Origin of the sequence: Albimonas donghaensis, from assembly GCF_900106695.1 — a bacterium.
Classification (GTDB): Bacteria; Pseudomonadota; Alphaproteobacteria; order Rhodobacterales; family Rhodobacteraceae; genus Albimonas; species Albimonas donghaensis.
Map to the genome: position 1 here is coordinate 1,021,432 of NZ_FNMZ01000001.1, position 433,410 is coordinate 1,454,841.

General features: G+C 72.2%; 356 protein-coding genes, 4 tRNA genes, 1 other RNA gene, 2 pseudogenes and 1 other annotated feature (1 of these 364 only partly in view). Of the genes and pseudogenes, 210 read left to right on the plus strand and 153 right to left on the minus strand.

Going from position 1 to position 433,410, the window contains the following annotated elements; all coding sequences use genetic code 11:
* Positions 1-487, plus strand: the final stretch of a protein-coding gene (locus BLV24_RS04270; protein ID WP_092679863.1) for a peptide chain release factor 3. The gene continues 1,121 nt to the left of window position 1, outside the view; only the last 487 of its 1,608 coding nucleotides appear in the window; the start codon falls outside the window, past its left edge; it ends in the stop codon at positions 485-487.
* A gap of 63 nt (positions 488-550) precedes the next feature.
* Here the strand turns inward: BLV24_RS04270 and BLV24_RS04275 are convergent, their stop codons facing one another.
* Positions 551-1,141 carry a hypothetical protein gene (locus BLV24_RS04275; RefSeq protein WP_092679864.1) on the minus strand — a complete coding sequence of 197 codons (591 nt, stop codon included), beginning with the start codon at positions 1,139-1,141 and terminating at the stop codon, positions 551-553.
* 252 nt (positions 1,142-1,393) lie between these two features.
* Here BLV24_RS04275 and BLV24_RS04280 point away from each other — a divergent pair, with 252 nt between their 5' ends.
* Entirely contained in the window at positions 1,394-1,567 is a 174-nt protein-coding gene (locus BLV24_RS04280; RefSeq protein ID WP_092679865.1) for an entericidin A/B family lipoprotein, read from the plus strand.
* Between the two features lie 90 nt (positions 1,568-1,657).
* Here BLV24_RS04280 and BLV24_RS04285 read toward each other — a convergent pair whose 3' ends face one another.
* Both BLV24_RS04285 and BLV24_RS04290 read right to left on the minus strand, forming a co-directional pair.
* A complete protein-coding gene (locus BLV24_RS04285) occupies positions 1,658-2,260 on the minus strand; it encodes a VPLPA-CTERM sorting domain-containing protein (protein ID WP_143040208.1) in 603 nt (200 codons plus the stop codon).
* 351 nt (positions 2,261-2,611) lie between these two features.
* Positions 2,612-3,973, minus strand: a complete 1,362-nt coding sequence (locus BLV24_RS04290) for an esterase-like activity of phytase family protein (RefSeq protein ID WP_092680265.1) — start codon at positions 3,971-3,973, stop codon at positions 2,612-2,614.
* Positions 3,974-4,412: 439 nt separating this feature from the next.
* Here BLV24_RS04290 and BLV24_RS04295 point away from each other — a divergent pair, with 439 nt between their 5' ends.
* Positions 4,413-6,314: a DEAD/DEAH box helicase gene (locus BLV24_RS04295; protein WP_092679867.1), complete on the plus strand. Its 1,902-nt coding sequence runs from the start codon at positions 4,413-4,415 to the stop codon at positions 6,312-6,314.
* 235 nt (positions 6,315-6,549) lie between these two features.
* On the opposite strand, the gene BLV24_RS22765 is transcribed toward BLV24_RS04295, so the two are convergent.
* On the minus strand, positions 6,550-7,437 hold the full coding sequence (locus BLV24_RS22765) for an EamA family transporter (protein ID WP_281242883.1): 888 nt from the start codon (positions 7,435-7,437) through the stop codon (positions 6,550-6,552).
* Between the two features lie 31 nt (positions 7,438-7,468).
* Positions 7,469-8,641: a 4-hydroxybenzoate 3-monooxygenase gene (pobA, locus tag BLV24_RS04305; RefSeq protein ID WP_092679869.1), complete on the minus strand. Its 1,173-nt coding sequence runs from the start codon at positions 8,639-8,641 to the stop codon at positions 7,469-7,471.
* Positions 8,642-8,991: 350 nt separating this feature from the next.
* Between pobA and BLV24_RS04310 the strand changes: the two genes are divergently transcribed.
* From BLV24_RS04310 to BLV24_RS04335, 6 genes are all read left to right on the plus strand, one after another.
* Entirely contained in the window at positions 8,992-10,101 is a 1,110-nt protein-coding gene (locus BLV24_RS04310; RefSeq protein ID WP_092679870.1) for a Gfo/Idh/MocA family protein, read from the plus strand.
* A 179-nt stretch (positions 10,102-10,280) separates the two neighbouring features.
* Positions 10,281-11,735 (plus strand): amidase, encoded by a 1,455-nt coding sequence (locus BLV24_RS04315; protein ID WP_092679871.1) that lies wholly within the window; start codon positions 10,281-10,283, stop codon positions 11,733-11,735.
* A 94-nt stretch (positions 11,736-11,829) separates the two neighbouring features.
* The gene (locus BLV24_RS04320) at positions 11,830-12,642 is read left to right on the plus strand and encodes an N-acyl homoserine lactonase family protein (RefSeq protein ID WP_092679872.1); all 813 of its coding nucleotides are present in this window, start codon (positions 11,830-11,832) and stop codon (positions 12,640-12,642) included.
* A 99-nt stretch (positions 12,643-12,741) separates the two neighbouring features.
* Positions 12,742-14,118 (plus strand): M20 family metallopeptidase, encoded by a 1,377-nt coding sequence (locus tag BLV24_RS04325; RefSeq protein ID WP_092679873.1) that lies wholly within the window; start codon positions 12,742-12,744, stop codon positions 14,116-14,118.
* A 98-nt stretch (positions 14,119-14,216) separates the two neighbouring features.
* A complete protein-coding gene (locus tag BLV24_RS04330; protein ID WP_092679874.1) occupies positions 14,217-16,574 on the plus strand; it encodes a hypothetical protein in 2,358 nt (785 codons plus the stop codon).
* A 49-nt stretch (positions 16,575-16,623) separates the two neighbouring features.
* On the plus strand, positions 16,624-17,508 hold the full coding sequence (locus BLV24_RS04335; RefSeq protein ID WP_092679875.1) for a class I SAM-dependent DNA methyltransferase: 885 nt from the start codon (positions 16,624-16,626) through the stop codon (positions 17,506-17,508).
* A 36-nt stretch (positions 17,509-17,544) separates the two neighbouring features.
* Here BLV24_RS04335 and BLV24_RS04340 read toward each other — a convergent pair whose 3' ends face one another.
* Positions 17,545-18,267: an alpha/beta fold hydrolase gene (locus BLV24_RS04340; protein ID WP_092679876.1), complete on the minus strand. Its 723-nt coding sequence runs from the start codon at positions 18,265-18,267 to the stop codon at positions 17,545-17,547.
* A gap of 446 nt (positions 18,268-18,713) precedes the next feature.
* Here BLV24_RS04340 and BLV24_RS04345 point away from each other — a divergent pair, with 446 nt between their 5' ends.
* From BLV24_RS04345 to BLV24_RS04360, 4 genes are all read left to right on the plus strand, one after another.
* Positions 18,714-19,703 carry a DMT family transporter gene (locus BLV24_RS04345; protein WP_092679877.1) on the plus strand — a complete coding sequence of 330 codons (990 nt, stop codon included), beginning with the start codon at positions 18,714-18,716 and terminating at the stop codon, positions 19,701-19,703.
* 109 nt (positions 19,704-19,812) lie between these two features.
* On the plus strand, positions 19,813-20,205 hold the full coding sequence (locus tag BLV24_RS04350) for a RidA family protein (RefSeq protein ID WP_092679878.1): 393 nt from the start codon (positions 19,813-19,815) through the stop codon (positions 20,203-20,205).
* Positions 20,206-20,321: 116 nt separating this feature from the next.
* The gene (locus BLV24_RS04355) at positions 20,322-21,338 is read left to right on the plus strand and encodes a hypothetical protein (protein WP_092679879.1); all 1,017 of its coding nucleotides are present in this window, start codon (positions 20,322-20,324) and stop codon (positions 21,336-21,338) included.
* Between the two features lies 1 nt (position 21,339).
* The gene (locus BLV24_RS04360) at positions 21,340-22,053 is read left to right on the plus strand and encodes a VIT1/CCC1 transporter family protein (RefSeq protein WP_092679880.1); all 714 of its coding nucleotides are present in this window, start codon (positions 21,340-21,342) and stop codon (positions 22,051-22,053) included.
* 115 nt (positions 22,054-22,168) lie between these two features.
* Here the strand turns inward: BLV24_RS04360 and lpdA are convergent, their stop codons facing one another.
* The 4 genes from lpdA to BLV24_RS04380 all read right to left on the minus strand — a co-directional run bounded on the left by lpdA (position 22,169) and on the right by BLV24_RS04380 (position 26,473).
* A complete protein-coding gene (gene lpdA / locus BLV24_RS04365; RefSeq protein ID WP_092679881.1) occupies positions 22,169-23,563 on the minus strand; it encodes a dihydrolipoyl dehydrogenase in 1,395 nt (464 codons plus the stop codon).
* Positions 23,564-23,698: 135 nt separating this feature from the next.
* Positions 23,699-24,295: a DUF924 family protein gene (locus tag BLV24_RS04370; RefSeq protein WP_092679882.1), complete on the minus strand. Its 597-nt coding sequence runs from the start codon at positions 24,293-24,295 to the stop codon at positions 23,699-23,701.
* Positions 24,296-24,365: 70 nt separating this feature from the next.
* Positions 24,366-25,784 carry an MFS transporter gene (locus BLV24_RS04375; protein WP_092679883.1) on the minus strand — a complete coding sequence of 473 codons (1,419 nt, stop codon included), beginning with the start codon at positions 25,782-25,784 and terminating at the stop codon, positions 24,366-24,368.
* Positions 25,785-26,017: 233 nt separating this feature from the next.
* Positions 26,018-26,473 carry a type II toxin-antitoxin system RatA family toxin gene (locus tag BLV24_RS04380; RefSeq protein WP_092679884.1) on the minus strand — a complete coding sequence of 152 codons (456 nt, stop codon included), beginning with the start codon at positions 26,471-26,473 and terminating at the stop codon, positions 26,018-26,020.
* Between the two features lie 153 nt (positions 26,474-26,626).
* Between BLV24_RS04380 and hpt the strand changes: the two genes are divergently transcribed.
* Positions 26,627-27,226, plus strand: a complete 600-nt coding sequence (gene hpt, locus BLV24_RS04385; RefSeq protein WP_092679885.1) for a hypoxanthine phosphoribosyltransferase — start codon at positions 26,627-26,629, stop codon at positions 27,224-27,226.
* 132 nt (positions 27,227-27,358) lie between these two features.
* Here hpt and BLV24_RS04390 read toward each other — a convergent pair whose 3' ends face one another.
* Entirely contained in the window at positions 27,359-28,732 is a 1,374-nt protein-coding gene (locus tag BLV24_RS04390; protein WP_092679886.1) for a tetratricopeptide repeat protein, read from the minus strand.
* Between the two features lie 65 nt (positions 28,733-28,797).
* On the opposite strand from BLV24_RS04390, the gene recO reads away from it, so the two are divergent.
* The 4 genes from recO (at position 28,798) to BLV24_RS04410 (ending at position 33,007) form a co-directional block, all read left to right on the plus strand.
* Positions 28,798-29,514, plus strand: a complete 717-nt coding sequence (gene recO, locus BLV24_RS04395) for a DNA repair protein RecO (RefSeq protein ID WP_092679887.1) — start codon at positions 28,798-28,800, stop codon at positions 29,512-29,514.
* 150 nt (positions 29,515-29,664) lie between these two features.
* Entirely contained in the window at positions 29,665-31,704 is a 2,040-nt protein-coding gene (locus BLV24_RS04400; RefSeq protein WP_092679888.1) for an ASKHA domain-containing protein, read from the plus strand.
* A 110-nt stretch (positions 31,705-31,814) separates the two neighbouring features.
* Positions 31,815-32,171, plus strand: a complete 357-nt coding sequence (locus tag BLV24_RS04405) for a hypothetical protein (protein ID WP_092679889.1) — start codon at positions 31,815-31,817, stop codon at positions 32,169-32,171.
* Positions 32,165-33,007: a hypothetical protein gene (locus BLV24_RS04410; protein WP_143040210.1), complete on the plus strand. Its 843-nt coding sequence runs from the start codon at positions 32,165-32,167 to the stop codon at positions 33,005-33,007. The genes BLV24_RS04405 and BLV24_RS04410 overlap by 7 nt, the downstream gene beginning before the upstream one ends.
* A 27-nt stretch (positions 33,008-33,034) precedes the next feature.
* Here the strand turns inward: BLV24_RS04410 and BLV24_RS04415 are convergent, their stop codons facing one another.
* The gene (locus BLV24_RS04415) at positions 33,035-34,816 is read right to left on the minus strand and encodes an SLC13 family permease (RefSeq protein ID WP_092679891.1); all 1,782 of its coding nucleotides are present in this window, start codon (positions 34,814-34,816) and stop codon (positions 33,035-33,037) included.
* A 210-nt stretch (positions 34,817-35,026) separates the two neighbouring features.
* Positions 35,027-35,227 carry a hypothetical protein gene (locus BLV24_RS04420; RefSeq protein WP_092679892.1) on the minus strand — a complete coding sequence of 67 codons (201 nt, stop codon included), beginning with the start codon at positions 35,225-35,227 and terminating at the stop codon, positions 35,027-35,029.
* 239 nt (positions 35,228-35,466) lie between these two features.
* On the opposite strand from BLV24_RS04420, the gene BLV24_RS04425 reads away from it, so the two are divergent.
* A complete protein-coding gene (locus BLV24_RS04425) occupies positions 35,467-36,411 on the plus strand; it encodes a DUF2971 domain-containing protein (RefSeq protein WP_092679893.1) in 945 nt (314 codons plus the stop codon).
* Here BLV24_RS04425 and dnaE read toward each other — a convergent pair.
* The gene (dnaE, locus tag BLV24_RS04430) at positions 36,408-39,875 is read right to left on the minus strand and encodes a DNA polymerase III subunit alpha (RefSeq protein WP_092679894.1); all 3,468 of its coding nucleotides are present in this window, start codon (positions 39,873-39,875) and stop codon (positions 36,408-36,410) included. The genes BLV24_RS04425 and dnaE overlap by 4 nt on opposite strands.
* Before the next feature lie 157 nt (positions 39,876-40,032).
* Between dnaE and BLV24_RS04435 the strand changes: the two genes are divergently transcribed.
* Complete coding sequence (locus BLV24_RS04435; protein ID WP_092679895.1) at positions 40,033-40,356, plus strand: NIPSNAP family protein; 324 nt, start codon at positions 40,033-40,035, stop codon at positions 40,354-40,356.
* Between the two features lie 139 nt (positions 40,357-40,495).
* Here the strand turns inward: BLV24_RS04435 and BLV24_RS04440 are convergent, their stop codons facing one another.
* Positions 40,496-40,864 carry a hypothetical protein gene (locus BLV24_RS04440; protein WP_092679896.1) on the minus strand — a complete coding sequence of 123 codons (369 nt, stop codon included), beginning with the start codon at positions 40,862-40,864 and terminating at the stop codon, positions 40,496-40,498.
* A 360-nt stretch (positions 40,865-41,224) separates the two neighbouring features.
* Here BLV24_RS04440 and BLV24_RS04445 point away from each other — a divergent pair, with 360 nt between their 5' ends.
* From BLV24_RS04445 to trmFO, 8 genes are all read left to right on the plus strand, one after another.
* Complete coding sequence (locus tag BLV24_RS04445; RefSeq protein WP_092679897.1) at positions 41,225-42,805, plus strand: DEAD/DEAH box helicase; 1,581 nt, start codon at positions 41,225-41,227, stop codon at positions 42,803-42,805.
* A 714-nt stretch (positions 42,806-43,519) separates the two neighbouring features.
* The gene (locus tag BLV24_RS04450) at positions 43,520-44,305 is read left to right on the plus strand and encodes a sterol desaturase family protein (protein WP_092679898.1); all 786 of its coding nucleotides are present in this window, start codon (positions 43,520-43,522) and stop codon (positions 44,303-44,305) included.
* Positions 44,302-45,264: an agmatinase gene (speB, locus tag BLV24_RS04455; RefSeq protein ID WP_176954614.1), complete on the plus strand. Its 963-nt coding sequence runs from the start codon at positions 44,302-44,304 to the stop codon at positions 45,262-45,264. The genes BLV24_RS04450 and speB overlap by 4 nt, the downstream gene beginning before the upstream one ends.
* A 343-nt stretch (positions 45,265-45,607) precedes the next feature.
* Positions 45,608-46,501, plus strand: coding sequence for an adenylate/guanylate cyclase domain-containing protein (locus tag BLV24_RS22770; RefSeq protein WP_092679899.1), 894 nt, complete (start codon positions 45,608-45,610; stop codon positions 46,499-46,501).
* Between the two features lie 423 nt (positions 46,502-46,924).
* The gene (locus BLV24_RS04465; protein WP_092679900.1) at positions 46,925-48,367 is read left to right on the plus strand and encodes a helix-turn-helix domain-containing protein; all 1,443 of its coding nucleotides are present in this window, start codon (positions 46,925-46,927) and stop codon (positions 48,365-48,367) included.
* Positions 48,368-49,093: 726 nt separating this feature from the next.
* Entirely contained in the window at positions 49,094-51,856 is a 2,763-nt protein-coding gene (gene gyrA, locus BLV24_RS04470) for a DNA gyrase subunit A (protein WP_245710413.1), read from the plus strand.
* A 182-nt stretch (positions 51,857-52,038) separates the two neighbouring features.
* Entirely contained in the window at positions 52,039-53,409 is a 1,371-nt protein-coding gene (locus tag BLV24_RS04475) for a hypothetical protein (RefSeq protein ID WP_092679901.1), read from the plus strand.
* 94 nt (positions 53,410-53,503) lie between these two features.
* Complete coding sequence (gene trmFO, locus BLV24_RS04480) at positions 53,504-54,874, plus strand: methylenetetrahydrofolate--tRNA-(uracil(54)-C(5))-methyltransferase (FADH(2)-oxidizing) TrmFO (RefSeq protein WP_092679902.1); 1,371 nt, start codon at positions 53,504-53,506, stop codon at positions 54,872-54,874.
* 3 nt (positions 54,875-54,877) lie between these two features.
* Here the strand turns inward: trmFO and BLV24_RS04485 are convergent, their stop codons facing one another.
* The 5 genes from BLV24_RS04485 to BLV24_RS04505 all read right to left on the minus strand — a co-directional run bounded on the left by BLV24_RS04485 (position 54,878) and on the right by BLV24_RS04505 (position 63,638).
* Positions 54,878-55,693: a phytoene/squalene synthase family protein gene (locus BLV24_RS04485; RefSeq protein WP_092679903.1), complete on the minus strand. Its 816-nt coding sequence runs from the start codon at positions 55,691-55,693 to the stop codon at positions 54,878-54,880.
* Between the two features lie 85 nt (positions 55,694-55,778).
* Complete coding sequence (gene cimA / locus BLV24_RS04490) at positions 55,779-57,452, minus strand: citramalate synthase (RefSeq protein ID WP_092679904.1); 1,674 nt, start codon at positions 57,450-57,452, stop codon at positions 55,779-55,781.
* On the minus strand, positions 57,449-58,915 hold the full coding sequence (cysS, locus tag BLV24_RS04495) for a cysteine--tRNA ligase (RefSeq protein ID WP_092679905.1): 1,467 nt from the start codon (positions 58,913-58,915) through the stop codon (positions 57,449-57,451). The genes cimA and cysS overlap by 4 nt, the downstream gene beginning before the upstream one ends.
* 392 nt (positions 58,916-59,307) lie before the next feature.
* Positions 59,308-61,422 carry a putative bifunctional diguanylate cyclase/phosphodiesterase gene (locus BLV24_RS04500; protein ID WP_092679906.1) on the minus strand — a complete coding sequence of 705 codons (2,115 nt, stop codon included), beginning with the start codon at positions 61,420-61,422 and terminating at the stop codon, positions 59,308-59,310.
* The gene (locus tag BLV24_RS04505) at positions 61,419-63,638 is read right to left on the minus strand and encodes a putative bifunctional diguanylate cyclase/phosphodiesterase (RefSeq protein ID WP_092679907.1); all 2,220 of its coding nucleotides are present in this window, start codon (positions 63,636-63,638) and stop codon (positions 61,419-61,421) included. The genes BLV24_RS04500 and BLV24_RS04505 overlap by 4 nt, the downstream gene beginning before the upstream one ends.
* Positions 63,639-63,972: 334 nt before the next feature.
* Here BLV24_RS04505 and BLV24_RS04510 point away from each other — a divergent pair, with 334 nt between their 5' ends.
* Entirely contained in the window at positions 63,973-65,073 is a 1,101-nt protein-coding gene (locus tag BLV24_RS04510) for an NADH:flavin oxidoreductase (protein WP_092679908.1), read from the plus strand.
* A gap of 326 nt (positions 65,074-65,399) precedes the next feature.
* On the plus strand, positions 65,400-66,140 hold the full coding sequence (locus BLV24_RS04515) for a VPLPA-CTERM sorting domain-containing protein (RefSeq protein WP_092679909.1): 741 nt from the start codon (positions 65,400-65,402) through the stop codon (positions 66,138-66,140).
* A 52-nt stretch (positions 66,141-66,192) separates the two neighbouring features.
* On the opposite strand, the gene BLV24_RS04520 is transcribed toward BLV24_RS04515, so the two are convergent.
* From BLV24_RS04520 to BLV24_RS04535, 4 genes are all read right to left on the minus strand, one after another.
* Positions 66,193-69,264 (minus strand): efflux RND transporter permease subunit, encoded by a 3,072-nt coding sequence (locus BLV24_RS04520; RefSeq protein WP_092679910.1) that lies wholly within the window; start codon positions 69,262-69,264, stop codon positions 66,193-66,195.
* 13 nt (positions 69,265-69,277) lie between these two features.
* A complete protein-coding gene (locus BLV24_RS04525) occupies positions 69,278-70,321 on the minus strand; it encodes an efflux RND transporter periplasmic adaptor subunit (RefSeq protein ID WP_245710379.1) in 1,044 nt (347 codons plus the stop codon).
* 320 nt (positions 70,322-70,641) lie between these two features.
* Positions 70,642-71,211: an NADPH-dependent FMN reductase gene (locus BLV24_RS04530; RefSeq protein ID WP_092679912.1), complete on the minus strand. Its 570-nt coding sequence runs from the start codon at positions 71,209-71,211 to the stop codon at positions 70,642-70,644.
* Between the two features lie 50 nt (positions 71,212-71,261).
* Positions 71,262-71,618: a DoxX family protein gene (locus BLV24_RS04535; RefSeq protein WP_092679913.1), complete on the minus strand. Its 357-nt coding sequence runs from the start codon at positions 71,616-71,618 to the stop codon at positions 71,262-71,264.
* Positions 71,619-71,750: 132 nt separating this feature from the next.
* Between BLV24_RS04535 and BLV24_RS04540 the strand changes: the two genes are divergently transcribed.
* Complete coding sequence (locus tag BLV24_RS04540) at positions 71,751-72,599, plus strand: LysR family transcriptional regulator (protein WP_092679914.1); 849 nt, start codon at positions 71,751-71,753, stop codon at positions 72,597-72,599.
* A gap of 107 nt (positions 72,600-72,706) precedes the next feature.
* Here BLV24_RS04540 and BLV24_RS04545 read toward each other — a convergent pair whose 3' ends face one another.
* On the minus strand, positions 72,707-74,446 hold the full coding sequence (locus BLV24_RS04545; protein WP_092679915.1) for a mechanosensitive ion channel family protein: 1,740 nt from the start codon (positions 74,444-74,446) through the stop codon (positions 72,707-72,709).
* A gap of 495 nt (positions 74,447-74,941) precedes the next feature.
* On the opposite strand from BLV24_RS04545, the gene BLV24_RS04550 reads away from it, so the two are divergent.
* Positions 74,942-76,258: a metal-dependent hydrolase family protein gene (locus BLV24_RS04550; protein ID WP_092680268.1), complete on the plus strand. Its 1,317-nt coding sequence runs from the start codon at positions 74,942-74,944 to the stop codon at positions 76,256-76,258.
* A gap of 114 nt (positions 76,259-76,372) precedes the next feature.
* Here BLV24_RS04550 and BLV24_RS04555 read toward each other — a convergent pair.
* A tRNA-Arg gene (locus BLV24_RS04555) sits at positions 76,373-76,449 on the minus strand.
* Between the two features lie 272 nt (positions 76,450-76,721).
* Between BLV24_RS04555 and purM the strand changes: the two genes are divergently transcribed.
* The 4 genes from purM (at position 76,722) to BLV24_RS04575 (ending at position 79,381) form a co-directional block, all read left to right on the plus strand.
* On the plus strand, positions 76,722-77,789 hold the full coding sequence (gene purM, locus BLV24_RS04560; RefSeq protein WP_176954615.1) for a phosphoribosylformylglycinamidine cyclo-ligase: 1,068 nt from the start codon (positions 76,722-76,724) through the stop codon (positions 77,787-77,789).
* The gene (gene purN / locus BLV24_RS04565; RefSeq protein ID WP_092679917.1) at positions 77,786-78,388 is read left to right on the plus strand and encodes a phosphoribosylglycinamide formyltransferase; all 603 of its coding nucleotides are present in this window, start codon (positions 77,786-77,788) and stop codon (positions 78,386-78,388) included. Before purM ends, purN begins: the two co-directional genes overlap by 4 nt.
* 12 nt (positions 78,389-78,400) lie before the next feature.
* A complete protein-coding gene (locus BLV24_RS04570) occupies positions 78,401-78,787 on the plus strand; it encodes a TfoX/Sxy family DNA transformation protein (RefSeq protein WP_092679918.1) in 387 nt (128 codons plus the stop codon).
* Between the two features lie 213 nt (positions 78,788-79,000).
* A complete protein-coding gene (locus BLV24_RS04575; RefSeq protein WP_092679919.1) occupies positions 79,001-79,381 on the plus strand; it encodes a rhodanese-like domain-containing protein in 381 nt (126 codons plus the stop codon).
* A gap of 129 nt (positions 79,382-79,510) precedes the next feature.
* Here BLV24_RS04575 and ndk read toward each other — a convergent pair whose 3' ends face one another.
* Positions 79,511-79,933 (minus strand): nucleoside-diphosphate kinase, encoded by a 423-nt coding sequence (ndk, locus tag BLV24_RS04580; RefSeq protein WP_092679920.1) that lies wholly within the window; start codon positions 79,931-79,933, stop codon positions 79,511-79,513.
* 109 nt (positions 79,934-80,042) lie between these two features.
* Between ndk and BLV24_RS04585 the strand changes: the two genes are divergently transcribed.
* The gene (locus BLV24_RS04585) at positions 80,043-80,537 is read left to right on the plus strand and encodes a DinB family protein (RefSeq protein ID WP_092679921.1); all 495 of its coding nucleotides are present in this window, start codon (positions 80,043-80,045) and stop codon (positions 80,535-80,537) included.
* Complete coding sequence (locus BLV24_RS04590; RefSeq protein ID WP_092679922.1) at positions 80,534-81,046, plus strand: MaoC family dehydratase; 513 nt, start codon at positions 80,534-80,536, stop codon at positions 81,044-81,046. The genes BLV24_RS04585 and BLV24_RS04590 overlap by 4 nt, the downstream gene beginning before the upstream one ends.
* Positions 81,047-81,216: 170 nt before the next feature.
* Here BLV24_RS04590 and BLV24_RS04595 read toward each other — a convergent pair whose 3' ends face one another.
* Positions 81,217-81,633 (minus strand): hypothetical protein, encoded by a 417-nt coding sequence (locus tag BLV24_RS04595; RefSeq protein WP_092679923.1) that lies wholly within the window; start codon positions 81,631-81,633, stop codon positions 81,217-81,219.
* A gap of 329 nt (positions 81,634-81,962) precedes the next feature.
* Here BLV24_RS04595 and BLV24_RS04600 point away from each other — a divergent pair, with 329 nt between their 5' ends.
* Together BLV24_RS04600 and BLV24_RS04605 are read left to right on the plus strand one after the other, a co-directional pair.
* Positions 81,963-83,843, plus strand: coding sequence for an ABC-F family ATP-binding cassette domain-containing protein (locus BLV24_RS04600; protein ID WP_092679924.1), 1,881 nt, complete (start codon positions 81,963-81,965; stop codon positions 83,841-83,843).
* Positions 83,844-83,974: 131 nt separating this feature from the next.
* Positions 83,975-84,229 (plus strand): Rho termination factor N-terminal domain-containing protein, encoded by a 255-nt coding sequence (locus tag BLV24_RS04605; RefSeq protein WP_092679925.1) that lies wholly within the window; start codon positions 83,975-83,977, stop codon positions 84,227-84,229.
* Between the two features lie 125 nt (positions 84,230-84,354).
* Here the strand turns inward: BLV24_RS04605 and BLV24_RS04610 are convergent, their stop codons facing one another.
* A complete protein-coding gene (locus tag BLV24_RS04610; RefSeq protein ID WP_176954616.1) occupies positions 84,355-84,711 on the minus strand; it encodes a cupin domain-containing protein in 357 nt (118 codons plus the stop codon).
* 116 nt (positions 84,712-84,827) lie between these two features.
* Between BLV24_RS04610 and BLV24_RS04615 the strand changes: the two genes are divergently transcribed.
* Positions 84,828-85,421, plus strand: a complete 594-nt coding sequence (locus BLV24_RS04615) for a retropepsin-like aspartic protease family protein (protein WP_092679927.1) — start codon at positions 84,828-84,830, stop codon at positions 85,419-85,421.
* Positions 85,422-85,482: 61 nt separating this feature from the next.
* Here the strand turns inward: BLV24_RS04615 and BLV24_RS04620 are convergent, their stop codons facing one another.
* Together BLV24_RS04620 and BLV24_RS04625 are read right to left on the minus strand one after the other, a co-directional pair.
* A complete protein-coding gene (locus BLV24_RS04620) occupies positions 85,483-85,944 on the minus strand; it encodes a DNA polymerase III subunit chi (RefSeq protein WP_092679928.1) in 462 nt (153 codons plus the stop codon).
* 229 nt (positions 85,945-86,173) lie between these two features.
* Positions 86,174-87,664 carry a leucyl aminopeptidase gene (locus tag BLV24_RS04625; protein WP_092679929.1) on the minus strand — a complete coding sequence of 497 codons (1,491 nt, stop codon included), beginning with the start codon at positions 87,662-87,664 and terminating at the stop codon, positions 86,174-86,176.
* A 606-nt stretch (positions 87,665-88,270) separates the two neighbouring features.
* Between BLV24_RS04625 and lptF the strand changes: the two genes are divergently transcribed.
* The 6 genes from lptF (at position 88,271) to rsmA (ending at position 96,030) form a co-directional block, all read left to right on the plus strand.
* The gene (lptF, locus tag BLV24_RS04630) at positions 88,271-89,428 is read left to right on the plus strand and encodes an LPS export ABC transporter permease LptF (protein ID WP_092679930.1); all 1,158 of its coding nucleotides are present in this window, start codon (positions 88,271-88,273) and stop codon (positions 89,426-89,428) included.
* Positions 89,425-90,669 (plus strand): LptF/LptG family permease, encoded by a 1,245-nt coding sequence (locus tag BLV24_RS04635; protein WP_092679931.1) that lies wholly within the window; start codon positions 89,425-89,427, stop codon positions 90,667-90,669. The genes lptF and BLV24_RS04635 overlap by 4 nt, the downstream gene beginning before the upstream one ends.
* Before the next feature lie 215 nt (positions 90,670-90,884).
* Positions 90,885-93,077, plus strand: coding sequence for an LPS-assembly protein LptD (locus BLV24_RS04640; RefSeq protein WP_143040213.1), 2,193 nt, complete (start codon positions 90,885-90,887; stop codon positions 93,075-93,077).
* Positions 93,078-93,108: 31 nt separating this feature from the next.
* On the plus strand, positions 93,109-94,155 hold the full coding sequence (locus BLV24_RS04645; RefSeq protein WP_092679933.1) for a peptidylprolyl isomerase: 1,047 nt from the start codon (positions 93,109-93,111) through the stop codon (positions 94,153-94,155).
* Positions 94,139-95,197 carry a 4-hydroxythreonine-4-phosphate dehydrogenase PdxA gene (gene pdxA, locus BLV24_RS04650; RefSeq protein ID WP_092679934.1) on the plus strand — a complete coding sequence of 353 codons (1,059 nt, stop codon included), beginning with the start codon at positions 94,139-94,141 and terminating at the stop codon, positions 95,195-95,197. Before BLV24_RS04645 ends, pdxA begins: the two co-directional genes overlap by 17 nt.
* Positions 95,194-96,030, plus strand: coding sequence for a 16S rRNA (adenine(1518)-N(6)/adenine(1519)-N(6))-dimethyltransferase RsmA (gene rsmA, locus BLV24_RS04655; RefSeq protein WP_092679935.1), 837 nt, complete (start codon positions 95,194-95,196; stop codon positions 96,028-96,030). The genes pdxA and rsmA overlap by 4 nt, the downstream gene beginning before the upstream one ends.
* A gap of 805 nt (positions 96,031-96,835) precedes the next feature.
* Here the strand turns inward: rsmA and BLV24_RS04660 are convergent.
* The 4 genes from BLV24_RS04660 to BLV24_RS04675 form a co-directional block, all read right to left on the minus strand.
* Positions 96,836-97,375, minus strand: a complete 540-nt coding sequence (locus BLV24_RS04660) for a MarR family winged helix-turn-helix transcriptional regulator (protein ID WP_092679936.1) — start codon at positions 97,373-97,375, stop codon at positions 96,836-96,838.
* Between the two features lie 134 nt (positions 97,376-97,509).
* Entirely contained in the window at positions 97,510-97,827 is a 318-nt protein-coding gene (locus BLV24_RS04665) for an FAD assembly factor SdhE (protein WP_245710381.1), read from the minus strand.
* A complete protein-coding gene (locus BLV24_RS04670) occupies positions 97,824-98,747 on the minus strand; it encodes an ROK family protein (RefSeq protein ID WP_092679937.1) in 924 nt (307 codons plus the stop codon). The genes BLV24_RS04665 and BLV24_RS04670 overlap by 4 nt, the downstream gene beginning before the upstream one ends.
* Positions 98,748-99,171: 424 nt before the next feature.
* Positions 99,172-99,546, minus strand: coding sequence for a helix-turn-helix domain-containing protein (locus tag BLV24_RS04675; RefSeq protein WP_092679938.1), 375 nt, complete (start codon positions 99,544-99,546; stop codon positions 99,172-99,174).
* A gap of 342 nt (positions 99,547-99,888) precedes the next feature.
* Between BLV24_RS04675 and BLV24_RS04680 the strand changes: the two genes are divergently transcribed.
* A complete protein-coding gene (locus tag BLV24_RS04680) occupies positions 99,889-100,812 on the plus strand; it encodes a DMT family transporter (RefSeq protein ID WP_092679939.1) in 924 nt (307 codons plus the stop codon).
* A 163-nt stretch (positions 100,813-100,975) separates the two neighbouring features.
* A complete protein-coding gene (locus BLV24_RS04685) occupies positions 100,976-102,178 on the plus strand; it encodes a pyridoxal phosphate-dependent aminotransferase (RefSeq protein WP_092679940.1) in 1,203 nt (400 codons plus the stop codon).
* Positions 102,179-102,476: 298 nt separating this feature from the next.
* Here BLV24_RS04685 and BLV24_RS04690 read toward each other — a convergent pair whose 3' ends face one another.
* From BLV24_RS04690 to BLV24_RS04705, 4 genes are all read right to left on the minus strand, one after another.
* Positions 102,477-104,192 carry a dipeptide ABC transporter ATP-binding protein gene (locus tag BLV24_RS04690; protein WP_092679941.1) on the minus strand — a complete coding sequence of 572 codons (1,716 nt, stop codon included), beginning with the start codon at positions 104,190-104,192 and terminating at the stop codon, positions 102,477-102,479.
* Positions 104,193-104,196: 4 nt separating this feature from the next.
* On the minus strand, positions 104,197-105,198 hold the full coding sequence (locus BLV24_RS04695) for an ABC transporter permease (RefSeq protein WP_092679942.1): 1,002 nt from the start codon (positions 105,196-105,198) through the stop codon (positions 104,197-104,199).
* Between the two features lie 67 nt (positions 105,199-105,265).
* Positions 105,266-106,237: an ABC transporter permease gene (locus BLV24_RS04700; protein WP_092679943.1), complete on the minus strand. Its 972-nt coding sequence runs from the start codon at positions 106,235-106,237 to the stop codon at positions 105,266-105,268.
* A 319-nt stretch (positions 106,238-106,556) separates the two neighbouring features.
* Entirely contained in the window at positions 106,557-108,122 is a 1,566-nt protein-coding gene (locus BLV24_RS04705) for an ABC transporter substrate-binding protein (protein ID WP_092679944.1), read from the minus strand.
* Positions 108,123-108,585: 463 nt separating this feature from the next.
* Here BLV24_RS04705 and BLV24_RS04710 point away from each other — a divergent pair, with 463 nt between their 5' ends.
* The gene (locus BLV24_RS04710) at positions 108,586-108,813 is read left to right on the plus strand and encodes a hypothetical protein (protein WP_092679945.1); all 228 of its coding nucleotides are present in this window, start codon (positions 108,586-108,588) and stop codon (positions 108,811-108,813) included.
* Between the two features lie 5 nt (positions 108,814-108,818).
* On the opposite strand, the gene BLV24_RS04715 is transcribed toward BLV24_RS04710, so the two are convergent.
* Positions 108,819-109,589 (minus strand): glycosyltransferase family 2 protein, encoded by a 771-nt coding sequence (locus tag BLV24_RS04715; RefSeq protein WP_176954617.1) that lies wholly within the window; start codon positions 109,587-109,589, stop codon positions 108,819-108,821.
* Positions 109,590-109,796: 207 nt separating this feature from the next.
* Between BLV24_RS04715 and BLV24_RS04720 the strand changes: the two genes are divergently transcribed.
* From BLV24_RS04720 to BLV24_RS04730, 3 genes are all read left to right on the plus strand, one after another.
* Positions 109,797-110,435, plus strand: coding sequence for a lectin-like protein (locus BLV24_RS04720; RefSeq protein ID WP_092679947.1), 639 nt, complete (start codon positions 109,797-109,799; stop codon positions 110,433-110,435).
* 337 nt (positions 110,436-110,772) lie between these two features.
* The gene (locus BLV24_RS04725) at positions 110,773-112,476 is read left to right on the plus strand and encodes a bifunctional sulfate adenylyltransferase/adenylylsulfate kinase (RefSeq protein ID WP_092679948.1); all 1,704 of its coding nucleotides are present in this window, start codon (positions 110,773-110,775) and stop codon (positions 112,474-112,476) included.
* A 262-nt stretch (positions 112,477-112,738) separates the two neighbouring features.
* Complete coding sequence (locus BLV24_RS04730; RefSeq protein ID WP_176954618.1) at positions 112,739-113,782, plus strand: GGDEF domain-containing protein; 1,044 nt, start codon at positions 112,739-112,741, stop codon at positions 113,780-113,782.
* Positions 113,783-114,280: 498 nt separating this feature from the next.
* Here BLV24_RS04730 and BLV24_RS04735 read toward each other — a convergent pair whose 3' ends face one another.
* The 4 genes from BLV24_RS04735 to mdoH (BLV24_RS04750) all read right to left on the minus strand — a co-directional run bounded on the left by BLV24_RS04735 (position 114,281) and on the right by mdoH (BLV24_RS04750) (position 119,298).
* A complete protein-coding gene (locus BLV24_RS04735) occupies positions 114,281-115,135 on the minus strand; it encodes a D-amino-acid transaminase (protein ID WP_092680270.1) in 855 nt (284 codons plus the stop codon).
* A gap of 14 nt (positions 115,136-115,149) precedes the next feature.
* Positions 115,150-116,127, minus strand: a complete 978-nt coding sequence (gene dgcA / locus BLV24_RS04740; protein WP_092679950.1) for an N-acetyl-D-Glu racemase DgcA — start codon at positions 116,125-116,127, stop codon at positions 115,150-115,152.
* Positions 116,128-116,132: 5 nt separating this feature from the next.
* Positions 116,133-117,131 (minus strand): N-acetyltransferase DgcN, encoded by a 999-nt coding sequence (dgcN, locus tag BLV24_RS04745; RefSeq protein WP_092679951.1) that lies wholly within the window; start codon positions 117,129-117,131, stop codon positions 116,133-116,135.
* A gap of 268 nt (positions 117,132-117,399) precedes the next feature.
* Positions 117,400-119,298 carry a glucans biosynthesis glucosyltransferase MdoH gene (gene mdoH, locus BLV24_RS04750; RefSeq protein ID WP_092679952.1) on the minus strand — a complete coding sequence of 633 codons (1,899 nt, stop codon included), beginning with the start codon at positions 119,296-119,298 and terminating at the stop codon, positions 117,400-117,402.
* Between the two features lie 217 nt (positions 119,299-119,515).
* On the opposite strand from mdoH (BLV24_RS04750), the gene BLV24_RS04755 reads away from it, so the two are divergent.
* The 4 genes from BLV24_RS04755 (at position 119,516) to BLV24_RS04770 (ending at position 123,044) form a co-directional block, all read left to right on the plus strand.
* Positions 119,516-120,544: a zinc-dependent alcohol dehydrogenase gene (locus tag BLV24_RS04755; RefSeq protein WP_092679953.1), complete on the plus strand. Its 1,029-nt coding sequence runs from the start codon at positions 119,516-119,518 to the stop codon at positions 120,542-120,544.
* A gap of 252 nt (positions 120,545-120,796) precedes the next feature.
* Positions 120,797-121,189: a 6-pyruvoyl trahydropterin synthase family protein gene (locus BLV24_RS04760; RefSeq protein ID WP_092679954.1), complete on the plus strand. Its 393-nt coding sequence runs from the start codon at positions 120,797-120,799 to the stop codon at positions 121,187-121,189.
* A complete protein-coding gene (locus tag BLV24_RS04765; protein WP_218133330.1) occupies positions 121,186-122,265 on the plus strand; it encodes a glycosyltransferase family 4 protein in 1,080 nt (359 codons plus the stop codon). Before BLV24_RS04760 ends, BLV24_RS04765 begins: the two co-directional genes overlap by 4 nt.
* Positions 122,262-123,044, plus strand: coding sequence for a class I SAM-dependent methyltransferase (locus BLV24_RS04770; protein ID WP_092679955.1), 783 nt, complete (start codon positions 122,262-122,264; stop codon positions 123,042-123,044). The genes BLV24_RS04765 and BLV24_RS04770 overlap by 4 nt, the downstream gene beginning before the upstream one ends.
* 55 nt (positions 123,045-123,099) lie before the next feature.
* Here BLV24_RS04770 and BLV24_RS04775 read toward each other — a convergent pair whose 3' ends face one another.
* From BLV24_RS04775 to BLV24_RS04790, 4 genes are all read right to left on the minus strand, one after another.
* The gene (locus BLV24_RS04775; RefSeq protein WP_092679956.1) at positions 123,100-123,660 is read right to left on the minus strand and encodes a cytochrome b; all 561 of its coding nucleotides are present in this window, start codon (positions 123,658-123,660) and stop codon (positions 123,100-123,102) included.
* Positions 123,661-123,850: 190 nt separating this feature from the next.
* A complete protein-coding gene (locus BLV24_RS04780; protein ID WP_218133331.1) occupies positions 123,851-124,549 on the minus strand; it encodes a RibD family protein in 699 nt (232 codons plus the stop codon).
* A gap of 298 nt (positions 124,550-124,847) precedes the next feature.
* A complete protein-coding gene (locus tag BLV24_RS21460) occupies positions 124,848-126,359 on the minus strand; it encodes an OpgC family protein (protein WP_245710382.1) in 1,512 nt (503 codons plus the stop codon).
* A gap of 206 nt (positions 126,360-126,565) precedes the next feature.
* Positions 126,566-127,942 (minus strand): tetratricopeptide repeat protein, encoded by a 1,377-nt coding sequence (locus tag BLV24_RS04790; protein WP_092679957.1) that lies wholly within the window; start codon positions 127,940-127,942, stop codon positions 126,566-126,568.
* A gap of 1,129 nt (positions 127,943-129,071) precedes the next feature.
* Here BLV24_RS04790 and BLV24_RS04795 point away from each other — a divergent pair.
* Together BLV24_RS04795 and BLV24_RS04800 are read left to right on the plus strand one after the other, a co-directional pair.
* Positions 129,072-130,328, plus strand: coding sequence for a YeeE/YedE family protein (locus tag BLV24_RS04795; protein ID WP_092679958.1), 1,257 nt, complete (start codon positions 129,072-129,074; stop codon positions 130,326-130,328).
* Between the two features lie 28 nt (positions 130,329-130,356).
* Positions 130,357-130,851, plus strand: coding sequence for a DUF302 domain-containing protein (locus tag BLV24_RS04800; protein ID WP_218133332.1), 495 nt, complete (start codon positions 130,357-130,359; stop codon positions 130,849-130,851).
* 58 nt (positions 130,852-130,909) lie between these two features.
* Here BLV24_RS04800 and BLV24_RS04805 read toward each other — a convergent pair whose 3' ends face one another.
* Positions 130,910-131,893, minus strand: coding sequence for a siroheme synthase domain-containing protein (locus BLV24_RS04805; protein ID WP_176954619.1), 984 nt, complete (start codon positions 131,891-131,893; stop codon positions 130,910-130,912).
* 210 nt (positions 131,894-132,103) lie between these two features.
* On the opposite strand from BLV24_RS04805, the gene BLV24_RS04810 reads away from it, so the two are divergent.
* Positions 132,104-132,613: a GNAT family N-acetyltransferase gene (locus BLV24_RS04810; RefSeq protein ID WP_092679959.1), complete on the plus strand. Its 510-nt coding sequence runs from the start codon at positions 132,104-132,106 to the stop codon at positions 132,611-132,613.
* Here the strand turns inward: BLV24_RS04810 and BLV24_RS04815 are convergent.
* The 9 genes from BLV24_RS04815 to phnG form a co-directional block, all read right to left on the minus strand.
* Positions 132,591-133,040: a VOC family protein gene (locus tag BLV24_RS04815; protein WP_092679960.1), complete on the minus strand. Its 450-nt coding sequence runs from the start codon at positions 133,038-133,040 to the stop codon at positions 132,591-132,593. The two genes, BLV24_RS04810 and BLV24_RS04815, sit on opposite strands and share 23 nt — an antisense overlap.
* Before the next feature lie 146 nt (positions 133,041-133,186).
* Positions 133,187-134,362: an alpha-D-ribose 1-methylphosphonate 5-triphosphate diphosphatase gene (locus BLV24_RS04820; RefSeq protein ID WP_092679961.1), complete on the minus strand. Its 1,176-nt coding sequence runs from the start codon at positions 134,360-134,362 to the stop codon at positions 133,187-133,189.
* A complete protein-coding gene (gene phnN, locus BLV24_RS04825) occupies positions 134,359-134,919 on the minus strand; it encodes a phosphonate metabolism protein/1,5-bisphosphokinase (PRPP-forming) PhnN (protein ID WP_092679962.1) in 561 nt (186 codons plus the stop codon). Before phnN ends, BLV24_RS04820 begins: the two co-directional genes overlap by 4 nt.
* Positions 134,919-135,605 carry a phosphonate C-P lyase system protein PhnL gene (gene phnL, locus BLV24_RS04830; protein ID WP_092679963.1) on the minus strand — a complete coding sequence of 229 codons (687 nt, stop codon included), beginning with the start codon at positions 135,603-135,605 and terminating at the stop codon, positions 134,919-134,921. Before phnL ends, phnN begins: the two co-directional genes overlap by 1 nt.
* Before the next feature lie 23 nt (positions 135,606-135,628).
* A complete protein-coding gene (phnK, locus tag BLV24_RS04835; RefSeq protein ID WP_092679964.1) occupies positions 135,629-136,402 on the minus strand; it encodes a phosphonate C-P lyase system protein PhnK in 774 nt (257 codons plus the stop codon).
* Positions 136,399-137,283, minus strand: coding sequence for an alpha-D-ribose 1-methylphosphonate 5-phosphate C-P-lyase PhnJ (locus tag BLV24_RS04840; RefSeq protein ID WP_092679965.1), 885 nt, complete (start codon positions 137,281-137,283; stop codon positions 136,399-136,401). The genes phnK and BLV24_RS04840 overlap by 4 nt, the downstream gene beginning before the upstream one ends.
* Positions 137,280-138,386, minus strand: coding sequence for a carbon-phosphorus lyase complex subunit (locus BLV24_RS04845; RefSeq protein ID WP_092679966.1), 1,107 nt, complete (start codon positions 138,384-138,386; stop codon positions 137,280-137,282). Before BLV24_RS04845 ends, BLV24_RS04840 begins: the two co-directional genes overlap by 4 nt.
* A gap of 3 nt (positions 138,387-138,389) precedes the next feature.
* Complete coding sequence (phnH, locus tag BLV24_RS04850) at positions 138,390-139,022, minus strand: phosphonate C-P lyase system protein PhnH (protein WP_092679967.1); 633 nt, start codon at positions 139,020-139,022, stop codon at positions 138,390-138,392.
* Positions 139,019-139,489 (minus strand): phosphonate C-P lyase system protein PhnG, encoded by a 471-nt coding sequence (gene phnG, locus BLV24_RS04855; protein ID WP_092679968.1) that lies wholly within the window; start codon positions 139,487-139,489, stop codon positions 139,019-139,021. Before phnG ends, phnH begins: the two co-directional genes overlap by 4 nt.
* A gap of 99 nt (positions 139,490-139,588) precedes the next feature.
* On the opposite strand from phnG, the gene phnF reads away from it, so the two are divergent.
* The 6 genes from phnF to BLV24_RS04885 all read left to right on the plus strand — a co-directional run bounded on the left by phnF (position 139,589) and on the right by BLV24_RS04885 (position 145,121).
* On the plus strand, positions 139,589-140,449 hold the full coding sequence (gene phnF / locus BLV24_RS04860; protein WP_092679969.1) for a phosphonate metabolism transcriptional regulator PhnF: 861 nt from the start codon (positions 139,589-139,591) through the stop codon (positions 140,447-140,449).
* Between the two features lie 369 nt (positions 140,450-140,818).
* The gene (locus tag BLV24_RS04865) at positions 140,819-141,475 is read left to right on the plus strand and encodes a glutathione S-transferase family protein (protein WP_176954620.1); all 657 of its coding nucleotides are present in this window, start codon (positions 140,819-140,821) and stop codon (positions 141,473-141,475) included.
* Between the two features lie 77 nt (positions 141,476-141,552).
* Positions 141,553-141,929, plus strand: a transfer-messenger RNA (tmRNA) gene (gene ssrA, locus BLV24_RS04870).
* A 340-nt stretch (positions 141,930-142,269) separates the two neighbouring features.
* On the plus strand, positions 142,270-142,794 hold the full coding sequence (locus tag BLV24_RS04875; RefSeq protein WP_092679971.1) for an SspB family protein: 525 nt from the start codon (positions 142,270-142,272) through the stop codon (positions 142,792-142,794).
* Positions 142,795-143,155: 361 nt separating this feature from the next.
* The gene (gene fumC / locus BLV24_RS04880; protein WP_092679972.1) at positions 143,156-144,547 is read left to right on the plus strand and encodes a class II fumarate hydratase; all 1,392 of its coding nucleotides are present in this window, start codon (positions 143,156-143,158) and stop codon (positions 144,545-144,547) included.
* 118 nt (positions 144,548-144,665) lie between these two features.
* Positions 144,666-145,121 (plus strand): GNAT family N-acetyltransferase, encoded by a 456-nt coding sequence (locus BLV24_RS04885; RefSeq protein WP_092680275.1) that lies wholly within the window; start codon positions 144,666-144,668, stop codon positions 145,119-145,121.
* Between the two features lie 37 nt (positions 145,122-145,158).
* Here BLV24_RS04885 and BLV24_RS22775 read toward each other — a convergent pair whose 3' ends face one another.
* A complete protein-coding gene (locus BLV24_RS22775) occupies positions 145,159-145,290 on the minus strand; it encodes a hypothetical protein (RefSeq protein WP_281242879.1) in 132 nt (43 codons plus the stop codon).
* Between the two features lie 170 nt (positions 145,291-145,460).
* Between BLV24_RS22775 and BLV24_RS04890 the strand changes: the two genes are divergently transcribed.
* Together BLV24_RS04890 and BLV24_RS04895 are read left to right on the plus strand one after the other, a co-directional pair.
* On the plus strand, positions 145,461-145,715 hold the full coding sequence (locus BLV24_RS04890; RefSeq protein ID WP_092679973.1) for a DUF4169 family protein: 255 nt from the start codon (positions 145,461-145,463) through the stop codon (positions 145,713-145,715).
* Between the two features lie 49 nt (positions 145,716-145,764).
* Positions 145,765-146,028: a ribbon-helix-helix domain-containing protein gene (locus BLV24_RS04895; RefSeq protein WP_092679974.1), complete on the plus strand. Its 264-nt coding sequence runs from the start codon at positions 145,765-145,767 to the stop codon at positions 146,026-146,028.
* 248 nt (positions 146,029-146,276) lie between these two features.
* Here the strand turns inward: BLV24_RS04895 and BLV24_RS04900 are convergent, their stop codons facing one another.
* Positions 146,277-147,026: a gamma-glutamylcyclotransferase gene (locus BLV24_RS04900; protein WP_092679975.1), complete on the minus strand. Its 750-nt coding sequence runs from the start codon at positions 147,024-147,026 to the stop codon at positions 146,277-146,279.
* Between the two features lie 15 nt (positions 147,027-147,041).
* Complete coding sequence (locus BLV24_RS04905; RefSeq protein ID WP_092679976.1) at positions 147,042-147,845, minus strand: hypothetical protein; 804 nt, start codon at positions 147,843-147,845, stop codon at positions 147,042-147,044.
* Positions 147,846-148,473: 628 nt separating this feature from the next.
* Here BLV24_RS04905 and BLV24_RS04910 point away from each other — a divergent pair.
* From BLV24_RS04910 to BLV24_RS04920, 3 genes are all read left to right on the plus strand, one after another.
* On the plus strand, positions 148,474-149,634 hold the full coding sequence (locus BLV24_RS04910; RefSeq protein WP_092679977.1) for a M20 aminoacylase family protein: 1,161 nt from the start codon (positions 148,474-148,476) through the stop codon (positions 149,632-149,634).
* Between the two features lie 86 nt (positions 149,635-149,720).
* Positions 149,721-150,881 (plus strand): acetylornithine deacetylase, encoded by a 1,161-nt coding sequence (argE, locus tag BLV24_RS04915; protein WP_092679978.1) that lies wholly within the window; start codon positions 149,721-149,723, stop codon positions 150,879-150,881.
* A 154-nt stretch (positions 150,882-151,035) separates the two neighbouring features.
* A complete protein-coding gene (locus BLV24_RS04920) occupies positions 151,036-152,277 on the plus strand; it encodes a hypothetical protein (protein WP_092679979.1) in 1,242 nt (413 codons plus the stop codon).
* 30 nt (positions 152,278-152,307) lie between these two features.
* On the opposite strand, the gene BLV24_RS04925 is transcribed toward BLV24_RS04920, so the two are convergent.
* Both BLV24_RS04925 and BLV24_RS04930 read right to left on the minus strand, forming a co-directional pair.
* Positions 152,308-153,243, minus strand: a complete 936-nt coding sequence (locus BLV24_RS04925; protein ID WP_092679980.1) for a DUF2927 domain-containing protein — start codon at positions 153,241-153,243, stop codon at positions 152,308-152,310.
* Between the two features lie 296 nt (positions 153,244-153,539).
* A pseudogene (locus BLV24_RS04930) lies at positions 153,540-154,553 on the minus strand (GlxA family transcriptional regulator); the annotation flags it as partial.
* A gap of 358 nt (positions 154,554-154,911) precedes the next feature.
* Here BLV24_RS04930 and BLV24_RS04935 point away from each other — a divergent pair.
* The 4 genes from BLV24_RS04935 (at position 154,912) to msrP (ending at position 159,339) form a co-directional block, all read left to right on the plus strand.
* Positions 154,912-155,529 (plus strand): PEP-CTERM sorting domain-containing protein, encoded by a 618-nt coding sequence (locus BLV24_RS04935; RefSeq protein ID WP_143040216.1) that lies wholly within the window; start codon positions 154,912-154,914, stop codon positions 155,527-155,529.
* A gap of 393 nt (positions 155,530-155,922) precedes the next feature.
* On the plus strand, positions 155,923-157,311 hold the full coding sequence (locus BLV24_RS04940; RefSeq protein ID WP_092679983.1) for a class II 3-deoxy-7-phosphoheptulonate synthase: 1,389 nt from the start codon (positions 155,923-155,925) through the stop codon (positions 157,309-157,311).
* 113 nt (positions 157,312-157,424) lie between these two features.
* Entirely contained in the window at positions 157,425-158,276 is an 852-nt protein-coding gene (gene serB, locus BLV24_RS04945) for a phosphoserine phosphatase SerB (RefSeq protein ID WP_092679984.1), read from the plus strand.
* A 97-nt stretch (positions 158,277-158,373) separates the two neighbouring features.
* Positions 158,374-159,339 (plus strand): protein-methionine-sulfoxide reductase catalytic subunit MsrP, encoded by a 966-nt coding sequence (gene msrP, locus BLV24_RS04950; protein WP_092679985.1) that lies wholly within the window; start codon positions 158,374-158,376, stop codon positions 159,337-159,339.
* Between the two features lie 512 nt (positions 159,340-159,851).
* Here the strand turns inward: msrP and BLV24_RS04955 are convergent.
* Positions 159,852-160,739: a LysR family transcriptional regulator gene (locus BLV24_RS04955; RefSeq protein WP_092679986.1), complete on the minus strand. Its 888-nt coding sequence runs from the start codon at positions 160,737-160,739 to the stop codon at positions 159,852-159,854.
* Between the two features lie 170 nt (positions 160,740-160,909).
* On the opposite strand from BLV24_RS04955, the gene BLV24_RS04960 reads away from it, so the two are divergent.
* The gene (locus tag BLV24_RS04960; RefSeq protein ID WP_092679987.1) at positions 160,910-161,932 is read left to right on the plus strand and encodes a hypothetical protein; all 1,023 of its coding nucleotides are present in this window, start codon (positions 160,910-160,912) and stop codon (positions 161,930-161,932) included.
* A gap of 104 nt (positions 161,933-162,036) precedes the next feature.
* Here the strand turns inward: BLV24_RS04960 and BLV24_RS04965 are convergent, their stop codons facing one another.
* The 9 genes from BLV24_RS04965 to BLV24_RS05005 all read right to left on the minus strand — a co-directional run bounded on the left by BLV24_RS04965 (position 162,037) and on the right by BLV24_RS05005 (position 170,271).
* On the minus strand, positions 162,037-162,483 hold the full coding sequence (locus tag BLV24_RS04965; RefSeq protein WP_092679988.1) for a winged helix-turn-helix transcriptional regulator: 447 nt from the start codon (positions 162,481-162,483) through the stop codon (positions 162,037-162,039).
* Positions 162,484-162,591: 108 nt separating this feature from the next.
* On the minus strand, positions 162,592-163,497 hold the full coding sequence (locus tag BLV24_RS04970) for an alpha/beta fold hydrolase (protein WP_176954621.1): 906 nt from the start codon (positions 163,495-163,497) through the stop codon (positions 162,592-162,594).
* 221 nt (positions 163,498-163,718) lie between these two features.
* The gene (locus BLV24_RS04975) at positions 163,719-164,663 is read right to left on the minus strand and encodes an AEC family transporter (RefSeq protein WP_092680276.1); all 945 of its coding nucleotides are present in this window, start codon (positions 164,661-164,663) and stop codon (positions 163,719-163,721) included.
* A gap of 129 nt (positions 164,664-164,792) precedes the next feature.
* Positions 164,793-165,584, minus strand: a complete 792-nt coding sequence (locus BLV24_RS04980) for an MBL fold metallo-hydrolase (RefSeq protein WP_092680277.1) — start codon at positions 165,582-165,584, stop codon at positions 164,793-164,795.
* 8 nt (positions 165,585-165,592) lie between these two features.
* Entirely contained in the window at positions 165,593-166,399 is an 807-nt protein-coding gene (locus BLV24_RS04985; RefSeq protein ID WP_092679990.1) for a TatD family hydrolase, read from the minus strand.
* A 63-nt stretch (positions 166,400-166,462) separates the two neighbouring features.
* Positions 166,463-167,656, minus strand: a complete 1,194-nt coding sequence (locus tag BLV24_RS04990; RefSeq protein WP_092679991.1) for a DNA polymerase III subunit delta' — start codon at positions 167,654-167,656, stop codon at positions 166,463-166,465.
* The gene (tmk, locus tag BLV24_RS04995) at positions 167,656-168,375 is read right to left on the minus strand and encodes a dTMP kinase (protein WP_092679992.1); all 720 of its coding nucleotides are present in this window, start codon (positions 168,373-168,375) and stop codon (positions 167,656-167,658) included. The genes BLV24_RS04990 and tmk overlap by 1 nt, the downstream gene beginning before the upstream one ends.
* A complete protein-coding gene (locus BLV24_RS05000; RefSeq protein ID WP_092679993.1) occupies positions 168,365-169,552 on the minus strand; it encodes a D-alanyl-D-alanine carboxypeptidase family protein in 1,188 nt (395 codons plus the stop codon). Before BLV24_RS05000 ends, tmk begins: the two co-directional genes overlap by 11 nt.
* Positions 169,549-170,271, minus strand: coding sequence for a hypothetical protein (locus BLV24_RS05005; protein WP_143040218.1), 723 nt, complete (start codon positions 170,269-170,271; stop codon positions 169,549-169,551). Before BLV24_RS05005 ends, BLV24_RS05000 begins: the two co-directional genes overlap by 4 nt.
* Positions 170,272-170,726: 455 nt before the next feature.
* On the opposite strand from BLV24_RS05005, the gene BLV24_RS05010 reads away from it, so the two are divergent.
* The 4 genes and pseudogenes from BLV24_RS05010 (at position 170,727) to BLV24_RS05025 (ending at position 174,025) form a co-directional block, all read left to right on the plus strand.
* Positions 170,727-170,814: transfer RNA gene (locus BLV24_RS05010), tRNA-Ser, on the plus strand.
* Between the two features lie 440 nt (positions 170,815-171,254).
* Positions 171,255-171,626 (plus strand): annotated as a pseudogene (locus tag BLV24_RS22380) (DUF4145 domain-containing protein); the annotation flags it as partial.
* A gap of 496 nt (positions 171,627-172,122) precedes the next feature.
* Positions 172,123-172,650, plus strand: a complete 528-nt coding sequence (locus BLV24_RS22385; RefSeq protein ID WP_245710383.1) for a DEAD/DEAH box helicase family protein — start codon at positions 172,123-172,125, stop codon at positions 172,648-172,650.
* A gap of 50 nt (positions 172,651-172,700) precedes the next feature.
* Positions 172,701-174,025, plus strand: a protein-coding gene (locus BLV24_RS05025) for an IS3 family transposase (protein WP_425426075.1) whose coding sequence is annotated in 2 segments (ribosomal slippage) — positions 172,701-173,037 and positions 173,037-174,025 — 1,326 coding nt in all. Because the reading frame shifts where the segments join, the coding sequence is not laid out codon by codon here.
* Positions 173,024-173,152 (plus strand) — a sequence feature (AL1L pseudoknot). Its footprint overlaps the gene before it by 129 nt.
* Positions 174,026-174,311: 286 nt before the next feature.
* Here BLV24_RS05025 and BLV24_RS05030 read toward each other — a convergent pair.
* Positions 174,312-176,252: a TRAP transporter permease gene (locus BLV24_RS05030; protein ID WP_092679997.1), complete on the minus strand. Its 1,941-nt coding sequence runs from the start codon at positions 176,250-176,252 to the stop codon at positions 174,312-174,314.
* Between the two features lie 403 nt (positions 176,253-176,655).
* Positions 176,656-177,849, minus strand: coding sequence for a TAXI family TRAP transporter solute-binding subunit (locus tag BLV24_RS05035; RefSeq protein ID WP_092679998.1), 1,194 nt, complete (start codon positions 177,847-177,849; stop codon positions 176,656-176,658).
* A gap of 400 nt (positions 177,850-178,249) precedes the next feature.
* On the opposite strand from BLV24_RS05035, the gene BLV24_RS05040 reads away from it, so the two are divergent.
* Positions 178,250-179,260: a dimethylarginine dimethylaminohydrolase family protein gene (locus BLV24_RS05040; protein ID WP_092679999.1), complete on the plus strand. Its 1,011-nt coding sequence runs from the start codon at positions 178,250-178,252 to the stop codon at positions 179,258-179,260.
* A 315-nt stretch (positions 179,261-179,575) separates the two neighbouring features.
* Here the strand turns inward: BLV24_RS05040 and BLV24_RS05045 are convergent, their stop codons facing one another.
* From BLV24_RS05045 to BLV24_RS05065, 5 genes are all read right to left on the minus strand, one after another.
* Complete coding sequence (locus BLV24_RS05045) at positions 179,576-180,607, minus strand: oligopeptide/dipeptide ABC transporter ATP-binding protein (protein ID WP_092680000.1); 1,032 nt, start codon at positions 180,605-180,607, stop codon at positions 179,576-179,578.
* Positions 180,604-181,605: an ABC transporter ATP-binding protein gene (locus BLV24_RS05050; RefSeq protein WP_092680001.1), complete on the minus strand. Its 1,002-nt coding sequence runs from the start codon at positions 181,603-181,605 to the stop codon at positions 180,604-180,606. Before BLV24_RS05050 ends, BLV24_RS05045 begins: the two co-directional genes overlap by 4 nt.
* A gap of 2 nt (positions 181,606-181,607) precedes the next feature.
* Positions 181,608-182,465: an ABC transporter permease gene (locus BLV24_RS05055; protein WP_218133356.1), complete on the minus strand. Its 858-nt coding sequence runs from the start codon at positions 182,463-182,465 to the stop codon at positions 181,608-181,610.
* A gap of 41 nt (positions 182,466-182,506) precedes the next feature.
* Entirely contained in the window at positions 182,507-183,478 is a 972-nt protein-coding gene (locus tag BLV24_RS05060) for an ABC transporter permease (protein WP_092680003.1), read from the minus strand.
* 103 nt (positions 183,479-183,581) lie between these two features.
* Complete coding sequence (locus BLV24_RS05065; protein WP_143040220.1) at positions 183,582-185,294, minus strand: ABC transporter substrate-binding protein; 1,713 nt, start codon at positions 185,292-185,294, stop codon at positions 183,582-183,584.
* Between the two features lie 124 nt (positions 185,295-185,418).
* Between BLV24_RS05065 and BLV24_RS05070 the strand changes: the two genes are divergently transcribed.
* Genes BLV24_RS05070 through BLV24_RS05085 form a run of 4 tightly spaced genes read left to right on the plus strand, consistent with a single transcriptional unit; the run spans position 185,419 to position 191,185 of the window.
* Positions 185,419-186,060: a type II toxin-antitoxin system RelB family anti-toxin gene (locus BLV24_RS05070; RefSeq protein WP_176954623.1), complete on the plus strand. Its 642-nt coding sequence runs from the start codon at positions 185,419-185,421 to the stop codon at positions 186,058-186,060.
* Positions 186,061-186,092: 32 nt separating this feature from the next.
* Entirely contained in the window at positions 186,093-187,748 is a 1,656-nt protein-coding gene (locus BLV24_RS05075) for an amidohydrolase (protein ID WP_092680006.1), read from the plus strand.
* A 3-nt stretch (positions 187,749-187,751) separates the two neighbouring features.
* Positions 187,752-188,714, plus strand: coding sequence for a CobW family GTP-binding protein (locus BLV24_RS05080; RefSeq protein ID WP_092680007.1), 963 nt, complete (start codon positions 187,752-187,754; stop codon positions 188,712-188,714).
* Positions 188,711-191,185, plus strand: a complete 2,475-nt coding sequence (locus BLV24_RS05085) for a GcvT family protein (RefSeq protein ID WP_092680008.1) — start codon at positions 188,711-188,713, stop codon at positions 191,183-191,185. Before BLV24_RS05080 ends, BLV24_RS05085 begins: the two co-directional genes overlap by 4 nt.
* A 172-nt stretch (positions 191,186-191,357) precedes the next feature.
* Here BLV24_RS05085 and BLV24_RS05090 read toward each other — a convergent pair whose 3' ends face one another.
* Together BLV24_RS05090 and BLV24_RS05095 are read right to left on the minus strand one after the other, a co-directional pair.
* A complete protein-coding gene (locus BLV24_RS05090) occupies positions 191,358-192,608 on the minus strand; it encodes an aminopeptidase (protein WP_092680009.1) in 1,251 nt (416 codons plus the stop codon).
* Between the two features lie 67 nt (positions 192,609-192,675).
* Positions 192,676-194,172 carry a TLP1 C-terminal extension domain-containing protein gene (locus BLV24_RS05095; RefSeq protein WP_092680010.1) on the minus strand — a complete coding sequence of 499 codons (1,497 nt, stop codon included), beginning with the start codon at positions 194,170-194,172 and terminating at the stop codon, positions 192,676-192,678.
* A gap of 212 nt (positions 194,173-194,384) precedes the next feature.
* Between BLV24_RS05095 and BLV24_RS22205 the strand changes: the two genes are divergently transcribed.
* Genes BLV24_RS22205 through hpxZ form a run of 3 tightly spaced genes read left to right on the plus strand, consistent with a single transcriptional unit; the run spans position 194,385 to position 195,982 of the window.
* Positions 194,385-195,125: an amidase family protein gene (locus BLV24_RS22205; RefSeq protein WP_218133333.1), complete on the plus strand. Its 741-nt coding sequence runs from the start codon at positions 194,385-194,387 to the stop codon at positions 195,123-195,125.
* A gap of 45 nt (positions 195,126-195,170) precedes the next feature.
* Positions 195,171-195,560 carry an amidase family protein gene (locus BLV24_RS22210; RefSeq protein ID WP_218133334.1) on the plus strand — a complete coding sequence of 130 codons (390 nt, stop codon included), beginning with the start codon at positions 195,171-195,173 and terminating at the stop codon, positions 195,558-195,560.
* Positions 195,557-195,982, plus strand: coding sequence for an oxalurate catabolism protein HpxZ (hpxZ, locus tag BLV24_RS05105; RefSeq protein WP_092680011.1), 426 nt, complete (start codon positions 195,557-195,559; stop codon positions 195,980-195,982). Before BLV24_RS22210 ends, hpxZ begins: the two co-directional genes overlap by 4 nt.
* A gap of 113 nt (positions 195,983-196,095) precedes the next feature.
* Here hpxZ and BLV24_RS05110 read toward each other — a convergent pair whose 3' ends face one another.
* From BLV24_RS05110 to denD, 5 genes are read right to left on the minus strand one after another with little or no spacing between them, the layout of a single operon-like run.
* Positions 196,096-196,860 (minus strand): hydroxypyruvate isomerase family protein, encoded by a 765-nt coding sequence (locus tag BLV24_RS05110; protein ID WP_092680012.1) that lies wholly within the window; start codon positions 196,858-196,860, stop codon positions 196,096-196,098.
* On the minus strand, positions 196,857-197,531 hold the full coding sequence (gene otnC / locus BLV24_RS05115) for a 3-oxo-tetronate 4-phosphate decarboxylase (RefSeq protein WP_092680013.1): 675 nt from the start codon (positions 197,529-197,531) through the stop codon (positions 196,857-196,859). Before otnC ends, BLV24_RS05110 begins: the two co-directional genes overlap by 4 nt.
* The gene (gene otnK / locus BLV24_RS05120; protein WP_092680014.1) at positions 197,528-198,784 is read right to left on the minus strand and encodes a 3-oxo-tetronate kinase; all 1,257 of its coding nucleotides are present in this window, start codon (positions 198,782-198,784) and stop codon (positions 197,528-197,530) included. Before otnK ends, otnC begins: the two co-directional genes overlap by 4 nt.
* The gene (ltnD, locus tag BLV24_RS05125) at positions 198,784-199,689 is read right to left on the minus strand and encodes an L-threonate dehydrogenase (RefSeq protein WP_092680015.1); all 906 of its coding nucleotides are present in this window, start codon (positions 199,687-199,689) and stop codon (positions 198,784-198,786) included. The genes otnK and ltnD overlap by 1 nt, the downstream gene beginning before the upstream one ends.
* Positions 199,686-200,678, minus strand: coding sequence for a D-erythronate dehydrogenase (gene denD, locus BLV24_RS05130; protein WP_092680016.1), 993 nt, complete (start codon positions 200,676-200,678; stop codon positions 199,686-199,688). The genes ltnD and denD overlap by 4 nt, the downstream gene beginning before the upstream one ends.
* Positions 200,679-200,789: 111 nt before the next feature.
* On the opposite strand from denD, the gene BLV24_RS05135 reads away from it, so the two are divergent.
* A complete protein-coding gene (locus BLV24_RS05135; RefSeq protein WP_092680017.1) occupies positions 200,790-201,719 on the plus strand; it encodes a glutaminase in 930 nt (309 codons plus the stop codon).
* A 337-nt stretch (positions 201,720-202,056) separates the two neighbouring features.
* Here the strand turns inward: BLV24_RS05135 and katG are convergent, their stop codons facing one another.
* Positions 202,057-204,225 (minus strand): catalase/peroxidase HPI, encoded by a 2,169-nt coding sequence (gene katG / locus BLV24_RS05140; RefSeq protein ID WP_092680018.1) that lies wholly within the window; start codon positions 204,223-204,225, stop codon positions 202,057-202,059.
* A 197-nt stretch (positions 204,226-204,422) separates the two neighbouring features.
* On the opposite strand from katG, the gene BLV24_RS05145 reads away from it, so the two are divergent.
* The 5 genes from BLV24_RS05145 (at position 204,423) to BLV24_RS05165 (ending at position 209,825) form a co-directional block, all read left to right on the plus strand.
* Complete coding sequence (locus BLV24_RS05145) at positions 204,423-205,328, plus strand: LysR substrate-binding domain-containing protein (protein ID WP_092680019.1); 906 nt, start codon at positions 204,423-204,425, stop codon at positions 205,326-205,328.
* A 179-nt stretch (positions 205,329-205,507) separates the two neighbouring features.
* Positions 205,508-206,386 (plus strand): SdiA-regulated domain-containing protein, encoded by an 879-nt coding sequence (locus BLV24_RS05150; protein ID WP_176954625.1) that lies wholly within the window; start codon positions 205,508-205,510, stop codon positions 206,384-206,386.
* A gap of 91 nt (positions 206,387-206,477) precedes the next feature.
* Entirely contained in the window at positions 206,478-208,097 is a 1,620-nt protein-coding gene (locus BLV24_RS05155; RefSeq protein ID WP_092680021.1) for an MFS transporter, read from the plus strand.
* Positions 208,098-208,173: 76 nt separating this feature from the next.
* On the plus strand, positions 208,174-208,443 hold the full coding sequence (locus BLV24_RS05160; RefSeq protein WP_092680022.1) for a DksA/TraR family C4-type zinc finger protein: 270 nt from the start codon (positions 208,174-208,176) through the stop codon (positions 208,441-208,443).
* 80 nt (positions 208,444-208,523) lie between these two features.
* On the plus strand, positions 208,524-209,825 hold the full coding sequence (locus BLV24_RS05165; RefSeq protein ID WP_092680023.1) for an Hsp70 family protein: 1,302 nt from the start codon (positions 208,524-208,526) through the stop codon (positions 209,823-209,825).
* A gap of 12 nt (positions 209,826-209,837) precedes the next feature.
* Here BLV24_RS05165 and BLV24_RS21895 read toward each other — a convergent pair whose 3' ends face one another.
* Positions 209,838-210,959 carry a hypothetical protein gene (locus tag BLV24_RS21895; RefSeq protein WP_176954626.1) on the minus strand — a complete coding sequence of 374 codons (1,122 nt, stop codon included), beginning with the start codon at positions 210,957-210,959 and terminating at the stop codon, positions 209,838-209,840.
* Between the two features lie 210 nt (positions 210,960-211,169).
* Here BLV24_RS21895 and BLV24_RS05175 point away from each other — a divergent pair, with 210 nt between their 5' ends.
* On the plus strand, positions 211,170-212,027 hold the full coding sequence (locus tag BLV24_RS05175; protein WP_245710384.1) for a sugar phosphate isomerase/epimerase family protein: 858 nt from the start codon (positions 211,170-211,172) through the stop codon (positions 212,025-212,027).
* Between the two features lie 221 nt (positions 212,028-212,248).
* Here BLV24_RS05175 and BLV24_RS05180 read toward each other — a convergent pair whose 3' ends face one another.
* A complete protein-coding gene (locus BLV24_RS05180) occupies positions 212,249-213,670 on the minus strand; it encodes an alkaline phosphatase family protein (protein WP_092680024.1) in 1,422 nt (473 codons plus the stop codon).
* 258 nt (positions 213,671-213,928) lie between these two features.
* Between BLV24_RS05180 and BLV24_RS05185 the strand changes: the two genes are divergently transcribed.
* The 9 genes from BLV24_RS05185 (at position 213,929) to BLV24_RS05225 (ending at position 224,531) form a co-directional block, all read left to right on the plus strand.
* Complete coding sequence (locus BLV24_RS05185) at positions 213,929-215,587, plus strand: ABC transporter substrate-binding protein (RefSeq protein WP_092680025.1); 1,659 nt, start codon at positions 213,929-213,931, stop codon at positions 215,585-215,587.
* 93 nt (positions 215,588-215,680) lie between these two features.
* Positions 215,681-216,763, plus strand: a complete 1,083-nt coding sequence (locus BLV24_RS05190) for an ABC transporter ATP-binding protein (RefSeq protein WP_092680026.1) — start codon at positions 215,681-215,683, stop codon at positions 216,761-216,763.
* A gap of 325 nt (positions 216,764-217,088) precedes the next feature.
* Entirely contained in the window at positions 217,089-218,162 is a 1,074-nt protein-coding gene (locus BLV24_RS05195; protein WP_092680027.1) for an ABC transporter ATP-binding protein, read from the plus strand.
* Positions 218,163-218,175: 13 nt separating this feature from the next.
* On the plus strand, positions 218,176-219,108 hold the full coding sequence (locus BLV24_RS05200) for an ABC transporter permease (protein ID WP_092680028.1): 933 nt from the start codon (positions 218,176-218,178) through the stop codon (positions 219,106-219,108).
* A 13-nt stretch (positions 219,109-219,121) separates the two neighbouring features.
* Positions 219,122-220,033 (plus strand): ABC transporter permease, encoded by a 912-nt coding sequence (locus BLV24_RS05205; RefSeq protein WP_092680029.1) that lies wholly within the window; start codon positions 219,122-219,124, stop codon positions 220,031-220,033.
* Between the two features lie 223 nt (positions 220,034-220,256).
* Entirely contained in the window at positions 220,257-221,396 is a 1,140-nt protein-coding gene (gene rodA, locus BLV24_RS05210; RefSeq protein ID WP_092680030.1) for a rod shape-determining protein RodA, read from the plus strand.
* Positions 221,397-221,514: 118 nt separating this feature from the next.
* Positions 221,515-222,465, plus strand: coding sequence for a 2-hydroxyacid dehydrogenase (locus BLV24_RS05215; protein ID WP_092680031.1), 951 nt, complete (start codon positions 221,515-221,517; stop codon positions 222,463-222,465).
* A gap of 312 nt (positions 222,466-222,777) precedes the next feature.
* Positions 222,778-223,644: a DUF502 domain-containing protein gene (locus BLV24_RS05220; protein ID WP_092680032.1), complete on the plus strand. Its 867-nt coding sequence runs from the start codon at positions 222,778-222,780 to the stop codon at positions 223,642-223,644.
* A gap of 239 nt (positions 223,645-223,883) precedes the next feature.
* Positions 223,884-224,531 carry a LysE/ArgO family amino acid transporter gene (locus BLV24_RS05225; RefSeq protein ID WP_092680033.1) on the plus strand — a complete coding sequence of 216 codons (648 nt, stop codon included), beginning with the start codon at positions 223,884-223,886 and terminating at the stop codon, positions 224,529-224,531.
* Between the two features lie 37 nt (positions 224,532-224,568).
* Here the strand turns inward: BLV24_RS05225 and BLV24_RS05230 are convergent, their stop codons facing one another.
* Positions 224,569-226,359, minus strand: a complete 1,791-nt coding sequence (locus BLV24_RS05230; protein ID WP_245710385.1) for an extracellular solute-binding protein — start codon at positions 226,357-226,359, stop codon at positions 224,569-224,571.
* 489 nt (positions 226,360-226,848) lie between these two features.
* Between BLV24_RS05230 and BLV24_RS05235 the strand changes: the two genes are divergently transcribed.
* The 5 genes from BLV24_RS05235 (at position 226,849) to BLV24_RS05255 (ending at position 230,993) form a co-directional block, all read left to right on the plus strand.
* On the plus strand, positions 226,849-227,634 hold the full coding sequence (locus BLV24_RS05235) for a 3-hydroxybutyrate dehydrogenase (protein WP_092680035.1): 786 nt from the start codon (positions 226,849-226,851) through the stop codon (positions 227,632-227,634).
* 210 nt (positions 227,635-227,844) lie between these two features.
* Positions 227,845-228,906 (plus strand): patatin-like phospholipase family protein, encoded by a 1,062-nt coding sequence (locus tag BLV24_RS05240; RefSeq protein WP_092680036.1) that lies wholly within the window; start codon positions 227,845-227,847, stop codon positions 228,904-228,906.
* 9 nt (positions 228,907-228,915) lie between these two features.
* Positions 228,916-229,659, plus strand: coding sequence for a type 1 glutamine amidotransferase (locus BLV24_RS05245; RefSeq protein ID WP_092680037.1), 744 nt, complete (start codon positions 228,916-228,918; stop codon positions 229,657-229,659).
* A 36-nt stretch (positions 229,660-229,695) separates the two neighbouring features.
* Positions 229,696-230,406 carry a DsbA family oxidoreductase gene (locus tag BLV24_RS05250; protein WP_092680038.1) on the plus strand — a complete coding sequence of 237 codons (711 nt, stop codon included), beginning with the start codon at positions 229,696-229,698 and terminating at the stop codon, positions 230,404-230,406.
* Between the two features lie 53 nt (positions 230,407-230,459).
* The gene (locus tag BLV24_RS05255) at positions 230,460-230,993 is read left to right on the plus strand and encodes a hypothetical protein (protein ID WP_092680039.1); all 534 of its coding nucleotides are present in this window, start codon (positions 230,460-230,462) and stop codon (positions 230,991-230,993) included.
* A 132-nt stretch (positions 230,994-231,125) separates the two neighbouring features.
* Here BLV24_RS05255 and mfd read toward each other — a convergent pair whose 3' ends face one another.
* From mfd to BLV24_RS05285, 6 genes are all read right to left on the minus strand, one after another.
* Positions 231,126-234,593, minus strand: coding sequence for a transcription-repair coupling factor (gene mfd, locus BLV24_RS05260; RefSeq protein ID WP_092680279.1), 3,468 nt, complete (start codon positions 234,591-234,593; stop codon positions 231,126-231,128).
* Between the two features lie 968 nt (positions 234,594-235,561).
* Entirely contained in the window at positions 235,562-236,680 is a 1,119-nt protein-coding gene (gene dprA, locus BLV24_RS05265) for a DNA-processing protein DprA (RefSeq protein WP_092680280.1), read from the minus strand.
* A gap of 335 nt (positions 236,681-237,015) precedes the next feature.
* On the minus strand, positions 237,016-237,675 hold the full coding sequence (gene plsY / locus BLV24_RS05270) for a glycerol-3-phosphate 1-O-acyltransferase PlsY (protein WP_092680040.1): 660 nt from the start codon (positions 237,673-237,675) through the stop codon (positions 237,016-237,018).
* Positions 237,672-238,985: a dihydroorotase gene (gene pyrC / locus BLV24_RS05275; RefSeq protein WP_092680041.1), complete on the minus strand. Its 1,314-nt coding sequence runs from the start codon at positions 238,983-238,985 to the stop codon at positions 237,672-237,674. Before pyrC ends, plsY begins: the two co-directional genes overlap by 4 nt.
* The gene (locus tag BLV24_RS05280) at positions 238,982-239,998 is read right to left on the minus strand and encodes a DUF4268 domain-containing protein (protein WP_092680042.1); all 1,017 of its coding nucleotides are present in this window, start codon (positions 239,996-239,998) and stop codon (positions 238,982-238,984) included. The genes pyrC and BLV24_RS05280 overlap by 4 nt, the downstream gene beginning before the upstream one ends.
* The gene (locus BLV24_RS05285; RefSeq protein WP_092680043.1) at positions 239,995-240,942 is read right to left on the minus strand and encodes an aspartate carbamoyltransferase catalytic subunit; all 948 of its coding nucleotides are present in this window, start codon (positions 240,940-240,942) and stop codon (positions 239,995-239,997) included. Before BLV24_RS05285 ends, BLV24_RS05280 begins: the two co-directional genes overlap by 4 nt.
* Positions 240,943-241,462: 520 nt before the next feature.
* Here BLV24_RS05285 and BLV24_RS05290 point away from each other — a divergent pair.
* Positions 241,463-242,077 carry a glutathione S-transferase family protein gene (locus BLV24_RS05290; RefSeq protein WP_092680044.1) on the plus strand — a complete coding sequence of 205 codons (615 nt, stop codon included), beginning with the start codon at positions 241,463-241,465 and terminating at the stop codon, positions 242,075-242,077.
* Positions 242,078-242,178: 101 nt separating this feature from the next.
* Here the strand turns inward: BLV24_RS05290 and wrbA are convergent, their stop codons facing one another.
* From wrbA to BLV24_RS05310, 4 genes are all read right to left on the minus strand, one after another.
* Positions 242,179-242,775: an NAD(P)H:quinone oxidoreductase gene (gene wrbA, locus BLV24_RS05295; protein ID WP_092680045.1), complete on the minus strand. Its 597-nt coding sequence runs from the start codon at positions 242,773-242,775 to the stop codon at positions 242,179-242,181.
* Positions 242,776-243,166: 391 nt separating this feature from the next.
* Positions 243,167-246,013, minus strand: coding sequence for a valine--tRNA ligase (locus BLV24_RS05300; RefSeq protein WP_092680046.1), 2,847 nt, complete (start codon positions 246,011-246,013; stop codon positions 243,167-243,169).
* 299 nt (positions 246,014-246,312) lie between these two features.
* On the minus strand, positions 246,313-246,978 hold the full coding sequence (locus tag BLV24_RS05305) for a hypothetical protein (protein ID WP_092680047.1): 666 nt from the start codon (positions 246,976-246,978) through the stop codon (positions 246,313-246,315).
* Positions 246,979-247,285: 307 nt separating this feature from the next.
* Positions 247,286-247,726: an Lrp/AsnC family transcriptional regulator gene (locus BLV24_RS05310; protein WP_092680048.1), complete on the minus strand. Its 441-nt coding sequence runs from the start codon at positions 247,724-247,726 to the stop codon at positions 247,286-247,288.
* A gap of 177 nt (positions 247,727-247,903) precedes the next feature.
* Here BLV24_RS05310 and BLV24_RS05315 point away from each other — a divergent pair, with 177 nt between their 5' ends.
* The gene (locus BLV24_RS05315; RefSeq protein ID WP_092680049.1) at positions 247,904-249,076 is read left to right on the plus strand and encodes a type III PLP-dependent enzyme; all 1,173 of its coding nucleotides are present in this window, start codon (positions 247,904-247,906) and stop codon (positions 249,074-249,076) included.
* Between the two features lie 232 nt (positions 249,077-249,308).
* On the opposite strand, the gene BLV24_RS05320 is transcribed toward BLV24_RS05315, so the two are convergent.
* The 3 genes from BLV24_RS05320 to BLV24_RS05330 form a co-directional block, all read right to left on the minus strand.
* Positions 249,309-250,385 (minus strand): hypothetical protein, encoded by a 1,077-nt coding sequence (locus BLV24_RS05320; RefSeq protein ID WP_092680050.1) that lies wholly within the window; start codon positions 250,383-250,385, stop codon positions 249,309-249,311.
* A 115-nt stretch (positions 250,386-250,500) separates the two neighbouring features.
* Positions 250,501-251,898: a TolC family outer membrane protein gene (locus BLV24_RS05325; protein WP_176954627.1), complete on the minus strand. Its 1,398-nt coding sequence runs from the start codon at positions 251,896-251,898 to the stop codon at positions 250,501-250,503.
* 137 nt (positions 251,899-252,035) lie between these two features.
* Complete coding sequence (locus tag BLV24_RS05330; protein WP_092680052.1) at positions 252,036-252,689, minus strand: protein-L-isoaspartate O-methyltransferase family protein; 654 nt, start codon at positions 252,687-252,689, stop codon at positions 252,036-252,038.
* A 286-nt stretch (positions 252,690-252,975) separates the two neighbouring features.
* On the opposite strand from BLV24_RS05330, the gene BLV24_RS05335 reads away from it, so the two are divergent.
* The 6 genes from BLV24_RS05335 to BLV24_RS05355 all read left to right on the plus strand — a co-directional run bounded on the left by BLV24_RS05335 (position 252,976) and on the right by BLV24_RS05355 (position 259,165).
* Positions 252,976-253,049: transfer RNA gene (locus tag BLV24_RS05335), tRNA-Cys, on the plus strand.
* Between the two features lie 418 nt (positions 253,050-253,467).
* Entirely contained in the window at positions 253,468-253,641 is a 174-nt protein-coding gene (locus BLV24_RS21900; RefSeq protein WP_176954628.1) for a hypothetical protein, read from the plus strand.
* 479 nt (positions 253,642-254,120) lie between these two features.
* Complete coding sequence (locus BLV24_RS05340) at positions 254,121-255,515, plus strand: uracil-xanthine permease family protein (protein ID WP_092680053.1); 1,395 nt, start codon at positions 254,121-254,123, stop codon at positions 255,513-255,515.
* Between the two features lie 135 nt (positions 255,516-255,650).
* On the plus strand, positions 255,651-256,643 hold the full coding sequence (locus BLV24_RS05345) for an NAD-dependent epimerase/dehydratase family protein (protein ID WP_092680054.1): 993 nt from the start codon (positions 255,651-255,653) through the stop codon (positions 256,641-256,643).
* 272 nt (positions 256,644-256,915) lie between these two features.
* Positions 256,916-258,520 carry an AMP-binding protein gene (locus BLV24_RS05350; protein ID WP_092680055.1) on the plus strand — a complete coding sequence of 535 codons (1,605 nt, stop codon included), beginning with the start codon at positions 256,916-256,918 and terminating at the stop codon, positions 258,518-258,520.
* Between the two features lie 378 nt (positions 258,521-258,898).
* On the plus strand, positions 258,899-259,165 hold the full coding sequence (locus tag BLV24_RS05355; RefSeq protein WP_092680281.1) for a hypothetical protein: 267 nt from the start codon (positions 258,899-258,901) through the stop codon (positions 259,163-259,165).
* 51 nt (positions 259,166-259,216) lie between these two features.
* Here BLV24_RS05355 and BLV24_RS05360 read toward each other — a convergent pair whose 3' ends face one another.
* Both BLV24_RS05360 and BLV24_RS05365 read right to left on the minus strand, forming a co-directional pair.
* Positions 259,217-260,362, minus strand: a complete 1,146-nt coding sequence (locus BLV24_RS05360; protein WP_092680056.1) for a hypothetical protein — start codon at positions 260,360-260,362, stop codon at positions 259,217-259,219.
* A 160-nt stretch (positions 260,363-260,522) separates the two neighbouring features.
* Positions 260,523-261,662 (minus strand): hypothetical protein, encoded by a 1,140-nt coding sequence (locus tag BLV24_RS05365; protein ID WP_092680057.1) that lies wholly within the window; start codon positions 261,660-261,662, stop codon positions 260,523-260,525.
* Positions 261,663-262,177: 515 nt separating this feature from the next.
* Here BLV24_RS05365 and BLV24_RS05370 point away from each other — a divergent pair.
* Complete coding sequence (locus BLV24_RS05370; RefSeq protein WP_143040222.1) at positions 262,178-264,052, plus strand: glycosyltransferase; 1,875 nt, start codon at positions 262,178-262,180, stop codon at positions 264,050-264,052.
* Positions 264,053-264,177: 125 nt separating this feature from the next.
* Here BLV24_RS05370 and BLV24_RS05375 read toward each other — a convergent pair whose 3' ends face one another.
* On the minus strand, positions 264,178-265,353 hold the full coding sequence (locus BLV24_RS05375; RefSeq protein ID WP_092680059.1) for a hypothetical protein: 1,176 nt from the start codon (positions 265,351-265,353) through the stop codon (positions 264,178-264,180).
* A 364-nt stretch (positions 265,354-265,717) separates the two neighbouring features.
* Here BLV24_RS05375 and BLV24_RS05380 point away from each other — a divergent pair, with 364 nt between their 5' ends.
* Genes BLV24_RS05380 through BLV24_RS05390 form a run of 3 tightly spaced genes read left to right on the plus strand, consistent with a single transcriptional unit; the run spans position 265,718 to position 269,594 of the window.
* Complete coding sequence (locus BLV24_RS05380; protein ID WP_092680060.1) at positions 265,718-266,827, plus strand: UDP-galactopyranose/dTDP-fucopyranose mutase family protein; 1,110 nt, start codon at positions 265,718-265,720, stop codon at positions 266,825-266,827.
* Between the two features lie 20 nt (positions 266,828-266,847).
* Positions 266,848-268,746 (plus strand): glycosyltransferase, encoded by a 1,899-nt coding sequence (locus BLV24_RS05385; RefSeq protein ID WP_092680061.1) that lies wholly within the window; start codon positions 266,848-266,850, stop codon positions 268,744-268,746.
* Positions 268,743-269,594, plus strand: a complete 852-nt coding sequence (locus BLV24_RS05390) for a DUF707 domain-containing protein (protein ID WP_176954629.1) — start codon at positions 268,743-268,745, stop codon at positions 269,592-269,594. The genes BLV24_RS05385 and BLV24_RS05390 overlap by 4 nt, the downstream gene beginning before the upstream one ends.
* A gap of 6 nt (positions 269,595-269,600) precedes the next feature.
* Here BLV24_RS05390 and BLV24_RS05395 read toward each other — a convergent pair whose 3' ends face one another.
* Positions 269,601-270,464, minus strand: a complete 864-nt coding sequence (locus tag BLV24_RS05395; protein WP_092680063.1) for a crotonase/enoyl-CoA hydratase family protein — start codon at positions 270,462-270,464, stop codon at positions 269,601-269,603.
* 181 nt (positions 270,465-270,645) lie between these two features.
* Here BLV24_RS05395 and BLV24_RS05400 point away from each other — a divergent pair, with 181 nt between their 5' ends.
* The 9 genes from BLV24_RS05400 (at position 270,646) to BLV24_RS05440 (ending at position 279,319) form a co-directional block, all read left to right on the plus strand.
* Positions 270,646-271,023 (plus strand): HNH endonuclease, encoded by a 378-nt coding sequence (locus BLV24_RS05400; protein WP_245710387.1) that lies wholly within the window; start codon positions 270,646-270,648, stop codon positions 271,021-271,023.
* Between the two features lie 183 nt (positions 271,024-271,206).
* The gene (locus tag BLV24_RS05405; RefSeq protein ID WP_143040223.1) at positions 271,207-271,449 is read left to right on the plus strand and encodes a (2Fe-2S)-binding protein; all 243 of its coding nucleotides are present in this window, start codon (positions 271,207-271,209) and stop codon (positions 271,447-271,449) included.
* Positions 271,446-271,931, plus strand: coding sequence for a bacterioferritin (gene bfr / locus BLV24_RS05410; protein WP_092680064.1), 486 nt, complete (start codon positions 271,446-271,448; stop codon positions 271,929-271,931). The genes BLV24_RS05405 and bfr overlap by 4 nt, the downstream gene beginning before the upstream one ends.
* Before the next feature lie 217 nt (positions 271,932-272,148).
* A complete protein-coding gene (locus BLV24_RS05415; protein ID WP_092680065.1) occupies positions 272,149-273,948 on the plus strand; it encodes a leucine-rich repeat domain-containing protein in 1,800 nt (599 codons plus the stop codon).
* 93 nt (positions 273,949-274,041) lie between these two features.
* Positions 274,042-274,821 (plus strand): 3'(2'),5'-bisphosphate nucleotidase CysQ, encoded by a 780-nt coding sequence (cysQ, locus tag BLV24_RS05420; protein WP_092680066.1) that lies wholly within the window; start codon positions 274,042-274,044, stop codon positions 274,819-274,821.
* A gap of 4 nt (positions 274,822-274,825) precedes the next feature.
* On the plus strand, positions 274,826-275,632 hold the full coding sequence (locus BLV24_RS05425) for a 3-deoxy-manno-octulosonate cytidylyltransferase (RefSeq protein WP_092680067.1): 807 nt from the start codon (positions 274,826-274,828) through the stop codon (positions 275,630-275,632).
* A gap of 270 nt (positions 275,633-275,902) precedes the next feature.
* Positions 275,903-276,796: a UTP--glucose-1-phosphate uridylyltransferase GalU gene (gene galU / locus BLV24_RS05430; protein ID WP_092680068.1), complete on the plus strand. Its 894-nt coding sequence runs from the start codon at positions 275,903-275,905 to the stop codon at positions 276,794-276,796.
* Between the two features lie 31 nt (positions 276,797-276,827).
* Positions 276,828-277,811 carry a UDP-glucose 4-epimerase GalE gene (gene galE, locus BLV24_RS05435; RefSeq protein ID WP_092680069.1) on the plus strand — a complete coding sequence of 328 codons (984 nt, stop codon included), beginning with the start codon at positions 276,828-276,830 and terminating at the stop codon, positions 277,809-277,811.
* Between the two features lie 287 nt (positions 277,812-278,098).
* Positions 278,099-279,319 (plus strand): glycosyltransferase, encoded by a 1,221-nt coding sequence (locus tag BLV24_RS05440; RefSeq protein ID WP_143040224.1) that lies wholly within the window; start codon positions 278,099-278,101, stop codon positions 279,317-279,319.
* Between the two features lie 345 nt (positions 279,320-279,664).
* Here the strand turns inward: BLV24_RS05440 and BLV24_RS05445 are convergent, their stop codons facing one another.
* From BLV24_RS05445 to pcaD, 5 genes are all read right to left on the minus strand, one after another.
* A complete protein-coding gene (locus BLV24_RS05445) occupies positions 279,665-281,011 on the minus strand; it encodes a lyase family protein (protein ID WP_092680071.1) in 1,347 nt (448 codons plus the stop codon).
* Positions 281,012-281,343: 332 nt separating this feature from the next.
* Positions 281,344-281,985 (minus strand): protocatechuate 3,4-dioxygenase subunit alpha, encoded by a 642-nt coding sequence (gene pcaG, locus BLV24_RS05450; protein WP_218133335.1) that lies wholly within the window; start codon positions 281,983-281,985, stop codon positions 281,344-281,346.
* 1 nt (position 281,986) lies between these two features.
* Positions 281,987-282,721 (minus strand): protocatechuate 3,4-dioxygenase subunit beta, encoded by a 735-nt coding sequence (pcaH, locus tag BLV24_RS05455; RefSeq protein WP_218133359.1) that lies wholly within the window; start codon positions 282,719-282,721, stop codon positions 281,987-281,989.
* Between the two features lie 312 nt (positions 282,722-283,033).
* On the minus strand, positions 283,034-283,498 hold the full coding sequence (pcaC, locus tag BLV24_RS05460; protein WP_092680284.1) for a 4-carboxymuconolactone decarboxylase: 465 nt from the start codon (positions 283,496-283,498) through the stop codon (positions 283,034-283,036).
* Positions 283,498-284,286 carry a 3-oxoadipate enol-lactonase gene (gene pcaD / locus BLV24_RS05465; RefSeq protein WP_092680073.1) on the minus strand — a complete coding sequence of 263 codons (789 nt, stop codon included), beginning with the start codon at positions 284,284-284,286 and terminating at the stop codon, positions 283,498-283,500. The genes pcaC and pcaD overlap by 1 nt, the downstream gene beginning before the upstream one ends.
* A gap of 211 nt (positions 284,287-284,497) precedes the next feature.
* Here pcaD and BLV24_RS05470 point away from each other — a divergent pair, with 211 nt between their 5' ends.
* The 3 genes from BLV24_RS05470 to BLV24_RS05480 all read left to right on the plus strand — a co-directional run bounded on the left by BLV24_RS05470 (position 284,498) and on the right by BLV24_RS05480 (position 287,945).
* On the plus strand, positions 284,498-285,292 hold the full coding sequence (locus tag BLV24_RS05470) for an IclR family transcriptional regulator (RefSeq protein ID WP_176954630.1): 795 nt from the start codon (positions 284,498-284,500) through the stop codon (positions 285,290-285,292).
* A 472-nt stretch (positions 285,293-285,764) separates the two neighbouring features.
* Positions 285,765-285,839, plus strand: a tRNA-Asn gene (locus BLV24_RS05475).
* A gap of 519 nt (positions 285,840-286,358) precedes the next feature.
* Positions 286,359-287,945 carry a class I adenylate-forming enzyme family protein gene (locus tag BLV24_RS05480; protein WP_218133336.1) on the plus strand — a complete coding sequence of 529 codons (1,587 nt, stop codon included), beginning with the start codon at positions 286,359-286,361 and terminating at the stop codon, positions 287,943-287,945.
* A 335-nt stretch (positions 287,946-288,280) separates the two neighbouring features.
* Here the strand turns inward: BLV24_RS05480 and choV are convergent, their stop codons facing one another.
* From choV to choX, 3 genes are all read right to left on the minus strand, one after another.
* Positions 288,281-289,318 (minus strand): choline ABC transporter ATP-binding protein, encoded by a 1,038-nt coding sequence (gene choV, locus BLV24_RS05485; RefSeq protein ID WP_092680075.1) that lies wholly within the window; start codon positions 289,316-289,318, stop codon positions 288,281-288,283.
* Positions 289,315-290,154, minus strand: a complete 840-nt coding sequence (gene choW, locus BLV24_RS05490) for a choline ABC transporter permease subunit (RefSeq protein WP_092680076.1) — start codon at positions 290,152-290,154, stop codon at positions 289,315-289,317. Before choW ends, choV begins: the two co-directional genes overlap by 4 nt.
* A gap of 204 nt (positions 290,155-290,358) precedes the next feature.
* Positions 290,359-291,306, minus strand: coding sequence for a choline ABC transporter substrate-binding protein (choX, locus tag BLV24_RS05495; protein ID WP_092680077.1), 948 nt, complete (start codon positions 291,304-291,306; stop codon positions 290,359-290,361).
* Positions 291,307-291,419: 113 nt separating this feature from the next.
* Between choX and betI the strand changes: the two genes are divergently transcribed.
* Genes betI through betA form a run of 5 tightly spaced genes read left to right on the plus strand, consistent with a single transcriptional unit; the run spans position 291,420 to position 297,346 of the window.
* On the plus strand, positions 291,420-292,010 hold the full coding sequence (betI, locus tag BLV24_RS05500; RefSeq protein ID WP_092680078.1) for a choline-binding transcriptional repressor BetI: 591 nt from the start codon (positions 291,420-291,422) through the stop codon (positions 292,008-292,010).
* Positions 292,007-293,527 (plus strand): choline-sulfatase, encoded by a 1,521-nt coding sequence (gene betC, locus BLV24_RS05505; RefSeq protein WP_092680079.1) that lies wholly within the window; start codon positions 292,007-292,009, stop codon positions 293,525-293,527. Before betI ends, betC begins: the two co-directional genes overlap by 4 nt.
* Entirely contained in the window at positions 293,527-294,990 is a 1,464-nt protein-coding gene (gene betB, locus BLV24_RS05510) for a betaine-aldehyde dehydrogenase (protein ID WP_092680080.1), read from the plus strand. Before betC ends, betB begins: the two co-directional genes overlap by 1 nt.
* A gap of 11 nt (positions 294,991-295,001) precedes the next feature.
* Positions 295,002-295,634 (plus strand): glutathione S-transferase family protein, encoded by a 633-nt coding sequence (locus BLV24_RS05515; RefSeq protein WP_092680081.1) that lies wholly within the window; start codon positions 295,002-295,004, stop codon positions 295,632-295,634.
* A gap of 41 nt (positions 295,635-295,675) precedes the next feature.
* Entirely contained in the window at positions 295,676-297,346 is a 1,671-nt protein-coding gene (gene betA / locus BLV24_RS05520) for a choline dehydrogenase (protein WP_092680286.1), read from the plus strand.
* Between the two features lie 264 nt (positions 297,347-297,610).
* Here betA and BLV24_RS05525 read toward each other — a convergent pair whose 3' ends face one another.
* The 10 genes from BLV24_RS05525 to BLV24_RS05570 all read right to left on the minus strand — a co-directional run bounded on the left by BLV24_RS05525 (position 297,611) and on the right by BLV24_RS05570 (position 308,527).
* Positions 297,611-298,642, minus strand: a complete 1,032-nt coding sequence (locus BLV24_RS05525) for a hypothetical protein (RefSeq protein ID WP_143040226.1) — start codon at positions 298,640-298,642, stop codon at positions 297,611-297,613.
* A gap of 115 nt (positions 298,643-298,757) precedes the next feature.
* Complete coding sequence (locus BLV24_RS05530; RefSeq protein ID WP_092680083.1) at positions 298,758-299,705, minus strand: hypothetical protein; 948 nt, start codon at positions 299,703-299,705, stop codon at positions 298,758-298,760.
* Positions 299,706-299,762: 57 nt separating this feature from the next.
* Positions 299,763-301,076, minus strand: a complete 1,314-nt coding sequence (locus BLV24_RS05535; RefSeq protein WP_092680084.1) for a TRAP transporter large permease — start codon at positions 301,074-301,076, stop codon at positions 299,763-299,765.
* A 34-nt stretch (positions 301,077-301,110) separates the two neighbouring features.
* On the minus strand, positions 301,111-301,662 hold the full coding sequence (locus BLV24_RS05540) for a TRAP transporter small permease (protein ID WP_176954631.1): 552 nt from the start codon (positions 301,660-301,662) through the stop codon (positions 301,111-301,113).
* Positions 301,663-302,114: 452 nt separating this feature from the next.
* Positions 302,115-303,221, minus strand: a complete 1,107-nt coding sequence (locus BLV24_RS05545) for a C4-dicarboxylate TRAP transporter substrate-binding protein (protein WP_092680086.1) — start codon at positions 303,219-303,221, stop codon at positions 302,115-302,117.
* A 338-nt stretch (positions 303,222-303,559) separates the two neighbouring features.
* Complete coding sequence (locus BLV24_RS05550; protein WP_092680087.1) at positions 303,560-304,696, minus strand: C4-dicarboxylate TRAP transporter substrate-binding protein; 1,137 nt, start codon at positions 304,694-304,696, stop codon at positions 303,560-303,562.
* 438 nt (positions 304,697-305,134) lie between these two features.
* Positions 305,135-306,277, minus strand: a complete 1,143-nt coding sequence (locus tag BLV24_RS05555; protein ID WP_092680088.1) for a thiolase C-terminal domain-containing protein — start codon at positions 306,275-306,277, stop codon at positions 305,135-305,137.
* The gene (locus BLV24_RS05560; protein WP_092680089.1) at positions 306,274-306,690 is read right to left on the minus strand and encodes a Zn-ribbon domain-containing OB-fold protein; all 417 of its coding nucleotides are present in this window, start codon (positions 306,688-306,690) and stop codon (positions 306,274-306,276) included. The genes BLV24_RS05555 and BLV24_RS05560 overlap by 4 nt, the downstream gene beginning before the upstream one ends.
* Before the next feature lie 24 nt (positions 306,691-306,714).
* Complete coding sequence (locus BLV24_RS05565; RefSeq protein WP_092680090.1) at positions 306,715-307,581, minus strand: MaoC/PaaZ C-terminal domain-containing protein; 867 nt, start codon at positions 307,579-307,581, stop codon at positions 306,715-306,717.
* A gap of 25 nt (positions 307,582-307,606) precedes the next feature.
* A complete protein-coding gene (locus BLV24_RS05570) occupies positions 307,607-308,527 on the minus strand; it encodes an SDR family NAD(P)-dependent oxidoreductase (protein WP_092680091.1) in 921 nt (306 codons plus the stop codon).
* Between the two features lie 360 nt (positions 308,528-308,887).
* Here BLV24_RS05570 and BLV24_RS05575 point away from each other — a divergent pair, with 360 nt between their 5' ends.
* The 8 genes from BLV24_RS05575 (at position 308,888) to pqqE (ending at position 316,328) form a co-directional block, all read left to right on the plus strand.
* On the plus strand, positions 308,888-310,027 hold the full coding sequence (locus BLV24_RS05575) for an acyl-CoA dehydrogenase family protein (RefSeq protein WP_092680092.1): 1,140 nt from the start codon (positions 308,888-308,890) through the stop codon (positions 310,025-310,027).
* 55 nt (positions 310,028-310,082) lie between these two features.
* Positions 310,083-310,883: a GntR family transcriptional regulator gene (locus BLV24_RS05580; RefSeq protein ID WP_092680093.1), complete on the plus strand. Its 801-nt coding sequence runs from the start codon at positions 310,083-310,085 to the stop codon at positions 310,881-310,883.
* Between the two features lie 65 nt (positions 310,884-310,948).
* Positions 310,949-312,538, plus strand: coding sequence for an acyl-CoA synthetase (locus tag BLV24_RS05585; protein WP_092680094.1), 1,590 nt, complete (start codon positions 310,949-310,951; stop codon positions 312,536-312,538).
* Positions 312,539-312,994: 456 nt separating this feature from the next.
* Positions 312,995-313,093: a pyrroloquinoline quinone precursor peptide PqqA gene (gene pqqA, locus BLV24_RS05590; RefSeq protein WP_092680095.1), complete on the plus strand. Its 99-nt coding sequence runs from the start codon at positions 312,995-312,997 to the stop codon at positions 313,091-313,093.
* A 46-nt stretch (positions 313,094-313,139) separates the two neighbouring features.
* Positions 313,140-314,030, plus strand: coding sequence for a pyrroloquinoline quinone biosynthesis protein PqqB (gene pqqB / locus BLV24_RS05595; protein WP_092680096.1), 891 nt, complete (start codon positions 313,140-313,142; stop codon positions 314,028-314,030).
* Positions 314,027-314,833, plus strand: a complete 807-nt coding sequence (gene pqqC, locus BLV24_RS05600; protein ID WP_092680097.1) for a pyrroloquinoline-quinone synthase PqqC — start codon at positions 314,027-314,029, stop codon at positions 314,831-314,833. Before pqqB ends, pqqC begins: the two co-directional genes overlap by 4 nt.
* Positions 314,830-315,186, plus strand: a complete 357-nt coding sequence (gene pqqD / locus BLV24_RS05605; protein WP_092680098.1) for a pyrroloquinoline quinone biosynthesis peptide chaperone PqqD — start codon at positions 314,830-314,832, stop codon at positions 315,184-315,186. The genes pqqC and pqqD overlap by 4 nt, the downstream gene beginning before the upstream one ends.
* Positions 315,183-316,328, plus strand: a complete 1,146-nt coding sequence (gene pqqE / locus BLV24_RS05610; RefSeq protein ID WP_092680099.1) for a pyrroloquinoline quinone biosynthesis protein PqqE — start codon at positions 315,183-315,185, stop codon at positions 316,326-316,328. Before pqqD ends, pqqE begins: the two co-directional genes overlap by 4 nt.
* Before the next feature lie 246 nt (positions 316,329-316,574).
* Here pqqE and BLV24_RS05615 read toward each other — a convergent pair whose 3' ends face one another.
* The 10 genes from BLV24_RS05615 to BLV24_RS05660 all read right to left on the minus strand — a co-directional run bounded on the left by BLV24_RS05615 (position 316,575) and on the right by BLV24_RS05660 (position 327,916).
* A complete protein-coding gene (locus BLV24_RS05615) occupies positions 316,575-318,857 on the minus strand; it encodes a PAS-domain containing protein (RefSeq protein ID WP_092680100.1) in 2,283 nt (760 codons plus the stop codon).
* Between the two features lie 34 nt (positions 318,858-318,891).
* Positions 318,892-320,091, minus strand: coding sequence for an FIST N-terminal domain-containing protein (locus tag BLV24_RS05620; protein WP_245710389.1), 1,200 nt, complete (start codon positions 320,089-320,091; stop codon positions 318,892-318,894).
* Positions 320,092-320,143: 52 nt separating this feature from the next.
* The gene (locus tag BLV24_RS05625) at positions 320,144-320,833 is read right to left on the minus strand and encodes a response regulator (RefSeq protein ID WP_092680287.1); all 690 of its coding nucleotides are present in this window, start codon (positions 320,831-320,833) and stop codon (positions 320,144-320,146) included.
* A 325-nt stretch (positions 320,834-321,158) separates the two neighbouring features.
* The gene (locus tag BLV24_RS05630; protein ID WP_092680102.1) at positions 321,159-322,931 is read right to left on the minus strand and encodes a PQQ-dependent methanol/ethanol family dehydrogenase; all 1,773 of its coding nucleotides are present in this window, start codon (positions 322,929-322,931) and stop codon (positions 321,159-321,161) included.
* Between the two features lie 243 nt (positions 322,932-323,174).
* Positions 323,175-323,717, minus strand: a complete 543-nt coding sequence (locus BLV24_RS05635) for a tetratricopeptide repeat protein (protein ID WP_092680103.1) — start codon at positions 323,715-323,717, stop codon at positions 323,175-323,177.
* A gap of 15 nt (positions 323,718-323,732) precedes the next feature.
* Positions 323,733-324,566, minus strand: a complete 834-nt coding sequence (locus BLV24_RS05640; protein ID WP_092680104.1) for a lanthanide ABC transporter permease protein PedC — start codon at positions 324,564-324,566, stop codon at positions 323,733-323,735.
* On the minus strand, positions 324,563-325,303 hold the full coding sequence (locus tag BLV24_RS05645; protein ID WP_092680105.1) for a lanthanide ABC transporter ATP-binding protein PedB/LutE: 741 nt from the start codon (positions 325,301-325,303) through the stop codon (positions 324,563-324,565). Before BLV24_RS05645 ends, BLV24_RS05640 begins: the two co-directional genes overlap by 4 nt.
* Positions 325,300-325,755 (minus strand): hypothetical protein, encoded by a 456-nt coding sequence (locus BLV24_RS05650; RefSeq protein WP_092680106.1) that lies wholly within the window; start codon positions 325,753-325,755, stop codon positions 325,300-325,302. The genes BLV24_RS05645 and BLV24_RS05650 overlap by 4 nt, the downstream gene beginning before the upstream one ends.
* A gap of 2 nt (positions 325,756-325,757) precedes the next feature.
* On the minus strand, positions 325,758-326,729 hold the full coding sequence (locus tag BLV24_RS05655; RefSeq protein ID WP_092680107.1) for a YVTN family beta-propeller repeat protein: 972 nt from the start codon (positions 326,727-326,729) through the stop codon (positions 325,758-325,760).
* A complete protein-coding gene (locus BLV24_RS05660) occupies positions 326,726-327,916 on the minus strand; it encodes a lanthanide ABC transporter ABC transporter substrate-binding protein PedA1 (protein WP_092680108.1) in 1,191 nt (396 codons plus the stop codon). Before BLV24_RS05660 ends, BLV24_RS05655 begins: the two co-directional genes overlap by 4 nt.
* 168 nt (positions 327,917-328,084) lie before the next feature.
* Between BLV24_RS05660 and pedF the strand changes: the two genes are divergently transcribed.
* The 6 genes from pedF (at position 328,085) to BLV24_RS05690 (ending at position 334,349) form a co-directional block, all read left to right on the plus strand.
* On the plus strand, positions 328,085-328,825 hold the full coding sequence (pedF, locus tag BLV24_RS05665) for a cytochrome c-550 PedF (RefSeq protein WP_092680109.1): 741 nt from the start codon (positions 328,085-328,087) through the stop codon (positions 328,823-328,825).
* Between the two features lie 139 nt (positions 328,826-328,964).
* Positions 328,965-329,834 carry a substrate-binding periplasmic protein gene (locus BLV24_RS05670; RefSeq protein WP_092680288.1) on the plus strand — a complete coding sequence of 290 codons (870 nt, stop codon included), beginning with the start codon at positions 328,965-328,967 and terminating at the stop codon, positions 329,832-329,834.
* 88 nt (positions 329,835-329,922) lie between these two features.
* Positions 329,923-330,510, plus strand: a complete 588-nt coding sequence (locus BLV24_RS05675; protein ID WP_092680110.1) for an SRPBCC family protein — start codon at positions 329,923-329,925, stop codon at positions 330,508-330,510.
* A gap of 97 nt (positions 330,511-330,607) precedes the next feature.
* Complete coding sequence (locus BLV24_RS05680; protein ID WP_092680111.1) at positions 330,608-331,099, plus strand: (2Fe-2S)-binding protein; 492 nt, start codon at positions 330,608-330,610, stop codon at positions 331,097-331,099.
* Positions 331,100-331,115: 16 nt separating this feature from the next.
* Positions 331,116-333,494, plus strand: a complete 2,379-nt coding sequence (locus BLV24_RS05685; RefSeq protein ID WP_092680112.1) for a xanthine dehydrogenase family protein molybdopterin-binding subunit — start codon at positions 331,116-331,118, stop codon at positions 333,492-333,494.
* A gap of 57 nt (positions 333,495-333,551) precedes the next feature.
* Entirely contained in the window at positions 333,552-334,349 is a 798-nt protein-coding gene (locus BLV24_RS05690) for an FAD binding domain-containing protein (RefSeq protein ID WP_092680113.1), read from the plus strand.
* Between the two features lie 155 nt (positions 334,350-334,504).
* On the opposite strand, the gene BLV24_RS05695 is transcribed toward BLV24_RS05690, so the two are convergent.
* The 4 genes from BLV24_RS05695 to BLV24_RS05710 all read right to left on the minus strand — a co-directional run bounded on the left by BLV24_RS05695 (position 334,505) and on the right by BLV24_RS05710 (position 339,006).
* Complete coding sequence (locus BLV24_RS05695) at positions 334,505-335,473, minus strand: FAD:protein FMN transferase (RefSeq protein ID WP_092680114.1); 969 nt, start codon at positions 335,471-335,473, stop codon at positions 334,505-334,507.
* A complete protein-coding gene (locus tag BLV24_RS05700) occupies positions 335,470-337,659 on the minus strand; it encodes a 4Fe-4S binding protein (RefSeq protein WP_092680115.1) in 2,190 nt (729 codons plus the stop codon). Before BLV24_RS05700 ends, BLV24_RS05695 begins: the two co-directional genes overlap by 4 nt.
* A 308-nt stretch (positions 337,660-337,967) precedes the next feature.
* Positions 337,968-338,531 carry a CAP domain-containing protein gene (locus BLV24_RS05705; RefSeq protein WP_176954632.1) on the minus strand — a complete coding sequence of 188 codons (564 nt, stop codon included), beginning with the start codon at positions 338,529-338,531 and terminating at the stop codon, positions 337,968-337,970.
* A complete protein-coding gene (locus tag BLV24_RS05710) occupies positions 338,506-339,006 on the minus strand; it encodes a MarR family winged helix-turn-helix transcriptional regulator (RefSeq protein WP_092680117.1) in 501 nt (166 codons plus the stop codon). Before BLV24_RS05710 ends, BLV24_RS05705 begins: the two co-directional genes overlap by 26 nt.
* Before the next feature lie 323 nt (positions 339,007-339,329).
* On the opposite strand from BLV24_RS05710, the gene ectA reads away from it, so the two are divergent.
* The 5 genes from ectA (at position 339,330) to BLV24_RS05735 (ending at position 345,167) form a co-directional block, all read left to right on the plus strand.
* On the plus strand, positions 339,330-339,854 hold the full coding sequence (gene ectA / locus BLV24_RS05715; protein WP_092680118.1) for a diaminobutyrate acetyltransferase: 525 nt from the start codon (positions 339,330-339,332) through the stop codon (positions 339,852-339,854).
* Between the two features lie 196 nt (positions 339,855-340,050).
* Positions 340,051-341,367, plus strand: a complete 1,317-nt coding sequence (ectB, locus tag BLV24_RS05720) for a diaminobutyrate--2-oxoglutarate transaminase (protein WP_092680119.1) — start codon at positions 340,051-340,053, stop codon at positions 341,365-341,367.
* Between the two features lie 71 nt (positions 341,368-341,438).
* Positions 341,439-341,837: an ectoine synthase gene (locus tag BLV24_RS05725; RefSeq protein WP_092680120.1), complete on the plus strand. Its 399-nt coding sequence runs from the start codon at positions 341,439-341,441 to the stop codon at positions 341,835-341,837.
* A gap of 82 nt (positions 341,838-341,919) precedes the next feature.
* Positions 341,920-343,455, plus strand: a complete 1,536-nt coding sequence (locus tag BLV24_RS05730) for an aspartate kinase (protein WP_092680121.1) — start codon at positions 341,920-341,922, stop codon at positions 343,453-343,455.
* 284 nt (positions 343,456-343,739) lie between these two features.
* On the plus strand, positions 343,740-345,167 hold the full coding sequence (locus BLV24_RS05735; RefSeq protein WP_092680122.1) for an alanine/glycine:cation symporter family protein: 1,428 nt from the start codon (positions 343,740-343,742) through the stop codon (positions 345,165-345,167).
* 264 nt (positions 345,168-345,431) lie between these two features.
* Here BLV24_RS05735 and BLV24_RS05740 read toward each other — a convergent pair whose 3' ends face one another.
* From BLV24_RS05740 to BLV24_RS21475, 9 genes are all read right to left on the minus strand, one after another.
* Positions 345,432-346,256, minus strand: a complete 825-nt coding sequence (locus BLV24_RS05740; protein ID WP_092680123.1) for a metallophosphoesterase family protein — start codon at positions 346,254-346,256, stop codon at positions 345,432-345,434.
* A 9-nt stretch (positions 346,257-346,265) separates the two neighbouring features.
* A complete protein-coding gene (locus tag BLV24_RS05745; protein WP_092680124.1) occupies positions 346,266-347,288 on the minus strand; it encodes a diacylglycerol/lipid kinase family protein in 1,023 nt (340 codons plus the stop codon).
* Between the two features lie 637 nt (positions 347,289-347,925).
* A complete protein-coding gene (locus BLV24_RS05750) occupies positions 347,926-349,098 on the minus strand; it encodes an ABC transporter substrate-binding protein (RefSeq protein ID WP_218133337.1) in 1,173 nt (390 codons plus the stop codon).
* A 224-nt stretch (positions 349,099-349,322) separates the two neighbouring features.
* Positions 349,323-350,504 (minus strand): ABC transporter substrate-binding protein, encoded by a 1,182-nt coding sequence (locus tag BLV24_RS05755; RefSeq protein WP_092680126.1) that lies wholly within the window; start codon positions 350,502-350,504, stop codon positions 349,323-349,325.
* Between the two features lie 254 nt (positions 350,505-350,758).
* The gene (locus BLV24_RS05760; RefSeq protein ID WP_218133338.1) at positions 350,759-351,769 is read right to left on the minus strand and encodes a branched-chain amino acid ABC transporter permease; all 1,011 of its coding nucleotides are present in this window, start codon (positions 351,767-351,769) and stop codon (positions 350,759-350,761) included.
* Between the two features lie 22 nt (positions 351,770-351,791).
* A complete protein-coding gene (locus BLV24_RS05765) occupies positions 351,792-352,670 on the minus strand; it encodes a branched-chain amino acid ABC transporter permease (RefSeq protein ID WP_092680128.1) in 879 nt (292 codons plus the stop codon).
* Between the two features lie 10 nt (positions 352,671-352,680).
* On the minus strand, positions 352,681-353,394 hold the full coding sequence (locus BLV24_RS05770; RefSeq protein ID WP_092680129.1) for an ABC transporter ATP-binding protein: 714 nt from the start codon (positions 353,392-353,394) through the stop codon (positions 352,681-352,683).
* Entirely contained in the window at positions 353,391-354,197 is an 807-nt protein-coding gene (locus BLV24_RS05775; protein ID WP_245710390.1) for an ABC transporter ATP-binding protein, read from the minus strand. The genes BLV24_RS05770 and BLV24_RS05775 overlap by 4 nt, the downstream gene beginning before the upstream one ends.
* Complete coding sequence (locus BLV24_RS21475) at positions 354,194-354,379, minus strand: hypothetical protein (RefSeq protein WP_143040227.1); 186 nt, start codon at positions 354,377-354,379, stop codon at positions 354,194-354,196. The genes BLV24_RS05775 and BLV24_RS21475 overlap by 4 nt, the downstream gene beginning before the upstream one ends.
* Positions 354,380-355,199: 820 nt before the next feature.
* Between BLV24_RS21475 and BLV24_RS05780 the strand changes: the two genes are divergently transcribed.
* From BLV24_RS05780 to mdoH (BLV24_RS05795), 4 genes are all read left to right on the plus strand, one after another.
* A complete protein-coding gene (locus tag BLV24_RS05780) occupies positions 355,200-356,591 on the plus strand; it encodes an L-serine ammonia-lyase (protein ID WP_092680130.1) in 1,392 nt (463 codons plus the stop codon).
* Between the two features lie 327 nt (positions 356,592-356,918).
* A complete protein-coding gene (locus tag BLV24_RS05785) occupies positions 356,919-357,638 on the plus strand; it encodes a TylF/MycF/NovP-related O-methyltransferase (protein WP_092680131.1) in 720 nt (239 codons plus the stop codon).
* 752 nt (positions 357,639-358,390) lie between these two features.
* Complete coding sequence (locus BLV24_RS05790) at positions 358,391-360,136, plus strand: OpgD/OpgG family glucan biosynthesis protein (protein ID WP_245710391.1); 1,746 nt, start codon at positions 358,391-358,393, stop codon at positions 360,134-360,136.
* Positions 360,133-362,409 carry a glucans biosynthesis glucosyltransferase MdoH gene (mdoH, locus tag BLV24_RS05795; protein ID WP_092680132.1) on the plus strand — a complete coding sequence of 759 codons (2,277 nt, stop codon included), beginning with the start codon at positions 360,133-360,135 and terminating at the stop codon, positions 362,407-362,409. Before BLV24_RS05790 ends, mdoH (BLV24_RS05795) begins: the two co-directional genes overlap by 4 nt.
* Before the next feature lie 7 nt (positions 362,410-362,416).
* Here the strand turns inward: mdoH (BLV24_RS05795) and BLV24_RS05800 are convergent, their stop codons facing one another.
* Positions 362,417-363,526 (minus strand): TAXI family TRAP transporter solute-binding subunit, encoded by a 1,110-nt coding sequence (locus tag BLV24_RS05800; RefSeq protein WP_092680133.1) that lies wholly within the window; start codon positions 363,524-363,526, stop codon positions 362,417-362,419.
* Positions 363,527-363,942: 416 nt separating this feature from the next.
* Here BLV24_RS05800 and BLV24_RS05805 point away from each other — a divergent pair, with 416 nt between their 5' ends.
* Positions 363,943-366,450 (plus strand): cation:proton antiporter, encoded by a 2,508-nt coding sequence (locus BLV24_RS05805; RefSeq protein ID WP_176954635.1) that lies wholly within the window; start codon positions 363,943-363,945, stop codon positions 366,448-366,450.
* Positions 366,451-366,528: 78 nt separating this feature from the next.
* Here BLV24_RS05805 and BLV24_RS05810 read toward each other — a convergent pair whose 3' ends face one another.
* Complete coding sequence (locus BLV24_RS05810) at positions 366,529-367,239, minus strand: GntR family transcriptional regulator (protein ID WP_092680135.1); 711 nt, start codon at positions 367,237-367,239, stop codon at positions 366,529-366,531.
* Between the two features lie 347 nt (positions 367,240-367,586).
* Here BLV24_RS05810 and BLV24_RS05815 point away from each other — a divergent pair, with 347 nt between their 5' ends.
* The 21 genes from BLV24_RS05815 (at position 367,587) to BLV24_RS05915 (ending at position 389,151) form a co-directional block, all read left to right on the plus strand.
* The gene (locus BLV24_RS05815) at positions 367,587-368,357 is read left to right on the plus strand and encodes a class II aldolase/adducin family protein (protein WP_092680136.1); all 771 of its coding nucleotides are present in this window, start codon (positions 367,587-367,589) and stop codon (positions 368,355-368,357) included.
* Between the two features lies 1 nt (position 368,358).
* A complete protein-coding gene (locus BLV24_RS05820) occupies positions 368,359-369,339 on the plus strand; it encodes an NAD(P)-dependent oxidoreductase (protein WP_092680137.1) in 981 nt (326 codons plus the stop codon).
* A gap of 113 nt (positions 369,340-369,452) precedes the next feature.
* A complete protein-coding gene (locus BLV24_RS05825) occupies positions 369,453-371,111 on the plus strand; it encodes an amidohydrolase (protein ID WP_092680138.1) in 1,659 nt (552 codons plus the stop codon).
* On the plus strand, positions 371,108-372,046 hold the full coding sequence (locus BLV24_RS05830) for an ABC transporter permease (RefSeq protein WP_092680139.1): 939 nt from the start codon (positions 371,108-371,110) through the stop codon (positions 372,044-372,046). The genes BLV24_RS05825 and BLV24_RS05830 overlap by 4 nt, the downstream gene beginning before the upstream one ends.
* Positions 372,043-372,981: an ABC transporter permease gene (locus BLV24_RS05835; RefSeq protein ID WP_218133339.1), complete on the plus strand. Its 939-nt coding sequence runs from the start codon at positions 372,043-372,045 to the stop codon at positions 372,979-372,981. Before BLV24_RS05830 ends, BLV24_RS05835 begins: the two co-directional genes overlap by 4 nt.
* A gap of 101 nt (positions 372,982-373,082) precedes the next feature.
* Positions 373,083-374,669, plus strand: coding sequence for an ABC transporter substrate-binding protein (locus BLV24_RS05840; RefSeq protein ID WP_092680140.1), 1,587 nt, complete (start codon positions 373,083-373,085; stop codon positions 374,667-374,669).
* Positions 374,670-374,811: 142 nt separating this feature from the next.
* A complete protein-coding gene (locus tag BLV24_RS05845) occupies positions 374,812-376,269 on the plus strand; it encodes an amidohydrolase family protein (protein WP_092680141.1) in 1,458 nt (485 codons plus the stop codon).
* Positions 376,266-377,285 (plus strand): ABC transporter ATP-binding protein, encoded by a 1,020-nt coding sequence (locus BLV24_RS05850; protein WP_092680142.1) that lies wholly within the window; start codon positions 376,266-376,268, stop codon positions 377,283-377,285. Before BLV24_RS05845 ends, BLV24_RS05850 begins: the two co-directional genes overlap by 4 nt.
* Positions 377,282-378,379: an ABC transporter ATP-binding protein gene (locus BLV24_RS05855; RefSeq protein WP_092680143.1), complete on the plus strand. Its 1,098-nt coding sequence runs from the start codon at positions 377,282-377,284 to the stop codon at positions 378,377-378,379. The genes BLV24_RS05850 and BLV24_RS05855 overlap by 4 nt, the downstream gene beginning before the upstream one ends.
* A gap of 293 nt (positions 378,380-378,672) precedes the next feature.
* A complete protein-coding gene (locus BLV24_RS05860; RefSeq protein WP_092680144.1) occupies positions 378,673-379,497 on the plus strand; it encodes a transporter substrate-binding domain-containing protein in 825 nt (274 codons plus the stop codon).
* A gap of 119 nt (positions 379,498-379,616) precedes the next feature.
* A complete protein-coding gene (locus BLV24_RS05865) occupies positions 379,617-380,354 on the plus strand; it encodes an amino acid ABC transporter ATP-binding protein (protein ID WP_092680145.1) in 738 nt (245 codons plus the stop codon).
* A complete protein-coding gene (locus BLV24_RS05870; RefSeq protein WP_092680146.1) occupies positions 380,354-381,025 on the plus strand; it encodes an amino acid ABC transporter permease in 672 nt (223 codons plus the stop codon). Before BLV24_RS05865 ends, BLV24_RS05870 begins: the two co-directional genes overlap by 1 nt.
* Before the next feature lie 4 nt (positions 381,026-381,029).
* Positions 381,030-381,695, plus strand: coding sequence for an amino acid ABC transporter permease (locus BLV24_RS05875; protein WP_092680147.1), 666 nt, complete (start codon positions 381,030-381,032; stop codon positions 381,693-381,695).
* A gap of 45 nt (positions 381,696-381,740) precedes the next feature.
* A complete protein-coding gene (locus BLV24_RS05880) occupies positions 381,741-382,670 on the plus strand; it encodes an N-carbamoyl-D-amino-acid hydrolase (RefSeq protein WP_092680148.1) in 930 nt (309 codons plus the stop codon).
* 18 nt (positions 382,671-382,688) lie between these two features.
* Positions 382,689-383,303, plus strand: coding sequence for a flavin reductase family protein (locus BLV24_RS05885; protein WP_092680149.1), 615 nt, complete (start codon positions 382,689-382,691; stop codon positions 383,301-383,303).
* A gap of 77 nt (positions 383,304-383,380) precedes the next feature.
* Positions 383,381-384,340: a dihydrodipicolinate synthase family protein gene (locus tag BLV24_RS05890; protein WP_092680150.1), complete on the plus strand. Its 960-nt coding sequence runs from the start codon at positions 383,381-383,383 to the stop codon at positions 384,338-384,340.
* Positions 384,337-385,797, plus strand: a complete 1,461-nt coding sequence (hydA, locus tag BLV24_RS05895; RefSeq protein ID WP_092680151.1) for a dihydropyrimidinase — start codon at positions 384,337-384,339, stop codon at positions 385,795-385,797. Before BLV24_RS05890 ends, hydA begins: the two co-directional genes overlap by 4 nt.
* On the plus strand, positions 385,794-386,471 hold the full coding sequence (locus BLV24_RS05900) for an aspartate/glutamate racemase family protein (RefSeq protein WP_092680152.1): 678 nt from the start codon (positions 385,794-385,796) through the stop codon (positions 386,469-386,471). Before hydA ends, BLV24_RS05900 begins: the two co-directional genes overlap by 4 nt.
* A gap of 31 nt (positions 386,472-386,502) precedes the next feature.
* Positions 386,503-387,420, plus strand: a complete 918-nt coding sequence (locus BLV24_RS05905) for a LysR family transcriptional regulator (protein ID WP_092680153.1) — start codon at positions 386,503-386,505, stop codon at positions 387,418-387,420.
* A 99-nt stretch (positions 387,421-387,519) separates the two neighbouring features.
* A complete protein-coding gene (locus tag BLV24_RS05910) occupies positions 387,520-388,176 on the plus strand; it encodes a sulfotransferase family 2 domain-containing protein (protein ID WP_092680154.1) in 657 nt (218 codons plus the stop codon).
* 186 nt (positions 388,177-388,362) lie between these two features.
* Positions 388,363-389,151 (plus strand): sulfite exporter TauE/SafE family protein, encoded by a 789-nt coding sequence (locus tag BLV24_RS05915; RefSeq protein WP_092680155.1) that lies wholly within the window; start codon positions 388,363-388,365, stop codon positions 389,149-389,151.
* Between the two features lie 43 nt (positions 389,152-389,194).
* Here BLV24_RS05915 and pdxR read toward each other — a convergent pair whose 3' ends face one another.
* Positions 389,195-390,682 (minus strand): MocR-like pyridoxine biosynthesis transcription factor PdxR, encoded by a 1,488-nt coding sequence (gene pdxR / locus BLV24_RS05920; RefSeq protein ID WP_092680156.1) that lies wholly within the window; start codon positions 390,680-390,682, stop codon positions 389,195-389,197.
* Positions 390,683-390,963: 281 nt separating this feature from the next.
* Between pdxR and BLV24_RS05925 the strand changes: the two genes are divergently transcribed.
* The 27 genes from BLV24_RS05925 (at position 390,964) to BLV24_RS06050 (ending at position 432,138) form a co-directional block, all read left to right on the plus strand.
* Complete coding sequence (locus tag BLV24_RS05925; protein ID WP_092680157.1) at positions 390,964-392,103, plus strand: extracellular solute-binding protein; 1,140 nt, start codon at positions 390,964-390,966, stop codon at positions 392,101-392,103.
* 98 nt (positions 392,104-392,201) lie between these two features.
* Complete coding sequence (locus tag BLV24_RS05930) at positions 392,202-393,341, plus strand: ABC transporter ATP-binding protein (protein WP_092680158.1); 1,140 nt, start codon at positions 392,202-392,204, stop codon at positions 393,339-393,341.
* Between the two features lie 11 nt (positions 393,342-393,352).
* On the plus strand, positions 393,353-394,285 hold the full coding sequence (locus BLV24_RS05935; protein WP_092680159.1) for an ABC transporter permease: 933 nt from the start codon (positions 393,353-393,355) through the stop codon (positions 394,283-394,285).
* An 11-nt stretch (positions 394,286-394,296) separates the two neighbouring features.
* A complete protein-coding gene (locus tag BLV24_RS05940; RefSeq protein ID WP_092680160.1) occupies positions 394,297-395,547 on the plus strand; it encodes an ABC transporter permease in 1,251 nt (416 codons plus the stop codon).
* A gap of 309 nt (positions 395,548-395,856) precedes the next feature.
* Positions 395,857-397,116 carry a sigma 54-interacting transcriptional regulator gene (locus tag BLV24_RS05945; protein WP_092680161.1) on the plus strand — a complete coding sequence of 420 codons (1,260 nt, stop codon included), beginning with the start codon at positions 395,857-395,859 and terminating at the stop codon, positions 397,114-397,116.
* Between the two features lie 353 nt (positions 397,117-397,469).
* Entirely contained in the window at positions 397,470-397,742 is a 273-nt protein-coding gene (locus BLV24_RS21905) for a hypothetical protein (RefSeq protein ID WP_176954636.1), read from the plus strand.
* The gene (locus tag BLV24_RS05950; protein ID WP_176954637.1) at positions 397,735-398,352 is read left to right on the plus strand and encodes a Pvc16 family protein; all 618 of its coding nucleotides are present in this window, start codon (positions 397,735-397,737) and stop codon (positions 398,350-398,352) included. Before BLV24_RS21905 ends, BLV24_RS05950 begins: the two co-directional genes overlap by 8 nt.
* Before the next feature lie 3 nt (positions 398,353-398,355).
* Complete coding sequence (locus BLV24_RS05955; RefSeq protein ID WP_092680163.1) at positions 398,356-399,249, plus strand: hypothetical protein; 894 nt, start codon at positions 398,356-398,358, stop codon at positions 399,247-399,249.
* A gap of 174 nt (positions 399,250-399,423) precedes the next feature.
* Complete coding sequence (locus BLV24_RS05960) at positions 399,424-401,304, plus strand: phage tail sheath family protein (protein ID WP_092680164.1); 1,881 nt, start codon at positions 399,424-399,426, stop codon at positions 401,302-401,304.
* A gap of 36 nt (positions 401,305-401,340) precedes the next feature.
* Positions 401,341-401,796, plus strand: a complete 456-nt coding sequence (locus BLV24_RS05965; protein ID WP_092680165.1) for a phage tail protein — start codon at positions 401,341-401,343, stop codon at positions 401,794-401,796.
* 10 nt (positions 401,797-401,806) lie between these two features.
* Entirely contained in the window at positions 401,807-404,641 is a 2,835-nt protein-coding gene (locus BLV24_RS05970) for a hypothetical protein (protein ID WP_092680166.1), read from the plus strand.
* Between the two features lie 3 nt (positions 404,642-404,644).
* Positions 404,645-405,094 (plus strand): phage tail protein, encoded by a 450-nt coding sequence (locus BLV24_RS05975; RefSeq protein WP_092680167.1) that lies wholly within the window; start codon positions 404,645-404,647, stop codon positions 405,092-405,094.
* Positions 405,094-405,792: a CIS tube protein gene (locus BLV24_RS05980; protein ID WP_092680168.1), complete on the plus strand. Its 699-nt coding sequence runs from the start codon at positions 405,094-405,096 to the stop codon at positions 405,790-405,792. Before BLV24_RS05975 ends, BLV24_RS05980 begins: the two co-directional genes overlap by 1 nt.
* Before the next feature lie 11 nt (positions 405,793-405,803).
* Positions 405,804-405,983, plus strand: coding sequence for a hypothetical protein (locus BLV24_RS05985; protein ID WP_092680169.1), 180 nt, complete (start codon positions 405,804-405,806; stop codon positions 405,981-405,983).
* Positions 405,984-406,040: 57 nt separating this feature from the next.
* Complete coding sequence (locus BLV24_RS05990) at positions 406,041-407,123, plus strand: phage late control D family protein (protein WP_092680170.1); 1,083 nt, start codon at positions 406,041-406,043, stop codon at positions 407,121-407,123.
* Entirely contained in the window at positions 407,123-407,851 is a 729-nt protein-coding gene (locus BLV24_RS05995; protein WP_218133340.1) for a phage baseplate assembly protein V, read from the plus strand. The genes BLV24_RS05990 and BLV24_RS05995 overlap by 1 nt, the downstream gene beginning before the upstream one ends.
* The gene (locus BLV24_RS06000; RefSeq protein WP_143040229.1) at positions 407,845-409,875 is read left to right on the plus strand and encodes a hypothetical protein; all 2,031 of its coding nucleotides are present in this window, start codon (positions 407,845-407,847) and stop codon (positions 409,873-409,875) included. Before BLV24_RS05995 ends, BLV24_RS06000 begins: the two co-directional genes overlap by 7 nt.
* Positions 409,872-410,264: a GPW/gp25 family protein gene (locus BLV24_RS06005; protein WP_092680172.1), complete on the plus strand. Its 393-nt coding sequence runs from the start codon at positions 409,872-409,874 to the stop codon at positions 410,262-410,264. Before BLV24_RS06000 ends, BLV24_RS06005 begins: the two co-directional genes overlap by 4 nt.
* A 14-nt stretch (positions 410,265-410,278) precedes the next feature.
* Positions 410,279-412,525 carry a putative baseplate assembly protein gene (locus BLV24_RS06010; RefSeq protein ID WP_092680173.1) on the plus strand — a complete coding sequence of 749 codons (2,247 nt, stop codon included), beginning with the start codon at positions 410,279-410,281 and terminating at the stop codon, positions 412,523-412,525.
* Between the two features lie 374 nt (positions 412,526-412,899).
* A complete protein-coding gene (locus tag BLV24_RS06015; RefSeq protein WP_092680174.1) occupies positions 412,900-415,848 on the plus strand; it encodes a phage tail protein in 2,949 nt (982 codons plus the stop codon).
* Positions 415,845-418,139 carry a hypothetical protein gene (locus BLV24_RS06020; RefSeq protein ID WP_092680175.1) on the plus strand — a complete coding sequence of 765 codons (2,295 nt, stop codon included), beginning with the start codon at positions 415,845-415,847 and terminating at the stop codon, positions 418,137-418,139. Before BLV24_RS06015 ends, BLV24_RS06020 begins: the two co-directional genes overlap by 4 nt.
* A gap of 25 nt (positions 418,140-418,164) precedes the next feature.
* On the plus strand, positions 418,165-419,802 hold the full coding sequence (locus tag BLV24_RS06025) for a carboxypeptidase-like regulatory domain-containing protein (RefSeq protein ID WP_092680176.1): 1,638 nt from the start codon (positions 418,165-418,167) through the stop codon (positions 419,800-419,802).
* 826 nt (positions 419,803-420,628) lie between these two features.
* Positions 420,629-422,326: a hypothetical protein gene (locus BLV24_RS06030; protein WP_092680177.1), complete on the plus strand. Its 1,698-nt coding sequence runs from the start codon at positions 420,629-420,631 to the stop codon at positions 422,324-422,326.
* A gap of 15 nt (positions 422,327-422,341) precedes the next feature.
* A complete protein-coding gene (locus BLV24_RS06035) occupies positions 422,342-424,600 on the plus strand; it encodes an AAA family ATPase (RefSeq protein ID WP_092680178.1) in 2,259 nt (752 codons plus the stop codon).
* The gene (locus tag BLV24_RS06040; protein WP_092680179.1) at positions 424,597-428,424 is read left to right on the plus strand and encodes an eCIS core domain-containing protein; all 3,828 of its coding nucleotides are present in this window, start codon (positions 424,597-424,599) and stop codon (positions 428,422-428,424) included. The genes BLV24_RS06035 and BLV24_RS06040 overlap by 4 nt, the downstream gene beginning before the upstream one ends.
* Before the next feature lie 38 nt (positions 428,425-428,462).
* Positions 428,463-429,476 carry a tetratricopeptide repeat protein gene (locus tag BLV24_RS06045; RefSeq protein ID WP_176954638.1) on the plus strand — a complete coding sequence of 338 codons (1,014 nt, stop codon included), beginning with the start codon at positions 428,463-428,465 and terminating at the stop codon, positions 429,474-429,476.
* A gap of 73 nt (positions 429,477-429,549) precedes the next feature.
* Positions 429,550-432,138 (plus strand): glycosyltransferase family protein, encoded by a 2,589-nt coding sequence (locus BLV24_RS06050; RefSeq protein WP_092680181.1) that lies wholly within the window; start codon positions 429,550-429,552, stop codon positions 432,136-432,138.
* A 28-nt stretch (positions 432,139-432,166) separates the two neighbouring features.
* Here BLV24_RS06050 and BLV24_RS06055 read toward each other — a convergent pair whose 3' ends face one another.
* Positions 432,167-433,267: a zinc transporter ZntB gene (locus BLV24_RS06055; RefSeq protein WP_176954639.1), complete on the minus strand. Its 1,101-nt coding sequence runs from the start codon at positions 433,265-433,267 to the stop codon at positions 432,167-432,169.
* Between the last annotated feature and the right edge of the window lie 143 nt (positions 433,268-433,410).

Here is a 433,410-nt window from a genome sequence, read left to right on the forward strand (position 1 = left end):
CCACGGCCAGCTTCGCATCGGCGACGCGCTGACCGAGGGCGAGGACCTGCGCTTCACCGGCATTCCCGCCTTCGCGCCGGAGCTGCTCCAGACCTGCCGCGCCGGCGATCCGATGAAGGCCAAGCATCTCGACAAGGCCCTGACCCAGTTCGCGGAAGAGGGGGCGGCCAAGATCTTCAAGCCCTCGATCGGGTCGGGTCACATCGTGGGCGTGGTCGGCCAGCTTCAGTTCGAGGTCCTGGCCAGCCGGATCGAGCAGGAATACGGCCTGCCCGTGCGCTTCGAGCCGACCCAGTTCACCGGCGCCCGCTGGATCTCCGGTCCCCGCGACAAGGTCGAGGCCTTCATGAAGGCCAACAAGGGCCACATGGCCGAGGATTCCGACGGCGATCCGGTCTACATGACCCGGCTGCAATGGGATCTCGACCGGGTTGAGCGCGATCATCCGGAGGTGACGCTGAGCGCCACCAAGGAGATGCTGGTCTGAAACGCGAAAAGGGGCGGCCCGCGCAGGCCGCCCCTTTCCGATATTCCGCGCGGTCCGGGCCGGTCAGGCGGCGGGTCGCCGACGGGCGTGCAGGCCGCCCAGCAGGGCCAGCGCGCCGGCCAGCAGCACGCCCGCCGCGGGAACCGGAACCGTCGAGACGGCCAGGCCCAGATCCTCTTCGGTCAAGGTGGAGCCGTTCATTTTCCAGTTTTCGTAGTAGCCGTCCGCGTCGGTCGTGAACGCGTTGGAGGCGCCGACCGCCGCCCAGACGCCCGCCGTGAGCTGCACGATCAGCGATCCCGTCTGCGAATAGTCGAGCGTGACCGCCTCGCCCATCGAGACGACGAGGTCGTCCTCGGCGGCGTCGAGCGACCAGCTCACCGGCGCGACGCCGTCGATCAGCATGTCCGATCCATCCTCGAAGCCGCCGCTTTCCACGCCGGTGGCGAGCGTGGCGACGTCCACCAGGGTGAAGCGGGTGATGATATGGCTGCTCGGGATATAGGGCGCGTTGAGCACCGCCACGGTGTCGCTCACGCGGTCGATTTCGAGCGTGAAGGAGGCGAGGGCATTGGCCTGCCCGCTGGTCAGGGCGACCATGAGGGCGCCGAACGCGACGGAGGTGAGGCCCGATCGGGCGAGTTTGCGGTACATGGTCATGGTCCCCATATTAATGCACGCGGGGTTGAAAATACGGCGCTAAGCCTGCAGCCGACGAGGCTGCGGGACGACCGGCGCAGCCGACCGTCGTCGCACTATTAACCCAAGATTAACGACAGGGGAACTGCTGAACGCCGCCGGCCCGACCGGCGTCCGGTTTTTCGCGGCCGACGACGAATTCCCCTCGCCTGCGCCGCGGGGCGGGATAAACTGCTCGGGCGATTTCGCGTTCAACGGAGACCCGTTATGACCCCGACCCGTCCGATCCTTTCCCCCGCCCGCATCGCCGCGGCCGTGCTGTCGCTCGGCCTGCTCTCGCTCGCCGCCTGCAACACCGTCGAAGGCATCGGCGAGGACATCTCCTCGGGCGGCAAGGCCGTGTCCGAGACCGCGGACAAGACCCAGAAGAAGCTGCCCTGACGCCTCGCGTCGCCAGCTCCGAAACGTCAGCGCCGCCCGGATCCCGGGCGGCGCTTTTTCGTTTGGCGTCGTGTCTTTGCCCGGCGATCTTCAGCCGGCTTCGAGCGGCGGAGCGTCCGCCGGCTGCGGGAGGAGGCAGGCTCGGATCGCCCGCCTGCGGCCGGCGAAACCCAACACCCCAAGCCCGCCGATCAACAGCAAACCCGCCGCCGGCAGCGGCACGGTCGCGCCTTCGACCACCGACCAGCCGCCGATCTCGACATCGGCGCCTCCCTCCACCAGGCCGCTGGCGCCGACTGCGGCGAAAACGCCGCTTTCCAGCGTGACCAGGACCGAGCCCTCGACCGGGTCGCCGATGTCGAAGCCGTCGTCCGAATAGAAGTCGAAATAATAGTCGTTGTATCCGCTGTCGGGCGCGCCCGAACTGGCGTAGTTGATCGACGCGCCGCCCAGCGTGAAGTCATTGGCCGGAAAATCCCAGCTATAGGTGTTTTCATACCCGTCCCCGCCCAGGATGACGTCGATCAGCCGGAGCGCGCCGCCGGCATAGTCGGTCGTGCCGGTCCCGACGACCAGCGCCGTGGTGTCCGACTGCCGGTGGATGGTCAGGTCGACGGGCGTTGCGGTCAGGGCGACGGCCTGGGTGACCGGAAGGGCCGCGACGGCGACGACGGCGCCCAGAAGAAATTTCATTCTCGTCTCGCTTTCCCAAAAATGACGGAACGACGCCCGCGGATGCACATATACTGAGCGTTGCACCATTTTTGCCTAAATTCCAGAAAATAGCTCACGCCACGTTCACTCTTTAACCATCACACCCGGCCAGCAAGGCGCCGGCCGCCATAGCCGGCGCTGCCGGCCGTTGTGCGGGAAGGGGCTCGGGGCGGAGGGGCGTCAAGGTGGGATGAGAGGGCCGCGCGCCCCTCTCCGCTTCATTCGGCCGGCCGCCCCCCGGGCGACCCGGGAGACGAGCGACGCGACGACGACGAAGGCCTCGCCCGGGATTTCCGGACGGGGCCCTGCGCCTCGACGCCCCCGCCGCGATCACTCGGCGGCGAGCATCTCCGCCACGTTCAGCAGCACGAACTCGTTGTTCATGGCCTGATCGAGCTGGCGGCCCGAGCTGAACGGCAGGTTGTTGTCCACCGCCACGAGGATATGGGTCTCGTCCACCCGCATCACGTCCTCGATGGTGAAGAAGGGCAGCGTGTAGAGGCCGGTGAGGTCGCGGGCCGCCGCCGTCTCCAGCCGGGCCCGGCCGTCCGGGTCCTGGATGTTCATCAGGTCGATATGGCCGATCCGGCGCACGGTCCCGTCCGCGTCCCGGTCGGCGGTGTCGATCAGCACCACCCGCTTGATCATCGCAGGATGCGGGAAGCAGTCGGGCGCGGCCTCGCCCTCGCATTTCAGCGACGGGTCGCCCTCGCCGTTGTCGCGCTCGATCACCAGCGCGCGGGTCTCGTCGATGAAGTTGAAATCGCCGATCGCCGTCGCGCCCTCGGCCAGCGGAAAGCGGAAGTCGTCGCCGGTCCAGTCGCCCGCCGCGGGGTCGAAGGCCAGCACCCGCAGGAACCGCCCCTCGGCCTCGCCGCCTTCCAGCAGCAGCGGCTTCTCCAGCATCGCCCAGAGCAGGCCGGTTCCCGGCTGAAGCGCCATGCCCTCGTAGCCGCCGGAACGGGCCGAGCGGTAGTCGACGCCCGCCGCGGCCGGGATCCGCATCGCCGGATGGTCGGGGGAGCGGATCTCCGCGTCCTCGACGCGGGTGGCGTGGACGCCGGTGAGCACGCCGTCCAGCGTCGCGGAGATCAGGTAGGGCCCGAACTCCTCGCCGATCCACACGGTGTCGCCGATCACCTGGATCGATTCCGGGTCGAAGTCGGCGCCGGTCAGATAGCGCGCCTCGGTCCCCTCATAAGCGATGCGGAAGGGGGCGACGCGGTTGGGATCGCGCAGCCAGACCTGCTCGACCACCTCCACTTCGCCGCTGTCGAAGTCCGGGTTCATGCGGGTGAAGCTCAGCAGCGCGTCGGGCGAGTTCAGCTTGGAGCCGAAGCCGTTGTCGATGAGCACGAAGATCGAGCCGTCCTCGGCCCGGTCCATGGCGAAGCCCGACAGGCCCTGAAGGGGCTGGCCGATGAAGGGCAGGCGCAGGCCGGTCTCGCGCCCGCCATGCAGGCCGCCGGTGTCGCCGGCCACGGACATCGGGGCGTCGTTGCGCGCGGCCCCGGTGAACTTGCCGGAGATCCAGGCGTCGCGCGGCGCATCGGCCGGCGGCGCGACCAGCGTCAGGGCCGGCAGATAGGCGTGGCCGGCGAGCGTGGCGGAGAACACGGTCTCCTCCTGCGCCAGCGCGGGGGCGGCGAGGAGGGCTGCGAAAGACGACGCGAGCGCGGCGTGGACGAACATGGGGCGGGCGGACATGGGGCGGGCGAACATGGGGCGGGCGAACATGGGACGGACCCTTTCTTCGGGGCGACGGCGCGCCCCCGGCGAAGGAGTGCCGGGGCGGCCGGTCGCGTGAGGATGCGATGCGATGCGGGAAAGGGCTAGCGGCGCATCGCGACGGCGGCGCCACGGGTCCGCGACGGCCGCGCGACATCGGCGCGATGGAATGACGTCGCCGCGACGACGGTCGGCGGCCGCGGGACGCCGGGTCACGCGGAGACCGGGACCGGAACCTCCCCGTCGAGCACCCGCTTTCCCGCGCTCCGGCGCCCTTTTCATTGACTTTCGGCGCATCAAGCGTATTTTCCGCGCCCAAGCGCCATACGGGCGCGCTGACGGGACCGCGCGGAGAACAGCGGTCCGCCTCACCCGACCGCTGACGACCCCGCGAAAGGACCCGATGAACTTCGCTGATCTCGAACTCGACCCCAAAGTGCTCCAGGCCGTTGAGGAAGCTGGCTATACCCAGCCGACTCCGATCCAGGAGCAGGCGATCCCCCATGCGCTGATGGGCAAGGACGTGCTGGGCATCGCCCAGACCGGCACCGGCAAGACCGCCTCCTTCACCCTGCCGATGATCTCCATCCTCGCGCAGGGCCGGGCCAAGGCCCGCATGCCGCGTTCGCTGATCCTGTGCCCGACGCGGGAGCTCGCCGCCCAGGTGGCCGAGAACTTCGAGACCTACGGCAAGTATCATAAGCTCACCATGGCGCTGCTGATCGGCGGCGTGTCCTTCCGCGACCAGGACAAGCTGATCGACCGCGGCGTCGACGTGCTGATCGCCACGCCGGGCCGCCTGCTCGACCATTTCGAGCGCGGCAAGCTGATGCTGACCGGCGTCCAGGTGATGGTGGTCGATGAGGCCGACCGGATGCTCGACATGGGCTTCATCCCGGATCTCGAGCGGATCTTCGGCCTGCTGCCCTTCACCCGCCAGACCCTGTTCTTCTCGGCCACCATGCCGCCGGAGATCACGCGCCTGACCGACACCTTCCTGCACGCCCCGGTGCGCGTGGAAGTCGCCCGCCAGGCGACCGCGGCGGAGACGATCACCCAGGGCGTCGTGCGCCACAAGGCCGCCCGCAAGGACGTCGCCGACAGCGAAAAGCGGGAGATCCTGCGCCGCCTGATCGTGGCCGAGGGCGACACGCTGACCAACGCCATCGTCTTCTGCAACCGCAAGCGCGACGTGGACGTGGTCTTCAAGTCGCTGAAAAAGCACGGCATGAACGTCGGCGCCCTGCATGGCGACCTCGATCAGTCGATCCGCACCAAGACGCTGGACGGCTTCCGCTCGAACGAGATCACCGTGCTGGTGGCCTCGGACGTGGCGGCGCGCGGGCTCGACATCCCCTCGGTCTCCCACGTCTACAACTACGACGTGCCGATCCATTCCGAGGATTACGTGCACCGCATCGGCCGCACCGGCCGCGCCGGCCGCTCGGGCAAGGCGATCACCATCTGCTTCAGCCATGAGGAGAAGCATCTCGACAAGATCGAGGAGCTGCTCGGCAAGCCGGTGCCGGTGATGGACGATCCCATGTCGGGCGAAGAAGCGCCGGTTGAGGCCGAGACCGCGCCCGCGCGCAAGCCCCGGTCCCGCGCCGCCAAGCCGGCGGTGGATGAGGATGAGGTCGCCGCCCGTCCCCGCCGCCGCGCGCGGACCGAGCGCGCCTCGCGCCGCAAGAGCGCGGATGCGGAGACGCCGGAGGTTGCCGCCGACGCGTCCGAGACCGTCGAGCCGCAGGCGGAGGCCAAGGCCGACGCGCCGGCCGCCGACCAGGTGACCGAGGCGACCGCCGCCGAGACCCCCGCGCCGGAAGCCGAGGCCCCCGCGCCCAAGCCCCGCCGCAGCCGTCGCAGCCGCGCCGCCGCCAAGGAGCCCGAGGCGACCGCGGACGCGAAAGCGCCCGCCGCCGAGGCCGAGCCGGCGAAGGACGAGGCGCCGAAAGCGGACGCCGAGCCCGCCGCGGCCGCGGAGGATCCCCGCGACCGGGGCGCCTCCGAGGACCCGCGCGAAAGCCGTCGGGGCCGCAATTCCGGCGCGGGCTCGGAGGACCGCGGATCGCGCCGCGGCCGCAACAATGACCCGGATCGCAACGGCGACCGCAGCAACGACCGCAGCAATGATCGCGGCGGTCGCCGCGGCGGCGGTCCGGTGGTGGGCATGGGCGACCATGTGCCGGCCTTCATGCTGCGCGAAGTCGACGTGAACCGAATCATGCGCGGCGCCCGCGCCTCCTCCGCTTCCGACGAGGTCGAGAGCGATGGCGAGGATGCGGCGCAAAGCGAAGCCGCCTGATCCGGCCTCCGGCGCAGGCCGGGCCGGGTCGACAGGACGCGCAGGATGCGGGACGATCAAGGGGGCGGGCGCGCAGGCGTCCGCCCCTTTCGCATGGCGCCCTGCGCGTAGGGCGGGTGCCAACCCGCCGCCGCGCCCCCGCCGCCTGTGCGTAGGGCGGGTGCCAACCCGCCGCGGCGCCCCCACCGCCTGCGCGTAGGGCGGGTGCGAACCCGCCGCGGCGGCTCCGCCCGGCTCAGCCGGCCAGCAGCATCGCCACGCCGGCGGCCATCGCCGCGACCCCCAGTCCGGTCCGGGCATCCAGGCTGCGGTCGCGATGCACCGCGCGGTTCAGGGCCAGCGTCATCACCGGGTAGCAGGCGACCAGCGGCGCCACGACCGCAACCGGCCCCCGCGCCAGCGCCGCGTAGAGCAACAGCACCGCCGCGCCGTTGCTGATCCCGGTCGCGGCGAACCATAGCCACGCCCGCCCCGGCATCACGGACGCCCGCGCCCCGCGCAGCCGGGGCAGGCCGCGCACCACCGCCAGCACGATGGCGGCGGAGACCAGGTAGCCGATCAGCGCCGCCGCGAATGGATCCGGCCAGGCCAGCAAACCATAGCTCGCCACCGGCTGCGCCAGCCCGCGCAACGCCGCGCCCGCCAGCGGCAGCAACAGCGCCGCGGAGGCCGCCCGCTCGACCGACGCCGCCGCCCCCCGCCCGCGCAGGAACAGAAGGCTCGCGCCCCCGCAGATCGCGGCCACGCCGATCCCCTGCCCGAGGCTCGGCGTCTGACCCAGCCATGCCGCCGCCGCCGCCACCGCGAAAAGCGGCGCGAGATTGCCCAGCGCGCCCGTCAGGTTCGGACCCAGCCGCCGGTTGGAGGCGAAGGTCAGCCAGGTCACCGCCACCGGATAGAACAGCCCCGCCGCCGCGAACACCGCCGCCCCCCGCGGATCGTAGCCCGAGAGGTCCACCGTCGCCGGAGACAGCGCCAGGAACAGCGCCGCCGTCACCGGGATCGACACGCCTGCGCCCGCCATCGGCCCCACGGCCCCGGCGCTCTCGCGCAATCCGAACACCGCCAGCACCAGCGCCAGCGCGAAGCAGAAGGCGGAGCCCAGCGACAGCGCGACCAGCATCAGGTCCAACCGGTTCGCCCTCCGCGCCGGGTCAGAGCGAGACGCCGGTATAGGCCTCGGCCAGCGCCTGCCGCGCAGCGCGGGAGCGCGCCAGATGCGCCAGCTCCGCCCGCTGCATGCGCAGCCCGAAGGCCCCGCTTTCGGGGAACAGGTGCATCAGCGTGGTCATCCACCAGCTGAACCGCTCCGCCTGCCAGACCCGATCCAGCGCGCGGGCGGAATAGGCCTCGACCCCCGCCAGATCGCCCGAGAGACAGGCCGGGATCAGCGCCTCCGCCAGCAGCCGCACGTCGCCGAGCGCCAGGTTCAGCCCCTTCGCCCCCGTCGGCGGCACGATATGGGCCGCGTCCCCGCACAGGAACAGCCGCCCCCGGCGCATCGGCTCGCCGACATAGGACCGCAGCGGCGCCACGGATTTCTCCAGCGCCGGGCCGGTCCGCAGCGCCTCGGCGGTCTCCGTCGGCAGGCGGCGGCGCAGCTCGTCCCAGAAGGCGTCGTCGGACCAGGCCTCGGCCCGCGTTCCCTCCGGCACCTGGATGTAATAGCGCGACAGGCGCGGATTGCGCATCGAGGCCAGCGCGAAGCCGCGGTCATGGCGGGCGTAGAGCACCTCGGCGCTCGCCGGCGGACGCTCGGTCAGCACGCCGAGCCAGCCGAAAGGGTAGACCCGCTCGAACGCCTTCAGCGGGCCCGCCGCCATCGTCCGCCGCCCGGCCCCGTGAAACCCGTCGCAGCCCGCGACCCAGTCGGCGGCGACCTCATGGCGGGCGCCGGCCTGGTCCTGCCAGATCACCCGGGCGCGCGCGTCCTCCAGTCCCTCGACCGCCACCACCTCGGCCCCGTGGATCACTCGCGGGCCGTCGCGGTCGAGCGCCTCGCAGAGGTCGCGCGTCACCTCGGTCTGGCCGTAGACCATCACCGAGCGCCCCACCAGGTCACGGAAATCGATGCGCGTCGCGGTCCCGTCGGAGGCGAGCACGGTCCCGTCATGGACCTGCCCCTCCGCGTCCATGCGCGCGCCGACGCCGGCCGCGCGCAGCAGATCGGCGGAGCCCCATTCCAGCACGCCGGCCCGGATGCGGGACAGCACATGGGCGCGGTCGCGCCGCTCCAGCACCACCGCCTCGACGCCGGCCAGTCCCAGCAGACGCGCCAGCGCCAGCCCCGACGGACCGCCTCCCAGGATCGCCACCTGAACCCGCATGGTTTCCTCCCCGGATCGGGGTCTGCGCCCCGTGATCGGCTTCCTGCATACAAGGTCGCGCCGGTTCCTCCAACGTCAAGCGGCATTCACCCTGCCGCACCCCTGCCATTCATGTTGAAGTCGGGACGCGAAGCGCTGATTATGTCAGGGATTCCGGTCAGCTCCCTTCGTCCGCCGGCCGCGGTTTCACCCTGTCACCCGGCGCTCGCGCCGGTTCCATCCACGCCATGTCCGGGTCCGCCCATGCGCCGAAGCTCTCTCCTCACGGCACGCCAGCTTGACCGGGCCAGCGGCCGTCCCCGTTCCGGGCCGTCGGATGGGGGGCGAGCGCAGGCGCCGCGGCCGCGCGCATGAGCGCGCCGCTCCCCGTCGCGGTGATCGGCGGCGGCCGCGAGGGGCTGCGCCAGGCCGCGCTGATCGAGGCCGATCCCCGCCTGAAAGTGGCCGCGGTGATCTCGCCCTCCGAGGAAGGGCGCGAGCGGGCCGAGTCGCTCGGCCTGCCCACGGCGGCGGAGCTGGAGGATGTAGCCGAGCACGTCGCCGCCGCGGTCGTCGCCCTGCCCGCCGCCAGCCGGGTCCGCGCCTCGGAGACCTGCGCCGCCCGCGGCCTGCCGCTGTTGCTGGCGGGAGGGCTGGGGGCGAGCCTGAGGGATTCCCGGCGGATCATCGCCGCCTTCGCGCAGGCCGGCGCGCCGCTGCTGGTCGGTCATGCGCGGCGCCATCACCCCGCCGCCGCCGCGGCGCATGAGGCCGCGAAGGGCGGGCTGCTGGGCCGGCTGATCGCCGCTGACGCGGTCTGGCACCTGCGCAAGCCGACGCGCTCGCAGGCCTATCCGTTGCGCGTCCAGTCGGGCGAAGGCCCGGTGCTCGACCGGCTGATCCATGACGTGGACCTGCTGCGCTGGCTGCTGGGCGATGCGGCGGAAGTCACCGCCATGGCGTCGGGCGGCGGCGTCTCCGCCGGCCCCTGCGCCGCCGCGACGCTGATCCGCTTCGAGAAAGGCGCGCTCGCCACCGCCATCCTGAGCGAATCCGGTCTCTCGCCCTGGGGCTGGGAGGCCGCGACCGGCGAGGATGACGGCATCGCGCGGAGCGGCGAGGATTGCCTGCGCCTGGTCGGGACGGAGGGAGCGATGTCGCTGCCCTCCCTGACCTATTGGCGCCATGGCGGGGTCGGAGAGCACGACCGCAGCGCGGCCCTGACCCGCCTGTCGCTGCCCTGCCCGCCATCCGACCCGCTGGCCGCGCAGATGGCCCATTTCGCCCGTGTGGCCTCGGGCGCGGCCGCGCCGCTGGTGACCGGCGAGGACGCCCTGCGCTCGCTGGCGCTGGCGCTGTCGATCGAGGAAGCCGCCCGGCGCGGCGCGGCCATGATTCCCGATCCCGAGCGTCCGGACATCTGGGAGCCGACCGCGGCGGCGATCTTCCGCGACCTCGCCGGCCAGCGCCAGCCGGTTTGAACGAGAGACCCCATCGACCTGAGGACCGTCGCCCTGAGGGCCGACGCCCCGGCGCCCGACGCCCTGACACCCGCCCGGACCGGCGCGGGGCGCGAAACGTGGAGTCCCCTCTGGCATTCGCCGTCCCGCCGCGCGAAGGTGCGCCCGCCTGATCACCGCAGCCGGGAGATTTCAACACCATGTCCATCGCCGACGCCTTCGACGCGCATGACGCCACCGGGCTCGCCGCCCTCGTCGCGGGGGGCGAGGTCTCGCCGACCGAACTGCTGGACGAGGCGCTTTCGCGGGTCGATGCGCGCAACCCCGCGCTGAACGCCATCGCCTCGCTGAACGAGGGCGCGGCCCGGCGGATGATCTCGGAGGGCCTGCCCGACGGCCCCTTCAAGGGCGTGCCCTTCCTGCTCAAGGACATTGGGGCGGAGGCGGTCGACTTCCCCGTGTCCTCGGGCTCCGCCCTGCTCAAGGGCGCGCCCTGCCCGGGCGACAGCCGCTTTTACGAAAAGCTCAGGGCCGCGGGCCTGGTCACCTTCGGGCGCACCACTTCGCCGGAATTCGGCGTGGGCCCGGCGACGGAGGCCGCGGTCTATGGCGGGCCGACCCGCAACCCGTGGAACACCGACCACACTTCGGGCGGCTCCTCGGGCGGCGCCGCGGCGGTGGTGGCGGGGGGCATCCTGCCGGTGGCGCACGCCTCGGACGGGGCGGGCTCGATCCGCATTCCGGCCGCGTCTTGCGGGCTCTACGGGATCAAGCCGACCCGCGGCCGGGTGTCGATGGCGCCCTTCGCGGGCGAGGGCTGGGGGGGCATGTCCACCGCCGGCTTCGTCACCCGCACGGTCCGCGACCAGGCCGCGCTGATGGACCTGGTGATGGGACCGGAGCTGGGCGACCCCTACGCCGCGCCCCCCCTGCCGATGAGCTTCGCCGAGGCCGCCAGGACCGATCCGGGCAAGCTGCGCATCGGCGTCCTGACCACCACCTTCACCGGCGACCCGATCCACCCCGAATGCGTCAAGGCGGTGGAGGACGCCGCCGCCCTGCTCAAGGACCTGGGCCACGAGGTGTTCGAGGCCCCGCTGCCCGACGCCGACACCCCGACCGCCATGCGCGCGCTGATGGACATCATCTCCTGCGGCACCGCGCTGAAGCTGCGCTCGGTCGCCGCCGCCCGCGGACGGGAGATCGAGCAGGGCGAGGTCGAGCGCATCGCCTTCGCCTCCCGCCGTCATGCCGAGACCATCGACGGCGCGGCCTATCTGGGCGCGATCAACATCGTGCACGCCTATGGGCGGGCGCTGGCGCGCTGGATGTCGGGGATGGACGTGCTGGTCACCACCACGCTGTCGCAGCCGCCGGCGGAAGTCGGGCGGTTCTCCCACGATCGGGACGATTTCCTGGAGTTCCGGCTGGGGCCGAACGGGGTGCTGGAATATTCGCCCTATTGCGCGGCCTTCAACAGCTCCGGCCAGCCCGCGGTCTCCGTGCCCCTGCACTGGACGCCGGACGGTCTGCCGGTGGGCGTGCATCTCGCGGCGCCTTACGGGGAGGACTGCCGGCTGGTCTCGCTCTCCGCCCAGCTGGAGACCGCGAAGCCCTGGGCCGACAAGCGCGCGCCGCTGGCCAACTTCGCCTGAGGCGGCCTTCCCGCGAAATCCGCCGGGCGCCCCTTCCCCAGGGGCGCCCGGCGGGGCACTCTCCCTCCCAACAAGAACGGGAGGAGACACGTCCATGTCCGACGACATCTGGGAGGCCTACGCGCTGAAATACGGCGAGGTCGCCGCGCGGACCCGCAACATGAACTTCCTGGGCGGCGACGACCACGCCGCCGCCATGCCGCTGGACTTCTACATCTGGGTGCTGCGGCAGGGCGACCGGACGATCCTGGTGGACACCGGCTTCGACCGGGCGGAGGCCGCCGCCCGCGGCCGCGAGGTGGCGCGGGAGCCGGCCGAAGCCATCGCCGCCCTCGGCCTGACCCCCGACGCCATCGACGAGATCATCGTCACCCACCTGCATTACGACCATGCCGGCGGCCTGCGCCATTTCCCCAACGCGCGCTTCCACCTGCAGGAGGCCGAGATGGCCTACGCCACCGGCCCCTGCATGTGCCACGCCGCGCTCAACCACCCCTTCACCGCCGAGCATGTCTGCGACATGGTCCGCCACGTCTTTTCTGGCCGGGTGGCGTTCCATGACGGCGACGCCGAGATCGCGCCCGGCGTCACGGTGCATGCGGTGGGCGGGCATTCCAAGGGGCTGATGTCGGTGCGGGTGAAAACGCGGGAGGGCTACGTCTGCCTCGCCTCCGACGCCTCGCACTATTACGAGAACTACCTGACCGGCCGCCCCTTCCCCATCGTCGCCGACATGCGCGAGACGCTGGAGGGCTACCGCACCATCCAGGCGCTGGCCTCGCGGCCCGAGCTGGTGATCCCCGGCCATGATCCGCTGGTGCGCCGCTTCTTCCCCGAAGTGGCGGGGGGCTTCGTGTTCCGGCTCGACGCGGCGCCGCGGGATTTCGACCCGCTGGGCGCGGCCTGATGCGGCGCCGCTTGCGCCTCGCCTCCCCCGGTCGGGGCGGCTAGGCTTCGCCCGACCTCATCCAGACCCGCCCGCCCCCTATCTCCGCAGGATGCTTCCATGACCCGAGACCAGGCCGTCGCCGCCGCCGCCACCCTAGTCGATGACGGGCGGTTCGAAACCGCGCTGGGCGAGCTCGTCGCCTGCCGCACCGATGGCGAGCCGGCGGGGATCGCGGATTATCTCGACCGGCTGATCATCCCCTGGCTGACCCGGCTGGGCTTCACGCATGAGATCATGGCCAACCCCGAGCCCGGCGGCCCCCCGATCCTGCAGGCGGAGCGCATCGAGGACCCGGCCCTGCCCACCATCCTCACCTATGGCCATGGCGACACCGTGCCCACGATGGAGGGCCGCTGGCGCGAGGATCGCGACCCGCTCGCGCTCACCCCGGACGGCGATCTGCTCTATGGCCGCGGCACGGCGGACAACAAGGGCCAGCACCTGATCAACCTCATGGCGCTGGAGACGGTGCTGGAGGCCCGCGGCCGTCTCGGCTTCAACATCCGCATGGCGCTGGAGATGGGGGAGGAGGCGGGCTCGCCCGGCCTGGCGAAACTGTTCGAGGCCAATCCCGACCGCTTCGCCGCCGACGTGCTGATCGCCTCGGACGGGCCGCGGGTGCGGGCGGACCGGCCGACGATCTTCCTCGGCTCGCGCGGGGCGCTGAACTTCTCGCTGGAATGCAGGCTGCGCGAGGGGGCGCAGCATTCGGGCAACTGGGGCGGGCTGCTGCGCGATCCGGGCATCCGGCTGGCCCATGCGCTGGCCGCGATCACCGACGCCCGCGGGACCATCCATGTGCCGGAATGGCGGCCGACCTCGCTGACCAACTCGGTGCGCGAGGCCATCGCCTCCTGCCCGGTGGGCGAGGAAGGGCCGGAGATCGACCCCGACTGGGGCGAGCCCGCGCTGACCCCCGGCGAACGGGTCTGGGGCTGGAACTCCTTCGCGATCCGCGCGCTGGGGGCGGGGGATGCGGAGCGTCCGGTCAACGCCATCCAGCCGTCGGCCATCGCCCATTGCCAGCTGCGCTTCGTGGTGGGGACCGACGAGGACGACATTCTTCCCGCCCTGCGCCGGCATCTCGACCGCGAGGGGTTCTCCGACGTCGAGATCCTGTTCGACGGCGACGTGGATTTCCACGCGACCCGGCTCGACCCCGACGCGCCCTGGGCGGTGTGGACGGCGCAGAGCATGGAGCGCACCGCCGGCGCCCCTCCGGCGCGGCTGCCCAATCTCGGCGGCTCCCTGCCCAACGAGGTCTTCGCCGACATCCTCGGCCTGCCCACCGTCTGGATCCCGCATTCGCATCCCGGCTGCTCCCAGCACGCGCCGAACGAGCATACCCTGCGTCCGCTCTGCCGCGAGGCGCTGCAGCTCATGGCCGGGGTCTGGTGGGATCTGGGCGAAGGCGGGACCCCTGCCCGCGGCTGACCCGCGCGCTTGCGCCTCCCTTGTTTCGCGACGGCGGCGGGCACAATATCAGCGCGCCGCGGAGAACGGTTTCTCCGCGCCAGGACGGGAGGCGCCGCGTGTCGCCCAATGACCCCTTCGGCCGCGCCCCGGGCGAGCGCCGATCCCTGACGCGCCCGCTGGCGCTGGCGGCGATCGCGCTGGGATTCGCCGGGCTGATCGGGGCCGGCTGGCTGGAATTCGGCGACGCGACGCGACGCCCCGGGCCGGTCGTCGCGCCGGATCCGGGCGCGGCCCCGGATGCGCGGTCCCCCGTCGCCGACCCCGTCGCCGACCCCGCCCGCGCCCCCGCCCGCGCCGCGCGCGTGGAAGACCTGTCCCCGTTCGAGCGGGCCTTCTACCATCGCGGCGCGGCCGGCGTCGCGCGGCTCTACAGGGACGGGGACCGGGTGGGGGCGGAGCTGGAGGTCCTGCGCCTGGTCCGGCGTTTTCCGGGCGTGACGTCGCTGCGCATCGCCGCTGTCCGGCTGGCGGCGGAGCGCGGGGACGCCGCCGCCGCCGCCACCCAGTTCCTCGCCGCGGCGCAGGCCGGGCTGCGCGAGATCGAGCCCTATGCGACCGCGCCGCTCTATGCCGGGATGCGCAACGAAGCGGCCTACGCCTTGGCGCTGAAGCTGCTGGAGAGCAGGAGGGCCGAAGAGACCGCTGCGGCGCCTGAAGATGACGCCGCGTCCGACCCCCCGGAGGTTTCGCCCCCGCCGGCCCATGCGCCCGTCCCCGCGCCCCTGGTCGACGGCGCCGCGGTGATCGCCGCCGGCAACTCGGAATGGTCGGAGATCGACGGCGCGGTGCGGGCCTATATCTCCATGCCCCCCGCCCCGCAGGGACCGCCCCCGGTGATCGGCGGCGCCTCTCCCGCCGCCGCCCTGCTCAACCGCCTGATCGCCGCGGGCCGCGCCGCGGGCAATCACGGCGACTTCTACGAGAACCGCGACGACGACCACTCCCCCTTCGATCTCGCGCGCTTCCCGCTGATCACCCCGGTCGAGCACGCGCCCGAAGCCCGGGTCGCCGGCTTCGCCCGCAGCGCGCCGCTGGGGCTGGCGCTGACCGTGGCGGGAAAGACCGCGCCGCCGCTGTTCGGCAACTCCTCCACCGCGATCACCAAGGGCGAGGGCTGGCGCTCCATCGCCCGGCAGATGGTCAGCTCGCCCGAGACGGCGCAGGAGCTGTGGCGCGAATACGCCTCGAACCAGATCTACATCTATCCCGAGCATCGCGACCACGATCCGCTCTACGGGGACCTGTTCCCGGCCAACACGCCCTATCAGATCGTCACCCAGGGCAGTTCCTGGTCCGACCGCGCGGCGATGGAGAGCGTGGCGACGATCCTCGCCGCCTTCCGCCCCGAGACCAAGGCCGCGCTGGTGCGCGAGCGGCTGATCGCGCCCACGGTGCAGATGATCTGGCGGCGCTGCCAGGCGGGGATCGTGACCGATGCGGACTATCTCTCGCCCCGGGCGCATCCCAGCGTCTTCCCCCCCGAAACCGTCGAGCCCGAGCGCATGGTCCGCATGGCCAACGCGCTCCTGCCCGAAGAGATCCCGCCCGCGCCCCGCCTCCAGCTTCTGGATCAGCGCCGGCCGGCGAAGGGGGTCAGCCTTTTCGGCGACGGTCTGAGCGAGACCCTGTTCGAAACCCCGTCCGCCATCGCCCTGCTGTTCCGCGGGGTGGATGAGCGGATGCGTTTCACCGTCACCGCCGCGGGCTCCGTCGATCCCAACGGCCGGCCGCTGGAATTCCGCTGGGCGCTGATGCGCGGCGATCCCGAGCGGGTGACGATCCGCCCGCTGGGCGATGACGGCCAGGCGGCGGAGATCACCGTGGACTGGCAGCAGGACGTCCCGGTCCCCGGCGATCCGGCCCTGAACTCGCAGCGGGTGGAGGTGGCGGTCTTCGTGGACAACGGGGCCTGGATCTCGGCCCCCGCCTTCGTTTCGGTGGCCTTTCCACCGCGGCAGCACCGGATCTACGGGCCCGAGGGGCGGCTCGACATGGTGGATTACGATGCGCTGTCGCGGCAGGACGTCTACGCGGACCCGTTGCTCTGGCCGCTGCGGGAATGGCGCGACGTGGCGCTGCATGACCGGCAGGGGCGTCCGCTGGGCTGGACCCGCAGCGCCGACGAGTCCTTCGCCCGCTTCACCCGTCACGGCGCGCAGGTGACCGAGACCGACGACCTCGGCCGCCCGGTCCGCGCCGTGTCGATGGCCTATCCGGTGCTCAACGAAGGCCCCTACCAGCGCCGCGTGGCGCAGCTGCCCGCGGGGCGCGAACTGCTTTACGACTATGCCGGGCCCGACGACCTGCAGGGCGTGGCGCGGCTTGCGCCGCCCCGCGCACCGGACGCCGCGGCCCCGTCGTCCGACGGCGCCCCGCCCGCGCCTGCCGCCACCGACGCCTTTTCCGCCGACTGACGCGCGATTTCCGCGCCGCCCGTCAGCCTCTCATCCAGGACCCCCGATCATGACCGACGACCAGCCCTCCCCCGACCCGGAGGCCGAGACCGAAACCGACCCGCTCACGCTGGCCTATGACCGCGCGCTGACGCGGGAGAAGGCGGGCGACGCGCTCGGCGCCGCCGAGGCCTGGCGCGAGGTGCTGGCGCTCGATCCCGCCGACCATGGCGGCGCGGCGGTGCGGCTGGCGGCGCTGGGCGCGGCGGCGGACCCGGACCGGGCCTCGCCGGCCTATGTGGCGACGCTGTTCGACCAGCACGCCGCGTCCTTCGAGGACATCCTCGTGGGCAAGCTCGGCTACCGCGCGCCCGAGCGGCTGGCGCAGCTGATCGAGGCGACCGGCGGGCGCAAGGACGCGGATGGCGACGACACGCTCGCCCTGCTCGACCTGGGCTGCGGCACCGGGCTGATGGCGGCGGCGCTGGGACCGCTCGCGGGCCATGCCACCGGCGTCGACCTGTCCGAGGAGATGCTGGGCGAGGCCGATGAGCGCGAGCTCTACGACGAACTCTATGTGGGCGACGCGGTGGCCTTCCTGCACGCCCCGGCGGAGGACGAGGACGGCGACGTCGCCGGTCCCTGGGACCTGATCTGCGCCGCCGACGTGCTGCCCTATCTGGGCGCGCTGGAGGATCTGTTCTCCGGCGTCTTCGCGCAGCTGCATCCGGGCGGGCGCTTCGCGTTCTCGACCGAGACGCTCTCCCCCGCCGCCTTCGACGGCCGGCCCTGGCGCATCGGCCCCCACCAGCGTTTCCACCATTCGGAAGCCTATATCCGCGACGGGCTCGCCGCCGCGGGGTTCGAGATCCTGGTGGTCGAGGACTGGGTGATCCGCACCAATCTCGGCGATCCCGAGCCCGGTCACCTGGTGGTCGCCCGCCGCCCGGCCTGAGCCCGGCGGCGGGCGGGCGGGCGGGCGGGCGCGGATTCAGTCCAGTTTGGCGAGGAAGGCGTTGACCGCTTCGGCCACCGCTTCGGGCGCCTCGTTGGGCAGGAGATGGCCGCCCTTGATGCAGGCGTATTCGCCCTGCGGCATGGCGGCGGCCATCTTCTCCATGGTCCGGGCGGGCGCGGTGGCGTCGTCGTCGCCCGCGAGGCAGAGCGCCGGCTGGCTCACCCGCTCCAGGTCCGCGCGGCGATTGAAGGTGGTCAGGCAGCGGACCACGTCGCGATAGACCTTCTCCGGCAGCGCCCCCATCGAGTCGACGAAGCGCGCCACCCGCGCCTCCGACACCCCGCGGGCCTCCAGATCTTTCGCCGAGCCGCGGGCGAGTTCGGGCATGGTCATCCCCTCGTCCAGCGGCTTCAGGCGGGCGGCGAGGAACTGCGTCTTGAAGCTGTCGTCGCGGCCGCCGAAGGCCGGCGAGGTGGCGATGGCGACGAAGGCGCGGACCTTGCCGGGATGGGTCAGCGCGGTTTCCAGCGCCAGCATGCCGCCGAAGGAATGGCCGACGATCACCGCCTCGCCGTCCGCCAGGGCGTCGATCTTGCCCGCCAGCCAGTCGGCGAGCCCCGCGAAGCTGGCCTCGCCGCCCCAGGGCTCGTCGCCCCAGCCCGGCAGGTTCAGCGCGACCGAGCCGGGGACCAGCGGGGTCACGTCATGGAAACTCTCGGCGCCGGCGCCGATGCCGTGGATGAAGATGACGGTCATGCCTTGGGGCTCCTCTCCCGTTGCGGCCGGTCTGGGCGCCGGCGGTCGGGCGACACAGGACGCGGCGCGGGGCGTGAGGTCAAGGCGGCGCGGGGGCCGGGGGACGCGCGGTCGCGGTCCTTCTCCGGTCCCTCTGCGCTCCGCCCGCTCCGGCTGCCCCCGGTTCCCGTGGGGGGCCGGGGCGAGCCGATGCTCCCCCCCGCCCCTGCGGGCAACCCGCGCCCCGGTCGCCTCGCCGCGCGGGCGCCCCCCTGACCACCGGCGCGAGGCGCGTCGCGCGGCGTCCTCGGCGGATCGCCGGCGGCAAGGGTGGTTGCCCCCGCGCAACCACCCGGACCCGAGCGACGCCGCCATCCCGCCGCCGTGGTGGACAGCTCCCCTCCCCGCCGCTAGTTCGATCCCCGGCGCGCCCCGACGCGCAAACCACACGCCGGACCTCCATTCCCATGACCCGTCCCGATCCCTCGGCCGTCCCCTCGGCCGCGCCCGTGGCGCCCATGCCGATCGTCGTCGCGACCGACGCCGCCTCCGCATCCTCTCCTCCCGTCTCCGCCGCCGAAACCCGCCGCGGCTTCATCCTCGTGGCGCTCGGCGTCATGGTCTTCGTGCCCGATGCGCTGGTGATGCGGCTGGTGGACATCGACGCCTTCGCCATGGCGGTCTGCCGGGGCGTGTTCGGCGGCCTGGTGATGACGCTGGGCTGCGTCATCGCCTATGGCCGCGCCCTGCCCGCCGCGATCCGCGCGCTCGGCCCCTGGGGGATCGCGCTGGCCGGGCTCGAGGCCGCCTCGACCGTGCTGTTCTGCCTGTCCATCGCCTGGACCTCGGTCGCCAACGCCATGCTGGCCTTCGCCGCCACCCCGATGCTCGCCGCCCTCATCGCCCGCGTGGCGCTGGGCGAGCGGATCCCCGCCCAGACCGCCGCCGCCATCGCCGCCACGGTCGCGGGCCTCGGCCTCGTCGCCTTCGGGACCTGGACCGAGGGGGGCCTGGGCTTCGCGGGGCTTGCCGCCGGCCTGCTCTCGGCGCTGACCATCGCGCTGTTCTTCGTGCTGCTGCGCGTGCTCAAGGCCAATTCCGCGGCCCCGGTGATCGGACCGGGCTGGCTGCTGGGGGCGGTGATCGCCCTGCCCTTCGCCACGTTCGAGCCGATGACCGCCGGCCAGTGGATCGGCGCCTTCGCCACCGGCGGCGTGATCCTGCCGCTGGCCATCACCCTGGTCGCCTGGGGCTCGCGCTCCCTGCCCGCGGCGGAGACCTCGATGATGACCCTGCTCGAGGTCGTGGCCGGCCCGATCCTGGTCTGGGCGGTGATCGGCGAATTCCCGGGCGCCTGGACGCTGGCCGGCGGCGCGGTGGTGCTGGCCGCGCTGACGCTGCATTCCCTGTGGCGGCTGCGCGGGGGCGCGGGGCGCGCCGCCGCCGCCGCGGCCTGACCCCGCGGGGGCCGGGGCTGGCGCAGCCCCGGCCGGCGAGGCAGGATCGGCCCCGCCAAGCGCCCGACAAGCCCCCCGCCAAGCCCCCGCCCAACCGGAGCCCCGACCCGTGAAATCCCACACCCCGCCCGAGATCCGCCCCCCCTTCGCGCACTATTCCCACGGCATCGAGGTCGGGCCCGGCGCCCGCTGGCTGTTCTCCTCCGGCCAGCTCGGGCTCGCCCCCGACGACAGCCTGCCCGAGGGGGCCGAGGCCCAGGCCGAGCGCGCCTTCGCCAATCTCGACGCGGTGCTCGCCTCCGCCGGCATGACCCGCGCCGACGTGGTCCGGCTGAACAGCTTCGTCACCGCGCGCGAGCACATGGCGGGCTACATGGCGGCGCGCGACCGCTGGGTGGCGGGGCTGGACCCCGCGCCGGCCTCGACCCTGGTCATCGTCGCCGGCTTCACCCGCCCCGAATTCGTGGTGGAGATCGAGATGACCGCGGCGCGCGAGCCCTGAAGGCCACGGTCCCGCGACCTCGCGCCCCATCCGCGCCGCAATGCCTCCGCCTCCGGGGCCGGATCGGTTAACGTCCCCAAGCGCCCCCCTTCGCACGCCGAGCCCGGAACCTGGCCATGCCGAGACCCAGCCCCGTCGCCCCCGCCGCCGACCGCCCCGCGTTTCCCCGACCCCGCCGGCAGGCGGTCCGCGCCGTCGCGGCCGCGCTTTCGCTGGCCCTCGCCGCCGCGCCCGCGCAGGGCGCGGATGTCGGCGGCGGCCTGTTGCGGCTGGTCAACGCCAACGTCTCCGACAAGGCCACGGGCGCGCTCGCCATGCTCGGCATGACCCTGGTGCCGAGCGAGACCGCCTCCACCCTCTACCTCAACACCGGCTCGGGCGAGGGGATGGACTACCAGGCCTCGCAGCTTGGCGGCGCCTTCACGGTGTCGGAGAGCTTCCCGCTCTATCTCGAGGGATTCGCAGGATATTCGCGTTACGATCCGGTCTTCGTCTTCACCGACGGGGTCGACCAGTCGCGGCTGCCCACCAAGTGGACCAGCATCGGCGCCACCGGCGGCGTCGGGTGGGATTTCAAGCTCACCGACACGCTGGTCCTGCGCCCGATCTTCAACGTCGCGCTCGGCCATGTGGAAAGCGACGCCCGTCTGCTCGGCCGCATCGTGTCGAACCGGCTGGATGTGGATCTCGATTTCCTCAAGGACGGGTCGATGACCGCCGGCGGGCTCGGCGCCTCGGTGATGCTCGACTACGCCTATTACCGGCCCGAGCATGAGATCGACATCGAGCTGCGCTACACCCACATGCATCTGGAGCCGATCCTGGGCTCCGACGCCATCAACGCCTCCTCCGACGCGATGACGCTGGGGCTGTGGTCGCGGCTGCGGGTGCCGACCGGGATCACGATGTTCGGAGGGCCGCTGCGGTCGGTGTTCGAGTTCTCCGGCTCGCTCCTGCCCGGCGACCAGGGCGAGGTGCTGCACACCGGGTGGCTGGCGCAGATCGGCACGGGGCTGGAATTCGACACGTCCAAGACCTGGGTGCCGCTGGTCACCCGCACAAGGATCATGCTGCGCTACACTCAGGGCGAGGAGCTGACCGGGTTCTCCGTCGGCCTCGCCGCCAGCTTCTGAGATGGGCGAGGCCGCGCCGGGCAAGGGCGCCGCCGGCCGGCTGGGCGACGTGCTGCGCGAGCTGGTCTATGGCGGCAATGACGGCGTGGTCACCACCTTCGCCATCGTCGCCGGGTTCGAAGGCGCGGGCGCGGAGGGGGCGGCGGAGGTCGGGGGCGCCGCCGTGCTGCTCTTCGGGCTGGCCAACCTCTTCGCCGACGCCACCGCGATGGGGCTGGGGGCGTTTCTCGCCGCCCGCTCGGCCGACGACGTGTCGCGGGCCCGCCATGCGGTCCGCGAGCGGGCGCGGGCGGCGGACCCGGAGGGCGCGAGGGCAGACGTCGCCGCGGCGCTGCGGGCGCGCGGACTGGAGGCGGAGGACGCGCAGGCCATGGCCGGCATCCTCGCCCGCGCGCCGGAGCTGGACGCGGATTTCGCGGATGGAAGACTGGGGCCCGCGCCGGCGGAGGCGGAGCGTCCGGTGCGCGGCGCGCTGGCGACCTTCGCGAGCTTCGTGACCTGCGGCGCGGCGCCGCTCGCCCCCTACCTGCTGGGCGTGTCGGGCGACGCGGCGTTCGGCCTGTCGCTGACGGCCTCGCTGGGGGCGCTGGCGGGACTGGGATTGCTGCGCTGGCGGGTCAGCGACCTTCCCGCGGCGCGCGCATTGGGGGAAACGCTGGCCGTGGGCATCGCCTGCGGGGCCGTCGCCTACGCCGTCGGGCTGGCGTTCCGGTGACCTGTCATTCCGGTTGAGGTTCCGATCGCAACCGCTGGACGCGAAATGGTTTTACCCCAAGCCGGGGCCTTCTCGCCCACTATGTGAAGAGCGCGCGAGAAGAGGTTGATCCGGCTCAGAAATGCAGCGCCCGGCCATAGGCGGACAGAACGCTCTCATGCATCATCTCGGAGAGCGTGGGATGCGGGAACACCGTTTCCATCAGCTCGGCCTCGGTGGTCTCCAGCGTCTTGCCGACTACATAGCCCTGGATCAGCTCGGTCACTTCGGCGCCGACCATATGCGCGCCCAGCAGCTCTCCCGTGCCGGCGTCGAAGATGGTCTTGATCAGCCCCTCCGGCTCGCCCAGCGCGATGGCCTTGCCGTTGCCGATGAAGGGGAAACGACCGACCTTCACCTCATGCCCCGCCGCCTTGGCCTTGGCCTCGGTCAGCCCGACGGAGGCGATCTGCGGGTGGCAATAGGTGCAGCCGGCGATGGAGGTGGCGGGCGTCGCATGGGCGTTCCGCCCCGCGATCAGCTCGGCCACCATCACGCCTTCATGGCTGGCCTTGTGCGCGAGCCACGGCGCGCCGGCGATGTCGCCGATGGCCCATAGCCCCGCCACGCCGGTGCGGCACTGCTTGTCCACGACCACATGCGACCGGTCGACCTTCACCCCGGCCTCTTCCAGCCCGAGCCCCTCGACATTGCCGACGATGCCGACGGCGGAGATCACGGTATCGACCTCCAGCGTCTCGGTCTTTCCGTCCTTCTCGATATGGGCGACGACCTTGCCCCTGGACTTCTCCAGCTTGGCGACCTTGGTGCCTTCGCGGATCTTCATTCCCTGTTTCTCGAAGGATTTCCGGGCGAAGGCGGCGATTTCCTCATCCTCGACGGGAAGGATGCGCTCCATCACCTCGACGACCGTGGTTTCGGCCCCGAGCGTGTTGAAAAAGCTCGCGAATTCGATCCCGATGGCGCCTGACCCGATGACCAGCAGTTTCCTGGGCATCCGGGGCGGGTTCAGCGCGTCCTTGTAGTTCCAGACCTGGTCGCCGTCGCGCTCCAGCCCCGGCAGTTCGCGGGCCCGGGCGCCGGTGGCGAGGATGATGTCCTTGGCGGTCAGCACCCGCTCGCCCTTGTCGGTCTTGACCGAGACCTTGCCCTTGCCGGCGAGCTTGGCCTCCCCGGACACGACCTCGATCTTGTTCTTTTTCATCAGGTGGCCGATGCCGGAGACCAGCTGCGCCGAGACCTTGCGCGACCGCTTGACCACCGCGTCGAGGTCGAAGTCGACCCCCTCCGCCTTCAGCCCGAACTCCTTGGCCCGGTGCATCAGGTGGAAGACCTCGGCCGAGCGCAGCAGCGCCTTGGTCGGGATGCAGCCCCAGTTGAGGCAGATGCCGCCGAGGTGCTCCCGCTCCACCACCGCGGTCTTCAGGCCGAGCTGCGCGGCCCGGATCGCGGCGACGTAGCCGCCGGGGCCTGCGCCGATCACGACGACGTCGAATGAGTCCGCGGCCATGGGCTTTTCTCCCGTCCGGTTGTCCTGTTGTCTTCGGCATTTACCTCACGGCGAGGGCGCGCGTGAAGCGAAAGCGTCGCAAGCATGTTGCGAAGTGATGCGGGATCGGGACCCATTGGGTCCGCGCCGCGCCCGTCAGGCGGCCCTCCCCGCCCGTTCCGCCTGCAGGCGGCGGACCTCGACCATGTAGCCGCCCTCCTCCATCCACGCGATTTCCTCCTCGGTGGAGACGCGGCCGAGGGCGTCGTTGCGATAGGGGAAGCGGCCGAAGCGGGCGATGACGGCGCGATGCGCCTCCGCGTGCAGGCCGCGATCCGGGGTCGGCGGGCCCATGCGGCTATGGGCGAGATGCACGCAGAGATCCTGGTCGGCCATCGCCTCGGAATGGGCGAAGGGGAGGTAGAGGAAATTGCGCGCCTCCAGGGGCGTGGCGAGGTCGTGGCCGGCGGCGATCGCCATGCGCGCGATGCGCCGGGCGCGGGCGTCGGTGGCGAAGCTGAGGCCCGAGCCGCGGAACATGTTGCGCGGAAACTGGTCGATGAGGATCAGCAGGCCCAGGGCGCCGGCGGGCGTGCCGCGCCAATGATCGAAGGCCCCGCCGCGCGCCGCCTTCCAGGTCGGCAGGTAGCGCCGGCGGATCCGCTCATCCAGAGCCTCGCCGCCGCCATACCAGCCGGCGGGCCCGACCTGGTTCAGCCAGAAATCGACGATCTCGCGGGCGGATGCGGTCATGGGGCGGTCCTCTGCGCTTAGGGTCCCGCCAACACGGCGCAAGCGGGGGCGGAGGTCAAGCCCGCGCGGGTCAGGCCCCGCCGCCTCCGCCCGCCCCGGAAAGCCGCTTCTCATGCGCGTCGGAGGAGGGCGGGGGCGCGGTCTCGGGCTCGGGTTCGGAGGCGTCTTCGCCGTCCTGTTCCGATCCCTTCCCGGCCTCCGCCTCCGCCTCCGCCTCCGCTTCGGCCTCCGCCTCGCGCTCGGCCTCGATCTGGGCGGTCTTCTCCTCGGCGTATTCGATCGCGTAATCCGCGGCGACCGGCGTGACGCCCGGCGCGACCGGAGCGTGGACGGCGGTATCCTCCACCGCCACGGCGGGGCGGCGGGTCATGCGCCAGGCGGCGTAGCCGGCCATGCCGCCGAACATCGCGGCGAGGAATCCGAAAAAGGCCCAGGCGCCGAAATAGGACATCAGCGCGCCGACCATCACCGGCCCGCCCACCGCGCCGACCCCGTTCAGGAACAGCATCCCGCCGGAGGCCGCGGCCCGCTGGTCGGGCGCGAGATAGTCGTTGGTATGCGAGATCAGCAGCGAATAGAGCGGGTTGGCGATGCCGCCCACCAGCGCCGACATGGCCAGAACCACCGTGACATAGGCCTCCGCCGCGATGCCGATGAGCCCTGCCAGCGTGCCGATCACCGTCATGATCAGGATCAGGAGACGACGATCCATGCGGTCCGACAGCCATCCGATCGGGTATTGGGTGATCAGCCCGCCCACATAGATCAGCGCCACGAAGACCGAGATCTCCGCCACGGTGAAGCCGCGCTCGGTGCCGTAGACCGAGGCCATGCCGAACACCGCCGAGAACACCGCGCCGAGGAACACCGTGCCCACGAAGCCCAGCGGCGAGGCGCGGAACAGCGCGCCCAGGCTCATCAGCTTGGCGGTCTGGTGCACCGGCGCCGGAGAGACCGAGAGCAGGATCGGCGCGAAGCTCAGCGACACCGCGACCGAGATCAGCACGAACAGCTCATAGCCGCCCGGATCGGCGACGTTGAGCAGCGCCTGCGCCGCCACCACGCCGAGCATCTGCACGATCATGTAGAGCGACAGCGCCTTGCCGCGGGTTTCGTTGGTGGCGCTGTCGTTCAGCCAGCTTTCGGCCACCACGTAGACGGCGGCGAAGCAGGCCCCGACCGCGATGCGCATCAGCCCCCAGGCCCAGACATTGGGGAGGGCGGCGTAAAGGATGAACACCGCCGAGATCACCGAGGCCATGGCCGCGAAGACCCGCACATGGCCGACCCGGCGGATCATTTCGGGCGCGGCGCGGGAGCTGACCAGGAAGCCGAGGAAATAGCCGGACATGACCACCGACATCTCGGTCGCGGTGAACCCCTCCAGCGCGCCGCGGATGCCGAGCAGCGAGGCCTGCATGCCGTTGCCGAGCATCAGCAGGAGCATGCCGAACAGCAGCGCCCAGGTGTTGGAAAGCAGAGCGAACATGGGGGGCCTCATCGCGGGACCGGCGGACCGGGCGCGCGGGAATGGGGAGGGCGTGGGGGATTCGTCCCTCGGATCGGGGCGGACCCTGCCCTTGCGCGCCGCGCGGGTCTTGAGCTTTAGCGACGCCGGGAGTCGGTTTCGTTAATCCCGGCTGCGACAGACTCGACCGAAACCGGCGCGAATGTCCGCGAAGCCTGGAGAGTCCACGCGACCGGCGCGCGGAAGCGTCCGGCTCAGCCCGACCCGTAGAGCGCGTCGGCCCGCGTCTCGAAGGCCCGCACGATGCGCTGCATGGCCTCGTTGAACACCACCCCGATCAGCTTTTGCAGCACGATCGAGCGGAACTCGAAATCCACGAAGAAATCGACGTCGCAGCCGCCATCCTCGCGCGGGTCGAACTTCCAGTGGTTGTTGAGATAGCGGAACGGCCCGTCGAGATAGGCGACGTCGATCCGCCGCTCCTGCGGGAACAGGGTGACGCGGGAGCCGAACTTCTCACGGAAGACCTTGAACGAGATGACCAGATCGGCGTCCAGCACCTCGGACCCGTCGGGCTGCGGGGTGCGGGCGCGGATGCGCGCGGCCGAGCACCAGGGCAGGAACTCGGGATAGGAGGGCACGTCGGCGATCAGGGCGTACATCTGATCGGCGCTGTAGGGCATCGTGCGTTTTTCGGCATGGGTCGGCATGGCTTCAATCCCTACGCGTCCGCCTTGAAACCGCGAAGGGGCGCGGAGGGGGGCCAATCGTCGCGCCCGGGCGAGCGGATCGGGGGCGGGACAAGCAGGCCGCCGCGCCCTATCCTGCGGGCCGACCGCAGGAGCCCAGGGGAGGCACGCGCCATGTGCGCCGCAAACGCGACGACCAGGGGCGCCCGGCCCCGCACCGAAGGCCCGCTGACCGGCCCGGATGGCAAGGCCTACGTGATCGACCAGCTGATCTCGGCCAAGTCCATCGCCGCGAGGGTGGAGGCCTTGGCCCACGAGATCTCGGATCACTTCGAGGGGACCGAGAAGCTGGTGGTGGTGGGGCTGCTGCGCGGCTCCTTCGTGTTCATCGCCGACATCGCCCGCGAAATCGCGCTGCCCATGGAGATCGATTTCATGGAGGCGTCGTCCTACGGCTCGTCGATGGAATCCTCGCGCGAGGTGCGGATCCTCAAGGACCTGCGCGGCGAGATCGAGGGGCGCGACGTGCTGGTGGTGGAGGACATCGTGGACACCGGCTTCACCCTGCATCATGTCCTGCACATGCTGCGCGCCCGCAAGCCGCGGCGGCTGGAGGTCTGCGCCCTGCTCGACAAGCCGAGCCGGCGGGAGGCGGAGGTGGATGTCCGCTTCACCGGCTTCACCATCCCGGACGAGTTCGTGGTGGGTTACGGCATCGACTATGCCCAGCGGAACCGGAACCTGTCCTATATCGGCAAGGTGCGCTTCGTCTGAGACGGACGTCTCACGGGCGGGGGGGGGAGCGCGTGTGGTGGGGGGGGCGCGGCGGGTTTGCACCCGCCCTACGGCGCGGCGCCCCCGCTCGCAGGGCGGGCGCCGATACGCCTCCCTCCCCGGCCGCGCCGCCTAATCCAGTTCGGCGAGCGCGGCCCGCACCCGCGCTTCGGCCGCGCCGGCCTCTCCCGGCAGGCCCAGATCCGCATAGACCCCGGCCAGCGCGCGGTTGGAGGGGACGGACATGGGTTCGAACCCCCGTCGCCGTTCCAGCGCCTGCTGGGCCGCGACCAGCCGGCCGCAGCGGATCAGCGCGTCGAGCCAGAGCTGTTCGAACAGGTCCCGCTGGGCGTGGCTGCCCCCGGCCTCCCACAGCCGCGGCAACGCCTCTCCCAGACGATCCGCCGCCCGGCTCCAGTCGCCCGCGGCATGGGCGGCGATCCCTTCGGCGGCCGGCAGGACCACCTCGGCCCAGACCGCGCGATCCTCGGCCGGGGCCTCGGCGCGGGCGCGGAACCCGTCCATCATCTCCGCCGCCGCCCGCCCCCGGCCCGAGCGCGCCAGCCCGTAGAGATATTGCAGGCTGAGAAACCCGTTGACGAAATCGCCGGTGCGGGGCGCGAGATGCGCGCCCACGTCTTCCCAGCGATCGCCCACGTCGACGCCCGCGATCTCCAGCCGCGCCAGCAGGCTCACGGCGCCGATCTGGTCCTGGGAATAGCCTTTCTCCAACCCCCAGCAACGCTCGTCATAGGCCCGCAGCGCGGCCCCGAAATCCCCCTGGCTGATGGCGAACAGCGCGTAATGCCACCAGTTGTGGCTCAGCATGAAGGAGTTCAGGTCCGTCCAGCTGTCGGCCATGTCCTCCAGGAAGGCCCGCCCCTCGGCGATGCGGCCCTGGGTGAGGTGGATATGGGCGAGCGCGTGATGGGCCCAGGGCTCCCGCCGCTGGATCGCGACGGCGCGCAGGGCGGCGTCCTCGGCCTCGGCCAGCATGTGGCACTGCTCGAACCCGAAGGCGAGCATCCCGTGGCTATGGGCGAGATCCGGCCGCCCCCCGACCACCATGTGCCCCACCGCCAGCATCCCCGGCGCGTCGCCGCGGTTGAACTGGTGGTATTGGGTGATCTTGGCGAGCGCGAGATCCGCGGGATGGGCCGCCACCCCCTCCCGCCCCAGCGCGATGGCGCGGGGCATGTCGCCGTCCGCCCAGGCGGCGAGGGCGGCGAGCGTGATCCGCTCGCGTTCCGTCGTGCCGGCGACGTTCGCGGCGGCGCGGTCCAGCCAGGGACGGGCGAGGGACGGGGCGTCCGGCGTCTCCAGGAACAGGTGCAGCGCGCCGGCATAGGCGTTGGCCAGCATGTTGGACGGGTTCGCCTGCGCCGCGGCCAGCACGTTGGCGGCCCGCTCCTCGTAGCCCACGAAGCCGCCCACGAAATCCGAGATCGCCCCGGCCGTGGCGTCGTCTTCGGCGGTGATCGGGTTTCCGGCCCAGTCTGCGCGCATGCGATCCTCCCGGTTGACCGAGGCGAGGCTAGCGCGCCCGGCCTCCGCCGGCTAGAGATCGAGGCATGGAATGGCGCGACGAAGGGCTGCTCCTGTCCGTGCGGCGGCATGGAGAGGGGGCGGCGATCCTCGACATCTTCACGGCCGGTCACGGGCGCCATTCCGGGGTGGCGCCAGGCGGAGGCTCGCGCCGCATGGCGCCGGTGATGCAACCCGGCGCGCAGCTTTCGGTGGAATGGAAGGCGCGGCTCGAAAGCCATATGGGCGCCTGGCGGCCCGAGCCGATCCGCTCGCGTTCCGCGGCGATCATGTCGGACCGGCGCGCGCTGGCGGCGATCGGGTCCATCGGCGCCCTGCTCGCCTTCCTGCCCGAACGCGAGCCGCATCCCGCGCTCTACGCCCGCACGGTCACGCTGGCCGACGCGCTGGGGACGGACCCGGACTGGCCGGCGCTCTACGCCTTGTGGGAACTGGCGCTGCTGGATGAGCTGGGCTTCGGGCTCGACCTTTCGGAATGCGCGGCCACGGGGGGGCGGGAGGATCTGGTCTGGATCTCGCCGCGCTCCGGCCGGGCGGTGAGCGGGGAGGCCGGCGCGCCCTATGCCGACAGGCTGATCCCCCTGCCCGGCCTGTTCCTCGGCCGGGCCGAGACCGCGCCGGAGGACATCGCCGCGGCCCTGCGCGCCACCGGCCATTTCCTGCGCCACCACGCGGCCCCCGCCTTCGGGCGCGACGGCCCGCCCGAAGCGCGGGAGCGGTTGGCGGCGCTGTTCGGGACCTGAGGCGCGGCGGGTTCGCACCCGCCCTACGGGTGAGACGACCGTCTCAAACCGCCCATCCGTCGCGATTCCCACGGGAGTCGTCGCGGCGAAGGCATGCGGACGCCCCCCGCCCGCGCTAGATGGGCGAGGCAGAACCCGCAAGGAGCCGGCATGACCGACGCATCCCAGGACCCGCTCGTGATCTTCACCCCCTCGGGCCGCCGCGGCCGCTTCGCGTCGGGCACCCCGGTGCTGACCGCGGCGCGGGCGCTGGGGGTGGATCTCGACTCGGTCTGCGGCGGCCGGGGCATCTGCTCGCGCTGCCAGATCCAGCCGGCCTTCGGCGCCTTCGACAAGCATGGCGTGGTCTCCGAGCCCGGCGCGCTGACCGCATGGAACGGGGTCGAGCAGCGCTACAAGGACAGGCGCGGGCTGGCGGAGGGCCGCAGGCTCGGCTGTCAGGCCTGCATCACGGGCGACGTGGTTATCGACGTGCCGCCCGAATCCCAGGTCCACCGCCAGATCGTGCGCAAGCGCGCCGAGGCCCGTTCCATCACCCTCGACCCGGCCCTTCGCCTGCATTTCGTCGAGGTCGACGAGCCCGACATGCACCACCCCTCGGGCGATCTCGAACGCCTGCGCGCCGCGCTGGCCGCGCAATGGGGGGTGGAGGGCGCCGAGGCCCCGCTGCCCGTGCTTCAGCGCCTGCAGAAGGTCCTGCGCGAGGGCGAATGGAAAGTCACCGTCGCCGTCCATACCGCGCATGAGGGCGCGGTCCCGCGCATCCTCGACCTCTGGCCCGGGTTGCGGGAGCGTCCGGTCTGGGGGGCGGCGGTCGATCTCGGCTCCACCACCATCGCCTGCCATCTGGCCGATCTTCAGACCGGGGAGCTGGGCGCGTCGTCGGGCGTGATGAACCCGCAGATCCGCTTCGGCGAGGACCTGATGTCCCGCGTCTCCTATGCCATGATGAACCCCGGCGGGGCGGCGGAGATGACCCGCGCGGCGCGCGCGGCGCTGCGCGGCCTGATGGCCGAGGTGGCGCAGCAGGCCGGGGCCGCGCCCGAGGACATCCTGGAGGCGGTGATCGTCTGCAATCCGGTGATGCATCATCTCGTGTTGGGGATCGACCCGGTGGAGCTTGGCTGGGCCCCCTTCGCGCTGGCCACTTCCGACGCGGTGTCGCTGGGGGCGGCGGAGCTGGACCTCGGCATCCACCCGCAGGGCCGCGTGCAGTTCCTGCCCTGCATCGCCGGCCATGTGGGGGCGGACGCCGCCGCGGTGGCGCTGTCGGAAAGCCCGCAGACCTCGGACGACCTCGTGCTGGTCGTCGACGTGGGCACGAACGCCGAAATCCTGCTGGGCGACCGCACCCAGGTGCTCGCCTGCTCCTCCCCGACCGGCCCCGCCTTCGAGGGCGCGCAGATCTCGTCCGGCCAGCGCGCCGCGTCCGGGGCGATCGAGCGGGTGCGCATCGACCCGGTGACCCGCGAGCCCCGCTTCCGCGTCATCGGCCAGGACATGTGGTCGGACGAGCCCGGCTTCGACGGGACCGCGGTCACCGGGATCTGCGGCTCGGGCATCATCGAGGTGATCGCCGAGATGCGGCTGGCCGGCATCGTGGACGTGGACGGGGCCGTGGGCTCTCCCGACGCCGTGGGCTCGTCCCGCTGCGTGCCGGACGGGCGGACCTTCGCCTATGTGCTCCATGACGCGACCGCGACCGGGGGGCCGCGGGTGACGGTGACCCAGGGCGACGTGCGCGCGATCCAGCTCGCCAAGGCGGCGCTGACCGCGGGGGCGCAGCTTCTGATGGACCGGCGCGGGGTGGAGAAAGTGGACCGCGTGGTGCTGGCCGGGGCCTTCGGGGCCCATATCAGCCCGCTGCACGCGCTGGTGCTGGGCATGATCCCGGATTGTCCGGTGGCGAAGGTGACCTCCGCCGGCAACGCGGCGGGCACCGGTGCCCGCATCGCCCTGCTGGATCGCGGCGCGCGGGCGGAGATCGCGCAGGTGGTGCGCCGCATCGAGAAGATCGAGACCGCGGTGGAGCCGAAGTTCCAGGCGCATTTCGTGGACGCCATGGCCCTGCCCAACAAGTCGATGCCCTATCCCGAGCTGCGCAAGGCGGCGACGCTGCCGGACCTGAAGTTCGAGACCGCGTCCGGCGGCGGCGGCGGCGAGGGCCGCAGGCGTCGCCGCCGGGGCTGATCCGGGGCTGATCCGGGGCTGATCCGGGGCTGATCCGGGCCCGGACGTTGCGGAAACCGCGTCCGGGGCCTAGTCTTGCGGGCCTTGCGCCCTGTTTCGGGGAGACGATGATGCGCCCCTCCGCCGCCATGACCCTCGGGCTGCTTCTCGCGACCGCCGCCTGCGTCGGCGTCCCCGGCGACCTTGCGCCGGCCGGGCCCGGGCGCGCGCCCTCGCAGACCCAGGGCGCGCAGGATGTCCGGTCCGTGCCGGAAGAGCCGATGATCGTGCCGGCCGATGCGATGCCCTTGCGCCCGCGGGCGTCGTCGCTGGATCACCTCACGGGCTCTTTGATGCTGCCCGACCCCGAGCCCGACCCCGAAACGGGGATAGGCGAGCCGACCGAGTTCGCCGGGAGCGAGATCTGCGACCGGCCCGACTGGTGCCGCCATGTGGACGCCGGCGCGTTCGAGGAATGCGCGTGCTGAGCCGCCTCTGCGCGTTGCGCGCCGCGCTTGCGGCGGGACTGATGGCGCTCGGGTCGGCGGTCCCCCTGCCCGCCCTTGCTCAGACGCCGGAGACCGGCGCCGCGGCCCCCGCCGCCCGGAATGAGACCCCGAACAACGCCCCCGCCGAGGGAGATACGGCCCCCGACCCGGCCCCCGGCTCGCTGTTTCCGGCGGGCGGCGCCGACGCCCTGCCCGCGCCGCCCGCGCCCGACGCGTCCGAGCCCCCCGCGCCGCCTCCCGACCCCGACGCGGCGATGCGGGAGGACCGGAACCTCCGGATCATCCAGGCCCTGACCTCGCGGCTCGACGAGATGACGGATGAGGAGATCCCCCGGCTTCGCGCCGAGATCGCCGCCCGCGACCGCCTGATCGCCGACCTCCGGGGCGCGGACGACCTGACCGAGGCCAGGATCCGCATGGATCGCGCCTATCTCGACAGCTGGACCGCCTATTACGACCACCTGGAGGCGTTGCGGGGGCACACCCGCGCGGTCTTCGCCTGGCAGCAGTTCGCCTCGGACGCGACCCTGTGGCTGGTGGTTCTGGTGGTGCTCGCGGGGGTGGGCCTGTCGGTCTACGAGATCACCAACTCCGTGCGCCGGGCCGAAAGGGCCGCCGCCAGGGGCGGGGCCGAGGGCGCTGCGCCGTCGAGCCTCACGCTCAGCCCCGGACAGGTGCAGATCACGTCCGCCATCACCGGGGTGGTGGTGCTGGCGCTGAGCCTGGGCTTCCTGTTCCTGTTCCTCGACCGGGTCTACGACATCGACGAGGTGCACCTGAAATCCGGCGCGCCGGGGGCCGAGGCGCCCGAGTGACCTCGCGCCGCCCCGCTCAGCCTCCGATCACCCCCAGATCCACCACACCGTCGGCCCGGCCACCGCCAGCACCAGCAGCTCCAGCGGCAGGCCCATGCGCCAGTAATCGGCGAAGCGGTAGCCCCCCGGCCCCATGATGATGGTGTTGTTCTTGTGCCCGATGGGCGTGAGGAAGGCGCAGGACGCCGCCACCGCCACCCCCATCAGGAACGGGTCCGGCGGCGCGCCGATGGCCTGCGCCACGCCCAGCCCGATGGGCGCCGCGATCAGCGTCGTGGCGACGTTGTTGAGGAAATCCGACAGGGTCATGGTCACCGCCATCAGCACCATCAGCACCGCCCAGGCCGGCCAGCCCGCGGTGAGCCCGACAATGGCGGTGGCGATCAGCTCGGTCCCGCCCGCCTGCTCCAGCGCCCCGGCCACCGGCACCAGGCAGGCGAGCAGCACGATGGCCTTCCACTCGACCGACTCGTAGACCTCGCGGCCCGAGACCAGCCCCCCCAGCGCGTAGGCCCCCACGCAGCCCAGCAGCGCCACCGGCAGGCTGACCAGCCCGGCCACCGCCGCCCCCACCGCGGCCAGGAAGGCCAGCGCCGCGAAGGCCGCCTTCTCCCGGCGCAGCACCGGCGTTTCGCGCCCCGCCAGCGGCAGCGCGCCCAGCCAGGACATGACGTCGTTCATCCGCTCCGGCGGGCCGACCAGCAGCAGCACGTCGCCGGGCCGGATCGTCAGGCCGCGCACCCGTTCCCGGAACCGCCGGCCCTGGCGGGAGACGCCGAGCAGCGCCACGCCCTGCCGGCTCAGCAGCCGCAGCCCCGAAGCGGTGCGGCCCGAGACCCACGCCCCCTCCGGCACGATGGCCTCCGCCAGGGTCAGGCGGCCGGGGAGCGCGGGCTTGCCGTCGTCGCCTTCCTCGCCCTCGGCCGGATGGTCGAGCCCGGCGGCGCCCATGAAGCTCTCGATCGCGGCGGGCTCGCCCTCCAGGATCAGCACGTCCTCGGCCCGGATCTCCTCATGCCGCGAAAAGCCCGGAAGCCGCCGGTCGCCCCGGATCAGGCCGAGCAGGTTGACGTCATGCTCCTCCAGCAAGTCCCCGAGATCCGTCGGCGTCCTGCCAACGGCCTTGCCCTTCTCGGCGGCGCGGGCCTCGACGGTGTAGAGGCCGGACTGGGGGGCGGAGGGACGCAGGCCCTGGCCGTCGCGGACCGGGATCAGGCGCCAGCCGACGAGGGCGGTGAAGAGGATGCCGATGACCGCGACCACCAGGCCCACATAGGCGAAATCGAACATCCCGTAGGGCTCGCCCAGGGTCTCGGCGCGATACTGGGCGATGACGATGTTGGGGGGCGTGCCGATCAGGGTGATCATGCCGCCGAGGATGGTCGCGAAGCTGAGCGGCATCAGGGTCAGGGCCGGGGAACGCTTGGCCTTTTCGGAGGTCTGAAGGTCCACGGTCATCAGCAGCGCCAGCGCCGCGACGTTGTTGATCACCGCCGACAGCGCCGCGCCGACGCCGGAGATCAGCGCGATATGCAGGGCCAGGGGCCTGTCGGGATTGGAGATTTTCGAGGCCAGCACCTCCACCGCCCCGGAATTGGTCAACCCGCGGGAGACGACGAAGACCAGCGCGATGACCACCACGGCGGCATGGCCGAAGCCCTCGAATGCGGTGTCCTCGGGCACCAGACCGGCGGCGACTCCGACGAAAAGCGTTCCGGCGGCGACGAGGTCGTAGCGCAGTCTGCCCCAAACCAGCAGGCCCAGAAACGCGCCCATCAGGGCGAACAGGGCCGCCTGTTCCTCGGTCATCGGGATCCCCTCTCGCCCCTCCGCAAAGGGGGACGGTAGCGCGGGGGATGTGGCGAAGGAAAGGCGTGCCGGGGGCCGGATTCAGGGGGGTGATCCGCGTGCACGGGGCGTGCACCGGGCGTATGCCAAGCGAAACGCTCGGGTATTCGGCGGGTTTCCGCCGAAATCAGGCGCCCGAACGCTGGCCGTCCCGACCGCCGGCCCCCGCGCTCAGGCCGAGAGGCGCAGTTCGGTGGGGCGGCCGGGATGGTGGCGCGGATGGGGGTGCGGCTCGGCCGCGGGGACGGGGCCGGCGAGGCGGATGCGGTCGAGACGCGCGGGCTCGTAACGCTCCAGCAGGCGCGGCCCGGGGTCGGAGGCGCAGCCGGCGAGCAGCGAGGCGAGGACGAGGGCGGCGAGGATACGCGGCATGACGAGGGCTCCCGGTTGAGGACGGGAGGACTATCGCCGGGCCGGGTTAGAGCGCGGTTTTGGAACGTGGTTGCAAGGGGATGAGGGGAATTGGTGAGGGTGGGGTTAAGGGTGGGGGGCGGGTGGCGGGTTCGCACCCGCCCTACGAGCTGATACGACATCGGTTAGCGCAAGCAGCCTTCTTGAAGGAGGCGCTTCGATACTGATAATATGAACGCGATCGAATAACTGGAGGCAATATGGACCCGCTCTCAATAAAAACTTTTCTTGCTCCCATTTATGAAGCAGCGCGCCCGGTCTACAACGAAGCCAGCAGATTGGTTCACTACACCTCTGCTGAGAATGGGCTAAAAATTCTTTCTAGCAGAAGTATTTGGATGCGAAATACGACATGCATGAATGACTACATGGAGATCGAACACGGACGACGCGCGCTCTCCGAGGCATGGAGATCTGAAGCAGGCCAGGAAGTTAAAGATTTAATCAACACAATGCATAATGATTCAGCATCTAAAATTGAGCGTTTGTTTGACTTATGGGCTCCTATTTTTTCCTCGGATACTTATATTTCATGCCTTTCCATCCATGATGAATCCGAGAATGAGTTTGGCCGACTGTCTATGTGGCGCGCATATGGCGCCTCAAGTGGCGTGGCTCTTGTATTGAACCCCGAGCCGTTCAGAGTGCAAAGCTCCGGTGGAGGTATTTACAGCACCCCGGTCATCTATGCGACTCAAAGTGAGCTCAACCATGAATTTCATAAATTTTCACAGCGGCTGAGTAAATATCACGATTATGTATCATCTCTCACTGAAGATGAATTAGTCCAGCGTGTCTTCAATCTATTTCGAATGCTCGTCATATCACTTAAGCATCCGGGATTTTGCGAAGAGCGAGAGTGGCGGGTTTACTGCCAGCCCAGGTTCGAAAAAGCCCCCCCTATGCAGAAAGAAATCGAAACCATTGGAGGGGTGCCACAGCATGTTGGAAAGCTTAAGCTGGTTAGTAGCCCGGCAAATGGGCTCCATGGTATCGAATTAACAAGCTTGCTAGAGCGCATCATTATAGGACCAACTGAGCATGCCCATATGATACAGCTGGCTTACGTAGAGGCTCTTGAGCAGCTAGGCTTCAGTGATCCCGCCTCGAAGGTCGTGCTCTCAAATATTCCACTTAGGAATTAAAACTCCTCCACCGCCATAACCCCCTCCACCGCCTTGATCGCCCCCGCGATCTGGGGCGTCAGCGGGAAATTCCCCGGCAGGCGCATCTCCACCTCGCAGGGCAGGTCCGGGGCCATCAACACCAGGTTCACCGGGCCGCCCCTCGGTTTCGCGCCCCCCGCATAGGCCAGGCGCGCCTTCACCGCCCCCACCGCCTCCGGGTCATTCAGAAACACCCGCAGGCCCATGGAGGTCGAGCCGCCCGACACCGCCCGGTCGATGGGCTGGGCGGCGCGTAACAACAGCTTCAGCTCGCCCTCGGTCGAGGCCTCGGCCTCCACCGTCACCACCACCAGCGAACCGGGGGTCAGGATCTCGCGGTATTGCTCCAGCGGCTCGGAGAAGCAGGTGGCCTCGTAAAGCCCGGTGGGGTCGGAGAAGCTGACGAAGGCGAAGCGGGAGCCCCGCGCGCTCTTGCGCTCCTGCCGCGCCACCACCACGCCGGCGAGCTTCGCGACCCCGCCGCCGCTGCGCCCGGACCGCGCCGCAAGCTCGGCGTAGGAGACCACGCGCGCCCGCTCCAGCGCGCCCTTGTAGTCGTCGAGCGGATGGCCGGTGAGGTAGAAGCCGACCGCGTCATGCTCCTGCTGGAGCCGCTCGGCGGGCAGCCAGTCCTCGGTGCGCGAGAGGCGGGGTTCGGGCAGCGCCTCGCCCCCCGCCTCGCCGAACAGCGAGACCTGGGAGGAGGCGCGTTCCTCATGCACCGCGTGGGACCAGGCGACGAGGGCGTCGAGGCTCTCGAACACCCGTTTGCGATTGGGGTCGAGGTCGTCGAAGGCGCCGGCGCGGGCGAGCATTTCGAGCGGGCGCTTGCCGATCTTCTTCAGCTCGACGCGGGAGGCCACGTCGAAGACCGAGCGGAAGGGGCCGTTTTCGGCGCGCTCGGTCTCGATCAGGCGCATGGCCTCGGGGCCGACATTCTTCAGGGCGCCCAGCGCGTAGACCACGGCGCCGTCCTTGACGGTGAACAGCGAGGACGAGCGGTTGACGCAGGGGGGCACGGTCTCGATGCCCAGGCGGCGGACCTCACGCTGGTAGATGCCGAGCTTGTCGGTGAGGTGGAGGTCGCAGTTCATCACGGCGGCCATGAACTCGACCGGGTGGTTGGCCTTGAGCCAGGCGGTCTGGTAGCTGACCAGCGCGTAGGCGGCGGCGTGGGATTTGTTGAAGCCGTAATTGGCGAACTTTTCGAGCAGGGCGAAGACCTCTTCGGCCTTCTTCTTGGGGACGCCGTTCTCCTTGGCGCCGTCGACGAATTTCGGGCGCTCGGCGTCCATCGCCTCCTTGATCTTCTTGCCCATCGCGCGGCGCAGCATGTCGGCGCCGCCGAGCGAATACCCGGCCATCTTCCGGGCGATCTCCATCACCTGCTCCTGGTAGACGATGATGCCCTGGGTCTCGTCCAGGATCGGGTCCACGAGGGGGTGGAGAAGGTCGCGGTCCTCGCGCCCGTTCTTGACGTTGCAGTATTTCGGGATGTTCTCCATCGGGCCGGGGCGGTAGAGCGCCACCAGCGCGATGATGTCCTCGATGCAGGTGGGGCGGAGGCGGCGCAGGGCGTCGCGCATGCCGGACGATTCCACCTGGAACACCGCGACGGTGTCGGCGGAGGCGTAGAGGTCGTAGCTGGCCTTGTCGTCGATGGGGATGCGGGCGATGTCGACGTCGATGCCGCGGAGCTTCAGCAGGTCGACGACGCCCTGGATCACCGTCAGCGTCTTGAGCCCGAGGAAGTCGAATTTCACCAGCCCCGCCTGCTCGACCCACTTCATGTTGAACTGGGTGGCGGGCATGTCGGAGCGCGGATCGCGGTAGAGCGGCACCAGCTGGTGCAGGGGCCGGTCGCCGATGACCACGCCGGCGGCGTGGGTGGAGGCGTTGCGCAGCAGGCCCTCGACCTTGGCGGCGTAGTCCAGCATCTCGGCCACGACGGGGTGTTCGTGGGCCTCGGCGGCGAGGCGGGGCTCGTCCTTGAGGGCCTGGGTGATGGAGACGGGTTTCACCCCCTCCACCGGGATCATCTTGGACAGGCGGTCGGTCTGGCCGAAGGGCATCTGCAACACGCGGCCGACGTCGCGGACGGCGGCCTTGGACAGCAGCGCGCCGAAGGTGATGATCTGGGCGACCTTGTCGCGGCCATACTTGTCCTGGACGTAGCGGATCACCTCCTCGCGCCGGTCCATGCAGAAGTCGATGTCGAAGTCGGGCATCGATACGCGCTCGGGGTTCAGGAAGCGCTCGAACAGCAGGGAATATCGCAAGGGGTCGAGGTCGGTGATGGTCAGCGCCCAGGCCACCAGGCTGCCCGCGCCCGAGCCGCGGCCCGGGCCGACGGGAATGTCGTGGTCCTTGGCCCATTTGATGAAGTCGGCGACGATCAGGAAGTAGCCGGGAAAGCCCATGCCCTCGATCACGCCGAGCTCGTAGTCCAGGCGCGCGTCGTATTCCTCCCGCGTCGCGGCCAGGTCGTCGGTTTCGGCGAGGATGCGCAGGCGCTCTGCCAGACCCTCGCGGGACTGGCGGCGCAGCTCCTCCACCTCGTCATCGGCGAAGCGCGGCAGGATGGGGGCGCGGGTGCGGGCGCGGAAGGCGCAGCGGCGCGCGATCTCCACGGTGTGGTCGATGGCCTCGGGCAGATCGGCGAAGCGGGCCGCCATCTCCTCGGGCGATTTGAAATAGTGCTGGTCGGTCAGCCGGCGGCGGTCGTCCATCGACACATAGGCGCCCTCGGCGATGCAGATCAGCGCGTCATGGGCGTTGAACATCTCGGGCCGGTCGAAGAACACCTCGTTGGTCGCGACCAGCGGCAGGTCGCGGGCGTAGGCCATGTGGACGAAGGCGGGCTCGGTCGCCTCCTGATTGGCGGTGCGCGGCTCGTCGTCGGAGGGGCCGTGGCGGTGGATCTCGACATAGAGCCGGTCGGGGAAGGCGGCGGCGAGCGTGTCGAGCAGGGTCTCCGCCCGCTCCCGCTTGCCGTCGCGGATCAGCCGGCCGAGGGGGCCGTCATCGCCGCCGGTCAGGCAGATCAGCCCCTCGGAATGGGCGACGAGATCCTCGGGCGTGATCTGGGGGGCCTCGGCCTCCGCCTCCAGGAAGGTGCGGGAGACGAGCTCCATCAGGTTCAGCCAGCCGGCCTCGTTCTGCACCAGCAGCGCCACGGGGGCGGGATCGGGGGCGCGGGCGTCGGGCCGCGGCGGCGGCGCGTAGCGGAGCGCCATCTGGGCGCCGAGGATCGGCTGCACGCCGGCCTTGGCGGCGGTCTCGGAAAATTCGAGCGCGGCGAAGAGGTTGCCGCTGTCGGTGACGGCGACGGCGGGCATGGAATGCTTGTCGCACAGGCCCGGCAGCTTCTTGGGCTGGATCGCGCCCTCCAGCAGCGAATAGGCGGAGTGGAGGCGGAGGTGGATGAATCGCGGCTGGGTCATGGGGCGAGGATAGGGGCGGCCGCGGGCGGGGGGTAGAGGGGATGCGCGGCGACCAAGGGTAAGGCGGGGGGGCGCCCGACTGCGCGAGGATGCTGGAAACCGGCCCGCGCGCTGATAAGGTCGCCTGACGACAAACCATAAAGGGGAGGGACGTCGAATGGCGCTCTACGAAAAACGCACCTACTCGGTGAAGGTCGGCGAGATGCCGACGGTGCTCAAGCTCTACAAGGAAGAGGGCTGGCCGGCGCTGGAGGCGGGCGGGTTCTCGCACCGGGTGGCGGGGTATTTCGTCTCCGACACCGGGCCGCTGCACCAGCTGGTGCATCTGTGGAAGTTCGAGGATGACGCGGACCGGCGCAACCACTGGGCGACGCTGTTCCAGGACGCCCCCTTCATGGCCTTCGCGGTGAAGCTGCGGCCGCTGCTGACGGCGCAGGAGGTGCAGTTGCTCAACCCCGCGCCCTGGGGCCATCACCCCTGAGAAGAGGGGGGGCGAGCGCCCTGCCCCGCCCCCGGCGCGCGTGGCGCGCGGAGGCACGGCGCGCCGGCGGTCGGCGCGCATGAAAACGCCCGTCGCGGAGGCTCCGCGGCGGGCGTCGTCATTCGGGGTCGAGGGCGGCTCAGCGGATCGCGAGGGCCGCGTGCTGCTCGGCCCAGCGGACGTAGTCGTCGGGGCTGGAGCCGTCGTCGCCGGCATTCGCGGCCTGGAACAGGGCTTCGAGCAGGGCCGCGGCCTCGGCGGCGTCCTGCGGGGCGGGTTCGGAGGCCGGCTCGGGGGCCGGCTCGGGGGCGGCGAGGCTCTCCGGCGCGATCTCCGGCCCGTTGTCCGCGCGCGCGCCCGCATCCCCGGCGGAGGACGGCCCCGCATTGGCGAACAGGCCGGTGCTCTGCGCGGCGGCGGAGGGGAGCACCGGCAGGGTCACGGCCATGGCGGGGGCGAAGGCGACGGTGAGGGCGGCGCGACGGGCGCGGGAGATCGAGCGAGTCATATTGTCCTTCCTTCCGGCCCGTCCCGTTCGCGTCGCATCGCGGCCGGGGGAGCCTTGTTTGCTTGACTGGTGCTCATATGGCGCCCTGACGTAGGGGCCGGGAAGCGGCGCCACGAAAAGACCCCGAAAGCCTTTGACATGCCACGCTTCCCCTGCCATATGCGGCGCAGCGTCGGCGACATGCATCGCCTGGGGCAAGGGGCGGCGTGAAGCGCGAGCGGAGAGACATCCGCTCATGGGCCCTCCCCCGAGGACGCGACCAATCCAACGATCCGATTCACGCGGGCCGTCCTTAACGGGCCCGTAGACCGTCGCGCCTTCCGTGGCGCGGTCCGGTGCGCGCCGTATGAAAGCGACACTGTGAAAGACTTCAATTCGTTCGACCTCGCCGCTCCGCTGCTCAAGGCGCTGGAAGAGGCCGGCTACACGACCCCCACCCCGATCCAGCAGCAGGCGATCAAGCCGGCGGCCGAGGGGCGGGACATCCTGGGCATCGCCCAGACCGGCACCGGCAAGACCGCGGCCTTCGCCCTGCCCCTGCTCGACCGCATCGCCCGCAACCGCATCGCGCGCCCCGGCCATTCCACCCGCGTGCTGGTGCTGGCCCCGACGCGCGAGCTGGCCAACCAGATCGCCGAGAGCTTCCGCACCTATGGCGCGGGCATCCACATCAAGGTCGAGACCGTGTTCGGCGGCGTGCCGATCAACCGCCAGATCCGCGCGATGAAGGCCGGCGCCGACGTGCTGGTCGCCACCCCGGGCCGGCTGATGGACCTGATCGACCAGGGCGCGATGACGCTGTCCAAGGTCGAGGCGCTGGTGCTGGACGAGGCCGACCAGATGCTCGACCTCGGCTTCATCCACGCGCTGCGCAAGATCGTGCCGATGCTGCCCAAGACCCGGCAGACGCTGTTCTTCTCGGCCACCATGCCCAAGTCGATCGCCGATCTGGCCGCGGTCTACCTGACCAACCCGGTCAAGGTCTCGGTCGCGCCGCAGTCGACCACCGCCGAGCGGGTCGACCAGCGCGCGCATTTCCTGCGCCAGCATGACAAGCAGGCCCTGCTGAACGTGGTGCTGAAGGAAGAGGACTACGACCGCGTCCTGATCTTCACCCGGACCAAGCACGGGGCCGACCGGGTGGTGAAGAACCTCGGCCGCGCCGGGATCGAGGCCAAGGCGATCCACGGCAACAAGCGCCAGAATGAGCGCGAGCGGGTGCTGGAGGCGTTCCGCAACGGCTCGATGCGGGTGCTGGTGGCGACCGACATCGCGGCGCGCGGCGTCGACGTGCCGGGCGTGAGCCATGTGATCAACTACGAGATCCCCAACGTGCCCGAGCAGTACGTGCACCGCATCGGCCGCACGGCGCGGGCGGGTGCGGACGGGCTGGCGATCAGCTTCGTGGCCGACGATGAGCGGCCCTATCTGCGCGACATCGAGCGGGTGACCCGTCAGAAGGTCCCCCAGAGCTCGCTGCCCGAGGCGTTCATGCCCGAGATGACGCGTCTCGCGGCCCAGCGGCCCGAGCCGCAGGACGAGGATCGCGGCCCGCGCGAGGGTCGCGGCGGTCATCCGGGCGGCGGGCGTCCCGGCGGGCGCGGCGGGCGTCCCCAGGGCGAGGGCCAGGGGCAGGGCCAGGGTCGGGGCGGCCAGGGCCAGGGCCAGGGTCGGGGCGGCCGCGCAGGCGGCGGCGCCGGCGCCGCGGGCAAGCCCCGTGGCGAAGGCGGTGGCGCCGAGGCCGGCGGCCGCGGTCCCCGTGGTGACGGTCAGAGCCGCGGTCCGCGCGGAGACGCTCCCGGCCGCGGTCCGCGCGGTGACGCCCCCGGCCGCGGTCCGCGCGGCGCGGCGGGCAAACCCGCGGGCCGTGGCGGAGATGCCGCTCCCCGGCGCCCCCGCAATGGCGGCGGCGGCGGCGCGGGCGCTCGTACCGGCCTGTGACCCGCGCGGCCGGGTTCCGGCCGAGGCGCGCTGACGCAACGATCTGAGACCAGGGGCCGGGCCGCCGTGAGGCGCCCGGCCCTTTGCGCGCCAAGGTTTTGGCGCCCGGTATCGGGGCGCGTGGGTCGGGGCGCGCTTCAGGCCCCCCGGCGCGACGGCGGCCAGGCGGGCCGCGCCCCGACGCTCGCGCTCCTGTCACGGTCGGTCCGGCGCGGCCGTCGGATGCCGCGCAGGTGGAACCGACGCCCGTGTCAGAGGTCCCCGAAAACCATCCGCGACGGCGTTGAAGCTTTGGCGCGCCGCGCGAAGGACTGGCGCGCCTCGCCGCCCTCGACCCGCTCTCCCCGCCGCGCGGGCGCATGGGCGCGACCCGCGCGACGGTCGACGCGCGGCTCCCGTCGCGCGCCGCTTGCGCGGACCTCTCCAGCCGGGCGCGCCCTTGCGGGGGCCTCCGCCTGCTCCCCTTTCCTCCCCCGCCTGCCCCACCGTCTGACCCACCGTCTGACCCGCCGCCTGACCCGCCGCCTGCCCCAACACCTGCGACCAAAAAACGTTCTCGGGCGACGCGACGTCCGCATCCCGCGGTCGTCAGGCCGCGTTGACCGCGCGCGAAGCCGGGTCTAGCCATGAAAGGCCTCCCGACCTTCGCCGGCTCCCCGGCATGTCGGGGCGAGGCGATCCGGATCCAGGGAAACAGGCCCAGGGAACCAAGTCATGACCGACGCGATCTTCGCCGAACCGGGCCCTCTCGCCTTCATCGCGGATGTCGCGATCCTGCTGGCGCTGATCTACCCGGCCAACCTGATCGCCTATTTCGGCATGGGCTTCGCCCTGCTGCGGATCAACGACACGCATCCCGACCGCCGCATCCAGAAGCGCCGCGACGGGCTGAGGCGCGCCATCCCCGAGATGAAGGAGAGCTGCGTCTCGATCCTCGTGACCTCGACGCTGCTGGCGCTGGCGCTGACCCTGCAGGGCCACGGCCTGACCCTGTGGACGCCGTGGAGCGGGATCCTCGGCGTGCTCGCCGGAACCGCGCTGATGGTGGTCGGCTACGACACCTATTACTATTTCGCGCATCGGGCGCTGCACACCAAGGCGCTCTACCGCTTTCACCAGTGGCACCACCGATCCGTGGCGCCGACGGCCTGGAGCTCCGACAGCCAGTCGGTGGGCGAGACCGTCCTGATCCAGTCCTTCCAGGTGATCGCGGCCGTGCTGCTGCCGATCCCGGCCTGGGCGCTGATCCTGCACCGGGTCTACGACCACGTGAACGGGCAGCTCGGCCATGTCGGCTACGAGTATTTCGCCGACCGCACCACCCGCTTCCCCTCGCCCTTGGTGTGCACCACCTATCACGACCTGCATCACGAGAAGTTCCGCTGGAATTTCGGCAACTACTTCTCGTTCTGGGACCGGGTGATGGGGACGCTGGAACCCGATTACGACGCCCGCGTGGCGGCGATGGACCCCAAGAACGACGCGAGGCCGGCCGAATGAACGAGACCCCGAAGGGCGCTCCCGACGAGACCCTGGACTTCTCCGACCCGATGCAGCGTCCGCGCTTCGCGGGCATCGCCACCTTCTTCCGCCTGCCGTGGCGCGAGGATTTCGAGGCCGACGCACCGGATATCGGGGTGATCGGCGTGCCCTATGACGGCGGCGTCACCAACCGCCCCGGCGCGCGGCACGGCCCCCGCGAGGTGCGCAACCAGTCGACCCTGATGCGCCGCATCAACCAGGCGACGGGGGCGAGCCCGTTCGAGGTGGCGACGGCCGCCGATCTCGGCGACGTCATCATTCAAAAACCCTACGAGCTGGTCGGCGCCCATGCCGAGATCGAGGCCTTCTACAACCGCGTGGTCGGCGCCGGCATCCGGCCGCTGAGCTGCGGGGGCGATCATTCGGTGGCGCTGCCGATCCTGCGGGCGGTGGCGAAGGACCGGCCCGTGGGGCTGATCCAGATCGACGCCCATGCGGATACGGGCGACAACTACATGGGCAGCCGGTTCCACCATGGCGCCCCCTTCAAGGTGGCGGCGGACGAAGGGCTGATCGACCCGAAACGCTGCGCCCAGATCGGCATTCGCGGCTCGCTCTACGACCGGGACATGTGGAAGTTCAGCCACGAGAGCGGGATGAAGGTCGCCTATATCGAGGAGGTCGAGGACAAGGGCTGGAAGCAGGTGATGGCCGAGGCGCTGGCCTTCGTCGGTCCCGGTCCGGTCTATGTCTCGGTCGACATCGACAGCCTCGACCCGGCCTTCGCGCCGGGGACGGGGACGCCGGAAGCGGGCGGCCTGACCATGCGCGAGCTGCAGGGGATGATCCGGATGCTCGCGGGATTGGAGATCGTGGGCGCGGACCTGGTCGAGGTCTCGCCCCCCTTCGATCAGGGCGGGCTGACCGCGCAGAACGGCGCGACGGCGATGTTCGAGCTGCTCTGCGTCATGGCCTGACGGGACCGCCGGGCGTGGGGCCCCCGTGAGGGAGCCGCGCGTCCGCCGGCCCGAGGGTTGGGCCCAGGCGCCCGCGCGGCGCTGACACCGGCGCGCGGGCGGAACCGGGTCCGGCGGCGCCCGCCCGCGCCCGTGCCACCCGCGGGGCCTGTCCCGGCCGCGCCGGCGCCCGCCCGCCACCGGCGCGACGGTCGGGGCGCGGCCCGGCTGCCGCTGCGGCGCCTCGCCCGACCCGATTTCGCCCCGCAAAGGTTGCGCGCCCGCCTCGGCTCGGCCACATCTTGGGCGCAGGCTCGGCCCTCCTCGCCGGACCGCGACCCGATCCGCGAGGCCGCGCCATCCCGTGAAACGCAAGCTCACCACGATCTTCTACGCCGACGCGGTGCGCTTCGGCGCCTCGATGGAGGCCGACGAGGCCGGGGCGCTCGGCCGCCTCACCCGCGCGCGCGACGTCATGCTGGGCCTCTTCGCCGCCCATGACGGGCGGCTGGTCAACACCTGGGGCGACGCGGTGATCGCCGAATTCCCCTCGGTGGTCGAGGCGGTGCGCTGCGCGGTGGCCTTCCAGGACGCGATGGACGCGCCGGGGGATCCCGGGGCCGACCCCGGGACGGACCCCGCCGCCATGCGCTTTCGCATCGGGATCAACCTGGGCGACGTCATCGACCAGGGCGGCGATCTCTATGGCGACGGGGTCAACGTCGCCGAGCGGTTGCAGGGGCTGGCGGAACCGGGCGGGATCATGGTTTCGGCCGCGGTGCGCGAGCTGACCCGCAAGCAGCTGGTCGTGGAATTCGACTTCGCCGGCGCGCAGACGGTCAAGAGCCTCGCCGAGCCGGTGGAGGGCTGGAGCGTGCGCCGCGCGGTCGAGAACCGCGCGCCTCGACCTGCCCCCCCTCCCGCGCCCCCGCCCGAGCCGCGAACCCGGCCCGACGCCGGACCGGAGGGCCCGCCCGTCGGGGTCGAGTTCGGCCCGCTGACCCGATGGCACGCCTGGTATCACGCCCAGCCCCGCGCCGTGCGCCGGGCGGCGGGGTTCATCCTGTGGTTCTTCGCGCTCAACGTCCTGTTCGGGGGCGTGCTGTCGAATCCGTGGTTCCTGTTCCCCTCGATCCCCTTCGTGGTGATCATCCTGCGCAAGCGCGCCGACATCCCCTTTCCCTGGCGCGCGCCCAAACCGGCGGCGGAGCTTCCCGCCGGCCGCGTCCTGCCCGGCGAGGGGCCCGAGCGCGGCTGACGGCGGGGATTGGGGCCGGGCTTTCGGCCAGGCTTTCAGGGGCCGCCCCGGCGCGGGCGGCCGCGGGCGCGACCGGCCTCCGACGGGGGCTCCGACGGGGGCTCTGACGGGGGCTTTGACGGGCGCTCCGATGGGGGCCCGATCGCGGCGAAGAATTCTCCAAGAATGCGACGCGGATCGCCCCCGGCGCGGGGCGGTCGGGGCTGGACTGCGCCCGCGAGGCCACAGCGGGGCGCGGCGAACACAGCATTCGAAACAAATGATCCGAACGCGAAATACCGGTCCGAAGACGCTTTTCGCGCGCGAATCGCAATTTTCACCCTATAGTCCGGAGAGGGGAGCGAAGGGTGTTGCAGTCACCCCGCGCCCTCACTAGAGAAGCGCGCGAAGCGCCCCCTTTCTGCGGGCAAGGCAGAGCAGGCGATGGACAACGAGCACCCGACCGCGCTCCGTGGTTTCGACTCCTATGAGATGAAACTCGGCGACGAATTGCGCGGACACAGAGCGACGCTCGGCAAGTCGCTTCTCGATGTGCAGCGTGAGCTGCGCATCAAGGCGTCCTATATCGACGCGATCGAGAATTGCGACGCTTCGGTGGTGCCCAACAAGGGCTTCGTGCCGGGCTATGTGCGCGCCTACGCCCGCTATCTCGGGCTCGACCCCGAACATGTCTACACGCGCTTCCGCCAGGAAAGCGGCTTCGTCGGGCAGAACACCGCCGGGGCCGCGCAGCAGCGCGCCGCGGGCGGCCTGCCCTTCGGCGGGGCGCGCGGCCGGATGTCGGGGCTCGCCGGGCTCGCCTTCGGCGGGGCCGGCGCCGCGACCCGCGGCGGCGCGCGGCCGGGCCGGGATCCGTCGCTTTCGCGCTCGCATTTCGCCTCTCCCGTCGGGCGCGCCCGGCCGGTGGGCCTGGGCGTGTCGCTGTCCGACATCGCCTCGGTGGCGGTGCTGGCGGGGCTGGTCTGCGGGCTGGGCTACGGCGCCTGGGCGCTGGTCGAGGATATTCAGCGGGTCGACTTCGCCCCTTCCAATGAGCGCCCCGAACTGGCCGAGGCGCCGGCGACGGTGGCCCTGCCCGGGCTCTCCGTGCAGGCCGCGACCCGCGCCTGGCCGGGGGCCGAAGACGCGCCGGAGGAGACCGACGACGCCTCGCGCCGCGAGGCCGCGCTGGCCGAACTCTACGCCCCGCGGGAGATCGCGCCCCCCGCTGTGGCGGTGCGCGACGGCCCCATCGCGGCCATCGATCCCACGCGCAGCGGGCTTTACGCCCGCGATCCGCGCATCGGGACCGAGGCGGCGAACACCCGCCTGGCCCTGGCCGACGCGGTCAACGGACCGGTGGCGGGCGAGGCGCATCCGGCCGGCGGCCTCGCCGCGCCGCGGCTCGACGGGCTGTCGGTTCCCGCGCCCGCTCCGGGCGTGGCGGGCGGCGCGCCGGGTCTTGACGGCGGCCTGAACGGCGGGCTCGCGGGCACGCAGCTCGCCGCGCTGGGCGATGCGGGCCTGCCCGGGCTCGCCGCGCCCGGGGCCGCGACCCCGCAGCCGCAGACGGGGAGCAAGGGCCTGTGGCTGGTGGTCACCGACCCGGCCTGGGTGCAGGTGAAGGCCCGCGACGGCTCGATCCTGGTGCAGCGGATCATGGAGGCGGGGGAGCGCTGGCTGGCCCCGGCCGATGTGCAGTCTCCGCGGCTGCGCGCCGGCAATGCGGGCGGCGTGTGGGTCGAGGTCGACGGCGTGCTGCACGGGCCGCTGGGCCGACCGGGCGCCGTGGTCAAGAACGTGCCGCTGGAGGCCGATCGCATCGCCGCCGCCTGGCCGGTGGAGACGCCCGCGGCCAACGCCGCGCCGCTCGCCGCCGCCGACTGATCCCGCCCCACCGGCGCGTTTCGGAAGACGTCGGGCGTGCCGAGGCCGCGCGTCGACCCTTGCGCGGATTTCGCCGTCGCGCCCGCGCGGCGCTGCGGACGGGGCGCCCTCCGCCCGGTTTCGCCGCCCCCCGCGTCACGCCTGCGAAAAGCGTGGCGCGGTTCCGGCGGTGGGGTTGCGCTCCCCCGCCGAGCGACATGGGGGCGGACGCGTCGGCTGCAAGTTCCGTCAGTCCCGCGGGCATGGGCCGATATTTCGGAAGCCCCGTCGCGCGCACGTCCGGCGCGCGCGCAACGCCATCGCCAAGTCCAGGCGGGTCGCGAAAGCGCGCGGGCGGCGATCGCAACTTCCGCCGCCCCGCCGACCAACCGCGAGCAGGGCGCCGAACGCGCCCCATCTTCCCCCTGTCCCCGGCCAATTCAGCGCCCCACGCCGCCGCCCGCGGCCTCGCAACCCGCGCCCCCGCAGCCGCGCCGCGCGGGCGCCCCGCCGGCAACCGGCGCGACCGTCGACGCGCGGCCCGGTTTCCGCCCCTGAGACGCCGCTCCCGATTGCTCTCGCCGCCCCCGGCGGCTACAACACCGCCAGGCAGAAAACACCCGAGCAGGCGCATCCTTGACCGATCCCATCGACCCCCCCGAGACCGGCCCCGAAGACGGCTCCGAAAACGGCGGCGGACCCCGCCGTCCCGTCTATGACGGACCGGTGATCGCGGTCGAGGAGGAGATGAAACGCTCCTATCTCGACTACGCCATGTCGGTGATCGTCTCCCGCGCCCTGCCCGACCTGCGCGACGGGCTCAAGCCCGTGCACCGGCGCATCCTCTACGCGATGCACGAGACCGGGAACACGCACGACAAGTCCTACCGCAAGTCCGCCCGTCCGGTCGGCGACGTGATGGGTCAGTACCACCCGCATGGCGACTCGGCGATCTACGACGCGTTGGTGCGCATGGCGCAGGACTTCTCCATGCGCCTGCCGCTGCTGGACGGCCAGGGCAACTTCGGCTCCATGGACGGGGACAGCCCCGCGGCCATGCGCTACACCGAAGTCCGCATGGCCAAGGTCGCGCAGGCCCTGCTCGAGGATATCGAGAAGGACACCGTCGATTTCGTCCCGAACTACGACGGCAAGGACCGCGAGCCCTCGGTCCTGCCCGCGCGCTACCCCAACCTGCTGGTCAACGGCGGCGGCGGCATCGCGGTCGGCATGGCGACCAACATCCCGCCCCACAACCTGGGCGAGGTCATCGACGCGACGCTGGCGCTGATCGAGAACCCGGATCTCGAGATCTCGGACCTGATCGAATACATCCCCGGCCCCGATTTCCCCACCGGCGCCCTGATCCTGGGCCGCGGCGGCGCCCGCAAGGCCTATCATACCGGCCGCGGCTCGGTGCTGATGCGCGCCAAGACCCGGATCGAGGAGCCGCGCAAGGACCGCTACGCCATCGTGGTGGACGAGATCCCCTACCAGGTGAACAAGTCCACGATGATCGAGCGCATCGCGGAACTGGCGCGCGACAAGCGGATCGAGGGCATCGCCTCGGTGGCCGACGAATCCGACCGCCAGGGCGTGCGCGTGGTGATCGAGCTGAAGCGCGACGCGACGCCGGACGTGGTGCTCAACCAGCTCTATCGCTACACGCCGCTTCAGACCTCCTTCGGCTGCAATATGCTGGCGCTGAACGGCGGCCGGCCCGAGCAGCTGGACCTCAAGACCTTCCTCACCGCCTTCATCGCCTTCCGTGAGGAAGTGGTGGCGCGGCGCGCGGCGTTCGAGCTGCGCAAGGCGCGCGACCGGGCGCATGTGTTGTGCGGCCTCGCCGTCGCGGTGTCGAACGTGGACGAGGTGGTGCGCCTGATCCGCTCCTCGCCCGACCCGGCCACCGCCCGCGCGCGGTTGATGGAACGGCACTGGCCCGCCCATGACATCGCCGCCTATATCCGGCTGATCGACGATCCGCTGCACAAGGTGGCGGATGACGGCACCTATCGCCTGTCGGAGCTTCAGGCCCGCGCCATCCTCGACCTGCGCCTGCAGCGCCTCACCGCGCTCGGCGTGTCCGAGGTGACGGAGGAGCTGGAGGAGCTGGCCGCGAAGATCACCGACCTGCTGGACCTGCTGGCCTCGCGCCCGCGGATCATGGGCGTGATCTCGGACGAGCTGATCGCCGTGAAGGCCGAGTTCGCCACCCCCCGCCGCACCCAGTTCGTCGACTATGACGGCGAAATGGACGACGAGGACCTGATCGAGCGCGAAGACATGGTGGTGACCATCACCGCCCAGGGCTACATCAAGCGCACTCCGCTGGAGGACTTCCGCGCCCAGGCGCGCGGCGGCAAGGGCCTTTCGGGGATGAACACCAAGGACGAGGACGTGGTGACCACGCTCTTCGTCGCCAATACGCACACGCCGCTGCTGATCTTCACCACCGACGGCATGGTCTACAAGCTCAAGACCTGGCAGCTGCCCTCGGGCGGGCGCAATGCGCGCGGCAAGGCCATCGTCAACGTGCTGCCGATCACGCCGGGCACGGGGATCGCCGCGGTGATGCCGGTCGACAAGCCCGAGGACGAGTGGGAGAGCCTGCAGATCGTCTTCGCGACCTCGGCCGGCGACGTGCGGCGCAACGCGCTGTCGGACTTCACCAACGTCAAGCGCAACGGCAAGATCGCCATGCGCCTGCCTGCGCCGGAAGAGGGCGCCGAGGGCGTCAGCCTGGTGCGCGCCCATATCTGCGACGAGACCTACGACGTGTTCCTGCTGACCGCGCTGGGCAAGGCGATCCGCTTCCCGGTGCCGGAGGTTCGGGTGTTCAAGGGCCGCGAATCCACCGGCGTGCGGGGGATCAAGCTGGCCGCGGGCGACCGCGTGGTGTCGATGGCGGTGCTGCGCCATTTCGAGGCGACGCCGGAGGAACGCGCCGGCTTCATCAAGTGGAAGCGCGCCACCGCCCAGACCGACGGCGCCGAGCCGGAGGAGGAAAGCGACGAGGACGCGGTGGAGGCCTCGGTGAACCCCGAGCGGATCACCGAGATGTCGGCGGCCGAGGAGATCATCCTCACCATCACCGCGCGGGGCCAGGGCAAGCTGTCCTCCTCGATGGATTATCCGACCCGCGGGCGCGGCGGCCAGGGCGTGTTCGCCATGGACCGCGCCATGCGCGGCGGTCCGATCGTGGCGGCCTTCCCGGTCAACATGGACGACCAGATCATGCTCGCGACCGACCGAGGCCAGTCGATCCGCTGCCCGGTGGCGGGGATCTCGCTGCGCTCGCGCTCGGCGGGCGGGGTGAAGGTGCTGAACGCGGCGGCCGATGAGACGGTCGTCTCGGTGGCCTGGATCGCCGATGACGGCTCGACCCCGCCGGAGACCGACGGCCCCGCGCCCGATGCAGGGCCGGATGCGGGCCCCGATGCGGGCCCCGACGCCTCCCCCGACGCCTCGGCGCCCGCGCCGGAAGCCGGCCCCGACGGCGAGGCCTGAGACCGCGCGACGCCGCCCCGGCCCTGAACGGCCGGGGCGGCGTCTCGTTCGAAATCCGCGGACCGGGGGGCGTCTCCGCCCGGCTCGCGCCGACTGTCGTCACAGCGTCATCGGTTTCGGATACCCGCAGTAGCGTCGCCTTGCGCGATCGTCCCGGGACCGACCGAAAGCCTGACGCATCCATGACTTCCAAATTCATTCTCCTCGCCGCCGTCGCCACCAGCGTCGTCGCCCTTTCCGCCCAGACCGCCGCCGCGCAATGCGTGACGAGCGGCAGCGACGTCACCTGCTCGGGGCTCCAGACCGGCCCGGTCCTGGTCCCCGATGACGACGCCACCGTCACGGTGAACGCCGGCGCCAGCGTCGACGGCGACGGCGAGCACACGTTCGAGATCAGCGGCGACGGGGTCGAGATGACCAATTCCGGCGCGATCAAAAGCTCCGACGGCAAGGAAACGGTGAAATTCACCGGCGAGAACCTGACCCTGCGCAATACCGCCACGGGCGAGATCACCTCCGACGACCGGGGCATCGAATCCGACGGCTCGGGCGCCGGCTTCTCGCTGTTCAACGATGGCGAGATCCTCGCCCCCAACGACGACGCGATGCGCGTGGACGAGGACGACGTGACCGTCGTCAACAACGGCCGGATCGAAGCCGGCGGGCGGGCGCTGCGGGCGCGCGGCGACGACTTCACCATCGTCAACAGCGGCGAGCTGATCTCCAACGGGGACGAGGGGATCGAGGGGCGCGACGGTTTCGACATGACCAACCAGGTCGGCGGCCGGGTCGAGGCCTTCGACGACGGCGTGCAGTTCGGCATCGGCACGCTGCGCAACCACGGCGAGATCATCGGCGGCGATGACGGCATCGACGTGGATGGCGGCCTGATCGAGAATACCGGCGTGATCCGCACAAGCTCCACGGCCTTCGACGCGGCGGGGATCGATATCGACGAGGTCGACGAAGCCGGCGGCACGCCCCCGACGCTGGTGATCGACAACGGCGACGGCGGCCTGATCGAGGGGCAGATCGGCATCTTCGCCGATCCCGCCGCGGTCCACGCGATCGAGATCCGCAATGCCGGCCGCATCGCCGGGCTGGGCGGCGAGGCCATCCACCTCGCGCCCGGGCAGATGGACTCGCTGCTCGAACTGTCGGGCGCGTCGGAGATCGAGGGCGCGGTGATCTTCGGCGGCGGCGACGACACGCTGCTGATCGGCGACCTGACCACGAGCGGCCACCTGTCCAACGGCTTCGAGATCGACGGCGGCGAGGGCGGCGACCTGGTGAGCTTCGCGGAGGGCTATGAGCTTTCGGATCTCTACGACATCTCGCTGGCCGGCGACCTGCTGACCTTCTCCTTCGAGACCCTGTCGGGCGAGGATGCGACCGCGGCGCTGCGCAGCTTCGCGTGGCTGGATATCGGCGGCGCGCGCTACGCGGTGCGCGGGGCCGGCGTTTCCGCGGTGCCGGCGCCGCTGGCGGGCGTGTTGCTGATCTCGGGTCTGGCCGGGCTGGCCGGGGTCGCGCGGCGGCGCCGCGCGGCCTGAGACGACCGTCTCGCCCGTCGCCAAGGCGGCGGGCGAGGCGCTTCGGGCGAACAGGACGCTTTCCACAAACGTCCATCGGCGCTAACAGGGCGCCATGACCCAGATCGAACCCATCCATATCATCGGCGGCGGCATGGCCGGTTCCGAGGCCGCGTGGCAGGCGGCCTCCATGGGCGTGCCCGTCATCCTGCACGAGATGCGTCCGGTGCGCGGCACCGACGCCCACAAGACCGACGGGCTGGCCGAGATGGTCTGCTCCAACTCCTTCCGCTCCGACGACCATGAGACCAACGCGGTCGGGCTGCTGCATTGGGAAATGCGCCAGGCCGGCGGGCTGATCATGGAGATGGGCGACCGGCATTCCCTGCCCGCCGGCGGCGCGCTGGCGGTGGACCGGGACCTGTTCTCGGCCGATGTCACCGCCCGGCTGGAGGCGCATCCGCTGATCGAGATCGACCGGGGCGAGGTGGCGGGGATTCCGCCGGCGGACTGGTCCTCGGTCATCGTGGCGACCGGGCCGCTGACCTCTCCGGCGCTGGCCGAGTCGGTGCGGGGGCTGACCGGCGAGGACGGGCTGGCCTTCTTCGACGCCATCGCGCCGATCGTCTATTTCGACTCCGTGGACCTGTCCAAGGCCTGGTTCCAGTCGCGCTATGACAAGGGCGAGACGGAGGAGGAGCGGACCGCCTACCTGAACTGCCCGATGGACCGGGAGCAATACGAAGGCTTCATCGACGCGCTGCTGGCCGCCGAAAAGACCGAGTTCAAGGAATGGGAAGGCACCCCCTATTTCGAGGCCTGCCTGCCGATCGAGGTGATGGCCGAGCGCGGGCGCGAGACGCTGCGCTGGGGGCCGCTGAAGCCGGTGGGGTTGACCAACCCGCATGATCCGACGGTGAAAGCTCATGCCGTGGTTCAGCTTCGCAGGGATAACGCGCTGGGAACGCTGTATAATATCGTCGGCTTCCAAACCAAGATGAAGTATGGCGCGCAAGCCGAGGTTTTCAAACGGATTCCGGGGCTGGAGGGGGCGCGGTTTGCGCGGCTCGGCGGCATCCACCGGAACACTTTCCTGAACTCTCCCAAGGTGTTGGACGGCGAAATGCGCCTGAAGGCTGAGCCGCGGCTCCGCTTCGCCGGCCAGGTCACCGGGGTCGAGGGCTATGTGGAAAGCGCCGCCATGGGGCTGCTCGCCGGACGGCTGGCGGCGGCGGAACGGCTGGGCGCGCCTCTGGCGAGCCCGCCCGCGACGACCGCCATCGGGGCGCTGCTGAACCACATCACCGGCGGCGCGGAGGCGGCGACCTTCCAGCCGATGAACGTGAATTTCGGGCTGTTCCCGCCGCTCGATCTCGGGATCAAGGGCGGACGCAAGCGCAAGCGCGACCGGGCGCGGGCCTATTCCGAGCGCGCCAAGCAGGACTGGCTGGGCTGGCTGGGCAAGGACGCCGAGGCCGCGGCCTGATCCCTACCAGCGGCCCGTGAGCACGCGGGCCGCCAGCCCGGCCCGGCGGCGGAACTCCGAGGGTTCCGCCTGCGCGAACACCTCGAAGCCCGGACGGGCGGCGGGGCGCAGGGTCTCCTCGGCCCGGAACCCCGCGAAAAGCGCCGGGCGCGCGGCGGGATCGACCTTCCGCCGACGGGCGGCGCTCAGCCGGGCCAACGCGTCTTCGGCTATGTCCTTCAACGCCTTGCGCAGGGTTTCCGGCGTGCGGCCTTCGGCGAGATCATTGCGAACCAATTCGTCCTCGGTCGGGATCGGGTCGCCGCCGCGGGCGTAGAGCGCCGGCAACGCCCGGATCAACGCCGCGGCGCCGGCGGCATGGCCGGCCTCCCGCGCGGCGAGATCGGTCTCCTGATCCGCCACGCCCAGCGACAGAACCCCCAAGCGCATCAGCCCCGCCGCGGTCCCGTCCAGATAGGCGTCGAACAGCGGCCGATCCCCGAAAGCCGGCCCGTGCGGGTCGTAGGAGCGGGCGTCGAACAGCGCCTCGAACAATTCCCGCGGCAGGTCGGCGGCCTCGATGGTTTCGGCCAGCGGCAGCACCACTTCGTGGCGGCGGGGCGCGCGGCCCGAAAAGATCTCGTCCAGCGCATCGCGCCACCATTGCAGGCGGATCTCGGCCAGCGCGATCTCCGACACCACCGAGGGGATGCGCGCGATCTCCAGGTTGAAGGCGTAGAGCGCGTGGAGCCGCCCGGCCAGCGGACCGGCGAGGCGGGCGGTCGCCCAGCGGTCACGGTCGTGATCGTGGACGAGGGCGGCGCAGGCGTCGTAGGTCATCGGGCCTCGGAAAAAGGGGAAGCGGGGCTCGGCGAATGGAGAACGGCGCGGGCCCCTCCCCCCGGCGCGCGGAGGGAGGGCCGCGTCACTCGGCGGGGACCGCGGCCGCGGGCGCGGGCGCCCTGCCCGGCAGCACGGCGGCGTCGGCCCCGTCGCGGATCAGCTTCCAGGTGATCGCGTCGAGCAGCGCCTGGAAGCTCGCGTCCACGATATTGGGCGAAACGCCCACCGTGGACCAGCGCCGGCCCTCGGCATCGGTGGAGTCGATGAGCACGCGGGTCACCGCCTCGGTCCCGCCCGAGGTGATGCGGACCTTGAAATCGACCAGCTTCAGATCCTCGATATAGGACTGGTAACGGCCGAGATCCTTGGCCAGCGCCTTGGACAGCGCGTTGACCGGGCCGTGATCGGCGTCCGACGCCGCGTCGCGGGATTCGGACACGGAAAGCAGGCGCTCCCCGTCCACCACGCAGACCACCACCGCCTCGGAGACGGTGATCGCGTCGCCGCGCGCGTTGATCCGCTTCTCGACGGTCACGCGGTAGCGCTCCACGTCGAAGAAGCGCGGCAGCAGGCCGAGTTCGCGCCGCGCCAGCAGTTCGAACGAGGCCTGGGCGCCGTCATAGGCGTAGCCCTGATCCTCGCGCCGCTTCACCTCGTCGAGGATATTGGCGAGCCGCGCGTCCCCCTTCTCCACCGCGATGCCCATGTCGATGAGGCGCGAGCGCAGGTTGGACTGGCCGGCCTGGTTGGACATCGGCACCACGCGCTCGTTGCCCACGGTCTCGGGGGGGACATGCTCGTAGGTCTTGGGGTCCTTGAGGATCGCGGAGGCGTGCAGCCCCGCCTTGTGGGTGAAGGCGGCGGCGCCGACATAGGGCGCGTGGCGGTTGGGCGCGCGGTTGAGGATCTCGTCCAGCATCTTGGAGGCGCGGGCGAGCTTGGGCAGGTCCGCGGCCTTCACGTTGGTGGAGAAGCGGTCCTTGTAGGGCGCCTTGAGCAGCAGCGTGGGGATCAGCGAGGTGAGGTTGGCGTTGCCGCAACGCTCCCCCAACCCGTTGAGCGTGCCCTGGATCTGGCGCGCGCCGGCGTCGATGGCGGCGAGGCTGCCGGCCACCGCCATGCCGGTGTCGTCATGGCAGTGGATGCCGACCTTCGATCCGGGGATGCGGGCGCAGACGGCGGCGACGATCTCCCCGATCTCGGCCGGCAGGGTCCCGCCATTGGTGTCGCAGAGCACGACCCAGGAGGCCCCGCCTTCCAGCGCCGCGTCGAGACAGGACAGGGCGTAGTCCGGGTTCGCCTTGTAGCCGTCGAAGAAATGCTCGGCGTCGAACAGCGCCTCCCGGCCCAGCGCGGTGAGATGGGCGAAGCTGTCGCGGATGGCGTCGCGGTTCTCGGCCAGCTCGACCCCCAGCGCGGTTTTCACATGGTAGTCGTGGGTCTTGCCGACGAGGCACACGGTGGGAGTGCCGGCGTTGATCACCGCCGCCAGCACGTCGTCATTCTCCGCCGAGCGGCCGACGCGCTTGGTCATGCCGAAGGCGGTGAAGGCGGCGCGGGCGAGCCGCGGCGGCGCGGCGAAGAAGTCGCTGTCGGTCGGGTTCGCGCCCGGCCAGCCGCCCTCCACATAGTCGAGCCCCAGCGCGTCGAGCGCGCGGGCGATGCGGTGCTTGTCCTCGGCCGAGAAATCCACGCCGGCGGTCTGCTGGCCGTCGCGCAGGGTGGTGTCGAAAAGGGTCAGCGTCTCGCGGGTCATGTCAGGTCCTCCAGGCGGGTCCTGTCGAAGCCGGCCCCGCGCTCGGCGGTGGTCCCGGCCTTGGTGGTCTGCACGATCAGACCAGCGGCGTCGAGGGCGGCGCGGATGCGGTCGGCCTCGGCGTAGTTCCTGTCGGCCCGCGCGGCGTCGAGGCGGGCGCAGGCGGCGTCGATGCGGGCGTCGTCGCCGTCGCCATCCGCCGCGGTCTCCAGCGCGAAGCCCAGCCAGCGGGCGGTTTCGACGGCGGGGCGCAGGGTCTCGATATCGGTCTCGGCGGGGTTGATCGCCTCGGAGGCCAGCGCGTGCAGGGCCGCGAGCGCGCCATGGGTATCGAGGTCGTCGCGCAGCCGCTCCAGCACCGAGGCGTGGGGGACCAGCGGGTCGGGCGCGACCATGCCGGCGCGACGATAGCGGTCGGCGAGCCGGTTGAGGCGGTTGAGCGCGGCGCGGGCCTGCTCGACCCGGTCCTCCGTCCAGTCCAGTTCGTCCCGGTAATGGGCGTTGAGCAGGATGTAGCGGATCACATCGCCCGACATCTCGGCCCGCTTGTCATGGACGGTGAAGAAATTGCCGAGCGATTTCGACATCTTGCGGCCGTCGACGCGGATCATGCCATTGTGCATCCAGACCTCGGCGAAGCCGTGGTCGGGGTCGGCGCAGCAGGACTGGGCGCGCTCGTTCTCGTGATGCGGGAACAGCAGGTCGGAGCCGCCGCCATGGATGTCGAAATCGGTCCCCAGCAGGGCCTTGGCCATGGCGGAGCACTCGATATGCCAGCCGGGGCGGCCGCGGCCCCAGGGGGAGGGCCAGCCGGGCTGGGTCTCGGTCGAGGGCTTCCAGAGCACGAAGTCCATCGGGTGTTTCTTGTAGGGGGCGACCTCGACCCGGGCGCCGGCGATCATGTCCTCGGTGTCCCGGCCCGAAAGCGCGCCGTAGCCGGGGAAGGAGCCGACGTCGAACAGCACGTGGCCCTCCGCCTCATAGGCGTGGCCGCGGGCGACGAGGGTCTCGATCATCGCGACCATCTCGGGGACATAGGCGGTGGCGCGGGGTTCGTCGTCGGGGATGGCGACGCCCAGCGCGGCCATGTCCTCGTGATACCAGGCGATGGTCTCTTCGGTGACGCGGGCGATGGCGTCGAGGGGGGCGAGGTCGGGGAAACGCTCGGCCGCGCGGTCGTTGATCTTGTCCTCGACGTCGGTGAAGTTGCGCACGAAGCGGACCTGGCCGGGATAGGTCAGGGCGAGCAGGCGGCGCAGGACGTCGAAGACCACCGCCGGGCGGGCGTTGCCGATATGGGCGCGGTCATAGACCGTGGGGCCGCAGAGATAGACGCCGACGCGGCGGTCGGCGGCCGGGATCGCGGGCTCGGCGCGCCAGTCGCGGGGGATGAAGGCGGCGAGCTCCCCGGTGGCGGAGTTCCGCAGGCGGATCGGGTGGCTGTCTTGGATCGGAGCGGTCATCGGGCTCGGCCTTCGTGGAAAGAGTCGCGTTCGGGCGCCGCGGGCGGGCCGGTCGACTTTTCCTGGGAACTGGAAAGGCTGAGCGCCGCCGCGGACTGGTGTCAGCGGGTAATGCAGATCCGGATGATGCGGAACATGGCGGTCATGCGCGGGCTTATGCCGATTTCGAGGCGGCATGGCAAGGGCCGGTTGCTGGCGCGGCGGACTCCGGCGGGCGGGGCGGCGGATCGGGCCGCGGGGCTGCGGGCGGCGCGCAAGGCCGCGCGTCGACCCGCGCGAGAGCGGCGACGCGGGCGCCCGCGCGGCGTGGAGGCGTCACCGAGGATCCGGACGTCCCCCTCGATCCGCGGCGCGCGGCTTTCCCCGGCGCGGGGCGAGCGGCGGGGGGCGCATCATCCCGTGGCCCCGGAATCGGACCGGGACGCGCCCGCGGCGGCGGCGGCGGCGGCGAGGCGCGCTTCCTCCCGCGTGATCAGCTTGGCGGCTTCGGCGGCCTGCATGGGGCGGCCGAAGAGATAGCCCTGCGCCTCTCTGCAGCCGAAGCGGCGCAGGGCGGCGAGATGGGTTTCCTCCGACACCCCTTCGGCCAGGACCGGGATGCCCAGCGCCCTGGCCTGAAGCAGCGTCGCCTCCACCATCGCGAGGGCCTGCGGGTCCGAGAGCATCCCGTCCACGAAGGCGCGGTCGATCTTGAGCCGGTCGAAGGGGAAGCTGCGCAGCGCGTGCATCGAGGCCAGGCCGGCGCCGTAATCGTCCATCGCCACCCGCACGCCGAGGCGCTTGAGGCCCTGCATCACCTCCAGCAGACGCTCGTGATCGGCGACGAGGCTCGCTTCGGTGACTTCCAGCTCCAGCAATTCGGGGGCGAGGCCGGAGGCGAGCAGCGCGTCCTGCACCGTCTCCACATAGTCGGGCTGGGCGAGCTGGAGGGGCGAGACGTTGACGGAGACCCGGTAGCCTCCCCGGGCGCCGCCCCGGCAGTTCTCGGGCCAGCCGGCGGCGATCCGGCAGGCCTCCTGCAACACCCAGGCGCCGAGGTCGCGGATCAGGCCGGTCGCCTCGGCCACCGGGATGAATTCATCGGGCGCGACCAGGCCGCGGGAGGGATGGCGCCAGCGGACCAGCGCCTCGAACCCGGTGACGCCGCCGGAGCCGAGATCGGCCTGGGGCTGGAAATGCAGTTCGAACCGATCCTCGCGCAGGGCGTCGCGCAGCTCCATCGCCAGGGCTGAGCGGGCGCGGCTGGCCTCGTCCATGCGGCCTTCGTAGAAGCGGACCGGGTCCTGGGGGTCGTCCTTGGCGCGGTAGAGCGCGAGATCGGCGCGGTTGAACAGGGCCTCGGACTCCTGCGCGTCATCAGGCAGAAAGGCGATGCCGGCGGCGCAGTCGACGGCCAGCGCCAGCCCTTCCCATTCCACCGGCCTGGCGATGGCGGCGCGCAGGCGGGCGGCGAAGGCCAGCGCATCCTCGCGCCGGGCGATGGCGGTCTTGAAGGCCACGAATTCGTCGCCGCCGGTGCGGGCCAGGAATTCGCCGGGGCCGAGCGTGTCCCGCAAGGCCGCGGCGATGCCCCTGAGCAGCGCGTCGCCGGCGGCATGGCCATGCACGTCGTTGACCGGCTTGAAGCGGTTGAGGTCGATGCAGACCAGGGCCAGCCGCGCCCCGAGCGCGCCGCTGGCGGCGATCGCCTCTTCCAGCGACTCGCGCAGGTGGGCGCGGTTGGGCAGGCCGGTGAGCGTGTCGTGCAGCGCCAGATGTCGGTAGCGGGCGCGGGCGTCGCGGGTGGCGGACTGGTCGATGGCGAAGATCGCGGCGCCCAGCACCAGCATCATCGCGGCGACCGCGATCACCACCATCGACAGCGCGCCGGCCTCCGTCATGCCCGGAGGCGGCTGCCCCGCCTCCCCCGGAATCACGTCCACGGCGAGAAGGGACAGGGGCACCTGCACGATCATCGACACCCCGAAGACCACCACCGCCTCAAGCCCCGCCCGGTTGCGGTTTCCATAGACCATGCGCGAGGTGGCGATGCCCGACACCGCCATGGTCCAGACATAGGTGACGACCACGAGGTCGGGATGCCAGTGGACCTCCCCCGCCGCATGGGTGGCGATCGCTCCGGCGAAATGCACGCTGGCCGAGACGAACCCGATCAGCGCCCCGATCAGGTAGCCCGCCCATTTGCCGAGCGGCAGCACCGAGAACCAGACGGCGCCGGTGCAGGCGAGGCTGCCGGCCAGCAGCGCCAGCAGCACGATGGCCGGATCGTAGACCTGGGGGATCTCGGGCGCCACGGCGAGGCGGGCGAGCATATGCAGCTCCCACACCGTCGCCCCGGTGGCGACGCCGGTGAGCAGAAGCCACCAGCGGCGCCGGTCCACCGGCTCCGACCAGATGCGCATGTAGAAGCGGACGGCGAGCGCCGCGCACAATACGCCGACCACCACCGCCAGAGCGGCCAGGCCCATGTCGAACGTCGCCGCGGCCCCGTGAGTAGGAAAGATCATGCCGAGTTCCGGGCTGCTCCGCCCCGCCCCGAACCGGACGGCGCGGATGTGAGTTCCGCTGAATCAGGCGCCGCCGCCGGCCGGGCCGCGGCGTCCGGACCGGGATCGGTCCCGGGCGCCGCGATCGACCCGCGTTCTGCGACGGGCGCGGCGATGGGCCCGGAGACGGGTCCGGGGCGGTCCGCGTCGATCGCCGCGCGGCCCGCGAGCTCGGCGGCGGGGACCGGGCGGCCGAAGAGAAAGCCCTGCCCTTCCCTGCACCCCTCCGCCTCCAGGATCCGGCGGCCGGCCTCGGTGGTCACCCCCTCGGCCAGCACCGGGATGCCGAGCGCCCGGCCCAGCATCAGGGTGGAGCGCACGATAGCGGTGGATTGCGGGTCGGAGCCGAGCGTCTCGATGAATTCCCGGTCGATCTTGATCTTGTCGAAGGGGAAGTTCCGCAGCGCGGCGAGCGAGGCGTAGCCGGCCCCGTAGTCGTCCATCGCCACCCGCACGCCGAGCGTCTTCAGCGCCGCCATCACCGCGCGCAGCTGGGCGTGATCCTCGATCATGCTGGCCTCGGTCAGCTCGATCTCCAGCCGCTCGGGCGCGAGGCCGGAAGCGATCAGGGCGTCGCCCACCTGCTCCACGAAATCGGACTGGGAGAGCTGGCGGGGCGAGACGTTGACCGCGATGCGCAGCGACGGGTCCCATCCCGCGGCTTCCCGGCAGGCGGCGTGAAGCACCCAGGTCCCGATATCCCGAATCAGGCCGGTGCGCTCGGCCACCCCGATGAAGGCGTCGGGGCCGAGCAGGCCGCGGGTCGGATGACGCCAGCGGATCAGCGCCTCATACCCCGTCACGGCCCCGTCGGAGAGCAGGGTCTGGGGCTGGTAATGCAGCTCGAACGCATCGGAATCCAGCGCCGCGCGCAGCTCCATCGCCAGGGCCGAACGGTCGCGCTGCGCCTCGTCCATGCGGCGGTCGTAGAGGCGGATGGCGTCTCCCGCCTCCTCCTTCGCCCGGTAAAGCGCGAGGTCCATGCGGCTGAGCAGGGTCTCGGCCTCCTGCCCGTCGCGGGGGAAGAGCGCGACCCCGAAGCTCGCCCCCACCGACAACGCCGAGCCCTGGAATTCCACGGGGGCGGAGGTGGCGCGGGCGAGGCGGCGGGCGAAGTCCAGGGCCTCCTCCTCCGTCGCGCCGGGCTTGAGGGCGATGAACTCGTCGCCCCCGGTGCGCGCGAAAAGCTCCCCCGGTTCCAGCAACGGCTCCGCCGCCCGGGCGATGCCGCAGAGCAGCGCGTCCCCCGCGGCATGACCATGCACGTCGTTGACCGGCTTGAACCGGTCGAGGTCCACGCCGATCACCGCCAGTCCCGGCGAGGCCCCGTCGCGCGCGCCGGTCAGCGCGTCCTCCAGCGCGGTCATGAGAAAGGCGCGGTTGGGCAGCCCGGTCAGCGGATCGTGCAGGGCGAGATGCTGATAGCGGTTCTCGGCCTCCTGCTTCAGGGAGTCGCCGATCATCGCGAATGCGAAGGTCGCCGCGGTCACGATCGCGCACACCGCCATCACCAGGAACCCCAGCGGCGCCGGCTGCATCAGCCCCTTCGGCAGTTCCACGTCGGGGTCGGGCGCCAGCGAGACCGACGCGATGGCGATGGCGATCGCGCCCGGAATCGCGAGTCCGAGAATAGACCGCCCCAGCCGGGGATGACGCCAACGCATGGGCCCGGCATTGAACAGCGCGGCGAGGCCGAACAGCATCGGCGCCAGGACCAGGTTCGCGCCCACCAGCAACGGGTCGAGGATCACCTGCCCCTGCACGTCCAGCGACAACAGGACGGCGATGTTCACGCCGACCGCGGTCAGGCCCAGCGTCCCGCCCCTGACCAGCGCGCGCCAGGCCTCGGGGCGTCCCGACGGATCCAGCCGGAAGGCCACGGACATGATCGCCGCCGACACGCCCAGCGAGAAGATCACCGAGGACGGGTCGTAGCCGAAGGCCATGGGCGATCCGTCGGCGGGGTCGGTCCAGCGGAAACCGAGCACCACCAGCGTCTGCACCGCCCAGACGGTGACGCCGGCCAGCAGGCCCAGCATGGACATCCACAGCAGGCGCCGGGGGCCCTGCTCTTCGTTGACGCGGCTGATGAAGCGGCTGTTGATCAGGGCGATGGAAACGCCGACGAGCGCCGCCAAAAGGGCGATCCTGGGATCATATTGTTCCAGCCAGTTCATTTCGCTCGATTCCGCGCGCTAGGTCTTGGGCCTCCTGCGCTACTCGCTTCGGGTGAACAAACCGCAAAATTCCGGCGCGCGGCGCGCATGTCCCGGCCCGGCCGCGGCGCCCGCCCCACCCGCGGCGTGACAGAACGCAAGACAGGGCGCGCCGCGGGCCGGCATTTGACAGAGCGGCGCGGGCGTGACTGTCTCCGCGGCAAGCGGCGGGGCCCATCGCCCCGCGGACCTTCGCCCCTCGGCGCGCCGCCGGCCCCGAGAACGGCCCCGACCGGAACGGCCCCGACGACCACGACCCCGACCCCGACGACGCTCCCATCGCGTGAGGAACACCATGACGCCCTACGACCTGCTCGCCCAGCCGCTGACCCTGACCCGAGGCCCCGCCTGGAAAAACCGCTTCATGCTGGCCCCGCTGACCAACCGACAGAGCCACGCGGACGGCCGGCTGTCGGACGAGGAATACCGCTGGCTGACCATGCGCGCCGAAGGCGGGTTCGGCCTGACCATGACCTGCGCGGCGCATGTGCTGGAACAGGGCCAGGGCTTCGGCGGGCAGCTGGGGATCTTCTCGGACGATCACCTGGAAGGGCTGACCCGGCTTGCCGACGGGCTGCGGGCGGCGGGCTCGGTCAGCTCGGTGCAGCTGCATCACGCGGGCATCCGCTCCCCCAGGGAGCTGGTGGGCGACATCGTCGGCCCCTCCGACGACGCCGAGACCGGGGCGAGGGCCTTGTCCACCGCCGAGGTCGAGGCCGCCCGCGACGCCTTCATCGCCGGGGCGGTGCGGGCCGAGAAGGCCGGCTTCGACGGGGTCGAGGTGCATGGCGCGCATGGCTACCTGCTCTGCGCCTTCATGTCCCCCGAGCTGAACCGGCGCGAGGACCGCTACGGCGGCTCGCTGGAGAACCGCGCCCGGCTGACCTTCGAGATCGTCGACGGCATCCGCGCCGCCTGCGGGCCCGATTTCCAGCTGGGTCTGCGCCTGTCGATGGAGCGTTTCGGCCTGCGCTTCGACGAGCAGCTGGAGATCACCGCCGAGGTGCTGCGCCAGGGCGTGGTGGATTACCTCGACATGTCGCTCTGGGACGTGAAGAAGGAGCCCTCGGACCCCGATCACAAGGGCCGCACCATGATGGAGCGGCTGGCGGAGCTGCCCCGCGGCCAGGTGCGTCTGGGCGCGGCGGGCAAGATCATGTCCGCCCGCGACGCCGCCGACCTGCTGGCGGCGGGCTGCGATTACGCGGTGATCGGACGGGCCGCGATCCTGCGCCACGACTATCCCAACCGGGTGATGGCGGACGGGGCCTATGTCTCGCCCGCCACGCCGGTGAGCGAGGCGCATCTGGCGGCCGAGGGCCTGTCCCCGACCTTCGTGACCTACATGCGCAACTGGAAGGGGTTCGTGGAGGAGCCGGTCGAGGCGGCCTCCTGAGCCGACCGCCCCGGCGGCCCGACCGCCCTGCCCCGCCGCCGGCCTGTTTCGGGCCGGCGGCGACGGCGCGCGCCGCCGGCGCGTGAGCCCGACGGGACTTCGGCGCGGCCGGGATCGCCGGCCCCGAGCCAAAGCCCGAGCCCGAGCCAAAGCCCGTGCCGGAGCCAAAGCCGGAGCACGATCCCGACCCGCCTGATCCGGACGGCGCCCTGCGGGACCGGCGCCCCGCGCAGACCTCGCCGCATGTGGAATTGTTCACCGATCCGGGACAGCGGCTTCGCTACGCTGCGTCATCTCGCGATCGCGTCCTTTCCAGGAGGTCCCCCATGCCCCGCGCCCAAGTCCTCGCCGCGCCCCTGCTGCTCGCGCCCGTCCTGCTCATGCCCGCGGCCGCGCCCGCGCTGGACGTCACGTCCTATGACAACGGCCAGGTCCAGAACGACGGCGTCTCCTCCGCGACGAACACCAACATCATGACCGGCCGGAACGGGAGCGTGGAGCGGCGGAGCTACTTCCTGTTCGACCTGGGCGGGATCTCCGGAACGGTGACCGGCGCGTCGCTGTCCTTCGCCGCCGGCTCGGCCGCCGCCCCCGACACCGGGCTCTACTGGTCGTTCGACAGCTCCGAGATCCTGACGGCGTTTCAGGTGGACACCGCCCCCGACACGCTGGAGACGGCGCCGGGAAGCGTCGCGATCTTCAACGATCTCGGGTCGGGCGACGTCTTTGGCTCCGGCGCGACGAGCAGCGGCTACAACACCGACATGAACGCCTTCTCCTTCGCGCTGAACGGCACGGCGCTGGCGGATATCGAGGCGGCGCTGGGCGGCGAATTCGCTCTCGGCGGCGCCCTGTCGGACCTGTCGGGACAGGCCTTCGAGTCGATTTTCGCCAGCTCGTCCGGCGCAGGCCTGGCGACCCTGTCGCTGACCGTGGAGGCGAGCGACGTGCCCCTGCCCGCCGCCGCGCCCCTGCTGGCGGCCGGGCTGGGCGCGCTGGGCCTGACGGCGCGCCGGCGGCGGCGTCGCGCGGGCGCGGCGGCGCAGGAAGGGCCGCGGACAACGTGACCCCTCCCGCCCGGTCCCGCATGTTCCGGGCGGGCCCGGCGGAGGCCTGCCGTCAGTTCGCGAGCCCCCTGTCGCCCGCCGCGCTTTCGTCCGTCGCCGCGGCCTCCCGGGCGCGCCGCTCCGCGCCCGAGAACAGCACGTAGTAGAAAACCGGCGCCGCGATCAGCGTCAGGACGGTCGCGAAGGCGAGCCCCCCCATGATCGTCACCGCCATCGACTTGAAGAACGCGTCGGTGAGCAAGGGAATCATCCCCATGATCGTGGTCGCCGCGGCCAGCACGACGGGGCGCAGGCGCGACGTCGACGCCTCGATGATGGCGGCGAACAACGCCCGTCCCTCGCGGCGGACGATGTCGATCTCCTCGACCAGCACGATCCCGTTCTTGATCAGCATGCCGGACAGGCTGAGCAGGCCCAGAAGCGCCGTGAAGCTGAACGGGTATCCCGTCGCCAGCAGCCCGATCACGACGCCGTTCACCGACATCGGCACCAGCAGCCAGATGATCAGGGGCTGGCGCATCGCCATGAACAGCAGGACCGTGATGGCGAACATGATGAGAAAGCTCATCGGAAGCTGCCCGGCCAGCGAGGTCTGCGCGTCCAGCGAGCTTTCATACTCGCCGCCCCATTCCATCGCATAGCCCACCGGCAGCGGCATCGCCTCGATCGTCTCGACGATCTGGTTGCGCGCATCCGTGGCCGTCACATCGGCGGGAATGTTGCCGACGACGGTTATGGTCGGCAGGCGGTCGCGCCGGTGGATGCGCGTGTCCTGAACCTCGTAGGCGAAGCCGTCGACCACCTGGTCGAGCGGGACCAGCGCGCCCGCGCTTTCGGAAAAGATCACCTGATCCGAAATCGTGTAGCCCTCGTCGGGGCTGGTCCGCACCACGATCGGGATCTGGCGGTCGCCTTCGCGGAACACGCCGCCCGACACGCCGTCGGTCGCGAACAGCATCGCCGACGCCACGTCGTCCCGTTCGATGCCGGCGGTCTGCGCGCGGTCCGTCGCATAGAGCGGCTTGATGACCAGCTCCTGCTCCAGCCAGTCGGTGCGCACATGCTGGATCACCTCGGACGCCGCATTGATCCGGTCCATCGCCTCCTCGGCCAGGGCCCGCAGAACCGCGGGATCGCCGCCCGAAAAGCGCACCTCGATGGGATCGCCGCCGCCCGGCCCGAAGACCAGCCTGCGCGTGCGCAGCGTGCCGGCGGGCAAGGCGGTCGCCGCGAACGCCTCCAGTTCGGCGGCGAGCGCCGGAATGCTCTCCAGGTCAGTGGTGCGCACCAGCATGTGGCCGTAGCTGGAGTTCGCCTTTTCGGCCGAGTAGGTCAGGATGAAACGGCCCGCGCCCTGGCCCACGAAGGTGGCGACCGACTCGACCTCGTCGCGCTCCAGCAGCCAGGCCTCGACCACGGCGAGATCCGCGGAGGTGGTCCGGATCTCGGTCCCCTGCGGCAACTGGTAGTGGACCGGGAAGATCGGCGTGCTCGAATCCGGGAAGAACTGCTGCTTGATCGAGCCGAAGAGCATGAAGCAGGTCGCGGTGACGGCGCAGAGCCCGGGTATGACGACCCAGCGCCACCGCAGCGCGCCGCGCAGCGCCCCCGCATAGAGCCGGAAGAGCGGCCCGCCATAGGGGTCCGCATCGCCCACGCCGCCGCGTTTGAAGAAGTAATGCCCAAGCAGCGGCGTGACGGTCAGCGCCAGCGCCCAGGACAGCATCAGGGAGATCCCGATCACCGCGAAGAGCGAGAACAGGAACTCGCCGGTCGCGTCCGGGCTGAGCCCGATGCCGGCGAACGCCATGAGGCCGATGACGGTTGCGCCCAGAAGCGGGATCTGGGTCTTGCCCGCCGCCTCGTCCGCCGCCTCCCGCGAGGTCTTGCCCCGCTGCATGGCGATCTGCATGCCCTCGGCGACCACAAGCGCGTTGTCCACGAGCATGCCCATCGCGATGATCAGCGCGCCGAGCGAGATGCGCTCCAGCGAGAACGCGCCGAGATACATGAACAGCACCGTGCCGAGAACGGTCAGAACCAGCGTGCTGCCGACCACGATCGCCGCCCGCCACCCCATCGCCACCGCCAGCACGGCGATCACGATCGCGACCGACATCGCGACATTCACCACGAAGCCGTTCGAGGCCTCCTCGACCACCACATGCTGCTGGTAGATCGGGTTGAGCGTCACGCCCACCGGGATTTCGGGATCGATCTCGGCCAGCTTGGCGTCGACGCGCGCGCCGACGTCCACGATGTTCTCGGTCGACAGGCCGGCGACGCCCAGCGTGAAGGCCGCGACGCCGTTGTAGCGCACCAGCAGCGAGGGGTCCTCGGCCAGTCCACGATGGACTTCGGCGATGTCCCGCACGTTGATGACCTGGCCCTGGACCCCGACGGTCAGGCCCTCGATCTGGCTGATGCTGTCGGAACCGTCCGGACGTTGCAGCCGCGTGGGCCCGATCGAGCCCGCGTCCTGCACGGAATTGGCGCCGGCGATCGCCTCGATGATGATGCCCGGAGAGATGTTCTGGTTGGCCGCCAGCAGCAGGTCCGGTTCGACATAGATCACTTCGTCCGGAAGACCCGACACCTGCACGTCCGCCACGCCGTCGACCGCCAGGATCTCGCGGCGCAGGAAGGTGGCGAGGTCGTGGATCCCGGCGTTGGACAGCCCCTCCGCCGTCACCGCGAAATAGATGCCGAAGACATCGCCGAAGCCGTCGTCCACCACCGGCGTCCCGACGCCTTCCGGCAACGCGCGGGCGGCGTCGCGCACCTTGGCGCGGAGGTCGGTCCAGATCTCGGGCAGCGCGTCGCCGTCATAGGTCGACTTGATCTCGACCTCGATCAGCGAGGCGCCGGGCGCGTTGATGGAGGTGACGGTGTCCAGTTCGCCCATCTTCTGGATCGCCGATTCCAGGGGTTCGGAAACCTCCTCGGCGACCTCGGCGGCCGAGGCGCCGGGATACTGCGTCACGATCACGGCCTGCTTGATCGTGAAGCTCGGATCCTCAAGACGTCCGATGGAGGTGAACCCCCAGATCCCGCCCAGCAGGCAGGTCAGGATGATCATCCAGGTCAGGATCTGCTTGTCGATGGAAAGACGGGCGATGTTCATATCCGGCGGCCCCCTATCGACCGAAGGCCACGAAACGTCTCGCGTCCTGTCCGTCTTCCAATGCGGCGGCGCCCATCCCCACGATCTCGTCGCCCGCCTCGAGCCCGTCGAGCACCCGCATCCGGCCCGACGCCAGCGGTTCGACATCGACAATCACGCGCCGCAACCTGCCGATGTCCTTGCTCCCGGCCTCGGGCTCGAACAGGAACGCCGACAGCGCGCCGTCCGCGCCGGGCGTCAGCGCGGTCGCCGGCACCACCAGGTCGGACCGGTCGTCATGCAGCACCGCCAGGACCTTGACCGAGGAGCCGGGAAGAATGCGGAGCCCGTCGGGGGGCGCCATGCCGAATGTCAGCTTGAAGGTCTGGCCAATGTTCGAGCTTTCGGCGTTGAACTCCCGCAGTTCGAGCGGGAACACCCGGTTGCTCGCGGGGAACTGGGCGCTGACGGCCACATCGGGGTCGGCGCCCGCGCGCTGGAACAGGACCTCGGGCACGTCGATCTCGATCCGCAGCTCCGACATGTCATGCAGGCGCACGACCGGGGTTCCCGCGCTGATCGTCGTGAAGTTGTCCGTCATCCGTTCGGCGACCAGCGCATCGAAGGGGGCGAGCAGCGTCGCGTCGCGCAGGTCCTTCTGCGCGTTGCGCACCGCGACGTCGGCCAGCGACGCCTCCGTCACCGCGTCTTCCAGCGCGACTTCGCTCACCGACCCGCCCTGGAGCCGCCGGTAGCGCTCGACCATCCGATCGGACTGCGCCTTCTGAAGCTCCGCCTGCTCGAGCGCCAGCTCGAAGGTTTCGAGGTCGAGCTGCGCGACCATCCCGCCCTTCGGCGTCACCGACCCTTCGAGAGCGGGAAACGCGACGATCTGGCCCCCCACCTGAAAGGCGAGATCAACCGTCCGGCGCGCCGCCACCTTGCCGAAGAACGTGCGTTCGTTCCCGTCGTTCTCGGACATGACGGTCACAAGCTTGACCGGCTTGATCGCGTCCTGCGCCGCCGCATGCGACGCGACGGCGAGAGCGGAGACAAGCAGCATTGCGCAACGGTACATGCGATCAGTTCCTTCCGGGCAAGCGTGACTGCGCCATCCGCGTCCGCACCGGGCCGCCCGGCGTCGTGGCGAGCGCCCGCGCGGCGCGGGCGGCTCTTCGACGACCCGCAGCGGCAGGCGGGCGCAGGACAGGCAAGTAGCCGATCGTGGCCGGCATGTCTTCCGCGACGCCGGCATAAGTCGTCGCATCATCCCGAAGGCCGCCGTGATCGGGGGGCCGGCGCAGTCGGCCGTCCTCCGGGCGCGTCCGGCGGTCTGGCCGGCTCAACGCCAGGCGGTCGCGGCCTGCCGGACGCGCCTCGGGCGGCGCGTCTCCGGGCTCATGCGGCCTCTCCCTTTCGCGCCGGCGCCGTGACCAGGCCCAGAAGCGCGGCGTCCAGCGCCGCGATGTCCTCGGCCCCGGTGAGCGTTCCGGCCCCGGCGTCCCAGGCTTCGCCCCAGGCGCCGATCCCGTGGACGCCGCGCAGGTCGGCCCCGAAGAACGGCGCCAGCTGCGCCTGATGGCCCAGCACGCCCGCGCCGGCCCGCGGCCCCGGAGTGGCGGCGAGGAAGACCACCGGCTTGTCCTGCCAGACCTTCATGTCGATCCGGCTCATCCAGTCGAAGAGGTTCTTCCAGGCGGACGTGACCGTGCCGTTATGCTCCGCGAAGGAGACCAGCACCGCGTCCGCTTCGCCGATCCGGTCGAAGAAACGCCGCGCCGCCTGCGGAATGCCGGACGCGCCCTCGCGATCGATGGAATAGAGCGGCATCTCGAAGGCGTCCGGGGCGACGAAGGCGACCTCCGCCTCCGGCGACAGCGTGGAGCGGATGCGCGCCGCGGCGAATTCGACCAGGGCGCGGTTGATGGAGTCGCGGCTGTTGGTGGCGGCGAAAGCCAGGATCTTCATGGTCTCGGTCCTTTCCGACCTTGAACCGGGGCAAGCCTGCGGCGCGCCGGTCAGGCGCGGCCGAGATAGGCGGGAATCTGGGCGCGATGGACGTGGAGGACGCCGGCGCAGAGCAAGCCGAGGACGATGGCGGGGACGGCCGACGGCCCCAGAACCAGCCAGTGCGCCAGCGCCGCGCCGACCATCGTGGCGCCGAGCAGGCCAGCGCCCAGGACCTGACGGCCCGGCAGCCAGAGCAGGACCACGCCGGCGAGCTCGACGAGCCCGGTCAGATACCGGAACCCCTGCCCCAACCCGATCGTGTCGAAGGTCGCGACCATCATGTCGACGCCGGCGAGCTTGGCGCCTCCGGCTCCGACGAAGGCGAGCGACAGCAGAATGCGGAGACCTGTGGAGATGTGCTTCATGACGCTTGCGCCCTGTGTTCATGCGTGGCCGTTCGGTCCCGCAGATGCCACCGGCGGGCGATGCGCACCAGACGCCGAAACGCGCATCATATGCGCGTTGATGCGACATTACCGGCCTGCTAGTCAGGTCGCATGCAATACTGGACGGAACTTCGCACCGCGCTCATGCTCGCCCGCCATGGCTCCGTCAGCGCGGCGGCGGAGGCGCTGGGCGTGCACAGGGCCACGGTCAACCGGCACGTCGATACGTTGGAGGGGGCGTTCCAGACCCGCCTGTTTCAGCGCCACGCCCGCGGCTACGCGCTGACCGAGAGCGGGCAGGAGATGCTGGAGGTCGCCGGTCGCGCCGACGAGATGTTCGCCGATCTCGCCGGCCGCAACCGGGGGCGTTCGGGCCGGCTGTCGGGCAAGCTCGTCGTGACCGCCCTGGCCGGCGCCGCGCCGCTGATCGCGCCGGCGTTGCGGGACTTCCACTTCGAGCACCCGGAGATCGCGCTGGAATTCACGGCCACCGCGGATCTGGCGCGGCTTGAGCATGGCGAGGCCCATGTCGCCTTCCGCGCCGGGCCGAAACCGGAGACGCCGGACTATGTGGTCAGGCTGTTCCGCCATGTCCGCTTCGGTCTCTACGCCAGCCGCGACTATGTCCGCAGGCGGGGGCGGCCGGAGATCGGCGCGTTGGACGGCCACAGCTTCGTCGGCTTCAAGGAAGAAACCTCACGGCTCCCCTTCGCGGGGTGGATGCGGGACCATCTCGGCGCGGGCGCGAGGCTGATCCGGGTGACGGACCCGGAGGTGCTCGGCACGACCGTCAGGGCGGGCCTCGGCATCGGGTTCCTGGCTGAGCACGACGCGGCCCGGGACCCGGACCTGGTCGAGATCCTGCCCCCGTCGGAAGCCTGGTCGGCGCCGATCTGGGTCGTCACCCATGTCGATCTTCATCGCACCGAGAAAGTGCAGCGGTTCCTCGAAAAGCTCTGAACCCCGCCCCGGCCCGGCCTCGCCGCCGGGGTCGGCGTCGGGGCCGGCGTCGGGGCCGAAGCCTCCTGACGGGTCCGCGACAGGCCCCTTGGGACGGCGCGGCCGGATCAGCGGGCGCCCATCGCGTCGCCCAGCTCCCGCTTGCCGCGGGCGGCGAGGGCGGATTGCTCGGCACGCTCGCGGGCTTCGGCGTCGAGCCCGCTGTCCCGGCCCAGATAGACCGTCTGGCTGGGAAAGGCGAAGCCCGACCCCGCTTCCTCGATCGTTTCCTGAAGCTCAAGCAGCAGCGTCTCCTGGATCTCGAGGAACTCGGCGAAGTCGCGGGTCAGGACCTGCGCCCGGACCTCGATGTCGATCGCCGACGCGCCGAAGCCGACCAGCCGGACGCGGGGCATGCCGCCGCCCTCTTCGACCATCGGATGCGAGGCCAGGCGCCGGCGCATCGCTTCGAGGATCCACTCGATCTGCAGGCGCGAGGTCTCGTATCGCAGGCCCAGGACCTGGAGAAACAGGCACTTGTTGCGCACCGAGTAGTTGACGATGTGCATCTTCGCGAGATCGCCGTTGGGCACCGTGGTCAGCGTGCCGTCCAGGCCGCGCAGCCGCGAGGAACGGGGGCCGATCGCCTCCACCGTGCCCGTCGCGGCGCCGTACTGGATGAAGTCGCCGATCCGGAACGGACGGTCGACGAAGATCGAGACGCCGCCGAACAGGTTCTCGACCGTCGATTGCGCGGCCAGCGCCAGCGCCACGCCGCCCACGCCGACGCCGGCCAGGACCCCCAGCGCCGGGATCCCGATGCGGTCGGCGCCGAACAGCAGCACCGCCCCCGCCGCCATCAACCCCCCGACCCGCGCCAGCAGGCGCAGCAGGTGCGCGTCGTAGCTCTGGTCCGGGATCGCGGGCAGAGCCACGATCAGCTCCACGAAGAGATGGCAGGCCAGCAGCATCAGCCAGGCGAAGGCGAGGTGGAGCGCAAGGGTCGTCGCGACCACCTCGCCCTGGGCGAAGGCGCCGGTCAGGTTGCTCTGGTGCACGGCGAAGACATGCGCCTGCCAGGCGAGCAAGGCGAGCAGCGCAGGCGTGGTCATGCGCAGCGCGAGCCCCGCGGACGACTGCCGCCGCAGCCCGGTCCGCCCCATCAGCAGGCCCCAGCCCACCACCAGCGCGCCGGAACCCGCCCAGATCAGCACGGTCAGAACCACCTTCCAGGCCTGCGTCCCGAGGACCGGCGCCGCCAGAAACTCGGGCATCGCCGCGCTCAGCCCGGCGGGAATCGCGGGGCCGGTCCAGGCCATCAGCTCCCGGCTCCAGTCCGCGTGCAGGGTCTGCTGGACGAGCGGCGCGCTGCGGATGCGCGCGTGAAACGCCTCCAGCTGCGAGACGGTGCGCGGGGTGAACAGCCAGTCGCCGGACCGGGGGCCGGAGGCGACGGGGGCCATGACGATCTCGGTCCCGGGGATGGCCCAGCGGGCGGGAAGGTCGGCCGCGTCGTCGCCGCGGATCGACGCCGGATCGAGCGGGGGCAGACGCATCAGGATGTCGAACAGGTGGGTGATCGCGTCCACCGCCGCCTCGCCCCGCTGGGCCTGCGGCGTCTGGCTCAGGTCGAAGACCCGCGCCGAACGCGCCACGGCGGCGGAGATGGCGCGCGCATTCTCGCCGGTCCGCTCCCGCGTATAGGCGAGGAAGGCGGCCTCGATCTCCCGCGATGCTTCGAGGACCGAGCCGTAGGTCGCGCGGGGGCTGGAAAGCTCGAGCGGCGTAAGCGGGTTGGCCGCGCGATCCTGCGCGGCGACGGCCGAGGCGCAGACAAGGAAAGCCAGCGACAGGAACGCTCGGAGCATGGGAGGAGGCCTTTCGTATTTCGGTTCCGGCGCGCGCGGGCGGCCTGGCCAGCCGCCACGCGCCCTCGCGCGGCAGGCGGCGGACCCGGTCCCGGTCGGACGGGGACGCGGCTTGAGACGCGGCTTGAGACGCGGCCTGGGGCGCGGCCTGGGGCGCGGCCTGGGGCGCGGCTGTTTCAACAGGATCCCGCAGGCGCGCGATCGACGCTGCGCGCAGCCTAAACAGGCTTCCCTGGCGGCGCCATACGAATTCCGCTTCCGGAGCCGTCCGCATAATAACGAGCGTCTTCCGCGGGATACCCGCCAAGATTAGGATGGCGCGGCGGCGCCCTTCATGATTTTCTCCGCGCAACGATTACGCTCCGGAACCATATCGGGCCCGGCGGCGAACCCGGCGCCGGCTGCGGCGCCCGGACGAATGACGAGAAGCGCAGGAGATCCTCGATGTCGAAATCCGGACCCGGAACCGATGGCCTGAGACGGCGCGCGCGGCGGATGATTCGGGCGGCTACGCTGGCCGCTTCGCTGGCGGCGGGACCGGCGCTGGCCGAGGACGTGATCTTCACCAACGTGCGGATCTTCGACGGGATGTCCGATTCGCTCAGCGCGCCCTCGAATGTGAGGGTCTCGGGCAATCTGATCGCCGAGGTCTCGCAGGACGGGATCGAGGCGCCCGAGGGCGCGCAGGTGATCGACGGCGAGGGCGGCACATTGATGCCCGGCCTGATCGACGCCCACACCCACCTGATCATGGGATCGATCCCGATGGGCGTGCTGATGACGGGCGAGCAGAACTACATCCAGATGCGCGCCGCCCATGCGGCGGAAGCCTTCCTGATGCGCGGCTTCACCACGGCCCGCGATCTCGCCGGCCCGGTCTTCGGGCTCAAGCGGGCGATCGACGAAGGCTATGCGGTCGGCCCCCGTATCTACCCCTCGGGGGCCATGGTCTCGCAGACCTCCGGGCATGGCGACTACCGCATGATCTCCGAACTGCCCCGCGAGGGCGGCGCCGCGCATTATACCGAGCGCTACGGCTTCGCGGCGCTGGCCGACGGCGATAGCGAGGTTCTGCGCCGGGTGCGCGAGAACCTGATGCGCGGCGCGTCCCAGATCAAGCTGGCGGCCGGCGGCGGGGTGTCCTCGAACTACGACCCGCTGGACGTCTCCCAGTTCACCGAAGCGGAGATGCGCGCCGCGGTCGAGGCCGCCGCCGCCTGGAACACCTATGTGACCGTGCACGCCTACACGCCCGCCGCGATCCAGCAGGCGATCCGGGCCGGCGTGCGATGCATCGACCACGGCCAGCTCGCCGACGAGGAGACGGTGAAGATGATGGCCGAGGCTGGCGTGTGGTGGTCCATGCAGCCCTTCCTGGACGATGAGCACGCCATTCCCTTCCCCGAGGGCTCGCCCCACCGCGCCAAGCAGATCGAGATGTCGAACGGAACCGACACGGCCTATGCGCTGGCGAAGAAATACGGGGTGAATCTCGCCTGGGGGACCGACACGCTGTTCGACCCCGCGCTCGCCACCCGGCAGGGGGAGCAGCTGACCAAGATGGTGCGCTGGTTCACGCCGGCCGAGGTGCTGAAGATGGCGACCCATGACAACGCCCGGCTGCTGGCGCTGTCGGGCCCGCGCAATCCCTATCCCGGCAAGCTGGGCGTGGTCGAGGAAGGCGCGCTCGCCGACCTGCTGCTGGTGCGCGGCGACGTGCTGGCCGAGATCGAGCTGCTGGAGGACCCCGAGGCGAACCTGCTCGTGATCATGAAGGACGGCCGAATCCACAAGGACCTGGCCTCCGAGTGATGCGGGCCCCATGCGTCTGGGCGGACTGGGCGGACTGGGCGGACCGGGAGGCGCGGGAGCGGCGCGGCGACGGAGGCCGAATGCCGACCCGCGCCGCCCGGCTCGCTGAATTCATGGCGACCCCTCCAGGAATCGAACCCGGAACCTGCGGATTAGAAGTCCGCCGCTCTATCCAGTTGAGCTAAGGGGCCGCGATGCGCGCATGCGCGATGCGGGTTTAGCCGTCGGGCGGGCGCGCGGTCAACGGGCTGGACGGTGGGAAGCCGGACGGCGGGGGGATCGGAAGACGGCGGGGGGCCGGAACGCAGCGGGGATGCGACGCGGGCGGTCGCGGGCGCGGATGGCTTCCCCTGCCCCCGCGCCCGCGATAAAGGGGGCGCGGGATATCCCTCCGCCGACCCTGCCCCAGCCGACCCTGCCCGCGCCAGCCCCCCGCCCGCGCCCGCCGAACCGAGGAACCGCCATGACCCGCCGCAACGGCCTGACCTATCGCGACGCCGGCGTGGATATCGACGCCGGCAACGACCTGGTGAAGCGCATCGGCCCGGCCGCCGCCCGCACCCGCCGCCCCGGCGTCGCCGACGCGCTGGGCGGGTTCGGAGGGCTCTTCGACCTCAAGGCCGCGGGCTATTCGGACCCGGTGCTGGTCGCCGCCACCGACGGGGTCGGCACCAAGCTGCGCATCGCCATCGACACCGGACTGCTGGACGGCGTGGGCGTCGACCTGGTGGCCATGTGCGTCAACGACCTGATCTGCCAGGGGGCGGAGCCGCTTCTGTTCCTCGACTATTTCGCCACCGGCAAGCTCTCGGTCGACGAGGGCGCGCGGGTGGTCGAAGGCGTGGCCGAGGGCTGCGTGCGCGCCGGATGCGCCCTGATCGGCGGCGAGACGGCGGAGATGCCGGGCATGTATGCGGCCGGCGATTTCGACCTCGCCGGCTTCGCGGTCGGCGCGGCGGAGCGGGGCCAGACCCTGCCCGTCGCCTGCCAGGCGGGGGACGTGGTGCTGGGGCTCGCCTCCGACGGGGTGCATTCCAACGGCTTCTCGCTGGTCCGCCGGGTGGCGGAGGCGGCGGGGGTCGACTGGGCCTCGCCCTGCCCGTTCGGCGAGGGCACGCTGGGCGAGGCGCTGCTGACGCCGACCCGCATCTACGTGAAGCCGGCGCTGGCCGCGATCCGCGGCGGCGGCGTGCGGGCGCTGGCCCATATCACCGGCGGCGGACTGACCGAGAACCTGCCCCGCGTGCTGCCCGAGGGGCTGGGCGCCGAGATCGACCTGACCGCCTGGACCCTGCCCCCGGTCTTCGCCTGGCTGCGCGACGCCGGCGGGCTGGAGGAGGCGGAGCTGCTGCGGGTGTTCAACTGCGGCATCGGCCTGTGCGTGGTCGTCTCCGCCGGGGCCGCCGAGCGCATCGCCGCGGAGCTGACCGAGGCCGGCGAGACCGTCTATCGCCTGGGCGAGATCGTCCCCGTTGATGAGAGCGCCGATGCGGGCGCCGAGCCCGTGAGCTACCGGGGCCATCTGGCGTGACGGCCAAGCGTCGCGTCGCGATCCTTATTTCCGGGGGCGGGTCGAACATGCTCGCCCTGCTCGACGAGATGGAGAAGCCCGGCGCGCCGGCCGAGCCGGTGCTGGTGATGTCCAACGACCCCGAGGCCGGGGGGCTCGCGAAGGCCGCCGCGCGGGGCGTGGCGACGGCGGCGATCCCGCACAGGCCGTTCAGGGGCGACCGGGCCGCGCATGAAGCCGCGCTGATGGAAAAGCTGCGCGAGGCGGGGGCGGATCTGGTCTGCCTCGCCGGTTACATGCGCATCCTCACGCCGGGTTTCACCGGGGCGTGGGAGGGACGGATGCTCAACATTCATCCGTCGCTGCTGCCCAAATACAAGGGCCTGCACACCCATGCCCGCGCGCTGGAGGCCGGCGACGCCGAGCATGGCTGCACCGTCCACGAAGTCACCGCGGCGCTGGATGACGGGCCGATCCTGGGCCAGGCGCGGGTGAAGGTGGAGCCGGGCGACACGCCCGAGAGCCTCGCGGCGCGGGTGCTGACGCAGGAGCACCGGCTTTATCCCGCCGTGCTCACCCGCTTCGCCGCCGGCGAGCGCGCGCCGATCGCGCTGGACTGAGCGGAGGCCGGGATGGGCGAGCCGATCACCTCGATCCGCAATCTCGGCCCCAAGACGGCGGAGGCGTTCAAGCGCGCCGGCGTCGAGGACGCGGAGACCCTGCGCGCCCTGGGGCCGGACGAGGGCTACAAGCGCCTGCTGCTGGCCGGCGGCGCCCCGCATTTCGCGATGTTCTGGGCGCTGGTTCTGGGGCTGCAGGGGCGGCCGTGGAACGACATCTCCTCGACCGAGAAGAAGGCGCTCCGGAAACGGTTCAACACGGTGAAGCGCAGCCTGCGGGAGGCCGAGAAGCGCCGCAAGGCGAAGGCGCCGACCGACGGGCTCAGCGACGAGGAGGCGCGGCTGAAGCTGGAGGCGGCGCTGGACCGGCTGGGCGTTCGGGCGGTTGCGGGAGACTGAAACGCTCCGGCCGCCCCCGACCGGAGGAGCCGCGCGTCGACGGGCGCGCCCGTGGCCCGGTCGCGCCCGCGCGGCGTTGCGGGCCGGGGCGCTTGCGGGAAGGTCTCCCCCTCTCCGCCGCCGGCGCCCTTGCGATGACGGAGGAAGCGCATAGGTTCGGCTCCGACCCGGCCGACGCGACCCCTCGCGCCGCCGCGGATCGGGAGGCGCCGCATGACCAAGACGCTCAAGGACCTGATGGCGGAGGCCGAGACCGCCGCCCCCCGGATCACCGCCGCCGAGGCCCGCGCGATGATCGAGACCGAAGGCGCGCTGGTGGTGGACGTGCGCGACCCGGCCGAGGTCGCCGCCTCCGGCAAGGTCCCCGGCGCGGTCAACGTCCCCCGCGCCATGCTGGAATTCCGCGCCGATCCCGACAGCCCCGCCCATGCGGAGGGCTTCGAGCGGTCGCGCCCGGTGATCGTCTACTGCGCGTCGGGCGGACGCTCGGCGCTGGCGGGGCGGACGCTGGGGGAGCTGGGCTTCGAGACGGTCCGCAACCTCGGCGGGTTCAAGGACTGGGTGGAGGCCGGCGGCGAGGTCGATAAGGACTGAGACCGGGCCAGCCCCTGCGGCGCCCCGTGCCTGGCCGTGCCGTGCCTGGCCGGGCCGGGACATGAAAAACCCCCGCGCGAAGCCTCGCGCGGGGGTTCTTCGGTTCTCAGACCTGCGCGGTGGGCGCGATCAGCCGACCAGCTCGAGGCCGGAGAAGAAGAAGGCGATCTCGATCGCCGCGTTCTCGGCCGAGTCGGAGCCGTGGACCGAGTTCTCGCCGATCGACAGGGCGAAGGCCTTGCGGACGGTGCCCTCGGCGGCTTCGGCGGGGTTGGTGGCGCCCATCACTTCGCGGTTCTTGGCGACGGCGTTCTCACCCTCGAGCACCTGGACCACCACCGGGGCGGAGGCCATGAACTCGCACAGCTCGCCGTAGAAGGGCCGCTCGGCGTGCACTTCGTAGAACTTGCCGGCCTGGGCGGGCGTCAGGTGGATGCGCTTGGAAGCGACGATGCGCAGACCGGCGTCCTCGAACATCTTGGCGATGGCGCCGGTGAGGTTGCGGGCGGTGGCATCCGGCTTGATGATGGACAGCGTGCGTTCGACGGCCATGGTCCGGTCCTCTCGTGATCGGGAACATTCGTTGCGGTCGTCCGGACGGCGCGGGAAGCGCCCGCCGGACGGGTAAGGCGCGCGCCCGATAGCACGGGAGGGGAGAGGCATGAAAGCGCATTTCTTGATGTTCGCTCACTACAACGCATGGGCCAATCGTCGCCTCTACGCCGCGGCGGGGGCGCTGGCGGACGCGGATCGGCGCCGGGACGCGGGCGCGTTCTTCGGCTCGCTCCACGCCACGCTGAACCATCTGCTGGTCACCGACGTGATCTGGCTGGCCCGGCTGCGGAGCATCCAGGGCCCGCCCTGGGGGCTCGATCACATCGCCCATGACGATTTCGCCGACCTGACCGCGGCGCGCGAGGCGCTGGACGACGACCTGATCGCGCATGTGCGCGACGAGGCCGACCCCGCCGGGACCATCGCCTATCGGCGGGTGAGCGCGCCCGACCCCGTCGTGCAGCCGGTCGCGGAGGCGCTGGCGCATCTGTTCAATCACCAGACCCACCACCGCGGGCAGTGCCACGCGATTCTGACCCGGATCGCCGGCGAGGCGCCGGAACTGGACCTGCTCTTCCACCAGCGCGAGGCCGCTTCATGACCGACGCCCCTTCCCCCGCCCCCCTGCGCGCGCCCGTCTGGTTCGAGGACCTGGTCCCCGGCGCCGAGATCCGGACCGAGGGGGCCACGATCACCGAGGCCTCGATCCTCGACTTCGCCGCGCGCTGGGATCCGCAGCCGTTTCACCTGGACGTGGAGGCGGCGAAGGGCTCGATCTTCGGCGGGCTGATCGCCTCGGGCTTCCAGACCATGATGACCGCCTTCCGCCTGCTGCATGCGGAGAAGGTGATGAACCCGGCCTCGCAGGGCTCTCCGGGCATGGAGTCGGTGCGTTGGCTGGCGCCGGTGCGGCCGGGCGACACCATCCGCATGGTGGCCACGGTGCTGGAGGCGCGGGTCTCGGCCTCGCGTCCGCAGCTGGGGATCGTGCGCTGGCATTACAGCGTGCTCAACCAGCGCGACGAAGCGGTGATGGACTGGGTGTCGTCAGGGATGTTCCTGCGCGCGCCCGCGCATCGGCCCGAAGCGACGCCCGGCGCCGGGACCTGAGCGGGCGGCCTGACGGCGGCCCTCGCCCCTCTTGAAGAGGCCCCCCGAATACGTCCCCCGGAAACGCGACGCGGACGACGGGCCTGGGGATGAGCCCGTCGTCCAGCTCGACGCGCCTGGGGTGCACGCGTCGGAACGCTACGCTGGCTGCGCGGAATTTTGCACAACTTTTACGTGCGCGTCACTCTCGGCGCCCGATGGCTGGAACGCGGCCTGAACAAGGCGATATTGTGACCCGACGGCTCCGGCGTTTCCCCGCCGGAGACCTGCCCCCCGGCCCCGTCCCCGCGCCGCTCGCCCTCGACGAGCGCCCCGGCGCGGGCGCGCTGGATCTCCCCCACCAGTTCCCCGCAGTCGCAGCTCAGTTCGACGAGCGCGACCCGAGCGGCGCGCACGGTCTGGTCGTTGGATGAAAGTTGCGCGACGTCCGCGAGAAAGGCCGCGATCTGTCCCGCGACAAGTCCGGCCGAGTTGATCGCGTCCTCGGGCGGCAATTGATAGAGTTCGTCGAGCGTCTTGAAGACCGCGTCTTCCCGCGCCTCCTGGTCGACATCGTGTGCGGTCGTCCTGCGACGCTTGTTCGGCATGGCCGGGTCTCCCTTGGGCCTAGAAGCAGTTCCCTCGCCTGCACCTATGCGACCGAAAGTAGCAACTTGCTGACCGATGGCAAGTTGGCGTGGACGTAAGGCGGCGAAAAAGTTTCCGATCGGTGCGGATTATCCCCGCCGGCCGGCGCAAGGCGTCGCGACGCGCTCCGAACGATTTCACTTCAGAACCGCACGCAGGCGCCGATTTCCGCTCCGGATCGCCGGACAACGCCACGATTTCCGCGGCGCGACGCCGCCCCGCGCAGGTTTCCGGCCCCTGCGCGACGCTGCCGCTTCCCTCTTGCGCTGCGCTGCGGTATCGCCCCCGCATGATCACGCTGCGCGACATAGATTTCTCCATCGCCGGACGGCCGCTGCTTGTCGGCGCCTCCGCGGTGATTCCCACCGGCCGCAAGGTCGGGGTCGTCGGCCGTAACGGGACCGGCAAGACCACCCTCTTCCGCATGATCCGCGGAGAGCTGCACCCCGATGGCGGCTCGATCGAGGTGCAGCCCGGCCTGCGCCTCGGCGGCGTGGCGCAGGAGGCGCCCGGGACCGAGGACAGCCTGCTCGACACGGTGCTGATGGCGGACGAGGAGCGCGCCGCGCTGCTGGCCGAATCCGAGACCACCACCGACCCCGCCCGCATCGCCGAGGCGCAGGAGCGGCTGGCCGCCATCGACAGCCACACGGCCGAAGCCCGCGCCTCCGCCATCCTGCGCGGCCTGGGCTTCGACGCCGAGGCGCAGGCCCGGCCCTGCTCGGAATATTCGGGCGGCTGGCGGATGCGGGTGGCGCTGGCGGCGGTGCTGTTCTCGCGCCCCGACATCCTGCTGCTCGACGAGCCGACCAACTATCTCGACCTCGAAGGCTCGATCTGGCTGGAGAACTTCCTGGCCACCTGCCCGGCCACGGTGCTGGTCATCTCCCATGACCGCGGCCTGCTGAACCGGGCGGTGAACCATATCCTGCATCTCGACCGGAAAAAGCTGACGCTCTACGGCGGCGGCTACGACCAGTTCGAGGAAGTCCGCCGCCTGAAGATGGAGCAGACCCAGGCCGCCGCCGAAAAGCGCGACAAGGCCCGGGCGCATATGCAGAGCTTCGTGGACCGCTTCCGCGCCAAGGCCTCCAAGGCCAAGCAGGCGCAGAGCCGGATCAAGATGCTGGAAAAGATGCGGCCCATCGACTTCCAGGCCGATTCCGACGTGGCCCCCTTCTCCTTCCCCAGCCCGGCCGAACTGCCGCCGCCGCTGATGCAGGCGGAGCATGTGAGCCTCGGCTATGACGGGCGCGCGGTGCTGAAGAACCTCAGCTTCCGCATCGACCAGGACGACCGCATCGCGCTGCTGGGCGCCAACGGTCAGGGCAAGTCCACGCTGGCCAAGCTGATCTCCGGCCGCCTGCCGCCGATGGAGGGGGGCTGGCGCGTCTCTCCGCGGATGAAATGCGGGTTCTTCGCGCAGCATCAGCTCGACGAGCTGGTGGAGGGCGAGACCCCGATCCAGCACATCCAGCGCCACCGCCCCGACACGCCCCCCGCCAAGATCCGGGCGCTGCTGGCCGCGGGCGGGATCAACGCCGACATCGCCATGAACCCGGTGGAGAAGCTGTCGGGCGGCCAGAAGGCGCGGCTGCTGATGCTGCTCGCCGCCCGCGACGCACCGCATACGCTGGTGCTCGACGAGCCGACCAACCACCTCGACATCGAGAGCCGCGAGGCGCTGGCCCTCGCGCTCGCCGAATACGAGGGCGCGGTGATCCTGATCTCCCACGACCCTCACCTGGTGGAGGCGGTGGCGGACCGGCTGTGGCTGGTCAAGGACGGCGGCGTGAAGCCCTTCGAGGGCGACATGGACGACTACCGCAAGCTGCTGCTCGCCGAGCGCGGCGGCGGCGGGCGGCTGGCCAGCCAGGGCGAGAAGGGGCGCGCGAAGAACGGCAAGCGCACCCAGACCGAGACCCGCAAGATCCTCGCGCCCCTGCGCGCCGAAGTGCAGAAATGCGAGGAGCGGATGGCCAAGCTGGAGGGGATGCGCGACCAGGTGGACGCGATCCTGATGGACCCGGACTTCTACCAGAAAAGCTCCAAGACCAAGACCGAGGCGCTGCAGAAGAAGCGGGCCGAGATCGAGGCGGCGATGGAGCGGGCGGAGACCCTGTGGCTCGCCGCCCAGGAGAAGCTGGAAGCCGAGAGCGCCGCCGTCTGACGGCCCCGCCGGCCGGCGGCCCCGACCGGGCCGGCCGGTCGGGCGCGCCCGCCGGAGCAGCGCTCCCCCCCTTGTCGGCGGCGCGTCATGCGCCAGTTTTCCGGACGGACGCCCCCGAACGGAGACCCGCCATGAGCCGCCCCCGCATCAAGGACGAAGACACCTACGAAGCCCTGCGCCGCGACGGCGCGAGCAAGTCCAAGGCCGCGCGCATCGCCAACGCCAGCGCCGACCCCGACCGCAACCCCTCCGCCAGGGGGGGAGCGGCGCCGCCCTATGAGGACTGGACGGTCAAGGATCTCCGCGCCCGCGCCGCCGAGATCGGGATCGACGGGCGCAGCAGGATGCGCAAGGCCGAGCTGATCGAGGCGCTGCGCGACCGCTGACCCCGCGCGGCGGGGCCGGGACGTCCAGCCTCCGGCGGATCAGCCTCCGGCGGCGGACCATGCGGGGCGCGCCTCAGCCCCCCACGCCGCTCCGCCCGGCGCTCGCTCCGCCTCCCGCGTTCCGGTCAGCCTTTCGGCGCGTCCAGCCCGGTGCTCTCGGCCGGCGGGGCGAAGACGTCGACGGCCACCGTGTCCTCCAGCGCCTCGCCGCCATGGACCATGCCGCCGGGGATGTGCAGGACCTCGCCGGGGACCATAACGTAGTCCTTGGCCGCCTCGCCCTCCCCCAGCCGCAGGCGCAGCCTGCCCGACAGGACCAGGGTGAACTGCTCGTTGGGGTGGCTGTGCGCCGGGATCGCGGCCCCGGCGGCGACCACCGCGTGCTGGATCATCGCCTGTTCGCCCGACACCCGGCGCAGGGCGACGCCCGCCACCGGCGTCATCGGCGCCATGTCCTCGAACACGGTTTTCAGATCGGTCATGCGGGCCTCCCTCCGCGCTGCGACAGGCGCGGAGGATGGACCCCGCGGGCGGCCGCGGCAATGCCGACGCGACGCGGCCCTTGCCGGGACGGCGCTTCCGGACGACATGTGGAGGCATGTTCGACAGTCTCTCCTCCGACTCCGTCCCGCGCCTGGTCTACCTGGCGCTGCTCGGCGTGGCGGTGCTCGCCGGGGTCGGGGCGGCCTATCGGGGGCGGCGCTCCTCGGGGCTGCGCGACGCGCTGGTCTGGGGGCTGATCTTCCTCGGCTTCGTCGCCGCCTACGGGCTGCGCGACGACATATCCGGCGCGCTGTCGCCCCGCACCGCGGTGGTGAGCGAGGCGGGAGAGCTGATTCTGCGACGGGGCGCGGACGGGCATTTCCATGCGGCCGCCCAGGTCAACGGGGTCGAGATCAGCTTTCTGGTGGATACCGGCGCCTCGGGCGTGGTGCTGAACGCGGCCGACGCGCGGCGGGCCGGGTTCGCGCCGGAGGCGCTGTCCTTCACCGGGCGCGCGCGCACCGCCAATGGCGACGTGCGGCTGGCCCCGGTGCGGCTGGATCAGGTGTCGCTGGGGCCGGTGGAGGCGCGCGGGGTCCGGGCCTCGGTGTCGGAGGGGGAGCTGTTCTCCTCTCTGCTCGGCATGAGCTTTCTCAACCGCTTCGCACGGGTGACGGTGGAGGGCGACCGGATGATCCTCACGCCCTGACCCCCTGACCCTCTGGTCCTGACCCTGACCCTGCCCCTCCCGCGGGCCGGCGGGCGCGGGCTCAGCCGCTCGTCGCCTTCTTCACCCAGCGCCCGCCGTCCTGCGCCCAGTATTGCGCCGTGATCCCGCCGGCGACTGTCTGTTTCCACAGGCCCCGGGCCTGATCAAGGCGCTGCGGATCGGCGCCGTCGAAGATCACCATCACCCGCTCGAACCCCTTCATCTCCTCCGGCGCGGCGGAGGCGCCGGCGATCAGCATCAGCACGGCGGCGCCGTTCGGGGCCTCCGGCCCGGCGGTGATGTAGACGGGCTGGCCGGCCGGGTCGCCGTCGCCGGCGGTCCCGTGGGGCAGGAACGACTCCTCGCGATAGGTCCACAGCATCCGGTCCACCGCCGCCACCGCCGCGCCCGAGCCGCAGCGCGCCAGCACCCGCCAGCCCCGGCCGAGACATTTCTCGATCAGGTCCGGGGCGGTCTGCTCCAGCGAGCCGTCGGTGAGGTGGTAGAACCAGGCCTCGGCCATGTCGCGCGGGCTCCAGTTGGGGGGCGGGGGGCGGTCGTGCAGCCGTCAGGGGAACGTCGGGCCGGCGCCCAGATTGCGCCGCGACGGCGGGAAGGTCGAGCCCCGGCGCCGCATCGGCCGCCGGGCGCCCGGATCGGAGCCCGCGCCCGTCGCGCCGCAGGCGGGACGACGGGCGCGGGGGGCTCGACGCCCCCCGCGCCCGTCCGCCCCTCGCAGGGGGCCGGCCGCTTCAGCCCGCCTCGCGCCCGCGGACCAGGGCGTCGACGGCGCGCACGCCCCAGCCCGTGGCCCCGCGCGGGCTGAGATCCAGCGCCTCGGAGCGCAGCGCCACCCCGGCGATGTCCACATGGATCCACGGCGTCTCGTCCTTCACGAAACGCTTGAGGAACTGCGCCGCGGTGATCGAGCCGCCGGCCCGCCCCCCGCCCACATTCTTCATGTCGGCCAGCCGCGACTTGATCTGCTTGTCGTAACCCGGCCCCATCGGCATCCGCCACGCGGCCTCGCCGGCGGCCTCGGCGGCGGCGGCGAACTCGGCGCAGAATTCGTCGGAATTGGAGAAATACCCCGCCGTCTCATGCCCCAGCGCCACGATGATGGCGCCGGTCAGCGTGGCGAAATCCATCATCGCGGAGGGCTTGAACCGATCCTGCGCGTACCACAGCACGTCGGCCAGCAGCAGCCGGCCCTCGGCATCGGTGTTGATGACCTCGATCGTGTCGCCCTTCATCGACTTCACGATGTCGCCCGGACGCTGGGCGCGGCCGTCGGGCATGTTCTCCACCAGGCCGACCAGGCCGACCACGTTGGCCCTGGCCCCGCGCAGGGCCAGCCCGCGCATGACGCCGGCCACCAGACCCGCGCCGCCCATGTCCATGGTCATCTCCTCCATGCCCCCCGCGGGCTTGAGCGAGATGCCGCCGGTGTCGAACACGACCCCCTTGCCGACCAGCGCCAGCGGCGGCTCGTCCCCGCCGCCCTTCCACTGCATGACCACGACCTTGGTGGGCGACTCGGACCCCATGCCCACGCCCAGCAGCGCCCCCATGCCGAGCGCCTTGAGGTCGTCCTCCTCGAGGATCTCGACCTCCAGCCCCAGCTCGCCCATGGCGGCGAGGCGGGCGGCGAATTCCTCGGTGCCCAGCACGTTGGCGGGCTCGTTCACCAGGTCGCGGGCGAAGAACACGCCCTCGGCCACCGCCATGTTGGCGCGCGAGGCGCGGGAGACCTTCTCGGGCGCGTCCACGGCGAAAGTCACCGGGGCGGGGGCGACCCGGTCGTCCTCGCCGGTCTTGTAGACGTCGAAGCCGTAGGCGCGCAGGGCGAGGCCGAAGGCGATCTCGGCCACGGTTTCGGGCGCGAGGTCCGCGGCGAGCACGGTGGAGGGCTTGCGTCCGGTCTTGCCGGCCAGCGCGGCGGCGAGCGCGCCGCCCGCCTTGCGGGCGTCGGCCGGGTCGTCGCCTTCGCCCAGCGAGACGAGCAGCAGCAGGTCGGCCTCCAGCCCGGCGGGGGCGGGAATGCGCATCACGGCGCCGGCCTCGCCCTTCCATTCCGTGCCCGAGACGGCGCGGCGCAGGCCGCCGGACATGGCGGCGTCCACGGCCTCGGCGCCGGGGCCGAAGCCCTCGGCCCCGGCGCAGACCGCCACGATGATGCCGGCGGCGGAGGCGAGGTCCACCTCGTCCTTGGCCACGAATTCGATGTCGATCGGCGCGGTCATCGCGGGTCCTCCCAGGAAGCGTTTTTTCGAACGGCGGGGCGCGCTTGGGCCCGCGCATGGGGTCATGCGGCGGGGCGGCGCGCGCGGCCGAGGGCTGCGGGGCGGCTGCGGGGGCGACCAGCCTCCCTGCCGTCCGGCCCCGTCGGGCTCGGCCCATCGACCATGCTCCGCGGCGGCGAGGCAAGGGATGCATCGTCGCGTCGCAGGCCGTGACGGGGGCCACGTCTGGGGCCGCGCCGGGGCGGTTCCGCGGCGACCGTCGCGCGGGGCGGCTGGCGCAGGAGGCGCCGCGACGACCCGGGCGCCAGGCGTCCCCCGCCCACCCGCGGCGCAGGGAGACCGAGCGCCGGGGGGCGACGTCGAAGCCCGCGCGACGCGGCCGCGCGCCGCGGGCGGATCGGCGCCGCCTGGCGCCCGGGTGGTCGCGGCGCTCCCTCCCCCTTCCGGGTCCGCCCGCCCCGCCCCTCCCCGCCCCTCTCCGCACCCCTCGCGTCCCGTCCCTTCCCGCCCCGCGGCGCCCTGCCGCCGGCGCATCACGAAGTTTCCAGCGGCCGGGGCGCCGCATCGCCTTGCCATCGCCCCCCTCCCCCCGCCATTTAAGTCGCCATGAGCAAAACCGTCTCGCGATACGTGATCGGCCAGATCCTCGGGCCCTTCGGCCTGTTCTCCCTCGTGCTGCTGGGGCTGGTCTGGCTCACGCAATCCCTGCAGGTGATCGAGACGGTGGTGGCCTCGGGCCAGTCCGCCATCCTCTTCGCCCAGTTCGCCGTGCTGCTGCTGCCGGTGGTGATGTCGCTGATCCTGCCGGTCGCGGCCTTCGCGGCGGCGCTCTACGCGCTCAACCGCATGTTCGTGGATTCGGAGATCGTGGTGCTGATGTCCGCGGGCATGAGCCGGGTGGCGCTGGCGCGGCCCGTCGCGGCCTTCGGGGGCGGGGTGATGATCGCCATGGCGGTGGTCACGCTCTATCTCATGCCCAGCGCCAGCCGCGAGCTGCGCGGCCAGATGGCCGAGATGGGCGCCGATATCGCCGGGGCCCTGCTGCGCGAGGGCGAGTTCATCACCCCGGCCGAGGGCGTCACCGTCTATGTCCGCCGCACCGCCCGCGACGGCCAGATGGCCGGGCTTTTCGTGCAGGACGACCGCGATCCCGACGCCCGCCTGACCTACACCGCCGAGCGCGCCGCCCTGGTGCGCACCAATGACGGCCCGCGCCTGGTGATGTTCGACGGCGCCGCCCAGCGGCTGAACCCCGACGACCGCACCCTGTCGGCGCTGAGCTTCGACAAGCTGGTCTACGACCTCTCCACCCTGGTGGAGCCGGGGGCGTCGCGCCGGCTCAAGCCCTCGGAATACCACGCCTGGGACCTGGTCTCCCCCAGCGAGGACATGCTGGACGGCCGCCCGCGGGACGAGTTCGTGGCCGAGGGGCATGAGCAGATCTCCGCCCCGCTCTATTCTGTGGCGCTGCCGCTGATCGGGCTCGCCTGCCTGCTGGGGCCGGGCTTCCGGCGGCGCGGCTACGGCAAGCGGGTGGCCGCGGCGGTGGCGCTGGCGGCGCTGTGCCGGATCGCCGGCGTGGCGGCGAAATCGGCGACCTCGGACGTGGCCGAGCTGTGGCCGACCATGTATCTCGCCCCCGCGCTGGGGGCCGGGCTGGCGCTGCTGGTGCTGTGGCGGGGCCTGCCCGGAGGCCAGGGCAGACGCGCCCCGCCGCCCGCCTCTCCCAACTCCCCCGCCCCGGATGCGGGAGCCTCGGCATGATCGGCACGCTGTCCCTCTATATCGCGCGGCGCTTCTTCGGCGCGGCGCTGGCGGCGTTCGTGTCGATCCTGCTGCTGGTCACCCTGATCGACCTGGTGGAGCAGCTGCGCCGCTCCGCGGGCACCGACACCGGCTTCGCGCAGGTGCTGGAGCTCGCGATCCTGCACGCCCCCGCATTGATGCTGGAGATCCTGCCCTTCCTGGTGCTGATCGCCGCCATGGCCTGTTTCTCCCGGCTCGCGCGGGCCTCCGAGCTGGTGGTGACGCGGGCGGCGGGGATCTCGGTGTGGCGTCTGATCACGCCGGCGGTGGTCACGGCGGCGCTGCTGGGGGTGGTCGCCTTCGGGTTGCTCAACCCCCTGTCCTCGGGCCTGCTGCAACGGTTCGAGCGGCAGGAGGCGCGCTGGATCAAGGACCGCACCAGCCTGCTGTCGATCTCCGAGAACGGCCTGTGGCTGCGCCAGGCCGAGGGCGGCGGCGCCCAGGCCGTGGTCCACGCCCTGCGGGCCAATGGCGACGGCACCCAGCTATGGGACGCGACCTTCTTCCGCTTCGGCCCCGGCGACCTGCTGGAGGGCCGGATCGAGGCGACCCGCGCGGTGCTGGAGCCCGGCACCTGGACCCTCTACGACGTGCGCCGCTGGCGGCTCTCCGGGGCCGAGGGCGGGGACGCCCCCCCGAACGGAGCCGCGAACGGAGCCGCGAACGGGGAGGCGGACGGGGTGGCGGACGGCTGGGCTGCGGCGGCCCCCGCGGAGGACGACGCCTCCGAGGGCCTTCCCCCGACGCAGAGCGGCACCGCCCGCGCCATGCAGTGGGAGGATCTCGATTCCCTCACCCTGCCCACCGGCCTGACCCGCGCCCAGATCCTCGAAAGCTTCGCCAGCCCCAAGACCATCTCGTTCTGGGAGCTTCCCGGCTTCATCCGCAGCCTGGAGGCCGCCGGCGTCAGCTCCACCCGCCATCGCATGCATTGGCAGGCGCAGCTCGCCCAGCCGCTGCTGTTCGCGGCCATGGTGCTGATCGGCGCCGCCTTCTCCATGCGCCATGCGCGATTCGGCGGCCTCGGGCTGATGGCGCTGGGGGCGGTGGGGGCCGGGCTGGTCTATTTCTTCCTCGCCAACGTCACCCAGGCCTTCGGGTCTTCGGGCGCGATCCCGGCCCCACTGGCGGCCTGGATTCCGCCCGTGGCGATGACGCTCTGCGCGCTCGGCTTGCTCCTGCATCTAGAGGACGGCTAAGGAGGGAGCCCGAGGCCGGCGATCCGGCGACCGACCAGGAACCGCCCTTGCCCGCGACCCCTCCGACGCCGCCCCGCCCCCGCGCCGCCCAGACGCTCCGGGCCGATGGTTTCGCGCCCCTCCGGGCCGATGGCACCGCGCCCCTCCGGGCCGATGGTTTCGCGCCCCTCCGCGGCCCGTTCGCGCGCGCGCTGTCGGGGGCGGGCGCGCTCGCCGTGGCGGCGGCGCTCCTCCCCCACGGACCGGCCCTCGCCCAGACCGCGGCGGAAGCGGGCCCGAGCGGACTTTCCGCAGCGCTCGGCGCGCAGGAGGTCGAGGGACCGGTCAGCCTGATCGCCGACAAGGTCACCTATGACACCCAGGCCGACAGCCTGACCGCCGAGGGCGATGTCGAGGTCTATTACGGCGACCGCACCCTGACCGCCTCCCGCGTCGTCTACTATCCCGGCCTCGACCGCATCGAGGCGACCGGCCCGATCATGCTGCGCGGGGGCGGCGAGGGCGCGACCGTGATCGCCGATTTCGCCGATCTCGATTCGCGCCTGCGCGACGGCCTGATCCGCGGCGCCCGCGCGCTTCTGCGCGACGACGCCCGCTTCGCCGCCGCCGAGGCGCGGCGCATCGACGGGCGCTACAACGTGCTCAGCCAGGCGGTGTTCTCGCCCTGCGTGGTCTGCCCGGAGGATCCGACGCCCCTCTGGCGCATCCGGGCCGAACGCATCGTCCATGACGAGCGGACCCGCACCGTGCATTACGAGAACGCCACCTTCGACGTGCTCGGAACCCCGATCGCCTGGTCGCCCTATTTCCGGCACCCCGACCCGACCCTGAAGCGCGCCAGCGGACTTTTGCCCCCGATCTACAAGCAGGACAGCAATTTCGGCCAGGGCCTGAAGATCCCCTATTACTGGGTGCTTTCCGACCAGGCCGACGTGACCCTGACCCCCTACATGACCACCGATGACGGGCTGATCATGGAGGGCGAGTATCGCGGCGAGTTCGAGCGCGGCTCGATCAGCCTCGCCGGCTCGATCACCTACCAGGATTACGACGGCGAAGACCGGCTGCGCGGCCATGTCTTCGGGGCCGGGCTCTACCGCTTCGGCGACGGGCTGGAGGCGGGGTTCAGCATCGAGCAGGCCTCGGATGACGGCTACCTGCGCCGCTACGACTTCTCCGACGACGACCGGCTGGAGAGCGAGCTGTTCCTGCGCGGCTCGGACCAGAGCGGCTGGGGCGAGGTCTCGCTGGTCCGCTTCCAGTCCCTGCGCGACGACGAGCCCTTCGGCCAGATCCCCCAGGCCATCCCCACGGTGGAGGGGCGCAAGGTCTGGGACGCGCCGATGGGCGGCCAGTTCGGGCTGGATTTCGGGGGCTACCTGCTCAAGCGCACCCAGGGCCAGGACACCGCGCATGGCTTCATCGGGGTGGATTACGAGAAATCCTGGATCACGACCCCGGGCATCCAGGTCACCGCCTATGGCGACCTGCGCGCCGACGGCTGGCGGTTGCAGGACCAGACCGGGACCGATCCCAGCGAACGCAGCCGCTTCGGACCCACCCTGGCGCTGGAGGCGCGCTACCCGCTGCTGCGCCGCGACGGCGAGGGCGACTGGCTGAGCGGCCTGCTCGGCGAAGGCCCCGTCACCCACCTGGTCGAGCCCATCGCCCAGGCGGTCTTCGCCACCTACCAGGACGACAGCCCGGCCTTCCCCAACGAGGACAGCCAGCTGGTGGAGTTCGACGAGACCTCGCTGTTCTCCCTGCGCCGTCACACCGGCTGGGACGGGTTCGAGGAAGGCTCGCGGCTCAATCTCGGCCTGCGCTACGCGCGGCTGGGCGATGACGGCACGCGCTTCTCCATCGCCGGCGGCCGGGTGCTGCGCCCCAGGGAGATCGGGTCCTTCCCGGCGGGCATCGGGCTCAACAAGCGGGAATCGGACTTCGTGGGGGCCTGGTCGCTGGACCTGCCCGGGACCGTGAAGCTCGCCCACCGGATCCGCGTCGGCGACGACCTTGAGATCAACCGCAACGAGGTTTACGGCTCCACCGCGCTCGCGGGGCTGGAGCTCGCGGGATCCTACGCCTGGCTCGCAAGCGATGCGGTGACGCCGATCGACCGCCATGAAGTCGCCGCGGAGGCGCGTTACGGCCTGACCCGCAACTGGTACGTGGGGGGAGAGCTGCAGCGCGACCTGGAATCGGAACGCTGGGTGCGCACCGAGGCGCTTGTGGGATATGCCAACGAATGCGTGGATTTCGCCGTGTATGTGGGCCGGCGTTTCACCTCGACCGAGGATGTTCCGGCCTCGACCTATTTCGGACTGCGCGTGAACCTGTGGGCGCTGGGGGCCGGCGACGGTCCCGCGGCCCCCGCGGCGGGCGCCTGCGCGCCGAAGCTGCAGTGAGCCGCCGGACGAGACGAGAGGAAAGAGACCGATGACTCCGATCCAGATCCGCCCCGCCGGCCGCCGCCTGCCGATGGCGCGCCGCGGCTTGCGGCGCTCCTCGGGGATGGGCGCGGAGACGGCCCGCCGGGTCGCGCGCGGCCTGGGCTCGGGCGCGCTGGGGCTGGCGCTGGCGCTCGCCGCCGCCGCCCCGGCCCTGCACCCGGCCCGCGCCGCCGCCCAGAGCCAGGCCAACGCCTTCGAAGCCGCCGCCTTCGTCGACGGCAAGGCGATCACCAATTTCGACGTGCAGCAGCGCGCACGCCTGCTGCGCATGAGCGGCGTGCGCGACGAGATCGACCTGGAGATCGGGCTCGAGTCGATGATCGACGAGCGTCTGAAACGCGCCGCCGCCTCCGCCGCGGGCATCGAGATCGACCCCCAGGAGGTCCAGGACGGTCTCGGCCGCTTCGCCCAGGCCCAGGGCGCCGCGACCCCCGCCGCGCTGGAGGCCAAGCTGCGCCGCGCCGGCGTATCGCTGGTCGTGGCCCGCGAGTTCATCGAGACCGAGCTTCTATGGTCCGCCCTGATCCGGCGCGACTATCAGCCGACGGTGGATCTCGGCCCCGGCGAGGTGGAGGACCAGATCAAGGCGCTGGGGCTCGACAAGACCGTCGAATTCTCGTTGGGCGAGATCGCCATGGCGCTGGGGGCGAACCCCGAGCAGGTGCAGGAACGCGCCCGCCAGATCGTCGCCGAGGTGCGCGGAGGCGGCGATTTCCAGGCCGCCGCCAAACGCTGGGGCCAGACCCAGAGCGCGCCGCGCGGCGGCATGGTGGGCTGGGCGCCGGCCGCGCAGCTGCCTCCGCAGCTCTCCCAGATGCTGGAGCGGATGCAGCCCGGCGAGGTCACCGACCCGATCCCCGTCCCCCGCGGCGTGGTGATCCTGAAGCTGGTGGACCGGCGCGAGACCCCGCGCGAAATGACCGACGAGGACCGCGAACGGGTGCGCGTCCAGCTTCTCGAACAGCGCCTGTCGCGCCTGGCGGAGGGTCGCCTGCAGGAGCTGCGGGCGCGGGCCTATGTCGAACGTCGCTGAGCCGGGCGCGCCCGCGGCGCCCGTCGCCCTGACCTGCGGCGACCCGGCCGGGATCGGCGCCGAGATCGCCGCCGGCGCCTGGGCCGCCCTGCGCGACGATCCCGCCTGCGCCTTCTTCCTGGTGGGCGATGCGGACTGGGCGGCCTCGGGCGGCGCGCCCGTCGCCCGCATCGGCGCGCCGGGCGAGGCCCGCGCCGCCTTCGCCGCCGCCCTGCCCGTCCTGCACCGCCCGCTGGCCGCCCCCGCCCCCGCGGGACGGCCCGAGCCTGCGAACGCCCCCATGGTCGTCGCCTCGATCGAGGAAGCCGTGGCCCTGGCCCGCGCAGGCGAGGCCGGCGCGGTCTGCACGCTGCCGATCAACAAGAAGGCGCTCTATGACGGGGCCGGCTTCGCGCATCCCGGCCATACCGAGTTCCTCGCGGCGCTGGCCGGCGTCGCGCGCCCGGTGATGATGCTGGCCGGCCCGCAGCTGCGCGTGGTCCCGGTGACCATCCACATCGCGCTCGCCGACGTGCCCCGCGCCCTGACCGGCGCGCTGATCGAGGACACCGTGCGCGTCGCCGCCGCCGATCTCGCGCGGGATTTCGGCCTGGCCCGGCCGCGGATCGCGCTGGCCGGTCTCAACCCCCATGCGGGCGAGGGCGGCGCCATGGGGCGCGAGGAGATCGAGATCATCGCCCCCGCCGTCGCCCGCCTGCGCGCCGAGGGGCTGGACGTGGCGGGGCCGCTCCCCGCCGACACCCTGTTCCACGCCGCCGCCCGGACGCGCTACGACCTGGCGGTGTGCATGTATCACGACCAGGCGCTGATCCCGATCAAGGCGCTGGATTTCGACCGCGGGGTGAACGTGACGCTGGGCCTGCCCTTCATCCGCACCTCCCCCGATCACGGCACCGCCTATGACATCGCGGGCAAGGGGCTGGCCGAGCCGACCAGCCTGATCGAGGCCCTGCGCCTCGCCGCCTCCATGGCCGCCATGCGCGCCGGGGCGGGTGTTGGCGCGGGTGTCGGGGCGGGCGTCGGGGCGGGCGCGGGGACATGAGCGGCTCTCCCGACGGGTTGCCGCCGCTGCGCGAGGTGATCGCGGAACATGGGCTGGCGGCGAAGAAGGCGCTGGGCCAGAATTTCCTGCTCGACCTCAACCTGACGCGCCGCATCGCCCGGGCGGCCGGCCCGCTGGAGGGCGTCGAGGTGCTGGAGGTCGGCCCCGGCCCCGGCGGGTTGACGCGGGCGCTGCTGATCGAGGGCGCGGCGCGCGTGCTGGCGGTGGAACGCGACCCGCGCTGCCTGCCCGCCCTGGCCCAGATCACCGCGGCCCATGACGGCCGGCTGGAGGTGATCGAGGGCGACGCGCTGGAGGCCGGGGCCGAGGCGCGGATGCGCGGCCCGTGGCGGATCGTGTCGAACCTGCCCTATTACGTGGGCACCGAGCTGCTGGTCCGCTGGCTGGAGGCCGAGGCCTGGCCGCCGGGCTGGGACTCGCTGACGCTGATGTTCCAGCGCGAGGTGGCGGACCGGATCGTGGCCGGGCCGGGCTCCAAGACCTGGGGGCGGCTGTCGGTGCTGGCGCAGTGGCGCTGCGACGCGCGGATCGCCTTCGAGGTGCCGGCGTCGGCCTTCACGCCGCCGCCCAAGGTGACCTCCGCCGTGGTGCTGCTGCGGCCGCTGGCCGAGCCGCGCTTTCCGGCGCCGGCGGCGGCCTTGCGGCGGGTGACCGCGGCGGCTTTCGGGCAGCGCCGCAAGATGCTGCGCCAGAGCCTGAAGCAGGCGACGCCCGACGCGCTGGGTCTCTGCGCGCGCGCGGGGGTGGCGGAGACGCTGCGGGCCGACGACGTGGATCTGGCCGGCTTCTGCGCGCTGGCCCGCGCGCTCTGATCCGGTTTTGCGGAGGGCTCCCCTCTCCGCCGCGCGCGGAGCGGATGCTTCGGGCGTCCCGCAGGCGCCGCCCCGGCGGTCTCGCCAGGCCGCGCCCGGCCGCCTGCGGCGCGCATCGCGGACGGCGCCGGGCGGCCAGGTTTCCTGGGACCGAGGCGGAGACAAGGGACCGGGAGGCCGGGGATAGGGCGGCGGGGAACAGGGGGCGGACCGGAGCCTGATCCGCAGAGCCGCGGGACGGGAGACGGGAGACGGGAGACGGGAGACGGGAGACGGCCGGGACGATCCGATCACGGGGGGCCGGTCAATGGCGCCGTCTCTCACCCTTTCCCGTCGATCGCATTCCCCGGCCCCGCGTCGGGATGGGGGGATGCGACGCGGACGGCGGGAGACGGCCTGGGGTCAGCTATCCGTCGCCGGACATCGGGGCGTCGGGGCCGGGCGGCTGCGTCGCCGGCGCAGGCGTCCGTTCCCTTGGCCCATCACCGCGGCCCAACACCACGGTCTAGCACCACGGCCCGCACCCTTCGTCAGTATCCGTGGCCCGAACCCTTCGTGCCTATCGTTGGCCCCCACCCTTCGTCAGCACACACGGCCAGAACCCTTCGTCCCCATCCGCGGCCGGTCGCCCTGGCCCCACCCTTGGCGCCCCTCCCCTTGCAGGGCGAAGCGCGCCGTCCCGCGCGACGCGGGCATCGGGCGACCGTCGCAGCCTGGCCGCCGGGCCGAGGCGCCGCGCGGGCGCGACGCGGGGGGCCTGGATCCGGTCGACGCGCGGCTCCGCCCTCCGCCACCGCGCCGCCCCTCAGTAGATGTAGCGGATATGCTCCATCCAGAACCGCTCCATCCGCTGGAGCGTGGCGTTGGTCATGGGCAGCTGCTCGGGACCCGCCTGGGTGTCCTCCATCAGCGTCGCGGCGTGGCGGGTGAACAGCTCCGCCACCGTGTCATGGATGAACCTGCCCCGATCCGTCAGCCGGATGCGCACCGAGCGGCGGTCCACCTCGGACCGCTCATGGTGCAGATACCCCGCCTCCACCAGCTTCTTGAGGTTGTAGGAGACGTTGGAGCCCTGGTAGTAGCCGCGGCTTTTCAGCTCACCGGCCGTGACCTCCGCGTCCCCGATGTTGAACAGCAGCAACGCCTGCACCGCGTTGATGTCGAGCAGGCCCAGCCGCTCGAACTCATCCTTCACCACGTCGAGCAGCAGGCGATGCAGCCGCTCCACCAGCGACAGGAGCTCCAGGTAGGTTTCGCCGAAATCCGGAGCCGGCTGAGGTCGGAGGCGCGCCGCGCTCCCGCTGGTTCCGCCGTCGCTCCGCGCTGTCTGGGCGCCCTTGGCCATGCTCGCTTCTCCGCAATCCCGTTTCGCTTGAGCGAAAATTCGGCGGAAATGCCGAATATGACGTTAACGCGGCGGCCATCTTGATGCGGGGTGCGAAAACACCCGCCCCCGCCCCCCTCTCTCAGGCCCGGGTCTCAGGCCCGGGGCGCGATGTCGTGAAACGCCCGCAGGCGATCGATCATCGGCCCATGCGCGGCCGGCGTCGGAACCGCGCCGGAGACCCAGAGGTAGAGGTCCTGGTCGTTCTCCTCCATCAGCGCCTCCAGCGCGTCGAGATCGCAGGTCTCGCGCCGGTCGGCCAGCGCGTCGCACCAGGGACCGAGGATCATGTCCATCTCCTTGGTGCCGCGCCGCCAGCCGCGGATGCGCAACCGGCGCAGGCGGGCTTCCTCGGGACTGTGATCGGGGGTCGACGCGGGGCGCGCCAGGGGGTCGGCCATGCGGTCGGTCATGCGGTTTCCTCCTCGTCCCATAGCCAGGCGGCGCCGCGCACGCCGGAGCTGTCGCCGTGCAGGGCGCGGCGGATCTCGGTCTCCATCACGTCGGAGAACACATGCGGGCGCATGGCGCGGGAGATGCGTTCGGGGGCGACGGAGAGGTTGGAGAGCCCCCCGCCCAGCACCACCACGTCGGGGTCGACGACGTTGACGATCACCGACAGCGCCCGTCCCCAGCGGTCGTAGAGACGGTCCATGGCCGCCTCGGCGTCCGGGTCGCCGTCGGCGGCCATTTCGGCGATGTCGCGGGCCGCGGGGCCCTGCCCCTCGCCGGCGCCGACCGCGCGGGCGAAGTCGCCCTCCAGCCCGGTGCCCGAGATCCACACCTCCAGGCAACCGCGCCGGCCGCAGAAGCAATGGGGTCCGGGCCGCTCGGCGTCGGTGGGCAGGGGGAGCGCGTTGTGCCCCCATTCGCCGCCGATGCCGTTGCGGCCCTCGACGATGCGGCCGTCCACGATCAGGCCGCCGCCCACGCCGGTGCCGTTGATGGTGCCGAAGACCACGCCCGCGCCCGCGCCCGCGCCGTCGGCGGCCTCCGACAGCGCGAAGCAGTTGGCGTCGTTGGCCATGCGCACCGGGCGGGACAGCGCCTCGGCCAGGTCGGTGTCGAAGGGCTTGCCGATCAGCCAGACCGCGTTGCCGTTGCGCACGGTCCGGGTGGCGGGCGAGAGCGATCCGGGGATGCCGACGCCGAGCGCGGGGGCGCGCGCGCCGGCCTCCGCCTCCAGCGCCAGGACCAGGTCGCGGATGGCGCGGACCGAGCCGTCATAGTCGCCGCGGGGCGTCTCGACGCGCTGGCGGGCGCGGATGGTTCCGTCGGGGGCGAGGGCCACGCCCTCGATCTTGGTGCCGCCGAAATCGACGCCGATGCGCATGAGCCGGACCTCCCTGCCAGAGCCGATCCGGGGTAGCCGAGGGGGCGGAGGCTGGCAAGGCCGCGGGGCCGGCGGAGGCGTTCTGGCGGAGGCGTCCCGGCGGAGGCGTTCTGGCGGGGGCGTCCCGGCGGAGGCGTCCCGGCGGAGGCGTCCGGTGATCCGACGGAGAGCGCCTGCGGCGCTCGCGCCCTTGATCTCGGCCCGCGGGGCGCGGCCCTCGGGTCTGGCGACGGGATCGGGGTCCGTCCTATTGATGACGTCGCCCGCCGCCCACGCCCCCCCCGCCCACGCTCGTCGCAGCGCATGCCCGTCGCCGCCCGCGCGCCTGGCCGCCCGCGCCACGCCCGACACGCGCCGCGGGCGGAACCGGTCCGCAGGCGCGCGCCCCGACGCGGCGCCTCCGCGCCCCCTGCACGCCGCCGGATCAGGTCTCTCCGGCCTCGCGCAGCTTCTTCTCCAGCCGGCTGATCCGGTCCAACAGCCGCTGCTGCGCCACCCGGATCTCGCGCAGCTCGGCCAGCGTGGACAGGCGCGCCGCGTCCCCGGAAGTCTCCGGCTGCACGCCGCCCTCGCCCACCCCGGTCAGCAGCCAGATGATCGAGACATTGAGCAGCCCCGCGATCATCTGAAGCTTGTTGGCCCGCGGCTCGGAGCGGTCGCTCTCCCAGTTCTGCAGGGTGGCGAGACGGACCCCCGCGCGGGAGGCGAGCTGGGACTGGGTGAAGCCGAGCGCCTCCCGCGCAGCGGCCAGCCGGTCGCCGAAGGTGGCGGCGTCGTCGCCGTAATAATCGTCGGTCATGCGATCCTTTCCCCCGCGGGTCGCGGGGCGTGCTTGCCGAGGGCGTTCCGGGCGGAGGAGATTCGCCCCCGCGCGCCCCAAGATGCACCGGGCAGGTCGTCGCAGCGCCGCCAGCCCCGGCGCCCCGCGTGCCGGAGGCGACAAGCGCCCCCCGCAGCCCCGGCGCCGTCGCCGCGCAGGATTCGGGCCGACCCGCCCTCCGGCACGTGGCAGAAGGCCCCGCAAGCCGCCCCCGAAGCCGCCCCCTTGGCTCCCGCGCCGTCCGACGCCCGCCCCTCGCCGCCCCTTCCCCCGCTCTTCCCCCCCGCCCCTTTTCCTCGCCCCTTCCAGGAGACCCCCGACATGCGCATGAGCGACCGCGCCTGGCTCTATCTCGCCCTGCTGGCCCTGATCTGGGGCGGCGGCTTCGTCGCGGTGAAATCGGCCCTGGCCGAGATGGGGCCCTTCGCCTCCGTGTTCTGGCGCACCGGGCTGGGGGCCGCATCGCTGTGGATCGCGGTGGCGGCGCTGCGCCCGGCGATCCCGCGCGATCCCGGCTTCTGGGCCGCCTGCGCGGTGATGGGCCTGCTCAACAACGTCATTCCCTTCACCCTCATGGCCTGGGGCCAGCAAAGCATCGAGAGCGGCCTGACCGCCATCCTCAACGCCGCCACCGCCGTGTTCGGCGCCGCGGTCGCCGCCGCGATCCTGCCCGACGAACGCATGACCCCGCGCCGCGCCGTCGGCATCGGGCTCGGCGTGGCCGGGGTCGCCGCGATCACCGGGCCGGAGGCGCTGGGCGGGCTGGACCCGCGCAGCCTCGGCCAGCTCGCGGTGCTGGCGGGAACGCTCAGCTACGCCTTCGCCTCGGTCTGGGGACGGCTGCGCCTGTCGGGCGCCTCGCCGCTGGTCAACGCCGCCGGCATGACCACGATGGCCTTCGCGACCATGATCCCGCTGACCCTGTGGTTCGAGGGCCCGCCCCCGATCGCGCTTTCGCCCGGGGCCTGGGGCGCGGCGCTCTATTTCGGCGTGCTGGGGACCGGCGTCGCCTACCTGCTCTACTACGCCCTGATGCGCGAGGCGGGGGCGGCCAACACCATGCTGGTGACGCTCGCGATCCCGCCGGTGGCGATCCTCGCGGGCTGGGCGGCGCTGGGCGAGAGGTTGTCGCCGGGCGCCTATCTGGGCCTGGGCCTGATCGGGCTGGGATTGGCGGTGATGGACGGTCGCGCGCTCCGCGGCCTCCGGCGTCCGGCCCCGCGACGGGGGCGGCCGGACGCCTGATCCGGGCCGCGCGCCCCTTCGCGCCCGGCCGCGCCGCGTTTTCCGCGCGCCAAAGCGACCCGAATCGCGCCGTCCCGCTTGCCGCGCGGCGCAGGCGGGCTTAACAACGGCCCGCCCCGCGCGGCGCGCGCCGGGGCGATCCGACATATCCGGGAGCATCCCAATGGCCTTCCTCGCCGACAGTCTCGCCCGCGTGAAACCCTCCGCGACCATCGCCGTGACCAACAAGGCGCGCGAGCTGAAAGCGGCCGGCAAGGACGTCATCGGCCTCGGCGCCGGCGAGCCCGACTTCGACACGCCCGACCACATCAAGGCCGCCGCCAAGGCCGCCATCGACGCGGGCGAGACCAAGTACACCGCCGTCGACGGCATGCCCGAGCTGAAGGCCGCGATCTGCGAGAAGTTCGCCCGCGAGAACGGCCTGACCTACACGCCGAGCCAGATCACGGTGTCCACCGGCGGCAAGCAGGTGCTCTACAACGCCCTGATGGCCACGATGAACCCGGGCGACGAGGTGCTGATCCCCGCGCCCTACTGGGTGTCCTATCCCGACATGGTGCTGCTGGCGGGCGGCGAGCCGGTGGCAATCGACACCTCGATCGACACCGACTTCAAGATCACGCCCGAACTGCTGGACGCGGCGATCACGCCGAAGACCAAGTGGCTGATCTTCAACTCGCCTTCCAACCCCTCGGGCGCCGGCTACACGCGCGAGGAGCTCAAGGGCCTGACCGACGTGCTGATGAAGCACCCGCATGTCTGGGTGATGACCGACGACATGTATGAGCACATCGTCTACCCGCCGTTCGAGTTCGCCACCCCCGCCCAGGTCGAGCCTGGCCTCTACGACCGCACCCTGACCTGCAACGGCGTGTCCAAGGCCTATGCGATGACCGGCTGGCGCATCGGTTATGCCGGCGGGCCCGAGGCGCTGATCAAGGCGATGGGCAAGATCCAGTCGCAGTCCACGTCGAACCCGTGCTCGATCTCCCAGCACGCCGCGCTCGCCGCGCTGACCGGGCCGCAGGACTACATCGCCGAAAGCCGGGTGGCCTTCCAGCGCCGCCGGGACCTGGTGGTGTCGATGCTCAACCAGGCGACCGGGCTCAAGTGCCCGACGCCGGAGGGGGCGTTCTACGTCTATCCCGACCTGTCGGCGCTGATCGGCAAGACCGCGCCCTCGGGCAAGGTGATCGAGACCGACGAGGACTTCGCCAACGAACTGCTCGAGGTCGAGGGCGTGGCGGTGGTGTTCGGCGCGGCCTTCGGGGCCTCGCCCTGCTTCCGGGTCAGCTACGCGACGTCGGACAAGACGCTGGAAGAGGCGTGCTCGCGCATCCAGCGCTTCTGCGGCTCGCTGAAGTAACAGGCGGACCCGCTCCCGCCTCCCTCGCGAGGTGGGGGCGGGCGCAAATGGCCGGAGACAGGACGGGGCGCCCTTCCGGGGCGCCCCGTCGTCGTTCCGGGCGCCGCGTCGAGCGCGCGCCGGCGTCGACCTTCCGCCCGCGGCGCGCGGCGACCGGGGCGCGGGACGGCGGGCGTCTCCCAGGCCAGGGGTCGGCGCCCGTGGCGGGCGGGGAGACGGCGCAGCCCGCGCCGGCCTCTCAACGCGCCGCGGGCGCCACGTCGGCCGCGCGCGGGACCGGGACGCGGCGCCCGGCCCGTCAGGCCGGCGTCGGCTCCAGCAGGTCCATCGACGGCATCAGGTCGATCAGGTGGCGGGTGTAGTCATGCCCGGGCGCCTCGAACAGCCGCTCGGCCGGGGCGATCTCGCAGATCGCGCCATGGCGCATGACCGCAACCCGGTCGCACATCTGCCGGATCACCGGCAGGTCGTGGCTGATGAACAGCATGGTCAGCCCCAGCTCCTCCTGCAGATCGCGCAGCAGGTTGAGGATCGTCGCCTGCACCGACACGTCCAGCGCAGAGGTCGGCTCGTCGCAGATCAGGATGCGCGGCCGGCTCGCCAGCGCCCGCGCGATGGAGATGCGCTGCCGCTGACCGCCCGAGAACTCGTGCGGATAGCGCCGCGCCGCCGCCGCGCCCAGCCCCACATGGTCCAGCAGATCGCCGACGATGCGGCGGACCTCGGCCTCGCTCTCGGCCAGGCGGAAGAAGCGGATCGGCTCGGCCACGATGTCCAGCACCCGCATCCGCGCATTCAGCGAGGAATAGGGGTCCTGGAAGATCATCTGCAACGACCGCCGCGCGGCCCTGGCCTTCGGATCGCGGGGCGCGGTGCTGACGTCCTGTCCCATCAGCCGCACCACGCCGGCGTCCGGCTTGTAGAGCCCCGCGATGATCCGCGCGACGGTGGACTTGCCGGAGCCGCTCTCGCCCACGATCCCGAACGTCTCGCCCGGCGCGACGTCGAAGCTGACGTCGTTCACCGCCTTCAGCATCTTCCGGTTCTTCGGCAGCAGCGCCCGGCGCAGGGTGAAGCTCAGGTCCAGCCCCGCCACCGACAGCGCCGGCCCCTCCCCCTTCGCCTCGCGCACGGCGGCGCCGAGCCAGTGGGTCTTCACGTCGATCCGCCGGAAGGCCGAGGCCCCGCCCTCGATATAGTCCACCGAGGCGAAACGCGGCAGCCGGCGGTCCGCCCGCGGCACCGCGGCGATCAGCGAACGGGTGTATTCGTGCCGCGGCGCGCCGAGGATCTGGGCCACGTCGCCCGTCTCCACCACCTCGCCTCGATACATCACGCAGACCCGGTCGGCGATGTTGGCGATCACCCCGATGTCATGGGTGACGATGATGACGCCGACGTTCCGCTCCCGGCACAGGGCCTTGATCAGGTCGAGGATCTGCGCCTGGATCGACACGTCGAGCGCCGTCGTCGGCTCGTCCGCGATGATCAGGTCGGGCTCGCCCGCCAGCGCCAGCGCGATCACCACCCGCTGCCGCATCCCGCCCGAGAACTGGTGCGGATAGGCGCCCAGCCGGGTCTTCGCTTCGGTGATGCCCACGTCGACCAGAAGCTGCTCGGCGCGGGCCTTCGCCTTCGCCTCGTTCAGCCCGAGACATTTGCGGATGGTCTCCACCAGCTGCTCGCCGATGGTCTTGAGCGGGTCCAGCGAGGTCTGCGGGTCCTGGAAGATCATCCCGATGCGGTCGCCGCGGATGCGCCGCATCTCGGCCTCGCTCCGCCCGCGCAGGGATTCGCCCTGGAAGTCGATGCGCCCGCCCGCGACCCGGCCCGGCGGTTCCAGCAGGTCGATGATGGCGGCGCCGATGGTGGACTTGCCGGCGCCGCTCTCGCCCACCAACCCCAGCACCTCGCCGCGCGCCACGCGCAGCCCCACGCCGCGGGCCGCCTTCACCGTGCCGCGGCGGGTGGGGAATTCGACGTCCAGGCCCTCGATTTCAAGCAGGTCAGTCATGGGATCACCGCAGCTTGGGGTTCAGGGCGTCGCGCATCCAGTCGCCCAGCAGGTTGACCGCGAAGACCAGCGTGACCAGCGCGATGGCGGGGAACAGCGTGATCCACCACAGGCCGGAGAACAGGAACTCGTTGCCCACCCGGATCAGGGTGCCGAGCGACGGCGTGGTCGGCGGGATCCCCTGCCCGAGGAAGCTCAGCGTCGCCTCGGCGATGATCGCCAGCGCCAGGCCGATGGTGGCCAGCACCATCACCGGGCGCAGCACGTTGGGCAGCACATGGCGCAGCATGATCAGCCAGGCCGGCAGGCCGATGACGCGGGCGGCCATGACGTATTCCTTCTGGGCCTCGACCAGCGTGGCCCCGCGCGCGACCCGGGCGAATTGCGGCCAGTCGGTCAGCCCGATGGCGAGGATCACCACATAGATCGCGAAGTCGTCGCGCAGCTCCTGCGGGATCACCGCGCGCCCGATGCCGTTGATCAGGATCGCCAGCAGGATGCCCGGAATGGTCAGCTGCACATCCGCGATGCGCATGACGAACGCATCCACCGCGCCGCCGAAATAGCCCGAGATCACCCCCAGCGCCACGCCCAGCGTCATCCCCAGCGCCACCGCCGTCAGCCCCACCAGGATCGACAGCCGCCCCCCGTAGAGGATGGTGGAGAGCATGTCGCGCCCCTGATTGTCGGTGCCCAGCAGATACTGCGCCTGCCCGCCCTCGGCCCAGGCCGGCGGCAGCTTGCCGTCCCAGAGCGAGATCTGCGCCGGATCGAACGGATCGAAGGGCGCGATCAGCGGCGCCGCGAAACAGGCCAGGATCGCCAGCACGGTGATGGTCGCGGCGATGATGGCGGTGGGCGAGCGCGTGAAGGAATACGCGACGTCGTTCTCCATCAGCCGGGCGAAGAACCCCATGCGGCCCTGATGCTCGGGATGGGCGCCGAGCTCGCGCTCGGGCGGAGAGGCGGACGGATCGGGGGCGGACGGACCGGGGGCGGAGGTCATGCGCGGGCTCCTCGGGTCGGCATGGCGGGCGCGGAGGCGGCGGCGGCGGCGGCGGAAGGCGCGGCCATCACGCGGACCCGATGCGGATGCGGGGGTCGATGGCGACGTAGAGGATGTCGACCACCAGGTTGATGATCACGAACATCAGCGCCACGAAGACCAGATAGGCGGACATGATCGGCACATCGACGAAATCCACCGATTGAATGAACATCAGCCCGGTGCCGGGCCACTGGAACACGGTCTCGGTGATGACCGAGAAGGCGATCAGGTTGCCGATGTTGAGCCCGATGATGGTGATCACCGGCACCAGCGTGTTCTTCAGCGCATGGCCGAAATTCACCGCCCGCTCCGACAGGCCGCGGGCCCGGGCGAACTTGATGAAATCGGTGCGCATGACCTCCATCATCTCGGCCCGCACCAGGCGCAGGATCATGGTGGCCTGGAACAGCGACAGCGTGATCGCGGGCAGCAGGATGGAGGCCCAGCCCTCCCGCGTCAGCAGCGAGGTCTTCCACCACCCCAGGTCCACCGTCCCCGACCGCCCCGAGGACGGCAGGATCCGCAGATGCACCGCGAAAAGATAGATCAGCCCGATGCCGATGATGAAGGTCGGCAGCGACACCCCCACCAGAGAGGTCGACAGCAGCACCCGCGACAGCCACGAGTTCCGCCGGATCCCCGTGTAGACCCCCGCGGCGATCCCGAACCCCATGGCGAGGATGGCGGAGACGAAGACCAGCTCCAGCGTCGCCGGCAGCCGCTCCATGATCAGGTCCTCGACCGGGCGGCGGATGCGGTAGGACACGCCGAACTCGCCCTGGACCATGTTGCCGACGAAGCGCGAATACTGGACGAGGATCGGATCTTCGAGCCCCAGCTCCACGCGGATCTGCTGGCGTTGCTCGCGGGTGGCGTCCTGGCCGACCATGTTGTTGACCGGATCGCCGACGAAATTGAACAGCGAGAAGCTGACCGCCGACACCGCCAGCATGACCAGCAGCGATTGCATCAGGCGTCGCAGAATGAAGGCGACCATGGGGGCTCCCCGGTTTCGGGTCGGAACGGCGCGGAACGGAACGGGCGGGTCGGCGCGATGCGCGACGGCGCGGCCGGGACGCCGCCCCGCAGCCGCCTCTCCCCCGCGCCTTTCCCTCGGGAAGGACGCCGCGGCGAGGCGGAGCGGAGCGCGTCAGGGCCAGGGTCAAGATCAAAGTCTGGGCCAGGGTCTGGGCCGGGGGCCTCGCGACATGACGCGCGCGGCGCCCCCCGCCCCGACGACGGCGCCGCCGGGCGCCGTCCGCTGGGCCTGCGCATCCCGGGCCCGCGCCGCAAGGGCGCGGGCCCGGAGACGGACCTTACTCTGCCATGACCACGAAGCGCGGACGCAGGGCGTCGTCGGCCCCGATCGGCGCGTCGACCTTGTCGGACATGCCCCAGGCGATCACCTGATGGTGGATCGGGATATAGGGCATCTCGGACTTCACGATCTCCCAGGCCTCCATGATCTGGGCGGTGCGCTTGGCGATGTCGGTCTCGGTCTCGATCGCGGTGGTGATCTCGTTCACCCGGGCGTTGGAATAGCCGGTGGCGTTCCACGAGCCGTCGCCGGCGACCAGGTAGGAGAACACGTAGTGGCTGTCGAGCGTCGGCACGCCCCAGCCCAGCAAGTAGAAGTCGGTCTCACGCTTCTGGATCTTGGGGAAGTGCTGGGCCTTGGGAATGGCGTCGAGCTTCACGTCCACGCCGATCTTGGCCAGCATGCCGACCACCGCCTGACAGATCTTCTCGTCGTTGTTGTAGCGGTTGTTGGGGCAGTCCAGCTGCACCGAGAAACCGTCCGGATAGCCGGCCTCCTCCATCAGCGCCTTGGCCTTGACCGCGTCGAAGGCGTAGGGCGCGTCGTTCTCGGGCGTGTTGCCGAGCACGCCGGGCGAGGTGATCATGCCGGTGGGGAAGCTCAGCCCCTCCATCACCACGCGCTGGATGGCGGCCTTGTCGATGGCGATGTTCATCGCCTCGCGCACCCTCACGTCGGCGAAGGGGTTCTTGCCCTTCACGTCGGAGGAGGCCAGCTCCTCGGCCCCGAGATTCATGCCCAGGAAGATGGAGCGGATCTGCGACACGGTCTCGACCTTCAGGCCCGACGCGGCCTTGATCCGCTCCAGGTCCTGAAGCGGCGGGTCGAGCACGAAGTCCACTTCGCCCGACAGCAGCGCGGCCACGCGGGTCGCGGCGTTGGAGATCGGGCGGTATTCGATCTTCTGGATGTTGCCCGGGAATTCGCCCCAGCCCCACCAGTCGGCGTTGCGGGTCATCTCGGTCAGCTCGTCCGGCGCGCGGGAGGCGAGCACGAAGGGCCCGGTGCCGTTGGCGTTGCGGACGGCGTAGGTCTCCTCCTTGGCGGCGAAGTCCTGCGGGACCATCACGTCATGCTCTTCGGCCCAGCCGCTGTCCATGATGTAGACCGAGGTCAGCTGGTTGGGCAGGATCGGGTTCGGCCCGTCGGTTTTCAGGATGACGGTCATCGGGTCGACGATCTCGACCGAGGTCACGCCCTTCACCTGCTCCTTCCAGTCCGAGGACGGCGCCAGCGCGCGCTCGAAGGAGAACTTCACGTCCTCGGCGGTGAAATCCTGGCCGCCATGGAACTTCACGCCCTCTCGCAGGGTGAACTTCCAGCCGCCCTCGACGGGCTCCCAGGCGGTGGCGAGCTCGGGCTGAAGCTCCAGCTTGGCGTCGCGGGTGACGAGGCTTTCATAGATCTGGCCCGTCATCGCGATGGTCGGGCCTTCGTTCTGCGAATGCGGATCCATGGTCAGGGCGTCGCCCTGGCTGGTCCATCGGAAGGTCTGGGCCGAAGCCGGGGCCGCGACGAGCGCGAGTACGGCGAGCGATACCCCCCAGCGAGCGAACTTGGTCATGGAACCTCTCCTGTCGGTCATTTTCTGGCCGGTCGTATTTGGGGCCGCGCGTTCATGGGCGCGGACCGACAGACGGTAGACGCAAGAGTCGCACCCGGACAAGACGTGGAATCCGGCGCCGCAGCGGCAGGGCGGTTCTCACGCGAACGTGAGCCACGGCGGGGCGATTTTATTCAGCACTAACATAGTCATGCGGCCTTACAAGCAAATCGCCCCGTCGCCCGCCCCGCCTGCCCCCGCCCGCCCCGCGCAGGCCCCCGGCCGGCCGCAGGCGATGGCGGGGGCGACCACAGGCCGTGGCGCGGGTGGTGACGCGGACCATGACGCGGGCGGTGACGCAGGCGGGGCGGGCCCGCTTGGCAAGCGGACGCGGATCGGCGAAACAGCCGCCCTGCCCTTTCGTCCCGCCGCCTCCGCCCCCGCGCACCCGCCCCCGCGCCTTCCGACCCGGAGACACCGCCCCGTGACCGCCCTCCTGACCGGCTTCGCCATCGGCTGCTTCTTCGCGGTCACTCACCGGACCTCGGAGCTGATCGGGCTGTCGCGACTCAACCAGGGGCTGGTGACGTCCGCCGGGCTGGCGGCGCTGGTGGCGGCCTGCCTCTGGCTCGACGGCTGGATCCTCGCGGCGATCGCGGGCTTCGTGGTCGGGCTCTCGGCGATCCTCGCGGTCTCCTCGGCCCGGCGCTAGGCCGCTCAGGCGCCCCGCCGCTTCCGCGCCTTCGCGGCCTCGATCATCTTGGCGATGCGCAGCCAGCGCGCGAAGGCGATGACGGTGGCGAAGATCAGCCCGTCCCATCCCCCCAGCACATGCCCCCGCGCGAAATAGCCCTTCAGGAACACGAAGGGGAACTCCACCAGCAACCGCGCGCGCAGCTTCCACATCGGCCGCGGTTTCGCCGCCTCCGCCTGGAAGGAGGAATAGGCGTTCTCCTTGGCCACCAGCCCGGCCCAGTCGAGAAACGGGACATGGTGGATCGGCGCGCGCAGCCGCTTGACCGGGCCGGTCGTCTCCACCCGGTCGAACAGCGGATGGTCGCGATAGCGCCCCGCGTCGCGATGGTAGAGCCGCACCACGTCGTAGTCGTTGGCCAGCGGCCGCGGCCGGTCCCGCCCCGGATAAAGGTTGAGGATCTTCGCGCGATAGGCCGCCGGCGCCGGGTCGGAGGCGAGCAGCGCCCGGATCTCCTCCGCCAGCGCCGGGGTCACGATCTCGTCGGCATCGACGTTCAGCCGCCAGGCGTGCCGGCACAGGTCCTCGGCGTGGCGCTTCTGGGCGCCGTAGCCGGTCCAGTCCCGGTGATGCGTCTCCGCCCCCGCCGCACGGGCGATCGCGAGCGTGTCGTCGGTCGAGCCCGAATCCACCACCACCACCTGGTCCGCCAGCCCCTTGAGCGCGGCGAGCGTGCGCGGCAGGCGGGCGGCTTCGTTCCGCGTGATCAGGAAGACGGAGAGGGGGGCGGACACGGCGGCGCTCCGGTCGGGGACGGGAGGGCGAGGATAGGGGCGGAGCCGGGGCGAGGAAAGCCGGCGGGATTCCGGGACGGAGGATTCCGGGGCCGCCCGCCGCGACAGCTCCGTTAGCGGCGGAAACAGAGGCCGCAAGAGAAACCTATAGGCGCCCCAAGGGAAACATGCATGGTTGCGCGTATAACAAGATGAATGAGGAAACGCATGATGCTAACCCTTTTCGGAAACGGAACGCGACTGCTGCGCGGCGTCGCGCTCGCCGGCTGCGCGCTGGGCGCGGCCTCGACCGCCGCCAGCGCCCTGCCCGTGCAATGGGGCGTGGGGAGCGGCGGCAACGGCCACTGGTATGAGCTGGTCTCCGCCTCCCACACCTGGTCGAGCGCGCGGACCGCGGCCCTGTCCAGCAGCCATCTGGGGATGACGGGCTACCTGGCCACCGTGACCAGCGCGGCGGAATACGACTTCCTCACCACGTCGGTGAATCCCGGCCAGACCACCGCCTTTCTCGGCGGCTCGGATGAGGGGGTCGAAGGCGCCTGGCTGTGGATGGACGGTCCCGAAGCCGGCCAGCAGTTCTGGAGCGGCGGTTCCGGGGGAACCGAGCTGATCTACGCCAACTGGAACTCCGGCGAGCCCAATGATCTGACCGGCGAGGACTACCTCACCGGCTGGGCTTCGGGCGCGCTGTGGAACGACGTCCGCGCCTCGCATTCCACCGCCGCATATGTGGTGGAATACGGGCCGGCGTCGACCTCCGCCGTGCCGCTGCCGGGGGCGGCGCCGTTGCTGGTCGCCGCGCTGGGCGGGCTGGCGGTCCTGCGCCGGAAACGGCGCGCTGGCTGAGCGGAACCGGCGGGGGGGCGGCGTCCCCCCGCCCTCGGCCTCTCCCCGTCCCGCCCCCCCGTCCCGCCCCCCCCGTCCGGACCCCGCCCCGGCCCGCCCTCCGACCCGACATTCCGTCCGCTCGCCGCCCCGTCGCAGGCCCCTCGCCGGTCCCGAAACCCGTCGCCCGACGCTCCCGCCCCTGCGCCCGGCCTTTTGTCGCGGCGCAGCGAAACCGGCGCCGGAAGGTTGCCTTTCCCTTGGGACCGGGCCAGAAGGCCCTCGATGCCGGCCGCGCGCGCCCCTGTCCGGGGTCATCGCGCCGCACCCTGCCATGCGTGCCAAGCGAGATCCCGAGATGACCGCACCCAACACGACGCCGATCCCCGAGCTCTTCGTCTCCTACGACAGCGCCGCCAAGCTCAAGCTCGAGGCCGCCGAGCTCCCCTCGTGGGACCTCACCGCGCGCCAGGTCTGCGACCTCGAACTGCTGATGAACGGCGGGTTCAACCCGCTCAAGGGCTTCCTGTCCGAGGCCGACTATGACGGCGTGGTGGAGAACATGCGCACCGCCGACGGCGCGCTGTGGCCGATCCCGATCACGCTGGACGTGTCCGAGAAGTTCGCCGAGGGCATCGCCCCCGGCCAGGACATCGCCCTGCGCGACGCCGAGGGCGTGATCCTCGCGATCCTGTCGATCACCGACAAGTGGGTCCCCAACAAGTCGCGCGAGGCCGAGAAGGTCTTCGGCGCCGACGATCTCGCCCACCCGGCGGTCAACTACCTGCACAACGTGGCCGGCCCCGTCTATCTAGGCGGCCCGATCACCGGCATCCAGCAGCCGATCCACTACGACTACCGCTCGCGCCGCGACACGCCCAACGAGATGCGGGCCTTCTTCCGCAAGATGGGCTGGCGCAAGATCGTCGCCTTCCAGACCCGGAACCCCCTGCACCGCGCGCATCAGGAACTGACGTTCCGCGCCGCGAAGGAGGCCCAGGCCAACCTGCTGATCCACCCGGTGGTCGGCATGACCAAGCCCGGCGACGTGGACCACTTCACCCGCGTGCGCTGCTACGAGGCGGTGCTGGACAAGTACCCGTCCTCGACCACTGCGCTGTCGCTGCTGCCGCTGGCCATGCGCATGGCCGGCCCGCGCGAGGCGGTGTGGCACGGCCTGATCCGCCGCAACCACGGCGTCACCCACTTCATCGTCGGCCGCGACCATGCCGGCCCGGGCAAGAACTCCGCCGGCGAGGATTTCTACGGCCCCTATGACGCGCAGGAGCTGTTCCGCGCCCATGAGGACGAGATCGGCGTGACCATGGTGGACTTCAAGCACATGGTCTATGTGCAGGAGCGCGCCCAGTACGAGCCCGCCGACGAGATCGAAGACGGCGTCACCGTGCTCAACATCTCGGGCACCGAGCTGCGCCGCCGCCTGGCCGAGGGGCTCGACATCCCCGAGTGGTTCTCCTTCCCCGAAGTGGTCAAGGAGCTGCGCCGCACCAAGCCGCCGCGGGCCCAGCAGGGCTTCACCGTGTTCCTGACCGGCCTGTCGGGCTCGGGCAAGTCGACCATCGCCAACGCGCTGATGGTCAAGCTGATGGAGCTCGGCGGCCGCCCGGTGACGCTGCTCGACGGCGACGTGGTGCGCAAGCACCTGTCCTCGGAGCTCGGCTTCTCCAAGGAGCATCGCGACATCAACATCAAGCGCATCGGCTATGTCGCGTCCGAGATCACCAAGAACGGCGGCATCGCGCTCTGCGCCCCGATCGCGCCCTACACGGCCACCCGCCGTGCGGTGCGTGAGATGATCGAGGCCTACGGCGCCTTCGTCGAAGTCCATGTCGCGACCTCGCTCGAAGAGTGCGAGCGCCGGGACCGCAAGGGGCTCTACAAGCTGGCCCGCGAAGGCAAGATCAAGGAGTTCACCGGCATCTCGGACCCCTACGAGGCCCCCGAGACCCCGGAGCTTCGCGTCGATACCGAGGGCCAGGAAGTCGACAACTGCGCCCAGCAGGTGATCCTGAAGCTGGAGCAGCTCGGCCTGATCAACTGATCGCGACGGCCGGCGGGCGCGTCCCGCCGGCCGGCGATCCGGCCCCGTCGCCGCTTGCACGCCCCGTCGCCTCGCCGCGACGGGGCGTTCGCGTTTTCAGTTTCGGTCGCGGTCGCTGTCCCGGTCACGGTCACGGTCACGGTCACGGTCGAAAGACGCGTCCGGGTTAGGCATTTTCAAACGGTTTCCCACGCATGGTCCCCGCATGCGGATCGCCAGGCTCGGCCGGGCGGTCGCGGAAGTTGACGGGGGGCCGGAAGCGTTGGAAAGCATCAAGGCAGAGGACACGCGTCGCGAAAGCTTCGATGACGTCACCGCGCTGGCTTACCGGGTGCTGGAGGAAACGTCCCGACGCGGCATCCCCCCCGATCCCCGCGTGTTCGAACTGTTCTACGTCTATCTCGAAGGCACCGACGCGGAGCTGTCGGAAGCGGTGGACATGCTTCTTCCCGACGGGGAGGGCGCGAGCCTCAACGCCGTCGACCGGCTGTATGAGGAACATCTCGCGCTTGGCGACAAGGCCGGCCGCTACATGGAGATCAGCGCACGCGCGGAGAAGGAGCTCGGAACCCTCTCCGCCTCGCTGGCGCGCAAGTCGGTGGACGACGACCGGTTCCGCGACACGCTGGCCAAGGCGCGGGACGGGATGTCGATCCTGATGCGCCCCTCCACCGCCCGCCAGGTGATCCGCGACATGCTCGAGGTGACGGAGACCTACGCCACCCAGAACGAATTCTTCGCCGGAGAGCTCAGCGCCGCGCATGCCCAGATCGGCATGCTGCACGACGAATTGCGGGAGCTGCGGGAAAGCGCCTTCGCCGATCATCTCACCGGGCTGGCCAATCGCCGCCGCTTCGACCTGGTGCTGGAGCTGGAGATCGACGCCCGCGCGACCAAGGGGCCGTTTTCGCTGGTGATGACGGATGTGGACCGGTTCAAGCGGGTCAACGACCAGTTCGGGCACGCGGTGGGCGATTCGGTGCTGAAGCAGTACGCGCGGCTGATCCGCCAGAACGTGCAGGGCAAGGACACCGCGGCGCGCTATGGCGGCGAGGAATTCGCGCTGATCCTGCCGTCGACGGAGATCCTGGGCGCCCGCCATGTGGCGGAGCGGATCCGCCAGGGGCTGGCGGCGCGCAATTTCGTGGTGTCGGACACCAAGGAACGGCTGGGCGCGGTCACCGCCTCCTTCGGCGTGGCCGAGCATCGGGAGGGCGAGACCGCCGCCGAACTGATCGCACGTTGCGACAAGGCGCTCTACAAGGCGAAGGAAACCGGGCGCAACCGGGTCACGACGGCGAGCTGAGGCCGGAACGACGGAGCCGCGCGTCGACCGCCGCGCGTCCGGCGCCGTCCCGCCCGCGCGGCGCTGATCCGGGGGCGCGGGTTGACCCGGCCTCCAGCTTCACGCCTCGGCCGGCTCCGGCCAGGGGCGCCCTCGCGTCGCCGCGACGCGCAAGGCGCAGGTCGTCGGAAATCCAGACGCGAATCCCGGCGCGCATCCGGGTGAGCCGGAGAACGCCCAGGCTCAAGCGCGCGCGCCGGTCAGCGCAGGACGACCCACGCCGAGGCGACCGCGAACCCCTCGCCGCCGCGCCACCCGTGCCGACCGCAAACCCGGTCGAAGACCCGCGCCCCCCGAAACCGCACGCAAGACCGCATCGCCCCGGCCACTCACGCGCCGCACCGTCGCCACGTGGCCCCGCCAGACGCGCCGCCGCCCGCAACGCCGCGCGGGCGCCCCCGCGCCACCGGCGCAAGGGCTGACGCGCGGCGCCCGCAGGGCCCGGGGGCGCGCGCCGGCTCAGATGGCGGTGCGGCGGCTCTCTTCCACGTAGATCTCGCGCAGGCGCGTCGCCACCGGCCCGGGGCTGCCCGCCCCCAGCTTCACGCCGTCGATCTCCACCACCGGCATCACGAAGGCCGAGGCCGAGGTCACGAAAGCCTCCGCCGCGCCCTTGGCCTCCTCCACCGTGAAGGCCCGCTCCTCGACCGAGATCTGGGCCTCCGCCGCATAGCGCATCAGCGACGCCCGGGTGATCCCCGCCAGCAGGTCGTTCGACAGCTGCCGCGTCACCAGAACCCCGTCCTTCGTCACGATCCAGGCGTTGTTCGACGTGCCCTCGGTGATCTTGCCGTCCTCGACCAGCCAGGCGTCGTCCGCCCCCGCCGCCTTGGCCTGCATCTTGGCCATCGACGCATACAGAAGCTGCGTGGTCTTGATGTCCCGCCGATGCCAGCGCAGATCGTCGAGCGAGATCACCTTCGACCCCCGCTGCGCCATCGGGCTCGCCACGATCGCCTTGGCCTGGGTGAACAGCACCAGCGACGGCGTCATGTCCGCGGTCCAGGCGAAATCGCGATCCGCCGCGCCGCGCGTGACCTGCATGTAGACCGCGCCCTCTTCGACCCCGTTGCGGGTCACCAGCTGGCGGTGGATCTCCAGGATCTCCTCCGGGCTCGCCGGCATCGGGATCTCCAGCTCGCCCAGCGAGCGCGCCAGCCGCGCCTCGTGCCCGGCATAGTCCAGCAGCTTGCCGTCAAGCACCGAGGCGACCTCGTAGACCGCGTCGGCCATCAGGAAGCCCCGGTCGAAGATCGAGATCTTCGCCTCTTCCTCGGGGAGATATTCGCCGTTCACGTAAACGATGCGGGACATATCGAAAGACTCCTTCAGCCCCACAGGGCCGGTTCGGACGGATGAACGCCGGCGGCGTCGAATTGCAGCGGCGCGTCGCGGTCCTCGGCCAGCAGCAACGGACCGTCGAGATCCGTCACCGCCCCGCCCTGGGCGACCAGCAGCGCCGGCGCCATGGCGAGGGACGTCCCCATCATGCAGCCGGTCATCACCTGGTAACCCTCGGCGAGCGCCTGGGCCTTGAGCGCCAGCGCCTCGGTGAGGCCGCCGGTCTTGTCGAGCTTGATGTTGATCATGTCGTAGCGGCCCTTCAGGGCCGGCAGCGAGGCGCGGTCATGGCAGCTCTCATCCGCGCAGACCGGCAGCGGACGCGCCACGTCGGCCAGCGCCTCATCCTTGCCCGCCGGCAGCGGCTGCTCGACCATCGCCACGCCCAGGCGCAGCAGGGCGGGGGCCAGTTCGGCGTATTCCTCCGCCGTCCAGCCCTCGTTCGCGTCGACCACGATGCGCGAGCGCGGCGCGCCCTCCCGCACCGCTTCCAGCCGGGCCATGTCGCCCTCGCCGCCCAGCTTGATCTTGAGCAGCGGCCGGAACGCGTTCTCCGCCGCCTTGGCGCGCATCGAGGCGGGCTCTCCCAGCGACAGGGTGAAGGCGGTGATCTCCGGCCCGGGCTTCGCCAGCCCCGCCAGTTCCCAGACCCGCTTGCCGGTGCGCTTGGCCTCCAGGTCCCACAGCGCGCAGTCGACGGCGTTGCGCGCCGCCCCCGCCGGCATCAGCGCCGACAGCGTCACCCGGTCGAGCCCCGCCATGGGCAGGGCCTCGATCTCCGCGATCACGCCTTCGACGGTCTCATCGTAACGGGCGTAGGGTGTGCATTCCCCCCAACCGCGATGGGTCCCGTCGGTGATCTCCACCGTCACCACGTTCTGCTCGGTGCGCGAGCCGCGCGAGATGGTGAACACCTCGCGCAGCCTGAACACGTCGCGTCGGGCCGTCAGGGACAGTCCGCTCATGCCGCTCACGCCATCATGGCGTCGACGATGGGCCCGACCCCGGTGCGGAACGGGTCGCAGGTGGGCAGGCCGTATTCGGCCTCGACCGCCTTGAGATAATCGGCGGCCTCCTCGTCGGACATGGCGGCGGTGTTGATCGAGATGCCGACCACCTTGGCGCCGGCGTTCACCATCTTCGCCATGGTCAGCGCAAGGTCGGACACCGCGCCGATCGAGGGCACCTGGTAGTCCGGAAGGCCGCGCATGTGCTCGCGGGTCGGCTCGTGGCAGACCACCAGCGCGTCGGGCTGGCCGCCATGGATCAGCGCCAGCGTCACGCCGGAATAGGAGGCGTGGAACAGGCTGCCCTGCCCCTCGATCAGGTCCCAGTGATCGTCGGCCGCGTCCGGCGTCAGCCATTCGATCGAGCCCGCCATGAAGTCGGCGATCACCGCGTCCAGCGGCACGCCGCCGCCGGTGATGAGAATCCCGGTCTGGCCGGTGGCGCGGAAAGTGCAGGGGATCGACCGCTTGGCCATCTCCTTCTCCATCGCGAGCGCCGTGTACATCTTGCCGACCGAGCAGTCGGTGCCCACGGCCAGGCAGCGCTTGCCCTTGCGCTTCACGCCCGAGGCGATGGGGTATTTCACCGTGGGGATGCGCACGTCGTGCAGTTCCCGCCCATGGGCCTTGGCGGCGGCGACCAGCTCGGGCTCGTCGCGGAGCAGGTTGTGCAGGCCGGAGGCGATGTCCATGCCCTTCTCCAGCGCCTCCTTCAGCACCGCTTTCCAGGTGTCGGAGATCAGACCGCCGCGATTGGCGACGCCGATCACCAGGGTCTTCACCCCGGCGGCCACGGCCTCGTCGATGGTCATGTCGGTGAGCTTCATGTCCGCCTTGCAGCCCGGCAGGCGAAGCTGGCCCGCGGCCACGGCCGGGTTCCAGTCCTTGATGCCCTGCGCGACCTTGGCGGCGAGCGGGTCGGGCGCGTCGCCCAGGAACAGCAGATAGGGTTGGGCGATCATGGTGCGGCGGCTCCGTCGTGGTCCCGGGACGTCCGGGGCGGGGTTGAGCAGGGTCCGGAGCGGCATGCGGGAGGCCGGATCCGGTTTCGTCGACAATCCATCACTTTGGACAGGGTGGCGTCAATCGCTGCGAGCGGGAGAAACCGTCCCGTCGCCCGCGACACGCTAGCACCGGCTCCGCTGGAATTCCAAGTGCGCGCAAAATCATTCCACAAGACCCTGGGTCATGCGGAATGATTTTCCTCGTTTGCCGAAAGCGCGCAAGGACTCAGGCGGCGCGCACCGCTCCGGCGGCCAGCGCGGAGCGCGGGGCCTCGCCCTCGGGCGCGTCCCCCCGCCCCTCGCGCAGGGCCGCCAGCGAGGCGTCCAGCCGGCGCAGCGACTCAGGCGCGGGGGCGCGTTCCTCCGGCACGGCGCAGAGCCCGGCGCGGGTCATGACCCGGCCCAGCCAGGGCGAGGCGGTGAACACCGCGAAGGGGATCGACAGCGCCAGCCCCGCCAGCACCGGCGCGGCCCAGGGGATCGCGCCGGGCGCGCCCCAGGCGATCAGCCCGCCGAGGCCGAGCCCCATCAGGCTCTGCGGCCACAATCCGCGGGCCGCGTCCCCCCAGCTCAGCGCATGGGCGTCGCGGCTCTGCCCGGTCCAGCCCACCGCGCGGCCGAAGGGCAGGCCGGCGAGGAAGATCGTCACCCGCAGCGCCACCGCGGGCGCGAGCAGCACCGAGAACACCGTCTCCGCCGCCGCCCCCGCCGCGAACCGCGCCCCGCCGCCATAGCGCGCCGCCCCGCCCGGCGTCAGCGCCGTGTCGATCCAGCCCGCGACCTTGGGCACGAGGCTCATGGCGAACATGGCGACGAACATCACCACCCCGAAAGCCAGATCCACATCCGCGCGCTCCCCGCCGAGGATCTTGGCGGCGCCGGCCAGCGTCATCAGCATCCAGGCCGGCGCGCCGAAATACATGGCGATGGCGGCGAAGATCTGGAAACGCGACATCGGCCGCAGCCCGCGCAGGCCCAGCAGGCGCAGATACTGCATGTTGCCCTGGCACCAGCGCAGGTCGCGGCGGGTGAATTCCATCAGGGTCGTCGGGTTGTCCTCCCAGGACGGGCCCTCGACCGGGATCACCCGCACCTCCAGCCCCGCGCGGCGCATCAGCGCCGCCTCCACCTGGTCGTGGGAGAGGATGTCCCCCCCCAGCGGCGGCCGCCCCGGCAGCCGCGGCAGTCCGCAGCGGGCGCGGAAGGGGGCCGTGCGCACCAGCGCGTTGTGCCCCCAATAGGGCCCGCAATCCCCGTGCCACCAGGCGGCGCCCATGGTGAAACTGCGCATCCCGTGGCGCATCCCGAACTGGAACAGCCGCGCGAAACCGGACGCCGAGGGCGCGCCGACCACCAGGCTCTGCAGGATCCCGATGCGCGGATGCGCCTGCATGATCCGGGTCATGCGCAGGATCGCCTCGCCCGCCATCAGGCTGTCGGAATCGAGCGGCAGGAACAGCGCGTAGTCCCGCCCGCGCCGACGCACGAACTCGCGGATATTGCCGGCCTTCCAGCCGCGGTTGTCGGTCCTGCGGCGATACTCCGCGCGCCCCAGCAGCGGCCGCCACCGCGCGAGCGCGGCTTCCTCCGCCGCCACCGCCCCGGGGTCCTGGCTGTCCGACAGGATGTGCAGGTCATAGGCCGCGCCCTGCCCCGTGGCGTCCAGCGACCGCCGCACCTCCGCCAGCCGCGCCAGCGCCCGGTCGGCGTCCTCGTGGCGCAGGCACAGCAGCACGGCGGTGCGCGCGACGATGGGCGCGTCGCTGTCGCCCGCCGCCAGATGCGGGGCGGCGCGGCCCAGCCCGTCGCGGGTCCCGTGCAGCAGCCACAGGCCCAGGATCGCGTTCCACGCGCCCATGATCGTCCAGGGAGCGCCGATGGCGATGCAGGCCAGGATCACCGCGTCCGAGGCCGAGATCCCCGCCGGCGACAGCATCCGCCACGCCCCCGCCAGCACCAGCGCCAGACCCGCCAGGTTCAGGCCCGCCGCCAGCCATCGCCGCCGGCGCAGGACCGCGGCCGGTTGCAGGCCCGCGGGCGTGCGCCCGCCGGCGTCAGGGGCGCCGGGCGCGTCGTCGGCCGGGGTCAGGGTCGGGATCGGGGAGGGGTCGACGGGAAGGCTCATCGAGGGCTGCGACTCGCGCTGGGGACGGGAACGGGCGACACTGCGCAAAGCAGATACCCTTATGTGACCCAAAACCACCGCGCGGGTTCGGCGGTAAAGTCGAAGTGACCGAAGCGGAGCCCGGTCGCCGCGCCCCGCGCCTCCGCCCGGCCTTGCCTCGCGCCCTTCCGCGGGGCGAGATGGCCCGCATCCTGTCCCGCACCAGCCCAGGCCCCGCATGACCCAGCCCGCCCGCGCGCTCCACTACATCGCCCCCGGCCGCGCCGAGATCCGCGAGACCGCGCTCGGCGAGGGCGAGTGCCTGCTGCGCATGACCCGCTCCGCCCTCAGCCGGGGCACCGAGCGGCTGGTCTTCGAAGGCCGCGTCCCGGTCTCCGAGCACGCCCGCATGCGCGCGCCCTTCCAGACCGGCGATTTCCCCTTCCCGGTCAAATACGGCTACTGCGCCGTGGCCGAGGTGATCGAGGGCCCGCCCGCCCTCCAGGGCCGCATGGTCTTCGCCCTGCACCCGCACCAGACGCGCTTCCGCCTGCCCGCCGCCGCGCTCACCCCCCTGCCCGAGGGGCTGTCGCCGCGGCTCGGCGCGCTCGCCGCCAACATGGAGACGGCGCTCAACGTGATCTGGGACGCCGCCGTCGCCCCCGGCGACCGGGTGGCGGTGATCGGGGCCGGGCTGGTCGGCTGCCTCGTGGCCTGGCTCGCGGGGCGCATTCCGGGAACCCAGGTGACGCTCAGCGACCCCATCCCCGCCCGCGCCGCGACCGCCGCCGCGCTGGGGGTGGGCTTCGCCCCGCCCGAGGCCTTGTCCATGGCGCCGGAGGCGGATTTCGCCCCGGAATCCTACGCGGACTTCGCCCCGGACTTCGATGTGGCGATCCACGCCTCCGCCTCCGAGGCCGGGCTGACCGCGGCGCTGAACCTGTTGGGCGTCGAGGGGCGGCTGGTCGAGGCGTCCTGGTTCGGCGACCTCGCCCCCGCGGTTCCGCTGGGCGGCGCGTTTCACGCCCGGCGGCTGACGCTGGTCTCGTCGCAGGTCGGGCGCATCCCCGCGGCGCGCGCCGCGCGCTGGGACCATGCGCGCCGGATGCAGGCGGCCCTGCGGCTGCTGGCCGAGGATCCGGACCTGGAGGCGACGCTGATCGGCCCCCCCGAGGCCGACGCGCCCTTCGAATCCCTGCCCGCCCGCCTTCCGGCCCTGCTGGCCCGCGACGCCCCCGGAATCGCCACGCTGGTCGCCTATGACTGAGCCGCGCCCCCGCATGGGCGACCCGGCCGACCCGGCCCGTCTTGCCGATGGATGAAACGAGAAACCATCAGGCAGAACAACATGTTCCACTTTGAACCGGCGCATTCCGCACCGCGATCCGCCCGAAGCGGATCATTTTTCCGTGACTCCGATGACGCTTCGGTCGCCTTGACCTGAGCCTCTCCCCGGACAAGCTGGTCAACGAACACGAGAATTTCCAGCGCGTGCGCGTGCCATCGGAGGGCGTCCCCTATGTATGCGGTCGAAGTGCGGGACCATGTGATGCTGGCTCATTCCCTGCCCGGCGAGGTCTTCGGCCCGGCCCAGGGCCTGCACGGCGCGACCTATGTGGTCGACGTGGCGTTCTTCCGCGAGGAACTGGGGCCGGAGCGCATCGTGGCCGATATCGGCCGGGCCCATGACGTGCTGAAGGCGGCGCTGGCCCCGATCAACTACGCCAATCTCGACGCCGTGTTTCCCGGCGAGCTGACCACCACCGAATGGCTCGCCCGTCACATCTTCGACCGCCTGGCCGAAGCGGCCCGCGGGGGCGAACTGGGAACCGGCTCGGAGGGGATCGAGCGCATCCGCGTCACCCTGAACGAGAGCCATATCGCGAAGGCCTGGTTCGAAGGCGCGGTGTGACGATCGCCGCCGCCTTCGCCATCCCGGGCGCGCTCGACACGCCCACGGGCGGCTACGAATACGACCGGAAACTGTTGGAGGCCGCGCCCGCCGTCGGCCTCGCGCTCTCCCATCTGCCGTTGTCGGGCGGGTTCCCGCGCCCGACCCGGGCCGAGGCCGAAGCCGCGATCGCCGCCATGGCCGCCGCCCCCGGCCCGGTGCTGGTCGACGGGCTGGCGCTCGGCGCCCTGCCGGCCGAGGCGATCCCCGAAGCGCTCGGCGCGCGGCTGATCGCGCTCTGCCATCACCCGCTGGGGCTGGAGACGGGGCTGTCGGCGGAGGCGTCCGCACGGATGCTCGCCGCCGAAGCCGCGGCGCTGGCCCGTTGCGCCGGGGTCGTGACCACCTCGCGCACCACGGCGGAAACCCTGCGGACCCGCCTCGGCGTCCCCGCCGCGCGGATCGCGGTGGCGCCGCCGGGGCTGACCCCCGCGCCGCGCGCGCCGCGGCGCCGCGACCCGGCGCCGATGATCCTCGGCGTCGGCACGATCTCGGCGCGCAAGGACTGGGGGACGCTGGTCGCCGCGCTCTCGCGCCTCGCGGACCGGGACTGGACCTGCGCCATCGCCGGCGACGACGCCCGCGACCCCGACGCCGCCCAGGCCCTGCGCGCCGCCATCGAGACCGCGGGCCTCGCCCCCCGCATCCGCCTGACCGGCGCGCTGGGGCGCGCCGCGCTCGACGCGCTCTATCTCGACGCCGACCTTTTCTGCCTGCCCTCCCGCTACGAGGGCTACGGGATGGTGATCGTCGAGGCGATGATGCGCGGCCTGCCCGTGGTGGCCTGCAACGCGGGCGCGGTCCCCGAGGCCGCGGGCGGCGCCGCCCGGCTCGTCCCTCCCGGCGATCCGGAGGCCATGGCCAAGGCGCTGGCCGTCGTGCTCGACGACGCGGAGGAGGCCGACCGCATGGCCGCGGCGTCCCGCGCGCACGCCCTGTCCCTGCCGGGATGGGAGGACGCGGCGCGGATCGTGGCGGGTCAGCTCGCCGGACTTCGCGCGGAACCGCTCCGCGACATGCGGGAGCATTCGGCATGAGCTTTTCCAGCGACTGGCTCTCCTTGCGCGAATCCGCCGACGACGCCGCGCGCGACCGCGGCCTTCTGGCCGCTCTGGCCGACTGGGCGAGGGAAGTCCCCGGCCCGCTGGAGGCGCTGGACCTGGGCTGCGGAACCGGCGCGGGCTATCGCGCGGTCTCGCCGCATCTGCCCAACGCCCGCTGGACCCTGATCGACCGCGATCCCGGCCTGCTGGCCGAGGCCGCCCGGCGCACCGGAGAGCGCACGCTCGCCCTCGATCTCGCGCCCGCGCCGGGCGGCCCGGCCGGGCTGCTGACCGGCGAGGCGCGGGGGTTGATCTCCGCCTCCGCGCTGTTCGACCTGGTGTCCGGCGACTGGCTCGACGGCTTCGTCGCCGCCGCGCCCCCCGGCGTCGCGATCTACGCCGCGCTCACCTATGACGGCCGCGAGCGCTGGTCCCCCACCTCCGCGCACGAGCCCCGGGCGCTCGCCGCCTTTCACGCCCACCAGCGGGGCGACAAGGGCTTCGGTCCGTCGCTGGGGCCGCGGGCGGGGGCGATGCTGGCCTCGCGGCTCTCGGCGCGGGGATGGCGGGTGAAGGTCGCGCCCTCGGACTGGCGGCTGGAGGCGCCGCGCGACGCGGCCCTGATCACCGCGCTGGCCGCCGGCGCGGCGGAGGCGGTGGCCGAAACCGCCGCCCTGCCCCCCGCCGCGCATTTCGCCTGGGCGAGCGCCCGGCGGAAGGCCCAGACGGTGGAGATCGGCCACATGGACCTGCTCGCCCTGCCCCCGGACTAGACGGCGGTCCGGGCGGCGGCGCAGGCGCCGGTTCAGGCGTCGGGCCGGGCCGGGCTCAGAACATCCGGCCCAGCACCCCGTCCCGGTCCACCAGCCCGTGCTTGAGCGCCGCCGCGATATGGGCGACGGCCAGGAACCCGATCAGCAGCCCCAGCGGCCCATGCACGCCGCCCAGCAGGAACTCCGAGACCGCGCGGTCGGGCGCCACCGGCAGCGCCGCGTCGAACAGGCCCCAGACCGGGACCGGCGCCGGGTAGAGGCTGACCCCGATCCAGCCGACCACCGGCGTCGCGATCAGCAGCACGTAAAGCGCCGCATGCACGAGAGAGGAGACCAGCCTCTCCGCCGGGCTCAGCGGCCGCGCATAGGCGGGCGCCGCCCAGACCGCGCGCGCCGCCACCCGCAGAATCATCAGCGCCAGCACGGTGATCCCCAGCGACTTGTGCAGGTCGTAGATCAGGTTGAACCCGCCCTCGCCCAGCACCGCGTTCACCGCCTCGATCTTCCCGGCCTCGTAGCCCTCGATCAGCAGGCCGATGGGGACCAGCAGCAGCACGCAGAGCGCGACGAGCCAGTGCAGCGCCTTGCGCGGAACGGGATAGCTGGCGGGCTTCATGGGCGAGGGTCCCTCTGCTGGCCGCGCGGCGCGGCGCGGGTCTGGCGCGGCCGCGAACCGGCGCGGCCGCCCCGACCATCGCGCCTTCCGCGCCGCGGGTCAAAAGCCGCGTGACGCGCGGCGGCATGGGGGTATGCGCCCGGCGCGGGCCGCGGGGTTCGCCGGTCCGCGGAAAACGCGCCAGCGCGCCTCAGTCCCGCTGCCAGGACCTGCGCAGATCGCAGGTGAACAGCACGTCCCCGTCCTCGAACGCATGGACCCGCGTGACCGGGCGCAACGCCTCGTCGAGACTGTCGACGGGGGCGAGCCGGAACCCCTCCTTCCCCGATCCGAGGATCATCGGCGCGACCAGCACATGCAGCAGGTCCACCGCGCCGGCGTCCAGAAAACGCGCCAGCGTGTCGGCCCCGCCCTCCACCAGGATCCGCCGCAGGCCAAGCGCATGCAGCGCCGCCACGATGGCGTCGGGGGCGAAGCCGCCCGCCTCCGGCTCCAGCGGAACGGCGATGGCCGGGGGCGGCGGGGTCAGGTCGGGACGGGTGATCACATAGACCGGCGCGGCGCCGTCGCTCAGCCCGCCCCAGTCGGCGGGCAGCCGCCCGTTGGGGTCGATCACCACCCGGGCCGGATGCTTGCCGTCGACCCGGCGCACGGTCAGCCGCGGATCGTCCGCCACCACGGTCGACACCCCCACCAGCACCGCGTCCACATGCGCGCGCAGTCGATGCAGGTGGTCCAGCGCCTGGTAGCCGTTGATGTATTTGGAGGCCCCGGTGACGGTGGCGATCCGCCCGTCCAGCGTCTGGCCGAGCTGGGCCACGACGACGGAGCGGGTCTCGCCCGCTTCGGGCATCAGGGGAAGAAGAGCTTCGGCGGGGGCGTAGTTCATCTCGGTCCGTTACCTCGGCGGAAAGGGCGGAAGGAAGACGGCGCGGGGCCGGCGAAGGCGGGGTCGGCGTGATCGGGGTCGGCGTGACGGGTTTCGGCGGCGTCGTCGCCGGCTGAGCAGGAAACTGGCGCGCGGCGCGGCGATGTCCATGAGCGCGCGCGATCCGCCCTGCGGATCACGGCCCCCGGCCCCGACTTTTCCGCACCGTGGACGCGGCGTGGGGCGCGGGGCAAGGCGCGGGGCGGGGCGCATCCCCCGCCACGGCCCCCGGATCGGGTCGCATTCGGCACGCCCGGCCTCACTCGGCCGGCTGCGGCGCGGAACGGCGCGCCGCCCCGCGCCGCGGCGCGGCCTCCGCCGGCGCTGGCGCCGGGGTCGGGGCGGGGGCCGGCGCCGGGCGCCGCCAGGGCTGCGACTTGAACCAGCCCACCGCATAGGCCACCGCGATCAGCGCCGCGAACCCCGCGAGGTTGAACAGCCCCGTCGCCCACAGCCCCCGCCCGGTCAGGTCCAGACCCCAGCCGATGACCTGCGCGAGGAACATCGAGCTGAGGAACACCGCCAGCGACTGCGTGCCGACCTTGCGCACCACCGGCACGAAGCCGGCCCAGCCCGGCCCCGCGATCCAGGCCCGCGCCCCGGCCCCGATCGCCGTCCAGACCAGCGGCGCCAGCGCGCAGAGATGCAGGACCATCACCAGGCTCTGCCGCTCCCACGGGACGAACAGGTCGACGCCGAGGACCGACCGCGCGCCCTCGCCCAGCACGCCGGTCAGCCAGGCGTCGAGCGCCGGGGCCAGGGCGCGGATCTCGTCCACCCAGGCCCAGGGCGCGGTGATCAGCGCGACGCCGGCGCAGATCGCCAGCGCGGCGCCCGAGGCGGCCGCCGGCAGGCGCAGCGGCTGCGTCAGCCGCGCCCCGCCCGGCCCCGCGAGCGACCAGAACACATAGGCCAGCGCCAGGAAATGCAGCCAGCGGAACAGCCCCAGCTCGGTCTTGCGCCACAGGACCTGCGTGGCCTCGCGCCCGGCCGCGATCGCGTCCTGAAGCCACCAGCCGTCGGGCAGCCACAGCCCGTCATGGATGCGGAACCACGCGAAGGGGACCGAGATCAGCAGCACCGCCACCGCCGCCCGAAACAGCGCGCGCGAAACCGGCGGCGCCGGGACCCAGCCCATGCCGAAGGCGAAGCCGGTGAAGAACACCAGCTGCCAGCCGAAGGGGTTGAAGAACCACGGGATCTCCGTCGCCCAGGGGCGCGAGGGCAGGTCCAGCAGGTTGAACTGCGCCGCCAGCCAGATCGCCGCCACCAGCCCCAGCGCGCCGCCCCGGCCGGCCAGCCGATACGCCCCCATGACCAGCGGAACCATGGCCAGGATCACCAGATACATGGGCAGGATGTCGAAGAAATTCGGAACCCAGCGCAGGCTCAGCAACCCCAGCAGCGCCGGCCCGGTATCCTCGAACAGCGGGACCACCGGCACGCGCGCGATATAGAGCTTGTCCGGCGCCCCCCAGCCGCTCGCGTCGATGGCGTAAAGCAGGGCGCAGACCGCGAGCACCAGCCCCACATGCGCCCAGTAGACCTGCCAGACCCGATGCGCGATGCGCGCGGTTCCCATCGGCCAGCCATGGTCCCGGAACGCCGCCCCGAAGGCCAGCGAGGACGCGAGGCCCGAGCAGAACACGAAGATCTCGGTGGCGTCGGAAAACCCGAAGCGCGCCGGGATCCAAAGCGCCCAGCTGTCCAGCGGCACATGCGCGAGCAGGATGATGAACATCGCCAGCCCGCGGAAGAAATCCAGCCGCATGTCGCGGGGCTTCTTCGCGGGGGGCGCGGGGGCCGCGGGCGAGGACCCAGACAAGGACGGGGGCGCCGCGGGCGCGTTTCGGGATGGGTGCGTCATCGTCTCGGGCGGTCTCCCCTCGGTCGTCCCGTCGGACGACCCGCTTGTTCTCGGCGGCGCCATCCATGCGCCGAGCGCATGGATTCGGCGAAATCAATCCACTCAGCGCATCATTCGGCGGCCGTGGCCATGGCCCGCATCTCGGCCCGGCGCGTCTCCAGCGCCGCGCGGCGGCGGGCGCCGTAGCCGTCCTCTCCGCCCCGGCGCGCCGCGCGATCATCCAGCATCGCGCCGGCGCCGTCCACGTCTCCCGCGCGCAGGGCGGCCTCGATGGCGATACGCTCGATCACGTCGCGCTGGGCGTGGGAGCCGCCGATCCGCCAGAGCTGCGGCAGCCCGGCGCGCAGCGCCCGCGCGGCCTCCGCCCACCGCCCGGCCCGGAAGGCGTTGAGCCCCCGCGCGGCGGCGAGCCCGGCCAGCGCGCAGACCTCGTGCTGGTCGTGGTCGAGCCCCTGGGCGTCGCGGGCGATGCGCGCGGTGATCGCGGCGGCCTCCGCGGCGCGGCCCGAGCGGTTGAGCGCCATCAGGTAGTGCAGGTCGGCGAAGACCAGGCAGCCGTCCTCGACCCGCGCGGCGGCGAGCGCGCCGAGTTCCTCCCAGCGCCCGCCGACCGCGACGCCCTCCAGCTCCAGCCGCATCAGCAGCGAGGCGGCGTTGGCGATGTCGCGATAGTCGTCGGAGGGCGTGGCGCGGATGCGGGCGTCGTAGAGGCGCAGCGCCGCCATCGGCCGGCCGCCGTCGATATGGAACAGCGCCAGGTGCCACCACACGTGCAGGCCGAAATTGTTGCAATGCGCCCAGCGGGATGACTGGCCGGCGAGCAGCCGCACCCCGTCGCCCGCGCGCCCGGTCATGTCCATCACATGCGCCACCGCATGCAGCCCCCAGGCGTCATCGGGGGCGAGGTCGAGCCCGGCCCGCCCGGCGGTCTCGGCGGCGGCGTAGTCCCCGGTCTCCTCCCGCGCGAAGGCGGCCTGGCCGAGCACGAAGCCGTGCAGCGCATGATCGGGGCCGAGGCCGGAGGCGGGGGCGAGCGCGGCCTCCGCCTCGCGCCGCATGGCGGGCGCGTCGCCGAGGATGAAGAGGATCGCCTGCGCGAATTTCGCGGCCATGGCGTCGCCGGGATGGGCGCGGGCGGTCCGGGCCATGATCGCCGCGGCGGCGGAGGGGCGGCCGGCGAGGAACGCTTCCAGCGCCTCGACATAGCGCCGCTCGCGCATATTGGCCCCGCCCTGCGCGGCGGCGGCCCGGGCGGCGGCGAGATCGGCGGCGGCGGCGGGGATCAGCTCGGCGCGGGCAAGGAGCATCAGCATCAGCCCGCGGGCCGCGTGGCCCATGGCGAAGCCGGGGATACGGGCCAGCAGGTCGCCCAGCAGCTCCGGCGTGGCGGCGCCATGGGCGAGGAAGGCGCGGGTCGCCGCGTCCCAGGTCTCGGCGGACCGGGCGTCGGGGAGCGTCAGGGCGAGGCCGGCGGCGTCATGCGTCATCGGAGGCTCCGGAGAGGGCGGCTGGCTTTGGGTCGGGGCGCCGAGGGGGCGCCTCGCTCCTACTGATGGATAGGCGGGATTTCGCCTCCGGGGACGGCTTGTTTCGCCGTTTCACCCAATGGTGAGACTTCGGGAGGGAGAGGGGTGGCCGGCGCGAGCAGGACGTGAGGGCGCCGTGAGGTCGCTGTCAGGCCGCCGTCAGGCCGGGGCGCCGCGTCGACGGTCGCGCGGCTGGCCCGCGGGCGCCCGCGGCGCGCTGAGACGGAGTCGCGGGCGGCAAGGCAGCCTGGATCGGCGGCCGGGATCGCGGGGGGGCGGGCGAGTGCGACGGGCGCGCGTCCCCGCGGGATGCCCCCCCCGCGAGGCGCCGGCCCCTGCGGCGAGGGCGCGGGAGGGAAACCCCGCGGGAATTTCGCATGACACCAGGGCTTCGCGGCCGCGCCGCCCGCGCATCTCCCGTCAGCCCCATCGCGACATCCGCCCGAGCGGGCCCGGCCCGCCGCCGCGCGCAGGGACGAGGCCGCGGGCGCCTGCGCAGGTCGGGCGCGCAGGCGCCACGGCCCTCGAAGGTCGCCGGGGTCGGCGCGGCGACGACGGGGGCGATGGCGGGACCGAACGCGGGCTGGACCTCGCGTCGGACCTGCGCCGGACATTCGCGGTCCCCATCGTCGCCGACGACCGTCCCTGCAGAAAGGGCGGGAGCGCGATCGCGGGCGCATCCGGGCGACCGCTATCGCGGGGTCCGAGCTTGCGACGTCAGCCCTTTCGGAGCCCGCCCTCGCCGAAGCGGCGGCGCCGCCCGCGGGCCTGCGCCACGCGCCGCGGGCGCGCCCGTGACGCTGGCGCGACCTGGACGCGGCGCCGCCCCCCGCGTGACGCGGGAGATGCGGGCGGGGCGGGCGGAGGCTGTGGGGCGGCGGACGCCTCCCCGCCCGTCACCAGCTGTTGAGCCGGCGTCAACGCGGGCGGGCTGGCGCGCGGCGCGATGGGGCCGCATGGTTTCAGGCGATCGCGCTTCGTTCCTTCCCAGGCTGTGAGCCAGACCGATGTTCCCGATGTCCCGCCTTTCCCTCCGCCTCGTTTCGCCCCGCCTCGTCTCCCTCCGCATCCTTCCGCGCCCGGCGCGTCGATGACCCCCGGCGCAGCCGCGGAGCCCGCAGCCGACGGCGCGGCTGACGGCGCGGCCGCCTCCACCGGGCGGGCCGCCCAGCCCGGCGTGATCGTCGCGGCGCTGGTCCTGACCGCAGCGCTGCTGGGGACGGCGGTCCGGGCGGGGGGCCTCGGGATGACGGCGCCGGTCCTGCTGGGAGCCGCGGCGGGCTGGGCGCTGCATGGATCGGGGTTCGGCTTCGCCTCCGCCTGGCGGGCCCTGGCGCGGGACCGGCGGGGCGAGGGCGTGCGGGCCCAGATCCTGCTCATCGGCCTGATCAGCGCCGTCGCCTTCCCCCTGATCGCCTGGGGCGAGGCGCTGGGGCTGCCGGCCCGCGGCGTGGTGCTGCCGATGGGGGTCGCCTCGGCCATCGGCGCGGCGATGTTCGGAGCCGGCATGCAGCTCGGCGGCGGCTGCGCGTCGGGGACGCTCTACACGGTGGGCGGGGGCTCGGCGAAGATGGGCGTGACGCTGGCGTTCTTCGTGGCGGGCTCGGTGCTCGCCACCGCGCATTGGGAGGTCTGGGCCGCCCTGCCCGCCACCCGCGCCGGCTGGTCGCTGGTCGGCGGCTTGGGGCCGTTGCCGGCGATCGCGGTCATGGGCGCGGCGCTGGCCGGGGCCTGGGCGCTGACCCGCGCGGTGGAGCGGGGCGGCGGCGCCCCCCGCCCGACGCCCCCCGAGACGCCGCCCGCCGCGCTCCCCGCCGCGCTCCCCGCCGCGCCCCCTTTCACCCGCCGCCTGCGATGGCGCCCCGTGACCGGCGCGCTGGCGCTGGCGGCGGTGGGGATCGGGTGTTTCGCGCTGCTCGGCCGCCCCTGGGGCGTGACCTGGGGCTTCGCCCTGTGGGGCGCGAAGGCGGCGCAGGGGCTGGGAATTCCGGCCGAGACATGGACCTACTGGCAGGGCTGGCGCGGCGCGGCGCTGGCGCGGCCGGCGCTGGCCGACGCGACCTCCGTGATGAATCTCGGCATCGTGGCGGGGGCGCTGTTCTCCGCCGGGCTGGCCGGGCGCTTCGCCCCGACCTGGCGCATCCCGCCCCGCGCGCTGGCCGGCGCCGCGGCGGGAGGGCTGCTGATGGGCTACGGCGCGCGGCTCGCCTACGGCTGCAATATCGGCGCGTTTCTCGGGGGACTGACCTCGGGTTCGCTGCACGGGCTGTGGTGGCTGGCCTGGGCCGTGGCGGGGACCTGGGCCGGGCTGCGCCTGCGCCGGGCGCTGAGGCTCGACCCCGCATGACGTCATCTCGACCGCAAGGAGCGATCCCATGATCCATTTCGCACGACGCCTCGCCGGGTCCCTCGCCCTCCTGCTCATGATCGTCGCGGGCGGGGCCTCGGCGCAGGTTCCAGGCCCCCGCCCCGGCTGGCGGGTGATCGAGACCGCCCTGCCCTATGACGCGCTTCTGCCCCGCCTGCGCGAGGCGGTGCGCGCCGAGAACATGGGCCTGGTGACCGAAGCCGGCCCCACCGAGGCCGCCGCCGGCCGCGGCGTGACGATCCCGGGCAACCGGGTGGTCGGGGTGTTTCGCAACGACTACGCGGTGCGGGCGCTGGGGCTGTCGGTTGCGGCGATGATCGAGGCGCCGATCCGCTTCTACGTGACCGAGAACGGGACCGGGACCGGCGCGGCGCTGAGCTGGAAGACGCCGGGGGCCGTGTTCGCGCCCTATGCGGATGAGGGCGGGGCGGAGCTGGAGGCCTTGGCGGCGGAGCTCGACGCGGTGTTCGAGGCGATCGCGGCGCGCGCCACGGCGGAGTGAGACCGCGCCCGGCCCGCCTCGGCGCCCCGCCCCTGCGCCCCGCCTCTGAGCCCCGCGGTCAGGGAGCGGGGTCCGGGTGAGACGGGTGAGCGCGGCCGGCGAAGAGGCGTTCGGGGGAAAGGCCCGCGCCTTCGGCCGCGGCGCAGGCGGCGTCCCATGCGGCGGGCGGGACCAGCGCCGCGACGGACTGGCCGCGCGCCGCCCTTTGCGCGATCTCGGCGGCGGGCAGCGCCGAGACGGCCAGCCGCTCGGCGTCGCGGCGGGCCAGTTCCAGCGCCTCGGCCGGGGTCTCGGGCGGGTGGACCACGAGGTCGGCCTCCTGCATCCGGCGCACCGCGCGCAGGGGCAGCAGGTCCATGCCGGCCTCCGGCAAGGCGATCAGGGTCAGGCGGCCGTCTGCGGCCACCGCGGGGGCGGCGCCGGCGGCGATGGCGGCGCGCACTTCCGCCACCGCGCCCGCCAGGTCCCCGCCCGCGGCCCGCGCCCGCGGGCCGTCCATGATCCAGTTCCAGAAGCGCCGGGGATCGGGGGCGAGCGCGGTCTCGGCCATCACCGGGCGCAGCCGGGCCATCTCGGCGAGGAAGGCGCCGAGGCCGGGCTCCAGCCAGCCCTCCGCCATGGTCTTCACGCGCTGGGCCATGACCGGGGCCACGCCCTCGGTCCCGATGGCGACCACCAGCGGGTCCCGGTCCACCAGCGCCGGCGTGATCGCCGAGCACAGGCGCGGCTTGTCGACCACGTTGACCACCCCGCCCCGCGCCCGGATGCGGGCCGAGATCCACGCGTCCACCCCCACGCAGCCCGAGGCGCAGAAGGTCGCGACGGCGCGGTCCACCTCGGCCTCGTCGTAGACGCAGGCGACGTGGCGGATGCGGCCTTCGGCGGCCAGGGCGGCGAGTTCGTCGTCCAGCTCCGGCGCCATGACCGCGATGCGCGGGGCGACGCGCAGGATCAGCCGGACCTTCTGGGCCGCCTGCTCGCCGCCGCCGGCGATCAGGACGGGGCGGTCGCGCAGGTCCAGGAACATCGGGAAATAGCGCATGGGGGCTCCGTGGCGGCTGGCTGCGTGAGATGCGGGGGCGGGGGCGGGGCGCAGGAGGTGGGGGGCGGAGAGGCGTCGCGCCTTCAATATGCGGCCCGGGGCGGCGCTGGCCAGCGGCGCGCCGACGCGGGCCCGGCCGCGAGGTCGCGTTGACCGGCTGTCGGACCGGCGGCTAGCCTGGTCCGAACCACGCTCAGCCCGGAACCCTGCATGACCGCCGCACCCGAATCCGCACCCGCCCCCGAAGCCAGCTCCGTAGGCCGCCCGGCGCTGGACATCCGCCCCACCCATCCCGGCGCGCCCGAGGCGCTGGAGCTGATCGCGGGATCGGAGGCCGAGCTCGCCTCCATCTACCCGCCCGAAGTGCGCTTCGCCTTCTCCCCGCAGGAGCTGATCGACGCGGACGTGCATTTCGTGGTGGCCTGGGCGGAGGGGAAGCCGGTGGCCTGCGGCGGCTTCGCGCCGCTCGCCGGCTATGGCGAGCTGAAGCGCATGTACACCCGCCCCGAGGCCCGCGGCCGCCGCGTCGCCGCCGCCATCATCGCGGCGCTGGAGGCGGAGGCCCGCGCCCGCGGCCTGGACCTGATGCGGCTGGAGACCGGCGAGGACAGCCCCGAGGCGATCCGCGCCTATGAACGGGTGGGCTACGCCCGCCGCGGCCCCTTCGGCGACTACGAGGAGAACGGGTCGAGCGTGTTCATGGAGCGCCGGCTGGACTGATCCGGTCCGCCTGCCGGGCGACCTCGACCATGTTGCCGTCGGGGTCGTAGACGTAGACGCTCTCAAGCCGCCCCACCCGCCCGTCGCGCGGCGCGGGGCCGTCGGCGACATCCACCCCCAGCGCTGCGAAATGCGCCAGCCAGTCGGCCAGCGGCGCCGGCGTGAGCAGGCAGAAATGGCCCGAGCCGGTGACCGGGTTGGGCAGCGGAGGCATGCTCTGGCGGCCCTCGCGCAGCAGGCTGATCCGGGCGCCCGGCAGGTCGAGCTGGATGCGCGGCCCGTTGGGCGTGGGCATCGCCACGGCGACCGCGCCGAACACCCGCCCATACCAGTCCGCCGCCGCCTCGGGGTCGGCGACCACCAGCAGCAGATGGTCGAGACCTTCAAGCGGAGGCGGGGTCGGGGACGCGGGCGGGAACGGGGTCATGGCGGGCTCCGGACTGCGAGGGGCCTGCCATCCCTGCTCGCCCCGCAAGGCGATGGCAAGGGGTCAGGCGGCGCGCGAGGACAGGGCAAGGGGCGCGCGACGAGGCCCCCGCCCGCGCGCCCGGCCATTCGCCCTGTCGCGCCGGATCAGAGCCGCGCGCCCGCCACCCACATGCCGCGGATCACCGGGGACGCGTAACCCAGCTTCACCCGCACGAGATCCGCGCGCAGGCCGGGCGCGATCTCTCCCCGGTCGTCGAGCCCGGTGGCGCGCGCCGGAGCGCGGGTGACGGTGGCGAAGCCGCGGGCCATGTCGCCGCCCTCCTCCCCCAGCCGCACCGCGGCCATCAGCAGCGAGGACGGCGCGTAATCCGACGACAGGATGTCCAGCAGCCCCTCGGCCGCCAGGTCATGCGCCGCGACATTGCCGGAATGCGAGCCGCCGCGCAGCAGGTTGGGCGCGCCCATCATCACCGCGATGCCGGCGTCCTTGCAGGCGCGCGCGGCCTCCGGCGTGGTCGGGAATTCCGCCACCCTCGCGCCGTGACGGGCCGAGGCCTCCACATGGGAAACGTCGGTGTCGTCATGGCTGGCCAGCACGGCGCCGAGCGCCCGGCCCCGCGCCGCGGCGGCGTCCTCATGCGTGGCGCTGACCCGCGCGGAGAGGGCGGCGAGGAACGCCAGATACTCGTCCATGTCGGCGGTGGAGCGGCCGTATTTGCCCTCATGGTAGCGGCGCAGCTGGGACACGTCGCGGAACTGGCGGAAGCCCGGCGTGTGGTCCATCAGCGAGAGAATGCGGATCTCGTCCTCGGGGCCGAATTCGTCCAGCTCCTCGACCAGGGTTTCGGAGCAGATCTCGGCCCGCAGGTGCAGGAAATGCGAAATCCGCAGCGCCCCCGCCCGCTTGAGCCCGAGGATCGCGTCCGCCGCCTCGCGGGCGTAGCGGCCGTAATTGGCCTTCTGGAAGGAGATGACCGAGCCCACGCGGATGGCGTCGAAGACGGTGGCGATGCCGACGGAGGCGAGCTCGGCGTCATGGGCGATCACCGCGGCCTCGCGCGGCCAGGAGGCGCCGGGGCGGGGCTCGCAATGACGCTCGAGGTTGTCGGTGTGCAGTTCGATCAGGCCGGGGACGAGCAGGTCTCCGTCCAGATCCTCGCCGAGCCGGGAGGGGCCGGTGGCGATGTCGGCGATCCTGCCGTCGACCAGCCGGACGGAGCCGGTCACCACGTCGTCGGCCAGCACCAGGCGGGCGTTGGAAAGAACGGTTTCAGTCGCGGAAACAGGGGCCTGCGCGCGTTCGCTGAGATCGAGGGTCATGCGGGGCTCCGGTCGGGAAGGGCCAAGGGGGCGAGGGCGGCGAGGAAGACGGCGCGGGCGGAGTCGAGGTCGCCGCCATTGTCGATCGCGCGCACATCCGGGCCGGCGGGGGCGGCGAGGTCGGCGCGGGCGAGGCGCGCGGCGATCTGGGTCTCGGTCTCCCGGCCGCGGGCGGCGAGGCGGCGGGCCAGCGCCTCGGCCGGGGCGGTGATGGCGAGCACGCGGAGCGGCGCGTGGGCGGCGCGGGCGGCGGCGATCACGCCCCGCGAGACGTTGACCACCACCCCGCGGCCCGAGGCGAGGGCCGCGCCGGCCTCGGCCGGGATGCCGTAGGCGAGCCCGTGGGCGCGCCAGGACAGCAGGAACCCGCCCGCATCCTCCCTGCGCTCGAATTCCGCCAGGGGCATGAAATCATGGGCTTCTCCGCCGGCGTCGGCGGGGCGCGTGATGATCCGGGTCGGGAAGGCGAGGTCGGGGCGCGCGGCGCGGGCCGCGTCGATCAGCGAGTCCTTGCCGACCCCCGAGGGCCCGACCACCAGGTGCAGCGTGCCGCGCATCACGCGGCCTCCGACCGGGGGGAGAAGGCGCCGACATCGACGCTGCGGTCGCAGACCCGGGCCCGCGCCTCGGCGTCGTGGAAGATGCCGAGGATGGCGGCGCCGCGGGCCTTGGCCTCCGCGATCAGGTCGAGCACCACGCCCCGGTTCACCGGGTCGAGCGAGGCGGTCGGCTCGTCCAGCAGCAGCGCGGGATATTCATGGGCGAAACCGCGGGCGATGTTCACCCGCTGCTGCTCCCCGCCCGAGAAGGTCATGGGAGAAAGGCTCCACAACGCCTTGGGAACATTGAGACGGGAGAGGAGGTCGGCGGCCCGCGCCTCGGCCGCCCCGCGGGCGACGCCCAGCGACAGCAGCGGCTCCGCCACCACCTCCAGCGTCGGCACGCGCGGCACCACGCGCAGGAACTGGGAGACGTAGCCGAGCCGGTCGCGGCGCAGGGCCGAGATCTCACGCGGGGCGGCGCGGGTCAGCTCCAGCCCGGCGACGCGGATGCTGCCGGCCTGCGCGAGGTAATTGCCGTAAACCATCCGCATGACGGTGGATTTTCCCGAACCCGACGGCCCGGTGAGCGCCACGCACTCGCCCGGATCGACCCGGAAGCTCGCGCCCCGGATCACCGCCAGCACCTGGCCTCCCTGCTGATGCAGGGTGAAGGTCTTGGTCACATCGGCAAGTTCGATCATGGACTTGCTCCCCTTTCCTGCAATCACGCCTGAAGCACCGAGGACACCAGAAGCTGCGTATAGGGGTGCTGGGGATCGTCCAGCACCTGGTCCGTCAGCCCCGTCTCCACCCTGCGCCCGTCCTTCATCACCATCAGCCGGTCGGCCAGCAGCCGCACCACGGCGAGGTCATGGGTCACGATCACCGCCGACAGCCCCAGCTCGCGCACCAGCCCGCGGATCAGGTCCAGAAGCCGGGCCTGGACCGAGACGTCGAGCCCGCCGGTGGGCTCGTCCATGAACACCAGCCGCGGCCCGGTCACAAGGTTTCGGGCGATCTGCAACCGCTGCTGCATGCCCCCGGAAAACGCCGCGGGACGGTCGTCGACACGGCCTTCGTCAATCTCGACTTTCCCAAGCCAGTCAGTTGCTTGCGCGCGGATGTTCGCGTAGTTCCGCGCCCCCACCGCCATCAGCCGCTCGCCGACATTGGCCCCGGCGGAGACGGTCATGCGCAGCCCGTCCCGCGGGTTCTGGTGCACGAAGGCCCAGTCGGTGCGCATCAACATGCGGCGGCGGGGCTCCGACATCTCGCGGATGTCCACGGGGCCGAGATCGCGGGCGTCGTAGACCACCCGTCCCTCGTCCGGATCGCCCTGGCCGGAGATGCAGGAGAGCAGCGTGGATTTCCCCGAGCCGCTCTCGCCCACGATCCCCATGACCTCGCCGGGCCAGAGCTCGAAGCTCACGTCCTGGCAGCCGATGCGGGGGCCGTAGCGGCGGGTGACATGCTCGACCGACAGCAGCGGGGCGGTCATGCGGCTTCTCCTTCGGCGGGCGCGCCCATCGGGCCGCGATGGCCGGCCTCCAGACGCTCGCGGCAATGGTCGGTGTCGGAGCACACGAACATGCGCCCGCCGGCGTCGTCCACGATCACCTCGTCGAGATAGACGCCCGAGGCCGCGCAGATGGCGCAGTCGGCGTCAGCCCCGCCACGCTCGAACGGGTGGTCCTCGAAGTCGAGGCTGACCACCCGGGTGAAGGGCGGAATGGCGTGGATGCGCTGTTCACGTCCCGCGCCGAACAGTTGAAGCGCCGGGGAATTCGAGAGCTTGGGGTTGTCGAATTTGGGGATCGGGCTGGGGTCCATCACGAAGCGGCCCTCGACCAGCACCGGGTAGGCGTAGGCGGTGGCGATATGGCCGTGACGGGCGATGTCCTCGTAGAGCTTCACATGCATCAACCCGTATTCGGCGAGCGCGTGCATCTTGCGGGTCTCGGTCTCACGCGGTTCGAGAAAGCGCAGGGGCTCGGGGATCGGCACCTGGTAGACGAGGATCTGGCCGGCCTCGAGATCCCGCTCGGGGATGCGGTGGCGGGTCTGGATGACGGTCGCCTCGGCTGTCTTCTCGGTTACGGAAATCCCCGCAACCTTCTGGAAGAACTTGCGGATGGAGACCGCGTTGGTGGTGTCGTCCGCGCCCTGGTCGATGACTTTCAGGGTGTCTTCGGGGGTGAGCGTCGCCGCCGTCACCTGCACGCCGCCCGTCCCCCAGCCATAGGGCATGGGCATCTCGCGCGACGCGAAGGGGACCTGGTAGCCGGGGATCGCGACCGCCTTCAGCAGCGCGCGGCGGATCATGCGCTTGGTCTGCTCGTCGAGATAGGCGAAGTTGTATTCGGTGTCCTGCGGGGTCATTCCGCGGCCTCCTTCACGGGGTCCGGGCCGGCCGCAGCCTCGCGGCGCAGGGTGCGGATCAGCTCCAGCTCGGCCTGGAAATCGACGTAGTGGGGCAGCTTGATATGCTCCAGAAATCCGGTGGCCTGGATGTTGTCGCAATGGCTCAGGACGAATTCCTCATCCTGCGCCGGAGCGCCTGCGAAGTCCTCGCCCAGCTCCTGCCAGCGCATCGCGCGGTCGACCAGCGCCATGGAGATCGCCTTGCGCTCGCAATGGCCCAAGGTCAGGCCGTAGCCGCGGGTGAACTGCGGGGGCTCGGTCTTCGAGCCGGCGAACTGGTTCACGGTCTCGCATTCGGTCAGTTCGATATCGCCGATTTCGACGGCGAAGCCGAGCTCGGGGATCTCGGCCTCCACCGCCACCACGCCGACCCTCAACTCGCCCACGAAGGGGTGATTGCGGCCGTAGCCGCGCTGGGTGGAATAGGCGAGCGACAGCGTGAAGCCCTCGTCGGCGCGGGCCAGGGCCTGCAGGCGCAGGGCGCGTGTGGCCGGGAAGGCGAGCGGCTGGCGGGTGAGGTCGGGGGGCGCGCCGGCGCCCGCATCCTCGCGCTCGGGCTGCAACAGGCCCTCGGCGTCGAGGAACTCCGCGATATGCGGCGTGCGGGGCGGCGGCGGCGCTTCGGCGGTTTCCGCTTGCGGGTTGGCCTGCGCCTCCGCGGCCAGCGAGAAATCGATCAGCCGATGAGTGTAGTCGAAGGTCGGCCCCAGCACCTGCCCGCCCGGCGCGTCCTTGAAGGTGGCCGAGACCCGGCGCGACACGGCCATGGCGCCGGTGTCCAGCGGCTCGGAGGCGCCGAAGCGCGGCAGGGTCGTGCGATAGGCGCGGATCAGGAAGATCGCCTCGATCAGGTCGCCGCGCGCCTGCTTGATGGCGAGCGCGGCGAGGTCGGGATCGTGCAGCGAGCCCTCGGCCATCACCCGGTTCACGGCGAGCGTCATCTGCTCGCGGATCTGGGGGACGGAGAGTTCGGGCACGGAGACGTCGCCGCGCCGCGCCTCGGCCAGCCAGGCATGGGCGTTGTCGATGGCGCGTTCGCCGCCCTTGACCGCGACATACATGGCTCAGCCCTCCTTGCGCGTGATGCGGGTGGTGCGCGGCAGGCCCGCGACCCGGTCGCCGGCGACGAGGAACAGGTCGCGGCCCTGCGGGAACAGCGCCCGGTTGGGGGCGTGGAGGGCGGCGACGGCTTCGGGGAGCGTCAGTGTCGCGGCGCCGTCGATGCCGGGGCCGGCGAGGGTCAGGGGCGCGCCCTCGAAACCGGGGAGCAGGACCACGAGGGTCGCGGAGGCGTCGGGATATTCGGGGGAGCCGATGGAGAAGGCGTCGAGCGCCTCGGCCAGCGCCGCGGGGGCGCCGAAGGCGAAGGCCGCTTCGGCCGCGTCCTCGGTCAGCGCGGCGTTGCAGTGGAAGGTCAGCCAGGCGCGCAGGTCCGGGGCGCGCAGCTCGGGAGCGAGCCAGACCGGGGTTTCGCCGTCGCAGAGCGCGAGCGCGAGCGCGCCGGCGGCCTCGGGGAACGGCGCGGGCGGGGTCGCGCCGGGGAGGCGGTTGATGCGGCCGGGGCGGGACAGCGCGTCGAGCAGCGCGCGGAAGGCGCGGGCGGCGTCGAGCGGCGGTTGGGCGAAGCCGCCTTCCAGCGCGGAGCCGGGGGCGGGAACGGGGACGGGAACTGGGGCGGAGCCGGGAGCGGCGGTCATGCGTTCTCTCCGCGAACCATGGTGAAGAACTCGACCCTTGTGGCCGCGGCGCGGGCGGCGCGGGCGGCGGCGCGGGCCTCGGCCTCCTGCGCCAGCGGGTCTAGGATGGCGGCGCGGACCGTCGGGGCGGCCTCGGTCCGCATGAGCGCGTCGCAGAGCGCGGCGATGCGCGCCTTCTCCTTGCCGCGCCCCTGGACCATGGCGTGACCGACGGTTCCGCAGGCGAGGCGAAGGGCGCAGCGGGTGGCGGTCATCTCGCCCAGGTTGAAGGGCGCGCCGACCGCGCCGGCCCGGCCGCGCAGCATCACCGCGCCGGCCTCGGGCGGGCGCAGCCAGGCGTGCTCGGGCGCGAGCCCCGCGGCGGACCAGAGCGCTTCGAGGCGCGCTTCGGGCGCCTTGGCCAGCAGCGACATCCAGGCCTTGCGGGCCTCGATCTCCGGCGAGGGGGGAGCGTCTGGATCATTCATGTCGACAGGTCGCTTTTTTGTCTAGCCAACTAGATAACTGCACAAATATGGTATGGACCTGACAGGACGAGGTTTCAATCTGAAAAGGGTGACGTTCACATGACAGTCGGCGCAGACGGGCCGCCCCGCGAGCTTCCGGGCGGGGGGGGAGCGCGAGAGGAGACGGGCGGCGAGGCGGGCGGCGAAACGGGCGGGGTCCCGGCGCCGGAGCCGGGGCTTGAGGCCGCCGACCCGAACCAGCCGCTCTGGGCGCGCATCCGCGACGTGCTGGCGGCCGAGATCCAGGGCAAACGCTGGGCGACGGGGGAACGCATGCCCTCGGAGACGGCGCTGGCCACGCGTTTCGGGGTCAACCGCCACACCCTGCGCCGGGCCATGGCGGCGCTGTCGGAGGCGGGCATGGTGCATGTGCGCCGCGGCGCGGGGGCGGTGGTCACCCATGCCGCGACCGACTACCCGATTTCGCGCCGGCCGCGCTTCACCGCCTCGCTGAAGGCGGCCGGGCGCAGCCCCGAGCGGCGGTTCCTGCGGCTGGAGACCGTCGCGCCGTCGAAGGCCGAGGCCGAGATGCTGGCCCTGCGCCGCGACGGGCGGGTGCATGTCACCGAGACGCTGAACACGCTGGACGGGGCGCCGGTGGCCTATTCGCGCTCGGTCTACCCGGCCGAGCCCCTGCCCCGCTTCCTCGACGCGCTGCGCGAGAGCGGGTCGGTGACCGAGGCGCTGGCCCGCGGCGGCGTGCCGGACTACACGCGGTTGTGGACCCGGATGACGGCGCAGCGGGCGGGGGCGCTGATCGCGCATCACCTGATGGCGCCCGAGGCGACGCCGCTGCTGCGCGCCGAGAGCCTGAGCGCGGACGGCGCGGGGCGGCCGGTGGAATACGGGCTGACCTGGTTTTTCACCGACCGCATGCCGATCCTGGTCTCCGAGCCGCCCGAGGGCGCCGACGAGCGCTGAGGCCCGCCCCTGACCCCGCGCCCGTCTCCACCCTCGGGCGCGGCGCCGGCGGAGAGGTCGGAGGCGCCGCGCATAGGTTCCGCGGGCGGAATGCGCGCGACCGCGGCGCGCGGAACCCGGGGCGAGGGTGGCGGAGGTCGCCGGGGCCGGAGGCACGAGCGAAACGGCTTGGGGCCGTCTGGCCTGCGGGGCGCGCTCGCGACCGGCGACCTTGAAGCCTGCGCACGGTCTCGGCGCGCCGCGGGCGGGCGGGCGCCGCAAGCGCGCGCTCGACGCGGCGCCTGCTGGCGTCCGGGGCGGCCGCGTGCTTTTTCTGTCGGGATCGCGCCTCACCCGCCCCGCCGCCCCCGAACGGAAGGATCCTCCCGCTTGAAACTGGTTCTCTACGGCGTCGCCGTCTCCGCCTTCGTGGCCAAGGTGCGCATCGCGCTCGACTTCAAGGGCCTGGACTTCGAGGAACGCACGCCGCCGGGCGGCTACGGCTCGGCGGACTACCGGGCGATCGTGCCGGCGGGCTCCGTGCCCGGACTGACTGCGGAGGGGGCGCCCCTGCACGAATCGAACGCCATCCTGGAGTTCCTGGAGGAGATCGCGCCCGCCCCCGCGCTGCTGCCCGAGGGCGCGCTGGCCCGCGCCCGCGTCCGCGCCCTGCTGGGTTTTCACGACCAGCGCGTCGAGGCCGCGACCCGCGCGCTGTTCCCGGTGGTCAAGCGCGACTGGCGGGCCGAACCCGAGACCGTCGAGACCGCCTGCGCCGCCATCGAGGCCGCGCTGATGCGGCTGGACGAGCTCGACGCCCCGGCGCAGCTGCTGTCCGGGGCCGCCCCGAGCTTCGCCGACATCGCCTATCCCTGCACGGTGCAGATGGCGCGGATGCTGGGGGCGGAGATGGCGCGCCCGGTGAGCGCGCCGCCCCGGGTGGAGGCCTGGGTGGAGGCCGCCTCCGCCCTGCCCGCCGTCGCCCGTTCGCTGGAGATCCACCGCGCGGCGATGGAGACGTGGATGGCGGGATTCCGCCCCCGCTGATCCGCGCCGGGCGGCCCGCCCCCGAGCCAACCCCTGAACCAACCCCCGCGACATGTTCGCGGTTTTCCCCCGCCGCGCCCCTTTTCATGGGCGGGTCGGGGGGCTATATAAGCTCTGTCTCCCATCCGGGGGACTATGGCGATAAACGCGCACGTAATAAGCGGCTCGGACCCGGGGGCGGTACCCGGCGGCTCCACCAATATCCCTGCCATCGGTCATTGACGATGGGGTTCGGGGAAGCGAGGGGCCGAAACAGGATCGACGGACGTCTAAAGGTGTTAGCTTTCGCTCGGCAGGATGCCACCGTTACCGGCTCAAATTGTACAGTTGCCAATGACAACCGTGCTCCGGTGGCCGTCGCTGCGTAACGCAGCTTAAACCACCGAACTTCAAGTCCCTGGGCTTAGCCGTTCAGGGCGGGGCTCGCAGGCGCCTGGCAACAGAAGCCTGCACTAATCCCCCCCTTCCGATCTGTTCCGGCGACAAGCTCCGGCATCCGGCCCCGCTGCGCCTTTTCGGGACGCGGCGCGCCGTTCCCGTCCCGGCCCGAGACGCCCGGCCCGGGCCCGCGACCCGCCTCAGCCTGCGGCGCAGGGGCGCGGCGCGGAGGGCATGGTTCTCGGCCGGACGGGTTTCGCTCGCGTCGCCCCGGCGTTAAGGCTTTGCAAACCCCTGTCGACCGAAGGTTCTCCGGCGTCTGGCGGGGGCGGGCCGCGCGACCCGCCGCTCCGCCTTCCACCTGCCGCCGAATCGGATAAGGTCGGCCCGTTCTCCTTCGCCGCCGGGATATACGCATGAGCTCCGACCCCCTCGACTACGGCCGCCTGATGCAGCACGCGCTTCGCGGCGTGGTGCGCGAAGCGCTGGGCGTCGCGGCCGAAACCGGCCTGCCGGGGGAGCACCACTTCTATGTCAGCTTCGACACCTCGCACCCCGGGGTGTCCATGCCCGACTGGCTCGCCGCCCAGTATCCGGAGGAGCTGACCATCGTGCTCCAGCACGAATACTGGGACCTCGCGGTGACGCAGGAGCGGTTCTCGGTCGGGCTCAGCTTTTCCGAGCGGCCGGCGATGCTGACCGTGCCCTTCGACGCCATCCTGACCTTCGTCGACCCCCATGCCGAGTTCGGCCTGAAGTTCGACCCGCAGGAGGGCGACGAGGACGACGAGGACGGCGTGCTGCTGACCGCCCCCGGCGGCTTCGACGACGATGAGGACGACGACGGCGACGGCCCCGATGGCGGCCCCGGCGGCGGCGAAAAGCCCCGCCCCGCCGGCGGCGGCGAAGTGGTCAGCCTGGACCGGTTCCGCAAGTCCTGAGCCTAGGTCGGGCCGGGTCGGCGCGGGCCGGGACTGGGCGACGCGGCGAGAATACGCCGACGCCGGCCCTTCCGGCCTCGACGCACCGGCGCCAGCCCTGTCGGCGCATCTCGCCCTGCCCCGACGACTCGCTGCGCGCGCCCGGCGCGCGACGCGATTGCGCTTGAGACCGGCCCCCGCGCCGTGAAATGCTCCGCCCCGCAGACGCGCGGGGGCGGCGCATTTTACGCGACGCCCCGTTGCCGCTGACTGCACACGACAGTATACGAAGCCGCGACGCCCGCGCGCCGCCCGCGAACGGGACCCAGGACCGCGACCCGCGCCCTCGTCGCCCGGAATTCCACGCCAGGAGGCTCCGCCCATGACCGCCACCCGCACCGAGACCGACAGCTTCGGCCCGCTCGAGGTTCCCTCGGACAAGTACTGGGGCGCGCAGACCCAGCGCTCGATCATCAACTTCCCCATCGGATGGGAGAAGCAGCCGGTCCCGATCATCCGCGCGCTGGGCGTGGTCAAGAAGGCCTGCGCCATGGCCAACAAGGCCAATGGCGACATGGAGGCGGAGATCGCCGACGCCATCATCGCCGCCGCCTCGGAGGTGATCGAGGGCAGGTTCGACGACAACTTCCCGCTGGTGGTCTGGCAGACCGGCTCCGGCACCCAGTCCAACATGAACGCCAACGAGGTGATCTCCAACCGCGCCATCGAGATGCTGGGCGGGACCATGGGCTCCAAGAAGCCGGTGCACCCCAACGACCACTGCAACATGGGCCAGTCGTCCAACGACACCTTCCCCACCGCGATGCATGTGGCCATCGCCATGCAGGCCCGCGACGGGCTGCTGCCCAACCTGCGCAAGCTGCACGCGGCGCTGGAGGCCAAGTCGGAGGCCTTCAAGGACATCATCAAGATCGGCCGCACCCATACCCAGGACGCGACCCCCCTGACGCTGGGCCAGGAGTTCTCCGGCTACGCCCACCAGGTCGCCAAGGGCATCGCGCGGATCGAGGCCTGCCTGCCCGACATCCACGAGCTGGCGCAGGGCGGCACCGCGGTCGGCACCGGGCTGAACACCCGGAAGGGCTGGGGCGAGGCCGTGGCCGCGAACATGGCCGAGATCACCGGCCTGCCCTTCGTCACCGCCCCCAACAAGTTCGAGGCGCTGGCCGCCCATGACGCGATGGTCATGTTCTCGGGCGCGCTGAAGACGGTGGCGGCGAGCCTGTTCAAGATCGCCAACGACATCCGCCTGCTGGGCTCCGGCCCGCGCTCGGGTCTGGGCGAGCTGATCCTGCCGGAGAACGAGCCGGGCTCCTCGATCATGCCGGGCAAGGTCAACCCGACCCAGGCCGAGGCCCTGACCATGGTCTGCGCGCATGTCATGGGCAATGACGCGGCCATCGGCTTCGCGGGCTCGCAGGGGCATTTCGAGCTGAACGTCTACAACCCGATGATGTCCTACAACGTGCTGCAGTCGATGCAGCTTCTGGGCGACTCGGCCTCGGCCTTCACCGACAACATGGTGGTGGGCATCGAGGCCAACGAGGCCCGGATCGAGAAGCTGATGAAGGAGAGCCTGATGCTGGTCACCGCGCTCGCCCCCACCATCGGCTACGACAACGCCACCAAGGTCGCCAAGACCGCCCACAAGAACGGCACGACCCTGAAGGAAGAGGCGATCGCGCTGGGCTTCGTGGACGCGGAGACCTTCGACCGCGTGGTGCGTCCCGAGGACATGATCGGCCCGAAGTGAGGGTCGCGTGACCGAGGCGCGGGATGCCGCCAACCGGGACTCGGCGAACCGGGATTGGGCGGACCAGGATTCGGGGGGCGGCGCTTCGGCGCCGCCCTTCGGCGTTGAGGCCTTCGTCATGCGTGCCGCGGTCGAGGCCGACGCCCCGGCGCTCGCCGCCATCGCGCGGGCGGCCTACGCGCCCTATGTTCCGCGGCTGGGGTTCGAGCCGCCGCCGATGCGCCAGGACTTCCCCGCCGACATCGCCGCTGGGCGGGTCTGGGCGGCGGAATGGGCCGATGGCGGCGGGAGGGACGGCTTGGGGCTTCTGGGCTATGCGGTCGCCCGTCCCGAGGGCCCTGACTGGATGATCGAGAACGTGGCCCGCGCGCCCGACGGCCCTCGGGGGCTGGGCCGGGCGCTGATCGCTTTCGCGGAGGCGGAGGGGCGGGCGCGCGGCTTCGCGCGGGTCGTGCTCTACACCAACGCCGCGATGACCGAGAACCAGGCGCTCTACCCCCGCCTCGGCTATCTCGAGACCGGACGGCGGGAGGAGAACGGGCTGTCGCGGGTGTTCTACGCCAGGGACCTCTGACGGGCGCGGCCTGCGCGGGGCCCGCCCGCGGACCGGCTCAGCGTTGCGACATGCTGGTGCCGTGGGTCGGGGGGCCGATCTCGATATCGCCCGAGCAGCCGGCGAGGACGAGGGCTGCGAGCAGCGCGGCGAGGCCGGCGGGGCGAGGGAGGCGTGCGGGGCGGGTCATGGGCGCGTCCAGTTCGGGTCGGGAGAGGCGCGCGGGCGCGCGCTTCGGGAAAAATCGGTTCGAACAGGGACGGTTGCAAGGGCGCGAAACGTCGGATCGCGCCCTTGTGCGCGGGGCGAAGCGGGCTCAGATTGGCGGCGAATGGCGGCAGGCGAGGACGGGAGAGCCCGATGGCGGACATCCTCAATCTCAGGCAGGCGCGCAAGCGCAGGGCCCGCGACGCGGCGCGGCGCGAGGGCGACGCCAACGCGGTCAAGCATGGCCGCTCCAAGGCCGCGCGAAGGCTGGATGCGGCGGTGACGTCGCTGGAGACGCGGCGGCTCGACGGTCATCGCCGGGATCGCGAGGCGCCGGACCCCCAGACGGACCCCGATACGGGCGCCGACGACGCGCCGGGATCGGCGGGGCCGGACGAGCGTGACTGACCCGAGCGCGCCGGCGCCGGACGCGGCGCCTGAGGCCGATCCCCCGCCCGTGGCCGCCGCCGCCGCCGCCGGCGACCGGGCGCAGACCCATCCCGACTACGCCCCGCCCGAAAAGCGCTCGCTGACCCTGCGCGGGCATCGCAGTTCGGTGACGCTGGAGCCCGACTTCTGGATGGCGTTCCGGGGTCTGGCGGCGGCGCGGGGGCTGGCGATCAACGCGCTGGCCGTGGAGATCGACGAGGCGCGCCCGCCGGATGTCGGTCTCGCCACCGCCATCCGCCTCTATGTGCTGGAGAATGTCCGGAGCGCCTGAAGGCGGCCCGCCCAAGGCGCCGCGACCGACCGGACGCGGGTTTCACCCGGGCGCCCGCGGCGCGCGGAACCGCGGGCGCTTGCGGCGCCGTCTCCGTCCCCCCCGTCTCCCCCTCCGCCCCCGCGCGGCGCTTCGGGCATGGCAACGCCTGACAGGCGCGCCCCCCTCGCCGCGCGCCGCGGGCGGGGCCTCGACAGCGGCGCCGAGGTCGACGCGGCGCTCCCCCCGCGCGCGGCCAGGCGGCGTCTTCAGGCCACGGGCGCCTCGCCGGCGGCCTCGCGGACCATGCGCAGCAGCTCGGTCATCTCGGGGTCGTCGATGCCCAGCGCGTGCAGGCTGTCGAGCAGGTTCTCCAGGTACTCGCGGTTGGTGCCCAGCCGGCCCTCGGCCACCGCGATCCGCGACGCCCGCTCGCGCTGGGAGAGGTCGCCCACATAGCGCTCATGCCGCGCGTCGGCGAGGAAGGCGATGGCCTCCACCGGGCCCTGCGGCGTCTCCAGCGGCACGATCGCGGGGTGATAGGTGCCGGCGATCATCTCGCGCATCCACATGATCCGCGTCTCCTCGTCGGCGATGGCGGCGGGCAGCCGCATCGCCACGCCCTCGCAGGCATGGCCGGGATCCGCGTCCAGCGCCGCCATCAGCCCCGGCGCGTCCGGGGAGCCGCGTCCGCCTTCGAGATGCAGGCAGAAGGCCCGCCGGAACCCGGCCAGCCGCGCGCGCCGGAATTCGGCGGCGTGGATCGCCGGGTCCCAGATCAGCGAGCCGTAGCCGAAGACCCACAGATCCTCGCCCCCGCGCCCGTCCAGCAGCGCGTGGCGGGTGGCCTCGCGCATGTCGTCGGGGATGCGCCAGTCGGGGTCGCCGCCGTCGACCCGGATCTGCGCGTCGAGTTCGGCGATGCGGGCCTCCATGTCGCGGAAGCGCGAGGTCTCCGGGTCCTGGATGCGGCCTTCGAGGCCGGGGCAATGGCGGAAGACGTCGGGGGCGAAAGGCATGCGGGCGGGAAGTCCTCAGGCGAGGGTGAAGGCGACGGCGCCGAGCGCGCCGGCCTCGAAGCGCAGCGAGGCGGGGGCGGCGATGGGCCGGGGCGGAAGGTGGGTTCCGAGCAGCAGCGTCTCGCCCGCCGCCAGCGTCTGGCCGAGCGCGTTGAAGCGGTTGGCGAGGAAGGCGACCGAGTCGAGCGGGTGCATCGGCCAGCCCGGCGTGACGTCGAGGATGGTCTCGCCGTCCTGGGTCACGAGGCTGCGCAGGCCGGTCCAGAAACCGTCGTCCACCTCGTCCGGCGTCAGGCCGGGGCCGCCGAGCGCGAGCCCGCGGGAATTGATGTTCTGGGCGACGATGGCGAAGGGGCGCGGCCCCTTGCCGGCGCGGGGGTCGAGGAATTCGAAGGCGGGGTGAAAGCGGCCGACGGCGGCGGCGGCGGAGGCGCGGTCATGGCCGCCCTCGCGTGGGGCGAGGGGGGATTTGAGGACCGCGGCGATCTCCGGCTCGATGGCGAAGCTGCGGTAGTCGGCGGCTTCGAGGGCGACGCCGCTCGGCACGATCATGTCGGCGAGCACGCAGGCGGCGGCGGGTTCGCCCAGCCCCTGGGAGGCGATCTGGTCGGGCCAGTTCCACGCGATCTTGCGCCCGCCGATCCCGCCATGGTCGGGGGCGAGGGCGGCGACGACGGCGGCCTGCACGGCATAGGCGGCGGCCTTGTCGGGGATCGCGACCTCGCCGGGATCGCGGAACGGGGCGCGGGCGCGGATGTCGGCGACGAGGGCCGCCACCAGCTCCGGATCGGGGGCGGGGGCGGGATTGGGATCGGTCATCTTCGGCTCCGCTTCTGCGTCGGGTCAAGTCGGGTCGGGCTCCCTAACATGGGACTTCGCGGGCCTGGAGGCGAGAGGCATGGCGTCGCCGGGGGCGGGACGGGCCGTTTCCCGAAAGCACGGAGGGCCCGCCCCCCTGCGGGGACGGCGAGGGCGGAGACGAGGGGAGCGCCGCGCCCCCCGTCGCGAGCGCGTCGCCGGGGCGCCCGCGGCGCGCGCGACCGTGGGACCAGGCCGCGCCGCCGCCCTTCGCCCCCCTCCGGCGCGGAGGTCCGTCCGGGGCCCTGCGGGGGGCCGAACGCGCGGCCCGGCGCACGCCTCATTCCCCCCGTCATTCCCCCCGGCCGCGCCGCCGTCCCCCGGCTTGCCATAGGGAAGCCGTGCCGCAGGCGCCCCCGTCTCCGCGCGCCGCGGGCGCCTCCGCGCCACCGGGCGGGCGCGCCGACGCGGCGCTCCCCGGCCCCTCCGCCCAGCCCGCCGTCGCCCCCTCCGGTTCCGGTCCGTCCGGGGATTTCGGCGCCGCAGCACTTGACCCGTCCCCACCGAGGCGCGACCAATGCTCGACCGCGCCCCGCCGCGCCCCCTCCGCACGACCACCCCCCGCCGCCCGACCAACCCCGGAGCCCCCATGCCCGTCATCCCCGAGATCGCCGAGCGCCTGCCCGAATTCGCCGCCATCCGCCGCGACTTTCACCGCCACCCCGAAATCGGCTTCGAGGAGGTCCGCACCTCCGGCATCGTCGCCGGCATGTTGGAGGGCTGGGGCATCGAGGTGCATCGCGGCATCGGCGGCACCGGGCTGGTCGGCGTCATCGAAGGGAACGCCCCCGGCCGCACCGTCGGCCTGCGCGCCGACATGGACGCCCTGCCGATCGAGGAGCGCACCAATCTCGAATGGCGCTCCACCGTGCCCGGCGTCTCCCATGCCTGCGGCCATGACGGCCACACCACCATGCTGCTCGCCGCCGCCCAGCGGCTGGCCGAGACCCGCGACTTTCCCGGCCGGGTCATCGTGATCTTCCAGCCCGCCGAAGAAGGCCTCGGCGGCGCCCGGGCCATGATCAAGGACGGGCTCTTCGACCGCTTCCCCTGCGATGAGGTCTACGGGCTGCACAATTCCCCCTATACCGACGAAGGCGTGGTCGGCATCAAGCCCGGCGTCGCCATGGCGGGCGCGGATTTCTTCGACATCCGCATCCAGGGCGTCGGCTCGCACGGGGCCTCGCCCCAGCATTCGAAAGACCCGATCATGGTCGCCACCGCGCTCGCCCAGGCGCTTCAGACCATCCGCTCGCGCAACGCCCCTCCGCATGAGGCGGCGGTGCTGTCGATCACCCAGATCCATTCCGGCGCCGCCTATAACGTGGTGCCCGACACCGCCACGCTCTCGGGCACCCTGCGCTTCTTCTCCGACGAGGCGCGCGACCGGATGCGCGACCGGATGCGGGAGCTGTCCGCCGGCCTCGCCGTCGCCTTCGGGGTGGAGATCGAGGTCGATATCCGCGACGTCTTCACCGTGCTGGAGAACGACGTGAACCTCACCGACGTGGTCGCCGGCATCGCCGCCGAGATCACCGGGGCCGAGCGCGTGTCGCTGCAATCCGAGGCCGCCACCGGCTCCGAGGATTTCGCCGACATGCTGAAAGCCGCCCCCGGCGTCTATTTCACCGTGGGCCACAAGGGCGATGTGCCCCTGCACAATCCCGGCTTCGTCTTCGACGACGACGTGATCCCGCTGGGCGCCTCTATGCTGGTGTCCGTCGCCGCCGCCCGCCTCGCCGCCGGCTGAGCCCCTGCGGGGCGGCGGAATGGCGTTGCCCGCCGTTCCGCCGTTCCGCCCAGGCCGTCCCCTGTCCCACCGCTTTCGGAGCCCCCATGCCCCGCGCCTATACCCCCCGCGAGATGCTCGAGAAGCTGGTCGGCTTCGACACGACCTGCACCGGATCGAATCTTGCGCTCATCGATTTCGTGCGCGACTGGCTGGCCGAATGGGGGATCGAGGCGACCGTCATCCCCAACGAGACCGGCGACAAGGCGGCGCTTTACGCCTCGGTCGGCCCGGCGGTGGAGGGGGGCGTGATCCTCTCGGGCCATACCGACGTGGTGCCGGTCACCGACCAGAAATGGACGACCGATCCCTTCACGCTGACGGAGCGGGACGGCAGGCTTTTCGGCCGCGGCTCCTGCGACATGAAAGGGTTCGACGCGCTGGCGCTCTGCGCCCTGCCGATGGCGCTGAAGGCGGGGGTGAAGCGGCCGCTGCAGATCGCGCTGAGCTACGATGAGGAGGACGGGATGCACGGCGCCCCGCCGCTGATCGCGGCGATGGCGGCGGGGCTGCCGCGGGCCTCCGCGGTGATCGTGGGCGAGCCGACGGGGATGGCCTGCGTCACCGGCCACAAGGGGATCCTGGAACTGATCGTGCGGGTGCGGGGGCACGAGATGCATTCGTCCCTGCGCCACAAGTCCGTCTCGGCGGTGATGACCGCCGCGCGGCTGGTGGCCTGGATCGACGACCTGCAGGCGAAGACGCAGGCCGCGCCGCTGGCGGGGGCGGAGCTGTTCGACCCGCCCTTCACCACGCTGCATGTGGGGGAGTTCCGGGGCGGCACGGCGCATAACATCACCGCGGCCAACGCCTGGTTCTCGGTCGACGTGCGCCCCTGCCCGCCCGACGACACCGCGACCTACCTCGCCGCCATCCGGGCCGAGGCCGCCCGCATGGAGGCCGAGCTGCGCAAGATCCGCCCCGAGGCCGCCATCGAGATCGAGGTCAAGGCCGACATCCCCGGCTGCGCGGTGGAGGAGGGCGGCGCGGCCGAGACGCTGGTGCGCGCGCTGACCGGCGACAACGCCTCCCACGCGGTCAGCTACGCCACGGAGGCGGGGCTGTTCCAGGGGGCCGGCTATTCGACGGTGGTCTGCGGGCCGGGCGACATCGCCCAGGCGCACCAGCCCGACGAGTTCATCGAGATCGGCCAGCTCGACGCCGGGGAGGCCTTCATGCGCCGGCTGGTGGAGCGTCTGGCCGCCTGACCCTTTTCGCAACGGGTCCGGGCGCGGCCGGCGCGGCTGCGGCGCCTCGCCCGCGACGCGATCCCGGGCGGGACGCCGCCCGTGGCCCGGCTTGCAAGGGGCGGCGGGTCGGGCCATCGTCGCGCGGTCCTTCGCCCGTTCCGGAACCCGTGCCATGCGTATCCTCCGCCCGCCGCTCCGCCGTCTCGCCGCCCCGGCGCTGGTGGCGCTGGTCCTGGCGGGGGCGGCCGCCCTGCCCGGCGCGGCGCGGGCCTGCGATGCGGGCGAGGTGCGCGCGCTTATCGGGCGCGGCTTCACCGATGCCGAAATCGACCGCCACTGCGCCGCCGCCGAGGCGAAGGCGATGGCGGAGGCGCTGGCCGAGGCGCTCGGCCCCGTCGCCGCAACGCCGTCCGGCCCGGAGGCGGATCCGTCGGCCCCGTCAGACGCGGCGGGGGCTGGAGGGGCTGGGAACGGGACTGAGAATGGGTCTGGGGCGGGGGCTCCGGCCGCCGCCGCCTGCCCGCCCACGGCGCTGCGCGGCGACTGGGTGGCCCAGCTTCTGCCCGAAACCGCCGGCGGCGCGGTCGCCGTGGCGCGGCTGTCGGCCCGGGACGCGCAGGCGCTGTGGCGGGTGGGTGCGACGGGCGGCCGCCCGTCCCTCGCGCTCGCCGAGCGGCGCTGGCCGATCCAGCCGGAGCCGTTTCCCGTGCGCCTCGTCCAGGGGCGATGCGAGGCCGGCGTGCTGACCCTGGTCTGGGAAGAGCGGAGCGAGGCCGGCGCCGGCCGCATGGTGGCGCGGGTGATGGCGCCCGAGCCCGGGGCGCTGGGCGGCGCCGTGGCGGAGGCGCTCGCCGCCGCCGAGGATGGGCAGGCGGCAGCCTCCGATATGACCCCCGATACTGGCCCCGATGCGGAAACCGTGGCGCCGGCGCAGACGGACAGGGTCTGGGGCGAATACATGCGGGAGCGTCCGGCCGGCGCGTCCTCGGCCGCCACGCGGGAATTCGGGCGGCTGCGGCTGACCCGCGCCGCGCCCGCCGCCGTCCCCGCCACGCCGCCCACCGCCGGGCGCGCGTCCGATCCCGATGCGCCCGCCCCCGCCGCAAGGGTGATCGCGCCGATCCCGCCATCCGGCGACGCGCAGGACCCGGGCGCGGCCACGCGGCCCGGCATCGCGCGGCTGCCCAGCATCGCGCCGCCCGACCCCGCCGGCGGCCTGGCGGGCCTGCCCGGCTTCGGCGCCGGTCAGGCGATGACCCCGGCCGCGGCGCGCGAACGGCTCGTGCAGTTGCGCGCGGCGCGCGACATGTGCCGAAGCTCCTTCGCCAAGGCCATGGGCGGCGCCGGCAAGGCCGACATGTGCGCGGCCTTCGACGCCACCATCGCGCAGCTGGAACGGATCGCCGGGCTCTGACGCCGCCGGGGCAGGCCTCAGCGGCGGGCCTCAGGGGCGGGAGACGTAGCCCTCGACGATGCGCGCGATGATCGGCGCGGCCTCCGCCTCGGTCATGCCGGTGACGAGGCGCGGGTCGTAGATCACCGCGAAGGCGAGCCAGTCATAGGCGGTCGGCGCGCCGACCCGGGCCGCGTCGTTGAACAGCGTCTCCCGCATCCGGCGGCTGTCGTTGATCGGGCCGAGCGCCTGCAGCATCTCCTCATAGACGCATTCCGAGAGGGCGGGCGAGGATTCCAGCGCCACCACCGAGAACGCCACTTCGGCCGAAAGCGCCGAGCGGAAGCGGACCTCGGCGAAGCAGACCGGCCGTCCGCGGCGCAGGAACGGTTCGGCCAGCGCGTCGAAGCGGGCCTCGGCGCGGGCCGGGTCGGTTCCCGAGATGCGGGCGAGGGTGGCCAGGCTTTCGCGCAGGTAGCCGCGGGTGCCGACGAAGACCATGACGCCCGGAGGCGCCTCCCACAGCTCCACCTGCGCGCGGGGCGCGAGGCGCAGGCCGGTGATGCCCGGCAGGCGCTGGGCGAGGATGCGGAAGGGCTCCCAGAACTTGGGATTGCCGGCGATGGCGCCGTCGTCGGAATAGACCTCGACCGGGACCGGGCCGCGGGGGAAACGGCGCAGGCGGTGGTCGGAGAAGTGGCGGGCGTCGCCGGGAAGCCGGAAGTCCTCGCGCCCGAAGGCGATGTCGTGGACCAGCCGGATCAACGCCTCGGGGTCGAGGCAGGCGGGCTCTCCGGGCAGGCAGATGCGGGGGGAGCTTCCGGCGGAGGGGTCGGGGGACGGGTCGGGGGAGGGGGGCGAGGATTGCGCGGCGGCCGCCCCGGCGGCGAGCGACGCCCAGGCGAGCCCGGCGGCGAGGCCCATGGCCAGGGCCGGGAGACGGACGCCGAGCGCATGGCCGGCGCGAAGAGAGGTCGGCGATCGCATGGGGCGCAGCCTGGCCGGGTTTCGTGGCGGTTTGGGGGCGCCGGGGCTCACGCCCCGCGGCCCGCCCCGGTCCCGCTGGTCCCGTCCCCGGCCTCCCCTTCCCCGCCGTGCCCGTCCCCGCTCTCATCGTCCCCGCTCTCATCGTCCCCGCTCTCGTCGTCCCCGATCTCGTCGTCAAAGCCCAGCGCGTCGAAATCCTCGACCGTCTCGTCGTAGTATTCGCCCGCCGACATCTCCGGTCCCGGCCCGCCGGCCAGCATCATCGCCGCGTGCGCCTCGGCGGCCTGCGCGGCGGGACCGGGGGCTGACACGCCGCGTTCCCGGTAGGGGGTGCGCTTGTAATGCGCCCGGTAGCACTTGGAGAAATGCGAGGGCGAGGTGAAGCCGCAGGCCAGCGCCACATAGATCACCGACATGTCGGTCTGAAGCAGCAGCCGGCGCGCCTTCTCCAGCCGCAGTTCGAGGTAGTAGCGCTTGGGCGAACGGTCGAGATAGCGGCGGAACAGGCGTTCGAGCTGGCGGGTCGACATGCCGACTTCGGAGGCGAGCCGCGCGGCGGAGACGGGTTCCTCGATATGACCGTTCATCAGGTCGATGACGCGGGAGAGCTTGGGATGGCGCACGCCGATGCGGGCGGGGACCGAGAGGCGCTGGTGGTCCTCGTCGCCGCGCAGGTTGGTGTAGACCATCTGGTCGGCGACCATGCCGGCGATGTCGGGACCGTGGGCCATCGACACCAGCCGCAGCATCATGTCCCCGGCCGCGGCGCCGCCGGCGGCTGTCATCGCGTCGCCGTCGACCACGAAGATCTGGTCGGTCAGCTCCACATCGGGGAAATCCTCGGCGAAGCCGTCCTGGTTCTCCCAGTGGATGGTGCAGCGGCGCCCGTCCAGCAGCCCGGCCTTGGCCAGCGCGAAGGCCCCGGTGCAGACCGCCGACATCGCCACGCCCCGCCGGCTTTCCCGGCGCAGCCAGTTGAGCACCCCGCGCGAGGTAGCCCGGGCGACGTCCAGCCCGCCGCACACGATCAGGCGGCTGCCGCGGGGCAGCTCCTCCAGCGCGCCGTCGACCGCGGTGCGCATCCCGCAGGACGCCGCGACGGGGCCGCCGGTTTCGCTCAGCAGTTTCCAGGCGAAAAGCTCGCGGCCCGAGACGTGGTTGGCCAGGCGCAGCGGCTCGATCGCCGAGGCGAAGGCCAGCAACGAGAACCGGTCGAGCATGAGGAAGCTGAGGCGCGCCGGCGCTGCGTCCCGGCCCGCGGGAGCGGGGGAGGACGGCGTGGGCCGAGCGGAGCTTTGACGCGCGTTCATGCCGTCGCCGATTGCCCGCAGGCGGAGGCTGCGTCAAGCCGATTCCCGCGCGGCGTGAGCCGGTTTCACGCCCCCGCGCCCGCCGCGCCGCGCCGCCCCCGCGCCGGCGCCAGGCGGAACGGCCCGCGGGGGGGCGCCGCATCGCCGGCGCGAAGCGGCCGCGAAGGCCGGCCCGGCCCCGCGACGCCAGGCGCCGCCGCGGAGTGTTACCCTGGGTCAACACATGCCCTGCGGCCGCGCGCGGCGCGCAGATTCGCGCATGAACGCCTTTTCCTGCGGGGCGATCTGGTTAATGGTAGGTTTCACAATCCGCCTGAATCCGGGCGTCCCCCAGCGCGTATCGAGGTTCCAGCGTTACATGAGACTGACCGCACACATTTTTCCCCTCGCCGTGGCGGCCGCGCTGCTGGCGACCTCGCAGGCCGGCGCCGTCCCGGTCTCGGCCGACTTCTACGAAGAACTCGACAACCCCTCCTATTCCACCGGGCCGATGGTTCTGCAGGCGCTCTCCGAGCCCTTCGGGATCGGGCCGGAGCTGTCGGTCGCCGACGAGATCTCCAACCCCGAGGATTTCGGCGGCGCCATCGAGGTGGATTTCGACACCGACGGGCTGGGCTTCACGCTCACCCATGAGGGCGGCGCGACGGATTTCGAGACGCTGCTCATCCAGATCACCGATATCGGCTTTTCCAAGAGCCAGAAGCTGATCTCGGTCGTGCAGGACGGAGGCGACCTGATCAACGACGCCGCCAGCGATCCCTATTCCGAGCTGCTGACCTTCGGTGACGACTGGATCGAGCTGTCCATCGACGTGATCGTCTCCAGCGGAAGCGAGTTCTACAACTTCATCAACGAAGGCTCCGCGCATTACTCGCTGGAGACCGCGGACATCCCCCTGCCGGCCGCGGCGCCCCTGCTGGCCGCCGGTCTCGGGATCATGGGCGTCGCCGCCCGCCGCCGTCGCCGCGCGGCCTGAACCGCACGGCCCCGGCCCGACGCGGCCGGCGGCCGGACGGAGACGCCATCGGAACCCCGGCCCTCGCGGCCGGGGTTTTCCGTTCGCGGGGGGGCGCGGGGGAGGCGGAAGGCCGGCGCCCGTCGCGCGGCCCCGCGGGCATGAGACGAGCGTCGGGACGCCGTCGCGCTTCCGCCCCCAACCCGCGCGCCGGAGCGCAACGGGGCCCGCGCGCCCGCACCCTGTTGCAGCGCGGCGAAACGTCAGGCTTGACTACGACCCGCCAATCGGGCGCGCGACCCTTGGAAAACCCCGGCGTTCCGGCTATAGCGGCCCCCCGACACGACCCGTGAAACGCCCCCCGCGCGAGCCGCGCGCGGTCCGGCGACACGATCTGCGCAAGGAACCGATCCGATGGCCGACGCCTGGACCAAAACCAGCTGGCGCAACCGCCCCGCCCTCCAGATGCCCGTCTATCGGGACAAGGAGGCGCTGGCCGCCACCGAGGCCCAGATCGCGTCCTATCCGCCGCTGGTCTTCGCCGGCGAAGCCCGCGCCCTGACCGCGCGCCTGGCCGAGGTCGCCGAGGGGCGGGCCTTTCTGCTCCAGGGCGGCGACTGCGCCGAGAGCTTCGCGGAATTCCGCGCCGACAACATCCGCGACACGTTCCGGGTGCTGCTGCAGATGGCGGTGGTGCTGACCTTCGGCGCCTCGATGCCGGTGGTGAAGGTGGGCCGCATGGCCGGCCAGTTCGCCAAGCCGCGCTCCGCCGACACCGAGACCGTGGGCGAGACTACGCTGCCCAGCTACCGCGGCGACATCATCAACGGCTTCGACTTCACCTCCGCGGCGCGGGAGCCCGACCCCGCCCGCATGTCGCAGGCCTACCTGCAGTCCGCGGCCACTCTGAACCTGCTGCGCGCCTTCTCCCAGGGCGGTTTCGCGGACATCCACCGGGTTCACGCCTGGAACCTGGGCTTCGCCGCCGGCACGCCCGGATCGGAGCGTTATTATGCGCTGGCCGAGCGGATCTCTTCGGCGCTGGACTTCATGACCGCCGCCGGCATCGACCAGGCGACGGAGGAGAAGCTGCAGCGGGTGGACTTCTACACCTCCCACGAGGCGCTTCTGCTGCCCTATGAGGAGGCGCTGGCCCGCCAGGATTCGATCACCGGCCAGTGGGTCGCGGGCTCGGGCCACATGATCTGGATCGGCGACCGCACCCGTCAGCCCGACGGCGCGCATATCGAGTTCTGCCGCGGCGTGATCAACCCGATCGGCCTGAAATGCGGGCCGTCGCTGACGCCCGACGGGCTGCTGGAGCTGATCGACCGCCTGAACCCGGACAACATCCCGGGCCGGCTGACGCTGATCAACCGTTTCGGGGCCGGCAAGGTGGGCGATCACCTGCCCGACCTGATCCGGGCGGTGGAGCGTGAGGGCCGCAAGGTGATCTGGTCCTGCGACCCGATGCACGGCAACACCATCAAGGCCGCCACCGGCTACAAGACCCGACCCTTCGACCGGGTGCAGGGCGAGGTCGGGGAGTTCTTCGCGATCTGCAAGGCCGAGGGCGTTCATGCCGGCGGCGTGCATTTCGAGATGACCGGCCAGAACGTGACCGAGTGCACCGGCGGTCTGCATGACGTGACCGAGGCCGATCTCGCCTCGCGCTATCACACGGCCTGCGATCCCCGCCTCAACGCCGCCCAGGCGCTGGAGCTGGCCTTCCTGCTGGCCGAGGAGCTGGAGAAGGACCGCCGCTCCGACGCCCCGCGCAGCCCGATCGCGGCGCTGGCCTGAGGCCGGCCGTCGCCTCGCCCCGCCCCCGGCGGGGCGCGAGCGCCTCGACGCAAACGACGCCCGACGGCTCCCCGCCGCCGGGCGTCTTCATGACCTGACCGGACCGCCTGCGCATGAGCTCCCATTTCCTCGTCCTGACCTCCGCCGCGCCGCTGGGCGACGATCTGCTCGCGGCCGCCTCCGACCTGGCCGGGGCGCCCGCCCGTAGGCTGGGGGCGGGCGCCGCCGACCTGCCTTGCGGGCCGGACGCGCTGGCCGCCGCCCGGACGCGGTTCACGGGCGTGGACGCGAACCTGGTTCCCGCCGCCAACCGCGAGAAGCCGCTTCTGATCGCGGACATGGACAGCACCATCATCCCGGTCGAATGCATCGATGAGATCGCGGATCTGGCCGGCGTCGGCCCCCAGGTCTCCGACATCACCGAGCGCGCCATGCAGGGCGAACTGGATTTCGAGGGCGCCCTGCGCGCCCGCGTGGCCCTGCTGCGCGATCTGCCGGTGGAGGCGCTGGACCGGGTCTGGGCGGAGCGCATCACGCTCAATCCCGGCGCCGAGACGCTGGTGCGGACCATGGCGGCGCGCGGCGCGATGACGGCGCTGGTCTCGGGCGGGTTCACCTTCTTCGCCGACCGGGTGGCCGAGGCCGCGGGCTTCGCCTTCGCCCGCGCCAACACGCTGATCGTCGCCGACGGCAAACTGACCGGGGAGGTGACCGACCCGATCCTCGGCCGTGAGGCCAAGCTGGAGGCGCTCAATGCCCTGACCGCCGAGCGCGGCCTGACGCCCGCCGACGCCATCGCGGTGGGCGACGGGGCCAACGACCTCGCCATGGTCGAGGCCGCGGGGCTGGGCGTCGCCTATCGCGCCAAGCCGGCGCTGGCGGAGAAGGCGGACGCGCGGCTCGACCATTCGGACCTCACCGCGCTGCTGGCTCTTCAGGGGATCGCCGCGCCGGGATTCGGCTGAAACAATCGCTCCCGCGATCACGACGGGGCGTGATTGGACCGGCCCGCGCCCGGAGCCTATGTTCAGGCCGGGAGCAGACGCCAAGGGAGCCCGCGCCATGATCTATCACCGCCGCCCAAGCTGGCGCCTGCCGGAAAGCGCCGCGACGCCGGAAAGCCTGTTCTGGAACCGTCGCCAGGCGCTGGCCGCGATGGGGTTCGGGGCGCTCTCCGCCGCCCTGCCCGCCCTGCCCGCCAACGCGCGCGAGGCCGGGACCGACTGGACCCCGAAACCGCCGCTCGATCCCGCCTACGCCGATGCCGGCCGCCCGGTGACCGCGGAGAAGATCACCGGCGCCTACAACAATTTCTACGAGTTCGGCTCCCACAAGGGCATCGCGCAGGCGGCGCAGGAAATGCCCACCGACCCGTGGACGCTGGAGATCGACGGACTGGCCGAGAACGCCGGCAGGATCGGGCTCGAGGACCTGCTGGCGAAAATGCCAGTGCAAGAGCGGATCTATCGCCACCGCTGCGTCGAAGCCTGGTCCATGGTCGCGCCCTGGATCGGCTTCCCGCTCGCGGATCTGGTGAAATACGCCGGCCCGACGTCGGAGGCGAAATACGTCCGCTTCCAGACGCTGGCGGACAAGGACTCCATGCCCGGCCTGCGCCAGTCCTGGTATCCCTGGCCCTATACCGAGGGCGTCTCCATCGAGGAGGCGAAGAACCCCCTGCCCTTCATGGTGGTCGGCGCCTATGGCAAGGTCCTGCCCAAGCAGTTCGGCGCCGCCATGCGCCTGCACCTGCCGTGGAAATACGGGTTCAAGTCTGCCAAATCCATCGTCCGCATCAGCTTCGTCGCGGAACGCCCGGTGGGATACTGGGAACAGCTCCAGGCCTCGGAATACGGGTTCTGGGCCAATGTGAACCCCGAGGTCCCGCATCGCCGCTGGAGCCAGGCCGAGGAACGCGATCTCGCCACCGGGGACGAGATCCCGACCCAGCTTTACAACGGCTACGGCGAGGAGGTCGCGGGCCTCTACAAGGGGCTGGACGACGGCGACCGGACGCTCTGGTACTGAGTCGCTCCGGCGCCGTCCCGGCGGGACCGATGCAAGCGAAAACGCGCGTCCGGAGGCTCCGGGCGCGCGTTGTCGTTCGGGGTCGGAAAAACGTTTCCCGCAGGCGCGCGCGGCGGCGGAGACCCGCGGTTCGACCCGCCGCGGCGCGCGCGTTTTCACAGGGATTCACGAAGCATCGCGAAGCGGCGCCACAGTGACGCGTGACTTTTGACACAGTTTCGCCACAGACCCCCACGCGCCGATCACGCAGATCTTTCGCAGCGGCTTCATACCCTTGCCGAGGCGCAGGCAAAAAAAAGCCGGACGCGAACGCCCGGCCAAGTCCAACAGGGAGGTGTGTCCGTCGCGGTGGCGCCACAGGCGCGGCATCGCTCCGTCCACATCCGGGGATATAGAGACGGTGGTTTCGCTGCGCAAGCGAAAGCCGTGTCGCAATCGGTCACGCAAAGGGGGTTTGCCCAAAACGCATGGCTTTTGCGCAACAGCGAAGAAAGCGCCCTCCGCCCCCCGATTCAGGTGGAGAGCAGCCCGTCCCGCTCCAGCTCGGCCAGCACGAAATCACGGAACACCGCCACCCGCTTGGAGCGGCGAAGCTCCGTCGGGTAGACGAAATAGACCGCCGTCGGCTCGGAATGCAGATCGGGGGCGACGCAGACCAGATCGTCCGTGCCGCGCGCCAGATAGTCCGGCAGGGCGCAGATCCCCAGCCCGCTGCGCGCCGCGGCGTAGAGCCCGAAATAATTGTTCACCGTCACCCGCCGTTTGGCCGAGGCGAAATAGGGACCGAGGAACACCTCCCCCGCCGCCACCTGCGGCAGGCCCGGCGAATGGGCCACGAGGCGATGGGACAGAAGCTCTTCGGCCGTGTTCGGCGAGCCGTGCTTGGCGACGTAATCCCGCGAGGCGTAGAAGCGGATGACGACCGAGAACAGCTTGCGCCGGATCAGGTCGGCCTGGTTGGGCTCCCGCATCCGGATGGCCACGTCGGCCTCGCGCATCGGCAGGTCGAGCACGGTCTCGGTCAGGGTCATGTCCACCGACAGATCCGGATAGACGTCGAACAGCCGCTCCAGCCGCGGGGTGAGCCAGAGCGTGCCGAAGCCGATGGTCGCGGTGACCCGAAGCTCTCCGTAAACGTCGTCCTTGGCGTCGCGAATCCGCGCCGAGGCGCCGTCCAGCGTGCGGGTCATCTCCCGCGTCGCGGAGAACAGAAGCTCCCCCTGCTCGGTCAGCAGCAACCCGCGCGCGTGGCGGTGGAAGAGCGTCGCGCCCACCTCCTCCTCCAGCGCCCGGATCTGGCGGGAGACGGCGGACTGGCTCAGATGCAGGGTCTCGCCCGCATGGGTGAGGCTGCCCGCATCGGCGACCGCGTGGAAGATCCGCAGCTTGTCCCAGTCCATCACGGTCCCGTTCCGATCACGCTTCGGGCCGGCCCCCGGAGAATCGGGGCCGCCGGCCGGCGTCGCGACCGGAGCGGCGCGACTTGTCGGGGGAGATTTAACCCGGACGCCTCGCAGCGGTCAAAGTTCGGGTGTAGCCTGTTTCGAAACATCGCCTCTCGGAGACCTCTATGACATCGCCCGATCCGCACGCGACCGCCCGCCATCCGGGCCGGCCCCAGGGCCCGCGCCCCGAATGCGAGAGCACGGCGCCGGGAGCGGTGGCGGCGCGCGGGGTTCGGCGTGGTCGGCGCCTGTCGCGCAGGGGCCCCGCCTCGGCCCTGGCGCTGGTCCTGGCGGCGATGATCCCGGCGGCGCCCGCGTGGCTCGTCCCCGCGCCGGCCGCGGCGCAGAGCGCGGACGCCCCGGTTCCCGCGCTCGAGGGCCGCTTCGAGGGCATCGGGCCGGCGCGGGGTATGAGCCTCGCCATCACCGATGTGGGCGCGCGCAGTCCAGGCGGAACCTTTCGCGATTCCAATGGGGTGGAGGCCGAACTTGAAGGCGGATGGAAGCAGGGCGGACTGGAGGCCGTGCTCGCCTTTCCCGAACGCCAGGTCTTCGTGCGCCTGACCCAGGCCGCGCTGGGCCTGCAAATGGCGGTGCTGCCGCTGGACGCCGACGGCCAGCCCCAGCGGCGCCAGGCGCGGGTGCTCGCCTTCCTGCGCGAAGGCGTCGCGGCGCCCGAACAGCCGGCGCTCTACCAGGACGCCCCGAAGCGGCCGGGACAGGAGCTTGACCCGGACATCTTCCTCGCGTCCTACCAGTTCTGGCCGCCGGAGGGGGTGGCCAACGGCTATGACAATATCGGCGCGCGCTACCGCACCGTGTTCCGACTGTTTCCGCAGATCCACGCGGACATCATGTGGAAGCTGTGCGACGCCGACAGCCAGCGGACGTTGCTGGCGGAGGCCCTGCGCGGCCAGGGCGCGGGCTGCGCCGATCTCGACGCGGCCATCGGCGCCCTTCAGGACAACGGGCGGTTTCCGGACTGGAAGCGCGCGGTGCAGGCCGAGATCGACGCGCTGATGCCCGCGGTGCAATGCGCGCGCGGCTATATCGTGAAGACGTCGGTGTGCGAGCCCGCCTCGAAGCGGATTTCCGACGCGGCGGTGTCGCTGGACACGCTGGGCACCCTGCTCTCCCGCTGGCGCTGAGCACGGGCACGGCCAGGCATGGGGCCGGGAACGGGGCCGGGGGCGCCTCACGGCGGAACCCCCGGCCGCGACGGTCGGGGTCTCGGCGCGGAACGAAGAGCGGCTCAGTTGTCGAAGGGCCGGCGCGGGGGCATCACGTCGTCGAGGCCCTGATCCCCGCCATTCGCGTCCGAGCGGACGCGGAGCGGCAGGCGCAGGCGGGCGCGCAGCTCATCATCGCCGCACCAGGCCCGCGACCAGTCCCGCACCGGCATCAGCGCCTCGGCCAGCGCCAGGCCCTTGTCGGTCAGGCTGTATTCCATGCGGCGCGCCCCCTCCCGCACCGGGGTGCGGCGCAGGATGTCGAGTTCGGTGAGCTTGCGCAGACGGTTGGACAGAATATTGCGGGCGACCCCGAGTTCCCTGTGGAAATCGTCGAACCGGCTCACGCCCCGCTGGCTGGCGCAGACGATGAGCAGCACCCAGCGATCGCCGATTTCGTCCGCCGCGATGGCGAGCGGATCGTCCGCCAGTCGTTCGAAGCTTCCGCCGATGTCTTCCGCCGCAGCCATGGGGGCCCCCTTTGGGGGCGAGCCCTTTCAGGAACCGGAGTATCCGCGTCCAAGGTCTCGCGCTAAACTAATGTGACGTTGATAGGGATATACCAACTTTCTGCGCGTTCAACCACCCGAATGCGCTTCCCGGTCAAAAAGTCTCGCGGCGGCGGCGGTGACGACCTGCGGCTCGACATGGTGCAGCATGTGCCCAACCCCCTCCAGAACATGGAGTTTCGCGTCCGGCGCCAGTTTGGAGAGCGGCTCGGAATGGACCGAAAGCCACACGATTTCATCCGCGGAACCATGCACGATTTCCAGCGGAACGCGCAGGTTCGGGTAGTGACGGCTCTGCTCGGACAAGGCGGGGTCGAGCCGCTCGATGTCCTCGGTATTGTTGCGGAACGTGGCGGGGCGGAGGATCAGCTCGGGCTGGAGATGGGCCATGTAGCCCTCCGGCACGGGCTGGGGGCGGAAGATTCGCGCGGCGGCGGAGGCGCCGTCGTCGTGCAGCGCGGTGAGGCGCAGCACCCCCGCCGCCACCGCCGCGAAGGGGCGCGAGGTGACCACCGGCGTCCAGAAGCCCGGCGGGTCGCCCCAGGGCATCGAGGCGCCCGCGAGGATCACCGCCCCGGCCGCCCGCGCCGGCGCCGCGATCGCCCAGGCCAGCGCCACGGCCCCGCCCCAGGAATGCCCGATCAGCACCGCCCGGCGCAGGCCGAGCGCCCGCGACGCGCCCTCCAGCACGCGCGCCTGGGTGGAGGGCAGCCAGCCCTCGACCGGGGCGCGCTCGGAATGGCCGAGGCCGGGGCGGTCGAAGCAGATCACCCGCACCCCCTGCGCCGCCAGCCGCGGGCCGAGGTCGAAGGTCATGTCGTTCAGATTGCCGGTGGCGCCGTGGATCAGGATGGCGGTGGGCGCGTCCGGATCCTCGGGGCCGAGGGCGACGTAGTGAATGCGCAGCCCCTCGGAGGTGACGAAGCGGCCCGTGGGCGGGTTATCCGCCTCGATCCGGGCCGAGGAGGGGATCATCGCGCAGCCTCCCGCCCCGAGGACGCCGACCGCCGCGGCGCCGCCGAGCAGCGCCCTGCGCCGGGTGAGCACGGGTCCCGTCGGCCGGGCTCCGTCGTCCTGAGAATATGGCATCCATCCATCCGCATCATCCTAGGCTCGCCCCCCAAGATACGGCCCGGATCGCCCGAGGGTTTTCCGACGGGCGGAATAAGCCCGCGCGCCCCCCCCTCACGCCCGCGTCAGGGCGCGATCTGGTGCAGCAGCGTCAGCCAGCCCGAGGCGGTGAAGATCGACAGCGTGGTCGCCACCAGCACCGTCGAGGCCGCCACTCCCGAGGCCCGCGCATACATGGTCGCGAAGAGATAGGCGTTGATCCCCGGCGGCATCGAGGCGGTGACGATGGCCGAGCGCAGGAAGTTCTCCGGCAGCTCGAACACCAGGTCGCTCATCGCCCAGGTGATCAGCGGGTGCAGGATCAGCGCCAGCGCCGAGGCCATCAGCGTCTCGCCGATGCCGTCGCGCACCTTGTAGCGGGTCATCGCGCCCCCCAGCGCGAACAGCGCCACCGGCAGCCCGCCGCGGCCGAGCATCTGCACGCCCTCGAACACCGGATCGGGGATCGGAATGCCGAGCAGGTTCCACGCCATGCCGATGGCGAGCCCGATGGTCAGGGCGTTGCGGAACATCATGCGGGCGGCGGCCTTGGCCGTCTCCAGCCCCGAGCGCCCGTCGGCCCGCGCCATCTCCATCGCCACGATGCCGACCAGGTAGCAGAAGGGCGCGTGGATCGAGAGGATGGCGTAGTTGCTGTCCAGCGCCGCGACGCCGTAGGCGCGTTCGGTCACCGGCACGCCGAGCAGGAGGGAGTTGGAGAACAGCGCGCAGAAGCCGATGGCCACGGCCTCTCCGGGGCGTCGCTTGAAGATCAGGCGCGCGCCCAGATAGCCGACCCCGAAGGAGATCAGCGCCCCGAGATAGAAGGACAGCATCAGCCGCAGGTCGAAATTGGCCGCGAGGTCCAGCCGCACCACGCCCGAGAACAGCAGCAGCGGCATGGCGATGCCGGTGCAGAAGCGCAGCAGCACGTCGACGGCGGAATCCTGCACCAGCCCCGCCTTCACCGAGGCGTAGCCCAGCCCGACGATCACGAAGACCGGCAGGACGATGATCAGAATCTCGGTCACGCGCGGTCCTTCGTTCGGCATGTCGGAAGGGGCGCGCGGCCGGGCGCGCACGCCTTCCGCCCCGGCTGGCGGGGGAGGGTCGGGAAGAGAGGGATCGGGAGGCGCCGCGCGCGGGAAGGCGCGCCGCGATCAGACATCGAAGCGCAGCACCATGCCGTCATGGGCGGGATCGACATTGTCGGGGGTCTCGGCCCGCATGCGTTCGTAGTCCAGGTCCACATGCATGTTGGTCAGCACGCCCCGGCGCACGCCGGAGCGTTCGATCCAGCCCAGCGTCTGCTCCAGATGGCTGTGCGTGGGATGCGGCGTGTAGCGCAGCGCGTCCACGACCCAGGTGTCGGCGCCCTCGACCTCGGCCCAGGCCTCGTCCGTCATCTCCGACACGTCGGGCAGATAGGCCAGCGGCCCCATCCGGAACCCCAGCGCGCGGATCGAGCCGTGCTGGACCTCGAAGGGGCGGAACACGATGTCGCCGCCCTCTCCGAACACCGTGACCGGGCCGTCGATGGTCTTGAGGTTGAGGATCGGCGGATAGGGCGAGCCCTCGGGCTGCACGAAGGCGTAGCCGAAGCGGTCGATCAGGCTTTCCTGGCAGACCGGCGTGGCCCAGACCGTCAGCCGGCGGCGGCGGTTGAAGACGATCATGCGCAGGTCGTCGAGCCCGTGGACATGGTCCGCGTGCTCATGCGTGTAGATCACCCCGTCGAGCAGACCGACGCCGGCATCCAGCAGCTGCGCGCGCATGTCGGGGCCGGTGTCGATCAGGACGCGGGTGATCCCCTGCCCCTCGGTCTCGCGCTCCACCAGCATGGCGCAGCGGCGGCGGCGGTTCTTCGGATTGGTCGGGTCGCATTCGCCCCAGACGTCGCCCAGCCGCGGCACCCCGCCCGAGGAGCCGCAGCCGAGAATGGTGAAGCGCATCTCGACGCTCACGCCGCGTCCTCCGCGGTCCAGGCGGCGGCCTTGGCGAACAGGCGGTCGAAATTGGCGGTGGTCGCGGCGGCGAAGTCCTCGACGGATATGCCGAAGACCTCCGCGCCGGTGACCGCGGTCATCGCGGTATAGGCGGGCTCGTTGCGTTTGCCGCGCTTGGGCTGGGGGGCGAGATAGGGGCTGTCGGTCTCCACCAGGATGCGGTCCAGCGGGGCGGAGGCGAAAATCTCGCGCAGGTCCGTGGATTTGCGGAAGGTCGCGATGCCCGACATCGACAGGTAGAAACCCAGGTCCAGCATCGCCCGCCCGAGTTCCGCCGAGGACGAGAAGCAGTGCATGACGCAGGAGAACGCGCCGGCCGCGTGCTCCTCGGTCAGGATGCGGGTCATGTCGGCGTCGGCGTCGCGGGAATGGATGATCAGCGGCAGGCCGGTGCGGCGCGCGGCCTCGCAATGGAGGCGCAGGCTTTCCTGCTGCACGGCCCTGGTTTCGACCGAGTAGTGGTAGTCGAGCCCGGTCTCCCCGATCCCCACCATCTTGGGATGGCGCGCGATCTCCACCAGCTTCTCCACCGTGGGCGGCGATTCCTCGTGGACGTGCAGGGGATGCAGGCCGGCGGCGTAGAACACCGGGGCGTGGGTCTCGGCGATGGCGCGGACCCGGGGCTCGCCCGCCATGGAGGTGGCGATCGAGACCATGCGCGTCACGCCGGCGGCGCAGGCGCGGGCGACCACATCGTCGATCTCCTCGGCGAAGTCGGGGAAATCGAGGTGGCAGTGGCTGTCAACAAGGGTCGGCGGCAAGGAAACGGGCTCCGGACCGGGGCGGGGAGAAGGGCGCGCGCCGGGCGCGTCCGGGGCGCGCCGTCAGCCCCCCGCCGCGCGGCGGGCGGCGGCGTCCAGCGCGCCGAAGGTATCGAGGATGATGCGTTCGGGGTCAAGGTTGACGGCGCGGGCGCGGGCGGCCCGCGCCGGAATGTCCTGCGCGGCCTCGGCCCAGGCGCGGGCGGCGGCGGGGGTGGGCGACAGGCGCGCGGCCAGGACGGCCTCTCCCGGCGCGGCCTCGGGATCCGGCGGGCGGCCCGCCCCGGCGCGGGCGAGGCGCGAGGTCAGCAGGCCGACCAGCCGCAGGGTCGCGTCGAAGCGCGCCTCCGCGTCGCGTCCGGCGGCGGCCGACGCCCAGTCGTGGAACGCCGCCCGGTCCATCCCCGGCGCGCCCTGCGCCAGACGCACGAGGCGGGCGTAAAGCTCCGGCCCGCCTTCCGCCGCCAGCCGCAGCGCCTCGCCCGCCGATCCGTCCGACAGGGCGTGCAGCGCGGCCTCGGCGGGATGCGCCTCGGGCGCGCCCTGCCCGGCCTTGGCGGCCTCCGTGGTCTGGGCGGCGGCGACGGCGGCCGACAGCGCCGGCGGGTCCAGCCGGCGCAGCGCCAGGGCCCGGCAGCGGGAGCGGATGGTGGGCAGGATGCGCGAGGGCGCGTGGCAGACCAGCAGGAAGATCGACCGTTCCGGCGGCTCCTCGATCAGCTTGAGCAGCGCGTTGGCCGCCTGCGGGTTGAGATCGTCGAGCGCGTCGATCACCGCCACCCGCCAGCCGCCATCCGCGGCGGTGTTGGCGAACAGCCCGTGCAGGGCGCGGGCGTCGTCGGCCACGATGCGGGTGCGCAGGCGCTTGGTCTTGTCGTCCCAGGACCGGCGCAGCAGACGCAGGCGCGGTTCGGACAGGGCCATCAGCCGGCGGAAGGCGGGTTCGTCCGGCTCCATCTCCAGGGTGGCGGGCGCGGGCGGCTCCTCCATCCCCGCGCCGAACAGGCCGGGGGCGGGGGCGGGCTGCGCGATCAGCGCGCGGGCCATGCGCCAGGCGAGCGTGGCCTTGCCCACGCCGCGCGGCCCGGTGAGCATCCAGGCATGGTGCAGCCGCCCGCCGGCCCAGGCGTCGAGAAAGGCGGCCTCGGCGGCCTCCTGCCCGAACAGGACCGGGGTCTCGCGCGGATGCGGCGCGCCCTCGACCCGGTCGGCCTCGGGCGGGGTCTCGACTTCGCCCTCATAGGGTTTGCGCGCCATCAGGCGGGCTCCAGCAGCGGGGCGAGCGCCGCGTCCACACGCGCCGCCACCGCCTCCGCCCCGCCCGAGGCGTCGATCAGCCGGCAGCGCGCCGGGGCGCGTTCGGCCAGCGCCCGAAAGCGCGCCCGCACCGATTGGTGAAACGCCAGCCCGAGGCGTTCGAAGCGCAGCTCCTCGCCGCCGCGCGCGACCCCGCGGGACAGCGCGATTTCCGGATCGAGATCGAAGATCAGCGTCGCGTCCGGCTCGATCCCGATGACCAGCGCGTGCAGCGCCTCGGCCATCTCGGGGCTGGGACCGGGGAGCCCGCCGACGCCCGCATCCCGCGCCGCCCCCTGATAGACCCGCGTCGAATCCGCGAACCGGTCGCACAGCACCACCGCCCCGCGCGCCAGCGCCGGCACGATCACCCGCTCGGCATGGTCGCGGCGGGCGGCGTTGAACAGCAGCAGTTCCGAGACCGGCGACCAGCGCCCGGCCTCCCCCTCCAGCACCAGCGCGCGGATCTGCTCGGCCCCGGGCGCGCCGCCGGGCTCACGCGTGGCGACGACTTCGCGGCCCGCCGCGCGCAGACGCTCGGCGAGCCGGCGAAGCTGGGTGGACTTGCCGGCCCCGTCGCCGCCCTCGAAGCTGACGAAGAGGCCGCCGTCCCGCCCCCTGCCCGGCCCGCTGCCCGGTCCCGCCTCCGATACCGTTGCGGCGCCCGGCTCAGCCGCCATCGCCGGCGTCCTGGACCTCGCCCACCACGTCGCGGATCAGCAGGCCCGCGGCGGCGGACAGCCGGGTGAGGTAGCCGCCCCGCGCCACGTCCTCGGACGCGATCACGGGCAGGATCAGCGGCGCCATCTGCGGGGATTCCACCACCAGTTCCGCCACCTTGTCGCCCTTGGCGATGGGCGCCTCGATCGGGCCGTCATAGCGGATGGTGGCGGTCATGCCGCGCTCCGCCGCGAAGGGGACGGTGACCAGCGCGTCCGAATCCACCGTCAGGCCGACCGTGCCCTGCGCGCCCAGCCAGACCTCGGCCCGGCCCAGCGGCTGGCCGGCGGTGTAGAGCGTCGCGTTGCGGAACTCGCGGAACGCCCAGTTCAGCAACCGCTCGGATTCCTGCGCCCGCGCCCGCGAGGACGGCAGCCCGCCGATCATGAACAGCACCCGGCGTCCGTCCCGGATCGCCGAGCCGACCAGCCCGTAGCCGGCTTCCTCGGTATGCCCGGTCTTGAGCCCGTCGGCCCCCAGATCGGCGTAGAGCAGCGGGTTGCGGTTGCGCTGCGCGACGCCGCCCCATTCGAAGTCGGTTTCGGCGAAATAGCCGTAATGTTCGGGGAAATGGGTGATGATGCGGTTGGCCAGGAACACCAGGTCGCGGGGCGTCATCTCGTTTTCGGGATGCGGCCAGCCGGTGGCGTTGCCGAAGGTCGACCGCAGGCCCAGTTCCCGCGCGCGATCGGTCATGCGCGCGGCGAAGGCCTCCTCGGACCCCGCCAGCCCCTCGGCCAGCACGATGCAGGCGTCGTTGCCCGACAGCACGATGACGCCGCGGATCAGGTCCTCGATCCGCACCCGCTCGCCGATCTTGACGAACATCTTGGAGCCGCCCATGCGCCAGGCCTTCTCCGACACCAGGAAGGTGTCGTCGAGCGACAGGCGCCCGGATTCCAGCGCCTCGAACACCATGTTCAGCGTCATCAGCTTGAGCATGGAGGCCGGGGGCGCGGGGGCGTCGGGGTCCTTGGATAGCAGTTCGGCGCCGGTTTCGACGTCGATGACCAGCGCCTCCTTCGCCTCCAGGTCGAGGGCGGCGGCGGGGGTCAGGCCCGGGCCGGCGAGGGCCAGAAGGGCGGCGAGTGCGGGCGCGAGCCCGCGCAGGGCGGAACGGGATCGGGGGGCGGTCATGCGGAGAGGTCGCTCCTGGAAACAGACCCGAGGGCGGTCCGGAGGGGGAGGGTCAGGGCGGCGGCCGGGCGCGGCGCGTCTCCGGCGGCCGGGCGCGCCGGCGGCGAGGGGCTGGCGCTGGGGGCGCCCGGCGCGCCGGGGTCCCGAAGGCCGGCGGCGGCCGCGGAGGGCGGGGCGGGCGGCGGGGCAAGGTCATGCGCCGGGCGGGCCGAGGGCAAGGCGGCGACGCGCGGCCCCTGCCCCGGTCGTTCCGGCGGGCTGACCATGAGCGGCGCGGCGGCGCGGATCGCCGGCGGCGCGGCGGCGACGCTGGCGGGTTCGGCCGCCTGTTCCGGCGTCACCGCCAGCCGCATCGGCGCGCCGGGGATCAGCTCCAGTTCGCGGGCGAGATCGGCCGAGACCACGAACCCGGTCATCCGCGGCCCGCCCCGGATGCCCATGATCCGGGTTTCGACGCGCTTGCCCTCCGGCGTGACGACGATGGCCGCGCCGGCGCGCCGCACCCCGGAATGCGCGATCCAGGAGCCGCCCATGGACGGGCCGCCATCCCAGATCGCCACATCCTCTAGGACGCCGCCCGTCTCGGGCGCGTCCGCGGGCGGGGTCCGGGCCGTCGCCATGGCGCCGGGCGTTCCGGCCGCGGGCTGCGCGTCCGTCGCGGCGGCGGCCGTGGCGGCGACGGCGGCGGACTGGTCGGTCTCCCGCGGCTCGGAGGTCACGGTCTCCGCCGCGTCCGACGCGTGGTCCTGCGGCCCGGCGTCCGGCGCCTGGACGGTCGTCTCCGCGGGCGCAGTTTGGGAGGTCGCGGGCTCCTCGACCTTCGGGCGGCTCGGCGCCGGCGTCGAAGCGGCGGTGTCCGCGGCGGCCTGTTGCGCTGCGCGGGATGCCGCCGTCTCCGCCGACGCCTGCCCCGCCAGGATCACCGCGCCTAGCGCTACCAACCCGAACGCGAAAGGCCCGAACGCAAGAGGATCCCGCGCCATGGCCGCGCCGCGCCATCCGCGCCTGGCCCCAGGCTTTCCCGTGAGCTTCCCAGTGGGTTTCGCCATCGCGCCGGTCATCGCGCATCCTCCGCACACTGCTTCGCCGATCAGGCTACAGGAGCGCCCGTCCGGAGGAAACCGCCCGCGACGGTCTGGACGCGGCCTTCGCGCGGCGCTACCCGATGGGTGAAGGAAGGGTGGCAGAGTGGTCGATTGCTCCGGTCTTGAAAACCGGCGTGCGGCAACGCACCGTGGGTTCGAATCCCACCCCTTCCGCCAATTTTAAGTATTTTAATTTTTATTTTCAGGGCCTTAACTAGCCACATCGCCGGGTCACCCCTCACTTCACCCCTCATTTTCAAAGCGATGCGCTGATGCGCGCTGCGACTCTATCGCTTGTGTTTCGCCTCCCCGCCATGTCGGCTTTCGCGTCGAATGCCCATCAGGCCGTGAACGCCCGGGCGGCGTAGAGCAGGATGAAGCCGAAGGGCGTCCAGCTTTCGTCCCAAGTCAGCGACAGCATCTGAGACCGCCTGCAGCGGCGATGGCCTCGCCGCTCATATCCTCGTCGTCCGCCAATGCCCACCCCCGCAGCCTCCGCATGACTCCGAGGTGAACGCCTCGCGCCCGTCGGGCAAGCGCCCATCGTCCCATCGCGGCTCAGGTCGTCCCGCCGTCGCCACGTTCATTTGCGGTTGTCGGACCGTCTCTCCCCCGCGATGATCGCGCCAAGCCCGCATCCAGCCGGGCGTCCTTCATTCGGGACGAACCCTTTGCGCGACAGTCCGAATTTCTCGCCCCTCGCGGAGCACGACGCGCCGCTGGCCACGCTCGCCAGCCACGCCGAGCGCTATTTCCTCGACGACGCCAACACAGCCCTGATCAAGACCCGCCAGTTCGCCGAACGGCTGACCGTGGTCGTCGCCGAACGCTCAGGCCTCGCGCCGGAGCCGCAGGACACGTTCTCCGCCCTGCTGGGCAAGCTGCGCAGCGCCGACGCGATCCCGCGTGACGTGCTCGACATGCTGCACCGGCTGCGCAAGGAGGGGAACGAAGCGGTCCACGGACATGAGGGGGAAAGGCGGCAGGCGTTCGAGGCTTTGAGGCTGTGCCACCGGCTGGGCGTCTGGTTGCGCGCCACGCTCACCAACCGCCCCGACCTGACGGTCGCCTTCACGCCGCCACGGCTGCAAGACGACGATTCGGCCGAGTTGAAGGCGGAGCGGGACGCCCTCCTGGACGAGGTCGCGCGCCACCAGACCGACCGGGAGCTTGTGGAGCAGGCGCTCGCAGCGGCGGAGGAGGCGCGGCTGGACGCGGAGGAACGCGCGCGTCCGGCGGAGGAGGAACGCGAGGTCTTCGAGGCCCTGGCGCTCGACTTCGAAGCCCGCGCCGCAGCGTTCAAGGCCACGCCGGCGACGGCCTTCGTCGCGGCCGCTTTCGACTCCGCCCGGAACATGGACCTGGACGAAGCCGACACGCGGGTGCTGGTGGATGAGCAGTTGCGCCAGGCGGGGTGGGAGGTCGATACGCGCGAGCTTCGCCATGGCAAGGGCGCGAGGCCGGAGCGCGGCGCCAACCGCGCGCATGATCGGCGCCAAGACCTTCGCGGAGATTTTCGGACTGCACGGGCTGAAGGAACGCGACATCGGACGGGATGCCAAGGAGCATGTCCGCACGGTGCAGAGCCTCGTGCGGCGGGTGCTGGACGCGGCCCCCGAAGATCGCCCGCCAATCGACCAGTACGACCTGATCCTGATCGACGAATGCCACAGGGGCTACCTGCTGGACCGCGAAATGAGCGCGGCCGAGGCGACCTTCCGTGACGAGGCGGACTACGTCTCTAAATACCGTCGCGTGGTGGAATACTTCGACGCCGTCACCATCGGCCTGACCGCGACGCCGGCGTTGCATACGGCGGAGATCTTTGGCGAGCCGGTGTTCCGCTATAGCTACCGTGAGGCGGTGGTCGACGGCTGGTTGATCGACCACGATCCGCCGCACCTGATCCGGACGGCCCTGAGCGCCGCGGGCATCCAATTCAAAGCCGGCGAGACCATCGAGGCCCTGAACCCTCGTACCGGCGAGATCGACACCGCCGAGCTGGAGGACTGAACCGCTCCGGGTTTGCCGGAGGCTCCAACTCCTGAGCCGGATGGAGCATCATGAGCAAGACCACGAACAAGTTTTGCCCTGATGTGCGCGAACGCGCGGTGCGGCTGGTGCTGGACACCGAAGGCCAGCACGGCTCGCGTTGGCGGGCCGTCGTGTCGATCGCCGCAAAGATCGGCTGCTCGGCGCAAACGCTGAATGACTGGGTCAAGAAGGCCGAGGTCGACAGCGGCAAGCGCGCCGGCGTCCCGACCGAGTTGGCCGAGAGGATGAAGGCGCTGGAGCGGGAGAACCGCGAACTGCGCCAGGGTGAGGAGGGTCAGGAAACGGTCCAGTGGATCGTTTCCCCGACGAACGAGATCCTGCGCAAGGCCAGCGCGTATTTCGCGATGGCGGAGCTCGACCGCCGGTCGAAGTGATGGTGGGTTTTATCGACGCGCACCGGGATGCGCACCGGGATGCGCACGGGGTCGAGCCAATCTGCAGCGTTCCGCCGATCGCCCCCTCCACCTGTTACGATCACTTGGTCAGGCGGGCTGATCCCGCCCGGCGGTCGGACCGTGCGCGTCGGGACGAGGCTCTGCGCCCCGAGATCCGGCGTGTGTTCGAGCAGAACTGGCGGGTCTACGGCGTCCGGAAGGTCTGGCGGCAGCTTCGCCGTGAGGGTTTCGATGTGGCCCGCTGCACGGTCGCGCGGCTGATGAAGAGTATGGGTATTCAGGGCATTATTCGCGGCAGGCCGCACAGGACGACGATCCCTGACAGGAAGGCGCCCAGCCCGCTGGACAAGGTGAACCGCCAGTTCCGCGCGCCCGCCCCAAACAGGCTGTGGGTGTCGGATTTCACCTATGTCGCCACATGGAAAGGCTGCGTCTATGTGGCTTTCGTCATCGACGCCTATGCCCGCAAGATCGTCGGCTGGCGCGTCAGCCCCTCGGCGCATGCAGGGTTCGTGCTCGATGCCCTGGAACAGGCAGTGCATGATCGCCGCCCCGGGAAGGGCATGGGGCTGGTTCACCATAGCGACCGCGGTTCGCAATACCTGTCCATTCGATACAGCGAACGGCTGGCCGAGGCAGGCATCGAATCCTCGGTCGCTTCAGGGACTTACGCGGCCCCACTGGGGCCACGGTCCCCTTTCGCCGTCGGCGACAGCTACGACAACGCGCTCGCTGAGACGATCAATGGGCTGTTCAAGGCCGAGGTCATCCACCGCCGCGGACCGTGGCGCAGCTTCGAAGCTGTCGAATACGCGACCCTCGGATGGGTGGACTGGTTCAACAACCGCCGCCTTCTCGAGCCCATCGGGAATATCCCGCCAGCCGAAGCTGAAGCAAACTTCTACACGGCTCCGGAAACTGAAAACATGGCCGCATAACTAACCGTAACCAGCCTCCGGCAAACCCGGCGCGGTTCAGTCACGCCCGCCCCGCATCGGCCCGGCCGCAAATCAGCGCTTCCAGCCCCGCCTCAAGTCCTCCGAACAAGCGCATGAGAACGGCCCGTGGCCGAGGCTTCTTCCGCCGCTCGCGCGCGGTCCGATGGTCTCGCGCGTGAGATGAGGACGCCGGTCGTCCTCGCCGTCACCCCAAGCCTCGCGCGCGTCGGAGGATAGCCCGGCCCGCCGCGCAGGCGGCGGGCCGGGAGGCGTCAGGGGCCCGCGTTCAGGTGGCCGCCAGCCGCGCCTGGCGGTTGTCGCGCCACACCCAGGCCGCCAGCGCCGCCGAGACCACGCCGCCGACCAGCGTCGTCGCCAGCCCCGGGAAGCAGAAGGCGAAACCCGCCGCCGCCATCGGGATCCGCAGGATCGGGCGCACCCTGCCCGCCCCCAGCAACCAGCCCTCGAGCCCGCCGGACAGCACCATGATCCCCACCACGATCGAGGGCAGCACCCAGATCAGCGGCGTCAGGTCCCCCTGCAGCACCAGCGCCGGCTGGAACAGGAAGAACAGCGGCACGAAGTAGATCACCACGCCCAGCCGCATGGCGGTGAAGGAGGTCTTCATCGGCTTGGCCCCGGCGATCGTGGCCGCCAGGAAGGCCGCGGCCCCGACCGGCGGCGTGATCACCGACAGCATCGCGTAGTAGATGATGAAGAAATGCACCGCGATGGTGTTCAGCCCGCCGACCTCGATGATCGCCGGCGCCAGCGTCACCGCCAGGAAGATGTAGGCGACGATGGCGAGCCCGGCCATGCCCATCACGAAGCAGGCCAGCACCCCGAAGAAGACGATCAGGTAGATGTTGCCGCCCCCCATCGCCACCAGCCCCGAGGTCAGCGCCCCGGTCACCCCGGTGATGGTCAGCGCCGAGACCACGAAGGCGATGGGCAGGATGATCGCCGCGGTCTGGGTGACGAGAATCCCGATCTGGCGCGCCGTCTCGAACAGGCGGCGCGGGGTCATCATCGTGGCGCGGTTCAGGAAGGACAGCCCGATCATCAGCACGCAGGCGTACCAGGGCGCGTAATATTCCCACCGCATGTAGAGCAGGCCCCAGATCAGGAAGGCCAGCACCGACAGATACGGCCAGCCCCGCACCAGGACCGAGCGCAGGGGCGGCGCGTCGCCCTCCGTCCCGCCCTTCATGCCGGTCCGCGCCGCATAGGCGTCCACCTGCAGCATCAGCCCGAAATAGAACAGCAGCGAGGGCAGGATCGCCGCCACCATCACGGTGGCGTAGTCGACCCCGATGGTGATCGCCATGACGAAGGCGATGGCCCCCATGACCGGGGGCATCACCACGCCGCCGGTGGAGGCGCAGGCCTCGATGGCGCCGGCGTAATGGGGCGGATAGCCCACCTTCTTCATGGTGGGAATGGTGATCGAGCCGGTGCCCGCGATGTTGGAGAAGATCGAGCCCGACAGCGATCCGAAGAACCCCGAGGCCACGATCGAGACCTTGGCCGGCCCGCCCCGGTACTTGCCGAACCCGGCGTTGGCGAGGTCGATGAAGAACTGCCCCGCCCCCGTCGCCAGCAGCACGCCGGCGAAGACCAGGAAGCCGAGGATGATCTCGGCCACGATCTTGGTGGTGATGCCCATCATGCCCTCGGTGCGGAAGACATGCGCCTCGATCATGCGCTCGAAGCTGTAGGGAATGCCCATCAGCAGGCCGGGGAAATAGTCGGCGACCAGCGGATAGGTCCCCAGCACCAGCACCACCAGCAGGAACGGCAGCCCGCCCGAGCGACGCGCCACTTCCAGCATCAGCAGCCACATGACCACGCCCGCGGGCACGTTCATCCAGCCCGCCTGCAGGATGTCCCAGGCGTGGGCGGCGAACCAGAAGCTGATCCCGATCACCGCCACGGCGGCCGCGATGTCGTAGAGCGGCAGCTTGCGCTGGCGCGGCGTGGCGGGCAGCGCCACGAAGGCGGCCGCCGTGAACAGGCCGATGAAGATCCAGTAATACTGCCCCTCCAGCAGCCGCTGACCGGCGATCGGGATGCCGAACACATAGGCGAGCCCCATGCCCAGGCCCGAGAGGCACAGGATCACGAAGACGATGCTGACGGGGGAGAAGAGATCGCCCAGCCGGGTGATCTCGGAGGGGGGCGTCGCGTCCTCCGGCGCTTGCGGCGGGTCGGCGGCGATGTCGGTCATGGGGAGACGATCCGGTTCCAGGGGGCGGGGAACGGGCCCGCGCCGCGCCCCGCGTCCCCCGGCGACGGACCGGCGAGGGCGTGGAGAGGACGGCGCGGGCCGGATTGGCCAGGTCGCGAACGGCGCGCAGGCTCGAAAGCCGGCGCGGCGGCCGGGGCGGGAGGCGACGCGAGCGTCGGGCCCAGAGCGGGGCCGGAGTCGGGGCCAGAATCCGAGCCGGGATCGGGGCCGGGATCGGGCCAGAGCCGGGATCGGGCCCGGTCGGGACGCGCCCGTCCGGGCTCCGGCCCCGATCCCCGACCCGACCCCAGACCCGAACCCCAGACCCGAACCTCAGGCGTCCGGCCTCAGGTCACGGGCCTCAGGTCGCGGGCCTCAGGTAACGGGCCTCGGACGGCGGGGCTCAGAGCCGCGAGCGGAAACCCTCGAGGTCCTTGGTGTGCTTCTCGATGATCGCCAGGAACGCCTCGTCCTGGAAATCGGGCCGCACGCCCTGCTCCTGCGCATCGGCCATCGCGGCCTCCCGCGCCTCCATCCAGGCGTCCATCTTCTCGATCGCCGCCTGGTTCCAGACGTCGTCCTCGTCGGTCCACTGCCCGATCTCGCGCAGGTAGCGGACCGTGCCCTCATGCACCGGCAGGGGCGTGCGGTCGAGATAGCCGCGGAACAGCTCCAGCGACATGCGCGCCGCCAGCGGATGGGTGCCCTTGTAGGCGTCGTGGGATTCGTTGAGCCACTTGGCCATGTTGTAGACGAACTCCGCGTCCGCATCGGCCGGGACCGAGTAGACGAAGTTCGAGGTCACGCCGTCCACGCCCTGCGCGGTCTTCACCCCGAGGCTCATCGTGGAGGGCACGAGCATCGGGCGATGTTCGAGATAGCCGGCCCAGCCCTCCTTGTTGTCGAGCGACATGGGCAGCCAGCGGATCGAGCCCGGGGCCCCCTCCATCTCCGACAGCACCGAGGAGATCGGCGCGCAATAGGCCACGTCCGACTTGCCTTCGACCACCGAGCGGCAGTTCTCCGCGTAGCTGGAGGCGGGGACGTATTCGATCTTCTCGGCCGCCTCCTCCTGCGAGATGCCGAGGAAGGCCGGCAGCGCCTGGGTCACGGTCATCGACATGGGCGGGGAGAACATGCCCTCGGTCACGCGCACGCCGCCTTTCTTGATGTCCTCCATCGACTTGATGTCGGAATCGCCGGCGACGACATAGCCCCAGGGGGTGTCGTTGTGGTGCCACATCAGCCGCTGCGGCCTGGGCTGGGTGGCCGAGTAGCCGCCGATGCCCTGGATCTGGAAGCGCATCTCGGCGGCCGAGACCGAGGAGATGGCGATGTCCTTGCGGTCGGTCAGCCGGCGGTAGCGCATCGGCTCGTTGTCCTCGGGCACCACGCGCACCACGGCGCCCTTCTCCTTCTGCAGGATGGGCGCCCAGCCGTTGGTCGAGGCGAAGCTGCCGCTGGACGTGCCGGCGGTGCCGATCACCAGCAGGCGCGGCCATTCGTAATCCTGGGCCGAGGCGGAGCCTCCGACCGCGAGGCTCATGGCGGTCGCCAGCAACGTGGCGACGCCGGCGCGAGGCGCAGTGCGTGTCATGTTCTTTCCTCCCGAGACGACCTTCGTGGGCCGTCGCTGTTATGGTCTTCCGGGTCGTGGCCCAGGGCCGCCGCGCCGTCCCTTGAGTTGACCGGCGCGTCGCCCTGACAAATGCCAGTCTGCCTTCGACCCGCCCTCGGCGTCAATCGCGATCCGCGCGATCCGCGTCGCGGCCTCGCAACCGCCGCGGCCGGCGTCGGGGGCCGGCGACGGGGGCCGGCGATGGGGGCCGGCGACGGGGGCCGGCGACGGGGGGCGGCGATGGGGGGCGGCGAGCGGCGCGGCGGGGAGGGGCGCGGCGGGGGGCGTTTCGCCGCTTCGGTCGCGCGCCCCTCCCCGCCTAGGCTGCGCGGGGCCCGACTCGCGCGGGCCTCCCCCCGCCCCAACCGGAAAGCCCCCCATGAGCGACGCGCCCACCGTCTCCGAGGATCTCTACACCGCCACCATCAAGCATTTCGGCTCCCAGCCCGAGCCGCCCTTCGAGGATGCGGAGCGTCTCACCCGGCTCTGGGGCCGCAACTGGGGTTGCGACAACGACGTGGGCCGGCTGCGCGCCGTGCTGATGCATCGGCCGGGCGCGGAGTTCGACGTGATCGACCGCTCCCGCCGCATCAACGAGACCGGGACCTTCGGCGACATCGAGGCCGGCTGGTACTGGCAGAGCGACGAGATCCCCGAACTGCACGAGCTTCAGGCCCAGCATGACGGCCTCGCCGACCTGCTGCGCGCCGAGGGGGTCGAGGTCCACTATGTCGACCGCGTCGAGGGCGGCCGCTTCAAGACCGTCTACACCCGCGACAGCGCCATAGCGGTGAAGGGCGGGGCCATCGTCTCGCGCATGGCGCCGCGGATGCGGCACGGGGAGGAGCAGGCCATCGCCCGCACGCTGGCCAATCTGGGCATGCCGATCCTGCGCACGCTCAACGGCTCGGCCATGTCGGAGGGCGGCAGCTTCGCCTGGCTCAACCCGCAGACCGCGGTGATCGGCCGGGGCATCCGGGTCAACGACCAGGGGATCGAGCAGATCGCCGACGTGCTGCGCCATCAGGGGGCGGAGCTGCTGGTGGTCGATCTGTGCGGTTACTCGATCCATATCGACGGGGCCATGGTGATGGTCGACAGGGATCTCGCCCTCGTCGATCCGCGGCAGTTGCCTTACGTGTTCCTGCAACGGCTCAACGCCATGGGGATCGAGACGGTGGAGGTCTCGGCCGACGACAACGGCTGGATCATCAACGGCCTCGCCATCGCGCCGAGGCGGATGATCATCCCGCGCGGGATCTCGGAGGCGACGCGCGAGGCGCTGGCGTCGCGCGGGGTGACCCTGCTGGAGATCGACTATGACCGGGTGCAGCTGAACGGCGGCGGCGTCCACTGCTCCACCTGCCCGCTGATCCGCGACCCGGTCTGAGGGGGTCGGGGGCCGGTCGGGGGCCGCAGCCTGAGCCGGGGGGCGGATGCAGGGAGGGTCAGCCGATCTCCCCCGCCCCCCCAAGGCGCCTCCGGCCCGGTCAGGCCGCGCAGGAGGAGCCGGTCGCCCTCGCCGAAGTCCGGTTCCACGCCCCGCCGCCCCACGACGGCCAACGCCTCGCCCCCCACGACCCCGTGGCCATCGGCAGGCAGCATGCAGGGATCGCGCCCGTCGGCCAGCGCGCGCGCACCCAGATACCCGGCGCGCCGTCCTGGTTCTTGTCCACGATCTCGATCCCGTGGAGCGCGCCCCGGGTCAGACGAAGCCGCCCGCCCCATCGGCGCGCAGGCAGGCCACCGCCTGGCCGCCGCCCATGTCGCGCAGGGCCGGGACCTCGGTCCGGCAACGGTCGACCGCGTGGGGGCAGCGGCCGGCGAAGGCGCAGCCCGGCGGCGGGTCCAGCGGGCTCGGCGGATCGCCCTGGATCGCGGCCGCGCGGCGCCGGGGCGCGCCCGCCCGGCCGACGGCCCGGTCAGCGGACGGCGCGGCCTCGATCAGCGCCCGCGTGTAGGGGTGCAGGGGGCGGGCGAACAGCGCGCGCTTGGGCGCCCGCTCCACGATCCGGCCCAGATACATCACCGCGATCTCGTCGCACAGATGCTGCACCACCGCGAGATCATGGGAGATGAACAGGTAGGTCAGCCCCAGATCCCGCTTCAGCCGCGCCAGCAGGTTGAGGATCTGCGCCTGGATGGCGACGTCGAGCGCCGAGACCGGCTCGTCGCACACGATCAGCTCCGGCCCGCTGGCCAGCGCCCGGGCGATGCCGATGCGCTGCCGCTGGCCGCCGGAGAACTGGTGCGGGAACAGCGCCTGCTGCTCGGGCCGCAGGCCGACCAGCGCGAACAGCGCCTCCACCCGCGCCTGGCGGCCGGATTTCGGCCCCACATCCATCAGGTCCAGCGGCCGGCGCACGATGGCCCCGGCGCGCTCCCGCGGGTTCAACGAGGCGTAGGGGTCCTGGAAGACGATCTGCACCCGCCGGCGCATCGCGCGCAGCTCCCGGCCGGAGATGTGGGTCACGTCCTCCCCCCCCAGCCGGATTTCGCCGGCCGCGGCCTCGGCCAGTCGGGCGCAGGCGAGGGCGGCGGTGGTCTTGCCCGAGCCGCTCTCCCCCACCAGCCCGAAGGCCTGGCCGCGGGGGATGGCGAAATCCACCCCGCCGACCGCATGCACCACGCCGCCGCGAACCGGGAAGCGGACCTCCAGCCCGCGCACGTCGAGCAACGGGGCCTCCGCGGGGACGGCCGCGGACGCCGAGGGCGGCGAGGGCGCCGGAACGGTCATCGCGCGCCCTCCGCGTCCAGCCAGCAGGCGACCGAGCGGCCGCCGGGCGAGGCGGTGACCGGCGGAAACTCCCGCCCGCAGACCGGCATCGCGCGGGGGCAGCGCGGGGCGAAGGCGCAGCCGGGACGGGCCAGCGCCTCGGCCCCCGGCACCAGGCCGGGGATCTCGAACAGGGGTTCGGGGACGTCGGGCGGATCGGCCACCAGCCGGGGCACGCAGTTCACCAGCCCGCGCGCATAGGGGTGACGCGGGGCGGCGACGAAATCGGCGGCCGGCCCCTCCTCCACCTTGCGGCCGGCATACATCACCATCACGCGGTCGGTCATCTCGGCCACCACCCCGATATCGTGGGTGATCAGGATCACGGCGGTGTTCATGCGGTCCTGAAGCTCCCGGAACAGGTCGAAGATCTGCGCCTGCACGGTGACGTCCAGCGCGGTGGTCGGCTCGTCCGCGATCAGCACCTGCGGCTCGCAGACCAGGGCGATGGCGATCATCACCCGCTGGCGCATGCCGCCCGACAACTGGTGGGGATAGTCGCCCACCCGCCGCTCCGGCGCGGGGATGCCCACGAGGCGCAGCATCTCCACCGCCCGGTCGCGGGCCTCGCGCGCAGACAAGCCCAGATGGGCGCGGGCGGTCTCCGCGATCTGCTCGCCCACGGTGAAAACCGGGTTGAGCGAGGTCATCGGCTCCTGAAACACCATGGAGATCCGGGCGCCGCGCACCCTGCGCAGCCGGGCTTCGGCGGCGGCGACCAGCTCCTCGTCCCCCAGCCGGATGGAGCCCGAAGCGATCCGCCCCGGCGGGTTCGGCACCAGCCCCATCAGCGCCAGCGCGGTCATCGACTTGCCGCAGCCGCTCTCGCCCACGATGCCCAGCGTCTCGCCCTCATGCAGGTCGAAGGAGAGGTCGCGCACCACCGGCGCGTCCTCCCCCCGCACGCGGAAGGCCACGGTCAGGTCGCGCACGGACAGCAGCGGGGGGGTGGGGGTCATGCTCATCGCTCCCTCAGGCGCGGGTTCAGCGCGTCGTTCAGCCCGTCGCCCACGAGGCTGATGGCCAGCACGGCGAGGAAGATGGCGAGGCCCGGAAAGGTCACCGCCCACCACGCGTCGAGCACATAGGGCCGGTTGTCGCCGATGATCCGCCCCCAGCTCATCGCGTTGGGATCGCCGAGGCCGAGAAAGGCCAGCCCCGCCTCGAACAGGATCGCGGTGCCGGCGCTGAGCGCCGCGGAGACGATCAGCGGCGGCGCCGCGTTGGGCAGGATCACCGCCCAGATCAGCCGCGCGTCCGACGCCCCGATCGAGCGTTCGGCCCGCACATAGTCCATCTCCCGCAGCCGCATGAACTCGACTCGGGTCAGGCGGGCGGTGGAGGTCCAGGAGACCGCGCCGATGGCGATGGCGATGTTCACCAGGCTCGCGCCGAAGAGCATGACCACCACCATGGCCAGCAGCAGGTTGGGCAGGACCTGGAAGAATTCCGTGACCCGCATCAGGGCGTTGTCGATGCGCCCGCCATAATAGCCCGCGAAGGCCCCGACCAGAACGCCGATGGCGACCGTCAGCGCGGCGGCCGAGCCGCCGACGATCAGCGTCACCCGCCCGCCATGGATCAGGCCCGCCAGCAGGTCGCGGCCCACATAGTCGGTGCCCAGCCAGTATTCGCTCGCCCCCGGCGGGGTCAGCGGCATCCACACCATGTCGTCGGGGCTGACGGAATAGAGCGCGGGGCCTAGCGCGGCCTCGGCCAGGACCAGCAGCAGCAGGGCCAGCCCGATCATCGCCGCCCCGTTGCGGCGGAACATCCGCCAGGCCTGACGGGCGGGGGAGACCGGCTCGGGGACGGGCATGGGGGGCATGGGGGGCATGGAGGTCATGACGGGGGGCTCGCTCATCGGGCGCCGATCCTCGGGTCGATCAGCCGATACAGCAGGTCCACGGCGATATTCACCGCCACCACCATAAGGGCCGAAAAGAACAGGATGCCCAGCAGCGTCGGGCTGTCCCGCCGCAACAGGCTCTCATAGGCCAGCGTGCCGAGCCCCGGCCAGGCGAACACCGTCTCCACCAGCACCGCGCCCGACACGACCTGCGCGAATTGCAGCCCGGCGAAGGTCACCACGGGCAGCAACGCGTTGCGCAGGGCGTGCTTGTAGACCACCAGGAAGCGGCTCAGTCCCTTGGCCCGCGCCGTGCGCACATAGTCGGAGCCGAGCACGTCCAGCATGCTCGCCCGCGCCAGCCGCGAATAGAAGGCGAGGTAGATCGAGGCCAGCGTCAGCACCGGCAGCACCATATGCGCGGCCACATCCGCCGCCCGCCCCCAGGGCCCCATCCGGCCCGCGTCCACCGAACTCATGCCCGAGATCGGCAGCACCGGCAGCGCCACGGAAAAGGTCAGGATCAGCAGGATCCCCACCCAGAACACCGGGGCCGAGAAGCCGGCCAGCGACAGCAGCGTCACCAGATGGCTCAGCCAGCCATTGCGGTTCTGGGCCGAAACCACGCCGAGGAAACAGCCCAGCAGCAGCGCCAGCGTCAGCGCCGCGCAGACCAGCAGCAGGGTCGCCCCGATGCGGTCGAGGATCAGCCCGGTCACCGGCTGATCGTAGTAGAACGAGTGCCCCAGATCCCCCTGCGCCACCCGGCCCAGATAGGTCAGAAGCTGCACGTGAAAGGGACGGTCGAGCCCGTAGCCCGCCCGGATCTCGGCCAGAAGCTCGGGCGTGGCGCCGCCCATCTCGCCGGCCAGAACCTCCACCGGGTCGCCGGGGGCCATGTGGATCAGCGCGAAGTTGAACACCAGCACCGCCAGCAGCAGGCCGGCGGCGTTCAACAGGCGTCGGCTCAGGGTGCGGATCATCGCGGCTCGCTCGACAGGGGCTGCGGGGACGGACGGAACGGGGGCGTGGCGCGACGGCCGGCCCCGCCCTCCCGAGGAAGGGCGAGCCCGGCGCGGGCGGAGATCACTCGGCCGAAACCGTCATCTCGTCCCAGGGGGCGAGCGGCCCGAAGGCGCCGTCCGGCGCGCCCTCGACCCGGGCGCCGAGGATGGTGGTGGTGAACTCCTCCGGCATCCAGATGAACACCTGGTCGGCCACCGCCTTCTGCTGGATCTCGGCGTAGATCCCCTTGCGGACGTCGAAATCCTGCTCCACCGCCGCCGCGTCCAGCAGCGCGTCCATGGCCGGGTCGCAATAGCCCTGCGTGTTCGACCAGATCACGTTGCGGATGTTGTCGCAGTCGAAATGCCGGTGCACGCCGATCACCGGGTCGGGATAGTTGAAGGACCCGTTCAACGTCGCCTCGTAGTCGAAGCTGGAGATGCGGCTCACCCAGGTGCCGAAATCCGGGGCGCGGCGCAGCTCCACCGAGACGCCCAGCTTGCCGAGCTGGGCGCGGATGTATTCCGCCATCGGCCCGTGCGACTGCAACGCCCAGCTGGGCACGTCGAGCGTGAAGCCGAAGCGCGCGCCGCCCGACCCCGCCGGGTAGCCCGCCTCGTCCAGCATCGCCGCCGCCTTCTCCATGTCCGGCTCAAGCCGCGGCACGTCGGCGGTGTAGAACGGGTTGCCGGTATGCAGCGGCCCGGTCCCGACCTCGGCCCGGCCGCCGAACAGCACCCTGGCCACGAATCCGGTGTCCAGCGCCATCGCCAGCGCCTGGCGCACCTTCACGTCGGCGAAGGGCCCGTCGCGCAGGTTCATTTCGAGATAGTGGATGTAGCCCACCGCCCCGTAGCCGTCCTTGCTGACGGTCACGCCGCCGGCCTCCTCCAGCCGCTCGGCGTCGGTGGGCTTGGCGCCGGAGAAGGGCGCGTAGTCGATCTCCCCCTTCTCGACCATCAGCATCCGGGTCAGCCCGTCCTTGACCAGCGGGAACACGATGCGGTCGAGCTTCGGGCGGCCCTCGATGAAGAAATCCTCGTTCTTCACCAGGATCAGTTTCTCGGCGGGGTTGTTCTCCTCGACCTTGAAGGGGCCGGAGCCGACCACGTCGGTCATGTTGCGCGGGTGCTTCTTCACCTCCTGCCCGTCGCCGTAGACATGCCGGGGCAGGATCGGCATCAGCAGCGGCTGCAGGGACAGAAGCAGGCCGGGCGCGGGCTCGGACAGCTTGAAGACGGCCGTGAGGTCGTCGGGCGTCTCCACCGTCTCGACCTTGCCGAACATGGCCGGGCCGAACGGGTGATTGGCCTTCACCACATCGAGCGAGAACGCCACGTCGGCCGAGGTGATCGGCGCCCCGTCATGGAAGGTCGCGCCCTCGACCAGGCGGAACGTGTAGGTCAGCCCGTCCTCCGAGACCTCCCACCCCGTCGCCAGATAGGGCTCGGCGCCGTAATCCGCGCCGATCAGCACCAGCCCCGCGAAGATCTGGGAGCCCGGCACGCCGGTCGCCGCCCCTGACTGCACCCCGGGATTGAGCGAGCGGTAGCCCGAGGTGAACGCGGTCAGCGTCCCCTCCGCCGAGGCCGCCAGCGGCGCGCCGAGCGCGCCGGCCAGGGTCGCCATCGCGGCGAGCAGGGATGCGGGGCGGGGACTGGAGGGGCGGGGACTGGAGGGGCGGGCGCTGGAGGGGCGGGCGCTGGAGGGGCGGGCGCTGGAGGGGCGGGGACGGGGCGCGCGGGCGAGCGGGGGCCGTGAGAACGGCGCGGGCGCGCGGAACAATCGGGTCATGGCTCAATCCTATCCTGTCGGGGCCCGCGGACTGAGCGCCGCGGCTGACAAAACGGTTGTCGCGAATCTGAAAAATTGCAATGATTTTTTCACCAAGGCGAAATCGAGCGAAAAGACCTTCAACATGGCGAAAGCTAGAACGCGGCGCGACGTCCCCCCCTTCCCGGCGCAGGACCGGCCCGCCCCGAAGGATACGGCCTCCCCCGGCGATCAGCCCGTGGGCCAGCAGATCCGCGAGCTTCGCCGCGCCCGCGGCCTGACGCTCAGCGAACTGGCCGCCGCCGCCGGCCGCTCCATCGGCAACCTGTCGGAGATGGAGCGCGGGCTCAGCCCCATCACCATCGAGAGCCTCGACGCCATCTCCCGCGCGCTGGGGGTGACGGTGAACTGGTTCTTCTCCGGCGCCGCCATCGCGCCGCCCGAGGAACGCGACGTGGTGGTCCGCCGGGCCGCGCGGCGGGAGCTGAACCTCGGCCAGGCCGGCACGCGCGAAGAACTGCTCTCCCCCTCCCTCTCCGGCCAGCTGGAGATGATCCTCACCACCTTCGCCCCCGGCGCCGGCACCGGAGAACCCGGCCGGACCCGCAAGGGCGAGGAAGGCGGGCTGGTGCTCTCGGGCCGGCTTGAGCTGCATGACGGCGACCGCACCTGGCTGCTGGAGGAAGGCGACAGCTTCCAGCTTCGCGGCGACGGCGCGCACTGGGTCCGCAATCCGGGCGCGCGCGACGCGGTGGTGGTCTGGGTGATCACCCCGGCCAATTACTGACCCCGAACCCCAACACGAACGGAGCCCCCGCCATGACCGACCCGAGCCAGATCACGGTGTTCACGGCGCGGCGCATCCGCACCATGAACCGATCCAACCCCGTGGCCACCGCGGTGGCGGTGCGCGACGGCAGGATCCTGGAGGTCGGCACGCCGGAGACCCTGCGCCCCTGGCTCGACGCCCATCCCCACACCGTCGACGACCGCTTCCGCGACGCGGTGCTGATGCCCGGCTTCATCGACCCGCACCTGCACCCGACGCTGGCCGCGATCCTGCTGCCCTGCCATTTCATCACCGCGCTGGAATGGCGCCTGCCCAACCGCGTCTCCCCCCCCGTGACGAGCCAGGAGGCCTACATGGCCCGGCTGACGGAGATCGAGGCCGGGCTCGCGGACCCCGCCGAGCCGCTGATCACCTGGGGCTATCACCGCATCTGGCACGGCGCCGTGACCCGCGAGATGCTCAACGCGGTGTCGTCCGAGCGCCCCATCGTGCTCTGGCAGCGGTCCTTCCACGAGGTGGTGGCCAATGACGCGGCGATCGACTGGATGGGGCTCGACCGCGCCGATCTCGACCGCCACCCGCAGGTGGAGCCGTCGACGGGGCGCTTTTTCGAGACCGGGCTGTCGCTGGCCATGCGGGGCATGAACCCTCATCTGCTGGCGCCGCAGCGGTTCTCGGGCGGGCTGGAGCTGGTGAAACAGGCGATCCATTGGGGCGGTCACACCACCATCGGCGAACTCGCCTATCCGCTGGCCGACGACGCCGGCGAATGGGCGGCGCTGAAGGCGGCGCTGGACGGCGACGACGTGCCCTTCCGCACCCATTTCGTCCCCCGCGGCGCCCTGCGCGGCGCCTTCGACGCCCAGGGCGCGGACCTGGCGCGCATCGACGGCTACGCCGCCCGCAACACCCATCGCCTGCGCTTCGGCAACGGGGTCAAGCTTTTCACCGACGGCGGGTTCTTCGCCGAGCTGATGCAGGTGCAGGAGCCCGGCTTCATCGACGGCCATCACGGCGAATGGATGATGGCGCCCGAGGCGTTCGAGCGCGTGGCCCGCGATCTGTGGCACGCAGGCAAGCGCATCCATGTGCATTGCACCGGCGATCTGGGGGTGGAGCTGGCGCTGGACGTGCTGGAGCGCCTGCAATTCGCGCGCCCGCGCTTCAACCACCGCTTCACCATCGAGCATTTCGGCCTGTCGACGCCCGAGCAGGTCCGCCGCATCCGCGATCTCGGCGCGCTGGTCTCGGCCAATGTCTACTATGTGCATGAGCTGGGCGAGGCCTACTGGCAGCGCTCCATCGGGCATGAGCGGGCGTCGTCGATGTCCCGCCTCGGTGCGCTGGAGCGGGAGGGGGTCACCACCGCCCTGCATTCCGATTTCACCATGGCCCCGGCGCTGCCGCTGAACTCGGCCTGGGTGGCGGTGAACCGGGTGGCGGAATCCGGCGCGGTGATCGGGGCGGAGGAACGCATGAGCCTCGACGCCGCCATGCGCGCCATCACCATCGACGCGGCCTATGTGCTGGGGATGGAGAACGAGATCGGCTCGATCCGCGCCGGCAAGGCCGCCGATTTCACCGTGCTGGGCGAGGACCCGTGGGAGGTCGACCCGATGGCGCTGCGCGACATTCCCGTTCTGGGCACGGTGTTCGAGGGCCGGCATTTCCCGGCGGCGGGCTGAGCCGTGGCCCCCGTCCTTCCCGGGTCCGGCCGCATCCCCGTCACGCTGCTCTCGGGCTATCTCGGCGCCGGCAAGACCACGGCGGTCAACCGCCTGCTGGCCGCGGGCGCCGGGCGCCGGCTGGCGGTGCTGGTCAATGATTTCGGGGCGGTGTCGGTGGACGCGGCGCTGATCGAGGCGCGGGACGCGACCACCATCAGCCTCGCCAACGGCTGCCTGTGCTGCGCGGTTTCGGACGATCTGGGCGGGGCGCTGGACGGGCTCGCCGCCCTGCCCGAGCCCCCCGAACAGGTGCTGATCGAGGCGAGCGGCGTGGCCCACCCCGCCCGCATCGCGCGGATGGCGGGGGGCTGGCCGGGCTTCGCGCTCGACGCCGTGGCGACGGTGGCGGACCCCGAGACCCTGCGCGCCCGGGCCGCCGACAAGTTCGTGGGCCGGCTGGTGCGCGACCAGGTGGAGGCCGCGGACCTGCTGCTTCTGTCGCGCGCCGATCTGGCCTGTCCGGCGGCGGTGGCGGACGCGCGCGCGCTGCTCGCGGGGCTCGCCCCCGGCCGCCCGGTGCTGGACGCCGCCGAGGCCGCCGCGGCGCCCGATCTGCTGCTGGGCCCGCTGGTCTCCGGCGCCCAACCCCGCCCCCTGCCCGGCCCCGCGCCGCACCCGGCCTTTTCATCCCGCATCTGGACCCCGCCCGGCCCCATCGCGCCCGAGCGGATGCGCGAGATCCTCGCCGCCCTCCCCGCCCCCATCCACCGCGCCAAGGGGTTTTTCGTGACCCCTGACGGCGCGACGATGCTGGCCCAGCGGGCCGGGGCGCGGGTGGAGATCGCCCCCGCCGCGCCCGCCGCGACCGCCATCGTCCTCATCGCCGCCGGCCCCGCCGAGACGCGCGAAAACGCCCTCCCCCGGGCCATCGCCGAACTCGACGCCGCCCCTTTCCAAGACACCCGCCCCGGAGACGCCGCGTGACCCAACCGCTTCCCGCCCATGCCCGCGTCGTGATCGTCGGGGGGGGCGTCGTGGGCTGCTCCGTCGCCTATCACCTGGCCAAGCTCGGCCTCACCGACGTGCTGTTGCTGGAGCGTCGTCAACTCGCCTGCGGCACCACCTGGCACGCGGCCGGCCTGATCGCGCAGCTTCGCGCCTCGATCAACATGACCCGGCTCGCCCGCTATTCGCAGGAGCTTTACGGCGCGCTGGAGGCTGAGACGGGCGTCTCAACCGGATTCCGGCGCAACGGCTCGATCTCCGTCGCCCTGACCGCGGCGCGGATGGAGGAGCTTCGCCGCAACGCCGCCATGGCCCGCGTGCACGGGGTGGAGGCGGAGGTGATCTCCCCCGCCGAATGCCTCGATCTGCACCCGATGCTGGACCTGACCGGCGTGGTCGGCGGCGTGCATGTCCCGCTCGACGGCCAGGGCGACCCGTCCAACATCACCCAGGCGCTCGCCGCCGGCGCCCGCCGCCTCGGCGCCCGCATCGTCGAGGGCGTCAAGGTCACCGGCGTGATCCGCGAGGGCGGCCGCGCCGCGGGGGTGGAGACCGCGCAGGGCCGCGTCACCGCCGAAATCGTGGTCAACTGCGCCGGCATGTGGGCGCGGGATTTCGGGGCCGCCGCCGGCGTCGCCGTCCCGCTCCACGCCGCCGAGCATTTCTACATGGTCACGGAGCCGGTGCCGGACATGCCCGCGCATCTGCCCACCCTGCGGGTCCCGGACGAGTGCGCCTATTACAAGGAGGACGCCGGCCGCATCCTGCTCGGCGCCTTCGAGCCCGTCGCGAAACCCTGGGGGATGGAGGGGATCCCCGAGGACTTCTGCTTCGACGACCTGCCCCCGGATTTCGAGCATGTCGCCCCGATCCTCGAAGCCGCGCTGGCCCGGATGCCCGCGCTGAACGGCGTCGGCATCCGCACCTTCTTCAACGGGCCCGAATCCTTCACCCCCGACGACCGCTATCTGCTGGGCGAGGCCCCGGAGCTGCCCGGCTTCTACGTCGCGGCGGGCTTCAACTCGGTCGGCATCCAGTCCGCCGGGGGGGCCGGCAAGGCGCTGGCCGAGTGGATCGTGGAGGGCGAGCCGCCCTTCGACCTGTGGGACGTGGACATCCGCCGCATGGCCCCCTTTCAGGCCGGCAAGCGGTTCCTGCGGGCGCGGGTCTCCGAGACGCTGGGCCTGCTCTATGCCGACCACTGGCCCTATCGCCAATACGCCACCGCCCGCGGGCTGCGGCGCACGCCCTTCCATGACCGCTGGGCCGCCCTGGGCGCCTGTTTCGGCGAGACCGCGGGATGGGAGCGGCCGCACTGGTTCCTGCCCGAAGCCGCCCGCGCCGCGGGCGAAACCGCGGAATACCGGTATTCCTGGGGCCGCCAGAACTGGTTCCCCCATTCGGCCGGGGAGCATCGCGCCACCCGCGAGGGCGCCGCGCTCTACGATCTTTCGGCCTTCGGCAAGATCCGGGTGGAGGGACCCGACGCGCTGGCCTGGCTGGACCTGGTCTGCGCCGGCGACCCCGACGTGCCCGCGGGCCGGCTGGTCTACACCCAATGGCTCAACGCCCGCGGCGGGGTGGAGGCCGACGTCACCGTGGCCCGCCTGTCGGAGACAGCCTTCCTGGTCATCACCCCCGCCGCCACCCTGCGCCGGGACATGGCCTGGCTGACCCGCGCCGCGCCCGAGGGCTGCCGGGCGGTGGCCGTCGACGTGACCTCCGGCGAGGCGGTGCTGGGCCTGATGGGGCCGCGATCGCGGGAGATCCTGGCCGCCGCGACCCTCGACGACGTGTCGGCCGAGGCGATCCCCTTCGGCGCGGTGGCCGAGATCGAACTGGGCATGGCCCCGGTCCGCATCCACCGGGTCAGCTATGTGGGCGAGCTGGGCTTCGAGATCTACGTCTCCGCCGACTTCGCCGCCCATGCTTTCGAAGCGTTGTGGGAGGCCGGGGCGCCGCTGGGCCTGCGGCCGGCGGGGATGCATGCGATGGATTCCTGCCGGCTGGAGAAGGCGTTCCGCCATTTCGGCCATGACATCACCGACGAGGATCACGTGGTCGAAGCCGGGCTCGGCTTCGCGGTGAAGGCCAAGCGCGCGCCCGGCCGCTTCGGCCCCTTCATCGGCCGCGACGCGGTGCTGAAAGCGCGTGAGACGGGCGTCTCACGGCGTCTGGTGCAGTTCCTGCTGGAAGACCCAGAGCCGCTGCTCTTCCACGGGGAGCCGATCTGGCGGGGCGAGACCCTCGCCGGTCATGTCACCTCCGCCGCCTATGGGCATACGCTCGGCGGGACCGTGGCGCTGGGCTATGTGGAGACCTCGCCGGAGGAAAGCGTCGAAGACCTGCTCGCCGCCGATTGGCGGATCGAGAGCGGGTCGGGCCGCCACACGGCGCGCGCCAGCCTCAGGCCGATGCTCGATCCCTCGGGCGCGCGGATGAAGGGCTAGGCGTCTCCTAGCAGTAGGGGCGCCTGGCGGGGGCGAGGGGCGGCGGGTTCGCACCCGCCCTACGGGGGTGGCGAGCGCCGGGCGCCCCCCCAACAGGAAGGCGCCCGGGCGAGGGCGTGGGGGGTGGCGGGTTCGCACCCGCCCTACGCCGAATGGCCAGCGGCCGTCTGGCTCAGGCCCACTCGCCTTTGCGGAACACCGGCGTCCGGTTCCCGTCGGCGTCGAGCCCGTCGATGTCGATCTCCCCCGAGCCGATCATCCAGTCCACATGGATCGCCGAGGCGTTGCCGCCCTGCGCCGCCACCCTATCCGCGTCCAGCCCCTCGCCGCCCCTGAAGCACTTGGAATAGCACTGGCCGAGCGCGATGTGGCAGGCGGCGTTCTCGTCGAAGAGGGTGTTGAAGAACAGGAGCCCCGACTGCGAGATCGGCGAGGAATGCGGCACCAGCGCCACCTCGCCCAGCCGCCGCGCGCCCTCATCGGTGTCGATCAGCTCCAGCAACACCTCCTCGCCGGCGGCGGCTTTCGCCTCGACGATGCGGCCGGCCTCGAAGCGGACCTCGATGCCGTCGATCAGGCTGCCGCCATGGCTCAGCGGCTTGGTGGAGCGCACGACCCCCTCCACCCGATGCGCGTGGGGGGTGGTGAACACCTCCTCGGTGGGGATGTTGGGGTTGCAGGTGATGCCGTTGCGCGCGGTGGAGGCGCCGCCCATCCACTCATGCCCGTCGGCCAGCCCCACGGTCAGGTCCGTGCCCGGCCCCGAGAAATGCAGGGCATGGAAGGCGCGCGCGTTCAGCCAGTCGGACCGCTTGCGCAGCGTGGCGTTATGCGCCTCCCACGCGGCCACCGGGTCGTCCTGGTCGACGCGCGACGCGGCGAAGATGGCGTCGGCCAGCTTGCGCTGCGCAGCCTCGGGGGGGAGGTCGGGGAACACCCGGCTCGCCCAGGCGGCGCCGGGCCAGGCGACGATGTTCCAGTTCATGTCGAAGCGCGTGATCCGCTCCCGCGCCGGGCCGTAGGCCATGGCGTTGGCCTTGTTGGCGCGGCCCACCTTGTCCGGGTCCTGCCCGGCCAGCAGCAGCGGATCGTCGCCCGCCACCGCCAGCCGCGCCGCATTCTGGTCGAAGGCCTTGCCCATGCCCTCGTAAAGCCAGGCGGGGGCGCGGTCGAAGCTCGCGTCATCGGCGTTCTCGTAGCGGGCCAGCGCGATCTCGGGGTCCGACAGGATCGGCGTCACCACGCCCGCCCCGGCCTTGTAGGCATGGACCGCGATGCGGCGCACCAGCGGCAGAGCCTCGGCCGGAGCGGTCAGCATCAGGTCCTGGCCGGGCTGCAGGTCGAGCCCCACCTTCACGGCGAGCTCGGCCAGGCGGTCCAGCTTCTCGGCGTCGATGGGGGCGTCGTTGGGGAGGGAGGTCATGCAAGGCTCTCGCATCAGGTTGCGGGGGCGCGGGGGCCGGGGGGAGTCGAAGCCCCCCGGCGCGCGCTCATTCCCGGGTGAAGATACGCTTCCCGTCGGCCTGCGCCACCCCGCCCGCGGTTCCGACCGGTTCCGCGGCGCCATCGGTGAGGAAAGCGATCAGCGCCTCGTCCTCCGGCCGCACATGGGCGAGCGTGCGGGCGCCGTCCGCGGCGCGCCCCATCACCGCGCCGCCGCGGGGCGCGCCCTGACGGTCGTAATGCACCGCATAGGTCTCGATCGTCACCGGGCCGAGATGGTCCTCGCGCATCTCCGGCGCCGGGCCGCGCGCCGCATCCGCCCGGGCCTGCACGTCCGACTCCTTCGGGAAGGCGGCGGCCGGGATCGGGGCGCCCGACAGCACGATGGAATGGTTCGTGGTCACGATCCCGCCATTCGCATAGAGCAGCCCGCGCCGGCCCGTCCCCCGCAGCGCCTCGGTCATCGAGGCGACGGCGTGGGACATGTAATTCGCCACCGGCCCGCCGCCGAAGGTCAGCCCGCCGAAGACGGTCATCGGCCGGTCGACGTCCCATCCCAGCACGCGCCGCGCCATCTTGGGCACGCAGGGGAAGCAGGAATAAAGCTCGACCAGATCCAGCTCCCCCGCCTCCATGCCGTTGAATTCCAGCGTCGCGGTCAGCGACGCGATCATCGAGGGCGAGCGGTCGTAGCGGTCCCGCGCCAGCGGATCATAGGGCTCCTGCGCCCCCGCCCCGTGGCCGACGAAGACCAGCGCCTCGTCCGCCAGCCCGCGCCGGCGCGCCTCGGCGAGGGACGTCACGATGAACCCCGCCCCCTGGTTGACCGAGGAATTGGCCACCATCAGCTTGTTGTAGGGGAACGAGATCCGACGGTTGTCGGGCGAGGGGGTGACGATCTCCTCGGCCGTCTTGCCGGTGCGGATCCAGGCGTGGGGGTTGTCGCGGGCCACCGTCGCCAGCCCCTCCCAGATGCGCCCGTTCTCGGTCTGGGCCTGGGCGAGGCTCAGCCCCTCCGCCGCCCGACCGGCGTTCTCGTAGAGCGGATAGAGGTCCACCGGCGCGATCAGCCCGAACTCCTTGCGCAGATCGGTGAGCTTGCGCTTGGGATTGGCGCGCATCAGGTCGGGGGGCGGCGCGCCCGCCTCCGCCGCGCGACGGGCGAGCTGCGCGGCCGTGCGCAGCGCCTCCGCCCCGGTCACCGCCACGATGCGGCTTTCGCCCGCGCCGATGCGGTTGGCGGCCTCGTTGAGCAGCCGCACCGGGCTGTCGCCATGGGGCATGTCGGTGGTTTCCAGCCGGGCGGGAGAGGCCCCGAAGGCCGCCGCCAGCTTTTCGGGGATGCCGGTCAGGCCCAGATAGGTGATCTGGTCCACCGTCGAGATCCCGTCGAGATCCGCCAGCCAGCCGCCCCCCGCGTCCTCATCCGCCCGGCGCAGCGACGCCTCCATCAGGCCGAGCGTGTCGAGCCCCTGGTCCGGGTCCGAGGGGCGGTCGTTGATCTGCCCGACCCCGACGATGACGGGGATGCGTTCCGCGTCCATGGCGGTCTCCTTCGTTCTGTCCCTCCGCGCGCGCGGCTCCCCCCCTTGGTCGCGCCCCGCCGCGCCCCGGTCTTGCGGCGATCGGGGCCGGGGCCTGCGACCCCTTGCGCCGCGACGCAAGGTCAGCGGGCGCCGGGCTTGCCAGCCTCGTCCCCCTGCCCCACGCTTCGCGGCGAAACCCCCACAGTCCTCGGCGAAACAGGGAGACGCGCGTGAAGCACCTCGACGGCCATCTCGCCCCCGGCGGCGACATCCGCATCAACGGGGCCGCCGCCGGCCCGCTGAAGGGCCTGAGCTTCATGGCCAAGGACCTGTTCGACGTGGCGGGCCACGCCACCGGCGCCGGCAATCCCGACTGGGCCCTGACCCATCCCGCGCCCGAGACCCATGCCTGGGTCGTCGCCCGGCTGCTCGACGCCGGCGCCGATCTGACCGGCAAGACGATCACCGACGAAATCTCGCTCGGCCTGCTGGGCGAGAACGCGTTCGAGGGCACGCCGCTCAACCCCGCCGCCCCGGACCGGGTTCCCGGAGGGTCGTCGTCGGGCTCGGCCTCCGCGGTCGCGCAGGGGCTGTGCGATACCGCGCTGGGGACGGATACCGGCGGCTCGGTCCGGGTCCCGTCCAGCTTCTGCGGGCTCTACGGCATCCGCACCACGCATGGGCGGGTGAACCGGGCCGGGATGCTGCCGCAGGCGCCGGGATCCGACACCATCGGCTGGATGACCCGCGACGCGGCGACCTTCGCCCGCGTCTCCGCCGTGCTGCTGGACGAGGCGCTCCCCCCGCTCGCCCCCGCCGGGCTGGTGGTGGCCGAGGACGCCTTCGACTTCGCCGCCCCCGCCGTGACCGCCGCCCTGCGCCCCGCCATGGACCGGCTGGCTTCGCTGCTGGGGGGCGCGCGGGCCGACCGGCTCGCCCCCCATGCGCTCGCCGACAACGGCCGCGCCTAGCGGGCGCTGCAACTGGCCGAGGCGTGGGAGACGTTCGGGCCCTGGGTGACAGCGGAAACCCCGCGGTTCTCCTATCTTGTGGCCCGCACGCTGATGTTCGCGTCCTCCGTGCCCGCGGCCGACATCTCCGCCGCCGCGCTGGTGCGCGACGAGGTCCGCGGCCGGCTCGCGCGGCTCACCGCCGACGGCGCGGTGATCTGCCTGCCGACCACCCCCGACCCGGCGCCCCGGCGCGGGCTCCCCCTGCCCGACCAGGACCGGGCGCGGGACCGGATCAACACGCTCTGCGCCCATGGCGGGCTCGCCGGCCATCCGCAGATCAGCCTGCCCCTGGGCGAGGTTGACGGCGCCCCCGTCGGCCTGTCGCTGATCGCGGCGCGGGGCGAGGACATGAAGCTCGCGGCCATCGCCCGGGCGCTGGAGGAGACCGCATGACCCCCGATCCCACGCAGGGCGCCCCCGACCGCACCCCCAACATCCCCGAAGTGGTCGCCGAGATCACCGAGATCTTCGAGCGCTACGAAAAGGCGCTGGAGGACAAGGACGTCGACGTGCTCGACGCGACCTTCTGGAACTCGCCCCACACCATCCGCTACGCCCTGCACGAGAACGGCTACGGGTTCGAGGAGATCCACGGCCATCGCACCCGCCGCCCCCCCGGACCGGGGATCAAGGAGCGGCGGATCCGGCTGGAGATCCTGACGCTGGGCCGCGATTTCGCCACCACCAACCTGGAATTCAAGGTGCGCGGCAAGGACGAGATCGGGCGCCAGAGCCAGACCTTCGTGCGCTTTCCCGACCTGGGCTGGAAGGTCGTGGCCGCGCATGTGTCGGTGATGTCCGACCCGCTCTGGTAGGCGGAACGCCGTAGGGCGGGCGCAAGCCCGCCGCCGCCCCGCGCCCAAGGCGCGGCGAACCGCCGGAACGGCAACCGGCAAGTCGTAGGGCGGGCGCAAGCCCGCCGCCCCGCTCACAGCCCCCGGAAGGCCTGCAACCAGCCGAGCCCGTCCTCGGTCCGCCCGCTGCGCGGCCGATACTCCGCCCCCACCGGCGCGGTCCAGCCCAGCCCCGCCAGATGCGCGAGCAGGTGGCGGAAATCGACCTCGCCCGCGTCCGGCTCTCCCCGGTCCGGCACGGCGGCGATCTGCACATGGCCGATGACCGGCAGCAGGGCCGACAGGCGGCGCGTCAGGTCGCCCTCCATGATCTGCACATGGTAGACGTCGAACATCAGGCGCAGGTTGGGGCGGGCCAACGCCTCGATCACCGCCAGCGCGTGGCCGGTGCGGCTGAGGAAATAGCCCGGCGCGTCGCGGGCGTTCAGCGGCTCGATCAGCACGGTCAGCCCCCGCGCCGCGGCGAGGTCGCAGGCCTCGGCCAGGTTGGCGCGGTAGGTCGCCTCCGCCGCCGGGCCCTGCGCCACGCCGGCCAGCACATGCACCGCGCCGGCCCCGATCGCGGCGGCGTAGTCGACGGCCTGCGCAACCGCCGCCATCGCCTCCGCCTCGCGCCCCGGCAGCGCGGTCAGCCCGTTCTCCCCCTCCCGCCCGCGAGAGGCGTTGAGGCCGAGCACCGGCAGCCCGGTCTCCTCCAACGCGGCCCGGACCTGCGCCGCGGGCGTGGCGTAGGGCCAGTGCAGCTCCACCGCGTCGAAGCCGTCCGCCGCCGCCGCCCGGATCGCGTCGGGCAAGGCGCGGTCGGTGTAGAGAAACCCCAGATTCGCCGAGAACTTCATCCGTCCCACTCCACGTCGAATTTATCCACCACCGCCCGGACCTGGCCCGCATCCAGCCCAAGCGCCCCGGTCCCGCGCAGCAGCAGGGCCAGCTTCGCCGTCTCCTCCAGCTCCTCCATCGCGAAGACCGCGGCTTCGATGTCCTTCGAGGCGACCACCGGCCCATGGTTGGCCAGCATCACCGCGGAGCGCTTGCCCCCCAATCCCCGCACCGCCTCGCCCATGCCCGCATCGCCCGGCACGAAGAACGGCAGCAGCCGCACCTTGCCCAATCGCATGAGCGCGTAGGGGGTCAGCGGCGGCAGGAAGTCGTCGGGATCGTCGACGGGCAGCATCGACAGCGCAACGGCATGGGTCGAATGCAGATGCACCACCGCGCCCACGCCCGCCCGCGTGTCGTGAAAGGCGGAATGCAGCGGCATCTCCTTGGTGGGCCTGTCGCCGGACACCAGCGCGCCCGCCGCATCCAGCCGGCTCAGCCGCGCCGGGTCCAGCCGCCCGAAGCTCGACCCCGTGGGGGTGACCAGCAGCCCCCCGTCCGCGGTCCGGGCCGAGATGTTGCCCGACGCCCCTCCGGTCAGCCCGCGCGCGAAAAGCGAGCCCGCCCAGAAGCATATGTCCTCGCGCTGTCGGTTTTCGGCGTGGGTGTCGGACGTGACGATCCCGCTCATCCCGCCTCCCCCGCCAGCACCCGGTCGGCGCGCTCGAAGAAATCCGCCTCGCCGAAATTGCCGGATTTGAGCGCGATCGCCAGCTCCGGCCCGGCCCGCAGCGCCGGCACGCCGGTCGCGATATCCGGTCCGAAGGCGAGCTGGGTCAGACCCAGCCCCTCGACCACGGCGCCCGAGGTCTCGCCCCCCGCCGCGATCAGCCGGGTGACGCCGCCCGCGACCAGCAAGCGCGCGGTCTCGGCGAACAGCGCCTCCAGCCGGGCCGCGACCTCGGCCCCGCCCCATGTCTCCTGCGCCTCGCGCACCGTTTCGGGGTCGGCGGAGGAATAGATGAGCGGCAGCCCGTCCTGCGCCGCGGCCCAGTCGGCCAGCGCGGGCGCGTCGACCTCTCCGGTCATCGCGGCCAGCGCCGTCACCTCGCGCGCCGGGGCGCCGGAGGCGATATGGGCCGCGACCTGGCCCCGCGTGGCGGCGGAGCATGAGCCCGACAGCGCCGCCGCCCGCCCCGCCTGCCCGTCCCATTGCGCCTCGCCGCCCGCCAGCAACCCGCGGACCGCGAAATTCGCCGGCAATCCCAGCGCGATGCCCGAGCCGCCGGTGATCAGCGGCGCCTCCGCCGCGGCCTCTCCCAGCGCCATCAGGTCCGCGTCGCGCACCGCGTCGGCGATCACCAGCCGCCGGCCCAGCCCCTGCTCGGCCGCCAGCGCCGCGCCGATCGCGGCGGCGCCGTCGAACACCACGGAGGCCGGCACATGGCCCACCGGCCCGCGTGTCTGGCGCGCCAGCCAGCGGCGCAGGTCGGGGTCGGTCATCGGGGTGATCGGATGCGCCTCCATCCCGCTTTCGCTCAGCAGGCGGTCGGCGACGAAAAGATGCCCCTGGAACACCGCCCGCCCCGCCGCCGGGAAGGCCGGGCAGACGATGACGCCGGACGCGTCCAGCGCCTCGGCCAGCGCCTCGGCCACCGGGCCGATATTGCCCTGGGGCGTGGAATCGAAGGTCGAGCAATACTTGAACAGGATCTGCCCGCAGCCCTGCGCCCGCAGCCAGTCCAGCGCCGCCAGCGACTGCGCCACCGCCTCCGCCACGGGGATCGAGCGGGATTTCAGCGCCACGATCCCCGCCTCCACTCCCGGATCGGCGGGGCCGTCGGGCACGCCGACATATTGCACCGTGCGCATTCCCCCGCGGGTCAGCGTGGCGCCCAGATCCGAGGACCCGGTGAAGTCGTCCCCGATGCAACCCAGCAGCATCATTCCTCTCCCGGCAGGGTCAGCCCCGCCTCGCGCGCATAAAGTTTCGCCACCGCCGCGTCGTCCTCCGCCCCCCAGCCGGCCTCCACCGCGGCGCGGAACCGGGCGAGCGCGGTCTCGGTCATGGGAACCGGCAGCCCGGCGCCCGCGGCGATGCCGGCGACGATCCCGAGGTCCTTGGGCCAGATGGTCACCGCGGAGCGTGGGGCGTAGTCGCCCTCCGCCACATGGGGTCCGCGATTGGAGAACATCCATGAATCGCCTGCGGATACGCCGATAACCTCAAGCACTTTGTGAAGATCGAGACCGAGCGCGGTCGCGAACCCCATCGCCTCGCCCATCGCCGCGATATGCACCCCGGCGAGCAACTGGTTGACCGCTTTCATGGCCGAGCCCGCGCCCGGCGCCGCGCCCAGATCGTGCACCGTCTCCGCCATCGCATCCAGCGCGGGGCGGGCGGCCGCGAAGGCCTCCGCCGTCCCCGCGGCCATGATCGAAAGCCTGCCCTCCGCCGCCTTCGCCGCCCCGCCGGAGATCGGCGCGTCGAGGTAAAGGAGCCCCCGCGCCTCCGCCTCCGCCGCCATCTCGCGGGCGAAGTCGGGGGGGACCGTGGCGCAGCCCAGGATCACCGCGCCGGGGCGCAGATGCGCGGCCCAGCCGTCGGGTCCGAACAGCACGGCGCGGCTCTGCTCGGCGTTCAGCACCACGCAGACGAGGATGTCCGTCTCCGGCCCCGCGGCGCCGGGCGCCCCCGCCTCGCCGCCGAGCGCGGCCAGCGCCTCGACCCGCTCGGCGGAGAGGTCGGCGCCGAACACCCGCCGCCCGCCCGCCAGCAGGCTGCGCGCCATGCCGAACCCCATGGAGCCGAGGCCCACGACCGTGCAGGTCGCCCCGCGGGCGCTCATGCCTCCGCCCCCCAGCCGATCCGCGCCATGTGGCGGCGCAGGAGGGCGTCGAAATCCGCGTCCGCCTCGAAGCCCAGCGCCCGCGCGCGGGGACAGCGGATCTCTCCGGGCCAGCTCGCCACGATGGCCTCGATGGCCGGGTCGGGCGCGGGCCGGATGCGCGCGGCGACCTCCGCGCCCGCCAGCCGGCCCAGCGTCGCCACCATCTCCGCCACGCTCACCGACACGCCGGGAAGGGTGAGGGTCGTCTCCCCTTCCAGCGCCGCCTGCTCCAGCCCCGCGGCGTGGAACACCGCCGCCAGCGCCGCCTCGGGCGAGGCGAGATGCAACCGCAGCCCCGGCCCCACGGGCAGCACCGCGGGCTCGCCGGCCAGCGGCTCGCGCAATATGCCCGAGGCGAAGCTCGACGCCGCCTTGTTGGGCTTGCCCGGCCGCACCGAGATCGTGGGAAACCGCAGCGCGCGCCCCAGCACGAACCCCTTGCGCGAGGCGTCGCGCACCAGGATTTCGCCCATCAGCTTCTGCGCCCCGTAGGAGGACCGCGGCGCCGGCATGCGGTCGTCGTCGATGCTGTCATTGTCCGGGCAGGAGAACACCGCGACCGAGGAGGAGAACAGCAGCACGGGCGGGGCCGCGAAGCGCCGGCACAGGTTGAGAAGCTCCAGCGTGCCCAGCAGGTTGACCGAGACCCCGAGGTCGAAATCCGCCTCCGCCGCGCCGCTGACCACCGCCGCGAGATGGATCACCAGCCCCGGCGAGGCGGCCTCGATGGCGGCGGCGGCGCCCGCGTCCGTCAGCCCGCCCCCCAGCGCCCGGACCCGCAGGTCCGCGGCCTCCAGATCCGCCATGGCGGCGGCGTCCAGGTCCAGCGCCAGGATCGCCTCGACCTCGCGCTCCGCCCCGTCGACGGTCAGGCGCGCGCGGGTCGCGAGCTCCGCCATGACCATGCGCCCGATGAACCCCGCGGCCCCGGTGACCAGTACCTTCATGGCGTCTCTCCCTCCCGTTCGGCGCGCGAAGCTGAGCCGCGCGCGCGCCCCATGTCAATCGGCGCCGCGGCGGCGTAGATTCCACGAGACGCGGCCGCCGGAGGATCGTCCATGCCCCAAACCCCCAGGCTCGACGCGCTGGTGCGCGACATCGCCGAGCGGATGGCGGCGGCGGAGGAGCGCGGCCGCGTGGCGACCTATATCCCCGAACTCGCCTGCATCGATCCGGCCCGTTTCGGGATCTCGGTCTGCCTCGCCGACGGCCGCCGGATCAGCGCCGGCGACGCGACGCGCCCGTTCTCCATCCAGTCGGTGTCGAAGGTCTTCGCGCTGGCGGTGGCGCTGGGGCGGATCGGGGACGGGCTCTGGAGGCGCTGCGGGCGCGAGCCGTCCTCCAACGCCTTCAACTCCGTGGTCGACCTGGAGCTGGAGGGCGGCAAGCCCCGCAACCCCTTCGTCAACGCCGGGGCCATCGTGGTGACCGACGCGATCCTCGCGGGCCGCACCCCGAAGGAGGCGCTGGCCGAGATGCTGGGCTTCGTGCGCGCGGCGGCCGGCGACGACGACATCTACATGGATGCGGGCCTGGCGCGGTCCGAGAACCTGACCGGCCACCGCAACTGGTCGCTGGCGCATTTCCTGAAGTCCACGGACAACCTGCTGCACGACTGCGAACTGACGCTGGGGACCTATTTCCACCAATGCGCCATCGAGATGAGCTGCGAGCAGCTGGCCCGCGCCGGGCGTTTCCTGGCGGGGCTGCGGGCGGAGGACGACCTGATCTCGCGCCGCAACGTGCGCTCGATCAACGCGCTCATGATGACCTGCGGGCATTACGACGGCTCGGGCGCCTTCGCCTACCGGGTGGGCCTTCCGGGCAAGAGCGGCGTCGGCGGCGGGATCATGGCGGTGGTTCCGGGGGTGGCGTCCATCGCGGTCTGGTCGCCGGGGCTCGACCGCTACGGCAACTCGCTGCTGGGCACCCAGGCGCTGGAGGCGCTGTCGGAGGGGATGGGCTGGTCGGTGTTCAACGTCGGGTGAGGAGGGCGCGGGGGGGCGAGCGGGGGCCGCGGGTTGGCGCCCGCCCTACGGGACTTGGCGGGTTGGCGCCCGCCCTACGGGACCTGGCGGGTTGGCGCCCGCCCTACGGGACCTGGCGGGTTCGCACCCGCCCTACGGGACCCGGCGGGTTGGCGCCCGCCCTACGGGATCTGGCGGGTTGGCGCCCGCCCTACGGGATCTGGCGGGTTGGCGCCCGCCCTACGGGATCTGGCGGGTTCGCACCCGCCCTACGGGACCCGGCGCCGAATGGAAAACGGCCGCCGGATCGCTCCGGCGGCCGCTGCGTTCAGGGGGTGGCCCCGCGTGAGGCCCCGGCTCAGGCCAGGTCGAAGCGGTCCGCGTTCATGACCTTGGTCCAGGCGGCCACGAAGTCCTTCACGAACTTCCCGGCATTGTCGTCCTGGGCGTAGACCTCGGAGATGGCGCGCAGGATGGCGTTCGAGCCGAACACCAGATCCGCCCGCGTGGCGGTCCATTTGGTCTGGCCGTCGCGACGGTCGCGGATCTCGTAGAGACCCTCGCCCACCGGCATCCAGCTATAGGCCATGTCGGTCAGGTTGGTGAAGAAGTCCGGGGTCAGGGCGCCGACGCGGTCGGTGAAGACGCCATGCGCGGTCCCGCCATGGTTGGTCCCCATCGCCCGCATGCCGCCGACCAGAACGGTCATCTCGGTCGCGGTCAGGCCCAGAAGCTGGGCGCGGTCCAGCATCATCTCCTCGGGGGAGACGACGTAGTCCTTCTTGAGCCAGTTGCGGAAGCCGTCGGCCAGCGGCTCCAGCGCGTCGAAGCTGTCGGCGTCGGTCATCTCGTCGGTCGCGTCGCCGCGGCCCGGCGCGAAGGGCACGTCCACATCGAAGCCCGCGGCCCTGGCCGCCTGCTCGACGCCCACATTGCCGGCCAGCACGATGATGTCGGCGAGCGACGCGCCCATCTCCTCGGCGATCGGCTCCAGGATCCCCAGCACCTTGGCGAGCCGGGCGGGCTCATTGCCTTCCCAGTCCTTCTGCGGCGCCAGGCGGATGCGCGCGCCGTTGGCGCCGCCCCGCATGTCCGACCCGCGATAGGTCCGGGCGCTGTCCCAGGCGGTGGCGACCAGATCGGCCGTGGTCAGGCCCGCGGCCGCGATCCTGGCCTTGGCCGCGCCCATGTCCCAGAGCGTCGGGCCGGCGGGGACCGGATCCTGCCAGATCAGGTCTTCCTGGGGCACGTCGGGGCCGACATAGCGCGCCTTCGGGCCCATGTCGCGATGGGTCAGCTTGAACCAGGCGCGGGCGAAGGTCTCCGAGAAGTAGTCCGGATCCGCCATGAACTTCTGACAGATGGCGTTGTAGGTCGGGTCGACCTTCATCGCCATGTCCGCGTCGGTCATCATCGGCATGCACTTGATCGAGGGGTCCTCGACGTCGACCGGCATGTCCTCGGGCTTGATTTCGATGGGCTTCCACTGATTGGCGCCGGCGGGGGACTTGGTCAGTTCCCACTCGTAGCCGAACAGCAGGTCGAACCAGCCCATGTCCCACTGGGTGGGGTGGGTGGTCCAGGCGCCCTCGATGCCCGACACCACGGTGTCGCGCCCGATGCCGCGGCCCTTGGTGTTCATCCAGCCGATGCCCTGGTATTCGGGGCCGGCGGCCTCGGGCTCGGGGCTCAGGTTCGCCGGATCGCCGTTGCCGTGGGACTTGCCGATGGTGTGGCCGCCGGCGGTCAGCGCCGCGGTCTCCTCATCGTTCATCGCCATGCGGGCGAAGGTCTCGCGCACCTGGGCGGCGGTGGCCATCGGGTCCGAATTGCCGTTCACGCCCTCGGGGTTCACGTAGATCAGACCCATCTGCACGGCGGCGAGCGGGTTCTCCATGGTCTCGGGCCTGGAGACGTCGTCGTAGCGGTTGTCGGAGGGGGCCAGCCACTCCTTCTCCGCGCCCCAGTAGGTGTCCTTCTCCGGCGACCAGATGTCCTCGCGCCCGAAGGCGAAGCCGAAGGTCTTCAGGCCGGCGACCTCATAGGCGATGGTCCCCGACAGGATCATCAGGTCGGCCCAGGAGATCTTGTTGCCGTATTTCTTCTTGATCGGCCACAGCAGGCGGCGGCCCTTGTCGGTGTTGACGTTGTCGGGCCAGGAGTTCAGCGGGGCGAAGCGCTGGTTGCCCGTGCCGCCGCCGCCGCGCCCGTCGGCCAGACGGTAGGAGCCCGCGGCGTGCCACGCCACGCGGGCGAACATCCCGACATAGGAGCCCCAGTCGGCCGGCCACCAGTCCTGGCTCTCGGTCATCAGGGCGCGCAGGTCGTTCTTCAGCGCCTCGACGTCGAGCTTCTTGAGCTCTTCGCGATAGTCGAAGTCCGGACCCATCGGGTTGGTCTTGGAATCATGCTGGTGCAGGATGTCCAGGTTCAGCGCGTTCGGCCACCAGTCCATGACCGCGCGGCTCATGGCGGTCTGGCCGCCGTGCATCACCGGGCATTTGCCCGCGGTATCGTTCCCGTCCATCTGGAAACCCTCTCCTCGGCTTGGGCCGCGCATCGGTCGGGGGCGCGGCGAATTCCTGGCTCAGGGGCCGGGCCGGCCCGTCCCCGGCTTCGGGGGGCGGGCGGCGGCGACTCGCACCCCCTGTGTAGGGGAGCCTTGTAGCAGTTTTTGGAATTAATAAAATTTGGATATTCCAATGGGGGTGATAAGCTGAGGCTATGAGCAATCTGACCATACGCCAGCTGCGCTACTTCGAGGCCCTGTCCCGCCATCGCCATTTCGGACGGGCGGCGGAGGCCTGCGCGATCTCCCAGCCCGCGCTGTCGATCCAGATGAAGGAGCTTGAGGCGATGCTCGGCGCGCCGCTGATCGAGCGCGGCGCGCGCCAGCTGCGCCTGTCGGAGCTGGGCGAGGCGCTTGCGGTGCGCGCCCGCGACATCCTGCGCGCGGTCGATGAGATCGAGGACCTCGCCCGCGCCTCGCACGGGACCTTCTCGGGCCGGCTGCGCATCGGGGTGATCCCGACGGTGGCGCCCTATCTGCTGCCGGGCCTGATCCAGCACCTCGCCGCAGCCTATCCCGAGCTCGACGCCATCCCGCGCGAAACCGTGACCCAGACCCTCGTGCGCGACCTGCTGGAGGGGCGGCTGGATCTCGCCATCGTGGCGCTGCCGATCTCCGAGCCGACCCTGCGCGAGGCCCCGCTCTTCCAGGAGGAATTCGTGCTGGTCCGCCCCGAGGCCGACGCCGCCCTGCCGCCGCCGAGCGCCGCGAACCTGCGCGAAATGCGCCTGCTGCTGCTGGAGGAGGGGCATTGCTTTCGCGACCAGGCGCTGAGCTTCTGCAAGCTGTCCAACGCGCCCCCCCGCGACCTGATGGAGGGCAGCTCGCTCTCCACTCTCGTGCAGATGGTGGGGGTGGGCATCGGGGTGACCCTGATCCCCGAGATGGCTGTGGCGGTGGAGACGGCCTCCGCCCCGGTCTGCGTCACCCGGCTGGAGGCGCCCCGCCCGACCCGGACCCTCGGCATGGTCTGGCGCAAGTCCTCGCCGCTGGTCGAGCATCTGGAGCGGATCGCCGAACAGGTGCGCCTTTTCGGGGAACGTCGCGAGCCCCTCGCCTGAAGCGCCCCGGCGGAGGGCGATCTCAGGCGCCCCGCTCTCCCATGCGCCCCCCCCCCCCCCCCGCCCCGACATGCCGGGGGTTTCCCGCCCGCCCCGCCCGGCGCAAGCTGGGACGACGCCCGCCCGCCGCCGCCGCCTCACGCCTCCCCCCCTCACGCCTTCCCGCGGAAGGAGCCTCCATGCCCGCCCCGACGCCCCTCGTCCTCTCCGCCATCCTTTCGGCCCTGCTTCTGGCGGCTCCGGCCGCGGCCCAAAGCCTCGAATTGCGCGACAGCACCCGCATCCGCGACAAGGCGGCGGGCTTCGACGAGCCTTCGGGCCTGTCGCTCTCGGCCGACGGCGGCTTTCTGTGGGCGGTCAGCGACAACGCCCCCGAGGTCTTCCGGCTGGGCTTCGACGGCAAGCTGATCCCCGGCCCGCGCCCCCGCCTGCCCTGGCCCGACCAGGCCGAGGGCGTGGCCGCGACCCCGGACGGAACCGGGCTGATCGTGGTGCGCGAGGACGGCGCCCGCGTGGCGCTCATCGACATCGCCGGCGGAGAGACCCGCATCGACCGCGCCCTGCGCGACATGGAGGGCTGGGACGACTTCGCCGCCCTCCTCTCCGGCCCTGCGGACGGAGAGGACGAGAACGGGCTCGAAGGCGTCGCCATCGCGCCCCTCGACGGAACCGTGTGGCTGTTGCGAGAGGCCGAGCCCCGGCTGCTGATCGCGCTTTCCCCCGACCTCGCGCGGATCGTCTCGGTCCGAAGGCTGGACGCCGCCGCGGGGTTCGACGACGCGATGGACCGGGACGGGCGGCTCGACGTCTCCGGCATCGCGGTGGCGGCGGCGGGGTTCTGGATCGTCTCCGACCGGGGGCGGCGGGTGTTCCTGCTGCCCCGCGACGGCGGGGCTGGCCCGGCCCTGTCCTGGCCGCTGGCGCGCAAGGACGGCGACGACCCGGACCTGCTGAGCGACGCCGAGGGCGTGGCCTGGGATCCAGGCCGCAACATGCTTTTCGTGGTCAGCGACGCGAAGAAGAAGTCCCGGCTGGTGAGCTACGCCCTGACCGACTGAGCGCTCCTCGACCGGCCGCCAACCGGCGCTTGCCCGCGCCGCCCCGCGAGCCTATCGAAAAGGAGGCGCACGCCGCGCCGAGGATCGCCCCATGCCGCAGACCGTCTCGCCGCTGGCGCTGTTCTCCAACAAGACGTTCCGCATGTTGTGGCTGGCGGCGCTGACCTCCAATTTCGGCGGGCTGGTGCAGTCGGTCGGCGCGGCCTGGATGATGACCACGCTCTCGGACAAGCCCTCGATGGTGGCGCTGGTGCAGAGCTCGGTGACGCTGCCCATCGTGATCTTCTCCCTGCTCGCGGGCGTGCTGGCCGACAGCTACGACCGCCGCCGGGTGATGCTGACCGCGCAGAGCTTCATGTTCGTCGTGTCGATCGCGCTGGCCGGCATGGCGGTGGCGGGGCTGCTGTCGCCCTGGCTGCTGCTGGGCTTCACCTTCATGATCGGCTGCGGGACGGCGCTGCATCTGCCCTCCTGGCAGGCCACCATGGGCGATATCGTGCCCAAGTCGGACCTGCCCTCGGCGGTGGCGCTGAACTCCATGGGGTTCAACCTGATGCGTTCGGTCGGGCCGGCGGCGGGGGGCGCCATCGTCGCCGTCGCCGGGGCCGCCGCCGCCTTCGCGGTCAATGCCGCGAGCTATGTGGCGATCATCACCGCGCTGCTGCGCTGGCACCCCGCCGCCCGTCCCCGCACTCTCCCGCGAGAGCCGCTGGGCGCCGCCTTCGCCGCCGGCCTGCGATATGTGGCGATGTCGCCGAACCTGATCCGCGTGATCCTGCGCGGCGCGATGTTCGGCATGGCCTCCATCGCCGTGCTGGCCCTGCTGCCGCTGGTGGTGCGCGAGCATCTGGACGGCCGCGCCTTCGTCTACGGCATCATGCTGGGCTGTTTCGGGCTGGGCGCGGTGGCGGGCGCGCTGATGAACGCCCGCCTGCGCGCGCGGTTCGAGAACGAGGCGATCGCGCGCGGCGCCTTCCTCGCCCTTGCGCTGGCCTCGGTGACGCTGGCGCTGAGCGGGGCCTATCTGCTGACCGGGGCGGCGCTGCTGCTGGCCGGCGGGGCCTGGGTGGTGGCGCTGTCGATGTTCAACGTGACCATCCAGCTCTCCACCCCGCGCTGGGTGGTGGGGCGGGCGCTGGCGCTCTACCAGACCGGGACCTTCGGGGGCATGGCGGCGGGAAGCTGGATCGCCGGCCTGCTGGCGGAGGCGCATGGCGTCGACGCCGCCATGCTCGTCGCCGCCGCGGCCATGTGCCTGGGCGCCGCGGCGGGCCGGCTCCTGCCGCTGCCGGCCTTCGGGGTGCTCGACCTCGACCCGCTGGACCGCTTCCGCGAGCCGCCGCTGCGCCTCGACCTCACCCGCCGCTCCGGCCCGATCATGGTCACGGTGGACTACATCATCGCGCAGGCGGACGTGCCCGCCTTCCTTTCGGTCATGGCCCTGCGCCGACGCATCCGGCTGCGCGACGGGGCGCGGCAATGGACCCTGCTGCGCGACCTGGAGAACCCGGATGTCTGGACCGAGAGCTACCATGTCCCCACCTGGGTCGAATATGTCCGCCACAACGCCCGCCGCACCCAGGCCGATCTGGACGGCTACGAGCGCCTGCTCGCCCTGCATCGCGGCGACGCCCCCCCGAAAGTGCGCCGCATGATCGAGCGTCAGACCGTGCCCCTGCATGACGACACGCCCCTCAAGCCCCCCGCCTGACCGCCCTGAAACCGCCCTTTGACCGCCCCCTCGCCGCGGCGCTAGACTGGACGCGGCAACCAACGGGAGACGCCTCATGGCCGGCGGCTGGGCGCGCGACGGCGCGGTGAACGAGCAGATCGACGCCTCGATCCAGGACGAGCTTTCGCGCCTGCGCGCCACGACCGCCCCGCGGGGCGAAAGCCGCACCCATTGCGTCGAATGCGAGGAGCCGATCCCCGAGCCCCGCCGCGCCGCCCTGTCCGGCGTGCGCCTGTGCATCGAATGCCAGAACGAACGCGACGCCGCCCCCGTGGTCCGCGGCGGCGTGAACCGCCGCGGCTCCAAGGACAGTCAGCTCAAGTAGGCGCCGCTTCGGGCTTGCCCGCGGGCCCGCGATCGGATAGTTCGCGCTCCCTCGCGCCTTAGCCCCGGGGGATGCGGACAATGCCCAGCGACCTTTACGACGACACGCTCGCCATCGACTTCGGCACCTCGAACTCCGCCGTCTCGATCGTGGAGGACGGCCGCCCCATGCGCCTTGCGGTGGAGGGCGCCGCCGACACCCTGCCCACCGCCGTGTTCTTCCCCGCCGACGGGGCGCCCATGCTGATCGGCGCCGCCGCGGCGGAAGCCCTGATCGAGGGCGAGGAGGGCCGCTACATGCGCGCCCTGAAAAGCGTGCTCGGCACGCCCCTGCTGCATGAGGAGCGCCGCATCGGCGGGCGCCGCCGCACGCTGGCCAGCGTGATCTCCGCCTTTCTCCTCGCGCTCCGCCAGCAGGCCGAGCGGCAGGCCGGCCGCCCCTTCCGCCGGGCGCTGTCGGGGCGGCCGGTGCATTTCCACTCCATCGACCCCGAGCGCGACGCCCAGGCCCAGAACGACCTGCGCGACTGCTACTACGCCGCCGGCTTCGAGGAAGTGGGCTTCATGTTCGAGCCGGAGGCCGCCGCCCTCTCCGCCGCCGCCGAGAGCCATGCCGAGGGCCTGCGCGCCAGCGAGACCGGGCTGATCGTCGATATCGGCGGCGGCACCTCGGATTTCTCGGTGTTCCGGCGAGCGGGAAGCGATGTGCGCATCATCGCCTCGCACGGCGTGCGGCTGGGCGGCACGGATTTCGACCACGCGGTGTCGATGACCCATGCCATGCCGCTGCTGGGCCTGGGCGGAGAGCTGCGGCGCACCTTCGGCAAGGGCCTGCTGCCGGTGCCCAACGATCTCTTCGCCGAGATGTCGACCTGGGCCAAGATCCCCTTCCTCTACACCCCCGAAACCCTGCGCGAGGTGCAGGAGATGGTGCGCGAGGCGGTCGAGCCCGAGCGCCTGTCCCGCTTCGCCAAGGTCATCGACAACCAGCTGGGCCACGAGCTCGCCTTCGCGGTGGAGGCCGGCAAGATCGCCGCCAACGTCCCCGCGGGGTCGCCCGAAGCCGCGGCCGCCCGCATCGACATGTCCCCGATCGAGCGCGGGCTGTTCGCGCCGATCTCGCCCGCCTCGATGGACGCGTCGCTCTCCGAGTTCCGCGCCGGCCTGCGCGAGGCGATGCAGGAGACGCTGCGCCTCGCCGACCTGCCCGCCTCCGGGATCGGCTCGGTGGTGCTGGTCGGCGGCTCGTCGCTGATGGGGCTGGTGTCGGAAGAAGCGGTCGCCGTGTGCCCGGAGGCGCGCCTGAGCCGGTCGGACGCGTTCTCCTCCGTCGTCGACGGGCTGGCCATCGCCCTTTCCGGCGCGCCCGCCGCCGCGGCCTAGACGGCGCCCGCCCTAGGCCCGCGAAACGGTCCAGGCCAACCCGTCGCCCTCCGGCGCGACCTCCACCGACATGAAGGCGCGGTGGGAGGCGACGGCGCCGCGCCACAGCTCCGTCCAGGCCGCGAGCAGGTCGTCGCGCGCCGCGCCTTCCAGCCCCCGCGCGATGCGCAGCCCGGACTGGCGGATCACGGCCTGCGATCCCGAGACCTCAAGGGCGGTCTCGTCTCCCATCCCCTCGAACATGGCGGCGAGGAAGCCCGCGGCCTCGGCCGGGCCGCCATCGACGCCGCCCACCGCCTCGGCCATGCGCGGGTAATGCTGCAAGCCGGTCAGCCGCGCGGACAGGCCCGCAAGCTCCCGCGCCCGGTCGCGCCCGAGCACGCCCGCCAGCTCCGCCACCCCGTTGCGGCAATATTCCATCGCGTAATTGCGCGCCGCCTTGTCCAGCCGCGCCTGCGGCCAGTCCTCCGCCGGCGGCTCGGGCTGGGCGGCGGGGTCGAACTCCGGCGGGCGTTCGTCGGGGGCGAAGACCAGCCGCTCGTCCTCCGCCAGATCCCGGTCCGCCTCCCGGAAGTAGCCGCACAGGCCGAATTGCCCGGTCATGTCCTCCGACACGCACACGAAGCCCAGCCGGGGATTGCCCAGCGACACGCCGTTCTGCGCATACCACCCCCGCAGGAACCCGCGCGAGGCCTCGACCGGGACCCCGCAGATCGTGGGCCCGTCATACATCCAGCGCGGATAGCGGAACCGCACCCAGGCCTTGCGGGGGCCTTCCTCCATATACTCCACCCGCACGCCGCCGACCCCGTTGGACAGGACGTGGTAGCGGGCGCAGGCGACGGCGTGGGGCAGCCCTTCCAGCCCCAGTTTCCCGAAGCTGGACAGGAACTTGGCGTGGTGCTGACGGCGGAAGAGGCGGAACATCCACTCCCCCGTCGCCTCCGGCCCCTCGCGGGTCGCGACCATCAATTGCAGGCCCAGCAGCCACTGGTGATGCAGCGTCGCCTGCGCGGCGACGGCGGCGGCCGCCGTATCGGTCGCGGCGTCGGTCGCGGTGTCGGTCGCGGTGTCGGTCGCGGTGTCGGTCGCGGTGTCGGTCGCGGTGTCGGTCGCGGTGTCGGTCGCGGTCATCCGCTCGGCCCTCCCTCGGTCCTGTCGGCGCCTCTGCGGGGCCTGTCGGGCGCGACCCTAGCCCCGCTCCACGATCTTGGCGAGGCCGCCCGCCCGTCCCCCTCCGGCGCCGCGCAACCGTCACGCAACCGCAGCCGAACCGACGCGGCCCGGTCACGCGCCGGGCGTATCCGGGGCGGACTCCCCCACGGACCCGAGAGGACCCCGCCCATGAACCGCCCCATGTCCACGCCGGAAACCGCCGCCGCGGCCGAGGCCGCGCTGCCCGTGCTCGGCGTCTGCCTGCCCAATGACGACATCGAGGCCCAGCTCGACTGGATCGTGCAGGACCAGCGCGATCTCGAGGTGCAGGACTTCTTTTCGGCCGAGGTGCTGGACGGCGACTGGCAGGCCGTGGCGGCGCGCACGCGCAAGCTGCTCGCCGCCCATACCGGCCGGCTCGGCATTCACGGACCGTTCTGGGGCTTTTCGCTCGGCACCATGGACCCGCTGATCCGCGACGTGGTGCGCAAGCGGATGGACCAGGGTCTCGACGTCTGCGAGGCGATCGGCGCCACGCAGATGGTCATTCACTCGCCCGCGACCACCTGGGACTACAACAACCGCCACCACCTGCCCGGCGCCTACCGGATGTTCGACAACGTCCATGCCAGCCTGGAGGCCGCCGTGGCCAGGGCCGAGCGGCTGGGCGTCGTGCTGGTGCTTGAGAACATCGAGGACAAGGACCCCGCCGAGCGCGTGCGCCTGGCCGAAAGCTTCGGGAGCGACGCGGTGCGGGTCTCGGTCGACACCGGCCACGCCCATTACGCCCATCGCTCGACCGGCGCGCCGCCGGTGGATCACTACATCCTCGCGGCCGGGGACATGCTGAACCACGTGCATATCCAGGACGCCGACGGCTATGCCGACCGGCACTGGGCGCCGGGGATGGGCGACATCCTCTGGGGCTCGGTGTTCAAGGCGCTGGAGCATTGCGGCGCCGCCCCCCGCCTGAACCTGGAGCTGCGCGACAAGTCCGGCGTGCAGCCCGCCGCCGAGTGGTTCAAGGCCCGCGGCCTCGCCCGATAGGCCGGGCGGAACGAAGCTCGCCCGATAAGCCGGGCGGAAGAAAAGGCGCCCGACAGGCAGGGCGCGACGGGGCGGACGGGGGAAACCCCGGCCGCCCCGTTCGCGTTTCGCCACCGATAACGGGGGCGAGAACGGAGGGCGGAGGACGGCGGGTTGAAACCCGCCCTACGGCGTGGCGCGACGCCCGTAGGGCGGGTGCGAACCCGCCTCCCCCCCGACGGTCAGACGCGCCCGCCCTCCGCAAGGTAGGTCTTGCCCCGGTAGCGCAGCCGGGTCAGGCGCTGGCGGAACCCGCCATGCGAGACCTCGTCGGTCAGGGTCTCGGCGGGCTCGGCCGCGGCGCCCCAGGCCTCGTCCAGCACCCGTCCCTGGCCGAAGGGCGCGGGCGCTCCCAGCGCCGCGAGGATCGTCGGGGCCACGTCCACGATCCCCGCCGGACAGTCCAGCGCCCCCGGAACCACGCCGGGCCCGGAGATCGCCAGCAGGGTGTTCAGCTCCCGCCGATGCAGCCCGCCATGCATGCCGCCGCCGACCGGGATGCCGCCGGTGAAGACCCCCAACCCTTCGAAGCCGAATTCGTCCGGCCCGTCGCCCGAACGGCAGACGTAATGCAGGTCCGGCGCCCGCGGATGATCGCCCGCCACCAGCGCGACGGGCAGCGTCCCCGGCAGCGCCTCACGCGCGAAGACCATCCCCATCCAGTCCTGCGCCATCAGCCACTCCGCCAGCTCCGCCACCGGGGCGGCGGGGCGCAGGGCCCGGATCTCGCCCGAGGCGCCCCGCGTGATCCCGAAATCGTCGCTGGGCCGCGGCGCCGCCCCGGCGCGGAAGCCGGCGGCGCGAAGCTCCGCCTCGATATCCACCTCCCGGTCCACGGTGATCTGCCCGTGATCCGACATCGCCACGATCAGCGCATCCGCCGGCGCCGCCGCCCGGATCGCCTCGAAGGCCCGGTCGCAGGCGGCCAGCGCCTCCCTCGCCTCCGCCGAGCCGATGCGTCGGTAATGGAAGGTCGTGTCCGGCTCCGGAAACCAGACCAGCGCCAGGTCCGGCGCCTCCGCCAGCCCCATGTCGCGGATCACCGCCTCGGCCCGCGCCACGGCCGCCAGCCGCGGCATGTCGGGCTCCGGCAACGGGCCGTGCCGCGCGACCGACGCCGCGACCGCCTCCGGCGTGCGGGTGTGATCCTCCCCGTGGATGGAGAAGGTCCAGTGCCCCGCATGCTCCGCCGCCCCGGCGTTGACCAGGAAGGCCGAGCCCGAGGACCCGCAATGCGCCGCCACCATCCGCCGGCCCGACGCCGCCAGCGCGCTCCCGAGATCGGGGGCGGTGATCACGGCGCCCTCGGCCTCCGCCAGCGCCTCCAGATCCGCCCGCCGCGAGGTGTCGAGCGGCCGCCCCGTCACCACGCGCGGCTGGTGGAAGGCGTTGCCGACCACGCCATGATCCCGCGGCCAGGCGCCGGTGGCCAGCGCCGTGGTGCAGACGCGGGTGTAGGAGGGGAACACGGTCCGCGCCTCCCGGAACCAGGCGGCGCCGCCGAGAAAGGCGGAAAGCGACGGCATCGTGTCAGCCGTGATGCGATCCGGTCTCAATCCGTCGAACACCACCACGATCACCTGCCCGACCTGTCGCATATCCATTCCTTTCGATCCGTTGCGCGCGGACCCTCGCACGGCTTGCGCGGCGGTTTGATGACGTCCCGGCGACGCGGGCCAAGGGCCTGATGCCGCAGGGCTTCCCGGCGCAGACCGGGACCGGCCCCGGCCCCCGCGCCCGCGCCGCGACAAAGGTTCGCGAAGCTGTCGCCGCTCCGTCGCACGCCGCCCCCATCCTCCGCCCCCGGACCCGACGGGGCCTCGCCGCCCCGCCCTCTCCTCCAGCGACCGGAACCCAGCCGCATGACCTTTCCCCGCCGCCTTCTGAGCCTCGCCGCCGGCGCGGCCCTGCTCGCCTCCACCGCGCTCGTCGCGCCGGGCGCCCAGGCCGCCGACCGCCCGACGATCACCGTCGCCGTGCAGCAGATCGTCAACGCCGGCGCGCTCGACGTGCTGCGCGAGCAGTCGAATGTCGGCGCCCGCGTGTTCTACTCGATCTACGAAGGCCTGATCGACTTCGAGCGCCAGACCGACGACCTGCCCCAGAAGCCCGGTCTCGCAACCTCCTGGAAGCGCATCGACGACCGCACCGTCGAGCTGACGCTGCGCGAGGGCGTGAAGTTCCACAACGGCGACGTGATGACCGCCGAAGACGTGGTCTTCACCTTCTCCCCCGAGCGGTTCGGCACCCTGCCCGAGCAGGTCGAGGCCCAGAAGGAGGGCGCGACGCTCTTCACCTCCTCCGCCGCCACCGCCACCAAGGGCAAGGTGCCCCCGCCCGAGGTCGCCGCGGTCGCCAAGCGCGCCTGGCCGAACCTCGACCGGGTCGAGAAGGTGGACGACATGACCGTCCGCTTCATCTCCAAGGTTCCCGATCCCACGCTGGAAGGCCGCATCTCCCGCGGGGGGGCGCAGATCCTGTCCAAGCGCGCCTATCAGGAGGCCGCCACCTGGGCCGACTTCGCCCGCGCCCCGGTCGGCACCGGCCCCTACAAGGTGGTGGATTTCCGCCCCGACAACGTGCTGGTCCTGGCCGCGCATGAGGACTACTGGGGCGGCGAGCCGCCGATCAAGGAGCTGCGCTTCCTCGTGGTCCCCGAGGTCGCGTCCCGCGTGAACGGCCTGCTGTCGGGCGAATACGACTTCATCACCGACGTGCCCCCGGACCAGATCGCGCTGGTCGAGGAAGACCCGGCCTTCGAGGTCGTCGGCGGCCCGATCACCAACCATCGCCTGATGGTGTTCGACAAGAACAACGGCCCGATGAAGAACGTGAAGATCCGCCAGGCGATGACCCACGCCATCGACCGCGAGCTGATCGTGGACGCGCTGTGGGGCGGCCGGACCAAGGTGCCCGCCGGCCTGCAGTGGGAATATTACGGCGACATGTATCTCGCCGACTGGGAAGTGCCCGCATACGACCTCGACCTGGCCAAGAAGCTGGTCGCCGAGTCCGGCTATGACGGCTCGCCGATCACCGTGCGGGTGCTGAACAACTACTACACCAACCAGGTCTCCACCGCGCAGATCAACGCCGAGGCCTTCCGCCAAATCGGTCTCAACATCGAGATCGAGATGAAGGAGAACTGGCAGCAGATCTTCGACACCGAGAGCGGTCCGCGCATGGTCCGCGACTGGTCGAACTCCGCGCCCTATCCCGATCCGGTCTCCTCGATCGTCAACCAGCACTGCCAGAACGGCCAGCAGCAGCAGGTCGGCGAGTGGACCAACGAGGAGTTCAACGCGCTCTGCATCAAGCTTGAGACCTCGACGGATCTGGAGACCCGCCGCAACGCCTTCCAGCGGATGCTGGAGATCGCCGAGCGCGAGGACCCCGCCTACACGGTCCTCCACCAGAACGCGATCTTCTACGGCAAGCGCGCCGACATCGCGTGGAAGCCCTCGGCCCTGCTGTCGATGGATTTCCGCGCCGGCAACTTCGCCGTCGGCTCCTCCAACTGATCGGCTGACCTGACCCTCGCGCCCTCCGCCGTCATGGCGGGGGGCGCGCCTGTTTTCCGCCCCCCGTTTCCAGTCCCGTCACGGATGCGCCCCATGACCAACCCGCTCGATCCCCTGAAACCGCTGGTGTCGCTGACCGGCATGACCATCGATTTCGACATCGGCCGGCGCTATGTGCGCGCCCTGCACGGCGTCGACCTGGAGGTGATGCGCGGCGAGACGCTGGGCGTGGTCGGGGAAAGCGGCTGCGGCAAGTCGATCACCTGGCTGGCCGCCGCGGGGTTGCTGGACGACCGCGCGCGGGTCGGCGGGTCGGTCCGGCTGGCGGGGGAGGAGATCCTGGGCGCCCCTGAACGTCGCCTGGCCGCCATCCGCGGCGGGCGCGTGGCGCTGATCTTCCAGGACCCGTCCTCGTCCCTCAATCCGGTGCGCCGCATCGGCTGGCAGATCGGCGAGGCCCTGCGCCTGCATCGCGGGCTGCGCGGCGCCGAGGCGCGGGCCGAGGCGACGCGGCTGCTGGAGCGGGTGGGCATCTCCAACCCCGCCCAGCGGCTCGATGAATATCCCCATGAGCTGTCGGGCGGCATGAACCAGCGGGTGATGATCGCCATGGCGCTGGCGGGCGAGCCCGAGCTGCTGATCGCGGATGAGCCCACGACCGCGCTGGACGCGACGATCCAGGCCCAGATCCTCGACCTGCTCGACGACCTGCGGGCCGAGACGGGGATGGCCATGGTGCTGATCTCCCACGATCTGGGCGTGATCTCGGACATGTGCGACCGGGTGGCGGTGATGTATTGCGGCCGGGTGGTGGAGACGGGGCCGGCGGCGCGGGTGTTCGACGCGCCCTCGCATCCCTACACAAGCGGGCTGATGGCGGCGCTGCCGGATATCGAGGGGCCGCGGCGGCGGCTCGACGCCATTCCCGGCGCGGTGCCCGCGCCCCATGCGCTGCCGCCGGGCTGCGCCTTCGCCCCCCGCTGCGCCGAGGCCGGGGCCGATTGCGCCGCCGCCCTGCCGGCGCTGGGTCCGCTGGGCGGCGGCCATCTCGCCGCCTGCCTGCGCCGCGGCCCCGACGCCCGCCCGCGGGAGGGCGCGCCCGCGTCCTCCGCCGCCCCCCACGCGGACGCGCAGGCTCGGCGCGCGGCGCGCCAGCCCGCCGAGGCCCGCCCGTGACCGCCCTGCGCGCCCCGGTCTTCGTGCCGACGCCCGCCGAGGCGCCGGCCCGCCCGCCGCAATCCCAGCCGCGATCCCCTTCGCGCCCGCCGTCCTCTCCGACGCCTTCCGCCCGCGCCTTGCGACGGTTCCGCCGGGCGCCCTCCATCGAGGGTGCGCGCCAGCCGTCCCCGGCGTCGCGCCGCGACGCCGCCGGCCGCGCTTCGCGGCCGGGCGCGGGCGAAACGCCCGCGCGGACGGCGCCCCCGCCGGGCGCCAGGCCGCGCCGCCGCCTGGCCGCGCCCGCGCGCCTTCATCTGACCGCCCTGCCCACGGATCCCCGCCGATGACCTCGCCCGACCTTTCCGCCCCCGCGACCGAGGGCGAGACGCCCCTGCTCTCGGTCCGCGGCCTCGCCCGCCATTACCCCGTCCGCCTGCCCGGCGGTCTGTTCGGACGGCCCGGTCTGCTCAAGGCCGTGGACGGCATCGACTTCGACCTGGCCCGCGGCGAGACGCTGGGCCTCGTCGGCGAATCCGGCTGCGGCAAGTCCACCACCGCCAAGCTCGCGCTTGGCCTGATCCCGCCCTCGGCCGGCGAGATCCGCTTCGACGGCGCCCCCGCCCCCGCCCCCGCCCGCCAGGACGCCGCCTGGCGCGCCCGGCGCCGGCGCATGCAGATGGTCTACCAGGACCCGCTCGGCGCGCTGGACCGCCGGCTCGGCATCCTCGACCAGATCGCCGAGCCCTTCGCCATCCACGCCCCCGCCACCCCGCGCGGCGAGGCCCGCGAGCGCGCCGCCGCCCTGATGGACGCCGTCGGCCTGCGGCCGGACATGGCCGCCCGCTTCCCCCACGAGCTTTCCGGCGGCCAGCGTCAGCGCGTGGTCATCGCGCGCGCCCTCGCGCTCGAACCCGACCTGCTGGTCTGCGACGAGCCGGTCTCCGCGCTCGACGTCTCCATCCAGGCGCAGGTGCTCAACCTGCTCGACGACCTGCGGGCGCGGACCGGCTTCGCGTCGCTGTTCATCAGCCATGACCTGAAGGTGGTCCGGCAGATGGCCGACCGGGTGGCGGTGATGTATCTGGGCCGGATCGTCGAGGAAGGCCCGCCCGAGACCCTGTTCCGCGCGCCCCTCCACCCCTATGCGCAGGCGCTGGTCGCCGCCGTTCCCGTGCCGGGCCGCCGCCGGGCCCGCACCGCCCTGCGCGGCGACCCGCCGAACCCGGTCGACGCGCCCCCGGGCTGCCCGTTCCACCCGCGCTGCCCCGTAGCCATCGCCCGTTGCGCGACCGAGCGTCCGCCCCTGCTGCGCGACGCCGGCCGGGCCGTGGCCTGCCACCTGGCCCCCGCCTCGCCCGCTCCCGCCTCGCCGACCCCCGCGTCGCCCCCCCACGCCGCCGTTTCCGCCGCCGCCTGAGAGATCCCAAAGAATGCTTCGCTACCTGCTCTCCCGCCTCGGGCGCGCGCTGGTCACGCTGGTGCTGATCGTCTCCGCCGCCTTCATCGTGCTGCGCCTCTCGGGCGATCCGGCCATCACCATTCTCGGCCCCGAGGCCCCGCCCGAGGCCTACGCCGCCTTCCGCGCGGCCTGGGGGCTCGATCAGCCGATCTGGATGCAATACCTCAAGTATTTCGGGGCCATCGCCCAGGGCGACCTCGGCAATTCCATGCGCGACGGCCGCACCGCGCTGGAAGTGGTGGGCGAACGCGTGCCGATGACGCTGGCCATCACCCTGCCCGCCTTCGCGCTGAACCTGCTGATCGGCCTGCCCGCCGGGATCTTCGCCGCGCTCAACCGCAACACCTGGGCGGATCGGGCGATCATGGCGGGCTCGGTCATGGGCTTCACCGTGCCCAGCTTCGTGATGGGGCTGGTGCTGGCGCTGATCTTCGCGGTCAAGCTGCGCTGGCTGCCCTCGGGCGGGTCCGACACCATCTCGCACGCCATCCTGCCGGTGGTGACCATGGGCGTGATCGGGGCGGCGGTGATCGCGCGCTTCACCCGCTCGGCCATGCTGGAGGTGCTGGGGCAGCCCTATGTGCGCACCGCCTCGGCCAAGGGCCTGGTCTGGCGCGAGGTGATCGTGGGCCATGTCCTGCCCAACGCCGCCATCCCGACCCTGACCATCATCGGCTTCATGGTCGGCAGCCTCGTCGCCGGCGCCGTGGTGGTGGAGAGCATCTTCTCCTGGCCCGGCGTCGGGCGGCTGCTGGTGACCGCGGTCGCCAACCGGGATCTGGCGGTGGTGCAGGTGATCATCCTGATGATCGGGACCACCATGGTCGGCGCCAATCTCGCCGTCGATCTCGCCTATGGCTGGGTCGATCCCCGGCTGCGCACCGCCCGCCTGAAAACCGCCTGAGGGAGCCCGAGACATGTCCGCCATTCCCGACCCGACCTCCGAGCCGACCTCCCCCGCTTCGGGCAGCGTGTTCACCGCCAAGGCCGGCGCCCGCGCCTTCTTCGAGGCCTGGCCCCCCATGGTGCTGATCGCGCTCGCCTGGATCGCGCTGTGCCTCGTGGTGGTGGCCTTCGCGCCGCAGATCGCGCCCTATGATTTCCTCGCGCTCGACCTGCGGGCCCGGCTGATCCCGCCCGTCGGCATGGGGGGCGACTGGGCGCATCCGCTGGGCACGGACGAGCTGGGGCGCGACGTGCTCTCGCGCCTGATCCAGTCGGTGCGGGTGTCGATGGTGATCGCGTTCCTCTCCACCCTGATCGCGGCGACGCTGGGGGTGAGCCTGGGCTTCCTCGCCGCCTGGTTCCGCGGCCGGGTCGAGCAGGCGATCCTGATGCTGATCGACGCCCAGGCCGCGATGCCCTTCATGATCATCGCGCTGGCCGCGCTGGCCTTCCTGGGCAACTCGTTGACGCTGTTCACCATTCTTCTGGGATTCCACGGGTGGGAGCGGATCGCCCGCATCTCCCGCGGGCTGGCGATCGCGGCGCAGGAGCAGGGCTACGCCGCCGCCGTGCGCGATCTGGGCGCGAGCCCCTGGCGGATCTACTTCCGCCATATCCTGCCCAACATCGCCTCGACCCTGATCGTGTCGATGAGCCTGAATTTCCCTGAGGTGATCCTGCTGGAATCCGGGCTGTCCTTCCTCGGGCTCGGGGTGCAGCCGCCGCTGACCAGCCTCGGCAACATGGTCGGCTACGGGCGGGACTACATCCAGTCCGCGCCCTGGATCATGCTGGCCCCGGCGGCGGCGATCGTGATCACGACGCTGGCGATCTCGGTCATCGGGGACTGGCTGCGGGACCGGTTCGACCCGACCCTTCGGTGACACGCGGGCGGAGCGCGCGGATGGCGGGTTGAAACCCGCCCTACGGGGGCGGCGCGGTCATGCGCCGCCCCCGACGCGTTCCGCGCAGCCCCCCACGCGTTCCGCGCCGCCCCCCACGCGTTCCGATCAACTCTCGCCCCCGCGCGACCCGACCGGCTTGCATCGCCACCGATTCAGGCGCATCCCCTGAGGCTCCCCCCCAACGCCTCCGGTCACCGCCACGATGTCCCGTCTCGCTCCGCCCGAAGCTCCGCTCTCCGCCCTGCAGAAGGCGCTGCGCTTCCATTGGGGGGTGCTGCTGCTGATCTGCGCGGTGGCGTCCATCGGCTTCCTGATGCTCTATTCGGTGGCCGGCGGCGATCTCGACCCCTGGGCCTCGCGCCAGATCACCCGTTTCGGCATCGGCATCGCCCTGATGATAGTCGTCGCCATGATCCATATCCGGATCTGGCGCGCGCTCAGCCCGCTGGCCTATCTCGGCTCCATGGGCCTGCTGGTGCTGGTCGAGGTCATGGGCGCCACCGGCATGGGCGCGACCCGCTGGATCGACCTGGGCTTCATCCAGCTCCAGCCGTCCGAGCTGATGAAGATCGCTCTCGTGCTGGCGCTGGCGCGCTATTACGACTGGCTGGGCGAGGGCAAGGCCTCCCGCCCGCTCTGGCTGATCCCGCCGATCCTGCTGATCCTCGCGCCCATGGCGCTGGTGCTCAAGCAGCCGGATCTCGGCACCGCGCTGCTGCTGGGGCTGGGCGGGGCCGCGGTGATGTGGCTGGCGGGCGTCCACTGGCTCTATTTCGCCACTGCGGCCGCGAGCGCGGCGGCGCTGGTCTACGCGGTGCTCGAATCCCGCGGGACCGACTGGCAGCTGATCAAGGACTACCAGTTCCGCCGGATCGAGACCTTTCTGGACCCCGAGAGCGACCCGCTCGGCGCCGGCTACCACATCACCCAGTCGAAGATCGCCTTCGGGTCGGGCGGGATCTCGGGGCGGGGCTTCATGCAGGGCACCCAGACCCGGCTGAACTTCCTGCCCGAGAAGCACACCGACTTCATCTTCACCACCCTGGCGGAGGAGTTCGGCTTCGTCGGCGCCTCCGCCCTGCTGATCCTCTACGCGCTGATCGTGCTGTTCTGCACGGTGTCGATGCTGCGCAACCGCGACCGGTTCGGGGCGCTGACCACCGGCGGGCTGACCATGACCTTCTTCCTGTTCTTCGCGGTGAACATGGCGATGGTGACGGGGCTCGCGCCCGTGGTGGGGGTGCCGCTGCCGCTGGTCTCCTATGGCGGGTCGGCGATGATGGTGCTGCTGATCGCCTTCGGATTCGTCCAGTCCGCCCATATCCACCGCCCGCGGAGCTGACGCCCGCCTCCGGTCGCCCCCCCCCCGACCGTGCCTCCAGGCGCCCCCGTTCCGGTTGCCCCGCCTCTCCGGCTCGGCTACGCGATGCATGCTGCAACCGCGAAGGGGATCCCACGCCATGACCGCCGAAACGCTCACCATCCTCTTCGCCGGCCGCGAGGCGCAGCGCCACGAATGGGAGGCCCCCCTGCGCGCCGCCGCCGCCGAACAGGGCGTGGACATGCGCCTGTTCATGACCCCCGAGGAGGTCGACCCCGCGGAGGTCCACGCGCTCATCTACAATCCCAACGGCCCGGTGAAGGACTTCGCGCCCTACACGAACCTGCGCGCGGTGCTGTCGCTCTGGGCCGGGGTGGAGAAGATCGTGGGCGACGACCGCATCCAGGTGCCGCTGGCGCGCATGGTCGAGCCCGGCCTGACGCTGGGCATGACCGACTGGGTCTGCGCCCATGTCCTGCGCCATCACATGGGGATCGACGCGCATCTGGCGCTTGCGCCCGGCGAGTGGCCCCAGCGCATCCCGCCGCTGACCCGCAACCGCAAGGTCGGCGTGCTGGGTCTGGGCGAACTGGGGACCGACGCCGCGAAGATGCTCGCCGCCCTGCGCTTCGACACGGCTGGCTGGGCGCGGTCCCGGCATGAGATCGAGGGGGTCGAGACCTTCCACGGCCCCGAGGGGCTGGAGGCCATCCTCGCGCGATCCGAGATCCTGGTGCTGCTGCTGCCCGACACGCCCGACACCACCAACCTGCTCGACGCGCGCCGGCTGGCGATGCTGCCCGAGGGCGCGGTGATCGTGAACCCCGGCCGCGGCCCGCTGATCGACGACGACGCCCTGCTGGCGGCGCTGGACGCGGGCCGGGTCGGCCACGCCACGCTCGATGTCTTCCGGGTCGAGCCCCTGCCCGCCGATCACCCCTACTGGGCGCATCCCAAGGTCACCGTGACCCCGCATATCGCCTCCGCCACCCGGCCCGAGACCGCCTCCGGCGCGCTGGTGGAGCAGATCGGCCGCCTGTCTCGCGGAGAGCCGCTGCTGCATGTGGTGGACCGCCGGCGCGGCTACTGAGCCGCCCGCGCCGCCGGCTCAAGCGCCCCCCGCCCCCTCCCCGCACCCGCCATCCGGGGGCGGGGCGGGGGCGCGCGCCGACCGCTCTCCCCACGCCCCGCGCCGCAGCGCAGCAGGCCCCGGCCTTCGCCGAGCGCCGGCCCTGGGCCGAAATCCCGACCCCGCCGCGAAAAAGTCGCCCGGACGCATGGGCGCCGCGCTGCGCCGCGTTGCGAAACGCCGCCCGTCTTCTTACGTTCCACGCTTCCCGCGCGCCTCCGCGCCGGCGCTGGACCCCCACGCCGCCCCCATAGCCCGACCGGAGCGCCGCCCATGGCCCGATCCCCGCGCCCCAGCAAACCCGGCCGCAAGGCGCGCGCGCCGCGCCGCAGTTTCCTGCAGCGCACCCGGGCCAATTTCCTGACCGGCCTGGTGATCGTCGCCCCGGTCACCCTGACGCTCTACCTGGTGTGGACCTTCATCACCTTCGTGGATGAGCGCATCGTCCCGCTGGTCCCGGCCGTCTACAATCCCAACACCTATCTCGGCGTCGACATCCCCGGCTTCGGGCTCGTGGTCTTCGTCGTGTTCACCGCCGTCGTCGGCTCGGCCACCAAGAACCTGTTCGGCCGCCAGCTGGTCCTGATGGCCGAACGCTGGGTGGACCGCATGCCCATCGTGCGGTCGGTCTACAACGGCGTGAAGCAGATCATCGAGACGGTGCTGACCCAGTCCCAGGGCGCCTCGTTCAAGGAGGCCTGCCTCATCGAGTATCCGAGGCGCGAGGTCTGGGCGCTGGCCTTCGTCTCCACCGACACCCGCGGCGAGATCCCGCCCAAGGTCGACGCCCACAACCGGCTCATGACCCCCGGGGCCGCGCCCGAGCCGATGGTCTCGGTGTTCCTGCCGACCACGCCGAACCCGACTTCGGGGTTCCTGCTGTTCGTGCCCCGCAAGGACGTGGTGACGCTGGACATGAGCGTGGAGGAGGCGGCGAAGCTGGTGATCTCCGCCGGGCTCGTGGTGCCCCCGACGGCGGAGGAGCGCGCGGCGGGCGCGGCCAGACGCGGCCCCAACGGCGCCCCCCGCCCGGCCGCGGTCGCGCCGGCGGCGGGGACGGCCCGCGCCGCCCCCGCCCGCGCCGCCCGCCCCGAGACGGTGCGCAGCCGCCCCCTGCCCGACACGCCGCGCAAGGGCTGACGCGGACGCCGGGACGGCCCGGACCGCGGCCCCGCCAGGCGTTCCGGGGGCGCGCCGCCCCCGCCGCTTGCGCATGCGGCGGCGCCTGTGTTCCGCCCTTGCCCGGACGGCTCGCGCATCGGCCCACGCTCCGCCCGGCGCCTCCGGCGGGGCGTCTCCCCAAGGCCCCCTTTCCCCTTGGTCGCGCGCCTCGCCTCGTCACCGCATGATCCCGTCTCGTCCGCAGGAGCCTTCGCCCGATGCCGCCCGATCCCTCGTCCCTGCCCCTGCCCCTGCCTCTGGTCGGCCCCGGCCTGACCGGGTTCGCCACGGGGTTCTCGCTGATCCTCGCCATCGGGGCGCAAAATGTGTTCGTGCTGCGCCAGGGGCTGGCGCGGCGGCATGTGTTCTGGGTGTGCCTGGTCTGCGCGGTCTCCGACGCCCTGTTGATCTCCGCCGGGGTGGCGGGCTTCGGCGCGGTCGCCCAGCGGGTTCCGTGGCTGGAAACGGCGATGACCTGGGGCGGGGCCGCCTTCCTCGCGGTCTATGGCGGGATGCGCCTGCGCGCCGCCTGGAAGGGCGAGGACGGGATCGACGCCGCCGCCGGCGGGCCCGATCCGGGGCTGCGGGCGGCGCTGCTGGCCTGCCTCGCCTTCACCTGGCTCAACCCGCATGTCTATCTCGACACGCTGGCGCTGGTCGGCGCGGTCGGCGCGGGGTTCGAGGGCGCCTCCCGCCTCGCCTACGGGATCGGCGCGGCGACGGCCTCCTTCGTGTTCTTCTTCGGCCTGGGCTACGGCGCGCGCCTGCTGGCGCCGCTGCTGGCCCGGCCCCGCGCATGGCGGGTCTTCGACCTGGCCGTGGGGCTGCTGATGTGGGCGCTGGCGGCGGGTCTGGTCCTGCGTTGAACCGGCGCCGGCCGGGGGCGGCGCGGCGCGGGACCGGCTATTCCGCCCGCCACCACACGTCCGGCAGCCAGCCGGACCAGTCGCCGTAAAGCGGCAGCCGCTCCGGATAGCCGAGCCCCTTCCAGTAGGCGATCCGACTGGTCGGCGCGTGCCAGAGCGGGATCACGTAGATCCCCGTGGTCAGCACCCGGTCCAGCGCCCGCGCCGCGGCCTGGAAATCCGCCGGGTCCTCCGCCGCCAGCAGGGCGTCGATCGCCGCCTCCGCCGCCGGACTGTCGACGCCGGGATAGTTGCGCGTGCCCGGCGCCGTCACCCCCTCGCGCCCCCAGTAGAACCGCTGCTCGTTGCCGGGGCTGAGGCTCATCGCCCAGGTGTTGACGATCATGTCGTAGTCGTAGTCCGACCGCCGCGCCTGATACTGCGCCCCGTCCACCAGCCGCACCGTCGCCTGGATCCCCAGCACCGACAGCGACTTGGCGAAGACCTGCGCCGCCGGCTCCCAGGCCGGGCCCGACAGCAGGATCTCGAAGCGGAACCGCTTGCGCTCCGGCCCCATCAGCACGCCGTTCTGGATCTGCCAGCCGGCCTCCGCCAGCAGCCGCGCCGCCTTGCGCAGGTTGCGCCGGCTGCGCCCCTCTCCGTCCGTCTCCGGCCAGGCGAAGTCCGATCCCAGCGCGCCCTCGGGCAGATCGTCGGCGAAGGGGGCCAGGATCTCCCGCTCCGCCCCTTCCGCCGCGCCCTCGAAGCCCAGCGGCGTGCCCCCGAAAGGCGAGCGGATGCGGGCATAGGCCCCGCGGTTCAAGGTGTTGTTGATCCACTCGAAATCGAAGGCCTCGGCCAGCGCCCGGCGCACCCGCACGTCCTTGAACAGGTCCCGCCGCGTGTTGAACACGAACCCGGTCAGGCCCGAGGGCCGCTGATGCGGGATCTCCGCGCGCGTCACGTCTCCCCGCTCCGCCGCCGGAAAGCCGTAGCCCTCCGCCCAGCGGTCCGGATCGCCGTCGCGGAACACGTCGATATCGCCCGCGCGGAACGCCTCGAACCGAGCGGATTCGTCCTTGAACCACTCGTAGCGGATCTCGTCCAGGTTCCACAGGCCGGCGTTCAACGGCAGATCCGCCCCCCACCAGTCCGGGTCCTTGCGGAACACCACCCGGCGCCCCGGCTCCGCCGACTCGACCACATAGGGGCCGGACGTCACCAGCGGCTCCATCGAGCTTTCCGCGAAGTCGCGCCCCTCGAACGCCGCCTTCTTGAGGATCGGGCGCAGGCCGATGATCAGCGGCATCTCGCGATCGGGCGCGTCGAAATGGAAGCGGACCGAGCGCGGCCCCGTGACCTCCGTGCGCGAGACCTTGTCCCACGAGCTTCGGAACCCCGGCAGCCCCTTCTCCGCCAGCACCTCCATCGACCAGATCACATCTTCCAGCGTGACCGGGGAGCCGTCGGAGAATCGGGCCTCCTCGCGCAGTTCGAACTCCACCCAGGATCGGTCGGGCGGCGTCTCCACCCGCCCTGCGAGCTGGCCGTAGAGCGTGAACGGCTCGTCCCACGAACGGGCGAGCAGCGATTCGACCATAAGTCCGCGCACCGCCCAGACCGAACGGCCCTTGAGAATGTAGGGATTGAGCGAGTCGAACCCGCCCAGTTCGCCCAGCACCAGCCGCCCCCCCTTGGGCGCGGCAGGGTCCGCATAGGGAAGATGGTCGAAGTCCGGCGCCAATGCGGGCGCGCCATGCATCGCAAGACCATGTGTCGGCTCGGCCCCGGCCCCCCCGCATATGGGCGCCAGCGCAAGCGACAGCGCCAGCGCCAGCCTGCGGCGCATTCGCCCAGATTCTTCGCTAATGCCCCTTAACCCCGCGAAGACGCCAAACTTTCGCTTGCCAGCGGCAGGTGCGAAACCATATCCTGCCCTCACTGCTCGATAGGTTTCTTGCCTGTATGAAACCTGCCTCAACACTTGACGCCCTCCTTGGAGGGCGTCTTTTTTTCGCCCCCACACTGCCCTGAAGTCGTTCATCTTCGCTCCCGTTGCGCGCCGCGTGTCCGGCCGTGTCGGCGGCGGCGATCGCGTGCGCGCGTGATCGGCTGCGCGCGTGATCGCGGCCTGGGCCCGCGTGCTGGTCCGCGACCGCCCGTCCTTCAAGCGCCCGTCCTTCAAGCGCGACCTCCGGCGACCCGGCGCCCCGCGGCAGGACGTCCGCTTTCCTTCCGCTCGCTTTCGCACCTGCGAAGTCCTAGTTCTAGAGGCGGAACGGGGCTCGCCCATGGTCCGCCCCGCAGGACCCTAGTCATGCACGGAGCGAAAAGCGACATGTCCATCAAGGGAAAAACCGCCGTCGTCACGGGCTCGAATTCGGGCATCGGGCTCGGCATCGCCGAGGTCCTGGCGGCCCGCGGCGCGAAGGTCGCCATCAACTCCTTCTCCGACACCGAGGAGGACCACGCGCTCGCCGCCAGGATCGCGAAGGCGCACGGGACCGAGGTCATCTACATCCAGGCCGACATGTCCAAGGGCGACCAGTGCCGCGCGCTGGTGGAGACGGCGGCCGATAAGCTCGGCTCCGTCGACATCCTGGTCAACAACGCCGGCATCCAGTTCGTGTCGGCCATCGACGAGTTCCCGGCCGAGAAATGGGACGCGATCATCGCGATCAACATGTCCTCGACCTTCCACACCACCGCCGCGGCGCTGCCGATCATGCGCAGGAACGGCTGGGGCCGGGTGGTCAACATCGCCTCCGCCCACGGGCTGACCGCCTCGCCCTTCAAGGGGGCCTATGTGGCCGCCAAGCACGGGGTCGTGGGCTTCACCAAGGTCACCGCGCTGGAAACCGCGCGCGAGCCGATCACCTGCAACGCCATCTGCCCCGGCTACGTGCTGACGCCGCTCGTGGAGGCGCAGATCCCCGACACCATGAAGAAATACGACATGGACCGGGACACGGTGATCCGCGAGGTGATGCTGGAGCGTCAGCCCTCCAAGGAATTCGCCACCACCGAGCAGCTCGGCGGCTGCGTGGCCTTCCTGTGCTCGGACGACGCGGCGCAGATCACCGGGACCACGCTGTCGGTGGACGGCGGCTGGACCGCGCTCTGACCGGAGGGCGCGCGAGGGTGCGGTGTGACAAACCGGGTTTCCCCTGCGGCGCCGTTTGAATACCAATGAACCCCCTCCGCCGGGCGCGCGCCGCGCCGGCGGGGGCGAAAATCGGCGCACGCGCGGCGCATGTCCGGTGCGCGCCGCGCGCACGCCCGATCCGAGGGCCTATCCGAGGCCCGAACCGAGGCCCGAACCGAGGAGCGTCCCATGGCTCGCCGCAAGACCAAGACCGTGAACCTCGCGCTCCAGGGCGGCGGCGCGCATGGCGCCTTCACCTGGGGCGTGCTCGACCGCGTGCTGGAGGAGGAGGCGCTGGAGATCGAGGGCATCTCCGCCACCTCGGCCGGCGCCATGAACGCCGCGGCGCTGAAATCGGGCCTGGTGCGCGGCGGCTCGCGGGAGGCGGCGAAGGAGACGCTGGATTCCTTCTGGCGGTCGGTTTCGCGATCCTCGCCGGGCCTGCCCAACCCGCTGCTGGAATGGGTCCGCGCCTGGGACCCCACCACCCCCAACATCGCCGACGCGATCGAGGCCGGGGCCCGCTGGGGGATGGGCGACGCGCTGACGCGCATGTTCTCCCCCTACGATCTGAACCCCTTCAACATCAATCCGTTACGCGACCTTCTTGTCAAACAGCTTGACTTCGACGCGGTCTGCGAAGGCGAGGGGCCCGACCTGTTCATCTGCGCCACCAACGTGCGCACCGGCAAGGCGCGGGTGTTCCGCGGGAACGAGATCAATTCCGAGGCCATCCTCGCTTCGACCTGCCTGCCCACGGTGTTCCAGGCGGTGGAGATCGACGACCCCAGGACCGGCCGGCGGGAGGCGTTCTGGGACGGCGGCTATACCGGCAATCCCGCTTTGTGGCCCCTGTTCTACGAAACCAGGTCCAGCGACGTGATCATCGTCCACATCAACCCGATCATGCGTGAGGAAGCCCCCTATACCGCGCGGGAAATTCTCAACCGGGTCAATGAGGTGGGGTTCAATTCGGCGCTGATGGGCGAACTTCGCGCGGTCAATTTCGCCCGCCGCCTGATCGCCGAGGGGCGCATTCCGGAGGGGGCGATGAAAGCGGTGCTGATCCACTCGGTCGCCGATGACGAGACCATGCGCCAGCTCGGCGCGGCCACCAAGATGTCGCCGGACTGGACGCTGCTGCAGAACCTCAAGGAGGCCGGGCGCACGGCCATGGACAAGTTCCTGAAGGAGAACTGGGCCAATCTTGGTGAACGGCCCAGCGTCGACCTCTCCGCCCTTTACGGCTGAGGCCCGGCCATGCGCGTTCTGGTGCTGGACCATGCCGATATGCCCGGCCCGGATGCGGCGGTCGCGCATCTGGCCGCCCGCGGGGCGTCGCCCGAAATCGTCCATGCCTGGAAGGGCGATCCGATCCCCGACCTCGCCGGCTTCGACGGCCTGATGGTGATGGGCGGGCCGCAGATGGTCACCGACCTCGCGGACCTGCCCTGGATGGCGGAGGAGATCGCGACGCTCCGCGCCGCCCTCGCCGCCGGCCTGCCGACGCTGTGCATCTGCCTCGGCGCCCAGATGCTGGCCCATGCGCTGGGAGCGAAGGTCGGCCCGCATCCCGAGGGCCGGCTCGCCTTCGGGTTCGAGCGGCTCCACGCCCTGCCCGTCGCCCCCGGCGCGGCCCCGAACCCCGTTCCCGACGGGCTCGCGGTGCTGTGCGGCAACGCCCAGGGATTCGCCCTGCCCGAGGGGGTCGAGCCCCTGGCCGCCGGGCGCGGAACCTGGCCCAATCTCGCGTTCCGCACCGGCTCGGCGCTGGCCCTGCAGTTCCATCCGGAGGTGACGCGGCCGATCCTGTCGACCTGGCAGGCGGAGTGGCCCGGGGCCCATGATCGGCCCGGCGGACAGCCGCGCGCGACGCAGGACGCGGACTTCCCCCGGCTCGACCCGCCGCTCAAGGCCTGGCTGCGCGGGATGCTGGACGCGCGCTTCGGCCTGCTCCCCGCGCCGACGAAAGCGGGCGCGCCCGCATTTCGGTCGCAGAGTTGAATTGATTCCCGGCGCGATCCTCCCCACATTGGCCCCATGATAACGCTGGACATAATCTCCGATCCGATCTGCCCCTGGTGCTATATCGGCAAGACCGAGCTGGACCGGGCGCTGGCCGCGCATCCCGACCATCCGTTCGAGCTGCGATGGCGGCCGTTCCAGCTCAATCCCGACATGCCGCCCGAGGGCATGGACCGGCAGGAATACCTGGAAGCCAAGTTCGGCGGCCCCGAAGCCGCGGCGAACGTCTATGGCCGCATCGCCGACGCCGCGAAGGAGTCGGGGCTGGAGATCGACTTCTCCCGCATTCCCCGCACGCCCTCGACGCTCGACGCGCATCGGCTGATCCGCTGGGCCCGGCTGGAGGAGGCGCAGACCCCCGTGGTCGACGCGCTGTTCCGCCGGTATTTCGAGGACGGCGCCGACATCTCCGACCCCGACGTGCTGGTCGGCATCGCCGAGGAAGCCGGGATGGAGGGCGACATGGTGCGCGCGCTCCTGACCAGCGAGGCCGACGCCGCCGAGGTGCAGGAGGAATTCGACGCGGCGCGCGAGATCGGGGTCAGCGGCGTGCCGACCTTCCTCGTGGGCGGCAAATACGTGATCCAGGGCTGCCAGAAGCAGGAGACCTGGAGCGACATGATCGAGGATATCCTGCGCCTGATGGCCGGCGACCCGATGCTGCGGGCGGCCAATGACGACGGGCCGGTCAAGGGCGCCTCCGCGCAGGGCGCGGCCGAGGACTGACGCGCCCGCCCCGGACGGGAACGGCGGGGCGCGAGAGGAAGAGGACGCGACGCATGTTCGGGCTCGACAACATCCTTGAAGTCATCGAGAGCGACCCGCTCACCCGCTGGCTGCTCGCCGCCATGGCGCTGCGCGCGGCCTGGAGCGTGGTGTGCTGGCGCAAGTGCCGGCTGTCGGGGGCCGCGGCCGACGACGCGCTGGAGGTGATCGAGGCCCGCAGGCAGGCGCTGTGGCGCCACAACATGCGCTTTCTGCTGATCATGCTCGCCGGCATTTCGCTGGCGGTGGTGGGGCTGTTCGGACTGGCCAGGGGCGGCGCCGATCACCCGGTGGCGCTGGTGATGCTGGTCGGCGGCATGTATCTGTTCATGACCGAGCCGGTGCGCCTGCAGATCCAGGACGCCGAGGACCGGGTCGCCGCCTCGGCCCTGCGCGGCGACGTGGAGGCGCATCGTTTCTCCCAGTCCATGCTGCGCGGCAGCCATCTGCACCTCGTGATGATCGAGGTCGGCGTGGTGGTGGCGCTGGGGCTGGTCATTCTGGCGCTCAACGGCCGGATGATCATGCCGATCATGATGAGCTACTGAGGACTGCGCGCGCGGGCGGCGGGGGGCGGCGGGTTCGCACCCGCCCTACGCGGGCGGCGCGGTCCCGATCAGGTCCGGCCGCCCTGCCCGGCATCCGGGGTTCCTCCGCTCCGGGCGACGGGATAGCGCCGCTCAGGCCGCCTTCCTGCCGTTCCCGGCCAGTCGGGCCAGGTCCCGGGCGATGGCGAAAGCGCCCTTGAGCCGGTCGCCCTCGGTCGCCCAGTCGCGGCGCACCACGACCTTGTTGTCCCGGATCTTCGCCAGCCCGCCCTGGTCCTGCAGCCAGCCCGCCAGCCCGGCCGGGTTGGCGAACTTGTCGTCCCGGAACATCAGCGTCGCCCCCTTGGGCCCCGCATCCAGCTTGGCGATCCCGGCCCGGCGGCACATGGCCTTGACCCGCACCACGCGCAACAGCATCTCGACCTCGCGCGGGGGCTTGCCGAACCGGTCGTGAAGCTCGGCGGCGAAGCCCTCCAGCTCGGTCTTGGTCTCCAGCCCCGACAGCCGCCGATAAAGCCCCAGCCGCACGTCGAGATCGGGGACATAGGCCTCCGGGATCATCACCGGCACGCCGAGCCCCAACTGCGGCGACCAGTCCCCGCTGTCCGTCGGCACGTCGACGTCCCCGGCCTTCATGCGCGCGATCGCCTCCTCCAGCATGTGCTGGTAAAGTTCGAAGCCGATCTCCTTGATATGCCCGGACTGCTCCTCGCCCACCAGGTTGCCGGCCCCGCGGATGTCGAGGTCATGGGAGGCGAGCGTGAAGCCCGCGCCGAGACTGTCGAGGCTCGCCAGAACCTTCAGCCGCTTCTCGGCCCCGTCGGTCAGGCGCTTGCGCGGCTCGGTGGTGAAATAGGCGTAGGCGCGCAGCTTGGAGCGCCCGACCCGACCCCGGATCTGGTAGAGCTGCGACAGGCCGAACATGTCCGCCCGGTGCACGATCAGCGTGTTGGCGCGGGGAATGTCGAGCCCGGATTCCACGATGGTCGTGGCCAGCAGCACGTCGTATTTGCCGTCGTAGAAAGCGTTCATCCGCTCGTCGAGATCGCCGGCGGCCAATTGCCCATGAGCGGTGACGAAGGTGATCTCGGGCGCCTGCTCACGCAGGAAGGTCTGCAATTCGTCGAGGTCCGAGATGCGCGGGACCACCACGAAGCTCTGCCCGCCGCGGAAATGCTCGCGCAGCAGGGCCTCGCGGACCGTCACCGGGTCGAACTCGGCGATGTAGGAGCGCACGGCGAGCCGGTCCACGGGGGGCGTGGCGATCACCGACAGCTCCCGCACGCCGGACATGGCCAGCGACAGGGTGCGCGGAATCGGCGTCGCGGTCATGGTCAGCACATGGACGTCCGAGCGGAGCTCCTTCAGCCGCTCCTTGTGGCGGACGCCGAAATGCTGCTCCTCGTCGATGATCAGCAGGCCGAGATCGTTGAACCGGATGCCCTGGGCCAGCAGCGCATGGGTGCCGACCACCACGTCCACGGTCCCGTCCGCCAGGCGCTTGCGGGTGTCCGCGGCCTCCTTGGCGGGCGTGAAGCGCGACAGCTGCCGGACATTGACCGGGAAGCCGCGGAAGCGTTCCGCGAAGGTCTTGGCATGCTGACGCGCGAGCAGGGTCGTGGGCGCCACCACCGCCACCTGCGTGCCCGAAAGCGCGGCGACGAAAGCCGCGCGCAGCGCCACCTCGGTCTTGCCGAAGCCCACGTCGCCGCAGATCAGCCGGTCCATGGGCGAGCCCGCCGCCAGGTCGCCCAGCACGTCCTCGATGGCGGCGAGCTGGTCGTCGGTCTCCTGGTAGGGGAAGCGGGCGCAGAACTCGTCCCACGACCCCTGAGGCGGTTCGAATTCCGGGGCCTTGCGAAGGGTGCGTTCGGCGGCGATCCGGATCAGGCGGTCCGCCATGTCGCGGATCCGCTCCTTCATCTTCGCCTTGCGGGCCTGCCAGGCGCCGCCGCCCAGCCGGTCCAGCAGCGCGGTCTCCTGCCCGTAGCGGGACAGCAGCTCGATATTCTCCACCGGCAGGTAAAGCTTGTCGCCCCCGGCATATTCCAGCGCGGCGCATTCGTGGGGGGCGCCCAGCGCGGTCACCGTCTCCAGCCCGGTGAAGCGGCCGATGCCGTGCTCGACATGCACCACCAGGTCGCCGGCGGAAAGCGACGAGGCCTCGGACAGGAAGTTCTCGTTGCGCTTGCGGCGTCGGGGGCCGCGGATCAGGCGGTCGCCCAGCACGTCCTGCTCTGCCACCACGGCGAGGTCGGCGGTCTCGAACCCCTGCTCCAGCGGCCAGATCGCGAGGTTGACCAGCCCCGCCTTCGCATCGGCGAAACGGGAGACGAGCCGCGAGGCCGGGGCCTCGTGATCCTCCAGCAGGGTCTTCACCCGGTCGCGGGCGCCCTCGGAATAGGTGGCGAAGATCACGGTCTTCTTCGCCTTCAGCAGGGCGCGCAGATGGGTGGCGAGGGCGTCGAAGACATTGCCCCCTTCCTGCGCGCGCTCGGCCGCGAAGCCCCGCCCGATGCGCCCGCCCATATCCACGCAGCCCGGTCCCGGCGGCTGCGGCAACGGCGAGAATCGGCGCAGCGGCCGGCCCGAAAGCGCCTCGATCCATTGCGCCTCGGTCAGGTAGAGGCGTTCCGGGGGCGCGGGCTTGTAGACCGCGGCGCCGAGCGCGGGCTTGTCGGCGAGCGCCGCGCGGCGGGCCTCGTAATGGTCGGCGATCATCTCCCAGCGGGAGGCGCGGGCTTCCTCGATCTGGTGATCGAGCGCCACAGGCGCGTCGGGGAGATAATCGAAGATCGTCTCCATCCGCTCATGGAAGAAGGGCGCCCAATGCTCCATGCCCTGCTGCTTGCGGCCGGCCGAGACCGCCTCGTAGAGCGGATCGTCGAGGCCGGCGGCGCCGAACGCCTCCCGGTAGGCGGTGCGGAAGCGGGCGATGGCCGCGTCGTCGAGCGTGACCTCGGAGACGGGGGCGAACTCCACCCGGGGGATCTTCTCGATGGTGCGCTGGGTCTCGGCGTCGAAGCGCCGGGCGCCGTCGAGCATGTCGCCGAAAAGATCGAGGCGGACCGGGGATTCGGCGCCCGAGGGATACACGTCCACCACCCCGCCGCGGATGGCGTAGTCGCCCGGCTCGGTCACGGTGGGGGCGCGGTTGAAGCCCATGCGCGCGAGGTAGGCGCGCAATTCGTCGAGATCGAGCGGACGGCCGACTTCAGCGGTGAAGGAGGCGGCGCGGACCGTGTCGCGGGCCGGCACGCGCTGGGCGGCGGCGGCGAGCGTGGTGAGGATGGCGGCCCGCGGCGGGGCCCCGTCGGCGAGCAGCGCCAGCGCGGCCATGCGGGCGGCGGCGATGTCGGCGTTGGGGGAGATGCGGTCGTAGGGCAGGCAGTCCCAGGCCGGGAAGCGGATGACGGGGAGGTCGGGGGCGAAGAAGGCCAGCGCCTCGGCCAGCGCGGCCATGCGCTGGTCGTCGCGCGCGACATGGATCACCGGCCCGCCGGCGCGTGCGGCGAGGTCGGCGACGAGCTTCGCGTCGTAGCCTTCCGGCGCGCCGCCGGTGCGCACGGTTCCGAGGGAGAGAGGGGCCTGTTCCGCCATGCAGGCCAGATAGCGTCCGGCGCGGCGCCGCGCAAGCGCGGGCATGGCGGGATGCGGCGCGGGGCGCGGCCAGAGGCGCGTGCCGGGCGCGCCACGCCGGCGAGGGGAGCCGCGCGTCGACCGTATCGCCCGTGGCAGGGCGCGCGCCCGCGCGGCGAGGCGAGGGGGGCGCCCGGCCGCGCGGTCTCGGGGCTCCGGCGTCGCGATGAAGCCTTCAGGATCGGGTAGTGATCGCTCTCTCCGGGGGAGGGCGGGCGTCGGCCCGTTCGCAAGACTCGCCTTGCGACGGACCGGCGCAGAAGCGCTCCGTCGCCGGGGGAATGCGGGCCGGCGGCAGGCGCGATGCGTGCGCGGCCCATGATGGGAAAACCGGGAACCGGGCCGCGGCGGCGACGATGCGCCGGAAGCGCGCGCGTCACGCGGATCCGGTCGCCGTCCCTCCCCGCCCTTCATGGACGACGCCTGCCGCCGCCGACCCGCACAGCCGCCGCATGGCTGGGCCGGGCCATTCGCCCTCGCGGGCTCTGGGCAGGAGCCTTGTCACAGGGCGGCGCCGCGGGCGGCCTCGGGATCTGCGCGCGGGCGAACCGCCGCAACGCGCTCGCCGCGACTGCGCAGCGTGGCGAAGGGCTTCGGCAAGGGATCCGCAAGGCGCGGGACCGCCGCGGTCCGATCCTCACGCCCTTGGCAGGACGCTCCTTCCATACCTGCGCAAGGATTGCGGCCGCCGACCCTGACCGTGCCCGGGGGGGTATGGCTGAGGGGCGCGCAAGACAGGCGCAGCGAAGGGGCGGGGCGCAGCACGGCCTCGGGGAGGAGACGCGCGCGCCGCTCCCGCGCTGATCGGAGGCTGCGGACATGCCGCTCCTTGCCCGCGCCAGAGGCGACCGCCTCGCCACGCGCCGCGAGCGGGCGCGCGACAACGGCGAGCGCGAGACGCGGCGCCTCGGGCCGCCGGCCGCCCCGCCCTACGCCTCCGGCAGCAGCGCCAGCATGCCGCCGGGCTGGCGGACCAGGCGGCCGGCGAGCTCCAGTTCCAGCAACACCTCCGCCACCGCCGACAGGTTCGCGCCCGACAGGCGCAGAAGCTCGTCCTCCTCCACCGGCGCGAGGCCCAGCAGCGAGGCGATCTCGGCCCGCAGCCGGCGGTCGTCCTGCGGCGCGGGCGGCGGCGCCGCAGTCTCGGCGAAGCCGTCGGGCGCGAGCCCCGGCGGGGCGGCCCCTCCGGCTTCGCCCTGCGGGTCCTCCGCCCCGGCCTGCTCAAGGCTTTCGACCACGTCGGCGGCGTCGCGCACCAGCGACGCGCCCTGTCGGATCAACTGGTTGCCCCCGGCCGAGCGCGGGTCGAGCGGCGAGCCCGGCGCGGCCAGCACCTCGCGCCCCTGTTCCAGCGCGAATTCGGCGGTGATCAGGGAGCCGGAGCGGGATGCGGCCTCGATCAGCACCACGGCGCGGGAGAGGCCCGCGATCACCCGGTTGCGCCGGGGGAAATGCCGGGCCTGCGGATCCGCGCCCATGGGGGCCTCGGCGATCAGGGCCCCGCCCTCGGCCGCGATGCGCTCGGCCAGCGCGGCATGGTCGCGCGGATAGACCTGCGCCACGCAGCCCGCCAGCGCCGCCACGGTGCCGGTGGGCAGCGCGCCTTCATGCGCCGCCCCGTCGATCCCGCGCGCGAGGCCCGAGGCCACGATGAAGCCCGCGGCGCCGAGCTCCGCCGCCATCGCGCGCGCCAGCCGCAGCCCCATGGCCGAGGCGTTGCGCGCGCCCACGATCGCCACCGTGCGGGCGCGCAGCGCGCTTGGGTCGCCGCGCAGCCAGAACACCGGGGGCGGGTCGGGGATGGCGGCGAGGGCGGGCGGATAGCCGGGCTCGCCCAGGATCACCAGGCGGGCGCCGGCGGCGGCGCCCGCCTCCATCTCCCGCGCCGCGGCGGCCGCATCGAACGGCGTCATGGCGCCGGCGCCGCCGCGGCGGGCGAGTTCGGGCAACGCGTCGAGCGCCCGGGCGGGGTCGCCGAAGCGGCGCACCAGCCGGATATAGGTGGAAGGGCCGACATTGCGGCTTCGGGCGAGGCGCAGGGCCGCCATCGGGTCGACCGCCCGACGAGGCGGCGAGGACGGCGCGCCGCGCGCGGTCGCGATCGCCGCGTCGCGTTCCCCGTCCTGCGCCCTGCCCGGCGCCCTCCCCGGATCCGCGCCCGCGCCAAATCCGGGGTCGATCCCGACACCGATCCCGGCGCCGCGCCCCGAACTCTGGCCCGCATCCCGGGCCCGGCCCCGCCCGATGCCGGGGTCGGCCCCCACGCGGTTCCCCGCGAAATCGATCCGCGCCTGCATGCCGCCTCCGTCCCTGGCTCCGTCCTGGAGCCTCGAAGGCGATCAGACCCTGTTATGGTTAAACCACCGTAAACGCGGCGGCCGGGTCAGCTTTTGCCGCCGATCCGGCTTTCCTCGCCGCGCAGGATGCGGCCGATGTTCTGCCAGTGCCGCGCCCAGACCAGCGCCGCCATGACAGCCGCCAGCAGCACCGCCTCCAGCGCCCCGAAGGCCCAGAGCGCAACCGGCGCCGCCAGCGCCGAGGCCAGCCCCCCGACCGAGCTGATCCGGGTCAGCGCCGCCGCCCCCGCCCAGGCCGCCAGCGCGCAGAGCCCCGCCGGCCAGCTCAGCGCCAGCGTCACGCCGAGCAGCGTCGCCACGCCCTTGCCGCCCCGAAACCCGAGCCAGACCGGGAACAGATGCCCCAGCACGGCCCCGAGCCCCGCCAGCGCCGCCGCATCCGGCCCCCAGCGCCCGGCGATCAGCACCGCGACCGCGCCCTTGGCCGCGTCCAGCAGCAGCGTCGCCGCCGCCGCCTTCCTGTTGCCGGTGCGCAGGACGTTGGTCGCCCCGATATTGCCCGAGCCGATCTTGCGCAGATCCCCCAGCCCGAACAGGCGCGAGGCCAGCACCCCCATCGGGATCGAGCCCAGAAGATAGCCGAGCGCCAGCGCGGCGATCAGCCAGGGGGCCGCCGCCTCGATCCCCGGCGCCGCGGCCGTGGGATCGACCAGCGCGCGCAGCCATTCCGGCGCGAAGCGGATCATGCGGTTTCCTCTTCCGGCGCGAAGACCCGTGCGCCCGCCACCCAGGTCCCCCGCACCTTGCCGGTCATCCGGCGCAGGTCATAGGGCGTGTTCTTGGACCGCGAACGCAGCCCCGCCCGATCCAGCACGAAGGGCGCGCCCGGATCGAACAGCACCAGGTCCGCCGGCGCGCCGGCGGCGAGCCGCCCGGCCTCCAGCCCCAGCAGCCTGGCGGGCGCGAGGCTGAGCCGCGCGAACAGCGCGGGCAGGTCCATCGCCCCCCCATGAACCAGTTGCAGGGCCGCGGGCAGCAGCGTCTCCAGCCCCACGGCGCCGGGCGCGGCCTGCTCGAAGGGCAGACGTTTCAGCTCCTCGTCCTGGGGAAGATGGGCGGAGACGATGACCTCCACCAACCCCTCGGCCACGGCGGCGACCAGCGCCTCGCGGTCCTCCTCGCAGCGCAGGGGCGGGTCGAGCTTGAAGAAGGTGCGGTAGGGCTCGATGTCCAGCTCGTTGAGCGTCAGGTGATGGGCCGAGGCGGAGGCCGAGACCGGCAGGCCCGCGTCCCGCGCTCTCGCCAGCGCCTCCAGCGCCCCGCGGGTGGAGACCTGGTCGGCGTGGTAGCGGGCGCCGGTCAGTTCGACCAGCGCGAGGTCCCGCTCCAGCATCATGCGCTCGGCCATGGCGGGGACGCCGGGGAGCCCGAGCTTGGTGGCGAAGAAGGATTCGGTGGCGCAGCCGCGCGCGGCGAAGGCGGGCTCCTGCGGGTGGTGGATGACCAGCGCGCCCATCGAGCGCGCATAGGTCAGGCAGCGGCGCATGACCACCGGGTCGGCCACCGCGTGGTCGCCATCGGAGAAGGCCACGGCCCCGGCGTCGGTCAGAAACCCCATTTCCGACATCAGCTTGCCGTCGCAGCCGCGGGTCAGCGCGCCCATGATGCGGACGTTCACCGGGCAGGCCTCGGCCGCGCGCTGGGCGACGAAGCCGAGCACGGCGGCGTCGTCGATGGGCGGATCGGTGTCCGGACGCACGGCGAGCGTCGTCACCCCGCCCGCGGCGGCGGCGAGCCCTACCGTGCGGTAGGATTCGCGGTGCCGCGCGCCAGGTTCGCCCACATAGACGTTCATGTCGACGATGCCGGGGGCGAGCGCGAGCCCGCCGCATTCGGTGGTCTCGCCCAGCTCGAAGGCCAGCTCGCCCGGAGGCGCGACGGCGGCGATGCGCCCGTCCTCGATCAGCAGATCGCCGGGCGCGTCGGTCCCGGCCTCCGGGTCGATCAGGCGGGCGTTGCGCAGCAGATGAGGGCGGAGGAGATTGCGGGCGGTCATGAGTCCTCCGAGGACATTTGCACCAGTTCCTCTTCAACAAGGTCGGACGCGGGCAGCATGCGCACCGGCCCGCTGAACGTCGCATGCAGCCGCCGCAGCGCATCGGCGAGCCAGGCGTGATGGGCCGGCCACGCGCTCTTGTCCGAAAAATCCGCGATCGGCTTGTCGCAGCAGACCCGGCAGGCCCGGCTGCTGGGCAGCTCCTGCCAGTCCAGCGGGCCGCCGAAGGACGATTCCGCCTGCTCGCGCTCCTCGCTGAGCATCGCGAACCAGCGCTTCGCGACGCCCGGCGTCGCATGGTCGATATAGAACTCGGCGCGGATATAGCCCGCGCGGGCGTTCACCACCGCGCCCAGTCGGAAATTCGTCCGTCCGATCGGATACTCCGTCCAGGACGAGGTCGTCGGCGCCTTGCGCGGCAGCAGGCCGTTCGCCGGCAGCGAGGCGGCGAAGGCGGTCCAGAAGTCGAACATCCGCTGCTGGTGTTCCGTGCGCTCGCCGCTCGTGTCATTCGCGGCCGCGGCCACCGACCGGGACCAGTCGTTCGGCTTGGAGACGAGGTTGAACTTCGGCGCCAGCGGGCTGTCCCCGATCCGCCACAGCTCGACCTCCACCGCGAAGAAGCGGAACTTGGCGGCCGTGATCTCGTTCAACCAGTCGAGCGCGGCGCGATGCTCGTCGGTCACGGCGCGCGCGATCCAGATGATCGTCGCGGCGTGCAGACCGGCGGCATAGGTGATCAGCTGCCCGAGATGGCCGTGATCGGTCCGCTCCAGCTGGTTCTCGATCAGCACGAACTCGTCGCCGCCGGAGACCCGCGCCAGAATGTCCGCCCGAAACGGGCCGACCCTGCGCTCCACCGCCTCGACCTCGAGCCCGTCCGGGCCGTAGCCGAGCGTTTCCGCCAGCAGAGAGATGTTCTCCGGCTGCGCCAGCCACGGGGTGAAGTCCAGCGCCTCATGCGCCCAGGCTTCATGCAGGTCCGCTTTCTCCAGTCGGCCCAGCGCGCTCATCCCCGCTCCCTCGCCCCGGCCAGAAGTTCGAGCACAGCCATGCGCACCGCCACGCCCATCTCCACCTGCTCGCCGATCACCGAGCGGGCGGGATCGTCGGCGACCAGCGCGTCGATCTCCACGCCGCGGTTCATCGGGCCGGGATGCATGACGATGGCGTCGGGCGCGGCATGGGCGAGCTTCTGCTGGTCCAGCCCCCAGCGATGGAAATACTCGCGCTGGGAGGGGACGAAGGCGCCCTCCATCCGCTCCTGCTGCAGGCGGAGCATCATCACCACGTCGGCGCCCTCGATCCCCTTCTCCATGTCGTGGAAGACCTCGACGCCGTAGCGGTCGATATCGGGGGGGAGCAGGGTCGGGGGGGCCACGACGCGGACCCGGTTCTCCATCATCCCCAGCAGGATCATGTTGGAGCGCGCCACGCGGGAATGGGCCACGTCTCCGCAGATCGCCACCGTCAGCCGGTGCAGGCGGCCCTTGCGGCGGCGGATGGTCAGCGCGTCGAGCAGCGCCTGGGTCGGATGCTCATGCCGCCCGTCGCCGGCGTTGATCACCGCCGCGTCCACCTTGGCCGACAGCAGCGCCACCGCGCCCGAATGCTGATGGCGCACCACGATCAGGTCCGGATGCATGGCGTTGAGCGTGGCGGCGGTGTCGAGCAGCGTCTCGCCCTTGGACATGGACGAGGTGCGCACCGACATGTTCATCACATCCGCGCCCAGCCGCTTGCCGGCGATCTCGAAGCTGGCCTGGGTGCGGGTGGAATTCTCGAAGAACAAGTTGATCTGGGTGAGCCCGCGCAGGGTGGCGCGCTTCTTGTCCCGCCCGCGGTTGAGCGCGACGTAGTCCTCGGCGAGGTCGAGGACCGCGGTCACGTCGGCGGGGGCGAGCTGCTCGATGCCCAGCAGGTGGCGGTGGGCGAAGGCGGGGGCGGCGTCCGCGATGGAAATGGCTGGTCTCCTCCGGCGTCGGGCGCGGGAGCGGACGGGCCGCGGGATCCGCCGGGAGGACGGGTCCGTGACGGGCCCGGGCCTCCGGCGCCTCTGCGCCGCTTATGGCGCAGGGGGCGGGCGGCGGGCAAGCGCCGATCGCGACCCGCGGGCCGCAGCGTCGGGACGCCGCGCGACGACCGTGGCGCGGGCGACGCCGGAGCGCCCGCGCGGCGAGACGGGCCGGTCGCGGGCGGAAAGGGACGCGCGCGGCGGGCGTTCCGCCCGGATCTCCACCGCCAGGCGCCGGACCTGCCCCGCCGCGCCCCCAGCCAGGCCGCGCCTTGCGATCAGCCCGTCGGCGCCCCGAGGCCCCGCGCGCGGCGCGGCGCCGAGGCGAAGGGAATGCCCGCCGCAGGCGGGCGCCGCAGGCGGGCGCCGCAGGATCCCTCCGGACCCGGCGCGCGCGGCGCTTGACCGTCGCGCCCCGCCGCCGCTTCACTGCCCGAAACGCGCCGCCAGGGAGGATACGCGCATGTACACCGTCGTCGGAGACCCCAGGAACCGCACGCGCCGGGTGATGTGGATGCTGGAGGAGCTCGCCCAGCCCTACAGGCTGGAAATCGCCGAGCCCCAGTCCGATCGCCTGCGCGCCGTCAATTTCACCGGCAAGGCCCCCGCCCTGCTGGTCGAGGGGACGGCGCTGGGCGACTCGGTCGCCATCGTCACCTTCCTCGCCGACCGCCACGGCGCCCTGACCCATCCCGCCGGCACGCTGGAGCGCGCCCGCCAGGACGGCGCCACGCAGTTCATCGTCGACGAGCTGGAAGGCGCCTGCTGGACCGCGGCCAAGAACCGCTTTCTCCACCCCGAGGACAAGCGCGCCGACGTGGAGCCCACCTGCCGCTTTGAATGGGACATGGCGCTGGAGCGGCTGGACTGCCGGCTGGGAGACGCGCCCCACCTCGCGGGCGAGGACTTCACGATCCCCGATCTGCTCGCCGGCCATACGCTGCGTTGGGGGATGAAAATGTTCGGCTGGCCTGCGCCCGAGGGCCGGCTGGCCGCGTATCACGCCCGCATCTCCGACCGTCCCGCCATGGCGGCCGCCATCGAACGCGGCAGGCAGGCGCTGGCCGCCGCGTCCTGAGCCGCGCCCCCCCCGCCTCGCCTCCCCCCACCGCGCCCGAACAGGAAAGGGGCGGCCCCGCGCGGGGCCGCCCCTTCCCGTTCCCGAACCCGTCGCGCCGGTCAGGCGGCCAGCTTCGCCGCCAGTTTCGCCACATGGGCGCCCTGCTGACGGGCCATCGACAGCTCCGTCTCCGTGGGCTGGCGCGCGCCGTCGGGCCCCGCGATCGTGGCGGCGCCGTAAGGGCTGCCGCCGCGGACCTCCCCGACCTGGCCCAGCTCCGGCGTCGAATAGGGCAGACCCGCGATCACCATGCCATGGTGCAGCAGGGTCACATGGGTGGTGAGAATGGTCGATTCGTTGCCGCCCCCGGTGCCGGTCGAGGCGAAGACCGACCCCACCTTGCCGATCAGCTCGCCCCTGGCCCAGAGCCCGCCGGTCTGATCGAGGAACGTCCGCATCTGCCCCGACATGTTGCCGAAGCGGGTCGGCACGCCGAAGATGATCGCGTCATAGTCGGCCAGCTCGGAAGGCGAGGCCTCGGGCGCCTCCTGGTCGGTCTTGCCGCCGGCGGCCTTGAAGGCGTCCTCGGGCATGGTCTCGGGCACGCGCTTGACGAACACCTCGGCGCCCGCCTCCACGACGCCGTCGGCGACCGCCTTGGCCATGGTTTCGATATGGCCGTACATCGAATGGTAAAGCACCAGAACCCTGGTCATCGCTCGCTCCTGCATTTCGGTCGAGGCGGCCGGGCGCGGATCGCGCCCCGGCCATCGCCATCGTTGCGCAGGACGTGGGGCGGAGGCGGCCCGGGGACCAGCCCGGCGCCGCGCCACGAATTGTGTTCACTTCGGAAACGACGACGCGCCGGCGCGCCTTTACGCAGGGAAGCACGCGCCTTGCGCGCGGGCGGCCGGCGAATGACCGCCCGCCCCTGCCCGGGCTTTTTCGGGCGCGCCCCGCTGACGCGGCCCCCCCGAAACGCCCCCCGTAACGCGCCCCCGAAACGCGCGCCCGTGACGCGCTCGCTCGCCGCCCGCCGCCCGCCCGGCGTCGCGCCGGGACGGGCCTTGCGATGCGGCGGCGCCCTCATGCGGACGCCGGCGCGGATCAGACCAGTTCGGCGGCCCGGGAGGCGGCGAGGGAGAGACGCGCCGCCTCGGCCCGAAGCTCCTCCAGACGCTCGCGGTTCTCCTCGACCACGTCCTCGGGCGCCTTGGCGAGAAAGCCCGGATTGTCGAGCTTGCGGGCGATGCCGTCCGCGTCCTTCTCCACCTTCTTCAGGGCCTTCTCCAGCCGCGCCTTCTCGGCCGCGCCATCGACGATCCCGGCCAGCGGCAACGCCACCGCGCCGCCCTCCAGCGTGATGGTCACGGCGCCCTTCGGAGCGGTCTCCACCGTCTCGATCCCCTCGATCCGCGCGAGCCGGGAGATCAGCGCCGCCTCGCCGTCGGCCAGCGCCCGCAACGCGTCGTCCGCCTCCAGCACCAGCAGCGGCAGACGGGCCGAGGGCGGCACGTTCATCTCGGCGCGCACCGAGCGCACCGCCTCGATCAGCGCGATCAGCCGGCCGATGCGGCGGTCGGCGGCCGGGTCGGCCAGCGCCTCGGCAGACAAGGCGGGCCAGTCGGCGTGGATCAGCATCTTGGGCCGGTCCGCGATCTGGCCCCAGAGCTTCTCGGTCACGTAGGGCATGAACGGGTGCAGCATCACCAGGCACTGGTCCAGCGCCCAGGCCAGCGTCGCGCGGGTCTCGGCCTTGGCGGCCTCGTCCTCGCCCATCAGCAGCGGCTTGGAAAGCTCCACATACCAGTCGCAGAACACCCCCCAGACATGGGCGTAGAGCGCGCCGGCCGCGTCGTTGAACCGGTATTCGGCCAGCCCCGCGTCCACCACCTCCCGCAGGCGCGCCGTCTCCCCCACGATCCAGCGGTTGAGCGGCGCGGTCGCCGAGGCCGGGTCGAATCCCGGCACGGGGACGCATTCGTTCATCTCGCCGAAGCGGGCGGCGTTCCACAGCTTGGTCGCGAAGTTGCGGTAGCCCGCGACCCGGGACCTGGACAGCTTGATGTCCCGCCCCATGGCGGCCATCGAGGCCAGCGTGAAGCGCACCGCATCCGCGCCGAACTCGTCGATCAGCTCCAGCGGGTCGATGACGTTGCCGAGGCTCTTCGACATCTTCTTGCCCTTCTCGTCGCGGACGAGCGCGTGGACATAGACGTCGTGGAAGGGCTGGACCGGCGCGCCGGCCTCGTCCTTCATGAAGTGCAGGCCCATCATCATCATCCGGGCGACCCAGAAGAAGATGATGTCGAAGCCGGTGATCAGGACCGAGCTGGGATAGTATTTCGCCAGTTCCGGCGTCTGGTCCGGCCAGCCCAGCGTGCCCATGGGCCACAGGCCGGAGGAGAACCAGGTGTCCAGCACGTCGGGGTCGCGGGTCAGCGCGGTCGGCGCGCCGAAATGCGCGTCGGCGGCGGCCTGCGCCTCGGCCTCGGTCGCCTCGCAGAAGAAGGTCCCGTCGGGCGCGTACCAGACCGGGATCTGGTGGCCCCACCACAGCTGGCGCGAGATGCACCAGGGCTCGATGTTCTCCATCCAGTGATCGTAGGTCTTCACCCAGTTGGCGGGGTGGAAGGTGGTGCGGCCGTCATGGGCGGCGGCGAGCGCCTCCTTGGCCAGCGCCTTGGCGTCGACGAACCACTGGTCGGTCAGCCAGGGCTCCACCGCGACCTTGGAGCGGTCGCCATGCGGGACCACATGGGTCTCGGCGTCGATGCCGTCGAGCCAGCCCTGCCCCTCGGCCAGCGCCACGATGCGCTTGCGGGCCTCGTAGCGGTCGAGCCCCTCCAGCGCCATCGCCTCGGGGTCGGGCGCGCAGCCGTCGAGGAAGGCGTCGTTGCGCTCCAGCGTGATCTCGGCGCGCGAGGTCATGACGTTGATCAGCTTCAGGCCGGCGCGCTTGCCGACCTCGAAATCGTTGAAGTCATGGGCGGGCGTGATCTTCACCGCGCCGGTGCCCTTGGTCGGGTCGGCGTGCTGGTCGGCGACGATGGGAATGCGGCGGCCGACCAGCGGCAGGACGACCGACTTGCCGATCAGGCCGGCGTAGCGGGGGTCGTCGGCGGCAACCGCGACGCCGGTGTCGCCCAGCATGGTCTCGGGCCGGGTCGTGGCGACGACGATGTAGTTCCGTTCCTCCCACGCGCTGGGGTCGTCATCATCCGGCGTCCAGTTGCGGGTGGTCTGCTCGCCGTCGATCTCCTCGCGCACCACGGGGTGGTCGTAGGTCTCCCCGTCCGCGAGCGTGTAGCGGAAGCGCCAGAGATTCCCCTTCTCCTCCACCTGCTCGACTTCCAGGTCGGAGATCGCGGTCTCGAAATGCGGGTCCCAGTTCACCAGCCGCTTGTCGCGGTAGATCAACCCGTCCCGGTGCAGGCCGACGAAGACCTTGAGGACCGCGTCATGGAAGTTGCCGTCCTCGCCCGCCGGGGCGCCGGGGGCGCCGGACATGGTGAAGGCCATGCGCGACCAGTCGCAGGACGCGCCGAGGCGGCGGAGCTGGTTGAGGATGGTCGAGCCGCTCTCGGCCTTCCACTCCCAGACCTTGGCGGTGAAGGCCTCGCGGCCCATTTCGCGACGGCTGGGCGCGCCTTCGGCGGCCAGCTTGCGCTCCACCACCATCTGGGTGGCGATGCCGGCATGGTCCTGGCCCGGCTGCCAGAGCGTGTCGAAGCCCTGCATGCGCTTCCAGCGGATCAGCGCGTCCTGCAGCGTGTTGTTCAGCGCGTGCCCGATATGGAGCGAGCCGGTGACGTTGGGCGGCGGGATCAGGATGGCGAAGGTCTCGGCGCCGGGCCGGGCGTTGGCGCCGGCGGCGAAGGCGCCCGCGCGTTCCCATTCGGCGTAGATCTCGGGCTCGGCCGCGGCGGCGTCGAAGGTCTTGTCCATGCTCATGGCGGAAGCGGTCCGGTTGCTCTGCGTCGGGGGGCGATCGTGGCGAGGCGATCGTATGGGTCGGGCGCTTCTAACCCGTGGGGGCGGAAGGGGGAAGCCCGGGGGCGCCCGCCGGAGCCTCGGGCCGGGGGGACGGGCGGGCGGTTTGCGGAGGGAGCGGCCGCGTCCGCCGGCCCGCGGGTTGGGAGGGTCCGCTCGCGGCCGCGGTCGAAGGGGGGCGCCCGGCGGATCCGTTTCGGGGCGGCGGACGCAGGGGCGGCGGGCGGAGACGGGAAGCGGGGGCGGGAAGCGGGGCCGGCTCAGCCGCGCGGGTCGGAAACCGGGGCCGGAGCGCGTTCCCTCTCCCGCCCCGCGACGGCGAGGTTTCTCGGCCGGGCGTCGCGCACAAGCAGCTGCTCCGAGAACTGCGTCTCCCCCGCCTTTCCCGCCCAGGGCAGCGCGAACACGCCCTCCCCGTCAACCCAGTCGCAATGCCGGTGCTCGGCCCCGAACCAGGGCGCCGCGCAGGCCGCCGCCGCGTCGAGCCCCGGACCCGGCATGAGAAAGGCCGCGCCCGAGGCCGGGTCAGCCCCGCCCAGCGGCACATTGGCGCCCGGAAACACGAAATCCGACGCGGTCGGCGCGGCGGCGAGCTCCGCCGCCGTGGGCAGCCGCCAGCCCCCCGACGCAGGCAGGTCGAGATCGGCGAGCGCGGCGGGAACCGGCGCCGCCCAGGCCCAGTCGAGCCCGTCGCGGGTGATATAGGCGTTGGCCGGCGCCTGAGATCGCGCCAGCCCGGCGAGCCCGCCCGCGCCGGCCCCCCGTCTCGCGGCGCCCTCTCCCCCAGAGCCCTGCCCGCCAGCGTCCGGGCTCGCGATCCCGCTCCCGGCCGGCGCATCGGAAAGCGCCCGCCCCGTGCCGGTCGCCGGGGGCGCGCCGCCGGCGAGGCCGAAGGCCAGCGCCGCGGAAAGGGACGCCGCGCCCATGCGACGAAGGCTCCGAAGAACCGCGGCGGGGGCGACGCCCACGCCCCCGGCTAGAGAGAAAGCGGGACGGGATGACGGAAGGCGGTTCATGCGGCGGATCCATCTGCAGCTTCTCGCAGATGCGAAGCAAATCCGGCGCCAACTTGTGCGGCGCAGCATAGCCCCTCCCGCGCCCCGCTCTCCCGCCCTGCCCCGGCGCCGCCCGCGCCACGGATCAAAGGCCGCGCGAGCGCGCCGACGCGGCCAGGCGCCCCGGCCGACGCGCGGCTCCCCTCAGCCCGCGCCCCGCCCGATACTCACCCCCCGCTCACCACCTGCGGTCAAGCTTGGTCGACAACTGCACCAACGTCTCGATCCCCTTCACCCCCTCCACCATCGCGATCCGGTCCAGCGCCACGTCCAGCTGCGAGGTGTCCGGCGCCCCGATCTGCGCCGCGAGGTCGAAGCGCCCCGAGGTGGTGTGCAGGCTCTCCAGCTCCCGCATCCGCTGCAACTGCGCGCCCACCGCCGCCGCATGCCGCGGCTCCACCTGGATCAGCACATAGGCCCGGATCATCGCCCCCGGCGCGGTCTCGGCCCGCACCGTGTAGCCCTTGATGACCCCGGTGCGCTCCAGCTTCTCGATCCGCGCCTGGACCGTGGTGCGCGCCAGGTTCAGCCGGCGCGCCAGCTCCGAGGCGGGCGCGCGGGCGTTGCGCGCCAGCAACCCGAGCAGCGCGCGATCCGTCTCATCCAGCGAGTCGGCCATGTTTCGTCACCTTGCTGATGCTTTCGTCATATCGCCTGCAAAATACATCATTTCGCGCATTCTGTCAGGTCGATTTAGACCGCATATCGCGCATCCTGAAGTGACTGAACCAAACACGGCGACGGAGCTATCCGACCGATCCAGACTATCACCGCGCAGCAGAAGGATTGCAGCGCCATGACCCAGGTTGCCCCCCTCTGGACTTCCCTCGAAGCCTTCGTGGCGCAGGAGCAGCCGGATGAACCGGTGTTCTTCCTGTCGCCCGCCGCGGTCACCGCAGGCGCGCGCCGCTTCCTGGACGGGTTCCCCGGCCTGGTCACCTATGCGGTCAAGTCCAACCCCTCGCCGGCCGTGCTGATGGGCATGATCTCCGCCGGGCTGCGCGGCTTCGACGTCGCCTCGCCCGAGGAGATCCGCCTGATCCGCTCGCTCTGCCCCGAGGCGGCGCTGCACTACCACAACCCGATCAAGTCCCGCGACGAGCTGCGCTTCGCCCATGCCGCCGGCGTGCGCACCTATTCCGTCGACAGCCGCGCCGAGATGGCCAAGCTGATCGAGGTCCTGCCCGCCGAGGGAACCGAGCTTTCGGTCCGCTTCCGCATGCCCGTGAAGGGCGGCGCCTATGACTTCGGCACCAAGTTCGGCGCGACCGAGGCCGAGGCTGTGGAGCTGGCGAAGATCGCCGCCGCGGCCGGCTTCGACGTGTCGCTGACCTTCCACCCGGGCACCCAGTGCAAGCGCACCGAGGCCTACGTCTCCTATATCGAGGCCGCCGGCCGCATCGCGCGCGAAAGCGGGGTTCGACCCGGCCGGCTCAACGTGGGCGGCGGTTTCCCGGGCGGCCTCGCCGAGGGCGCGCCGGAGCTGGAGGTCTATTTCACCGCCATCCAGGCCGCCGCCATCGCGGCCTTCGGCGCCGATCACCCGGCCCTGGTCTGCGAGCCCGGCCGCGGCATGATCGCCGGCGCCATGGCGCTGGTGACCCGCGTGAAGCTGGTGCGCGAGGACGGCGCGGTGTTCCTGAACGACGGCGTCTACGGCGGCCTGGCCGAAGCCCCCCTGACCGGCGACGTGCCGGCCTTCCGGGTGACGCGGGCCGACGGCTCGGCGGTGACCGGCCCGGTCGAGGGCCGGGTGGTGTTCGGCCCGACCTGCGATTCCATGGACCGGATGCCCGGCACGCCGGACGTTCCCGTGGCGATCGAAGAAGGCGACTTCGTGATCTTCGAGGGCCTGGGCGCCTATGGCACCGCCACCGCCACCCGGTTCAACGGCTTCGGCCCGAACCGGGTCGAACTGGCCGAGACGCTCGGCGCCGCCGCGATCATGTCGGAAGCGCTGGCCGCCTGAGCCGCCCCCGGGCCGGGTCCCGCGCCTGCGGCGCGACGGACCCGGCCGTTCTCCATCCAGCGATCCGGGCGCGGGCGCGAGCCGTCCGCGAAGGGTCGCGCCGTTCGCCCGAGGGCGAACGATGACGCCCGCGCGGCGGCCTTTCGGCCGGATCGCGCGGGCGTTTTCATGTGTCTTGGCGGGTCTTCGTGCGTCGGGGCGGGGCTTCAGGGCGTCGGGGCGCCCGGCCGCATCAGCCGGCGCCGGGGCCCTTGCTCTTCTCGGTCTCCATCTCCTCGACGGCGCGTTTCACTTCGCGGGCCACGAGATGGCGGATGTTGATCGAGATGCGCTCGCCCAGCGGACCGGCGAGCTCGTCGCGGATTGCCTGGCGGATCATCGCCAGCAGCTCGTCGCGATCGCGCGGCAGGCCGGCGGCGGGGAACGGCGGGGGCGCGCCCGTGCCCTCTTCAGCCGACATCGCCTGGCGAAGCGCCTGGGAGGTCGGCAGGGCGGAAGCGGGGCGGCTCGTCGCGGCGGGCTCCGCGGGGGCGGCGGGCGCCGGAGAGATCGGCGGGGTCCGCGTCACCAGCGGCGCGCCGGCCGGGGCCGGGATTGGAGCAGGCTCGGGCTTCGGCGCAGGCGCCGCCTCGCGGATCGGGAACGTCTGCTGATCGAAGCCGCCCGACGACGGCGCAGGCGACGGCGCTGGATCCGGCGAAGCCGTGGCCCCCGGCGCGGGGAACGTCTGCTGATCGAAACCGCCCGACGACGGCGCAGGCGACGGTGCGGGATCCGGCGAAGCCGCGGCCCCGGGCGCGGGGAACGTTTGCTGATCGAAACCGCCCGACGACGATGCAGGCTGCGGCGCGGGCTCCGGGGCGGGCGCGGGGTCGGGCGCGGCGTCGGGCGCGGCGTCGGGCGCGGCTTTCGGCGTGGGGAAGGTCGACTGATCGAACCCGCTCGACACAGCGGGCCGGGGCTCGGAGACGGGCTCCGGCGCGGGCGAAACCGGCGACGCGGCGCCGGGCCAGACCGGCTCGGACGGAACCGGCGACGGCGCGGGCGTGTCGATCCGCCGGGTGAGCACCAGCGGCGGCTCCTCGTCCGGCGCGGGGCCGAGCGTGGGCAGCGGCGGGCGGGCGGGCATGTCGCCCGGACCGCCCGGCCCGCCGACCCGCATCGCCGCGGTCAGCTGCAGGGGCCCCGAGGCGCTCGAACCCGCGTCCGGACCGCGGCCGGCTCCGGCCGCGCGCTCTTCCGCATCCAGGTTGCGAATGGACGCGAGAAGCTCCGCCTTGGACGCCTTTCCGGCCTCGTTCTCGTGCATTTCGACCCCTTCCGAACTGGCCCGAATACGCCCGGCCGCCGGCGTCCGCACCCCTGCCCGACCCGTCGCCGCCCCCCGCGCGCCGATGCTCGGCGGGGGAGGCGGCGCGGTCATGTCAGGGCCGGTAGCGGTTGCTCCACTTCACCGACTCGTCCTGATACCAGCCGTTGGGCACGCGCTCGACGTCGGTCGGATAGGCCTCCGGATCGTAGCGCGCCACGTCCAGCCCCAGATGCGACACGGTCAGCGAGCCGACCGCCGACAGCAGCGTGTAGCCCGCCACGTACTCGTCGCGCAGCGAACGGTAGAGCTCCGCCCGCGCGAGCTGCAGCTCCTGGTCCGCGTCGAGCACGTCGAGCGTCGTGCGCGCGCCCAGCGTCGCCTCTTCCTTCACGCCGTCGAAGGCGATCTGGGCGGCGCGGATCTGCTGGCGGGCGGCGGTGATCGAGATCCGCGAGACCTCGAGCCCCGACCAGGCGTTGGACACCTGCTGGCGCACCTGCCGGCCGATGGCGTGGATCAGCGCCTGGCGCTGCGCCAGGCGGGCCTGCGCCTCACGCACCAGCGAGGGATTGCGCCCCCCGGACCACAGCGGCACCGAGGCCCGCACCCCGACCGAGGCCGAGTTGCCGTCGGTCACGCTGTTCTCGATCAGCAGCCCGCCGTCGGTATAGGACAGGTCGCCCTCGAGATCGACGGTCGGCAGCATGCCGCCGAGCGCCCGCTTCACCTCGTATTCGGCCTGCTGCACGTCGTAGCGCGCGGCGACCAGCAGCGGATGCGCGGCTTCGGCCAGGGCGATGGCCTCACCCTCGGTCGCGGGCAGGTCGGGCAGCGGCGGCGGCTGGGTGAGATCCTCGGGCAGTTCGCCGATGGCGACCAGGTAGGCCTGGCGGGACCGCGCCAGCGAGCCGGTCGCAGCCGCCAGCGTCGAGCGCGCGGCGGCGAGCCGGGCCTCGGCCTGGCTGACGTCGGTGCGGGTGACCTCGCCGACCTCGAAGCGGTCCTGGGCGGCGCGGAGCTGCTCCGAGATCACCCGGACGTTGGAACGCGACACGCCGACCAGCGCGATGTCGCGCCGCACGTCCTCATAGGCCGTCACCGCGGCCAGCAGCACGTCCTGCTCGGTCGAGGTGAGGTTGGATTCGCCCGAAGACACCGCCGCCTGCGCCGAGCGCGTGCCGTTATAGGTGCGTCCGCCGTCATAGAGGTTCAGCGAGCCGGAGACGCCCAGCGAAAACGGGTCGGCTTCGTCCCGGCTGCGCGGCAGGGCGGAGGCGCCGCTCTCCGAAGTGCTGTAGCCGTAGGAGGCCGAGGCGTTGGCCGCCCCGAGTCCGGCGGCGCGTTCCTGCACCTCGTCCTCGTTCAACGCCCGCAGACCCGCGCGTTCCGCTGCGAGCGTCGGGTTGTTGGCGTAGGCCTTGGCCATCGCGTCGGCCAGCGTCTCGGCGCCCGCAGGCGCAAGGCCCGCCACGAGCGCGCCGAACGCCAGCCCGAAGGTCTTCAATGTCATGCCGGTCATCCCGCCGATTTCAACGTCGTCCTGCCCGGAACCGGTTCCCCCGAACCGGCGCCCAGCGCGAACACTAGCGGAGGCGCCTCGATCCGGAAAGGTCAAACCGGCGCGGGAGGATGCCGGGCGAAGCGCGCTCAGAACTCGAAGGCGGGGGCCTTCTCGAAGCCTTCGAGAACCGGGGCCGCGGCGTCGAACACCCGCCAGGCGGACAGCGCGCCGTTGACCTTGGTCAGCACCTCGCAGCGCCCATAGGCGCCGGACATGCGGATCAGGACCATGCGTCCGCCCTCGCGCAGCTGGTCGGACAGCGCCTGGGGGACCTCTTCGACCCCGCCCTGGATGAAGATCACGTTGTAGGGCGCGTGGTCCCCGGCGCCCTGATCGAGCGGACCCGGGACGACTTCGGCGTTGTGGGCCTCAAGCTCGGACAGCGTCTCGGCGGCGGCGCGGGCCATGTCCTCGTCGCTCTCCACCGCGATGACCGCGGCGCCAAGTCGCGCGAGCACGGCGGTCGAGTAGCCGAGGCCGCAGCCCGCATCCAGCACCAGGTCGTCGGGGCCGATATCGGAGGCCTCGATCATCTTGGCGAAGGTGCGGGGGTCGAGCAGCACGCGGCCCGGGGCCAGCGTCAGATGCTCGCCCGCATAGGCGACCGAGCGCAGGGCGACCGGCACGAACCGCTCCCGCGGGATGGTGAGCATCGCCTCGATGATCGGATAGGAGGTGACGTCCGAGGGGCGCACCTGGTTGTCGACCATGGCGGTGCGGGCGGCGGCGAAATCGCTCATCGGGCTCTCCGATCCTGCGTTGATGCACGTTCCGGGCCCCTCGCGGCCCCTTCAGCAGGCGATGCCACAAGACGGCGCCGCGCGCAATGCGGCGGGACGCGGGCGCCGCCGGGAAAGCGCACGGGATCCGGCGGATCGGCGCGGGACGCGGCGCGCAGGAGGGGGCCGCGACGGGTGCGAGGGGCGCGCGGGCGGGGATTGGCGCAGGGGGATCATGCAGGCCGCCCCGCCGCTTTCGCCGGGCCTTGACCTGTTCGCGGCGACCCCCTACACGCTGGCCCCGGATGGCGACGTGGCGGAGTGGTTACGCAGCGGATTGCAAATCCGTGTACACCGGTTCGATTCCGGTCGTCGCCTCCATCCCCTCACCTTCCGTATCGGCATGACCCACGCCCGCGATCCGCGGCGCGCGACGCCCGTGCCGAGGGCCTGCTCCCGCCGCCTCGACGCCCTTGCCCGCCATCCGGCGCGCTCGGCGGCGCGGTTGATTCGGCCGCGGCGCGGGATTTTCCCCGCGGAATCAATGCTTCGTCAGGCTTACAACCCATCTGGGCGCCCGCCCGGCGCGCGGTCGCGCCCGGCCCCGCACGGGGCCGGTTTTCGTTATGCATCAACCATATGGCGGCGTTCCGCGGCCGCCGCCCGCCGCGTTGCGGAAACCCGGATGCGAAGGCTTCATTATTGTAATGGTTCCAAAGATTTGCATGGAGGTCGGCCACATGCATACTTGTCCGCGACCCCGGCGACGTCCCGCCGGCCCTCGATCCCGGAGCGCGCCATGCAGACCCTCCAGACGCCTGAGCCGGCCCCGCGCGAGAACAACGGCCTGTTCGCCTCGCTGCTCGAAGCGCTCGTCCCGCCCCTGCCCCCGATCGACGCCGAGGACGATCCGGAGCACAAGGCGCGCGAGCTGGCCTTTTACGAGAGCCTGGCCTTCTCCGCCTCCATCTGAGGCGACGCCCGCCCGCCGGGCCGGGCCGATGACGTCCGTCACCGCCGAGGGGGATGCGGCCTGATCCGGGCCGCGAGACACGGCATCGCCGGCCATCGTGGCCGGCGTTTTTTCGTCGCGGCCCCAAGCCGGCCCCGGGCCAGCCCCGGTGGCCCGGGGCGTCATGTCCCGCCCAAGGCGCGGGATGAAGACAAGGCGGCGGCCCGCGCGGGCATCCCCAGCGCGCGACCGCCGCCTTCCACGGGAGCGGACCGAAAGCCCCCGTGGACGCGCGTCCCGCCCGCAGCCGCCCCAGCCGGCGCGGCGGGGCGCGCCATGATCCGCGCCACACCCGCGCGCCCTGCCCAAATCGCACTCACTCGGCAAGGCCGCCCGCCCGCCATCGCTGCGAAATTCGGCAATTTCGCTTGACGCAGACGTCCGGCGATGCGTCCATTTCGCAATGCAGCAACGGCGCGATCCGCACGGAGGGGTGAACCATGGCAATGACGGGACTGGGCACGGAGGCGCAGCTCAAAGACCCTGACTACATGCCGCCGCTGGCCAAGGCGGCGCCGCTGGGCGTGCAGCATGTGCTGTCCATGTTCGTGTCGAACGTCACGCCTGCGATCATCGTCGCGGGCGCGGCGGGCTTCGGCTTCGGCACGCCCGGCGTGGGCGAGCTGATCTACATGATCCAGATGTCGATGCTCTTCGCCGGCGTCGCCACCCTGTTCCAGACCATCGGGCTCGGCCCGGTCGGCGCGCGCCTGCCCATCGTGCAGGGCACCTCCTTCGCCTTCCTGCCGATCATGATCCCGCTGGTCGCCGGCAAGGGCGTGGACGCCATGGGCGTGATCGCCGGCGGCGTGGTCGCGGGCGGCGTCTTCCACGGCCTGCTCGGCACGGTCATCGGCCGGCTGCGCTTCGCGCTGCCGCCGCTGGTCACCGGGCTGGTGGTGCTGATGATCGGCCTGGCGCTGGTCAAGGTCGGCATCCAGTACGCCGCCGGCGGGGTGCCGGCCATCGGCACGCCGGAATACGGCTCCGCGCAGAACTGGTTCGTGGCGCTGGTGGTGATCTTCGTGACCCTGGGGCTGAAATTCTTCACCCACGGCCTCGCCTCGCTGGGCGCGGTGCTGATCGGGCTCATCGCGGGCTACCTCGTCGCCCTGCCGCTGGGCATGGTCAGCTTCGGCAATGTCGGGAACGCGGGCTGGTTCATGGCGCCCGATCCGCTGCATTTCGGGCTCGACTTCACCGCGTCGGCGATCATCGGCTTCTGCCTGATGGGCGTGATCTCGGCCATCGAGACGGTCGGCGACGTCTCGGGCATCTGCAAGGGCGGCGCCGGGCGCGAGGCGACGGCGAAGGAGATCTCGGGCGCCACCTTCGCGGACGGCCTCGGCTCGGGGATCGCGGGGCTGTTCGGGGCGCTGCCCAACACCTCCTTCTCCCAGAATGTCGGCCTGATCGCGATGACCGGGGTGATGAGCCGCCACGTGGTCACCCTCGGCGCGCTGTTCCTGATCCTGTGCGGGCTGGTGCCCAAGGTGGGCGCGGTGATCTCCACCGTGCCGATCGAGGTGCTGGGCGGCGGCGTCATCGTGATGTTCGGCATGGTCTGCGCCTCGGGCGTGTCGATGCTGGCGGACGTGGCCTGGGACCGGCGCTCCATGGTGATCTTCGCGGTGGCGCTGTCGGTCGGCCTCGGCCTGCAGCTGGAGCCGGGGGCGCTTCAGCACCTGCCCGACACGCCGCGGATCCTGCTGACCTCCGGTCTGCTGCCGGCGGCGGGGATCGCCATCGCGCTCAACCTGGCGCTGCCCGATCCGGTGACCGAGGACCAGATGGAGGAGGTCTCCGGCGGCATGGCCGGTCAGGGCAAGACCTGATCCCGGCCCGCCGCTCAGGGCGTATCCGCGCCGCCGCCCCTCTCCCGGGGGCGGCGGCGTTCTCTTGCCCGCCCCCCCGCCCGCCGCTACCCCTTGGACAACCTGACGAGACGCAGGACCAGGGAGGAGACGCCCATGCGCGTGCTGATCACCGGCGCCGGAGGCTTCATCGGCCGCGCCCTGACCGAGGCGCTGATCGCCCGCGGCTGGCTGGCCGGACCGGGGGGAGAGGCCCGCCCCGTGACCGAACTGATCCTCGCCGACCGCTACGCTCCGCCCGACCCCGGCGCGCCGTCCCCGATCGTCACCCGCCAGCTGGGCGGCGACCTGACCGATCCCGCGACCTTCGAGGCCGCGCTCTCCCCGCCCCCCGACGCCATCTTCCACCTCGCCGCCACCCTGACGCTGGAGGCGGAGCAGGACCCGGTCCGCGGCTGGGAGATCAACGTCGAGCTGCCCCGCCGCCTGCTGGAGGCCGGGCGCGTCGCGGGGAATTGTCCGCGGCTGGTCTACGCCTCCTCCATCGCGGCCTTCGGCGGGGACCTGCCGTCGCAGGTATCGGACGCCCAGGCGCAGACGCCCACGACCTCCTACGGGACCGCCAAGGCGATCGTGGAGCTGCTGATCAACGACTACGCCCGCAAGGGCCATGTGGACGGGCGCGCGTTGCGGCTGCCCATCGTGCTGACCCGTCCCGGCGCGCCGGCGCCCGCCGTGTCGGACAGGGTGGCCGCCATGGCGCGGGAGCCGTTGCGGGGGCGCGCGGTCGCGGCGCCGCTGGGCGAGGAGGACCGCTTCCCCGTGGTCTCGGTGGGTCGGGTGGCGGCGAACCTGTTGCGGATGCATGACCTGCCGGCCTCCGCCTTCGGGATCAGCCGCGCCGCCAATCAACCCGGCCTGACGGTCTGCGCCGCGGACATTCGCGCGGCGCTCGCCCGCGCCGCGGGGCCGGATGCCGCCGCCCGCCTGACCTGCGCCCCCGATCCCGACGTAAGGGCGGTGGTGGCCGGCTGGCCGCGGGACTTCGTGACCGGGCTGGATTTCGACCCGCCCCTCGCCCCCGACCCGGATTTCGACGCGGTGATCGCCGATTTCCTGACGCGCGAGGCGCGGGCCGCGCCCGGCTGAGCGCCTCTCCCCCGCCACGCAGCCCCCGCGCCGCAGTCCCGCCCTCCGCCGCGCGGCGCGGGCGCGCCCTCGCGATCCGCGCGCCGGTCGACGCGCCGCTCCCTCCGCCGGCCCGGAGCGCGCCCCGTCTGGCGCTCGCCCCCGACGCCGCGTTACTCTGCCGGCCGGGGAACGCCCCGCCGCCCGCCCCGAACCAGACCCAGACCCAGACCCAGTCCCGAACCAGACCCGAACCAGACAAGGGCCCGCCAAGAGCCCGACATGAGGACCGCATGACCGCCGAGCCCGCCCGCCTTCACGACCTGCTCGCCCTGTCCCGGGAGCGCGGCGGCCCCGCCTTCGTGGACGAGGCCGGCGCCCCCGTGACCGCCGCCGCGTTCGACGCCCGCGTCGCGGGGACCGCCGACTGGCTCTCCGCCCAGGGATTGCGCGCGGGGGATTGCCTCGCGGTCTGGCTGGACAACGGGCTGGACTGGCCCGCCCTGCTCTTCGCCGCCGCCCGGCTCGGTCTGCGCGTCGCCGCGGTCAACACCCGCTACAAGGCCTTCGAGCTGGAGCACATAATCGCCCGCTCCCACGCAAGCCTGATCGTGCTGGGCGCGGGCGAGGGCCGCTCCGACCATCTCGCGATCCTGGCCGAGGCCGACCCCGCCAGGATCCCCGAGCTGACCGCCATCGCCGTGCGCGGCCCCCTGCCCGAAACGCCGCCCCTGCCCGGCCGACGCCTCGCGGCCTTCGACCCGGTTCCGAGCGTCGCCGCGCCCGCCCCCGACCAAACCTCCGACCCCGACGTGCCGCTGATCTTCTTCACCACTTCGGGCACCACCTCGGCCCCCAAGCTGGTCACCCATTCGCAGCGCACGCTCGCCCTGCACGCCCATCGCTGCGCCTCCGCCTTCGGCTTCGACGCGCCGGGCGCCGGGTTCCTCGCCGCCATGCCGTTCTGCGGGGTGTTCGGGCTGTCCTCCTTCCTCGCCGCCGTCGCCGGCGCCGCCCCCGCCCACATGATGGCGCAGTTCGACGCGGCCCACGCCGCCCGCATCATCCGCGCCCACGGGCTGAGCCACATCTTCGGCTCCGACGAGATGTTCCGCCGCCTGATCGAGCTGGACGAGCCCGCGCTCGCCGCCTCCGCCTGCTGCGGCTTCGGCGCCTTCACCCCCGGCCTGGGCGAGATCCTGCGCGCCGCCGCCGATCGCGGCGTGCCGCTGCGCGGGGTCTACGGCGCCTCGGAACTGCACGCGCTTTTCGGCATCCAGCCGATGTCCCAGCCGGTGGCCGAGCGGATCAAGGGCGGCGGCGCCCCGGCCTCCCGCGAGCGGGCCGAGATCCGGGTCCGCGACCCCGAGACCGGCGCGCTGCTGCCGCCCGGAGAGACCGGGGAGCTGGAATTCCGCTGCGACACGTCTTTCCTGGGCTATTTCGAGAACCCCGAGGCCACGGCCAGGGCGGTGGACGCCGAGGGCTTCTATCGCTCCGGCGACATCGGCCATCTGCGCGGCGACGGCACCTTCGTCTACGCGGCGCGGGGGGGCGACGCGATCCGGCTCTCGGGCTTCCTCGTCGACCCCGCCGAGATCGAGGAGGCGCTGCGCGGCGTCGCGGGCGTCGGCGACGCGCAGGTGGTGGGGCTGGAGATCGGCGGCCGCCTGCGCCCCGTGGCCTTCGTGATCCCCGACCCCGCCGCAACGGGGGCTTTCGACGAGGCGAAGGCGCTGGCGGAAGCCGGCGCGCGGCTGGCGCATTTCAAGACCCCGGCGCGGCTGTTCCCGATCGACGCCTTCCCGGTGACGCAGAGCGCCAACGGCGTGAAGATCCGCAAATCCGAGCTGCGCGACATGGCCCGCGCCCGCCTGGAGGCCCTGGCGGAGACCTGAGCGGCGGCCCCCGCACGCCCCCCCCCGCACTGCGCGCGTTCCGGGCCCGCGCCCCGGCTCGCCGCCCGGCGCGAAGGCCCGCGCAAGGCGCGTCTCCCGCCCCGGTTGTTTCAATTTCCTGACGCGCGAGTCGCCTTTGGGGGTGGATCAACGGCCCATTCCGGCCTATCCGGGGGACTGGACCGCGTCGGTTTCAGGACCGAAGCATGACGGGCCGGCGCCGCGACTACGGGAATTTCTCCTGCGGTCGCAAGCGGATCGAGGCTCGGCCCCGGACCAGGCCAGCCCCCCCGCGGGCGCCCGGCCCTCAACGCGCCGACGGGCGCAGCAAGACCGCGCCGGGCGACGCGCGGCGCAGACGGCGAAGGAATGCGCGACATGGCCTACCGCCTCTACCAGCTCGTGATCTGGGCCTACGCGGCCGGCTACCTGTTCGCGCTGACCGTGTTCGCCGTCGGCACCTGGGGCCTGATGGGAGCGGAGCGCGATCCGCTCGCCGGCGTGTTCCTGCTGCCGCTGGGCCTGCCCTGGACGCTGCTCTGGGACAATGGCGAGGGACCGCACGGGCCCTGGCTGGCGCTGACCGCGCCGCTGGGCAACCTGCTGCTGATCGGCGCCGTGCGGCGCACCTTCGCGGCCGGCTGAGCCCTCCGCCGCCGGATCCGCCCCTCCCGGCGACCGAAGCCGCCCGCGGCCTCAGTCCAGCGCCAGGGTCGACACGAATTCCCGCGCGTCCGGCGGCAGGGCCCGCAATTCGCGGGACCGGCGCAGCGCGTCGAGCGCCGCGCGCCCCGCCTCCAGCTCCGCCACCGGCGCCGTTTCCCCGACCTTAACGAGATCCGGGAAAAAGCCCTTCCGCCCGGTCTTCTCGCCCAGCCAGGCGTCGATCGGGGCGAAGCGTTCCGCCAGGCGCGCGCGGTTGTCGGGGCCGAACATCTCGATCTCCCGCGCGCCATGGCCGGTCAGCTTTTCGCCGGCCTGGATCAGATGCTCGCGCAGGCGCCGGGCGGGGGCCTCCTCCAGCTCGGCGTTGGCGCGGCGCGCGACTTCCATCAGCGCCGGATGCACCGAGGGGTTGGCCGAGCGCACCTCCTCCAGCCCCTCGGGCAGCTCCAGCCCCGCCCGCGTCGCGAAATCGGCGACCGAACCGCCGGCGGACAGCACCTCGGCATAGTCGCGGATATCGAAGGACGCGTCGGGGAACGCCTCGAACCAGGGTTCCAGCATCCGGCGATAGTCGAAATGGATGCCCTTCCAGTAGGTGTCGAGCGCGTCGACCCGCAGCGCCGGCACATTGTGGCCGAACTTCAGGCGCTGGCTGTGCCAGGACACCAGGTAGGTGTCCGGACGCCGCAGGGTGCACAGGATGCGCACCCGGCGCGCGCCGGGCAGCGCGCCGGCGAGTCGGGCCAGCAAGGCCGGGTGATCGGCGCCGAAATTCGCGAAGACCTCGGAGCACAGCACCACGGCGCGAGGACTCAGCGCCTCCACCTGGGTGCGGATGGCGCGGAACATCTGGTTGGAATGCGGCAGCTTGGGATGCCAGGGCGGGATGTGACGGCCGGTGTCGTCATGCATCATGCGGAAGGCCAGCGCGTTATGCGGCTCCCGCTCGTTCAGGCGCAGCGGCGCGCGCCGGGCCCCGGTCCTGGCCGCCGTGACGGCGCCCTGCCCGCGGCCGGCGGCCCGGACCGCGGCCCCGAGATTGGCCGCCATCCCCTGCGGCTCCACCGCCGGATAGAGGATGCCGGCCCGCGCCAGCGGCAGCCAGTTGCGCGCGAGAAACATCTGAAGCGCCGAGGAGCCGACCTTGTGGTGGCCCATGAACAGGATCAGGTCCATGCGGCGCCCCCCTTGCCTGCCATCTGGCGGCGCATCCCGGCGCGCGCGGGGGCAGGACGGGCGGGGGCGGCGGCGGTCGTCGCCGTCATCCCCCGCCCCGCCGGCCGTCCCGGTCTGGTGACGCAGGTCGCCGTCATGCTCCGCTCCCCCCCGGTCCGGCTCATGCGAACCTGCGCAGCAAGGCGGGCCGTCGGGACGCGGCGGCGGCGTCCTCGGCCTGGGTCTCGTCGTCGTCGTCATCCTCGTCGTGGTCGAGCCCGGCGGCGGCCTCCAGCTCGGCGATCCGCGCGCGCGCGTGCCAGAGCTCGCGCGCCATCTCCCGCAGGGCGCGGGCGACCGCGGCGCTACGGCGAAGCTCCTGCGGGGTCAGCACCTTTTCGGGGGCGATCACCTGCGGCGCATCCACCGCCGTCGCCGCCGCCCGGTCGAAGGCGCGCTGGAAATCGTCGCCGCCGAAGAATTCCTCATCGCAGGCCCGGGCGTCGTCGAGATAGTCGGCGCGCACCTCCGCCAGCAGCGCGCGGTCCAGGCGCAGCCGCTCCCCGCCGCCTTTGTCGCCCTCGCCGCTCAGCTCCTGCAGCGCCCAGGACAGATGCCGCACCGCCTGCGAGGGCAGCTTGCCGCCCCGATGCATGGCCAGCACCAGCGCCAGGTCCCGCACCCCGAGCGAGGTGTTGACCGACGTGGTCTCGCCGACCGTGACCGGCGCCCCCTCCAGCGCCAAGTCGAGGAAATCCTTCACCACGTCGCCCCCCGCAAGGCGCGAACGGACCATCGGGCGCACGGTGTAGCGGTCCCCGAACACCTCCCGCCAGCGACGCAGGCGCGGAGCGTATTCGAACAGGCCCTTGGCGCGCGAAGTCGCGTGGAACGCCTTCAGGCTGCCCACCGCATGGCCCAGCTTGGCGCGCTCCTGGTAGCTGGACACCAGCCGCTCGGCATGGGGGCGCACATAGGCGATGATGCGCGTCGTCTCGGCATAGCGCGGCAGGCGACGGCGCAGCACGCGGTCCAGCAGCTCGGGGTCGGCGTATTCGAACCATTCCCCCGACACGATCGCCACATCCGCGTTCGAGGCGTTGAGCTGCTGCGACAGCGCCTTGAACGCGGTCTTGCGGCGCGGCTTCATCCGCGGCTTGTAGAGCGTGGCGGCCAGCGCGCAGTGATGCAGCCGGCCTTTCTCCACCGGGTAGAGCACGGAACGTTCGGGGCTCTTGAAAGCGCCGGTCTGAAGCACCGTCTGAATCGAGGTGCTGCCGGTCTTGCAGTCGCCGACATGCAGGCAGAGGCTCTTGGTCACGGGGCTCCTCGCGCTTCGGGCCGGCGGACGCGGGCTCGGGGGCCCGGGCCCGGCGCCGGCGGGACGGTCGCGTCATTCGCGCAGGCGCGTCCACCGAGCCGTTGCTAGGACATTGCCGAGCCGGTCTCAACCTCGGCGGCGCGCGAGTCGCCACCGCCGGGGGCCGGCGCGACGAGATTTCGCGGGGAAACGCGGCGAGACCGAGGCGAATCCGGCCGCGCGTGCGGCGGGATGGGACGGTTTCAGCGGAAAACCCGGACCTCGACGCGGCGGAACGCGGCGCGCGCGCCCGCCCAACCGTGCGATCCGGCCCGAAAAGCGCGTCTTCCGACCCCCGAACGCCCCCTGAGCGCCTGTCCGAGCGTCCCCGCGCACGCTCCCGCGCCCTGCGGGGCTTGCCGCGTCCCGGCGCTTCGGACTACGAGACCGGGGCAGACATGCGGGGAAGGACGCGGGACCGGAGACGCCGGCCCGACCGACAAGACGCCGCGCAGACCCACGAGCAGGCGAGACCCATGGATCAGACCTCTTCCGATTTCGGCCGTCCGGCGGCCGGTGACTCCGTGACCGACACGGCTTCCGCCGCGGAGACGGGCGAAACGCGCATGGAAGAGATCCTTGTCCAGCGCCTGCTCGCGCCCGAACCCGGCATCAACACCCAGCCGCGCCTGTTCCATCGCGGCGTCGGCGGCGCGGGCTGGGATTCGGCCGAACGGGGCTATTACGTGCGCCCCGACGCCCGGCTGCGCTTCGACAGCTGGTTCAACGCCTTTCCCGCCTCGGGCTACGATCTCGACCCCGACGACCGGGTGGTGCTGCGCCTGCGCGGCCGCGGCGCGGGGCTGCTGCGCATCGGCATGACCCGGCTGGGGCGCGACGACGAGATGCTCGTCTCCCGCTCCTTCGACCTGCGCGCCGGCGAGACGCTGGAGGTCGAGCTGCCCCGGCTGATCGACCCCGGCCTCGTGCATTTCCGCATCGTCGCCCGCCGCGCCGTGATCCTGCGCGAGGCCGACTGGCTGGTGCGCGCGCCCGCCTCGCGCTTTCGCGACGTGCATGTGGCCGCGGTCATCACCACCTTCCGGCGCGACGCCGAGGTCCAGGCCTCCTGCGCCCGGCTCGACGCCTACATGAAGGCCAATCCGGATGTGGCGGAGCGGTTCTCCCTGACCGTGGTGGACAATGGCGGCGATACCGACACGGTGCCCTTCGAGGGCGGCCGGGTCATCAAGAACCGCAATCTCGGCGGCGCCGGCGGCTTCACCCGCGGCCTGCTGGAGGCCAGGGACGGCGGCCGCGCCACCCATGTGCTGTTCATGGACGACGACGCCGAATTCTTCGCCGAGAACCTGCGCCGCACCATCGCCGCCCTGCGCCTGGCCCGCGACCCGCGCGCGGCCATCGCCGGCGCCATGATCCCGGCCAAGGACCGCTGGAAGATCTGGGAGAACACGGCGCTGTTCGACAAGCTCTGCATGCCCTTGCAGAAGGACGTGAACCTGCGCCGGTTCGAGCAGGTGATCGGCATGACCCGGCCGCTCGGCCATCTTCAGAACCGCTATGCGGGCTGGTGGTATTTCTGCTTCCCGCTGGCGAAGGTGGAGAAGCTGCCCTTCCCCTTCTTCGTGCGCGGCGACGACGTGTTCTTCAGCCTCGCCAATGACTTCGACATCCGCACCCTGACCGGCGTGGCCTCGCACCAGGACGATTTCGTGTCCAAGCGCAGCCCGCTGACGGCCTATCTCGACAGCCGCTACCACGTCATGCAGATGCTGCTGCACAAGTCCCTGCCCGACGATGAGAAGACCCTGCGCGACCAGCTCTGGTTCCTGTTCCGGCAGTGGAACGAGAGCTACCATTACGGCTCCGCCGCCGCGGTGGTGCAGGCGATCGAGGACGTGACCCGCGGCTCCGAATTCTGGGACGAGGACCCGGAGATGTCGGCCAAGCGCGCCCAGATCAAGGCGCTGGCCCCGGAGGAGAGCCAGATCCGCCCCCAGCGCTGGCGCCGGTCGCGCGTGACCCCGGTGAGCGAGAAGAAGCACACCTCGGGGATCTGGAAATTCATCCGCAAGATCACCCATCAGGGCCACCGGGCCCCGGCCTTCATGTTCCACACCAAAAGCGCGATCTTCCCGCTGGAGGGCCGCTTCCGACCCAACCAGGTGTTCCTGCGGCGCGAGGCGCTGGTGGTCGATCCCAAGTCGGGCGTCGGCTATCGCCTGCGCCGCGATCCCAAGCGCTACTACGAGAACAACGCGAAGTTCGAGGCCGCCTTCGCCGCCCTGCTCGCCCGCCTGCCGGCGCTGCGTGAGGAATTCGGGCGCGAGGATCTGCCGCTGATCTCCGAGGACGCCTGGCGCCGCAGACTCGGCATGCCCAAGGCCTGACCCGCGGCGGCGGGCGCAAGGACTGACCCGCGGCGGCGGGCGCGCTCAGGGACGCGCGCGCATCGCACGCGGTTTCGGCAGGGCCGGCGGCGGCGTCTTCGGCGGCGTTCCGGGCGGCGGGGGGCTCAGAGCTTGCCGGCCGCGGCCAGCCGGCGCCGGCGGCGGATACGCTTGCGCCAGCCCAGCTCGCCCCATTCCGCCTGCTTGCGCACCTCGCCCACCGTGCGCCCGGCGGCGCGTCCGGCCTCGGGGCCGAGCCGCGGCACGCGCGCCCGGCGCAGGCCGGCCGCCTTCTGTTCGGCGGTCATGCGGGCCAGCATCTCCATCAGCAGCTTGCGCAGGGCGCGGCCGGCCTCGGGGCTCAACCGGTCGGTCCCGACCTCGGGCCAGTCCGACAGGTCGTCGGCGAAGCGCAGCGGCGCCCCGTCCGGCCCCCGCCAGTCCGCCTCCAGCCGCGCGTTGAACGGCGCGCAACGCGCCATCAGCGCGGCCGCCTCGGCGCGCGACGGCTTCAGGGACGGCCCCGATTTCGTGGCGGCGGCGGCGGCGGCGATCTCGCGCCGCTCGCGGGGGCCGAGCCCGGCCTCGCGCGCTTCCATCGCCATCAGGGCGCGGGCCGCGCGGATGCCGCGGCGGGGGCGCAGGGGCGGCTCGGGGCCGAACAGCTCCGCCGGCAGCCCGGCGAGCCCGGCGAGGGTCGCGGCCAGGGTCGGCGCGGCCTCCGGCTCCGGCGCGTCGCGGGGGTCGACCAGGGCGTGCACGGCGTCGGCCCCGAAGGCCGCGCGCCAGCGATCCAGGCGGGCCGCGTGGTCCAGCCGGCCTTCGAATTCCGGCCGCCAGCTCGGCAGCGCCCGCGGCTCGGTCCCCCACAGCCGCGCGGCCGGGGTCAGCGCGCGCGGGGCCGCGGCGGGCGCCCGCTGGGCGACCAGCATCCGGTCCTGGCGCGGCAGGCAGGCCACGATGTCGATGCGCTCATAGACCTTGCGCAGCCCCTCGGCGAAACCGGCGATCAGGGCCGGGTCCTCCAGCCACCACAGCCGCTCGGACGAGCCCAGGCAGATCTCCGCCCGCGGCTTGCACAGCGCCAGCGCCCGGCGCAGCCCGATCCGGGCGCGGAACCCCTCGCCCCGGCCGCTCAGCTTCACCATGGCGTCGAGATTGGGCCGCCCCCCGGCGAGGTCGGAGGCGTCGAGCCAGCAGGCGCCGGCGCGCTCCAGCGCCTCGGCCCGGCGGGCGAGGCGGCTCTGAAGCGGCGCCGCGCCGGCGGCGGGCGCGCCGATATGCACGATGAGACGGGCCATGCCCAGGCGTTCCCCCTGACCGTGGCGGCCGGGGCCGCGGGCGGGGTTCGAGTGACATGGAGCGGCCGGGACTGTCAATCGGCCCCGCCCCGTGCCGCCCCGCCGCCGCCGTCCCACCGCCCCCACCGCGCCCCGCCCCCGCGGCGCCCCGCCCGCCAGCCTCGCGCCCCGCCCCCTTCGGCGGAGGCGGGTGGGTGGGCGGGGCCTCCGCCGAAGGGGGCGGCCGGGCGTCGGCCCGGCCCTGCGCCCGGCCCCGCAGGCGCCCCCCTGCGACCCGGGCGCTCGGTTGCCGCAGGCAGGCGCCGCTGCTAGGGTCCGCGCGCCTCGCCTCAGGGGGCGGAAAAGCGATCGGGAACGGGGATTCATGGGACGCATCTGTCTGGTCGGCGCGGGCTTTTCCGGCGCCGTCATCGCGCGGCAACTGGCCGAGGCCGGCCTGCCCTGCCTGGTGATCGACGAACGCGACCACCCCGCCGGCAACTGCCATACCGAGCGCGACGCGCAGACCGGCGTGCTGGTCCACCGCTACGGCCCCCACATCTTCCACACCGGCGACGACCGCGTGTGGGACTACGTGAACCGCTTCGGCGAATTCATGCCCTTCGTGAACCGGGTGAAGACCACCGTCGGCGGCTCGGTCTACCTGCTGCCGGTGAACCTGCACACGATCAACCAGTTCTTCGGCAAGACCTTCTCCCCGGCCGAGGCCCGCGCCTTCATCGAATCCCGCGCCTCCATGGACATCGAGGATCCGCAGAGCTTCGAGGAACAGGCCCTGCGCTTCGTCGGCCCGGAGCTCTACAAGGCCTTCTTTCACGGCTACACGCTCAAGCAATGGGGGATGGAGCCGACGCGCCTGCCCGCCTCGATCCTCAAGCGGCTGCCGCTGCGCTTCAACTATGACGACAACTACTTCAACCACCCCCACCAGGGCATGCCCCGCCACGGCTACACGCCGATCGTGGAGGCGATCCTCGACCATCCGCTGATCGAGACCCGCCTGAAGGCCCGGTGGGAGGACCAGACCGAGACCTTCGACCACGTCTTCTATTCCGGTCCCCTGGATCGGTGGTTCGGCTACGACCTCGGCCGGCTCGGCTACCGGACCCTGGATTTCGAGGCCGAGCGCGCGGAGGGCGATTTCCAGGGCTGCGCGGTGATGAATTACGGCGACCCCGACGTGCCGTTCACCCGGATCTCCGAGCACAAGCACTTCGCCCCCTGGGAAGAGCACGACAAGACCATCGTGTTCCGCGAATATTCGCGCCTCTGCGGCGCGGACGACATTCCCTATTACCCGATCCGCCTGCTGGATGAGAAAAAGCTGCTCACCCAGTACGAGGAACGCGCGGCGGAACTCGACGGCGTGACCTTCGTCGGACGGCTGGGGACGTATCAATACCTCGACATGGACGTGACCATCGGCCTGGCCCTGGATGCGGCCGAGGCGTTCCTCGCCCGGCGCGCCGCCTGACCGTCACCGCCGCCCCCGGCATGACCGCCGCGCCGCCCCCGTTCCCGCCGCCCGCGCTTTTCGCGCTGCGCGAGGTGCTGGACCCCGCCGGGCCGGGGCCGGACGCGCTGTGGCTGAAGGGCTCGGCGGCGGAGATGGGCGCCGAGATGGGCGCCGAATTGGGCGGGGGGACGGGTGCGAAAACGGCCGCGAAAACGGGGGGGGGACCGCGCTTCCCGCTGGACCTCGCCCCCGGCGCGCGGCTTTCGACGGACACCTGGTTCAACGCCTTCCCGCTGGCCTGGTGGCGGGCCCATGCCCGCCCCGACCCGCTGGTCTTCGCCTGGGAGGGCGAGGGGGCGATGACCGTCGCGCTGTTCCACGCGCCCGCGTCGGGCGGCCCGCCCGTCCTGATGGCCCGGATCGAGACGGAGGGCGCCGGCGCCCTGCCCCTGCCCGAGCCCGAGCCCGCCGCCCCCGGCCGCCTCTGGGCTGAGATCGAGGCCCGCGGCCCCGCCCGCCTCATCGCCGCCCGCTGGGCCACGCCCGTCCCGCCCGCGCCCAACGGCCGCCTGACCGTCGGCCTCTGCGCCTTCGGGCGGGAGACGGCGCTGACCGCCCTCGCCCGCGGACTGCTTGAGGCGGCGAAGACCACGCCCGCCCTCGCCCGCGTCATCGTGGTCAACCAGGGCGATCCTTTCGACGACCCGCAGCTCAACCGGCTGCTGGAGGCGCCGCTGTTCAGGGTGGTCGCGCAACCCAATCTCGGCGGTGCGGGAGGGTTCGCCCGCGGGCTCGCGGAGGCCCTGGCGGCCGAACCCGGCCCCGGCCATCACCTGATGATGGACGACGATATCGAACTCGACCCCCGCATGATCCCGCGGCTGGCGGCCACGCTGGCCCGGCTGGCCGGCCCCACGGCGATCGGCGGCGCCATGCTCGACGCCCGCGCGCCGGGGCGGATGCACGAAGCGGGCGCGGTCATCGGCCGCTACGGCGTGGTCCGGGCTGTGGGCCATGACGCGGATCTGTCCGCGCCCCCCGCCGAGCTGCTCTCCGGCGCCGCCCCGGTGGATTTCAACGGCTGGTGGTTCTTCGCGGTCCCCCGCGACACGGCCCGCGCCGCCGGCCCGCCGGCCCCGGTGTTCCTGCGCGGCGACGACACCGATTACGCCCGCCGTCTCGCCGCCGCCGGGGCGCCGACCGCGACGCCGCCGGGGCTGGGCGTCTGGCACGAGCCCTTCTACGCCAAGGCCACCAGCTGGCAGCACTATTACGACCTGCGCAATCGCCTCGCCTGGTGCGCCGCCCATGCGGGGCCGGAGGGCCTGCCGGGCGCGCTCGACCTGCTGGAGCGGATATGGAGCCCCGCGCTTTCCGGCGACCATGCCTGCGCCGCCTGGCGGATGGCCGCGCTGCGCGACTTTCTCGACGGGCCGGCGATCCTGTCCCGCCCCGCCGACGCCGTGCATGCCGGAGTGCTGGCGCTGGCCGCCGGCCTGTCGCCGGAAGCGGCGCCGCCGCCCGACGGCCTGCCCCGGCTCGCCCCCGGCCGGCCCGAGACCCATGGCGATCATGCCAAGGGCTTCGCCCGGGCCATCGCGGGGGCGCTGGTCGGGCTGGTCCGCCGCCCCGCCTCCGCCCCCTTCGCGGTGATCCCGGACCGGGAGGCCGCGCCGGGCCTCGTGCGGATGCGCGCCCATGTCCGGGCGGGGCGCGAGGATGCGTGGTTCCGCCTGCACCGCCCCCGCCCCGGCCTCGCGCTGGCGCAGGCGGCCCGGGCGCTGGCGCTCGTCCTCCGCTACGCGCTGCGCGGCCGGGCGGCGGCGCGCGGCTGGGGGCCCGGCCTCGACGCCGCGCGCGCCCCCGACGCCTGGGCCGCCCGCTTCGCCGCGCCCCGGAGCCACGACGAATGCCCCGACGAATGCCCCGACGCATGACCGCCCCGCTCGCCCCCCGCGCCGTGGTGATCATCCGCATAGGGGCCTCGCATCGCGTCTCCGGCTGGGCCAAGACGCCCCGCGCGGCCCGCGACTGGGACCTGGTGCTGTCGCCCTATCAGGACATCCCCGACCTGACGGAATTCGAGCCCGACGCCGTGATCCCCGAGGCGGGCGGCAAATGGGACGCGCTGCACAAGGTGCTGACCGGCAACCCCGATCTCATCGACCGCGCCCCGCTGATCTGGCTGCCCGACGACGATATCGAGGCCGATGAGACGACCGTCTCACGCCTGTTCCGCATCGCGGCGGAAGCCGGGCTGGCGCTGTCGCAACCCGCCCTGACCCCGGACAGCCAGATCTCGCATTTCATCACCGTGCGGAACCCGCTGACCCGCCTGCGCCGCACCGATTTCGTGGAACTGATGGTCCCCCTGATGACCCCCGACGTCCTGCGCGCCGTCCTGCCGGAGATGGAGGCGCGGCCCGCCGCCAAGGGGCTCGACTTCATCTGGCAGGATTTCGCGCCGGAGGGCGCGGTGGGGATCGTGGACGCGGCCGCGGTGGGCCATCACCGCCCCATCGGCCAGCACCTGACCGGCCGCGCGAAAGCCGCGGGCATCGACGTGGACGCCGAGCGGGATGCCTGGATCGAGGCGCGGGTCGGGAAATGGCGCCGCCCGCTGGCGCTGGGGCCCGGCGGTCGGGTCGGGGCCTTCGCCGCGGCGGCGGCGGGGCTCGTCGTCAGCCCCGGCGCCTGGCGCAAACGCCACGCCCTGCGCATCGCCAAGCACCTGCGCGCGCAGTTGCTGGAGCCGTCGGCCCGGCGGGTCCCCCCGCCGGGCTGAGGCCGGTCATTCGAACCTGGGCTCCGAGGTCCAGTCGAAGAAGGCCGGCATGTCCGCCGGCGGGACCTTGGTGTATTCCGGCGTCCGCTTCTCCCCGAACGCGGTCACGCCCTCGCGCCCGTCCTCCATCGACAGCTGGAAGATCGCGCGGCTGTCCATCCTGTGCGCCTCCATCGGGTGGCTCGCCCCCGCCATCCGCCACAGAAGCTGCCGGTTGACCGCGACCGAGACCGGCGAGACCCCGTCGATATAGCGCCGCGCCGTGGCCCGCGCCGTGGCCATCAGCTCCTCGGGCTCGACCACCCGGGTGGCGTAGCCGCCGCGAGCCAGCTCCTCGGCCGGCAGGATCTCTCCCGACATGGCCCAGTCGAGCGCGGTGGACATGCCCACCAGCCGCGGCAGGAACCAGGACGAGCACGCCTCCATGCACACGCCGATCTTGGCGAAGACGAAGCCGATGCGGGCCTTCGAGGACACGATCCGCGCGTCCATCGCCAGCGGCATGGTGGCGCCGATGCCCACGCCGACGCCGTTGATCGCGGCGATCACCGGCTTGGTCATGCGGAAGATGCGCAGCGTGATGGTTCCGCCGGTGTCGCGGATCCTTTCCGCCTCGGGGCCCAGCGGGTCCACGCTTTCGTCCAGGCCGAAGACGTTGCCGCCGGTCGACAGGTCCATGCCCGCGCAGAAGGCCCGTCCCTCGCCGGTGAAGATCACAGCGCGCACCTCGGGGTCCGCGTCGGCGCGGTCGAGCACGGCGAGGATCTCCGCCGCCATCTCCACCGTGAAGGCGTTGAGCCGGTCGGGCCGGTCCAGGGTGACGGTGCAGATGGCGTCTTCGACGTCGTAGCGCAGGGTGGTGTAGGTCATGCGTCTCTCTCCCGGGGCGGCCGCTTCAGGGGGCCGCGTCGGGGGCGGAGCCTAGGGCGCCCCGCCGGGGGATGCGAGAGGGGCGGGCGACAGGCCGGGGCTTGCCGGGCCGGGGCTTGCCGGGCCGGGGCTTGCCGGGCCGGGGCTTGCCGCGCGGCGCGCGGGCCTGCAGGCTGCGCCCATGTCCCGCCGCGCCCGCAAATCCGCGACGCCCCCGCCGGCCGCGCCGCCGGAAACGGGGGAGACCGCGCCGGTCTGCCCGCTCTGCCCGCTCTGCCTGCGCCCGATCCCGGCGGGGGCCCGCGCCTCTCGCCACCATCTCACGCCGCGGCTCAAGGGCGGCGCGAGGGGGCCCGCCCCCCTGCTCCACCAGATCTGCCACAACGAGATCCACGCCGCCCTGAGCGAGGCCGAACTCGCCCGCGCCTATGCCGCGCCCGAGGCCCTGCGCGCGCATCCGGGGCTCGCCCGTTTCATCGCCTGGATCGCCTCCAAGCCCCCGGATTTCCACGCGCGATCCCGGCCCAACCTGCGCAAACGCCGCGCGCGCGGGCGCTGAGACGGCCGCCCCGACCCGTCCCGCCGCCTCCGCCCAGGCCCGTCCCACAGGGTGCGACGTTATTCCGAGGGATTTCGTCGGTTTTCTCTTGGCGCCCGCCGCGCCGCGCCCCATGTTGGCCCCAGGTTCCCTCCGCTCGCCCCGGATCGGGACTCTTCGCTCGACGGAACGGGAAACCGCCCTATGATCGTCTGTCACTGCGCCCGGATCCGGAGTTCGGACATCCATGCGGCCGTCGCCTGGATGCGCGCCGCCGACCCGCATGGACTGATCACGCCGGGCAAGGTGTATCGTGCGCTGGGCAAGCGCCCCGAATGCGGCGGTTGCGTCTCGCTGTTCGTGGATGTCCTGCGCGCCGACGAAAACACCGGGGTGCCGCCCGTTCTGCGGGGTCTGCGCAGCCCCGCGAAGCGGAGAATGAAATGAAGGGCGATCCCAAGGTCATCGAGTATCTCAACAAGGGTCTGCGCAGCGAGCTGACGGCGGTGAGCCAGTACTGGCTGCACTACCGGCTGCAGGCGGACTGGGGGGTGGGCAAGCTCGCCGCCAAGTCCCGCGCCGAGTCGATCGAGGAGATGCACCACGCCGACAAGTTCATCGACCGCATCCTGTTCCTCGAAGGCCATCCCAACCTCCAAGTCCTTGATCCGCTTCGCATCGGCGAGACGGTGAAGGAGACGCTGGAATGCGACCTGGCCGGCGAGCACGACGCGCGGGCGCTGTATAAAGAGGCCCGGGAATATTGCGAGAGCGTGGGCGACTACGTCTCCAAGAACCTGTTCGAAGAGCTGATGACGGACGAGGAAGGCCATATCGACTTCCTCGAAACCCAGCTCGACCTGCTGGAGCGGATCGGGGTCGAGAAATACGAGCAGCTCAACTCGGTGAGCGCCGATACCGCCGAATGAGGCGGGCCCCCGAGGGGGGCGTTTCGGCACGGCTCAAGAAGGCCCGCGGCGGGGACGCCGCGGGCCTTTTTCGTGCGGATTTCGGGGGGGTGACATGCGTGCGCCTTGCGTGCACCGCGCGTATGCCAGGTGAAAGGGTTGGTTATTCGACCGCTTGACCCGGCGCGATGGGCGCGGCCTTCTGGTCAGGATTGGTTAATCGGACAGGGGCGGCGCGGTGCTGGAGATCGAATACGGGCGGGAGGAGTGGAACCAGAACCCCGACGCCGCCTATACGGAAGCGGTCCGCCGCATCCGCCTGACCCGCGACGCGAAAGACCCCGAGGACCGCAGGACAATCTGGTTCAGCGACCTCGGCGCGCTGCGGGCGATCCCGCCGGGATTGGGGGAGGTCGAAGGGCTCGAAGCGCTGGAAGTCGGGGACGGCGAGACGCCGGATGGAAAGTTCCCCGCCCCCTCCCAAGAGATCGAGTCGCTCGCGCCGCTGGCCGAGGCGTCTGACCTCCGCCGCCTCAACCTGCGCGACACAGGGGTGACGGACCTTTCGCCTTTGGCCCGCCTGCCCCGCCTGCGGGTTCTTGATCTCGGCAATAACCCGCAGGTCGCGGATATCGCGCCGGTCGCCGTACGCACGGGGCTGCAGACCCTCAACCTCAGCGGTACGCGGGTCGCCAGTATCGCGCCGCTTGTCGAATGCACGGGGCTGCAGAGCCTCGACCTCAACCGCACGAAGGTCGCGGATATCGCGCCGCTAGCCGGATGCACGGGGCTGCGGAGCCTCGACCTCAACTTCACGCAGGTCGCGGATATCGCGCCGCTCGCAGGATGCACGCGGCTGCAGAGCCTCGACCTCAACAGCACGAAGGTCGCGGATATCGCGCCGCTCGCCGGGTGCACGGGGCTGCAGAGCCTCGACCTCGCTCGCACGCAGGTCGCGGATATCGCGCCGCTGCTTCGGATCGGGAGGTTTCCGGCAGGGGACGGTAAGTATCTCGACATTGAAGACACGCCCGCCGCGCGCAGCGATCAGGCGCTTGAAGCGATTTCAAAGAAGACTCCAGGCGTTCAGGCACGGGAGGTGATCGACTGGCTGCGCGAAAAGCACCCGGAGGCGGAAGCGGAGGCGGACGCGCCCTCGGCGCTTGAGGAGCGCCTGGCCGAGGCGAGCCGTGTTGATGTTCGGTTGCGCGAGGGGCCGGATGGCGCGCATATGATCGCGCTCGACCGGCTGGGGCCGGAGGGCGCGGCGCGGTTCGATCCGCAGGCCCAGGCGCAGCGGCTCGACGGGTTGCGGGCCAGCGCCGATGACCTGATCGAGGATGCGGGCGTCGCGGGCGCCTCCGGCCAGGTGCCCGAGGAATTCACGATAGCCTTGCGGCGTTATCGCAAGCGGCTCGACCGCGACCCGGTGAACATCTTCGAGCTGGAACCCTCGATCCGGCGCATCGACAGCGCCCTGCGCTCCGCCGACCGGCCGGAATTCGACCAGATGATGCGGCCGGGCTTCATCGGAGGGTTGGAGGCGCTGGTCGCGCATCACGACAGGCTGAAACCCTATTTCGAACCGCCGAGCGAGGTGGAGCGCCGGCGCGACGCCGCCCTGCCCCCGGTGCGCGCCGATGCGGACCTGGAGGCGCTGCGCGACACGGTCGCCGATATCGCGGAGAAGATGCGGGACCTGGAGGCGACGAAAATCGCGGACGGCTCGCTCGCCGGCGTCGCGGATGCGGCGACGCAGGAGATCGACGCGGAGAAGGCGCGGCCCGGCGAGGCCCAGAGCCGGGGGCGGCGCATCCTGCGGGGGCTGGGCGGCATGGCGGCGCGGCTCTCCGGCTTCGCGCGCATGGTGCGGGAGGGCCGGAAGGTCTGGAATGTTGGCAAGGCGTTCTTCGAGAGCGAGGAATGGCGAGCGATCGAAGAAGCGCTTTCGAAGGCGCAGGAGAAATTCGCGGAGCTGTTGGCCGACGCCCTCGACCCGCTTGATGCGCCTGACGAGGACGACGATCCCGAGCCCTGACCCCGCCCCCCCTGCGTCCCCCCGCCCCTCGACATCCACGCCGCAGCGCGGCAAACCTTGCTGCCGTGTGGGACCGAAACCGAGGGCAAGACCATGGATTACAAGGCGATCACCGACACTTTCACCGAACTCGCGCTCAAGGCGGGAGAGGTGATCCTCGAGGTCTACGCCTCGCCCGATTTCGACGTGAAGTCCAAGTCCGACGAAAGCCCCGTCACCGAGGCCGATGAGAAGGCCGACGCCCTGATCTCGGCCGGACTGCGCGAAGCCTTCCCCGACCTGGCGCTGGTCACCGAAGAGCAGGCCGCGACCCATGGGCAGTCGGTCTCGACCTTCCTCATCGTCGACCCGCTCGACGGGACCAAGGAATTCGTGCAGCGGCGCGGCGAGTTCACCGTGAACATCGCGCTGGTCGAGGACGGCGTCCCGACCCATGGCGTGGTCTACGCCCCGGTGCTCGGCCGCCTGTTCCGCACCCTGCCCGGCGGCGGGGCCGAGGAGATCAAGCCCGACGGGACCGACGCGACGCCGCTGAAGGTCGCGACCCCCGACAACGCGGCGCTGAAGGTCGTGGCCTCGAAATCCCACCGGGATGCGGCGACGGACGAATACATCTCCAAATACCAGGTGGCGGATTTCCTGTCGGCCGGCTCGTCCCTGAAGTTCTGCCTGCTGGCGGCCGGGGAGGCGGACCTGTATCCGCGGCTGGGCCGCACGATGGAATGGGACACGGCGGCCGGCGACGCGGTGCTGCGCGCGGCCGGCGGCGAGGTCCACGCCTGGGAGGGCGGCGCGCTGAAATACGGCAAGGAGGGCTTCGCCAACCCGTTCTTCATCTGCTTCGCCCCGGGCGTCGAGCTGAAGGACCGCTGAGACCATGCCCGCCCCCCGCGCCGCCATCGTCATTCCCGCCCGCTACAAGTCCTCGCGCTTTCCCGGCAAGCCGTTGCAGGCGCTGCGCGGGGCGGACGGGGTGTCGAAATCCCTGATCCAGCGGGCGTGGGAGGCGGGGATGGCGGCGCAGGGCTTCGCCGAGGTGGTGGTGGCGACCGATGACGCCCGCATCGCCGAGGCGGCGGAGGGGTTCGGCGCCCGGGTGGTGATGACTCCGGAGAGCTGCCGCAACGGAACCGAACGCTGCGCCGCCGCCCTGCCGATGCTGGAGAGCGATCCGGAGGTGATCGTGAACCTTCAGGGCGACGCGCCGCTGACGCCGCCATGGTTCCTGGAGGCGCTGCGCGACGCGATGGCGGACCAGAGCTTCGACGTGGCCACCCCGGTGCTGCGCTGCGACGCGGAGGCCCATGCGGCCTTCCTGGAGGATCGCGCGGCGGGGCGGGTCGGGGGCACCACGGCGGTCTTCGACCGGTCCGGGCGGGCGCTGTATTTCTCCAAGGAGGTGATCCCCTACACGGGGCGCACCTTCGCCGCGGCCGAGACCTGCCCGGTCTTCCACCATGTCGGCGTCTACGCCTACCGCCCCGGCGCGCTCGCGGCCTATGCGGGCTGGCCGGAAGGCGGGCTGGAGACCTGGGAGGGGCTGGAGCAGCTGCGCTTCCTGGAAAACGGCGTGGCGCTGAAATGCGTCGAGGTCGAGGCCCGGGGCCGCGTGTTCTGGGAAGTGAACAACCCGCAGGACGTCGCCCGCGTCGAATCCGCCATGGAACGCGCCGGCATCCTGTGAAAGGATCGTATCCGTTCCGGCAACGATGGCCGCATGGCCGCGCCGGGACGTCAGGGAAGCCCGAACCCGCCGCGAAACCGGACCCGCGTCGAGACAACGCGCGTAAAAGCCCGCCGAAAGGTGCGCCCGGTCACGGAATGGTCACGGGCCCCCGCCAATAACGACCCCAGCGCGCCGATGCGCGCCGCCGGCCGCCCCTGTCGCGGGACCCGGCGCAAACCTGATCACAAGCCCCGCGGCGCAGCCTGCGCCGGGGCGAAAGAGGACGATATGGGCAACAAAGTCACCAAGGCCATCTTCCCGGTCGCGGGGCTGGGCACGCGGTTCCTGCCGGCCACCAAGGCGATCCCCAAGGAAGTGCTGCCGCTGGTCGACAGGCCCCTGATCCAGTACGCGATCGACGAGGCCCGCGCCGCCGGGATCAAGGAATTCATCTTCGTCACCTCGCGCGGGAAATCGGCGCTGGAGGATTATTTCGACCTCGCCCCCGAGCTTGAGCGCGCGCTGGAGGAAAAGGGCAAGACCGACCTGCTCTCCGAAGTGCGCAAGGCCAACATGGACAGCGGCCAGATCGCCTATGTGCGCCAGACCGAAGCGCTCGGCCTCGGCCATGCGGTGTGGTGCGCGCGCCGCCTGATCGGCCCGGAAGAGCCCGTCGCGGTGCTGCTGCCCGACGACGTCATCGCCTCCGAGACCCCGTGCCTCGAACAGATGATGGACGCCTACATGGAGACCGGCGGCGCCATGGTCGCCACCATGGAAGTCCCGCGCGAGCAGGTGTCCTCCTACGGCGTGCTGGACGTCGAGGACGACATGGGCCGGCTGGTCAAGGCCAAGGGCATGGTCGAGAAGCCCAAGACCAACCCGCCCTCCAACCTCGCGGTCATCGGGCGCTACATCCTGCCGCCGTCGGTGTTCACCACGCTCAACGACGGGCAGAAGGGCGCGGGCGGGGAGATCCAGCTCACCGACGCCATCGCGCGGGAGATCAAGGAAGGCCGCGACGTCTACGGCTACCGCTTCCAGGGGCGGCGCTTCGACTGCGGCTCCAAGTCCGGCTTCCTCAAGGCGACGGTGGCCTTCGGGCTGGCGCGTCCGGATCTGGGCCACGAATTCTCGGACTTCCTGCGCGACACCGTGGCGGGTCTGAGAGCTGCCGAGTAACTTCAACTTCCACGCTTAAAGAACGGAACTCATGGCGAGAATTCTGGTCACCGGCGGCGCCGGCTATATCGGTGCGCATGGCTGCAAGGCCCTGCGCGCCGCGGGACACGAGCCCATCGTGTTCGACAATTTCCGCACCGGCTGGCGCGATGCGGTCAAGTTCGGGGAGATGATCGAGGGCGACCTGCTCGACCTCGACGCCCTGAAGGCGGCCTTCGCCCAGGCGAAGCCCGAAGCGGTGATGCATTTCGCGGCCCTGTCGAATGTCGGCGAGTCCATGGCCGACCCGGAGCTTTACTGGCGCAACAATGTCGGCGGCTCGCTGAACCTGCTGACCGCGATGCGGGATGCGGGCGTGGGCTCGATCGTGTTCTCCTCCACCGCCGCGACCTATGGGGAGCCGGACGAGGACCCGATCACCGAGACCGCCCGTCAGGCCCCGATCAACCCCTACGGGGCGTCGAAACTGGCGGTCGAGAAGATGCTCGACGATTTCGAGAAGGCCCACGGCATCCGCTCCATCGCCTTCCGCTACTTCAACGTGGCGGGCGCGGACCCGGAGCGGCAGGTGGGCGAGCATCACGTGCCCGAAACCCATCTGGTGCCCAATGTGCTGGATTCGGTGGCCGGCGCGCGCGATGCGCTGACCATCAACGGCACGGACTACCCCACCCCGGACGGGACCTGCATTCGCGACTATGTGCATGTCATGGACCTGGTGGACGCGCATGTGCTGGGGACCGAGTGGCTGCTGGCGGGCAAGGAGAGCCTGCGGCTGAACCTCGGGACCGGGTCCGGGTTCTCGGTGCGCGAGGTCGTGGACGCGGCTTCCGAGGTGGTCGGCGAAACCGTGCCGATGAACTACGGGCCCCGGCGCCCCGGCGATCCGGCGCGGCTGGTCTGCGACGGGACCCGCGCGCGCGAGGTGCTGGGCTGGTCGCCGGAACGGTCGGTGATGGCGCAGATGATCGGCGACGCCTGGGCGTGGCGGCAGACGGGACGGTATTCGCGCTGAGGCGTGAGGCCTGCCTTGCGCTGAGGCGCGGGCGGGGGGGGGCGCCCTCCCCGGAAGCCACGGATGGAACGAGGGAAACGGGGGCGCGGCGCGTCCCCGTTTCACGTTTGCGAGGGCGGGGCGCGGGCGGCGCGGCTTTCCGTTGACACGGGCGCGCGATGAACGGAGCGTGACGCCTGTTCGTTCGCCGGATCGGCCCGCGGGGCGCCCGGCTTCCCGCATGGCGTTTCCGGGAGAGCCCCGCCGATGAAGCCGCCCTCCGCCCGCCTCGCATGACGGTTCCGAAGTTGCGCCGTCTGCTCGACCTGACCCGCACCGTGGCGCGGGCCGGCCGGACCATTCCCGGGGCCATCGACCGGGCCGAGCGCGCCTGGGCCGCCCGGCTGACGGCGCAGGACGGCGCGCGGTTCCTGGTCTCGGCCGGGCCGCGGCACGCGCTGCTGGACGGCGCGGGGGCCGCGGCGCTGATCGCGGCGCTGGACGGGGGGGAGGAGCTGCCGCCCGCCGATCTGCGCGGCGCGTTCTCACCCTGGCGGACCGAGCGGCAGCGGCGCGCCGACAGCCTCGCGCGTCGGCTCGCGCTGGGCCAGGGGGAGGATCTGGGCGCCCTTCTGGGGGCGGAGCGGGGGCGCTTCCTTTACCTGAACGTGGCGCAGGCGCAGCTCGACGCGGCGCGGCTCAAGGCGTTGCGGGCGGGGGGGGCGGCGCAGGCCGTGGCGCTGTGCCATGACCTCGTGGCCCTGGAGCGGCCGGAACTGGCGCGGCCGTCGGAGCCCAACCGCCTGCTGGCCTTTCTCGGGGCGGCGGGGCTTTGCGACGGGCTGCTGCATGCGACGCCCGCCACCGCCGACATCGCCGCGGCGCATCTGGAGAGCCCGCCGCCCTCGCGCATCGCGCCGCTGGGGCTGAGCCCCCTGCCCCCGCCCGGACCGGACGCGGCGCCGGCGGAGACGGAGGGCGGTTTCGTGATGCTCGGCGCCATCGAGCCGCGGCGCAACCATCTCGCGATGCTGTGGATCTGGCAGCGGCTGTGGGACGAGCTGGGTGAGGCCGCGCCGCGGCTGTTCATCCTGGGCCGGCGCGCCTCGGAAAGCGAGATGGTGGCCGACATTCTCGACCGCGCGCCGATGGCCGGGCGCGTGGTGTTCGAGCGGAGCGAGCTGGGCGACCCGGAGGTCGCGGTCCGGCTGGCGAGCGCCCGGGCCATGCTGGCGCCGAGCTTCGCGGAGGGCTCGGCCCTGGCGGTGGCGGAGGCGCTGGCGCTCGGCTGCCCGGTGATCGCCGCCGACATCCCCGAATTGCGGGCCGAAGGCGGGGCGGCGCCGGATTACATCGACCCGCTGGACCTGCCCGCATGGCTGGAGACGCTGCTCGCCTACGCCGATCCGATGGCGGAGGGGCCGGACCCGCGCGCCGCTCAACTGGCCCGGATCGAGGCCTGGCGGCCGCGGGACTGGGCCGCGCATTTCGAGGCGGCGGAGGATCTTTTCGCGCAGATCGGCGCCTGATCCCGCCGGGTTGAAGATACGGAGGCGCGGGTTGGGGCACGCGGCGCAGGGGGGCGCGGGTTGGGGCGACCTCCTGTCACGCAGGCATCACGGCGACTCGCGTTGATGGTGACGGACGGCGCGGTCGCGCCGCTCGGGCGGAGGGGAAACCGCCGGGGCGGAGGCACAGCGGCTCGCCAGGTCCGACGTCCCTTCGCGGGGGGGGTCGGGCGTCCTCTCCGGGCCTGCTGCGCGTGGCGCGCGGGCCGTTCGCCGGGCCGCCGGCGACGGGGAGCTGAGGGGGCCGGGCGGCGACGCCCGGCCCCTTTCGGGTTTCCGGAACGGCGGGCGCGGCGGCGGGGCGCGTCAGCCCCCGCAGGCCTCCGCCGCCAGCGCCGCGAACCGGTCCGCATGGACGGGGGCGAGGCCCATGTGCAGCTCCGGCGCCAGCGCCGCGGACCAGTCGATATCCGGGGTCTCGGGATCGGCGGCCAGCGCCTCGGCCAGCGTGACCGCCTGCGCCGCGGCGGCCTTGCAGGCGCGCCCCACGGCGTCCTGGGCGGCGGGGCGCGGCATGCCTTCGGAGACCATCCGGAAGGTCGCGGCCTCGGCCAGGATCACCCCGCCGCCGGCCGCCATGTTGGCGCGCATCCGGGCCGGGTCCGGGCGCAGGTCCTCGGCCAGCGCCTGCGCGTGGCGCGCGGCCCCGGCGGCGGTCAGGCACAGTTGCGGCAGGGCCAGCCATTCCTGCATCCAGGCGGCGCCGTCCCGCTCATGCCCCGCCAGCATCGCCTGTTGCAGGGCGGAGGCCAGGGGGCCCGCGTGGCGGGCGAGCGCCGCCAGCGTCTCGGCCCCCACCGGGTTGGCCTTGTTGGGCATGGTGGAGGAGCCGCCCGAAGCCCCGGCGGCGAGCTCTCCGACCTCGGTCTGGCCCAACAGCGCCACGTCGAGCCCGAATTTCCCCAGCCCCCCCGCAAGAATGCCGAGCTGGGCGGCCAGTTCGGCCACGGAATCCCGGGCCGCGTGCCAGGGCAGGTCCGGGGCGGCGAGCCCCAGTTCCTCGGCCAGGCGGGGCGGCACGGCGGCGGCGTCCGGCCCCATGGCCGCGAGCGTGCCCGCGGCCCCGGCCAGCGAGACCTGGAGCAGCCGCGGGCGCAGTTCCGCCAGCCGGGCGCGGGCGCGCAGGACCGGCCCGCCCCAGATGGCGATGCGGGCGCCGAAGGAGGTGGGGGCGGCGGCCTGCCCGCGGGTGCGCGCCGCCATGGGCAGGTCGCGCCAGCGGGTCGCGGCGGGGCCGAGGGCGGCGAGGATCGCCAGCAGGCGGGCGTCGAGCTGGTCGAGATAGGCGCGCAGCCGCAGGGCCAGCGCGGTGTCGACGATATCCTGGCTGGTCGCGCCGAAATGCACCCAGGCGGCATGTTCCGGGGCGCCCATCGCGGCGCGGAAGGCGGCGACGAAGGCGGGGACCGGCACGCCGGCGGCGGCCGTGCCGGGGGCGAGCGCGGCGGGGTCGATGACCAGCTCGCGCGAGGCGCGGTGGATGGCGACGGCGGCGGTCTCGGGGATCAGGCCGAGCGCGCCCTGGGCGCGGGCCAGTCCGCCCTCGACCAGCATCATGGCGCGCAGCTCGGCGGGGGCGGAGAACAGCCGCGCGGCGTCCGGATCGGAGACGAGATCGCGCAGCATCGGGCTGTCGAAAGGCGTGGCGGACATCGCGGGCTCCGGATGCGGGAGAGGGCGGGCCGGACCATGCGACGCCCGGCCCGAAGGCGCAACCGGGGCGGGGCGGAGCGGGGCGGGGATCGGCGCCGGGCGGCCTGCGCGGTGAGGCGACCACGCGGCCGGCGGGAGCGTTGGTCGCAGGCCGGAGCGGACGGACGGGGGCGCAGCGGGCGCGAAAACTCACGCCCGGCGGGAAAGATGGCCACGGACGGGACAGGAGACGGGGCGGCCGCGGCGCGGGGGCGAGGCGAAGCCTCGTCCGAAGCGCGCGGCGCCCCCGCCCCCCTCCCCTCGCCGAGCGGAGGCAGGCCGGGGGCGCGGGGTCAGATGTCGAAGAACACCGTCTCCCGCTCGCCCTGAAGCCGGATGTCGAAGCGGTAGACGCCCGGGCCTTCCTGCGCCGCGATCAGGGTCTCGGCCCGCGCGGGCGGGTCGATGCGCGCGAGCACCGGGTCCTCGGCGTTGGCGCTGGCTTCGTCGGGGAAATACATCCGCGTGTGCAGCCCGATATTGATGCCCCGCGCCACGATCCAGAAGGTGATGTGCGGAGCCATCAGGCGGCCGTCCTTGAAGGGGACGCGGCCGGGGCGCAGGGTCTCGAACATCCATTCGCCGGTATCGCCGTCGGCGGCGGCGCGGCCGAAGCCTCCGAAGGCGCCGTCGGCGACGCCGCGAGGCTCCCCGATCCCGGCATGGAGCCCGGCGGCGTCGGCCTGCCAGATCTCCACCAGCGCGTCGCGGACCGGGGTTCCGGCCCCGTCCCGGACGCAGCCGCGGATCGTCACCCGCTCCCCCTGCGCGCCGGGGTCGAACACGGCGCGGCCGAGATCCTCGGGATAGACCCCCTCGATCCCGGAGAAATTGGGGGTGAGGCCGATATGCACATAGGGGCCGGCGGTCTGGGAGGGGGTCTCCTTGAAATAGCCGTTGAGGTCGTTGGGCAGGTCGTGGCGCAGGCGGCTCATGTCACAGACCCTCCATCCGGTTTTCGAACAGCGTCGAGCGGCGGCCGCGCAGCACGATGTCGAAGCGGTAGGCGAGCGCGTCCATGGGGATGGCGTTGCGCAGGTCGAGCGGCGCGATCAGCCGCTCCACCGCCGCGCGGTCGGGGATGGTGTTCACGATGGGGCATTTCCAGATCAGCGGATCGCCCTCGAAATACATCTGGGTGATGAGGCGCTGGCCGAAGCCGTGGCCGAAGAGCGAGAAGTGGATATGGGCGGGGCGCCAGTCGTTGGGGCCGTTGGGCCAGGGATAGGGGCCGGGCTGGATGGTGCGGAAGCGATACCAGCCGGCCTCGTCGGTGATGCAGCGCCCGCAGCCGCCGAAATCCGGGTCGAGGGGGGCGAGGTAGCTTTCCTTCCGGTGGCGGTATCGGCCGCCGGCATTGGCCTGCCAGACCTCGACGAGGGCGCCGGGGACGGGGCGGCCGTTCTCGTCCAGCACGCGGCCATGGACGATGATGCGCGGGCCGACGGGGGTGTGTCCGGGGCGGGCGAAGTTGAGCGTCAGGTCGTCGTCGAGCGGCCCGAGCTGATCGTGGCCGAAGACCGGGCCGGTAAGCTCCGACAGGGTCGAGTCCAGCGCCACCAGCGGACGCGAGGGCGAGCGCAGCACCGAGGTCTTGTAGCCCGGATCACAGGGCTTCGGGTGCCATCCGTTGCGGTCGCGGGTGAAGTAGGCCCCTTCGGGGTGGGCCATGTCGCTTTCGAATTCCATCGCCGCCTCCTGCGCGATCGTTCCCCCCTGGGGGCGTCCGCGGCGCGGGCGCCCGGCCGGGCTCCCCCCCGGCGGCATGCGCGGCCTTTCGGGCCATGGGCCGGGCCTTTCGCCCCCGGCGGGGCCGGCCGCCCGCCCCTTCGCCCAGACGAGCTTTCGCGCCTACGCTCCTGCGCGCCTTCGCCGCCCCGCCCCGTCCGGTCCGCTCCGCTCCAGTCACGCCGGGCCAGAGACCGGACGCCCGAGCCGCGCCTCCCTGCCGGGGCGGCGCGGGCCGGTGCGGGACGGCGCGCGTCAGTCCCTGGTCGGCGCGTCGCCCGAGCCGGACGGCTCCGGCGCCCCGCCGGCGTCGGTCGCCTCGCGCTCGGCGAAGACCTGCTTGGCGATGCGAAAGGCGGTGTTGGCGGCCGGCACGCCGGCATAGACCGCCACGTGAAGCAGCGCCTCGCGCAGGTCTTCGGGGCTGGCCCCGGTATTGGCGGTGGCGCGGGTATGAAGCGCGAACTCCTCCTCCCGCCCCAGACCGGCCAGCAGCGCCAGCGTGATGAGCGACCGCTCCCGCTTGGTCAGCTGATCCCCCGACCATACCGTGCCCCAGGCCCCTTCGGTGATGAAATCCACGAAGGGTTTGTCGAAAAGCGTCGCGGTTCCCTGGCTGCGGTCCACATGGGCGTCGCCCAGCACGCTGCGCCGGGTCGCCTCGCCCATGGCGCGGCGGGCGGCGCCCGGGTCGGCTGCGGGGGCTTTGGTCTCGGTCATCATCCGATCTCCGACAGAAAGGCGGTCAGCATGGCCGCGCAGGTGTTGGGATGCTCGATGCAGGGCAGATGCCCGGCCTCGCGCACCAGCTCGAACCGGGCGCCGGCGATCAGATCCGCGGTCGCCTCGACCACGGCGGGGGGCGTGGCGCCGTCCTCGTCCCCGCAGATCGCCAGCACCGGCACGCTGATCCGCGCCGTGGAGGCGCGCAGATCCGCGTCGCGCAGCGCCCGGCAGCAGGCGGCGTAGCCCCGGCTTTCGGTGCGCGAGAGCATGGCGCGCCAGGCGGCGAGCTCCGTCCTGCGATGGGCCTGGTAGGCCGCCGAGAACCACTTGGCGATGACCCCGTCGGCGATGGAGGCGACGCCCTCCGCCTCGACCTGGGCGATCCGGCTTTCCCAGCTCATCGGCTCGCCGATGCGCGCGGCGGTGTCCATCAGCACCAGCGCCCGGACCAGATCGGGACGCCGCGCCGCCAGCGCCTGCGCCACCATGCCCCCGATCGACAGCCCCACGATCACCGCCCGCTTCACCTCCAGGTGGTCGAGCAGCGCCGCGAGATCGTCGGCCAGCTCCTCCACCGTGCAGGCGTCGGAGGGGGTGTCGGACAGGCCGTGGCCGCGGGTGTCGTAGCGGATGATGCGCAGCCGCGGGCCAAGCCGCGCGACCATGTCGTCCCAGATCCGGAAATCGGTTCCCAGGGAGTTGGAGAACACCACCGGGGTCCCGCCCCGGTCGCCCTCGTCGGCGTAGTGAATCGCGGCTCCCTTGACGTCGAGCGCCTGCATCGCGTGTCCTCCCCTGCCCGCGCCGCCCGCCCCGCCCCGCGCCGGCGGCCCCGGCCGGGCGCGGGCGAGGTCCCCTGCGAGGGGGCTCGGAGCGGCGGATCACGAACTTGTATAGAGCGTTGAGCGCCCCGCCAACCCGATCCCGGCGCCCGGCTCTGGTCAGCTGCGCGGAACGGACTAGTTGCCGATGCACAGGCAAAGGAGGCCGAACATGGCCGCGAAAGACACGGACGGACGGACCGGACAGGTGAGAGCCATCACCCGAGCGGTTTCGGTGATGCGCGCGCTTTCCGACAGTCCCGAGGGGCTGACCCTGTCCGAGACCGCGCAACGCGCGGGGCTGGCCGCCTCGACCGCGCACCGCATCCTCACGACGCTGGAGAGCGAGCGCTTCGTGCGCTTCGACGCGGGCACGGGGTCGTGGCAGGTGGGAGTGGCGGCGTTCACCGTGGGCGCGGCCTTCGCGCGGACCCGCGACGTGATCGTGATGGCGCGGCCCTATATGCGACGGCTGATGGAGACGACCGGCGAGACCGCGAACATCTTCCTGGAATCGGGCGGCGAGATCGTGTGCATGGCCCAGGTCGAGAGCCGCCATGCGATGCGCGCGCTGACCCGGGTCGGCGGGCGCACCAAGATGCACTGGTCGGGGGCGGGCAAGGCGATGCTGGCCCATATGCGCCCCGAGCACGCGAAACGCGTGATCGAGGAGCACGGCCTGCCCCGCGCCACGCCGCGCACCCTGACCGACCCCGACGCCCTGGCCGAGGCGTTGGAGCGCGCCCGCCGCGACGGTGTGGCGGTGGACGACGAGGAGCACGCCGAGGGCCTGCGCTGCATCGGCGCCGCGGTGCTGACCGAGACCGGCGCCCCGGCCGCGGCGATCTCCGTCTCCGGCCCCAAGAGCCGGATCGGGGACGAGCGCCTGTCCCAGCTGCGCGAGCTGGTGGCGCGGGTGGCGGGCGAAGTGACCCGCGAATACGGCGGCCGCCCGCCCGGAAGCTGAGGGGGGGGATCCGAGCGGGCGAAGCCGAGGGTCCGGCCCCGGCGCCTTCGCCGCGGCGATTCCCTCCCGAACCCGCGCCTCGCGCCCGGATCCGCTCCCGCCCCCTCCCGGCCCCGAAACCCGCCCCGAGACCCGCGCGCTGGCTTGCATCCGCCCCGCGCCATGCGCCCTCGCCGCGCGCAGTCCCGCCCCGGGCCGGCCCCCAGGTCTCGGGGCCGGGGCCGGTTTCCGCAGGGCGCGACGGGCGTCCGCCTCCGTTTTCGCCCTCCCGCCGCGCCCGCGTCCGACACGTCTCCGGTCCCCGCCCAGCCCCCGCCCAGCCCCCGCCCAGTCCCCGAAAGCCCGTCATCCGGCCGCGCCCCGCGCCTTCCGACCGGCGCAATCCGCCGCAGGATGCGAAAGGCGCCCGCACCCTCTGGACGCGCCCCATCGCCCTTGCTATACGCCGCCCAGCCGACAAGGCGCGGGCTGATCCGGCGTAGCTCAGTGGTAGAGCATCGGACTGTTAATCCGCTGGTCGTAGGTTCGAATCCTACCGCCGGAGCCATCCCGCACCGAGGCCTCCCGAGAGGAGCGTCTCACACGGCCTTTCCCTGATATCGAAGCGCGTCCCGGGCAACTCGGGTCCCGGGCGGGTCTTGCGCGCCCTGCGCGTGCTTGCCCTGTGCGTGGGGCCGAGCCCTGCGCGCCGGCACGTCGCGTCGGGCGTGACGGAGGCCGAAACGCGCGTCCCGACGCGCTCCCCCGCCGGCGCCGTCTCTCTTCCCCTTGCCCCCACTTCCCTCTTCCCTCTCCCCCCTCGCCGCCGTCTCCGCGCCGCGCGGGCGCCCCGGCGCCGTCCGCGGGCGGGCCGACGCGCGGCTCCGGACCCCTGACGCTGCGCCGCCCGCCGATCCCCCGCCGCGACCCCCTGCCGCGAGCCCTCGCGCAGCGGCGCCGCAACCTGTATCGGTTTCCCCGCCGGGGCGGGCCGCCCCGAGCCTGCGCCCGCGTCGTCGCGCCGTCCCGCACGGCCCCGCCCTCGCGCCGCGCGCCCAACACAAGTCGGCCCGAACGGAGGATGAAGATGACCGCCCAGCCCGCCCCTGACGCCCCGCGCGGCCCCCTGCCCATGCCCGGCATCGACCCGGGCCTCGCCCATGCCGCCTCGGCGCTGACCGTGGCCGACCATTTCGCGGCGCGCGTCCGGCTCGCCCCCGACCGGCCGGCGGTGGCGGACGGGCGGCTGGCGCTCAGCTACGCGCAACTGGACGAACGCGCCGCCCGGCTGGCGGGGGCGCTGGCCGCGCGGGGCGTGGCCCGGGGCGACCGCGTGGCGGTGCTGGCGGAGAATCGCGGCGAGTTCCTGGAGCTGTTCCTGGGCTGCGCGCGGATCGGCGCCATCGCCTGCTGCCAGAACTGGCGGCTGGCGGATGAGGAGCTGCGCCACTGCCTCGGCCTCGTCGCCCCGACCCTGCTGCTCGCCTCCCCCCGCTTCGCCGAGACCGCCGGGCGCGTCGCCCCGCAGGGCTGCGCCGCGCTGGCCTATGGCGACGCCTACGAGGCCGCGCTGGCGGAGGCCCGGCCGGCGCCGGCCGACCCGAACGTGGACCCCGAAGACGGGCTGCTGATCCTCTACACCTCGGGCACCACGGGGCTGCCCAAGGGGGCGCTGATCTCCCACCGGGCCGAGATCGCGCGGGCCATGGTGGCGGCGACCGACCTGCCGACGGGCCCCGAGGACGGGTTCGTGGCCTGGGCGCCGCTGTTCCACATGGCCTCGGCCGACACGGCGCTGGCGACCCTGATGCGGGGCGGCAAGGTGATGGTGATGGACGGCTTCGACGCCCCCGCCCTGGCCGAAATCGTATCGCGGGAGCGGATCGGCCGCCTGACCCTGATGCCCGGCGCCATCCAGCCCTTCATCGACGCGATGGCCGCCCAGGGCCTGCCCGCCGCCGGCGTGAAATACGCGGGCGTCATGGCCGACCTGGTGCCGCGGGACCAGATCGCGGCGGTGACCCGGCTGCTCGACGCCCCCTACCTGAACACGTTCGGCGCGACCGAGACCGGCTCCACCCCCGTCTCCGCCGGCATGATCCCGGTGGGCGCGCGGCCCGAGCGGCTGGACAAGACGCTCAACACCTGGTGCCGGACCCGGCTGGTGGACGCGGACGACAACGAGGTCGCGGATGGCGAGCCCGGAGAGATGGCGGTGCGCGGGCCGACGCTGTTCTCGGGCTACTGGAACAACCCCGAGGCCAACGCCAAGGATTTCCGCGGCGGCTGGTTCCACATGGGCGACATGTTCGTGCGCAACCCCGACGGGACGCTGAGCTTCGTGGACCGGTCCAAGTATCTGATCAAGTCGGGGGGCGAGAACATCTACCCCGCCGAGATCGAGCGGGTGCTGCTGGCCGATCCCCGCGTCTACGACGCCTGCGTGGTGCGCAAGGCGGATGCCAGATGGGGCGAGACGCCGGTGGCCTTCGTGGCGCTGAACCCGGGCGCGGAGGCGACGGAGGCGGAGATCATCGCCAGCTTCGACGGCCGCATCGCGCGCTACAAGCGCCCCTCCGCCGTGCGCTTCGTGGAGGATGCGGACCTGCCCCGCTCCACCACCGGCAAGATCAAGCGGCATGAACTGGAGGAGCGGCTGCGCGAGGGCGGCTGAACGCCGGGCGCGCGACGGGCCCACGGCGGGCCCACGGCGGGCGAGGGAGCCGCGCGTCGACCCGCGCGCTGGCGGCGCCGGAGCGCCCGCGCGGCGTTGCGGGGGGCGGCGCGGGCGGCGAGGTCTCCCCGCCCCCGCCCTCATCGCGATCCGTCGCGATCCGTCGCGATCCGTCGCGATCCGTCGCGATCCGTCGCGATCCGTCCGGGGCCGGGCGCCGGAGCGCTGGGCGCGAACCCTCGCGTCCCCCCGACACGCCGAAGGCGGACGGGGGCGCCGGCCGGGTTGGGGCGCGCCCGCGCCCGGCCTTCAGCCCATCGGCCCCGGCGCGTCGGTCAGGCCGGCGCCGTGCCGGCCAGCGCCGAAACCACGTCCTGCGCCCGCACCACGCCCCGCGGCGCGCCGTCGGGGCCGGTGACCCCGACCTCCGCCGCGCCGTCGCGCAGCATCTCCATCACCTGGGTCAGCGGCGCCGAGACGCCGACCGTCGGCGCCTCCGGCCCGGCCATCCCCTCGCCCAGCGCATCCCCGGCCCGCAGCACGCCCAGCGGGTTCATATGGGCCACGAAATCCGCCACGTATTCGTTCGCCGGCTTGCGGATGATGTCGCGCGGGGTGCCGCATTGCACGATCCGCCCGCCCTCCATGATCGCGATGCGGTCGCCCAGCTTGAACGCCTCGTCGAGGTCATGGCTCACGAAGACCAGCGTGCGCTTGAGGTTCTTCTGAAGGTCCAGAAGCTCGTCCTGCAAGCGCGCCCGGATCAGCGGATCGAGCGCCGAGAACGGCTCGTCCATCAGCAGGATCGGGGCCTCGGTCGCGAAGGCCCGCGCCAGGCCCACCCGCTGCTGCATCCCGCCCGAAAGCTGGCCGACCTTGCGATCCGCCCAGTCCGAGAGGCCCACGAGATCGAGCTGGCGGCGCACCTTGTCGTCGCGCTCGGCCCGGCCCATGCCGGCGAGCTCCAGCCCCAGGCCCACATTCTCCGCCACGTTGCGCCAGGGCAGCAGGCCGAACTGCTGGAACACCATCGCCACCCGGGTCGCCCGGATCTTCCGGAGCGTCCTCGCGTCGGCGGCGGTCACGTCGTCCATGCCGCTCTGACCGTCGGAGATCAGCACCCTGCCCCGCACCACCGGGTTCAGCCGGTTGACCGCGCGCAGAAGCGTCGACTTGCCGGACCCCGACAGGCCCATGAGCACGAGGATCTCGCCCTCGGACACCTCCTCGGAGCAGTTGTGGACGCCGAGAACCTGCGACGTCTCCTCCTGCACCCGAGAGCGGGACATGCCCTTGTCCATCAGCGGCAGCGCCTGCTGCGGGCGGCCGCCGAAGACGATGGAGACGTTGTCGAAGATGACCGCCTTGCTCATTTCGCCCGCCCCCCGATGCGCAGGATCCGGTCGAGCAGGATCGCCACGACCACGATGATGAAACCGCTTTCGAAGCCGAGCGCGGTGTTGACCTGGTTGAGCGCGCGCACCACCGGCACGCCGAGCCCGTCGGCCCCGACCAGCGCCGCGACCACGACCATGGACAGCGACAGCATGATGGTCTGGTTCAGCCCCGCCATGATCTGCGGCAGCGCGTAGGGAAGCTCGACCTTCACCAGCTTCTGGGTGGGGGTGGCGCCGAAGGCCTCCGCCGCCTCAAGCAGCGCGGGGGGCGTGGAGGACACGCCCAGATAGGTCAGCCGGATCGGCGCGGGCAGCACGAAGATCACCGTGGCGATCAGGCCGGGCACCATGCCGATGCCGAAGAACACGATCGCCGGGATCAGGTAGACGAAGGTCGGCAGCGTCTGCATCAGGTCCAGCACCGGCTGAAGCCCGGCATAGAGCCTGGGGCGATGGGCGGCGTAGATGCCGATGGGCACGCCGACCGCCATGCACACGATGCAGGCCGAGAGCACCAGCGTCAGGCTCTCGGTCATCTCCTCCCAATAGTCCTGGTTCATGATGAACAGGAAGCCGAGGAAGGTGAAAAGACAGATCTTCCAGTTGCGCTGCAGCGCCCAGGCGATGGCCACCGCCACCGCGGTGACGATCAGCGGATGCGGGGTCTGAAGCAGCCAGAGCAGCGCGTCGATCAGCGCGCTCATCACATCGGCGAGCCCGTCGAAGAACCATCCGCCATTGTCCTGAAGCGTGTCGAAGAAGGCTTTCGCCCATTTTCCGACCGGGATCTTGTTGTCGGACAGCCATTCCATGCAGGGGTCCCCTCCGTGCTCGCGTCTGGTCGCGCCGGGTCATTCGGCCGGGTCATTCGGCCAGGTCATGCGCCCGGATCTTGCGGCGGGCGGGCGCCGACCGTTCCCTCGACGGCGCCCGCTCCGCATGTCAGGCGGGGGGCGCGCGGCCCCCCGAAACGCCGAAGGGGGCGGGCCTAGCGGACCCGCCCCCCCTGGGACGTCTCAGAGCCCGAAGGCCTCGGTCACGGCGGCCAGACCCGGCTCGCCGTCGACCGTGGTGACGCCGTTCAGCCAGGCGGCCACCGCGTCGGGATTGGCCTTCATCCAGGTCATGGTGGCGTCGTCCGCATCCTCGCCATCGTCGAGGATCTTGCCCATGATCTCGTTCTCCATCGCCAGCGAGAACTTGAGATTGTCGAGGAAGGCCCCGACATTCGGGCACTCGGTCGCGAAGCCCTTGCGGGTGGTGGTGTGGACCACGCCCTCGCCGCCGAAGAAGTCCTCGCCGCCGGTGAGATACTTGAGCGAGTAGTTGGCGTTCATCGGGTGCGGTTCCCAGCCCAGGAACACCACCGGCTCTTCCTTCTTGTAGGCGCGCCCGACCATGGCCAGCATGCCCTGCTCGGAGCTTTCGACCACCTCGAAGTCCTTGAGGTCGAACTTGTTCTCTTCGGTCAGGGAGACGAGATAGGTGTTGCCCTCGTTGCCCGGCTCGATCCCGTAGATCTTGTTGTCGAGCTCATCGGCGAACTTGTGGATGTCGGCATAGGTCTTGAGACCGGCCTCGTAGGCGTAGGTCGGCACGGCGAGCGTGTACTTGGTGCCTTCGAGGTTGATCGCGACCTGCTCGATCTCGCCCGAGTCGAGATAGGGCTGGATCGCGCCCTTCTGGGCCGGCATCCAGTTGCCCAGGAACACGTCCACGTCGTCGCTTTCCAGCGAGGCGAAGGTGACGGGGACCGACAGCACCTTCACGTCGACATCGTAGCCGAGCGCTTCGAGCACCTGCTTGGCGGCGGCGGTGGTGGTGGTGATGTCGGTCCAGCCGACATCGGAGAAGACGACCTCGTCGCAGGCGGCCTGGGCGGTCAGCGGAGCGCCGGCCACGGCGGCGAGAACGGCGGCGCCGGCGACGGCGCGGGCGCGACGGGCGATGATGTTGCGATGCATTTCGGCTCTCTCTCCCGGTTGAGCTTGGGACGCGGGTTGATTTTGATTGATGCCTCAATCAAAAACGAACCGTCCGCGGATGTAAACGCTTGTGTGGATCGGGTGGGATTGCAATGCCGAAAGTCGGGATGGAGCCGCTGCGTCGCGACGCGCTGATCCGCGCCTGCATCGCGGAGATCGGCGAGGCCGGATCGCTGAGCGTCACCGTGGGCCGCATCGCCGCGCGGGCGGGGGTGTCGCCGGCGCTGGCGCATCATTACTTCGGCTCCAAGGACCGCATCCTGCTCGCCGCAATGCGCCATATTCTCAGGGAGTTCGGCCTGACCGTCCGGCTCGGGCTGGCCGGGGCGAACGACCCTGAGGCGCGGGTCCGCGCGATCGTCCGTGCCTCGTTCTCGCCCGAGCAGTTCAGCCGCGAATGCATCGCCTCCTGGCTGGCCTTCTACGTCCTGGCGCAGACCTCTCCGGAGGCGGCGCGGCTGCTGCGGGTCTATGCCGAGCGGCTCGATTCGAACCTGGTTCACGGGCTGCGTCCGCTGGTCGGCGAATCGGATGCGAGGCGAATCGCGCAGGGCCTCGCCTCGATGATCGACGGGTTCTACATCCGCTGCGCGCTTCAGGACCGGGCCCCCGACGGGGCCGGCGCCGAAGCCGCGGTGAACGACTATCTCGACCTGTGCCTGGCAAGGGAGCACGCCGCTTGAGCCGCCGTCCCAACATCCTCGTCATCATGGTGGACCAGCTGAACGGGACCCTGTTCCCCGACGGCCCCGCCCCCTGGCTGCACGCCCCCAACCTGGCGAGCCTGGCCGAACGCTCGGTCCGCTTCGCCAACGCCTACAACGCCTCGCCGCTCTGCGCCCCGGCGCGGGCGGCGTTCATGGCGGGCGCCCTGCCCCGGCGCACGCGGGTCTATGACAACGCGGCCGAATTCGCCTCCGACATTCCCACCTACGCGCATCACCTGCGCCGGGCGGGCTACGCCACCTGCCTGTCGGGCAAGATGCATTTCGTCGGCCCCGACCAGCTGCATGGCTTCGAGGAACGGCTGACCACCGACGTCTACCCCGCCGATTTCGGCTGGACGCCGGACTACCGCAAACCGGGAGAGCGCATCGACTGGTGGTATCACAACCTCGGCTCGGTGACCGGCGCGGGGGTGGCGGAGATCACCAACCAGCTCGAATACGATGACGAGGTCGCCTATAACGCGGTCCGCAAGATCTACGATCTGGGGCGCAGGCGCGATGACCGCCCCTGGATGCTGACGGTCAGCTTCACCCACCCGCATGACCCCTATGTGGCGCGCAGGCGGTTCTGGGATCTCTACGCCGACTGCGACCACCTCGCGCCGCGGGCGCCGGACATGGGCTACGACGCGCAGGACCCGCATTCCAAGCGCCTGTTCGACGCCAATGACTGGCGCAAGTTCGACATCTCGGACGAGGACGTGGCCAGGTCCCGCCGCGCCTATTTCGCCAACATCTCCTATGTGGACGACAAGATCGGCGGCATCCTCGACGCCCTGCACGGCACGCGGCAGGAGGAGGACACGGCCATCGTCTTCGTCGCCGACCATGGCGACATGCTCGGCGAGCGCGGGCTGTGGTTCAAGATGAGCTTCTTCGAGGGCGCCTCCCGCGTGCCCCTGATGATCGCCGCGCCGGGGCTCGCGCCCGGGCGGGTGGAGGCGCCGGTCTCCGCGCTCGACATCACGCCGACGCTGGCCGACATCGCGGGCATCGACATGTCCGAAATCTTGCCCTGGACCGATGGCGAAAGCCTGATGCCGGTGGCGACCGGGGCCGCGGCGCGCGAGACCCCGGTGCGCATGGAATACGCGGCCGAAGGCTCCTACGCGCCGCTGGTCTGCCTGCGCGGCGAGCGGTGGAAATACATCCACTGCGAGCTGGACCCCCCGCTGCTGTTCGACCTGGAAGCCGACCCGGACGAGCTGACCAACCTCGCCGCCGACCCCGCCCACGCGCCGGTGGTCGAGGCCTTCGCGGCGCGGGTGCGGGAGCTGTGGGACCTGGAGGCCTATGACGCCGAGGTCCGCCAGTCCCAGGCCCGCCGGCTGGTGGTCTACGAAAGCCTGCGCAACGGCGCCTATTACCCGTGGGATTTCCAGCCGCTGCAGAAGGCGTCGGAGCGCTACATGCGCAACCACATGGACCTGAACGTGCTGGAGAACGACCAGCGTTTCCCGAGGGGCGAGTGATGACCGCGCAACCGATCGCAAGCCATTTCGTCGATGGCCGTTACGTGGAGGACGAGACCGGGGCCGAGTTCGTCTCGCGCCATCCGGCGACGGGCGAGGTCATCGCCCATCTGCATGCCGCCACCCAGGCGGTGATCGAGGCCGCCTTCGACTGCGCCGCGCGCGCCCAGAAGGAATGGGCCGCCTGCGCGCCGGCCGAGCGGGGCCGCGTGCTGCGCGAAGCGGCCCGGATCCTGCGCCGGGACAACCAGGCGCTTTCGGAGCTGGAGACGCTCGACACCGGCAAGCCGATCCAGGAGACGCTGGTGGCCGACGCGGCCTCGGGCGCCGAGGCGCTGGAATATTTCGGCGGCATCGCCGCGGGGATCGCGGGGGAGACGATCCCCGTCCCCGGCGCCCATGTCTACACCCTGCGGGAGCCGCTGGGCGTCTGCGTGGGCATCGGGGCGTGGAACTACCCGATCCAGGTGGCCTGCTGGAAGGCGGCCCCGGCGCTGGCCTGCGGCAACGCCATGGTCTTCAAGCCCTCGGAGGTCACGCCGCTGACCACCCTGAAGCTGGCCGAGGCGCTGGTCGAGGCCGGCGCCCCTCCGGGCCTGTTCAACGTGGTGCAGGGCATGGGCGAGGTCGGCGCGGCGCTGGCCGCCCATCCCGCCTGCGCCAAGGTCTCGCTGACCGGGTCGGTCCCCACGGGGGCCCGCGTGGCGGCGCAGGCCGGCGCGCGGCTGATCCCCGCGACCATGGAGCTGGGCGGGAAATCGCCGCTGATCGTCTTCGACGACGCGGACCTGGAGGACGCGGTGGGCGGCGCGCTGCTGGGGAATTTCTACTCCGCCGGGCAGGTCTGCACCAATGGCACGCGGGTCTTCGTGCAGTCGGGCATCCGCGACGCCTTCATGACCCGCCTGCTGGAACGCACCGCCGCCATCCGCATCGGCGATCCGACCGATCCCGACACCCATATGGGCCCGCTGATCTCCGCCGAACATGCCGGCCGGGTCCGCGCGGCGATCGAGGCGGGGGAGGCCGAGGGCGCCTCGCGCCTCACGCAGGACGCGCTGCCGGATCTGCCGGGGCTCGACTCCGCCGCCTTCGTGCCGCCGACCATCTTCGGGGGCGTGACCGACGACATGAGCCTGGCGCGGGAGGAGATCTTCGGCCCGGTCCTGTCGCTGCTGGATTTCGAAACCGAATCCGAGGTGATCGCCCGCGCCAACGGCACCCCCTTCGGGCTCGCCGCCGGGCTGTTCACCCGCGACGTGACCCGCGCCCACCGGGTCGCCGCGGCGCTGGACGCCGGGGTGTGCTGGATCAACTGCTATAACCTCACCCCGGTCGAGGCGCCCTTCGGCGGCGTCAAGGCCTCCGGCATGGGGCGGGAGAACAGCAAGGCGGCGGTGGAGTTCTACACCCGCCTGAAGACCGTGAACCTGGGGCTCGTCCCCGTCGACAGCCCTTACTGAGGAGCCGACCCATGATCATCGTGCATGGACGCGCCACGTCCACCAATGTCCAGAACGTCATGTGGTGCGCGGCCGAGCTGGGGCTCGACGTCGACCGCCGCGACGTGGGCGGCGCCTTCGGCGGAACCGACACGCCCGAATACCGCGCCATGAACCCCAACGGCGTGATCCCGACGGTGGAGATCGACGGGACCGTGCTGTGGGAAAGCGCGGCGATCGTGCGCTGTCTCGCGGCCATGCATGGGGACGAGACCTTCTGGCCGCGCGATCCGCTGACCCGCGCCCGGCTCGACAAATGGGCGGAGTGGGGGCGGGCGACGCTCGCGCCCCGCATGCAGCCCTTTTTCCTGCAGCTGATCTTCGCCCGGCCCGAGAACCGGAACCAGGCGGTGATCGACGCCGCCCGGCCCCCGCTGAAGGCGGCGCTGGGGATTCTGGACGCGCATCTGGCGGGCTCGCAATGGATCGGAGAGGATTTCTCCTTCGCCGACATCCTGCCGGGCGTGCTGATGTATCGGGCGCATGAGCTGGGGCTGGCCGGCGACGACCATCCCAACGTGAGCCGCTGGTATCGCGATCTCGCCGCCCGCCCCGCCTACGCGACCCACGCCATGGTCCCCTTCGACAGCCTGCGCCCGACATGACCGGCGGCGCGGGAGAGGTCGGCATGACCGGGGCCGCCGCCCTGCAGGCGGATTACGTGATCGTGGGCTCGGGCTCGGCGGGCTCGGCGCTCGCCGCGCGGCTGTCGGAGGACGGCCGGCATTCGGTGATCGTCATCGAACATGGCGGAACCGACGCCGGCCCCTTCATCCAGATGCCCGCGGCGCTCAGCTACCCGATGAACATGTCGCGCTACGACTGGGGCTTCGCCTCCCAGCCGGAGCCGGGGCTGAACGGGCGCAGGCTCGCCTGTCCTCGGGGCAAGGTGCTGGGCGGCTCGTCCTCGATCAACGGCATGGTCTATGTGCGCGGCCACGCCCGCGACTTCGACCATTGGGCCGAGATGGGCGCCGCCGGCTGGAACGGCGCCGCCGTCGCCCCCTATTTCCGGCGGATGGAGCACTGGCATGACGGCGGCCATGGCGGCGACGCCGACTGGCGGGGGACCGACGGCCCCCTGCACGTGACCCGCGGCCCGCGGAAGAACCCGCTGTTCCACGCCTTCGTCGAGGCCGGGGCCCAGGCCGGTTTCGGGCGCACCGACGACTATAACGGCCAGCGCCAGGAGGGCTTCGGCCCGATGGAGATGACCGTCTGGCAGGGCCGCCGCTGGTCCGCCGCCAACGCCTATCTGCGCCCGGCGATGAAACGCGGGAACCTGCGGGTGGTCCGCGGGCTCGCCCGCCGGGTGGTGATGGAGGGCGCCCGCGCCACGGGGGTGGAGATCCGCCGGGGCGGCCGCATCGAGGTGATCGGCGCGCGGGCGGAGGTGATCCTGGCCGCGTCCTCGATCAACTCGCCCAAGCTGCTGATGCAGTCGGGGATCGGGCCGGGGGCGCAGCTCGCGGCCCACGGGATCCCGGTGATCGCGGACCGGCCGGGGGTCGGCGGCAACCTCCAGGACCATCTGGAGGTCTACGTGCAGCAGGCCTGCACCCAGCCGATCACGCTGAACCGGCACTGGAACCTGATCGGCAAGGGGCTCGCCGGGGCGCAGTGGCTGTTCTTCAAGCGCGGGCTCGGCGCCTCCAACCAGTTCGAGAGCGCGGCCTTCATCCGGTCCCGCGCCGGGGTGGATTACCCGGACATCCAGATGCATTTCATCCCCATCGCCGTGCGCTATGACGGCAAGGCCCCGGCCGAGGGCGAGGGCTTCCAGATCCATGTCGGGCCGATGCGGGCGACCTCGCGCGGGGCGGTCACGCTGGCTTCGGCGGACCCGGAGGCCGCGCCGGAAATCCGCTTCAACTACATGTCGACCGAACAGGACGTGGTGGATTTCCGCCGCGCCGTGCGCGCCGCGCGCGAGGTGCTCGCCCAGCCCGCCTTCGCCCCCTATCGGGGCAAGGAGATCCAGCCCGGCGCCGCGGTGCGGTCCGACGCGGAGGTCGACGCCTTCGTGCGCGAACATGCCGAGAGCGCCTATCACCCCTGCGGCACCTGCCGGATGGGGCGGGCCGACGACCCGGGCGCCGTGGTGGACCCGGAGACGCGGGTGATCGGGGTCGAGGGGCTGCGGGTGGCCGACAGCTCGATCTTCCCGCGCATCCCCAACGGCAATCTCAACGCGCCCTCGATCATGGTGGGGGAGAAGGCGGCGGACATGATCCTCGGCCGCGCCCCCCTGCCCCCCGAGAACGCCGAGCCGTGGATCGCGCCGAACTGGCGGGAGAGCGACCGCGAGGGCGTCTGACGGCGCCCGATCGGTCCCTGCGCGCGGGCCGCAGGCTGCGGGGGCGGAGCGCGCGCCGTCCCCGGCCAGTCCCCGCCCCGGCCTGCCCCGGTCCGGGCGTCCGCGGCGCGGCCGAAGGCGGTTGCGCGGCGCGGGCGTAAACTCGGGGCGCGGCGCAGCCTTCGGCCGCGACCTCGCCCCCCCCGGCGCTGGGCGCGGGACCGGGCCGCTTCGGCCGAGCGCCACCGACCGGGCGGGCGCCGGCGTCCCGGCCCGCCTCCGGGCTCAGAAATCCAGCGTGGCGCCGATCGACCAGCCGATCATGTCGTCGCCCACCAGAACCGAGCCGCGGATCGCCCCGCCCTCGATATAGGGGAACGTCTCCCGGTCCACGACGCGGATGCCGGCCCCGACCTCGCCATAGCCGGTGAAGCCGAGCGCCGCGCCCTGCGACCCGATCAGCGACGCGCCGCCGACGAAGCCGATCCAGCGCAGATCCCGCCCCATCAGGGTGGCGCCGGTCGGCCCTTCGAACTCCGCATGTCCGGTCACGGTGTCGAAGGCGGAGGCGCTGCTCCGCTCCCACGCCGGGTCGGAGGCGTCGACCACATCGGCCCAGAGCCGCGTGTAGCGGCCCGCGAAGCTGAAATCGATCTCGTCGGTGAAGGGCGCGTCGTAGAGCAGTTCCAGCGCGCCGCCATAGAGCAGGCTGTCCACGCGGGCGTTGAGCAGGATGCCCCGGGTCGCGGCGTCGGCGAAGCGGGCGCCGGGGCCGGTGAACTCACTGTCGTCCTCCACCCGGCTGTAGCCGATCAGCGCCACCGGGCGGACGCGCAGGCCGGGAGGGCCGTCGAACTCCACCCCCGCCCCGCCGATGGCGGAATAGGTGCTGAGATCATAGCGGATGTCGGTGGGGCCGCGGGTGGGGTGGAACTGCGCGCTGTCCCTTTGCGACAGCGACGACCAGCCGAACACCCCTTCGACAAAGGGCCGGGCGCCCGCGGCCATGTCCGCGAACGTGTAGCCCATCGGGAAATTGGTGGTGCTGATCGTGTCGCCGTCGATGGTGTAATGGGCCGAGCTCAGCCCCTTCTCCCCGGCGAAGAGCGCCAGCGCCTGGTAATCCGAGGCCAGCGGCGAGCGGCTGAGCACGCCGCGGTAGATGTCGCGCGAGGCCGCGACGCTCTGCGCCGACGCCCCCCCCACGCCCAAACCCAAACCCAAACCCAAGCCCGCAACCGTCATCACCGCCCGGATCGTGGCCGAAGCGAACCCCGCGCGGCCTGCGACGCGGATGACGGAGGGCGATGAGGTCATGAACGCAGGCTCCAGAATCGACATGCACTCTGGTTTTACGCGATACGCCCCAACCTGTTAACCCTCCGTCACCCGCCCTGTCGCGACAAGTCTCCGGGTCTGGCGCGGGGCGGCCTCAGCCCGCCGCCTCCAGCGCCTTGCGACGGTCCTCGTAGCCTTCGTAGGAGGCCTTCAGGACCGCGTGGTTGAGCAGGACCACCGCCCGCGGGGCCCCGGTTTCGAGATCCGACAGCGTGGTGCGGGTCCAGTAGGATTCCGTGCGCCCGCTCTCGGCGATGGCGGCGATTTCGCGGTGCACGCCATAGGTCTCGCCCACGAACAGCGGACCGTCGATCAGCCGCATTTCGAGATCCGCGTAAAGCCCGATGGCCGGCCCCTTGACCGGGAAGCCGGCGGACTTCGACCCGTAGGCGGCGAGCACCGAGATCATCTCCATCGGGATCGCCGCCCGCCCCCAGGGGGAGGCCGCGTCGTCGGAATAGGCCGGCATGTTCTCGGTGATGGCGTCGAGCTTGCGGCGCAGGGTGAACGGGTAGAGGTCGCCCATGTGGTCGTCCATGCCCATGGTCGCCGTCTCCCCCGCCCGGCCGGTCATGCCGAGGCGCAGATCCTCCAGGATCACCAGCTTGCCCGGCGGGCGCAGGCGGGCCTTGCGGGATTCGAGCAGCGTTTCGGAATGGTCGGGGCCCAGCGTGGCGGAGGCGTCGAGCACCCGCGTGCCGTCGGCCTTCTCGGCCCAGCACTCGGCCCGGCGGGCGCCGTCCTCGGGCATCCGGACGAAGGCGCGGACCTCCTCGCCCTCCACCACCATGTTGAGGAAGTGGACCGAGAGGCAGCCCTGCTCGAACCAGGCCTGGCCCCAGATGCGGCTCAGCAGCGGCTCGAACTGGGAGAAATGCGTCGGCCCCTCGATGGGGCCGGCGCGGAAGCCGAGCTTCTCGGCCATGGCGTCGTCGTGGATGGATGTGTGGCCGTCATAGGCCTGATCGGCCAGCATCTGCCGGGGCGCGCGCAGCGGCCCCGACAGGATGCCGTCGGTCAGGGTCAGGGGCGTGTCGAACATTGGGGTCTCCTCCTCCCGTTCGCCGCCGCCTCGTCCATGCCGGTTCCCCCCGGCGCGTCAGCCCATATGCATGAGGCTGGGCAGCCAGAGCGAGATCCCGGGGAAGGCGATCAGCAGCGCCATGATGATCACTTCGCAGCCCAAGAACCAGAGCACGCCCTTGAAAACCGTCTGCAGGGGCACGGAATCCCCGGCGACGTTCTTCACCACATAGACGTTGAGCCCCACCGGCGGGGTCAGCAGCCCGACCTCGATCATCTTGACCACGATCACGCCGACCCAGATCAGGTTCATGTCGAGCGCGTCGAAGGCCGGCAGGAACACCGGCAGGGTCAGCAGCATGACTCCGATCGGGTCGAGGAACATGCCCAGGATCAGGTAGACGATGGACAGCGCGATCACCAGGCTGACCGGGCCCAGCTCCAGATGGCTGACCAGGTCCGCGATGAAGCCCGGAATGCCCGCCATGGCGAGGAAGCGGGTCAGCATCACCGCGCCGATGGCGAGGAAGAACAGCGACGAGGTGGTGCGCAGCGCGTCGCGCACCGAGTCGCCGAGGGTCTTCTTGTTGAGGTTGCCCATGAAGGCGCCGATGATCAGCGCGAAGGCGGCGCCGAGCGCGCCGGCCTCGGTCGGCGTGGCCATGCCCGAATAGATCGAGCCGATCACGCCCAGCACCAGCACCGGCATCGGCCAGACCTGGAGCAGCGCCTGGAACTTCTCGCGCCAGGTGACCTTGATCGCGACCTTGGGGGCGAGCGAGGGATCGACGATGCAGCGCCCCACGATCATCACCGTGTAGAGCGCGGCGGTCAGCAGGCCGGGGATCAGGCCGGCCATCAGCAGCATGCCCACCGACTGTTCGGTGAACCATCCGTAGATGACGAAGGCGATGGAGGGCGGGATCAGCGCCCCGAGCGTGCCCGAGGCCGCGACCGTGCCGGTGGCCAGCGCCTTGTCATAGCCGAACTTGAGCATCTCGGGGATGGCCAGCCGGCCCACCGCCGCGGATGTGGCGATGGACGACCCCGACGCCGCCGCGAAGCCCGCGGCGGTGAAGTTGGTGGCCACCGCCAGCCCGCCTGGAAGCTCGTTCAGCCATAGCCTCGCGGCCGTGTAGAGCGAACTGGTCAGGCCGGTCTGATAGGCGACCGCGCCCATCAGCAGGAACATCGGCACGGCCGAAAGCTCCCACGACGAGGCGAAGTCATGGGGCAGCGAGCCGATGAGGCCGAGCGCGGCGCCCTTGGAACGCACCAGCCAGATCCCCACGAAGGAGACCGAGCCGAGCGCGAAGGAGATCGGAACCCGGAGCGCCAGCAGCACCATGATGGCGGCCACGCCGAGATAGCCGATAGTCAGATTGTCCATGTCGTTTTCCTGCGGATCGGTATCTGGGACGCGCTCAGGCGGCGTGATCTTCGGTGGGTTCGTGGGGCTTGGGCTCGGAGATCAGCCGCTTGCCGGTGGCCGCGAAGCTGAGATTGTCGAGCGCCTGCAGCGCCAGCCACACCAGCATCAGGGTGGCCCCGATGGGCAGGAACCAGCGCGCCGGCCAGACCTGCATGTGGAAGGTCGCGGTCTCCCACTCCTCGCCGCGCTCGGTCATCTTGATCGCCTTCTCGATCGAGCTGTCGAGCATCGTGCCGACATAGAGCAGGCCGATCACGCAGCCCAGCAGCTTGACCGCCGAGAGCGCGCGGGGCGCGAGCTTCTGGGTGAACATCTCGACTTCCAGATGCTCGTTGTCGCGGGTGACCACGCCCAGGGGCAGGAACACCAGGGCGACCATGTAATAGCTCGCCACCGTCTCCAGCGTGGTGGGGATGGGCCAGTTGAAGAAATGCTTCATCAGCACATCGAGCGCCACCTGGGTCATCATCAGCAGCATGATCGCGCCGCCGATCAGGCCCACGGCGCCGGAGATGGCTGAAGCGATCTTCTCTATGGTTCGCATGTCGGTCTTTCGGTGTCGGAAGTGAGGGACGGCGTTGTCGTCCGGATCAGCGGCGGGCGCCAGATGCGGGGCGCGATACGGCGCGGCGCGCGGCGATGAGGCGCGACGCGGAGGGGGCGGGGCCATGGCGGCGCCGGGCGGATCGGTCCTCCTGCGGACGGGCCGCGGGGACGGATCGGCCCGGCGCCGCGAGGCGGGGGCGCGCGGCGCGGTCCCGGATGCGCGCGCGGTTCAGGCGTCGGGCCCCGGACCGGACGGCGCCTCGGGCGGGCGCCGGGACCGGGGCCGTGACGGGGGCCCGGACGGCGGCTCTGGAACGCGAGACGGTCATCTGTCGGACCTGGCGGCCTTCGGGAACGGCCCCCCGGCGTCGGGGGGCCGGAGAGGCGGGCCGCAGGGCCGGGACGGCGGGCGCGAGGCCCCCGTCCCGGTCCCCCCGGCCCGGCCGGGGATCAGTGCTCGATCTTCGAGAAGATTTCGGTGCGCAGCGCCTCGGCGTAGGCGGCCTTGTCGTCGCCGACCTCGGCCACGATCCCGCGCCACTTCTCGACCAGATCCTTGTAGCCCTGGACCACTTCCTCGGCGTTCTCGATGCCGTCGGCCTTGCCCTGCTCGGCGGCGGCGGCGTACTCGGTCGGGCGGATCTCGGCGATCTTGTCGGCGAGGTCCTTGTCGGCCGGGTAGACGACGGCGCCGGCTTCCTCGGCGGCGGCGATCGCCGCCGCGTCCTCGGCGGCGTAGGCCCACTGGATGTTGGCGATCAGGTCCGGCAGACCGTCGATGATCGCCTGACGCTCGTTCGGCTCCAGATCGTCCCAGACGTCCTGGTTGAGGTTCATCACCATCGAGCCGATATAGGCGCCCAGCGGATCGGACACGATCGACTTCACGAAGTCCTTGATGTTGTAGGCGGTCAGCCAGGCGGCGGAGCCGACGGAGCAGTCGGCCTGGCCGCGCTGCATGGCCTCGTACATCTCGGCCGAGGTGATCGACACCGCGGTGCCGCCGAGCGTGTTCATCAGCACGCCCATGCGCGAGGTGGCCCGCGCCTTCTTGCCGGCCAGGTCATCCAGCGAGGTGACCTTGGACGTGCACATCAGCACGTAGGGCGAGGTCGAATACCAGGCCAGCGGCTTGACGCCGTTGCGCTGGTAGTCGTCGAGGCAGGCCGGGCAGTGCAGCAGCTGGTATTCGTTCATCGCAGCGGCGAAGGCGAGCACGTCGTCGGCGGCCACGAACAGCGAGGACAGCAGCGCCGAATGCGGCAGGTCGCTCTTGACGTAGACATCGACCACGCCGGCGGCGTCGAGCACGTTGTCGCCGACCGCGCCCAGAAGCTCCTTCGGGCCGCCCATGGCGCCGCCGAAGAAGGCGGTCCAGGTGATCGAGCCGTCGGTGTCGGCGGTGATCTTGTCGAAATAGGGCGTCATGCCTTCGGTGTTCACCGGATGCGTGGTCGAGATGTAGTGGCCGTAGGTCAGCTCGCGGGCCATGGCCGGCGCGGCGATCGTCGTCGCCACGGCGGTTGTGAGCGCAAGCGCGGTCCGGGTGATGTTCATGTGGTTTCCTCCCTTTGGATGCCTTTGTTCCCCGCCGGTCCTCGATGCGCCTTCGGCGCGCCGGGGACCGGGAAGTCTTTTCTTGGGCGCAAGTTACCCTCGCGCTCGTCGCCAGACAAGGAGCAAAGCGAAACCCCGGACCGCCGTGCGGAACACCCGCTCGGGGCAGGACCGCCCGGCGGAAGGTCCCCGGCTTGTTCAGCCGGCTGATGCTTTCCCCCTTGCGCGGGCGATGGCGGCGGCCTCCCTCGCGCGCCGCCATCGCCCTTGTCGTTCGCCCTGGTCGATCCCGCGTGTCGAGCCCGGCCGGTCGCCCCGGCCCGGCCCGACCGGCCGGATCAGTAGTCCAGCTTGTCGTAGATCTCGCGCTTCAGCGCGGCGGCGTACTTGGCTTTGTCGTCGCCGACCTCTTCGGACATGATCTTGCGCCACTTGTCGACGGTGGCGCGGAAGCTGGCCACGATTTCGGCGGCGTCGTCGATGCCGTCCTCTTCGCCCTGCTTGATGGCCACGTCGTACTCGCCCTCGCGGAAGGCGGCCACGGCGGACATGAAGTCCTCGGACGCCTCGACGACCTGGCCGTCCTCACGGGCGGCGACCTCAGCCATGGCGGCGTCGGCCTCCTCCAGGTAGACCCAGTTGATGTCGGCGGTCATCTGCGGAATGTTGTCGATGATCGCCTGCTTGTGGGCCGGCTCCAGGTCCTCCCAGCGGTCGGCGTTCATGGTCAGGACCATGGTGCCGTAATAGGCGCCCAGCGGGGTGGACACCACGGACCGCACGAAGTCCTTGATGTTGTAGGAGGTCAGCCAGGCCGCCGGCCCGACCGCGCAGTCGGTGGAGCCGCGCTGCATGGCCTCGTACATCTCGGCCGAGGTGATCGACACCGCGGTCGCGCCCATGCCCTGCATCATCGCGCCGAAGCGGGACGAGGTGCGGACCTTCTTGCCGGCGAGCTCGTCGAGCGTGCTGACCGGCTCGGCGCACATCAGCACATAGGGCGAGGTCGCGTAGTAGCCGAGCGCGACGATTCCGTTATCCTCGCGCTCCTCGGCGCAGGAGGGGCAGTTGAGCAGCTCGTGCTCGGCCATCGCCGCGCCGTAGAGCCGGCTGTCGTCGGCGGTGGCCAGCAGGCCCGAGATCATCGCGGACACGGGCAGCGAGGACTTGGTGTAGACGTCCACCACCGCGCCGGAATCGAGGATGTTGTCGCCGATGGCGCCCAGCAGCTCCTTCGGCCCGCCCATGGCGCCGCCGTAGAAGGTGGTCCAGGTCAGCTCGCCGCCGGTGGCTTCGGTCACGCGGGCGAAGAACGGGTCGAGGCCGACGGAATGCACCGGGTGGGTGGCGGAGATGTAGCCGCCATAGGACAGCTCCTCGGCGCCCGCGGGGGCGGCCAGCGCCACGGCGGAGGCGGAGACGGCGGCAAGGACGGCGGCCCGGGAGCGCGCGCGCGCGCTCGACATCAGGGTCATTCGGTTTCCTCCCAGAAGGGTGCGATTTCGATGATGCGCCGGCGCTTCTCGGCCGCTTGGCACTGCGGGGGCGAGATTGGAACAGCCGCGCGGCGCACTCCCAGAATATGGCCAGAATCGGTGTTTCACAAGGCGATCTCGGAATATTCGCTCCGCTATGCGGAATGAACTTGCCGCAGGGCGAACCAATTTCAGACGCGAACCGTCCGTTCCGCACGGACCTCGCGGCGCGCTGCGGCAACCGGGGCGTCCGGCGGCGGCGGACGGTCGCGACGCAGGCCCGCCCCGCCCCGCGCCCCGCCGGCCCTCCGCGCCTCCAGGTCGCACCACGCGCCCCGGACCGGCGCCTCGATGGCCCGCGCGGCAGGGCCGCCCGCGATGTCGGACGGCCCTCGCGCCGGGCCCGCCTCGGGGCCCGACGGGCTTTCCCGCCCGGCCTCAGCCGGGATCGTTGGTCATCACCACCGTGCCCGAGGCCGCGAACATGCCCCCGACCCCGTGACAGACCGAGACCCTGGCCCCCTCCACCTGCGCGGGGGACGTCCCCCGCATCTGCCGCACGCTCTCCTGCAGGGCGTACATGCCGTACATCCCCGAATGCATGTAGCTGAGCCCGCCGCCATTGGTGTTGAGCGGAAGCTTGCCGCCGGGGCGGGTGTTGCCCTCGGCGATGAAGGCCCCGCCCTCGCCCTTGCCCACGAAGCCCAGGTCCTCCAGCCCGTAGACCGGCAGATGCGCGAAGGCGTCGTAGATCATCAGGTGATCGACTTCGGAGTGCTTGAGCCCGGCGCTTTCGAAGGCGAGCTTGCCCGACATGCGGAAGGCGGCGGAGGAGGTGAAGTCCTTCATCTGGCTCACCACCGGGGTCTCCGCGCTTTCGCCGGCGCCGCGGATGTAGACGGGCTTCTGGCGAAGGTCCTTCGCCCGCGCGGCCGAGGTCAGCACCAGCGCGCCGCCGCCATCCGTCACCAGGCAGCACATCAGCTTGCGGAACGGCCAGCAGATCATCTTGGAGTTCAGGACGTCGTCCACGGTGATCGGATCGCGGAAGCTGGCGCGCGGGTGGAAGGCGGCCCATTCGCGCTGCACCACGGCGACCATGGCGAGCTGCTCTTCGGTCAGCCCGTCATCCTTCATCTTGCGCATCACCGGGATGGTGAAGCGCGACGGCGGGATGGAGACGCCGTAGGGCGCTTCGAACTGCGCGTCGAACTGGGAGGGGAAGACCGGCCGGCCGAGCACGCCCACCCGGTTCCGCCCGCTCTCGCCATGGGTGATGAGCACGGTTTCGCACAGGCCCGCCTCGATGGCCGCCACCGCATGGCGCACATGCACCATGAAGGAACAGCCGCCGACGGAGGTGCCGTCCGCCCATTTCGGCACGATCCCGAGGTAATGCGCGACCTCGGTGGAGTTGTGGCCCGCGGTGGCCACGCCGTCGATGTCGCGCACGGTCAGGCCCGCGTCGGCGATGGCGTTGAGCGCGGCGTCGGCGTGCAGGCCGATCTGGGAAAGCTCGGGGATCTTGCCCAGCTCGGTGGTTTCGGCGGCGCCGACGATGGCGACGGAATTGGGGATCATTTCGGCGCTCCCGCGGGTTTGAACTGCGGGAGGGTGATGGCGTCGGTGATCTTCTCGAACGTCACCTCAAGCGGCATGTCGAGCACCAGCGCCTCGGGCGTCTGCTCGCATTCGAGGATGTTGGCCATCATCCGCGGGCCTTCCTCCAGCGCCACCACCGCCACCGCGAAGGGAGGCTTCATCCCCGGCGCGCCGAGATGGTTGATGATGTAGCTGTAGAGCGTGCCGCGGCCCGAGGCGGTCTCCACCTTCACATCGCGCGATCCGCATTCGGGGCAGAAGGGGCGGGGCGGGAAATAGGCGTCGCCGCAGGCGTTGCAGCGCTGAAGGCGAAGCTCGCCCGCCTGGGCGCCGTCCCAGTAGTGCCGGGTTTCCGGCGTCGGGGTGGGGACCACCCGATCGGTCGTGGACACGTCGATATTCCTTTTCTCAGGCGCTCAGGGCGCGACCGTCGCGCGGCCCTGGTCGAGCACGACCACGTCGCGCTCCTCGACCACGGCGCGGAAAACGAAGGCGCCGCCGCCCTCATCCCAGATCTCGGTGCGGATGGTCTCGCCCGGATAGACCGGCGACGAGAACCGCAGCGACATGGACTTGAGCCGGTCCGGCTCCGACCCGCAGCATTCCCGCAGGATCGCCAGCCCCGCCACGGCGTAGGAGCAGAGGCCATGCAGGATTGGGGCCTTGAAGCCCGCGGTCGCCGCCACTTCGGGTGACGCATGAAGCGGGTTCGGATCGCCGGAAAGCCGATATATAAGAGCGGCCTGCGGAAGAGTCTTGAAGCTGTTTACGAGGTCCGGAGCCCGATCCGGCAAAGGCGGGGCCTTGGGCTTGGGCTTGGGCGTGCCGCCGAAACCGCCGTCGCCGCGCGCGAAGGTGGTCGCGGTCAGCGTGGCCAGCTTCTCGCCGGTCGCCTTGTCGGTCAGGGTCCGCTCCAGATAGAGCAGCGCGCCCTTGCCCTCCCCCTTGTCGGAGATCTCGGCCACCCGGGTCCGGCCGATCACGGTCGCCTCGGCGGGCAGCGGCGCGTGCAGTTCCATCCCCTGCTCGCCATGCAGGACCTTCTGCCAGTCGATGCCCGACTCCGGGTCGCGGACCCAGAAGCCGGGCCCGGCCAGCACCACCGCCATGGTCGGCAGCGCCGCGAAGCCGTCCTGCTCCTCGAAGAGAAAGCGCAGCTGCGCCGCGTCGAGCGGATCCCCCCCGAGCCCGACGCCGAGCGCGTAGAGGATGGAATCCTTGGAGGTGTAGGCGTGCTCCACCGGCTGGAACGGCCAGTTGAGGATCTTCTGTTCGTCGATCATGTGCGTGTTCCCTGCCCCGTCCCGCTCAGATCGGGTCCCAGGTGAAGATGTCGGACGACCGGTCCAGCGGATAGGCCGAGCCGGCGAAGGCCGGCAGCGCCGTCTCGACCACGGAGGTCGGGGTCCAGCCCTCGGCGGTGTGGACCGAGCGGATCGGGCGGTTCTGCGAGAAGAGATACATCTCGTTGCGGCGCACGCCGAAGATCTGGCCGGTGATCTTGCGGCCCTCCTCGGTCGCCAGCCCGGCGACCAGCGGCGCGATCTTGGCCGGCGTGGACTGCTTGGCCTTCTCGATCCGCTCGGCGTCGGCCTCGGAATTGATCGGGATGGTGCCGACGAGGCGCGACCAGGCGAAGGGCGCCACGCAGTTCGACGACACGCCGAAGCGGTGCATGTCCAGCGCCAGCGACTTGGACAGCCCGATGATGCCCATCTTGGCGGCGGAATAGTTGGCCTGCCCGAAATTGCCGATCAGCCCGGAGGTCGAGGTGAAGTGCACGAACACGCCCGAGCCCTGCGCCTTGAAATGCGGGGCGGCGAAATGGGAGGTGTTGAACGAGCCGTTGAGGTGGACGTTGATGACGATGTCCCATTCCTCGGGCGTCATGCGGTGGAAGATCACGTCGCGCAGGATGCCGGCGTTGTTCACCACGCAGTCGATCCTGCCGAAGGTGTCCACGGCCTGCTCGACCATGGCTTTGGCGTCCTTGCGGTCGGCGACCGAGCCGAAATTGGCCTCGGCCTCGCCGCCGGCCTCGCGGATGGCGTGGACCACTTCCATGGCCGGCACGTTGGAGGCCGATTCCGCCTCGCCCTTTTCGTTGGAGCCGAGGTCGTTGACGATGACCCTGGCGCCCTCGGACGCCATCAGCAGCGCGATTTCGCGGCCGATGCCGCGGCCGGCGCCGGTGACCAGGGCGACCTTGCCCTCCAGAAGCTTGCTCATGCGGTTTCCTCCGTCTGGGGCCGGCCGTCGTCTCTGCGGACGCGCGCCGGCGGGGGCCGTCCACGGCCCTGTGCGATGATGATCCTCGGGAACGGGGACGCCTTGCGCCGAACGGCCCGACGCGACGCAGCCCGTGCGGTCGCGTGCGTGATCGCCGCCTGTCGCGCCATGCGCGGTCTCCCCCCGGTTTCGCGCCCCCGCCGCGTCTCGCCGTCGCGACTCGCCCCTTTCGGAGCGGTCAGCGGGGTGCTATGAGTTATTTGTTATAACAACCGTGGCCCCGCGCCGCGCCGCTGTCAAGCCGCAGCCGCGCGGCGCGAGGGGCGCGCACCCGGCCCAAGTCCTGGGAGGAGGACCCCCATGCTCAACACCCGCTCCGTGCTCGAACCCGAACACGAGGATTTCCGCCGCGCCGTCGCCGCTTTCATGGAGCGCGAGGTGGTCCCCAACTATCCCGAATGGGAGAAGAACGGCGTCGTGGACCGCGAGGTCTGGCCCAAGGCCGGCGAAGAGGGCCTGCTTCTGATGACCGCGGCCGAGGAATACGGCGGCGCCGGCGTCGACTTCCGCTACGCCGCCGTGCTGAACGAGGAGATGTCCAAGCGCGGCATCTCGGGCCCCGGCTTCGGGCTGCATTCCGACATCGTCGCCCCCTATTTCACCCATTACGGGACCGAGGAGCAGAAGCAGCGCTTCCTGCCCCGCATGGCCAGGGGCGAGATCATCGGCTCGATCGCGATGACCGAGCCGGGCGCGGGCTCGGACGTGCAGAACATCAAGACCACGGCGCTGAAGGACGGCAACGAATACGTCGTCTCGGGGGCCAAGACCTTCATCACCAATGGCGAGCTGGCCGACTTTGTGCTGGTCGCCGCCAAGACCGACCCGTCGCTGGGCGCCAAGGGCATCAGCCTGATCGTGGTGGAGACCAACCGCGAGGGTTTCTCGCGCGGCAAGAAGCTCGACAAGATGGGCGAGAAGGCCCAGGACATCGCCGAACTGCATTTCGACAATATCCGCGTCCCCCCCGAGAACCTGATCGGCGAGGAGGGCAAGGGCTTCAAATACCTGATGGAGCAGCTTCCGCAGGAGCGTCTGGGCCTGGTCCTGAAATGCTGCGCCTCCATGGAAGCCGCGCTGGAATGGACGCTGGAGCACGTGAAGCAGCGCCAGGCCTTCGGCGGCGTGCTGCTGGACCTGCAGAACACCCGCTTCAAGCTGGCCGAGTGCAAGACCGAGACCCAGATCGCCCGGCTTTACGCGGACCGGCTGCTGGAAATGCACATCAAGGGCGAACTCGACGTGGCCACCGTCTGCGGCGCCAAGTTCTGGATGTCGGAGCTTGAGCAGAAGGTGATCGACACCTGCCTTCAGTTCTTCGGCGGCTACGGCTACATGATGGAATATCCCATCGCCAAGGCCTATATCAACGCGCGGGTTCACAAGATTTACGCAGGGTCCAACGAGATCATGCGCGAAGTCGTCGCCCGCACCCTCTGACCCGCCGCGCTTGCAGCCGGAGGGCGGCCCGCGCCGCCCTCCGCGAAGGACCGCCATGGCCGCCGACGACCCCGCCCTCCGCGCCGATCCCGCCCCCGATCCGGCCCCCGATCCGGCCCGCGACCCGAACCGCGACCCCGGCGCCGGCTGGGCGCGTCCCATCGCGCGCGAAAACCTCAACGACCGCGCCTATCTCGCGATCCGCGAGGCGCTGACCTCCGGCCACCTGATGCCGGGCGAGACCCTGCGCCTGCGGCCGATGTCGGCGCGGTTCGGGATTTCGGTCACCCCGATGCGGGAGGCGTTCATCCGGCTCGTCTCGGAAAAGGCGCTGGCCTTCGACGCCCGCGGCACCGTCGTGGTGCCCGAGCTGACCCGCGCCGAGATGACCGAGATCGGGGCGATCCGCGCCGATCTGGAAGGGCGCGGCGCGGCGGAGGCGGCCCTGCGCGCCTCGCCCGAGGCCATCGACGCGCTGGAGGCGATCCATCGGCGCATCGTCGCCCTGCACAAATCCGGCGACTATCGCGGCGCGGTCCAGGTGAATTCCCAGTTCCACCTGGAGCTCTGCCGCATGTCCGAAGGCCCGATCCTGCTGGAGCTGGTCGAAGGGCTGTGGGTGCGCACCGGCCCGACGCTCTGGCACGCCGACGCCGCCCGCGCGCCCCGCTGGCGCCCCGGCCCGCATGTGGACCTGATCGCCGCCCTGCGCGCCCGCGACCCCGACGCCGCCCGCGCCGCCATGCGCATCGACGTGGACCGCTGGCTGCGCGGCTATCTCGCCTACGCCGCCGATACCGAAACCCATGACGCGGCCCCCGCGCCCGCAACGCCCGCGCCGCCCCGCTCCGGCTGACGCAAGCCATGCGGGCGGCGACGGGCGCACAACAACACGAAGACGACCCCGGAGGAGACGACCCCATGACCGCGCAGACCCGCGACCCCGCCCCCCATTTCCGGGATGATGAGCGCCACCCGGCCGTCTGGGCGGCGAAGACCCCCGACCGCCCGGCGATCATCGACGCCCGCGACGGCTCGGTCATCACCTACGCCCAGTACGAGGCGCGCTCGAACCGGGTCGCCCACCTGATGCGCGCCGCGGGGCTGAAGCCCGGCGACCACATGGCCGTGTTCCTGGAGAACCGGCCCGATTATTCGCTGCTGGTCTGGGGCGCCTGGCGGGCGGGGCTGCGGGTCACCGCCATCCCCACCCACCTGACGCCAGACGAGATCGACTACATCCTCGCCGATTGCGGGGCGCGGCTGCTCATCACCTCCGCCGCCAAGGCCGATGTCGCGGCGCAGCTGCGGGCCGCGGGCGTGCCGGCCGAGGCGCGGTTCATGATCGACGGGGCCGCGCCGGGCTTCGTCGCGCTCGAACCCGCGCTGGCCGCCCTGCCCGACACCCGCATCCCCGATGAGGTCGAGGGCATCGAGATGCTCTATTCCTCCGGCACCACCGGCCGCCCCAAGGGCGTGCTCAAGCCGCTGCCGCCCGAGCCCTTCGGCACGCCGTCCCGCGGCTTCCTGTTGGCCGCCACGCGCTGGGGCTTCGACGAGAACACGGTCTGGCTGCATCCCTCCCCGATGTATCACGCGGCCCCGCTGGGCTACGCGCTGCGGGTGATCCGCTTCGGCGGGACCATCGTCTCGGTCCCCCGCTTCGACCCGGAGCAGTGCCTGGCCCTGATCGAGAAGCACCGGGTGACGCATTCGCAATGGGTGCCCACCCATTTCGTGCGCCTGCTGCGGCTGCCCGAGGAGGTCCGCGCGAAATACGACGTCAGCTCGCTGAAATCCGCGATCCACGCCGCCGCCCCCTGCCCGGTCGACGTCAAGAAGGCGATGATCGCCTGGTGGGGGCCGGTGATCGACGAATACTACGCCGGCTCCGAGGGCAACGGCATGACCACCATCAGCTCCGAGGAATACCTGCGCAAGCCGGGCTCGGTGGGGCGGGCGCTGATCGGAAAGGTCCGCATCTGCGACGATGACGGAGAGGAACTGCCGGTCGGGTCCGAGGGCGTGATCTTTTATTCCGACAACCCGGTCTTCGAATATCACAACGACCCCGCCAAGACCGCCGAGAGCCGCAACCGTCACGGCTGGAGCACGCTGGGCGACGTCGGCTACCTGGACGAGGAGGGCTATCTGTTCCTCACCGACCGGCGCAGCTTCATGATCGTCTCGGGCGGGGTGAACATCTACCCGGCGGAGGTCGAGAACCTGCTGATCTCCTGCCCCGGCGTGGGCGACGTGGCGGTGATCGGCGTGCCCAACGACGAGTTCGGCGAGGAGGTGAAGGCGGTGGTGGAGCCCATCAACCCCGCCGCCGCGGGGCCGGAGCTGGAGGCGGACATCATCGCCTGGTGCCGCGCCCGGCTGAGCCATGTGAAATGCCCGCGCTCGGTGGATTTCGTGGACCGGCTGCCGCGGGGCGACAACGGCAAGCTCTACAAGCGCAAGATCCGCGACGCCTACTGGGAGGGCCGCGGCCGCCGCATCGCCTGAGGCGCGTCGCGCCGGCCCCGCGCGCGAGGCGCGAAATCGGGAGACGTCTCCGCCCGCGCCCCCCCCTCGGGCCGCGCCGCGGGCGGGAGGTCTCAGCCCTCGCGCGGGCGGACGCGGCGCCTCCCGCCCCACAGGAGGCGCCGCGTCCACCGGAGCGCCTGTCGCGCGGTCCCGCCCGCGGCGCGCGGCGGGCGGCGGCGCATGTGGCGAGGGCTCTTCCCCGCCGGGTCGGCTCTTCCCCGCCGGGTCGGCCCTTCCCCGCGCCTCCCGCCTGCCCCCGCCTGCGGCCCCCTCCCCCCCGCCCGCGGCCCCTCCCCCCTGCGCCCCTCCCCGCACGCCCCTCCCCGCACGCCCCCGCCTACGACCAAGGTCCGATTGATCGCCGGCTCTTCCCTGCGATGCTCGTCAAAGGCCCGGAGAGGCCGGGCGGCAACGACACCAGCGGAGGATACGCACATGGCCTGGACCACCCCCGAACTGCACGAATTCGCCTGCGGCATGGAGATCAACATGTATTTCCCGGCCGAGGACGAGCGCGACCAGGACCTGTTCTGAGCGCGGCGGCCGCGACGCCGGGGCGCCCTTCCATGTCTCCTCTCCCATGAAGGTCATCCTCCTCGGCGCCGCGGCCGGCGGCGGCCTGCCCCAGTGGAACTGCGGCTGCGTAAATTGCGACGCCGCCCGCGCGGGCCGGCTCGCGCCGCTTACCCAGTCCTCGCTGGCCGTCTCGACGGATGGCGCGGCCTGGGCGCTGATCAACGCCTCCCCCGATATCGGCGCCCAGCTGCGCGCCGCCCCGGCGCTGCACCCCACCGGCCCGCGCCGCTCGCCGATCCGCGCGGTGCTGCTGACCAACGGCGACATCGACCATGTCGGCGGCCTCCTGACCCTGCGCGAGAAACAGCCCTTCGACCTGCGCATGACCGGAGAGATCGCCGCCGTCCTCGCCGCCAACCCGATCTTCGGCGCGCTGGACCCCGCCCTCGTCCCCCGCCTGCCCGTGGCGCTGGACGCCCCGTTCGAGCTGCTGCCCGGCCTGACCGCCACGCTTTTCGCCGCCCCCGGCAAGGTCCCGCTCTACCTGGAGGGCGAGGGGGTGGAGACCGCGCTGGAAGGCGAGCAGACCGTGGGCGTGAGCCTGGTCTCGGGGGCCTCGCGCGTCGTGATCCTGCCCGGCTGCGCGCGCGTGACCCCGGCGCTGGAGGCGCGGATCGAGGGCGCGGACCTGCTGTTTTTCGACGGCACCCTGTGGGAGGACGACGAGATGATCCGCCTCGGCCTCGGGACCAAGACCGGCGCCCGCATGGGCCATATGAGCATGTCCGGCCCCGAGGGCTCGATCGCCGCGCTGGCCGGGCTTTCGGTCGGAACGCGGGTCTTCGCGCATATCAACAACAGCAATCCCGCCCTGCGCCCCGACGGCCCCGAACGCGCGGCGCTCGAGGCCGCCGGCTGGATCCTCGGACAGGACGGCATGGAGTTCGAGACATGAAGCACGCGCCCCCCCCGGCCGACGGACAGGCCCCGGATCGCCGGACAGCCGCCCCGCGCCCGCCCGCGGACGAGGCGCAGACCCCGGACGCCTTCGAAGCCCGTCTCCGCGCCATCGGCGCCGCGCGCTACCATGACCGCCACCCGTTCCATCACCGCCTGCATGGCGGCGACTGCACCCCCGACGAGGTCCGCGCCTGGGTGATCAACCGCTTCTACTACCAGTCCCGCATCCCGATGAAGGACGCGGCCTTCATGTCCCGGGTCGAGAGCCCCGCGCTGCGCCGCGAATGGCGCTCGCGCATCGAGAACCACGACGGCGGCGCCCCCGGCGAAGGCGGCATCGCGCGCTGGCTGCGGCTGGCCGAGGCGGTGGGGCTGGACCCGGCCTATGTGGCCTCCGCCCACGGGGTGCTGCCGGCGACCCGCTTCGCGGTGGACGCCTATGTGCGCTTCGTGCGCGATATGCCGCTGCTCGACGCCGTGGCCTCCTCGCTGACCGAGATGTTCGCGCCCAGGATCCACGAGGACCGCATCGCCGGCCTGCTCAGGCATTATGATTTCGCCGACGACCGGGCGCTGAGCTATTTCCGGACCCGGCTGAAGGAGGCCCCGGCCGACGTCGCCTTCGGCCTCGCCTGGGTGCTGGACCATGCGCGGACGCGACCCGAGCAGGATGCCGCCGCCGCCGCGCTGACCTTCAAGACGGACGTGCTGTGGAGCCAGCTCGACGCGCTCTGGGCCGCCTATGTGGAGGGCCGCGTCCCTCCCGGCGCCTGGCGGCCGGGCGAGGGCATGGCATGAGCGGGGGCGCCGGCGCCGCGCCCCCCGCCGCGCCTGCGGCGGCGGGGCCGCGCGCGCCCGCCCCGCCGCCGCCCCACGGCCTTTCCCCGGACTGCCGCCCCCGCCTGCTGCGTGGCGTGCGGGTCAAGCATGACGCGGTGCGCGGGGTTCCGGTGCTGCTGGCGCCCGAGCGGGTGATCCGGCTCGACCCCATCGGCGCCGCGATCCTGGAGGAGACCGACGGCGCCCGGACCTTCGCCGAGATCGTCGCCGCGCTCGCCGCGCGCTTCGACGCCCCGCGCGACCGGATCGAGGGCGACGCCGGGCGCTTTCTCGCCGCGCTCGTCGCCCGACGCATGGCGGAGGCCCCATGACCCGCGCGCCCGACCCCCTCGCCGCCCGGGGCGCGCCCCCCGCCCCCACCCCCGCCCCCGCGCCCGCCCCCCCGCTGGCGATGCTGGCCGAGCTGACCCATCGCTGCCCGCTCGCCTGCCCCTATTGCTCCAACCCGCTGGAGCTGACGGCGCGGGCGGGCGAGCTTTCCACCCTCCAGTGGGCCCGGATCTTCGAGGAGGCGGCGGCGCTCGGCGTGTTGCAGCTGCATCTGTCGGGGGGCGAGCCGCTGGCGCGCCGGGACCTCGAAGAGCTGGTGCGCGCGGCGCGGGGCGCGGATCTCTACACCAACCTCATCACCTCGGGCATCGGGCTGACCGAACGGCGGCTGGACGCGCTGGAGGCCGCCGGGCTCGACCATGCGCAACTGTCCCTGCAGGGCGTGGATGCCGCCAGCGCCGACGAGATCGGCGGCTATCGCGGCGGCTATGTCCGGAAACGGCAGGCGGCGGCGTGGATCGTGCAGCGGGGCGTTCCGCTGACGCTCAACGCGGTGATGCACCGGCGCAATCTGGACCGGCTGGAAGAGACCATCGCCCTGGCCGAGACCATGGGCGCCCGGCGGCTGGAAGTCGCCACCGTGCAGTTCCACGGCTGGGCCGCGAAGAACCGCGGCGCGCTGATGCCGACGCGGGACCAGGCCAGGCGGGCGGGCGAAGTGGTGGCGGCGGCGCGCAGGCGGCTCGCGGGCCGGCTGGTGATCGACTATGTGCCGGCGGACCACCACGCGGACTATCCCAAGGCCTGCATGGGGGGCTGGGGCTCGACCGGGCTGAACGTGACGCCGGACGGGACCGTGCTGCCCTGCCACGCGGCGCAGAGCATCCCGGGGCTGGTCTTCGACAATGCGGCGCAGCGGCCGCTGGCCCGGATCTGGCGCGAGGGCGCGGCCTTCCGCGCCTATCGCGGCGATGACTGGATGCAGGAGCCCTGCCGGTCCTGCGACCGCAAGGGCCGGGATTTCGGCGGCTGCCGCTGCCAGGCGATGGCGCTGACCGGGGACCCGGCGGCGACGGACCCGGTCTGCGTGAAGTCCCCCCACCGCGCGGCCCTGGTCGCCGCGGCGGAGCGCGATGCGCACGACGCCGCCGCGACGCTGACCTGGCGGGCGGCGGCGAGCTAGACGGCCCCCCCTGCCCTCGATCCCGCCCCCCGCTCCGAAGCGCCGCGTCAAGCGCGCGCCGATGGCCCGGTCCCGCCCGCGGCGCGCGGCGACGGGGCCGCCTGCGGACCCGTTTCCTGATGGCGGGCGACGGCGAGGGTCGGAGACGGCGCCGCCGGGCGCCCGGCCGAAGCGCGCCGCGGGCGGGACCGGGACGCCGGGCGGAAGGGCCGTCGCGGCGCTCCCCTCCCCGCCGCCCGCGCGCCCCTAGCCGGGGGGGACGGCGGCGGCCAGCAGCAGGCTCAGCCGCTCCGGATCCACGGGCTTCTCCAGGTAGGACAGCCCCGCCGCCATGCAGGCCGCGCGCAGGGCCGGGGTGCGGTCCGCCGACATGATCGCCGCCGGCATCCGCCCGTAACGCGCCCGCAGCGCCGCGATGCAGTCGAGCCCGTTGCGGCCCTCGTCCAGGTGGTAGTCCACCAGGGCCACGTCCGGGGCCACGCCGACTTCCTCCAGCAGCGCCAGCGCCTCGCCCTCCGACGCCACGTCGAAGCAGGACACGTTCCAGCTCTCCAGCAGGGTCGTCAGGGCGTGGCGCAGTTCGCGGTCATTCTCCACCACCAGCGCGATCAACGCATCCAGCCCCCGCGTCGCCGGCGGCCGCGGCGCGACCCGGCCCCCCGTCCGCGTTCCGCCATCGGGGCCGCGGCCCTCACGGCCCTCACGGCCCTCGCGCGCCTCTCCCCGCACATCCGCCCGCGGCAGGGTCAGCAGGAACCCCGCCCCCCGCCCGGGCTCGGAGACCAGCTCCAGCCGGTGATCGAGCAGCGCGCAGGCCCGTTCCACGATGGCGAGGCCGAGCCCCACCCCCTCCGACATCCGCCCGGGCCGGTCCAGCCGCTGGAACTCCTTGAAGATCAGCTCGCGCTTGTCCGCCTCGATCCCCGGGCCGGTGTCCCAGACCTCCAGCCGCAACCCGTCGCCCCGCCGCCGCGCCCCCACCAGCACCCGCCCCCGATCGGTGTAGCGGATGGCGTTGGCGATCAGGTTCTGCAGCACCCTCCGCAGATGCGACGGGTCGCTGTCCACATGCCCCCGGCAGTCCATCACCCGCAGTTCCAGCCCCCGCGCGCGGGCCATCGGCTCGAACTCCTCGCGCAGGGGCCGCAGGATGCGCGAGACCGGGAACACCGAGCGCTCCACCGCCGCCTGCCCGCTGTCGAGCCGCGAGATGTCGAGCAGCGAGGCCAGGATCCCCTCCACGCTTTTCAGCGCGTTCGCCGCCCGCCCCGCCACCTGCCGCGGGCCGTCGTCCAGGTCCATCTCCCGCAGGGAGGCGAGGAACAGCTTGGCCGCCGACAGGGGTTGCAGCAGGTCATGCGAGGCCGCCGCCACGAAGCGCGACTTGGAGGCGTTGGCCCGCTCCGCCTCCGCCAGCGCGTCGGCGAGCGCGAGCGTGCGTTCCTCCACCCGCGCCTCCAGCGTCTCGTTGGCCCGGCGGATGGCGGCGACGGCCTCGCGCTCGGCGGTCACGTCGGTGAAGGAGATCACGAAGCCCGCATCCGGCATCTCCTGCGCGAAGACGTCGAGCGTCGACAGCCCCCGGTGGCGCACCTCCAGCCGCAGCGGCGGCCGGGCGCGGCGCCGCGCCACCCAGTCGGTCAGCCGCCGCTCCGCCCCCGGCGCCCAGGCCAGATCGAGGGAGAACCGCTCGTAGAGCGTCTCGAAGGACCGCCCGATGCGCAGGGTATGGGCGGGCGGGCCCAGCAGCTCGCGCAGGCGGCGGTTCCAGCCCACCAGCAGGCCCTGCGCGTCGAAGATGCAGATGCCCTGGTTGATATGGTCGAGCGTCGCGCGGATCAGCCTCGCCTGATCGTCGAGCAGCCGTTCGCGTTCGGCCCGCTCCAGCCGGATCATGTCGGTGACGTCGGTCTGCAGGATGGCCGAGCCGCCGTCGGGCGTGCGGTATTCGTTCACCTGGATCCAGCGATCGCCCGCGAGCCGCACGTTGAACGACGACTGCGGCTCCCGGTGCCGGCGCAGGCGGGTTTCGGACCAGGCGGCGGGGGACTGGCCGGACGGCAGCGACAGATGCGGCGAGCGCGAGATCGCGTCCACATAGTCCGAAAAGCTCAGCCCCGGACGCAGGGCGCGGCGGATGTCCGGCATCCCCAGCCCGAAGCGGGCGTTGAACATGACCAGCCGGTCCTCCGCGTCGAACAGCGCGAAGCCCTCCTGCACCGCCTCGATGGCGTTGGAGAGGTCGGCGCGGGCCCGGTCGGTGGCGGCCCGCGCCAGCCCCAGCCGAGCGTTGGTGTCGTTCAGCAGGGCGAGCGTCTGCTCCAGCTCGGTGGTCCGCGCGCGGACCTCCTCCTCCAGCGTCAGGGCGCGCTGGAACTGGGCGTAGGCGGCGCCGTCGGGCGAGGCCGAAAGCTCCACCCGCCGCATCAGCGCGGCCGCGATGCGGCGCAGCTTGGCGGCCTGCCGCTCCGGCGGCTCGGACGGGTCGGTGAGCCAGTCGGCGGCGGAGTCGTCCGTGGGGGCGGTCATGGGGCGGTCATGTGGCGGGGATCATGGCGCGCGCTCAGGCCGGATCGCGCCGCGGCGGGATAGCGCCCTCGGGCCGGTAGATCGCCACCCCGGTCAGGGTCTGGTTCACATGCACGGAATTATACTGCTCCCCGAAGGTGTTGAACCCCACGACCCGCCCGGCCGACAGGATGTCGGAGATGGCCCGCGCGGTCTGGCTCCGCTCCGCCGCCACCCGCCGCAGCACGCAATCGCAGGCGAGGATGCCGGCCGGCGCGCCCTCCGCCTCCAGCGCCTCCAGCGCCTCGCGCAGGTTGGCCTCGGCGTCCATCGGCTCGGCCAGCGTCAGCACCAGCCCCTCGTCGATGGCCGAGAAGAAGGCGAGGTCGCCATTGGGCTCCACCTTGCCGATGGCCCGCACATGGTGGCGCCCGCCGACCGAGACCATCACCGGATGCTCCGAGAAGATCAGCGGCGACAGCTGGTCGGGATCGAGCCCCAGGATGCGGGCGTATTCGCGGGCCGCGGGCTCGGCGTTGATCTCGCGCACCAGCCGGCGTTCGGGATCGGCGCCGGTGACCACCATCTTGCGGGCGGTGGGGCGCAGGTTGTCGAAGTTGAAGACCTTCACCCGATAGGCGGAGCGCACCAGCGCCAGCACCGCGGCGTCGGTGTGGAACCGCCCCTCATGCAGCACATAGGCCCGCCCGAAGATCAGCGCGTCCCCGGCCGAGCCGCCGAACAGCGGCATCGACCCCAGCGCCGCGCCCAGCGCCGCCACCAGCGGCTCCTCGCGCATCGACATGCCGTCGACCATCAGGAAGGCGAATTCGTCGGTCCAGCGCGGCGCCTCTCGGGCGAGCTCGGCGCGCAGCGACGCGGCGCTTTCCGTGGCCGCGGCCCGGCGGAACCCCGCGAGGTCGGAGACGAAGCAGATCCGCGCCGCGAAATGCGCCTCCGGCAGGCCCACGGCGACGATCTCGTTCTCCGCGTAGCCCTGGGCCGAAATCTCGCCGGCCGTGGTGCAGCCGATGACATGCGCCCCCCCGAAGGCCCCGGAGGCCGCGCGGGCCACGGCGTCGAGATCGGCGGAGGAGGACACGAACAGGATCACGAGCGCCATCGGTTCCGCCGACAGCGCCTCGGATAGCGCGGAAAGGGCGACGGCCGCGTTCTCAGCCGGCGCATGGGCGGCGACGAAGCCGGATATGCGCGGATCGAGACCGGCCGCGCGCGGCGCGGGCCCGTCATCCAAGGGCGTTCTCTCCCTGCCGGGTCTCTGGCGGACCCCTGATCTGGGGAAAAGGCTAGGGGACGCCGGGCGCATCGCGCAAGATGTTTCGATAGCGGGCGTTCTGGGCGATCAGCACCGCCTGGGTGCGCGAATGCACGCCCAGCTTGCGCAGGATCGCGGTGATATGGGCCTTCACCGTGGTCTCGGCGATGTCGAGGTCATGGGCGATCTGCTTGTTCAGCTTGCCCTCGCAGACCGCGTCCAGGATGCGGGCCTGCTGGGGGGTCAGCAGCGCCAGCCGGTCGATGGCGGTCTCGGCCTCGCCCTCCGGGCCGTCGCCCTCCACCGCCACGAAGCCGTCGGGGCGGAACACGGCCCCCGCCCGGATCGCGGCGAAGGCGCGGGCGAAGGCGTCGCGCGGGGACTGCTTGGGCACGAAGCCCGCCGCCCCGGCGCGCAGGACGGAGGCGACGATCCGGTGCTCCTCCATCGAGGAGATCACCACGATCGGCGTCGCGCCCGCCAGGCGTTTCAGCCGGATCAGCCCGTCGAGCCCGTTGACGTCCGGCAGGCTGAGGTCGAGCAGGATGATGTCGGGGGCCGCGCCCGCCTCCAGCGCCGCGGCGGCGGCGGCGAGCCGGTCGGCGGCGGCGATCTCGGCCACCCCCATCTCGCGCAGCATGAGGCTCAGCGCCTCGCAGAACAGCGGGTGGTCGTCGACGATCAGGGCGCGGGCGAAACCGGCGCCGGCGGGCTCGGACATGTCGGCGGCTCCCTCGTGGCGCCCCGCGTCGGCGGGCCCATCGGCGGATCCATCGCCGGACTTGGCGGCGGGCGCGGGCGGGCGCCCGGTCGGCGTCCCGGCACGCGTCCCCGAACGCGCCCCCGCGGGCATGGACCTGTCGCGCAGAACGATCATGACCTGGACCTCCCGTCCGGCGCGCCTCTCCGCCCCCTGTCGGAGGGCTGTGCGGGGGCGCGCCTGGTTGCGTCGTCGGCTTCGGATGCTAGCCGCTTCCCCGCGGGAAAGCGAGCCGGCGGCGGGCTCGGCGCGCGCCCCGGGCGAGGGGGCGCGCGCCGGATCGGCCTCAGTTGGCGGCGACCTGTTCGGGGATGCGGAACGTCCAGACCATGCCCCCCTGGTTGAGGTAGTTCACCGACTTGGCGACCTCCCCGCCCCAGAGCGGCACCGCCCCGCCCCAGCCCGAGACGACCGAGACCATCTGCGCGCCGTCCTGTTCCCAGGTCACCGGCTGCCCGACGATGCCGGAGCCGAGCTGGAAGGACCACAGCTCCTCCCCGGTCTCGTCGTCGAAGGCCTTGAAGTCGCCCTCGGGCGTGCCGGTGAACACCAGCCCGCCGGCGGTGGTCATCACCCCGCCCCAGAGCGGCGCGGGATTCCTGAACTCCCACTTCACCTCGCCGGTCATCGGATCCATCGCCTTGAGACTGCCGATATGGCTCTCGTAAAGCGGCTTGATGGTGAAGCCCGCGCCCAGATAGGCCGCGCCCTTCTTGTAGCTGATCGGCTCGTTCCAGATATCCATGCCCCATTCGTTGGAGGGCACGTAGAACAGCCCGGTCCGCTGGCTGTAGGCCATCGGCATCCAGTTCTTGCCGCCCAGGAAGCCCGGCACCGCGAAGATGCTTTCGCCCTTCTTGCCATCCGCCGCGGCCGTGGGATCGCCGGGGCGGTTGTCCTCGTTGAAGATCGGGCGGCCGTCCTCCCCGATGCCCGAGGCCCAGGAGATCTCGTTCACGAAGGGATGGGCGGAGACGAAGGCCCCGTCCTCGCGGTTGAGCACGTAGAAGAACCCGTTGCGGTCGGCGGTGGCGAAACGCTTGTTCCCGTCGGCGTCGGTATAGGCCACCACCTCGTTCACGCCGTCATAGTCCCAGCCCTCGCGCGGGGTGGTCTGGTAGTGCCACTTGATCTCCCCGGTCGCGGGGTCGATGCCCAGCCGCGAGGCGGCGTAGAGGTTGTCGCCGGCATTGCCCTCGGTCGGCGCGCCGGCCGCGCGCAGATGGGAGTTCCACGGCGCCGGGTTGCCGGTGCCGAAGACCAGCGTGTCCGTCTCCATGTCATAGGAGCCGCCGAGCCAGGTCGCCCCGCCGCCGGTCTTCCACATGTCGCCGGGCCAGGTCGCGTTGAGCGTCCCGGTCATGGTGCTTTCCTCGCCGTTGAGCGTGCCCATGTGGCCCTCGATCACCGGGCGGGTCCACACCATCTCTCCGGTTTCGGCGTCGCGGGCCTGGACCTCTCCGACGATGCCGAATTCGCCGCCCGAATTGCCGGTGATGATCAGCCCGTTCACGATAAGCGGGGCGGCGGTGTAGGAGTATCCCGCCTTGTAATCCGCGATCTTCTTGTTCCACACCACATCGCCGGTCTTGGCGTCCAGCGCCACCAGCCGCGCGTCCAGCGTGCCGAAATAGACCTTGTCGCCATAGAGCGCCGCGCCCCGGTTCACCACGTCGCAGCAGGGCAGGATGCCTTCGGGAAGGCGGGCGTCGTATTGCCAGATCTCCTTCCCGGTCTTCGCGTCGATGGCGTAGATCCGCGAATAGGAGCCGGTGACATACATCACTCCGTCCTTGATCAGCGGCTGCGCCTCCTGCCCCCGCTGCTTCTCGCCGCCGAGGGAGAACGCCCAGGCCGGAACCATGCGGGCCACGTTCTCCTTGTTGATCTGGTCCATGGGGCTGTAGCGCTGAAGATGCCGGCCCATGCCGTTGGTCACCACCTGGGTGACGTCGGCCTGGTCCCCGGCGAGGTCCATTTCGGTGACCTGCGCCAGCGCGACGGTCGGCGCGGCCAGCGCCATGGCGGACGCGGTCATGGACAAGAGCAGTCGTCGCATGGTGTTCCCTCCCTCGGGATCTGGTTTGTCGGCCCGTTCTCCCGGGCTGGGCCGCCACGCGAATCCGAACCTCCCTGGTCCGGCCGCGGCCTCTGACCCGACTATCCCGCCTGCGGGGCTCACGCGGAATTGCACTTAGGTCCTAGGCGTTCGCGCGAGGGGAGAAATTGCTGAGTTCGCAATGGCTTGCGACTCGCCGCGCGGAGGCGCGACCGGCGGCGGGAGGGCGCGGGCCGCGAGGTCTCAGAACAGGTTGGGCCGGTATTTCGCCTCGTCGGCGTCGGGCGTCACCGCGTCGGGGTCGTAGCCCGAGGCCCGCATCCGCTCCGCGATCTTCAGGCCCTGCGCGGCGGCCCGGTCGACCATGGCCCGTCCCGCCGCCTCGTCCCGCGCCACTCCGCGGCCGCGGATCAGGGCGAGCCCGTAGTTGAATTCCCCCACCGGGTCGCCGGTTTCGGCGGCGCGGCGGGACCATTCCGCGGCGGCCTCGGGGTTCTCCGGACCGCCGAGGCCGTTGTCCTCCATCTGGCTCATCCAGGTCATGGCGCCGGCATAGCCCGCCTCGGCGCAGGCCTCGAAGACCTCGCGCGCGCCGGCATGGTCGCCGGATTTCGTCAGCATGTAGCCCTGCGCGCAGACCACCATGCCGACCTCGCCCTCCCGCGCCCTGGACAGCGCGGTCTCCAGGCTCATCTCGTTGGGGTTCAGCTCCCCGCCCGGCGCGTCCTCGGCCAGCGCCGGGAGCGGGAGCGGGAGGAGAAGGGCGAGGAAACCTGAACGGATCATCGGGACATTCCTTCGTCAGGCCTTGCGCTGCGCAAGCCCGCGGGCCGGGTCGTAGCCCCGGACCGCCAGCCCCGCGAACACCGCGAAGGCGAGCAGCGTCCAGCCCAGCGCGGCGGGCTCCAGCCGCGCATGGAGCGCGAAGCGGATCAGCTCCACGCCCTGGGTGAACGGGTTGACCGCGCAGATGTCGCGCAGAAGGGTCGAGCTCTCGGCCATTTTCCACAGCGGGTAGAGCGCGGTGGACAGGAAGAACATCGGGAAGATCACGAAGTTCATCACGCCGGCGAAATTCTCCAGCTGGCGGATGAAGGACGACAGCGCCAGCCCCAGCGCCCCCAGCATCAGGCCGGAGACGACCAGCGCCGGCAGCACGGCGACATAGCCCCCCCACGGCATGACGATGCCGAAGGCCGCGGCGATGGCGAGGAAGGCGTAGACCTGAAGAATGGAGATCGCGCAGCCCGCCGCCAGCTTGCACATCAGCAGCCAGGGCCGCGGCAGGGGGGAGGTCAGCAGCAGCCGCATCGACCCCATCTCGCGGTCGTAGACCAGGCTCAGGCTGCTCTGCATCCCGTTGAACAGCTGGATCATGCCGCACAGGCCGGGGACGATGTAGACCTCGTAGGGGATATAGGTCTCGTAGGGCGGGATGATCGACAGGCCCAGCGCCGAGCGGAAGCCGGCCGCGAACACCACCAGCCAGACCAGCGGGCGCACCAGCGCGGCGACGAAGCGTTCCCGCTGATGGACGAAGCGCAGCGCCTCCCGCGCCACGATGGCCCGCAGCGCGATCAGCCACGGCCCCGGACCGGGGGCGAGGGCGGCGGGGACGTCGGGAAGCGCGGTCATGCCGCCGCCTTCCCGGTCATGGTCAGGAACACGTCGGTCAGCGGCCTCGGCCCGGCGATTTCCTCCGCCGGCCCCTGCGCCGCCACCCGGCCGCGATGCAGGATCACCACCTCGTCCTCGTCCCGCACCTCGTCCACCAGATGCGTGGCCCAGAGCACGGTGATCCCCGCATCCCGCCCCAGGTCATGAACATGATCGGTGATCGCCCGCCGCGCGGCGGCGTCGAGCCCCACCGTCGGCTCGTCCAGCAGCAGCACCGCGGGGTCATGCATCAGGGCGCGCGCGATCTCGGCGCGTCTGCGGTGGCCGCCGTTCAGGGCGCGCGCCTTCTCCCCTTCCCGCTCGCGCATGTCGAGCCGGTCGAGCGCGGCGTCCGCCCGCCGCGCGGCCTCGCGCCCGCCGATGCCGTGCAGGGCCGCGAAATAGGTCAGGTTGCGATGCACGGTCAGGTCGAGATCCAGCGTCGATTGCTGGAACACCGCCCCGATCCGCGCCAGCGCCGCGCGCGGCGCGCGCGAAAGATCATGCCCCGCCACCTCGATCCGCCCCGAGGCCGGGCGCATCAGCCCGGTGAGCAGCGCGAACAGCGTCGACTTCCCCGCCCCGTTCGGCCCCAGCAGGGCGCAGAACTTGCCCGGCGGCGCGGCGAAGCTCACCCCCTCCAGCGCCTTCCTGCCGCCCCAGGCGAAGCTCACGTCCGCGACGACCAGACCGGAGGAGGCGCCGCGCGAGCTCATTCGATGGTGACCTCCAGCCGCTGCCGGTCGCCCCGCGTCCCGGGCACGGCCAGCACGTAGCGGCCCGGCTTGATGGCGATGAAACTGATCTCCACCGTCCCGGCCTCGTCGAATTCGAGGCTGTCGAGCCCCAGCGGCCGGATCTCGATCCCCTCGATGACGATTTCGTCGATCCAGATGGCGCGGAAGAACCCGGCCCCGGCCAGCGCGATTTCGCCCGATCCGTCGGCCTCGATCTCGATCTCGTAATAAGTCCCCGATTTCAGGACCAGCGGCGCCTCGGCCAGCGGTTCCCCGACCGAGAGCAGGATCGGCGGCAGGTCGGCGCGGTTCTTGCCCGCCAGCAGGCCCGCGGGGCCGAACCCCTCCGCCAGCGCCGGGGCGGAGACGGAGACGGAGACGGAGGCGGCGAGCAGCGCCAGGCAGGCGGCGAATGACGTGAGGCGGCGCATGGTCAGCCCTCCTTCGGGGTGGGGCGGGCGGCGGCGCCCCAGGGGAAACGGCCGACCTTGATGGACTTGATGGCTTCGCGGCTTTCCACGTCGATCACCGTCACGTCGCCGGAGACGCCGTTGGTGGTGAACAGCCGCCGGTGATCGGGGGAGAACGCCATGTGCCAGACCCGCCGTCCGACAAGGATGTAGTCCACGACCTCGTAGGTTTCGGCATCCACCACGGCGACATGGTTGGACGGGCCCAGCGCCACGAAAACCGTGCGGCCGTCGGGGGTGAACTCGAACCCCACCGGCTGGATGCGGTCGTCATGCACGCCCTTGATGTCGAAGCGGATCTTCGCAAGCTCCGCCTGGTCCGCAACGGCGAACACCGTCACCGTGCCGCCGATCTCCGACGACACCCACAGCTCCGTCCCCCGCCTCGCGAACTCGGCATGGCGGGGGCGCGAATCCACCAGCGTGTTGGCGAACAGCACGTGGGTCCCGGTGTCGATCCAGTGCGCCATGTTGGTGGTCTCGGACGTGGTGATGGCGATGCGCCCGTCCGGCGACACGGCCATGCCCTCCGGCTCGATCCCCACGTCGATCTGGGCGATGACGCGGCGGGTCTCCACGTCCACCACGGTGGCGATGGCGTCGTCCTCGTTGGCGATGTAGAGCCGCCGGTCGTCGGGATGCAGGGCGAACTGCTCGGGGTCCTCGCCGGAGGGGAGGTTGTGCAGGATCTCCCCCGACGCCGGGTCCATGACCTGCACCGCGTCGGAATCCGAAGCGCAGATATAGACGCGGGAGAAGTCGTGCGAGAACACGATCCCCCGCGGCCGTTCCCCGGTGGGGATCGTGCGGGTGACCTCCAGCGTCTCGGTGTCGATGACGCTGATCGTGTCGTCCTTCTCGTTGGTCACCCAGATCTCGTCCGCCGCGGCGGGGGCGATCCCGGCCAGCAGCGCGAGCGTGATGGCGCGGATCATCCGTTACCTCCCTCGAAGGCCCGGCAGGCGCTTTCGGGCGCATCCTGGCCGAGCGTGTCCATCTCGTTGCGTTGGTGCAGGAACCCTTCCAGCGGCGCCATCGCCACCAGCCCGCGGGGATGGGCGAGCGGGATCGGCTGGCGAAGCTGCCCGTTCCAGGCCCGAAAGCTGAGCGGACGGCCCTTGAAGCCCGCAAGCTCGAACTCCGGCCCCAGCATGTAGGCCCGCAGCCGCCCCGGCTCGGCGGAGACGGCGCGCGTCGCGGCCTCGCCCACCGCGCGCAGGGCGGCCCAGGCGGCGTAGTCCTCGGGCCGCATGTCGCGCCCCGCCAGCGCCCGGAAGCGGGACTGAAGCTGGCTCGCCCCCCATTGCTCGGCCTGCGGGGTCCAGGCGGAGGGGACCAGACCCTCGGACCCGGCGAAGAGCCGAGGCTCCCAGGTGTTGAACATCATCCAGCGGGCGAAATCGCCCTGCTCGTCCGCGACCAGCAGCACGTCATGCGCAGGCAGGTTCTGGGTGAACAGCGGCGCCTCCTGCCCCGCCAGCCGGCGGATATCGGCCGAGGCGTGGTCCCAGACCTCCCGCCCCCGGATCCGCAGCCCGAATTTCCGCGCCGCGGCGGCCAGCGCCCCGGCCCATTCGGCGTCGCCCTCATGCGTGCCCTCGATCATCGCCAGCTCCGTCCAGCGGCGGGCGGCGAGGAACTGCATCAGCGCATCCGCCCGCATGGCGAGGCTGGGAAAGACGTGCAGGACATTGGCCCGGCAGCCTGCCCCGCGCAGATCCGCCTCCGGCGCCGCGGCGTTGAAGATCAGCGCGCCCTCGGCCTCGGGCAGATCGGCGATGGCGGTCAGCGTCGCCGCGGGGGCGGAGACGACCAGCAGCCCGGTCTCCGACAGCAGCGCGCGGGCGGGGGCGAGCGGATCTTCGCCCGGCGGGATCACCACCTCCGACAAGGCGAACCGCTGGCCCAGGAACCGCCCCGACGCGGCGTTGTCCGCCAGCCCCAGCCGCGCCCCGGCCAACCCCAGATCCTCCGGCGCCGGGTCGAGATTGGAGAGCACCGGCGGCCGCGCCGCCCGCGCCTCCAGCCACCCCACGCGCAGCGCCAGCGGATCGGCCCGCGCCGACGGGGCGAGGGCCAGCAGGGCGGCGAAAGCGGCGGCGAGGGAACGGGTGCGGATCATGGGGCGGAGCCTAGCCGCGGCCGCCCGCCGCGGGACATTGGACCAAAGTCTCGCCCCCCGGATGCGCCCGCCCCCGCCCTGTCGCCATAAGGTCGAATACCGGCCGCGCCGGACCGCATGCTAGCGCTGGGATCAACAGCACGAAACCAGCCGACAGGGAGACGGCCGATGACCGGACCGGGGCGCGGGAAACCGCTTGGACAATTCGCGATCGCGACCGGCGCCGCCGCCGCCCTGGCGCTGGGCGCCGCGGGGCTCGCCCTCGCGCATGGAGACGTCGCCCCCCAGCCGGTGGAGACCGGCGCCCTGCCCGATCTGGGCGAGGACTGGCTGACCGAAAACCCCTATCGCGACGCGGGCCCGGAGGTCTGGGCCGAGGCCATCGCCATCGGCGACAGCGGCTACAACCAGAACTGCGCGCGCTGCCACGGGCTGGGGGTGATCTCCGGCGGGCTCGCCCCCGACCTGCGCTACCTGGAAGCCGAGGAATACGGCGACGAATGGTATGCGGAGCGGTTCCGCACCGGCTACACCCAGAACGGGATCACCAAGATGCCGGCCTTCGGGGAGCTGCTGGGCCAGAAGGCCGCCTGGGCGATCCGCACCTATATCGAGACCCGCCCCGACGACGGCGCCATGGACGCGCATTCCGACCGGCTGAAGGCCATCCGGGACGCGCTGTCGGCGATGGACGCCGCCGCCCCCGACGCCGACCCCGCCCCGGACCCGGAGGCCGTCGAGGCCCTGCGCGCCGAACTGGAAGCCATCGCCGCCGAGGTGCCCACCGCCTCCGGCGCCCCCGTCGCCGACAGCGCCGCCTATCGCGCCGCCGCCCGGCTGTCCGGTCCGAAGGCGGACCTGAATGCGGCCGCGGAGGTGCTGACCATCGGCCTCTCGGCCGCCCACTGAGCCGGCCGGAGGTCCCCCGGTCATGGCTCGCGCGCGTCGCCGCTTCGCTCCCATCCCCGCCGTCCCGCCCCGGGGCGGCCCGCCGGCCCGTCGCAACGCCCGCCCCGGCTTGCGCGCGGCGCTCAGGGTCCTGCCGGCGATGATCTTCGCCGCGGGTCTGGCGGGGGAAGCGGCGGCGCGCTGCGAGGATGTCGTCCCGCAACCCAGGCCCCAGAACGCCTCGCGCGACTATGTGGGCCAGTCGCTGGACGCCATCCGCGAACGCGGCTTCATCCGCTTCGCGGTCTACGAGGATTTCCCCCCCTGGTCCTGGCAGGGCCCGGACGCCGCCCCGATGGGCGTCGACATCGCGCTGGGCCGGATCATCGCCGAGGATCTCGGCGTCGCCCCCCGCTTCGATTTCGTGACCCCCGCCGAGACCTATGAGGCCGACCTGCGCAACCATGTCTGGAAAGGGCCGGTGGTGGGGGGCTCGGCCTCCAACGTGATGCTGCACGCGCCCTATGACTCCCGGCTCGCCTGCCGGGTGGAGCAGGTGGTGTTCACCGGCATCTACTTCACCGAGCGCGTCGCCATCGCCTATCGCGAAGACGCCTATCCCGACGACGCGCCCGTCCCCGCCTGGTTCCGCTTCGACGCGGTGGCGGTGGAGAACGACTCGATCGCGGATTTCTACCTGACCTCGCTGGCCCGCGGCGCGCTGGCCGGCAATCTGCGCCGCTTCCCCACCACCGCCGCGGCCATGCGGGCGCTGGCGGCGGGGGAGACGAAAGCCGCCATGGGCCCGCGCGGGGAACTGGAGGCCGGGCTCGTCCCCGGGCTCGCCCTGCACGCGCCGCCCCTGCCCGGCTTCGCCCGCGGATCGTGGATGCTGGGGGTGGCGGTGCGCCATTCCTGGCGGCCGCTCGCCTATGCCGTCGACGACGCGGTGCAGGCGGCGGTGGCGGACGGACGCCTCGCCGCGATCTTCGAGGCCCACGGGCTCACCTGGGAGAAACCCGACTGGTGAGCCCCTCTACGACTTTGGTCGCATGGCGCGTCGCCGCGGCCCGTCCCTACTCTTGTTCACCGACCGCCCCCGAAGGAGGCCGCCCCCCATGGAAATGACCGGCGAAACCGTCATCCGCGCCCCCCGCGGCGACGTGTGGTCCGCGCTCAACGACCCCGACGTGCTCAAGGCCTGCATTCCGGGCTGCGAGCGGCTGGAAAAGACCTCGCCCACCGACATGGAAGCCGACGTCACCCAGAAGGTCGGCCCGGTGAAGGCCAGGTTCAAAGGCGCGGTGACCCTGGAGGACATCGTGGAGGGCGAAAGCTACCGCCTGGTCGGAGAGGGCAAGGGCGGCGCCGCGGGCTTCGCCAAGGGCGGCGCGCATGTGCGCCTGTCGGACCACGACGAGGGCACGCTGCTGTCCTACGAGGCCGAGGCGCGGGTGGGCGGCAAGCTGGCGCAGCTGGGCTCGCGGCTGATCGACGGGTTTGCGCGCAAGATGGCCGACGAATTCTTCGCCACCTTCAAGGCGCAGGTGGAGGGCCCCCCCTCCGCTGAAACCGCCGCCGCGATAACCGACGCGGACACCGATGCGAGCAACGCCGCGAGCACCGAGGACACCGCCGCGCGCGAACCGGCGATGGCCGGCGCCGCGCCCGAAAGCAAAAGCTGGATCAGGAAGATCTTCTCCTGATCCCGCTCCACGCCCAGACCCGTCACGGCGGCCCCCGCAGGGAGGCGGGGCGCGCGCCGCAACCAACCGAGCCAACAGCCAGGGGAGGACATTCCGGATGCCCGGCATCAAACTGACCGTCAACGGCAAGACCGTCGAGAAAACCGTCGAGGGCCGCACGCTTCTGGTGCAGCTGCTGCGCGAGGAACTTGGCCTGACCGGCACCCATGTGGGCTGCGACACCTCGCAATGCGGCGCCTGCCTGGTGCATGTGAACGGCGAAAGCGTGAAATCCTGCACCATGCTCGCCGCCGCCGCCGAGGGCGCGGAGATCACCACCATCGAGGGCGTCTCGTCCCGCGACGGGACCCTCAACGTGGTCCAGGCCGCCTTCCAGGAGCATCACGGCCTGCAATGCGGCTTCTGCACCCCGGGCATGGTGATGTCGATCACCGACCTGCTGCGGGTCAACGCCTCGCCTTCGGAGACGGAGGTCCGCGAGTGGCTCGAGGGCAATATCTGCCGCTGCACCGGCTACCACAATATCGTCAAGGCGGCGCTTTCCGCGGCCGAGACCCTGCGCGGCGCCCAGCCCGTCGCGGCGGAATAAGGGAGGATTTCGGATCATGGCCAAGGATTTCGGCATCGGCGCCAGCTCCAAGCGGCGCGAAGACAAGCGGTTCCTGACCGGCACGGGACGCTACACCGACGACATGAACAAGCCCGGCCAGGCCTATGTGCATTTCCTGCGCTCGGACATGGCCAGCGGCAGGATCAACGGCATCGACATCGCGGCGGCCGAGGCCGCGCCCGGCGTCATCAAGGTCTTCACCTCCAGGGACTTCGAGGCCGTGGGCGGCGTGCCCTGCGGCTGGCAGGTGACCGACAGGCACGGCGAGCCGATGAAGGAGCCCAAGCACCCCGTGCTGGCCGAGGGCTTCGTGCGCCATGTGGGCGACCCGATCGCCGCCGTGGTGGCCGAGACCCGCGCCCAGGCCCGCGACGCCGCCGAGCTGATCGAGGTCGATCTCGAAGAGCTTCCCGCCGTCGTGAACCTGCGCGCCGCCGTCTCCGGCGGGACCGCCGTGCACCCGGAGGCCCCCGACAACCTCTGCTATGACTGGGACTTCCCGGCCGAGAGCAAGGACGCGGTGGACGAGGCCATCCGCAACGCCCACCACGTCACGGTGCTTGAGCTGGTCAACAACCGCCTCGTCGCCAACCCGATGGAGCCGCGCGCCGCCATCGGCGAATACGACGCCGCCGACGACCAGCACACGCTCTGGACCACTTCGCAGAACCCGCATGTGATCCGGCTGCTGATGGGCGCCTTCGTGCTCGGCATCCCCGAGCACAAGCTGCGGGTCGTGGCGCCCGATGTGGGCGGGGGCTTCGGCTCCAAGATCTACCACTACGCCGAAGAGGCCTTCGTGACGCTGGCCGCCAAGGTGCTGAACCGGCCGGTGAAATGGACCTCCGACCGGGGCGAGGCCTTCATGTCCGACGCCCATGGCCGGGATCACGTCTGCAAGGTCGAACTGGCGATGGACGCGGAGGGGCATTTCCTCGCGCTCCGCTCCACCACGCTGGCCAACATGGGCGCCTATCTGTCGACCTTCGCGCCCTGCATCCCGACCTGGCTGCACGGCACGCTGCTGGCGGGCAACTACAAGACGCCGCTGATCTTCACCAATGTCCGCGCGGTCTTCACCAACACCGTGCCGGTGGACGCCTATCGCGGCGCCGGCCGGCCGGAGGCCACCTACCTGATCGAGCGAACCGTGGACAAGGCGGCGCGCGAGATGGGGATCGACCCGGCGGAGCTGCGCCGGCGCAACTTCATCACCCAGTTCCCCTACCAGACGCCGGTGGCGGTGGAATACGACTCCGGCGACTACAACGCGACGCTCGACAAGGTTCTGGAGGGCTCCGACCGCGCCGGTTTCGAGGCACGCAAGGCCGAGAGCGCGTCGCGCGGCAAGCTGCGCGGCTACGGGCTCGCGCATTACATCGAGGCCTGCGGGATCGCGCCGTCCTCGCTGGTCGGCGCGCTCGGGGCCCGGGCCGGGCTTTACGAGGCCGCGACGGTGCGGGTGAACCCGACCGGCTCGATCTCGGTCTTCACCGGTTCGCATTCCCACGGGCAAGGCCATGAAACCACCTTCGCCCAGGTGGTCGCCGACATGCTCGGCGTGCCCGAAGACAGCATCGACATCGTGCATGGCGACACCAACCGCGTGCCCTTCGGCATGGGCACCTACGGGTCGCGCAGCCTCGCCGTCGGCGGCTCGGCCATCGTGAAGTCGGTCGACAAGATCGTGGCCAAGGCCAAGAAGATCGCGGCCCATCTGCTGGAGGCGGCCGAAAGCGACATCACCTTCGAGAACGGCCAGTTCTCCGTCCAGGGCACGGACAAGTCGCTGGCCTGGGGCGAGGTCTGCCTCGCCGCCTATGTCCCCCACAAATACCCGATCGAGACGCTGGAGCCGGGGCTGGAGGAGACGTCGTTCTACGATCCCGCCAACTTCACCTATCCCTCGGGCGCCTATGCCTGCGAGGTGGAGGTGGATCCCGAGACCGGCAAGGTCGAGGTGCTCTCCTTCACCGCGGCGGATGATTTCGGCAACGTGGTCAACCCGATGATCGTCGAGGGGCAGGTGCATGGGGGGCTCGCCCAGGGGCTCGGCCAGGCGTTGATGGAGGGCTGCGTCTACGACGAGAACGGCCAGCTCATCACCGCGAGCTTCATGGACTACGCCATGCCGCTGGCCAAGGACCTGCCCTCCTTCACGGTGGACAACTCCGCCTGCACGCCCTGCACCCACAATCCGCTGGGGGTGAAGGGCTGCGGGGAGGCCGGGGCCATCGGCAGCCCGCCGGCGCTGGTCAACGCGGTGCTCGACGCGCTCTCGGATTACGGGATCGCGCATATCGACATGCCGCTGACCCCGTCCAAGGTCTGGGCCGCCATCGACGCCGCCCGTCCGGCCGCGGCCGCGGAATGAGGTGCGGCGGGCGCCGGCGGCCCGGCGCCCGCCCCTCGACCCTATAGGGAGAGACACATGTACAACTTCGATTATCTCCGCCCCGCGAGCCTCGCCGAGGCCGTGGAGGCGATGAAGGGCGAGGACGCCCAGGCGATCTCCGGCGGCCAGACCCTGATCCCGACGCTGAAGGCGCGGCTGGCCTCGCCCTCGGTGCTGGTGGACCTGTCGGGCCTGGCCGAGCTGAAGGGCGTGAGCCGGGAGGGCGACAAGCTGGCCATCGGGGCGGCGACGCGCCATGCGGACGTGGCGGGCTCGGAGGCGGTGCGCTCCGCGATCCCGGCGCTGGCGGCGCTGGCGGGCAATATCGGCGACCCGGCGGTGCGCAATCGCGGCACCCTCGGCGGGTCCGTCGCCAACAACGACCCCGCCGCCTGCTACCCCTCCGCCGCCCTGGCGCTGGGGGCGACGATCCACACCTCCGCCGGGCGCGCCATCGCGGCCGACGACTTCTTCCTCGGCATGTTCGAAACCGCGCTGGAGGAGGGCGAGCTGGTCACCCGCGTCGACTTCCCGATCCCGACGGCGGCGAACTACCAGAAGTTCGAACAGCCGGCCTCCCGCTTCGCGCTGGTGGGCGTGTTCGTGGCCCGCTTCCCGGGCGGGGCGCGGGTGGCGATCACCGGCGCCTGCGAAGGCGGCGTGTCGCGCTGGGATGCGGCGGAGGCGGCGCTGTCGTCGGACTTCTCCGCCGGCGCGGTGACGGGGATGGCCTTCCCCGCCGACGCGCTGATCGGGGACATCCACGGAACCCCCGCCTACCGGGCGAACCTGATCGGCGTGCTGACCAGGCGCGCCGTGCAGGCCTGCGGCTGAAAGCGGTCTCCTCCCCGTTCCGTCGCGGCCGGGGGCGGCCCTTCCCTTTCGGGGGAGGGGCCGCCTTTTTTCATGTCAGGATCAATGCAGGCGGCGCATGGAAACCCGCGGAATCGATGCGCTGGGCGCATCGTCGACGTTGCGGGCCGCGGGCCTCAGGCCCGGATCCGCAGCACCGGCCCCCGCCCCGGCCCCCGCCCCGGCCCCCGCCCTGGCCCCCGCCCCGGCACGGCGAGGATGCGGCGCAATCCGGGCAGCCGCGCGGGCAGATCGCGCAGGGCGTCCTCGTCCAGGAACACCGCGGCGGTCGACACCGCGTCGGCCAGCGCCGCCGAGGCCGCCTCCACCGCCACAGTGGACCAGAGCGGCCCCCGCCCCGGCTGACCGGGATGCGCGATATGCGCCGCCCGGCCCGGCCCCAGCACCAACGCGGAGGGGGAGGAGACGGCGAGCCCCGCGGCCTCGATCCGCCGCGTCTCGACCAGTCCGCGGGCCGGGTCCTCGACCCCTACCCGCCAGCGCCCTACGCCGGCGCGGATCTCTCCCGCATCGACCAGCGCGTCGGGAAAACCGTGCGCGCGCAGGACCTTCGCCACCAGATCGGCGGCCAGGCCCTGGGCGGCGCCGTTGAAGGTCATCGCCATGCCCGGGCGCGCGAAGCGCAGGCCGGCCTTGTCGGCGCGCACATCCTCCAGCCCCACCGCCGCCCGCCCCGGCCCGGAAGGCTCGCCCCGCGCCAGGGCGGCCAGCAGCGGCTGCACGGTCGGATCGAACGCCCCTCCGGTCGCCGCATGGACCCGGCGGGAAAGCGCCAGCAGGCCGAGAAACGCCTCCGCCGGTTCGGCGAGCGCGCCGTCGCGGTTGAGCCGCGACAGCGCCGAATCCGGGCGATGCAGGGAGAATTGCGCCTCGATCCGCGCGATTTCGGCCCGCGCGGCGGCCAGCGCGGGGCGGGCGAGGTCCTGCGGCCCGCGCAGGCTGATCGCGGCGGGAGCGCCCAGCGCGGTCCCGCGCCAGCGTGTCACCGCATCCCGCGCCGCAAGTCCGCCAAGGCCAAGCGCCGCGGTCCCCGCCACCAGAAAACGACGCCGCCCGATCCCGGAACCGATCCTCCCCCCGATCATGTCGAAAGCTCCGCCGCAGGGCGCGTCGCGGCGGGGCGGCGCGCGGGCAAGGCGCGGCCGCGGGCGGCCAGCACCAGCGGCACGCAGCGGGCCGGGTCGTCGTGAAGGCTCACGCAATCAAGGCACTGGAAGCACTCGGCATAGTCGATGCGGCCCGAGGGCTCGATCGCGCCATAGGCGCATTTCACCCGGCAGAGCTGGCACGGCGCGCCGCATTCCGCCCGCCGCGCGATCCAGTCCCGCCCCCGCAGCGCCCCGCCGATGGCCATGAACGCCCCCAGCGGGCAGACATAGCGGCAGAACCCCTTGAACAGCACCAGCCCCAGCCCCAGCCAGGCGACCGCATAGGCGACATAGAGCCATTCGCGGTCGAAGCCGGTGGTGATGGCGGTCTTGAAGGGCTCGATCTCCGCCGCGATCTCGATGCGGTCGGGGGCGAGGAACAGGGTCGCGACGAGCGCCGCGAGGAGGACGTTTTTCACCCGCTTCAGGCGGCGGTCCCAGCGGGGCGCGGGCTCGATCCGCGGCAGGCGCAGGGCGCGGCCCAGGTGGTGGGCGAATTCCTGCAAGGCGCCGAAGGGGCAGAGCCAGCCGCAGAAGAACCCCCGCCCCCAGGCGACGAAGCCGAGGATCGCCGCCCCCCAGACCAGCAGGGAGAACGGATCGTAAAGGAGGAAGTCGAAGGACCCGCCCTCGACGCCTGCGCGGATCACGCCCAGCACCGTGACGATGGAAAGCTGCCCCTGCCCCCACCAGCCCACGAAGACGGTCATGGCGGCGAGCACGCCCAGCCGGACCGGCGTGAAGGCCCGCAGCCCCGCCAGCCGGTTCATCCCCGGCCCCAGCGCCGCCGCCAGCCCCGCCAGCCCGAGCCCCAGCGCCGAGAGGTCGAGGGCCCGGCCCCGCAGCGCCTCGGCGAAGGGGGAGAGGGGGGCGGGGGTTTCGGGGCGCTGGAAAAATCGCTCGGGGGTCGCGATTTCGGCGTCCAGCGTGCGGGTTCCGACCTGCGGCTGGAACACGCCATGTTCGCGCGGGGCGAGGATGGAGAGCGTCCAGGGCCGCGACGGGTCGAAGCCCAGCCGCCGGTCGGCGCGCAGGATCAGCGCGGCGCCGCGGTCCACGGCCTCGACCAGCGCGGCGGGGGCGTCGGGGGCGAGCTCCACGAAGAGATCCGCGTCGCGCAGGGCGACGGGAAGGTCGTCCTGCGCGGCCGAGACCCGGTCGGGGGCGGTGTTGCGCACGAAGCCGTCGGAGACGAGGCCGTGGCGCGCGGCCTCCACCACCAGGATCGGCTCGTCATGGGGGGAGATGGCGAGGAAGTCGCGCAGCTCGGCCAGCGTGCCGGGGGCGAGCGCCGCGCGGGCGATGGCGGGGGGGCCGAGATCCACCACCCACAGGTCGAGATAGGGGGCCTCGGGGGCGTCGGCCGCCTCGGGGTCGTCATCCTCCCACAACGAACCGGCGAACAGCGCCTGCATCCGGGCGTTGCTCACCACATGGCGGGCGGCGATGCCCTGCGCCTGCAGCGCCGCCCAGTCCAGCGGTTCGTCATGGGCCGGGTCCGGCTGCGCCGCGGGGGGGCGCACGACGCCGCGCATCCGGTCGCGGGCGACCTCGAGCGCGGCGGCGAGGATGCTCTCATGCGCGATGCGGACGCTCGCCGTCGCCTTGGTCACGCCGTCCAGATAGACCAGCGCCGAGGCCTCGCCGGCCTGGCCATAGGGGGTGCCGACCACCATCGGGCTGGCGATGGAATGGCCGCGATACTGCTCGAAAAAGGCGTGGAACGGGGCCTCGCCCAGGCCGGAGACGAAGATCGGCTCGTTATGGGAGAGCAGGCGCACGTCGATGAAGCGGGCCTGATCGTCGAGCATGACCAGCGCGTCGATCGGGGCGCCGGAAAAGCCGGGCAGCGGGGCGAGGGGGCCGGTCTGGAAGACGTAGCCGGCGGGGGCGCCGCCGGAATTGAGCAGGGTCCAGACGCCGCGGTCGTCCACCGGCGCGCCCAGCGCGTAGGGGGGCGGGACGAGATCGGCGAGCGCGGGCTGGGCGAGGGGCGCCACGGCCGGGGCGGCGGCGAGGGGCGGGGCGTGCGGGGCGCAGAGCAGCAGCGCGCCCGCCAGGCTCGCGGCGAGGCGACGGGGCGCGCGCGGGCGGGGAATGCGGCGGAGGAGACGGGCGAGCATGGGGCGAGCCTAGAGCCGCGGCGCGCGAGCGTCCCTTCGACCAAGGTCGGAGCGGGCGGCGGGCGCGGAGGCCGCGCGTCGGCCCGCCCGAGGGTTGCGAGGGCGCGCCCGCGCGGCGCGGGGACGGACGCGCGTGCGGTGAGGAGAGCGGGTGGAGAACGGCCGGCGCGGGCGGGGCGGCCGGGGCAAGCGCAGGGCGCGAGGACGCGGACGGAGATCGAGGCGAGACCGTCCGGGCCTTGACGCGGGTTTCGGGGCGGGTTTCGGGGCGGGTCTCGGGGCGGGTCTCGGGGCGGGTCGCGGGGCGGTCAGCCGCAGCGCCGTCCCGCGACCCAGACCCAGACGGGCGCGTCCCGCCAGGCGCCGGACATCACATAGGCGAAGCCGATCCCGTAATCCGCGGCCTGCGGCGAGACCATGTTGGCGTGGTGGCCGGGGCTGCCGCGCCATGCGGCCAGAACCTGGTCCGCGCCGCGCCAGTTCAGCGTGAGGTTCTCGGCGACCCAGCACCAGGCGTAGCCGGCGTCGCGGGCCCGGTCGCCCACCGAGGAGCCGTCGTGGCCCACATGGTCGATCAGCCCCTGCCCGGCCAGCGTCATGGCGTGGCCCTGGGCGGCGGCCTCCAGCGCCGGATCGCGGGCGAGACGCGGCAGACCGGCCTCGGCGCGGAACGTGGCGAAGCGGGCGTCGAAATCGGCGCGGCCCGCGGCCAGGTCATCGGCATCGGGGGCGCGGCCCGCCGGGGCGGCCATCAGAGCCCCCGGCCGCAGGACGCCGAGACCGGCCCCGAGGCCCAGCGCGATCCGGCCCCCGAGGCCCAGCCCGACCCCGATCCCGGCCAGCGCCTCACGCCGAGGGAGCGCCGGAGGCATCGGTCGCCGCCACGTCGCCGGCATGCAGGATCGGGGCGGCGTCGGCCGTGTCGGGGGCGAGCATGTGGGCCACCCGTTCCAGCGAGGCGACCAGCATCGCCTTCTCCCAGTCGTCGAGCTTGGCGAAACGCTCCGCGAAGCGGCGCTGCAACGGGTCGGGCGAGGCGTCCAGCGCCGCGGCGCCGGCCTCGGTCAGCGACAGCCAGTACTGGCGACGGTCGCTCTCGCCCCGCCGGCGCAGGACCATGCCGCGGGCCTCCAGCTTTTCGATCAGCGCGGTGGCGGTGGCCTGGGCGACGCCGACCGACTGGGCGATCCGGGTGGGCGTGGACTCGGCCCCGTCGCGCAGATGCTCCAGCACCATGAGCTGCGGCGTGGTCAGGCCGGTCTCCCGCGCTAGGGCGCGGGCGGAGGTTTCGGTCGCGCGCAGGATCCGCCGCATGGCGACGAGCGCGGTGGTCAGACGGTCCTGCATGGGGCTTGCGACTCGCTTGGACGCCGCGCGGTTCGGCGGCGACGCCATTCTAGACGGCTGGGCGGGCGGGGAAAGATGTCCGAGGATTGTTCGATCTCCAAAGGTTTGAGGATGCTCCGAGCCCGGATAATTTTGGCTCCCGAACATTCTTGGCGCGGGAATAACCACATTATTCCCCGGCAAGCCACTTCAAAAACTAGTTTTTTCCGTCAACTGCCGTTTTTTTGGCCAGAGAGTGCTTCGGTATTGAAACCTCATGTGGGGGCTTTATATTCCTCGTCAACCGAAACAACCGCGACGGACCGATGCCTAGAGACACCGCCATGATCGACCTCCCCGACCTGCGCCGCCCCGAAAGCTCGGACGGCGCGGCGGTGTGGGAGCTCATTCGCGATTGCCAGCCGCTCGACCGCAATTCGCTCTACTGCAACCTGCTTCAGTGCGACCACTTCTCGGATACCTGCGTCATCGCGGACCGGGATGGGGAGACGCTGGGCTGGATCTCGGCCTATATCGTGCCCGACAAGCCCGACACGCTGTTCGTGTGGCAGGTCGCCGTGTCCGAGGACGCGCGGGGCATGGGGCTCGCCGGCAAGATGCTGGACGAGATCCTGGACCGGGACGTCTGCGCGGATGTCGAGCGGATCCAGACCACCATCACCCGCGGCAACGCCGCGAGCTGGGCGCTGTTCCGCCGCTTCGCCGATCGCCGCGACGCGCCGATCGAGAGCGAGGCCCACTTCACCCGCGAAGAGCACTTCGAGGGCCGCCACGACACCGAGCACATGGTGGAGATCGGCCCCTTCGGCGCGCTGCGCCGCCCCGATCTGAAGCGGGCCGCCGCCTGATCGGACCGTGATCGAGACCGCCGGAGCCCGACCGCCTGACCTGCGGGGGCCCGGCCAAAGGCAAGAAGCCGATTTCGGGACGCCGCCGGCGCGCACGCCGCCCGCCCCGACCTGACTGACCCCAGACACGACGCAAGCCGCCTGCGCGAGACCTCGCGCGGGCGACGCTGCGCCGACATCGAGAGAGAGGACGATCATGACCGCCTCCACGACCCAGACCGCCGACGCCGCCGACATCTACACCCGCCGCGAGTCCGAGGCCCGCTCCTACTGCCGGTCCTTCCCGACCAGCTTCGCCACCGGGCGCAACGCCACGCTGACCGACGAGGACGGCCGGGACTACATCGACTTCCTCGCCGGCTGTTCGTCGCTGAACTACGGCCATAACGACCCGGACATGAAGCAGGCGCTGATCGAGCACCTGACCCAGGACGGCATCGGCCACGCGCTGGACTTCCACACCGCCCCCAAGAAGGCGTTCCTGGAGACGTTCGAGCGGCTGATCCTTCAGCCCCGCGGCATGGACCACAAGGTGATGATGACCGGCCCGACCGGCACCAACGCCGTCGAGGCCGCGATGAAGCTGGCCCGCAAGGTGACCGGGCGCGAGACCATCGTCGCCTTCACCAACGGCTTTCACGGCATGACCATGGGCGCGCTGGCCGCCACCGGCAACGCCGGCAAGCGCAACGGCGCCGGCATGGCGCTGTCGGGCGTGGCGCGCGCGCCCTTCGAGGGCGCCTTCGGGGCCGACGTGGACACGCTCGCCCAGCTGGAGATGCTGCTGGAGAACCCGTCCTCGGGCTTCGACATGCCCGCCGCCTTCCTAGTGGAGCCGGTGCAGGGCGAGGGCGGGCTCAACGCCGCCTCGCGCGAGTGGCTGGAGGGGCTGGGCCGGCTGGCCAAGCGTCACGGGATCCTGCTGATCCTCGACGACATCCAGGCCGGCTGCGGTCGGTGCGGCACGTTCTTCTCCTTCGAGGGGATGGACGTGGAGCCGGACATGGTGCCGATGGCCAAGTCGCTGTCGGGCTACGGCCTGCCCTTCGCCGCGCTGCTGCTGAAGCCGGAGCTGGATATCTGGAAGCCGGCCGAGCACAACGGCACCTTCCGCGGCAACACCCACGCCTTCGTCACCGCCCGCGTGGCGCTGGAGAAGTTCTGGGCCGACGGCGCCTTCCAGGCCGAGCTGGCCGAGAAGGCCGCCTACCTGGAGACCCGCCTTGAAGCCATCGCCGGGATGCTGCCCGACGCCCGCCTGAAGGGCCGCGGCTTTTTCCGGGGCGTGGACGTGGGCTCGGGCGAGCTGGCCGCCGAGGTCTGCGCCGAGTGCTTCGACAAGGGCGTCATCATCGAGACGTCGGGCGCCCATGACGAGGTGGTCAAGGTGCTCGCGCCGCTGACCATCGAGAAGGAGCTGCTGGCCCGCGGGCTCGACATCGTGGAGGCCGCCGTGGCCTCGCGCGTCGCCGCCCGCTCCCCCGCCGTCTCCGCCAACATCGCCGCCGAGTGAGGCCCGCCGGGCCCCGGCGTCACGCCGCGGCCCGCGCCCCCTCGACCCCGGACCAAGACAAGGAACACGACATGATCATTCGCGATTTCAACAAGATCAAGGGCACCGAGCGCGAGGTGGCCGACGCCCGCTGGAAGTCCGCCCGCATGCTGCTGGCCGATGACGGCATGGGCTTCAGCTTCCACATCACCACCATCGAGGCGGGCTCGGAGCACACGTTCCACTACAAGCACCACTTCGAGGCGGTGTGGTGCGTGTCGGGCGAGGGCTCGATCGAGGACCTGGCCACCGGCGAGGTGCACGAGATCACCCCCGGCGTGATGTACGCGCTGAACCTGCACGACCATCACACGCTGCGCGCCAAGACCGAGCTTCAGCTCGCCTGCTGCTTCAACCCGCCGGTGACCGGCACGGAAGTGCACCGCGAGGACGGCTCCTACGCGCCGGCCGAGGACGACAAGGCGGCCTGAGCCGCCCGTCCCCGACGCTGAGCCCACCGTTGACGCCCGCCGGTCCGCCGGCGGGCGCTACCCGAACGAACGAGGCCAGGGCATGACCCGCCACGACCAGATCTCCCCCTCCGCCGCCCAGAACGACCGGCCCGCCGGCCTGCACACCGTCGAGAAAATCGGCGGCACCTCCATGAGCCGCTCGGACGAGCTGCTGGGCGGGCTCTTCATCGGCGACCGCGAGGAAGAGGCGCTGTATAACCGCGTCTTCGTGGTTTCGGCCTATGGCGGCATCACCGACCTGCTGCTGGAGGCGAAGAAGTCCGGCGCGCCGGGCGTCTATGCGCTCTTCGCCAACGCCGACCACGATCACGGCTGGTCGGAGGCCCTGAACGTCGTCGCCCGCGCCATGTCCGAGGCCCATAACAAGGTCCTGGAAGAAAGCGCCGACATCCGCGCCGCCGAAGATTTCGTGCGCGAGCGGATCGAGGGCGCGCGGTCCTGCCTGATCGATCTTCAGCGGCTGTGCTCCTACGGGCATTTCCAGCTGGACGAGCACATGATGACCATCCGCGAGCTGCTCTCGGGGCTGGGAGAGGCGCATTCGGCCTTCGTCACCGCCACCCTGCTGCGCCGCCATGGCGTCAACGCCCGCTTCGTCGACCTGACCGGCTGGCGCGACGAGAGCCAGCCCGACCTGGACGAGCGGCTGGACCGGGGCTTCGAGGATATCGACCTGGCCCGCGAGCTGCCGATCGTCACCGGCTACGCCCAGTGCCGCGAAGGCCTGATGCGCGAGTTCGACCGCGGCTATTCCGAGGTCACCTTCTCCCGGCTCGCGGCCCGGACCCGGGCGCGCGAGGCCATCGTGCACAAGGAATTCCACCTGTCCTCGGCCGATCCCAAGGTCGTGGGCGCGGAGGCGGTGCGCAAGCTGGGCCTGACCAATTACGACGTGGCCGACCAGCTTTCCAATCTGGGCATGGAGGCGATCCACCCGAGCGCCGCCAAGACCCTGCGCCAGGCGGGCATTCCGCTGCGCGTGACCAACGCCTTCGAGCCGAGCGACCCCGGCACGCTGATCGACGCCGAATATGGCGGCGCGACGCGGGTCGAGATGGTCACCGGCCTGCCGGTGCTGTCGCTGGAGGTGTTCGAGCAGGACATGGTGGGGGTGAAGGGCTATGACGCCCGGATCCTCGAGGCGCTGACCCGTCACAAGGTGCGGATCGTGTCCAAGTCCTCGAACGCCAACACGGTGACGCATTACGTGGACGCCTCGCTGAAGCTGGTGAAGCGGGCGCAGAGCGATATCGCGGCCTCCTGCCCCTCGGCCCGGGTGCGGGCGCGCAAGATGGCGCTGGTCTCGGCGATCGGCCGCAACCTGGAGGGGCTGTCGGTGGCCCGCCGGTCGCTGCAGGCGCTGGAGGCGGCGAAGGTGCCGGTGCTGGCGCTGCAGGACAACGGCCGCGCCGTGGACGTGCAGCTTCTGGTCCCGGCCGAGCGTCAGGACGACGCCATCCGCGCCCTGCACCACGAGCTGATCGAGCGGGCCGAGGCCGAGGGCCCCGCCGCCGACGCCCCGGCGCCCGAGGCCGGGTCCGTGGCGGCCCCCGCGACCCTGCGCAGCGTGGCCTGACCGGCCCCCCTGCCCGTCGGCCCTACCGGCCGGTTTCGGGCCGACGCGAAGAAAATCCAGCGCCGCGCGGGTGACCGCGCGGCGCTTTTTCGTGGCGGTTCCGGCCGTGTGGCGCGACGTCAACGTCCCCGGCGCGCAGAAAAGTTCCATTGAGATACCGTTAACCGGTTGCGACGGCTGGGTTAACCTTTCCATAGTCGGAGCGCTTCCCGCCGCGGCGGGTCTGAAACCGCGCCGCCCGGGGGATGTCCGCCCCGGCCGCGCCCGGACGAAGGGGATCCCACATGGATGCCATCATCGGATTTCTCAACACGGTGTTCTGGGGATACGTCCTCATCTACGGCCTGCTCCTCGTGGGCCTGTATTTCACGATCCGGCTCGGCGCGCCCCAGATCCTGCATTTCGCCGAGATGTTCCGGGTCATCCTCGGTTCGCGCAGCTCCAACCGGGCGGACGGGATCTCGCCCTTCCAGGCGCTGACCATCTCGCTGGCCAGCCGGGTGGGGACCGGCAACCTCGCGGGGGTCGCGGTGGCGCTCTATCTCGGGGGGGCGGGCGCGATCTTCTGGATGTGGATGGTGGCGCTGGTCGGCATGGCCACGGCCTATGCGGAATCCACCCTCGCCCAGCTCTACAAGGTGCGCGGGCCGGAGGGCATGTATCGCGGCGGCCCGGCCTTCTACATCGCCCGCGGGCTGAAGGCGCCCTGGCTGGGGGGCGTGTTCTCGGTCTGCCTGATCATCTCCTTCGGGCTGGTGTTCAACGCGGTGCAGGCCAATTCCATCGCCGACGCCATGGAGGGCGCGTTCGGCCTGCCCAAGATCGGCACCGGGATCGTGGTGGCCGCGGTGGCGGGCGTGGTGATCTTCGGGGGCGTGCGCAAGATCGCCTCGGTGGCCGAACTGGTGGTGCCGTTCATGGCGGTGATCTACCTGGCGCTGGCGCTGCTGGTGGTGGTGATGAATATCGAGGCGGTGCCGGGGATCCTGGCGCTGATCGTCAAGTCGGCCTTCGGGTTGCAGGAAGCGGCCGGCGGCGTCGCGGGGGGCGTGGCCGCGGCGATGCTCAACGGGGTGAAGCGCGGCCTGTTCTCGAACGAGGCCGGCATGGGCTCGGCCCCCAACATCGCGGCCTGCGCGACGCCGGACCCGCATCACCCGTCGTCCCAGGGCTTCGTGCAGGCGCTGGGGGTGTTCATCGACACGCTGCTGATCTGCACGGCGACGGCGATCATGATCCTGCTGTCGGGGGTGATGGAGCCGGGGTCGGGCGTGACCGGGGCGCAGCTGACGCAGCTGGCGCTGGAGGCGCATATCGGCGCGGCGGGATCGTGGTTCATCGCCATCGCCATCCTGTTCTTCGCCTTCACCTCGATCATCGGCAACTACTCCTACGCGGAGAACGCGATGATCTTCCTGGGCTTCGGCGGCAAGCCGGGCTTCATGGCGCTGCGGGTGGTGGCGCTGGCGATGGTGGTCTGGGGCGCCTATCAGAGCGTGGCGACGGTGTTCAACGCGGCCGACGCCTCGATGGGGCTGATGGCGACGATCAACCTGATCGCCATCGTGGCGTTGTCGGGGACCGTGGCGAAGCTGACCCGGGACTATTTCGCGCAGCGCAAGGACGGCAGGGAGCCGACCTTCGACGCGGCCGACTATCCCGAGCTGAAGGACGAGATCGACGCGGATATCTGGTATCGCAGGGAGGGCTGACCCCTTCCCCTCCGCGGCGCCCGGTCCGGTCGGGATCGGGCGCCGCGACCACCGGCCCGAGAGCGGCGATGCCGCGCCCGCGGCGCAGGGCGACGGGGGCTCCCGGCTCCACCGCCGAGGGCGGGAGACGGCGACGCCCGCGCCCCCGGCTCCGTGCGCCGCGGGCGGGACGGGGCGGCCGGGCGCGACCTGGACGCGGCGCCTTCGGGCGCGGGCGGGGGCGCGGCGGCACGGGCCCGCGGGCACGGGCGGGCGCGGGGGCGCTCAGTCCTCGCGCGTCATGCCGGCCGGGCCGCGGCGATAGCGCAGGCTTTCGGCGGGGACGAATTCCAGCGCGCCCTCGGCGGCGAGATGCCGGGTGATCGTCACCCGGTCGCCCTCGGTCTCCACCAGGTTGAAATCGTTCTCCTGCCCGCGCAGGCGGCTCGACAGGCCGGTGCCGGCATGGGCCTGCACCGCGCCGGGCCGCAGGGCGCCGGCGCCGCCGTCCCGCCCGGGCGCGAGCGGGCCCACATGCCAGCGATGCAGATGGCCGGTCAGCACGAGGTCGACGCCGCCGGCCAGCGCCTCGGCCCCCTCGCGGGCGCCGCGCATCAGGGACTTGCCGTCGCCGCGCAACCGCTCGAACGGGTGATGGGCGGCGACCACGCGCAGCGCCGGCGGGGCGTCATCGGCCAGCGCGAAGGCGGCGCGGACCCGGGCGAGCTGGGCCGCGTCGATGCGGCCGCGCTGCCACTCGAAGCGATCCACCGTGTTGACGCCCACCACGTGGAAGCCGTCTCCCCGCCAGCTCGGCTCCAGCTCGTCCGAGACATGCGCCCGCCAGCCCCGCCATGGGCGGAACCAGCGCGACAGCGGGCGATCCAGCGGCACGTCGTGATTGCCGGGCACGCAGAGCACGGCGCCCGGCAGCCGGTCGATGAAGGCCCGGGCTTCGGCGAACTGGTGGTCGCGGGCGCGCTGGGTGAGATCCCCGGAGATCACCACGATCTCGGGCGCGAGCGCATGGGCGGCCGCGATCAGCGGCTCGACCAGTTCGGGCAGGACCTTGCCGAAATGCAGGTCGGAGAGATGCAGGAGACGAGGCATGCCCCCCGCCTACCCGGCCGCCTGCGCCGAGACCAGACCGTCGCCCTCCGCCGCGCCGGCTTCGGGCGCCGCCACCCGCAGCACGTCGTCGAGTCGCCGGAAGCGGAACGGGCCGTCGAGCTTGGAGCGCTCGCCGTCGCGGGCCACGAGGCGGCGGGGGCGGCGGGTCTCCATCAGGATGTCGCGGCCATGCACAAGCTCGAAGTCCCGGCCCGGCTGCAGGCGGCCGACCGCGAGATCCACGGCGAAGCGGATCAGGCCGGCGGGCGAGGTGTCGGGGGCGAGGAACAGGGCGAATTCGCCGTCGCGCACCCGTTCGGCGGCGTCATGGAAGCCGAACTGTTCGAGCTGGAAGCCGTTATTGGCCACAAAGGCGAGCGGGGTGCGGACCCGGCGGGCCTCGCCGTCCACGGTCACGCGGGCGAGCAGCGGGTGACGGAACTGGGCGAGCGTCACCACCACCGACCAGTGCGCCGCGATGCGGGAGCGGCCGAAGCGGTTGTAGACGCCCTCGCGCGTTTCCAGGATCGAGGCGTAGGCGCCGAGGCTGGCGTTGTTGAGGAACACCCGTCCGTTGACCTCGCCCAGCGGCAGCGGCCGGTCGGAGGCCTCGGCGAGCAGGTCGATGGCGGCTTCGGGGTCCTCGGGGATGCCGAGGCTGCGGGCCACGTAGTTGAAGGTGCCGAGCGGGATCACCCCCAGCCGCGGGCGGGCGCCGGCGCGGCGGTCCTCTCCCGTGGGCCCCTCCTCTCCCGCGGGCCCCGCCTCGCCCGCGATGGCGGAGGCGACGGCGTTGATGGTGCCGTCTCCGCCGGCGGCGGCGACGGTGGGAAAGCCCTCGCGCACGGCGGCGCGGGCCTCGCGCTCGATATCGGCGCCCCGGCGCACGACCCGCAGGTCGAAGCGGCCGGGATGGCGGTCGAAGGCGCGGCGCAGGACGTCGAGCCCGTTCGCGCCCAGCTTGCGGCCGGAACCGGCGTTGACGATGACCCGGATGTCCGGGTCGGTGCGGGTCGTGTTGACGGGGCGCATGGAGCGTCGGTCTCCTTTCGGCGGGGTCGGTAGAGGACATAGGGCGCGGCGGGGCGCGATCACGGCGCGGATCGGGCGAATTGCGGCGCCGCCGAGGAAATCGGCCGGCGACTGGCCTGCGATGGCGAGGGAGCGCCGCGACGAACCGGACGCGGGCGGAGGCGGCGCGCCCGCGGCGCGGGGCGACCGGGCGCCGGGTGGCGCCGGGGTCGGGCCGGACCAACAAGGTGGGGATCGGGGAATTGGGGATCAGGGGATTGGAGACCAGCAGATCGGCGAATAGTGGACTGCGCGCCCCCCTGCCCTGCCCGCCCTGAGCCGCGCGCGTCCTTTGGCCGGCGCCCGCATCCGGGCGCGCCGCCTCGACCTTCGTCGGCGGCCCGCATCCGGAAACCGATCCGCACGCGCGCCCGGTTCCGCGCGCCGCGGGCGGAACGGCGCCGTCATCGGTCGGCCCGCGCGGCGCCGCCGCACGGGCCGCCGGCGCGGTCCCCGGAGAACTGGGGCCGCCCGCGCCTCGGGAGAAGGCCCGGCCGGCCGTCCCAGGGGACCCCGTCGGTCCCGGGATCGCGGAAACCGCCGCGATCGGAAACGGGTCGCGGGGGCGCCGCAGGGACGCCCCCGCAGGGTCACGGGATCACGAGGACTCGGCGTGCACCACTTCGCCGAACCGCTCCCAGCTTTCGCCGTTGAAGCGCATCAGCTGCATGGCCTCGATCGGCGCGGAGTCGGTGGGCGAGGTGTTGAGCGTGATGCCGGGCAGCAGCAGCGGCGCCGCGACATCCTCCAGCGACGAGGCCGCCTTCATGATGTTCTCGCGGCTCAGGTCGTCGCCGGCCCGCTTCAGCGTCTCGACCATGGTCCAGGCCGAGGAATAGCCGAACACCGTGAAGGACGAGGTCTGGTCGCCATCCGGATACCACTTGTTCATGAACTCGCGCCAGGCCAGCAGCGCGGGATCGTCCTTCCACTGCGGGTCGTCGGCCTCCATCAGGTAGCCCGCGGAGATGAGCCCCTTGGAGGCCTCGAGCCCCGCCGGCTGCAGCACCGAACCGACCGAGATCGACACGTTGTTGAGGAAGCGCTCGGCCTCCCAGCCGATTTCCGCCGACTTCTTGATCGCCTGGGCGGCGAATTTCGGCGTGGCCACGATGAAGAACACGTTGGCGCCGGAGGCCTGCAGGTTCAGCACCTCCGAATCCACCGTCGGCTGGGCGACCTCATAGGGGGCTTCGGCGATCAGCACCTCGTCGACGCGCCCGCCCAGGCCCGACTTGAGCCCGTGCAGGTAGTCCTTGCCGTAGTCGTCGTTCTGGTAGAGCACGGCGATCTTGGGATTCTCGACATTGGCGAGGATCCACTGGGCGTAGATCGCGCCCTCGGTCGGGTAGTTGGGCTGCCAGCCGGAGGTCCAGGGGAAGTTCTCCGGATCGTTCCACTTGGACGCCCCGGTGGCCACGAACAGATGCGGCACCTTCTTCGCGTTGACGTATTTGTGGATCGCGGTGTTGGTCGGCGTGCCCAGCGTGCCGAACAGCACGTCGACTTCGTCCTGCTCCACCAGCCGGCGCACCTGCTCCACCGTCTTGGGCGGCGAATAGGCGTCGTCGTAGCTGATGAACTCGATCTGGCGGCCGTTGACCCCGCCCTCGGCGTTGATCATCTCGAAATAGGCTTCGACCGTGCGCCCGATCTGGCCATAGGCCGAAGCCGGGCCCGAATAGGGGTTGGTGTTGCCGATCTTGATGGCGTCCGCCGCCATCGCCGGCATCGCGGTCAGCGTCGCCGCGCCGGCGGCCGCCGCTGCCATAAGGGTTCTTCTGTTGATCATTTTCATTCCCTCCCAACCCGCGCAGGTTGATCTACGGTCGCCTTAGGGTCTGGATGCCTTACGTTCCGTAACCCGAGACGAGACGGGGCCCGATCCGGCGCGGTGCGGATCGGGCCCCGTAGCTCCCTCCTGCCCGGAGGGAATTCGGTTATGGGCGCGGCGCGCGGTCCCCTCCCAAGGGCCCGCGCCGCGCGTCGGTCGGATCAGTCGACCGTGATCACCTCGCCGAAGCGCTTCCAGCTTTCGCCGTCGAACTTCTGAAGCTGCATCGCCTCGATCGGGGCGAAGTCGTCCTCGGCGGTGTTGATGAGGATGCCGGGCAGCAGCAGCGGCGCGTCATAGTCCTTGAGCGACGCGGCGGCGGCGAGAATGCCCTCGCGGCTGAGATCGTCGCCGGCCATCTCCAGGGTGTGGACGATGGTGGCGCCGACCGAATAGCCGAACACCGTGAAGGACGAGGTCACGTCGCCTTCCGGATACCACTCGGCCATGAACTCGCGCCATTCCAGCAGCTCGGGCGAGTCGGCGAACTGGGCGTCGCCTTCCTCCATCAGGTAGCCGGCGGAGATGATGCCCTTGGAGGCCTCGAAGCCCGCCGGCTTCAGCACGCCGCCGACCGAGAGCGAGACGTTGGTCAGGAAGCGCTGGGCCTCCCAGCCGATCTCGGCCGACTTCTTGATCGCCTGGGCGGCGAACTTGGGCGTGGCGATGATAATGAAGACGTCGGCGCCCGAGGCCTTGAGGTTGATGACCTCGGAGTCGACGGTGGGCGCGGCGACCTCGTAGGGCGCTTCGGCGACCAGCATGTCGACCTTGTCGCCGAGGCCTTCCTTGAAGCCGTTGTAGTAGTCCTTCCCGAAGTCATCGTTCTGATACAGCATGGCGACCTTGGCGTCGGGCATGTTGTCCATGATGTACTTGGCGTAGATCTTGGCCTCGACGACGTAGGACGGCTGCCAGCCCATCGTCATCGGGAAGTTTTCGGGGTCGTCCCACTTGGCCGCGCCGGTGGCGAGGAACAGGTGCGGCACCCGCTTGGCGTTGATGTATTTGTGGATGGCGGTGTTGGTCGGGGTGCCGAGGGTCTGGAACAGGGCGGTCACTTCGTCCTGCTCGACCAGGCGGCGCACCTGCTCCACCATCTTGGGCGGCGAATAGCCGTCGTCATAGGAAATGAATTCGATCTGACGCCCGTTCACGCCGCCCTTGGCGTTGGTCATCTCGATATAGGCGTTGATGGTCTTGCCGATCGTGCCATAGGCCGAGGCCGGGCCCGAATAGGGCATCACGTTGCCGATCTTGATCGGGTCTTCGGCGAGCGCCGGACCGGCGACCAGCGCCGAGGTCGCGACGGCGGCCATGAGCGCGCTGCGTCTGGTGATCATGTCTCTTCTTCTCCCTTGCCGTCCGGGGACGACTGTTTTGCAGGGGACCGTCGCCTTTTCCGGCGATCTGCGTCCGGCGCCTCGGGGACCCTTTCCCCGTCCGGCGCGCCCGCCCCGCCCCCTTTCGCGGGGCCGGGCGGGTCTGTTGGGCGGCGTGGGCGCGGGGCCTCGCCGCCTTGAGGTTTCAGCAGGTCGTCATGGCGACGAGTCCGCCGAAAAGCTCTTCCCCATCGGGGTCGCGGCGGCCGCGGCCGTCAGAGCATCCGCTTGACCCGCGCCAGGCCGGAGCGGATCAGACCGCCCGCGCCCTGCGGGGCGAGGTAGATGACGGCGATCAGGAAGAAGCCGTAGAAGGCGCCCGCCAGACCCTTGGAGATGTCCTCGGCCACGTTGGGGATGAAGACGATGAACAGCGCCCCCAGCAGCGCGCCGGGCAGCCAGCCCACGCCCCCGATGACCAGGCCCACCAGCAGCGCCACGGAGAGCGCGAAGGTGAAGCTGTCGGGCGCGACGAACTGGATGACGATGGCGCCCAGGCAGCCGGCGACGCCGGTGAACATCGCCGAGATCCCGAAGGCCGTGGCTTTGTAGACCGCGGTGTTCACGCCCATCGAGCGCGCCGCGATCGGGTTGTCGCGGATCGCCATCAGCGCCCGCCCCGTCCGCGAACCCACGATGTTGCGGGCCAGCCAGTAGAGGAACAGTCCGATGACCAGCGTGAAGAAATAGAGCCACTGGTCGGGGTTGAGCACCGCGTCGAGCCCGAAGGGCGCGTCCGGCTTGATGATGACGATGCCCTGCACGCCGCCCGTCCAGTGCTCGAACGGGGAAAGCTTGAGCAGCTGCGGCGTCGCCACCGCCAGCGCGAAGGTGGCGAGCGCGAGATAGACGCCCTCCAGCCGCAGCGCCGGCAGGCCGAACAGGAACCCCGCCACGAAGCACAGCACGCCCGCGATGGGGATGGTCCAGCCATAGGGGACGCCCTGCATCTCCATCAGGATGGCGGCGGTGTAGGCCCCCACCGCATAGAAGGCGCCGTGACCCAGCGAGAACTGGCCGTTGATGCCGGTCAGCAGGTTCAGCCCGAGGATGGCGATGGCGTAGACCATCACCTGGGTCATCTGGAAGATGAAGAAGTTCTTCGAGGCGAAGGGCAGGATCACCGCCCCGATCACCAGCACCGCCAGCACGATGGTCCCGAGCGAGCTGCCCGACTTCTTGGCGCTTGCAGCGGCGGCCCGCGGGATCGCGGGGCCGCCGGTCATGTTTTCTTCCGAGGTCGCCATGTCAGACCCTCTGCACGGTGCGGCGGCCCAGAAGCCCCGCGGGTTTGATCAGGAGCACCGCGACGATCAGGAACAGCGCGATGGGAAGCTTCAGCTCTCCGCCGATGACGGGGATGTAGGTGCCGGCCAGGTTCTCGATGATGCCCACCAGGAACCCGCCGAGCACCGCGCCCGCGGGCGAGGTCAGCCCGCCCAGCACCGCGCCGGCGAAGCCGTAGAGCAGGATCGAGAGCATCATGTTCGGCTCCAGGAACACCACCGGGGCGATGAGCACGCCGGCCACCGCGCCGATGGCGGAGGCCATGCCCCAGCCCAGCGCGGTCATCATCGACACCTTGACGCCGACCAGTCGGGCGCTGTCCGGGTTCGCCGCCGCAGCCCGCATCGCGAGCCCCATGCGGGTGAAGCGGAAGAAGGCCCAGAGCATCACGAGGACGACCATGGTCACCCCGATCATGCCCGCCTGATGCGTGCCGATCGGCGCGCCGGGATAAAGCGGCCCGTCGCCGAACGGGGACGGCACCGCCTTGATGGTGAAGTCCCAGATGAAGCCCGCGAAGGAATTGAAGATGGCGAAAAGCGCGATGAAGATCACGATATGCGACAGCACCGGCGCGTTCTCGATCGGCTTGAACACGATGCGCTCGACCGCGAAGCCGCCCACGAAGCTGATCGCGATGACCAGCGGGAACACCGCCCAGTAGGGCAGGCCCCAGGCCAGAAGCTGCCAGGCGATGTAGGTCGAGAACATCGCCATTTCGCCCTGGGCGAAGTTCAGGTGGTGGATGGCCTGGTAGATCATCACGACCGACAGCGCCATGCAGGCGTAGATGCCGCCCGTCGCGAAGCCGGAGACAACCTGCTGAATGAAAAGGTCCATGTCCCGCTCCTCAGTAGCCGAGATACGAGGCGCGCACCGACTCGTCCTCACGGATGGCTTTCGCCTCCCCGGACATGACGATGGACCCGGTCTCGATCAGGTAGGCGTGGTCGGCGATGCCGAGCGCGAGCGAGGCGTTCTGCTCCACGATCAGCATGGAGACGCCGGCTTCGCGCTTCACGTCGGCGAGGATCTCGAAGATCTGCTTGGTGATCAGCGGCGCGAGGCCGAAGCTGGGCTCGTCCAGCAGCATCAGCTTGGGACGCAGCATCAGCGCGCGGGCGATGGCCAGCATCTGCTGTTCGCCGCCCGAAAGCGTGCCCGCCTGCTGGGTGCGGCGTTCCTTGAGGCGCGGGAAGAAGTGGAAGGACTTCTCGATATCCTCATGGATCGACTTGTCGTTGGGCCGGGTCATGGCGCCGAGCTGCAGGTTCTCCTCCACCGTCAGGGTGGTGAAGGTGCCGCGGCCCTCGGGCACCTGGGCGACGCCCAGACGCACGATGTTCTCGGTGGACATGCGGTCGATGCGCTTGCCCTCGAAGGTGATCTCGCCCTTGCGGCGGATCATGCCGCAGATGGCGCGCAGCGTGGTGGTCTTGCCGGCGCCGTTGGCCCCCAGCAGCGTGGTGACTCCGCCGTCGGCGATGTCGAAGTCGATGCCGCGCAGAACCGTGAGATCGCCGTAGGACGCCTCCAGCCCGCGGACTTCCAGGATATTGCTCATGCGTCGCCGCCTCCCAGGTAGGCCGCAACGACCTCGGGGTTCTTCTGGACCTCCTCGGGGGTGCCTTCGGCGATCTTGCGGCCGAAGTTCATCACCACCACCCGGTCGGAGACCGACATGACCAGCGCCATGTGATGCTCCACCAGCAGGACGGTCACGCCGCGCTCGTCGCGCACCTTGCGGATCAGCGAGCCGAGCTCGTGGACCTCGTCGTGGTTGAGGCCGCCGGCGGGCTCGTCGAGCAGCAGCAGCTTGGGATCGGTGGCCAGCGCGCGGGCCAGCTCCACCCGCTTCTGGGTGCCGAAGGGCAGGCCCGCGACCGGCAGGTCGGCGACGTCCTCCAGCTCCAGCCAGCCGATCAGCTCGTTGACGTTGGCGTCGATGGCCTCGCCGCCCTTGCGGACCCAGGGCAGGCGCAGCGCGTCGGAGACGGGATCGGACTTGGAGGCCGAATGCGCGCCCACCCGGATGTTGTCGCGCACCGAGAGGTTGGAGAACGAGGCGACGTTCTGGAAGGTGCGCCCGATGCCCATGCCGGCGATGCGGTGGGCGGGCTGGTCCAGGATGGTCTTGCCATGCAGCTGCACGTCGCCCTCGTTGGGCGTGTAGAGCCGGCTGAGACAGTTGAACAGCGTGGTCTTGCCCGCGCCGTTGGGTCCGATCAGGCCGAGGATCTCGCCGTCATGGATGTCGAATTCGACTCCGTCCAGCGCCACGATCCCGCCGAAGCGGACGGTGACGTTCTTGACGGAGATGACGGGGACGCCCCCGCCCGGCGCCATGCCGGCCGCGGCGACGTTCATGCCGTCACCGCCGGGCCGCGGGCCGTGGTCTCGGGTCCCTGTTCCACCCGGAGCGGCGCCGCCGAAGCGGACATGGCCGCGGCGCGGTCCGAAGACCGGCTCATCGACCGATTGAAATACATGCGACGAACGCCGCGCGATGAAGTCATCGCGCCGGCGTTCGGAACCTGGGTTCCGAACATCTTTCCTCCCCTGTCTCCCTGTCCGGTTGGCCCGGATCACCTTGGTTGAACGCGGATTCCTACAGATTTGCAAGGGTCGATCAAGCGATGAATTAAGAAGCCATCCTTAGGACTTGACTTCATGGCGATGACTTGCGCTGCGGGTGCGAGAACTTGCGCGGCGCCGCCGCGCGCCGCGACTTCCCGCGCAGGCGCGGCGCGGCGCGGCGCAAGCCCAAGGGAACGCCTAACAAATGTCAGTTTCCGGCGATGCAGCCTGCGCGCGAGCCTTATGGAGGGGACGCCGGGCCGGACCGGAAAGCGCCGTCCCGGCCCGCGGCGCGGGGCCGGGCCGCGACGTGACGTCAGGCGCCTGCGACAAGGTTTCGCCAGGCCGCGCCGCCGGGGCGAGGCGCGGACGGACGGGGAACCGGCGGCGAACGGGCGGGGCCGCGGGACTTCGAACTCCGGCCAAGACGCTGAGGCGATGCGGGATTCGCGGCGCCGGCCCGCCGCAGGACCGAGGCTCCGCGCGGCTTCCGGGGTCGGAGGCGGCGCAGGCCCCGTGGCGCCGCCCGCGCCCGGGCGCCCGCGCCGCCGGCCCCCGCGCGAGAGCGGACAGGCCGCCGGATCCCCAGGGCGCGCCTGACCGGAGACGCCGCCTTCCGGTCCCGCGCCCTGTCGCGCCGCCCCCGGCTCGCTCCAAGCTCGCCCTGGCTCGTTTTACGCGACGCCCTCCGCGCGCCCGGCCCGCCCGGGCAGCGCACGGCGCGTCGCGAACCGCATCCGCGGCGCCGCTCCCGCCATTGCGCGGCGCCTGCGAAACGGCGAGGGTCGGCACATGGACCTCGGCGTTTTCGATATTTTCAAGATCGGCGTCGGCCCCTCGAGCTCCCACACCATGGGACCGATGCTGGCCGCCGCGCGATTCCTCGACGCCCTGCGGGACGGGCGCGACCGCATTCCCGGCGCCGGCCCCCCGGCCCGGCTGGAGACCCGGCTGCACGGGTCGCTCGCCTTCACCGGCAAGGGCCACGCCACCGACCGCGCGGTGCTGCTGGGGCTGCTGGGCTTCGCCCCCGCCACGCTGGACCCCGACAGGGCGGACGCGGCGCTGGCCGAACTGGCCGCCACCAGGCTGGCCCGGCCCGAGGGGCTGCCGCCGCTGAGCCTCGACCCGGACGCGGACGTGATCTTCGACTACGGCCCCGCCCTGCCCCATCACGCCAACGGCATGGTGATCTCGGCCCATGACGCGCTGGGCGAGCTGCACATGACCGAGACCTATTACTCGGTCGGCGGCGGCTTCGTGGTCACGGCGCGGGAGTTCGAGCAGGGCGCGGCGGGAGCGCCGCCCCCGCCCCCGCCGCATCCCTACGCCAACATGGCCGAGCTTCTGGCGCGGGGGCGGGAGACGGGACTTTCCATCGCGCGCATGGCGCGGGCCAATGCCGACGCGCGCTACGGCCCCGCCGCGCTGGACCGGGAGCTGGACCGGCTGTGGGAAGCGATGTCGAGCTGCATCGACCGGGGGCTGGGCCAGGAGGGGGAGCTGCCCGGCGGGCTGCGCGTGCGGCGCCGGGCGAAGACCATGCGCGACCAGCTGGAGGCCGAGCGCGGGATCAACGTGCCGGGACTGGGGACGGCCTCGGACTGGCTGGCCTGCTACGCGATGGCGGTGAACGAGGAGAACGCGGCGGGCGGGCGCGTGGTGACCGCGCCCACCAACGGGGCGGCGGGCGTGCTGCCTGCGGTCACGCGCTGGTATGTGGACCACGCCCCCGGCGCCCGGCGCGAGACGGTGCGCGACATGCTGCTGGTGGCCGGCGCGGTGGGCGCGATCATCAAGACCAACGCCTCGATCTCGGGCGCCGAGGTGGGGTGCCAGGGGGAGGTCGGCGCGGCCTCGGCGATGGCGGCGGCGGCGCTGTGCTCGGCGCTGGGCGGGACCGACGCGCAGGTGGAGAACGCCGCCGAAATCGCGCTGGAGCACCATCTGGGCATGACCTGCGACCCGATCCGCGGGCTGGTGCAGGCGCCCTGCATCGAGCGCAACGCGATGGGCGCGGTGAAGGCGGCGGCGGCGGCCTCGCTGGCGCTGCGGGGGGATGGCGCGCATCTGGTGCCGCTGGACGCCTGCATCGAGACCATGCGCCAGACCGGGCGCGACATGGACGAGCGCTACAAGGAGACCTCGCGCGGGGGGCTGGCGGTGAACCTGCCCCAGTGTTGAGGCGGGGCTGAGACGGGGCTGAAACGGGGTTGAGACGGGGCGCGCGATCGCGGCGTCGCGGATGAACGCCCGGCGCGCCCCCTGCGGGCGGCCGTCGCCCGCAGGAGGATGCCGGCCGAGACGCGCGGGGACCGATACCGACCCGGTCCGGACCGGCCTTTCCCGGCGAGGCGACGGCGGACGTCCTTCGCGAGGGCCCGCCGCCCCGCGGGGGAGGCCCTCGGCCGAGTCCCCGAAAAGAAAGGGGTCCGGAGAAGAGGGGTTAAGGCCGGCGCCCGAACCGGCTAGGCTGCGCCCAGCCCGCATTCCGCGAACGGACACCGCTTGATGACCTCCACGCCGCCCGCCTCGGCCGACCCCGCGCCCGCCAATCCCGTCGACCTGATCTCGGAGCGCGCCAAGGCGGTGCGCGCGGCCCGGCTGACCTATCTCTCGCCCGCCAAGCTGCTGCGAATCGAGCGCCTGCTGGCCGAGATCCGCGACGCCCGCGTGCCCGGCGCCCTGCTGGAATTCGGCGTGGCGCTCGGCGGCTCCGCCATCCTGATCGCCGACGAGGCCGACCCCGAGCGGCCCTTTCACGGCTTCGACGTGTTCTCGATGATCCCCGAGCCGACCTCCGCGAAGGACGACGACAAGTCCCGCGAGCGCTATGCGGTCATCCGCTCGGGCGCCTCCAAGGGGATCGGCGGGGGGGAGGACTATTACGGCTATCGCGACGATCTCCACGGCGACGTGCTGCGCAGCTTCGCCGACTTCGGGCTGGACCCGGAGGCGGCGTGGATCCGCTTTCATGTCGGGTTGTTCGAGGACACGCTGCCGGGGGTCGAGACCGGCCCCGTCGCCTTCGCCCATGTGGATTGCGACTGGTACGATCCGGTCACGCTGTGCCTGGGCTGGCTGCGCGACCGGATGAGCCCGGGGGGCGCGATCATCCTGGACGATTACCACGACTACGGCGGCGCGCGGACGGCGACGGACGAGTTCATCGCCGCCCATCCCGGCTTCGCCTTCGAGCCCGGCCCCAACCCGGTGATCCGCAAGCTCTGACCCCCGGCGCCGGCCGGAGCGGCGTTGCGGCGACGGCGAACGCCGCGTCATGCCGCGTTGCGGCGCGAAAGCCCCGGCGCCGCCGCCTTGCCGCCACCTTGAGGCCCCGTTTGCGCGCGCGGATTGACAGGCACGCCGCGGAGACGGGGTTCCGGCGTGCGCGGAACGTCGCAGCCCTCTCTCTTGGGCTCGGACGCGCTAGCTCAACCCCGTGGCGGCGCTATGAGAGGCGAAGGACCCGACCGTTCGCGACGCGCCGGGTCCGCGTCCGACGTCGCCCGGACCCGTTCTCGACGGGAGGGCCGGCGATCCGGGCGCGCCTCTCCCCCACCGCCAGCCGAGCGCCCGTTCCGGGCGTGCCGGGACGGCCCAGACCAGGAGCGTGACGACGTGCGGATCCTCGCCCCCATGAGCGCCCAGGCGAAGGCGCCCGTCGCGGCCCGCCCCGGCGCGGCGAGCCCCGTCGCGATAGGTCCCGCCGCGATAGGCCCCGGCGCGATAAGCCCCGACGCGACGGGCCCCGACGCGACGAACCCCGGCCGCCTGCCGCCCTTCGCCGCCCCGCGGGGCGGGGCGGATGCGCTTCGGGTCCGCCGAAACGGCGTCCGCGGCGAGGCCGGACGCCTCCGGTCGGGCCGACGGATGTCGCCCCCTCTCTCCGGCCGCGCGCAGGACGCGCGGTCCGGCTTCCACCCAGGGACACGGCCGCCCCCGCGGCCGCAGGCCCACGCATGACGGAGACCACGCCCCCGATGCCCCGCGACATGAGCCCGGACCGCGCCCCGGACGCGACCGCCCGTCGCCGTCACCCCGACGCGACGGCCCCTTCCCCCACGCCGTCCTCCCCGGCAGCGCTTCGCGATGCGGCACAGTCCGGAACGCCGCCGTCCCCCGCGGCGCCCACGGCGGCCCCGCTCGACCGTCGGCGCTTCATCCTCGCCGCCTCCGCCGGCGGCGCGCTGGGGGCGGGCTGGATCGCCTCGCCCTTTCCCGCCGCCGCCCAGGACACGACCCAGGCCCAGGGCGACCCGACCCCGCCCGCCGCGCCCGCCTTCGGATTCGAAACCGTGCTCCAGGCCGCCCGCGACCGGGCGCGCGAAAGCCACCAGAACCGTCGCCAGACCCTGTCGGGCGTGTTCTCGGACCTCGACTACGACGCCTACCGCGCCATCCGCTACCGCGAGGATCACCGGATCTGGCGGGGCGAGGGGCTGGGCTTCGAGATCGACCTGATGCCCCCGGGCGCGATCTATCGCGACGTGGTCGACATCGCGGTGGTCGAGGACGGCGCGGTCCGGCCGCTGCCTTTCGACCCTTCCGCCCTGCATTTCGACGAGGCCCGCTTCGGCCTGCCCGACGGCCGCGCGCCCGAGGGCGCGGCCGAGGGCCACGCCTGGACCGGCTTCCGCCTGCGCTATCCCATCAACCGCCCGGAGATGCATGACGAGATCTCGGTCTTCCAGGGCGCGAGCTTTTTCCGCGGCATCGGGCGCGACCAGATCTTCGGGCTCTCGGCCCGGGCGCTGGCGATCAACACCGGCGCCCCCGGCGGCGAGGAATTCCCGGTCTTCACCCGGTTCTGGCTGCATCGCCCGTCGCGCAACGCCACCGAGTTCAAGCTGCACGCCCTGCTGGAGAGCCAGTCGGTCGTGGGCGCCTACGAGTTCCTGGTGCGTCCGGGGGCGGAGACGGTGGTCGACGTCCGCTCCACCCTGATCCCGCGGGTGGAGCTGACCCAGGTGGGGATCGCGCCGCTGACCTCGATGTATTTCTTCGGGGCGAAGGAGCGTGGGCGCGTCGACGACTATCGCGACGCGGTGCATGATTCGATGGGCCTGCAGATGCTCACCGGCCATGGCGAGCGGCTGTGGCGGCCGCTGGCCAATCCCGTGACGCTCCAGCTTTCGGCCTTCCAGGACGTGAACCCGCGGGGCTACGGGCTGGTGCAGCGTCGCCGCGCCTTCGAGGACTACCAGGACGCCGAGGCGCGCTACGAGAAACGCCCCTCGGCCTGGGTCACGCCGCTCGACGAATGGGGCGAGGGCGACACGATGCTGGTGGAGATCCCCACCGACAGCGAGTTCAACGACAACATCGTCTCGTTCTGGCGGCCCCGCGGGGCGCTGGCGGCGGAGCGCGAGCATCCGTTCGCCTACCGGCTTTACTGGTGCGCGCTGCCGCCCGACGAGGCGCCCTCGGCGCGGGTGCGGGAGACGCGGGCCGGGCGCTCGGTGAACGAGGGCGAGCGGCGGATGCTGGTGGTCGATTTCGACATCGGCGAGCGTCCGATCGGCGCGCTGCGGGCGCGGGCCGAGACCTCGGCCGGCAGGATCATGCATCTCAACCTGCGCTCCCTGCCCCGGACGGGGGTGGCGCGGGTGGTGATCGGCTTCAACCCGCCCGACGCGGGCGGGGCGGAATTCCGCCTGCAGCTGGTGAAGGCCGAGGGCGGGGAGCCGGTGTCGGAGACCTGGCTTTACCGCTGGACGCCGGCATGAGCGGGGTCGGCGCCGCCTCCCCGTCCCCGTCCCCGGCCCCGTCCCCGGCGCCCCGGTCGCCCCGGACGGGGGGCGGCGACGCGCCGGACCGGCCGGTTCCGGGAGAGGACCGGCTGCGCATGGTCCCGCAGGATCTGGGCCGCGTCCCGCCGCGGGGCCGGTTCGCCTGGCCCGGCCGGCGGGTGCTGGCGGCGCGCGCGCTGTCGCTGGGCGGCGCGCTGGCGGTGACGTGGATCGGCGCCGACCAGATGATGCAGGCCTTCGAATCCGACCGCATCAGCGCGCTGCAGATGGCGCTGCGCTTCCTGTTCGTGCTGACCTTCGGCTGGATCGCCTTTCCCGCCTGCGCCGCGCTGGCGGGGCTGCTGCTGACCCCGCGCCCCCCGAAAACCGACCCCGAGGCGCCCCTGACCGCGCGCACCGCCATCGTCATGCCGGTCTACAACGAGGACGCGGCCGAGGTGATGGGCGCGCTCGCCGCCATGGGGCGGGGGCTGGCGGCGCTCGGCCATGCGGATGATTTCGAGATCTTCGTCATCTCCGACACCCGCGACGCCGACGCCTGGAGCCGGGAGACCACCGCCTTCGCCGCGCTGCGCGAGGCGCTGGGCGACCCGGCCTCGGGCGGGATGGCGGCGTGGTATCGGCGGCGCACGCTCAACACCGGGCGCAAGGCCGGCAACGTGCAGGATTTCGTCGAGCGCTGGGGCGGGCGCTATGACTTCATGCTGGTGCTGGACGCCGACAGCCTGATGCTGCCCGAGACCATCCTGGAGATGGTGCGCCGGATGCAGGCGGCGCCGCGGCTGGGCCTGTTGCAGACCACCCCGGCGCTGACCGGGGCCGAGACGCCCTTCGCCAAGCTGCAGGAATTCGCCGGCGGGCTTTACGGCCCGGTGGTGGCGCGCGGGGTGTCGGCCTGGCAGGGCGACGACGGCAATTTCTGGGGCCATAACGCGGTGATCCGCGTGCAGGCCTTCGCCGACAGCGCCGGCCTGCCTGAGCTGCCCGGCCGCAAGCCCTTCGGCGGCCATGTGATGAGCCATGATTTCGTCGAGGCCGCCCTGCTGCGCCGCGCCGGCTGGGACGTGCGCATGGACCCCGACCTGGAGGGAAGCTGGGAGGGGCTGCCGCAATCGCTCTCGGCCTTTTCGGTGCGCGACCGGCGCTGGGCGCAGGGCAATCTGCAACATGCCGCGGTGATCGGCGCCCGGGGGCTGCGCTGGCCCAACCGGCTGCATATGGCGATCGGCATCGGGTCCTATCTCGCCTCGCCGGTCTGGCTGCTGATGCTGCTGGTGGGGCTCGCGATCACGGTGCAGGCGTCGTGGTATCGGCCGGAATATTTTCCGGCGACTTTCCAGCTTTTCCCTTCCTGGCCGCGTTTCGACGCGATCCGGATGACCTGGCTGTTCGTGGGCGCGATGGGGGTGCTGCTGCTGCCCAAGTTCATCGGGCTGGGGCGGGCGCTGGCCAGCGGCTCGATCCGCCGCCGATACGGGGGCGGGCTGCGGGTCACGGCGGGCGCGGTGGTGGAGCTGCTGCTCTCCGCGCTGATCGCGCCGGTGATGATGCTGATGCAGAGCCGGCATGTGGTCGACATTCTTCTGGGGCGGGATTCGGGGTGGAACCCGCAGACCCGCGACGGCGTCGCCCCGCCCTGGCGCGAGGCGATCGCCGACCATGCCGGCCATGCGGCGGCGGGCGCGCTGCTGGCCGCGGCCCTGCTGGTGACCCAGCCCGAGGTGCTGATCTGGCTGTCGCCGGTGGTGGCGGGGCTGCTGCTGGCGCCGATCCTGTCGCGCCTGGGCGCCGATCCCCGGGTCGGCGCGGGCTTCGCCCGGATCGGCCTGCTGGACACGCCCGAGGCCCGCGCGCCGCATCCGCTCTGGGCCCAGGCCGAAGCGGCGGCGGAGCGCATCCGCCGCAACGGGGCCGAGGGGCTGTCGGATCTCGCCGCCAACCCGGTGCTGGCGGAGGCGCATCTGGCGGCGCTGGCCGGGCCCGCGCCCTCGGCCGCCGAGGACGAGTCCCGCCATCTCGCCGCCCTGACCGCGCGCGCCAAGATCGAGGCGGCGCGGGATTCGGGTCAGGCGCTGGGCTGGCTGACCGCGCCCGAGCGGGTGGAGCTCGCCGCGCGTCCGGAACTGCTGGAGGCGCTGGCCGCCCGTCCCGCGCCCCTGCCCGCTCCCTCGCCCGCCCCGTCCCCGCGCCGCAAGCCGCGGGGGACCGGGGCCGGAGGCGGGACGAAGCGCGGCGGCGGCGACGCGTGAGCCGGGGTCAGAGCCAGCCGCGCTCCCGATAATAGGTCTCCGCCCCCGGATGCAGGGGGGCGTGCAGGCCGTCGCGGATCATTTCGGCGGCGTCGAGCCCGGCCAGCGCCGGGTGCAGGCGGTTGAAGCGATCGAAATTGGCGAAGATCGCGCGGGTGAGCCGCCGCACCACCGCCGGGTCGATGTCGGCGGTGGTGACCAGCGTCGCGCGCAGCCCGAAGCTGGGCACAGGGTCGGGCGCGCCGCGATAGACCTTGCCGGGGATCTCGGCGCGGGCGTAGCCGGAGGGGCCCGCGATCAGCTGCTCCGCCCACCAGCCCCGCGCGGGCAGCAGCCGGGCCTCGGTCGCGGCCATGGCGGCGCGGGTGCCGGCATTGGGATGGCCGACCATGTCGACCACCGCGTCCAGCGTGCCGCGGGCCAGCGCCGCGGCGCGGGCCCGGGCGTCGAGCTGGCTGATCTCGGCGAAATCGGCCAGCGAGCGGCCCCGCGCCGCCATCGCCGCGGCCAGCGTGGCGCGCCGGCCGGAGCCCGCGGCGCCCACATCCACCCGCATCCCGCGCAGGTCTTCCAGCCGGGTCGCGCGGGTGGCGTCGCGGGCGACCAGGGTGAACACCTCGCGGTGCAGCGACAGGACCGAACGCAGGCGCCCGAAGCCGCGCTGATCGAACCGGCCGAGCCCGGCCCAGGCCTCGCGCTGCCAGTCGGACTGCACCAGCGCGAACTGGAACTGGCCGCCGCGCAGCCCTTCGAGATTCTCGATGGAGCCGGAGGTGGCGGGCGCTTCGCAGGTCAGCGGGGCGGCGTTGGAGGCGGTGGCGTTGGAGGCGGGGGCGTTGGAGGCGGGGGCGGAGGCGGCCTCCCGGTCGCGGGAGACGAAGCGGCAGATGGCCTGGCCGATGGCGTAGTAGACCCCGTCCGGATCGCCGGAGCCGATGACCAGCGCGCCGGGGCGCGGGGCCACGTCCGCCTCGTCGGCCCGCGCGCGACCGGGGCCGAGCGCCAGCGCCGCGGCGCCGATGCCCAGACCCATACCCAGTCCCAGACCCAGCCCCAGACCCAGCGCCTTGCGCCGGTCGATCTCCGCCCGATGCCCCGGAGCGTCGCGCCCGCTCATCCGCCATCTCCGAATCCATTGCGCGTCCGGCGTCGCGCCCGGGCGACGCCGCGCGGCCTCCGCCGGAAGCGCAGACGCTAGCCTTCGGTCGTGGGGCCGGCAAGCCGCGCTCCGGGCGCGCGCGGGCGGGCGGACCCGGTCGGGGCGCACGATCTCGCGAGCCTGGGCCGCGCCGGGGTCGCGAGCCGGGGTTGCGAGGCGGGGTTGCGAAGCGGGGCGCGCGATACGACGAGGAGGGGCGGTTGCGCGCGACCGATGCGCCGTCGAGTATGGCAAGCCGGCGGGGCGCGGGCCTATATTGCGCGGGAGGGGCCGGCGGAACGCGCCCCACCCCGCCCCGCCCAAATCGACTCGTCCCGGCCCGGCCCGGCCAGCCCCCCGGGCTTTCCCGCCCCCGACCCCGAAGGACCGCCCGCTTGGAGATCGTCGTCTTCGCCGTCGCCGCCTTCGCGCTGCTTCTGGCCATCGCCGCCTTCGCCGCGCCCGCGGCCCGGGCCTCCGGCCTGCCGCTGCCGGTGGTGGTCGCCTCGCTGGGGCTCGCCTACGGGGTCGCGACCTCGGGCTTCGGGCTGGACGTCTCGGGGGGGGCGCTGGACAGCTACGACCTGTGGTTTCTCGACCAGATGGCGCTCGACAGCTCCAGCCTGCTGCACGTGTTCCTGCCGCCGCTGCTTTACGAGATGGCGCTGTCGGTCAACACCCGCCGCCTGCTGGAGGACTGGGTGGTGGTCATGGTCATGGCCGTGGTCGCCGTCGCCGCCGCCACCGCCGCGGTGGGGCTGTCGGTATGGGGGGCGTCCTCGATCGGGATCATCGCGGCGCTGATGCTGGGCGCGGCGGTGGCCACCACCGACCCCGCCGCCGTCATCGGCACCTTCCGCGAGATCGGCGCCCCCCGCCGGCTGGTGGTGCTGCTGGAGGGCGAGAGCCTGCTCAACGACGCGGCCGCCATCGCCATCTTCTCCGCCCTGCTGGCCGCGGCGACGGCGGCGGCGGCGGGGCCGCTCGACGTCGCTTCGGACTTCGCCTGGGGGTTCTCGGTGGGCGCGGCGACCGGGCTGGGGGCGAGCTTCGCGGCCTCGCGCGCCTTCGCGCTGCTGGGGCGCTCGGCGGTGGCGGAGGCGTCGCTGACCGTGGCGCTGGCCTATGGCGCCTATCTGCTGGCGGAGCAGGGATTCGGCGCCTCGGGCGTGGTGGCGGTGGTCTTCGCGGGGCTCGCCACCGGCTCGCAGGGGTTCATCCGCATGGGGCCGGGCAACTGGGCGACGGTGCGCGCGGTGTGGAGCCAGATCGGCTTCTGGGGCAACGTGCTGATCCTGCTGATCGCCGCGGCCCTGACGCCGGGTCTGCTGCTGTCGCTGGACGCGCGGGACGCGGCGCTGGTCCCGCTGGTCTATGTCGCGGCGCTGGCGGCCCGCGCGCTGCTGCTGTTCGCGGTCCTGCCGGGGCTGGCGGCGGCGGGGCTGACCGCGCCGCTGTCGCGACCGCGCCGGATCCTGCTGCTGTGGGGCGGGGTGCGCGGGGCGGTGACGCTGGTGCTGGCCCTGTCGCTGACCGAGCTGATCGCGCTGGGCGAGGATTCGGCCCGCGTCGGCGCCATCGCCGCGGGCTACGCGCTGATGACCCTGCTGATCAACGCCCCGACCCTGGCGCTGGTGACGCGACGGCTGGGGCTGGACGCGCTGACGCCGGCCGATCTCGCGCTGCGGGAGCGGATCGTGGCGGGGTCCTTCGCGCGGGTGCGGCGGGTGGTGGCCAACCTGGCGGCGGAACGCGACCTGGACCCGGACATGGTGGCCTCGGTGCAGGAAAGCCTCGACGCCCAGGCGCGCGAGGCCGCGGCCCATGCCGACACCGAGGCGCGGGGCGAGCGCATCCCCTTCGGCGAGCGGCTGCGGCTGGGGCTGGCGATCCTGTCGGGCCAGGAATCGCGCCTGGTGCGCCGGGCCTTCGAGGAAGGCGCCATCGGCCCCCGCGCCACGCTGCATCTGCGCCTGACCGCGGACCGGCTGGCGGATGCGGCGCGGATCGGCGGGCGCGAAGGCTACGAGGCCGCCGCCGACGCCGCGCTGACCGCCGCGCGCCGGCGCCGGGTCGCGGCCTTCCTGCATCGGCGCCTGCGCTGGGACCGGCCGCTGCGCGAGGCGATCGAGCTGGATCTCACCGCGCTGACCGAGACCGAACGGCTCCTGCGCGAGCTCGACCGCTTCGCCGAGACCACGGTCACGCCGATGATCGGGGGCGACGCCACCGCCAATCTCCGCCTTCTGCTCGCCGACCGGCTGGCGGATGTGCGCGCGGCGCTGGACGGGCTGGAGGCGCAGTATCCGGATTACACCGCCGCCATGGACCGGCTGCTGCTGGCCCGCGCCGCGATGCGGCGGGAACGCCAGCAGGTGGAGCGGCTGCACCATGACGGCGTCATCGGGCCGGAGCTGTTCAACGACCTCTCACGCGATCTGGACAGCCGCGACCGCAGGCTGGGCCGGCCGCCGCGGCTCGACCTGGCGCTTTCGGCGCGCGAGCTGGTGGACCGCACGCCGCTGTTCGAAAGCCTGACGCCCGAGCAGAAGGCCCGGCTGGCGCGCCTGCTGCGCCCGCGTTTCTCGACGCCGGGAGAGGTGGTGCTGGAGGAAGGGACCCGCGGCGACCACCTGTTCATCGTCGCCTCCGGCGCGCTGGAGGCGCAGGGGGCGGGGCGCGTCACGCCGCTGGCCAACGGGGATTTCTTCGGGGAGATCGCGCTGTTCGCCCCGGCGAGGCGGCGGCGCACGCGGGTGGTGTCGCGCGGCTATTGCCGGCTGCTGACCCTGTCGCGGCGGGATTTCCAGCGCCTGCTGGACAAGGAGCCGGAGGCCGAAAGCCTGATCCGCGGCGCCGCCAAGCGCCAGTTCGACCTGGGATTCGGCCAGACTCGGGGCTGACGCGGGGCTGACGCGGGGCGCCTTCGGCTGCGGGGGGGAGCTGCGGGGGGGGGAAGGCGGCGCGGCCCGGCGCGGGGGTCAGTCCCCCGGGGCTTCGGCCGCGTCGCGGTAAAGCCGCACCACGTGGATGCGGGCGTCTTCGAGATGCTCGCGCAGCTCGGTCTTCAGGCGTTCGGCGTCGCGGTCGCGGATCGCCTCCATCAACGGCTCATGGGTGCCGGCCAGCGTCACCGGGTCGTTGTAGAGCCGCCCGACGATGGCGATGCCGGCGCGCAGTTCGGTCGAGATGTGGTCGAACAGCTTCACGATGCGCCGGTTGCCGCCGATCTCGCACAGCATGCGGTGAAAGGCGTAGTCCTCCACCACCAGCTCCTGCGCCTGCCCGGCCTCGGCCAGCTTGTGCAGCAGCGCCACCTGCGCGGTCAGCCGGGCGACGTCGGCCTCGGTGATCCGGGCCATGGCGGTTTCGGCGGCGTGCAGCTCCAGCGCTTCGCGCAGGTCGTAGATGTCGGCCAGCTCGTCCGCGTCATAGGCGTGGACGAAAAAGCCGCGGCGGGGATGCGAGACGATCAGGCCCTGGGATTCCAGCAGGCGCAGCGCCTCGCGCGCCGGGGCGCGGGAGGTGCCGAGTTCACGGGCCAGCTTGGCCTCCGCCACCTTGGCGCCCGGACGCAGGCGGCCGTCGCCGATGGCGCGCACCACCTGGTCGGCGATACGGGTGACCAGGTCGTCGCTTTGCAGCGCCTGAAATGTGGTCGACGGCGGCGCCGCAGCATCGTCGTTAAGCATGTTCGGCCGATTCCCCCCACGATCCCGCAGGATTTAACACAATTCCGCAGCGGCGCCCCCGACGCGGCCCCTGGAAACCGGCCCGCGTCACAGTGGCGTCCAAGCGCCTGCCACCTGTCAGGCGCCTGCCGCGCGCTGCGTTTTAGGTGATCCGAAAAATAGCCGACTGTCGACAGTTGATTTGTCCAGATTTTCGCCGCAGTCTTCGCTGCGACGCAATAGAATCGCCTGTCCCGCCGGGCAGGTCCAGCCCTTCGTCTCCGTGACCCGGGGACGCCCGACCCTGTTCCGCCGGATCGACGGCGCGGACGGACCAAGCTCGCCAGACCCGCCCGCAAGGAGCCCGCATGACCCTGCACAGCCAGTTCTCGGCCGATCTGCCCGCCGAGCGCGTGCACCTCGCCGCCGCCTATCGCCTGATCGCCGAATTCGGCATGGACGACAGCATCTTCACCCATATCTCGGCCCGCGCCCCGGCCGAGGAGGGCGAGCACGCCTTCCTGATCAACCCCTACGGGCTGCGCTTCGATGAGGTCACCGCCTCCAACCTGGTGACGGTGGATATCGACGGCGAGATCCTGCGCGACGAATACGGCGCCGGGATCAACAAGGCCGGCTACACCATCCACTCCGCCGTCCACAAGGCCCGCCCGGACGTGCATTGCGTGCTGCACACCCACACGGTGGCCGGCGTCGCGGTGAGCTCGCTGGAGGAGGGGATCCTGCCGCTCAACCAGTGGTCGCTGGAGTTCCACAACCGCGTGGCCTTCCACGACTACGAGGGCATCGCGCTGAACCTCGAGGAGCGCGAGCGCCTGATCGCCGATCTGGGCGACAAGAACATCATGATCCTGCGCAATCACGGCATGATGACCTGCGGGCGCAGCGTGGGCGAGGCCTTCTCGGCCGCCTTCAACCTGGAGCGCGCCTGCAAGGCCCAGCTCGCCATCATGGGGTCGGGCATGACGCCCCGCTTCGTGGGCGAGGAGCTGGCCGAGTTCACCGCCCGCCAGAGCGAATCCTGGGGCGACAAGCAGGCCGCGTCGGGCAAGCCGGACCCGGAATGGGAGGCCTATCTGCGCTTCATCAAGAAGCGCCAGCCGGACTTCGACGTCTGAGATGAACGCGCCCCTGCCCCTCCAGCCGACGCCAGAGGCGGCCGCCCGGCCCGCCACGGTCGTGTGCCTCTCGGTTCCCTTCGACCTGAAGAAGATCTTCGGCGGGCTCGATGACGCCCGGCTCGTGCTGCGCGATCCCGAAGAGATCGAGCGGCCCGAGGACGTGACCGCCGCCCTGTGCTGGAACCCGGCCGACGACGCGTTCGACCGCTTCCCCAACATCCGCCTCGCCGCGTCCATCGCGGCGGGGGTGGACGGGATCCTCGCCTGCCCCTCCCTGCCCGCCGGGGCGGTGGTGACGCGGGTGCGCGACGACGCCCAGGCCGACCTGATGGCCGGCTACGCGGCCTTCGCCGTGCTCTGGCATCACCGGCGCATGGGCGACTACGTGGCGAACCAGGCCGCGCGGAAATGGGTCCGGTCGTTCCGGCCCGCCGCCCCGGCCGCCGTGCCGGTGGGCGTGCTCGGCTACGGGCTGATGGGCCGGGCGGTCGCCCGCGCCGTCGCGGCGCTCGGTTTCCCGGTGATCGCCGCGGCGCGGTCGGGCGGAGAGGCCATGCCGGGGGTCGAGATCGTCTCCGGCCCCGGCGCCATCGAGACCGTCGCCGCCCGCGCCAAGATCCTGGTCAACGTGCTGCCCCTGACCGCCGAGACCCGCGACGTGCTGAACGCGGATCTCTTCGCGAAAATGCCCGAGGGCGCCGCGCTGGTGCAGATCGGGCGGGGCGAGCACATGGTCGAGGACGACTTCCTCGCGGCGCTGGACGCCGGGCGCATCGGCTCCGCCACGCTCGACGTGTTCCGTCAGGAGCCCCTGCCCGAAAATCACCCGTTCTGGACTCATCCGCGTATCATGATGACCCCGCACAAGGCCTCCGACACCTCGCGCGAGGAGACCATCCGCCAGCTCGGCCTCGCGCTCGACCAGCTCGAGGCGGGCCTCAGACCGGACGCGGCGGTGGATCGGGAGGCCGGCTACTGACGCTCTCCCGCCCCCCCGCCCGCGCCTGACCCGCGCGCCGTCCCACTCTCATCGAACGACCCCAAGGAGCCGCCCCACATGACCGCCTTCAACATCCGCCCGGAGCCCCGCGCATGACCGAAACCAACGCGGGCGTCCTCGCCGACAAGATCCTCGTCGGCGGCAAGATCTGGTGCGGGCTGGAGGAAGGCTTCGCCGAGGCGCTGGCCATCGCCGGCGACAAGGTGCTGGCCGCCGGGACCCGCGCCGAGATCGAGGCGATGGCCGGCGACAACACCGAGGTGATCGACCTGGGCGGCAAGCTCGCCACCCCCGGCCTGAACGACGCCCACATGCATCTGCACATGTACGGCTTCAACATGCGCCAGGTGGACCTGCGGGCCCGCGACGGCGTGCGCTCGGTCGAGGCGCTGCTGGACCGGATCAGGGAGGCCGCCGCCAACGCCGAGCCCGGCGCCTGGATCGTCGGCCGGGGCTATGACCACGACAAGCTGGCCGAGCAGCGCCACCCGCACCGCAAGGAGCTGGACGCCGCCGCCCCGGACAACCCGGTCTACATCGTGCGCGCCTGCGGCCATGTCGGCGTCGCCTCGACCCGCGCGCTCAAGATCGCCGAGATCGGCCACAACACCCCCGACCCGTTCGGCGGCACCATCGGCCGGGCCGAGGGCGAGCTGACCGGCTGGCTGGCCGAGACCGCCCGCGAGCCCGTGCATCGCGCCATGCCGGCGCCGACGGTGGACGACATCGTCGACAGCATCGAGTTCGCCGGGAAGAACCTGCTGAGCTACGGCATCACCTCGGTGATGGAGGCGGCCATCGGCATCCGCGACGGCATGGACGAAATGCGCGCCTATCAGAAGGCCCATGCCGCCGGCCGCATCCCGGTGCGGGTTGCGGGCGTCATCATGGGCGATCCGGAAAAGAACCTTCTGGATCAGTGCCATGAAGAGGGGCTGATCACCGGCGTCGGCGACGACATCTTCCGCATTGCGGGCGTGAAGCTGTTTCTCGACGGCTCCGCCGGCGGGCGCACGGCCTATATGAAGACCCCCTACGAGCCGACGGCCGAAGGCCAGCCGGACAATTACGGCCTGCAATGCCAGACCGCCGAGACCACCGAAGAGATCGTGATGAAGGCCCACAAGTGGGGCTACCAGGTGACCCCGCACGCCATCGGCGACGCAGCCATCGAGCAGATCCTGGTGGCCTATGAAAAGGCCCAGGAAGCGCATCCGGTCGAGGATCGCCGCCACCGTATCGAGCATTGCGGCTGGCTCAGCCCCTCGCAGATCGAGCGCATGGCCAAGCTGGGCGTGATCCCCGGCCCGCAGCCGACCTTCATCTACTTTTTCGGCGACGGCTACGAGGCCTGCCTGGGCAAGGAGCGTCCGCAGTTCTGCTACCCGATGAAGGCGTTCATGGAGGCGGGCGTGCACCCGTCGGCCTCCACCGACTGCCCGGTCTGCGACATCGACCCGTTCGCCAACATCTACGCCATGGTCACCCGCACCACCGACAGCGGCGTGGTGCTGGGCGCGGACCAGCGGCTGACCGTCGCCGAGGCCCTGCACTGCTACACCTATGAAAGCGCCTACGGCGTGCATGACGAGGCGCGCAAGGGCCGGCTGATCCCGGGCCAGTACGCCGATATCGCCGTGTTCTCGAAGGATTTCTTCGAGATCGACCCCAAGGAGATCCTGACCACGGTCTGCGAGATGTCGATGCTCGGCGGCGACGTGGTCTATCGCCGGGAGGACCCTTCCGCATGATTTCGACGATCATCGACCGCCTGCTGCTGTCGATTCCGGTGCTGCTGGGCGTGCTGCTGTTCGGCTTCCTGCTGCTGCAGCTCGTGCCCGGCGATCCGGCGCGCGTGGTGGCGGGGCCTTCGGCGGCGCCGGACGTGGTGGAGGCGCTGCGCGTCCAGATGGGGCTCGACCAGCCGATCCTGGTGCAGTTCTGGGCCTATATGGAGCGGATGTTCACGGGCGACCTCGGGCGCTCGATGATCTCCAACAAGGAAGTCACCGCTGAGCTCGCCGCCGCGATCGGCCCGACGGTGGAGCTGATGCTGGCCTGCATGATCTGGTCGATCCCGCTGGGGATCGCCATGGGCACGATGGCGGCGGTCAAGCGGGGCTCGATCGTCGACCGGGCGATCATGGCGATCTCGGTCGCGGGCGTGTCGCTGCCGATCTTCTTCGTGGGCCTGCTGGCGGTGCAGTATCTGGGCGTGCTGTGGCTCAACCTGCCCTTCATCGGCCGCGGCGGTCCGCTGTGGAGCTATGACGGGCTGAGGCACATGATCCTGCCGGCCCTGTCGCTGGGCGCGATCCTGGTCGGGCCGGTGGCGCGCATGACCCGGTCCTCGGTGCTGGAAGTGCTGAAGCTCGACCATGTGCGCACCGCGCGGGCCAAGGGCCTGTCGGAACGCTCGGTGATCCTGCGTCACGGGCTGCGCAACGCCCTGATCCCGGTGGTCACGCTGATCGGCCTTCAGGCCGGCTACCTGCTGGGCGGCGCGGTGGTGACCGAGACCATCTTCTCCTGGCCGGGAATCGGCCGGCTGGTGGTGGGCGCGATCCTGTCGTCGGACTTCACCGTGGCGCAGGGGGCGATCCTGGTGTTCGCGCTGGGCTTCATCGCCATCAACCTGATCGTCGACGTCCTTTATTCCCTGCTCGACCCGAGGGTTCGCAAATGACCATGGCCGCGACCGAAACCCCCGAGCCGAAGACCGAGACGGCCTCCGCCGCCACCCCGGCCGCGAAGCCCGAGGACGCGCCCCCCCCGCGCCGCGCCTCCTGGGGCCGCCGCCTGATGCGCGACCGCGCCGCGGTGGCGGCGCTGGGGACGCTGGCGATCATCTGCCTGGCGGCGCTGTTCGCGCCCCTGCTCGCCACGCATGATCCCTACGTCAACACCCGCTCGGTGATGACGCCCCCGGCCTGGCAGACCGGCGGGGACATCGCCTACCTGCTGGGCACCGACGGCCAGGGTCGGGACATCTTCTCCCGCCTGCTTTACGGGGCGCGGCTGACGCTGCTGATCGGGCTGATCTCGGTCGGGCTCGGCGGCTTCGTGGGCTCGATGATCGGGCTGCTGTCGGCCTTCTACCCGAAGATCGACGCCTGGCTGATGCGCTTCATGGACATGCTGCTGTCCTTCCCCGCCATCCTGCTGGGGCTCGCCCTGGTGGCGGTGATGGGCCAGGGCGCGGTGCCGGTGATCATCGCGCTGGCGATCTCGTCGGTGCCGGACTGCGCGCGCATCGCGCGGGGCATCGCCTCGGGCGTCATGAAGATGGAGTTCATCGAGGCCGGCCGCGCCGTGGGCCTGTCGGACGCGGCGCTGTTCCGTCGCTACCTGCTGCGCAACTGCATCTCCTCGATCATGATCTTCATCTCGCTCCGTTTCGGCCAGGTGATCCTGATCGGCGCGGCGCTGTCCTTTCTCGGCCTGGGCGCGCGTCCGCCGCTGGCCGAGCTCGGCATGATGGCGAGCCAGGGGCGGGACTTCCTGCTTTTCGCGCCGCATATCGCCGTGATCCCTTCCGTCGCGATCTTCGTCATCGTGCTCGCCGCCAACGTGGCAGGCGACGCGCTTCGCGACGTGCTCGACCCCCGCCTGCAGACCTGACCGCCGGGTCGGCAGGCAAACCCCGCGCGATCCCGCCGCAGAAGCGGGGCCGTTTATCACCCTGGACCATGACAATGATCCGACAAGGAGGGCTCCGTCCCATGAAAGTTTCCACCCGGACCCGCAACCGCCTCGGCCTCGGCGCGGCGCTGGCCGTGTCGCTGCCGGCGCTGGCCTCGGCCCAGACCGTGACCATCCTGCGCCAGCAGGACAGCAACAAGTACGACCCGCCCGCGATCACCGCGCTGTCGGGCTCCGAGGTCCTGTTCATGATGGGCGACACGCTGGTCGCGCTGAACGAGGACATGCAGACCATCGAGCCGCTGCTCGCCAAGTCCTGGGACGTCTCCGAGGACGGCAAGACCTACACCTTCCACATCAAGGAAGGCGTCAAGTTCTGCGACGGCAAGCCGATGACCGCCGAGGACATCGCCTATTCGATCAACCGCTGGATCTCGCCGGAGCTCAAGTCCGGCGTGGCGTGGCGCGCGGGCGACGTTAAAGAAGTGGTCGCGCTGGACGACTACACCCTGAAATACGAGCTCAACGCCCCCTATTCCGAGCTGCTCTACCAGCTGGCCCAGTCCTTCGGGACCGTGGTCGACAAGGAGAACGTCGAGGCGCTCGGCGCCGATTTCGGCGTGACCGGCTTCAACGGCACCGGCCCGTTCTGCTGGGAAAGCTGGGACCCGCGCAACGAAATGGTCCTGACCAAGCATGAGGGCTACAACTGGGGCCCGCCGATGTATGGCGAAGGCGCCGCCAAGGTCGACAAGGTGATCTGGAAGATCGTGCCGGAGGAATCCACCCGCACGGTGGCGCTGCTCACCGGCCAGGGCGACGTGTCCTACTACGTGCCCTATATCGGCCTGGGCAAGCTGCGCTCGATGCCCAACATCGAGGTCGTCCGCTCCGACGCCGCGTTCTGGACCAACTACATCGGCTTCAAGATCGACAAGCCGGGCGTGAGCGATCCGGCCGTGCGCGAGGCGATCAACCTGGCGGTCAACCGCGAGGCGATGGCCGAGGACATGTTCTTCAGCGAGGTCGACCCGGCCTATTCCTACGTCTCCAAGGGCGCGCTGGACTACAACGCCGAAGTCGATGCGCACCTGATCAAGTACGATCCGGACGCGGCGGTGAAGGTGCTGGAGGACGCCGGCTGGATGCTCAACGCCGACGGCGTGCGCGAGAAGGACGGCGTGACGCTCGAGCCGGTCATCTACACGTTCACCGGCGAATGGGCCAAGACCTCCGAGGCGGTGCAGGCGGACCTGCTGAAGGTCGGCATCAACATGCAGATCCAGCCCTATGACGCGACGGTCATCTGGGGCAAGCTCGCCACCCAGGAATTCGACATGTACACCATGGGCTTCCCCTATGTGTCGACCGGTGACGCGCTGAACCTGTACTTCCGTTCGGCCAACATCCCCTCGCCGAACCGGATGAACTGGGACGATCCCGAGACCGACAAGCTGCTCGCCGACGCCGCCGCCGCGACGACGGACGAGAAGCGCGCCTCCGACTACGGCGACGTGCTGCTGAAGGTGCAGAAGGCCGCCGTCTGGCTGCCGATCTACGAAAAGCCGATGCAGGTCGCCTACGTCAAGAACATGGCCCCGATCAAGCCGCACAACATCTACGGCGCCGGCCTCTACAAGGGCCTGCAGCTCGCGTTCACGGACTGATCCGACGCGATCGCGCGGCGCGGGGGCCTTCGGGCCGTCGCGCCGCGCCCCCGATCCCGCGCCGCCCGCCCCGGCGGACGGCGCCCCCCTGCCCGACCGTTTTCCAACCGACCGACACGACCATCCGGAGCCCAGAGCCAGCATGACCGAGACCGCCGCCGCCATCACCGTCATCCGCGACGCCGCCTGGATCGTGGCCTGGGACGAGGCCGGCGCCCGGCACGTCTACAAGCAGCGCGAGGACGTCGCCTTCCAGGGCGACCGCATCCTGCAGGTCGGCGGCAAGTACGAAGGCCCCGCGACCCGCGAGATCGACGGCCGCGACATGCTGGTGTCGCCCGGCTTCGTCAACGTGCACTCGCACCCCTCCTCCGAGCCGATGAACAAGGGCATGCTGGACGAGCTCGGCTCGAAGCGGCTCTACATGTCGTCGCTCTACGAATTCATGCCGCTGTTCAGGCCGGACCCCGAGGGCGTGCAGCACTGCGTGCGCGTCGCCCTGTCGGAACTGCTGATGTCCGGTGTCACCACGGTCTGCGACCTGTCGGTGCCCTATGAGGGCTGGCTGGACCTGCTGGCCGAGAGCGGGATCCGCGCCTACGCCGCGCCCATGTACCGCTCCGCCCGCTGGTTCACCAAGAACGGCCACGTCGTGGAATACGAGTGGGACGAAGCCCAGGGCGAGCGCGACATGGACGCCGCCATGGCCGTGGTCGAGGCCGCGCAGTCCCATGCCTGCGGGCGGCTCGGGGGCATCGTCTCCCCCTCCCAGATCGACACCTGCACGCCGGAGCTGATCCAGGCGAGCCACGCCGAAGCGAAGAAGCGCGGCGTGAAGATGACCCTGCACGCGGCCCAGTCGATGGTGGAGTTCCACGAGATCACGCGCCGCCACGGCATGACCCCGATCCAGTGGCTCGACAGCCTCGGCGTGCTGGACGACAACCTGATCATCGGCCATGGCATCTTCCTCAACGACCATCCCTCGGCCAACTGGCCGCTGGCGGATGATTTCGAGATGCTCAAGGCCTCCGGCGCCGCGGTCGCGCACTGCCCCACCGTTTTCCAGCGCCGCGGCATCACCATGCGCACCGTCGGGCGGTATCTGCGCAACGGGATCAAGGTGGGCATCGGCACCGACACCTATCCCCACAACATGCTGGAAGAGCAGCGCAACGCCCTGTTCAACTCCCGCGTCATGTCGCAGAACGTCTACGACATCCGCACCGAGCAGGTGTTCGACGCGGCCACCACGGGCGGCGCGGCGATCCTGAACCGCGACGACATCGGGCGGCTGGCCCCCGGCGCCAAGGCGGACCTGTTCCTCGCCGACCTGACCCATCGCGCCATGCGCCCGATGCGCGACCCCGTCTCCACCCTGATCTACGTCGCCGCCGAGCGCGCCGTGACCGACGTCTTCGTCGACGGCCGCCAGGTGGTGAAGGATCGCGACGTGGTGGCCTTCGACCTCGACCGCGCCCTGGACGGGCTCGAGGCCGCGCAGCGCCGGGCCGAGGCGCAGTTCCGTCAGCTCGACTTCGCCGGTCGGTCCCATGCCGAGGCCGCCCCCTACGTCTTCTCCAACGAGGGCGCCGAATGACCGCCAAAGCCTCATCTCCCGCCGTCGATCCCGACGCGCCGCTGCTCGAGGTCAAGGACCTCAAGGTCCATTTCCATACCGAGACCGGGGTGTTCCGGGCGGTGGACGGGGTGTCGTTCTCGGTCCGCCGCGGGGCCACGCTGGGCATCGTGGGCGAATCCGGCTGCGGCAAGTCGGTGACCAGCCTCGGCATCATGCGCCTGATCGCCCAGCCGCCGGGCCGCTACGCCGGCGGCGAGGTGAAGTTCGAGGGCCGCGACATCCTCAAGATCTCCGAGCGCGAGATGCGGGGCCTGCGCGGCGGCCGCATGGGGATGATCTTCCAGGAGCCGATGACCTCGCTGAACCCGGTCTACACGATCGGCGACCAGATCATCGAAAGCCTGCGCGCCCATGGCGTCGCCGACCGCAAGGCCGCCCGCAAGCGCGCCATCGAGATGCTGGACCTGGTGAAGCTGCCCTCCCCCGAGACGCGGGTGGACGACTTCCCCCACCAGTTGTCGGGCGGACAGCGGCAGCGGGCGATGATCGCGCTGGCGCTGGTCAACGACCCCGAGCTGCTGATCGCCGATGAGCCGACCACCGCGCTCGACGTCACCGTGCAGGCGCAGATCCTGAGCCTGATGCGCGACCTGCGCGAGCGCACGGGCGCGGCCATCGTGCTGATCACCCATGACCTCGGCGTGGTGGCCGAAACCTGCGACGACGTCGTGGTCATGTATGCCGGCCAGGTGGTGGAGAAGGCGCCGGTGGCGGAGCTGTTCTCCGGCCCGCAGCATCCCTACACGCTGGGGCTGATGGCCGCCGTGCCGCGGCTCGACGCGCAGACCGACCGGCTGGAGACCATTCCCGGCTCGGTCCCTCCGCCCTATCTCCAGCTTCCCGGCTGCCGCTTCGCCTCGCGCTGCCCGCTGGCCACCGACCATTGCCGCGCCGCGCCGCCGCCGCTGCGGGAGATCGGCCCCGGCCGCTCCGTCGCCTGCTGGCGCGCCCCCATCGAGGAGATCGCCGCATGAGCGCCGCTTCCGTCCCCTCCGGCAAGGCGCCGGTGCTCGAAGTCGAAGGCCTGACCAAGCATTTCCCGATGAAGGGCGGCCTGTTCGGCCGCACCACCGGCGCCGTGCAGGCGGTGACCGACGTGTCGTTCTCGGTCGCGCCCGGCGAAACCCTGGCCATCGTCGGCGAATCCGGCTGCGGCAAGTCCACGACGGGCCGCGCCCTGCTGCGGCTGCTGGAGCCCGACAGCGGCGCCGTCAGGCTGGACGGGGAGGACATCATCGCCCTGTCGCCCAGCCGGCTCCAGGCCGCGCGGCGGCAGATGCAGATGGTGTTCCAGGACCCGTTCGGCAGCCTCAACCCGCGCATGAACGTGCGCGAGACGCTGATGGAGCCGATCCTGCTGCATGGCGTCGCCACCGGGGCGGCGGCGGAGAAGCGGGTGTCCGAGCTGCTCAAGACCGTGGGCCTGTCGGACTACCACGCCGACCGCTTCCCGCATGAATTCTCCGGCGGCCAGCGCCAGCGCATCTGCATCGCCCGGGCCCTGTCGACCCGGCCGCGGCTGATCGTGTGCGACGAGCCCGTCTCGGCGCTGGACGTGTCGGTGCAGGCGCAGATCGTGAACCTGCTGCAGGATCTGCAGAAGCAGTTCGGCATGGCCTATGTGTTCATCTCCCACGACCTCGCGGTGGTGCGCCATATCGCGAAGCGGGTGGCGGTGATGTATCTGGGCCGGGTGGTGGAGCTGGCCGACGCGACCGAGATCTTCGCGCGTCCGCACCACCCCTACACCCGCGCCCTGATCGCCGCCGCGCCCAAGCCCGTGCCCGGCGCGGTGCTGGGGCGCGAGGAGGTGAAGGGCGACGCGCCCTCCGCCCTGCGTCCGCCCTCCGGCTGCGCCTTCCACCCGCGCTGCCCGATGGCCCAGGACCGCTGCAGGACCGAGCGGCCCGAGCTGCGCCGCGTCGGCGGCGCCATGGCCGCCTGCCATTTCGCCGAGGCGGTGGCCGACATGGGCGCCCAGGTCGAGGCCGCGCGCCCCGACGCCCTGCTGCGTCGGCTGGACGTTCTGGCCAAGGCCCGCGCGGAGGCCGCCCAGCCCGCCGCCTGAACGCCGCGCCCGTTCCCGTCAATCACGCCCCCCTCCCCCTTTGCGGGGAGGGGGGCGTTTTCGTTTGTCCGGACAGGTCATCGCCTATTTTTCGGGCGCCTGGATCGCCAATCCATAACCTACGCCAATTTATAAATCGGAAAATAAATCAAAGATTATGTTTTCGGCATGGTGCGCCGCAGCGAAACCGTCATAATCCGAGTCGTCCCGTCGGCCCGACCCGCCGGCGCGGACCAATTCCACGGACAAACGGCCCGAAACGCGGCCCGAGACGACAGCAAGGAGGCTCCCACATGAAGACCCTCATCGGCGCGCTCGCTCTGTGCGCCCTCGCGACGGCCGCGGCCGCGCAGGACAAATACACCACCGGCGTCGACGGCACCTTCGCCCCCCATGCCTTCCCCAAGCTGGGCGGCGGCATCGAGGGCTTCAACGTCGATCTCGTCGAAGAACTGCGCACGCGCCTCGGCGCCGAGATCGAGCTGGTCGCGACCCAGTGGTCGGGCCTGCTGCCCGGCCTCGCCGCGGGCACCTACGACTTCATCTCCGCCCCCACCACGATCACCGAGGAACGGTCCGAGAACCTGCTCTTCACCGAGGGCTACCTGAACACCGACTTCCTGTTCGTGGTGAAGGCCGGGACCGAAGAGGTCACCGATCTCAAGCAGTTCGCCGGCAAGACCATCGCCGTGAACAAGGGCGCGGTCTATGACAGCTGGGCCCGCGGACTGGCCGACGAAATCGGCTGGACGGTCGAATCCTACGGCACCAACGCCGACGCCATCCAGGCCGTGCTTTCGGGCCGCGCCGTGGCGAACGTGGCCGGCAACACCGCCTCGGCCTGGGCCGCCAAGCAGAACCCGCAGCTGGAGATCTCCTATCTCCATTCCACCGGCCTGGTCTGGGGGATGCCCCTGCGCAAGGACAGCGAAGCGCTGCGCCAGAAGCTGGAAACCGCCATCGAGTGCATGAAGATCGACGGCACCTTCGCCGAGATGCACGAGAAATGGTTCGGCTTCACCCCGCCCGAGGGCGCCGCCGCCGTCACCCCCCTGCCCGGCTGGGGCCAGCCCGGCTTCGCCGGCTATGTCGACGACGGCCACGAGCCGTCCTGCTGATCGGTTCCCGCTGATCCGATCCCCAGGGCCGGTCCCCTCCCGTCGCGCGGAGGGGGCCGGCCGACGCCGCGGGCGTCGCATTCCGTCGCCTCCCGTCGCCGCGCCTCCAGGACCGCCAGATGACCCTCCCCATCCTCGAACTCGCCGGCCTTCGAAAATCCTTCGGAGAGCTTGAGATCCTCACGGGGATCGACCTGAAGGTGACCAAGGGCGAACTCGCCTTCGTCATCGGGCCGTCGGGCTCGGGCAAGTCGACCATGCTGCGCTGCTGCAACCTGCTGGAGCGCCCGACCTCCGGCGCGGTGATGCTGGAGGGGCGCAACATCGCCGCCTCCGGCGTGCGGCTCGACCCGGTGCGCCGGCGCATCGGCATGGTGTTCCAGAGCTTCAACCTCTACCCGCATCTCGACGCGCTGGGGAATGTGAGCCTGGCGCTGCGCAAGTCGCTGAAACTGCCCCGCGCCGAGGCCGCCGAGCGCGCCGCCGCGGCGCTGGAGCGGGTGGGCCTCGCCGAGCGCGCCCGCCACCACCCCGCCCAGCTTTCCGGCGGCCAGCAGCAGCGCGTCGCCATCGCGCGCGCCATGGCGCTGGAGCCTGCGGTGATGCTGTTCGACGAGCCGACCTCCGCGCTCGACCCCGAGCTGGTGGGCGAGGTGCTGGCGGTGATGCGCGAGCTGCGCGAAGCCGGCATGACCATGGTCGTCGTCTCCCACGAGATGCGCTTCGCGCGCGAGGCCGCGGACCGGGTGATCTTCATGGACCAGGGCGCGATCGTGGAGCAAGGGACCGCCGAGGAGATCTTCGGCGCCCCGAAAAGCTCGCGCCTTCAGGCCTTTCTCGCCCGGCAGGCCGCGTGATGGACTTTTCGGACGCTTTCCTGAACGCCACGGTGCTCCAGAAATACGCGCCCTCGATCCTGTCGGGGGTGTGGGTCACGCTGTATCTGTCGGCGATCATCGTCGTCGCCGGCACCGCGCTGGGCCTGATCCTCGCCTGCATCCGCGCCTGCGGCTGGAAGGCGGTGAACTTCGTCATCATCGTCTATGCCGACATCCTGCGCGCGCTGCCGCCGCTGGTGCTGATCCTGATCGCCTATTTCGGGCTGCCGGGGGTGGGGGTGCTGTGGTCCTCGAACCTCGTGCTCTTCATCGTGCTGACCCTGATCCTCGCGGCCTTCGCGGAGGAGATCTTCTGGGCGGGCATCACGTCGGTCGGCAAGGGCCAGTGGGAGGCGTCGCGCTCCACCGGGCTGGGCTTCGCGCAGACGCTGTTCTGGGTGGTGCTGCCGCAGGGCGTGCGCATGGGCCTGCCGCCGCTGACCAACCGCGCCATCGCGGTGACCAAGATGACGGCGCTGGGATCGGTCATCGGGGTGCCCGACATCCTCAACCAGGCCACCACGGCGCAGAGCTTTTCGGGCAACGCCTCCCCCCTGACCCTGGCCGCGCTGGCCTATGTGGCGCTGTTCCTGCCCTTCGTGCTGCTGGCGCGCTGGCTGGAGACCCGCTTCGCCTGGAAGAGGACCTGAGCCCGTGGAACAGATCGCGCAGCAGTTCTTCAACCTCGACATCATGAAGGCCAGCTTCCCCATGCTGATGGAGGGGCTCAAGATCACCTTCCTGCTGGTGCTGGTGGTGGTGCCGCTGGGGCTGATGGGCGGGCTTGTCGCCGCCATCGCCTCGGGGGCGAAATCCCGCTGGATCCGCTGGCCGGCCTACGCCTTCGTGGACTTCTTCCGCTCGATGCCGCCGCTGGTCCTGCTGATCGCGGTCTATGCGGGGCTGCCCTTCGCGGGCATCCGGCTCGACCCGTTCGCGGCGGTGGCGCTGGCCTTCCTGCTCAACAATTCCGCCTATTACGGCGAGGTCTACCGCGCCGGCATCGAAGCGGTGAGCCCGGGCCAGACCGAGGCCGCGCGCTCCACCGGCCTGTCGGCGCCGCAGACCATGGCCTATGTCGTCCTGCCCCAGGCGGTGCGCAACGTGCTGCCCGACCTGGTGTCGAACACGGTGGAGGTGGTGAAGCTGACCTCGCTCGCCTCCGTCGTGTCGTTGTCGGAGATGGTCTACCAGGCCGACATGGCGCGCTCGGTCACCTACAACGCCTCGCCGATCGTGCTGGCGGCGGGCGTCTACCTGGTCCTGCTCTGGCCCGTGGTCCGGCTGATCAGCCGCCATGGCCGCAAGATCGCATCCTGAACGAACACCCAAGAACGCCACCCAAGAACGCCACCGGAGGAAGACATGCGCGAGATCACCGTCGGCGGGGCCCAGATGGGTCCCATCCAGAAGGCCGAGAGCCGCGAGGCCGTCGTCGCCCGCATGATCGTCCTGCTGGAGGCGGCCGCGAAAAGGGGCTGCGACCTGGTCGTCTATCCCGAGCTGACGCTGACCACGTTCTTCCCGCGCTACTGGATGGACGACGAGGCCGAGATCGACGCCTGGTTCGAGCGCGAGATGCCCAACGGCGCGACCAAGCCGCTGTTCGACCGGGCCAGGGAACTGGAGATCGCGCTCTGCCTCGGCTACGCGGAGCTGACGCCGGAGGGGGATCACTACAACACCCAGATCCTCACTGACCGCACCGGCGCCATCGTGGGGAAATACCGCAAGGTCCACCTGCCCGGCCATTCCGAATACGACACCGAGCGCGCCTTCCAGCACCTGGAGAAGAAGTATTTCCTGCCCGGCGATCTCGGCTTTCCGGTCTGGCGGAACATGGACGCCTGGATGGGCATGATGATCTGCAACGACCGCCGCTGGCCCGAATCCTGGCGGCTGATGGGGTTGCAGGGGGTGGAGCTGGTGGTCTTCGGCTACAACACGCCCTCGGTGAATTCCCAGATGGGGGGCGAGGGGCTGGAGAAGCGGCTTTATCACTCGGAGCTGGTGATCTGCGCGGGCGCCTACCAGAACGCGACCTGGGCCGTGGCCGTGGCCAAGGCGGGCGACGAGGACGGGCACCCGCTGATGGGCGGGTCGATCATCGTCGATCCCAACGGCTTCGTGGTGGCCAAGGCGCAGACCGAGGGCGACGAGCTGATCACCGCCGTATGCGACATGGACGCGACGGTGTTCGGCAAGGAGACGATCTTCGACTTCGCCCGCCATCGCCGGATCGAGCATTACGGCCCGATCACCGCGCAGACCGGCGTGAAGACGCCGGAGGCCTGAGCGCCGGAGGACTGAGACATGGACACCGATCTGCTCTCGCTCGACCCCAGGACGGTCTACAAGCTGCTCTGCGCCGTGGCGGTTCCGCGGCCGACCGCCTGGGTCACCACGCTGGGGGAGGACGGGACGGTCAACGCCGCCCCCTATTCCTTCTTCAACATCTTCGGGGAGCGCCCGGCGCTGGTGGTGCTGGGCTTGCAGCATCGCGAGGACGGGACGCCCAAGGACACCACCCGCAACATCACCCGCACCGGCGAGTTCGTGGTCAACATCGTGACGCCCGAGCTGAAGGACATCATGGTCGAGACCGCCGCCGCCTACCCGCCCGAGCGGGGGGAGCCGGAGGCGGTGGGGCTCGACGTGGCCCCGTCCTCGCAGGTGGCCCCGCCCCGGCTGGCGGCGGCGCCGGCGGCGCTGGAATGCCGCAAGCTCACCTCGCTCAGCTTCTCCGCCCAGCGGGATCTGCTGATCGGCGAGGCGGTGGCGCTGCATACCCGCGACGGGCTGCTGGACCCGGAAACCATGCGGATCGAGTGGGAGGGGCAGTTCCCCCTCGCCCGGCTGTTCGGGGACCGCTACGCTCGGCTGGTGGAGATCGAGCCCGCCCCGATCCCGGCCCCGAAACCGCTCTGACCGGCCCCGCCGATCAGACGATCTGACGACCTGACCAGACCAGACCCGAACCAGAAAAACGGCCCCGGAGGATCCCCATGCCGCTCATCGACCGCAACACACGCGGCGTCTACGTCATCGCCGCCACCCCTTTCGCCGATGACGGCGCGCTGGATCTCGGCTCCATCGACACGCTGGTCGACGCCTATGTCGAGGCCGGCTGCGACGGCATGACCATCCTCGGCGTGATGGGCGAGGCGCCCAAGCTGTCGCCCGAGGAAAGCCGCGCCGCCATCGCCCGCTTCATGGCCCGCGCGCCGAAGGATTTCGGGACCATCGTCGGGGTCTCGGCGCCCGGCACCGACAACCTCGTCCGGCTCGCCCACTCGGCGATGGAGGCCGGGGCCGCCGGCGTCATGGTCGCCCCGATCCCCGGCCTTGCGCTGGAGGCGGCGCTGGTCGGCTATTACGCCCAGGTCTGCGAAGCGCTGGGGCCGGACGTTCCCGTGGTCTTCCAGGATTATCCGCAGCTGACCGGGGTGAAGGTCGCCGCCTCCACCATCCTGCGCCTGACCCGCGATTATCCGCAGATCGTCATGCTCAAGCATGAGGACTGCCCGGGCCTGTCGAAGCTTCAGGCGGTGCGCGAGGGGTCGGGGACCGCCGACACGCCGCGCCTGTCGATCCTGTGCGGCAATGGCGGGATCTACCTGCCGCAGGAATTGCAGCGCGGGGCCGACGGCGCCATGACCGGCTTCGCCTGGCCGGAAATGCTGGTCGATGTCTGCCGCCTGCACCATGCGGGCAAGGTCGACGAGGCCGAGGACCTGTTCGACGCCTGGCTGCCCCTGATCCGGCACGAGCAGCAGCCCGGCATCGGCATCGCGCTGCGCAAGGAGGCGCTGAAGCGCCGCGGCGCGATCAAGTCCGCGAAGATCCGCGCGCCGGGGCCGAGCCTGTCGGCGGCCGATCTCGCCGAACTCACCCGCCTGATCGCGCGCACCGAGGCCCGCGTCGCCGCGATCGGCGGCCGCACCGGAGGAAAACTCGCCGCATGACCTACGACCTCGTCATCAAGGGCGGCACGGTCGCCACCGCCTCCGATACCTTCCGGTCGGATGTGGGGATCAGGGACGGCAAGATCGTCGCGCTGGGGCTGGGGCTGGAGGCGCCGGACGTGATCGACGCGACCGGCAAGCTGGTGCTGCCCGGCGGGATCGAGGCGCATTGCCATATCGCGCAGGAAAGCTCCTCGGGCGGGATGTCGTCGGACGATTACTGGACCGGCTCCGTCTCCGCCGCCTTCGGGGGGAATTCCTCCTTCGTGCCCTTCGCCGCCCAGCATCGCGGCATGGGCGTGACCGAGACGCTGGAAATCTACGACGGCCGCGCCGCGCCCAACTCGGTCATCGACTACGGCTACCACCTGATCATCTCGGACCCGACCGAGACGGTGCTGAAGGACGAGCTCCCCGCCGCCTTCGCCCGCGGCGTGACCTCCTTCAAGGTCTTCATGACCTATGAGAAGACCCGGATCGACGACCGCCAGTTCCTCGACATCCTGACGGTGGCCAAGACCCATGGCGCGGTCACCATGGTCCATGCCGAGAACCACGGCATGATCCAGTGGATGGTGGAGCGGCTGGAGGCCGGCGGCCATACCGAGCCGCGCTATCACGCCCCCTCCCACCCCGCGATCGCGGAGGCGGAAGCCATCTACCGCGCCACCTCGCTGGCGCGGCTGGTGGATACGCCGCTGGTCATCGTCCATGTCTCCACCCCCGAAGGCGCGCGGATCGTGCGCGACGCGCGGGCCGAGGGGGCCAAGGTCTTCGGCGAGTCCTGCCCCCAGTATTTCTTCCTGACCCGCGACGATCTCGACCGGCCGGGGATGGAGGGGGCGAAATACATGTGCTCGCCCCCCCTGCGCGACACGGCCACCCAGGAGGTGCTGTGGAAGCATCTTCAGACCGGCACGTTCACGCTGTGGTCGTCGGATCACGCGCCCTACCGCTATGACGAGACGGGCAAGCTTGCCAACGGCCCGGAGGCGCCCTTCAAATCCATCGCCAACGGCATGCCCGGCATCGCCCTGCGCCTGCCGCTGCTGTTCTCCGAAGGGGTGGGAAAGGGGCGCATCACGCTCAACGACTTCGTGGCGCTGTCCGCGACCAACGCCGCCAAGCTTTACGGGATGCACCCGACCAAGGGCACGATCTGCGTGGGCGCGGATGCGGATATCGCGATCTGGGATCCGGACCTGAAAAAGACCGTGACCGTCGCCGATCAGCACGACAACATGAACTACACCCCGTTCGAGGGGATGGAGCTGACCGGCTTTCCCGTCACCGTGCTCAACCGCGGCCGTCGGATCGTGGAGGGCGGGGAGCTGAAGGCCGAGCGCGGCTCGGGTCGCTTCATGGCCCGCAACACCGCGGACATGACCGGCCGCCCCGGCGCCACGGTCCCCGAACTGGACCCGGCCACCAATTTCGGCGCGAGGATCGCCCCATGACCCCCTCCCCTTCCGTTCCCGGCCCCATCCTGCTGGTGAACCCCAATTCCAACGAGGCGGTGACCGAGGGGATGCGCGACGCCGTCGCCGCGCTGGCCTTTCCCGGCGCGCCGGCGCTGGATTGCCTGACGCTGGCCGAAGGCCCCTTCGGGGTGCAGACGCAGGTGGAGAGCGACCAGGTGGTGATCCCGCTGGCGAACCTGGTCAAGTCGCGGCCCGACGCCTCGGGCTTCGTGATCTGCTGCTATTCGGACCCGGGCATCGACGCCTGCCGGTCGGTCGCCGCCTGCCCGGTCTTCGGCATCCAGGAATGCGGCGTGCTGGCCGCCATGGCCCGCGCCGACCGGTTCGGGGTCATCGCCATCGCCGAACCCTCCGTGCGTCGCCATCGGCTCTACATGCGCCGCATGGGCGTGCTGGACCGGCTGGCGGGCGAGATTCCCCTGAACATGACCGTGGCCGAGTCCCATTCCGGCGAAGGGACTTTCGCCAGGCTGGAGGAGGTCGGCGGCCAGCTGATCGCCCAGGGTTCCGAGGCCATCGTGCTGGGCTGCGCCGGCATGGCCCGCCATCGCAAGGGGCTGGAGGACCGGCTGGGCGTGCCGGTGATCGACCCGGTGCAGGCCGCCGCCGCCATGGCGCTGACCACCGCCATGCTGCGCGCCGCCGCCTGACGGGCGCGGGCCGCTCCATGAAGATCGCCGGATGAAAATCGAGCGCCGCAACGACCTGTCCCTGCGCCTGCTGGAAGTGTTCGGCGCGGTGATGCAGCACCAGACCACGGTGCGCTCGGCCGAGGCGCTGGGGATCTCGCAGCCCGCCGTCTCCACCGCCATCAAGGCGCTGGAGGCGCAGGTGGGCTTCGCCCTGTTCGAGCGGCGCAACCGCCGGATCCTGCCCACCGAGGAGGCGCTGGACCTCTACCGCGAGGTCGAGCCGATCTTCGCCATGCTCCGCTCCGTCGAGGGGCGGGTGCGCGACCTGCGGGCCGGGGCGGCGGGCAAGCTGCGGATCATGGCGACGCCGCCGCTGGGGCACTCGCTGGCGCCGGTGGCGCTGAAGCGGTTCCTGGACGCGCGGCCCAACGTGGTGATCGACTTCGACGTGCGGCGGGCGGAGACGGTGGCCGAGTCGGTCGCCGTCGGCGCCGCGGACATCGGCCTGGTGCTGCTGGCCGCGCCCCGCTCCGGCGTCGAGATCGAGGAGATCGCGGACGCCGACATGGTGGCGCTGATCCCGCCCACGCACCCGCTGGCGGCGCGCGACGCCATCGCCCCGCCCGAGGCCGCGGCGGCCGGCTTCGTCGGCCTGCATACCGGGTCCCGCCTGGGCGAGATCCTGCGGGAATCCTTCCGCTCCGCCGGCACGCCCTACGCGCCGCGGGTCGAGGTCCGCTATTGCCATACCGCCGCCGTGCTGGCCCAGGCCGGGCTGGGCGTGGCGGTGGTCGATCGCTACACCGCCGGCTTCATGCAGGGGCCCGACCTGGTGCAGCGGCGGTTCCGGCCCGCGATCTCGGCGCCCTGCTGCCTGCTGACCCGGGCCGACGCGCCCGTCTCCCAGCTCACCCGCCATTTCGCCGACGACATCCGCGCGGCCGTGCGCGCCGACGCCGCGCGATGACGCGGGATTTCGCGGCTTGGCGCGGCGGGCCGGCTGGGGAATAGTCGCGGCCTGCGCCCCGCCCTCCCTGCGCCCCCGCCGTCCGAGGACCTCGATTTCATGGCCGTGATCCTGCGCCGCCACCGGCTGCTCTACCTGCCCGTGCCCAAGGTGGCGAACACCTCGCTCAAGCATTTCTTCTTCGAGATCGAGAACGGCCGGCGCTTCGAGAACTTCATCGTCAACGGCGTGCGCAAGCATATCCACACCGCCTGCTATCCCTCGCGCCGCTTCCGCCGGCTGGCGCTGAACGAGGTGAGCGACCTGCACCGCATCGCCGTGGTGCGCGATCCGCTGGACCGCTTCGTGAGCGCCTACAACAACCGCGTGCTCCACCATCGGGACATGACCGCGAAGCCCGGCAAGCTGAAGGCGGCGGGGCTGGACCCGATGCCGGGGATCAACGAATTCGCCGCGCGGCTGGAGGATTACCGCGCCGCCCATGTCTCGATCCGCCATCACACGCTGCCGATGACGGCGTTCCTGGGCGAGGATGCGGGGTTCTTCCACAAGCTCTACGACATGCGCGATTGCGACCGGCTGGCCGAGGACGTGCTGGAACGGGTCGGCGGCCCACGGATCGAGCTGCGGCGGATGCAGACCGGCAAGAGCCCCGACCCCGCGCGGCGCGAGGACCTGGAGCCCGCCAATCTCGCGCGGATCAAGGCGTTCTACGCGAAGGACTACGCGACCTGGGGCCGGGTGTTCGCGGCTTGACCGGGGGCTTGACCGGGGGCTTGGTCGGGGGCGCGGGGGCGCGGCGGGTTGAAACCCGCCCTACGGGCCTGGCGCCCTTCCCGCCGCGGCCCTGGCCCTGTTCGGCGGCGGCGCGGCGTGATCTGGGGACGGGCATGAGCCCAGTCGCCCCCCGCCCGCTTCGCCGCCCCACATGAGCGTCCCCGCATGAGCGTGTTCGCGACCCTGGCCGAGGCCACGCCCACCGTCCCGGTCCTGCTCGCCTCCGGCGCCGCGGTGCTGGGGGCGGCGGTGCTGCGCGGGATCACCGGCTTCGGCTTCGCGCTGGCGGCGGCGCCGCTGCTGGGGATGTTCCTGCCGCCCGCGCAGGGGGTTGCGGTGGTGATCCTGATCCAGGTGATGATCGGGCTGCGCGACGTGGCGGCGCTGCGGCGCAGCCTCGACATGCCATCGCTGAAGCGTCTGTCGCTGGGGGCGCTGATCGGGACGCCGGCGGGGGTGTGGCTGCTGGCCTGGCTCGACCCCGCGGCGCTGCGGATCGCCATCGCCGCCACGGTCGCCATCGGGCTGGCGCTTTTGCTGCGCGCCCCCGCCGCGTCCCCCGACGCCCCGCCGCCCGAGGACTGCCGCGAGGCGTTTCCCGCGGGGCTGGCGGCCGGCCTCTTCGGCGGGCTGGCGGCGATGGCGGGGCCGCCGGCGGTGGCCTATTTCCTGCGCCGGCGCACGGCCCCGGCCACGGCGCGGGCCTCGTTGATGTGCTTCTTCTTCGCCACCTCGCTCATGGCGCTGCCGGGCATGGGCATGGCGGGGCTGGTGGACCTGCCGACCGTCGTGCTCTCGGTCCTGTGCCTGCCGCTGATGCTGGGGGGCGCATGGTTCGGCGGGCGCATCTTCGCGCGGACCTCGGAGGCCGGCTACCGCAAGCTCGCCATCGCGGTGCTGGCGGTGATGGCCGCGGCCTCGGCGCTGCGCGGGATCGCCGGGCTGATGGGATGATGGGATGATGGGATGATGGGATGACGGCCGGCGGGCCGGCGTCCTAGCCCGCCACCTCCCGCACCGCGTCGGCCAGCTGGGCGATGCCGGGGGCGATCCGGTCCAGCGGGATCGCCGCGAAACCCAGCCGCAGCCGGTCCACCGGGGGCGCCTCGCGCAGGTAATGCACGTCGCCCGGCTCCACCAGCACGCCGCGGGCGCGGGCCGCCTGCGCCACCGCCCGCGCGTCCAGCCCGCCCGGCAGCCGCAGCCAGATCGCCGAGCCGCCGGAGGTCGCGCGCAGCTCCGCCTCCGGCATCCGGGCCGAGATCTCGGCCATGCAGCGGGTCCAGCGCGCCGCCAGCCGGGCGCGGGTGCGGCGGACATGGGCGTCGAGATGCCCCTCGGCCATGAAGATCGCCATGGCCCGCTGATCCAGCGCCGGCGGGTGGCGATACATCAGCCGGCGCAGGGCGCGCAGCTCTTCGATCAGCGCCGGCGCCGCCACCACGAAGCCCAGCCGCAGGCCGGGGAACAGCGTCTTGGTCAGGCTGCCCGCATAGATCACCCGCCCCCCCGTGTCATAGCTCTTCAGCGCCGCGCGGGGCGGGCCGATATGGTTGAGCTCATGCTCGTAATCGTCCTCGATGATGAGGAAATCCGCCTCCCGCGCCCGCGCCGTCAACGCCATGCGCCGGTCCAGCGGCAGGGTCACCCCGGTCGGGCATTGATGCGAGGGCGTGACGCAGACGAGATCGCAGGCGTCCAGCCGGTCCGAGACGATCAGCCCCGCGCCATCCACCCGCAGGGGCGCCAGCTCCGCCCCCGCCGCCCGAAAGATGTTGAAGGCGTCCACATAGCCCGGATCCTCCAGCCCCACCCGCAGCCCCGGCCGGGTCAGCGCCTGCGCGATCAGGTAAAGCGCGTTCTGCGAGCCCACCGTGACCAGCACCTCCTCGGCCCGGGCCCGGATGCCGCGCTGGGGCAGGATGCGGGTCAGGATCTGGGCGATCAGCATCGGGTCGTCGCCATCCACCTGGTCGCCGATCCACGCCTCCACATGCCGGTTGGAGCCCGCCGCCCGCACCGCGTCCCGCCAGCGCGCCACCGAGGCGTCGTCGACCGAGACCTGCCCGTAGAGGAACGGATAGGGATAGCGCCGCCAGTCCGAGGGCTTTTCGATGTTGCGCTGGGCATGGGCGTTGAGCGCGAAGCGGGCCTCCCAGTCCGCGGGCGCGTCCCCCTCCGCCCCGAAAAGCGAGGCGGTGCGGGTGTCGCCGCGCAGGGCCGAGACCTCGCGCAGGTGGCGCTCGTCGATGAAATGGCCGCGCCGGGGGATGGAGCGCAGGAAGCCGTCGTCGATGAGCTGCTGGTAGACCAGCACCGCGGTGTTGCGCGACACGCCCGCCAGCGCCGCGAGATCGCGGGTCGAGGGCAGCGGTTCATGCGGCGGCGCGGCGCCGTCGAGGATCGCGTCCACCAGCCGCTCGCGCACCTGTTGCTGAAGCGTGCGCTCGGCGGTCATCGGCTTGCGGAAATAGGGGTCGAGCATGGGCGGTCCTTTCGCCGCGCCCGCGCCGCCGAAGCCGGGGGGAGAGGCCGGAGGGGGGAGGCCGGGGCGCGGGCATGGCCCGCGAACCATGCCCGTTCATCGCCCCTGGCGCCATAGATTCCGGGCGCTGGCTCTATACCCGCGTTGCGGCGCCGCAATAGCGTTTTGATGCGATGCGGAACCGGACGCGGCGCGCTGCGCGGACGGCCCGGACCATATCGCCCACAGGCCCTGACGCGCCCGCCGGGCGACGCGCGGGGCGCCAACAGGGAACCGCTTCGATGACCGATTTCACTTCCAGGGCCGGCCTCAGCCGCCGCGCGATCCTCAAGGGCGGCGCGACGCTGGCCGTCGGCCTCGCCGCCCCCGCCATCGTCAGCCGCCGTGCGCTCGCCTCCTCGGGCGAGCTGAACATCCTGATGTGGTCCGACTACCTGCCCGAGACCTTCGTCTCGGCCTTCGAGACGTCCACCGGGATCAAGATCAACTTCACGGGCATCGGCTCGAACGAAGAGATCATCAACAAGATGAAGGCCACCAAGGGCCGCGGCTTCGACATCGTGTCGCCGACCAACAACCGGTCGCTGCAATGGCAGCCGCTGGAGCTGCTCCAGCCCATCGACATGACCCGCGTGCCGCTGGAGAACGTGAACCCCGCGATGGCCAAGATCGGCGAGGTCGACTGGGCCTTCGGCGAGGGCGTCTACTGGGCGCCGCATATCTGGGGCACCGAGGGCATCGCCTGGCGCACCGACCTGTTCACGCCCAAGGGGGTCCTGCCCTCCTACGGCGACGTCTGGGCCGACGAGAACGCCGGCAAGACCATGGGCCGCGGCCATTCGATGATGCTGGGCGCCGGGCTCTACATGGAGACCATCGGCGAACTGGCCCCGGGCGACGTCTGGAAGGCCTACAAGACCCCCGAGGCGATGGCCGAGGTCTGGGGCAAGATCACCGACTGGTGCATCGCCAAGAAGGGCAACGTGAAGCTGCTGTGGAACGACGCCGACACCCAGAAGAACGGCCTGCTCAATGAGGGCGTGATCGTCGGCCAGACCTGGGACGGGCCGCCGCTGGCGCTCAAGACCGCGGGCGAGCCGGTGATGTATGCGGCCCCGCTGGAAGGCGCGATGGCCTGGGTCGACGGCATCGCCATCCCGACCGGCGCCGAGAACATCGACGCGGTCTACGAGTTCCTGAAGCACGCCTACATGCCGGAGCTGGCGGGCGAGGCCATCGACCACCACGGCTACAACTCGCCGGTGCTGGGCGCCGACAAGTTCGCCGGCGCGGCCTATGCCAGAAACTTCGCGGACGCCTATCCGGGCGACGCGCTGGCCAACCTGAACCCCTGGCCGGCCGAGCCGCAGTGGTATGCCGACGCGCGCACCGAGTTCGTCAACAGGTTCACCTCCGCCTGACCGGCGCCTGAGCCGACGCGCGGACCGGGGGCGCCCCCGGTCCGCGCTTTTCGTTCGACCCCGCCCCCCTTTCCCCCTGTCACGTCTCCGGAGTCCCGATGACCAAGGACATCACGCTCGACTATGTCTCGGTTCAGTTCGGCGATTACGTCGCGGTGGACGGGGCGCATCTGACGATTCAGGGCGGCGAGTTCTTTTCCTTTCTCGGGCCCTCGGGCTGCGGCAAGACCACCCTGCTGCGCTGCATTTCGGGGTTTCAGGAGCCGACGGCGGGCCAGATCCGCATCGGCGGCAAGGACATGCGCGGCATCGGCCCCAACAAGCGGCCCACGGCGCTGATCTTCCAGAACCTCGCGCTGTTCCCGCTGATGAGCGTCGCCGACAACATCGCCTTCCCGCTGGAGGTCCGCGGGGTGGACCGCAAGACCCGCCGCAGGCGCGCCGACGAACTGCTGGAGCTGATCGCGCTGTCGGGCCAGGGCGACAAGAGGATCTCCGAGCTGTCGGGCGGCCAGAAGCAGCGCGTGGCCATCGCGCGGGCGCTGGCGGTGGAGCCCGACATCCTGCTGCTGGACGAGCCGCTGTCGGCGCTCGATCTGAAGCTGCGCCAGCACATGCGCCGCGAATTGAGGGCCATTCAGAAACAGGTCGGGCTGACCTTCATCTACATCACCCATGACCAGGGCGAGGCGCTGACCATGTCCGACCGGGTCGCGGTCATGTCCCGCGGCCGGATCGAGCAGGTGGGCGACGCGCGCGCCGTCTACGACCAGCCCCGCACCGCCTTCGTGGCGAGCTTCGTGGGGGAGAACAACGCGCTGACCGGCCGGGTGCTGGGGCGGGAGAACGGGCTCTCCACCCTTGACCTCGGCCTGCCGGCGCCGGTGCGGGTGGCCACCGCCTCCGGGCCGGGCGCCAAGCTCGCTCCGGGGGCCGAGTGCATGGCCTTCGTGCGCCCCGAGGCCCTGCGCCCCTGCGCCCCGGACGCGCCCAACGCCTTCCCCGCCACCGTGATCCGCGAGGAATTCGAGGGCGCCCAGCGGCATCTGGTGCTGGAGACGCCCGGTCCCGGTCCCGCCGCTGGTCCCGCCGCCGGTCCCGCCGCCCCGCGCGAGCTGCGCATGACCCTTGTGAACGACGACCGCGACGCCGCCTTCGGCCCCGGCGCCGCGATCAGCGTCGGCTTCGCCCCGGACATGGCCTGCGCCCTGCCCCCGGGCGAGCTGGCCTCGGCCTGAGGGGGCGCGCCATGTCGGGTCTCCGCGCCTTCTTCGCCGGCTTCGTGGACCGCAACGGGCTGCCCGTCGCGATCTATCTCGGCCTCGCCGTCACAATCTGGGTGTTCCTGCTGGTGGCGCTGCCGCAGCTGGCGATGCTGGATTTCTCCTTCCGCCACAACCTGCCCCCGTCGAAGATGGGCGGGCCGGAGGACGTCTACACGCTGGAGCAGTATCGCTATTTCTTCCTCGGCTCCGAGATCGGGGGCGGCGACTGGAACGCGCTGGATATCGGGGTGCTGTTCAAGACCCTGCTGGCGGCGGTGGCGGTGACGCTGATCGACCTCGCCATCTGCTATCCGGTCGCCTACCTGCTGGCGCACTCCGCCAGGGGGGCGGCGGGGCGGCTGATGGTGCTGGCGCTGATCGTGCCCTTCTGGGTCAACGAGATCCTGCGCGCCTTCGCCTTCCGCATCCTGTTCGGGGCCACCGGCGTGATCAATGAAGCCGGCATGGCCATGGGCCTGTGGTCCGCGCCCATCGACTTCGTGGGCGAGGACGTGGCGCTCTATGCCGGGCTGTCTTACGCCTACATCCTGCTGATGATCTTCCCGCTCTACAACGCGATCGAAAGCCTCGACCGCAACCAAATCGAGGCCGCGCGGGACATGGGCGCGAGCCGCATCCAGGTGCATTGGAAAGTGGTGATCCCCTACGCCAAGCCCGGCATCGCCTCGGGCTCCACCATGGTGTTCATGCTGACCGCGGGGGCGCTGGCCGCGCCGCAGATCCTGGGCGGGCCGTCGAACCTGTGGTTCACGCAGATCGTCTACCAGTGGTTCAACGACGGCGGGAACTGGCCGCGCGGCTCGGCCTACGCGATCGTGCTGCTGGCGGTCTGCATCGGCTTCGTCATGCTGATGATGCGCGTGTTCCGCGTGTCCATCGGCGCCATCGGACGGTGAGGAGCCCCGCCATGACCAAAGGCCCCGCGCTCCTGCTGCCCGTGCTCTATCTCGCGCTGTTCTTCGCCTATCTGTTCGGCCCGCTGGCGATCATGGCGATCACCGCCTTCAACTCGGCCGGGTTTCCGCGGGTCAGCCCGTGGGAATGCCTGACCTTCGGCTGGTTCGGCAAGCTCGCCCAGGACACCCGCCTGCTGGAGGGGATCGGCAATTCGCTGATCATCGGGGTGGGCGTGGTGCTGATCGCGGTGCCCATCGGGCTGGCCGCGGCGCTGACGCTGAGCCAGGTGGGGCCGCGGCTGCGGGCCTCGCTCTACACCGTGTTCATCGCGCCGATCCTGGTGCCCGGCGTGGTCATCGGCCTGTCGACGCTGATCTTCTGGGACCGGCTGGGGGCGATGATCGGGGCGGATTACGACACGCTGTTCTATGACGGCATCTTCCTGACCATCGCCGGCCAGGTGACCTTCATCGCCGCCTATTCGATGCTGGTGTTCCTGTCGCGCATCTCGCGCTTCGATCCCACCCTGACCGAGGCCGCGCTGGACATGGGCGCCACCCCCACCCAGGCCTTCGTGAAGGTGCTGCTGCCCTTCATGGCGCCGGCCATCGCCTCGGCCGCGGTGCTGGCCTTCCTCGCGTCGATGGAGAACTACAACACCACCGTCTTCACCGTGGTGGCCGAGAGCACCTTCACAACCGTGCTCGCCTCCAAGGTCCGCTATGGGCTCGACCCCTCGATCTCAGCGGTGGCGGTGATCATCGTGGCCTTCACGCTGATCGCGGCGACGGTGTTCGAGATGGGCAAGCGCCGCCAGACCCGCGCCGCGTCCGGCCTGCTGGCGCTGGACCGGCCGGTGCTGAGGCTGATCGCGCATCCGCTGTTCGTGGCGGGGCTGATGGCGGCGCTGGTCGGCGGCGTGGTCTGGACCGGGGCCAACCATGACAGCTCGGTCTGCGAGATGCAGGTGCTCGACGACAAGCGCGCCGTGCAGGAGCGGCTGGAGCAGGAGCGGCGCGAGCGGATCGAGGCGCTCACCCCCGCCCCGTCCGCCCCGTCCGCGCCCACCCAGTCCGCGCCCGGCGGCGCCTTCGCTCCCGGTTCGCTGGCCCCCGGCGGGTCCGCGCCATCCCCTGCGCCATCCCCTGCGCCGGCCCCCGCCCCGTCCGCGCCCGGCGGCGCCTTCGTCCCGGGGGCGCTGGCCCCGGGCGGGGCCTTCGCGCCCGGCGGGCTGGCGCCCTCGGGGTCCGTCGACAACTAGGCGGCGGGACGGGGCGGAGGCGGTCGCGTCCGCCCTGCGCCCCCTCGCCGCTGCGGGCCTCCTCTTTGAAATCGCAAGCGAAATCCGTCGCCCGACCGCGGCGCGAGCGCGCTCGCCCCTGCGGCGAACTGAACGTCTGAAGCTATTTCGCGGAAAGTGAGCCTATTCACCGCGGATTCCATACCGTTACGTTAACTGTTCCATGAACGAAGACGATCAGGGAGCGCGCGGATGAATGTTCTGAGCCTTGCGAGCCTCGCCCGATTCGGCGTCGCCCGCCCCGCGGACCTCGCCGCCCGGAGCTGAGCGATGTCGCGCAAGTCCGTCCCCGCCTCCGGCGCGTATCCGCCGGCCTCGGCCGCGCCTGTCCCGCGCGCCGACATCCCCGTCGCCCCCGCCCCCGCCCCCGCCTCCGCGTCCCGGCGCAGGGCGGCCCGCGGCGCCGATGCCGGGCCCGGGCTGGCCCCCTTCGCCCGCGCGCGGCTTGTGGGCGACGCGCCCGCCTTCCGCGCCGCGCTCGACATCGCCGGCCGCGCGGCCCATGTCGCCGCGCCCCTGCTGATCCACGGCCGCACCGGCACGGGCAAGGAGCAGCTGGCCCGCGCCATCCACTATTCCGGCGACCGCGCCGAGCAGCCCTTCGTGCCGGTGAACTGCGGCGCGCTGACCGAGTCGCTGCTGGAGAGCGAGCTGTTCGGCCATGTCCGCGGCGCCTTCACCGATGCGCGCGCCGACCGCGACGGGCTGGTGGCGCAGGCCGAGGGCGGGACGCTGTTTCTCGATGAGGTCGACGCCCTGTCGCCCCGCGGCCAGGTGGCGCTGCTGCGCTTCGCGCAGAGCCGCGAATACCGGCCGGTCGGCGCCCCCGCCCCGCGCCGGTCCAGCGCGCGGATCGTGGCGGCCTGCAATGGCGACCTGCCCGCCGCCGCCGCCCTGGGCGACTTCCGCGAGGACCTGTTCTGGCGCCTCGCAGTGCTGGTGATCGAGCTGCCGACGCTCGCCGAGCGTCCCGGCGACCCGTCCCGGCTGGCCGCGCATTTCCTGCCCGCGATCTGCCGCCGCTTCGGCCTGCCGGCCAAGCGGCTGAGCCCGGCGGCCGAGGCGGCGATCGAGGCGCATGACTGGCCGGGCAACGTGCGCGAGCTGGAGAATTTCCTGCAATACGCGGTGGTGATGACCGATGGCGAGGTGATCGACCTCGCCCCCGGGCGCAGCGCCGCGCTCACCGCGGGGGCCGAGGCCGCGCGGGCGGCCTGGCCGCAGCCCGAGATCGCGCTCGGGCCCGGAACGGCGCGCCCCGATCCCCATGCAGGGGGCGCCGCGCAACCCTCCTCCGGGGCCTGCGCGGCGGACCCCGACGCCCCTGCAATCCCCGCGCCGACCGGTGGTTTCCACGAGGCCAAGGCCGCCGCCGTGGCGCGGTTCGAGCGGGACTACCTGCGCGCCGTGCTGGCCCGGGCCGGGGGCAATGTCACCCGCGCCGCCGAGCTTGCGGGGACCGAGCGGCGGACGCTCGGCCGGCTGCTGAAGCAACACGGGCTGCGCGGCGCGCCCGACGGCTCGGCCTGAGCCGCGCGCCCGCCCGCGCCCCGGTCCGGGGCGCGCCCCATATCCGGAGCCCTCGGGGCGCGTCGCCTCCCTGTCGCGCTTCGTCCGCTCCGGATCCTCCGCCCCGGCGCCCTCCCCCTGGCGTCGGGGCGATTGTTTTTCCGGGGCGCCCGACCTTCCGCGCAGATCGCTCGCGCCCCTCCGGGTCGGGCCTCGTCCGGCCGGGTCGCGGGCGACCCGATACCGGGTCCGGCGCGACCCGCCCGGCGCCGCCAGTAACTTTCTTTACCTTACTTTTCAACAGATTAACCACCTGGCACGCCGCTTGCCATGACCTCCCCCAAGGAACCTGACCCAGGGAGGCTTCGAGCCTTATGTGCGACGGCTGCATGGACTGGATCGACCGGGTGGCGGAGGAGATCGAGGCGCATGTCTCGGAGCATCCCCACGCCTCCGACACCGTCTCGGGCATCGCCGAGTGGTGGATCGGCCAGCGTCGCTTTCTGGAAGCCGAGGACCATGTGGAGGCCGCGCTGGACCGGCTGGTGGATCGCGGCGCGGTCGAGCGTCTGGCCCGCCCCGGCGCGCCGGACCTGTTCCGCGCCGCCCGCGCCGCGCCTGCGGGGCCGGGAGGCGCGCATGGCTGACACCCGCGCCATCATGGCGGTGGGCGAGGCGCTCTCGACCCTGCTGCGCACCGCCTACCAGCCCGCCGATTTCGCCGCGGACCTGGAGTTCCGCACCATCACCCCGCGGGAGACGACCGCCGGCCAGATCGCCGCCGGGGTGTCCTTCCTGCTCTACCGGATCGTGCCCAACGGCGCCCATCGCACCCCCGCCGGCCGCTTCGACGCGCAGGGGCGCCGGCGGCAGAGCCAGCTGCCGCTCGACCTGCACTTCCTGATGACGGTCTGGGGCCAGGAGGCGACGCTTCAGAACGCGGTGGCGGGCTGGGCGCTGCGGATGATCGAGGACAGCCCGCTGCTGTCCTCCGGCCTGCTCAACGCCGCCGCGCCGGGCGCCTTCCGACCGGAGGAGGTGGTGGAGATCGGGCTGGCGGAACTGTCCAACGAGGACCTGCTGCGGATCTGGGAGTCGATGGGGGCGAACGCCGCCTACCAGCTCTCGGTGCCTTACGTGGCCCGCGTGGTGCGGATCGAGAGCCTGCTGCCCGAGCCCGGAACCGGCGGCGTCCCGGTGCAGGAGCGGGCGCCGGATTTCGGCCTGCTCACCCCCGAAACCGCGTTGGGGGAATAGGGCATGACCGTCGAGATCATCGAGCGCGACTCCCGCTTCGCCCCCCTGGGCATCCGCTTCTGGGACGCGGCGCTGGACCGGGCGGCGGAGGAGCCGATCGTCGCCCTGGCCTTCCCCGCGGGCGCGCCCTTCGCGACCCCGGTGCGGGGCCGGCGCACGCTGTCGGGGGCGCATGCGTTTCTCGGCCTGCCGGGGATGGGCGCGTTGGAACGGGGGGGCGGGGCGGACCCCGGCTCGCCCCCCGGCTCCCCTCCCGGCTCGCCCCCCGCGACCCGGCCCTATGTGGTTCAGGTCGCGGACCCGTCGGGCACGCATCTGCCGATCGCCTTCGGGCTGGACCTGCCCCTGCCCTATCGCGGCCTGTTCCTGGGGCCGGGCGCGGGGTCGCCGGTCTCGCAGCCGGGCTTCCTGCTGTTCCCCGCGCCCACGCGGCGGCGCCCCGGCTGGCTGGCCGCGGTGCGCGGCGAGATCGGGCGCGCCGACGGGACCGGCCCCGCCGCCCATGCGGTGGTGGAGGTCGAGGACCCGGACGGCGCGGTCTGGACCGGCATCTGCGACGCGCAGGGCCGTTTCGCGGTGCTGCTGCCCTGGCCCGCCCCGGCGGTGGCGCCGGCGGGCTCCCCCGGGCTCGGCGGCGGCGCGCCGCTGTCGGGGCAGTTCTGGACCCTCACGGTCGCGGTGCGCCTCGACCCGGCGGGCCTGCCGGTCCTGCCCGGCGCGGGGCTGCCGGACCTGGGCGACGTGCTCGCCCAGCCCGCCGCGGAGGTCTGGGCCGACGCGCCCGGGGACGGCGGCGCCCCCGCCCCCGACTGGACCGGCCGGCTCGACCAGGGGGAGGAGCTGATCCCCCGCACCGCCGGCCTGTCCCGCCTGCTGGCCGGACCCGCGCCCCCATGACCCGCGCCCCCATGACCCAGCGACCATGACCGACCCGCCGAGCTGAGGGCGGATCGCCGCCCGGCGCCCCGCCCCGATCCATCCCCGCTCCAACCCCGCCCCGCTCCCGGCTCGCGCAGAGCCCCGACCCAGACCCCGCAGCGGCCCCGCCGCCCCGCCTGAGAGGATCCGATCATGCCCGAATATCTGGCGCCCGGCGTTTTCGTGGAGGAAGTCAGCTTCCGCCAGAAGACCATCGAGGGCGTGAGCACCTCGACCACCGGCTTCGTCGGCCCGGCCCGCTTCGGGCCGACCGAGGGCGAGCCGCCGCTGCTCACCTCCTTCTCCGAATTCGAGCGCATCTATGGCGGGCTCGACAACCTGCGCCTCGGCGGGGTGGAGGCGCCCAACTACCTCGCCCATGCGGTGCGCGCCTATTTCGACGAGGGCGGCAAGCGGCTCTATGTCGGGCGGCTGTGGAACCCGACGGTGGACAGCCCGCCCCTGTCCGGCCATTCGACCTGGCCCGACGCCGCGACCTCCCCCGATCCGGGCTTCGCGCTGCGCGCCCGCCATCCCGGCCGGGCCGGCGACATGCGCGTGGCGCTGGCCTTCAAGCTGGGCGAGAACGCGCTGGTCGCCGCCGCGGGCGGGCCGGAGCTGCGCGGGGTCGCGCCCTTCGACACGGTGCTGGCGACCCCCGCCGGCAGCCCGGCGGGCCAGGCCGAGCTTTACTGGGCCGAGCGGATCCAGGACCCGGTCACCGGCGTCGACGCCTTCCGCCTGCGCGACGACGATCCGGTGGGCCCGCCCGCCAGCCCCGCCTTCACGCTCGACATGTTCGACGCGGTGCGGGTGGTCACCGTCTCCGTGATCCTGCGCCAGCCGGGGCGGTTCGCGGATGAGCAGACCTTCCCCGGCCTCGCCTTCCACCCCGCCCATCGCGCCGCCCTGACCCGCGCCTTCGCGGCGGAGCCGGAGCGGCGCGCGACCTTCCTCTACACGCCCCTGGTCGTGGACACGGACCTCGCCAACGGCGCCGCGCTGGCCGAGGCGCTGACCGCCCTGCCCAACGCCGATGACGGCACGCCGGTCATCGACATCATGCGCCAGGCGGCGGCCGACCCGTTCATCCCCTCGGCCGAGGCGCTGACCGCGCGGCTGGCGCTTTCGGGCGGCGACGACGGCGACGCGCTGGTGGCCGCGGACTACGCCGGCCAGGGCGACGCGCCCAAGACCGGACTGGCGGCGCTGGAGGATCTGGAGGACATCTCCATCGTCGCGGCCCCCGGCGCATCGGCCGACGCGGTGACCGGCCCCGGCGTGATCCGCCAGCTGATCGGGCACGCCGAACGCATGCGCTACCGCATCGCGGTTCTGGACTCGGTGGAGGGCATGCTCCCCGCCGAAGTCCGGGCCCTGCGCGGCGCGATCGACAGCACGCGGGCCGCGCTCTACTACCCCTGGGTGGTGGTGGACGACCCGCTGGCCGACGGCGAGCCGCGGGAGCTGCTGCTGCCCCCTTCCGGCTTCGTGTCGGGCATCTACGCGCGCAACGACGCCGAGCGCGGGGTGCACAAGGCCCCCGCCAACGAGGTCGTGCGCCTCGCCTCCAACTTCGAATTCCTCATCAACCAGCGCCAGCAGGAGGCGCTGAACCCCGAGGGCGTCAACTGCCTGCGCTTCTTCGAGGGCCGCGGCTTCCGGGTCTGGGGCGCGCGCACCGCGTCCTCGGACCCCGAGTGGAAATACGTCAACGTCCGCCGCTACTTCGCCTTTCTCGAACGCTCGATCGAGAAGGGCACGCAATGGGCGGTGTTCGAGCCCAACGGGCCGCGGCTCTGGGCCAACATCCAGCGCACGGTGGAGGATTTTCTCTACAACGAGTTCGTCTCCAACCACCTCGCGGGGCGCAAGCCGGCGGAGGCGTTCTTCGTGCGCTGCGACGAGACCACCATGACCCAGAACGACCGGGACAACGGACGGCTGATCTGCCTGATCGGCGTCGCCCCCCTGCGCCCGGCCGAGTTCGTCATCTTCCGCATCGGCCAGAAAACCGCGGACGCCCGCGGCTGACGCGCGCGGCCGACCCTCTGATCCAGGAGAACCATCATGGCCACCGAACGCGAAGGCATTCCCTACAGCCAGTTCAACTTCCAGGTCACCATCGGCGAGGACGGGCCGGAGCGCCCCCAGGCGGGGTTCCAGGAGATCTCGGGCCTGGGCATGGAGATCACCGTCGCCGAATACCGGGCCGGCAACGCCAATGACAACGCCCCGATCAAGGTGACGGGAACCTACAAGGTGCCCGACATCACGCTCAAGCGCGGGCTGATGGGCTATCTCGACCTCTACCGCTGGCTGGACGAGATCCGGAACGGCAATCAGACCGACCTGCGCACGGTCAAGATCGACCTGCTGTCGGAGGACCGCCAGACGGTCGCGATGTCGTGGAAACTGCTGAAGGCGCGGCCGATCAAGTACACGGGGCCGTCGCTGAACGGCAAGGGCACCGACGTGGCGGTGGAGGAGCTGGTGCTCGCCGCCCACCGCATCGAGATGGCCTGAGCCCGCCCCGATGCGCCCCCTGCCCCCCTTCCCCTCCGGCCGCCTGCCCGGCGTCTACGTGGAGACCGCCGCGATCCCGCCGGCGGACGCGCTGCCGCGCATGGACATCGCCGGCTTCGTGGGCTTCGCGGCCTCCGGCCCGCTCTCGGTCCCGGTGGCGGTGGAGGATCCTGGCCGGTTCCGGGAGATCTTCGGCCCGGACCTGGCGCTCGCCCGCGACGAGACGCGGGGGGAGACGCGGACCTCCCTGCTCGGCGGCGCGGTGGAGAGCTTCTTCGCCAATGGCGGGCGGCGGGCCTGGGTGCTGCGGGTGGCGGATGCGGAGCGGATCGCGACGCTGGCCTTCCCCGCGCCGGGAATGGAGACCGCGAACGGGGCGGGCGTGACGATCCCGGCGCGCGCGCCGGGGATGTGGCCGTCGGCGCTGGCCTGCGGCACGCGGCTGACCCGGACCCGGCTGGTCGCGACCGGGCCGCTGGCCCGGGTTCCCCTGCCGAACGGGCTCGTCGACTGGGCGCTGACCGTGGCCCCCGGCCCGGTCCCGCCGGTTCCGGGCGACCTGCTGGAACTGGGCTTTCGCCCCGACGGCCAGCCGGGGCTGGTGGCGCTGGCCGAAGTCACCGCCGCGGCGCCGGGGCCGGGGGGCGTCGCGCTGTCGGGCCGGGTGCTGCGCTTCCGCCGCCGGGCGCCGGAGGATCCCGGCACGCTGGGGGTGGAGAATCCGGGCCTTGCGCCGATCCCCACCTCGCAGGCGGCGCTCGCCGCCGGCCTGCCCGCGCCGCCCGACACCGTGAACCGCCTGCGCTTCGACCTGATCGCCTGGCGGGGCGAAGGCGTGGCGGCGCGGCTGGAGGGGCTGGCCTTCTCGCCGCTGCATCCCCGCTTCTGGGGGGCGCTGCCGGATGACGCGCGCCTCTTCGCCCCGCTCGACGGCGCGCCGCGCCCGAGCCTCGCCCCCGGCCGCGCCGCGCTGATCGCCGAGGCGACCGCCCCGCGCTTTCCCTTCGCCGCCGCGCCGGACGCGGGGCTGACCCTGCCCTGGGGCATGGCCACCGCGCCGGGGCGGGCGAGCGCCAACGGGCCGGAGATCCCCGCCGGCCCGCCGCTCGACCTCGACGGGCTGGCGGTGTTCGACGACCGCCTGTTCCTCGACCCCGATCTCGCCCGCGCCGACGCCGCGGTGCTGGCCGAGGCGATGGAGGCCAAGCGCTCCGCCTCGCTGGCCCTTCCCGGAACCTCGGCCGAGACGCCGCCCACCGGCCTGCACGCGCTGTCGGCGGCGCCCGAGGTGTCCATGGTCGCGATCCCCGACGCGGCGCATCGCGCCTGGACGCTGGAGCCGGCGGCGGAGCCCGCGCCGCTTATCGCCCCCCTGCTCGCGCCCCCCGCCGAGACGCCGGATCAATGGGGCCGCCACGCGCTGAGCTGGTCGCCCGCGCCCGGCGCGACCCGCTACCGGCTGGAGCGCGCCGCGGACGCGGATTTCGCCGCCCCGACCGTCACCCTGACCGAGGACCCCGAGGCCGCGCTGGCGCTCGACCCCGACTGCCCGACCGGGTTCGCCTTCCGGGTCCGGGCCGAGCGGGCCGGCGAGGTCGGGCCGTGGTCCAACACCCGCCTCGCCCAGCTTCCCCCCGACGCCTTCGCCGCCTGCGCGACGCCGGAGACCCCCGACACGCTGATCCTGGCGGAGGCCGCGCCGGGCTCTCCGCCCCGCCCCGGCCTCGCCTGGTCGCGGGAGGCCGACGCGCCGCGGCCGGGCGAGACGACGGACCTGCAATCCTCCGCCACGCCGACCTTCGAGGCGCCGGAGGACGAAGCTCTCCCCGCCCCCGACATCGACATGGACTGGACGCCGCCGCAGCCGCTGACCGCCGGCCGCTGGTTCCGGGTGCGGCTGACCCGCGACGGGGCGCATGGGCCGTGGTCCAACGCCGTGCGGCTGGCGCCCGAAACCCGCGCCGACTTCGCCATGGTCCCGGTCGACGCCCACGCCCCCGGCCCGCTGATCGCCATTCACCGCGCGCTGATCCGCTTTTGCGCCGCGCGCGCCGACGCGGTGGCGCTCCTGTCCCTGCCCCGCCATGCGCAGGCGGAGGCGGCGGAGGCGCATCTGGCCGCGCTCCTGCCGCTCACCGCGCCGGGCGATCCGGCGGGCGACCCGGCCGGGGCGCGGCGGGTGCCGGCCCTGTCCCATGCGGAGGAAGGCGCGCTGTCCTACGCCGCGCTCTTCCACCCCTGGATCGGCGTCGCCACGCCCGAGCGGCAGGGCTTTCTGCCCCCCGACGGCGCCGCCGCCGGCCTGCTCGCGCGGCGCGCCATCGCCGAGGGGGCGTGGATCTCGGCCGCCAACCAGCCCATCGCGGGGGGCGTCGCGCTGTCCCCACGCCTGCCCCGCCCCGACGCGGCCCGGCTCATCGACCTCCAGCTCAACCCGCTGGTGGCGGAGCCCGGCGGCTTCGTCATCCTCAACGCCGACACCCTGTCGCGGACCGAGGAGCTGCGCCCCCTGCCCGTGCGCCGGCTGATGATCCTCCTGCGCCGGCTCGCCCTGCGTGAGGCGCAGACCTACGTGTTCGAGCCCAATTCCGACGATTTCCGCGCCCTCGTCCGCCGTCGGTTCGAGCGCCTGCTGTCGCTGATCCACCAGCGCGGCGGACTGAAGGGCGCCACCCCCGCCGCCGCCTTCCGGGTGGAGACGGGCGCCTCCGTCAACTCCGCGACCGCCATCGACCAGGGCCGCTTCCTGGTGGAGCTGCGCGTCGCGCCGTCCCGCCCGTTCCGCCATCTCACCGTCCTCTTGCTCCAGACCGGACCGCAACAGGTCCAGGTCCGGGAGGCCTGATCCATGCTCGCCCCCTATTCCGCCTTCAACTTCAAGGTCCGCCTGCAACTGGACGGCGAAAGCCGGCCCTTGTGCGAGGGCGCGTTCTCCGAGGTTTCGGGGCTGGAGATGTCGATGGACGCCGAGACCATCCGCGAGGGCGGCGGCAATCTCCGCCAGATCCACCTCGCGGGGCCGGTCTCCTATGGCAATCTTACGCTCAAGCGCGGGATGACCGAAGGCCTCGACCTGTGGCGCTGGTTCCGCGAGGTGAACGCCCGCCGCGACCTGCGCGCCTCGGGCGAGATCGCGGTGCTGTCGGCGGACCGGGAGACGGAGACGCTGCGCTTCGCGCTCACCGGCTGCCTGCCGCTGAAGCTGAAGGCGCCGCCGCTCAACGCCACGGACGGGACCATCGCCATCGAGGAGATGCAGATCGCCTACGAGACCCTCGACATCGCGGAGGGCGCGTGATGCCGACCCCGACCACCCTGCTCAAGGCGCAGATGCAGCCGATCTCCTGGGACGACCAGGGCCAGGTCTCCGAGACGGGGGAGGCCATCGCCGTGCAGTTCAACCCCGAGAGCCTGAAGGTCGCCTATGCCAACAAGTCCGCGGGCGGCGACCAGCGCGGGGGATCCGCGGTGCAGTTCGTGGGCTCGGGCACCACCAAGCTGACGCTGGACCTGTGGTTCGACGTGACCGCCGCCGCCCCCGACCGCCCCGCCGACGACGCCGACGACGTGCGCCGGCTGACCGAGAAGGTGGTGAATTTCATCAAGCCCGAACCCTCGGACGAGGCCGACAAGTTCGTGCCGCCGGGCATGCGCTTCCTGTGGGGGACGTTCCTGTTCGAGGGCGTGGTGGAGTCGATCAACGAGAGCCTGGAGTTCTTCTCCGAGGCCGGCAAGCCGCTGCGCGCCAAGCTGGGCCTGTCCATCGCCAGCCAGGACATCCAGTTCGTCTTCGGCGCCCAGTCCGCCGACGGGGTGAACGCGGGGCCCGCGACGCCCGGCGCCCGTCCGGTGGCCTCGGCGCGGGAGGGCGACAGCGTCCAGCAGGCCGCGGCGCGCGAGGGCCGTCAGGACGACTGGCAGTCCATCGCCGACAACAACGACATCGACAATCCCCGCGCGCTGAGCCCCGGCCAGCCGCTCGACATGTCCAACTGAGGGGGCGCGCCATGCCCGTCATCATCAACGAATTCGAGATCGTGGCCGACGCCCCCGGCGCCGCCGCCGCGGGCGCCGCCGCTCCGCAGCAACCCGCGGAGCCGGCCCCGGCCGCCCCGACGAAACCCGCCGACATCTCCGAAACCCTCGGCCATCTGCGCGCCCGGGCCCGGCGCCTGCGCGCCACCTGAGCCGACCCGAACCCGCCCCGCCCCGCCCGCCGCGCCCCTGATCCGGAGCCCCGCCCGATGAACGACATGGCCGCCACGCCGCTGCACTATTCCGCCCGGCCCGCGCTGACCCTCGACGGGGCCCGGCGCGCGGGGCTGGAGCAGGGGCTGATCTCGCTCGCGGTGGAGGAGACCGCCGAGGGGCTCGCCCATGCGGAGCTGTGCTTCGGCAACTGGGGCGCGGCCCGCGGCTCGGTGGATTTCCTCTATTTCGACCGGGGCCTGCTGGAATTCGGCAAGGCCGTGGGGGTGGAGATCGGGGCGGGCGAGGCCGGCGGGGCCGTCTTCTCGGGCCGCATCACCGCGCTGGAGGGCCGCTTCCCCAAATCCCGCCCGCCCGAGATCATCGCGCTGGCCGAGGACCGCTTCCAGGACCTGCGCATGACCCGCCGGTCGCGGACCTTCGAGGACGCGGACCTCGCCGCCATCGCGCAGGCCATCGCCTCGGATCACGGGATGCGCGCGGATGTGGACGCCGAGGGGCCGAGCCTGCCGGTGGTCTCCCAGCTCAACCTCTCGGATCTCGCCTTCCTACGCGACCGGGCGCGGGAGGCCGGGGCCGAGGTCTGGGCGGAGGGCGACACGCTCCATGTCAAGGCCCGGGCCCGGCGGGGCGAGGACCCGGCGACGCTGACCTACGGGCGCAACCTTCAGGAACTGTCCGTCACCGCCGACGTGGCGGGCCAGTGCACCGCGCTCATCGTCTCGGGCTGGGACGTGGCGGCGCGCGAGGGCCTGACGGCGGAGGCGAGGACCGACGCGCTGGGAGCCGAGAACGGGGGCCAGTCCGGCGCGCAGGCGCTGGACGCGGCCTTCGGCCCCCGTCCCGACCAGGTGGCCCATACCCTGCCGATCACCCAGGTCGAGGCCGACGCCTTCGCCGCCGCCCGCTTCCGCGCCCGCGCCCGCCGCTTCGTGCAGGGCGAAGCCATCGCGGAGGGCGACGCCCGCTTGCGGGTCGGGCGCGGGGTCACGCTCAAGGGCTGCGGGCCGCTCTTCGACGGGGCCTACACGATCACCCGCGCGCGGCACGAATTCTCGCTCGAAACCGGCCTCCTGTCCCGCATCGGGATCGAGCGCCCCTGGATCGGGAGCGCCTGATGTTCTTCCCCCCGTTTTCCGGCATGTCCCAGCCGGCCGAGGACGAGCGGATCCCCGCCGGCCCCGGCGGCCTGTTCCACGGGGTCTATCCCGCGCAGGTCACCGACATCGCCGATCCGCTGGGCCAGGGCCGGGTGCGCATCAGGCTGCCCTGGTCGCCCGATATCGGCGACGGCGAGGGCTGGGAGGCCTGGGCCCGCATCGCCACGCTCTTCGCCGGGGGGGGCCGCGGGTCGTGGTTCATCCCCGACGTGGACGACGAGGTGCTGGTGGCCTTCGGCGCCGGCGACCCGCGCCATCCCTTCGTGATCGGCGGCCTGTGGAACGGCGTCGACGCCCCGCCCGAGGAGATGGACGGCGGCGGCGAGAACAACCTCAAGACCCTGAAATCGCGCAACGGCGTCACCGTGCGCTTCGACGACAGCTCCGGCGCCGAACTGCTGCACCTGGAGACGCCGGGCGGCCAGACCGTGACGCTGAAGGACGGGCCCGGGGCCATCGAGCTGGTCGATTCCAACGGCAACTCGGTGAAGCTGGAGACCGCGGGCGTCACCGTGGACTCGGGCGGCAAGGTCTCGGTCTCGGCCTCGGTGGTGGAGGTCTCGGCCTCCATGGTGAAGGTCGATGCGGGGATCTCGAAATTCTCCGGCACCGTGCAGGCCGACACGGTCATCACCAATTCGATCATCGCGGCGTCCTACACGCCGGGGGCGGGCAACATATGGTAGCCCACGCCCACCTGCACGAGGTCCGCTGGCTGGCCCCCCAGCCCATGTGGCGGCAGTCGCCCGCCGCCGCCAACGGCGCGCCCGCGCGCCCCGCGATCCTGCGCTTCGCCTCCGACGCCTTCATGGAGGAGCTGATCGCGGCGATGGAGACCCGGCCCGAGCAGCTTCCCGCATGGCTCGCCCGGCCCGAGACCTGGCGCGCCCCGATGCCGGGACCGGACGTGGCGGGGCTGGCGACGCAGGCGCCGGTGTCGGAGACACGGCGCCGCCTGACCCGCATCGCCCGCGGGCGGGGGGCGGGGGGCGCCCTGCCGGTTCCCGCCGCGCCCGACCCGGCGCCGGAGCCCCTGAAGCTTTATCAACCCGCGCAGGGGCGGTTCTACCTGGTGGCGGCGAGCCTGGTGTGCCAGCTCCCCGGCCTGCCCGACCGCGCCATCGAGCGTGGAAACCAGGAGAGCGCCGGTTGGCTGCTGCGCCGGCTGGTCCCCGCCGTCGCCGGGACAGTGCCGGACCCCGAGGACCCCGCCACCGCCGAATACGCCTGGACCGCCGCGCCCGGCGTGCAGGGCGGCTACGCCTGGACCCGCATCCCGACCGAGGCCGGCCGCGCCCGCATCCAGCCGGAGGAGGAGCGTCAGGCCCTGTTCCCCCTGACCTGGAAGGCCGGCGCGGGGGCCGAGACCGGGCGCGCCCGCCGGATGCTCGCCGGCATGATCCCGGTGGCCAAGCGCGAGGCCTATCTCGCCGCCCCGATGCGCGAGCCCGACGCGCCGCTGCCGGGATCGTCCACGCCCGTTGCCTCCGCCGACCCGGCCGACGACCCGCGCACGCTGCTGTTCCGGCAGGAGGTCATGGCGCCCTGGATCAACCTGCATGATTCCGCGCTGGTGCAGGCGCGCGCGCTGCTCGACGACACGTCCGCCGACGGCCGCCCCGCCGCCCGCGACCTGATGCGCCGCGCCCGCGCCCAGGCGCAGACCGCCGGCTGGTTCCTGCTGCTGGATCTCGCGACCTTCCTTCAGACGCACATGCCCCGGGTCTGGGACGCGCTGACCGGCGGCGCGCCCGCCCCCGCGCTCACCGCCGCCGAGACCGCCCTGCGCGACGCGCTCGCCGACACGCGGATGACCGACGAACTGGTCGACGCGCTGGGCGACGCCCATGGCGGCCACGACATCCCCCAGACCCTGCCCGAGGCGCTGGAGGCCATCACCGCCCCCGGCGTGGCCGAGGCGCTGGAGGCCGCGCAGATCGAGCTGGACCTGACCCTCGCCGCGGGAACCGACGGCTGGCCGGGCTTCCTGTGGATGCCCGCCCATCCCGCGGTGGCGATGGATTTCAGCCCGCTGGGCTCGCCCTCCGCCGCGCCGCTGCTGGCCGGCCCCTACCCGCCGCTGGACTTCGACGCGGAAAGCTCCATCGAGGCGCTGGCCGCCCTCGTCGCCGCCGCCCTGCCCGCGACCCCCGCGGCGCCCTTGCCGGAGCTGTCTCCGCCCCCCGCCGGGGTCAATGCGGGAGAGGACGCCTGGTATGTCATCCGCTGCGCCTATGAACGCCCCAACTGCCAGGGCTTCGCGCGTCCGGCGATCTCGCGCCCCTCCGCGCCGTTCCGGATGGCGAGCTTCTTCGACGCCGACGCGCCGACCCGCCCCATCCGCATCCCCATGCCGCTCGACATCTCTCCCGGCGCGCTGCGGCGCTACAAGAAGGGGGCGGGCTTCGTGCTGTCGGACATGTTCTGCGGACAGATGGGCGCGATGCGCAAGCTGACCTTCGTGGACCTGGTGCTGTCGGTCCTGCCCTGGCCCTTCCACAAGGACCTGCCCACGCCCTCCCCCGCGCCCTGCGCCGACGGCGGCTCGAACCCGTTCGGGCTGTTCATCTCGATCTCCATCCCCATCGTCACGATCTGCGCCTTCGTGCTGATGATCATCATGGTCACCCTGTTCGACCTGATCTTCCGCTGGCTGCCCTGGCTGATCGTGGCCTTCCCCATTCCCGGCCTGAGGGGCAAGAAGCCATGACCGCCACCGGACGCGCGCTGGGCCGCGGGATCGCCTTCCCGCCCCGCATCGACGAAGAGGGCCGCATGGCCTGGTCGGAGGGCGTGGAGAACATCCGCGAGTCGATCCGCATCATCCTGACCACCGAGCGGCTGGAGCGCGTCATGCTTCCCGCCTTCGGGGCCGGGCTGAAGCGGTTCCTGTTCCGCCCCGACACCGCCGCCACCCACCGCCTGATCGAGGAGGCCATCGCCCAGACGCTCAAGCGCTGGGAACGCCGGATCGAGGTCGAGAGCGTGCGCGTCGAAACCGATCCGCGCGCGCCGCAGGCGGTGCTCGCCACCCTCCGCTATCGCCTCGTGCGCGACGGCAGCCGCGAAGAGATGCGGCTCGGCGTCCAGCTCGGCTGACAGGAGCGTTCCCCATGCCCCTCCCCGATCCCGTCCTCGATCCGCGCGGCTACCGCGAGATCCTCAACGAGACGATCCGCCGGATCCCGGCGCACAACCCCGAATGGACCAACCATTCGGACAGCGATCCGGGCATCACCCTGCTGCAGCTTTTCGCCTTCATGGCGGAAAGCGTGATCTACCGCGCCAACCGCATCCCCGAGCGCAACCGGCTGAAATTCCTCCGCCTGCTGGGGGTGACCCTGCGCCCGGCTTCCTCCGCCCGCGGGCTGGTCGCCTTCTCCCGACCCGCCGGGCCGCTGGAGGCCGCGACGCTTTCGGGCGGCGTCGCGCTGACCGCCGCGCGCATCCCCTTCCGCACCGAGGCCGGGCTCGACGTGCTGCCGATCGAGGCGGGGGTCTTCTACAAGCGCCGCCTGACCGGGGACGAGCGCGACGCGGCGGAGGAGACCTGGGCCGATCTCTACGCCTCCTTCCAGTCGCCGCCGGGGGATGTGACGAGCCTCGATTTCTATGAAACGCGGGAGATGACGGCCCCCAGGGCCGGGGTCACGCTGGACGCGCTCGACGTCTCGGGCGGGACGGTGGACGGGCTGTGGCTGGCGCTGTTCGCCCGGCGCGGAGAGGATCCCGACGACGCCCGCCGGGCGCTGGAGGGCAAGACCCTGTCGCTCGGCCTGCTGCCGGCGCTGGACCTCGACGCCCGCGTGATCGAGCCCGACCGCGCCCTGCGCGACGAGACCCGCGAGGCGCTGGTGTTCGAGATGCCCAATCCCGACGCCCCCGCCGGGTCCGGCCCCGCCTATCGCCGGATCCCCGCCGCCGCCGACGCCGACCCGCTGACCCATCCGGCGGTGATCGAGCTGACGCTGGGCGACGCCGACACCCTGCGCACATGGGAGGCGCTGGAGCCGCTCGAAGCCGGCTCCGGCGACTATCCCCCGCCGCTGGATGACGAGGCGCGGGCGGCGCGGCTGATCACCTGGATCCGGGTGCGCCTGCCCGCCGATGCCTCCGGCGCCGGCGGCCAGCCCGCCTTCCGCGCCTCATGGCTGGGGATCAACGCCGCCGCGGTCACCCAGCGCGCCCGCGTGACCGCCGAACTGCTCGCCCCCGGCGACGGAGAGCCCGACCAGGCCGCGACGCTCGCCAACACGCCCGTCATCCCCGACAGCCTGCGCCTGACGGTGAATGGCGAGGTCTGGTCGCGCATCGACGACCTCGCCGCCGCGCCGCCCGAGGGGGGCGGAACCTCCGCCGCCGCCCTTGTCGCCGGCCCGACCGACCCCGCGCCCTACGCGCCGCCGGCGGAGGCCGCGGCGAAGGTCTTCACGCTCGACCCCGAAAGCGGGGAGATCCGCTTCGGAACCGGCCTCGCCGGCGCCCGCCCGCCCCGCGGCGCGGTGATCCTCGCGGCCTATGACCATGGCGGCGGGCCGGAGGGGCGGGTGGGGATCGGCGCGATCTCCAGGGGGGAGCTGCCTTCGGGGGTCAAGGTCTCCAACCCCGCGCCCACCTGGGGCGGCGCGGCCGGAGAGACCGTGGCCCAGGCCGAGGCCCGCATCCCCGGTTTCCTCGCCCATCGCGACCGGCTGGTGACCGAGCCCGACTTCCGCGCCATCGCCGAGGCGACGCCGGGGGTGGATATCGGGCGGGTGGAGATCCTGCCCCTGCTGCATCCCGACCAGCCGACCGATGCCGCGCCGGGCGTGGTGACGGTGCTGGTGATCCCCGCCGACGATCCCCGCAATCCGCGGGCGCCGAAACCCGACCGGCTGTTTCTGGACGCGGTGGTGCGCCATCTGTGCCCGCGCCGGCTGGTGACGACGGAACTGCATGTGCTCGGCCCGGATTACGTGGACGTGATGGTTTCGGTCGCCGTGGACGTGGCGCCGGGCCGGGCCCGCGCCCCGGTGCGCGAAGCGGTGAAGGCGGCGATCGAGACCTTCCTCTCGCCCCTGACCGGGGGGCATGACGGCGGCGGCTGGCCGCTGGGCCGGGCCGTGGACGCGGCCGAGCTGCTGGTGGTCGCCGCCCGTGTCGAGGGGGTGCAGCGGGTCGGCGGGCTGCTGCTGGGCGACGCTGCGGGCCCGCGGGCGACGCCGCTGACGCTGGGCCCGCTGCAGCTCCCCCGCCTCGCCGCCTTCTCCGCGGCGACGGAGGGCGACCCGACCCCGCTCGACGCGCTGACCGGAACCGCGCCCTCGGGCGTGGCCGGCCCGAACGCGACCCCGATCCCCGTCGTGCCGGACCTGTGCTGATGCCCCAAGCCCTCGCTCCCTGCCCGCCTCAGCACGCGCCCGCCCCCGCGCCTTCCGCATGGCCCGGCCCTGCGCGCGCAGGGGCCGCCTCCTGCGCCGCGTTCTCCGCCGCGACGCCTGACGCCCCCGCCCCCCGGTCCCCGCGCGGGCGCCGAAGGGGCGGGCCGCCGCACCCAGATCCTCGTCCCGCCCGACGCCGCGGGCGCCGCTTGCCCGCAGACCGGCCCGGGCGCGCGCGCTTCGGCCCGGGAGCCCGCGCATCCGGCCGGATCCTCGCGCGCGGCGTCTCTCGCTCTCCGGATTCGTCGACGACGCCGGTCTTTCCCTCCCGCCCCGCGGCCCGCGCCGCGGCGGCCGTCCGCTGAGGTCCCGCCATGGACGCCAACGGAACCCGCTTCTCCCTGCGCTACGGCGCCGCCGATTGGGCCGAGCCGCTGGCCGCGCCCGGCAGCCGCGACGTGGCCTTCGACGCCCGCGACGGCGCCGTGGCGCTGGCCGAGGTCGCCCGCCTGATCCCCGTCCCCGACAGCGCCGCCGCCCTGACCGAGGCCGAACGCCGCGGCGCCGACCGCGACCGCTTCGGGTCCTGGTACTGGATCGACGCCGACCGCCGCCGCATCCGCATCGCCCGCGGAACCGCCCCGGCCGCCGATTTCTGGAGCGTCGACCAGCTCGACGCCCCCGCCTGCCCGCCGGAAGAGGCCGACGCGGACGACCTCTTCGCCCCCGCTCTCCCCCCGACGCCCGCGCATGGCGACATGCGCCTGTCCGGTCTCTGCGTCACCACCGGCGACTATCTCGCGGTCGGCACGCTGCGCCCGGCGGGGCTGCTGGTCTTCGACCTCCACGGCTCCGGCCCGCCCTTCCACCGGACCTGGCCGGAGGAGGCCCGGTTCCGCCCCTTCGACTTCGAGGCCACGCCGGACGGCGGCCTGGTGATCCTGGAACGCGCGCTCGACCTCGACCCGCCTGACCCTGATGCCGACCCCGACCCCGGCCCCCGCCACCGCCGGCTCGACGCCCGCTTCCGCCCGGTCCCCACCGGCGCCGACCTGACCCTGGCCCCCGAGGCGCAGGCCCTGTTCCGCGTCCCCGGCGCGCCCCCGGAGACCCGCCCCGAGCTGACCTTCCCCGAGGCCTGGCCCGCCGATCTCGGCTCCCCCGCCCCGGTGCTCGCCCCCCGCGCCATCTGCGCGCTGCCCGACGGCGGGGTGCTGGTGCTCGACACGCCGCAGAGCGGCCCGTCCTCCATCGCCCGTTTCGACGGGGATCAGCCGCGGGGCGAGGTGGTTCTGGACGCCGCCCTGCTGGCCTTCATGCTGGGCGAGGGCGCGGCGATCCGGGCCCATGACATGGCCTTCCTGCCCGATCCCGACCAGCCTCCGGGGCCGGAGTTCGCCGGAGACCTGGCGGTCGCCTCCGAGACCGGCGACCAGGCCTTTCGCTTCCGGCTGACCGGGGACGCGGACGGGTTCGCGCTGGCATTGCTGCCCGACCACCTGCCGCTGCGCCGCTTCGCGGGCCGGGGGATCGTGGCGGCGGCGGGGCGCGCGCATTACGACCTGGACGAGCGCTGGCTGCCCATCGCCGCCCGCCCCCAGCGCCGCCACCGCGCGGACGGGGTCGTGGCCGGGCTGATCTTCGACGGGCGCGCTCCGGGCTGCGTCTGGCACCGGCTGGTCTTCGACGGCCGCCTGCCCGAGGGCGCCTCGCTGACCGTCGAGAGCCGCGCCGCCGACGACCCCGCGACGCTGGCCGACGCCGAATGGCGGACCGAGCCCGCCCCGATCCGCCGCGGCGGCGGGCCGGAGACCCCGCCCCGCCTGCCCTTCGGCCCGGACGGAACCGTCCTGCCCGCCACCTGCGGCGGCTCTCCCGACCGGGCCGGCACGTTCGAGACCCTGTTCCAGGCCGCCGCCGGCCGCTGGCTGGAACTGCGCCTGACGCTGGCGGGGGGCGGGCGCGTGTCGCCGCGCATCCAGGCGCTGCGGGTGCATTACCCGCGCTTCTCCTACCTGGAGCGCTACCTGCCCGACGCTTATCGCGAGGACCCCGTCTCCGCCGCCTTCCTCGACCGGTTCCTGGCCAATCCCGAGGGCATGTTCACCACGCTGGAGGACCGGGTGGCCGCGGCCGAGACCCTGTTCGACACCCGCACCGCCGCGCCCGGTCACCTGGACTGGCTCGCCGGCTGGCTGGGCGCGACGCTGGACCCGGACTGGGAGGACTGGCGCCGGCGGCTGTTCATCGACAACGCCGAGCTGCTGTTCCGCTGGCGGGGCACCGTGCCGGGCCTGCGGGCGCTGCTGTCGGTGGCGGTGGACGACTGCCCGGATCTCGACGCGCTCGCCGCCCTGCGGGCCGGGCGCCCGGCGCTGGACGACCGGCCGGGGCGGGAGATCCGGGTGGTGGAATCCTTCCTCCTGCGCCGCTTCGGCGGGGTCGAGCTGGGCGATCCGGGCGGAGAGACCGCGGCCCCCGGCCTCGCCTTCGCCGCCGAGGGCGCGCCCTACGCCCCCGAACAGGGCGCGGGCCCGCTGCATGACGCCTGGCGGGATTACGTGACCGGCCTCCACGCCCCCGATCCCGCACCGGCCTCCGACGAGGCGCGGGAGGCGGAGACCCTTGCCGCCGTCGCCGCCGCCTGGGGGCGGCCGCTGAATTCGCTCTCCGCGCTCGCCCTGTCGCCGGTGGTCCCGGCCTCGGCCGGGGAGGCCGCCGACTGGCGCGCCTTCCTCGCCGGGCCGGTGGGCTTCGTCCACGCCGCGGTCGCGCAATCCGACGCCCCGGCCTGGCGCGGGTTCCTGGAACGTCGCTACGGCGCCGTCTCCCGGCTCAACGCCGCCTGGCAGCGGCTGGGAGACGCCGCCTTCCCCGGCTTCGCCGCCATCCCCCTGCCCGCCGAAGGCGACTATCCCGCCGCCGGCGCGCGGCTGGAGGACTGGCTGGGCTTCGTCACCTCCGCCCTGCCCATCGCGCGGGCGGCGCACCGGTTCTCGGTGCTGGTCCCCGCCGCGCCGGGCGAGCCCCCCTCCGCCCGGTCCCTGAAGGTCGAGCGGGTGCGCGCGCTGGTGGCGCGCGAAAAGCCCGCCCACGCCGCCTTCGACGTCCGCCCGTTCTGGGCGCTGTTCCGGGTCGGGGACGCCCGGCTCGGCATCGACACCACGCTGGGCGAAAGCGCCCGCTTCGCCGCCATCGAACTCGGCCGCTCCGCGCTGGCCGAAGGCAATCTCGCCTGGGGCCTGCCCTGGACCGCGCCCGATCGTCGGGTGGTGGGACGGGACGCGCCCGGGCCGACGACAACCGGGGAGACGAGACCATGAGCTGCGGCTGCACCGCCTGCCAGGAGGCGCTGACCCTGGATCCGTGGAAGCGGGTCCGCTACGCCCACGGCCTTGTGCTGGGGGTCGAGGAATTCCTCCAGGAGGAGCTTCGGTTCCTCGACGCCGAGCGGCGCGCCAACCGCGCGCTGCACGGCTACGGCGCGGTCTGCGGGCTGGACGTCCAGGTCCGCGACAGCGCATCGGGGCCGGAGATCTTCGTGTCCCCCGGCCTCGCCATCGACCCCAGGGGCCGCTGGATCCGGGTGCCCGACGCCCGCTGCGCCCCGATCAACGAATGGCTGCGCCGCAATCCCGACGCGGTCCCGGCCGAGGACGGCTCCCCTCCCGCGCCGCTGACGCTCGCGCTGCGGCTGTGCTACCGGGAATGCGACACCGATCTGGTGCCGATCCCCGGCGGCGCCTGCCGCACCGAGGACGAGGCCATGGCCCCGTCCCGGATCGCGGAGAGCTTCGCGCTCGATCTCGGCCTCGACGCCCCCGACCAGACGGAACTTGAGGCCGTGCGCGCCTTCGCCTTCCTGGTCAACCGGCTGGACCCGGTGGAGGACGCCTCGCCCGCCCCGACCCTGACGCTGGCCGAGTTCGAGGCGATGGTGCGGGCGCTGGCCCCGCTGGGCTCGCCCCCCGGATCGCCTCCTGGCAGCCCGCCCGCGTCGCCCCCCGCCTCCCCCCCCGGATCGCCCGCCGGTTCGCCCGCCGGATCGCCCGCCGACATGACCCTCGAAGTCCCGGCGGAGGAACTCACCGCCTGGCTGCGCGCGGCCTTCCGCATCTGGGTCACGGAGGTCCGCCCGGCGCTTCTGCCCAACGGCGCGAACTGCGCCGGCGGGACGCCGGAGGAGGACTGCATCCTGCTCGGCCATCTCACCTTCCCCACCGCGCAGGGCGCCGCCGGCCCGGTGGTGGACGGCGCGGCCGAGGCGGTGGAGCTGAACGAGGACGGCCGCCCGGTGCTGGTCCACACCCAGCTGCTGCAGGAGATCGTGACCGGCGGCGGCGTCTTCGGGGCCGAGGGCACCGTGGTCCTGCCCGCGCCCGAGCCGACGGTGACCGACCATGGCGCGCTCACCGGGCTGGGCGACGACGACCACCTGCACTACCTCGCGGTGCTGCCGCGCGAACCCGCCGCGACCGACGACCGCCTGCTGCGCGATCTTTCGGGCGGCGGAACCGCCACCCTTTCCGACATCCGCGCCGCCACCGCCCCGGGCGAGGCGATGCCCCATGGCCAGGGCGCGGGCGGAGACCTGTCGGGAACCTACCCCGCCCCCACCGTGACCGGGCTGCGCGGGCTCGCCCTGCCGACGCCGAACCAGGGCCAGGTGGGCCGCTATCTGCGCCTGACCAGCGGCGCGACGGGCCTGCGCTGGGACCTCGCCGCGCCGACGGTCTCGGGCCCGCAGGAATACGACCAGGAAGAGGACCTCACCCGCGTTCTGGCGATCAGCTGGGTTCACAACGCCTTCCATGACTTCGCCTTCGACCTCGACGGCAAGGTGGTGCGCGGGCTTGCGCTGGCCTTCGGGCGGGACACGGTCGGCGACACCGCCGTCAACATCGGCGTGACCCAGACGCCGAACGGGCCGATCATGACCGGGGGCTCGCTCGACGCCTCCTCGTTCAAGCTTTTCGTGGAACGGCCGATGGATCTTCCCGGCGGTCTCGTGCAGCGGCTGCGGATGCCGCCGGTGGACCTGATCCCGATCGAGCCCGACGTGGCCCCGGGGGCGACCCTGTTCTCCAGCGGGCGGGCGGCGGCGGACGGGAAGAGCGCGGCGGCGGGCGCGCTGATGGTGTTCCCCGACGACGCGCTTCTCCAGATGCTGAACGCCCGCTTCGAGATCGAGCTGCTGGGCGAACATGTGCTGGACGAGGACGGCCGGGCCATCGACGCGGAGTTCCTGCGCGCCCGCCTGCCCTCGGGCGACCGGCCCGACGGCGCGGATCGCGGCGTGCAGGGCGGCCACCTGATGAGCTGGCTGACCCCGCGCGTCGACGGGATCGACGGCGACGGGCCGGGCTTCCTCGCCGCCGACAGGCGGACCGGCGGCGACGGGGGCGGCAAGGTCGCCTTCGCGCGCGCCACCGTGGCGGACCTGGTGGAGGCCGCCGACATCCCCGAACGCACCGCGATGAACATCATCAACGCCCGCAACGCCGGAAAGGTGTCCGCGGCGGGCGAAGCGGAGGCGCTGCGCGCGATCCCGAAAGTGGGCCCGGCGGTGATCCGCCGGCTGACCAAGTCCGACCGCATCGCCTTCGACGCCTGAGCCGGGACCGACAGGGGAGCCCGCCATGACCTACCGACTGGAAGAGCCGATCCTCGAAGACGGCGTCCGCTTCGTGAACTTCTTCGAAGGGCGCATCCTGACCGGCCGCGACCTGACCGACGAACAGGCCGCCGACCGCGCCCAGCGGCTGCGGCTGGGCCGGGCCGTGGGGGCCGGCGTGATCTCGGGGCTGGAGGTGACGCGGGACGCGGCCCCGGATGGGGGCGGGGCAGCGGGCGGCGGCGCGGGAGGCGCGGCGGCGCCCGTGGTCTCGGTCGCCCCCGGCCTCGCCGTCACCGCGGAGGGCGAGGCGCTGGAGCTGCGCTCGTCGCGAACCGTGGCGCTCGCCCGCGCGGCGGAGGCGGCGGACGCGGCCTCCGACGACCTGTTCGGCCCCTGCGCGGGGCAGGCGCCGGGATCGGCGCTGCCGGCGGGGGTGGGGCTCTATCTGCTGACCCTCGGCCCGGCCTCGGGCTTTCAGGAAGAAGCGCCGATGGCGGGGATCGGGGCGGCGGAGGCGGGCGTGGGAACCGGCTGCGGCAAGCGCTACGCCACCCGCGGCGTGGCCTTCCGGCTGATCCGGGTGGACCAGGCGCTGGCGGCGGGGGGCGGGGCGCTGGCCGCCGAGATCGCCGGGCTGATGACCCGAACCGACCTGCCCGGCCGCTCGCGGCTGCGCAACCTCGCGGCCAACGCCCTGCACGGGACCGGCGCGCGGGACGGCTTCGCCCGCGATCCCTTCGCCACCCTCGCGGCGGGCGGCGGCTCGTCCTGGGCGGCGCGGGGGCTGCTGGACGCGCTGCGGGAAGGGGACGCGCCCCTGCTCGCCCCCTGCGAGGTCCCGCTGGCGCTGATCCACTGGACGCTGGCCGGCATCGGCTTCGTCGACGCCCCCGCGGCCCGGCTGCGGCCCGGCGCGGACCCGCTGGCCCAGCCCTGGCCGCTGGTTCACGCCGCGCGGGCGGAGGCGCAGTCCGAGGCCCTGCGCGCCCAGTTCCAGGCCCAGCACGCCTGGCTGACCGCCGCCCTGCCCGCCAACGCCTTCCAGTCGGCGCTGCGCGACTACCGCTTCCTGCCCGCCACCGGGCTGGTGCCGAGCTTCGGCGCCGACAGCTTCTTCCAGGGCATACCGACCGAGGGCCCGACGACGATCCCCGCCGCCCGCATGCTGGCGGTGCTGGAGGCCGGCCGCGCCTGCCCCGCCATCGACCTCATGGCCGACCCGCGCCCCGCGATCCGCCTGATCCGGGTGGAGGGAACCGAGGGCTGGTATCTGTTCGCCGACGCCCGCCTGCCGCTGGCGGAGGCCCAGGCCGCGCGCATCGCGGCGCTGGAGGACGCGGTCTCGGCCCTGCAGGAGGCGCTGGCGGCGCCGGCCACGGTGCGGGGCGGCGCGCGCTACCGCCCCAATTACGCCGCCGCGCTGATCGACGCGCCGATCGGCGGGCTGACCATCCTCGCGCTGGACGCGGCGGGGAACGAGGCCGGCCGGACCGTGACCGAGCCGACCGGCGCCTACGAGATGAAGCTGCCGCCGGGGGTCTACCGGCTGACGACCCTGAGCGGGCCGAACTCGCCGCAGCATTTCGGGGTGGTGCTGGAGCCGGGCGACCAGCGCCGGCTCGACTTCATCTTTCTCCAGCCGCCGCAGGAGATCCGGTGACCGCCCTCGCCGCCCCTTGCGCCCCGCCTCGGCCCGGGGCCGCGCGCCGACCGTCGCGCCAGTCGCCCCGGAGCGCCCGCGCGGCGCTGAGCCGGGGCGCGCGCGGCGCCGTCGCGGGGCGGAGCCGTCGCGCGGTCCCGCCGCCGTCGCGCCGGCGGGCGCCGGGGGCGGAGCGGGCCGGCGCCGGACGCGAAACCGGAACCGAGGATCGGAAGATGGCGCGCGCCCGCCGCGCCCGGCCCGCGCCGAGGCGCGCTCCCCCGCAAGGCCCCCCGATCGGTCGGGAGGGCCGCGGCGCCCCCGCCGTGACGCGGCGAGGCGCGGATCTTCGGACCGCCTCCCCAACGCCCTCCCTCCGCCCCAGTCCGCGCCCCCGACGGCCCGGACGACCTGCGCGTGTAAGGGCGCGGCCCGCGAAAAGCCCCGGCGGCATCGCTCCCCCCCATGCGAGCGCACGCGTCTTGACCGCCGCGCCGCCCGCCCCTTCGGCAGCACGCTCCTGGCGTGCGGCGCCTCCCGCCGCCGGTCTTCCGGTCGCCCCCCGTCGCGCCGCGGACACCGGCCCGGACCTGCCGCCCCGTGAACAGCGGCCCCGTGAACAGCGACCCCGTGAACAGCCGCGCCCCGGCTGCATGCGCCCGTCCCGCCTTGGCGCCCTCCCCGCCCCCTCGCGCAGGCCCGGAGCCGGGGCGCGCCCATCGTCGCCCGCCGCGCCGGCGCACGCGGGCCCCGAGACCCCGGCGACACCGCCTGTGCGGGCGCCTCTGCGGCGGCCTCGTCCTCTGCGCGGCTCGATCCTCCCCTCCGCCCCACCGGAGGCGCCGCGATGACCTCCGCCCTTTCGATCCGCCTCGCCCGTGCGCATGGCGCCATCGGTCCCGCCGCCGCCCGGCGCCTGCGCGGCCGGCTGGAGGCCTGCGACGCCGAGGCGCCCGGCGCGCCCTCCGAGATCCTGATCCTGCGGCGGCTCGTCGATCCCGCCCCCGGCGGCCTCGTGCCCGGCGCGGCGGGGGCGCGCGCGGGGGAGGCGGCCGGCAGGGCCCGGTGGCGACGGGCGCTCGAAGCCTCGCTGGAGCGCGCCCGGGCGCGCGCCGCCCGGCCCGCGCAAGGTCCCGTGCCGCCGGGCGCCGAGGCGGTGCGCTTCGCCGACGCCGCCGAGGCGCTGGCCTGCCTGATCGAGGACGCCGCCGCCGGCCGCGCCGCCCTGCGCTGGTGGTGGCGGGCCTGGCCGCCCGAGGCGCCCGGCGGCGACGTCATGCCGGCGCGCCCTGCATCGCCCGGCGCGACGCTGCCCGGCCGGACCGGCGGCGGCGCCGGGCGGGGGTGGGGGGGCGCCGGAGCGGGGACGCGCATCGCCCGCTGGCTCGCCGCCGATCCGGGCCGGGCGGCCGCGGCCATCGCGGTGCTGTGGGCGCGCGGGCGGGCGGCGGCGGCGCTGGCCCCGCTGGGGCCGCGGGACGCGCTGGCGCTCGCGGTCCAACTGGGCGCGCCCGCCGCGCCCGAAACCTCTCCGGCCCCGAGCCGACCGCCCCCTGCCGCCGCCCCGGACCCGCGCCGCGGGCATGGCGCGCCGTCCCGCTCCGCCTCGCCCTCCATCCCCGGAGACGACCCGCCCGGCGCCGTCGCCTGGCTGATCGCCGTCGCCCGCGCCCGACACGCCGTGCCCGCGGCGCAGGGCGAGGCGCTGGCCGCCCGCGCCGCCATGCTGCTCGTCCCGGGATCCGGCGTCGGCCCCGCGCGCGGTCCCGCGCCCGACGCCGAGTCCGGCCCGACCCCGCATCCGGCCCCGGACCCGGCGGGGGAGGTCCGCTCCACCCCGCGCGTCGGGGGCCCTCTTCCCGACGCCGGGGCCGGGGCGGATGCCGGGCCCGCGCGCCCTGCCGCCGGCCGGCCGCGCCCGGACCCGGCTGACATCCCCACCCCCGCGCCCAAGACCGAGCCCGACACCGACCCACCCGCCGCGGCGCGCATCCCGCCCGACCCGGCGGCCGATCCGGTCCCGGAAACCGGCCTCGAAACCAGCCGCGCCGGCGCCCTCTTCCTGCTGCATCTGTTCGAGCGCCCGGACCTCGCCCCCGCATTGCCCGAAGCCGCCCGCGCCGCGCCCTGGACCGCCGCCGCGCGTCTGGCCGCGGCGCTGCATCCCGACCCGTCGCCCCCCGGCGCCCCGGACCCGCTCGCCGCCCTGATGGAGGCGCTCGACGGCCCCTCCGACGCGGCCCCCGGCGGCGCCTCACGGGACCCGGCGGAGGCCGGCCGCCTCCGCGCCGCGCTCGACCGCGCGCTGGACCCGATCCTGCCCGACCTGCGCGCGCGCCTGGCCGCGGCCATGGGCGTCGCGCCCGAAACCGCTGGCCCCCGGCTGGTTGCGCGGCGCGGCCGGGTCTTCGTCACCGCCATGCATGTCGACCTGACCCTGGCGCTCCGCGACGCCGACGCAGGCGTCCGGCGGGCGGGGCTCGACCTCGATCCCGGCTGGCGTCCGAGTCTCGGACGCATCCTCGCCTTCCACTATCGCGACTGAAGGAGCCCGCGCCCGATGACCGCCCCGTTCTCCTCCCCGCGCCCCGCCTTTCCCGGCCCCGCATACGAGGCGCCGGGCCGACGCCCCTCCGCCGTGGCCGCCTCCCCCGGCCATCCCGCCCCGCTGGAGGCGCTGCCCCGCGACGCCGCCGGATGCGCCGGGCTCTGGCGGCTCGCGGCCGCGCTCGCGCTGGCCGAGCGGCTGGACGCGCTGGGCGAGGACGGCGCGGCGCTGGCCCGGGCGCATCCCTTCCTCGCCGCCTATCGCGAGGCCGCGGAGCAGGCCGCCCCCGGCCTCGCCGCCGCCCGCTGGCCCGCCCGCCTCGCCGCGTGGGAGCGGGGGGCCGACCCCGCCCCGCCGCTCGCCCGCGCCGCGGGGGCGCTGGGACTGAGCGGGGCGCAGCGCCTCGCCCTCGCGCTCGCCGCGCTGCCCGGCGACGACAGCCGCTTCGCCGGGCTCTTCGCCGACCTGCAGGGCCCCGCCGGGCCGCGCGCGCCGACCGCCGAGACCCTCGCCCGCCTGCTGGGCATGGACGAGGCCGACGCGCCGCGCGCGCTGACCGCGCCCCTGCTCGCGGCCGGCCTGCTGGAACCGACGGACCCCGACCTGCAACGCGCCGAACGCCCGCTGCGCATGCCCGACGCGCTGCGCGACGCGGCGCAGGGCGTGGCGCTTGCCGGGGGCGCGGGCGCGGGGTCGTGCGCAGGGGAGGCGCCCGATGCGCCCCGCATGACCCGGCCCGGGGACGCCCCGCGGATCGAAGACCTGATCCACCCGCGCGACTTCCTCGCCCGCCTCGCCCGCCTGCCGGCGATGCTGGCGGGGGGGCGTGCGGACCTGGTGATCCTGCGCCGCATGCCCGGCGCGGATGCGGCCGAGATCGCCGCGGCGCTGGCCCGCGGGGCCGGGCTCGGCCTGCTGCGCCCCGGCGCCTCCGCCGCCGCCGACCCGCTCCGCGCGCGGCGCGCCGGGGCGCTGGCGCTGCTCTGCGGCGCGGCCCTGCTGCTGGAGCGCGACGCCGCGCCGTCCGAGACCGTGGACCTGCCCCCGGCCCTGCCCGGCGGCCTGCCCACCTTCCTCGGGCTGGGGCGCGAGGGCGGGATCGCGCCGGACCGCCTGTCCCGCGCCGTGACGATCGAAATCCCCTTCCCCGGGCCCGACCTGCGCGCCCGGATCTGGCGGGCCGCGCTGGGCGACCTTCCGGTCACCGACCTGCCCGCCCTGCGCGACCGTTTCCAGCTGCCCCATGGCCATATCCGCCGCCTCGCAGCCGCCGCCGCCGGGGAGGCGCGGCTGGAGGGCCGCGACGCCATCGCCCCCGACGACGTGCGCCGCGCCGCCCGCCAGCTGGGCCGGCAGGAGCTGGACGGGCTCGCCGATCCGCTGGAGGCGCGGGGGCGTTGGGACGACCTCGTGGCCAGCCCCGCCGCCACGACCCTGTTGCAGGAGCTCGCCGCCCGCGCCCGCCACCGCGAGGCGCTGCCCGACCGCCTGTCGGAGCGCCCCGGCCGGGGCCTGCGCGCGCTGCTCACCGGGCCGTCGGGAGCGGGCAAGACGCTGGCCGCGCGCATCTTCGCGGCGGAGCTGGGCATGGACATCCACCGGGTCGATCTCGCCTCCGTCGTCTCCAAGTTCGTGGGGGAGACGGAAAAGAACCTGGCCCGCCTGCTGGCCCGGGCCGAGGCGCTGGACGTGGTGCTGCTGATCGACGAGGGCGACGCCCTGCTGGCCCGGCGCACGGAGGTCAAATCCTCCAACGACCGCTTCGCCAACATGGAGACGGATTTCCTGTTGCAGCGGCTGGAGTTCCACCAGGGCGTGGTGCTGATCACCACCAACCTGGCCGAGAGCGTCGACCCCGCCTTCCAGCGCCGCATGGACGCGGTGATCCCCTTCGCCCGCCCCGGCCCCGAGGCGCGCCGGCGGATATGGGAGCTGCATTTGCCCGAAGGGACCGACCTGCCCCCCGGCGCGCTGGAGCGGCTGGCCCGCAGCTGCGCGATGACCGGCGGCCAGATCCGCAACGCCGTGCGCCACGCCGCCGGGCGGGCGCTGGAGGACGGGGCCCTGCTTGGCGAACGCCACCTGCGCGCCGGGGTGGCGCGGGAATACCAGAAGGCCGGGGCCATGGCGCCCCTGCCCCCGGAAGACGCGGAGGGCTCGGACCGTGAGCGCGGCGCGGGAGGGGCGCCGCGGGCGCGGGTCTCGGGGTTCGCCGCGGCATTGGGGCGGGCGCGCGGCCCCGCCGGACAGGACGGAGGATCCCGGTCATGACCCGTTCCCGCACAACCGCCCGCGCGCCCGGCGCCGCCGGCCCGCGCCCCGCGCCCGCCGCGGCTCCGAAGGGCCGCGCCGCCCCGGCCCCGGTCTCTCCCGCCCTGCAGGCGGCGCCGGCGCTCTCCCCGCTCGCGGGGGTGCAGCGCAAGCTCGCCGTGGGTCGGGCCGGCGACGCCTATGAACGCGAGGCCGACGCCGTCGCCGACCGGGTGACGGCGGGCCAGCCCGCGCCGTCGATCTCCGCCATCCCGGCCGCCGGCCTCCCCGGCGCCCAGCGCAAGACCGGGATGGAGGAGGAGGACACCGGCGACACCGCCCAGGCGAAGGCCGAGGAGGAGGAGGCCGTCCAGGCCAAGGGGGAGGAGGAAGAGGCCCAGGCAAAGGGGGAGGAGGAAGAGGCGCAGGCCAAAGGGGAGGAGGAGGAGGCCCAGGCCAAGGGGGAGGAGGAGGAGGCTCAGTCCAAGGGGGAGGAGGAGGAGGCTCAGGCAAAGGGGGAGGAGGAGGAGGCCCAGGCCAAGGGGGAGGAGGAGGAGGCCGCCCAGCCCAAGGAGGAGGAGACCGAGGAGAAACCCGTCCAGGCCCGCGCCCGCCGCGACGCGGATTCCAACCGCCCGCCGCGTTCGGAGACGGAGGCCGCGGTGGCCTCTCCCGGCGCCGGCAAGCCGCTCGACCCCGACACCCGCGGCCGGATCGAGGGCTCGACCGGCGCCGACATGTCGGATGTGCGGGTGCATGACGACGCGCGCGCGGGCCGCGCCGCGCAGGGCATCGGGGCGCGGGCCTTCACCCATGGCCGGGACATCTGGCTGGCGCCGGGCGAAAGCGCGCGGGACACGAAACTCATGGCCCACGAAGCCGCCCATGTGGTCCAGCAGACCGGCCCCGGCCCGGCGGCGCGGGGGGCGGGCGCGGCCTCCGGCGCCGCCCCCGCCCAGCCGGCGCCGGCGCTGGCCCCCGCCGGCGGCGTCGTGCAGCGCACCGGCGGCGCCCATGGCGGAGGCGCCGATACCGGCGGAACCGGCACGGGGACCGGCGCCGCAACCTCCGGCCCGCCCAAGGTCGCGTCCCACGGCCACGAAGTCGACTTCACCGGCGGCAAGAAGAAGATGACGATCAAGTCCATCTCCCTGCCCAACAAGCCGGGCAAGGACAGCGTCTCCGGCCCGTTCAGGACCCGCGCCCCCGGCACGCGCGAGGACGACCCGCAAAAGGCCTGGCTCGACGCCGTCACCGTCTCCGACACCGCGCTCACATCGGCGCTGCCCGACGCCAAGGGCTTCGCCACCGCGCCCGACGCGCCCTCCGAAAGCCTGATCTTCATCCTCAAGGTCAAGAGCCAGGACTCCTACGTCGTCGGCACCCGCGCCGACATCGCCGCCCAGTCGAAAATCCCCACCTGGCGCTCCAACGGCAATCACGACCGCATGGAGGTCGACCATATCAAGGAGAACCAGATCGGCGGCGCCGACGGCATGGCCAACTACCAGCTGCTCGACAGCCGCGCCAACCGCGGCGCCGGCAACGCCCTGCGCGACGAGATCAAGAACCGCATCAACTCCGCCAAGGCCAGGCTGAAACAGAAGGGCGAGGCGGACGGCGTGCTCTCCGCCGCCCAGATCGCCGACCTGTCGAAATCCCCCGACGACATCCGCAAGGATTTCGAGGTCGAGTTCCTGTCCCAGACCGCCACCAAGCTGCCGATCGGCGGGCGCGGCTACGACTGGCAGCGCGGCCAGATCGAGAGCGGCGAGCATGTGGGCGCGCTCACCCTCAAGGACGCCAAGAGCCTCTCGGCCGACGAGCAGAAGCGGTTCCTGGGCGATTCCAGCCAGCTGGTGATCTATCTCGGCCGCGGCGCGTCCTCCCCCCGGCATGTCGCCTGGGACGGCGCCAACGGCCCCACCGACGGCCGCCAGGATCGCTGGATCGGCCAGCATCTCGACCTGGTGGACGTGGGCCCGCACGGCAATTCCCCCACCCAGGTCGTCGCCGAGGTCTACGCCCGCCACACGAAGTTCAAGCAGCGCACCATCCAGATCCCGATGTCCGAGATCGGCGGGCGCAACTACGCCTTCCGCCTGCCCGCCGACTACCGGTCCTCCGAGATGCTGGAATTCGAAGGCTGGAGCCCGATCCGGATCGACAGTTTCGGGATCGAGGAAGGCGGCATCGGCGTGCGCGGCAAGCTGATGCCCACCATCCCGATCTTCAAGCCGGGCTCGGAGATCGACTTCGCCGTGCAGGACGGGGAGATCACGCTGTCGAAGACCTTCTCGGGCGACGAGTTCGACATTCCCGGCCCGGTGAAGATCGCGGGCTCCTCGCTGACCCTTTCGGCCACCGGGGGCTCGGACGGGTTCAGCGCGGCGCTGGACGGGCGGCTGGAATTCGAGGTCGACCGGGTCGGCAAGGGGTTCCTCGGCGCCTCCGCCGGCACGTCGGGAGACTTCGCGGCGGAGGGCGAGTTCGACTTCGACCCGACGCTGTTCAAGGGCGCCGACGCCAAGGTGAAGGTCGCCTACAAGGACAGCAGGTTCACCGGCGAAGGCACGCTCAAGATCGGCGAGGACCAGATCAAGGGCATCAAATCCGCCGAGATCGAGGTGAAGTTCGAGGACGACGTCTGGACCGCGGCAGGCACGGTCCAGCCCAAGGTCCCCGGCGTGACCGAGGGCGCGCTGGAGATGACGTTCGACCCCGACGGCGGCTTCGAGATCACCGGCCGCCTGACGCTGGGCAAGGACATTCCCCGCCTCAAGTCCGGCCACCTGGAGGCCACCGTCACCAAGTCCGGCGAGGACTGGAAGCTGAAGGGAACCGGCAAGGCCGAGCTGGACATTCCCGGCGTCGCCGCCTCGCTGGAGGCCTCCTATGACGACGGCGCCTTCATGGCCGAGGCGAGGCTCGGCTACGAGAAGGGCATCGCCAAGGGCGAGGTCACGGTCGGCGCCTCCAACATGCCGCCGGGCGAGGACGGCGGCCGCCCCTCCGGCGATCCGGGCGAGACGCTGACCCTCTGGGGCGCGGGCTCCGTCACCCTGCGCTTCACGCCCTGGCTGGAGGGGACCGTGGGGATGAAGGTCAATCCCGACGGCTCGATGGAGGTCAAGGGCAAGGTCGCCATGCCCGACGAATTCGAGGTCTTCCCCCAGAAGAAGATCGAGAAGGAGCTGCTGTCCATCGGCGTGGACATCCCGCTCGTGGGCGTCGCCGTGCTGGGCCAGCGCATCGGCATCTTCATCACCATCGGCGGATCGCTGACCGCCTCCGCTTCGGTGGGGCCGGGTGTGCTGAAGGACACCGAGGTCGAGGTCACCTGGAACCCCGAGGACGAAAGCGCAACCCGCGTCACCGGCGGCGCCCGCTTCGTGGTGCCGGCCGAGGCCGGGCTGCGCATGGCGATCACCGGCGCGCTGGGGGCGGGCATCCCCGTGGTCTCCGCCTCCGCCGGGCTGGAACTGGGGGGCACGCTGGGCGTGAAGGGCGAGGCCTCGGCCGGCGCCACCCTCGAATGGACCCCCTCCGGCGGGGTGAACATGGAGGCCGATGTGAAGGTGGAGGCGCAGCCGAGCTTCACCTTCGACCTGACGGGGTTCGTGGACGTGTCCGCCGATCTCGTGCTCGACACGGTGGAGCTTTATTCCAAACGCTGGAAGCTCGCCTCGGTCGAATACGGCTCCGACATGAAGGTCGGCGCCAAGCTCGCCGTGACGGTCGAGAATTCCGAGGTCAAGCCGATCTCGGTCGACGATATCGAGTTCATCACCCCCGACATCGACCCCGTGGCCACCGCCAAGGGCCTGATCAAGTCGCTCGCCTGAGCGGCGCCGCCGAACCTATTTCCGCAAGGAGACACGCGATGACCCATGATCCCGCCGCCTCCCGCAGCCTGAACAACCAGGCGGTGATGCTGCACATGGCCGGAGAGGCCGCCGACGCCATCCGCGCCTACGAGGCCGCGTTGGCCGAAGACCCCGACAACGCCACCGCGCTGAACAATCTGGGCTATCTGCTGTCCCAGCAGGGCGACTGGGCGGGGGCCGAGGCCCGCTATCGCGCGGCGCTGGAGATAGAGCCGGGCAAGGCCTCGGCGCTGGCCAATCTCGGGGCGGCCCGCGCGGCGCAGGGGGCGCTGGACGAGGGCCGCGCGCTGATGGCCGAGGCGGTCTCCGCCGACCCCGCCTCCGCCGCCGCCTGGGACGGGTTGGGACGCCTGGCGCTGGTCGCCGGCGACCTGCCCGCGGCGGAACGGGGGCTGCGCGAGGCGCTGGCCCTGGACGGGCCCGCCGACGGGACGGATGGCGGGCCGAACAGGGGGGGCGGGGCCGGACGCATGGTCACGCTGGGGGCCGTGGTCGGCGCGCAGGGGCGGACGGCGGAGGCCGCCGCGATCCTCGAACAGGCCGTCGCCATCGCGCCCGAGGACGCCGCCGCCTGGCGCCAGCTCGGCGTCATGCGCTTCGTCCGGCAGGATCTGGGCGCCGCCACCGAGGCCCTGCGCGAGGCCCTGCGCCTCGCCCCCGCCGACGCGCCCGCGCGCCGGCATCTCGGCCTCGCCCTGCTGGCCCGCGGCCGCGCGGCGGAGGCGGAGGCGGAGTTCGCCCGCCTGCTCGACCACGCGCCGGGAGACTGGGAGAGCCGGACGGACCTCGCCATCCTGCGCCTTGACCGAGGCGACGCGGCCTCCGCGGCGGCGCTGCTCGACGGGTCGGACGCGGCGTCCGGGGCTGACGACCGCGCCCGCTTTTACCACGCCGTCGCCCAGGACCTCGCCGGAGACCGTGCCGCCGCCCGCCCGCGGCTTGCGGCGATGATCGAGGCCGCCGGCCCCTACGCCGCCCGCGCCGCCCGCTATGTCGAGGACCGCCCGTGACCCCGGCCTCGGCCTCGGCCGCAGGCCCTCTTCACCCCGCCCCGCCCCGCCCCGACCCGCACCGGAGCCGCCGATGACGCCGACCCGTCCCGACCCGCGCCCCCTGCCCGCCGCGCTTTCCGATTACCGCGACCGCCACAAGGGCGCCTCGGTGATCGTGGCGGGCTGCGGGCGCTCGGCGGCGGCGCTGTCGCCCCGGCCCGACGCGGTTGTCATCGGGGTCAACGACATCGGGCGGCTGGTCGATCCGGATTACCTGGTGATCCTCAACCCGCCCGAGCAGTTCCGCGGCGACCGCTACGCCCATGTCCGCGCCACCCGCGCCCGCGCCGTCTTCGCCTGTCTCGACCTGCCCTTCGCCCATCCGCGCAAGGTGCGCATCCCGCTCGGCCCCCGCGGCGGGACCGCGCCCGACGCCGCCGGGCGCCTGCCCTGCACCCGCAACTCGCCCTACGTGGCTCTGATGCTGGCGCGGCTGATGGGGGCGGCGCGGATCGGGCTGATCGGGGTGGATTTCACCGACGACCACTTCTTCGCCGCCTCCGGCCCGCATCCCCTGACGCGGGAGCTTCGCCGGATCGACGCCGAATACCGCGCCGCCGCCGAGACCGCCCGCAAGGCCGGGGTCGAGGTGGTCAACCTCTCGGCCGAAAGCCGCCTCACCGCGCTGCCCCGGATGGGCCTGGACGCCTTCCTCGAACGCCCCGCCGGCGCGCCCCGCCCGAAGCCGGCGCCCGCCGCCGCCCGCGCCGCCGCGCCCGCGCCCGAGGCCGGAACGCCCCGCCGCGTGCTGCACCTGTCGCTCACCAATTGCGCCGGCGCCCTGTGGAACCTGCACGGCCTGCTGCGCGACCATGGCGAGGGCGTCGAAAGCCGCGTCGCCACCGCCTCCGCCGTCACCGCCGGGCGGCGCTACCCGACCGACATCCTGATCCACGAACGCGCCCGCCTCGCCGAGGCCATCGAGGCCGCCGACCTGATCCACTTCCACAACACGCTCGACCGCGCGAGCCCGCAGCTCGCCGCCCATCGCGGGGCGCTCGCCCGCAAGCCGGCGGTGCTGCAGATGCATTCCGAACCCGCGGTGCTGCGCGCCTTCTTCCCCGGCCGCCCGCCCCAGGCCCGGCGCGACATGCCGGTGCTGGTCGTCGCCCAGAAGCAGGCCCGCTTCCTGCCCGACGCGACGCCCGTGCCCAACGCGCTCGACATCACGGCGCCCGCTTTCCGCCCCGCCCCGGCGGACGAGACCTCGCCGCCCACGATCCTGTTCACCCCCACCGATCTGCGCGACTACCCCGCCCGCCCCGACACCTGCCGCGGCAAGGGCTATCGCGCCACCGCCCGGGCGCTGGCCCGGCTCGAGCGCGACGGGATCGCCACGCCGCTGCTGCGCACCGGGCTGGATTTCGAGACCCTGACCCGCCTGCGCCGGCGCGCCGCCATCGGCATCGACGAATGCGTCACCGGCGGCCACCACCTGACCTCGCTGGAGCTGATGGCCCAGGGGCTGGTGGCCGTCGCGTGGCTCGACGACCGGATGCGGGCGCTGATCGCGCGGGTGACGGGGGCGTCGGAGGCGGGGCTGCCCTGGCTCTCCACCCCCATGGCCGGGCTGGAGGAGGCCCTGCGCGGACTGCTGGCCGAGCCCGCGCGGCTCGCCGAAATGCGCGCCGCCGGGCGGGCGTGGATGGAAGCGCACTGGTCCCCCGCCCAGGTCCTCGCCCCCTATCTCGCGGCCTATGACCGGGCCGAGGCCGAGTTCGCCGCCCCCCGCCCCCGGCGGGCGGAGACGGCGCGCCCCGCGCCGCTCCCCCCGTCCCGCGCGCGCCACGCGGCCGCGGCGGCGCGCGATCCGCTGACCACACCCGGCCCCGACGGCTGGATCCGCGCCGAACTGCCCGGCCGGACCCCGCCCCGCCGGTCCGAGGACTTCGCCCAGTCGATCCGCCTCGGCCCCGACCTGCTCGCGGCCCGCGACGCCTTCGCCGGGGCCACGGCGCATATTCTCGGCAACGGGCCGTCGCTGGGGGACACCGACCTCGCCGCCCTCGCCCCCGACCTGGTGATCGGAACCAATGCCAGCCCTCGCATCGAACCCCGGCTGAGCCGCGCGCCGGATGTCTACTGCGTCTCCGACCGCCGCTTCCTGGAGGGGGCCGAGACCCGCGCGCTGGCCGGCGCCTCCACCGCCCGCCTGAAGATCTTCGCCGGCTACTGCGCGGGGTTCCTGGACGACGGCGCCGTGAACCATGTCCGCATCCTGCCCGGCGACGGGATCAGCGCGGACCTCGCCCGCGGCGTCCATCACGGCTGCTCGGTGGCGATCTTCGCGGCGCAGGCGGCGTTGTGGCTGGGGGCGCGGCGGGTGGTGCTGCATGGCTGCGAATTCGACTACGGCGCCGGACGCTTCGCCGCCGCGGACCGGGCGCGGCCGCATGACCGGGGGAACTGGCCCCGCATCGCCCGCAACGCCGAGGCGCTGGCCCGCGCGCTGACCGCCCGCGGCGGTCGGCTGGAGGTCGCAGGCCCCTCGCGCCTGACCGGCGGGTTCGGAAGCGAGCCCGTGCCCGGCGTCCATCGCGCGCCGCTCCACCGCCGCCCGAGCGGGCCCGAGCCGCCCGCCGCCGCCGCCGCCCCCGCCACCGTGGCCGCCGGCGAATAGCGCGCGGTCCGGCCGCCGCCGCCGCGACCTAAAGCAGCCGCAGCCGCCGGATCAGCCAGGCCGAAAACGCCGCCACGCCGGCCAGCGCCCCGGCGAAGGCCCCGAACGCCCAGGGCGCCGACGTGCCCGGCATCCCCGCCAGGTTCACCCCCATGAGCCCGGTCAGAAATCCCAGCGGCAGGAACACCGCCGTCACCAGCGACAGCGCATACATGGCGCGGTTCATCCGCTCCGCCGCCCGCCCGGCCAGCTGCTCGCCCAGCGCCGCGGCGCGGTCGCGCATGGCGTCCAGGTCCTCCACATAGCGGGTCAGCCGCTCGGCGGTCTCGCCCAGAGAGGCCCGGTCGCCCTCCGCCAGCAGCGCCGCGCGGGTCCGGCGCAGCGCGTCCACCGCATCGCGCTGGGCGGCGATGTAGCGACGCAGCGGGATCGCGGCGCGGCGCAGGTCGGCGATCTCGGCGCGGGCGGCTTCGGGGGACGGCGCCGCGGGGATGCCCGCGGCCGGGGACGCGCGCCCGGCGGCGCGGGCGGCCTCGGCCGCGGCCTGCGCCTCCAGCGCGTCTTCCAGCGCCGCCAGCCGGTCGTCCATGTCGTCCAGCACCGGCCCCTTGCGCTCGGCCAGCTCGTCGGCGAGCGCGGCGAGGAACGCCCCCGGCCCCGCCGGCCCCCGCCCCGCCTCCGTCCGATCGTGCAGGTCCTTCACCGCCAGCAGCCCGCGCCGCAGCACCACCGAGATCACCCGCCCCGGCGTCGCCCAGACGCGGATCGAGATCATGTCCTCCGGCTCGGCCTCCGGCGTCAGGTTGACCCCGCGCAGGATCACCAGCGCGCCCTCGCGCGGCCCCTCCCCCAGCAGCTGGGCGCGGGGGCGGGTGTCCTCGTCCAGCAGCGCCTCGATCACCAGGGGCGGCACGGCGTCGCCCGCCTCCGCCGCCGCGTGGGAGAGCCAGGCCGCGGTCCCCGGCGCGTTGCGGTCGAGATGCAGCCAGCGCCAGCCGCCCTCGGGCGGCGGGGCGGCCGGGGCGGCGGCGTCGAAGGCCTCGGCCGGGACGGGCGACGCCGCGCCGTCCGGGGCGATGTCCCAGCCCCACAGCAGGACCGGGGCTGCGACGGGAACGGGCTGGGTCATGGCGCGGCGGCTCCTGCCTTTGGGCTCGCGAGAGCCGGGGACAGGCAAGCTAGGGTGCGGACTCATATGTTCGCAATCCAGAAGCGGATGGCGGCGAGCTTTAGCGCTGCCAAGTAGTTGTCCGGTCTGCGGTCATAGCGAGT

Bases quoted from the DNA above. Each gene is read 5' to 3' on its own strand.
- BLV24_RS04275 (WP_092679864.1), bottom strand. From the start codon at position 1,141: ATGTACCGCAAACTCGCCCGATCGGGCCTCACCTCCGTCGCGTTCGGC.
- BLV24_RS04280 (WP_092679865.1), top strand. From the start codon at position 1,394: ATGACCCCGACCCGTCCGATCCTTTCCCCCGCCCGCATCGCCGCGGCC.
- BLV24_RS04285 (WP_143040208.1), bottom strand. From the start codon at position 2,260: ATGAAATTTCTTCTGGGCGCCGTCGTCGCCGTCGCGGCCCTTCCGGTC.
- BLV24_RS04290 (WP_092680265.1), bottom strand. From the start codon at position 3,973: ATGTTCGTCCACGCCGCGCTCGCGTCGTCTTTCGCAGCCCTCCTCGCC.
- BLV24_RS04295 (WP_092679867.1), top strand. From the start codon at position 4,413: ATGAACTTCGCTGATCTCGAACTCGACCCCAAAGTGCTCCAGGCCGTT.
- BLV24_RS22765 (WP_281242883.1), bottom strand. From the start codon at position 7,437: ATGCTGGTCGCGCTGTCGCTGGGCTCCGCCTTCTGCTTCGCGCTGGCG.
- pobA (WP_092679869.1), bottom strand. From the start codon at position 8,641: ATGCGGGTTCAGGTGGCGATCCTGGGAGGCGGTCCGTCGGGGCTGGCG.
- BLV24_RS04310 (WP_092679870.1), top strand. From the start codon at position 8,992: ATGAGCGCGCCGCTCCCCGTCGCGGTGATCGGCGGCGGCCGCGAGGGG.
- BLV24_RS04315 (WP_092679871.1), top strand. From the start codon at position 10,281: ATGTCCATCGCCGACGCCTTCGACGCGCATGACGCCACCGGGCTCGCC.
- BLV24_RS04320 (WP_092679872.1), top strand. From the start codon at position 11,830: ATGTCCGACGACATCTGGGAGGCCTACGCGCTGAAATACGGCGAGGTC.
- BLV24_RS04325 (WP_092679873.1), top strand. From the start codon at position 12,742: ATGACCCGAGACCAGGCCGTCGCCGCCGCCGCCACCCTAGTCGATGAC.
- BLV24_RS04335 (WP_092679875.1), top strand. From the start codon at position 16,624: ATGACCGACGACCAGCCCTCCCCCGACCCGGAGGCCGAGACCGAAACC.
- BLV24_RS04340 (WP_092679876.1), bottom strand. From the start codon at position 18,267: ATGACCGTCATCTTCATCCACGGCATCGGCGCCGGCGCCGAGAGTTTC.
- BLV24_RS04345 (WP_092679877.1), top strand. From the start codon at position 18,714: ATGACCCGTCCCGATCCCTCGGCCGTCCCCTCGGCCGCGCCCGTGGCG.
- BLV24_RS04355 (WP_092679879.1), top strand. From the start codon at position 20,322: ATGCCGAGACCCAGCCCCGTCGCCCCCGCCGCCGACCGCCCCGCGTTT.
- BLV24_RS04360 (WP_092679880.1), top strand. From the start codon at position 21,340: ATGGGCGAGGCCGCGCCGGGCAAGGGCGCCGCCGGCCGGCTGGGCGAC.
- lpdA (WP_092679881.1), bottom strand. From the start codon at position 23,563: ATGGCCGCGGACTCATTCGACGTCGTCGTGATCGGCGCAGGCCCCGGC.
- BLV24_RS04370 (WP_092679882.1), bottom strand. From the start codon at position 24,295: ATGACCGCATCCGCCCGCGAGATCGTCGATTTCTGGCTGAACCAGGTC.
- BLV24_RS04375 (WP_092679883.1), bottom strand. From the start codon at position 25,784: ATGTTCGCTCTGCTTTCCAACACCTGGGCGCTGCTGTTCGGCATGCTC.
- BLV24_RS04380 (WP_092679884.1), bottom strand. From the start codon at position 26,473: ATGCCGACCCATGCCGAAAAACGCACGATGCCCTACAGCGCCGATCAG.
- hpt (WP_092679885.1), top strand. From the start codon at position 26,627: ATGTGCGCCGCAAACGCGACGACCAGGGGCGCCCGGCCCCGCACCGAA.
- BLV24_RS04390 (WP_092679886.1), bottom strand. From the start codon at position 28,732: ATGCGCGCAGACTGGGCCGGAAACCCGATCACCGCCGAAGACGACGCC.
- recO (WP_092679887.1), top strand. From the start codon at position 28,798: ATGGAATGGCGCGACGAAGGGCTGCTCCTGTCCGTGCGGCGGCATGGA.
- BLV24_RS04400 (WP_092679888.1), top strand. From the start codon at position 29,665: ATGACCGACGCATCCCAGGACCCGCTCGTGATCTTCACCCCCTCGGGC.
- BLV24_RS04405 (WP_092679889.1), top strand. From the start codon at position 31,815: ATGCGCCCCTCCGCCGCCATGACCCTCGGGCTGCTTCTCGCGACCGCC.
- BLV24_RS04415 (WP_092679891.1), bottom strand. From the start codon at position 34,816: ATGACCGAGGAACAGGCGGCCCTGTTCGCCCTGATGGGCGCGTTTCTG.
- BLV24_RS04420 (WP_092679892.1), bottom strand. From the start codon at position 35,227: ATGCCGCGTATCCTCGCCGCCCTCGTCCTCGCCTCGCTGCTCGCCGGC.
- BLV24_RS04425 (WP_092679893.1), top strand. From the start codon at position 35,467: ATGGACCCGCTCTCAATAAAAACTTTTCTTGCTCCCATTTATGAAGCA.
- dnaE (WP_092679894.1), bottom strand. From the start codon at position 39,875: ATGACCCAGCCGCGATTCATCCACCTCCGCCTCCACTCCGCCTATTCG.
- BLV24_RS04435 (WP_092679895.1), top strand. From the start codon at position 40,033: ATGGCGCTCTACGAAAAACGCACCTACTCGGTGAAGGTCGGCGAGATG.
- BLV24_RS04440 (WP_092679896.1), bottom strand. From the start codon at position 40,864: ATGACTCGCTCGATCTCCCGCGCCCGTCGCGCCGCCCTCACCGTCGCC.
- BLV24_RS04450 (WP_092679898.1), top strand. From the start codon at position 43,520: ATGACCGACGCGATCTTCGCCGAACCGGGCCCTCTCGCCTTCATCGCG.
- speB (WP_176954614.1), top strand. From the start codon at position 44,302: ATGAACGAGACCCCGAAGGGCGCTCCCGACGAGACCCTGGACTTCTCC.
- BLV24_RS04465 (WP_092679900.1), top strand. From the start codon at position 46,925: ATGGACAACGAGCACCCGACCGCGCTCCGTGGTTTCGACTCCTATGAG.
- gyrA (WP_245710413.1), top strand. From the start codon at position 49,094: ATGAAACGCTCCTATCTCGACTACGCCATGTCGGTGATCGTCTCCCGC.
- BLV24_RS04475 (WP_092679901.1), top strand. From the start codon at position 52,039: ATGACTTCCAAATTCATTCTCCTCGCCGCCGTCGCCACCAGCGTCGTC.
- trmFO (WP_092679902.1), top strand. From the start codon at position 53,504: ATGACCCAGATCGAACCCATCCATATCATCGGCGGCGGCATGGCCGGT.
- BLV24_RS04485 (WP_092679903.1), bottom strand. From the start codon at position 55,693: ATGACCTACGACGCCTGCGCCGCCCTCGTCCACGATCACGACCGTGAC.
- cimA (WP_092679904.1), bottom strand. From the start codon at position 57,452: ATGACCCGCGAGACGCTGACCCTTTTCGACACCACCCTGCGCGACGGC.
- cysS (WP_092679905.1), bottom strand. From the start codon at position 58,915: ATGACCGCTCCGATCCAAGACAGCCACCCGATCCGCCTGCGGAACTCC.
- BLV24_RS04500 (WP_092679906.1), bottom strand. From the start codon at position 61,422: ATGATCTTTCCTACTCACGGGGCCGCGGCGACGTTCGACATGGGCCTG.
- BLV24_RS04505 (WP_092679907.1), bottom strand. From the start codon at position 63,638: ATGAACTGGCTGGAACAATATGATCCCAGGATCGCCCTTTTGGCGGCG.
- BLV24_RS04510 (WP_092679908.1), top strand. From the start codon at position 63,973: ATGACGCCCTACGACCTGCTCGCCCAGCCGCTGACCCTGACCCGAGGC.
- BLV24_RS04515 (WP_092679909.1), top strand. From the start codon at position 65,400: ATGCCCCGCGCCCAAGTCCTCGCCGCGCCCCTGCTGCTCGCGCCCGTC.
- BLV24_RS04520 (WP_092679910.1), bottom strand. From the start codon at position 69,264: ATGAACATCGCCCGTCTTTCCATCGACAAGCAGATCCTGACCTGGATG.
- BLV24_RS04525 (WP_245710379.1), bottom strand. From the start codon at position 70,321: ATGTACCGTTGCGCAATGCTGCTTGTCTCCGCTCTCGCCGTCGCGTCG.
- BLV24_RS04530 (WP_092679912.1), bottom strand. From the start codon at position 71,211: ATGAAGATCCTGGCTTTCGCCGCCACCAACAGCCGCGACTCCATCAAC.
- BLV24_RS04535 (WP_092679913.1), bottom strand. From the start codon at position 71,618: ATGAAGCACATCTCCACAGGTCTCCGCATTCTGCTGTCGCTCGCCTTC.
- BLV24_RS04540 (WP_092679914.1), top strand. From the start codon at position 71,751: ATGCAATACTGGACGGAACTTCGCACCGCGCTCATGCTCGCCCGCCAT.
- BLV24_RS04545 (WP_092679915.1), bottom strand. From the start codon at position 74,446: ATGCTCCGAGCGTTCCTGTCGCTGGCTTTCCTTGTCTGCGCCTCGGCC.
- BLV24_RS04550 (WP_092680268.1), top strand. From the start codon at position 74,942: ATGATTCGGGCGGCTACGCTGGCCGCTTCGCTGGCGGCGGGACCGGCG.
- purM (WP_176954615.1), top strand. From the start codon at position 76,722: ATGACCCGCCGCAACGGCCTGACCTATCGCGACGCCGGCGTGGATATC.
- BLV24_RS04570 (WP_092679918.1), top strand. From the start codon at position 78,401: ATGGGCGAGCCGATCACCTCGATCCGCAATCTCGGCCCCAAGACGGCG.
- BLV24_RS04575 (WP_092679919.1), top strand. From the start codon at position 79,001: ATGACCAAGACGCTCAAGGACCTGATGGCGGAGGCCGAGACCGCCGCC.
- ndk (WP_092679920.1), bottom strand. From the start codon at position 79,933: ATGGCCGTCGAACGCACGCTGTCCATCATCAAGCCGGATGCCACCGCC.
- BLV24_RS04585 (WP_092679921.1), top strand. From the start codon at position 80,043: ATGAAAGCGCATTTCTTGATGTTCGCTCACTACAACGCATGGGCCAAT.
- BLV24_RS04590 (WP_092679922.1), top strand. From the start codon at position 80,534: ATGACCGACGCCCCTTCCCCCGCCCCCCTGCGCGCGCCCGTCTGGTTC.
- BLV24_RS04595 (WP_092679923.1), bottom strand. From the start codon at position 81,633: ATGCCGAACAAGCGTCGCAGGACGACCGCACACGATGTCGACCAGGAG.
- BLV24_RS04600 (WP_092679924.1), top strand. From the start codon at position 81,963: ATGATCACGCTGCGCGACATAGATTTCTCCATCGCCGGACGGCCGCTG.
- BLV24_RS04605 (WP_092679925.1), top strand. From the start codon at position 83,975: ATGAGCCGCCCCCGCATCAAGGACGAAGACACCTACGAAGCCCTGCGC.
- BLV24_RS04610 (WP_176954616.1), bottom strand. From the start codon at position 84,711: ATGACCGATCTGAAAACCGTGTTCGAGGACATGGCGCCGATGACGCCG.
- BLV24_RS04615 (WP_092679927.1), top strand. From the start codon at position 84,828: ATGTTCGACAGTCTCTCCTCCGACTCCGTCCCGCGCCTGGTCTACCTG.
- BLV24_RS04620 (WP_092679928.1), bottom strand. From the start codon at position 85,944: ATGGCCGAGGCCTGGTTCTACCACCTCACCGACGGCTCGCTGGAGCAG.
- BLV24_RS04625 (WP_092679929.1), bottom strand. From the start codon at position 87,664: ATGACCGCGCCGATCGACATCGAATTCGTGGCCAAGGACGAGGTGGAC.
- lptF (WP_092679930.1), top strand. From the start codon at position 88,271: ATGAGCAAAACCGTCTCGCGATACGTGATCGGCCAGATCCTCGGGCCC.
- BLV24_RS04635 (WP_092679931.1), top strand. From the start codon at position 89,425: ATGATCGGCACGCTGTCCCTCTATATCGCGCGGCGCTTCTTCGGCGCG.
- BLV24_RS04645 (WP_092679933.1), top strand. From the start codon at position 93,109: ATGACTCCGATCCAGATCCGCCCCGCCGGCCGCCGCCTGCCGATGGCG.
- pdxA (WP_092679934.1), top strand. From the start codon at position 94,139: ATGTCGAACGTCGCTGAGCCGGGCGCGCCCGCGGCGCCCGTCGCCCTG.
- rsmA (WP_092679935.1), top strand. From the start codon at position 95,194: ATGAGCGGCTCTCCCGACGGGTTGCCGCCGCTGCGCGAGGTGATCGCG.
- BLV24_RS04660 (WP_092679936.1), bottom strand. From the start codon at position 97,375: ATGGCCAAGGGCGCCCAGACAGCGCGGAGCGACGGCGGAACCAGCGGG.
- BLV24_RS04665 (WP_245710381.1), bottom strand. From the start codon at position 97,827: ATGACCGACCGCATGGCCGACCCCCTGGCGCGCCCCGCGTCGACCCCC.
- BLV24_RS04670 (WP_092679937.1), bottom strand. From the start codon at position 98,747: ATGCGCATCGGCGTCGATTTCGGCGGCACCAAGATCGAGGGCGTGGCC.
- BLV24_RS04675 (WP_092679938.1), bottom strand. From the start codon at position 99,546: ATGACCGACGATTATTACGGCGACGACGCCGCCACCTTCGGCGACCGG.
- BLV24_RS04680 (WP_092679939.1), top strand. From the start codon at position 99,889: ATGCGCATGAGCGACCGCGCCTGGCTCTATCTCGCCCTGCTGGCCCTG.
- BLV24_RS04685 (WP_092679940.1), top strand. From the start codon at position 100,976: ATGGCCTTCCTCGCCGACAGTCTCGCCCGCGTGAAACCCTCCGCGACC.
- BLV24_RS04690 (WP_092679941.1), bottom strand. From the start codon at position 104,192: ATGACTGACCTGCTTGAAATCGAGGGCCTGGACGTCGAATTCCCCACC.
- BLV24_RS04695 (WP_092679942.1), bottom strand. From the start codon at position 105,198: ATGACCTCCGCCCCCGGTCCGTCCGCCCCCGATCCGTCCGCCTCTCCG.
- BLV24_RS04700 (WP_092679943.1), bottom strand. From the start codon at position 106,237: ATGGTCGCCTTCATTCTGCGACGCCTGATGCAATCGCTGCTGGTCATG.
- BLV24_RS04705 (WP_092679944.1), bottom strand. From the start codon at position 108,122: ATGACCAAGTTCGCTCGCTGGGGGGTATCGCTCGCCGTACTCGCGCTC.
- BLV24_RS04720 (WP_092679947.1), top strand. From the start codon at position 109,797: ATGATGCTAACCCTTTTCGGAAACGGAACGCGACTGCTGCGCGGCGTC.
- BLV24_RS04725 (WP_092679948.1), top strand. From the start codon at position 110,773: ATGACCGCACCCAACACGACGCCGATCCCCGAGCTCTTCGTCTCCTAC.
- BLV24_RS04735 (WP_092680270.1), bottom strand. From the start codon at position 115,135: ATGTCCCGCATCGTTTACGTGAACGGCGAATATCTCCCCGAGGAAGAG.
- dgcA (WP_092679950.1), bottom strand. From the start codon at position 116,127: ATGAGCGGACTGTCCCTGACGGCCCGACGCGACGTGTTCAGGCTGCGC.
- dgcN (WP_092679951.1), bottom strand. From the start codon at position 117,131: ATGATCGCCCAACCCTATCTGCTGTTCCTGGGCGACGCGCCCGACCCG.
- mdoH (WP_092679952.1), bottom strand. From the start codon at position 119,298: ATGAGCCTTCCCGTCGACCCCTCCCCGATCCCGACCCTGACCCCGGCC.
- BLV24_RS04755 (WP_092679953.1), top strand. From the start codon at position 119,516: ATGACCCAGCCCGCCCGCGCGCTCCACTACATCGCCCCCGGCCGCGCC.
- BLV24_RS04760 (WP_092679954.1), top strand. From the start codon at position 120,797: ATGTATGCGGTCGAAGTGCGGGACCATGTGATGCTGGCTCATTCCCTG.
- BLV24_RS04770 (WP_092679955.1), top strand. From the start codon at position 122,262: ATGAGCTTTTCCAGCGACTGGCTCTCCTTGCGCGAATCCGCCGACGAC.
- BLV24_RS04775 (WP_092679956.1), bottom strand. From the start codon at position 123,660: ATGAAGCCCGCCAGCTATCCCGTTCCGCGCAAGGCGCTGCACTGGCTC.
- BLV24_RS04780 (WP_218133331.1), bottom strand. From the start codon at position 124,549: ATGAACTACGCCCCCGCCGAAGCTCTTCTTCCCCTGATGCCCGAAGCG.
- BLV24_RS21460 (WP_245710382.1), bottom strand. From the start codon at position 126,359: ATGCGGCTGGATTTCTTCCGCGGGCTGGCGATGTTCATCATCCTGCTC.
- BLV24_RS04790 (WP_092679957.1), bottom strand. From the start codon at position 127,942: ATGACGCATGACGCCGCCGGCCTCGCCCTGACGCTCCCCGACGCCCGG.
- BLV24_RS04795 (WP_092679958.1), top strand. From the start codon at position 129,072: ATGACCCCCGGCGCAGCCGCGGAGCCCGCAGCCGACGGCGCGGCTGAC.
- BLV24_RS04800 (WP_218133332.1), top strand. From the start codon at position 130,357: ATGATCCATTTCGCACGACGCCTCGCCGGGTCCCTCGCCCTCCTGCTC.
- BLV24_RS04805 (WP_176954619.1), bottom strand. From the start codon at position 131,893: ATGCGCTATTTCCCGATGTTCCTGGACCTGCGCGACCGCCCCGTCCTG.
- BLV24_RS04810 (WP_092679959.1), top strand. From the start codon at position 132,104: ATGACCGCCGCACCCGAATCCGCACCCGCCCCCGAAGCCAGCTCCGTA.
- BLV24_RS04815 (WP_092679960.1), bottom strand. From the start codon at position 133,040: ATGACCCCGTTCCCGCCCGCGTCCCCGACCCCGCCTCCGCTTGAAGGT.
- BLV24_RS04820 (WP_092679961.1), bottom strand. From the start codon at position 134,362: ATGACCCTCGATCTCAGCGAACGCGCGCAGGCCCCTGTTTCCGCGACT.
- phnN (WP_092679962.1), bottom strand. From the start codon at position 134,919: ATGCGCGGCACGCTGCACCTGGTGGTCGGGCCCTCGGGGGTCGGCAAG.
- phnL (WP_092679963.1), bottom strand. From the start codon at position 135,605: ATGATCGAACTTGCCGATGTGACCAAGACCTTCACCCTGCATCAGCAG.
- phnK (WP_092679964.1), bottom strand. From the start codon at position 136,402: ATGACCGCCCCGCTGCTGTCGGTCGAGCATGTCACCCGCCGCTACGGC.
- BLV24_RS04840 (WP_092679965.1), bottom strand. From the start codon at position 137,283: ATGACCCCGCAGGACACCGAATACAACTTCGCCTATCTCGACGAGCAG.
- BLV24_RS04845 (WP_092679966.1), bottom strand. From the start codon at position 138,386: ATGTATGTCGCGGTCAAGGGCGGCGAACGCGCCATCGACAACGCCCAT.
- phnH (WP_092679967.1), bottom strand. From the start codon at position 139,022: ATGACCGCCGCTCCCGGCTCCGCCCCAGTTCCCGTCCCCGTTCCCGCC.
- phnG (WP_092679968.1), bottom strand. From the start codon at position 139,489: ATGAATGATCCAGACGCTCCCCCCTCGCCGGAGATCGAGGCCCGCAAG.
- phnF (WP_092679969.1), top strand. From the start codon at position 139,589: ATGACAGTCGGCGCAGACGGGCCGCCCCGCGAGCTTCCGGGCGGGGGG.
- BLV24_RS04875 (WP_092679971.1), top strand. From the start codon at position 142,270: ATGAGCTCCGACCCCCTCGACTACGGCCGCCTGATGCAGCACGCGCTT.
- fumC (WP_092679972.1), top strand. From the start codon at position 143,156: ATGACCGCCACCCGCACCGAGACCGACAGCTTCGGCCCGCTCGAGGTT.
- BLV24_RS04885 (WP_092680275.1), top strand. From the start codon at position 144,666: ATGCGTGCCGCGGTCGAGGCCGACGCCCCGGCGCTCGCCGCCATCGCG.
- BLV24_RS22775 (WP_281242879.1), bottom strand. From the start codon at position 145,290: ATGACCCGCCCCGCACGCCTCCCTCGCCCCGCCGGCCTCGCCGCGCTG.
- BLV24_RS04890 (WP_092679973.1), top strand. From the start codon at position 145,461: ATGGCGGACATCCTCAATCTCAGGCAGGCGCGCAAGCGCAGGGCCCGC.
- BLV24_RS04900 (WP_092679975.1), bottom strand. From the start codon at position 147,026: ATGCCTTTCGCCCCCGACGTCTTCCGCCATTGCCCCGGCCTCGAAGGC.
- BLV24_RS04905 (WP_092679976.1), bottom strand. From the start codon at position 147,845: ATGACCGATCCCAATCCCGCCCCCGCCCCCGATCCGGAGCTGGTGGCG.
- BLV24_RS04910 (WP_092679977.1), top strand. From the start codon at position 148,474: ATGCCCGTCATCCCCGAGATCGCCGAGCGCCTGCCCGAATTCGCCGCC.
- argE (WP_092679978.1), top strand. From the start codon at position 149,721: ATGCCCCGCGCCTATACCCCCCGCGAGATGCTCGAGAAGCTGGTCGGC.
- BLV24_RS04920 (WP_092679979.1), top strand. From the start codon at position 151,036: ATGCGTATCCTCCGCCCGCCGCTCCGCCGTCTCGCCGCCCCGGCGCTG.
- BLV24_RS04925 (WP_092679980.1), bottom strand. From the start codon at position 153,243: ATGCGATCGCCGACCTCTCTTCGCGCCGGCCATGCGCTCGGCGTCCGT.
- BLV24_RS04935 (WP_143040216.1), top strand. From the start codon at position 154,912: ATGAGACTGACCGCACACATTTTTCCCCTCGCCGTGGCGGCCGCGCTG.
- BLV24_RS04940 (WP_092679983.1), top strand. From the start codon at position 155,923: ATGGCCGACGCCTGGACCAAAACCAGCTGGCGCAACCGCCCCGCCCTC.
- serB (WP_092679984.1), top strand. From the start codon at position 157,425: ATGAGCTCCCATTTCCTCGTCCTGACCTCCGCCGCGCCGCTGGGCGAC.
- msrP (WP_092679985.1), top strand. From the start codon at position 158,374: ATGATCTATCACCGCCGCCCAAGCTGGCGCCTGCCGGAAAGCGCCGCG.
- BLV24_RS04955 (WP_092679986.1), bottom strand. From the start codon at position 160,739: ATGGACTGGGACAAGCTGCGGATCTTCCACGCGGTCGCCGATGCGGGC.
- BLV24_RS04960 (WP_092679987.1), top strand. From the start codon at position 160,910: ATGACATCGCCCGATCCGCACGCGACCGCCCGCCATCCGGGCCGGCCC.
- BLV24_RS04965 (WP_092679988.1), bottom strand. From the start codon at position 162,483: ATGGCTGCGGCGGAAGACATCGGCGGAAGCTTCGAACGACTGGCGGAC.
- BLV24_RS04970 (WP_176954621.1), bottom strand. From the start codon at position 163,497: ATGATCCCCTCCTCGGCCCGGATCGAGGCGGATAACCCGCCCACGGGC.
- BLV24_RS04980 (WP_092680277.1), bottom strand. From the start codon at position 165,584: ATGCGCTTCACCATTCTCGGCTGCGGCTCCTCGGGCGGGGTGCCGCGG.
- BLV24_RS04990 (WP_092679991.1), bottom strand. From the start codon at position 167,656: ATGGCGCGCAAACCCTATGAGGGCGAAGTCGAGACCCCGCCCGAGGCC.
- tmk (WP_092679992.1), bottom strand. From the start codon at position 168,375: ATGGCGGCTGAGCCGGGCGCCGCAACGGTATCGGAGGCGGGACCGGGC.
- BLV24_RS05000 (WP_092679993.1), bottom strand. From the start codon at position 169,552: ATGACCGCCCCCCGATCCCGTTCCGCCCTGCGCGGGCTCGCGCCCGCA.
- BLV24_RS22385 (WP_245710383.1), top strand. From the start codon at position 172,123: ATGATCGGCGCCAAGACCTTCGCGGAGATTTTCGGACTGCACGGGCTG.
- BLV24_RS05030 (WP_092679997.1), bottom strand. From the start codon at position 176,252: ATGACCGACATCGCCGCCGACCCGCCGCAAGCGCCGGAGGACGCGACG.
- BLV24_RS05035 (WP_092679998.1), bottom strand. From the start codon at position 177,849: ATGACACGCACTGCGCCTCGCGCCGGCGTCGCCACGTTGCTGGCGACC.
- BLV24_RS05040 (WP_092679999.1), top strand. From the start codon at position 178,250: ATGAGCGACGCGCCCACCGTCTCCGAGGATCTCTACACCGCCACCATC.
- BLV24_RS05045 (WP_092680000.1), bottom strand. From the start codon at position 180,607: ATGACCGTTCCGGCGCCCTCGCCGCCCTCGGCGTCCGCGGCCGTCCCC.
- BLV24_RS05050 (WP_092680001.1), bottom strand. From the start codon at position 181,605: ATGACCCCCACCCCCCCGCTGCTGTCCGTGCGCGACCTGACCGTGGCC.
- BLV24_RS05055 (WP_218133356.1), bottom strand. From the start codon at position 182,465: ATGCCCGTCCCCGAGCCGGTCTCCCCCGCCCGTCAGGCCTGGCGGATG.
- BLV24_RS05060 (WP_092680003.1), bottom strand. From the start codon at position 183,478: ATGATCCGCACCCTGAGCCGACGCCTGTTGAACGCCGCCGGCCTGCTG.
- BLV24_RS05065 (WP_143040220.1), bottom strand. From the start codon at position 185,294: ATGACCCGATTGTTCCGCGCGCCCGCGCCGTTCTCACGGCCCCCGCTC.
- BLV24_RS05070 (WP_176954623.1), top strand. From the start codon at position 185,419: ATGGCGAAAGCTAGAACGCGGCGCGACGTCCCCCCCTTCCCGGCGCAG.
- BLV24_RS05075 (WP_092680006.1), top strand. From the start codon at position 186,093: ATGACCGACCCGAGCCAGATCACGGTGTTCACGGCGCGGCGCATCCGC.
- BLV24_RS05090 (WP_092680009.1), bottom strand. From the start codon at position 192,608: ATGACCTCCCTCCCCAACGACGCCCCCATCGACGCCGAGAAGCTGGAC.
- BLV24_RS05095 (WP_092680010.1), bottom strand. From the start codon at position 194,172: ATGGACGCGGAACGCATCCCCGTCATCGTCGGGGTCGGGCAGATCAAC.
- hpxZ (WP_092680011.1), top strand. From the start codon at position 195,557: ATGACCCCCGATCCCACGCAGGGCGCCCCCGACCGCACCCCCAACATC.
- BLV24_RS05110 (WP_092680012.1), bottom strand. From the start codon at position 196,860: ATGAAGTTCTCGGCGAATCTGGGGTTTCTCTACACCGACCGCGCCTTG.
- otnC (WP_092680013.1), bottom strand. From the start codon at position 197,531: ATGAGCGGGATCGTCACGTCCGACACCCACGCCGAAAACCGACAGCGC.
- otnK (WP_092680014.1), bottom strand. From the start codon at position 198,784: ATGCTGCTGGGTTGCATCGGGGACGACTTCACCGGGTCCTCGGATCTG.
- ltnD (WP_092680015.1), bottom strand. From the start codon at position 199,689: ATGAGCGCCCGCGGGGCGACCTGCACGGTCGTGGGCCTCGGCTCCATG.
- denD (WP_092680016.1), bottom strand. From the start codon at position 200,678: ATGAAGGTACTGGTCACCGGGGCCGCGGGGTTCATCGGGCGCATGGTC.
- BLV24_RS05135 (WP_092680017.1), top strand. From the start codon at position 200,790: ATGCCCCAAACCCCCAGGCTCGACGCGCTGGTGCGCGACATCGCCGAG.
- katG (WP_092680018.1), bottom strand. From the start codon at position 204,225: ATGGACGGGAACGATACCGCGGGCAAATGCCCGGTGATGCACGGCGGC.
- BLV24_RS05145 (WP_092680019.1), top strand. From the start codon at position 204,423: ATGAGCAATCTGACCATACGCCAGCTGCGCTACTTCGAGGCCCTGTCC.
- BLV24_RS05150 (WP_176954625.1), top strand. From the start codon at position 205,508: ATGCCCGCCCCGACGCCCCTCGTCCTCTCCGCCATCCTTTCGGCCCTG.
- BLV24_RS05155 (WP_092680021.1), top strand. From the start codon at position 206,478: ATGCCGCAGACCGTCTCGCCGCTGGCGCTGTTCTCCAACAAGACGTTC.
- BLV24_RS05160 (WP_092680022.1), top strand. From the start codon at position 208,174: ATGGCCGGCGGCTGGGCGCGCGACGGCGCGGTGAACGAGCAGATCGAC.
- BLV24_RS05165 (WP_092680023.1), top strand. From the start codon at position 208,524: ATGCCCAGCGACCTTTACGACGACACGCTCGCCATCGACTTCGGCACC.
- BLV24_RS21895 (WP_176954626.1), bottom strand. From the start codon at position 210,959: ATGACCGCGACCGACACCGCGACCGACACCGCGACCGACACCGCGACC.
- BLV24_RS05175 (WP_245710384.1), top strand. From the start codon at position 211,170: ATGAACCGCCCCATGTCCACGCCGGAAACCGCCGCCGCGGCCGAGGCC.
- BLV24_RS05180 (WP_092680024.1), bottom strand. From the start codon at position 213,670: ATGGATATGCGACAGGTCGGGCAGGTGATCGTGGTGGTGTTCGACGGA.
- BLV24_RS05185 (WP_092680025.1), top strand. From the start codon at position 213,929: ATGACCTTTCCCCGCCGCCTTCTGAGCCTCGCCGCCGGCGCGGCCCTG.
- BLV24_RS05190 (WP_092680026.1), top strand. From the start codon at position 215,681: ATGACCAACCCGCTCGATCCCCTGAAACCGCTGGTGTCGCTGACCGGC.
- BLV24_RS05195 (WP_092680027.1), top strand. From the start codon at position 217,089: ATGACCTCGCCCGACCTTTCCGCCCCCGCGACCGAGGGCGAGACGCCC.
- BLV24_RS05200 (WP_092680028.1), top strand. From the start codon at position 218,176: ATGCTTCGCTACCTGCTCTCCCGCCTCGGGCGCGCGCTGGTCACGCTG.
- BLV24_RS05205 (WP_092680029.1), top strand. From the start codon at position 219,122: ATGTCCGCCATTCCCGACCCGACCTCCGAGCCGACCTCCCCCGCTTCG.
- rodA (WP_092680030.1), top strand. From the start codon at position 220,257: ATGTCCCGTCTCGCTCCGCCCGAAGCTCCGCTCTCCGCCCTGCAGAAG.
- BLV24_RS05215 (WP_092680031.1), top strand. From the start codon at position 221,515: ATGACCGCCGAAACGCTCACCATCCTCTTCGCCGGCCGCGAGGCGCAG.
- BLV24_RS05220 (WP_092680032.1), top strand. From the start codon at position 222,778: ATGGCCCGATCCCCGCGCCCCAGCAAACCCGGCCGCAAGGCGCGCGCG.
- BLV24_RS05225 (WP_092680033.1), top strand. From the start codon at position 223,884: ATGCCGCCCGATCCCTCGTCCCTGCCCCTGCCCCTGCCTCTGGTCGGC.
- BLV24_RS05230 (WP_245710385.1), bottom strand. From the start codon at position 226,359: ATGCGCCGCAGGCTGGCGCTGGCGCTGTCGCTTGCGCTGGCGCCCATA.
- BLV24_RS05235 (WP_092680035.1), top strand. From the start codon at position 226,849: ATGTCCATCAAGGGAAAAACCGCCGTCGTCACGGGCTCGAATTCGGGC.
- BLV24_RS05240 (WP_092680036.1), top strand. From the start codon at position 227,845: ATGGCTCGCCGCAAGACCAAGACCGTGAACCTCGCGCTCCAGGGCGGC.
- BLV24_RS05245 (WP_092680037.1), top strand. From the start codon at position 228,916: ATGCGCGTTCTGGTGCTGGACCATGCCGATATGCCCGGCCCGGATGCG.
- BLV24_RS05250 (WP_092680038.1), top strand. From the start codon at position 229,696: ATGATAACGCTGGACATAATCTCCGATCCGATCTGCCCCTGGTGCTAT.
- BLV24_RS05255 (WP_092680039.1), top strand. From the start codon at position 230,460: ATGTTCGGGCTCGACAACATCCTTGAAGTCATCGAGAGCGACCCGCTC.
- mfd (WP_092680279.1), bottom strand. From the start codon at position 234,593: ATGGCGGAACAGGCCCCTCTCTCCCTCGGAACCGTGCGCACCGGCGGC.
- dprA (WP_092680280.1), bottom strand. From the start codon at position 236,680: ATGGCGGCCCTGCGCCTCGCCCGAAGCCGCAATGTCGGCCCTTCCACC.
- plsY (WP_092680040.1), bottom strand. From the start codon at position 237,675: ATGATCCGCTTCGCGCCGGAATGGCTGCGCGCGCTGGTCGATCCCACG.
- pyrC (WP_092680041.1), bottom strand. From the start codon at position 238,985: ATGACCGCCCGCAATCTCCTCCGCCCTCATCTGCTGCGCAACGCCCGC.
- BLV24_RS05280 (WP_092680042.1), bottom strand. From the start codon at position 239,998: ATGAGCGCGCTGGGCCGACTGGAGAAAGCGGACCTGCATGAAGCCTGG.
- BLV24_RS05290 (WP_092680044.1), top strand. From the start codon at position 241,463: ATGTACACCGTCGTCGGAGACCCCAGGAACCGCACGCGCCGGGTGATG.
- wrbA (WP_092680045.1), bottom strand. From the start codon at position 242,775: ATGACCAGGGTTCTGGTGCTTTACCATTCGATGTACGGCCATATCGAA.
- BLV24_RS05300 (WP_092680046.1), bottom strand. From the start codon at position 246,013: ATGAGCATGGACAAGACCTTCGACGCCGCCGCGGCCGAGCCCGAGATC.
- BLV24_RS05305 (WP_092680047.1), bottom strand. From the start codon at position 246,978: ATGGGCGCGGCGTCCCTTTCCGCGGCGCTGGCCTTCGGCCTCGCCGGC.
- BLV24_RS05310 (WP_092680048.1), bottom strand. From the start codon at position 247,726: ATGGCCGACTCGCTGGATGAGACGGATCGCGCGCTGCTCGGGTTGCTG.
- BLV24_RS05315 (WP_092680049.1), top strand. From the start codon at position 247,904: ATGACCCAGGTTGCCCCCCTCTGGACTTCCCTCGAAGCCTTCGTGGCG.
- BLV24_RS05320 (WP_092680050.1), bottom strand. From the start codon at position 250,385: ATGCACGAGAACGAGGCCGGAAAGGCGTCCAAGGCGGAGCTTCTCGCG.
- BLV24_RS05325 (WP_176954627.1), bottom strand. From the start codon at position 251,898: ATGACATTGAAGACCTTCGGGCTGGCGTTCGGCGCGCTCGTGGCGGGC.
- BLV24_RS05330 (WP_092680052.1), bottom strand. From the start codon at position 252,689: ATGAGCGATTTCGCCGCCGCCCGCACCGCCATGGTCGACAACCAGGTG.
- BLV24_RS21900 (WP_176954628.1), top strand. From the start codon at position 253,468: ATGCAGACCCTCCAGACGCCTGAGCCGGCCCCGCGCGAGAACAACGGC.
- BLV24_RS05340 (WP_092680053.1), top strand. From the start codon at position 254,121: ATGGCAATGACGGGACTGGGCACGGAGGCGCAGCTCAAAGACCCTGAC.
- BLV24_RS05345 (WP_092680054.1), top strand. From the start codon at position 255,651: ATGCGCGTGCTGATCACCGGCGCCGGAGGCTTCATCGGCCGCGCCCTG.
- BLV24_RS05350 (WP_092680055.1), top strand. From the start codon at position 256,916: ATGACCGCCGAGCCCGCCCGCCTTCACGACCTGCTCGCCCTGTCCCGG.
- BLV24_RS05355 (WP_092680281.1), top strand. From the start codon at position 258,899: ATGGCCTACCGCCTCTACCAGCTCGTGATCTGGGCCTACGCGGCCGGC.
- BLV24_RS05360 (WP_092680056.1), bottom strand. From the start codon at position 260,362: ATGGACCTGATCCTGTTCATGGGCCACCACAAGGTCGGCTCCTCGGCG.
- BLV24_RS05370 (WP_143040222.1), top strand. From the start codon at position 262,178: ATGGATCAGACCTCTTCCGATTTCGGCCGTCCGGCGGCCGGTGACTCC.
- BLV24_RS05375 (WP_092680059.1), bottom strand. From the start codon at position 265,353: ATGGCCCGTCTCATCGTGCATATCGGCGCGCCCGCCGCCGGCGCGGCG.
- BLV24_RS05380 (WP_092680060.1), top strand. From the start codon at position 265,718: ATGGGACGCATCTGTCTGGTCGGCGCGGGCTTTTCCGGCGCCGTCATC.
- BLV24_RS05385 (WP_092680061.1), top strand. From the start codon at position 266,848: ATGACCGCCGCGCCGCCCCCGTTCCCGCCGCCCGCGCTTTTCGCGCTG.
- BLV24_RS05390 (WP_176954629.1), top strand. From the start codon at position 268,743: ATGACCGCCCCGCTCGCCCCCCGCGCCGTGGTGATCATCCGCATAGGG.
- BLV24_RS05395 (WP_092680063.1), bottom strand. From the start codon at position 270,464: ATGACCTACACCACCCTGCGCTACGACGTCGAAGACGCCATCTGCACC.
- BLV24_RS05400 (WP_245710387.1), top strand. From the start codon at position 270,646: ATGTCCCGCCGCGCCCGCAAATCCGCGACGCCCCCGCCGGCCGCGCCG.
- BLV24_RS05405 (WP_143040223.1), top strand. From the start codon at position 271,207: ATGATCGTCTGTCACTGCGCCCGGATCCGGAGTTCGGACATCCATGCG.
- bfr (WP_092680064.1), top strand. From the start codon at position 271,446: ATGAAGGGCGATCCCAAGGTCATCGAGTATCTCAACAAGGGTCTGCGC.
- cysQ (WP_092680066.1), top strand. From the start codon at position 274,042: ATGGATTACAAGGCGATCACCGACACTTTCACCGAACTCGCGCTCAAG.
- BLV24_RS05425 (WP_092680067.1), top strand. From the start codon at position 274,826: ATGCCCGCCCCCCGCGCCGCCATCGTCATTCCCGCCCGCTACAAGTCC.
- galU (WP_092680068.1), top strand. From the start codon at position 275,903: ATGGGCAACAAAGTCACCAAGGCCATCTTCCCGGTCGCGGGGCTGGGC.
- galE (WP_092680069.1), top strand. From the start codon at position 276,828: ATGGCGAGAATTCTGGTCACCGGCGGCGCCGGCTATATCGGTGCGCAT.
- BLV24_RS05445 (WP_092680071.1), bottom strand. From the start codon at position 281,011: ATGTCCGCCACGCCTTTCGACAGCCCGATGCTGCGCGATCTCGTCTCC.
- pcaG (WP_218133335.1), bottom strand. From the start codon at position 281,985: ATGAGCCGCCTGCGCCACGACCTGCCCAACGACCTCAACGGCTATTTC.
- pcaH (WP_218133359.1), bottom strand. From the start codon at position 282,721: ATGGCCCACCCCGAAGGGGCCTACTTCACCCGCGACCGCAACGGATGG.
- pcaC (WP_092680284.1), bottom strand. From the start codon at position 283,498: ATGACCGAGACCAAAGCCCCCGCAGCCGACCCGGGCGCCGCCCGCCGC.
- pcaD (WP_092680073.1), bottom strand. From the start codon at position 284,286: ATGCAGGCGCTCGACGTCAAGGGAGCCGCGATTCACTACGCCGACGAG.
- BLV24_RS05470 (WP_176954630.1), top strand. From the start codon at position 284,498: ATGGCCGCGAAAGACACGGACGGACGGACCGGACAGGTGAGAGCCATC.
- BLV24_RS05480 (WP_218133336.1), top strand. From the start codon at position 286,359: ATGACCGCCCAGCCCGCCCCTGACGCCCCGCGCGGCCCCCTGCCCATG.
- choV (WP_092680075.1), bottom strand. From the start codon at position 289,318: ATGAGCAAGGCGGTCATCTTCGACAACGTCTCCATCGTCTTCGGCGGC.
- choW (WP_092680076.1), bottom strand. From the start codon at position 290,154: ATGGAATGGCTGTCCGACAACAAGATCCCGGTCGGAAAATGGGCGAAA.
- choX (WP_092680077.1), bottom strand. From the start codon at position 291,306: ATGCATCGCAACATCATCGCCCGTCGCGCCCGCGCCGTCGCCGGCGCC.
- betI (WP_092680078.1), top strand. From the start codon at position 291,420: ATGCCGAAAGTCGGGATGGAGCCGCTGCGTCGCGACGCGCTGATCCGC.
- betB (WP_092680080.1), top strand. From the start codon at position 293,527: ATGACCGCGCAACCGATCGCAAGCCATTTCGTCGATGGCCGTTACGTG.
- BLV24_RS05515 (WP_092680081.1), top strand. From the start codon at position 295,002: ATGATCATCGTGCATGGACGCGCCACGTCCACCAATGTCCAGAACGTC.
- BLV24_RS05525 (WP_143040226.1), bottom strand. From the start codon at position 298,642: ATGACCTCATCGCCCTCCGTCATCCGCGTCGCAGGCCGCGCGGGGTTC.
- BLV24_RS05530 (WP_092680083.1), bottom strand. From the start codon at position 299,705: ATGTTCGACACGCCCCTGACCCTGACCGACGGCATCCTGTCGGGGCCG.
- BLV24_RS05535 (WP_092680084.1), bottom strand. From the start codon at position 301,076: ATGGACAATCTGACTATCGGCTATCTCGGCGTGGCCGCCATCATGGTG.
- BLV24_RS05540 (WP_176954631.1), bottom strand. From the start codon at position 301,662: ATGCGAACCATAGAGAAGATCGCTTCAGCCATCTCCGGCGCCGTGGGC.
- BLV24_RS05545 (WP_092680086.1), bottom strand. From the start codon at position 303,221: ATGAACATCACCCGGACCGCGCTTGCGCTCACAACCGCCGTGGCGACG.
- BLV24_RS05550 (WP_092680087.1), bottom strand. From the start codon at position 304,696: ATGACCCTGATGTCGAGCGCGCGCGCGCGCTCCCGGGCCGCCGTCCTT.
- BLV24_RS05555 (WP_092680088.1), bottom strand. From the start codon at position 306,277: ATGATCCCCAATTCCGTCGCCATCGTCGGCGCCGCCGAAACCACCGAG.
- BLV24_RS05565 (WP_092680090.1), bottom strand. From the start codon at position 307,581: ATGATCGACGAACAGAAGATCCTCAACTGGCCGTTCCAGCCGGTGGAG.
- BLV24_RS05570 (WP_092680091.1), bottom strand. From the start codon at position 308,527: ATGAGCAAGCTTCTGGAGGGCAAGGTCGCCCTGGTCACCGGCGCCGGC.
- BLV24_RS05575 (WP_092680092.1), top strand. From the start codon at position 308,888: ATGCTCAACACCCGCTCCGTGCTCGAACCCGAACACGAGGATTTCCGC.
- BLV24_RS05580 (WP_092680093.1), top strand. From the start codon at position 310,083: ATGGCCGCCGACGACCCCGCCCTCCGCGCCGATCCCGCCCCCGATCCG.
- BLV24_RS05585 (WP_092680094.1), top strand. From the start codon at position 310,949: ATGACCGCGCAGACCCGCGACCCCGCCCCCCATTTCCGGGATGATGAG.
- pqqA (WP_092680095.1), top strand. From the start codon at position 312,995: ATGGCCTGGACCACCCCCGAACTGCACGAATTCGCCTGCGGCATGGAG.
- pqqB (WP_092680096.1), top strand. From the start codon at position 313,140: ATGAAGGTCATCCTCCTCGGCGCCGCGGCCGGCGGCGGCCTGCCCCAG.
- pqqC (WP_092680097.1), top strand. From the start codon at position 314,027: ATGAAGCACGCGCCCCCCCCGGCCGACGGACAGGCCCCGGATCGCCGG.
- pqqD (WP_092680098.1), top strand. From the start codon at position 314,830: ATGAGCGGGGGCGCCGGCGCCGCGCCCCCCGCCGCGCCTGCGGCGGCG.
- pqqE (WP_092680099.1), top strand. From the start codon at position 315,183: ATGACCCGCGCGCCCGACCCCCTCGCCGCCCGGGGCGCGCCCCCCGCC.
- BLV24_RS05615 (WP_092680100.1), bottom strand. From the start codon at position 318,857: ATGACCGCCCCCACGGACGACTCCGCCGCCGACTGGCTCACCGACCCG.
- BLV24_RS05625 (WP_092680287.1), bottom strand. From the start codon at position 320,833: ATGTCCGAGCCCGCCGGCGCCGGTTTCGCCCGCGCCCTGATCGTCGAC.
- BLV24_RS05630 (WP_092680102.1), bottom strand. From the start codon at position 322,931: ATGCGACGACTGCTCTTGTCCATGACCGCGTCCGCCATGGCGCTGGCC.
- BLV24_RS05635 (WP_092680103.1), bottom strand. From the start codon at position 323,717: ATGATCCGTTCAGGTTTCCTCGCCCTTCTCCTCCCGCTCCCGCTCCCG.
- BLV24_RS05640 (WP_092680104.1), bottom strand. From the start codon at position 324,566: ATGACCGCGCTTCCCGACGTCCCCGCCGCCCTCGCCCCCGGTCCGGGG.
- BLV24_RS05645 (WP_092680105.1), bottom strand. From the start codon at position 325,303: ATGAGCTCGCGCGGCGCCTCCTCCGGTCTGGTCGTCGCGGACGTGAGC.
- BLV24_RS05650 (WP_092680106.1), bottom strand. From the start codon at position 325,755: ATGCGCCGCCTCACGTCATTCGCCGCCTGCCTGGCGCTGCTCGCCGCC.
- BLV24_RS05655 (WP_092680107.1), bottom strand. From the start codon at position 326,729: ATGATCCGCGCCATCACGCTCGCGCTGCTGGCCGGGATCGCCCCCGCC.
- BLV24_RS05660 (WP_092680108.1), bottom strand. From the start codon at position 327,916: ATGATCCGCACCCGTTCCCTCGCCGCCGCTTTCGCCGCCCTGCTGGCC.
- pedF (WP_092680109.1), top strand. From the start codon at position 328,085: ATGACCGGACCGGGGCGCGGGAAACCGCTTGGACAATTCGCGATCGCG.
- BLV24_RS05670 (WP_092680288.1), top strand. From the start codon at position 328,965: ATGATCTTCGCCGCGGGTCTGGCGGGGGAAGCGGCGGCGCGCTGCGAG.
- BLV24_RS05675 (WP_092680110.1), top strand. From the start codon at position 329,923: ATGGAAATGACCGGCGAAACCGTCATCCGCGCCCCCCGCGGCGACGTG.
- BLV24_RS05680 (WP_092680111.1), top strand. From the start codon at position 330,608: ATGCCCGGCATCAAACTGACCGTCAACGGCAAGACCGTCGAGAAAACC.
- BLV24_RS05685 (WP_092680112.1), top strand. From the start codon at position 331,116: ATGGCCAAGGATTTCGGCATCGGCGCCAGCTCCAAGCGGCGCGAAGAC.
- BLV24_RS05690 (WP_092680113.1), top strand. From the start codon at position 333,552: ATGTACAACTTCGATTATCTCCGCCCCGCGAGCCTCGCCGAGGCCGTG.
- BLV24_RS05695 (WP_092680114.1), bottom strand. From the start codon at position 335,473: ATGATCGGGGGGAGGATCGGTTCCGGGATCGGGCGGCGTCGTTTTCTG.
- BLV24_RS05700 (WP_092680115.1), bottom strand. From the start codon at position 337,659: ATGCTCGCCCGTCTCCTCCGCCGCATTCCCCGCCCGCGCGCGCCCCGT.
- BLV24_RS05705 (WP_176954632.1), bottom strand. From the start codon at position 338,531: ATGCCTCCGGCGCTCCCTCGGCGTGAGGCGCTGGCCGGGATCGGGGTC.
- BLV24_RS05710 (WP_092680117.1), bottom strand. From the start codon at position 339,006: ATGCAGGACCGTCTGACCACCGCGCTCGTCGCCATGCGGCGGATCCTG.
- ectA (WP_092680118.1), top strand. From the start codon at position 339,330: ATGATCGACCTCCCCGACCTGCGCCGCCCCGAAAGCTCGGACGGCGCG.
- ectB (WP_092680119.1), top strand. From the start codon at position 340,051: ATGACCGCCTCCACGACCCAGACCGCCGACGCCGCCGACATCTACACC.
- BLV24_RS05725 (WP_092680120.1), top strand. From the start codon at position 341,439: ATGATCATTCGCGATTTCAACAAGATCAAGGGCACCGAGCGCGAGGTG.
- BLV24_RS05730 (WP_092680121.1), top strand. From the start codon at position 341,920: ATGACCCGCCACGACCAGATCTCCCCCTCCGCCGCCCAGAACGACCGG.
- BLV24_RS05735 (WP_092680122.1), top strand. From the start codon at position 343,740: ATGGATGCCATCATCGGATTTCTCAACACGGTGTTCTGGGGATACGTC.
- BLV24_RS05740 (WP_092680123.1), bottom strand. From the start codon at position 346,256: ATGCCTCGTCTCCTGCATCTCTCCGACCTGCATTTCGGCAAGGTCCTG.
- BLV24_RS05745 (WP_092680124.1), bottom strand. From the start codon at position 347,288: ATGCGCCCCGTCAACACGACCCGCACCGACCCGGACATCCGGGTCATC.
- BLV24_RS05750 (WP_218133337.1), bottom strand. From the start codon at position 349,098: ATGGCAGCGGCGGCCGCCGGCGCGGCGACGCTGACCGCGATGCCGGCG.
- BLV24_RS05755 (WP_092680126.1), bottom strand. From the start codon at position 350,504: ATGATCACCAGACGCAGCGCGCTCATGGCCGCCGTCGCGACCTCGGCG.
- BLV24_RS05760 (WP_218133338.1), bottom strand. From the start codon at position 351,769: ATGACCGGCGGCCCCGCGATCCCGCGGGCCGCCGCTGCAAGCGCCAAG.
- BLV24_RS05765 (WP_092680128.1), bottom strand. From the start codon at position 352,670: ATGGACCTTTTCATTCAGCAGGTTGTCTCCGGCTTCGCGACGGGCGGC.
- BLV24_RS05770 (WP_092680129.1), bottom strand. From the start codon at position 353,394: ATGAGCAATATCCTGGAAGTCCGCGGGCTGGAGGCGTCCTACGGCGAT.
- BLV24_RS05775 (WP_245710390.1), bottom strand. From the start codon at position 354,197: ATGAACGTCGCCGCGGCCGGCATGGCGCCGGGCGGGGGCGTCCCCGTC.
- BLV24_RS21475 (WP_143040227.1), bottom strand. From the start codon at position 354,379: ATGTTCGGAACCCAGGTTCCGAACGCCGGCGCGATGACTTCATCGCGC.
- BLV24_RS05780 (WP_092680130.1), top strand. From the start codon at position 355,200: ATGGACCTCGGCGTTTTCGATATTTTCAAGATCGGCGTCGGCCCCTCG.
- BLV24_RS05785 (WP_092680131.1), top strand. From the start codon at position 356,919: ATGACCTCCACGCCGCCCGCCTCGGCCGACCCCGCGCCCGCCAATCCC.
- BLV24_RS05790 (WP_245710391.1), top strand. From the start codon at position 358,391: ATGCCCCGCGACATGAGCCCGGACCGCGCCCCGGACGCGACCGCCCGT.
- mdoH (WP_092680132.1), top strand. From the start codon at position 360,133: ATGAGCGGGGTCGGCGCCGCCTCCCCGTCCCCGTCCCCGGCCCCGTCC.
- BLV24_RS05800 (WP_092680133.1), bottom strand. From the start codon at position 363,526: ATGAGCGGGCGCGACGCTCCGGGGCATCGGGCGGAGATCGACCGGCGC.
- BLV24_RS05810 (WP_092680135.1), bottom strand. From the start codon at position 367,239: ATGCTTAACGACGATGCTGCGGCGCCGCCGTCGACCACATTTCAGGCG.
- BLV24_RS05815 (WP_092680136.1), top strand. From the start codon at position 367,587: ATGACCCTGCACAGCCAGTTCTCGGCCGATCTGCCCGCCGAGCGCGTG.
- BLV24_RS05820 (WP_092680137.1), top strand. From the start codon at position 368,359: ATGAACGCGCCCCTGCCCCTCCAGCCGACGCCAGAGGCGGCCGCCCGG.
- BLV24_RS05825 (WP_092680138.1), top strand. From the start codon at position 369,453: ATGACCGAAACCAACGCGGGCGTCCTCGCCGACAAGATCCTCGTCGGC.
- BLV24_RS05830 (WP_092680139.1), top strand. From the start codon at position 371,108: ATGATTTCGACGATCATCGACCGCCTGCTGCTGTCGATTCCGGTGCTG.
- BLV24_RS05835 (WP_218133339.1), top strand. From the start codon at position 372,043: ATGACCATGGCCGCGACCGAAACCCCCGAGCCGAAGACCGAGACGGCC.
- BLV24_RS05840 (WP_092680140.1), top strand. From the start codon at position 373,083: ATGAAAGTTTCCACCCGGACCCGCAACCGCCTCGGCCTCGGCGCGGCG.
- BLV24_RS05845 (WP_092680141.1), top strand. From the start codon at position 374,812: ATGACCGAGACCGCCGCCGCCATCACCGTCATCCGCGACGCCGCCTGG.
- BLV24_RS05850 (WP_092680142.1), top strand. From the start codon at position 376,266: ATGACCGCCAAAGCCTCATCTCCCGCCGTCGATCCCGACGCGCCGCTG.
- BLV24_RS05855 (WP_092680143.1), top strand. From the start codon at position 377,282: ATGAGCGCCGCTTCCGTCCCCTCCGGCAAGGCGCCGGTGCTCGAAGTC.
- BLV24_RS05860 (WP_092680144.1), top strand. From the start codon at position 378,673: ATGAAGACCCTCATCGGCGCGCTCGCTCTGTGCGCCCTCGCGACGGCC.
- BLV24_RS05865 (WP_092680145.1), top strand. From the start codon at position 379,617: ATGACCCTCCCCATCCTCGAACTCGCCGGCCTTCGAAAATCCTTCGGA.
- BLV24_RS05870 (WP_092680146.1), top strand. From the start codon at position 380,354: ATGGACTTTTCGGACGCTTTCCTGAACGCCACGGTGCTCCAGAAATAC.
- BLV24_RS05880 (WP_092680148.1), top strand. From the start codon at position 381,741: ATGCGCGAGATCACCGTCGGCGGGGCCCAGATGGGTCCCATCCAGAAG.
- BLV24_RS05885 (WP_092680149.1), top strand. From the start codon at position 382,689: ATGGACACCGATCTGCTCTCGCTCGACCCCAGGACGGTCTACAAGCTG.
- BLV24_RS05890 (WP_092680150.1), top strand. From the start codon at position 383,381: ATGCCGCTCATCGACCGCAACACACGCGGCGTCTACGTCATCGCCGCC.
- hydA (WP_092680151.1), top strand. From the start codon at position 384,337: ATGACCTACGACCTCGTCATCAAGGGCGGCACGGTCGCCACCGCCTCC.
- BLV24_RS05900 (WP_092680152.1), top strand. From the start codon at position 385,794: ATGACCCCCTCCCCTTCCGTTCCCGGCCCCATCCTGCTGGTGAACCCC.
- BLV24_RS05905 (WP_092680153.1), top strand. From the start codon at position 386,503: ATGAAAATCGAGCGCCGCAACGACCTGTCCCTGCGCCTGCTGGAAGTG.
- BLV24_RS05910 (WP_092680154.1), top strand. From the start codon at position 387,520: ATGGCCGTGATCCTGCGCCGCCACCGGCTGCTCTACCTGCCCGTGCCC.
- BLV24_RS05915 (WP_092680155.1), top strand. From the start codon at position 388,363: ATGAGCGTGTTCGCGACCCTGGCCGAGGCCACGCCCACCGTCCCGGTC.
- pdxR (WP_092680156.1), bottom strand. From the start codon at position 390,682: ATGCTCGACCCCTATTTCCGCAAGCCGATGACCGCCGAGCGCACGCTT.
- BLV24_RS05925 (WP_092680157.1), top strand. From the start codon at position 390,964: ATGACCGATTTCACTTCCAGGGCCGGCCTCAGCCGCCGCGCGATCCTC.
- BLV24_RS05930 (WP_092680158.1), top strand. From the start codon at position 392,202: ATGACCAAGGACATCACGCTCGACTATGTCTCGGTTCAGTTCGGCGAT.
- BLV24_RS05935 (WP_092680159.1), top strand. From the start codon at position 393,353: ATGTCGGGTCTCCGCGCCTTCTTCGCCGGCTTCGTGGACCGCAACGGG.
- BLV24_RS05940 (WP_092680160.1), top strand. From the start codon at position 394,297: ATGACCAAAGGCCCCGCGCTCCTGCTGCCCGTGCTCTATCTCGCGCTG.
- BLV24_RS05945 (WP_092680161.1), top strand. From the start codon at position 395,857: ATGTCGCGCAAGTCCGTCCCCGCCTCCGGCGCGTATCCGCCGGCCTCG.
- BLV24_RS21905 (WP_176954636.1), top strand. From the start codon at position 397,470: ATGTGCGACGGCTGCATGGACTGGATCGACCGGGTGGCGGAGGAGATC.
- BLV24_RS05950 (WP_176954637.1), top strand. From the start codon at position 397,735: ATGGCTGACACCCGCGCCATCATGGCGGTGGGCGAGGCGCTCTCGACC.
- BLV24_RS05955 (WP_092680163.1), top strand. From the start codon at position 398,356: ATGACCGTCGAGATCATCGAGCGCGACTCCCGCTTCGCCCCCCTGGGC.
- BLV24_RS05960 (WP_092680164.1), top strand. From the start codon at position 399,424: ATGCCCGAATATCTGGCGCCCGGCGTTTTCGTGGAGGAAGTCAGCTTC.
- BLV24_RS05965 (WP_092680165.1), top strand. From the start codon at position 401,341: ATGGCCACCGAACGCGAAGGCATTCCCTACAGCCAGTTCAACTTCCAG.
- BLV24_RS05970 (WP_092680166.1), top strand. From the start codon at position 401,807: ATGCGCCCCCTGCCCCCCTTCCCCTCCGGCCGCCTGCCCGGCGTCTAC.
- BLV24_RS05975 (WP_092680167.1), top strand. From the start codon at position 404,645: ATGCTCGCCCCCTATTCCGCCTTCAACTTCAAGGTCCGCCTGCAACTG.
- BLV24_RS05980 (WP_092680168.1), top strand. From the start codon at position 405,094: ATGCCGACCCCGACCACCCTGCTCAAGGCGCAGATGCAGCCGATCTCC.
- BLV24_RS05985 (WP_092680169.1), top strand. From the start codon at position 405,804: ATGCCCGTCATCATCAACGAATTCGAGATCGTGGCCGACGCCCCCGGC.
- BLV24_RS05990 (WP_092680170.1), top strand. From the start codon at position 406,041: ATGAACGACATGGCCGCCACGCCGCTGCACTATTCCGCCCGGCCCGCG.
- BLV24_RS05995 (WP_218133340.1), top strand. From the start codon at position 407,123: ATGTTCTTCCCCCCGTTTTCCGGCATGTCCCAGCCGGCCGAGGACGAG.
- BLV24_RS06000 (WP_143040229.1), top strand. From the start codon at position 407,845: ATGGTAGCCCACGCCCACCTGCACGAGGTCCGCTGGCTGGCCCCCCAG.
- BLV24_RS06005 (WP_092680172.1), top strand. From the start codon at position 409,872: ATGACCGCCACCGGACGCGCGCTGGGCCGCGGGATCGCCTTCCCGCCC.
- BLV24_RS06010 (WP_092680173.1), top strand. From the start codon at position 410,279: ATGCCCCTCCCCGATCCCGTCCTCGATCCGCGCGGCTACCGCGAGATC.
- BLV24_RS06015 (WP_092680174.1), top strand. From the start codon at position 412,900: ATGGACGCCAACGGAACCCGCTTCTCCCTGCGCTACGGCGCCGCCGAT.
- BLV24_RS06020 (WP_092680175.1), top strand. From the start codon at position 415,845: ATGAGCTGCGGCTGCACCGCCTGCCAGGAGGCGCTGACCCTGGATCCG.
- BLV24_RS06025 (WP_092680176.1), top strand. From the start codon at position 418,165: ATGACCTACCGACTGGAAGAGCCGATCCTCGAAGACGGCGTCCGCTTC.
- BLV24_RS06030 (WP_092680177.1), top strand. From the start codon at position 420,629: ATGACCTCCGCCCTTTCGATCCGCCTCGCCCGTGCGCATGGCGCCATC.
- BLV24_RS06035 (WP_092680178.1), top strand. From the start codon at position 422,342: ATGACCGCCCCGTTCTCCTCCCCGCGCCCCGCCTTTCCCGGCCCCGCA.
- BLV24_RS06040 (WP_092680179.1), top strand. From the start codon at position 424,597: ATGACCCGTTCCCGCACAACCGCCCGCGCGCCCGGCGCCGCCGGCCCG.
- BLV24_RS06045 (WP_176954638.1), top strand. From the start codon at position 428,463: ATGACCCATGATCCCGCCGCCTCCCGCAGCCTGAACAACCAGGCGGTG.
- BLV24_RS06050 (WP_092680181.1), top strand. From the start codon at position 429,550: ATGACGCCGACCCGTCCCGACCCGCGCCCCCTGCCCGCCGCGCTTTCC.
- BLV24_RS06055 (WP_176954639.1), bottom strand. From the start codon at position 433,267: ATGACCCAGCCCGTTCCCGTCGCAGCCCCGGTCCTGCTGTGGGGCTGG.